This window comes from Chengkuizengella sp. SCS-71B (assembly GCF_040100845.1).
Classification (GTDB): Bacteria; Bacillota; Bacilli; order Paenibacillales; family KCTC-33759; genus Chengkuizengella.
In genome coordinates, this window is the sequence record NZ_JAZHSH010000001.1 from 3,245,931 (window position 1) to 3,707,303 (window position 461,373).

Annotated in this window: 450 protein-coding genes, 18 tRNA genes, 4 rRNA genes, 11 pseudogenes, 4 riboswitches and 1 other annotated feature (2 of these 488 running past the window's edge); of the genes and pseudogenes, 111 read left to right on the forward strand and 372 right to left on the reverse strand. The window is 33.8% G+C overall.

Translation table 11 applies throughout. From position 1 onward, the window contains the following. The 4 genes in view from VQL36_RS15780 to VQL36_RS15795 are tightly spaced (at most 36 nt apart) and all read right to left on the reverse strand, a layout consistent with a single transcriptional unit that may run on beyond the window. On the reverse strand, window positions 1-694 hold the 5' portion of the coding sequence (locus VQL36_RS15780) for a HAMP domain-containing sensor histidine kinase (protein WP_349250240.1). Its footprint begins 689 nt before the window's first position; 694 of the gene's 1,383 nt are visible here — the first part of the coding sequence; the start codon lies at window positions 692-694; its stop codon lies beyond the left edge, outside the window. Then, complete coding sequence (locus tag VQL36_RS15785; protein ID WP_349250241.1) at window positions 694-1,392, reverse strand: response regulator transcription factor; 699 nt, start codon at window positions 1,390-1,392, stop codon at window positions 694-696. The genes VQL36_RS15780 and VQL36_RS15785 overlap by 1 nt, the downstream gene beginning before the upstream one ends. A 36-nt stretch (window positions 1,393-1,428) precedes the next feature. Then, window positions 1,429-2,652: a VCBS repeat-containing protein gene (locus tag VQL36_RS15790; protein WP_349250242.1), complete on the reverse strand. Its 1,224-nt coding sequence runs from the start codon at window positions 2,650-2,652 to the stop codon at window positions 1,429-1,431. A 21-nt stretch (window positions 2,653-2,673) separates the two neighbouring features. Beyond that, complete coding sequence (locus VQL36_RS15795) at window positions 2,674-3,900, reverse strand: hypothetical protein (RefSeq protein ID WP_349250243.1); 1,227 nt, start codon at window positions 3,898-3,900, stop codon at window positions 2,674-2,676. Window positions 3,901-4,377: 477 nt separating this feature from the next. Here VQL36_RS15795 and VQL36_RS15800 point away from each other — a divergent pair, with 477 nt between their 5' ends. From VQL36_RS15800 to VQL36_RS15810, 3 genes are all read left to right on the forward strand, one after another. After that, the gene (locus VQL36_RS15800) at window positions 4,378-5,349 is read left to right on the forward strand and encodes a S8 family peptidase (RefSeq protein ID WP_349250244.1); all 972 of its coding nucleotides are present in this window, start codon (window positions 4,378-4,380) and stop codon (window positions 5,347-5,349) included. Window positions 5,350-5,798: 449 nt separating this feature from the next. Then, window positions 5,799-6,356: an SgrR family transcriptional regulator gene (locus VQL36_RS15805; RefSeq protein WP_349250245.1), complete on the forward strand. Its 558-nt coding sequence runs from the start codon at window positions 5,799-5,801 to the stop codon at window positions 6,354-6,356. Next, window positions 6,299-7,546, forward strand: coding sequence for an ABC transporter substrate-binding protein (locus VQL36_RS15810; protein WP_349250246.1), 1,248 nt, complete (start codon window positions 6,299-6,301; stop codon window positions 7,544-7,546). The genes VQL36_RS15805 and VQL36_RS15810 overlap by 58 nt, the downstream gene beginning before the upstream one ends. A gap of 90 nt (window positions 7,547-7,636) precedes the next feature. Here VQL36_RS15810 and VQL36_RS15815 read toward each other — a convergent pair whose 3' ends face one another. The 19 genes from VQL36_RS15815 to VQL36_RS15905 all read right to left on the reverse strand — a co-directional run bounded on the left by VQL36_RS15815 (window position 7,637) and on the right by VQL36_RS15905 (window position 23,090). Next, entirely contained in the window at window positions 7,637-7,789 is a 153-nt protein-coding gene (locus tag VQL36_RS15815; RefSeq protein ID WP_349250247.1) for a class III lanthipeptide, read from the reverse strand. A gap of 434 nt (window positions 7,790-8,223) precedes the next feature. Then, window positions 8,224-9,003, reverse strand: a complete 780-nt coding sequence (locus tag VQL36_RS15820; RefSeq protein ID WP_349250248.1) for an N-acetylmuramoyl-L-alanine amidase — start codon at window positions 9,001-9,003, stop codon at window positions 8,224-8,226. An 11-nt stretch (window positions 9,004-9,014) separates the two neighbouring features. After that, the gene (locus VQL36_RS15825) at window positions 9,015-9,209 is read right to left on the reverse strand and encodes a BhlA/UviB family holin-like peptide (protein WP_349250249.1); all 195 of its coding nucleotides are present in this window, start codon (window positions 9,207-9,209) and stop codon (window positions 9,015-9,017) included. Window positions 9,210-9,288: 79 nt separating this feature from the next. After that, window positions 9,289-10,848 carry a hypothetical protein gene (locus VQL36_RS15830; RefSeq protein WP_349250250.1) on the reverse strand — a complete coding sequence of 520 codons (1,560 nt, stop codon included), beginning with the start codon at window positions 10,846-10,848 and terminating at the stop codon, window positions 9,289-9,291. A gap of 66 nt (window positions 10,849-10,914) precedes the next feature. Beyond that, window positions 10,915-11,562, reverse strand: coding sequence for a putative phage tail protein (locus VQL36_RS15835; RefSeq protein WP_349250251.1), 648 nt, complete (start codon window positions 11,560-11,562; stop codon window positions 10,915-10,917). 1 nt (window position 11,563) lies between these two features. Further along, complete coding sequence (locus tag VQL36_RS15840; RefSeq protein WP_349250252.1) at window positions 11,564-12,682, reverse strand: baseplate J/gp47 family protein; 1,119 nt, start codon at window positions 12,680-12,682, stop codon at window positions 11,564-11,566. Further along, window positions 12,672-13,106, reverse strand: coding sequence for a DUF2634 domain-containing protein (locus VQL36_RS15845; RefSeq protein WP_349250253.1), 435 nt, complete (start codon window positions 13,104-13,106; stop codon window positions 12,672-12,674). The genes VQL36_RS15840 and VQL36_RS15845 overlap by 11 nt, the downstream gene beginning before the upstream one ends. Continuing rightward, complete coding sequence (locus VQL36_RS15850; RefSeq protein ID WP_349250254.1) at window positions 13,103-13,591, reverse strand: DUF2577 family protein; 489 nt, start codon at window positions 13,589-13,591, stop codon at window positions 13,103-13,105. Before VQL36_RS15850 ends, VQL36_RS15845 begins: the two co-directional genes overlap by 4 nt. Before the next feature lie 173 nt (window positions 13,592-13,764). Beyond that, window positions 13,765-14,727: a hypothetical protein gene (locus VQL36_RS15855; protein ID WP_349250255.1), complete on the reverse strand. Its 963-nt coding sequence runs from the start codon at window positions 14,725-14,727 to the stop codon at window positions 13,765-13,767. Continuing rightward, on the reverse strand, window positions 14,724-15,377 hold the full coding sequence (locus VQL36_RS15860) for a LysM peptidoglycan-binding domain-containing protein (RefSeq protein WP_349250256.1): 654 nt from the start codon (window positions 15,375-15,377) through the stop codon (window positions 14,724-14,726). Before VQL36_RS15860 ends, VQL36_RS15855 begins: the two co-directional genes overlap by 4 nt. Before the next feature lie 13 nt (window positions 15,378-15,390). Then, on the reverse strand, window positions 15,391-17,706 hold the full coding sequence (locus tag VQL36_RS15865; RefSeq protein ID WP_349250257.1) for a LysM peptidoglycan-binding domain-containing protein: 2,316 nt from the start codon (window positions 17,704-17,706) through the stop codon (window positions 15,391-15,393). Window positions 17,707-17,748: 42 nt separating this feature from the next. Continuing rightward, on the reverse strand, window positions 17,749-17,901 hold the full coding sequence (locus VQL36_RS15870) for a hypothetical protein (RefSeq protein WP_349250258.1): 153 nt from the start codon (window positions 17,899-17,901) through the stop codon (window positions 17,749-17,751). Between the two features lie 32 nt (window positions 17,902-17,933). Beyond that, window positions 17,934-18,332: a phage tail assembly chaperone gene (locus VQL36_RS15875; RefSeq protein ID WP_349250259.1), complete on the reverse strand. Its 399-nt coding sequence runs from the start codon at window positions 18,330-18,332 to the stop codon at window positions 17,934-17,936. A gap of 127 nt (window positions 18,333-18,459) precedes the next feature. After that, window positions 18,460-18,897, reverse strand: a complete 438-nt coding sequence (locus tag VQL36_RS15880; RefSeq protein ID WP_349250260.1) for a phage tail tube protein — start codon at window positions 18,895-18,897, stop codon at window positions 18,460-18,462. 126 nt (window positions 18,898-19,023) lie between these two features. Then, a complete protein-coding gene (locus tag VQL36_RS15885) occupies window positions 19,024-20,061 on the reverse strand; it encodes a phage tail sheath subtilisin-like domain-containing protein (RefSeq protein ID WP_349250261.1) in 1,038 nt (345 codons plus the stop codon). Window positions 20,062-20,127: 66 nt separating this feature from the next. Beyond that, the gene (locus VQL36_RS15890; RefSeq protein ID WP_349250262.1) at window positions 20,128-20,676 is read right to left on the reverse strand and encodes a hypothetical protein; all 549 of its coding nucleotides are present in this window, start codon (window positions 20,674-20,676) and stop codon (window positions 20,128-20,130) included. Between the two features lie 189 nt (window positions 20,677-20,865). After that, a complete protein-coding gene (locus tag VQL36_RS15895; RefSeq protein WP_349250263.1) occupies window positions 20,866-21,033 on the reverse strand; it encodes a hypothetical protein in 168 nt (55 codons plus the stop codon). Then, complete coding sequence (locus VQL36_RS15900; protein WP_349250264.1) at window positions 21,034-21,486, reverse strand: helix-turn-helix domain-containing protein; 453 nt, start codon at window positions 21,484-21,486, stop codon at window positions 21,034-21,036. A gap of 515 nt (window positions 21,487-22,001) precedes the next feature. After that, a complete protein-coding gene (locus VQL36_RS15905) occupies window positions 22,002-23,090 on the reverse strand; it encodes a DNA alkylation repair protein (RefSeq protein WP_349250265.1) in 1,089 nt (362 codons plus the stop codon). Between the two features lie 159 nt (window positions 23,091-23,249). Then, window positions 23,250-23,347: riboswitch (purine riboswitch) on the forward strand. A gap of 97 nt (window positions 23,348-23,444) precedes the next feature. Between VQL36_RS15905 and VQL36_RS15910 the strand changes: the two genes are divergently transcribed. Then, the gene (locus VQL36_RS15910; protein ID WP_349250266.1) at window positions 23,445-23,609 is read left to right on the forward strand and encodes a XapX domain-containing protein; all 165 of its coding nucleotides are present in this window, start codon (window positions 23,445-23,447) and stop codon (window positions 23,607-23,609) included. A gap of 103 nt (window positions 23,610-23,712) precedes the next feature. On the opposite strand, the gene hemG is transcribed toward VQL36_RS15910, so the two are convergent. The 20 genes from hemG to VQL36_RS16010 all read right to left on the reverse strand — a co-directional run bounded on the left by hemG (window position 23,713) and on the right by VQL36_RS16010 (window position 47,992). Continuing rightward, on the reverse strand, window positions 23,713-25,167 hold the full coding sequence (gene hemG / locus VQL36_RS15915; protein ID WP_349250267.1) for a protoporphyrinogen oxidase: 1,455 nt from the start codon (window positions 25,165-25,167) through the stop codon (window positions 23,713-23,715). A gap of 5 nt (window positions 25,168-25,172) precedes the next feature. Continuing rightward, window positions 25,173-26,108 carry a ferrochelatase gene (hemH, locus tag VQL36_RS15920; protein WP_349250268.1) on the reverse strand — a complete coding sequence of 312 codons (936 nt, stop codon included), beginning with the start codon at window positions 26,106-26,108 and terminating at the stop codon, window positions 25,173-25,175. Further along, a complete protein-coding gene (hemE, locus tag VQL36_RS15925) occupies window positions 26,105-27,172 on the reverse strand; it encodes a uroporphyrinogen decarboxylase (RefSeq protein WP_349250269.1) in 1,068 nt (355 codons plus the stop codon). The genes hemH and hemE overlap by 4 nt, the downstream gene beginning before the upstream one ends. 266 nt (window positions 27,173-27,438) lie before the next feature. After that, entirely contained in the window at window positions 27,439-28,731 is a 1,293-nt protein-coding gene (hemL, locus tag VQL36_RS15930) for a glutamate-1-semialdehyde 2,1-aminomutase (RefSeq protein WP_349250270.1), read from the reverse strand. Window positions 28,732-29,168: 437 nt separating this feature from the next. After that, a complete protein-coding gene (hemB, locus tag VQL36_RS15935) occupies window positions 29,169-30,170 on the reverse strand; it encodes a porphobilinogen synthase (protein WP_349250271.1) in 1,002 nt (333 codons plus the stop codon). 37 nt (window positions 30,171-30,207) lie between these two features. Further along, complete coding sequence (gene cobA, locus VQL36_RS15940) at window positions 30,208-31,734, reverse strand: uroporphyrinogen-III C-methyltransferase (protein WP_349250272.1); 1,527 nt, start codon at window positions 31,732-31,734, stop codon at window positions 30,208-30,210. Beyond that, entirely contained in the window at window positions 31,731-32,675 is a 945-nt protein-coding gene (gene hemC / locus VQL36_RS15945; RefSeq protein WP_349250273.1) for a hydroxymethylbilane synthase, read from the reverse strand. The genes cobA and hemC overlap by 4 nt, the downstream gene beginning before the upstream one ends. A gap of 2 nt (window positions 32,676-32,677) precedes the next feature. Then, window positions 32,678-33,352 (reverse strand): bifunctional precorrin-2 dehydrogenase/sirohydrochlorin ferrochelatase, encoded by a 675-nt coding sequence (locus VQL36_RS15950; RefSeq protein WP_349250274.1) that lies wholly within the window; start codon window positions 33,350-33,352, stop codon window positions 32,678-32,680. 27 nt (window positions 33,353-33,379) lie between these two features. After that, entirely contained in the window at window positions 33,380-34,210 is an 831-nt protein-coding gene (gene ccsA / locus VQL36_RS15955; RefSeq protein ID WP_349250275.1) for a cytochrome c biogenesis protein CcsA, read from the reverse strand. A gap of 24 nt (window positions 34,211-34,234) precedes the next feature. Beyond that, a complete protein-coding gene (hemA, locus tag VQL36_RS15960; protein WP_349251195.1) occupies window positions 34,235-35,623 on the reverse strand; it encodes a glutamyl-tRNA reductase in 1,389 nt (462 codons plus the stop codon). 192 nt (window positions 35,624-35,815) lie between these two features. Continuing rightward, on the reverse strand, window positions 35,816-36,340 hold the full coding sequence (locus VQL36_RS15965) for a hypothetical protein (protein ID WP_349250276.1): 525 nt from the start codon (window positions 36,338-36,340) through the stop codon (window positions 35,816-35,818). A gap of 123 nt (window positions 36,341-36,463) precedes the next feature. After that, entirely contained in the window at window positions 36,464-36,868 is a 405-nt protein-coding gene (gene speD / locus VQL36_RS15970) for an adenosylmethionine decarboxylase (RefSeq protein WP_349250277.1), read from the reverse strand. A gap of 334 nt (window positions 36,869-37,202) precedes the next feature. After that, the gene (gene yihA, locus VQL36_RS15975) at window positions 37,203-37,793 is read right to left on the reverse strand and encodes a ribosome biogenesis GTP-binding protein YihA/YsxC (RefSeq protein ID WP_349250278.1); all 591 of its coding nucleotides are present in this window, start codon (window positions 37,791-37,793) and stop codon (window positions 37,203-37,205) included. A gap of 120 nt (window positions 37,794-37,913) precedes the next feature. Then, entirely contained in the window at window positions 37,914-40,238 is a 2,325-nt protein-coding gene (gene lon / locus VQL36_RS15980; protein WP_349250279.1) for an endopeptidase La, read from the reverse strand. Window positions 40,239-40,387: 149 nt separating this feature from the next. Beyond that, complete coding sequence (gene lonB, locus VQL36_RS15985) at window positions 40,388-42,100, reverse strand: ATP-dependent protease LonB (RefSeq protein WP_349250280.1); 1,713 nt, start codon at window positions 42,098-42,100, stop codon at window positions 40,388-40,390. Between the two features lie 202 nt (window positions 42,101-42,302). Then, window positions 42,303-43,421 (reverse strand): flavodoxin-dependent (E)-4-hydroxy-3-methylbut-2-enyl-diphosphate synthase, encoded by a 1,119-nt coding sequence (gene ispG / locus VQL36_RS15990; RefSeq protein WP_349250281.1) that lies wholly within the window; start codon window positions 43,419-43,421, stop codon window positions 42,303-42,305. Between the two features lie 90 nt (window positions 43,422-43,511). After that, window positions 43,512-44,768 carry an ATP-dependent protease ATP-binding subunit ClpX gene (clpX, locus tag VQL36_RS15995; RefSeq protein WP_349250282.1) on the reverse strand — a complete coding sequence of 419 codons (1,257 nt, stop codon included), beginning with the start codon at window positions 44,766-44,768 and terminating at the stop codon, window positions 43,512-43,514. A 4-nt stretch (window positions 44,769-44,772) separates the two neighbouring features. Next, the gene (clpP, locus tag VQL36_RS16000; protein ID WP_349250283.1) at window positions 44,773-45,369 is read right to left on the reverse strand and encodes an ATP-dependent Clp endopeptidase proteolytic subunit ClpP; all 597 of its coding nucleotides are present in this window, start codon (window positions 45,367-45,369) and stop codon (window positions 44,773-44,775) included. A 199-nt stretch (window positions 45,370-45,568) separates the two neighbouring features. Next, window positions 45,569-46,903, reverse strand: a complete 1,335-nt coding sequence (gene tig, locus VQL36_RS16005) for a trigger factor (RefSeq protein WP_349250284.1) — start codon at window positions 46,901-46,903, stop codon at window positions 45,569-45,571. A gap of 195 nt (window positions 46,904-47,098) precedes the next feature. Then, a complete protein-coding gene (locus tag VQL36_RS16010; protein ID WP_349250285.1) occupies window positions 47,099-47,992 on the reverse strand; it encodes a hypothetical protein in 894 nt (297 codons plus the stop codon). Between the two features lie 151 nt (window positions 47,993-48,143). On the opposite strand from VQL36_RS16010, the gene modA reads away from it, so the two are divergent. From modA to VQL36_RS16025, 3 genes are all read left to right on the forward strand, one after another. Further along, window positions 48,144-48,944, forward strand: a complete 801-nt coding sequence (modA, locus tag VQL36_RS16015) for a molybdate ABC transporter substrate-binding protein (RefSeq protein WP_349250286.1) — start codon at window positions 48,144-48,146, stop codon at window positions 48,942-48,944. A gap of 10 nt (window positions 48,945-48,954) precedes the next feature. Beyond that, window positions 48,955-49,629, forward strand: coding sequence for a molybdate ABC transporter permease subunit (gene modB, locus VQL36_RS16020; RefSeq protein ID WP_349250287.1), 675 nt, complete (start codon window positions 48,955-48,957; stop codon window positions 49,627-49,629). 76 nt (window positions 49,630-49,705) lie between these two features. Next, window positions 49,706-49,782 (forward strand) — tRNA-Arg (locus tag VQL36_RS16025). A 286-nt stretch (window positions 49,783-50,068) separates the two neighbouring features. Here VQL36_RS16025 and VQL36_RS16030 read toward each other — a convergent pair. The 17 genes and pseudogenes from VQL36_RS16030 to VQL36_RS21185 form a co-directional block, all read right to left on the reverse strand. Then, entirely contained in the window at window positions 50,069-50,299 is a 231-nt protein-coding gene (locus VQL36_RS16030; RefSeq protein WP_349250288.1) for a hypothetical protein, read from the reverse strand. A gap of 363 nt (window positions 50,300-50,662) precedes the next feature. Continuing rightward, window positions 50,663-51,685, reverse strand: coding sequence for a beta-propeller fold lactonase family protein (locus tag VQL36_RS16035; protein ID WP_349250289.1), 1,023 nt, complete (start codon window positions 51,683-51,685; stop codon window positions 50,663-50,665). Between the two features lie 339 nt (window positions 51,686-52,024). Continuing rightward, entirely contained in the window at window positions 52,025-53,026 is a 1,002-nt protein-coding gene (locus VQL36_RS16040) for a beta-propeller fold lactonase family protein (RefSeq protein WP_349250290.1), read from the reverse strand. A 191-nt stretch (window positions 53,027-53,217) separates the two neighbouring features. After that, window positions 53,218-53,364 carry a hypothetical protein gene (locus VQL36_RS16045; RefSeq protein ID WP_349250291.1) on the reverse strand — a complete coding sequence of 49 codons (147 nt, stop codon included), beginning with the start codon at window positions 53,362-53,364 and terminating at the stop codon, window positions 53,218-53,220. A gap of 5 nt (window positions 53,365-53,369) precedes the next feature. Beyond that, window positions 53,370-54,389, reverse strand: coding sequence for a beta-propeller fold lactonase family protein (locus tag VQL36_RS16050; protein ID WP_349250292.1), 1,020 nt, complete (start codon window positions 54,387-54,389; stop codon window positions 53,370-53,372). A gap of 187 nt (window positions 54,390-54,576) precedes the next feature. After that, window positions 54,577-54,765, reverse strand: coding sequence for a hypothetical protein (locus VQL36_RS16055; RefSeq protein ID WP_349250293.1), 189 nt, complete (start codon window positions 54,763-54,765; stop codon window positions 54,577-54,579). Window positions 54,766-55,051: 286 nt separating this feature from the next. Continuing rightward, window positions 55,052-55,711 carry a beta-propeller fold lactonase family protein gene (locus tag VQL36_RS16060; RefSeq protein ID WP_349250294.1) on the reverse strand — a complete coding sequence of 220 codons (660 nt, stop codon included), beginning with the start codon at window positions 55,709-55,711 and terminating at the stop codon, window positions 55,052-55,054. Window positions 55,712-55,903: 192 nt separating this feature from the next. Next, a complete protein-coding gene (locus VQL36_RS16065) occupies window positions 55,904-56,050 on the reverse strand; it encodes a hypothetical protein (RefSeq protein WP_349250295.1) in 147 nt (48 codons plus the stop codon). Between the two features lie 5 nt (window positions 56,051-56,055). Continuing rightward, window positions 56,056-56,184, reverse strand: a complete 129-nt coding sequence (locus tag VQL36_RS16070; RefSeq protein ID WP_349250296.1) for a hypothetical protein — start codon at window positions 56,182-56,184, stop codon at window positions 56,056-56,058. Between the two features lie 191 nt (window positions 56,185-56,375). Beyond that, window positions 56,376-56,813 (reverse strand): hypothetical protein, encoded by a 438-nt coding sequence (locus tag VQL36_RS16075; protein ID WP_349249249.1) that lies wholly within the window; start codon window positions 56,811-56,813, stop codon window positions 56,376-56,378. Window positions 56,814-57,061: 248 nt separating this feature from the next. Further along, entirely contained in the window at window positions 57,062-57,187 is a 126-nt protein-coding gene (locus VQL36_RS16080; protein ID WP_349250297.1) for an HNH endonuclease, read from the reverse strand. 21 nt (window positions 57,188-57,208) lie between these two features. Then, window positions 57,209-57,427, reverse strand: coding sequence for a hypothetical protein (locus VQL36_RS16085; RefSeq protein ID WP_349250298.1), 219 nt, complete (start codon window positions 57,425-57,427; stop codon window positions 57,209-57,211). After that, window positions 57,417-57,554 carry a hypothetical protein gene (locus VQL36_RS16090; RefSeq protein ID WP_349250299.1) on the reverse strand — a complete coding sequence of 46 codons (138 nt, stop codon included), beginning with the start codon at window positions 57,552-57,554 and terminating at the stop codon, window positions 57,417-57,419. Before VQL36_RS16090 ends, VQL36_RS16085 begins: the two co-directional genes overlap by 11 nt. Further along, a complete protein-coding gene (locus VQL36_RS16095; protein WP_349250300.1) occupies window positions 57,544-57,705 on the reverse strand; it encodes a DUF3797 domain-containing protein in 162 nt (53 codons plus the stop codon). Before VQL36_RS16095 ends, VQL36_RS16090 begins: the two co-directional genes overlap by 11 nt. A 91-nt stretch (window positions 57,706-57,796) precedes the next feature. Next, a complete protein-coding gene (locus VQL36_RS16100; protein WP_349250301.1) occupies window positions 57,797-58,321 on the reverse strand; it encodes a hypothetical protein in 525 nt (174 codons plus the stop codon). A gap of 201 nt (window positions 58,322-58,522) precedes the next feature. Next, entirely contained in the window at window positions 58,523-59,047 is a 525-nt protein-coding gene (locus VQL36_RS16105; protein ID WP_413789579.1) for a fibronectin type III domain-containing protein, read from the reverse strand. 3 nt (window positions 59,048-59,050) lie between these two features. Further along, a pseudogene (locus VQL36_RS21185) lies at window positions 59,051-59,407 on the reverse strand (Kelch repeat-containing protein); the annotation flags it as partial. A 64-nt stretch (window positions 59,408-59,471) separates the two neighbouring features. On the opposite strand from VQL36_RS21185, the gene VQL36_RS16115 reads away from it, so the two are divergent. The 4 genes from VQL36_RS16115 (at window position 59,472) to VQL36_RS16130 (ending at window position 62,806) form a co-directional block, all read left to right on the forward strand. Continuing rightward, on the forward strand, window positions 59,472-60,206 hold the full coding sequence (locus tag VQL36_RS16115; protein ID WP_349251196.1) for a phage integrase central domain-containing protein: 735 nt from the start codon (window positions 59,472-59,474) through the stop codon (window positions 60,204-60,206). A gap of 406 nt (window positions 60,207-60,612) precedes the next feature. Next, a complete protein-coding gene (locus tag VQL36_RS16120; RefSeq protein ID WP_349250303.1) occupies window positions 60,613-61,128 on the forward strand; it encodes a hypothetical protein in 516 nt (171 codons plus the stop codon). Window positions 61,129-61,533: 405 nt separating this feature from the next. Further along, window positions 61,534-62,016 (forward strand): hypothetical protein, encoded by a 483-nt coding sequence (locus VQL36_RS16125; protein ID WP_349250304.1) that lies wholly within the window; start codon window positions 61,534-61,536, stop codon window positions 62,014-62,016. A gap of 250 nt (window positions 62,017-62,266) precedes the next feature. Next, entirely contained in the window at window positions 62,267-62,806 is a 540-nt protein-coding gene (locus VQL36_RS16130) for a hypothetical protein (protein ID WP_349250305.1), read from the forward strand. Window positions 62,807-62,845: 39 nt separating this feature from the next. On the opposite strand, the pseudogene VQL36_RS16135 reads toward VQL36_RS16130, so the two are convergent. Both VQL36_RS16135 and VQL36_RS16140 read right to left on the reverse strand, forming a co-directional pair. Beyond that, a pseudogene (locus VQL36_RS16135) lies at window positions 62,846-63,046 on the reverse strand (BhlA/UviB family holin-like peptide); the annotation flags it as partial. Between the two features lie 120 nt (window positions 63,047-63,166). Beyond that, on the reverse strand, window positions 63,167-63,646 hold the full coding sequence (locus VQL36_RS16140; protein WP_349250306.1) for a hypothetical protein: 480 nt from the start codon (window positions 63,644-63,646) through the stop codon (window positions 63,167-63,169). Between the two features lie 594 nt (window positions 63,647-64,240). On the opposite strand from VQL36_RS16140, the pseudogene VQL36_RS16145 reads away from it, so the two are divergent. After that, window positions 64,241-64,492: pseudogene (locus VQL36_RS16145) on the forward strand (IS110 family transposase); the annotation flags it as partial. 346 nt (window positions 64,493-64,838) lie between these two features. Here VQL36_RS16145 and VQL36_RS16150 read toward each other — a convergent pair. Then, complete coding sequence (locus VQL36_RS16150; RefSeq protein WP_349250307.1) at window positions 64,839-65,069, reverse strand: helix-turn-helix domain-containing protein; 231 nt, start codon at window positions 65,067-65,069, stop codon at window positions 64,839-64,841. Window positions 65,070-65,218: 149 nt separating this feature from the next. Here VQL36_RS16150 and VQL36_RS16155 point away from each other — a divergent pair, with 149 nt between their 5' ends. From VQL36_RS16155 to VQL36_RS16165, 3 genes are all read left to right on the forward strand, one after another. Next, the gene (locus VQL36_RS16155) at window positions 65,219-65,680 is read left to right on the forward strand and encodes a hypothetical protein (protein WP_349250308.1); all 462 of its coding nucleotides are present in this window, start codon (window positions 65,219-65,221) and stop codon (window positions 65,678-65,680) included. 350 nt (window positions 65,681-66,030) lie between these two features. Then, on the forward strand, window positions 66,031-66,540 hold the full coding sequence (locus VQL36_RS16160; protein WP_349250309.1) for a hypothetical protein: 510 nt from the start codon (window positions 66,031-66,033) through the stop codon (window positions 66,538-66,540). 878 nt (window positions 66,541-67,418) lie between these two features. Continuing rightward, window positions 67,419-67,715, forward strand: coding sequence for a hypothetical protein (locus VQL36_RS16165; protein WP_349250310.1), 297 nt, complete (start codon window positions 67,419-67,421; stop codon window positions 67,713-67,715). Between the two features lie 361 nt (window positions 67,716-68,076). On the opposite strand, the gene VQL36_RS16170 is transcribed toward VQL36_RS16165, so the two are convergent. The 3 genes from VQL36_RS16170 to VQL36_RS16180 form a co-directional block, all read right to left on the reverse strand. Then, window positions 68,077-68,277, reverse strand: coding sequence for a hypothetical protein (locus VQL36_RS16170; RefSeq protein ID WP_349250311.1), 201 nt, complete (start codon window positions 68,275-68,277; stop codon window positions 68,077-68,079). 389 nt (window positions 68,278-68,666) lie between these two features. Then, window positions 68,667-68,924, reverse strand: coding sequence for a spore germination protein (locus VQL36_RS16175; protein ID WP_349250312.1), 258 nt, complete (start codon window positions 68,922-68,924; stop codon window positions 68,667-68,669). A gap of 437 nt (window positions 68,925-69,361) precedes the next feature. Further along, window positions 69,362-69,508, reverse strand: a complete 147-nt coding sequence (locus VQL36_RS16180) for a hypothetical protein (RefSeq protein WP_349250313.1) — start codon at window positions 69,506-69,508, stop codon at window positions 69,362-69,364. A 408-nt stretch (window positions 69,509-69,916) separates the two neighbouring features. On the opposite strand from VQL36_RS16180, the gene asnB reads away from it, so the two are divergent. Continuing rightward, window positions 69,917-71,761 (forward strand): asparagine synthase (glutamine-hydrolyzing), encoded by a 1,845-nt coding sequence (gene asnB / locus VQL36_RS16185; protein ID WP_349250314.1) that lies wholly within the window; start codon window positions 69,917-69,919, stop codon window positions 71,759-71,761. 1 nt (window position 71,762) lies between these two features. On the opposite strand, the gene VQL36_RS16190 is transcribed toward asnB, so the two are convergent. From VQL36_RS16190 to VQL36_RS16200, 3 genes are all read right to left on the reverse strand, one after another. After that, window positions 71,763-72,377, reverse strand: coding sequence for an XTP/dITP diphosphatase (locus VQL36_RS16190; RefSeq protein WP_349250315.1), 615 nt, complete (start codon window positions 72,375-72,377; stop codon window positions 71,763-71,765). Further along, window positions 72,377-73,117, reverse strand: coding sequence for a ribonuclease PH (gene rph, locus VQL36_RS16195; protein ID WP_349250316.1), 741 nt, complete (start codon window positions 73,115-73,117; stop codon window positions 72,377-72,379). The genes VQL36_RS16190 and rph overlap by 1 nt, the downstream gene beginning before the upstream one ends. A 376-nt stretch (window positions 73,118-73,493) precedes the next feature. After that, window positions 73,494-74,516: a GerMN domain-containing protein gene (locus VQL36_RS16200; RefSeq protein WP_349250317.1), complete on the reverse strand. Its 1,023-nt coding sequence runs from the start codon at window positions 74,514-74,516 to the stop codon at window positions 73,494-73,496. A 219-nt stretch (window positions 74,517-74,735) separates the two neighbouring features. Here VQL36_RS16200 and VQL36_RS16205 point away from each other — a divergent pair, with 219 nt between their 5' ends. Further along, complete coding sequence (locus VQL36_RS16205; protein WP_349250318.1) at window positions 74,736-75,239, forward strand: phosphatidylglycerophosphatase A; 504 nt, start codon at window positions 74,736-74,738, stop codon at window positions 75,237-75,239. Here the strand turns inward: VQL36_RS16205 and VQL36_RS16210 are convergent. From VQL36_RS16210 to VQL36_RS16220, 3 genes are all read right to left on the reverse strand, one after another. After that, the gene (locus VQL36_RS16210) at window positions 75,236-75,967 is read right to left on the reverse strand and encodes a class I SAM-dependent methyltransferase (RefSeq protein ID WP_349250319.1); all 732 of its coding nucleotides are present in this window, start codon (window positions 75,965-75,967) and stop codon (window positions 75,236-75,238) included. The two genes, VQL36_RS16205 and VQL36_RS16210, sit on opposite strands and share 4 nt — an antisense overlap. Window positions 75,968-76,088: 121 nt before the next feature. Then, window positions 76,089-76,313, reverse strand: a complete 225-nt coding sequence (locus VQL36_RS16215; protein WP_160645613.1) for a helix-turn-helix domain-containing protein — start codon at window positions 76,311-76,313, stop codon at window positions 76,089-76,091. A gap of 116 nt (window positions 76,314-76,429) precedes the next feature. Then, window positions 76,430-77,206: a YhcN/YlaJ family sporulation lipoprotein gene (locus VQL36_RS16220; protein ID WP_349250320.1), complete on the reverse strand. Its 777-nt coding sequence runs from the start codon at window positions 77,204-77,206 to the stop codon at window positions 76,430-76,432. A 237-nt stretch (window positions 77,207-77,443) separates the two neighbouring features. Here VQL36_RS16220 and VQL36_RS16225 point away from each other — a divergent pair, with 237 nt between their 5' ends. Continuing rightward, window positions 77,444-78,451, forward strand: coding sequence for a ketoacyl-ACP synthase III (locus VQL36_RS16225; protein ID WP_349250321.1), 1,008 nt, complete (start codon window positions 77,444-77,446; stop codon window positions 78,449-78,451). Window positions 78,452-78,482: 31 nt separating this feature from the next. On the opposite strand, the gene VQL36_RS16230 is transcribed toward VQL36_RS16225, so the two are convergent. Further along, window positions 78,483-79,079 carry a WIAG-tail domain gene (locus tag VQL36_RS16230; RefSeq protein ID WP_349250322.1) on the reverse strand — a complete coding sequence of 199 codons (597 nt, stop codon included), beginning with the start codon at window positions 79,077-79,079 and terminating at the stop codon, window positions 78,483-78,485. 221 nt (window positions 79,080-79,300) lie between these two features. Between VQL36_RS16230 and VQL36_RS16235 the strand changes: the two genes are divergently transcribed. Further along, entirely contained in the window at window positions 79,301-80,020 is a 720-nt protein-coding gene (locus tag VQL36_RS16235) for a Crp/Fnr family transcriptional regulator (protein ID WP_349250323.1), read from the forward strand. Window position 80,021: 1 nt separating this feature from the next. Here the strand turns inward: VQL36_RS16235 and pflA are convergent, their stop codons facing one another. From pflA to VQL36_RS16265, 6 genes are all read right to left on the reverse strand, one after another. After that, window positions 80,022-80,771, reverse strand: coding sequence for a pyruvate formate-lyase-activating protein (gene pflA / locus VQL36_RS16240; protein ID WP_349250324.1), 750 nt, complete (start codon window positions 80,769-80,771; stop codon window positions 80,022-80,024). Between the two features lie 29 nt (window positions 80,772-80,800). Further along, a complete protein-coding gene (gene pflB, locus VQL36_RS16245) occupies window positions 80,801-83,071 on the reverse strand; it encodes a formate C-acetyltransferase (protein ID WP_349250325.1) in 2,271 nt (756 codons plus the stop codon). Window positions 83,072-83,102: 31 nt separating this feature from the next. Beyond that, complete coding sequence (adhE, locus tag VQL36_RS16250; protein WP_349250326.1) at window positions 83,103-85,712, reverse strand: bifunctional acetaldehyde-CoA/alcohol dehydrogenase; 2,610 nt, start codon at window positions 85,710-85,712, stop codon at window positions 83,103-83,105. 204 nt (window positions 85,713-85,916) lie between these two features. Next, window positions 85,917-87,587: a glycerol-3-phosphate dehydrogenase/oxidase gene (locus tag VQL36_RS16255; RefSeq protein WP_349250327.1), complete on the reverse strand. Its 1,671-nt coding sequence runs from the start codon at window positions 87,585-87,587 to the stop codon at window positions 85,917-85,919. A 184-nt stretch (window positions 87,588-87,771) separates the two neighbouring features. Continuing rightward, on the reverse strand, window positions 87,772-88,335 hold the full coding sequence (locus VQL36_RS16260; protein WP_349251197.1) for a glycerol-3-phosphate responsive antiterminator: 564 nt from the start codon (window positions 88,333-88,335) through the stop codon (window positions 87,772-87,774). Window positions 88,336-88,538: 203 nt separating this feature from the next. After that, on the reverse strand, window positions 88,539-88,694 hold the full coding sequence (locus VQL36_RS16265; protein ID WP_349250328.1) for a hypothetical protein: 156 nt from the start codon (window positions 88,692-88,694) through the stop codon (window positions 88,539-88,541). Window positions 88,695-88,986: 292 nt separating this feature from the next. On the opposite strand from VQL36_RS16265, the gene asd reads away from it, so the two are divergent. The 4 genes from asd (at window position 88,987) to VQL36_RS16285 (ending at window position 94,669) form a co-directional block, all read left to right on the forward strand. After that, window positions 88,987-89,772, forward strand: coding sequence for an archaetidylserine decarboxylase (gene asd, locus VQL36_RS16270; RefSeq protein ID WP_349251198.1), 786 nt, complete (start codon window positions 88,987-88,989; stop codon window positions 89,770-89,772). A 387-nt stretch (window positions 89,773-90,159) separates the two neighbouring features. Further along, on the forward strand, window positions 90,160-91,455 hold the full coding sequence (locus VQL36_RS16275; protein WP_349250329.1) for an aminotransferase class I/II-fold pyridoxal phosphate-dependent enzyme: 1,296 nt from the start codon (window positions 90,160-90,162) through the stop codon (window positions 91,453-91,455). A 468-nt stretch (window positions 91,456-91,923) separates the two neighbouring features. Further along, window positions 91,924-93,081: an IS4 family transposase gene (locus tag VQL36_RS16280; protein WP_349248656.1), complete on the forward strand. Its 1,158-nt coding sequence runs from the start codon at window positions 91,924-91,926 to the stop codon at window positions 93,079-93,081. 430 nt (window positions 93,082-93,511) lie between these two features. Beyond that, window positions 93,512-94,669, forward strand: a complete 1,158-nt coding sequence (locus tag VQL36_RS16285; protein WP_349248656.1) for an IS4 family transposase — start codon at window positions 93,512-93,514, stop codon at window positions 94,667-94,669. 288 nt (window positions 94,670-94,957) lie between these two features. On the opposite strand, the gene VQL36_RS16290 is transcribed toward VQL36_RS16285, so the two are convergent. After that, a complete protein-coding gene (locus tag VQL36_RS16290) occupies window positions 94,958-96,169 on the reverse strand; it encodes an ABC transporter permease (RefSeq protein ID WP_349250330.1) in 1,212 nt (403 codons plus the stop codon). A 3-nt stretch (window positions 96,170-96,172) separates the two neighbouring features. Beyond that, window positions 96,173-96,913, reverse strand: coding sequence for an ABC transporter ATP-binding protein (locus VQL36_RS16295; RefSeq protein WP_349250331.1), 741 nt, complete (start codon window positions 96,911-96,913; stop codon window positions 96,173-96,175). A 182-nt stretch (window positions 96,914-97,095) separates the two neighbouring features. Here VQL36_RS16295 and VQL36_RS16300 point away from each other — a divergent pair, with 182 nt between their 5' ends. Beyond that, complete coding sequence (locus tag VQL36_RS16300; protein WP_349250332.1) at window positions 97,096-97,338, forward strand: YkuS family protein; 243 nt, start codon at window positions 97,096-97,098, stop codon at window positions 97,336-97,338. A gap of 74 nt (window positions 97,339-97,412) precedes the next feature. Here the strand turns inward: VQL36_RS16300 and VQL36_RS16305 are convergent, their stop codons facing one another. Both VQL36_RS16305 and VQL36_RS16310 read right to left on the reverse strand, forming a co-directional pair. Next, window positions 97,413-98,189, reverse strand: coding sequence for an SDR family NAD(P)-dependent oxidoreductase (locus tag VQL36_RS16305; protein ID WP_349250333.1), 777 nt, complete (start codon window positions 98,187-98,189; stop codon window positions 97,413-97,415). 68 nt (window positions 98,190-98,257) lie between these two features. Beyond that, window positions 98,258-98,710, reverse strand: coding sequence for a chemotaxis protein CheX (locus VQL36_RS16310; protein WP_349250334.1), 453 nt, complete (start codon window positions 98,708-98,710; stop codon window positions 98,258-98,260). 253 nt (window positions 98,711-98,963) lie between these two features. Here VQL36_RS16310 and VQL36_RS16315 point away from each other — a divergent pair, with 253 nt between their 5' ends. Beyond that, window positions 98,964-99,869 carry a LysR family transcriptional regulator gene (locus VQL36_RS16315; protein ID WP_349250335.1) on the forward strand — a complete coding sequence of 302 codons (906 nt, stop codon included), beginning with the start codon at window positions 98,964-98,966 and terminating at the stop codon, window positions 99,867-99,869. Window positions 99,870-99,877: 8 nt separating this feature from the next. After that, window positions 99,878-100,684: a histidinol-phosphatase gene (locus VQL36_RS16320; RefSeq protein ID WP_349250336.1), complete on the forward strand. Its 807-nt coding sequence runs from the start codon at window positions 99,878-99,880 to the stop codon at window positions 100,682-100,684. A gap of 78 nt (window positions 100,685-100,762) precedes the next feature. On the opposite strand, the pseudogene VQL36_RS16325 reads toward VQL36_RS16320, so the two are convergent. Next, window positions 100,763-102,708 (reverse strand): annotated as a pseudogene (locus VQL36_RS16325) (heavy metal translocating P-type ATPase). Between the two features lie 274 nt (window positions 102,709-102,982). On the opposite strand from VQL36_RS16325, the gene VQL36_RS16330 reads away from it, so the two are divergent. The 3 genes from VQL36_RS16330 to VQL36_RS16340 all read left to right on the forward strand — a co-directional run bounded on the left by VQL36_RS16330 (window position 102,983) and on the right by VQL36_RS16340 (window position 106,246). After that, the gene (locus VQL36_RS16330; protein ID WP_349250337.1) at window positions 102,983-103,921 is read left to right on the forward strand and encodes a cation diffusion facilitator family transporter; all 939 of its coding nucleotides are present in this window, start codon (window positions 102,983-102,985) and stop codon (window positions 103,919-103,921) included. 320 nt (window positions 103,922-104,241) lie between these two features. Then, a complete protein-coding gene (locus tag VQL36_RS16335; RefSeq protein ID WP_349250338.1) occupies window positions 104,242-104,943 on the forward strand; it encodes an ABC transporter ATP-binding protein in 702 nt (233 codons plus the stop codon). Next, complete coding sequence (locus VQL36_RS16340) at window positions 104,927-106,246, forward strand: ABC transporter permease (RefSeq protein ID WP_349250339.1); 1,320 nt, start codon at window positions 104,927-104,929, stop codon at window positions 106,244-106,246. The genes VQL36_RS16335 and VQL36_RS16340 overlap by 17 nt, the downstream gene beginning before the upstream one ends. 385 nt (window positions 106,247-106,631) lie before the next feature. Here VQL36_RS16340 and VQL36_RS16345 read toward each other — a convergent pair whose 3' ends face one another. The 3 genes from VQL36_RS16345 to VQL36_RS16355 all read right to left on the reverse strand — a co-directional run bounded on the left by VQL36_RS16345 (window position 106,632) and on the right by VQL36_RS16355 (window position 110,238). Then, window positions 106,632-107,066 (reverse strand): DUF2062 domain-containing protein, encoded by a 435-nt coding sequence (locus tag VQL36_RS16345; protein ID WP_349250340.1) that lies wholly within the window; start codon window positions 107,064-107,066, stop codon window positions 106,632-106,634. Between the two features lie 253 nt (window positions 107,067-107,319). Further along, window positions 107,320-109,413 (reverse strand): histidine kinase dimerization/phospho-acceptor domain-containing protein, encoded by a 2,094-nt coding sequence (locus VQL36_RS16350; RefSeq protein WP_349250341.1) that lies wholly within the window; start codon window positions 109,411-109,413, stop codon window positions 107,320-107,322. 135 nt (window positions 109,414-109,548) lie between these two features. Next, window positions 109,549-110,238 carry a response regulator transcription factor gene (locus tag VQL36_RS16355; RefSeq protein WP_349250342.1) on the reverse strand — a complete coding sequence of 230 codons (690 nt, stop codon included), beginning with the start codon at window positions 110,236-110,238 and terminating at the stop codon, window positions 109,549-109,551. Between the two features lie 210 nt (window positions 110,239-110,448). On the opposite strand from VQL36_RS16355, the gene VQL36_RS16360 reads away from it, so the two are divergent. Continuing rightward, window positions 110,449-110,769 (forward strand): metalloregulator ArsR/SmtB family transcription factor, encoded by a 321-nt coding sequence (locus VQL36_RS16360; RefSeq protein ID WP_349250343.1) that lies wholly within the window; start codon window positions 110,449-110,451, stop codon window positions 110,767-110,769. A gap of 47 nt (window positions 110,770-110,816) precedes the next feature. Here VQL36_RS16360 and VQL36_RS16365 read toward each other — a convergent pair whose 3' ends face one another. The 4 genes from VQL36_RS16365 to VQL36_RS16380 form a co-directional block, all read right to left on the reverse strand. After that, complete coding sequence (locus VQL36_RS16365) at window positions 110,817-111,629, reverse strand: EcsC family protein (RefSeq protein WP_349250344.1); 813 nt, start codon at window positions 111,627-111,629, stop codon at window positions 110,817-110,819. Between the two features lie 63 nt (window positions 111,630-111,692). Continuing rightward, on the reverse strand, window positions 111,693-112,454 hold the full coding sequence (gene sdhB, locus VQL36_RS16370; protein ID WP_349250345.1) for a succinate dehydrogenase iron-sulfur subunit: 762 nt from the start codon (window positions 112,452-112,454) through the stop codon (window positions 111,693-111,695). Next, complete coding sequence (sdhA, locus tag VQL36_RS16375; RefSeq protein ID WP_349250346.1) at window positions 112,451-114,217, reverse strand: succinate dehydrogenase flavoprotein subunit; 1,767 nt, start codon at window positions 114,215-114,217, stop codon at window positions 112,451-112,453. The genes sdhB and sdhA overlap by 4 nt, the downstream gene beginning before the upstream one ends. A 16-nt stretch (window positions 114,218-114,233) precedes the next feature. Beyond that, window positions 114,234-114,905, reverse strand: coding sequence for a succinate dehydrogenase cytochrome b558 subunit (locus VQL36_RS16380; RefSeq protein ID WP_349250347.1), 672 nt, complete (start codon window positions 114,903-114,905; stop codon window positions 114,234-114,236). A gap of 181 nt (window positions 114,906-115,086) precedes the next feature. Here VQL36_RS16380 and VQL36_RS16385 point away from each other — a divergent pair, with 181 nt between their 5' ends. Further along, window positions 115,087-115,980 carry a LysR family transcriptional regulator gene (locus VQL36_RS16385; RefSeq protein ID WP_349250348.1) on the forward strand — a complete coding sequence of 298 codons (894 nt, stop codon included), beginning with the start codon at window positions 115,087-115,089 and terminating at the stop codon, window positions 115,978-115,980. Window positions 115,981-116,054: 74 nt separating this feature from the next. Further along, window positions 116,055-117,650 (forward strand): CPBP family intramembrane glutamic endopeptidase, encoded by a 1,596-nt coding sequence (locus tag VQL36_RS16390; protein WP_349250349.1) that lies wholly within the window; start codon window positions 116,055-116,057, stop codon window positions 117,648-117,650. On the opposite strand, the gene uvrC is transcribed toward VQL36_RS16390, so the two are convergent. From uvrC to VQL36_RS16415, 5 genes are all read right to left on the reverse strand, one after another. Further along, on the reverse strand, window positions 117,610-119,457 hold the full coding sequence (uvrC, locus tag VQL36_RS16395) for an excinuclease ABC subunit UvrC (protein ID WP_349250350.1): 1,848 nt from the start codon (window positions 119,455-119,457) through the stop codon (window positions 117,610-117,612). The two genes, VQL36_RS16390 and uvrC, sit on opposite strands and share 41 nt — an antisense overlap. Before the next feature lie 256 nt (window positions 119,458-119,713). Then, a complete protein-coding gene (locus tag VQL36_RS16400; protein ID WP_349250351.1) occupies window positions 119,714-120,697 on the reverse strand; it encodes a matrixin family metalloprotease in 984 nt (327 codons plus the stop codon). A 160-nt stretch (window positions 120,698-120,857) separates the two neighbouring features. Further along, complete coding sequence (locus tag VQL36_RS16405; RefSeq protein ID WP_349250352.1) at window positions 120,858-121,901, reverse strand: hypothetical protein; 1,044 nt, start codon at window positions 121,899-121,901, stop codon at window positions 120,858-120,860. A gap of 575 nt (window positions 121,902-122,476) precedes the next feature. Further along, complete coding sequence (locus VQL36_RS16410; RefSeq protein ID WP_349250353.1) at window positions 122,477-123,511, reverse strand: hypothetical protein; 1,035 nt, start codon at window positions 123,509-123,511, stop codon at window positions 122,477-122,479. A gap of 249 nt (window positions 123,512-123,760) precedes the next feature. After that, window positions 123,761-124,807: a hypothetical protein gene (locus VQL36_RS16415; protein ID WP_349250354.1), complete on the reverse strand. Its 1,047-nt coding sequence runs from the start codon at window positions 124,805-124,807 to the stop codon at window positions 123,761-123,763. A 431-nt stretch (window positions 124,808-125,238) separates the two neighbouring features. On the opposite strand from VQL36_RS16415, the gene VQL36_RS16420 reads away from it, so the two are divergent. The 6 genes from VQL36_RS16420 to VQL36_RS16445 all read left to right on the forward strand — a co-directional run bounded on the left by VQL36_RS16420 (window position 125,239) and on the right by VQL36_RS16445 (window position 128,315). Beyond that, on the forward strand, window positions 125,239-125,790 hold the full coding sequence (locus VQL36_RS16420) for a sigma factor-like helix-turn-helix DNA-binding protein (RefSeq protein WP_349250355.1): 552 nt from the start codon (window positions 125,239-125,241) through the stop codon (window positions 125,788-125,790). Between the two features lie 34 nt (window positions 125,791-125,824). Then, window positions 125,825-126,031, forward strand: coding sequence for a hypothetical protein (locus tag VQL36_RS16425; RefSeq protein WP_349250356.1), 207 nt, complete (start codon window positions 125,825-125,827; stop codon window positions 126,029-126,031). Window positions 126,032-126,169: 138 nt separating this feature from the next. Beyond that, window positions 126,170-126,772 (forward strand): hypothetical protein, encoded by a 603-nt coding sequence (locus tag VQL36_RS16430; RefSeq protein ID WP_349250357.1) that lies wholly within the window; start codon window positions 126,170-126,172, stop codon window positions 126,770-126,772. 197 nt (window positions 126,773-126,969) lie between these two features. Then, the gene (locus VQL36_RS16435) at window positions 126,970-127,290 is read left to right on the forward strand and encodes a hypothetical protein (RefSeq protein WP_349250358.1); all 321 of its coding nucleotides are present in this window, start codon (window positions 126,970-126,972) and stop codon (window positions 127,288-127,290) included. After that, window positions 127,291-127,554, forward strand: coding sequence for a hypothetical protein (locus VQL36_RS16440; protein ID WP_349250359.1), 264 nt, complete (start codon window positions 127,291-127,293; stop codon window positions 127,552-127,554). Continuing rightward, window positions 127,551-128,315, forward strand: coding sequence for a peptidoglycan recognition family protein (locus VQL36_RS16445; protein WP_349250360.1), 765 nt, complete (start codon window positions 127,551-127,553; stop codon window positions 128,313-128,315). The genes VQL36_RS16440 and VQL36_RS16445 overlap by 4 nt, the downstream gene beginning before the upstream one ends. 57 nt (window positions 128,316-128,372) lie before the next feature. Here VQL36_RS16445 and trxA read toward each other — a convergent pair whose 3' ends face one another. Beyond that, window positions 128,373-128,690, reverse strand: a complete 318-nt coding sequence (gene trxA / locus VQL36_RS16450) for a thioredoxin (RefSeq protein WP_349250361.1) — start codon at window positions 128,688-128,690, stop codon at window positions 128,373-128,375. 246 nt (window positions 128,691-128,936) lie between these two features. Here trxA and VQL36_RS16455 point away from each other — a divergent pair, with 246 nt between their 5' ends. Next, on the forward strand, window positions 128,937-129,083 hold the full coding sequence (locus VQL36_RS16455) for a YqzM family protein (protein WP_349250362.1): 147 nt from the start codon (window positions 128,937-128,939) through the stop codon (window positions 129,081-129,083). A 67-nt stretch (window positions 129,084-129,150) separates the two neighbouring features. Here the strand turns inward: VQL36_RS16455 and dnaI are convergent, their stop codons facing one another. The 4 genes from dnaI to VQL36_RS16475 all read right to left on the reverse strand — a co-directional run bounded on the left by dnaI (window position 129,151) and on the right by VQL36_RS16475 (window position 133,088). Continuing rightward, window positions 129,151-130,113 (reverse strand): primosomal protein DnaI, encoded by a 963-nt coding sequence (gene dnaI, locus VQL36_RS16460; RefSeq protein ID WP_349250363.1) that lies wholly within the window; start codon window positions 130,111-130,113, stop codon window positions 129,151-129,153. A gap of 34 nt (window positions 130,114-130,147) precedes the next feature. Continuing rightward, window positions 130,148-131,629, reverse strand: coding sequence for a DnaD domain protein (locus VQL36_RS16465; protein WP_349250364.1), 1,482 nt, complete (start codon window positions 131,627-131,629; stop codon window positions 130,148-130,150). 120 nt (window positions 131,630-131,749) lie between these two features. After that, the gene (locus VQL36_RS16470; protein WP_349250365.1) at window positions 131,750-132,610 is read right to left on the reverse strand and encodes an alpha/beta hydrolase; all 861 of its coding nucleotides are present in this window, start codon (window positions 132,608-132,610) and stop codon (window positions 131,750-131,752) included. 172 nt (window positions 132,611-132,782) lie between these two features. Further along, window positions 132,783-133,088 (reverse strand): YuiB family protein, encoded by a 306-nt coding sequence (locus tag VQL36_RS16475; protein ID WP_349250366.1) that lies wholly within the window; start codon window positions 133,086-133,088, stop codon window positions 132,783-132,785. Window positions 133,089-133,330: 242 nt separating this feature from the next. Here VQL36_RS16475 and hemQ point away from each other — a divergent pair, with 242 nt between their 5' ends. Both hemQ and VQL36_RS16485 read left to right on the forward strand, forming a co-directional pair. Beyond that, entirely contained in the window at window positions 133,331-134,077 is a 747-nt protein-coding gene (gene hemQ / locus VQL36_RS16480) for a hydrogen peroxide-dependent heme synthase (RefSeq protein WP_349250367.1), read from the forward strand. A gap of 190 nt (window positions 134,078-134,267) precedes the next feature. After that, window positions 134,268-134,915 carry a peroxiredoxin-like family protein gene (locus VQL36_RS16485; protein ID WP_349250368.1) on the forward strand — a complete coding sequence of 216 codons (648 nt, stop codon included), beginning with the start codon at window positions 134,268-134,270 and terminating at the stop codon, window positions 134,913-134,915. Window positions 134,916-134,990: 75 nt separating this feature from the next. On the opposite strand, the gene VQL36_RS16490 is transcribed toward VQL36_RS16485, so the two are convergent. Beyond that, window positions 134,991-135,230: a hypothetical protein gene (locus VQL36_RS16490; RefSeq protein ID WP_349250369.1), complete on the reverse strand. Its 240-nt coding sequence runs from the start codon at window positions 135,228-135,230 to the stop codon at window positions 134,991-134,993. Window positions 135,231-135,309: 79 nt separating this feature from the next. Continuing rightward, window positions 135,310-136,500, reverse strand: coding sequence for an NAD(P)/FAD-dependent oxidoreductase (locus VQL36_RS16495; protein ID WP_349250370.1), 1,191 nt, complete (start codon window positions 136,498-136,500; stop codon window positions 135,310-135,312). 356 nt (window positions 136,501-136,856) lie between these two features. Between VQL36_RS16495 and VQL36_RS16500 the strand changes: the two genes are divergently transcribed. Continuing rightward, window positions 136,857-137,858, forward strand: a complete 1,002-nt coding sequence (locus VQL36_RS16500; RefSeq protein ID WP_413789523.1) for an NAD(P)/FAD-dependent oxidoreductase — start codon at window positions 136,857-136,859, stop codon at window positions 137,856-137,858. A gap of 51 nt (window positions 137,859-137,909) precedes the next feature. After that, window positions 137,910-138,170, forward strand: a complete 261-nt coding sequence (locus VQL36_RS16505; protein ID WP_349250371.1) for a hypothetical protein — start codon at window positions 137,910-137,912, stop codon at window positions 138,168-138,170. Here VQL36_RS16505 and sda read toward each other — a convergent pair. Beyond that, window positions 138,167-138,352 (reverse strand): sporulation histidine kinase inhibitor Sda, encoded by a 186-nt coding sequence (sda, locus tag VQL36_RS16510; RefSeq protein WP_349250372.1) that lies wholly within the window; start codon window positions 138,350-138,352, stop codon window positions 138,167-138,169. The two genes, VQL36_RS16505 and sda, sit on opposite strands and share 4 nt — an antisense overlap. Before the next feature lie 88 nt (window positions 138,353-138,440). Here sda and VQL36_RS16515 point away from each other — a divergent pair, with 88 nt between their 5' ends. Beyond that, a complete protein-coding gene (locus VQL36_RS16515; protein WP_349250373.1) occupies window positions 138,441-138,605 on the forward strand; it encodes a hypothetical protein in 165 nt (54 codons plus the stop codon). 100 nt (window positions 138,606-138,705) lie between these two features. Here the strand turns inward: VQL36_RS16515 and VQL36_RS16520 are convergent, their stop codons facing one another. From VQL36_RS16520 to erpA, 3 genes are all read right to left on the reverse strand, one after another. Further along, the gene (locus tag VQL36_RS16520; RefSeq protein WP_349250374.1) at window positions 138,706-138,867 is read right to left on the reverse strand and encodes a hypothetical protein; all 162 of its coding nucleotides are present in this window, start codon (window positions 138,865-138,867) and stop codon (window positions 138,706-138,708) included. Window positions 138,868-138,927: 60 nt separating this feature from the next. Next, a complete protein-coding gene (locus tag VQL36_RS16525) occupies window positions 138,928-139,071 on the reverse strand; it encodes a hypothetical protein (protein WP_349250375.1) in 144 nt (47 codons plus the stop codon). Window positions 139,072-139,196: 125 nt separating this feature from the next. Continuing rightward, window positions 139,197-139,550, reverse strand: a complete 354-nt coding sequence (gene erpA, locus VQL36_RS16530) for an iron-sulfur cluster insertion protein ErpA (RefSeq protein ID WP_349250376.1) — start codon at window positions 139,548-139,550, stop codon at window positions 139,197-139,199. Between the two features lie 272 nt (window positions 139,551-139,822). Between erpA and mqnE the strand changes: the two genes are divergently transcribed. The 3 genes from mqnE (at window position 139,823) to VQL36_RS16545 (ending at window position 142,904) form a co-directional block, all read left to right on the forward strand. Then, on the forward strand, window positions 139,823-140,926 hold the full coding sequence (gene mqnE / locus VQL36_RS16535; protein ID WP_349250377.1) for an aminofutalosine synthase MqnE: 1,104 nt from the start codon (window positions 139,823-139,825) through the stop codon (window positions 140,924-140,926). Window positions 140,927-140,997: 71 nt separating this feature from the next. Next, on the forward strand, window positions 140,998-141,150 hold the full coding sequence (locus VQL36_RS16540; RefSeq protein WP_349250378.1) for a hypothetical protein: 153 nt from the start codon (window positions 140,998-141,000) through the stop codon (window positions 141,148-141,150). 689 nt (window positions 141,151-141,839) lie between these two features. Then, a complete protein-coding gene (locus VQL36_RS16545) occupies window positions 141,840-142,904 on the forward strand; it encodes an NAD(P)/FAD-dependent oxidoreductase (RefSeq protein WP_349250379.1) in 1,065 nt (354 codons plus the stop codon). Between the two features lie 38 nt (window positions 142,905-142,942). Here the strand turns inward: VQL36_RS16545 and VQL36_RS16550 are convergent, their stop codons facing one another. Then, a complete protein-coding gene (locus tag VQL36_RS16550; RefSeq protein WP_349250380.1) occupies window positions 142,943-143,194 on the reverse strand; it encodes a YuzB family protein in 252 nt (83 codons plus the stop codon). Window positions 143,195-143,303: 109 nt separating this feature from the next. Here VQL36_RS16550 and VQL36_RS16555 point away from each other — a divergent pair, with 109 nt between their 5' ends. Next, complete coding sequence (locus tag VQL36_RS16555) at window positions 143,304-143,549, forward strand: NifU family protein (protein ID WP_160645670.1); 246 nt, start codon at window positions 143,304-143,306, stop codon at window positions 143,547-143,549. Between the two features lie 91 nt (window positions 143,550-143,640). Here the strand turns inward: VQL36_RS16555 and VQL36_RS16560 are convergent, their stop codons facing one another. From VQL36_RS16560 to VQL36_RS16580, 5 genes are all read right to left on the reverse strand, one after another. Beyond that, on the reverse strand, window positions 143,641-144,417 hold the full coding sequence (locus VQL36_RS16560) for an SDR family oxidoreductase (RefSeq protein ID WP_349250381.1): 777 nt from the start codon (window positions 144,415-144,417) through the stop codon (window positions 143,641-143,643). A 49-nt stretch (window positions 144,418-144,466) separates the two neighbouring features. Then, the gene (locus VQL36_RS16565; RefSeq protein WP_349250382.1) at window positions 144,467-145,183 is read right to left on the reverse strand and encodes a Cthe_2314 family HEPN domain-containing protein; all 717 of its coding nucleotides are present in this window, start codon (window positions 145,181-145,183) and stop codon (window positions 144,467-144,469) included. Between the two features lie 84 nt (window positions 145,184-145,267). Then, window positions 145,268-147,025: a menaquinone biosynthesis decarboxylase gene (locus VQL36_RS16570; RefSeq protein WP_349250383.1), complete on the reverse strand. Its 1,758-nt coding sequence runs from the start codon at window positions 147,023-147,025 to the stop codon at window positions 145,268-145,270. Beyond that, window positions 147,022-147,969: a COX15/CtaA family protein gene (locus VQL36_RS16575; RefSeq protein WP_349250384.1), complete on the reverse strand. Its 948-nt coding sequence runs from the start codon at window positions 147,967-147,969 to the stop codon at window positions 147,022-147,024. The genes VQL36_RS16570 and VQL36_RS16575 overlap by 4 nt, the downstream gene beginning before the upstream one ends. 196 nt (window positions 147,970-148,165) lie before the next feature. Further along, complete coding sequence (locus VQL36_RS16580; protein ID WP_349250385.1) at window positions 148,166-148,564, reverse strand: thioredoxin family protein; 399 nt, start codon at window positions 148,562-148,564, stop codon at window positions 148,166-148,168. A gap of 168 nt (window positions 148,565-148,732) precedes the next feature. Here VQL36_RS16580 and VQL36_RS16585 point away from each other — a divergent pair, with 168 nt between their 5' ends. Then, the gene (locus tag VQL36_RS16585) at window positions 148,733-149,929 is read left to right on the forward strand and encodes a DUF2515 family protein (protein ID WP_349250386.1); all 1,197 of its coding nucleotides are present in this window, start codon (window positions 148,733-148,735) and stop codon (window positions 149,927-149,929) included. Here VQL36_RS16585 and VQL36_RS16590 read toward each other — a convergent pair whose 3' ends face one another. Together VQL36_RS16590 and VQL36_RS16595 are read right to left on the reverse strand one after the other, a co-directional pair. Next, the gene (locus tag VQL36_RS16590) at window positions 149,930-151,570 is read right to left on the reverse strand and encodes a polysaccharide biosynthesis protein (RefSeq protein WP_349250387.1); all 1,641 of its coding nucleotides are present in this window, start codon (window positions 151,568-151,570) and stop codon (window positions 149,930-149,932) included. It abuts the gene before it with no gap. Window positions 151,571-151,693: 123 nt separating this feature from the next. Next, a complete protein-coding gene (locus VQL36_RS16595; protein WP_349250388.1) occupies window positions 151,694-152,437 on the reverse strand; it encodes a Cof-type HAD-IIB family hydrolase in 744 nt (247 codons plus the stop codon). Window positions 152,438-153,062: 625 nt separating this feature from the next. On the opposite strand from VQL36_RS16595, the gene VQL36_RS16600 reads away from it, so the two are divergent. Beyond that, window positions 153,063-154,073 (forward strand): GHKL domain-containing protein, encoded by a 1,011-nt coding sequence (locus tag VQL36_RS16600; protein WP_349250389.1) that lies wholly within the window; start codon window positions 153,063-153,065, stop codon window positions 154,071-154,073. Between the two features lie 32 nt (window positions 154,074-154,105). Here the strand turns inward: VQL36_RS16600 and VQL36_RS16605 are convergent, their stop codons facing one another. From VQL36_RS16605 to VQL36_RS16655, 11 genes are all read right to left on the reverse strand, one after another. Continuing rightward, window positions 154,106-154,231, reverse strand: a complete 126-nt coding sequence (locus VQL36_RS16605) for a hypothetical protein (RefSeq protein ID WP_349250390.1) — start codon at window positions 154,229-154,231, stop codon at window positions 154,106-154,108. A 34-nt stretch (window positions 154,232-154,265) separates the two neighbouring features. Then, a complete protein-coding gene (locus VQL36_RS16610) occupies window positions 154,266-154,775 on the reverse strand; it encodes an accessory gene regulator B family protein (RefSeq protein ID WP_349250391.1) in 510 nt (169 codons plus the stop codon). Between the two features lie 427 nt (window positions 154,776-155,202). Continuing rightward, on the reverse strand, window positions 155,203-156,603 hold the full coding sequence (locus tag VQL36_RS16615; RefSeq protein ID WP_349250392.1) for a HAMP domain-containing sensor histidine kinase: 1,401 nt from the start codon (window positions 156,601-156,603) through the stop codon (window positions 155,203-155,205). A 52-nt stretch (window positions 156,604-156,655) separates the two neighbouring features. Beyond that, the gene (locus VQL36_RS16620; protein ID WP_349250393.1) at window positions 156,656-158,005 is read right to left on the reverse strand and encodes a HAMP domain-containing sensor histidine kinase; all 1,350 of its coding nucleotides are present in this window, start codon (window positions 158,003-158,005) and stop codon (window positions 156,656-156,658) included. A 40-nt stretch (window positions 158,006-158,045) separates the two neighbouring features. Beyond that, window positions 158,046-159,437, reverse strand: coding sequence for a sensor histidine kinase (locus tag VQL36_RS16625; protein ID WP_349250394.1), 1,392 nt, complete (start codon window positions 159,435-159,437; stop codon window positions 158,046-158,048). Between the two features lie 431 nt (window positions 159,438-159,868). Next, window positions 159,869-160,468: a response regulator transcription factor gene (locus VQL36_RS16630; protein WP_349250395.1), complete on the reverse strand. Its 600-nt coding sequence runs from the start codon at window positions 160,466-160,468 to the stop codon at window positions 159,869-159,871. Between the two features lie 372 nt (window positions 160,469-160,840). Next, on the reverse strand, window positions 160,841-161,029 hold the full coding sequence (locus VQL36_RS16635) for a hypothetical protein (RefSeq protein ID WP_349250396.1): 189 nt from the start codon (window positions 161,027-161,029) through the stop codon (window positions 160,841-160,843). Between the two features lie 36 nt (window positions 161,030-161,065). After that, a complete protein-coding gene (locus tag VQL36_RS16640) occupies window positions 161,066-161,287 on the reverse strand; it encodes a hypothetical protein (RefSeq protein ID WP_349250397.1) in 222 nt (73 codons plus the stop codon). Window positions 161,288-161,357: 70 nt separating this feature from the next. After that, complete coding sequence (locus VQL36_RS16645; protein WP_349250398.1) at window positions 161,358-161,798, reverse strand: hypothetical protein; 441 nt, start codon at window positions 161,796-161,798, stop codon at window positions 161,358-161,360. A 16-nt stretch (window positions 161,799-161,814) separates the two neighbouring features. Further along, window positions 161,815-162,579 carry a hypothetical protein gene (locus VQL36_RS16650; RefSeq protein WP_349250399.1) on the reverse strand — a complete coding sequence of 255 codons (765 nt, stop codon included), beginning with the start codon at window positions 162,577-162,579 and terminating at the stop codon, window positions 161,815-161,817. Between the two features lie 752 nt (window positions 162,580-163,331). Continuing rightward, window positions 163,332-163,496 (reverse strand): hypothetical protein, encoded by a 165-nt coding sequence (locus VQL36_RS16655; protein ID WP_349250400.1) that lies wholly within the window; start codon window positions 163,494-163,496, stop codon window positions 163,332-163,334. Between the two features lie 281 nt (window positions 163,497-163,777). Here VQL36_RS16655 and VQL36_RS16660 point away from each other — a divergent pair, with 281 nt between their 5' ends. Next, complete coding sequence (locus tag VQL36_RS16660) at window positions 163,778-164,410, forward strand: HAD-IA family hydrolase (protein WP_349250401.1); 633 nt, start codon at window positions 163,778-163,780, stop codon at window positions 164,408-164,410. A gap of 100 nt (window positions 164,411-164,510) precedes the next feature. Here VQL36_RS16660 and VQL36_RS16665 read toward each other — a convergent pair whose 3' ends face one another. From VQL36_RS16665 to VQL36_RS16690, 6 genes are all read right to left on the reverse strand, one after another. Beyond that, window positions 164,511-165,449, reverse strand: a complete 939-nt coding sequence (locus VQL36_RS16665; protein ID WP_413789526.1) for a metal ABC transporter substrate-binding protein — start codon at window positions 165,447-165,449, stop codon at window positions 164,511-164,513. 78 nt (window positions 165,450-165,527) lie between these two features. Beyond that, complete coding sequence (locus VQL36_RS16670; protein ID WP_413789527.1) at window positions 165,528-166,403, reverse strand: metal ABC transporter permease; 876 nt, start codon at window positions 166,401-166,403, stop codon at window positions 165,528-165,530. After that, complete coding sequence (locus VQL36_RS16675) at window positions 166,403-167,146, reverse strand: metal ABC transporter ATP-binding protein (RefSeq protein WP_349250402.1); 744 nt, start codon at window positions 167,144-167,146, stop codon at window positions 166,403-166,405. Before VQL36_RS16675 ends, VQL36_RS16670 begins: the two co-directional genes overlap by 1 nt. A gap of 284 nt (window positions 167,147-167,430) precedes the next feature. Then, window positions 167,431-169,470: a peptidoglycan D,D-transpeptidase FtsI family protein gene (locus VQL36_RS16680; RefSeq protein ID WP_349250403.1), complete on the reverse strand. Its 2,040-nt coding sequence runs from the start codon at window positions 169,468-169,470 to the stop codon at window positions 167,431-167,433. 80 nt (window positions 169,471-169,550) lie between these two features. Next, window positions 169,551-170,714 carry a transglutaminase domain-containing protein gene (locus VQL36_RS16685; protein WP_349250404.1) on the reverse strand — a complete coding sequence of 388 codons (1,164 nt, stop codon included), beginning with the start codon at window positions 170,712-170,714 and terminating at the stop codon, window positions 169,551-169,553. A 25-nt stretch (window positions 170,715-170,739) separates the two neighbouring features. Continuing rightward, entirely contained in the window at window positions 170,740-171,156 is a 417-nt protein-coding gene (locus VQL36_RS16690) for a hypothetical protein (RefSeq protein WP_349250405.1), read from the reverse strand. 182 nt (window positions 171,157-171,338) lie between these two features. Here VQL36_RS16690 and VQL36_RS16695 point away from each other — a divergent pair, with 182 nt between their 5' ends. The 3 genes from VQL36_RS16695 (at window position 171,339) to VQL36_RS16705 (ending at window position 173,857) form a co-directional block, all read left to right on the forward strand. After that, window positions 171,339-172,484, forward strand: coding sequence for an MFS transporter (locus VQL36_RS16695; RefSeq protein ID WP_349250406.1), 1,146 nt, complete (start codon window positions 171,339-171,341; stop codon window positions 172,482-172,484). A 123-nt stretch (window positions 172,485-172,607) separates the two neighbouring features. Beyond that, on the forward strand, window positions 172,608-173,471 hold the full coding sequence (locus VQL36_RS16700; protein WP_349250407.1) for an SDR family oxidoreductase: 864 nt from the start codon (window positions 172,608-172,610) through the stop codon (window positions 173,469-173,471). Window positions 173,472-173,527: 56 nt separating this feature from the next. Then, window positions 173,528-173,857, forward strand: coding sequence for a toprim domain-containing protein (locus VQL36_RS16705; RefSeq protein ID WP_349250408.1), 330 nt, complete (start codon window positions 173,528-173,530; stop codon window positions 173,855-173,857). Window positions 173,858-173,943: 86 nt separating this feature from the next. On the opposite strand, the gene VQL36_RS16710 is transcribed toward VQL36_RS16705, so the two are convergent. Beyond that, window positions 173,944-174,579, reverse strand: a complete 636-nt coding sequence (locus VQL36_RS16710; protein WP_349250409.1) for an SCO family protein — start codon at window positions 174,577-174,579, stop codon at window positions 173,944-173,946. Window positions 174,580-174,589: 10 nt separating this feature from the next. Next, window positions 174,590-175,486: a heme o synthase gene (gene cyoE / locus VQL36_RS16715; RefSeq protein WP_349251202.1), complete on the reverse strand. Its 897-nt coding sequence runs from the start codon at window positions 175,484-175,486 to the stop codon at window positions 174,590-174,592. 350 nt (window positions 175,487-175,836) lie between these two features. Between cyoE and VQL36_RS16720 the strand changes: the two genes are divergently transcribed. The 3 genes from VQL36_RS16720 to VQL36_RS16730 all read left to right on the forward strand — a co-directional run bounded on the left by VQL36_RS16720 (window position 175,837) and on the right by VQL36_RS16730 (window position 178,028). Next, on the forward strand, window positions 175,837-176,259 hold the full coding sequence (locus VQL36_RS16720) for a cell wall hydrolase (RefSeq protein ID WP_349250410.1): 423 nt from the start codon (window positions 175,837-175,839) through the stop codon (window positions 176,257-176,259). A gap of 42 nt (window positions 176,260-176,301) precedes the next feature. After that, window positions 176,302-176,844, forward strand: a complete 543-nt coding sequence (gene gerQ, locus VQL36_RS16725) for a spore coat protein GerQ (RefSeq protein WP_413789529.1) — start codon at window positions 176,302-176,304, stop codon at window positions 176,842-176,844. A gap of 194 nt (window positions 176,845-177,038) precedes the next feature. Beyond that, window positions 177,039-178,028, forward strand: coding sequence for a metal-dependent hydrolase (locus tag VQL36_RS16730; RefSeq protein WP_349250411.1), 990 nt, complete (start codon window positions 177,039-177,041; stop codon window positions 178,026-178,028). A 139-nt stretch (window positions 178,029-178,167) separates the two neighbouring features. Here the strand turns inward: VQL36_RS16730 and VQL36_RS16735 are convergent, their stop codons facing one another. Next, a complete protein-coding gene (locus tag VQL36_RS16735) occupies window positions 178,168-178,377 on the reverse strand; it encodes an alpha/beta-type small acid-soluble spore protein (RefSeq protein ID WP_349250412.1) in 210 nt (69 codons plus the stop codon). Between the two features lie 116 nt (window positions 178,378-178,493). Here VQL36_RS16735 and VQL36_RS16740 point away from each other — a divergent pair, with 116 nt between their 5' ends. Further along, window positions 178,494-178,673 carry a DUF5325 family protein gene (locus VQL36_RS16740; protein WP_349250413.1) on the forward strand — a complete coding sequence of 60 codons (180 nt, stop codon included), beginning with the start codon at window positions 178,494-178,496 and terminating at the stop codon, window positions 178,671-178,673. Window positions 178,674-178,678: 5 nt separating this feature from the next. On the opposite strand, the gene trpS is transcribed toward VQL36_RS16740, so the two are convergent. From trpS to VQL36_RS16755, 3 genes are all read right to left on the reverse strand, one after another. Then, window positions 178,679-179,665, reverse strand: coding sequence for a tryptophan--tRNA ligase (trpS, locus tag VQL36_RS16745; protein WP_349250414.1), 987 nt, complete (start codon window positions 179,663-179,665; stop codon window positions 178,679-178,681). A 72-nt stretch (window positions 179,666-179,737) separates the two neighbouring features. Then, window positions 179,738-179,976: a binding site (T-box leader), on the reverse strand. Between the two features lie 32 nt (window positions 179,977-180,008). After that, complete coding sequence (locus VQL36_RS16750; protein WP_349250415.1) at window positions 180,009-180,506, reverse strand: hypothetical protein; 498 nt, start codon at window positions 180,504-180,506, stop codon at window positions 180,009-180,011. Between the two features lie 114 nt (window positions 180,507-180,620). Further along, on the reverse strand, window positions 180,621-181,007 hold the full coding sequence (locus VQL36_RS16755; RefSeq protein WP_349250416.1) for an O-methyltransferase: 387 nt from the start codon (window positions 181,005-181,007) through the stop codon (window positions 180,621-180,623). A gap of 357 nt (window positions 181,008-181,364) precedes the next feature. Here VQL36_RS16755 and VQL36_RS16760 point away from each other — a divergent pair, with 357 nt between their 5' ends. Further along, the gene (locus VQL36_RS16760) at window positions 181,365-182,624 is read left to right on the forward strand and encodes a methyl-accepting chemotaxis protein (RefSeq protein ID WP_349250417.1); all 1,260 of its coding nucleotides are present in this window, start codon (window positions 181,365-181,367) and stop codon (window positions 182,622-182,624) included. A gap of 101 nt (window positions 182,625-182,725) precedes the next feature. Here the strand turns inward: VQL36_RS16760 and VQL36_RS16765 are convergent, their stop codons facing one another. Next, window positions 182,726-183,823 (reverse strand): SDR family oxidoreductase, encoded by a 1,098-nt coding sequence (locus tag VQL36_RS16765; protein ID WP_349250418.1) that lies wholly within the window; start codon window positions 183,821-183,823, stop codon window positions 182,726-182,728. Between the two features lie 256 nt (window positions 183,824-184,079). On the opposite strand from VQL36_RS16765, the gene VQL36_RS16770 reads away from it, so the two are divergent. Next, window positions 184,080-184,232 (forward strand): YycC family protein, encoded by a 153-nt coding sequence (locus VQL36_RS16770; protein ID WP_349250419.1) that lies wholly within the window; start codon window positions 184,080-184,082, stop codon window positions 184,230-184,232. A 99-nt stretch (window positions 184,233-184,331) separates the two neighbouring features. On the opposite strand, the gene VQL36_RS16775 is transcribed toward VQL36_RS16770, so the two are convergent. Further along, window positions 184,332-184,703 carry a globin gene (locus tag VQL36_RS16775; protein WP_349250420.1) on the reverse strand — a complete coding sequence of 124 codons (372 nt, stop codon included), beginning with the start codon at window positions 184,701-184,703 and terminating at the stop codon, window positions 184,332-184,334. A gap of 217 nt (window positions 184,704-184,920) precedes the next feature. Between VQL36_RS16775 and ylbJ the strand changes: the two genes are divergently transcribed. Beyond that, window positions 184,921-186,150: a sporulation integral membrane protein YlbJ gene (gene ylbJ, locus VQL36_RS16780; protein WP_349250421.1), complete on the forward strand. Its 1,230-nt coding sequence runs from the start codon at window positions 184,921-184,923 to the stop codon at window positions 186,148-186,150. A 67-nt stretch (window positions 186,151-186,217) separates the two neighbouring features. Then, complete coding sequence (locus VQL36_RS16785) at window positions 186,218-187,024, forward strand: NAD kinase (protein WP_349250422.1); 807 nt, start codon at window positions 186,218-186,220, stop codon at window positions 187,022-187,024. Between the two features lie 233 nt (window positions 187,025-187,257). Here VQL36_RS16785 and VQL36_RS16790 read toward each other — a convergent pair whose 3' ends face one another. Then, window positions 187,258-187,539: a YutD family protein gene (locus VQL36_RS16790; RefSeq protein WP_349250423.1), complete on the reverse strand. Its 282-nt coding sequence runs from the start codon at window positions 187,537-187,539 to the stop codon at window positions 187,258-187,260. An 86-nt stretch (window positions 187,540-187,625) separates the two neighbouring features. Continuing rightward, window positions 187,626-188,522, reverse strand: a complete 897-nt coding sequence (lipA, locus tag VQL36_RS16795; protein WP_349250424.1) for a lipoyl synthase — start codon at window positions 188,520-188,522, stop codon at window positions 187,626-187,628. 244 nt (window positions 188,523-188,766) lie between these two features. On the opposite strand from lipA, the gene VQL36_RS16800 reads away from it, so the two are divergent. Further along, on the forward strand, window positions 188,767-189,738 hold the full coding sequence (locus VQL36_RS16800) for a M23 family metallopeptidase (protein ID WP_349251204.1): 972 nt from the start codon (window positions 188,767-188,769) through the stop codon (window positions 189,736-189,738). Between the two features lie 25 nt (window positions 189,739-189,763). On the opposite strand, the gene yunB is transcribed toward VQL36_RS16800, so the two are convergent. From yunB to VQL36_RS16815, 3 genes are all read right to left on the reverse strand, one after another. Continuing rightward, window positions 189,764-190,516, reverse strand: a complete 753-nt coding sequence (gene yunB, locus VQL36_RS16805; RefSeq protein ID WP_349250425.1) for a sporulation protein YunB — start codon at window positions 190,514-190,516, stop codon at window positions 189,764-189,766. A gap of 221 nt (window positions 190,517-190,737) precedes the next feature. Then, window positions 190,738-191,520 carry an RNA methyltransferase gene (locus VQL36_RS16810; protein WP_349250426.1) on the reverse strand — a complete coding sequence of 261 codons (783 nt, stop codon included), beginning with the start codon at window positions 191,518-191,520 and terminating at the stop codon, window positions 190,738-190,740. Window positions 191,521-191,529: 9 nt separating this feature from the next. Continuing rightward, a complete protein-coding gene (locus tag VQL36_RS16815; protein WP_349250427.1) occupies window positions 191,530-192,189 on the reverse strand; it encodes a TrkA family potassium uptake protein in 660 nt (219 codons plus the stop codon). Between the two features lie 94 nt (window positions 192,190-192,283). Between VQL36_RS16815 and sspI the strand changes: the two genes are divergently transcribed. Then, window positions 192,284-192,490 carry a small acid-soluble spore protein SspI gene (gene sspI / locus VQL36_RS16820; RefSeq protein WP_349250428.1) on the forward strand — a complete coding sequence of 69 codons (207 nt, stop codon included), beginning with the start codon at window positions 192,284-192,286 and terminating at the stop codon, window positions 192,488-192,490. Between the two features lie 103 nt (window positions 192,491-192,593). On the opposite strand, the gene VQL36_RS16825 is transcribed toward sspI, so the two are convergent. The 3 genes from VQL36_RS16825 to zwf form a co-directional block, all read right to left on the reverse strand. Continuing rightward, the gene (locus VQL36_RS16825; RefSeq protein ID WP_349250429.1) at window positions 192,594-194,180 is read right to left on the reverse strand and encodes a peptide chain release factor 3; all 1,587 of its coding nucleotides are present in this window, start codon (window positions 194,178-194,180) and stop codon (window positions 192,594-192,596) included. A gap of 90 nt (window positions 194,181-194,270) precedes the next feature. Then, complete coding sequence (locus VQL36_RS16830) at window positions 194,271-194,894, reverse strand: cyclase family protein (RefSeq protein WP_349250430.1); 624 nt, start codon at window positions 194,892-194,894, stop codon at window positions 194,271-194,273. Window positions 194,895-194,905: 11 nt separating this feature from the next. Next, on the reverse strand, window positions 194,906-196,456 hold the full coding sequence (zwf, locus tag VQL36_RS16835; RefSeq protein WP_349250431.1) for a glucose-6-phosphate dehydrogenase: 1,551 nt from the start codon (window positions 196,454-196,456) through the stop codon (window positions 194,906-194,908). Between the two features lie 194 nt (window positions 196,457-196,650). Here zwf and VQL36_RS16840 point away from each other — a divergent pair, with 194 nt between their 5' ends. Next, window positions 196,651-196,992 carry a hypothetical protein gene (locus VQL36_RS16840; RefSeq protein WP_349250432.1) on the forward strand — a complete coding sequence of 114 codons (342 nt, stop codon included), beginning with the start codon at window positions 196,651-196,653 and terminating at the stop codon, window positions 196,990-196,992. Between the two features lie 145 nt (window positions 196,993-197,137). Here VQL36_RS16840 and VQL36_RS16845 read toward each other — a convergent pair whose 3' ends face one another. The 7 genes from VQL36_RS16845 to VQL36_RS16875 all read right to left on the reverse strand — a co-directional run bounded on the left by VQL36_RS16845 (window position 197,138) and on the right by VQL36_RS16875 (window position 201,872). Next, entirely contained in the window at window positions 197,138-197,782 is a 645-nt protein-coding gene (locus VQL36_RS16845; protein WP_349250433.1) for a response regulator transcription factor, read from the reverse strand. After that, the gene (locus VQL36_RS16850; protein WP_349250434.1) at window positions 197,766-198,836 is read right to left on the reverse strand and encodes a sensor histidine kinase; all 1,071 of its coding nucleotides are present in this window, start codon (window positions 198,834-198,836) and stop codon (window positions 197,766-197,768) included. Before VQL36_RS16850 ends, VQL36_RS16845 begins: the two co-directional genes overlap by 17 nt. Before the next feature lie 158 nt (window positions 198,837-198,994). After that, the gene (gene liaF, locus VQL36_RS16855; RefSeq protein ID WP_349250435.1) at window positions 198,995-199,645 is read right to left on the reverse strand and encodes a cell wall-active antibiotics response protein LiaF; all 651 of its coding nucleotides are present in this window, start codon (window positions 199,643-199,645) and stop codon (window positions 198,995-198,997) included. Window positions 199,646-199,819: 174 nt separating this feature from the next. Next, window positions 199,820-200,491: a PspA/IM30 family protein gene (locus tag VQL36_RS16860; protein WP_349250436.1), complete on the reverse strand. Its 672-nt coding sequence runs from the start codon at window positions 200,489-200,491 to the stop codon at window positions 199,820-199,822. Next, on the reverse strand, window positions 200,478-200,879 hold the full coding sequence (locus tag VQL36_RS16865) for a PspC domain-containing protein (protein ID WP_349250437.1): 402 nt from the start codon (window positions 200,877-200,879) through the stop codon (window positions 200,478-200,480). Before VQL36_RS16865 ends, VQL36_RS16860 begins: the two co-directional genes overlap by 14 nt. A 7-nt stretch (window positions 200,880-200,886) precedes the next feature. Then, entirely contained in the window at window positions 200,887-201,558 is a 672-nt protein-coding gene (locus VQL36_RS16870; protein WP_349250438.1) for a PspA/IM30 family protein, read from the reverse strand. A 14-nt stretch (window positions 201,559-201,572) separates the two neighbouring features. Continuing rightward, window positions 201,573-201,872, reverse strand: a complete 300-nt coding sequence (locus tag VQL36_RS16875; protein WP_349250439.1) for a LiaF transmembrane domain-containing protein — start codon at window positions 201,870-201,872, stop codon at window positions 201,573-201,575. A 272-nt stretch (window positions 201,873-202,144) separates the two neighbouring features. Here VQL36_RS16875 and VQL36_RS16880 point away from each other — a divergent pair, with 272 nt between their 5' ends. Beyond that, the gene (locus tag VQL36_RS16880; protein ID WP_349250440.1) at window positions 202,145-203,206 is read left to right on the forward strand and encodes an SH3 domain-containing C40 family peptidase; all 1,062 of its coding nucleotides are present in this window, start codon (window positions 202,145-202,147) and stop codon (window positions 203,204-203,206) included. A 112-nt stretch (window positions 203,207-203,318) separates the two neighbouring features. Here the strand turns inward: VQL36_RS16880 and VQL36_RS16885 are convergent, their stop codons facing one another. From VQL36_RS16885 to VQL36_RS16905, 5 genes are read right to left on the reverse strand one after another with little or no spacing between them, the layout of a single operon-like run. Further along, complete coding sequence (locus VQL36_RS16885; protein ID WP_349250441.1) at window positions 203,319-203,741, reverse strand: spore germination protein GerPE; 423 nt, start codon at window positions 203,739-203,741, stop codon at window positions 203,319-203,321. 12 nt (window positions 203,742-203,753) lie between these two features. Beyond that, window positions 203,754-203,939 (reverse strand): spore gernimation protein GerPD, encoded by a 186-nt coding sequence (locus VQL36_RS16890; RefSeq protein WP_349251205.1) that lies wholly within the window; start codon window positions 203,937-203,939, stop codon window positions 203,754-203,756. A 14-nt stretch (window positions 203,940-203,953) separates the two neighbouring features. Beyond that, window positions 203,954-204,565, reverse strand: coding sequence for a spore germination protein GerPC (gene gerPC, locus VQL36_RS16895; RefSeq protein WP_349250442.1), 612 nt, complete (start codon window positions 204,563-204,565; stop codon window positions 203,954-203,956). Window positions 204,566-204,591: 26 nt separating this feature from the next. Then, window positions 204,592-204,807: a spore germination protein GerPB gene (locus VQL36_RS16900; protein ID WP_349250443.1), complete on the reverse strand. Its 216-nt coding sequence runs from the start codon at window positions 204,805-204,807 to the stop codon at window positions 204,592-204,594. Beyond that, a complete protein-coding gene (locus VQL36_RS16905; RefSeq protein WP_160645729.1) occupies window positions 204,804-205,043 on the reverse strand; it encodes a spore germination protein in 240 nt (79 codons plus the stop codon). Before VQL36_RS16905 ends, VQL36_RS16900 begins: the two co-directional genes overlap by 4 nt. Before the next feature lie 141 nt (window positions 205,044-205,184). On the opposite strand from VQL36_RS16905, the gene VQL36_RS16910 reads away from it, so the two are divergent. Both VQL36_RS16910 and VQL36_RS16915 read left to right on the forward strand, forming a co-directional pair. Then, the gene (locus VQL36_RS16910; protein ID WP_349250444.1) at window positions 205,185-205,667 is read left to right on the forward strand and encodes an Hsp20/alpha crystallin family protein; all 483 of its coding nucleotides are present in this window, start codon (window positions 205,185-205,187) and stop codon (window positions 205,665-205,667) included. A 129-nt stretch (window positions 205,668-205,796) separates the two neighbouring features. Further along, a complete protein-coding gene (locus VQL36_RS16915; protein WP_349250445.1) occupies window positions 205,797-206,372 on the forward strand; it encodes a hypothetical protein in 576 nt (191 codons plus the stop codon). Window positions 206,373-206,428: 56 nt separating this feature from the next. On the opposite strand, the gene VQL36_RS16920 is transcribed toward VQL36_RS16915, so the two are convergent. The 5 genes and pseudogenes from VQL36_RS16920 to VQL36_RS16940 form a co-directional block, all read right to left on the reverse strand. Continuing rightward, window positions 206,429-207,154: a class I SAM-dependent methyltransferase gene (locus VQL36_RS16920; RefSeq protein WP_349250446.1), complete on the reverse strand. Its 726-nt coding sequence runs from the start codon at window positions 207,152-207,154 to the stop codon at window positions 206,429-206,431. Between the two features lie 163 nt (window positions 207,155-207,317). Beyond that, window positions 207,318-209,741: a heavy metal translocating P-type ATPase gene (locus VQL36_RS16925; RefSeq protein ID WP_349250447.1), complete on the reverse strand. Its 2,424-nt coding sequence runs from the start codon at window positions 209,739-209,741 to the stop codon at window positions 207,318-207,320. Between the two features lie 76 nt (window positions 209,742-209,817). Then, a complete protein-coding gene (locus VQL36_RS16930) occupies window positions 209,818-210,018 on the reverse strand; it encodes a copper ion binding protein (protein ID WP_349250448.1) in 201 nt (66 codons plus the stop codon). A 115-nt stretch (window positions 210,019-210,133) separates the two neighbouring features. Then, a complete protein-coding gene (locus tag VQL36_RS16935) occupies window positions 210,134-210,466 on the reverse strand; it encodes a metal-sensitive transcriptional regulator (protein WP_349250449.1) in 333 nt (110 codons plus the stop codon). 173 nt (window positions 210,467-210,639) lie between these two features. Continuing rightward, window positions 210,640-210,807: pseudogene (locus tag VQL36_RS16940) on the reverse strand (ATP-binding protein); the annotation flags it as partial. A gap of 144 nt (window positions 210,808-210,951) precedes the next feature. Between VQL36_RS16940 and VQL36_RS16945 the strand changes: the two are divergent. Continuing rightward, on the forward strand, window positions 210,952-212,526 hold the full coding sequence (locus VQL36_RS16945) for a hypothetical protein (RefSeq protein ID WP_349250450.1): 1,575 nt from the start codon (window positions 210,952-210,954) through the stop codon (window positions 212,524-212,526). Between the two features lie 142 nt (window positions 212,527-212,668). On the opposite strand, the gene VQL36_RS16950 is transcribed toward VQL36_RS16945, so the two are convergent. The 20 genes from VQL36_RS16950 to VQL36_RS17045 form a co-directional block, all read right to left on the reverse strand. Beyond that, on the reverse strand, window positions 212,669-213,433 hold the full coding sequence (locus tag VQL36_RS16950; RefSeq protein WP_349250451.1) for a nucleotidyltransferase domain-containing protein: 765 nt from the start codon (window positions 213,431-213,433) through the stop codon (window positions 212,669-212,671). Window positions 213,434-213,577: 144 nt separating this feature from the next. Next, window positions 213,578-213,664: transfer RNA gene (locus VQL36_RS16955), tRNA-Leu, on the reverse strand. Between the two features lie 177 nt (window positions 213,665-213,841). Continuing rightward, a tRNA-Arg gene (locus VQL36_RS16960) sits at window positions 213,842-213,918 on the reverse strand. A gap of 10 nt (window positions 213,919-213,928) precedes the next feature. Beyond that, window positions 213,929-214,017, reverse strand: a tRNA-Leu gene (locus VQL36_RS16965). 23 nt (window positions 214,018-214,040) lie between these two features. Then, window positions 214,041-214,114, reverse strand: a tRNA-Cys gene (locus VQL36_RS16970). Window positions 214,115-214,123: 9 nt separating this feature from the next. Further along, window positions 214,124-214,198 (reverse strand) — tRNA-Gly (locus VQL36_RS16975). A gap of 4 nt (window positions 214,199-214,202) precedes the next feature. Further along, window positions 214,203-214,277, reverse strand: a tRNA-Gln gene (locus VQL36_RS16980). A gap of 1 nt (window position 214,278) precedes the next feature. Further along, window positions 214,279-214,354 (reverse strand) — tRNA-His (locus VQL36_RS16985). Between the two features lie 32 nt (window positions 214,355-214,386). Beyond that, window positions 214,387-214,460: transfer RNA gene (locus VQL36_RS16990), tRNA-Trp, on the reverse strand. A gap of 5 nt (window positions 214,461-214,465) precedes the next feature. Then, window positions 214,466-214,550: transfer RNA gene (locus VQL36_RS16995), tRNA-Tyr, on the reverse strand. A gap of 4 nt (window positions 214,551-214,554) precedes the next feature. Next, window positions 214,555-214,630, reverse strand: a tRNA-Thr gene (locus tag VQL36_RS17000). 19 nt (window positions 214,631-214,649) lie between these two features. Continuing rightward, window positions 214,650-214,725 (reverse strand) — tRNA-Phe (locus tag VQL36_RS17005). Window positions 214,726-214,866: 141 nt separating this feature from the next. Next, a tRNA-Asp gene (locus VQL36_RS17010) sits at window positions 214,867-214,943 on the reverse strand. Between the two features lie 11 nt (window positions 214,944-214,954). Then, window positions 214,955-215,031: transfer RNA gene (locus tag VQL36_RS17015), tRNA-Met, on the reverse strand. Between the two features lie 9 nt (window positions 215,032-215,040). Next, window positions 215,041-215,116, reverse strand: a tRNA-Val gene (locus tag VQL36_RS17020). A gap of 170 nt (window positions 215,117-215,286) precedes the next feature. Continuing rightward, window positions 215,287-215,361, reverse strand: a tRNA-Glu gene (locus VQL36_RS17025). Window positions 215,362-215,382: 21 nt separating this feature from the next. Continuing rightward, window positions 215,383-215,474, reverse strand: a tRNA-Ser gene (locus VQL36_RS17030). A gap of 1 nt (window position 215,475) precedes the next feature. After that, window positions 215,476-215,551: transfer RNA gene (locus VQL36_RS17035), tRNA-Asn, on the reverse strand. Between the two features lie 170 nt (window positions 215,552-215,721). After that, window positions 215,722-218,656: ribosomal RNA gene (locus tag VQL36_RS17040) — 23S ribosomal RNA — on the reverse strand. Window positions 218,657-218,843: 187 nt separating this feature from the next. Continuing rightward, a 16S ribosomal RNA gene (locus VQL36_RS17045) occupies window positions 218,844-220,400 on the reverse strand. Together the 16S and 23S rRNA genes with 17 tRNA genes alongside form the textbook arrangement of a ribosomal RNA operon. Window positions 220,401-220,951: 551 nt before the next feature. On the opposite strand from VQL36_RS17045, the gene VQL36_RS17050 reads away from it, so the two are divergent. Both VQL36_RS17050 and VQL36_RS17055 read left to right on the forward strand, forming a co-directional pair. Further along, on the forward strand, window positions 220,952-221,470 hold the full coding sequence (locus VQL36_RS17050) for a gamma carbonic anhydrase family protein (RefSeq protein WP_349250452.1): 519 nt from the start codon (window positions 220,952-220,954) through the stop codon (window positions 221,468-221,470). Window positions 221,471-221,600: 130 nt separating this feature from the next. Then, window positions 221,601-221,957, forward strand: a complete 357-nt coding sequence (locus tag VQL36_RS17055; RefSeq protein WP_349250453.1) for a DUF2614 family zinc ribbon-containing protein — start codon at window positions 221,601-221,603, stop codon at window positions 221,955-221,957. A 128-nt stretch (window positions 221,958-222,085) separates the two neighbouring features. On the opposite strand, the gene VQL36_RS17060 is transcribed toward VQL36_RS17055, so the two are convergent. The 6 genes from VQL36_RS17060 to VQL36_RS17085 form a co-directional block, all read right to left on the reverse strand. Continuing rightward, window positions 222,086-223,837: a glycosyl hydrolase family 18 protein gene (locus VQL36_RS17060; RefSeq protein ID WP_349250454.1), complete on the reverse strand. Its 1,752-nt coding sequence runs from the start codon at window positions 223,835-223,837 to the stop codon at window positions 222,086-222,088. 112 nt (window positions 223,838-223,949) lie between these two features. Then, window positions 223,950-224,375, reverse strand: a complete 426-nt coding sequence (locus tag VQL36_RS17065; RefSeq protein ID WP_349250455.1) for a Fur family transcriptional regulator — start codon at window positions 224,373-224,375, stop codon at window positions 223,950-223,952. Between the two features lie 85 nt (window positions 224,376-224,460). Then, on the reverse strand, window positions 224,461-225,696 hold the full coding sequence (locus tag VQL36_RS17070; protein WP_349250456.1) for a DUF4097 family beta strand repeat-containing protein: 1,236 nt from the start codon (window positions 225,694-225,696) through the stop codon (window positions 224,461-224,463). 18 nt (window positions 225,697-225,714) lie between these two features. Then, complete coding sequence (locus VQL36_RS17075) at window positions 225,715-226,314, reverse strand: DUF6677 family protein (protein WP_349250457.1); 600 nt, start codon at window positions 226,312-226,314, stop codon at window positions 225,715-225,717. Window positions 226,315-226,387: 73 nt separating this feature from the next. Then, window positions 226,388-226,759 (reverse strand): hypothetical protein, encoded by a 372-nt coding sequence (locus tag VQL36_RS17080; RefSeq protein ID WP_349250458.1) that lies wholly within the window; start codon window positions 226,757-226,759, stop codon window positions 226,388-226,390. Next, window positions 226,719-227,315 (reverse strand): RNA polymerase sigma factor, encoded by a 597-nt coding sequence (locus VQL36_RS17085; protein ID WP_349250459.1) that lies wholly within the window; start codon window positions 227,313-227,315, stop codon window positions 226,719-226,721. Before VQL36_RS17085 ends, VQL36_RS17080 begins: the two co-directional genes overlap by 41 nt. Window positions 227,316-227,595: 280 nt before the next feature. Here VQL36_RS17085 and VQL36_RS17090 point away from each other — a divergent pair, with 280 nt between their 5' ends. After that, window positions 227,596-227,922 carry a hypothetical protein gene (locus tag VQL36_RS17090; protein WP_349250460.1) on the forward strand — a complete coding sequence of 109 codons (327 nt, stop codon included), beginning with the start codon at window positions 227,596-227,598 and terminating at the stop codon, window positions 227,920-227,922. A gap of 213 nt (window positions 227,923-228,135) precedes the next feature. On the opposite strand, the gene gatB is transcribed toward VQL36_RS17090, so the two are convergent. From gatB to VQL36_RS17115, 5 genes are all read right to left on the reverse strand, one after another. Further along, complete coding sequence (gene gatB, locus VQL36_RS17095) at window positions 228,136-229,572, reverse strand: Asp-tRNA(Asn)/Glu-tRNA(Gln) amidotransferase subunit GatB (protein ID WP_349250461.1); 1,437 nt, start codon at window positions 229,570-229,572, stop codon at window positions 228,136-228,138. Window positions 229,573-229,587: 15 nt separating this feature from the next. Then, window positions 229,588-231,045 carry an Asp-tRNA(Asn)/Glu-tRNA(Gln) amidotransferase subunit GatA gene (gatA, locus tag VQL36_RS17100; RefSeq protein WP_349250462.1) on the reverse strand — a complete coding sequence of 486 codons (1,458 nt, stop codon included), beginning with the start codon at window positions 231,043-231,045 and terminating at the stop codon, window positions 229,588-229,590. 96 nt (window positions 231,046-231,141) lie between these two features. Next, a complete protein-coding gene (gene gatC, locus VQL36_RS17105) occupies window positions 231,142-231,429 on the reverse strand; it encodes an Asp-tRNA(Asn)/Glu-tRNA(Gln) amidotransferase subunit GatC (RefSeq protein WP_349250463.1) in 288 nt (95 codons plus the stop codon). Between the two features lie 136 nt (window positions 231,430-231,565). Beyond that, window positions 231,566-233,902: a sensor histidine kinase gene (locus VQL36_RS17110; protein WP_349250464.1), complete on the reverse strand. Its 2,337-nt coding sequence runs from the start codon at window positions 233,900-233,902 to the stop codon at window positions 231,566-231,568. 214 nt (window positions 233,903-234,116) lie between these two features. Next, window positions 234,117-234,494 carry an ATPase gene (locus VQL36_RS17115; protein ID WP_349250465.1) on the reverse strand — a complete coding sequence of 126 codons (378 nt, stop codon included), beginning with the start codon at window positions 234,492-234,494 and terminating at the stop codon, window positions 234,117-234,119. A gap of 167 nt (window positions 234,495-234,661) precedes the next feature. On the opposite strand from VQL36_RS17115, the gene ytvI reads away from it, so the two are divergent. Then, window positions 234,662-235,759 carry a sporulation integral membrane protein YtvI gene (gene ytvI, locus VQL36_RS17120; RefSeq protein WP_349250466.1) on the forward strand — a complete coding sequence of 366 codons (1,098 nt, stop codon included), beginning with the start codon at window positions 234,662-234,664 and terminating at the stop codon, window positions 235,757-235,759. 192 nt (window positions 235,760-235,951) lie between these two features. Here the strand turns inward: ytvI and VQL36_RS17125 are convergent, their stop codons facing one another. From VQL36_RS17125 to VQL36_RS17135, 3 genes are all read right to left on the reverse strand, one after another. Then, a complete protein-coding gene (locus VQL36_RS17125) occupies window positions 235,952-237,151 on the reverse strand; it encodes a Xaa-Pro peptidase family protein (RefSeq protein ID WP_349250467.1) in 1,200 nt (399 codons plus the stop codon). A 31-nt stretch (window positions 237,152-237,182) separates the two neighbouring features. Then, complete coding sequence (locus VQL36_RS17130; RefSeq protein WP_349250468.1) at window positions 237,183-238,220, reverse strand: class I SAM-dependent methyltransferase; 1,038 nt, start codon at window positions 238,218-238,220, stop codon at window positions 237,183-237,185. 155 nt (window positions 238,221-238,375) lie between these two features. Next, on the reverse strand, window positions 238,376-239,599 hold the full coding sequence (locus tag VQL36_RS17135) for a cytochrome P450 (RefSeq protein ID WP_349250469.1): 1,224 nt from the start codon (window positions 239,597-239,599) through the stop codon (window positions 238,376-238,378). Between the two features lie 577 nt (window positions 239,600-240,176). Here VQL36_RS17135 and VQL36_RS17140 point away from each other — a divergent pair. Further along, window positions 240,177-241,868 (forward strand): M4 family metallopeptidase, encoded by a 1,692-nt coding sequence (locus tag VQL36_RS17140; RefSeq protein WP_349250470.1) that lies wholly within the window; start codon window positions 240,177-240,179, stop codon window positions 241,866-241,868. A gap of 183 nt (window positions 241,869-242,051) precedes the next feature. Here the strand turns inward: VQL36_RS17140 and nfsA are convergent, their stop codons facing one another. The 3 genes from nfsA to VQL36_RS17155 form a co-directional block, all read right to left on the reverse strand. After that, on the reverse strand, window positions 242,052-242,792 hold the full coding sequence (nfsA, locus tag VQL36_RS17145) for an oxygen-insensitive NADPH nitroreductase (protein ID WP_349250471.1): 741 nt from the start codon (window positions 242,790-242,792) through the stop codon (window positions 242,052-242,054). Window positions 242,793-242,826: 34 nt separating this feature from the next. Then, window positions 242,827-243,456 (reverse strand): MBL fold metallo-hydrolase, encoded by a 630-nt coding sequence (locus VQL36_RS17150; RefSeq protein WP_349250472.1) that lies wholly within the window; start codon window positions 243,454-243,456, stop codon window positions 242,827-242,829. Between the two features lie 426 nt (window positions 243,457-243,882). After that, window positions 243,883-244,980: an NERD domain-containing protein gene (locus tag VQL36_RS17155; RefSeq protein ID WP_349250473.1), complete on the reverse strand. Its 1,098-nt coding sequence runs from the start codon at window positions 244,978-244,980 to the stop codon at window positions 243,883-243,885. Window positions 244,981-245,284: 304 nt separating this feature from the next. Between VQL36_RS17155 and VQL36_RS17160 the strand changes: the two genes are divergently transcribed. Next, complete coding sequence (locus tag VQL36_RS17160; protein WP_349250474.1) at window positions 245,285-245,608, forward strand: dehydrogenase; 324 nt, start codon at window positions 245,285-245,287, stop codon at window positions 245,606-245,608. A 692-nt stretch (window positions 245,609-246,300) separates the two neighbouring features. Here the strand turns inward: VQL36_RS17160 and VQL36_RS17165 are convergent. Beyond that, window positions 246,301-248,043, reverse strand: a complete 1,743-nt coding sequence (locus VQL36_RS17165) for a 5'-nucleotidase C-terminal domain-containing protein (RefSeq protein ID WP_349250475.1) — start codon at window positions 248,041-248,043, stop codon at window positions 246,301-246,303. A 189-nt stretch (window positions 248,044-248,232) separates the two neighbouring features. Between VQL36_RS17165 and VQL36_RS17170 the strand changes: the two genes are divergently transcribed. Further along, window positions 248,233-249,420 (forward strand): amino acid deaminase/aldolase, encoded by a 1,188-nt coding sequence (locus VQL36_RS17170; RefSeq protein WP_349250476.1) that lies wholly within the window; start codon window positions 248,233-248,235, stop codon window positions 249,418-249,420. After that, window positions 249,408-250,724, forward strand: coding sequence for a D-arabinono-1,4-lactone oxidase (locus tag VQL36_RS17175; protein ID WP_349250477.1), 1,317 nt, complete (start codon window positions 249,408-249,410; stop codon window positions 250,722-250,724). Before VQL36_RS17170 ends, VQL36_RS17175 begins: the two co-directional genes overlap by 13 nt. Window positions 250,725-250,850: 126 nt before the next feature. On the opposite strand, the gene VQL36_RS17180 is transcribed toward VQL36_RS17175, so the two are convergent. Beyond that, window positions 250,851-251,192, reverse strand: a complete 342-nt coding sequence (locus VQL36_RS17180) for a DUF779 domain-containing protein (protein WP_349250478.1) — start codon at window positions 251,190-251,192, stop codon at window positions 250,851-250,853. A 1-nt stretch (window position 251,193) separates the two neighbouring features. Next, a complete protein-coding gene (gene adh, locus VQL36_RS17185; RefSeq protein ID WP_349250479.1) occupies window positions 251,194-252,714 on the reverse strand; it encodes an aldehyde dehydrogenase in 1,521 nt (506 codons plus the stop codon). A 453-nt stretch (window positions 252,715-253,167) separates the two neighbouring features. On the opposite strand from adh, the gene VQL36_RS17190 reads away from it, so the two are divergent. The 5 genes from VQL36_RS17190 (at window position 253,168) to VQL36_RS17210 (ending at window position 259,394) form a co-directional block, all read left to right on the forward strand. Continuing rightward, a complete protein-coding gene (locus VQL36_RS17190) occupies window positions 253,168-254,532 on the forward strand; it encodes an MATE family efflux transporter (protein ID WP_349250480.1) in 1,365 nt (454 codons plus the stop codon). Between the two features lie 283 nt (window positions 254,533-254,815). Next, window positions 254,816-255,196: a BlaI/MecI/CopY family transcriptional regulator gene (locus VQL36_RS17195; protein WP_349250481.1), complete on the forward strand. Its 381-nt coding sequence runs from the start codon at window positions 254,816-254,818 to the stop codon at window positions 255,194-255,196. A 36-nt stretch (window positions 255,197-255,232) separates the two neighbouring features. Beyond that, window positions 255,233-257,491, forward strand: a complete 2,259-nt coding sequence (locus tag VQL36_RS17200; RefSeq protein ID WP_349250482.1) for a M56 family metallopeptidase — start codon at window positions 255,233-255,235, stop codon at window positions 257,489-257,491. 35 nt (window positions 257,492-257,526) lie between these two features. Then, window positions 257,527-259,200, forward strand: a complete 1,674-nt coding sequence (locus VQL36_RS17205; RefSeq protein ID WP_349250483.1) for a YcdB/YcdC domain-containing protein — start codon at window positions 257,527-257,529, stop codon at window positions 259,198-259,200. Next, window positions 259,197-259,394 (forward strand): hypothetical protein, encoded by a 198-nt coding sequence (locus VQL36_RS17210; protein WP_349250484.1) that lies wholly within the window; start codon window positions 259,197-259,199, stop codon window positions 259,392-259,394. The genes VQL36_RS17205 and VQL36_RS17210 overlap by 4 nt, the downstream gene beginning before the upstream one ends. Window positions 259,395-259,575: 181 nt before the next feature. Here the strand turns inward: VQL36_RS17210 and VQL36_RS17215 are convergent, their stop codons facing one another. Continuing rightward, on the reverse strand, window positions 259,576-259,869 hold the full coding sequence (locus VQL36_RS17215; RefSeq protein WP_349250485.1) for a hypothetical protein: 294 nt from the start codon (window positions 259,867-259,869) through the stop codon (window positions 259,576-259,578). A gap of 388 nt (window positions 259,870-260,257) precedes the next feature. On the opposite strand from VQL36_RS17215, the gene VQL36_RS17220 reads away from it, so the two are divergent. Then, window positions 260,258-261,796 carry an NAD(P)H-hydrate dehydratase gene (locus VQL36_RS17220; protein ID WP_349250486.1) on the forward strand — a complete coding sequence of 513 codons (1,539 nt, stop codon included), beginning with the start codon at window positions 260,258-260,260 and terminating at the stop codon, window positions 261,794-261,796. A 12-nt stretch (window positions 261,797-261,808) separates the two neighbouring features. Then, window positions 261,809-262,492, forward strand: coding sequence for an SOS response-associated peptidase (locus tag VQL36_RS17225; RefSeq protein ID WP_349250487.1), 684 nt, complete (start codon window positions 261,809-261,811; stop codon window positions 262,490-262,492). Window positions 262,493-263,135: 643 nt separating this feature from the next. Here the strand turns inward: VQL36_RS17225 and glpX are convergent. The 8 genes from glpX to VQL36_RS17265 all read right to left on the reverse strand — a co-directional run bounded on the left by glpX (window position 263,136) and on the right by VQL36_RS17265 (window position 271,548). Further along, a complete protein-coding gene (gene glpX / locus VQL36_RS17230) occupies window positions 263,136-264,113 on the reverse strand; it encodes a class II fructose-bisphosphatase (protein WP_349250488.1) in 978 nt (325 codons plus the stop codon). A gap of 70 nt (window positions 264,114-264,183) precedes the next feature. Beyond that, window positions 264,184-265,008: a pyruvate, water dikinase regulatory protein gene (locus VQL36_RS17235; RefSeq protein ID WP_349251206.1), complete on the reverse strand. Its 825-nt coding sequence runs from the start codon at window positions 265,006-265,008 to the stop codon at window positions 264,184-264,186. Between the two features lie 15 nt (window positions 265,009-265,023). Next, complete coding sequence (locus VQL36_RS17240) at window positions 265,024-265,647, reverse strand: helix-turn-helix transcriptional regulator (protein ID WP_349250489.1); 624 nt, start codon at window positions 265,645-265,647, stop codon at window positions 265,024-265,026. 71 nt (window positions 265,648-265,718) lie between these two features. Further along, entirely contained in the window at window positions 265,719-268,367 is a 2,649-nt protein-coding gene (gene ppdK, locus VQL36_RS17245) for a pyruvate, phosphate dikinase (RefSeq protein ID WP_349250490.1), read from the reverse strand. Beyond that, entirely contained in the window at window positions 268,351-268,521 is a 171-nt protein-coding gene (locus tag VQL36_RS17250) for a GapA-binding peptide SR1P (RefSeq protein ID WP_349250491.1), read from the reverse strand. Before VQL36_RS17250 ends, ppdK begins: the two co-directional genes overlap by 17 nt. Continuing rightward, a complete protein-coding gene (gene gap, locus VQL36_RS17255) occupies window positions 268,500-269,543 on the reverse strand; it encodes a type I glyceraldehyde-3-phosphate dehydrogenase (protein WP_413789530.1) in 1,044 nt (347 codons plus the stop codon). Before gap ends, VQL36_RS17250 begins: the two co-directional genes overlap by 22 nt. 164 nt (window positions 269,544-269,707) lie before the next feature. Then, window positions 269,708-270,904, reverse strand: coding sequence for an NADP-dependent malic enzyme (locus VQL36_RS17260; RefSeq protein ID WP_349250493.1), 1,197 nt, complete (start codon window positions 270,902-270,904; stop codon window positions 269,708-269,710). A 440-nt stretch (window positions 270,905-271,344) separates the two neighbouring features. Then, window positions 271,345-271,548, reverse strand: coding sequence for a hypothetical protein (locus VQL36_RS17265; protein ID WP_349250494.1), 204 nt, complete (start codon window positions 271,546-271,548; stop codon window positions 271,345-271,347). A gap of 150 nt (window positions 271,549-271,698) precedes the next feature. On the opposite strand from VQL36_RS17265, the gene VQL36_RS17270 reads away from it, so the two are divergent. Continuing rightward, entirely contained in the window at window positions 271,699-271,920 is a 222-nt protein-coding gene (locus tag VQL36_RS17270; protein ID WP_349250495.1) for a DUF1128 domain-containing protein, read from the forward strand. 157 nt (window positions 271,921-272,077) lie between these two features. On the opposite strand, the gene VQL36_RS17275 is transcribed toward VQL36_RS17270, so the two are convergent. Both VQL36_RS17275 and VQL36_RS17280 read right to left on the reverse strand, forming a co-directional pair. Next, on the reverse strand, window positions 272,078-272,743 hold the full coding sequence (locus VQL36_RS17275) for a tetratricopeptide repeat protein (protein ID WP_349250496.1): 666 nt from the start codon (window positions 272,741-272,743) through the stop codon (window positions 272,078-272,080). A 210-nt stretch (window positions 272,744-272,953) separates the two neighbouring features. Beyond that, window positions 272,954-275,290, reverse strand: a complete 2,337-nt coding sequence (locus VQL36_RS17280; protein WP_349250497.1) for an S-layer homology domain-containing protein — start codon at window positions 275,288-275,290, stop codon at window positions 272,954-272,956. Window positions 275,291-275,810: 520 nt separating this feature from the next. Between VQL36_RS17280 and VQL36_RS17285 the strand changes: the two genes are divergently transcribed. Next, window positions 275,811-276,734 carry an aldo/keto reductase gene (locus VQL36_RS17285; RefSeq protein ID WP_349250498.1) on the forward strand — a complete coding sequence of 308 codons (924 nt, stop codon included), beginning with the start codon at window positions 275,811-275,813 and terminating at the stop codon, window positions 276,732-276,734. A gap of 187 nt (window positions 276,735-276,921) precedes the next feature. On the opposite strand, the gene VQL36_RS17290 is transcribed toward VQL36_RS17285, so the two are convergent. Together VQL36_RS17290 and VQL36_RS17295 are read right to left on the reverse strand one after the other, a co-directional pair. Then, window positions 276,922-277,083, reverse strand: a complete 162-nt coding sequence (locus VQL36_RS17290) for a hypothetical protein (protein ID WP_349250499.1) — start codon at window positions 277,081-277,083, stop codon at window positions 276,922-276,924. Between the two features lie 49 nt (window positions 277,084-277,132). Then, on the reverse strand, window positions 277,133-278,494 hold the full coding sequence (locus tag VQL36_RS17295) for a dienelactone hydrolase family protein (RefSeq protein WP_349250500.1): 1,362 nt from the start codon (window positions 278,492-278,494) through the stop codon (window positions 277,133-277,135). A 231-nt stretch (window positions 278,495-278,725) separates the two neighbouring features. Between VQL36_RS17295 and VQL36_RS17300 the strand changes: the two genes are divergently transcribed. Then, entirely contained in the window at window positions 278,726-280,003 is a 1,278-nt protein-coding gene (locus VQL36_RS17300) for a UDP-glucose/GDP-mannose dehydrogenase family protein (RefSeq protein ID WP_349250501.1), read from the forward strand. 107 nt (window positions 280,004-280,110) lie between these two features. Here the strand turns inward: VQL36_RS17300 and VQL36_RS17305 are convergent, their stop codons facing one another. From VQL36_RS17305 to VQL36_RS17320, 4 genes are all read right to left on the reverse strand, one after another. Then, a complete protein-coding gene (locus tag VQL36_RS17305) occupies window positions 280,111-280,362 on the reverse strand; it encodes a hypothetical protein (RefSeq protein ID WP_349250502.1) in 252 nt (83 codons plus the stop codon). Between the two features lie 83 nt (window positions 280,363-280,445). Next, window positions 280,446-281,216: a hypothetical protein gene (locus tag VQL36_RS17310; protein WP_349250503.1), complete on the reverse strand. Its 771-nt coding sequence runs from the start codon at window positions 281,214-281,216 to the stop codon at window positions 280,446-280,448. 40 nt (window positions 281,217-281,256) lie between these two features. Next, the gene (locus VQL36_RS17315) at window positions 281,257-282,324 is read right to left on the reverse strand and encodes a CotS family spore coat protein (RefSeq protein ID WP_349250504.1); all 1,068 of its coding nucleotides are present in this window, start codon (window positions 282,322-282,324) and stop codon (window positions 281,257-281,259) included. A 6-nt stretch (window positions 282,325-282,330) separates the two neighbouring features. Beyond that, window positions 282,331-283,470 carry a glycosyltransferase family 4 protein gene (locus VQL36_RS17320; protein WP_349250505.1) on the reverse strand — a complete coding sequence of 380 codons (1,140 nt, stop codon included), beginning with the start codon at window positions 283,468-283,470 and terminating at the stop codon, window positions 282,331-282,333. Window positions 283,471-283,696: 226 nt separating this feature from the next. Here VQL36_RS17320 and VQL36_RS17325 point away from each other — a divergent pair, with 226 nt between their 5' ends. The 4 genes from VQL36_RS17325 (at window position 283,697) to VQL36_RS17340 (ending at window position 287,534) form a co-directional block, all read left to right on the forward strand. Beyond that, complete coding sequence (locus VQL36_RS17325) at window positions 283,697-284,506, forward strand: UTP--glucose-1-phosphate uridylyltransferase (RefSeq protein ID WP_349250506.1); 810 nt, start codon at window positions 283,697-283,699, stop codon at window positions 284,504-284,506. Between the two features lie 6 nt (window positions 284,507-284,512). Beyond that, entirely contained in the window at window positions 284,513-285,601 is a 1,089-nt protein-coding gene (locus VQL36_RS17330) for a glycosyltransferase family 4 protein (RefSeq protein WP_349250507.1), read from the forward strand. Window positions 285,602-285,620: 19 nt separating this feature from the next. Further along, window positions 285,621-286,391 carry a HipA family kinase gene (locus VQL36_RS17335; protein ID WP_349250508.1) on the forward strand — a complete coding sequence of 257 codons (771 nt, stop codon included), beginning with the start codon at window positions 285,621-285,623 and terminating at the stop codon, window positions 286,389-286,391. A 69-nt stretch (window positions 286,392-286,460) separates the two neighbouring features. Beyond that, window positions 286,461-287,534, forward strand: coding sequence for a CotS family spore coat protein (locus VQL36_RS17340; protein WP_349250509.1), 1,074 nt, complete (start codon window positions 286,461-286,463; stop codon window positions 287,532-287,534). A gap of 119 nt (window positions 287,535-287,653) precedes the next feature. On the opposite strand, the gene VQL36_RS17345 is transcribed toward VQL36_RS17340, so the two are convergent. The 4 genes from VQL36_RS17345 to VQL36_RS17360 all read right to left on the reverse strand — a co-directional run bounded on the left by VQL36_RS17345 (window position 287,654) and on the right by VQL36_RS17360 (window position 293,153). After that, window positions 287,654-289,036: a DEAD/DEAH box helicase gene (locus tag VQL36_RS17345; protein WP_349251207.1), complete on the reverse strand. Its 1,383-nt coding sequence runs from the start codon at window positions 289,034-289,036 to the stop codon at window positions 287,654-287,656. Between the two features lie 257 nt (window positions 289,037-289,293). After that, window positions 289,294-291,057 carry an ABC transporter ATP-binding protein gene (locus VQL36_RS17350; protein ID WP_349250510.1) on the reverse strand — a complete coding sequence of 588 codons (1,764 nt, stop codon included), beginning with the start codon at window positions 291,055-291,057 and terminating at the stop codon, window positions 289,294-289,296. Between the two features lie 55 nt (window positions 291,058-291,112). Beyond that, window positions 291,113-292,855, reverse strand: a complete 1,743-nt coding sequence (locus tag VQL36_RS17355) for an ABC transporter ATP-binding protein (protein WP_349250511.1) — start codon at window positions 292,853-292,855, stop codon at window positions 291,113-291,115. A gap of 76 nt (window positions 292,856-292,931) precedes the next feature. Then, window positions 292,932-293,153 (reverse strand): YdbC family protein, encoded by a 222-nt coding sequence (locus VQL36_RS17360; RefSeq protein ID WP_349250512.1) that lies wholly within the window; start codon window positions 293,151-293,153, stop codon window positions 292,932-292,934. Window positions 293,154-293,467: 314 nt separating this feature from the next. Between VQL36_RS17360 and VQL36_RS17365 the strand changes: the two genes are divergently transcribed. Continuing rightward, a complete protein-coding gene (locus VQL36_RS17365; RefSeq protein ID WP_349250513.1) occupies window positions 293,468-294,307 on the forward strand; it encodes a DUF2935 domain-containing protein in 840 nt (279 codons plus the stop codon). Window positions 294,308-294,347: 40 nt separating this feature from the next. On the opposite strand, the gene VQL36_RS17370 is transcribed toward VQL36_RS17365, so the two are convergent. The 6 genes from VQL36_RS17370 to VQL36_RS17395 all read right to left on the reverse strand — a co-directional run bounded on the left by VQL36_RS17370 (window position 294,348) and on the right by VQL36_RS17395 (window position 299,850). Next, window positions 294,348-294,665, reverse strand: coding sequence for a thioredoxin family protein (locus VQL36_RS17370; protein ID WP_349250514.1), 318 nt, complete (start codon window positions 294,663-294,665; stop codon window positions 294,348-294,350). Between the two features lie 224 nt (window positions 294,666-294,889). Next, on the reverse strand, window positions 294,890-296,965 hold the full coding sequence (locus VQL36_RS17375) for a peptidase M6 (RefSeq protein WP_349250515.1): 2,076 nt from the start codon (window positions 296,963-296,965) through the stop codon (window positions 294,890-294,892). A 432-nt stretch (window positions 296,966-297,397) separates the two neighbouring features. After that, a complete protein-coding gene (locus tag VQL36_RS17380; protein WP_349250516.1) occupies window positions 297,398-297,592 on the reverse strand; it encodes a 4-oxalocrotonate tautomerase family protein in 195 nt (64 codons plus the stop codon). A 388-nt stretch (window positions 297,593-297,980) separates the two neighbouring features. Next, the gene (locus tag VQL36_RS17385) at window positions 297,981-298,484 is read right to left on the reverse strand and encodes a DUF6933 domain-containing protein (RefSeq protein ID WP_349250517.1); all 504 of its coding nucleotides are present in this window, start codon (window positions 298,482-298,484) and stop codon (window positions 297,981-297,983) included. Window positions 298,485-298,715: 231 nt separating this feature from the next. Beyond that, window positions 298,716-299,519: a permease prefix domain 1-containing protein gene (locus tag VQL36_RS17390; protein WP_349250518.1), complete on the reverse strand. Its 804-nt coding sequence runs from the start codon at window positions 299,517-299,519 to the stop codon at window positions 298,716-298,718. Between the two features lies 1 nt (window position 299,520). Further along, window positions 299,521-299,850, reverse strand: a complete 330-nt coding sequence (locus tag VQL36_RS17395; RefSeq protein WP_349250519.1) for a PadR family transcriptional regulator — start codon at window positions 299,848-299,850, stop codon at window positions 299,521-299,523. A gap of 433 nt (window positions 299,851-300,283) precedes the next feature. Between VQL36_RS17395 and VQL36_RS17400 the strand changes: the two genes are divergently transcribed. Beyond that, window positions 300,284-301,024, forward strand: a complete 741-nt coding sequence (locus VQL36_RS17400) for a TIGR02206 family membrane protein (protein WP_349250520.1) — start codon at window positions 300,284-300,286, stop codon at window positions 301,022-301,024. Window positions 301,025-301,089: 65 nt separating this feature from the next. Here the strand turns inward: VQL36_RS17400 and VQL36_RS17405 are convergent, their stop codons facing one another. The 6 genes from VQL36_RS17405 to VQL36_RS17430 form a co-directional block, all read right to left on the reverse strand. Then, entirely contained in the window at window positions 301,090-301,812 is a 723-nt protein-coding gene (locus tag VQL36_RS17405; protein ID WP_349250521.1) for a DUF3298 and DUF4163 domain-containing protein, read from the reverse strand. Between the two features lie 150 nt (window positions 301,813-301,962). Continuing rightward, window positions 301,963-302,343 carry an OsmC family protein gene (locus tag VQL36_RS17410; protein ID WP_349250522.1) on the reverse strand — a complete coding sequence of 127 codons (381 nt, stop codon included), beginning with the start codon at window positions 302,341-302,343 and terminating at the stop codon, window positions 301,963-301,965. Window positions 302,344-302,367: 24 nt separating this feature from the next. After that, on the reverse strand, window positions 302,368-303,789 hold the full coding sequence (gene rlmD, locus VQL36_RS17415; protein ID WP_349250523.1) for a 23S rRNA (uracil(1939)-C(5))-methyltransferase RlmD: 1,422 nt from the start codon (window positions 303,787-303,789) through the stop codon (window positions 302,368-302,370). Window positions 303,790-303,809: 20 nt separating this feature from the next. Next, window positions 303,810-304,724, reverse strand: a complete 915-nt coding sequence (locus tag VQL36_RS17420; RefSeq protein WP_349250524.1) for a diacylglycerol kinase — start codon at window positions 304,722-304,724, stop codon at window positions 303,810-303,812. 156 nt (window positions 304,725-304,880) lie between these two features. After that, on the reverse strand, window positions 304,881-305,642 hold the full coding sequence (locus tag VQL36_RS17425) for a sirohydrochlorin chelatase (protein ID WP_349250525.1): 762 nt from the start codon (window positions 305,640-305,642) through the stop codon (window positions 304,881-304,883). A gap of 28 nt (window positions 305,643-305,670) precedes the next feature. Continuing rightward, window positions 305,671-305,961: a YerC/YecD family TrpR-related protein gene (locus VQL36_RS17430; RefSeq protein ID WP_160646673.1), complete on the reverse strand. Its 291-nt coding sequence runs from the start codon at window positions 305,959-305,961 to the stop codon at window positions 305,671-305,673. A gap of 610 nt (window positions 305,962-306,571) precedes the next feature. On the opposite strand from VQL36_RS17430, the gene VQL36_RS17435 reads away from it, so the two are divergent. After that, window positions 306,572-307,165 carry a hypothetical protein gene (locus tag VQL36_RS17435; protein ID WP_349250526.1) on the forward strand — a complete coding sequence of 198 codons (594 nt, stop codon included), beginning with the start codon at window positions 306,572-306,574 and terminating at the stop codon, window positions 307,163-307,165. 164 nt (window positions 307,166-307,329) lie between these two features. On the opposite strand, the gene VQL36_RS17440 is transcribed toward VQL36_RS17435, so the two are convergent. The 19 genes from VQL36_RS17440 to purE all read right to left on the reverse strand — a co-directional run bounded on the left by VQL36_RS17440 (window position 307,330) and on the right by purE (window position 327,052). Then, window positions 307,330-308,160 carry a radical SAM protein gene (locus VQL36_RS17440; protein ID WP_349250527.1) on the reverse strand — a complete coding sequence of 277 codons (831 nt, stop codon included), beginning with the start codon at window positions 308,158-308,160 and terminating at the stop codon, window positions 307,330-307,332. 40 nt (window positions 308,161-308,200) lie between these two features. Further along, window positions 308,201-308,368: a hypothetical protein gene (locus VQL36_RS17445; RefSeq protein ID WP_349250528.1), complete on the reverse strand. Its 168-nt coding sequence runs from the start codon at window positions 308,366-308,368 to the stop codon at window positions 308,201-308,203. Window positions 308,369-308,447: 79 nt separating this feature from the next. Next, window positions 308,448-309,389, reverse strand: coding sequence for a DUF4097 family beta strand repeat-containing protein (locus tag VQL36_RS17450; RefSeq protein ID WP_349250529.1), 942 nt, complete (start codon window positions 309,387-309,389; stop codon window positions 308,448-308,450). A 1-nt stretch (window position 309,390) separates the two neighbouring features. Then, complete coding sequence (locus tag VQL36_RS17455) at window positions 309,391-309,942, reverse strand: DUF1700 domain-containing protein (protein WP_349250530.1); 552 nt, start codon at window positions 309,940-309,942, stop codon at window positions 309,391-309,393. Continuing rightward, the gene (locus VQL36_RS17460) at window positions 309,939-310,256 is read right to left on the reverse strand and encodes a PadR family transcriptional regulator (protein ID WP_349251208.1); all 318 of its coding nucleotides are present in this window, start codon (window positions 310,254-310,256) and stop codon (window positions 309,939-309,941) included. Before VQL36_RS17460 ends, VQL36_RS17455 begins: the two co-directional genes overlap by 4 nt. A gap of 327 nt (window positions 310,257-310,583) precedes the next feature. After that, entirely contained in the window at window positions 310,584-311,639 is a 1,056-nt protein-coding gene (locus tag VQL36_RS17465; protein WP_349251209.1) for a DUF3048 domain-containing protein, read from the reverse strand. A 423-nt stretch (window positions 311,640-312,062) separates the two neighbouring features. Next, window positions 312,063-312,731: a Bax inhibitor-1/YccA family protein gene (locus VQL36_RS17470; RefSeq protein ID WP_349250531.1), complete on the reverse strand. Its 669-nt coding sequence runs from the start codon at window positions 312,729-312,731 to the stop codon at window positions 312,063-312,065. Between the two features lie 299 nt (window positions 312,732-313,030). Beyond that, window positions 313,031-314,296: a phosphoribosylamine--glycine ligase gene (gene purD / locus VQL36_RS17475; RefSeq protein WP_349250532.1), complete on the reverse strand. Its 1,266-nt coding sequence runs from the start codon at window positions 314,294-314,296 to the stop codon at window positions 313,031-313,033. A gap of 229 nt (window positions 314,297-314,525) precedes the next feature. Next, window positions 314,526-316,067: a bifunctional phosphoribosylaminoimidazolecarboxamide formyltransferase/IMP cyclohydrolase gene (gene purH / locus VQL36_RS17480; protein WP_349250533.1), complete on the reverse strand. Its 1,542-nt coding sequence runs from the start codon at window positions 316,065-316,067 to the stop codon at window positions 314,526-314,528. A 571-nt stretch (window positions 316,068-316,638) separates the two neighbouring features. Continuing rightward, window positions 316,639-317,256 (reverse strand): phosphoribosylglycinamide formyltransferase, encoded by a 618-nt coding sequence (gene purN, locus VQL36_RS17485; protein ID WP_349250534.1) that lies wholly within the window; start codon window positions 317,254-317,256, stop codon window positions 316,639-316,641. Then, window positions 317,253-318,296, reverse strand: a complete 1,044-nt coding sequence (gene purM, locus VQL36_RS17490; protein ID WP_349250535.1) for a phosphoribosylformylglycinamidine cyclo-ligase — start codon at window positions 318,294-318,296, stop codon at window positions 317,253-317,255. The genes purN and purM overlap by 4 nt, the downstream gene beginning before the upstream one ends. 144 nt (window positions 318,297-318,440) lie before the next feature. Beyond that, complete coding sequence (purF, locus tag VQL36_RS17495; protein WP_349250536.1) at window positions 318,441-319,880, reverse strand: amidophosphoribosyltransferase; 1,440 nt, start codon at window positions 319,878-319,880, stop codon at window positions 318,441-318,443. Continuing rightward, the gene (gene purL, locus VQL36_RS17500) at window positions 319,865-322,105 is read right to left on the reverse strand and encodes a phosphoribosylformylglycinamidine synthase subunit PurL (protein ID WP_349250537.1); all 2,241 of its coding nucleotides are present in this window, start codon (window positions 322,103-322,105) and stop codon (window positions 319,865-319,867) included. The genes purF and purL overlap by 16 nt, the downstream gene beginning before the upstream one ends. Beyond that, window positions 322,086-322,775 (reverse strand): phosphoribosylformylglycinamidine synthase subunit PurQ, encoded by a 690-nt coding sequence (gene purQ, locus VQL36_RS17505; protein WP_349250538.1) that lies wholly within the window; start codon window positions 322,773-322,775, stop codon window positions 322,086-322,088. Before purQ ends, purL begins: the two co-directional genes overlap by 20 nt. A gap of 22 nt (window positions 322,776-322,797) precedes the next feature. Further along, on the reverse strand, window positions 322,798-323,049 hold the full coding sequence (gene purS, locus VQL36_RS17510) for a phosphoribosylformylglycinamidine synthase subunit PurS (protein ID WP_349250539.1): 252 nt from the start codon (window positions 323,047-323,049) through the stop codon (window positions 322,798-322,800). Window positions 323,050-323,065: 16 nt separating this feature from the next. Beyond that, entirely contained in the window at window positions 323,066-323,959 is an 894-nt protein-coding gene (locus tag VQL36_RS17515; protein WP_349250540.1) for a phosphoribosylaminoimidazolesuccinocarboxamide synthase, read from the reverse strand. 122 nt (window positions 323,960-324,081) lie between these two features. After that, window positions 324,082-325,377, reverse strand: coding sequence for an adenylosuccinate lyase (purB, locus tag VQL36_RS17520; protein WP_349250541.1), 1,296 nt, complete (start codon window positions 325,375-325,377; stop codon window positions 324,082-324,084). Next, window positions 325,374-326,564: a 5-(carboxyamino)imidazole ribonucleotide synthase gene (gene purK / locus VQL36_RS17525; RefSeq protein ID WP_349250542.1), complete on the reverse strand. Its 1,191-nt coding sequence runs from the start codon at window positions 326,562-326,564 to the stop codon at window positions 325,374-325,376. Before purK ends, purB begins: the two co-directional genes overlap by 4 nt. Further along, window positions 326,561-327,052 carry a 5-(carboxyamino)imidazole ribonucleotide mutase gene (gene purE / locus VQL36_RS17530; protein WP_349250543.1) on the reverse strand — a complete coding sequence of 164 codons (492 nt, stop codon included), beginning with the start codon at window positions 327,050-327,052 and terminating at the stop codon, window positions 326,561-326,563. Before purE ends, purK begins: the two co-directional genes overlap by 4 nt. Window positions 327,053-327,261: 209 nt before the next feature. Continuing rightward, a riboswitch (purine riboswitch) is annotated at window positions 327,262-327,363 on the reverse strand. Window positions 327,364-327,875: 512 nt separating this feature from the next. Between purE and VQL36_RS17535 the strand changes: the two genes are divergently transcribed. Then, window positions 327,876-328,244 carry a DUF423 domain-containing protein gene (locus VQL36_RS17535; RefSeq protein ID WP_162037364.1) on the forward strand — a complete coding sequence of 123 codons (369 nt, stop codon included), beginning with the start codon at window positions 327,876-327,878 and terminating at the stop codon, window positions 328,242-328,244. Window positions 328,245-328,342: 98 nt separating this feature from the next. On the opposite strand, the gene VQL36_RS17540 is transcribed toward VQL36_RS17535, so the two are convergent. From VQL36_RS17540 to VQL36_RS17775, 48 genes are all read right to left on the reverse strand, one after another. After that, window positions 328,343-329,305: an aldo/keto reductase family protein gene (locus VQL36_RS17540; RefSeq protein ID WP_349250544.1), complete on the reverse strand. Its 963-nt coding sequence runs from the start codon at window positions 329,303-329,305 to the stop codon at window positions 328,343-328,345. Between the two features lie 61 nt (window positions 329,306-329,366). Beyond that, entirely contained in the window at window positions 329,367-329,954 is a 588-nt protein-coding gene (locus VQL36_RS17545; protein WP_349250545.1) for a class I SAM-dependent methyltransferase, read from the reverse strand. Beyond that, window positions 329,948-330,784, reverse strand: a complete 837-nt coding sequence (locus VQL36_RS17550; protein ID WP_349250546.1) for a class I SAM-dependent methyltransferase — start codon at window positions 330,782-330,784, stop codon at window positions 329,948-329,950. Before VQL36_RS17550 ends, VQL36_RS17545 begins: the two co-directional genes overlap by 7 nt. Before the next feature lie 71 nt (window positions 330,785-330,855). After that, entirely contained in the window at window positions 330,856-331,716 is an 861-nt protein-coding gene (locus VQL36_RS17555) for a PDZ domain-containing protein (protein WP_349250547.1), read from the reverse strand. Continuing rightward, window positions 331,713-332,963, reverse strand: a complete 1,251-nt coding sequence (locus VQL36_RS17560; protein ID WP_349250548.1) for an NAD(P)/FAD-dependent oxidoreductase — start codon at window positions 332,961-332,963, stop codon at window positions 331,713-331,715. Before VQL36_RS17560 ends, VQL36_RS17555 begins: the two co-directional genes overlap by 4 nt. Continuing rightward, window positions 332,944-333,669 carry a PDZ domain-containing protein gene (locus tag VQL36_RS17565; RefSeq protein ID WP_349250549.1) on the reverse strand — a complete coding sequence of 242 codons (726 nt, stop codon included), beginning with the start codon at window positions 333,667-333,669 and terminating at the stop codon, window positions 332,944-332,946. Before VQL36_RS17565 ends, VQL36_RS17560 begins: the two co-directional genes overlap by 20 nt. 68 nt (window positions 333,670-333,737) lie before the next feature. Further along, window positions 333,738-334,274: a hypothetical protein gene (locus tag VQL36_RS17570; protein WP_349250550.1), complete on the reverse strand. Its 537-nt coding sequence runs from the start codon at window positions 334,272-334,274 to the stop codon at window positions 333,738-333,740. A 121-nt stretch (window positions 334,275-334,395) separates the two neighbouring features. Then, a complete protein-coding gene (locus VQL36_RS17575) occupies window positions 334,396-334,749 on the reverse strand; it encodes a VOC family protein (protein WP_349250551.1) in 354 nt (117 codons plus the stop codon). A 150-nt stretch (window positions 334,750-334,899) separates the two neighbouring features. Then, window positions 334,900-335,934 (reverse strand): Gfo/Idh/MocA family oxidoreductase, encoded by a 1,035-nt coding sequence (locus tag VQL36_RS17580; protein ID WP_349250552.1) that lies wholly within the window; start codon window positions 335,932-335,934, stop codon window positions 334,900-334,902. A gap of 1 nt (window position 335,935) precedes the next feature. Continuing rightward, window positions 335,936-337,132: a nucleotide disphospho-sugar-binding domain-containing protein gene (locus VQL36_RS17585; protein ID WP_349250553.1), complete on the reverse strand. Its 1,197-nt coding sequence runs from the start codon at window positions 337,130-337,132 to the stop codon at window positions 335,936-335,938. 28 nt (window positions 337,133-337,160) lie between these two features. Beyond that, window positions 337,161-339,227, reverse strand: coding sequence for a hypothetical protein (locus VQL36_RS17590; RefSeq protein ID WP_349250554.1), 2,067 nt, complete (start codon window positions 339,225-339,227; stop codon window positions 337,161-337,163). 37 nt (window positions 339,228-339,264) lie between these two features. Then, on the reverse strand, window positions 339,265-339,534 hold the full coding sequence (locus VQL36_RS17595; RefSeq protein ID WP_349250555.1) for an acyl carrier protein: 270 nt from the start codon (window positions 339,532-339,534) through the stop codon (window positions 339,265-339,267). Window positions 339,535-339,653: 119 nt separating this feature from the next. Then, window positions 339,654-340,820, reverse strand: coding sequence for a hypothetical protein (locus VQL36_RS17600; RefSeq protein ID WP_349250556.1), 1,167 nt, complete (start codon window positions 340,818-340,820; stop codon window positions 339,654-339,656). Between the two features lie 60 nt (window positions 340,821-340,880). Beyond that, window positions 340,881-341,720, reverse strand: a complete 840-nt coding sequence (locus VQL36_RS17605; protein ID WP_349250557.1) for a hypothetical protein — start codon at window positions 341,718-341,720, stop codon at window positions 340,881-340,883. Next, complete coding sequence (locus tag VQL36_RS17610; protein WP_349250558.1) at window positions 341,686-342,516, reverse strand: alpha/beta hydrolase; 831 nt, start codon at window positions 342,514-342,516, stop codon at window positions 341,686-341,688. The genes VQL36_RS17605 and VQL36_RS17610 overlap by 35 nt, the downstream gene beginning before the upstream one ends. Further along, a complete protein-coding gene (locus VQL36_RS17615; protein ID WP_349250559.1) occupies window positions 342,513-343,442 on the reverse strand; it encodes a hypothetical protein in 930 nt (309 codons plus the stop codon). The genes VQL36_RS17610 and VQL36_RS17615 overlap by 4 nt, the downstream gene beginning before the upstream one ends. After that, a complete protein-coding gene (locus tag VQL36_RS17620; protein WP_349250560.1) occupies window positions 343,439-344,806 on the reverse strand; it encodes a class I adenylate-forming enzyme family protein in 1,368 nt (455 codons plus the stop codon). The genes VQL36_RS17615 and VQL36_RS17620 overlap by 4 nt, the downstream gene beginning before the upstream one ends. Then, on the reverse strand, window positions 344,799-345,704 hold the full coding sequence (locus tag VQL36_RS17625; protein WP_349250561.1) for a glycosyltransferase family 2 protein: 906 nt from the start codon (window positions 345,702-345,704) through the stop codon (window positions 344,799-344,801). Before VQL36_RS17625 ends, VQL36_RS17620 begins: the two co-directional genes overlap by 8 nt. Window positions 345,705-345,708: 4 nt before the next feature. Further along, window positions 345,709-345,957 carry an acyl carrier protein gene (locus VQL36_RS17630; protein ID WP_349250562.1) on the reverse strand — a complete coding sequence of 83 codons (249 nt, stop codon included), beginning with the start codon at window positions 345,955-345,957 and terminating at the stop codon, window positions 345,709-345,711. Then, on the reverse strand, window positions 345,920-346,330 hold the full coding sequence (locus VQL36_RS17635) for a hypothetical protein (RefSeq protein ID WP_349250563.1): 411 nt from the start codon (window positions 346,328-346,330) through the stop codon (window positions 345,920-345,922). Before VQL36_RS17635 ends, VQL36_RS17630 begins: the two co-directional genes overlap by 38 nt. Further along, entirely contained in the window at window positions 346,323-347,372 is a 1,050-nt protein-coding gene (locus VQL36_RS17640; protein ID WP_349250564.1) for a class I SAM-dependent methyltransferase, read from the reverse strand. The genes VQL36_RS17635 and VQL36_RS17640 overlap by 8 nt, the downstream gene beginning before the upstream one ends. 11 nt (window positions 347,373-347,383) lie before the next feature. Further along, window positions 347,384-347,800, reverse strand: coding sequence for a hypothetical protein (locus VQL36_RS17645; protein ID WP_349250565.1), 417 nt, complete (start codon window positions 347,798-347,800; stop codon window positions 347,384-347,386). After that, entirely contained in the window at window positions 347,784-348,149 is a 366-nt protein-coding gene (locus VQL36_RS17650) for a cupin domain-containing protein (RefSeq protein ID WP_160646627.1), read from the reverse strand. The genes VQL36_RS17645 and VQL36_RS17650 overlap by 17 nt, the downstream gene beginning before the upstream one ends. A 5-nt stretch (window positions 348,150-348,154) precedes the next feature. Beyond that, window positions 348,155-348,892: a class I SAM-dependent methyltransferase gene (locus VQL36_RS17655; protein WP_349250566.1), complete on the reverse strand. Its 738-nt coding sequence runs from the start codon at window positions 348,890-348,892 to the stop codon at window positions 348,155-348,157. Between the two features lie 13 nt (window positions 348,893-348,905). Then, window positions 348,906-350,210 carry an aspartate aminotransferase family protein gene (locus VQL36_RS17660; RefSeq protein ID WP_349250567.1) on the reverse strand — a complete coding sequence of 435 codons (1,305 nt, stop codon included), beginning with the start codon at window positions 350,208-350,210 and terminating at the stop codon, window positions 348,906-348,908. Beyond that, a complete protein-coding gene (locus VQL36_RS17665) occupies window positions 350,210-351,961 on the reverse strand; it encodes a CRTAC1 family protein (protein ID WP_349250568.1) in 1,752 nt (583 codons plus the stop codon). The genes VQL36_RS17660 and VQL36_RS17665 overlap by 1 nt, the downstream gene beginning before the upstream one ends. Further along, window positions 351,948-352,967 (reverse strand): DUF1702 family protein, encoded by a 1,020-nt coding sequence (locus tag VQL36_RS17670; RefSeq protein ID WP_349250569.1) that lies wholly within the window; start codon window positions 352,965-352,967, stop codon window positions 351,948-351,950. Before VQL36_RS17670 ends, VQL36_RS17665 begins: the two co-directional genes overlap by 14 nt. A 3-nt stretch (window positions 352,968-352,970) precedes the next feature. Continuing rightward, window positions 352,971-353,189 carry an acyl carrier protein gene (locus VQL36_RS17675; protein WP_160646622.1) on the reverse strand — a complete coding sequence of 73 codons (219 nt, stop codon included), beginning with the start codon at window positions 353,187-353,189 and terminating at the stop codon, window positions 352,971-352,973. Between the two features lie 35 nt (window positions 353,190-353,224). Further along, window positions 353,225-353,977, reverse strand: coding sequence for a 3-oxoacyl-ACP reductase FabG (fabG, locus tag VQL36_RS17680; RefSeq protein ID WP_349250570.1), 753 nt, complete (start codon window positions 353,975-353,977; stop codon window positions 353,225-353,227). 21 nt (window positions 353,978-353,998) lie between these two features. Then, window positions 353,999-355,252 carry a beta-ketoacyl synthase N-terminal-like domain-containing protein gene (locus VQL36_RS17685; RefSeq protein ID WP_349250571.1) on the reverse strand — a complete coding sequence of 418 codons (1,254 nt, stop codon included), beginning with the start codon at window positions 355,250-355,252 and terminating at the stop codon, window positions 353,999-354,001. Continuing rightward, window positions 355,236-356,045 (reverse strand): beta-ketoacyl synthase N-terminal-like domain-containing protein, encoded by an 810-nt coding sequence (locus tag VQL36_RS17690; RefSeq protein ID WP_349250572.1) that lies wholly within the window; start codon window positions 356,043-356,045, stop codon window positions 355,236-355,238. Before VQL36_RS17690 ends, VQL36_RS17685 begins: the two co-directional genes overlap by 17 nt. After that, entirely contained in the window at window positions 356,038-356,856 is an 819-nt protein-coding gene (locus VQL36_RS17695; RefSeq protein ID WP_349250573.1) for an RnfABCDGE type electron transport complex subunit D, read from the reverse strand. The genes VQL36_RS17690 and VQL36_RS17695 overlap by 8 nt, the downstream gene beginning before the upstream one ends. A 2-nt stretch (window positions 356,857-356,858) precedes the next feature. Then, the gene (locus tag VQL36_RS17700) at window positions 356,859-358,019 is read right to left on the reverse strand and encodes a beta-ketoacyl-[acyl-carrier-protein] synthase family protein (protein ID WP_349250574.1); all 1,161 of its coding nucleotides are present in this window, start codon (window positions 358,017-358,019) and stop codon (window positions 356,859-356,861) included. Between the two features lie 18 nt (window positions 358,020-358,037). Continuing rightward, on the reverse strand, window positions 358,038-358,910 hold the full coding sequence (locus tag VQL36_RS17705; RefSeq protein ID WP_349250575.1) for a hypothetical protein: 873 nt from the start codon (window positions 358,908-358,910) through the stop codon (window positions 358,038-358,040). 13 nt (window positions 358,911-358,923) lie between these two features. Continuing rightward, window positions 358,924-359,553 carry an AraC family transcriptional regulator gene (locus tag VQL36_RS17710; RefSeq protein ID WP_349250576.1) on the reverse strand — a complete coding sequence of 210 codons (630 nt, stop codon included), beginning with the start codon at window positions 359,551-359,553 and terminating at the stop codon, window positions 358,924-358,926. A gap of 383 nt (window positions 359,554-359,936) precedes the next feature. Next, window positions 359,937-360,689, reverse strand: a complete 753-nt coding sequence (locus tag VQL36_RS17715; RefSeq protein ID WP_349250577.1) for a glucose 1-dehydrogenase — start codon at window positions 360,687-360,689, stop codon at window positions 359,937-359,939. A gap of 386 nt (window positions 360,690-361,075) precedes the next feature. After that, window positions 361,076-361,939, reverse strand: a complete 864-nt coding sequence (locus tag VQL36_RS17720) for a metallophosphoesterase (protein ID WP_349250578.1) — start codon at window positions 361,937-361,939, stop codon at window positions 361,076-361,078. Window positions 361,940-362,169: 230 nt separating this feature from the next. Beyond that, window positions 362,170-362,286, reverse strand: a 5S ribosomal RNA gene (gene rrf / locus VQL36_RS17725). A gap of 61 nt (window positions 362,287-362,347) precedes the next feature. After that, window positions 362,348-363,904 (reverse strand): 16S ribosomal RNA (locus VQL36_RS17730). A gap of 342 nt (window positions 363,905-364,246) precedes the next feature. Then, complete coding sequence (locus VQL36_RS17735; RefSeq protein ID WP_349250579.1) at window positions 364,247-365,590, reverse strand: NCS2 family permease; 1,344 nt, start codon at window positions 365,588-365,590, stop codon at window positions 364,247-364,249. A gap of 179 nt (window positions 365,591-365,769) precedes the next feature. After that, a riboswitch (purine riboswitch) is annotated at window positions 365,770-365,870 on the reverse strand. 104 nt (window positions 365,871-365,974) lie between these two features. Continuing rightward, the gene (gene guaA / locus VQL36_RS17740) at window positions 365,975-367,513 is read right to left on the reverse strand and encodes a glutamine-hydrolyzing GMP synthase (protein WP_349250580.1); all 1,539 of its coding nucleotides are present in this window, start codon (window positions 367,511-367,513) and stop codon (window positions 365,975-365,977) included. Window positions 367,514-367,652: 139 nt separating this feature from the next. Beyond that, window positions 367,653-369,863: a transglutaminase-like domain-containing protein gene (locus VQL36_RS17745; protein ID WP_349250581.1), complete on the reverse strand. Its 2,211-nt coding sequence runs from the start codon at window positions 369,861-369,863 to the stop codon at window positions 367,653-367,655. Then, a complete protein-coding gene (locus VQL36_RS17750) occupies window positions 369,853-371,028 on the reverse strand; it encodes a DUF58 domain-containing protein (protein ID WP_349250582.1) in 1,176 nt (391 codons plus the stop codon). The genes VQL36_RS17745 and VQL36_RS17750 overlap by 11 nt, the downstream gene beginning before the upstream one ends. Before the next feature lie 12 nt (window positions 371,029-371,040). Then, window positions 371,041-371,979, reverse strand: a complete 939-nt coding sequence (locus tag VQL36_RS17755; RefSeq protein ID WP_349251210.1) for a MoxR family ATPase — start codon at window positions 371,977-371,979, stop codon at window positions 371,041-371,043. 245 nt (window positions 371,980-372,224) lie between these two features. Then, complete coding sequence (gene bcp / locus VQL36_RS17760) at window positions 372,225-372,692, reverse strand: thioredoxin-dependent thiol peroxidase (protein ID WP_349250583.1); 468 nt, start codon at window positions 372,690-372,692, stop codon at window positions 372,225-372,227. Between the two features lie 227 nt (window positions 372,693-372,919). Continuing rightward, complete coding sequence (locus tag VQL36_RS17765; RefSeq protein ID WP_349250584.1) at window positions 372,920-373,882, reverse strand: NAD(P)-dependent alcohol dehydrogenase; 963 nt, start codon at window positions 373,880-373,882, stop codon at window positions 372,920-372,922. 62 nt (window positions 373,883-373,944) lie between these two features. After that, the gene (locus VQL36_RS17770; protein ID WP_349250585.1) at window positions 373,945-374,187 is read right to left on the reverse strand and encodes a helix-turn-helix transcriptional regulator; all 243 of its coding nucleotides are present in this window, start codon (window positions 374,185-374,187) and stop codon (window positions 373,945-373,947) included. A gap of 2 nt (window positions 374,188-374,189) precedes the next feature. Further along, the gene (locus VQL36_RS17775) at window positions 374,190-374,636 is read right to left on the reverse strand and encodes a hypothetical protein (protein ID WP_349250586.1); all 447 of its coding nucleotides are present in this window, start codon (window positions 374,634-374,636) and stop codon (window positions 374,190-374,192) included. Window positions 374,637-374,850: 214 nt separating this feature from the next. Between VQL36_RS17775 and VQL36_RS17780 the strand changes: the two genes are divergently transcribed. Further along, on the forward strand, window positions 374,851-375,744 hold the full coding sequence (locus VQL36_RS17780) for a C1 family peptidase (protein ID WP_349250587.1): 894 nt from the start codon (window positions 374,851-374,853) through the stop codon (window positions 375,742-375,744). A 69-nt stretch (window positions 375,745-375,813) separates the two neighbouring features. Here VQL36_RS17780 and VQL36_RS17785 read toward each other — a convergent pair whose 3' ends face one another. The 10 genes from VQL36_RS17785 to VQL36_RS17830 form a co-directional block, all read right to left on the reverse strand. After that, entirely contained in the window at window positions 375,814-376,494 is a 681-nt protein-coding gene (locus tag VQL36_RS17785; protein ID WP_349250588.1) for a DUF4386 domain-containing protein, read from the reverse strand. Window positions 376,495-376,579: 85 nt separating this feature from the next. Beyond that, the gene (locus tag VQL36_RS17790) at window positions 376,580-376,822 is read right to left on the reverse strand and encodes a hypothetical protein (protein ID WP_349250589.1); all 243 of its coding nucleotides are present in this window, start codon (window positions 376,820-376,822) and stop codon (window positions 376,580-376,582) included. Between the two features lie 6 nt (window positions 376,823-376,828). Then, window positions 376,829-377,128 (reverse strand): hypothetical protein, encoded by a 300-nt coding sequence (locus tag VQL36_RS17795; RefSeq protein WP_349250590.1) that lies wholly within the window; start codon window positions 377,126-377,128, stop codon window positions 376,829-376,831. Window positions 377,129-377,156: 28 nt separating this feature from the next. Next, window positions 377,157-377,567: a hypothetical protein gene (locus tag VQL36_RS17800; RefSeq protein WP_349250591.1), complete on the reverse strand. Its 411-nt coding sequence runs from the start codon at window positions 377,565-377,567 to the stop codon at window positions 377,157-377,159. Further along, on the reverse strand, window positions 377,560-378,138 hold the full coding sequence (locus VQL36_RS17805; RefSeq protein ID WP_349250592.1) for an RNA polymerase sigma factor: 579 nt from the start codon (window positions 378,136-378,138) through the stop codon (window positions 377,560-377,562). Before VQL36_RS17805 ends, VQL36_RS17800 begins: the two co-directional genes overlap by 8 nt. Before the next feature lie 204 nt (window positions 378,139-378,342). Then, on the reverse strand, window positions 378,343-379,704 hold the full coding sequence (locus VQL36_RS17810) for an ATP-binding protein (RefSeq protein WP_349250593.1): 1,362 nt from the start codon (window positions 379,702-379,704) through the stop codon (window positions 378,343-378,345). Next, window positions 379,701-380,375: a response regulator transcription factor gene (locus tag VQL36_RS17815; RefSeq protein WP_349250594.1), complete on the reverse strand. Its 675-nt coding sequence runs from the start codon at window positions 380,373-380,375 to the stop codon at window positions 379,701-379,703. The genes VQL36_RS17810 and VQL36_RS17815 overlap by 4 nt, the downstream gene beginning before the upstream one ends. 420 nt (window positions 380,376-380,795) lie before the next feature. Beyond that, window positions 380,796-381,581 carry an ABC transporter permease gene (locus tag VQL36_RS17820; protein ID WP_349250595.1) on the reverse strand — a complete coding sequence of 262 codons (786 nt, stop codon included), beginning with the start codon at window positions 381,579-381,581 and terminating at the stop codon, window positions 380,796-380,798. Window positions 381,582-381,586: 5 nt separating this feature from the next. Then, window positions 381,587-382,381 (reverse strand): ABC transporter permease, encoded by a 795-nt coding sequence (locus VQL36_RS17825; protein ID WP_349250596.1) that lies wholly within the window; start codon window positions 382,379-382,381, stop codon window positions 381,587-381,589. Then, a complete protein-coding gene (locus tag VQL36_RS17830; RefSeq protein WP_349250597.1) occupies window positions 382,374-383,408 on the reverse strand; it encodes an ABC transporter ATP-binding protein in 1,035 nt (344 codons plus the stop codon). Before VQL36_RS17830 ends, VQL36_RS17825 begins: the two co-directional genes overlap by 8 nt. A 211-nt stretch (window positions 383,409-383,619) precedes the next feature. On the opposite strand from VQL36_RS17830, the gene VQL36_RS17835 reads away from it, so the two are divergent. The 4 genes from VQL36_RS17835 (at window position 383,620) to VQL36_RS17850 (ending at window position 391,194) form a co-directional block, all read left to right on the forward strand. After that, window positions 383,620-384,654: an LCP family protein gene (locus tag VQL36_RS17835; protein ID WP_349250598.1), complete on the forward strand. Its 1,035-nt coding sequence runs from the start codon at window positions 383,620-383,622 to the stop codon at window positions 384,652-384,654. Then, window positions 384,651-385,961: a glutamate-1-semialdehyde 2,1-aminomutase gene (locus VQL36_RS17840; RefSeq protein ID WP_349250599.1), complete on the forward strand. Its 1,311-nt coding sequence runs from the start codon at window positions 384,651-384,653 to the stop codon at window positions 385,959-385,961. The genes VQL36_RS17835 and VQL36_RS17840 overlap by 4 nt, the downstream gene beginning before the upstream one ends. Before the next feature lie 234 nt (window positions 385,962-386,195). Next, the gene (locus VQL36_RS17845) at window positions 386,196-386,348 is read left to right on the forward strand and encodes a hypothetical protein (protein WP_349250600.1); all 153 of its coding nucleotides are present in this window, start codon (window positions 386,196-386,198) and stop codon (window positions 386,346-386,348) included. A 307-nt stretch (window positions 386,349-386,655) separates the two neighbouring features. Then, window positions 386,656-391,194 (forward strand): glutamate synthase-related protein, encoded by a 4,539-nt coding sequence (locus tag VQL36_RS17850; RefSeq protein WP_349250601.1) that lies wholly within the window; start codon window positions 386,656-386,658, stop codon window positions 391,192-391,194. A 61-nt stretch (window positions 391,195-391,255) separates the two neighbouring features. Here the strand turns inward: VQL36_RS17850 and VQL36_RS17855 are convergent, their stop codons facing one another. From VQL36_RS17855 to VQL36_RS17915, 13 genes are all read right to left on the reverse strand, one after another. After that, on the reverse strand, window positions 391,256-391,387 hold the full coding sequence (locus tag VQL36_RS17855) for a hypothetical protein (RefSeq protein ID WP_349250602.1): 132 nt from the start codon (window positions 391,385-391,387) through the stop codon (window positions 391,256-391,258). Next, a complete protein-coding gene (locus tag VQL36_RS17860; protein ID WP_349250603.1) occupies window positions 391,368-391,904 on the reverse strand; it encodes a dihydrofolate reductase family protein in 537 nt (178 codons plus the stop codon). Before VQL36_RS17860 ends, VQL36_RS17855 begins: the two co-directional genes overlap by 20 nt. 320 nt (window positions 391,905-392,224) lie before the next feature. Then, complete coding sequence (locus VQL36_RS17865; protein ID WP_349250604.1) at window positions 392,225-392,704, reverse strand: GNAT family N-acetyltransferase; 480 nt, start codon at window positions 392,702-392,704, stop codon at window positions 392,225-392,227. 65 nt (window positions 392,705-392,769) lie between these two features. Continuing rightward, window positions 392,770-393,384, reverse strand: a complete 615-nt coding sequence (locus VQL36_RS17870; RefSeq protein WP_349250605.1) for a hypothetical protein — start codon at window positions 393,382-393,384, stop codon at window positions 392,770-392,772. A 68-nt stretch (window positions 393,385-393,452) separates the two neighbouring features. After that, window positions 393,453-394,193 (reverse strand): hypothetical protein, encoded by a 741-nt coding sequence (locus VQL36_RS17875; protein ID WP_349250606.1) that lies wholly within the window; start codon window positions 394,191-394,193, stop codon window positions 393,453-393,455. Continuing rightward, complete coding sequence (locus VQL36_RS17880; protein WP_349250607.1) at window positions 394,174-395,076, reverse strand: ABC transporter ATP-binding protein; 903 nt, start codon at window positions 395,074-395,076, stop codon at window positions 394,174-394,176. Before VQL36_RS17880 ends, VQL36_RS17875 begins: the two co-directional genes overlap by 20 nt. Before the next feature lie 2 nt (window positions 395,077-395,078). Further along, a complete protein-coding gene (locus VQL36_RS17885) occupies window positions 395,079-395,474 on the reverse strand; it encodes a GntR family transcriptional regulator (protein WP_349251211.1) in 396 nt (131 codons plus the stop codon). A 269-nt stretch (window positions 395,475-395,743) separates the two neighbouring features. Beyond that, window positions 395,744-397,624, reverse strand: coding sequence for a molecular chaperone HtpG (gene htpG, locus VQL36_RS17890; protein WP_349250608.1), 1,881 nt, complete (start codon window positions 397,622-397,624; stop codon window positions 395,744-395,746). 212 nt (window positions 397,625-397,836) lie between these two features. After that, window positions 397,837-400,053, reverse strand: a complete 2,217-nt coding sequence (locus VQL36_RS17895) for a bifunctional 2',3'-cyclic-nucleotide 2'-phosphodiesterase/3'-nucleotidase (RefSeq protein ID WP_349250609.1) — start codon at window positions 400,051-400,053, stop codon at window positions 397,837-397,839. A gap of 129 nt (window positions 400,054-400,182) precedes the next feature. Further along, window positions 400,183-401,043, reverse strand: coding sequence for a malonyl-ACP O-methyltransferase BioC (gene bioC, locus VQL36_RS17900; protein WP_349250610.1), 861 nt, complete (start codon window positions 401,041-401,043; stop codon window positions 400,183-400,185). A 113-nt stretch (window positions 401,044-401,156) separates the two neighbouring features. Further along, complete coding sequence (locus VQL36_RS17905) at window positions 401,157-402,164, reverse strand: ATP-binding cassette domain-containing protein (RefSeq protein WP_349250611.1); 1,008 nt, start codon at window positions 402,162-402,164, stop codon at window positions 401,157-401,159. Between the two features lie 14 nt (window positions 402,165-402,178). Next, window positions 402,179-402,961 carry an ABC transporter permease gene (locus VQL36_RS17910; RefSeq protein WP_349250612.1) on the reverse strand — a complete coding sequence of 261 codons (783 nt, stop codon included), beginning with the start codon at window positions 402,959-402,961 and terminating at the stop codon, window positions 402,179-402,181. A 4-nt stretch (window positions 402,962-402,965) separates the two neighbouring features. Next, on the reverse strand, window positions 402,966-403,742 hold the full coding sequence (locus tag VQL36_RS17915; protein ID WP_349250613.1) for an ABC transporter permease: 777 nt from the start codon (window positions 403,740-403,742) through the stop codon (window positions 402,966-402,968). Between the two features lie 439 nt (window positions 403,743-404,181). Here VQL36_RS17915 and VQL36_RS17920 point away from each other — a divergent pair, with 439 nt between their 5' ends. The 3 genes from VQL36_RS17920 (at window position 404,182) to VQL36_RS17930 (ending at window position 406,913) form a co-directional block, all read left to right on the forward strand. Continuing rightward, a complete protein-coding gene (locus VQL36_RS17920; RefSeq protein ID WP_349250614.1) occupies window positions 404,182-404,853 on the forward strand; it encodes an O-methyltransferase in 672 nt (223 codons plus the stop codon). A 179-nt stretch (window positions 404,854-405,032) separates the two neighbouring features. Further along, complete coding sequence (locus tag VQL36_RS17925) at window positions 405,033-406,031, forward strand: MerR family transcriptional regulator (RefSeq protein ID WP_349250615.1); 999 nt, start codon at window positions 405,033-405,035, stop codon at window positions 406,029-406,031. A gap of 426 nt (window positions 406,032-406,457) precedes the next feature. Next, complete coding sequence (locus VQL36_RS17930; RefSeq protein ID WP_349250616.1) at window positions 406,458-406,913, forward strand: GNAT family N-acetyltransferase; 456 nt, start codon at window positions 406,458-406,460, stop codon at window positions 406,911-406,913. A 139-nt stretch (window positions 406,914-407,052) separates the two neighbouring features. Here the strand turns inward: VQL36_RS17930 and VQL36_RS17935 are convergent, their stop codons facing one another. Both VQL36_RS17935 and VQL36_RS17940 read right to left on the reverse strand, forming a co-directional pair. Next, window positions 407,053-407,295 carry an alpha/beta hydrolase family protein gene (locus VQL36_RS17935; protein ID WP_349250617.1) on the reverse strand — a complete coding sequence of 81 codons (243 nt, stop codon included), beginning with the start codon at window positions 407,293-407,295 and terminating at the stop codon, window positions 407,053-407,055. A gap of 97 nt (window positions 407,296-407,392) precedes the next feature. After that, window positions 407,393-407,545 carry a hypothetical protein gene (locus VQL36_RS17940; RefSeq protein ID WP_349250618.1) on the reverse strand — a complete coding sequence of 51 codons (153 nt, stop codon included), beginning with the start codon at window positions 407,543-407,545 and terminating at the stop codon, window positions 407,393-407,395. Window positions 407,546-407,763: 218 nt separating this feature from the next. Between VQL36_RS17940 and VQL36_RS17945 the strand changes: the two genes are divergently transcribed. Further along, on the forward strand, window positions 407,764-408,984 hold the full coding sequence (locus tag VQL36_RS17945) for an MFS transporter (RefSeq protein ID WP_349250619.1): 1,221 nt from the start codon (window positions 407,764-407,766) through the stop codon (window positions 408,982-408,984). Window positions 408,985-409,031: 47 nt separating this feature from the next. Here VQL36_RS17945 and VQL36_RS17950 read toward each other — a convergent pair. Then, window positions 409,032-409,346, reverse strand: a pseudogene (locus VQL36_RS17950) (GNAT family N-acetyltransferase); the annotation flags it as partial. A 184-nt stretch (window positions 409,347-409,530) separates the two neighbouring features. On the opposite strand from VQL36_RS17950, the gene VQL36_RS17955 reads away from it, so the two are divergent. Beyond that, on the forward strand, window positions 409,531-410,898 hold the full coding sequence (locus VQL36_RS17955) for a lipase (RefSeq protein WP_349250620.1): 1,368 nt from the start codon (window positions 409,531-409,533) through the stop codon (window positions 410,896-410,898). A gap of 122 nt (window positions 410,899-411,020) precedes the next feature. Here VQL36_RS17955 and VQL36_RS17960 read toward each other — a convergent pair whose 3' ends face one another. Then, window positions 411,021-411,266 carry a His/Gly/Thr/Pro-type tRNA ligase C-terminal domain-containing protein gene (locus tag VQL36_RS17960; protein ID WP_349250621.1) on the reverse strand — a complete coding sequence of 82 codons (246 nt, stop codon included), beginning with the start codon at window positions 411,264-411,266 and terminating at the stop codon, window positions 411,021-411,023. A 2-nt stretch (window positions 411,267-411,268) separates the two neighbouring features. After that, window positions 411,269-411,439 (reverse strand): annotated as a pseudogene (locus tag VQL36_RS17965) (histidine--tRNA ligase); the annotation flags it as partial. Between the two features lie 718 nt (window positions 411,440-412,157). Here VQL36_RS17965 and VQL36_RS17970 point away from each other — a divergent pair. Next, complete coding sequence (locus VQL36_RS17970; RefSeq protein WP_349250622.1) at window positions 412,158-413,006, forward strand: alpha/beta hydrolase; 849 nt, start codon at window positions 412,158-412,160, stop codon at window positions 413,004-413,006. Between the two features lie 574 nt (window positions 413,007-413,580). Here VQL36_RS17970 and VQL36_RS17975 read toward each other — a convergent pair. The 4 genes and pseudogenes from VQL36_RS17975 to VQL36_RS17990 form a co-directional block, all read right to left on the reverse strand. Beyond that, a complete protein-coding gene (locus VQL36_RS17975) occupies window positions 413,581-414,069 on the reverse strand; it encodes an NUDIX hydrolase (protein WP_413789580.1) in 489 nt (162 codons plus the stop codon). Between the two features lie 131 nt (window positions 414,070-414,200). Continuing rightward, window positions 414,201-414,980, reverse strand: coding sequence for an NUDIX domain-containing protein (locus VQL36_RS17980; RefSeq protein ID WP_349250624.1), 780 nt, complete (start codon window positions 414,978-414,980; stop codon window positions 414,201-414,203). Window positions 414,981-415,083: 103 nt separating this feature from the next. Then, window positions 415,084-415,447, reverse strand: a pseudogene (locus VQL36_RS17985) (GNAT family N-acetyltransferase). A 368-nt stretch (window positions 415,448-415,815) separates the two neighbouring features. Next, window positions 415,816-417,078, reverse strand: a complete 1,263-nt coding sequence (locus tag VQL36_RS17990; RefSeq protein ID WP_349250625.1) for an Ig-like domain-containing protein — start codon at window positions 417,076-417,078, stop codon at window positions 415,816-415,818. Between the two features lie 379 nt (window positions 417,079-417,457). Here VQL36_RS17990 and VQL36_RS17995 point away from each other — a divergent pair, with 379 nt between their 5' ends. Both VQL36_RS17995 and VQL36_RS18000 read left to right on the forward strand, forming a co-directional pair. After that, window positions 417,458-419,116, forward strand: coding sequence for a CoA-disulfide reductase (locus VQL36_RS17995; protein WP_349250626.1), 1,659 nt, complete (start codon window positions 417,458-417,460; stop codon window positions 419,114-419,116). Between the two features lie 170 nt (window positions 419,117-419,286). Then, a complete protein-coding gene (locus VQL36_RS18000; protein ID WP_349250627.1) occupies window positions 419,287-420,450 on the forward strand; it encodes an iron-containing alcohol dehydrogenase in 1,164 nt (387 codons plus the stop codon). A 272-nt stretch (window positions 420,451-420,722) separates the two neighbouring features. Here VQL36_RS18000 and VQL36_RS18005 read toward each other — a convergent pair whose 3' ends face one another. From VQL36_RS18005 to VQL36_RS18085, 17 genes and pseudogenes are all read right to left on the reverse strand, one after another. Continuing rightward, entirely contained in the window at window positions 420,723-424,418 is a 3,696-nt protein-coding gene (locus VQL36_RS18005; protein WP_349250628.1) for a glycosyl hydrolase, read from the reverse strand. Between the two features lie 241 nt (window positions 424,419-424,659). Next, complete coding sequence (locus VQL36_RS18010) at window positions 424,660-425,379, reverse strand: alpha/beta fold hydrolase (protein ID WP_349250629.1); 720 nt, start codon at window positions 425,377-425,379, stop codon at window positions 424,660-424,662. Window positions 425,380-425,435: 56 nt separating this feature from the next. Then, complete coding sequence (gene bioF, locus VQL36_RS18015; RefSeq protein ID WP_349250630.1) at window positions 425,436-426,641, reverse strand: 8-amino-7-oxononanoate synthase; 1,206 nt, start codon at window positions 426,639-426,641, stop codon at window positions 425,436-425,438. Next, complete coding sequence (gene bioB, locus VQL36_RS18020) at window positions 426,641-427,633, reverse strand: biotin synthase BioB (protein WP_349250631.1); 993 nt, start codon at window positions 427,631-427,633, stop codon at window positions 426,641-426,643. Before bioB ends, bioF begins: the two co-directional genes overlap by 1 nt. A gap of 42 nt (window positions 427,634-427,675) precedes the next feature. Beyond that, window positions 427,676-428,416 carry a dethiobiotin synthase gene (bioD, locus tag VQL36_RS18025; protein ID WP_349250632.1) on the reverse strand — a complete coding sequence of 247 codons (741 nt, stop codon included), beginning with the start codon at window positions 428,414-428,416 and terminating at the stop codon, window positions 427,676-427,678. Window positions 428,417-428,749: 333 nt separating this feature from the next. Further along, window positions 428,750-429,667 carry an oligopeptide ABC transporter permease gene (opp4C, locus tag VQL36_RS18030; protein ID WP_349250633.1) on the reverse strand — a complete coding sequence of 306 codons (918 nt, stop codon included), beginning with the start codon at window positions 429,665-429,667 and terminating at the stop codon, window positions 428,750-428,752. Window positions 429,668-429,681: 14 nt separating this feature from the next. Continuing rightward, complete coding sequence (locus tag VQL36_RS18035) at window positions 429,682-430,632, reverse strand: ABC transporter permease (RefSeq protein WP_349250634.1); 951 nt, start codon at window positions 430,630-430,632, stop codon at window positions 429,682-429,684. Between the two features lie 86 nt (window positions 430,633-430,718). Continuing rightward, a complete protein-coding gene (locus tag VQL36_RS18040; RefSeq protein WP_349250635.1) occupies window positions 430,719-432,389 on the reverse strand; it encodes a peptide-binding protein in 1,671 nt (556 codons plus the stop codon). A 159-nt stretch (window positions 432,390-432,548) separates the two neighbouring features. After that, entirely contained in the window at window positions 432,549-433,568 is a 1,020-nt protein-coding gene (locus VQL36_RS18045) for a dipeptide ABC transporter ATP-binding protein (protein ID WP_349250636.1), read from the reverse strand. Next, complete coding sequence (locus VQL36_RS18050; RefSeq protein WP_349250637.1) at window positions 433,565-434,545, reverse strand: ABC transporter ATP-binding protein; 981 nt, start codon at window positions 434,543-434,545, stop codon at window positions 433,565-433,567. The genes VQL36_RS18045 and VQL36_RS18050 overlap by 4 nt, the downstream gene beginning before the upstream one ends. Before the next feature lie 350 nt (window positions 434,546-434,895). Then, window positions 434,896-435,417, reverse strand: a complete 522-nt coding sequence (locus VQL36_RS18055) for a TlpA disulfide reductase family protein (RefSeq protein WP_349250638.1) — start codon at window positions 435,415-435,417, stop codon at window positions 434,896-434,898. A gap of 65 nt (window positions 435,418-435,482) precedes the next feature. Continuing rightward, a pseudogene (locus VQL36_RS18060) lies at window positions 435,483-436,403 on the reverse strand (MBL fold metallo-hydrolase). 261 nt (window positions 436,404-436,664) lie between these two features. Then, on the reverse strand, window positions 436,665-437,054 hold the full coding sequence (locus tag VQL36_RS18065) for a hypothetical protein (protein WP_349250639.1): 390 nt from the start codon (window positions 437,052-437,054) through the stop codon (window positions 436,665-436,667). Between the two features lie 62 nt (window positions 437,055-437,116). Beyond that, window positions 437,117-437,290, reverse strand: coding sequence for a XapX domain-containing protein (locus tag VQL36_RS18070; RefSeq protein WP_349250640.1), 174 nt, complete (start codon window positions 437,288-437,290; stop codon window positions 437,117-437,119). A 20-nt stretch (window positions 437,291-437,310) separates the two neighbouring features. Next, on the reverse strand, window positions 437,311-437,982 hold the full coding sequence (gene deoC / locus VQL36_RS18075; RefSeq protein WP_349250641.1) for a deoxyribose-phosphate aldolase: 672 nt from the start codon (window positions 437,980-437,982) through the stop codon (window positions 437,311-437,313). Between the two features lie 42 nt (window positions 437,983-438,024). Next, entirely contained in the window at window positions 438,025-439,329 is a 1,305-nt protein-coding gene (locus VQL36_RS18080; RefSeq protein WP_349250642.1) for a pyrimidine-nucleoside phosphorylase, read from the reverse strand. Between the two features lie 188 nt (window positions 439,330-439,517). Next, the gene (locus tag VQL36_RS18085) at window positions 439,518-440,459 is read right to left on the reverse strand and encodes a sugar-binding transcriptional regulator (protein WP_349250643.1); all 942 of its coding nucleotides are present in this window, start codon (window positions 440,457-440,459) and stop codon (window positions 439,518-439,520) included. A 162-nt stretch (window positions 440,460-440,621) separates the two neighbouring features. Here VQL36_RS18085 and VQL36_RS18090 point away from each other — a divergent pair, with 162 nt between their 5' ends. Further along, complete coding sequence (locus VQL36_RS18090; RefSeq protein ID WP_349250644.1) at window positions 440,622-441,449, forward strand: hypothetical protein; 828 nt, start codon at window positions 440,622-440,624, stop codon at window positions 441,447-441,449. A gap of 8 nt (window positions 441,450-441,457) precedes the next feature. Here VQL36_RS18090 and VQL36_RS18095 read toward each other — a convergent pair whose 3' ends face one another. The 11 genes and pseudogenes from VQL36_RS18095 to VQL36_RS18145 all read right to left on the reverse strand — a co-directional run bounded on the left by VQL36_RS18095 (window position 441,458) and on the right by VQL36_RS18145 (window position 454,500). After that, window positions 441,458-442,258, reverse strand: a complete 801-nt coding sequence (locus VQL36_RS18095) for an energy-coupling factor transporter transmembrane component T (protein ID WP_349250645.1) — start codon at window positions 442,256-442,258, stop codon at window positions 441,458-441,460. A 14-nt stretch (window positions 442,259-442,272) separates the two neighbouring features. After that, window positions 442,273-443,739 (reverse strand): ABC transporter ATP-binding protein, encoded by a 1,467-nt coding sequence (locus tag VQL36_RS18100; RefSeq protein WP_349250646.1) that lies wholly within the window; start codon window positions 443,737-443,739, stop codon window positions 442,273-442,275. A 14-nt stretch (window positions 443,740-443,753) separates the two neighbouring features. Next, window positions 443,754-444,338 carry an ECF transporter S component gene (locus VQL36_RS18105; protein WP_349250647.1) on the reverse strand — a complete coding sequence of 195 codons (585 nt, stop codon included), beginning with the start codon at window positions 444,336-444,338 and terminating at the stop codon, window positions 443,754-443,756. Window positions 444,339-444,401: 63 nt separating this feature from the next. Beyond that, window positions 444,402-445,091 (reverse strand): thiaminase II, encoded by a 690-nt coding sequence (gene tenA / locus VQL36_RS18110; RefSeq protein WP_349250648.1) that lies wholly within the window; start codon window positions 445,089-445,091, stop codon window positions 444,402-444,404. Window positions 445,092-445,258: 167 nt separating this feature from the next. Further along, window positions 445,259-445,363: riboswitch (TPP riboswitch) on the reverse strand. A 321-nt stretch (window positions 445,364-445,684) separates the two neighbouring features. After that, window positions 445,685-447,394 carry an ABC transporter substrate-binding protein gene (locus VQL36_RS18115; RefSeq protein WP_349250649.1) on the reverse strand — a complete coding sequence of 570 codons (1,710 nt, stop codon included), beginning with the start codon at window positions 447,392-447,394 and terminating at the stop codon, window positions 445,685-445,687. Window positions 447,395-447,456: 62 nt separating this feature from the next. Next, the gene (locus VQL36_RS18120; protein WP_349250650.1) at window positions 447,457-449,223 is read right to left on the reverse strand and encodes a sensor histidine kinase; all 1,767 of its coding nucleotides are present in this window, start codon (window positions 449,221-449,223) and stop codon (window positions 447,457-447,459) included. Between the two features lie 35 nt (window positions 449,224-449,258). Then, entirely contained in the window at window positions 449,259-450,833 is a 1,575-nt protein-coding gene (locus VQL36_RS18125; RefSeq protein ID WP_349250651.1) for a response regulator transcription factor, read from the reverse strand. Window positions 450,834-451,347: 514 nt separating this feature from the next. After that, window positions 451,348-451,539, reverse strand: coding sequence for a hypothetical protein (locus VQL36_RS18130; protein WP_349250652.1), 192 nt, complete (start codon window positions 451,537-451,539; stop codon window positions 451,348-451,350). Between the two features lie 265 nt (window positions 451,540-451,804). After that, window positions 451,805-452,974 (reverse strand): hypothetical protein, encoded by a 1,170-nt coding sequence (locus VQL36_RS18135; RefSeq protein WP_349250653.1) that lies wholly within the window; start codon window positions 452,972-452,974, stop codon window positions 451,805-451,807. Between the two features lie 610 nt (window positions 452,975-453,584). Then, a pseudogene (locus tag VQL36_RS18140) lies at window positions 453,585-454,237 on the reverse strand (SMI1/KNR4 family protein). Continuing rightward, window positions 454,234-454,500, reverse strand: coding sequence for a hypothetical protein (locus VQL36_RS18145; protein WP_349250654.1), 267 nt, complete (start codon window positions 454,498-454,500; stop codon window positions 454,234-454,236). Before VQL36_RS18145 ends, VQL36_RS18140 begins: the two are co-directional and overlap by 4 nt. Before the next feature lie 626 nt (window positions 454,501-455,126). Between VQL36_RS18145 and VQL36_RS18150 the strand changes: the two genes are divergently transcribed. After that, entirely contained in the window at window positions 455,127-455,828 is a 702-nt protein-coding gene (locus VQL36_RS18150; protein WP_413789534.1) for a Yip1 family protein, read from the forward strand. Window positions 455,829-455,882: 54 nt separating this feature from the next. Beyond that, a pseudogene (locus tag VQL36_RS18155) lies at window positions 455,883-456,050 on the forward strand (IS5/IS1182 family transposase); the annotation flags it as partial. A 22-nt stretch (window positions 456,051-456,072) separates the two neighbouring features. Here VQL36_RS18155 and VQL36_RS18160 read toward each other — a convergent pair. The 7 genes from VQL36_RS18160 to VQL36_RS18190 all read right to left on the reverse strand — a co-directional run. Next, on the reverse strand, window positions 456,073-456,447 hold the full coding sequence (locus VQL36_RS18160) for a hypothetical protein (protein ID WP_349250655.1): 375 nt from the start codon (window positions 456,445-456,447) through the stop codon (window positions 456,073-456,075). 8 nt (window positions 456,448-456,455) lie between these two features. Then, window positions 456,456-457,502 (reverse strand): RHS repeat-associated core domain-containing protein, encoded by a 1,047-nt coding sequence (locus tag VQL36_RS18165; protein WP_349250656.1) that lies wholly within the window; start codon window positions 457,500-457,502, stop codon window positions 456,456-456,458. Continuing rightward, window positions 457,426-458,214, reverse strand: a complete 789-nt coding sequence (locus VQL36_RS18170; RefSeq protein WP_349250657.1) for a hypothetical protein — start codon at window positions 458,212-458,214, stop codon at window positions 457,426-457,428. The genes VQL36_RS18165 and VQL36_RS18170 overlap by 77 nt, the downstream gene beginning before the upstream one ends. A 69-nt stretch (window positions 458,215-458,283) precedes the next feature. Continuing rightward, the gene (locus VQL36_RS18175) at window positions 458,284-458,889 is read right to left on the reverse strand and encodes a hypothetical protein (protein ID WP_349250658.1); all 606 of its coding nucleotides are present in this window, start codon (window positions 458,887-458,889) and stop codon (window positions 458,284-458,286) included. A gap of 171 nt (window positions 458,890-459,060) precedes the next feature. Next, entirely contained in the window at window positions 459,061-459,498 is a 438-nt protein-coding gene (locus VQL36_RS18180; RefSeq protein WP_349250659.1) for an SMI1/KNR4 family protein, read from the reverse strand. Then, window positions 459,499-460,137 carry a hypothetical protein gene (locus VQL36_RS18185; RefSeq protein ID WP_349250660.1) on the reverse strand — a complete coding sequence of 213 codons (639 nt, stop codon included), beginning with the start codon at window positions 460,135-460,137 and terminating at the stop codon, window positions 459,499-459,501. A 413-nt stretch (window positions 460,138-460,550) separates the two neighbouring features. Continuing rightward, window positions 460,551-461,373: the 3' portion of a suppressor of fused domain protein gene (locus tag VQL36_RS18190; protein WP_349250661.1), read on the reverse strand. Its footprint extends 326 nt past the window's final position; the window shows 823 of its 1,149 coding nt (coding positions 327-1,149); its start codon lies off the right edge, out of view — the gene reads right to left on this strand; it ends in the stop codon at window positions 460,551-460,553.

Consider the following 461,373-nt stretch of genomic DNA (forward strand, 5'->3'; position numbering starts at 1 on the left):
TCACATTAAATGTTTTTGCCAGATCGCCTATCTCATCAATATAAGTTTCTTTAATTTTACTCTGTAAATTGCCTTTTGCTATTTTCTCTGATGCTAGTGTTAATTCATGAATTGGCTTTGAAATAGATTTAGCTAAAGTAATACTTATAAGGAATATAATAAATAAAATAATGAAACCAATACCGATTGATATTGCATAAATGTTAAACACCGTCTGATTCACATTTTCAAGTGAAGTTATAAACCTCAATGCTGCAAATGGTTGATCACCTTCAAATAATGGAGTAGAAACTGCGATAACACTCTCATTAGTTAAAAAGTGATCTCCTTTCCAAGAGGTTTCTATTCCATTTAAAGCTTGTATCACATCATCTGTTTTTATCACTTCATCAAGTCCAATTCCACTTGAAGTTAATAGAACTCTGCCTTGCCCATCTATAACTTGAAGCTCTGCTCTTTCATATGAAAATTGATCTTTAATTAATTGTAGATTACCATCTAGATTATATGAATTTAAACTCATGTAGCGGTTCGCGTAGGAAGACGAAACCTGTGCATGATTTTTTAATATTTTTTCTATTCCATCATAGTAATAAAAGTGAATAAACGTAAGAAAAATACCTTCTAATATTGCAATTGTTAAAAATACGACAAGCGTGTAGTGAGTTACAATTCTTTTTTTTATGCCTGACATTATTCATCACCTGTCCATTGATAACCATAACCCCATATTGTTTTAACGAATATTGGTTTGGAGGGATCATCTTCGATTTTTTTTCTAAGTCTTCTGATGTTTACATCTACTATTTTAGCGTCTCCCACATAATCCAATCCCCAAATTTTATCTAACAAATCGTTTCTACTAATAGGCTCTTTATTTTCCATTAATATTTTCAATAGCTGAAATTCAGTTTGAGTGAGATCAACAAAATCCCCGTTTTTTTTAATTTTGTTGGTTTTTGGAAGCATCTCAATCAGTGGTGGATTCACATTCTGCACCTCGGTATTCATTTCACGGAAGGATACATTTAATCTTCTTAGCAAGGACTGTATTCTTGCAATTAGCGCTTTAGGACTAAAGGGTTTATTAATGTAATCATCCGCTCCTGACAATAACCCAGTGATATGATCTGCCTCCTGTACTTTTGCAGTAAGCATGATAATACCGATGTGCTCATTAAACTCACGAATTTTATCACACACTTCAAAACCATTTATTCCAGGCAGCATCACATCTAATAAAACAACATCTATATCCTTTTCTCTATTTACAATTTCAAGTGCTACTTCACCGTTGTCAGTTTCTAAGACATGAAAGCCATGTCTTTTTAAATTAATATGAATAAATCTGCGAATGCTTTTTTCATCTTCAACGATTAATATTTTACTCAAATAACCACCTGCCATTAAACAGTTATATCTTTACCATCATAGTAAATGAAAGTTCCTTTGTAATTGCTCATCATCTATAGTAGTACAATACACGTAAGTATCTGTTCGCATTAATTCAATTTTTCCTTTAAGTTTCTCTTCTTCTGATACTGGAATCACATACACATCAAATAAAAGACTCTGATCCACAGTATTTATAAATTTAATTTCCTTAAAGTCAAGATTACTTACAATGGTTACATTTTGATTTGACCAAGGAAAATCAAAACGATAACCATATTCATAATTGTCATAACGTTCTTGTACAAATTTTAACCCCGTTTCTCCATCCCATTGATAAAAACTATGAATATACGGAGTATAAGCATGTCCATCATCTTCAAATCCAGCAGGAATCCGAGGTATGCCAATTTCTATAATTTCATCATTATTTATATCTTCACTATCTAACATTGTAGCCTTATAATTGGGTAGGTCTTCATCATCAAATACACTTTCTAGTTTTAATCCGTCAAATAAAAGGATATTCGTATATGCAGAGTGAGCTCCATATAAGTTATCAACAACGATGCCTCTATGATCTCTAGCCACATAACCGCTTTTAGGAATAGCTCCAAGTATTTTTGGATTAAGCGATAGAGCATCAATAAACTTCATTTCGTGGTTGATAAAATTATACACTGAAGCCTCATATGAAATATGATTCTCTTCAAGAAGAAAAATAGTTACATCAATTATCCCATCCCCATTCAAATCATCGATTACTTTATTAGTATAGGAAGTATTAAAAAGCCTACTGATTTTATTTACATCATATTGATAAATAGCAAGTCCTTTATTTAAGTAGAAATTATCTTCTACAAAGAACCCTGCTATAATATCTAGAAGACCATCATTTGTTACATCAACAAAATCTAATTCATAAAGTGCATTGCCCTCCCCTTCAAAGGTTTGAACGATATCCCATTCTCCATTTGTTTCTTTCAATACCAATCCTTGTACATAATTTTCCTGATCACCTGTATAAAATGTAATGGCTTCAAGTAAACCATCTCCATCCAGATCAATCAATGAATAGGAACTTTGGTATTCTCCAGTTACTGCTTCTAAAATTGCGGCATCACTTGGAATAAAGAATTTTATAGCTTCATTGATTAAAGAAACAGGCTGAGGAGGGGTCATCAATGATTCATTTTTTTTTAAAACTTCACAACCAGATATTAAAAAAGACAAAATCATTATGATGTATAATTTTTTCACGATGCACCTCACCTCTAATCTTTACAGCAACTTAAATGCCCTTTGCAATCTTTTATCATTTACTGTAGTACAATACACATAACTATTAGTACGGGCTAATTCAATTTTCCCTTCAAGTTTATCTCCTTCTGCTATAGGGATCACATAAATATCAAATAAAAGACTATGATCCTTTATACTGATAAATTTTATTTCTTTAAAATCAAGATCACTTTCAATCGTTACGTATTCTGGAAGCCAAGGCAGTTCATAGCGGTAATCATAAGTATAATTATCATATCGTTCACTAACAAACTGTAATCTCTTGTCCCCATCCCAGCGATAATAACTATTTATATAAGGAATATACCTTTCCTCCTCATCTTCATATCCAACAGGAATTCGAGGTATTCCAATCTCTAAAATTCCATCATAATTAATGTCTTCACTTTTTAACCTATACACCTTATCATTAGGTTCTTCTTCCTCGTTAAAAACACTTTTTAAATTTGTTCCATCAAATAACAAAATATTTGTATATGCTGTATGCATTCCGTTCGCCACATCAAGAACGATGCCTTTTTCTCGCTCCCAATTTACATAACCGCTAAGAATGTTATAATACCCAAGAATGATCGGATTAAGTGGTAAGGCATCAATTAACTTCATTTCTTGATTTACATAGTTGTATACAGAAGCGTTATTTGAGTTATGGTTTTCATCAAGAAGAATAGTGGTAATATCTTTCACTTCATCTTCATTCAAATCATCCATCACTTTATATGTATACGAAGTATTAAAGATCCTACTAATTTCATTTCCATCATATTGATAAATCACTAAACCTCTTACTTCATATGCATCCGAAAATGAGTATCCAGCTACGATTTCTAAAAACCCATCATTTGTTACATCTACAAAATCCAATTCATAAAGTGCATTGCCATCTCCCTCAAAATTATGAAGAACGTTCCACTCTCCATTTGTTTCTTTTAAAACCAGACCTTGAACACTAACCTCGTGTGTACCAGTGTAAAATGCTATAACCTCTAATAATCCATCTCCATTCAGATCAATTAAAGAATAAGAATCTACATAATTTCCTGTTTCAGCTATTATTATGGATGCATCACTAGGTAGAAAGGACTGAATAGCTGCATTAATCTTAGAAACAGGTTTTGGGGGTTTCATTAACGATTCATTATTTTCAAAAGCAATACAGCCAGATAATATAAATGTCATAAAAAATATAATATATACCTTTGTCACGATACTCCTCCATAAACTTCCTTCAATTTTTACGTGTTACTGGCATACTCAAGGGAATTCTAAACAATAACTAAATTGATAACTAGTATATCTTTCTGCATAAATATTATATAATTTATTAGTTATCAATAAGTGACAAATGGTAACAAAAGAATGTCACAATCTTTTTCTTTCAAATAGGATTGTTCAACTATTATAATGTATGTTATAATTAAAAAACCAATTTTTAACATTCAGCCTCAATTTAATTTTCATCACATTAAAGTAAATCCATTCTAATTAACTCACCTTACACTTATGATATTTTTCAAATCATTCTTTTTTTCAGATCAACACATGCTCATTTTTTATGAAATGCATTAAATTTGTACACAACTCTAGGTTATGACCGTGCCTTCATTTTACTTTCATTCATATGATGAACAAGTAGTATCTTTTTACTCATAGTTTTAAAAAATGAATTGGGAGGTTAAAAAAATGGACAAAGATTTTAAACTTATCCCTTATAAAGTGGATAATAAAAATGTGGATGTAAATGAAATCCCTCAGGGAGTTAGGATGATTCAAGCACCAGAAGTTTGGGATCAAAGTGAAAGAGGAAAAGGAATTGTAATTGCTATTATTGATACAGGTTGTGATCGAGATCATCCTGACTTAAAAGACAGAGTCATTGGGGGAAGAAATTTTACAGATGATGATAATGGAAACCCTAACAAATTTAGTGATTATATTGGACATGGAACACATGTAGCAGGAACAATTGCAGCAAGTATAAATGGCAGTGGAGTTGTCGGTGTTGCACCTGAGGCAAGTCTTTTAATTTTAAAGGCTTTAGGAGGGAAATACGGCTCTGGAAGTTACGATTGGATTATTAATGCAATCAATTACGCTGTAGATAAAAACGCAGATATTATCTCTATGTCTTTAGGAGGTCCTCACGATATCCCTGAGTTACATCAAGCAGTAATCAATGCAGTTGAAAAAAATATATTAGTTGTTTGTGCAGCAGGGAATGAAGGAGACGGACGATCTCATACAAATGAGTATTCGTATCCTGGCAGCTACAATGAAGTTATTTCAGTAGGTGCCATTGATTTTGAAAAAAGATCTGCTAATTTTACAAATTCTAATAATGAAATTGATTTAGTCGCTCCTGGTGTGAAAGTCATCTCAACTTATCCAAGAAATAAATTCACAGAATTAAGCGGGACTTCAATGGCTACTCCCCATGTCTCAGGAGCTTTAGCTCTTTTAAAAAACATCAGTGAAAGAGAATTTAACAGACCATTAACTGAAGCTGAATTGTATGCACAATTAATAAAAAGAACCTTATCTGTAGGGTATCCAAAAACGATAGAAGGAAATGGACTCGTTTCCTTAGCATTACCAGATAGAATATCAGGAATTTTAAGTCCTTTATGTATGATTAATATATCCAATATATCATGAATGAGAGAGTTGGACTAAAATAAATGTTTATATTACCACCACCCTTAGGGTGGTTTTTTATGTTCTTAAACAAAAAAACAATAGTCCTTCTCAGTAGAAGATTAAATCTGTACTTCCTTCTAATACTGCACCTATTAAATTATTGAATCAGTTGATTATATTCTATCCCCTATTAAATGAATAATTATAATATATCATTACTAGTCATTCTTTCTACTGAAAATACTTTAAACACAAAATTCTTTACAGTCCCTTAATTCCCCCTCCTTTATCTGCTATTCATATTTTCTCTTTTTCAAGTTTCACCTCCTCTAATTAACTGGTTCTATTTTATAAATAATAATATTAGTTAAAAAGGATTAAAATTTCATGATTTTCGACCCCTTCTACCAAATCTATTAATCATGTTATATTCTCTATATTCATTTTTAAAGGAGTAGCAAAATTAAATGAAATTAATTGAACATTATCTTATCTTACATACAGCCTTTAAAAATCAAAAAAGTAGTGTTGAAATTGAAACGACACTCAATGAAATTATCGATATCCTCGGCTGCAGTAGGTCAAATGCAAAAACGGTACTAAATCGATTAGATAAGAAAGGATGGTTAAAGTGGAAACCAGGAAATGGACGAGGTTATAGATCCCTTATCAACTTTAAACTTTCTTTAATTGATAGCATTAAGATGTATGCAAATGAACAACTGGCACAGGATCATTTCAAAGAAGGAATGGAGTTCCTACAATCGTTATCCATTCCTTCAAAGATTCATAATATTTTGGGGCAATACCTTGAAGAATGGTTTGGTTTTAAATCGGAGGAAAAAAAAAAGCTAAGCACATCTTACGCATTCCTATTCATAGAGATCTCATTTCGTTGGATCCAGCACAAATCTCTACAGCATACGAATACCATTTTGTTGGTCATATTTTTGATACACTTCTTCGCATGGATCCCAATACAAAACAGTTTCATCCTCATCTCGTTCTTGATTGGGATTCTTTAAACGATGAGTCGTGGACTTTTTATCTGCGTAAAGGAGTTCGCTTTCATCACGGTAGAATGTTCACATCAGAAGACGTAATTTGTACTTTTCAGCGTCTCTTTCATTCTATTGAAAGCGTATTCTACTGGCTTAGTCGACACTTGGAAAAAATAGAATCATTAGGAGATCATACCGTGATTATTCATTTTAATCGACCTATTCCTTTTTTTCCTAATATCCTATGTTCAAACAAAGCTTCGATCGTTCCACACGATGTGGATTTGAAACAACAAGTCGTGGGAACTGGACCTTTTTCCGTACAGTCATTCACTAAAGAAAAATTAATCATGGAAGCTTTTGATCATTATTTTAATAAAAGGGCTTGGCTAGATCGAGTAGAAATTTATCGTTTTCCTGAGGAATTGCAAAGTAGATTTCTTTACGAGATGACCACCGAAAATGTAGGTTCAATAGAGGGACAAGACAAAACAATTACGCAAGATATGAACATTACACAATTCATTATTTTTCATACAAAAATATTAGGTCCACAACAACATCCAGCATTTCGAAAAGCTATTCGACTTGCTTTAGATCGAGATACTATGATTGATGAGTTAAATCTAGAGGAAGTTCAACTTGCGGACAGTTTTTTACTTGCTCATAGCAAAAATAGAAATTTTCCATCCAATACACTTTCAGAAGCTCAAGAAGCACTTAAAGAAAGTAACTATGCTGGCGAAACAATAACGATGTTCATTCATCCAGATCAATGGAGGGAGAATGCACTTTGGATTCAGTCCCGATGTAATCAAATTGGTATATCTATAGAACTCCGACCTCTTAACTATAATCAAACCATACAACATTTAGATCAAGCTCATTTAATCATGATAGATGTTGTATTTAAGGATGAATCAGAAATTAATTTAATTGAACCATTAGGAAATAACAGTATATATCACAAAATGTTTACTTTACAAGAGAATCAGCAAATGGATACTTTTATGGATCGATTTATTAGTGGGAAAACAATCAGTGAACGTCTTCATATCTGGAATGAAATGGTAGAGTGGTTTCGTAAAGAAAATCTTATTCTTTTTCAGTTCCATTTTAAAAAACAGTATGCCTTCTCAAGTTCCCTCCAAGGGAATAATTTTGGATTAATAGGAATGGCTGATTTTTACAATATTTGGGTTAAGGATAAGTAATAACTTTATCAGTTCGTTAATCCCTCAACTATAAAAAACGATCATAGCGATCGTTTTTCGTATCGAACCATTAAGTTGATAAAGATATATTTACCTTTCTTTTTTAAATTGCTTTATATTAGTAGTATCACCTCTATATCTATTATGTATTATCGCAACTGGCGTTAGAGTTTCCCATATAGGACCGGGACCCTCATTGTTTTTCTTTTCTTCCAATTGTTGAAGAGCTAGTACTTGATTCAATATAATCATCTCCATCCAATTTAGTTTTTTTAGTTGTTGTGTTATAGGAGAAACACAGACCTCTTTGGTAATGATTTAATTATGTTAATATAATTACTAACTAATCTAAATCATATTATACCAGACTACTATTCCTAAATAGTATAGTACAATAGGATGAATTTTCCAAATTATTTGGATGTTTCTTCATAATTTTACTCAAAAACTAATTATGTAGTATATTTCCAGAACTTTATAAGTATATCATTCAATAGAACTATTTTTTTAAAATATACTTTTTGAATATTCCAAAGTTAAGTTAATCATTGAAAAAAGAGACTATATTGAAGAAGAGCTGTTCTTATTCACAAGGGTAAGAATCGCTCTTCTTCTTATTGAAAATCTATTTATTCCTCTTTTCTTATTTTTGTATCATATGCTTGAAACTCCATTACTTATTCCTCCTTTCTCATGATCCGCGAGAGAACGACTGCTAATTCTTCCCGAGTAACAGGATTTGAAGGTCTAAATAAACCATCTTTATATCCATTCATCAACCCTTTTTTAGCCATTTGTTCAATGGCTGAATGACTCCACCTAAAGGTATCTACATCTTGAAATAAAGTAGAACTTTCAATTTCTCTATTCTCATTGTCATGCTTCTCTTTTTTTTGCAAAGAGTAGGTGTCTACAATTCCTTGCACAATAGCTTCTGCACATAGTCGCCGATAATATGTTGATTTCAATAATTCACAACTCTCTTTGCAAGTCATAAATTCACACTCTACCAATATCGCAGTCATGTTACTCTCTCTTAACACATGGAAGTCAGCACTTTTGACCCCCCTATTCTTCCGCTTCGTTACTTGCACAAGTCGCTTTTGTACAGCATTTGCGAGTCTAGTAGCCGATTTAGGTTGAGATGTATGTACAAACGTCTCAATCCCAGATACATTATTCCAGTCACTACCATACGCATTGGCATGAATGGATAGAAACAGATCAGCTTGCCACTTGTTTGCTTTCCTTGTACGTTCTTGAAGAGGTACATCAAAATGTTTCTCGTGAGTAAAAATGATCTCTACCCCTTCATATGTTTTTAGCTGATTTTTCACAAGATAAGCTACGACTTCGTTAAATTGAAATTCTCTTAAACTTTCATCTGGAGAACGTTTCCCCTTTGTTTCTGGTCCATGACCTGCATCAATTGCAATTTTAAATAATTTATTTGGCATAAGTGTATCAACTAACCCTTCAGCTTATTTTCGAGTTTATCGATTTTATCTATAATTAAATCGTACTTTTCTGAGAACTTACTGAGTAGAGCATGAAGTTGATTCTCCCGCTCTTTCCCCTCTTTTTTTGTTGTATATAAAAGCCAAACAAATAGGCCTGCAAACGGCCCTTGTGTCATAAAAAATGTAATTAATTCATTTTCCATGTTCATCTCCTCACCTCATTATAAATTTACTCAGTCAGTAATTTGGTACATTCCGCCTTAGAGAATATCGGATAATATACTATTCAATGGCCACCCAATTAAATTCAACTTTTTTATCTCGAAATTCTGTGGCAGACGCCCCCTCATGCTCAAAGTAAAAACCATTTATGGTAGGATAACCGGAAAAACTCAAATCCTCGTATTTAGGAAAAGCAGCTCCTCCATCCCAATATTTTCCTGTTTCGACCACAAGTGTAATGGTTTTCATAAATATTTCACTGTTAGTAAGAACAGCTTCTCCCCCAATTACTTCACTTTCCCCAAAAGGTGATCGTGCAAGAGTAGAACCTCCTGAGATTAAAACTACGGTAGGTCTAAATGGTAGATTTGATATTGTCACTTCATCTGATTGAGAATAACCAATATCTAGGTTGAATTTGCCTGTAGCCGTCCGTTTTCTATTAGAGGTTCCTACAATTTTATTACCATTGACGTATGCAGTTTTTCCACTAACGATATCACTTGCTGTAGCTGTAGCATCACTAGTAAACGAGCCAGCTACACCAAAAATATTTTTACCTTTTTTAATATTTGCTGCGATGAGATCAACGTCTCCTACTACGTATCCAGAGCCACTATGATATCCTGATGCAATACTTTTTTTCGATGTACCTGGTGTAATCGCCACACTCCCTCGATTCGTCATGGTTCCTGTTATCTTAGATCCATTCACATACGCTGTTTTTCCTGTTAAGATATTAGAGGCTCCAGCTGTGGCATCACTAGTAAACGAGCCAGCTACACCAAAAATATTTTTACCTTTTTTAATATTTGCTGCGGTGAGATCAGCGTCTCCTACTACGTATCCAGAGCCACTATGATATCCTGATGCAATACTTTTTTTCGATGTACCTGGTGTAATCGCCACACTCCCTCGATTCGTCATGGTTCCTGTTATCTTAGATCCATTCACATATGCTGTTTTATCTGTTAAGATATTAGAGGCTCCAGCTGTGGCATCTCCTGTATCCACCACATCTGATGCTCCATTCACTCCAAATAGGCTAACCCCTTTTTTGATATTCTCACTTTTAAGATCAACGTCTCCTTTTACGTATCCTGATCCGTTATGATATCCCTTTGAGATGGTTTGATTGGAAGTACTTGGTGTTAACTCTACCTCTCCTTGATTGGGCATGCTCCCAGTTTTTTTTAGTCCACCTTGATAAAACGTTGTTCCTGTAAGTACATTTTCAGTTGAAGTTGTTGCATCATCAGATATATTTCGTATAGCAGCTGCCAATTGTGCAAAAGTATACTGTCCTAAAGCACTTTGTCCCATGTCAGTAATAGCGGCAGCAAGTGTCGTCTTTCCATCACTGACAGATTGAAAAAGCTCTGATAAGGCTCCTTCTACATTTTCAGATGAAAAATCCCCATCCTCGTCTTTAATGGAAATATTCTCGGCAATCAGCTTTTGATCCACATAAGACTTGGCATTTTCTCCAGAAATTTCTAGCTCTTCTTTTGTAGCTGATTTCTCATCAATAATGTCCCAATTTTCATTAAAAGATTCTCTAGAGACGTTTTCATTTCCCAAAGGTTTTTTGATTCCAAGGTTTGGTGTTACTTCTGGCATATTCAAATTCCTCCTTTATACGGTTGCTTTATCCAGCATAATGTGTTTTTTATTATTGTGATTACCTCATTCTCTATAGATTTTAAACTGATCCCATGTTAAATTTTTGCTTTCTAACTCATTCCAAGCTAACATATATGAGTCTAGATCATTCCAAGTCATATATGTAAAAATATAATTAATACCTAGATGAGCAGGAGTGATCTCTGCTAATACTTGTTGAATATCTTCCAAGTTCTTTGGAATGCCCAATTCTCCAATGAATGTGATAACAATTCTATGCTCTCGGGGTATTTCTTCCACCTTTACTTCTCCATGTCTATATGATTCAGCCACTTGCTTAATTAATGCTGCAGTAACGGTTCCAATTCCACGTAGTTTAGATTTGACAACGGATCGACGCTCTTCGTGTGATTTGGATTCATCTGTCACTAAACCATATATGCGCTCCCAGTGTGCCAATCCCCATGTTGCATCTTCAATATAGAATTGATTTAATATACTATCTTTTCCATCAGTGATATCATTCACTTTTGTAATCTCAATTGCCTCTTGCCTTATCAGATTATAAACAATACTAGATTTAGAATTATTTGTATTACCTACTTGAGGGGACTTATTATAGTATTTTGGAAGATAGTCTAACATAGTGCGCATTGTAATAACTTCTTTCTCTATCATGGAAGGATGTGAATTTCCATTACTTATTACCATGTTATATCAACTCCAGTGTTAATATTCCCATCACTGCTACTTCTCCATGTCCAATCTCAATGTTTTTAATACCATCATTAACCTCTAAATCATGGTAATCTTTCACTTCCTGAACATCTCCTATCAGATTAGCGATACGAGAGTGGCGAACCATTGGATCTACAAAAGCGAGGGAAGCGAGATATCCAGTGATGAGTTGATTGATCTTTTCATTAAGTACCTGCTTTACGCTTTCTTTATCTTCTTGTTTGGGTTGCTCACGTAATTCTAACTTGACCGACACATTCATTGGAATAGCAACAGCTTTTTCTACGGTTACCTCCGCTCCTACAGGGCGAACCTCTTCTATATATGCTTTGACATCATCGACTTTTTTATCGGATGGGGGTGTCTTATCGTCTCCTAAAACAATCACCTTAACTGTTCCAAGCTGTCCATCCCAATGTGGAATAATCTGTGCATCAGATATTCCTGATATTTCTTTTGCCCATTTCATGTAATCATATTTGTTTCCACTCGTTGCAGGTTGACGTACTGTTTCTAAATACCTATCCAAATACTCCTTATCAGATTCCTTAGGAACTCCTCCAACAAATGATGCTTCATTGTTCACGTTTACACTATTTTTTAAGTTGTCGTCTCGCACCACATTAATTGTATTAGCGATGACATTTCCTACAACCCCTGCTTCCTTTGCTGTAGCAGGAAGAGTGACTGTAAACAGCGTACCACTATTTCCATATTCATCGATTAATGGCATTATCAAAGTCCCTGCTTGAGTGATTGTAAACTCTATTCCAGTAGTTGTTGAGACAATCGTTCCAACCTCAATCTCTGTATTTTCAGGACCTACAAAAGTAACCTGTCCATGTGAGTGTTCAGCAGATTTTCGAAAAACACCTAACTCCTCACAGCGTCTATCTAGATACTCTCCATAAGAAGTATCAGCGAATCCTAGTTGTAGGACACGATCTAACGCAACATAGGCTTGAGCCAATTCCATCGCTAGTGGGGATAATAGGTCATATGTGACAGACCCCTGTTGTTTATCTAGATCATCTGGAGAAAAATTAAGCATACGCTGTAATATTGCTTCCTTGGTCATTTCATTAAATTCCATGCCAATTCACCTCCTCTTCAAACTTACCTAGTAATGAATCCACTAAAAAAGAGACGTATACACCGTCTCCTTCTTGGACAATATGAAAGTCATACACATTCTCAATTTGGGGATGATAGATTAATGCTTCTTCAATATATCTCGGAATCTCCGAAGTTAATAATTCATGTGTAGGTGTATCTCCAATTGCTGCTTCTAATTCAGACCCATATTGATCATCATAGATGAGGTAGTTGTATCTAGCTGTTTCTAACGCTTTACGAATGTATTGTTTCAATGCATCAATGCCATTAATGTATTCACCAATTTCACCAGAATCAAAATCTAGCTCATAGGTCTTTAATGGATCGTCCCTTTGAATTGTATTCTCTTGCCTTGATATTTCCTGTTCTACTGTTTTTTTTTGAATCGGACTGAACGTCATTGAATCACCGCCTTATCTAATACTATATAGTGTTGATTCTGGTTAATGGATGCCACAATCACCCTATCTTCCTCTACGAGTTTTGGATAGAATGTCATCTCTAACTCATCTCCTGTGGCATCGACTGTTAGATCAAGCTTAGTAAAGGTAAATTGATTTTTTGGTAATGTAATAGGCCCTGAAGCAGGATTACCTGCAATAGTACCATTAAAATTACCTGTTGCTGTTAAGTCATGACTATCTACTTGACCCTCTAATGTTAAGCTCTGCTTCTCTATCTTCCACAATCTTTTATGCTCGAGGAGATGCTCTGCAACAATCAGATCACTTCCCTCTAGTTCAATCTCCATATGATCTACTTGAATCTTTAATGGATCAATCGCCTTAACAGTAGCCAACTCGATGTCCACATCGATATTGTGTCCTAGTATCTTCATCAGTTGTAGGAGCTGTATATAGGAACTCCCTTCTTCTAATTTGTTCATCATTCTCCTCCTTATCTGAATTAGACTAAATTCTTAAGGTTTTGAAGCATTATTTATCCAAAATATTTTTGCGTACAGACGCCCATCTCTATAGATGGTATCTTCAAATCGGGTGGAGTAGAGTCTCCATCTGATTTCTCAATGTTTAAGCTTTGCTTAAACGAGTTCACTCATTATTCTGTCTCATTCGTCAATGTAATGGACATCGTATGCATATTGTTTTGGAAGGTGTGTCGATCACTAAGCACCTGATAAGTACCTTTTACATTAGGTATAGATGCTGTCACCTTAATCTTAGTTCCAGCAACTACGACTTCATGTCCCAGTGCCTCCATAGATGTCTGCTGAGAGACTTTTCCTAGTTGATTCAACAATTTCTTGGCTAATTGCTTCACTGCCGATTGACTCTGATCCATCCCTACCTGTTGAAGATATTGCATGGTTCCATACTTACTAGATAAGCTGTTGTCTTCTTCGATGACCTCGAGGGCTGCCTTCTGCTCATCCCCACTTATGACCTTCACCTTATTCTTCATCTCTTTAATTGATGTTGCATGATTTACACCTAAGATATTAATCCCTTCTTCTAAAGACCAATCAGCCACTTCCTCTTTCCAATCTATGAGGTGCACCTTCCCTTCCTTAGAAGACACCATATATTTCTTTCCTGTATGCTGGGTTGTCTCTGTTAAGGCAATTTGGATCATTTCCCACAATGTCTTATGACGTAAGATCAATTTAGGGATGGTATACCCTGTATTTGTGATCGTTCCTGTAGGGATGCCAAAATCACTGCATAATTCCTTCAGGATATCTGAGGCTGTTTTACCAACAAATTTCTTCGTCTCTATGTTCTTTGTTAGATAGACATTCTCATCATAAGCAACCACTTTCATGCGAGCATTTAAGTCAATGGATGTTGAGAAAACCACTCCTCTAAAAAGTTCCTTATCTTCCTTAAGAAAGCGAAGTTCTTTGCCTTCTTCGATCTCCATGATCTTCTCTTTTCTATTTGATGTATTTATCAGCATTACCTCTAATTTACGAAACGCTTGCTTGCTATCTCCTGACCATACCACAGAGCTGACAATAGGATTAAGTACAGTTTGGTTATCATATTGAACTTCTATCTTCATGATGGGATCACCAACTTCTGACCAGGGAAAATCTTATCAGGGTCGGATCCAATGGTTGCTTCATTGGCGTTGTATATCCGCTTCCATTTACTCCCATCACGATACACTTTATGAGAGATTTTCCACAAAGAATCACCCGGTTTAACGATGTAACTGCTTGGAATCTCTTGATTACTTGGGCGTTTCTCTTGTAAAGTAACCCCCTCTTCTGTCTCAACTCTCTCAAGAGTAAGGTAACGGAATTCTTTTAATCCTAATGTATAGTAAAGATCACCTGGACTTCCTCCACGTTCTACGTAAGTAAAAGAACGAATAGTTGTTAATGCATTAATTCTAAATTCATCGGTCACAATCAATCGCACAGGAACACCTGAATGTTGCCAATTTTCAATACGTTGGACAGTTGGCCATGGAGAAAGGAAACCACTCTCCTCTACATCACAATACACAGGGTTATAATCTCTTGGAAAAAAAGAAGAGAGCTTGAACTCTCTTAACTTTTCTCCTCCAAGTATCGTCTCTTCACCTCGCTGAGTTACATGAATATCGTTATAGTAATGTAAGGATGAGACTTGAATATTTTCTGGATTAACTGGTAATTGAAGCTCATCCTTCCCCTTATCTTCTTCTGATTTCAACCATATTTGCAACGAACTCACCTCCCTAAGCAAATGACATCTTGGCTTCTTTTAGTTTATTAACCATGATCGCTACTAACTCATCTACTTCTTGTTCTTTATTTTCTGATGAACCTGTATAATGAATGTTAATATGAAATTCTTGATGGATTGCTTCAGAAGGATTCGAATGAGGGTCATCAACCATCCCTGGAGCAATATACTCGACAGATCGATCAATGAACTTTTTCCCTGTAGCATAAGCTGAGCTAGCACTTCCTTCAATGGAAGTGGCTACATCACCTAAACCTTTCCACATATCTGCAACGGTTTCTGTAGCACCGTTCCATATATAAGATGATGTTGACTTCAATTCATCCCATGCACTTGTCACAGTTCCTTTGATTTCGTTCCAAGTTTGAATCGTAGTTAATTTTATTTCATTCCAACTATTCGCTGCAGTACTTTTCAATTCACTCCATACTTGTGCAGTACTTGTTTTCAATTCATTCCAAGTATTAGCTATAGAACTTTTCAGTTCATCCCATGCATTTATCATAGTTCCTTTGATTTCATTCCAGATTTGTATCGAAGTTAATTTCATTTCATTCCAACTATTCACAGCAGTACTTTTCAATTCAGTCCATACTTGAGTAGAAATTGAACTATGATTAAAGTTTTCAACAGAGTTCACAGTTGATGAAGCTGTTGGCAAGCGTAGTTGATTGCCTGGATAAATTAAGTCTGGATTGCTTCCCACTAGATCTTTATTCATCTCATAGATCGCTGGCCATTTCATTGGACCTCCTAGGTGTTTCCCTGCTAGATCCCACAATGTATCCCCTTTTTGAATGGTATACATACTCATCCCTTGTTTCTTCTGTTGTTTATTAGGAGTAGAGAAAACGTTATAAACCCACTCACCTAAATTGTAAAGTCCTTCACCTAATTTAGACCCAACTCCAACTCCTGCAATTCCACCTAAGGCTGTTCCAATAGGTCCTGCTGCACTACCTAAAGTTCCACCAAAGATTCCCCCTGCAATTCCACCAACCACTTTAAAAGTTTCTTTTACTTTATTATCTGCAGTTGCTATGCTTATAGCATTAAGGACATGGCCTACATATCCTAGCCCCTTACCTAGACTTTTTGGTAGTTTGATATTACTCATCTTTGTTCCTATATTCTTTAGTCCTTTAGGGACCTTGATTTTCTTAAAGAGCGCTTTCAATTTCCCAGCATCTTCCTTGACCCCTTCATATAACTTCACTATACTGTCTATTATTTTATGTCCATTTGTAATGGGGTTATCAGGTTTACTCCACCATTTTCTAAACTGTTCCCAAGTATTAGATAAAATGGATTGTGTTGATTTCGCTGGTGTTATGTTTTTTATAGCTAAGTTTGTCTTGTTTTCTATTGGTAAGTGTAGTTGATTTCCTGGATAGATTAAGTCTGGATTACTTCCTACTAGATTTTTATTCATCTCATAGAGAGTTGGCCATCTCATTGGATCTCCTAGGTATTTTCCTGCTAGATCCCATAATGTATCCCCTTTTTGAATGGTATACATGCTTTTAGCTAGGTTGCTTGGTTGATGACTATTCGTTGTAGAAATTAGATCATGAGTCGCTTTCACTGTTTTCTTACTAGAAGTCGAAAGGAAATCATAGAGCTTCTCCCCAGCAAATGTACCTAGTTCTAAACCGATCATTGATCCTATGGCTCCACCAATAGGACCACCAATCATCGTACCTATTGCTCCCAAAAGAAACGCCCCTGCATAACTTCCACCTATTTTGAGTCCTTCTTTCCATTTATTATCTGAGGTGAAAAAATTAACCCCATTAATAATATGACCCACTATCGCTAATCGTTTGCTTGCTTTCTTAGCTATATCCAAAGCTGATGCAAACTTGGCATTAAGCTTAAGTCCTTCGTTCAGTTTCTCCATATGTTCCAATGAACCTTTATATAAATCAACTAAATAGCTAGAATACTTCTGGACATTAGGAATTGGATTGGAGGGTGATGTCCACACATCACTTACAGTAGTAAAAAAGTCAGCAGAGGTCTCTACTTGGTTTCCTTTTAAAGTGACAGGATTAGCTAGCATTGATTCATTTCCTCTTCTTGATCTTGAAGAATGTGCTTCTGGAATTGGGATTGATGTTACATTATATGTCTGATAAAATTTTTGTTTTATAATTTCTGTATGCTTTCCTTTAGCACTTATCAATTTCTGTTGATTATTTTCAATCGTATCCACTAATCTATACATCTTTTTCATAAGTTTATGATGCTTATTTAGCATCGACATACCACCTTGATACAACTCATGTGAGCTTACTAATGTTGACAATGATGTACCTCCTTTCGTCAGGATTTCTTAATCTCGTCATCATTATGAACGATTCATCCTACTGCGCTGCAATCGTTTCACTTCCTTCTCTTCTTCTTCTAGTTGAAGAAGCATTGAAGCAAACATAAATCTTCTAGCTCCAATTGGTTTGTCATAGACTTCATCAGGTGGAATACCTAATCTCTGAAAGATCAAATGATAGAGAAATGGCTCTCCCCCTGATTGAATCAGTTTTTTATTTCATCTACCACTTCTTCTTCATCTGTAAAACCAGATAAGTGCAGTATCTCTGTCGATAATTTAGCAATTTCCCCTGCCAGTAAACGCTTTAGAATAACATCGGCAGGTGTCGGTCCAAACGCCTCTAACAACTCTGGACTAGTCCATTTTGGTACAAGACATGCCTTCTCAATCATTAGTGCCCCAAACTTCTCTTCATCTAAGCGCTTTTCTCCATTTTTTACTGGGTAGGAGGCTTGCTCACGAATTTTATTAATGGTTTTCCCATCTAATGCTTGAATGTGAAAATGAATGTTAAATCTCTTCATATAGATATTGTGCTCTGGTTTCAAATCGGTTTCTAATAATGAACGTAATACTTCTTCTGCTTTTTTCCCTTGTGCCATGCGTACTCATCCTTTCATTTCTCTATCATTGGTCTTTATCAATGAAAAGAGGCGAAGTCTCTTACACTCGCCCCCTTATTGCATACATTTTTTGTATTTCTTAGAATCTATGAAAATACTTACTCTCTTATTGTTCTGAGATCGTATCGATGAGTTCATATCCAGTAAAGGTAAATGGTAGTTCTTCTTCTACAATGGAACCTAATTCATAGTTGATCAATGGAATGTTATCAAATTGAACGCCTTTTAAGCGTACACGGTAGGCTCCAAATGCTTCAGGGTCTTTTAATGCTAGGATTAATTCTGTAATAAAGACACCATTCTTATCATCAGCAATCATACTAATCTTCTCGATTAATTCTGTGGTCACTCGGTAACCTGAGATCGTTCCAGAACCCGTTAATCCTGTTACCTTATGCGCTACCCAACGCGTTCCTGCACGCATAATTTCTTCTTTATTAATCTCTACAGTTGCTTCTGCACTTTTAATGTTTGTTAACCATTCTCCATCATGCCATACCTCACCAAATGTTCCGTTCATTACTTTTGTTGCATCTAATGCCACGTTAATCACCTTCCTAATTTGTTTTTTTGATTTATTAATTGATTTTCGTCTCGTCATTTTTTAAATGAAGTCTTATTCTTGCTTGTTTCCTTCCGATGTTATCGATGATCGGTATCTTCAACACTCTTATACGTTAATGTTAATGAAGATACGTTCCATGGAATCAATCTCACGATAAGAAACAACTAAGAAAACTTGATCTCCAACCGATGGGTTCTCTGGATCTAGTCCGACTTGAATTTCTGTTAAAACATTAGCATTCTCAAGACGCTCTAAGTACGCTTTGATTGCTGAAATTAGGGCTGCTTGTCCATCTTCACTGTTATCCAATTTCCCTATATAGGAGTCTTTTGCTGTTTTATTAATATCTGTAGCTACAGCTTGTCTTGCACGTATAGCACGAATCTTCTGCCCAGATGACGTTATACCTTGTTCTACTTTAACTTTCTCTCCATCGTGTACAAGTACAAGTCCACCTTTTTCTAGAGTTTCATTCACATCAGAGTTCGTCAAGCGTACATTCACATCATCAACGTGAACTTGTTTATAAGTAATTGATTTGTTAATTGGAGTTCCTGCAATCAAACCTGCTATATATGATGCATATTGTTGAGAAGTATGTTCTTCATCTCCGAATTTAACCCCATTCACTAGATTCACAATATAATCACCATCACCATCTGCCAAAGCAGGAGGGACTGTTCCATCGACCATGTTTCCTAAAACAGCCATGAAGTGCTTACCTTCTTCACGATTATTTTTCACCCAAGCCTTTGTATCGTTCATTTCTGTATCATCTACTTCTGCTTCTCCATCATAGACAAAGACATTAAAAGTGTGCTTATCGAATTCATTGCGCATTTCTTCATAGTCTGGAACCTCAGGCATTGCATATGCTAGAACTTCCCTTGCTCCACCTTGTAAGGCTAATTTAATAGAATCGATATTGTTTTCTCCGAATTTTTCTTTCGCTTCACTAATCGTTTCAATTTTGTATACTTTTTTCTCTTCAGCTTTTTCTGATGAAGTGCTATCATAATTCATAATTGGCATTGCCACAATTCCACGAGCACCCCCTTTAATCTGTGCTGCTGCTGCCTCAACAAAGTTAATATATAATCCTGGTCTAGTTGGTAAAGATGTTAAATTCCATGTTCTTGCCATAATTTTAGTTCCTCCCTTAAAATGTGTTTCATTTGTTTTTTAGTAGATTTTTCACCATGGTCTGTTTTATGATTCTTCATGATGCTCATCTGGGTTTGATGCTGTCAATGTATTATTGATAAATAAATGATTTATCTTCTCAGATGATAGCTCTATGAGTGGTACACGATCAGTAAAAGCTAAAATACCCGTGCATTTTAACTTTGAAATTTTTTTCTCGACTGGTTTATTTTCAGCATCCAGTTCTGTCCATATAAAATCCACCTGTTCAGGTTTGTAGAAGTGAAAAGATTCCATCTTAATGGATCTCTCTCTTGAAGGATTGGATTGTACGTTTAACGGAAGTGTTTTCTCTTGATAAATACTCTGACTAAGAACATCCATTACGTTCACAATCTCATCTGCAGTCCCTCCTACATAATCAATCTCTACTTGACGCTGAATAAAGATATGTTGTGATGTATCAACTGACCGCTTATCTTCACGTTGGCGAATGACAAAAGTTTTATTATTCGTCTCTTTTGTAAGAAAATGTCGTTCAATCATTATCCCTTGATCTTGAAAAAGTTGTGCAATAAATGTTTCAATGGCTTCAAAGTGAGCTTGAATAGACATGGGATACATTCCTCCCTTCATCAGTTAATATCCTCGTAATCACTCTATGAAAACAGTTGAATCAACCATCTTCCATTCAACGTCTGCATCCTAGCTAAATATAAGTAAATGAAATCCAATTTCTTAAAAGCGTCCATCTCATCTTCTTCTCACCACCTTTCAATAAAAAAATGTCATTCACTCCTGATACTAGTGATCTGACATCTCTTCATTACCATAAACATCATGAAAAAGAGCTACCTCTATATAAGATAGCTCTTTTACTTTGTTTTTTTCTTTTGTTGATATCCATAGTATAAACGTTTTATGTCCTGGCTTGCATTTTTTCTGTTTATTCTGCAATTCCTGCAAAGTCAATCAACCTGTATTTATCAAGTTTTTTATTGAAGGATCATCCCCTTCCCCATGAATTTGGTTATAAATATGTGTCACAATATCATCCCGAAGATGGTAAATATGTCTTTCACTAATCCTTAAATGCTTGGCAATAGATACAATCGACATGCCGTCTAATAAACATAAAAGAACGGTTTTCATTCGATCATCCGTGATGCTTTCCATACTTTTATTAATCAATCCTACTTTCTTCTCTAATTTACGAATCATTCTACCATATCTATCATTTCGCACGACATGGTTTCCTACTTTATCTAATACGGTATGTTTTGATCTTTGCATACTCGCCTCAATTCCATATTGTGAAACACCAGCTGAGGGTGATAAGTCTTGCATCTCTTTATATAATCGTTGAATTTCATTCTCCATCCAATGAAAATCTCTTAAAGCTCTTCTAATTTCTTCCTGTGTCATATTCATTCCCCCATCTCAATGATTGATTGTGAATTCATTGCTCAATTGTGTTGTGACAATTATAAAAAAAATGCTGAGAAAGAAAAATTTTCCTGTAATTCATGCAAAACATGCAAAAATGGTAAATCAATACAGCACGAACAGAAAAAAACTGAATATTTAAATATTATATTGATTTGGGGACTGTAAAGAATTTTATATTTAAAAATCTTCTCAATAGAAAAAATTACAGCAATGATATTATAAATGTCATTTAACAGGGGATATAATCAAAAGTTTAATGTTTTAAGATGTGCAGTATCAGAAGAATATAAAAGATTTAGTCTTTATAAGATATTTTCAAAACAAATTTTTAAAACACATTGGTGATATACATGATTTTTCTAAGGTCATATGGGAACCCTCCTCAGAATCTTAATATTTATTCTTCAACGGAGGAGGACTAGATTCCTTTTTCATTTCGTTACATGCAAAATACCTAACTCTATTAAATGCAATATCTATCTAATAAAATGTTAATTATATATTTCAAATTCATTAAGAACCTTCTCAACTCCATTAATGATGATAGATACTTTATGCTGTCCAGGATAATATTTTCGAGTTGTTATCAGTTTAAAAGAATGATTTCGGTTTATTTCTTCAATTCTATTAGTTAACACACGTTCAGATATTTTAAACACTTTCCTTGTCAATTCTCCATTTGCTTTCATGAAGTAAATTGCATATTCAATTCTTACTTTCTCATCTGTATCTTTATTTTTTTTAAGCTGAAAAGAAAAAGAAAGTGTATCCCCAATATTTACTTTCTCATTATGTATTTGAAAATTGGTTATATCAATATATATCGGATCACTAAAACCAAACATTAATAACGCCTCAGTATTCCCAGCTTTTAATAACGTACGTAGTGCGTGTTTTACTAACCAATCCGTTTCTTTGGATATACCTAACCACTTTCTAGCGATTTGTAAAACCAATTTTGGATGATCTTTAGAAATATCATTTAAGTTATTTGCCACACTTCTTCTAACATATTCTTCTGGATCATTTTTTAACAGTTCTAATATCGGAAATATCATAGAAGGGTCTTTTTTAAAAGCAGGTAAAGCGATAGCCCAAGGTAATCGAGGGCGACAACCTTCACTTGCAAGTCTACGAACATGTAGATTGTCATGATGTGCCCATTTTTCCATCTTTTCCATCATTCTATTAACATCCTTGATAATAAATGGACGGACAGCAAATTCAGAAGAAGAATACTTGGTGAATTCCTCTAATGCTTTGACAGAAATATCCCAATCATCTAAACCGTACAACTCTACAAAGTTAGGAAATATCATAGGGGCAAATCCAAATTCAAATGTTACCTTTGAAGCTGCTTTCATCAAAATTCCAATAGCAGACTCATAATCTTTTGGTAAAGTCTCATATAGACATTCCGTTACATGGTGCATTCTTTCCTTTAGTTCATATCCATCCCAGTCATCTGTTAATACTTTTGATAAAAACAATTCCTTAGAAAAGTTGGAATCATATTTACTTATCGTATCCGTTAATTTTTCAAAAAAAACTTGATTAAATGTATTTTTTACTGGTTCCATTTCTAATCCTCCTAGACATTATCAACACACGTATAACCTTAATTCTATTTTAACACAAATAGGAACTAATGTTCTTTTTACAATTTTAATATATTGACTTATTATTTTAAATAGTTTAATATGTTTTACGTTCAAACAATCAACGATCAGTTTTTAATGTAAATATGTGAGGTAAATTTTCGTATAACCTCGTAATATGGACGAGGGTATCTACAGATGACCGTAAATATCTGGCTACGAGAAAATGTTGTTCAAACAACGTTTCTCGTAGCTTTTTTAGTTTTAAAAATACTTAAAACTTTTTTAGAAATCATATTTACAACATTTAGTTATATTTGAGAGGTGGATTTAAAAATGAAAGAAATACTATTAAGCTTATTAGCAGGAATCTTAGTAGGAATGTTATTTAAGGTGCTTAAACTCCCTGCCCCTGCCCCACCAGTTTTAGCCGGTATTGTAGGTATATTTGGAGTTTATTTAGGTGGAAAGCTTTTAGAGTGGGTAATGAAACTAACTTAACTGAAAGTAATCCACTACCTAACTTCTAGAGTCAGTGGATTATATATTCCAAGTTTTAAAAAAACTCCAACTTAATTTACTGAAAGCTGGAGTTTTCTTTATATCATTCTTTAAATTGTAATACTTTTTCAGCTGTCTTTTCTCCCTGGCCAATACAGTCTGGAATGCCAACTCCTTCATAACCCGCTCCAGTTAAAAAGATACCTGGATAATGTTCTGCACATTGTTTTCTTGCATTGCTAATGATATTTAAATGCTCGAGTGGATATTGAGGCATAGAGTTATATAAACGAGTAACTTTATGGAATAGTGGTGTTGCTTTTATTCCCATTAATTCTTCGATCTCTTGTTGTACTTTTTCTATAATCTGTTCATCATTGAGTTGTTTCCAAGCTTCTTCACCAGATCTACCCACATAACATCGTATTAATATCTTCCCCTTTGGAGCTGTGTGCAACCATTTCGATGAAGTCCAAGTACAAGCAGTTATGAATCTACCTTCCTTACGAGGAATGACGAACCCTGAACCGTCCAAATCATGATTTATATCTTTTTTATCAAAGGCTATAATCACATTGGCAACTGATGCATATTTAATTTTTTTCAATTGTTGAACTTGTTTTAAATCTGTAAGAAGATCCGCTGAAAAATGTGGTGGAATTGCTAATACAACAACATCTGATTCGATCATTTCCCCATTAGACAAGGTGATTTTATATTCATTTATTTTTTCTGCAGTTTTATTTGATTGTTTCGTAATTTTGGTAACAGATTGTTCTGTTAAGACTTTCACATCACTTAGTTCTTCAATAAGTGCATCTACTAATGTATTTAATCCTTTTTTAAAAGTCAGAAACATAGTATTTTGTGCAATTTTCGGCAGCTTAGCAGCTGAAGCTCCATTTGCAGCCACCTGCTTTCTACTATTAGCCATGCCCAAAATTAAACTGCGGTATTTTTTTTCAATACCTTGAAATTGTGGAAAAGTAGCTTTTAAACTCAACTCATTTGGATTTCCTGCATAAATGCCAGATAATAATGGCTCTGCAATATTCTCAGCTACTTGTTTACCTAATCTCCGTGAAAGAAACCCACCTAAAGTCTCGTCACTTGAACTAGATCTACGAGGAAGAAGCAAATCCATTCCCGCTCTTAATTTTCCTGATACGGAGATTAGACCCGTTTTCATAAACGGCGTCATTTTTGTTGGAATACCTAATATTAGACCAGGTGGCATAAGGTGAAATTTACCTTTGTGAAGAATATAGTTTTTCTTTGCTTCTGGGTTTGTAGCTGTTAATTGATCTTCTAAACCTAATTCTCGCGAAATCTTTATTATTGGATACTTTCGAGCTAAAAAAGAATCGGGACCTCTTTCAATCACAAAATCATCATATAACCATGTTTGAATTTTTCCACCTAATCTACTATCCTTTTCAACGATGGTTATTTCTACAGTTTTTCCCTGTCCAGCAAACTTCTTTTTCACATAAAATGCCGTGCTTAGACCTGTTATTCCTCCACCAACAATGGTGACCCGCTTAGGAGTTTTCTCCATTATGATCAATCCTTATCTAGTTTTGCCATAACTACATCTGCTATAGTTTCCATATATCTTGGATCTGTGTTTAACGACTCAGTTCGTTCTAAATGCATCCCTAACTTACTGGCCATCTGTTGACACTCAATATCTATATCATAAAGAATTTCTAAATGATCTGACACAAAACCAATAGGGCATATTAGGACATGCTGTACATTTTCTTCACTATGAATATGATTCAATACGTCTAATATATCAGGTCCCAACCACGGCATCGCAGTCTGACCAGCACTCTGCCATGCAAAATCCCAATTTGTAATTCCTATTGTTTCAGCAATTTTTTTAGAAGTTTCAATCAATTGTTCTGGATATGGATCATTTATTTCCAATATTTTCTTAGGTAAACTATGAGCACTAAATAAAACCTTTACCTTATACTTATCTACACCCTGAAACTTTTGTAAAGCTGAATCTACTCTTTCAGATAAAACTTCAATTAATTTAGGATACAAATGATAACTTTTAATAAAGTTAATGCTTAAACCAAGTTCATCTGCTTTTTCCTTTGCACGTTTTATATAACTACCTACACTCATTGTTGAATAATGTGGTGCTAAAACAACACCGACAGCCTTTGTTATCCCATCTTCCACCATTTTCTTTACCCCATCTTCTATGAAAGGTTGGGCATGTTTCAAACCTTGGTAACATACAAACTCGTATTCTGATTTTTGTTTATTTAACGTTTTTTCAATCTCTTCAACTTGTCGATCTGTATTTTTACGTAATGGGAAAAATCCTCCGACAATAGCCTCGTAACGACTAATTAGATCCTGCAATTGTTCAGGTTCAGGCGGTCTCCCCCTACGAATATGGGTGTAATATGCTTCAATTTGATCCATACTTTCTGGAGTTCCATAAGACATCACCAATACACCAATTTTTTGTCTCGTCATCTTACTCCACTACCCTTCTGCATTCTGCTAATTGCTGCATGAGAGTATTCATGTATAAACTGTGTTAATTCCCCCAACTTATCTATTGATGCCTCAGGGAATAGACCATGACCTAAATTAAAAATAAAACCTGGCTCCCTAATCCCTTGATCTATAATTTCCTTTGCATAATCTTGAATAACTGCCATCGGTGCCATTAATACTAGTGGGTCTAAATTACCTTGAACAGCATATTTGTGATTTAATCTATGACGCCCCTCTTGAATGGATATACGCCAATCTAAACCGATCACATCTGCTTTTAGTTTTGTTAAGGATGGCAATAATTCACCTGAGCTAACCCCTGGAAAATAAATTTTTGGTTGATCGTATATTTCTAGTTCTTTAAAGATACGTTCAATTGTTGGCAGCACAAATGTTTCAAAATCTTTTGGAGCTAAAGCCCCTACCCAGCTGTCAAATAACTGAATTGCTTTAGCACCTGCAGCAAAGTGAGCTTTTAAATAAGTAATGATCATGTCTCCAAGTTTGTCCATTAGCATAAACCATATCTTAGGCTCACAGTACATCAATTCTTTGGTGCGAATGTAATTTTTAGACGGTCTGCCTTCAATAATATAACTTGCAATGGTAAAAGGTGCTCCTGCAAAAGTAATTAAAGGTTTTGTTAATTCACGATCTAATATTTTTATTGTATCAATAACATGTGATAAATCCTTCTCAACATCTATCGGTTTTAACTTTAATACATCTTCTTTTGATCGAATTGGATTATCAATAACTGGACCGATATTTTTTACTATATCAAAATCAATCCCAATTGATGCAACTGGGTTCATAATATCCGAATAAAGAATAGCTGCATCTACACCTAATTTTTTGACAGGCATCATCGTCACTTCTGCTGCTAATTCAGGCTGCTCACATATTTCCAATAAACTATACTTCTCTTTTATTTTTCTATATTCAGGATCATATCTTCCTGCCTGCCTCATATACCAAACAGGAATCGTATCTATCTCTTGTTTAAGACATGCCTTAATAAACCGATCTTGAACACTCATTATGTAAATTCCCTCTTTTCAGAAAATATCCTACTCATCATTATGCCCTTTTTTTGAAATTGCCACAACCGATAAAATTCATTTATATCTGACAATAGTATGACAAAACGATTCATAGAGTGGAAAATTTATTAATAATATACGGAGAAACTAGTAGCTGATATATCGTTGCTCATTTTTAACTGGGTAAAAATTAATTCCATATAAGAAGCTGGTGATCCTAAGTAGGAATCACCAGCTTTTGTATAAATTACAACATTTTCACATCATAATCCCTTTAATGCCTCACGATGAGCTTCAATCGTAGTTTCAATATCATCATCGGTATGTGCTAACGAAACAAACATCCCTTCAAATTGAGAAGGGGCTATGGAAACACCTAAGTCTAACATGTTGGCAAAATATTTCATAAATCGTTTTAAATCAGAGGAACTTGCTGTCTGGTAATTGATCACCTTTTGACTTGTAAAAAATGGACAAACCATCGAACCGACTCGATTCATCGTACATTCTACTCCAACCTCCTCTGCGTTTTTCAACATCCCTGCCTCTAGTTTCGCAGATTTATCTTCTAATTGCTCATAAACTCCAGGTTGACCTAAAACCTGCAATGTAGTGTAACCTGCCACCATAGCTAAGGGATTTCCAGATAATGTACCCGCTTGATAAATTGGACCGGTTGGTGCCATCTGCTCCATTATTTCTCTTTTTCCACCGTAGGCACCCACTGGCAAACCACCACCAATGACTTTGCCTAAACATGTCAAATCTGGTGTAACTCCAAATCGTCCTTGTGCGCAATTCAAATCAACACGGAAACCAGTCATAACTTCATCAAAAATCAAGATGCTGCCATATTGAGTTGTAATTTCACGAAGTCCTTCCAGGAACCCTGGAATAGGTGGAACTACTCCCATATTTCCTGCAATCGGTTCAACAATTACACCTGCAATATCTTCTCCGAATTTTTCAAATGCTAACTTGACTGATTCTAAGTCATTATAGGGTACAGTTAAAGTGTTTTGTGCTACAGATTCAGGAACACCTGGACTATCAGGCAAACCTAAGGTTGCTACACCAGAACCGGCTTTAATTAACAAGGAATCTGCATGTCCATGATAACAGCCTTCAAACTTTAAAATTTTATTTCGTTTTGTATAACCTCTAGCTAACCTTAAAGCACTCATTGTTGCTTCAGTACCAGAATTAACCATACGAACAATTTCAATGGAGGGTACACGTTCACACACAAGCTTTGCCATTTGAGTTTCAATTTCTGTTGGCGCACCAAAGCTTGTACCTTTTTCAGCTGTAGATTTTATTGCCTCAATTACTTCAGGATGAGCATGTCCTAAAATTAGAGGTCCCCAAGATGCAATATAATCAATGTATTCATTACCATCAATATCTATCACTTTTGAACCTTCAGCTTTTTCTATGTAAACTGGTGTTAATCCTACAGATTTAAAGGCACGAACAGGACTATTTACTCCTCCTGGAATATGCGTCTTTGCTAATTCAAAAGCTTCTTTTGACTTCGTATCGATTCTTCGATTCATTCAACATCTCCACACTTTCCATATTAACTTCAAAATTATTTTAATACATCTATTTAAAAAGTATAAGTCACCTTCAAGCGCATAAATATGATTGTAATTCATTAATGAAAAAATAAAATCACTCATTTAAAACTGGAGGACTTTTATGCGCTGGTTGATTGCTTATTTTTGTTTATTGATCTCTATTTTATTGTTAAGCAAAGGTTTAAGTTTACAAACTACAAGTTCTAATTATTTTGATAGTAATCAGATTGAAATTTATTTTATGGGATTCCAAATAAAGGAGAAAGTCCCGAGAGAGTTTATACCAATGTATTCTGCTTTTTTCTTAATGGGAAGTTTTATGTTCGCCGTTTTTTCAACTATAATCACATTGAACTCACTTTTAACGTTAAAAAGATTTAAATAACCACCCAAACCGGATGGTTATTTAAATTTTAAATTGATTCAGCACGCAACCATCTTGCTGCATCTTTTGCAAAATAGGTTAAAATCATATCTGCTCCAGCACGTTTAAACCCTACTAATAACTCCATCGCAACTGCCTTTTCATCTATCCATCCTTTTTCAGCTGCTGCTTTGATCATAGAATATTCCGCGCTAACATTATATGCTGCAATCGGGAGGTCAAAGTTTTGCTTTAATGAAAGAATAATATCCATATATGCCATCCCTGGTTTGACCATCAAAATATCAGCACCTTCCATTACATCAGATTCTGCTTCTCGGATTCCTTCCGTAGCATTCGCAGGATCCATCTGATATGTTTTGCGGTCCCCAAACTGTGGTGTGGAATGAGCAGCATCTCTGAATGGCCCATAAAATGCTGATGAATATTTTACTGCATAGGACATGATGGGAATATGTTCAAACCCTGACTCATCTAATCCAGAACGAATGGCAGTTACAAATCCATCCATCATATTAGAAGGTGCTATAACATCAGCACCTGCTTTTGCTTGTGATACAGCAGTTTTTACAAGTAATTCTAAAGAAGAATCATTTTCAATAACTGCTGCCTTCCCATCATCAGATTTTTTAACAATCCCACAATGGCCATGATCCATAAACTGACACAAACATGTATCTGCCATTACTAATAAATTCGGATTCAAACGTTTGACTAAACGAGTTGCTTTCTGAACAATACCCTGATCATTATAAGCCTGTGTTCCAACACCATCTTTTTCATTCGGTACACCAAATAAAATAATTGATTGTAAACCTAATTTTGAGATTTCTTCTATTTCTGCTTCTAATTGATCTAACGAAAAATGATACACACCAGGCATTGAAGGAATTTCATTTTTGATTCCTTCACCTTCAGTTACAAAAATAGGATAGATTAAATCATAAACAGTTACATGATTTTCTTTAACTAAATTACGTATGGATTGGTTGTTTCTTAATCTTCTATGTCTTACTGTTGGAAATGCCAATTTACTTCCTCCTTCATTGTTTTCTTTTCCACAGTGTTTATACTTCTTTAATCGCTTCAATCAACGATTCAATCGTAGCTTCATTGGCTACTTTTGTTATACTAAATCCAAATTCTTTCGCAGTTTTTGCTGTAATAGGACCGATACACACAATTTGTATACCACTTAAATATTGCTTAGCATCATATCCATTTTTCTCAAGAATCTCTACTAGATTACGAACTGTTGAAGAACTGGTAAAAGTAATAATGTGAAGGCGATTTTTATCTATATACGTCAGTACTTCTTCAAGTCCATGATCACAAATTACATTTTCATATACATCCACTTCCGTTACGTTTAACCCTAATTCACTTAACTTTTTTGGCAAATATTCACGTGCAATATCTGCTCTTGGAAGTAAAACAAACTGCCCTTCTTCTAATTCTGGTAAAATTTCTTCTAATAATCCCTCTCCTTGGAATTGTTTTGGAATAGAGGACACAACAAGCCCACGTTCTGCAAGGGAGTTTGCTGTTTTTGGACCAATAGCAGCAATACGGGCATTTTGCATCGAACGAATATCAATGCCTAAATCTCTTAACCGTTTAAAGAAATATTCTACACCGTTTACGCTAGTGAAAATGATCCAATGATATGAATCCAACCTTTGTAGAGCTTTATCTAATTGATTTAACGTCTGTTCATTCTCAGGCTGTTTTAGTTCAATGACAGGGAATTCAACCGCTTCTCCTCCTAGGTCATCAATTTGATCAGCTAATTCACTAGCTTGTGATCGTGCTCTAGTCACAAGTACTCTTTTACCGAATAACGGTTTATTTTCAAACCACATTAGTTTCTCTCTCAGTTTTACAACCTCACCTACTAAAATAACGGCTGGTGGTTTAAACTTTTCTTTTTCTACTTGTTCAACAATGGTTTCTAAAGTGCCAATTAAAGTTAGTTGCTCTACTCGTGTGCCCCATCGAATTAAAGCAACTGGAGTTTGTGGAGATTTACCGTATTTAATTAATTGATCACGTATGTACCCAATCTTTGTGATTCCCATTAAGAAAAGAATCGTTTCGGTCGCTGTAGATAGTTTTTCCCAATTAATCGTTGAATCTATTTTTTCAGGTCTCTCATGACCTGTTACAACTGCAAAAGAAGAATTAAAATCACGATGTGTTATTGGAATCCCTGCATAGGAAGGAGCAGCAATAGCAGAAGTAATACCTGGTACAATTTCAAATTCAATATTATGATCAACCAGCAAAGATGCTTCTTCTCCTACACGACCAAAAATATTGGGATCACCGCCTTTTAAACGTGTTACAACCTTACCTTGCAAAGCTAAATCAACTAATAGTCTATTAATTGCCTCCTGATCCATCGTGTGCTGATTTGGTAATTTGCCAGCGTATATTTTTTCTGTTCCAGGTTTTGCATAGGTAAGTAACCGTGGGCTGGCTAATCTATCGTACACAATAGCATCAGCTTTTTTGATGGATTCCAAACCCTTTACTGTAATTAATTTAGGATCCCCCGGTCCTGCACCAACTAAGTAAACTTTCCCCTTTGTCAATTCTCTCCCCTCACTTCATCTAATATTCGATTCGCACCCCGATCAATTAATATTTGTGCCAATTGTACACCTAACTTTTCTGGGTCATTACCTGTAATTTGATCTTTGATCACAGTTTCTCCATCTGGAGAACCGACCAAACCATATAATTGTATGTCTGCTTTATCCCCTTCATGTTGTAAAATAGCATGGGCAGCTACAGGAATTTGGCAGCTTCCGTTTAAAGTAGCTAAGAAAGCTCTTTCGGCTCGAACTGTTTTCGCTGTTTTCTTATCATTGTAAAGGGATAATAGCTTTATTATAAACTCATCATCGCCTCTACATTCAATTCCTAGTGCCCCTTGACCTACGGCAGGGATACAGAGCTCTGTTGGGATATATTCAGTTATCTTGTCCTGCCATCCCACTCTATTAAGACCAGCAGTCGCTAGAATGATCGCATCATATTCACCGTCGTTTAATTTATTAATTCTAGTTCCAATATTTCCTCTGATGAATTTAATTTCAAAGTCAGGACGATAACTTTTTATTTGACTTGCACGTCTTAAACTACTCGTTCCTATCACTGCTCCTTTAGGCAGATCAGACAAGGGTATGTGTTCTCTAGATACGATGCAATCTCTAACATCTTCTCTTTTTGGAACTGCACCAATGATTAAACCTTCTGGCAACTCGGAAGGCATGTCCTTCATACTATGTACTGCAATATCTATCTCTTCATCTAACATCGCTTGTTCGATCTCTTTCACAAAAAGCCCTTTTCCACCTACTTTGGAAAGAGTAACATCTAGAATTTTATCGCCTTTTGTAACAATTTTTTTAATTTCAAATTGAGCTTGAATATCATGGATTTGGCATAATTCTTTTAAAGCATCTATCACATGATTAGTTTGTGTCAGCGCTAATTGACTTTGTCTTGATCCTACAATGATTGTTCTCATGATTATACTCCTTTTTCCTTGTCCTCAAAATAACGATTGATCCAATTTCCTTTATATTTATAATCAGGATCTTTTAATCTTTTATATAATTCTTTCTGAAAACTGTGAAATTGCCCTATACGTATGAAACGAAGTATATCTAAATCCATGATTTCCTTGTAAAGAGCTTGTCTTTGATGTGTATCATTAATTGTTTTTTTTACAAACAAACGAAATTCACTTAAAAAATCGAGATAAATCTCATATTCATTCCCATACTTTTTCTCTAAATCTTTCTTGATTGTTTTAGCAGCAGTAGGACTAGCGCCAGAAGTAGAGACCGCAATTTGCAACTTCCCTCTCCTAAAGCTGGCAGGGAAAATAAAATCACTAAGGTCTGGACGATCCACAATACAAACCAATATGTTTTGTTTTTTTGCATCTTCATAAACCTGCAAATTAACATGATTTTGATCTGTTGCAGCAATCATCAAATAAGGTGTACCAACTACTGATTTATCATAGTTTTGTTTATATATTTGCAATTTCCCATCTCTTTGCCAATGTTTGATCAGATTCGTCACTGTAGGACTAATCACTACAATGCTGGCCATTGCTTCTACTAGTGAGTTAATTTTTCGTTCTGCTACCTTCCCTCCACCAACAACTATGCATTTTTTATGTTTAATATTGATCATAATTGGCATAACATCATACACAGTTCTTCACATCCAAATCCATTTATGAAAATCAGATAAATAGTTAGATATTATAAAATTAATCAATAACAATACAAACGAGATTATATTCCAGAAAACTAATTCATTTCCTGATGTATGTCTTTTTAACTTTTTAAATAAATAAAAAGAGTAAGCAACTAACACTAATAATGAATTGATTACTTTTAAATCCAATAAATATGACAAATGATTCGTTAACACCATCCAAATCAAGCTTAAGATAATAGATAATAACAATAGTGGCAGCCCAATCATAACAGAAAGAAACGCAAACTTATCGATTTTTTCGAGGCTTGGTAACTTCTTTAAATAATTAAACCATTTCTTTTCTTTCAACATTCGAAAAAGCATAAGATATAAACATGACAAAATAAATGAAATTAAAAAAAAAGCATAACTGCTTATGGCAAGAGAAATATGGATAAATAACAACTCATCATGAATCTCCCAATTTTGTAAGGTTGGTATAGCAGAAGAATCACTAAAAAAACTTAAAGCCATGATAGTAAAGGCTGCAATATTAACTGAAAATACGAATAAATCATGCTTCAATATAAAGTTGAGCATTAGTGAAATGGTTACAACAATCCAAGAGAAAAAAAACAAAGTTTCAAACATCGTTAATATTGGAAAATATGAATTGTCTATCATTCTTAATATAAAAAAATTGGATTGCAAAATCCAAACGATAATAAGCAACCCTGTACCTATCCATTTTGCTCTCCAATTTTTATGAATTGTATCAGAGAACGAAAACAACAAGCTCAGGGTATACAAATAAATAATAATATCATATATAAAAGTTTTAGCTCCCATGGCAGCCTCCTAGATTCATTTTGTCTAAGGTCGAGCTGCTAGTTTATGCTTGTGTAAAGATAATATTTTCGCTTTTTCTTCAGCGGCTTTTTGCTTCTTCTCTTCAAGATGATTTAATCTTACGATTTCTTTGTTTTGTTCAAGTTTCTCCTCAAGAGCAAATAGATGGGAAAACAATTGAATTGCCGCATCTCCTTTGCGATCTCCCGCCATTTCTTTAATACGTTGAATAGGATCGTGAAGAACTTGATTTGCAATGCTTTTAGATAGTTTACGAATAACTTTGATCTCTCGTTCATCTAAATCAGGAAGTTTGTTCAATAAACTTTCCATCGTTTCAGCGTGAATATCTGCAGCTTTCTCCTGCAGAGCTTGAATTACTGGACCAAGACCTAACGTATTGTACCAATTTTCGAAAACTGCGATTTCCTGTATAATCATTTTTTCAATTTTTTCTGCTTCTTGTTTTCTTTGCTCCATGTTATTTTGTACGATGCCTTCCAAATCATCAATATCATACAAAAACACATTAGGAATATCTATGATGTCAGGGTCTAAATCACGAGGAACAGCTATATCTATCATAAATAATGGACTTGATGTTTTTCGAGTACTCATCAAGTTTTCAACTTGACCCTTAGTTAAAATTAAGTCAGATGACCCTGTGGAACTAATAATAATATTTGTTTCAGAAATATATTTATGAAAACCATCAAAAGAACAAGCTATTCCATTAAACTGTTGAGCTAGTTTTTTAGCTTTTGAAATGGTTCGATTTACAACAATTACTTTTTTAACACCATTTGCGTGAAGATGTTTAACTGTTAACTCACTCATCTTACCTGCTCCGATAATCATCACTGTTTTATTACGAAAATCACCGAAGATTTGTTTTCCTAATTCCACTGCTGCATAACTTACGGAGACAGCATTCTCACCAATTGTAGTTTCAGAATGAGCTCTTTTTGCCATCGTAATCCCTTGTTTAAATAAATGGTTAAATAATGTTCCTGTAGTTTTCTCTGATTGAGCTAATAAAAATGCATCTTTCACTTGTCCTAATATTTGGGTTTCACCTATGATCATAGAATCTAATCCACAGGTTACTTTGAACAAGTGCTCTATTGCACCTTCGTCTTCGTAAACATATAAGTGTTTAGCAAATTCTTCTCGAGAAACTCCGAACCAATTTTGCATAAAACTTCTTATATAATGACCGCACAAATGTAAACGGTCTACTACTGCATAAATCTCTGTCCGATTGCAAGTTGCTACCATAACACATTCCAGTATGCTTTTTGTGTTTTTCAACATTCTTAAAGCAATGGGAGTCTGTTCCTCTGATATTGCGAACTTTTCTCTAATATCTACTGGGGCTGTACGATAGTTTAATCCAACTACTACAATGTGCATGTGCTCACCTGCCTTCATTAAATAATTACATAACTCCATTATTATAACATATTTAGACATCCTACATCTTAAAAAACATATGAAAAATTGAACAAATTAAAACAAATAAACGCAAATTATTAAAGTGTATCCAAAATGAATGACTTCCTTCTTCCATTGAGAGTCTTTTGTTCTATTATGACCAATAACGGTTTACTCTAACAATATTTTTCTTAAATATTCTGATACTACTTCATCTAATTGCATTAACTTGTCATTCTGTGAAGAGATGATTTTTCCATCTTCTGAAAGTAAATTCTCATAAACTTCAATAATTTCTGTGAAAGCTTTATTCAACTCTTGTATAACCGCTACCTCTTCTGGTTTTAATAAACGATCCCCTCCAAGCTGCAAACGGATAATATATTGCATTATATCTAAAAAGCTATTCATGTTAGTTAATTTGGAATCACCATAAGCAAGAACTAAATGCTGATGGGAATAATCAGAAGTATAAGCAAATTGTTTAAGTACGTTTAACTGCTCGGTATTACTGGCATTCATCGAATCATAAATTAAGTTATTTAACAGTTCAATTTGAAACAATGAAACTTGATACAACAATATATTGCTGTCTTTCTCGCTTTTTTTAGCAAGATACAAATCAACCAGTTGATAAATCGGCCATGCTACTAAAAGTACAACAATAATAAATATCAACATCTGTCTGTTTCGCATATCATTTCCCCCCATTATAAACAACCTCTATATATTGATGTTTATGGGGGTTGGGTAAAACAAATAACCATGGATTTAATCCATGGTTATTATTCATAGCTTCACTCTTTATTTTTATAATATTTAACAAGTCGTAACTTGTGCATTTTTTATGTTTGGAGTCTCTACACCTAATTCTCCTAAACCTCGAATAATCTTTTTTGAGTGTACCTGTTCAGGATTTAATTTAGAAACCAAATAGTTGATGGCTTTTTCAGGATCAACCGTTACACCACAAGTATAACAATCAATAGCAGCGAATTGTTTTTCAGGATAGGTGTGAATGGAAATGTGACTTTCTGATAACATGACTAAAATCGTAACTCCTTGAGGATCAAATTGTTTTTCCTGTACAGATAACACAGTAGCACCACACTCTTCAGCTGCTTGTACCATATGTTCTTTTAAAAATTCAATATTATTTAATAATTCTACTTCTACTCCCCAAGTATCTATAACAACGTGTCTTCCGAAAGTTGAGTATTCCATCTTTCGGTCCTCCTTCCTAGGAATAAAATAATTTGAATTTCATCCACTAGGACCTACGTCATTCACTTCCCGAGGGTAACATTACTACCATCGTTTCATTGTCTGAGTGAATCCTGGTTCCTATTTTGAGAATTTCAACGAATCTAAAAATAACATCTATTGGGCAGAATTGCAATACTTTTTTTCAATATTTTTTTAATTGAAAAAAATTAACAGAGATTGCTCACTATTTATGCTTATAACCACTCACAAATAGCATTAGCGCAAAATTAACTCTTTGCACTAGATCTTCTATTGTTTGTGAAGTCATTTGTGAACAAAATTCACATGTCAATTATGATTTGGTAATTTGGTTTTGAATAATTCTCCATAATTCATCTTTCCCCAATCCTTCTTCAGATGAAAATAATAAGATTGGATCTTCTTTTTCAAGGTTCAATGTATCTTTTATTACTTTTAAATGTTTATTTCTTTTATTTTTTGATATTTTATCAGCTTTTGTAGTAATGATTATGCGAGGAATTTGCTGATATACTAACCATTCATACATAGCAATATCATCTTTAGTAGGTGAATGGCGAAGATCAATAATTTGTAAAACCGCCTTTAATTGTTCTCTCTCTAACAAATATCGTTCGATCATTTCTCCCCATTCTTGTCTCCGAGACTTCGAAACTTTAGCATAACCATAACCTGGAAGATCTACAAAATACAAATCTGTATTAATGCGATAATAATTCAAAGTTTGTGTTTTACCTGGCTGAGAACTTGTTCTTGCTAGATTTTTCCGATTAATCATTTTATTAATTAAAGACGATTTCCCTACATTAGAACGACCAGCAAGTGCAATTTCTGGCAATCCATCTTCAGGATATTGATCTGGTCCTACTGCACTAATAATAAATTCTGCCTGATTTACTTTCACATCATTGTACCTACTCTTTCTTTTAGATGAACCTCTCTAGTTTTTACGTTAACAATAAAAACTGAATAAGTGATCACTCATTTAATGAGTAATCACTTATGAAATATCATTGAGCTTTGTTTACTGTATTAATGTTTGTTCTAATACGGTGTCCATATGTGAAACAGGAACAAATTTAATATCCTTTTTCACCGCATCTGGCAATTCTTGAAGGTCTTTTTCATTTTCTTCAGGAAACAGTACTTTTTTGATACCTGCACGATGAGCTGCTAACGCTTTTTCCTTCAAACCTCCAATTGGAAGAACTCTCCCTCTTAAGGTTATTTCTCCAGTCATCGCTACTTCTTTGGAAACAGGTACGTCTGATAATGCTGAAATTAAAGCTGAAGCAATGGTGATCCCTGCAGAAGGTCCATCTTTTGGAATTGCACCTTCTGGAATATGAATATGAATATCATACTTATCATGAAAATCAGGCTCTAAGTTCAACTCTTTAGCCTTAGATCGTGTATAACTAAAAGCTGCTTGAGCAGATTCCTTCATGACATCTCCAAGCTTACCAGTGAGTGTAAGCTTGCCATTTCCAGGCATGACTGTTACTTCGATGGTTAAAGTATCTCCACCCACCTCTGTCCATGCTAACCCAGTAACTGCTCCAATCTGATTTTCTTTTTCTGCTAAGTTATATCGATACTTACTAGGGCCAAGATATTTTTCTATTTCTTTTGAAGTGATAGTTATTTGATTACTTTCATCTTTAGAAACAACTTCCTTCACTACTTTGCGACAAAGTGCAGCGACTTGCTGCTCTAGATTCCTGACACCTGCTTCACGTGTATACTCCTGTACAATCGATAATATCGTATTATCTTCTACTATTAACTGGTCTTCTGTTAAGCCATGTTCCTTTTTTTGTTTAGGGAGTAAGTACTTCTTAGCAATTTCTAATTTTTCATTTTCTGTATAACCTGATATATATAACATTTCCATGCGATCCAATAATGGACGAGGGATGTTATGAACTGCATTCGCTGTAGTAATAAACATAACATTAGATAAATCAAATGGTTGTTCAATAAAATGATCACTAAAAGTGCTGTTCTGTTCAGGATCTAATACTTCTAAAAGTGCTGATCCAGGATCGCCTCTAAAATCCATGGACATCTTATCGATTTCATCCAATAAAAAAACGGGGTTATTCGTTCCAGCATTTTTCAAACCTTGAATAATCCGACCTGGCATAGCCCCTACATAGGTTCGCCTATGGCCACGAATCTCAGCCTCATCTCTCACCCCTCCTAGTGAAATACGAACAAATTCACGTCCTAAAGTTCTAGCGATAGACTTTCCTAAAGAGGTTTTTCCCACTCCAGGTGGACCAACTAGGCAAAGTATAGGTCCTTTTATTTTCTTAACCATTTTTTGGACAGCTAAATACTCCAGTACTCGCTCTTTAGGTTTTTCAAGGCCATAATGGTCTTCATCTAGGATTTTTTCAGCATGAGAAATGTCTAAATCATCTTCAGTTTGTTTGTTCCAAGGTAATGCAATCATCCAATCTATATAATTACGAATAACTCCACCTTCAGCAGAAGTTGAAGGCATTTTTTCCAACCGTTCTATTTCTCTTTCAATTTTTTCTTTAATTTTTTCAGGGACTTCTATTTCAGCAAGTTGAGCTCGGAGTTCTTCAACTTCACCTGCTCTACCTTCCTTATCACCTAATTCCTTTTGAATAGCTTTCATTTGCTCTCGCAAGTAATATTCTTTTTGTGTTTTCTCCATCTGTTTCTTAACACGTTTATTAATTTGTTTTTCTAGTTCAAGTACTTCTCTTTCGTCATTTAAAATATTCAGTACTTTTTCCAGTCTTTCATGAACATCTAACGTTTCTAGGATCTTTTGCTTATCTTTAATTTTTAAAGATAAGTGACTAGAAATAACATCTGCTAATCTTCCTGGTTCATTAATATCAGAAACTGATGCCAGTGTTTCAGGTGTAACCTTTTTTGACAACGAAATATAATTCTCAAATTGTTTCAATACACTTCTCATCAATGCGTTATTCTCTGAGTTATCTGATAATACATCGAATAAATCTCTAGCATACACTTCATAAAATTCATCATTATCTACATATTCGACAATCTCACAACGATTTAATGCTTCTACTAGCACCCTGATCGTTCCATTAGGAAGCTTAAGCATTTGTCTCACTTTTGCTTTTGTACCAATTTTATAAATATCTTCTTCTGTTGGTGCTTCAATACTCACCTCAGATTGAGAACAAAGCAGAATCAAGTTGTTTTCTACCATCGCTCTTTCAAGGGCTTTCACTGATTTTTCTCGACCAACATCAAGATGCAGAACCATACTTGGATAAACAAGTAATCCACGTAATGGCAACAATGGCAAGCGATCTTCTCTTGTTTTATTTAGACTCATCTCTAGTACCCCCAAAGATTCTCTCCTATAGCTGTATATTATTTTATCAAATGCTTAATTAAAAAACCAATTTCTAACTGATATCGCCCATAATTTCAATTTATTTGCAATTTTATTTGTTGATTATACATATTATGTGACTTTTAAGGTTATTGTTCTAATGTAGAAGTTCCTGGTTGAAAAACAGGGAGCACTTTAACATCGATGCCTTCGTTGTCTGTATTTTGTTTATTAGCTAGGTCATTAAATTCAACACCGATTGAATATTTAAGCACCTGTTCTATAGTTTCCATAGGAATAACCTCGATTTCCTTTATTGAAAAAAATGAATCCTGCCAATTTTCTTTTGGAATATATACTTTATTGGCACCTGCTTGAATTGCTGCTTCCACTTTAGCTACAACTCCCCCAACAGGCTTTACTTTTCCATGAATGCTCACTTCACCAGTCATGGCAATTTTATTATCTACAGGAATATTATATACTGCTGAAGTAATCGCTGTAGCAATGGTGACTCCTGCTGATGGTCCATCCATTGGAATACCACCTGGAAAATTAATATGAACGTCATAATCATCCGCATTTATCCCAACCTGCCTTAATACAGTAATCACGTTTTCTAAGGAACTTTTGACCATACTTTTTCGACGAATTTTTTTGCCTCCACCTCCCATTTCCTCCTCGTCTACAACACCAGTAATCGTAAATTTACCTTTGCCAGGTACTTTAGTCAATCTAGCCGTTGCTTCGATCTCTAACAAACAACCTATATTTGGACCATATACTGCAAGACCGTTTACTAATCCCACTTTAGGTTGACTTGGAATTTTATTATCTGGGCGTGGTTGAATATTACTGCTGTTAATCACCCATTCTACATCTTCTGCTGTAATTTTCTTTCTTTGATCTGTCATTGCTATCCCCGCTGCCATCTGAACAATATTTACCGCCTCACGCCCATTCGTAGCGTATTTACTAATCACATCTATCGCTTTATCTTCAGAAGGCATTCCTATTTTTTTAACTGCATTAGCTGCAATAGTAGCCGTTTCTTTAGGTAAAAGGGGTTTGAAAAACACCTCTATACAGCGTGATCTAATAGCTGGGGGAATTTCTTCAGGCGTTCTAGTTGTCGCTCCCACTAACCTAAAATCTGCAGGTAATCCATGTTGAAAAATATCATGAATAAATTTTGGAATATTTTTATCATCTGCACTATAATAAGAGCTTTCTAAAAAAACTTTGCGATCTTCAAGAACCTTTAATAGTTTATTCATTTGAACGGAGTGCAATTCTCCAATTTCATCTATAAATAATATACCTCCATGAGCCTTAGTCACTGCACCAGGTTTAGGTTGGGGTATTCCTGCAACACCCATTGCACCAGCCCCTTGATATATTGGATCATGCACAGAACCGATTAAAGGATCAGCAATTCCCCTTTCATCAAAACGAGCAATGGTAGCATCGATTTCAGTAAATTTTGAATCTTTATAAAATGGAGAGAATACATTTTTCTTGGCTTCTTCTAAAACGACCCTTGCCGCAGCTGTCTTTCCTACTCCTGGTGGTCCATAAATAAGTACATGTTGTGGATTAGGGCCACATAAACTAGCTTTTAATGCTCGCAACCCTTCTTTTTGCCCTACAATATCTTCCAAGGATATGGGTCTAGCTTTTTCAGCTAATGGTTGTGTTAAATGTATGGATCTCAATTTATGTAATTTTTCCATCTCTCTTTTAGATTCTCTATCAACAGCTGTTTTGCTGTTTTGCTGACTTCGTAATTGATTCCAAAAATACAACCCAATAACCACAGCAAAAAAACCTTGAATAATCATTAAAATGACCATAAAACTCATATTACTTTCGACCTCCCCTTTCTACTAACTACAAGCTAGTATTACCATGCATCACGTCACTTCATACGCAAATGTCCTAGAAAAGTAATAAACAATAAAAAGACCCCTAATTGACATTTAGGAGTCTTTAGATATTGGTTATTTTGCCAACATTTTAAAGTTAACATAGAGTTCTACGATATGGAGGGCTTCATCCTAGTTTTCACTTTTGTGGATTTGTATGTGCCATTTTCCGACCTGGGATTTCACCTGTTTTTTCATAGCTTTCTACAATTACATCAATTTCTTTTTTTAATTCATTAACCAACTCAGCTTCTGGTACCTTTCGGATCATTTCTCCATACCGAAACAACATCCCTTCACCTCGTGCCCCAGCTATGCCGATATCGGCTTCTCGCGCCTCTCCAGGTCCATTTACAGCGCAACCTAATACTGAAACCTTGATTGGAACCTTCACATTTTGAATGTATTCCTCCACTTCATTAGCAATAGAGAATAAATCAATGTCAAGCCTTCCACAAGTTGGACATGATACAAGAGTGGCTGCATTAGAAATTAAACCAAACGATTTTAATAACTCTCTTGCCACTTTCACTTCCTCAACTGGATCTGCACTTAAAGAAATGCGCATAGTTGAACCTAATCCTTTAGATAACAAAGCACCTAAACCTGCCGCACTTTTAATTGTTCCAGCATGTAAAGTACCTGCTTCTGTAATTCCTAAATGCAGTGGGTAATTGAATTTTTCAGCAAACCTAGAATAAGCTTCAATAGCCATAGGTACATCTGATGCTTTCAAAGAAACAATAATATCTTTAAAATCAAGTTCTTCTAAAATCCGTATATGAAATTCTGCACTTTCAACCATTGCCTCAGCTGTTGGATATCCATATTTTTCTAACAAATGATTTTCTAATGAGCCCGCATTTACTCCAATACGAATGGGTATACCACGTTCTTTACAAGCTTTGACTACAGCTTCTACCTTTTCCCTTTTTCCAATATTTCCTGGGTTAATTCTTACTTTATCAATTCCATTTTCAATAGCAGAAAGAGCTAACCTATAATCAAAATGAATGTCTGCAACTAATGGGATATGAATTTGTTTTTTAATTTCTTTAATCGCATCAGCAGCCTCTTGGTTGTTAACAGTAACCCTCACCAATTGGCATCCAGCTTCTTCCAATCGATGAATTTCTGCAACAGTTGCTTTTACATCTGCTGTTTTAGTTGTGCACATACTTTGAATAATCAGCTCATTATTCCCACCTATTGTTAAATCCCCAACCTTAACAGGTGTCGTTTCATCCCTTAAAAACATAGACGTCTCTCCCGTGAAATACAACTACCTATCCCAATACATAAATCTGAAAGCAGTGAGATAGGTAATTTTAGATTTTATGAATTTATTTTATGCACTTTCTTCTTTACTATTGTCATCTTTTAATAACTGAGGAGCTACTTTATTCTTAATAACATCCTCTTTGATAATACACTTTTTAATATCTGTTTTGGATGGAACCTCATACATTACATCCAACATTACATCTTCAATAATGGCCCTCAAACCTCTAGCTCCTGTATTTCTCTTAATGGCTTCTTTAGCAATTTCACTTAAAGCATTATCTTCAAATTCCAGCTCGACACCATCAATTTCAAGCAGCTTTTGATATTGTTTTACTAGAGAATTTTTAGGTTCCTTAAGGATGCGTACCAATGCAGTTTCATCTAATTTATTCAATGAAGAAATCACTGGAAGACGCCCTACAAATTCAGGAATCAAACCAAATTTCAATAAATCTTCTGGTAAAATCAAAGATAAGAAATCTTCTTCTTTATTCAAGTTATTCTTGACATTGTCATTATTGTTAAAACCAATGACTTTTTTACCAAGTCTTCTTTTTATTATTGGTTCAATACCATCAAAAGCACCGCCGCAAATAAATAATATATTTGTTGTGTCAATTTGAATAAATTCTTGATGAGGATGCTTACGCCCTCCCTGTGGTGGTACAGAAGCAGTAGTTCCTTCTAAAATTTTCAAAAGAGCCTGTTGTACCCCTTCACCTGAAACATCTCTTGTAATAGATGGATTTTCAGATTTTCTTGCAACTTTATCAATTTCATCAATGTATATGATTCCTTTTTCTGCCTTTTCCACATCATAATCAGCCGCTTGGATCAATTTTAATAAAATGTTTTCAACATCTTCGCCCACGTATCCAGCTTCTGTTAAAGAAGTGGCATCCGCTATAGCAAACGGTACATTTAAAATTTTTGCTAATGTTTGAGCCAGAAGTGTTTTTCCACTTCCAGTAGGTCCAATTAGTGCAATATTACTTTTCTGTAATTCCACATCTTCAGCTTTATGCTTGGAATTTATTCGTTTATAATGATTATAAACCGCGACGGACAAAGATTTTTTTGCATGCTCTTGACCGATTACATAATCATTTAAGATACCAAAAATCTCTTGAGGTTTTGGTATTTCCTGAACTTCTAATTCTTCTTCAGTACCTAGTTCTTCTTCAACGATTTCAGTACATAAATCTATACATTCATCACAAATATATACACCTGGACCTGCAACTAATTTTCTTACCTGTTCTTGTGATTTTCCACAGAAAGAACATTTTAATTGACCTTTTTCATCGTTAAACTTAAACATTCCGTCACTCCTTTATAAAATCGGTACGAGTGATAACTTCATCAATTAATCCATATTCCTTTGATTCGTCAGCACTCATAAAGAAATCCCTATCAGTATCTCTCTCTATTTTACTCATAGGTTGTCCTGTTCTCTCTACATATATTTGATTTAACTTTTTCTTTGTACGAATAATCCAATCCGCATGAATTTTAATATCTGTTGCTTGACCTCTAACACCACCAAGTGGTTGATGGATCATGACTTCACTATTAGGTAAAGCAAAACGTTTTCCTTTTGCACCCGCTGTAAGCAATAATGATCCCATACTTGCAGCCATTCCAACACAAATCGTTGAAACATCTGGTTTTATAAATTGCATTGTATCAAAAATTCCCATTCCTGCAGTAACAGAGCCTCCAGGTGAATTAATATACAAATGTATGTCTTTATCTGGGTCATCCGCAGCTAAAAATAACATTTGAGCCATGACAATGTTTGCAACATTATCATCAATTGCACTGCCTAAGAAAATAATTCGATCCTTTAGTAATCGTGAATATATATCATAAGATCTCTCTCCACGATTCGTTTGCTCAACTACTATAGGTACAAGATTCATGCATACATCTCCTTTTATCTATACAAAATGAACCTTAAAATGAATTTGTTACAATTTAATTCATTTTAATTATTTTATCATGTTATGACCGTGATGTCATATTAACTAAACAACTGAAAAGAAATTTTTCTTTCCTTAATGGTAAAAAATAAGGCACGCGCTAATATAGCTGTGCCTTTTACAAGTCTGTTATGATGATTTATTCTTCTACAGCTTCTACAGCCTCTTCAGTTTCTTCAACTGCTGGTACATTTACACTATGTTCAAGTAAAAGTTGAATTGCTTTACGATTAGCAACATCTTGCTTTAAGGTTTCTAAATTACCATTAGCAGTAAAGATGTTTCTTAATTCTTCAGGCGTTTTTTGGTACATGCCTGCTAATTTTTCTAATTCTTCATTTAAATCTTCTTCAGTAACTTCAACTTTTTCGTTAGCCGCAATTGCTTCTAAGACTAAAGTTTGGTTTACTCTTTTTTCAGCATCATTTTTCATTTGTTCTTTTAATGCCGCTTCATCTTGATTAGAAAATTGATAATACATTTCTAAAGTCATACCTTGCATTTTTAAGCGGTTTTCAAAATCTTGAATCATGTGATTCGTTTCCGTTTCAATCATAACTTGAGGAATTTCAACACTTGAAACTTCCGTTGCTTTTTCTACAACTGTATTTTCTCTATATTGGTCTTCTTCTTTTTCCTTAGTTTCTTGTAAACCTTTTTTTATATCTTCTTTATATTCATCTAATGTTTCAAATTCACTTACATCTTTTGCAAATTCATCATCAAGTACTGGCAATTTCTTTCTTTTAATTTCATGTAATTTCACTTTGAAGACAGCTGGTTTTCCAGCTAAATTTTCAGCTTGATATTGATCAGGGAATGTAACTTCTACATCTTTTTCCTCATCTTTAGCCATTCCTTCTACTTGATCTTCAAATCCAGGAATAAATGAACCTGAACCTAACTCTAATGAATACTTCTCAGCTTTTCCACCTTCAAAAGGTTCGTTATCTACAGAACCTTCAAAATCAATGATGACAGTATCGCCTTTTTCTGCAGCGCCTTCTTCAACAACAATTAATTCTGCATGACGTTCCTGATTTTTTTTCAATTCTTCTTCAAGGGACTCATCACTCACTGAGAAATCTTTCTCAGGAATTTCCAAGCCTTTATATTCACCTAGATTCACTTCAGGTTTAACTTGCACTTTAGCAGTGAATTTAAGTGGTTTACCTTTTTCAAATTGTTCTATATCGATTTCAGGACGATCAATCGGATCAATTTTTGTTTCCATTATTGCACCAGAGTATGCAATAGGCAATATAATGTCCAAAGCATCTTGATATAAACTTTCTACTCCAAATCTTGCTTCAAAAATTTGACGAGGTACTTTACCTTTACGGAATCCAGGTACGTTAGCCTTTTTTGCTACTTTTTTAAAAGCTTGATCAAGTGCATCTGCTACTTGGCTTTCATCTACTTCAATGTTAAGAACGCCTTCGTTCTTCTCTAATTTTTCCCAGCTTGCTTTCATTTTATGCTTTCCCCTCCAAAAAATTTACCGTTTCTTCATTTGGTAAATATCTATACTTACCATTATAACCACTACATTATAAGATAAACTTTAAATATTGTCCATGAAAAGACAGAATAGAAATTTTCCATTCCTACAAAACTTTATTATACAAAAGTTGACTATGAAAAATCAATACAATGTCTCTTAAACATTTCAATAAATTTGTAAAACCGTTTCAATATAAGATTTTATATTTTTATATGTTTTTTCCATCATTAAAACTTCATGTTTTTTTAGATCATATGATTGAATTAAAAGTTCCTCATCTATGCTTCCTATCGTCATTTCCAATGAAATTTTATGTAATGCATAAGCACATGGAGCTGAATTTTGAAGTTGGGTAATTTCAGTGTAATTATTGGTTCCATATATATAGGATAAGTATTCTTTCCAAGTCTGTTCTGCAAAAGCACTAATAATGGGATCATTAGTTTCTGTTATCTCTCTTACACTCTGAATCACATCAACAACGACATTCGGAAAATCCTCAAAATGTATAGGTGTATTTTCAATATTAACCTTTAATTTCTCACCAAGTTTATTAAAAGAAACTTTTCCTGTGGCTCCTCTTTGTTTTAATGTTTGCAATGCTTTAAATTGCAACATAGGATTCAAGCTCCCATTTTGAAACCATTTTATTATCTTTTCATTCATTTGCTTATCATCTATATGAACCAGCTGATCTAACGCTAACCATTTTTTCTCAACAGAAGAGGATTCATTCATTAACATTTCTAACAATTTATCAGTATAACCCTCATCCTCTAATAGTTTCATTTGGATTTGCTCGTTTATTATATTTGTTTCATCCCATTCTTCACCATCAGCTTTTTGATTCTGTTGCAAAGTTGCTGTATGAGTTGTTAACCACTCTAAAAGTAACTCCCATTCCTTATATGTTTCTTCATCCTCACCTTCACACTGTAACAAATAATGTAACAATTTTAGTGCTTCATCATATTGCTCTGTCTCTAACAAAGTCGTTAAAGTATTCTGATAACTTTGTAATGTACCTGGGAACAAAATTATATTTTTCTTTTGGTCCATTTTTTTCACCTCTCAATCAATAGCTGTTTTAAATCAATTTGTCGTTCTAGATCATTAAGGACTTTTTAAACACATCTTTTAGGTGTAATATATAGCTAGGTCATACTAATAGAGGCTGTTAAGGCAATTATTATAATAAAGAGGTTATGAAATGAAGTTTTCAACAAAAAAACTTACTCTGAAAATTAGTATATGCTTATTTTTCATCTTACTAATCAGTTCATGTACTACTCAAAATAACTCTGGTCGAGATGTGATTGAGTTAAATATATCTGCTGCATCCAGTTTAACAAATGCTTTATATGAAATAAAAAACGAATTTGAAAAAAATAATACAGATATAAATCTCATTTATAATTTCGGTGCATCTGGTACTTTAGCATCTCAAATCAAACAAGGAGCACCTATAGATGTGTTTTTTCCAGCAAATCAACAATATATGGATGAAGTAGTTAAACTCGGTTTAATTGAATCAAATGATATCGTTAATTTACTTTCAAATCAAATCGTACTCATAACAAAAAACGACTCTGATTTATATATAGATTCATTAGATGAATTATTAGATCCTAAAATTACTTCCATAGCTGTTGGCGATCCTAAGGTTGTACCAGCTGGAAGTTATACAAAACTACTACTAAAAAATTTAGAACTATGGCAAGAATTAGAATCAAAATTTATTTTCTCTACGAATGTAAGACAAGCTTTGAATTTTGCAGATACAGGAAATGTGGATGTTGCTTTTGTTTATAAAAGTGATGCGCTGCAATCAAATCAATCAAAAATCATTTACGTAGCAGATCAAACCATATCTGACTCCATAACTTATCCAATTGGTATTATAAATGATACGAAAAATAAAAAATTAGCAGAAACTTTTATCACTTTCTTACAAAATGAAGTATCACAAAATATATTTAAAGAGTATGGCTTTTTAAAACTAAAACAATAAGGTTGATCTTATGACAAACTTCGAATTAGAATCTTTTATAACACCTATTATTATCTCTTTAAAGGTTGCTTTTACTGCAAGTATTGTTGTTTTCTTATTTTCTATTCCAGTTGCGTTTATCATGGCACGAAGAAGGTTTCCTGGAAAAGCGTTATTGGAAACCGTTTTTATGCTTCCATTAGTGCTGCCGCCTACTGTTGTAGGATTTCTTTTATTAATTGTTTTAGGAAGGAATAGTTGGGTTGGACAAGCGATTGAATGGATATTTCATCAGCCTGTCGTTTTCACATGGTGGGCTGCAGTAATCGCCGCAGTTGTTGTCTCATTCCCTTTAGTCTATCAAACACTCAAATCTGGTTTTTCATCCGTTGAAAACGAGATCGAAAACGCTGCAAGAAACAGTGGAGCATCTGAATGGCAGGTTATAAGATTTATTACCATCCCATTATCTTTCAAATTTTTTGTATCAGCTTATATTTTAGGATTTGCAAGAGGATTAGGTGAATTTGGAGCTACCATTATGATTGCAGGTAATATCCCTAATAAAACACAAACGATATCAACTGCCATTTTTCTAGCTACGGAAACAGGTGATACGACTTTAGTGTGGTTGTGGATCTTTAGCATCGTTCTTATTTCGTTTATTATGTTATGGATTGTAAATCGTTCAAATAAAAAGGATTAAAATTTCAATTTAGTATTGCATAATTAAAAATCATGTGTTAATATATTTCTTGTCGCTTCAAACGAAACACAAACATGTCCCAGTAGCTCAGCTGGATAGAGCAACGGCCTTCTAAGCCGTCGGTCGGGAGTTCGAATCTCTCCTGGGACGCCATTTAAAAACATCAAAGAAAATACAAAGACCCAGAGATAATTCGAAAGTTAGAGTTCGTCGAAGCATAAACCTCGAAAGCATAACATCGCAGTCAGGTTACTGTATCTCTCCTGGGACGCCATTACATACTTGTGAGTCAAGGTAAATACATATACCAAATCCTCTGGAACGTTGATATAACAATGTTTCAGAGGATTTTTTTGATTCCATTTATTTTGGTAGAATACGATTAAATAAGATATAAATTAAAATTTTTTTACACATTTTTTACACATTCATACTAACCTCAACCAGTAATAATGACTCCCATAATATATTCTTCTTCTCCATTAACTTCACATGCTTTTTTTACTGATTTTGTTTCCATTTCTATAGATATGGCCATTACAGTATCTGCAGAACTGTAGTTTTGTTTTCTTATTACCATTACATCAATTCCTTTTTCAACCCCATAATTCAATATATCATTTTCTTGAACAGTATAAGCTAAAATTTTTAAAAGTGACTTATAAAACAAATTTGTTTATAATTAGAGTGAAATATTTTTTGTTATTTGTCCCGGTTTAAAAGCCCTATATAATAGGCTTTTTCATCCCCCCTACCCTTTCTTTCAAACTTTGTCTTTTCTCTTTTTAAATCTTGATTGTCTGCTAGCTGAGGCAAATGGATCAGATAGAATAGAAATTTCTTCCTCAAACTTGCGCTAATTAAAAAGAGCAAACTACCTAGAGATATCTGAGGAATGTGGTTTTGAAATAGATATTACAGATATTAAAAGAATCCAGCCCTCAAGAAAACTACTGTGGATGGCCAATTCTTTCTATTTTACAACTAGATACTAAGGATGTATTTTCTCCATCTATCCGTGCTCTCATCAGGTTTATTTTGGCGTGATCACCATACCAACTGGACTATCCCCAACAGGAACAGTCGCAATCACACTATTCGTACTGGTCGCAATCACGGATACGGTAGCGTCGTCTCCATTTGCAACATAAACAAATTTTCCATCCGGCGTGGTCACTATGTTAAGTGGAACATCCCCAACAGGAACGGTCGCAATCACACTATTCGTACTGGTTGCAATCACGGATACGGTAGCGTCAAATCTATTTGCAACATACACAAATCTCCCATCCGGCGTGATCACCATACCAACTGGACTACCCCCAACAGGAATAGTCGCAATCACACTATTCGTGCTGGTCGCAATCACGGATACGGTAGCTCCATTCCCAACATAAACAAATTTTCCATCCGGCGTGATCACTATACCTACTGAGACACCTAAAATTCCAACACCTATCGTGGCAATCACACTATTCGTGCTGGTCGCAATCACGGAGACTGTATCGCCATCTTCATTTGCAACATAAACAAATTTCCCATCCGGTGTGATCACCATATTATCTGGATCATCCCCAACAGGAACGGTCGCAATCACACTATTCGTGCTGGTCGCAATCACGGAGACTGTATCGTCATCTCCATTTGCAACATAAACAAATTTCCCATCCGGCGTGATCACCATACCTACTGGAAAATCTGAATTTCCAACACCTATCGTCGCAATCACACTATTCGTACTGCTCGCAATCACGGATACGGTATCGTCAATTCCATTCCTAACATAAACAAATTTTCCATCCGGCGTGATCACTATACCTACTGAGACACCTAAAATTCCAACACCTATCGTGGCAATCACACTATTCGTACTGGTCGCAATCACGGATACGGTATTGTCATCTATATTCCCAACATAAACAAATTTCCCATCCGGCGTGGTCACTATGTTAAGTGGATCATCCCCAACAGGAACGGTCGCAATCACACTATTCGTACTGCTCGCAATCACGGATACGGTATCATCACCTCTATTTGCAACATAAACAAACCCCATTTGATTCTCTCCTCCTTCATCAATTCATCGTTACCTCAAGATATGACAGAATCTTCAGTCTGCCTCAAGACACACAACGTCATTCATAACTCACTATTGATGGAGTATTTATACATTAAGACTTACTGTAGAATAACATTGATATACTTCTAAGTCACACCTCTCATTGAATATTCAAGAAGGTATCCTAATTAGCTAATCTCACCGTCCCGTTATAACTTCCACGCACCCCATTAAAACTGGGATCTCCTGTATTTGCAACGCCAGTAATGATAAGCTTACATACCTGTTTTGCGATTAAGGATGTATTTTCTCCATCTATCCGTGCTCTCGTCAGGTTTATTTTGGCGTGATCACTATGGCAAATGGAAAAAGCCCAACAGGAACGGTCGCAATTACACTATTCGTACTGGTCGAAATTACGGATACGGTATTGTCATTTGCATTTGCAACATAAACAAATTTCCCATCCGGCGTGATCACCATATTACCCCCAACAGGAACGGTCGCAATCACACTATTCGTACTGGTCGCTATCACGGATACGGTAGCGTCACCTCCATTTGTAACATAAACAAATTTCCCATCCGGTGTGATCTCTATAGAAAAATCTGGAAGATTGCCAACAGGAACGGTCGCAATCACACTATTCGTACTGGTCGCTATCACGGATACGGTAGCGTCATCTTGATTTGCAACATAAACAAATTTCCCATCCGGCGTGATCTCTATGGGAATTGGATCATCCCCAACAGGAACGGTCGCAATCACACTATTCGTACTGGTCGCAATCACGGATACGGTATTGTCTGAATTTTTAACATAAACAAATTTCCCATCCGGCGTGGTCACTATATTAAGTGGACTATCCCCAACAGGAACAATCGCAATCACACTATTCGTGCTAATCGCAATCACGGATACGGTAGCGTCATCTCCATTTGCAACATAAACAAATTTCCCATCCGGCGTGGTCACCATACCAACTGGACGACCCCCAACAGGAACGGTCGCAATCACACTATTCGTACTGGTCGCAATCACGGATACGGTAGCGTCATCTCCATTTGTAACATAAACAAATTTCCCATCCGGCGTGATCACCATACCAACTGGATCATTCCCAACAGGAACGGTCGCAATCACACTATTCGTACTCGTCGCTATCACGGATACGGTAGCGTCAAGTCCATTTGCAACATAAACAAATTTCCCATCCGGCGTGGTCACCATACCAACTGGACGACCCCCAACAGGAACGGTCGCAATCACACTATTCGTACTGGTCGCAATCACGGATACGGTAGCGTCATCTTCATTTGCAACATAAACAAACCCCATTTGATTCTCTCCTCCTTCATCAATTCATCGTTACCTCAATATATGGAAGATTCTTCAGTCTGCCTCAAGACACACAACGTCATTTATATAAAACTCAATATTGATAGAATATTTGTACATTAAGACTTGTTGTAGAGCAACATTGACATGTTGCTAAGTCATCCCTCTCCATGAATATTCAAGAAGGTATCCTAATCAGCTAATCTCACCGTCCCGTTATAACTTCCACGCACCCCATTGAAACTGGGATTACCTGTATTTGCAACGCCAGTATTGATAAGCTTACATACCTGTTTTGCGATTAAGGATGTATTTTCTCCATCTATCCGTGCTCTCATCAGGTTTATTTTGGTGTGATCACTATAACAAATGGATTCTCCCCAACAGGAACAGTCGCAATCACACTATTCGTACTGGTCGCAATCACGGATACGGTATCGTCATCTTCATTTGCAACATAAACAAATTTCCCATCCGGTGAGATCACTATACCTACTGAGAAACCTAAATTTCCAACACCTATCGTGGCAATCACACTATTCGTACTGGTCGCAATCACGGATACGGTATCATCACCTCTATTTGCAACATAAACAAATTTTCCATCCGGCGTGATCTCTAATGCCTCTGGATCATCCCCAACAGGAACAGTCGCAATCACACTATTCGTGCTAATCGCAATTACGGATACGATATCGTTAACTTGATTTGTAACATAAACAAATTTTCCATCCGGCGTGATCACCATACCAATTGGATTAATCCCAACAACAGGAACAGTCGCAATCACACTATTCGTGCTGGTCGCAATCACGGATACGGTAGCATCAAATCCATTTGCAACATAAACAAATTTTCCATCCGGCGTGATCACTATGGCATTTGGACGATCCCCAACAGGAACGGTCGCAATCACACTATTCGTACTGGTCGCAATCACGGATACGGTACCGTCTCCATTTGTATTTGTAACATAAACAAATTTTCCATCCGGTGAGATCACTATGTCAAATGGATTCCCAAGAGGAACGATTGCAATCACACTATTCGTGCTGGTCGCTATTACGGATACGGTATTGGCAGAGCTAGTTGTAACATAAACAAATTTTCCATCCGGTGAGATCACTATGTCAAATGGACGATCCCCAACAGGAACGGTCGCAATCACACTATTCGTACTGGTCGCTATTACGGATACGGTATCGTCATCTTGATTTGCAACATAAACAAATTTTCCATCCGGCGTGATCTCTATGGCGTTTGGACGATCCCCAACAGGAACAGTCGCAATCACACTATTCGTACTACTCGCAATCACGGATACGGTATCGGCAAAGATATTTGCAACATAAACAAATCCCATTTGATTCTCTCCTCCTTCATCAATTCATCGTTACCTCAATATATGACAGATTCTTCAGTCTGCCTCAAGACACACAACGTCATTCATAACTCACTATTGATGGAGTACTTGTACATTAAGACTTACTGTAGAACAACATTGATATACTTCTAAGTCACACCTCTCCATGAATATTCAAGAAGGTATCCTAATCAGCTAATCTCACCGTCCCGTTATAACTTCCACGCACCCCATTAAAACTGGGATCTCCTGTATTTGCAACGCCAGTAATGATAAGCTTACATACCTGTTTTGCGATTAAGGATTTTTTCTGTCCCGGTTGAATAAGGATGGGGCCTACGATGTCCATACCAGCTTGGTCTCGTAAAATTGCCATGAAATCACAGTTACAGAACTCACAAGGAGTACTGTCAAATTCACGAATAGGATCATTTTTGATATTAATACAGATATCCACATTAGTGTCAGAAAAAACATATTGTTCTGATAGTGGAGCCCCCGCCCCATCGATACAATCTTGAACAATACAACCATCGATCTCACATAAGCAACATTCATTAATCGTAACTTTACAATCTGGACAACATTTCTTTTTCCAAGGGGCTGTATTACAATTACTATACCTAGACGGAAGTAACCATCTATCTGTGCTCTCATCAGGTTTATTTTGGCGTGATCACCATACCTACTGGGAAACTTAAATCTCCAACGTCTATCGTCGCAATTACACTATTCGTACTGGTCGCAATCACGGATACGGTATTGTCAATTTCATTTGCAACATAAACAAATTTCCCATCCGGCGTGGTCACTATAGTATCTGGATCATCCCCAACAGGAACGGTCGCAATTACACTATTCGTACTGGTCGCAATCACGGATACGGTATTGTCATTATCATTTGCAACATAAACAAATTTCCCATCCGGCGTGATCACCATACCTACTGGGAAACTTAAATCTCCAACGTCTATCGTCGCAATTACACTATTCGTACTGGTCGCAATCACGGATACGGTAGCGTCATCTTGATTTGTAACATAAACAAATTTCCCATCCGGCGTGATCACCAAACCTACTTGGACGAAATCTAAATCTCCAACGTCTATCGTCGCAATCACACTATTCGTACTGGTCGCAATCACGGATAGGGTATTGTCAAATTCATTCCCAACATAAACAAATTTCCCATCCGGCGTGATCACTACACCTAATGAGAAACCTAAATCTCCAACGTCTATCGTCGCAATCACACTATTCGTACTGGTCGCAATTACGGATACTGTATCGTCATCTCCATTTGCAACATAAACAAACCCCATTTGATTCTCTCCTCCTTCATCAATTCATCGTTACCTCAATATATAGCAGGTTTTTCAGTCTGCCTTAAGACACACAACGTCATTCATATGAAAACTCACTATTGATGGAGTATTTGTACATTAAGACTTGCTGTAGAACAACATTGATATACTTCTAAATCACACCTCTCCATGAATATTCAAGAAGGTATTCTAATTAGCTAATCTCACCGTCCCGTTATAACTTCCACGCACCCCATTAAAACTGGGATCTCCTGTATTTGCAACGCCAGTAATGATAAGCTTACATACCTGTTTTGCGATTAAGGATGTATTTTCTCCATCTATCCGTGCTCTCATCAGGTTTAATTTGGCGTGATCACTATGGCAACTGGCTCATTCCCAACAGGAACGGTCGCAATCACACTATTCGTACTGCTCGCAATCACGGATACGGTATCGGCAAAGACATTTGCAGCATAAACAAACCCCATTTGATTCTCTCCTCCTTCATCAATTCATCGTTACCTCAAGATATGGCAGATTCTTCAGTCTGCCTTAAGACACACAACGTCATTCATATGAAAACTCACTATTGATGGAGTATTTGTACATTAAGACTTACTGTAGAACAACATTGACATGTTGCTAAGCCATCCTCTCATTGAATATTCAAGAAGGTATCCTAATCAGCTAATCTCACCGTCCCGTTATAACTTCCACGCACCCCATTAAAACTGGGATCTCCTGTATTTGCAACGCCAGTAATGATAAGCTTACATACCTGTTTTGCGATTAAGGATTTTTTCTGTCCCGGTTGAATAAGGATGGGGCCTACGATGTCCATACCAGCTTGGTCTCGTAAAGTTGCCATGAAATCACAGTTACAGAACTCACAAGGAGTACTGTCAAATTCACGAATAGGATCATTTTTGATATTAATACAGATATCCACATTGGTGTCAGAAAAAACATATTGTTCTGATAGTGGAGCCCCCGCCCCATCGATACAATCTTGAACAATACAACCATCGATCTCACATAAGCAACATTCATTAATCGTAACTTTACAATCTGGACAACATTTCTTTTTCCAAGGGGCTGTATTACAATTACAACTCATAATAAAATCACACCTTTATTAGTTTATTTATTTGATGAAATATAGTATGCATTGGATGATATACATGATTGGACATTTGTCTTCGTTTATATAAAGTCCACATTTGTCTGTATCAATATGGGATGTGCTAGAATAAATTGAAAGTACAACATTCACATATGTTTTTATCAAAATACCCATTGTTCCAGTCTTTTTATGCTAAGTTTCTTCTCAATAATGATGAGAAGGAACTTTTTTATTTATCTTCTTTATCCTCTCCTACTCACCTCTTCTGCTGTCTTTTTGTTATGACAGCAATGACATAACGATTGTAGATTACATAGGTCTAACCTCAATGACCAGTCCTCTTTAATCGGTGTAATGTGATCCACCATATTTGCTGGAGTGATTTGCTTTTATTTTAAACAGTGCTGACATAGATGACGATCTCTAGTTAAGACTTGTTGTCTTATAATCTTCCATTCCTTGCTTTGATAGAATGTTTTACTCTTCTTATCTCTTACATACTTATCATAGTATTGGTGTTTATTTTTCTTGTGTTCATCACAATAAGCTTCTCTTGATGGTTTTAAACAGCTTGGATGATTACATGGTTTCTTAGGTTTAGATGGCATGACAGTCTAATCCCATTTCTTCATAAACCTCTCCATCAATCATGCAACCACATTCACATTCATATATTCCTTGATTCCAATGATTCATTTCTTCGCCACAAGACGGACAGAATATTTCATCGATCATCTACTTCAACTACCCATCCACATTTACATGTTCTTTTAAATGATTTATCATCTATTTCTAAAGTCCCTGCACCATTACCGATATGACTACTACCACACTGTTCACAGACTTCATACTCTTTAATTAATTCCATCGCTCTAACTACATTCATTCAAAAATCCTCCGTACATAAAATACCTCCTCAGTGAAAAGAAGGTATTTAGAAGAAGTTCAAATATAAAATTTTTTTTTCAAACTGGTATCTATACTGGAAATACAGTGGCTTTTAGACTACGAGATGCAACAAAGACGTTAATTACAGCTTTAACTGGTTCAGTTACAAAAACCCTTGTAATTTTAAGTGCATATGTGTTGATTCCAGCTCTTGGATTATTATCTACTATAGGAAAGTTTGGAAAGTTTGTATGTCTTCCTGTGGTACCTACTGGTGCCTCATAATCCATTTCATCGTTAATCGTTGCAATGACATCACCATTACGCAAGATCTCATAGGTCACTTCAAAAGTTACAGGGCCACTCATTAAAACTCCTAGGTCACTATCCTCATCTATAGCAGCAATTTGACCAACATCCTCTTCTAAAGCAATTTGTGCCATTGAATCAATTGACACCTGAGTTCTTTGTGGTTGTTTAACGCACACCTCGACGGTAGCTACAATTTCAAAGTCACCATCAGCAGCAAGAAGAATCGCACCAGCTGCCTCACTATATGGATCATCTACCGAAACCGTATCAGCTACAACAGAAGGTCCTTTCTTTAATCCCATAAACTTACCTCCCAACTTTATAATTATCCGTTTATCCTATCTTATGAATAATCTAATGAAGTTGCTTGGACTCTTATCTATGGGCTGGAATGTAAAAAAGAGTGCTATTTATTAGCATATTTTAAGTTTTATCCTCTCACTATATAGTGGAAAACGTATGACAAAAAGAGCCCCTTTCGAGGCTCTCCTTAAGCTAATATATTATTGAGTTAATTCATATTCATTTACTTCAAACGTTAATATATTATCATGAATGATATAATCTGTTCTATTTAAGAATGGTCCAACATTACCTGTCTTTTCTATGGCATAAGCTACTGTTAAGTTGCCTTGGTACCAAATAACAAACTCCTCAACTTCACTCATAGTTACATCATATTCTTTTTCTTGTCCGTTTTCTAATACAATTACTAGGATTGCTCTATTGTTATTTACGCTTGCTGATGCTTCTGGTGTTGCCGATGCTTCGTTTGAGTTTTCGCTTTCTCCTGCTGCGTTTACTGCGGAAACAACATAATAATAAGTGGTTCCATTTATCACGTCTGTATCAAGATAAGATGTCTCAGTTACACCTTCTGCTATGATGTCATATGGACCACCTTCTGTTGTTGATCTTTTTACTGTGTAACTGTCAGAACCTTCTACAAGAATCCATGATAGAGTTACTTGTGAATCTCCTGCTTCTGCTGTTAGGGTTTGTGGAATGTTAGGAGTCGGATTAGACACTGGAGAATATGCTTCAACACTTGATAGAGTTTCATTACCATCATACCCACCTATTGCATAAATCACATCACCAACAACTTCACTTCTGTGAACATTCCTTTCATGATTCAAACTAGATGTTTCTGTCCATGTATTTGTGTGAGGGTCATATACTTCAGTGCTTGATAAACGAAGACCAGTGTCTTCTCGTCCACCGATTGCATAGATTTTCCCATCAAAAACTACTATTTGATGATAGTTTCTCCCTTGATTCAATTTAGCAAATTCTGTCCATGTATCTGTTTGTGGATTATAAGTCTCAACGTTAGCTAAATAACTAAGATTATATCCTCCAATAACATAGATATTCCCATCGTATAATAAAGTTTGATATACGTGTTTTCAAATTGCAGCAAGAGAAGTAGAAGATAAATTACAGAAAGGAATTACCCCCCATCTAAAACCAGAACCTTTCAATGAGTATTTCTCCGACTGGCTTAAACTTTATAAAACAAGTATTTCTGGTAATACAATGGAACGTTACTTAAACACACTCGAAACCATTCAAGACCATTTTGGTAGTATGCCTATCCAAAAAATTAGTAAAAGAACATATCAGGCATTTTTAAATGGCTACGCACGTACCAGAACAAAAGAAACAACAAGGAAATTAAATTCACATATTCGATCTTGTGTTAAAGACACAATTGATGAAGGGGTAATAAGTAAAGACTTTACACGAGGAGTTGTCTTATCTGGAGGTGTACAAGCCAAAAAAGCAGAAGATAAACACCTAAGTTATTTTGATAGTAAAAGGTTATTAAGAGAATTAAAAAATAACTTAGCAACTACAACACATTATTTACTTCTCCTAGGACTTACTTCTGGTTTAAGATTTGCCGAATTAGTTGGACTAACTAGAAAAGACTTTAATTTTAGAAAAAGTGAAATAAGCATAAATAAAACTTGGGGATATACTAAAAAAATGCATGAAGGGTTTGGTTCTACTAAAAATGAACAATCAAACAGAGTTATTAAAATGGACTCTGCAACAATGAATATATTCAAAATATGGTTCGATAGTTCGCCTGATAATATTCATCGATTAGTATTTTTCAGTCCCAATTCTAAGTATAAAGACCCAGAGATAATTCGAACGTTAGAGTTCGTCGAAGCATAAACCTCGAAAGCATAACATCGCAGTCAGGTTACTGTATCTCTCCTGGGACGCCATTACATACTTGTGAGTCAAGGTAAATACATATACCAAATCCTCTGGAACGTTGATATAACAATGTTTCAGAGGATTTTTTTGATTCCATTTATTTTGGTAGAATACGATTAAATAAGATATAAATTAAAATTTTTTTATTATGCGTTCAACATGCTCTGGAAGAAGCATCATTCTGCTTGATTCCCATAGCATATTAGAACCTGGTGTTAGTTTATACTCTTAGAGCGTTTGTTCTTATTGCATAGGAGGTACACAAGGGAAGGCAAGAGCACATATTTAAAGTACAGTACATACGTCCACTCATAATAATACCAACTTGAATACACTAAAAAAATAAAAGGGACGTGATTGTATGGGTGTTTTTGATAAGTCTAAGTGTGATTGCTGTGTCTGTCCGATGCAGTGTGTTTTGGAGCAGTTGGTTGGTGTTCAGAATGTAACTATTGCAGCTCCGACATTTGCAAGTGTTGGTGTAATTATTAACCAAGTTAAAAATTTCATAGCTTTTACTAGTGGGGGGGATATTCCTATTTGTCAAATTACTGGAGTCGCCACGTTAGATCCAACAATTCCAGTAAATTTAAAACCTATAAAGAAAAGTAATGGAGAATGCGCATGTTGTGAAGGCCCTATAATAAATGTGGCAAAATCATTGATTGGTCAAAATGTTGAAATTGAATTTATCTCAATTGGAGATGCAGTAATAGTAAAATTAGTAGATGTTGGGGAAGGAATCGTTGTTGGGAAAGTTGAAGACGAAACTGACTTTTTTTCTTCATGTGCAATAACAAGGATTAATCCAACTAACCAACAACAATTTAACGGTCAATCAGGATTTTTAGGATTCTACCTAGCCAGCGGGGGATAGACTTACTTCTGCACTATATTCTTCGAACCACTCCATAATTTAGCTCCTAATCCTAATTGTTTCGATGCCCATTTAGTGTTTTAATAGCTACAGCATAACTATTAATATTTTGTCTTTATAAATGCGCGTCTTAATTGGGGGGGGGGGGAAATTTAGTTACTGTTCCAGTTTTAAACTCATTCTGACCAAAAGTTCTGAACAACTCAACTGTGATTTCTGATCTACTTAACCATTGAATCTGATAACTTTTGAGATATAACGTTAACTTCTTCCTCTGTAAGTTAAATATAAGAGGTACAGGGAGATATGCAAGAGTACAATTTTAACACTTGGTACACACGTCCAGTCAAACCTCCCATAAAACTCATAACATACATTAGATAAAAAATGAACGGAGGTGAAATCATGGGAGCTTTTGATAGAACAATCTGTGATTGCTGTGTCTGTCCGATGCAATGCGTCATGGAAAAATTAGTTACACGTGATGTGGGTATTGCCACGCCTGTTAGAGTGACTCCTGTTACAATTAATTCTGTTGAAAATTTTATAGCAAATACCAGTCAAGGATCATTTCCAATATGTAATGTTACTGCTGTTGGAACTATACCTCCTTTTGATATTGATTTAAATCTAAAACCAGTGCAAAAAGATATTAAAGGGAAATGTAGTTGTTGCGAAGATCCAGCTACAAATGAATTGCAACAGCTCATTGGAAAAGAAGTGAATCTTGAATTTATTGGAGGAATAGCTCCCTTTGCAGACGGAAATATCGTCACTGGAAAAGTTTCACAAGTTGGAGAAGGTATTTTAATTTTAAGTGATCTTGGAATAACTTTTTCTAATGCTGCAATATCTACTTGCCAAATTACAAGAATTGAACTCAACTAATTATACAATATCCCCTACCAGCTACTAAGCTAGTGAAGGAAAAAAACAAAAGCTTCTTCCGTTAAATGGAGAAGCTTTATATATGGGATATTTCAATAAAAGCATTTGTGACTGCTTGCTTTTTTTATATTAATTCAGATTACATATTGACACCGGCATTAGCGGATATTTCTTTATACAGTACTCACGTCCAGTCAAAGCAATATCAAAATGAATACATTAATAAAAAATGTGAGAAGGACGTGATTTCATGGGTGTTTTTGATGAGTCTATATGTGATTGTTGCGTTTGTCCGATGCAGTGTGTTTTGGAACAGTTGATTGGAGTGGAGGGTTTGGAGATTGATACACCTGATATTAGTATTCCTACAACTATTACTAGTGTTAGTGATTTCATTGTAACAACTACTGATGGAGATATTCCAATATGTCAAATTACTCATGTGGATATCGAGGACATTACAAATACAATTATTACAAACGTATTATCAGCTTTAAAACCTATAAAAAACAGTAAAGGGAAATGTGCTTGTTGTGAAGACCCTATGACAAATTTGCTTAAATTTGAAATTGGGAATATTTTTATTTTTGAATTTATTAGTTTTTCTGGGCCATTTGGCGATGAAATCTTAGGTGTTGGAGAAGGAATTGTCGTAGGACTCAGTTTAGGTGGTGGGTTTTTAGACATCTATTCCACATGTGCATTAACAAGAGTTATTCCATTAACTCAACAACAATTTAATGATCCATCTAGACCTTCTAGAAGAACCATTTCCCCACCAACTACCTAAAAGCCAGTGGGGTTTAAACTCACTCCTTCCTGACATTTTCTCTTTCAATTCACGTAATTCATCAATAATCATGTCGTACTTTTCACTAAACTTTTCTAAAGTACTAATTAACTGACCTTCCCTCTCCTTATGTGACTCAATTAGTTTATCCTCTCTTTCTTTGCTATTTCTCATAACATAGATAAGTAACCATATAAAAAGGACCGCAAAAGGTCCCTGAGTTAAAAAATATTGAATGATATTTAATTCCGCTCATCAACACTCCGTTTAATGTTTTAATGACCACACAATAATCTTTTACACTTTTTGACACAATTCAAAAAACCACCAACCATTTTCAAAATTTTCGGATCATTCACCTTATTCTATCTCGCTTATTCGAGTTATGGCGCAACTAGATATAGCGACATTAGATGACTCCTGTTGCAATATTACAATCCCTTCTCCTACATCAGAGATAATACCAGTAACAATTTCAAAATCTCCTTCAGTAGTGTCGATCGATATGGAAACCTGATCTTTTAATGACTTGGCTAAATTGGTTATAGGATCTTCACAACAAGCACATTCTCCTTTAGTACTTGTTTGAATCGGTTTTAAATCAAAAGAAAATGTTTGATTTTGAGGACAAACAGCAACTATTTTACAAATGGGAAAGTGAATTTTTTCACCAGATACTTCTATCCCAGAAACAATAAAATTTTTTACTTCCTCTATTTGAAGAAAAAAATCATCAGATGGGGTAACTATACCAATATCCTCTTGCCCCACCAACTGCTCCAATACACATTGCATCGGACAGACGCAGCAGTCACAGATGGTTTCATCGAAATGTCCCACATTAAACAACTCCTTATAAAATGTATTTAATAAAGATATAGTATGCAAGATGTTAATAAACTGATTGGACGTATGTCTTAGGTATAAAATATCCACTTTTGTTTAGATGAATGTATAACACAAGTTTTCTTTTCATTGGATCATGATTGTATCCCTCTTTTAGTTTAAAGGCATATTCTTTTAACTTAGATACACTAACCCTTAGTTCATCTCACATAATAAATAATCATCTCATTACTTACTATCTTCCAACACTGTCACATACAACACCTCTCGGGATTTTTTCTGTAATCTAATGAAGTTGCTTGGACTCTTATCTATGGGCTGGAATATAAAAAGAGCGCTGAAATATTAGCACCTCTTTATTTATCATCTCACTATATAGTGGCAAACGTATGACAAAAAAGCCCTTATAATTTATTATTAAAATTCTCATGCTGTACTATAGTTCAACCTCCTAAAACGATCAACCACACCAATTCCTTTTATAATAAAAAATATATGATTAGTTATACTAAGCTTTATTAAGTGAAGGAGGTTCAAATAATGACTGTCGCTCAGCTACCAAATGAAATTGTACTTATGATGGCTACCAAAGATAAAATAAATAATCGGGGGAATAAACATCTCAGGAAACTGTTATACATTATTATTCAAAATATGATTAAGTTAAGGCGATTAGGTCAGAATCACTTCATAGATTACTATGACAAATTAAAAATGCAACCCTATAACAAATATCATAAGGTTGCAACCATCGCATGTGTAAACAAATTGTTGAAGACAATCTTTTACCTTGTTACACATCATTTAAACTATGACTACAGGTTCGCAGCCTCATCATAGTTATGAATTCAATTTTAACATAAATCAACCTAATGTAAAAAATGAACAGATTGGGTTCATATTCTGATACAAGCGCACATTTTTCATAGTTTAAAACCCCACTACATAAATAGTGAGGTTTCCGTAGAGAGATTCTATGAGTGCGTAATAGTAGGCTGCCAATATATTATATATTCAAACCCTTTATTTTGGTATAGACAAGTGACTTGCTTGACGAAAATGTGCTTTATCCTAAGTCAAATTCATTTTTATCTATTAAATAGGCTTTTGTATTTTATAAAGCGTGCCAAGTTATTTTTAAATCAAAATTCTAAATTCCCATCCATCAATATCTGTTATTCCAGCATTATCGAAAAGGAGAGTCATAATCTCTAGTCATTATTATCTTTATATTTTGAGTGTTACCACCTTTACATTCTATATATCCACCTCTAACAAGTCCGTTTAATACTCGACGGACTGTTTTTTCGTCTTTACCTGTTTTGATTTCGAGTTCGGGTATTGTTGGCATTCTACGCTTTGAATGAGAAAAGTTATATAGGATTCGTAATACTTTTCTTTCTAGATCGGAAAGCATTAAAATCACCTCTTATAGAACATTTGTTCTTATTATATAAGAGGTACAGGAGGATACGCAAGAGCACAATTATAATGTATAGTACACGCGTCCAATCATCGTAATCCCAACTTGAATACACTATTAAAAACTGAAAGGACGTGTTAAGAATGGGTGTTTTTGATGAATCTAAGTGTGATTGCTGTGTCTTTCCTATGCAGTATGTTTTGGAACAATTAGTAGGTGTTGATGATGTAAATATTATAACACCGACAGCTAATAATTTAGTAATTATTAACCATGTTAAAGATTTCATAGCATTTACTTCTAATGGAAATATACCCATTTCTCAAGTCACTGGTACTCAATTCAGTCAGAATTCGCTTCCCGATGGCATTAAATTAAAACCAATTAAGAAAAGTAAATTAGAATGCGCTTGTTGCGAAGAGCCTATTACAAACTTAGCGAATTCAATGATTGGTGAAATGGTTGAGATTGAGTTTATCTCCCCATTTCTTTTCCCTTTTATAGAAGAAATTATAGATGTTGGCGAAGGAATTATCGTAGGGAGGTTTTTTAATGAGACTGACATTTTCTCTTCATGTGCAATAACAAGAATTATTCCCCGATAACCCCCACCAGCCTCCCCTAAGCCAAGGGAGGTTATTCCTATTTCTGTACTGTATTCTTCACCCTTGATAACAGCACAATTTAAGATAGCATTACACACGTCCAGTCAGAAAATGTGTACTTGCACTAGGACTTCCGCTAAATGTAGTGAAAGAAGCATCTATTTTCGTTTATGTGAACCAATAGACATTTTGACTAATCCATACCTGATTGCTTACTTGTATCTTATTAAAGCAGACAACAAAATGGCACTGACAAATGCGGATTATTTAACACCTTAGACATATAACCAATCATTACATTCATTCGGTTCATATAATAACTCATCAAATATAAAAAGGAAGTGAATCTTATGGGACATTTCGATGAGTCCATATGTAATTGTTGTGTTTGTCCGATGCAGTGTGTTTTGAAGCAATTCATAGGTGAAACAGTTGGTATAGAGACTCCTGTTAGCTTTGAAGAGGTAACTATATTCGATGTTAAAGATTTTATTGTTTTTACTTCAGCAGGAGATTATGCCATTTGTAATATATCCAGTGTTTTTATTGAATTTCCATTTAGTGTAGAGTTAAAGCCACTTAAAAAAAGTACAGGTGAATGCGCTTGTTGTGAAGATCCTATGGCTAATTTTTTGAATTCTCAAATAGATCAAATATTTGATATAGAATTTATCGGAGAGTTTGGCGGTACTGTTGGTCAAATTCTTAATGTTGGTGAAGGTATTGTCCTACAAGATATTGGTCTTGATGAGACTTTAATAATATCTATCTGTACAATTACTAGAGCTGTTCCCTCTGCCGCAAGTAGTGCTCAAAACATTAAATCTTATAAAAAAATTCAATCCCCATCACCTACGTAAGTCTGTGGGGGTTATTTCTCTATATCAACTTATTCTTCTCAGATTTGACAAATCCAAACGTGCTTACTTGTATCTTATTAAAGCAGACAACAAAATGGCACTGAAAAATGCGGATTATTTAACACCTTAGACATATAACCAATCATTACATTCATTCGGTTCATATAATAACTCATCAAATATAAAAAGGAAGTGAATCTTATGGGACATTTCGATGAGTCCATATGTAATTGTTGTGTTTGTCCTATGCAGTGTGTTTTAGAGCAGTTGGTAAGTAATTATTGAACAAGTAAAAGATTTTATAACATTCACAAATGTAGGTAGTTTCTTTAAACCTATAAGGAAAAGCAAGGGAGAATGCGCTTGTTGTGAAGACCCTATTACAAATTTAGCTAAGTCAAAGATTGGTGAAATTGTTGAAATTGAACTTATTAATAAAGAAGGGGATACATTTGAAGTTGAAATAATAAATGTTGGTGAAGGTATTGTCGTTGGTAGAAATATTGATTCCCCTAATGAAACTGCCTTTTTTTCTTCATGTGCAATAACAGGATTACTCAACTGAACCAACAACAAGTTAATGAACAATCAAGTTTTTCAGGCTTCCAACAACTCAAAAAGGAACTCATCCTCAACAGCTACCTAAGCCAGTGAGGTTTTCCTTATTTCTCTACTATATTTTTTGTACCCACTCCATAATCCACTAGCAACTAATTAAAGCTGTGAAACTATCATTACCTGCCAGCACCTGGCAAAAGCACAATTTAATAAAGCAGTACAAACATCCAGTCAAAACTCTTTTTGAACCCATATAATACCAATAAAGGTTCTATTCAACCTTTATTCTTAAATTTAATACAGAATTGGAGGAAATTATCTTGTCAGATACAATGATTCAAAATGCAACAGTAAGACTTAATGATAATACAGTCGATTTTATTTTTCCTAGTAGAGTATTAAGTGCTGAAGTAGTTCTTAAAGGGTTTAATCTTAATTTTGGGGCTGTGAACGGTTCAAGAGAAATTCTACTAACAAAGGTAGAGGCTGTATTAAATTCTATTGCTGATAATGTCGTTACCGCGAGTGTCGTAGGTGAATTAAATGATGGCAGAGGCAATACTCAGAATAACGATCTTTCTACTGTGACTATTACATGTATTGCAATAGTACTATAGTCCAATAATAAATATGAATAAACTATATATGAGACTATAATGAATATCGAGTTTTTATTAATAATTTAAATAGATCTCATTTAATCGGGGATAAAATATTTCCCCGAATTCTCTATACTCAGTTCTGTACTGTAATCTTCACACCTGACCATAATCCACTGACAGCCAAACCATGACAATTCCAACAAGTATAGCTTGCTTTGGATCTTCTGGAACTATATAAAAAATACCAGTTGCTACCCCTAATACTAAAGATAAAACTGGTAGATTTGTTTTTAATTCCTTTTCTTTTAAGTGAATATGAAGCTCTCCTTAAAGCCTTTTTTCCCTGCTCCTTGATCGATTAATAACAGGAACCTCATTAATCAAACCTTCCAAAGTATTGTATCTTACAACTAGATACAGCTGCTGTAAAAGTCATTCCCATCGCATCAAAAGAAACAATGACAATTCCTCCTCCAACATCTTTAATTGTCACGTCATTTTCAAATGCATTGAAAAATCCAGCTTCAATTGGTGTCTCCTCTCCTATCATAGATTGTCGGACAGACGCAGCAATCACAGTTGGTTTTATCGAAATGTCTCATAAAATTCACCTCCTCATTTTTATTTGATGAGATAAGATATATTATGTATTGGATTACGCCTGATTGGACTTATATCTTAGGAGAACATAAATCCGCATCTGCCTTTTCGTTCAAAACTCATAAGATCAACCTTTTTAAAATAAGTTTCTTCTCAATTCATAGATTTTCGTTCTTATACATCTTCAACGAAGTAAAAAACAGTAATGGCAAGAGATTGAGTCACTTCATATCGAATATAGATGCATGGAATAACTTGAAAGAAATAAAAAAAATATCTAGCATTTAAAAACTATTGCTTTTAAGCTTCGAGAGCCTACATTCACCCTAGATATGCACAGTTCATCTGTACATCAATTACTCTATTTTAAATAAATAAAAACGGCATAACATTATTCTCTATTCCAAAAATATTATCTTGAGTTTGATCTTTTACATCAGCATCAATGGTATTTGTTGTGCTTACAAAATTACTCACTCTTGGTAAATCTCCAGTATTAAAAGAACCACAACCAGCATAAGTTGCTGTGTAGTCAACAGGTTTGATTTGAACTGAATCCCCTGCACGCACCTTCGCTCCACCACTAACATTAATAATTTTAGCAATACCTAAAATTGATGGCATCCTTTCACCTCTTTAAATAATATTTATTTAATTTATATATGCCCAGATTAAAGAAGTGTGCAAAACCATATATTGTATGCTACTTAAACTCATTTTGCTTGTGCGAAATCGGATATTTGAAATAAATAGGCTCTGTTAACTAATCGTTCCCCTCCTGCTCCCCTCCCCTAGCACAATTTGATGAAAGGAAAATCTATTTTGTTTGGAGTTGTGTCCTAGTACAAGTACACATTTTTCATAGTTTAAAACCCCACTACATAAATAGTGAGGTTTACATCGTAGTGAGATATTATGAGTGGATATATCCCTCCAATTACTAGGAGTTTTATATTTTTTATGTTCAAACCCTTCATTTGGTATAGACATTTGACCTGCTAGTTTGAAAGTCTGCTATTATACCATTTCAAACCGCAAAGGGTCCTTGGGTTAAAATTGATCTAGTACGCTGCAGGAAGTATACAACAACATCTACATATAGCGGTAGGACATCCAGTGTTCCAAGAAGCTAACAAGATAATAACTAAAAGAATGAATAACACTAGAACAATTCCAGCTCCAGTAGCAATTCCACTATAACTGCCCATGTTAATCCCTCCTTTCACTATAATGTAATATATACTATGTTAAAATAATCTACTTTGATTGAACTAGTGTCCTTGTGCTAGTATACATTTTTCATAGACTAAAACCCCAAAGACTATATTGCAACTACTTCTGATGCTTGAGATATTCTAGTATGTCAAATTACTCATGTAGAAAGCGAAAATTTTACAAATACGATAATTACGAGAGTATTCTCAGCTTTAAAACCTATAAGAAAAAGTAAAGGAGAGTGTGCTTGTTACGGAGGTTTTTTAATCCAGACAAAATAACTTCATTCATGATGTTCGTACAATAACATTTTCACTGTTCTTTCAGCATATGTTTTAACGATGTTGATTTAATAAGCATAAATATCACCATTATGACTTCAAAGAGAGGATGTAACCCTTATGTGTGGAATAACTGGATGGATTAATTGGAATGATGATTTAACTAAGTACCCAACAATTCTGGAAGATATGACAAAAACATTAGCTACTCGTGGACCTGATGCTTCCGGAACTTGGATGTCTCCTCATTGCTCTCTTGGTCACCGTAGATTAAGTGTCATTGATCCAGAAAATGGGGCACAGCCGATGTGGCGTAAATATGATTACCAAACATTTGTCATTGTTTATAACGGTGAGATTTATAACGCATTTGAACTTAAGGAAGAACTTATAAATCGTGGACATACATTCCAAACCAATTGTGATACGGAAGTTGTTTTAATTTCTTACATTGAGTGGGGAGCAAAATGTGTTGAGCGTTTAAATGGAATTTTTGCATTCGCTATATGGAATGACTTACAGGAAAAATTATTTATAGCCAGGGATCGGGTAGGAGTAAAACCTCTATTCTTCTCAAACCATAATTCTACTTTTTTATTTGGATCAGAGCCAAAAGCCATCTTAGAAAATCCTACATTCAAACCAGAAATTGGAGCTGAAGGTTTAGCCGAAATATTTGTCATTGGACCAGCTCGTACTCCAGGACATGGAATATACAACAACATGGAGGAATTAAAACCAGGTTATTGTTTAGAATTAGATAAAAATGGTTTGAAAAAATATCCTTATTGGAAATTAGAATCACATCCTCATTTTGAAAATGAAGATCAAACAGCTCAAACGATTAAAGATCTATTAATCGATACAGTTGAAAGACAACTTGTTTCCGATGTGCCTGTATGTACATTATTATCTGGTGGTTTAGATTCTAGCGCACTTACAGCAATAGCAGTAAATTATTATAATAAAACAAAACAAGGGACTGTGAATACCTTCTCTGTTGATTATGTAGATAATGATATTCATTTTAAAGAAAATGATTTCCAACCAAATTCTGATCAACCTTGGATTCAACGAATGAGTAGTATTTTAAACACGAATCACAAAAACATACAATTTGATACCCCAGAGTTAGTTGAATCCTTAAAAGCGGTTGTGGATGCACGTGACACTCCAGGAATGGCGGATGTGGATGCTTCACTTTATTTATTTTGTCGCGAAATTAAAAAACAGGCTACAGTGGCTATATCCGGTGAAGCTGCTGATGAGATATTTGGTGGCTATCCTTGGTTTCACAGGGAAGATTCATTAAATGCAAACACTTTTCCATGGTCGCTTACACTAAATAAGAGACTTGAAATTCTATCTGATGAATTAAAAGAATGGATTCGTCCAGAACAGTATGTAGAAGATCGTTATGCACAAGCTATTGGGGAAGTTCCACATTTAAAAGGAGAAACTGCTGAGCAAAAACAAATGAGACAAATGTCATATTTAAATATAACTCGCTTTATGCCAACTTTATTGGATAGGAAAGATCGGATGAGTATGCGAGTGGGTCTTGAAGTTCGTGTTCCTTACTGTGATCATCGTTTAATAGATTATGTATGGAATATTCCCTGGGAAATTAAAATAGCAGGAAATCGTGAAAAAGGCATCCTAAGAAAAGCATTAAAAGGAATACTACCTGAGGATGTCATTCAGCGTAAAAAGAGCCCTTATCCAAAAACACATAATCCGAATTACACAGAAGCAGTGAAAAAATGGGTTTTGGAAATTCTTGATGATCCTTCTTCTCCACTACAATCTCTAATCAATGTTAAAAAAATTAAAGAAATTGCCAACTCGGATGTGAAATCTTATCATTTCCCTTGGTTTGGTCAATTGATGTCAGGACCACAGTTATTTGCTTATTTAGCTCAGGTAGATTTATGGCTTAGAAAATATAATATTAGTATAAAATAGTTCACTTTAATATTTCGTACAATTTCTTTAATGCATTTGCACGGTGGCTGATTTTATTTTTTTCTTCAACATTTAATTCTGCCATCGTTTTTTTATATTGAGGTAAATAAAATAACGGATCATAACCAAAACCACATTCACCTCTTGGTTGATTTATAATCCTTCCTTCACAAGTTCCTTCAACTTTGATTACTTGATTTGAATTAGGATTAACAAGCACAAGTGCACACACAAACTGTGCTTTACTTAAACATCCATTTTCATCAGGTTCGATGTTTAAATTATTTAATTCATTTAAAAGTTTATTATTATTTAAGTTATCATTGCCATGTTCACCAGCATATCTTGCGGAGTAAATACCTGGAGCACCTTTTAATTGATCAACGCATAAACCTGAATCGTCTGCAATTACTGTAGTATTTAGATACTTGGCAATGATACTTGCTTTTTTTTCTGCATTTTCTATAAATGAAATGCCATCTTCAATAATTTCTGGGACTTGATCTATATCTGCTAAACTCCGTACTTTTTTATTTAACTTTTGAAACAACTTCGCAAATTCTTTAACTTTTCCTTGATTTTTAGTAGCTACAATTACAAATTCTTCGTTGATCATTATTTTGCACCTATTTTTGTACTAATGTCACCCAATGCATCTTTTTGTAATTGAATAATAGATTGAATCCCAGATTCAGCTAAGTCAACTAACTGTGTAAATTCTTCTTTGGAGAATGGTGCATCTTCCCCTGTTCCTTGTATCTCTACAAATTTGCCTTGACCTGTCATCACTACATTCATATCTACTTTGGCTGTAGAATCTTCTTTATAATTCAAATCTAATAAAGCTTTTTCATTTACAATCCCAACGCTTACGGATGCTAAGTAATCTGTAAGTGGAAACTGGGGCAGTTGTTTTCCCTTGAAAAATTTGTTTATTGCTAATGCAGTTGCTACAAATGCACCCGAAATGGAAGTTGTACGTGTGCCACCATCTGCTTGAATTACATCACAATCTAGAGTAATCGTCCTTTCCCCCAATGCCTTTAAATTCACGACTGAGCGAAGTGAACGACCGATTAAACGTTGAATCTCCATTGTTCTACCACTTAATTTCCCTTTTGCAGCTTCACGTTGATTTCGGGTTTGAGTGGCTCTAGGAAGCATAGAGTATTCCGCATTGATCCACCCTTTACCCTGCCCTTTTAAAAAAGGTGGAACTCTATCTTCAATACTAGCTGTACAAATCACTTTTGTATCACCAAACTCAATTAGCACAGAGCCTTCTGCATATTTGTTAAAATTAGTTGTAATTTTAATGGATCTTAATTCCTTATTTGATCTTCCATCTATTCTCAATTTAGTTCCCCCTAATATTGTTATGAACTTATCGTATGCAATTTAATATTTAGAATACACCTCATTTTACCAAAACATTGATTTAACTTAAACCCGTAAGCTCTGATTCCATCAAAAAAATGAAACCGTCAATTAATAATCATATTGACGGCAAGGCATATCCTTCATAGATTGGGTACCAGCTTATTCTTTACGGATTATGCTACTTTAGGTATTACTTCACTTTTGTGGAGCTTATATCCTGGGGCCCCCGAAAAGTAATAGGCATAAGCTTCAAAGTTTCACTTCACTTTTTGGGGTTATTTTATGTTTCGGGCCCTGCAAAAGTAATCGGATTAAGCTACATTAGGTATTACTTCACTTTTGTGGGTACTAGTTACATTTCAAAAATATTCATATGGGCGGGTATTGTTACTGGTTTATTGTAACTTTCATCATTAATTAAAAACTGAAACTGTGTTGCATCCGTATTTTCAGTAAGTGATAAAATAATGGAATGCAAACTTTCTTCTGATACCATTTGATCTATACCTAAAATATGATCACTTAAGTTCAACGTAATTAAATCTTGAGATTGATCAGTATTTATGACTTCAACTGATGAAATCATTACAGAATTTAATCCTGATGGCTCAAATGGTCCCTTAATTAATTCATTTAATGTTGCTTTTATAATATCATTTGGACTTTGAATTAATCTTGTAACAGGTACATAATAATTTTGCAAATCATTCGTTTGATTTAGGAAGTATAATGTAACTGGAGATGTTTGACTTAGCGGAACTCCTTCAGACTTTTCAATATTAATCCCCATCTCTCTAGATAATGGCTCATGAAGAGGAATTCCTTGTGCAGGCATTTTTTTCAAAGTTTCCCCGTTTACATTAATAATAACTTGATCAACAGTAGGAAAATCTGTCAATGCCCACGTAACCGCTTCTAGAAGCTTGCGTTCGTCATTCATTTCATAGTTTAAAAAATCTTCTGAAAAATCCACAATAGCTAGCTGATTTTCGATATTCAGTCCTAATATTTCTGTTCCACTCGGTATTACAGGGGTAAAATCATATGGTATTTTTTCAGAAATCGGTCCATCTTCTACCATATATCTTAGTTTTTGCTTTGCAATTCCCTCAACATAAGGAATATTCATTGTTACAGGTACGACATAACCATATTGATCTTTAAAATATAAAGACATTGCCACATTTTCAATTGCTTCCTCATCATTATAAACTTGATCTTCATTGAGTTCCCCACTGGTCATCATATCATTAGGAGGTGGATCAATCATTTTACTTTCCTCTGCACCATCCCATAACGAACAACCTGCTGTGATAGCCAGGAGAACCATAAGTGACACGAGTGCCACCTGTTTTAACCATTTGTAATGATTCATGTACTTTTCCTCCCCATCTAGGTTTTGTACTACTATGTATACGAGCTTAGTTATAATTTATACTTCATTTTGTCCAATCATTTTTGAAAAATAAAATTCTTGTCTAATAAGGTACATATTTTTTTCTCTGTCTGTGATAAAGAAGAATTAGGAAGAGGATAATTCCTTTGTGTATTGTTTAAAATAAGGGATACACATCATACTTGGAGGAAAACTTTAATGGCTTACCAATTAGACAGTGAAAAAGTAAAACAAGTTACTTTAGAAAGTTTGAAAAAAAGAGGGGTTAGCTTAGAGGATATTGCAGAATTAGTTTTAGTTTTACAAAAAGAATATTTTCCAGAATTAACACTTGAGTATTGTGTGGAAAATGTAGAAAAGGTACTCCAAAAACGCGAAGTACAAAATGCAATTTTAACTGGAATTCAATTAGATATATTGGCTGAACAAAAGAAATTGGAATCTCCTTTATTAGAAATGATAGAAAATGACGAGGGGTTATATGGATGTGATGAAATTTTAGCTTTATCCATAGTGAATGTTTATGGCAGCATTGGTTTTACTAATTTTGGATATATTGACAAGATAAAACCTGGCATTCTTAAAAAGTTAAATGATAAATATGATCAACCTATACATACATTTTTAGATGATATCATAGGTGCGATCGCTGCTGCTGCGAGCAGTCGAATCGCACATTCAAAGCATGGAGCTGAAGATTAATCTGGTTTGTGACCTACCAAAATAAGACGTGGAGACGTCTTCTCATCAAATGGAGTCTGGTCATAATTCCCAAATACGTAATCTAACTGTAATTTGGCAGAAGATATCATATGTTTAAATAATGGTAAATCGTATAGTTTTACCTTTTCGATATATGTACGTTTTTGATTTTCATCTGTAATGATAATACGTTTCTTTACAAATCCCTGTTCAATAAAACGATATTCTTCAATTTTTACTCCCTCTGAAAAACGTTCTGAATAGGGAACCAGCTGTTCTTTTACAACATTAGCATTCAAAAAATCAATAATAAATTTCCCATTTGGTTTTAAAATACGACTCAATTCTATTAAAACCTTACTGTTTTCATGATCTGATTCAAAATAGCCAAAAGAAGTAAATAAATTTACTACTGCATCAAAAGATTCATTTGTTGGAATCTTTCGCATATCTCCATGAATCCAAGACACTTTCTTATCCTTGTCTAGTTTTTTTGCTTCATAAAGTAATACATTTGATAAATCCATCCCAGTAACTGTATACCCAAATTCTGATAAAGCCATTGAGTGTCTTCCCATACCACAACATAAATCAAAAACAGATGATTTTGCAGGCAAATGCAACCATTCGATCATTTTTTTTACTTCATCATAAGCATTTTGTAAATTTCTATGTTTATAAACGATTAAATAATCTTCACCGAAGCTTTCTTCGTACCAATTATGCATAAATGATTCCTCACTTTGAATTCGATGAATTTTATTTTACCATTCAAAAACCTTCTTTTCCAATCCCATATGAATAGGAAAGTCAAAGAAGGTATTCAATGAATGTGAAATATACACATGATTATATTTTCAATTCTCCAAGCCTTATTAATTCAACGACTGCCTGTGAACGACCTTTAACATTTAACTTTTGCATGACATTGGAGATATGATTTCGAACTGTCTTTTCGCTTATATATAACTCTTTAGCAATTTCTCGAGTTGTTTTGTCTTGAACTAACAGTTCGAATACTTCACGTTCACGGTTTGTTAATATGAATTTTCCTTTATCGTCGCTACCCTTCAATATCGTCACCCCTCCTTGTTTGGGTTTAGAATTACAAGGTCAAGGGATACAGTCAAATTATTTTATGAAAAGTAGCGGTCGATGGTGCGGCAGTTTTCGAAAAATAGGCTATAAATTTATCTATTTGTTGGATTCATTATACTGCGTTGATTATTATTGTCATTATTATTCATATTTCGATCCATATTCATTGGGAAAACTCGATTCATAAAAGTATTAAATTCATCCATAAACCCTCTAACAGGTCTACCTTCACCAATATCAACCATGTAATTGTTAATTCGTTCTACAAAATCAGCATTTGCAGAAACATATACATTATTCACATTCTTATCCATGGATTTTACTTTATTGGATATTTTCTTTTTCACTTCATTTGTCATCGTATCAGAGAATGATCGAACCTTTTTACCCGCGTTCATTCCTAAACCATAATATTCAACATTACCTTTAGAGGTGCCTTTAAGAGACTTTCCTTTAATGGATTTTCCTGTCATTCCTTTATTAGTATTATCAGTTAATTCTACAGCGATATAAGCATTATTATCCGTTAGCAATACATTCGCTCTTTTAACTTCCTTCATGTTTGCAATTGCATTTGCAATCTTCTTACTTTCTCTCACATTTGTATTTTGGTGAATATTATTCGCGCGCATATCACTAGCCCGATTATTCAACCTGTCTGTATTTAATATGTTATTTCGAGTATTCATTCCTAAGCGGTTTGCATTGTAATTCCTACCATCTCGATCATTTGCGTCATATACTCCATATGGATTAATATTATCCCCTGTTCGATTATCAATAGCACCTTCATTATCAGTTGTACAAGCACTTAATGAAAATATAAGTGAACCAGCAACAATGAATCGAGTAAACACTGAATTTACCATTATACGCCTCCATTCTAATATAATTTTTTGTATCAGTCTTAGGATGATTTTTTACTCGAAAAATAAACATAGAATGCTTTGGTAATTCGTACTGTACTTTCCTTTTTTTTGTGTGAATTTTACAACACATTGACAAATCAATGCGTTATCTTCATAATTAGCACTAGGTACTAATACTTAATAATATTCAGTTTTTACTAAACAATATATTATTTTATTAAAGAGGAGGTAATTGTAATGAGTAGCCAAAATATGAGTTCAAAAGCAAGAATTTCTGCTATTGGTTCTTATGTACCTGAAAAAGTACTTACAAATCATGATTTAGAGCAGCTTGTAGATACAAATGACGAATGGATTGTGCAGCGCACTGGAATTAAAGAACGTCGTATTGCTGCAGAAAAAGAATATACAAGTGATTTATGTATAAAAGCCATTAAAAATATGATGGAAAGTTATGAGGTCGATATTGAGGATACAGATTTAATTATTGTAGCTACAAGCACAGCTGATTTTTCTTTTCCAAGTACAGCGAGTAGAATTCAAGCTCATTTTCAATTAAAACAAACAGGAGCCATTGACCTTAGAGCTGCATGTGCAGGTTTTACGTATGGCTTGCAAGTTGCTAATGGGCTAATCACCGCTGGACTCCATAATAAAATTATTGTAATCGGTGCGGATGTATTATCAAAAATAACCGACTATTCAGATCGTTCAAGCTGTATTTTATTTGGAGATGGTGCAGGTGCTGTAATGGTCGAAAAGGATGGAAAGCAGCCTAGTTTCATTTCTTCCTATAATGGCTCCAATGGTGAGGGAGGAATTCATTTATATCAAACAGGTTTATCTACCAACATAAATGGAGTTGATCTTGAAAAAGAAGGCTTTTTAGTCCAAAACGGTCGGGAAGTATATAAATGGGCGGTAAACCATGTTCCAAAAGGAATGTTAAAAGTGCTGGAAAATACAAATTTCACATTACGAGATGTGGATTGGTTTATTCCACACAGTGCAAATTTACGAATGATTGAGTCCATATGTCAAAGAAGTGACTTTCCAATGGAAAAAACATTGTACAGTCTTGTACATTACGGAAATACTTCAGCTGCAACCATTCCACTATCTATCCAAGAAGGTTTAAATCAAAATAAAATTAAAGATGGAGACCATTTATTACTTTATGGTTTTGGTGGTGGATTAGTTTATGCTGGTCTATTAGTAAAATGGAATTTGAATCCTAGAAAATAAAGGGAAATGCTGTTCTGGATTTCTTATTTTACTATGATTCACCAATGGCAATCCAAGATAATACTCCATGTTGTTCTTCTTCTCGTTCTTCATTATTACTTTCAATAAGAACAACATCAATAACTGCGTATTCCGCAGTTTTTTCATTTAGTGCTGCATAACAATTTGAACAATCTGTCATAGCTACAAGAACATAATCCGTGTTTTTAAATGGAGTATCAAAAAAAATGAACACCTCAGTACTTTTCTCCTCAATATTCATTTTAAATTCAGAATTATTATACTGATGGATTGTTTTGAGTTGTTCATTTTGCTTTTCATGAACTTTGCTATCTGTTTTATCACGATAGGTTATCGTCGGTTCTTCATCAGCAAAGTTATTATATCCAAAATTAAAATCAAATGGGTTCGCATATATCAGAGGTTTATTTTTTTTTACTTTTTTCTTTTTTTTTGATGATTTTTGTGGATTCTGATTTAAAAATTGAAAGTCAGGAAACCAGTTTAAGTCATGAATAGGTATATTCTCTCTGAAGGAATCTATTTTCTCTTCATCCAACCACACTAATTCATTTATTGAAGGATCTATCTTTTTCATTTTTTTATTACGATTTCGCCTTTTTTTCATTCCAAAACCTCCCTTTATGTTTATTTAGTAACATATGTCATCCTCTATTGTTATGTACAGGAATTCAAAGAAAATGTGCATATACCTAAAATAATAAAAGTACTTGTTCTTATCTTAGTTTTTTCAAAACTCTTACAGCAATCTTGTTGAAAAAGTTATATAATATGAATAAGAACACATTCTAAAAACGATATGAATATGAACTAGGAGGGTGTTCAAACATGGATCATTTAACTCTAAACTGTAAATCCTCAGGTCAAATATCTTTATTTTTATCTGATGAAAATGTCGATAGATTAAAAAGTGTAATGTACTCCCATCATTTTTTACAACAACAATATTTGTTTCGTGAGGGAGAACCAGCCAGGAAATTATTTTATGTAAATGAAGGTCAAGTAAAAATATACAAACTAACAGATGATGGCAAGGAACTCATTTTGTATATCTTACAAGAGGGAGATATGTTTTGTGAGTTTGGCGGACTTGGTGATTTGAATTTCAGCTATTCAGCTCAAGCATTAACAAATTGTAATATTGGGATGATTGAACATAGTGATTTGGAAATGATCATATATCAGCATGGAGATTTCGCTGTAGAATTTCTGAAGTGGATGAGTTTATGGCATCGTAAAACAGAATCTAAGTTTCGAGACTTATTATTATTTGGAAAAGGTGGAGCCTTAGCCTCTACATTAATACGACTTAGTAATTCCTATGGAAGGTTAACTGAAGATGGAATCGTATTAGATGTTAAGTTGACGAATACCGATATAGCGAATTTAATTGGTACAACAAGAGAAAGTGTAAATAGACTTTTAAACAAACATAAAGACGATGGAATCATCAGCATGAAAAATGGAACCATTACCATCCACAAACTAAATGATTTAAGAGCCATCGTCTCTTGTCCTGACTGCCCTATTGAAATCTGTCGAATTTAATTTATATTTTAGAGAGAGAAACCTCCGCCATTCCTTTGTCAACTATTTGGATCGCTCTTTTCAATTCTTGATCAGATGGCGTTCTAACTCCCTCTAATGGATATGAAAAACCTAGTTGCTGCCATTTAAATACACCCATTCTGTGATAAGGGAGAATCTCCACTTTCTCTACATTTTTTAACTTGCCAATAAAATCACCAAGAGCATATAAATCATTATAATCATCAGTAATTCCTGGAATCAGTACATGTCTTATCCACATTTTTTTATGGTTGTCCGAAGCGTATTGTATCAGCTTCAATATCCTTTCATTTGACTGACCAGTCAACTTTCTATGTTTTTCATCGTCCATGTGTTTAATATCTATTAAAAGCAAATCAGTTACTTTTAACAAATCTTCAATTTTTTTAGGATCATTAAAACCCGAGGTATCCAAAGCAGTATGAAGATCCCAGCGTTGTTTACAACCTTTCAACAACTCTTTAACAAATAGGGGTTGTAAAGTCGGTTCTCCACCGGTAACCGTGATACCTCCTTTTGAACTTTTATAATAATGAATATAAGGTTCTATCTCTAATAATATATCCTCAACTTTCCTTAAATCCCCTTTGTTTCTATCCCATGTATCACGATTATGACAGTATTGGCATTGAAGCGCACAGCCTTGCATGAAAAGCACGAATCGTATGCCAGGACCATCTACGGTTCCAAATGTATCTAATGAGTGTATGCGACCCATCGTGCTCATCATCTCTCATCCTTCCTAGGGGTTAAATACTTTTATACTGATCCGTGGAACGTTCTGTTTATAACATCTAACTGCTGTTCCCTTGTCAACTTCACAAAGTTTACAGCATATCCAGAAACTCTTATTGTTAGTTGTGGATATTTTTCAGGGTGCTCCATCGCATCGATTAACTGTTGTCGATCAAAAACATTTACATTTAAATGGTGCGCTCCCTGTTTCATATATCCATCTAATAATGCATGTAGGTTCTGTTTTCGAATTGTCTCTTCCTTACCTAAAGCTTTTGGAATAATTGAAAACGTATTTGAAATTCCATCTAAGCTGTATTCATAAGGCAGTTTAGCCACAGAGTTTAAAGAAGCTAATGCACCTTTTGTATCTCTACCATGCATAGGGTTTGCACCTGGTGCAAACGGTTCTCCAGCTTTTCGTCCATCAGGTGTAGTGCCTGTTTTTTTACCATACACTACATTAGAAGTAATGGTTAATATAGACATCGTAGGAATCGCTTCACGATAAGTTTGATGTTTATTTAATTTTTTCATGAAAGTTTCAACAAGTGAGATAGCAATGGAGTCTACACGGTTATCGTTATTTCCATATTTAGGAAAGTCTCCTTCGATTTCAAAATCAACTGCAATTCCTTTTTCATTACGAATTGGCTTTACTTTACCATATTTTATTGCACTTAATGAATCGGTCACAACAGATAAACCAGCAATTCCAGCTGCCATTGTTCTTATAATTTCACGATCATGTAAAGCCATTTCGATGCGTTCATAGCTGTATTTATCATGCATATAATGAATAACGTTTAATGTATTCATATATAATTTTGCCAACCATTCTAACATGACATCGAATTTTTTCATAACCTCATCATAATCTAAAACCTCAGAAGTAATGGGCGTATATTCTGGTCCTATCTGAACACCTAATTTTTCATCAACTCCACCGTTGATTGCATATAACAAACATTTTGCAAGATTTGCTCTTGCTCCAAAAAATTGCATTTGTTTACCGATACGCATCGCAGAAACACAGCAAGCAATTCCATAATCATCACCATAGTGAGGGCTCATCACATCATCATTTTCATATTGGATGGAACTTGTATGAATCGAAACTTTTGCACAATAGTTCTTAAAATTCTCTGGAAGTTTTTCTGACCATAAAACGGTTAGATTTGGCTCAGGTGCTGGACCTAAATTATACAAAGTATGAAGGAAGCGATAAGAGTTTTTCGTTACTCTTGTTTTTCCATCAAGTGCCATTCCACCAATAGATTCAGTAACCCAAGTCGGGTCTCCACTAAACAATTCATTATATTCTGGTGTCCTTAAGAATTTCACTATACGTAACTTCATGATAAAATGATCAACTAATTCTTGAGCTTCTATTTCAGTAAGAGTACCTTCTTGTAAATCTCTTTCAATATAAATATCTAAGAAGCTGGATACACGACCTAAACTCATCGCAGCTCCATTTTGTTCCTTTATTGCAGCTAGATATGCAAAATATAACCACTGAATCGCTTCTTTTGCATTTTTTGCAGGTAAGGAAATTTCATGCCTATAACATTCTGCCATTTGTTTCAATTCGTGTAAGCTACGAATTTGTTCATTTAACTCTTCACGATCTCTTATGACTTCCTCATTTATTACATCCAATTCTAAATGAAACAACTCTTCTTTTTTTTGTTCAATGAGTTTATCTACACCATATAACGCTACTCTCCGATAATCACCAATGATTCTTCCTCTTCCGTATGCGTCTGGTAACCCCGTAATTATCCCTGCTTTTCTAGCTTTCCTCATTTCCGTTGTATACGCATCAAAAACACCTTGGTTATGCGTTTTACGAATATCTGTGAATAAATTAAAGATTTCATCTGGTAATTTGAAACCATATGCTTCACATGCGTCTTTAACCATACGCACTCCACCAAAAGGTTGAATTGAACGTTTGAAAGGTTCATCAGTTTGTAAACCTACAATCTTCTCTTTTGACTGATCAAGATAACCAGGTCCATGAGAAGTAATGGTAGAAGGGGTATTTACATCAACATCCAATACCCCACCATTTTCAAGCTCTTTTCTAGTTAAACCACTGATAATGTCCCATAATGCTTTTGTATCCTCAGTAGGATCTGCTAGAAATTGCTCGTCACCTTCATAGGGAGTAATGTTTAAATCAATAAAGTTTTTAACATCAATTTTTTTATCCCATTTTCCAGTTTGAAAACCTCTCCAACAATCTAACTGTGTATCTGTCTGTTTTAATTCTTTTTCAGCCATAGACATGAAAAACACCTCCTATAATATATTTAAGACCTTATTCAAACTTTCCATAATATGCTTTTCTATATATTTCAGCTAATTCAGTAACTAATGGCATTTTGGGATTCGCAGTTGTACATTGATCTTCAAAAGCACGATCAGCTAGATAGTTTGCTTTTGCTTCAAATTCAGTAGGATTCACATTCACATCTTTAAATTTCTCTGGTATATTTAATGTTTTATTCAGCTTGCGAATCGCTTCAATTAAGCTATTTACTCCTTCTTCCGTTGTATTTGCTGGCAGCCCTAACGTTCTTGCAATTTCAGCATATCTTTCATCTGCAACATAATGATCATATTTAGGAAATGATGCAAACTTTGTTGGTTTCGTAGCATTATATCTAATAACATGAGGTAGTAAAATTGCATTTGTTCTACCATGTGCCGTATGGAACTCACCACCCCACTTATGTGCTAAACTATGATTAATTCCTAAGAAAGCATTTGCAAAGGCCATACCAGCAATAGTTGAAGCGTTATGCATTTTTTCTCTAGATAATGCGTCTCCCACATTATAAGAATTTTCAAGATGCTCAAATACGAGCTGTATTGCTTTCATTGCCAATCCATCTGTATAATCATTTGCCATTACAGATACGTAAGCTTCAATTGCATGCGTTAAAACATCCATACCAGTATCTGCAACTGCGGTTTTAGGTAAGCTTAACACGTAATCTGGATCTATGATTGCAATATCGGGAGTTAATTCATAATCCGCTAATGGATATTTTGTATTCCCTTGATCTTTATCTGTGATAACAGCAAATGAAGTTACTTCAGAACCTGTTCCAGACGTTGTTGGAATCCCTACAAATTTTGCTTTTTTACCTAGACGCGGATATTTGTAAACTCTTTTTCTAATATCTAAGAATTTTTGTTTTAAAGAGTTAAAGTTTGTATCTGGATATTCATAAAATAACCACATTGCTTTAGCTGCATCCATTGGAGAGCCGCCACCAAGTGCGATAATACAGTCTGGTTTGAAGCTATTCATCATCGCTGTACCTCGTTCTACTGTGTCTACAGATGGATCAGGTTCAACATCTGAGAACACCTCAATGTGAACAGGCATTTGTCTTTTTCGTAAATAATATTCTACCTTTTCAACGTATCCAAGCTTCACCATCATTTCATCTGTAACAACCATGACTCTTGTGATATCAGGCATTTTAGCTAAATATTGCGTAGCACCTTTTTCAAAATAAATTTTGTTTGGTACTTTGAACCATTGCATATTTACTGTTCTATGTGCCACTCTTTTAACATTGATTAAGTTCACTGCAGAAACATTAGATGTTGTACTGTTATTACCATAACTTCCACAACCAAGAGTTAATGATGGAAGATTAGTATTGTATATATCTCCAATTGCTCCATGTGTAGATGGTGAATTGACGATGACACGACCTGTTTGTAATACTGCAGAGAATTCATTAATAACATCTTGATCTCCAGAATGGATAACAGAAGAGTGACCCATACCTCCATAAGCAACTACTTCTGCTGCACGTTGAATCCCTTCTTTAGCATTCTGCACTTTATAACAAGCTAACACCGGACTTAACTTTTCAGCTGACAATGGATACTTATCACCGACACCGTCTAATTCAGCAACTAAAACTTTTGTATCCTTAGGAACTTTCAACCCTGCCATGTCTGCAATCTTGTATGCAGATTGACCTACAATTACAGCATTAACTGCACATTTCTCAGAGTTTATTACTAATTTTGATACTTTTGCAATTTCTTCTTCATTTAAAAAATAACAGCCCATCTCCTTCATAAATGTAGTCGTTTCTTGATAAATGGATTCTTCAATTATCACAGCTTGCTCAGAAGCACAAATCATGCCATTATCAAAAGATTTAGAAAGAATTAAATCTGTCACCGCCTGTTTGATATTTGCTGTTTTTTCAATGAAACAAGGAACATTACCAGGTCCAACACCGAGGGCAGGTTTTCCAGTACTATATGCTGCTTTAACCATTGCGGATCCGCCAGTGGCTAAAACTAACGCCACATCAGGATGATTCATTAATAATCCAGTTGCTTCAAGTGAAGGATTATCAATCCATTGAATACAATGTTCAGGTGCACCTGCTTGTATTGCTGCTTTTAGAATTGTTTTTGCTGCCTCTCTGCTACATCTTTGTGCAGATGGATGGAAAGCAAATATAATAGGATTTCTTGTTTTAATTGAAATTAATGATTTAAACATCGTTGTTGAAGTTGGATTAGTAACAGGTGTAACGCCTGCGATAATCCCTACAGGTTCAGCCACCTTCTGAAAATTTTCATAAGCATTTTCTTCAATTACACCTACCGTTTTGTCATATTTAATACTGTGATATATATATTCAGTAGCAAAAATATTTTTGGTGATTTTATCCTCATAAACCCCTCTACCTGTTTCTTGAACAGCCAGTTTTGCTAACTCCATATGCCGATCTAATCCTGCTAATGCCATTTGTTGAACAATATTATCCACTTGTTCTTGGTTAAGTTCTAAAAATTCTTTTTGTGATTTTTTAGCGCGTTGTACTAATAAATCAACTTCTTTTTTTGCTGAATCTTGCTCTTGAATTTTCTTCTCTTTCATAGCCATGAGTACCACTCCTTCTCTAATTATTTCGCTTAACTTGTGTTTATAATTAAATTATAAAATTAAGGGTTTTGTAAGGCTGTGACTTTTATCACAAATGGACTTTTTTTGTGATGAAAACTCATTTACAAATAAAAAACCTCCAACATCATTTCAATAAAAAATGAAATGATTGGAGGTTTGTTTATTCTTAGCCTTAGTGTTTGTTTAACTTGTTTGAGGAAACTGAGCAGCATGCAACTGGCTTTCTAACTCTTTAATATGTTGAAACTTTTGTTCAGAAGACCAATTAAAAATGGAAGCCATATATTCGATTACGGGTTTTTTCCATTTTAGTACCCAATCAATATCAAAAAATAACGCTCCTTTTCTTCTAATAAAAAAATCAACAGGTTTTGCAACCATCTCATATTGAATACCATATAAGACCTGTACAAATACATGCAACGGTAATTTAAAATCATATTGATATTGACTCTTATATTGTTCTGTCAATTTAAATAAACTATCTACATTAGAACCATACAAACGAACGAGATGTTCTCCTTCTGTTTTTGTAAATCCATATTTCAGCGATTCCTTTTCTTTCTCATTTATAAATGATGTTAGGTGTATTGCTCCCCCCACATCTCCACCAGAGATGGGTAAATGTTTGGTTTTGCATTTCAAGAAAGTTCTCTTTTCTTCATCGAGAAAATATTTAGCAACGATATTAACAACTGTTTCAGCCATTTTCCGATAACCTGTTAATTTCCCTCCAGCTATAGTGATTAATCCTGATTTAGATTGCCATATCTCATCTTTACGGGATATCTCAGAAGGATTTTTTCCGTCTTCATAAATCAAAGGTCTTATACCTGCCCAACTAGATTCGATATCTTTTTCTGATAACTTGACCTCAGGAAACATATAATGAATAACGTCTATAATGTAATCTCTGTCCTCTACAGTCAATTGAGGATTTGATATATCCCCCGAATATATTGTATCTGTAGTACCTACATAAGTTTTTCGATCTCTAGGAATAGCAAATACCATTCGACCGTCTGCTGTATCAAAATAAATGGGTTGTTTTAAAGGGAAAATCTTTTGATCAATAACCAAATGTGCTCCTTTCGATAAAAGCAATTTTTTATGATCTACAGATTTATCCTTTGTACGAATATCGTCTACCCATGGACCTGTTGCATTAATGACTTTTTTAGCATAAATTTTATACACTTTTCCTGAATCAGTCTCACGGACCTTTGCACCTGTCACTTTTCCGTTTTCATCATAAATCAGATCATCAACTTTAGTGTAGTTAACTGCATTTGCATCATGTTTAACTGCTTCTTTAATTACCTCAATCGTTAATCTTGCATCATCAGTGCGATATTCAACATAATACCCACCACCTTTTAGTCCCTTTTTTTTAATTAAAGGTTCCTTTTCCAATGTTTCTTGATAAGATAACATTCTCCTTCTTTCTGATTTTTTCACCTTTGCTAAAAAATCATATACTTTTAATCCTATTGAAGTACTGAACTTTCCAAAAGTACCGCCTTTATAAATCGGTAACAACATCCATTGTGGAGTTGTGACATGAGGTCCATTCTCATATACAATCGCTCGCTCCTTGCCAACTTCTCGAACAATACCAATTTCAAATTGTTTTAAATAGCGTAGCCCACCATGAACCAGCTTTGTAGATCGACTAGATGTCCCAGCCCCAAAATCCTGCATTTCAATTAGTGCAGTTTTCATTCCCCTTGTTGCTGCATCCAATGCAATTCCACAACCCGTAATTCCTCCACCTATAATAAGTACGTCCTGTGTTTCCTGACTCATTTCAATTAGTTTTTTATGTCTCTTCAAACTTGAAAATTGATTATCCATGTTTTCTCCTCCTAGAAAAAAAGAAAAAGACCACATACACTATGGGTTATCCATAATGTGATGTGGTCTCTCCGAATCTCCAACCTATCTATTAACTTAAAACAATAATACCATATACTTTCAAATATTTAAATGCCTCTTGCTCTCTAGACAACTATTTCCAACCATAAATATTGTTTATTTATTATTTTTCTTGTCCATAGTTTTTCCAAATTAATTTATCTGAAGTTGTGACAGCCACCGCACCCGCTGATAAAGCAGAGTCCACATCATCTATAGTTTTAATTAAACCACCTGCAAATACAGGAATGCCAGTTTTCTCGTTTACTTCTCGGATCATACGCGGAATAATTCCGGGTAAGACTTCAATGAAATCGGGTTTTATAATTTCAATTAATGAATAACTTTTTTCAAGTGCATTTGTATCTAGTAAAAATAATCTTTGAATGGCAATTACACCTTTTTGTTTTGCTTTTGAAATCACTTTTGATCTAGTAGATATTAATCCAGCAGGTTTAAATTCCTGACACAAATATTCAGCGGCATACTCATCATTTTTTAATCCTTGGATAAGGTCTGCATGCAAAAACATTTTTTTCTTATTTTGATATGCCAAACGATAAACATCCTTCAATCTTGAAATATGCATATCCAGAAAGACCCCATATTCATATGGACTTTTCATCATTTGCTCAAAATCCTTCATCGTGCGAATAGCTGGTAATACCTTTTGACCTTGGATTGACAATTTCCTCACCACTTTATCTTCTTATGATTAAGAACCTCAAACAATATATTCTATTTAATCAAATAAACACCTCTAAAATAAAATACAATTATGAACGTTTTTTAAAATTGATCCAAAATGAAATTTTATATAACTTCTTAAGATATAAAAAAACCCGTCTAAAATAGACGAGTACAAATCAATAATGATGAAGACAAATTACTTTACCGTAAAATTCTATTCATTAACTTAGTCCCTGCAGTGCTTTTCATTCTACGACGAGAAACTCCAAATGCAGCTGCTCCAGCAGATACTGCGATCAAAGACATCCATATTCCTCGCCCTCGTGTCATGTTACGAGCTTTCATAAGCCATCGCATATGGTCACCACCTATAACTTGAATTTTCTCAAATAATTGAACATTTATATTGTGTGGCGAAACCAAACTCATCATTCGTTTAACTAATGGTAATATTGGAATGTTTGTCTATTCTGAGTAAGAACCAAGGTTATGAATTAATTATTTTCACTACTAAACAAATCCTTAGTGTGATAATATAATACTAGACTTTTCAATTTTGTTATCATTAGTTGTTTTCATATAAGAGCGGTCATTGGAAGGTCGCTTTCATTTTCATAATGATTAAAGAAATGTGGTGAAAAAATTAACAATGAAAACAATTTTTCGCTTATTAACAGAACTTTCTTCTAGAAAAACGATCTCAAGATTAACAGGTCAATTTGCAAAATCAAAAATAAGTATAAAATTAATCCCTCGTTTTGCCAAAACTTATGGAATTAATATAAATGAAGCGGAAAAAAACATAAACGAATATGTCTCATTAAATGATTTTTTTACCAGACGTCTTAAAACAGGGTCTAGAAAGATTCAACAAGATGACAACATTGTTGTTAGCCCAGTTGATGCTAAAATTACTGGAATTGGAACTATCGAAAACGGAGAAATTATAAATGTAAAAGGGCAAGATTATACAGTAGACGAGCTTTTAAACCATTCACCAAGAACAGTCACATATAAAAATGGGTTTTACATGGTCTTATATTTGAGCCCCTCAGATTATCATCGAATACATGCTCCAGTTTCAGGAGAAATTGTAGAAAATGAACATATACCTGGTAAAGTTTATCCCGTGAATGATTTTGGTTTAAAGCATATGAGGAAAGTTTTAAGCAGAAATGAACGACTAATTTCTTATATCCGACATGAATTTACAGAAATAGCTCTTGTAAAAGTAGGAGCAATGAATGTAAGCAGTATTCAGTTGATTGAGTCGCTAAACAATGAAATCTCAATTGGAGATGAATTAGCTTATTTTGAATTTGGCTCAACCGTAGTATTATTAATGGAAAAAGATTCGTTCCAATATAACGAGAATAAATTTATTGGAGATAAAGTTAAGATGGGAGAAACTTTAGGTCAAATTATAAAAAAGTAACAAAAACTCCTATAGAAGCTTCTCGGAGAAGTAGTTGAGTACCTTCATTAGCGGCAGCTTTTGTTGAATTTGAAAAACTTATAAATTCTTAAGTTATAAGACAAAACCACTCATTGAGTGGTTTATTTATATATTAAACTGATACAACTAGTAGATCCAAAATAATTTGAGTACAGACGTCCACCTTTATAGGAGGTATCTTCAAATTAGGTGGAGTAGGGGAGTAGGTCTCCATCTGATTTCTCGATGTTTAAATTTTGCTTAAACGAGCTCACTACAAATCTCGGTATATTCAGCCGTTTTTCTCCAAATCGGGTTCATCTTTTTTAGTGTAAGTGTTATAATATTCACAAAAATTTATTAGATTTTATTGGAAGGATGGAGTCCATGAATCCACTTGCTAAATCACTGAACAAAACCATTAAAGAAAAACATTCAAATGTATATCAAATGTTATCTACATTAGGAAAAAACGTTTACTTTCCTAAAGAAGGCATTATTAGTCAATCTGCTGAAGCAGGGAAAAAAGCAAAAAAATATAACGCAACGATTGGAATTGCCATAGAGAACAAAGATCCTATGCATTTAAAAGTAATACAAAATACACTATCAGAATATGCCCCTAAAGATATTTACCCATACGCACCACCTGCTGGTAAACCTGAATTACGAAAAGTATGGATGGAAAAAATGATAAAAGAAAGTCCATCGCTTGAAAATAAAAAAATAAGTAATCCTATTGTGACCAATGCATTAACTCATGGAATAAGTATTGTAGCTGATCTATTTGCTGAACCAGGAGATAGTGTTATATATCCTGATAAAAACTGGGAGAATTATGAACTTACTTTTGGAATCCGCAGAGGAACAGAGACTGTAAACTTCCCACTTTATAATGAAGATCGAAACTTTAATGCAAGTGGGTTAAAAGAAGCTATACTTGCTCAAAAAGATAAAGGTAAAGCTATTGTCGTATTAAATTTCCCAAATAATCCTACAGGATATACACCAAGTCAAGAAGACAGTCAGAATATTGTAAATGCAATATTAGCTGGGGCTGAAGAAGGAATAAATATTGTAGTAGTTACTGATGATGCTTATTATGGATTGTTTTTTGAAGATTCGATTCATGAGTCTTTATTTGGTCAACTTGCTAATATCCATCCGAATGTTTTAGCAATTAAAGTTGATGGAGCAACCAAAGAAGACTATGTATGGGGTTTTCGAGTTGGGTTTATAACGTTTGCTTCAAATAATGAAACAGTTAATGCTGCTTTAGAGCAAAAAACGATGGGAATTATTCGTGCTACCATTTCCAGTAGCTCACATCCTTCACAAACATTTATTCTTCATGCATTGAAATCACCTGATTACGAACAACAAAAACTAGAAAAATACAACATTATGAAAGGTCGAGCTAATAAAGTAAAAGAAATTTTAAAAAATGAAAAATTTCAAACCGTTTGGGACTACTATCCTTTTAATTCAGGATATTTTATGTGTTTGGAATTAAAAAATATAGATGCGGAAACTCTACGAGTTCATTTACTAGATAAATATGAAATTGGTACGATTGCTTTAGGTGAAAAAGATTTAAGAGTTGCTTTTTCTTGCATAGAAGAAGAAGATCTTGAAGATTTATTTATTAAAATTTACCAAGCGATTATAGAACTCTCATCATAGATGAAATATGTTTTAATTTTTTTTACTGATTATCCAAAAGAGATCTGGGAAAATGGAATTCAAGCATTAGATATGATTATGATGGAGAAAAAGCTCTAAGCAATCCTTATAAGTGAATCTTCAATTCTTCTGAATGATATGATGAATAATTTTACCACTTGGATGTAGTATTATGTTTTGAAACATTGTCTTCATAACATAATAACGGGAAATAGTGGTCTTATATGATAATTTTATTGCCTTCATAGCAAAATAGCGGGAAATGGTGCACTAGCGTTGCATCAAAGATAACATAGAAAATAAAATGAGTATAATTTACTAAAAATGGAATTTATGATGTGATTTTCATGGAATTATCATAAAAAAACTCCTATTGTAAAGATAAGGACGCGTTACCCATAATCTAAACAAAAGGAGCCAACCATGGGTAACATACACAATTTCCATACCATTTGTCAATGTTTTTCTTTGATTTCGAAGGAAAATTTCCTTTTTCCTATTGCAGACTATCGTACGCATAAGTTAACTACGATAAAAAGTATCAAGTTATTTCTAGCCTCTCAAATTGCGAATTGGGAAAATTATAAACAAATTTCAAGAGAATTACGTACCAGTGAAGCTCTTCAGCAAAGTCTAGATCTACCAAGTATTAGTCCGTCTCAACTCTCACGTCGAATAAGAGAACTACCTACAGAAATGTTAGAAGCGTTATTCTTTGAAATGATCGGTAAAGTAAAGTCTAAAACTTCTATCGCTTGTAGCAGAGTCGGCCCACTTCGGATTCTTGATTCTACTAGCTTGAAGCTTCCTGCTACTTTAGCTAATTGGGCGAAGATTAATCATAAATCGACCCAAGTCAAGATTCATATGCGTGTGCTTTCTCTTCCAAATGGAAGAGTCATTCCAGAAAAAGCGATCCCTTCAACAGGAAATGTGAATGATTGTGAAACCATGGATATCCTAGTGGAAGATCACGACACCATATACGTTATGGATCGTGGTTATGTAAAATACGCACAGTTCGATCAGTGGATCGAAGACAATGTTCGCTTCGTGATGCGTATTAATGAAAAGCATGGGGTTTTAAGGGTTGAGGAAGAACTGCCTGTTCCACCGGACACCCACATTATTCGGGACGCGATCATCCAATTAGGAAGTGCGTATACACAAACGGAAAAAAGCATAAGACTTGTAGAGTTTATGGATGAAAAAGAACGTAAATATAGAATAGCTACCTCTTGTTTTGACTTAAGTGCAACAGAGATTGCAGATATTTATCGTCAACGATGGCTTATTGAATTATTCTTTAAATGGTTGAAGCAACACCTACGTCTTGTAAAACTATACAGCTATGAACCTCAAGGAATTTGGAATCAAATTTTTATTGTACTCATCGCCTATGCAATTGCCATGTATATTGAGCTAGGAAGCAGAACTAAACTAAGTACCTGGGATGTACTACAATGTCTACGAACTTGTTGGGATAAAAAGTGGTCCGTTATGTTGAGTGAACTTCATCTGAAACCTACTCGAAACTCAAAGGGGAGACAGAAAGTGCCTCGATCGGTGAAACCACCTCCGAGATTAAATACATCGGTAGGTATCATCAAGCCAAAGAAAAGATAAATTAGGGAAAGAAATAACATCCAAAAAATGGATTAACGCGTCATTTTCTGACCTCTTCACTTTTTTCCTAATTTCTCAAAAAGAAAATTGTAAAATTTTTCTAAATTACTTATTTTACAAACTATGTTGCTTTTTTTGCAACGCTAATGGAAATGGTGGTCTTATATAGTGGATATTTTGCAAAATCATGCAAATTATTGTGAAAAAGAGCTAAATAAGACCATCAAATACACTAGCGTTGCATCAAAGATAACATAGAAAATAAAATGAGTATAATTTACTAAAAATGGAATTTATGATGTGATTTTCATGGAATTATCATAAAAAAACTCCTATTGTAAAGATAAGGACGCGTTACCCATAATCTAAACAAAAGGAGCCAACCATGGGTAACATACACAATTTCCATACCATTTGTCAATGTTTTTCTTTGATTTCGAAGGAAAATTTCCTTTTTCCTATTGCAGACTATCGTACGCATAAGTTAACTACGATAAAAAGTATCAAGTTATTTCTAGCCTCTCAAATTGCGAATTGGGAAAATTATAAACAAATTTCAAGAGAATTACGTACCAGTGAAGCTCTTCAGCAAAGTCTAGATCTACCAAGTATTAGTCCGTCTCAACTCTCACGTCGAATAAGAGAACTACCTACAGAAATGTTAGAAGCGTTATTCTTTGAAATGATCGGTAAAGTAAAGTCTAAAACTTCTATCGCTTGTAGCAGAGTCGGCCCACTTCGGATTCTTGATTCTACTAGCTTGAAGCTTCCTGCTACTTTAGCTAATTGGGCGAAGATTAATCATAAATCGACCCAAGTCAAGATTCATATGCGTGTGCTTTCTCTTCCAAATGGAAGAGTCATTCCAGAAAAAGCGATCCCTTCAACAGGAAATGTGAATGATTGTGAAACCATGGATATCCTAGTGGAAGATCACGACACCATATACGTTATGGATCGTGGTTATGTAAAATACGCACAGTTCGATCAGTGGATCGAAGACAATGTTCGCTTCGTGATGCGTATTAATGAAAAGCATGGGGTTTTAAGGGTTGAGGAAGAACTGCCTGTTCCACCGGACACCCACATTATTCGGGACGCGATCATCCAATTAGGAAGTGCGTATACACAAACGGAAAAAAGCATAAGACTTGTAGAGTTTATGGATGAAAAAGAACGTAAATATAGAATAGCTACCTCTTGTTTTGACTTAAGTGCAACAGAGATTGCAGATATTTATCGTCAACGATGGCTTATTGAATTATTCTTTAAATGGTTGAAGCAACACCTACGTCTTGTAAAACTATACAGCTATGAACCTCAAGGAATTTGGAATCAAATTTTTATTGTACTCATCGCCTATGCAATTGCCATGTATATTGAGCTAGGAAGCAGAACTAAACTAAGTACCTGGGATGTACTACAATGTCTACGAACTTGTTGGGATAAAAAGTGGTCCGTTATGTTGAGTGAACTTCATCTGAAACCTACTCGAAACTCAAAGGGGAGACAGAAAGTGCCTCGATCGGTGAAACCACCTCCGAGATTAAATACATCGGTAGGTATCATCAAGCCAAAGAAAAGATAAATTAGGGAAAGAAATAACATCCAAAAAATGGATTAACGCGTCATTTTCTGACCTCTTCACTTTTTTCCTAATTTCTCAAAAAGAAAATTGTAAAATTTTTCTAAATTACTTATTTTACAAACTATGTTGCTTTTTTTGCAACGCTAATGCATCAAATACCTTTATTTTATAATTTTGAGAAAATTGATTACAATAAGACCATAAAAGTCCTCTATTTTTAATCTTATTTAACTTGCCTGACTATTTTCCCTATTCAATTCAGGAATATAGTCAGGAGTCAGGAATCTCCTACTCTTTACCTTTCAACATCTTTTTACCTAAAGATTGATGATACATATAGGACAATAAAATACTAACTACTAGTAAAATAAACCCATATATATAATTTGCAATTGTTAAAATAAAAGGTATTGTCATCATGATGATAATAACAAGATGAATTCGAAATGAATTTTTTAAAGCCCCTTCTACTCTCCTTTCATTTTGCAAAGGATAAATATATAACCAGAACATATTTTTATGGTATTGTCTTAAGGAGGATAATTGCACACCAGATAAATAGATTACCATAATGTAAAAAAGGTACTTCATCCAATCATTTGTTAAAAAGAATATTAATATCATTCCTACTCCAATCAATCTTGCAACAATACCGAATAAATCTGTTCTAATCCATGTTAAATAATAAAGGAAAACAAAAGTATTGTTCTTTTCAAATGGTACAAATTCAGCACTACTGCTTAACATTTTACGATGCTTCACTCGTTTTGGAAGTTGCGGAACATCAACAAACCAGCTTAAAAAAGAAAAAATTCTAGCTTTGTGCTGTTTTTCAACATGAATCAGCCTGTCCCAATTTATATGATAACTTGGTATTAATCGAATAGAAATTATGTAAGTCATAAGAACTAAGGCAATGAATAACATTCCTTTAGGTAAATTATAAGAGAACATAACATATAAAACACTGAAAGAAATGATCCACCGAAAAAAAGAGTATACCTTCCTGTGACTGTTAGCTTTGAAGTGGACCACTTGCCATGATCCAAACATCAAAATCCATTTGATAATTAATAATACAATTAAAAATACAAAAAACATTAGACCGTTGGAATCACTAGTTACTAAATAAAGAGGGAAAAGGACTATCCAAATCAGAATTACGACTAAACATTGAACTAAAAAACTAGCCAATATTGCTTTATTAAAATAAGACCTCATTTTATGTTCGGCTGGTACCAAATAAATCAAATCAGCCTCTCTTAAATAAGTGCGAATTGGATTATAAGCAATGAACCAAAATAAAACAACAGTTAACAACAAATGAATTGGAAAATCAACTGGTGGATTTTCTATAAATCGCCTGTAATAAATACTTCCGATTGAAAAACTAATAACAGCAAAAGCAATCAGTCCCCCATTGAATACGAATCTTAAATAAGGGGACACCTCTGTCCAAAAATCCTTAAACCTTTTATTCCATAAAGCAGATATCTCCATAATTTAAACGCCATCCTTAACTAGAGCATAAAAGGCATCTTCTAATGTTGCATTGTTTAAACCAGAAGTCTGTTGTATGTTACTTAAATTTCCGCTTGCAACAACATGCCCTTCATGAAGAACAACCAACTTATCACAATATTGCTCAATAGTTGATAGAATATGGGAGCTCATTAATATGCTTGCCCCAGCTTCTTTCATTTTCACCATTAAATCAAGCAATGAACGAATGCCAAGAGGGTCTAACCCTAAGAAAGGTTCGTCAATGATATATAATGAAGGTTGAACGAGAAATGCACTCATAATCATCATCTTCTGACGCATTCCTTTAGATAAGTGAGCAGAAAATTTTGTTAGCTTGTCCCTCATTTGAAATTCATCAACTAAGTAATCAACACGATTCGTATATTCTTTTTTATCAATGCCATAAGCCATTGACGTTAACTTCAAATGTTCTTCCACTGTCAACTCGTCATACATTAAAGGACTTTCTGGAACATATGCATATGAAGATCTATAGTCCATCGGGTTGCTCTCTAACGTATTCCCGTTTATATAAATCTCACCTTTATGTTGTTTTAACAACCCCAAAATATGTTTGATCGTAGTGCTTTTTCCTGCTCCATTTAAACCAATTAACCCTACCATTTCACCTGGATTCACATTTATAGATAACCCATGTATGACAGGTCTTTTCAAACTATATCCTCCTGTTACCTCTTTTAGTTGCAAAACAGGCTTCAAGCCAAACACCCCATCTCAATTTTTTCCTATTTATGTTTTTTATTATAATACCTGTAGTTTTTTTTATCAAAATTACGAAAGAGAATATTTTTATTTAACGTGGTTCAAAATACTTAAAGGGATACTACCCCGACAAGATACTACATCAGTGGGGGAAACTTACATAAACGGAGGGAAGAATCATGGCAAAAGTAGCTGTAGAAAATAACTTATCCAATGTTAAACAAGCACTGCAAAATGAAGGACATGAAGTATGTAACTTAGAAGAAAACACGATGCAAAGTTGCCAGTGCTGTGTCATAACAGGACAAGATCAGAATATGATGGGAATAGCGAATACCCAAACACAAGCTTCTGTTATCAATGCGGATGGATTAACAGCAGAAGAAGTTGTGAATCAAGTGAATCAGTGTGTAAACAAATAATGAAACAAAATAGACCTTCAATCCCATTCGAAAAAATGAATAGGTTGGAGGTTTTTTTGTGAAATCACTTCACTTTACTTTTTATTTGTAAATTTAACAGTTACCTTTTCTAACGTTCTCGGCATGATTTGCAATAATTTAGAACCGACATTCGCAATAAATGGAATGTTTTTTTCCAGTCGTTTGTTAACGATGATATCGATTATTGCTTTAGTTACCGCTCTTGGTTTTAATATAATCCAACTTGGTAAGTTTTTTTTGTAATCACCCGATACATCTGCTGTTTCTAACATACGTGTATAAATTGGCCCACAATTAAGTGTAGATACAATAATATTGGTATCAAATAACTCCTGGCGTAAACTATTTGTGAATCCTAAAACAGCATGTTTACTTGCAGCATATGCAGACGATTTTGCCGATCCTACCTTTCCTGCCAATGAAGCCACATTAATAATATGACCTGATTGTCTTTCTAACATTGAAGGTATAACTGCTTTACAACAATATACTGTCCCCAAATAATTCGTTCTCATCATTTCTTCAATCTCATCTATGGATAAATTCATAAAGTCCTTAAAAATTGCATAACCTGCATTATTAATAAAGATATCGATTTTCCCATATTTTTTTATAACAGAGGAGATAACTTCATCTACCTGATCTCTTGAAGAGATATCAACTTTGTAAAGGTCATGTTGATTTTGCAGCTGCTTTGACACTTTCTTAAGACGATCCATCGATCTAGCCAATAAGATGAGAATGGCTCCATGAGAACTTAAATGTATTGCCATCTCTGATCCAATTCCACTTGAGGCACCCGTAATGACTATAACCTTATCTTTAAGCACACTTTCTCTCTCCTATTTCTATTATCATGTGAGTAGTACTGATAACATATCCTAAAGAAAGTTTCAAATTAACTGGTTAATACTTGAATATTAAACTCTCCAACTTCCTTAATATTAAGTGGAATGGTCCATGCCTTCTGAGTATCAAAATGTTCAATAGATTGAATAATCTGAGGAGGGGTAATATCTACGGTTACACCACGATCATACAATAAAGTTGAAGCATTACCACTGATCATATTACCTAGTTCTGAAATTGCACTTTGACTAATATCATCCAACTCATTTACTTGAAATCCACCCATCATTTCTGAAACAATTTTAAGAGCCACTTGCTCTGGCAAACCAAATAGTATTTCACCTTTCATTTGCCCACTCATACCAATTAAAATCCAAATATGATGGTCAAGATATTGCACATCTTTGATTTCAAGTTCACCTGACGTTGGACGAACCCGAACTACTTGCTCAAGAACGTTACTGGCTGATTCTAAAAAAGGATGTATATAATTTTTATCCATAAAGACTCCTTAATTTGGAAAAAATATTGTCGTTATTTGCTAATTATATCGAAATAACATGATCAAGTACATGAATTTCTTACAAAGAACGACTAAATTATACAATTATTGAGGTCAAAAGTAAAAAAATCCTTATGAATCAAAGGATTGGTTTGCTTCACTTGCACAGGTTGCTTATAATAAAACATATAAACTTTTTTATTACATTCTATTTCTATAATAAATTTTATCTATTAGAAAGGAGGGATAAATATTGAATATTAATCAATTAGATACGTTAATTGCTCTTTCAAAAATGAAAAGTTTTAGAAAAGCTGGAGATTTTTTGAACTTAACGCAGCCCGCAGTTTCAGCCCAAATCAAAAGCTTAGAAGATGAATTTCATACAGTACTCATTGATCGCAATCAGCCTATCACTTTAACGGACAATGGACACCTTTTTATAGAACATGCGATTGAAATATTAAATATTGTAGATGAATTAAAACAAAAATTATCAGATATGAATGAAACGCCACAAGGGCATATTAAATTAGGTACAACCACTTCGATAGCTATGCAGGTTTTACCACGTGTATTAAGCTATTTTCAAAATCAGTTCCCGCTTATTAAAACATCTATTCATTCTATGCCTTCATCGCAAGTTATTTCAAGTGTAGAGAGCGGGTTCATTGATATCGGTATTACTTATTTATTTGAAAAAAAACCTACTCTTGAAACATCCGTGTTATACTATGATACTTTTGAGTTAGTTGTTTCTCCTGAACATCCTTTAGCTAATAATAGACATACATCAGCAGAGTCTTTAAAAGACTTACCTTTTATTATGATTTCACCGGGATCAGCAGGTAGAAAGTTTATGGATCAAATTTTTAAAAAACTTAATATTACACCTCAAATCATTATGGAATTAACAAGTAGTGAGGAAGTCAAAAGGATGGTTGAAATTAATTTAGGAGCCGCCATTATTTCTAAGTCTTCAATTTCAAATGAACTAAAAATGGGTACCTTAAAAATGATTCAAGTAGATGAGTTAGAAGCCGTTAGTCATCCAGTTGGTGTCATTTATAAATCAGACAGATATTTAAGCACAGCCCTTCAACAATTTCTAAATGATTTAAAAGGAATGTCAGAGTCACAATTTTTAGGATCGGAGTAGATGAAGTAATGAAATTTGACCTACACACACATCATAATCGATGTGGTCATGCAGATGGCTCTATAGAGGATTACATTAAAGCAGCTATAGAAAAAGGCATAAAAATCATTGGTATTTCAGATCACTCACCTTATTTTGCACACCCTAAAGATCAAGCTGAGCCTAGAATTGCCATGGCTAAAAGTGAATTTCCTAACTATGTAAATGAAATCTTAAAATTAAAGGAAAAGTATAATGGTCAAATTGAGGTACTCCTAGGAGTGGAATCTGATTTCTTTCCTGAATACGCACACATTTATCAAAAAGAGTATAAAAAATACCACTTAGATTATTTAATCGGTTCAGTCCATAGAGTCAAAGGCGTTAGTATTTTTAATAAAAAAAGATGGCATAGTTTAAGTGATCAAGAGAAAATTGAACAAAAGGATCACTACTATGAGCTTATCCAGCAGTCTGCTCGAACAGGAATGTTTCAAGTTTTAGGACACATTGATGCCATGAAGGGTTATTATCCAGAATTTTCAAACATTCAAACAGAAAGTATAGATGAAACGTTAAAAGTTATTGCAGAGTGTGAAGTTGCAATTGAAATTAATACTTCTGGTAAAACAAAAGATGTTGGAGGGTGGTACCCTTCAGACGATATTTTAGAAAAAGCTTTGTTTTATGGAGTAAACGTGACCTTCGGTTCAGATGCTCATGTACCAGATCGCGTTGGAGATGAATGGGACCTAGTTGCAAAGAGATTAAAAGATATCGGTTTTAAAAGTTGGGTCTACTTCAAACAAAAACAACAAATGAGTGTTGCTTTATAATATACACTGCTAAAAGGATACCACAGTCCTAAGCTCCTTTTATTATTGAGTTGAACTGAACTTAGGACTGATATTGTTTCAAGATTTTATTTTGATTTTCAACAAACGTAAACCATTAAGGATGACTAAGATCGTACTACCTTCATGCCCAATAACCCCGTATGGCAAATCTATTATTTGAAAAAAATTAGTACAAATGAGAATGAAAATAACAACTAATAAAAAATGATATTTTGCTTAATAATCTTGTTCATTTTTTTTGATAATTGAATTGCTCTAGGGAGTTTTGAAAGGTCATCTTTCATTAGAATAATATCTGCTGTTTCTAAAGCAACATCTGTGCCTCCCCCCATTGCTATCCCTAAATTAGCCGATGCTAGTGCAGGAGCATCATTAATTCCGTCCCCTACCATACCCACATTTTCATGTTTTTGTTTTAAGTTTCTTACATGATTTAATTTATCTTCAGGTAAACACTTTGAAATGTGACCATCAACCGACATCTCTTTTGAAATGAATTTTGCTGTTTCTTCATCATCACCAGTTAACATCATTGTATAAATGCCTAGGTTTTTCAATTGCAATACCGCTTCTTTGGATTGCTCTCTTAAGTGATCTTTTAAAGCTATGACACCTACAATTCCATATTGATCTGCCACAAATACAAGTGTTTTACCTTCTTTACATAGTTTGTCTCCACTCTTCTTTAAAAAGAATTCAGAAATTTCCAATCCAACAAACTCAGCATTTCCAATCCTGAATTCTTTGCCATTTACTTTTCCTATAACTCCTCGGCCTGGTATATCTTCAATGAAATCGGGTTGTATTAATTGAAGTTTTTGTTCAATTTTAGTATGATTCACAATGGCTTGAGCAAGAGGGTGGGTGGAATGATTTTCAATGGAAGCAGTATAGATCAAAAAATTTTCGTGATCTATTCCTTCCCTAACAATGAGGTCTGTTAATTCAGGCTGCCCTTTTGTTAAGGTTCCTGTTTTATCTAATGCAACAGCTTTTATTTTTGCAAGTCCTTCAATATGGACCCCCCCTTTAAAAAGGATACCTAGTTTTGCACCATTTGATATTGCAGATAAAGTAGCCGGTGTGATGGAAGCTACAAGTGCACAAGGAGATGCAACAACCAATAAAATCATGGATCGATATATAGTTTCATTCCATGTCCAATCCAATAAATAATGGGGCAGAAATAACATAAAACCCACAGTAACAATAACTGCTTTCACATAAGTTCTTTCAAATTTTTCAATAAATAATTGAGATGGTGATTTCTCACTTTGTGCAGACTGCACAAGCTGTATAATTTTATGAAAGAGTGTTTCGTTGTTTAATTTAGTCACTTTAATAAAAATAGACCCTATAAGATTCATTGTTCCCGAAAACACCTGATCATTTAACTTTTTCTGAACGGGAATAGACTCACCCGTTATTGTAGATTGATCTACTGTTGATTGACCTCTAATGATCACACCATCAGCAGGTATCCTTTCTCCTGGTTTGACAAGAATTTCATCGTCAATTTTTAATTTAGATACATGGACTTTAACTTCAACATCATCTTCTATTATTAAAGCTTCTTCGGGTTGAATCTTCATAAGTGCTGAAATTTCTTTTTTACTTTTATTCATTGTATAAGTTTCAAGTGCACCACTTAATGAAAAAATGAAAATTAAAATTGCACCTTCTATCCAGTAACCAATGATCGCAGACCCAATTGCTGCAAATATCATCAGCATTTCAACATTTAAGCTTCGGTTTTGAATAGTATCCAAAATACCATCCTTTGCTTTCTGATATCCACCGATTAAATAAGAAAATACAAAGAAAATTATAGCAACAGTAGAAAGATTCATATTTGATAATATCCAACCAGATACAATAAGAACTCCACTAAAAATAGCTGCTAACAATTGAATATGAGGAACTAATAATTCATACAAGAATTCAATTTTACCCTGATTCGTTTGCAATTTTTTTTCAGTTAAGATTTTTAAGTCTGCATTCATTTTTCAAACCTCCATCCATAAAAAGGCGAAGGCTGCCATCTCATGAGATAGCAGCACTTTAATCCATTTCTAAAACTTATTTTAATGATTATTATTAAAGATTAATTATGTCATTATATTCATTAAATAAAAATATTTCCACTATATATTAGCCTAAATTCAATCGACACCAAAGCCACAAGTGATAGAAGTTCTTATGAATGAGTATTCCCCTAACTTTTTTCTTATGATATAGTTATGTAACTGAAACAATTTAGAAAGCAGATGATATTCTATGTATGATTACCACCATCTCTCGCACGTAAAAGAACAATCTAAATCTAAAAAAACACTTTGGGCCACTTTATTCATTACTATATTTTTTACTATTGTAGAAATCATTGGGGGGATATGGTCTAATTCATTGGCTCTGTTATCTGACTCAGCACATATGATTTCAGATGTATTTGCTTTAAGTTTAAGTATGACCGCGATATACTTAGCCACAAGACCACCAAATGCTAAGTATACCTTTGGATTCCTTCGTTTTGAAATCATTGCTTCCTTTTTAAATGGACTAGCGCTCGCTGTAATTGCCATTGGTATTTTTATAGAAGGTATTCGAAGATTTATTAATCCAGAACCTATTAATTTTAAACTGATGCTTGTCATTGCAATCATTGGTTTTATAGTAAATGCTATTTTAACTTTTATTTTAAGCAGGAGCATTGAAGAGGAAGAAAATTTAAATGTACAAAGTGCTTTATGGCACTTTATAGGAGACTTGCTAAGTTCCCTAGGAGTCATCATTTCCGCTATTTTGATTTACTTTACAGGATTAGTTTTTTTTGATCCTTTAATTAGTCTTGTGATTGGTGGTATTATCTTTACTGGTGGAGCTAAAATAATCCGTGAATCTTATTTAATTTTAATGGAATCTGTACCACATAAATTTGATTTAGATGAAATTCGTGAGGACATTAGCCAAGTAGAAGGTGTCGAAGACGTTCATGAACTGCACTTATGGTCTGTATCAACAGAACATTATTCATTAACTGCTCATGTATTCATAGATCAGCAAATACAGCCATTTTGCGTGATACTCGCCATCAATGAATCATTAAAAGAAAAGTATGGAATTACACATACAACCATTCAAGTAGAACATGCCAATATTCATGACCATGGTGAATATGGTAAAGAATTTTTACAGCAAAAAAAATCTGAAAAGTAAAACATACAATTAAATTCCCGCTCATCAAACCAATATATAGTAAACATTTAAGATGTAAGCTGTTGTCATATCAATTGACGGCAGCTTTTTTGGTTCTCTCCATCACTTCACACAAGTCAATTATCTCTTTTATTCTTGTTTTATATTATATATTTCTTAATAATTTCTTCATTTTTATCTTATTAGAAAGTTAAGAATTGTTTATTACACTTACTAACAGATGAGAAGACAAGGAAGTGAGACATGAGTGGGCGTATCAATGATCATTTGAAATACAAGGCTGATAAAATCAAAAACATCATATGAAGGAGAGATTAAACATGATTCAAGTTGAAAATCTTAGTCATCAATTTAAAATTGGGAAGAAGAAAAGAGAAACGATTGTCCCAGTATTAGAGAATATTAATTTAGAAGTGAATAAAGGAGAAATTGTCACAATTGTAGGGAAGAGTGGTTCAGGAAAATCAACCCTGTTGAATTTAATCAGTGGATATATTCGACCTACTGAAGGCAATATTTTCATAAATAATCAAAATGTCTCTGAATTTAGTGAGGGAGCTTGGGCAAAATTCCGCATCAATCATCTGGGTTTTATATTTCAAAGTTTTCAACTGATTCCTAGTATGACAGCCTATCAAAATGTAGAACTTCCATTAATTATAAAAGGGGCTAGTGAAGTTGCTAGGAAAAAACAAACGTTGGACATGCTTGAAATGGTTGGTTTAGCAGAGCATGCCTCATTTTATCCAAATGAATTATCTGGAGGACAACAGCAACGAATAAGCATAGCAAGAGCTTTAATTGTAAAACCACCTATTATATTGGCTGATGAACCTACAGGAAGTTTAGACAGTGAAAACGAACAGGAATTATTAAATTTTATTCAGAAATTGAACCAAGATTATAATATAACATTTTTAATCATTACACATGATGATCAGGTTGCAAATATAGGACATCGGACGTTTACCATCAAAGACGGCAAAACACAAGGAGGCAGAAATTATGAAATTCAAAGATAAAGTTCGTTTTGTTAGACAAAATATGAAAAAAAATCGGATGAGAGTGTTTATGACAATTTTAGCAACAGCCATCGGTTGCGCCTTTTTAATCTTGTTGGCTTCTGTTGGTTTTGGACTAGAGAAGTCTATAGTTTCCGACTTAACTGAAGGGAGACTAGCAAATGAAATATCTATATATCATGATAAAGACTTTGAACAACTGAATGATGAAGATATAGAGATATTAAAACAGATTGAGCATGTCAAAACAGTGACTAAACGAAATAATTTACATCAAGAAGTGATGTTCAAATTAGATGGATATGAAGCAAATTGGCCTTGGGTTTATGCCACTGACTTCCCATCTGAAATAGAAGCTGGATTAGAATTAAGTGATGGAAGAATGCCTGAATCTAATGATGAAATTATAATAGCTTATCACTTTAATGAAATTTTAACTGAAGGAAGCCAAAAAGAGAATGAAATTGTATATTATGAAGAGGATTTGATTGGTAAAACCATAGATCTTCAAGTGATATATTATGATAATGAAGGAATGAAACAATATAAATCGTTTCCTGTAAAAATAGTAGGAATAACTAAACAACCACCTCCTAATGTCAAAGAACAATTTGCAATTATTTCCGAACCCTTACTAAATGAAATTGAAGATTTTACAATGAAACTTTTTCTTAATTCAGAACAAAGTAACGACGGAGATCTTAAAAACTTAAATATAGATAATGAAAAAACTTATGACGACGTAAAAATATATACAAATCATTTAGAAAATGTGAGTGATGTAACTGAAAAATTGAATGAGCTTGGTTATGGGAACTATTCTGTTACAAGTGAACTGGGACAAATCAATACTCTGTTTCTTGTTATAAAAATTGGCTTGATATTTGTTGGAACCATTGCCTTAATTATTGCTTCTATCGGTATCTATAACACGATGACAATGGCAGTTACAGAGCGTACGCAAGATATTGGCATTATGAAAGCAATTGGAGCACATCCTTCCACAATAAAACAAATCTTCCTAATTGAAAGCAGTTATATTGGTCTGATAGGTGCATTTATTGGTACTGTATTTGCTTATGCAACAAGTTTTGTTATTAATTTTGCAACACCAATACTTATTGGAACTCTTAGTGGCAATGAAGGAGTAGACAATCAAAATATAATGTTGACTTATATCCCAATCTCATTAGTTGCCACTTCAGTCTCAATTAGTTTATTAGTAGCTATATTTTCAGGGTGGCGACCTGCGAAAAAAGCAACAACAATAGATGTACTGAAAGCGATGCGTAGAGATATATAACAATTTAACATTTAAGTAAATAGGAAAGTAAATTAATAATATAGACCCTTATTTATCATTAAAATTAGATAAATAAGGGGTTTATTATAATTCCAAATAAATACCCTTCAGAAAAAGATCAAATTTCTTTCTATACTCAACCACTTTGTTCTTCAATTCATCACCTCTCTTATTTTTGCTAAAAGTAAAGTTTGCTTTACGTAAAGTTTATTTTACATTTTTATAAAATCTGAGGATGCTTAAAACTTGATATTTTTAAATAATTTAATAATAGGAAAAAAGCCCGTATCAATTTGATTACGGGATATTATTTTTGGTACCGTTCTTTTCAACTTTTTATAAGTGACATGATTTAGAACCTTTATGTTCATTACGTTTAAATTTTTTAGTTACAATTTTTCTTGTTCTTCATTTTTTTCAAAATGGGAATACGGTATCTCTTGAAAATATAATATAATACAAAATACAATATAATACTGCTTAAAATACTGTTAATTACTGCCCCTATCATAAAATCATATGTCATCGTTAAGACATCCATATGCTCTAAACGAAAAAATAGCAATTCTCCTATTTGATAATTCCCGATAAATAATAATGGCCAAATAAAAGATCCTAATGATGCTGCTATGAGTGTTGCAACCATATTTGCCTTAAATATTTTTGCTATAGCAATAGATAATATAGGACCGATTCCAAACGTAGGAAACCAACATGGAATAAGTCCTAATGAAAATCCAAGAGAAATTTGTTTAGCCCCGCCTTTTAATCGAAACAATCGAATAAAGTGATATTTTATATCTCTAAACCTTTTTTTCATTGATAATCGTCCTTTTTAAGCCAATATCGTCAAGTAATGAATCATTCCATTAAATAACATACTATAATTCTGTAAATGAAACACAATGGTTGAACCTCATCAGCTTGTTGATACTAACCCTTTAAGGTTATTTTCTCTGATGTAATTTGTATAAATAATAGACGAGATCATTTTTTTAAAGAAATTTAATTTAGACTCATGTTATCATACGTAGGTTTTATAAGTAAGTACTAATTTATTTTAGTACCTATTTTTAAGAAGTTGCAATTTGAACTGTTACTTTAAATAAATCGCCATCTAACTCTATCTTGAGCATACCTCCATGCAAATCAACAATGGATTGAGCGATAGCAAGCCCTAACCCAGATCCTTCTGTATGGCGTGACTTATCTGCTCGTTTAAATCGTTCAAGCAATTCATTAATATTTTCTCCAAGCTCATATTTAGTTACATTTTTTATTACAAATTCTGCTTGTCCATTCTCATGCTTTAATGCAACATATACTCTCGACCCTTTAAGTGAATATTTCATAGCATTAACGATTAGATTATCTAACACGCGCCACCATCTTTGTCCATCCACATTTGCAATAACAGGTGTTTCTGGTATTGTTACTTTGAGTTCTAGCCCTGATTGTTCAAGTTGTTCTTGATGTTCACCTAACACTTGTTGTAATAATTGTGCCAAATCTACCTCTTGTTTATGCAGTTCTAAATTCCCACTAGCCATCTTTGATACTTCAAACAAATCCTCAATCAATATTTTTAATCGATTGGACTTGCGTTCCAATATTTTCACATATTCTACTCTCTCTTCTTCCGTCAACTCATGATTTTTCAATAAATCTGTATATGTGATAATTGACGTAAGCGGTGTTCTCAAATCGTGACTAACATTTGTAATCAACTCTGTTTTTAATCGTTCACTCTTAGCCTGTTCTGTTAATGAAGACTTGATTCCAGCTCTAAGCTTATTCAAATTTGCTGCATGTTTTGCTATTACTGACTTTCCTTTTTCAGGTACAGGGTCATGTAAAGTACCATCAACTAAACGTTCTGTTGCAATAAATACCCAATTCAAATAACCAATTTTTCTAAATATTAACGTTACTAAAGGTATCCCAATGAAAAGAATAAATAAAACATACATAAAAGCAATATTAGAATAAAATGCAAACTGTATTATAGCCGTTGTCAATGAGCCCCAGACAAATATTAAAATTAAGGTTAACAATACTTGTATTCCAATAGAAGTTTTTGCAAATACATCTTGAATTGTATACAAAAACTTAGCAATCAAACTGTTTTTTATTTTTGAAATCAAACCGTCTCTATCTCTAACCATTTCATATATCCAAATCAATTGACAAATCCCGAACCATATAGAAAAAACTACAATCATAAGAGAAAGAATATCTAAAGGAATTGAAAAATTGCCGTAAAAAAAATTAGAGTATTCTTGCTTTAGTATAATTAAAAAGACAGTTAAAATTACCACATTTACAATTAATAGTAAAAGGCATATTTCCAACGGCCATTTATCAAAAAGACGTATCATAAATCCATCTCGAAACCATGATTTTCGAAACTTAAATATAAATAAAATAGTGATTAAAGCAATTATACCTATAACTATTGATGATAAAGTTATGTTTCTTTCTATATTAAATGACTGGTGAGCAGGAATTAAGTGTGTTTTAGAAGCTGGAATCATGATTTTTCCCTCATACATAGCGGAGCTACCATCCAATAACTGATCAAGCATTGGTGATATATTGTGCAATGTTATTGGTAACTTTAAAAACCCATTTTTATCGTTATAATTCATAGAAAATACTACGTTCTCTGACAAATCTCCCCTAGAAAATTTTTCTCCAGTTTCTGTATTATTTAATTCATAACTAAAAACGTTGTATTCTAGCTGATAAAAATTATTTCCAAACTGCAATTGTTCTAAATATGAGTTAATAGCTTCTTTTAATTCTGTTCTTATTTTTTCCTCTACATAAACATCATCTTTAAAAATTTTCTTAATGTCATGTATTTTAAGGTTTCGTTCTGCTTTCAGTGCATCAATAACTTCTGTATTACCAAAATTTTGTGCCTCTGAAATACGTACATTATATTCGGTTTCAATCACTGATAATTCATCACTTAAACTACCATAACGATTTCTATAATCCTCTATATGAGATTGATTAATGGTTATATTTTCAAGATCAAATGCATCCAATTCCATTAAACCTAAATAATCTAAGAAGTTATTATAGGAATATTTAAATTCTTCACTATCAAAATAATCCTTTGAACCTATAAAACGATCAGCATTATCAAAAGTTATGTGCATAGATATTAACACTAAACTTAATAATAAACACCAACTGAATGTTTTAAAAAAGTTACTTCGCATATTTATGAAACACCTCCCTTTTAACCCATTCAATATATCTCTTCTCATAAGTAGTGAATTTATCAATTAGTATTATTTTTCGATCTTATACCCTATACCCCATACAACCTTTACATAACGAGGATTTTTAGGATTCTCTTCTATTTTCTCTCTTATTTTTCTAATATGGACAGCTACGATATTTTCAGCGTTATATGCTTGTTCTTGCCAAACACGTTCATAAATTTCATTAATGGAAAAAACACGCCCTGCATTAAGCAATAATAGTTCAGTAATCTTATACTCAATTGGGGTTAGTTTAATTGACTTACCATCCACCTTAACTTCCTTTGCCTCTCGGTCAAGAACTAAACCATTTACCTCAGTTGATTGTTGCTCATTGTATGTCCCTAGTTGAACATACCTGCGCATTTGTGATTTCACTCTTGCTACCAATTCCATCGGATGAAATGGCTTTGTAATATAATCATCAGCACCTATTGATAAACCATGGATTTTATCTGAATCTTCAGCTTTTGCACTAAGCACAATAATTGGAATATTATATTTCTCACGTATTTTAAAGGTCGTTTGGATTCCATCCATTTCAGGCATCATGATATCCAAAATAATTAAATGTACATCATGGTGTTCTAACAATTTAATCGTTTCAACTCCGTTGGCTGCTTTTAGCACTTGATAACCTTCATTTTTTAGATAAATTTCAATCCCATCCCTAATCTCCTCTTCATCATCCGTTACTAAAATTGTATACTCATTCACAATCACACCCCATTCCTAGTCTCTTACTAAGTATAATGGTCAATTCTTAATATTCTCATTAAATAAAATGAAGAAATTCTTAAGAAATTATACGAAAACACCAATAGAGGCGGGCATCTTAACGCTAAAAATCATAGGATAAAGCTTTACTTCTTATCAGTCACATCGTAATATCTAAATATAAAAATATTATTAAAAGGATGAAAAAGAGTGGAATTTAAACCATATCAAGAAACAGCCGATATGTTAAAAGTAATCGGCCACCCCGTTAGATTGTGTATTGTCATCGGCTTACTGAAAAAGGAGCAATGTAATGTTTCTTTCATGGAGAATTGTATGAACATACCCCAATCATCAGTTTCAACACATTTACAAAAACTTAGAGCAGCAGGTATTATTGCAGGGGAAAGAAAGGGTCTTGAAGTATCCTATCACCTTAAAGATGAAAAGATAAAAAAATTCATTCAACAAGTTGCAACATTAGTTGAACCTAAAAACGGAAACCCTTTTGAAGGAAAAACTTTAGATTAATAATAATGTGGCGATAAATTGTTATGTTTCTTGAACACTATAGATCATTAATTGTCATCTTGATGATCTGTTAATCTTTCAATTACTTTTCTTTTTTTATATAACATCATTCCAACTTCTGAAACATCATCGATGGATTGTTTATTTATAAACGCACCGAATAACATTCCTGCTATTGGTATCATCTGAAATAATTTTTTCCAACCAAAATTATCTCTATATACCGCAATAACTTCTCTCCAACCTTGAATTTGAGAAAGAGCTTCTTTTTCTTTATCTCTATTATTAAAATTTTTTAAGTCATTTAATATTGCTTTTTTACCAACGATATCAGAAGAAGCAAATTGTAAACACTTTATAATAAAAATTCGTTCATCCTTATTCCTTGGATCATAACCATATGAAATCGCTATATCCTGTAATGTTTTTAACGATAAGCCTAAAATTGCAGGAATATCTATTGCTAATGTAAAAATTCCTCCAAAACCTGTAGTGGCACCTTGAACTACAGCAATATCTTTATGTGATTTCCTAATTTCTTGTGAAACATGATCCATTATATGAATTGGTATCTTAGTATTGATATCACTTAATTCATTAACATCCATATTTATATTGTATTTAGAAAATCTTTTTAGCACTTTCTTTTGATTTGTTAAATATTTTCCACCATTATCAATATAACTTACTAGTTCTTCTAATATTAGATTTATTTTTTTGTGAATAAATTTCGGTGTAATCTTATCTAATATTAAAAATGGAATTCTTCCAATCTTCTCCCAAAACCACAAATCGTCTTGTTGTTTTTCCCATATTTCAACTTCTTCTAACATCTTTTCTAATTGCTCAATAGTTTCCATTTAAAACACCTCTATAAAAAGAAACCCGACTTAAGGTCGGGTTTTTGCTGATTCAAAATCCAGTTACATTCCAAGCCATTTCTTGAATAATTGTTTTGTCGTATCTTTATTCAATGCAGCAATGGAAGTTGTTAATGGAATTCCCTTAGGACAGGACATCACACAGTTTTGTGAATTTCCACAACCTTCAAGTCCACCATCTTGCATAATCGTATCTAAACGTTCTTCTTGATTCATTTCACCTGTAGGATGAGCATTGAACAAACGAACTTGAGATAAAGGAGCTGGTCCCATAAAGTTTGTTTTTTCACTTACATTTGGACATGCTTCCAAACAAACCCCACATGTCATACACTTCGATAACTCATAAGCCCATTGACGTTTGGATTCAGCCATACGAGGTCCTGGACCTAAATCATATGTTCCATCAATTGGAATCCAAGCCTTTACTCGTTTAAGAGAATCAAACATACGTCCACGATCAATGACAACATCTCTTACAACAGGGAATGTAGACATCGGTTCAATTCTGATCGGTTGCTCTAATTTGTCCACTAGTGCCGTACATGCTTGTCGAGGTTTCCCATTAATAACCATAGAGCAAGCACCACAAACTTCCTCCAAACAATTGGATTCCCAAGTAACAGGTGTTGTTTTTTCACCCTTAATATTAACGGGATTTCTTTGTACTTCCATTAACGCACCAATTACATTCATGTTTGGACGATATGGAATTTCAAATTCCTCTTTATAAGGTTTTGACTCTTGATCTTTTTGACGAGTTACTATAAACTTTATTGATTTATTCTGTGTTTCTGTACTCATTTTTTAGCGGCTCCTTTCTTCTTATCTGAAGAATAGTCACGTAAACGAGGTTCAATTAATGAAGCATCTACTTCTTCATAATCGATACTTGGTCCATTAGGAGTAAAGGAAGCTTTTGTAGTTTTCATGAATTTCTCATCATTACGTTCAGGAAATTCTGGTTTATAATGAGCTCCACGACTTTCATCCCTCTTTAATGCTCCTATAGTAATAACACGAGCAAGCTCAAACATGTTCCATAGTTGACGAGTAAAGGAAGCACCTTGATTGCTCCATCCAGCAGTATCGTTAATGTTAATGTTTTTATATCGTTCCATTAGCTCTACTATTTTATCATCTGTTTCTTGGAGTTTTTTATTATATCGAACAACAGTGACATTGTTTGTCATCCATTCTCCTAATTCTTTATGAAGCTTGTAAGCATTTTCCGTACCATCCATTTTTAAAATATCTTCGTATTTTTGCGTTTGTTTCTTGTTCTCTGCTTCAAATACCTTAGATGATACATCTTCTGCAAATTTATCCAAACCTTTTATATATTCAATGGCTTTAGGTCCGGCTACCATCCCCCCGAAGATTGAGGATAATAAAGAGTTAGCTCCTAAGCGATTTCCACCGTGGTATTGATAATCTACTTCTCCTGCTGCAAACAAACCAGGGATGTTCGTCATTTGATTATAATCTACCCATAGTCCCCCCATAGAATAATGTACGGCAGGGAAAATTTTCATAGGAATTTTACGAGGATCGTCCCCCATAAACTTCTCATAAATTTCAATAATTCCACCTAGTTTCACATCTAATTCCTTAGGATCTTTGTGAGATAAATCTAAGTAAACCATGTTTTCACCGTTTACACCTAACTTCTGATTCACACAAACATCGAAAATTTCTCTTGTAGCAATATCCCTCGGCACTAAGTTACCGTATGCTGGATACTTCTCCTCTAAGAAATACCATGGTTTCCCATCTTTATAAGTCCAAACTCTACCGCCCTCACCACGTGCAGACTCAGACATTAATCTAAGTTTATCATCCCCAGGTATCGCTGTTGGATGTATCTGAATAAACTCACCATTTGCATAATTTACACCTTGCTGATATACGGCACTTGCCGCTGTTCCTGTATTAATAACAGAGTTTGTAGATTTACCAAAAATAATTCCCGGGCCGCCTGTTGCTAGTATAACTGCATCTGCAACAAAAGTAGTGATTTCCATGGTGCGTAAGTTTTGAGCTGATACTCCACGGCATACACCGCTATCATCTATCACGGCAGAAATAAATTCCCAATGTTCATATTTTGTAACTAAACCAGCGGTTTCATATCTACGAACCTGCTCATCTAATGCATATAATAATTGTTGACCTGTTGTTGCACCAGCAAAAGCAGTTCGATGATGTTTTGTTCCTCCAAATCTACGGAAATCAAGCAACCCTTCCGGAGTACGGTTAAACATAACACCCATTCGATCCATTAAATGAATGATTCCTGGCGCTGCATCACACATTGCTTTAACTGGTGGTTGGTTCGCTAAAAAGTCACCGCCATAAATAGAATCATCAAAATGTTCCCAAGGAGAATCGCCCTCCCCTTTTGTATTCACTGCTCCATTAATGCCACCCTGTGCGCAAACGGAGTGTGATCTTTTTACTGGTACAAAGGATAAGAGGTCTACATGAACTCCAGCTTCCGCTGCTTTAATGGTTGCCATTAGGCCTGCTAATCCCCCACCTACTACGATAATTTTAGAATTTGCCACTCTTGTTCACTCCCTCTTAACCGATTTGTATCTGAATTGATTCTAATGTTGATAAAGCAAAGGATTCATCTGTAAAAGCTGTTAAAGCAAGGATAAATAATACGGATAAAATAACAAATACACCCATCCAAATGTAGGAAGACACTCTTTGCGCTCTAGGTCCTACTGTAATTCCCCAGCTAACTAGGAAAGACCACATTCCATTACTGAAGTGGAATGAAGCTGAAATGATCCCTACGATATACAATCCAAAATATAAAGGATTTGAAACAATTTCATGATACATATGAGATCCAAGATCTTCGTGACCAATGTTACCCAAAGCTACTTGCAATCTAGTTTGTGAAAAATGCCATACTACGAAAATCAAAGTAATTACACCCGTAATTCTTTGCCACATAAACATATGATTACGAATATATCCATAATTGTTCACGTTATGTTTAGCTTGGAATGCGATATACAAGCCATAAACACCGTGATACAATAACGGAAGCCAAATCCCAAAAATTTCAAGAAATAAAACTAAAGGTAAACCGTTCAGCCATAATACCTGCTCAATAAACCCTTCCTTGCCAGCACTAAAAGCTTCATAATTCGTAAGCATATGTTCTACTAAGAAAAGTCCCAGTGGAATCACACCCAAGAGGGAATGTAACTTACGAGAATAGAATGAATTTAATTTCATGTTCCAGTGTTCTCCTTTCATCCTGCGTCGCCATAAATAATTTAGTTTCTACCATTTCAATTTTTATTCATGTTATCGTAAATAATTAGACACAATTATTATATTACAACTTTATAGCTTATAATGGAAGTGCATTTATTTTATAATTAATTATAACAAAACTGCATAAAGGAATGATTCTATGGAAATCATGCATATGTTCTCAGCCGTAGTTGAGGAAGCTAGTCTTAATCAGGCAGCCAAAAAATTAAATATTTCCCAACCCGCATTATCTAGAAAAATTAGTAAGTTTGAAGAACAATTGGGTGTTTCTTTATTTAACAGAAAAGGCAATCGTCTCAAACTCACTCCAATAGGATTCATTACTTATGAGTATGCCCTTGAAATGGTTGAATTAGATAAAAAATTTCAAAAAGCAGTATTAGATTATAAAAATGGGACTAAAAAAAGCATTACAATCGGAGCCAGTTTAACTACGCTGCAATCTACTTTACCTGATCTGATACAACTCATAACAAAGGATTCACCTGAAACGGATATTAAAGCAATTACAGGAAAAACACACGAAATCTTAACACTGGTGAAAAAGGATAGAGTGGATTTTGGATTAGTTGCTTCCAAAGTGGAAGATAAGGACATCCATTGTGAACCTTTATTTGATGATTATTTAAAGCTTGTCATTCCAAAAGAACACGAATTGTCAAAGCAAAAATTGATCAATACAGAAGATTTAAATAATTTACCTATGATTCTATTTTCTAAAGGTACTTTATATCGCATATTAATGGAAGAGTTATTTCATCATTATAAAGTATATCCAGAAATCAAAATGGAAATTGATTCATTTGAAGCTATTTTACGTTTAGTTTCAACTCTCAGAGCTGCAACATTATTGCCACACTCTTATTTGCGTGAAAGTTTACTTGAAGATAACAACCTTATGGTTGTCAATTTAGAAGAATTAAAGCAAACAATGAGAACAACCTCGTTAATTTATAAAAATTGGGATTCACTTGATCCTACAACTCAAAATTGGATTCAAAAAGTAAAAATGCAATATTTAACAAAACTTTGAAATGTAAAATAGAAGAAATTATTAGAAAAATATGATATTCTAAAATTCAGTTGACTGAAAAGGAGATTAAGTATATGGAACAAAGTCATTCTACTCGTAATGTTGTTATTATTGCATTAATCAGTTTTCTCATCTTTCTATTTATGAATATTTTACCATCTGAAAACAATGATGAAGTACTTCTTAATAATGAAAAAACAATCAGTAAAGAACAAGCTGAAGAAAGTGCCTTGCAGTTTTTAGTTGATCATTTTAATGTAGATGTAAATCAAGCAGAAACACTTCTTACGTTTCAAACTCATAAACAGTTGGGTGGATATCTGCAAAAAAATGATCTCGTTTCAGATTATAAAAAGCAGTTTGGAGACTCAAGCCCTATTGATTACTTTCAAATTCAAGTGAATGATGCCACACAAAAATACTTAGTTGATGTACATATGACAAGTGGGAATGTGCTTGGATGGAAAACAATGAATGGAAATATAAATACTGATAAAATGGAGCAGCAGGAGATCGCAGAATTATTTTTAATCGAACAAGGATATAACATCAACAATTTTTACTTATTGCCTCAAGATGAAAACGAAATGAACAACTATGTGTTTGAAAGTTATGAGCAAGGTGTAGCAGAAGCAAAATTACAGCTGCATACAGTGGTCGAAGCAGATCAAGTAATTTCGTTTAATAAAACCTTCTCTATTCCAGAATCCTTTGTAAGTTGGATGGAAAAGCAAGACAGACAAGCTACAATAATGTCTGTTTTAATGATTGTATTCAATGTTATATTTGGAATTATTGCTTTGATCATCTCCATAGTTTTAAGAAAACATATTTCTTTCAGCAAAGGGATCTTACTTACACTAGCATTTCTTGCTATTTACACGATCACCAATATTAATATGTATCCTGTCAATCTAGCGATGTTTCCAGAAGAAAGTAATCGTATAGCGATAATAATGATGGTTGTATCCATTATTATTTATGCCTTACTAAGTGTTATTATTTATTTTACATCCGTTTCAGCTGATGGCCTCTGGAAAAATAGAAGTGAAAAACTTTGGCCAAATAGAAAAAATCCAGAATACGGTAACCATGTAATAAAAGCAATGGGGTATGGGTATTTATTTGCTTTCATTATATTAGCAGTTCAAAGTATATTTTATTTCATCGGAGAAACTTTTTTTGATGTATGGTCAGTAAGTGACGTTACTTTCTCACCATATAACTTATTGATGCCTGGTTTAATGCCACTCATCGCATGGGCAGCCGCCATTTCCGAGGAAATAATTTATCGCTGGTTTGGAATTCCATTATTCAAAAAAATTTTTAGAAGTACGATAGTGTCTATCATTTTAACAAGCATGGTCTGGGCAATTGGACACATGGCATATCCAATTTACCCCGCATACACTCGTTTCATAGAAGTCACTATTATAGGTCTTATATTTGGTTATATATTTTTAAAATTCGGATTCATGGCAGCTGTTTTTGCTCATGCTATTGTGGACAGTATTTTATTTTCACTTCAGCTTATATACTTTGATTTTACTAAATACGCATTATTATCATTATTTTATATGGTGTTACCAGCTATTATTGCTTATTTTATGTTTAAGTTCCATCAAAGATTTAAGAGGAACTATTCTGATCCTCCCGAAGAGATGTCATAATCTCACCAGCTAGTTTATCTCCAATTCCGAGGGGTTTGAAATCTTCTAAAGATGCCTCTCGGATTTTTTTTAATGATCCGAAGTGTTTTAATAATTTCTTCCTTCTTTTTTCCCCGACGCCAGGAATGGAATCAAGCTGTGATGCAACCATCGATTTACTTCTAGATTGTCTATGGAATGTAATTGCAAATCGGTGCACTTCTTCTTGAATTCTTTGCAGTAAATAAAATTCTTGCTGATCGCGTGGAATAGGAATGATTTCTGGTGGATTTCCAACCATAAGCTGAGCCGTTTTATGTTTTTCATCTTTCACCAAACCACAAACAGGAATAAATAATCCTAACTCATCCTCTAAAATTTCAATCGCTGCTGATATTTGTCCTTTTCCTCCGTCAACTATGATTAAATCGGGTAATGGTATGTTTTCTTTTAAAACCCTTTCGTATCTTCTTCTAACAACTTCTCGCATAGACCCGTAATCATCTGGTCCTTTTACTGTTTTAATTTTATATTTACGATATTCTTTACGCTCAGGTTTACCATCTACAAAAACAACCATTGCGGATACAGGATTCGCACCCTGAATATTAGAATTATCAAAAGCTTCAATACGATGAATTGGTTCGGTACCTAGCCATTTCCCTAAATTTTCCACAGCTTTAGTTGTTCTTTCTTCATCTCTCTCAATCAATTTAAATTTTTCTTCTAATGCAATTTTTGCATTATCATTTGCCATTAGGACTGCCTGCTTTTTCAACCCACGTTTAGGTAAATGCACTTTTACTTTTAACCATGATTGTAAATCTTCTTTGATACTATCTTCTTCCTCAGCATTCATTTCTGTTTCAGTGCGATTAGGCAAAACGATCTCCTTGGGTAAAGCAGGGTTATCGCTATAGTATTGAGTTATAAAAGAAATGAAGTCCTCATAAGCCTCGCCATAATATGGGAACCTGGAAGCATGGCGCTCAATCATTTTTCCTTGCCTTACATATAAAATTTGTACACACATCCAACCTTTGTCAACTGCAAATCCGAATACATCTCGATCTATATTATCTTTCATTGTAATTTTTTGTTGTTCCATTAATACTTCAATGTGCTTAATCTGATCTCTATATTCCTTGGCTTTTTCAAATTGAAGTTGTTCTGCTGCATCGTGCATTTGTTTTATTAATTCAACCTTGATTTGTTCGTGTCCACCATTTAAAAACTTGGTTATTTCATGAACCATTTCTTCATATTGTTTCTGATCTACTTTATATTCACATGGTGCTACACATTGCCCTAAATGATAGTATAAACAAACTTTGTCAGGTATCGTTTTACATTTTCGTAAAGGATATAAACGATCCAACAACTTTTTTGTTTGCTGTGCAGCAAATGCACTAGGGTAAGGACCAAAATATTTACCTTTATCTTTTAAGACTTTTCTTGTGACCTCTAATCTTGGATGCGTATCGTTCGTAATTTTAATATACGGATACGTTTTGTCATCCTTTAAAATAACATTGTAGCGTGGATGATGTTCTTTAATTAAATTACATTCCAAAATAAGTGCTTCTTTATTACTTGAAGTAACAATATATTCAAAGTCTTCAATTAGACTCACTAGTTTTTGGGTCTTTGCATCATGACTTCCTGAAAAATATGATCTGACTCTATTTTTTAAAACCTTTGCTTTCCCTATATAAATAATATCTCCATTACCATTTTTCATTAAATAACATCCAGGTTGGTCAGGAAGCAGTGAAAGTTTATGTTTTATTTTTTCTAAAATTTTTTGTCTGTTTTCTAACTCACTCATCCTTCTCTCCCCCTCAAGAACCCATTATATATAAGAAAATTCCCTATCTGTCACCATTCGGAGATGTCCTTATGACAAAGGTAAATTCCCTGCCTCATTTAGTTAAGTACATATGTTTCTATTCTTCTAATCATATCACAAAGTTCATTCACTTTCAGCGGGGTTTTACCCAACACTTAGAATCTTAGGATATGAAAACCATAGGCAAAAATTCACCTATGGTTTTATAAAAGTCGCTATATAATATGCTTCATTACTATAGATATAACTTCGGAACAAGCTGCTCGAACGTGAAATGGATTTTTGAAAGCGGGCTGTTCTTTAGAGAGCTGCTGTATCGATCTGAAACCTGATGTTGCACAAACAAACCATCCCCTTCATTCACAGCAGATAATGTACCGTTGTCTCTATAATTACCCATAAATATGATAGTATCTCCTGTTTGTAAATATCTCAGGTTATTATCGGTAGAAATATCTCCGCCTTCGTCACTGCCAGATTGATGAATCTCTACCTCATGCGGATCAGCTAATTTCCCTTTGAATTTTTGATCTACTCTTATTCTATAACCCATCCAATGATTATCATCATCTTTGCGAATGTGCGGCTTCTCTATTACTTTCCCTGTGAATGCGACATCAGCAGCGTCAAAGATATCAGGAGTGTAATAATTTTGAGTATCGTCTTTGTACTTTAGATGTGAATATTGAATCCCATTACGACCACCAATACCCCCTGATTCCCCTGGTTTAGCTGAATATAATTCCACAACAGCTTTAAGATCTTCATATGTTGGTTTAGATAATTCAAATTCATTTCCTGCTGAATATGCTACTGGATACATAACTGATCTAGTATTACTGGAATCTAAACCCATTGCATGTCCTATGGCTTGCATTGCAACTAGAATTAGTCGCTCTTCTTCTGTATCTTCATCAAAGAAAAAAGAAGCATAACTTTCTTTAATTTTATAATCATCATATTCGACTTGAGTTTCAGTAAAAAAAGTACCCTCTATTTTGGAATTTTCTACATTTAGAATCAAATTTGCCTTTGTAATTTTAACTTTTTCAAATTTTAAACCATTAAATTCCAATAAATTTAGCGAATCTTCCCATGCATTAATAGCACCATTCCAAATTTTTTTTTGGTCATCAGTCACATTTCTATGAAAAGCATATTTGATTATACCTTTCTTCTTCTTATCATAATATCTATATTTAAAATGTGTCGTAGGCATCACCGGATCATCCTTTCTGGAATATTAACTTTGGATCTTTTGAATCAAATCAATATGTAATCGTTAAAAAAAGAATTATTTTTACAGTGGAAGCGACTTCATTTAGTCGCTTCCTGATTTCTACTTTCTTTACTTCTCATTCCTTCATTAAGGAATAAATTTAACATTTGCACCTTCGATGGCATCCAAGAAGTTGATCTAAACTAAATTGAACATTGGAAAGTGGACTACCTTCAAGAGAACTAACGAATCGATCTGAACCTAGATGTTTTACAAATAAGCCATCCCCTTCATTCACAGCAGATAATATACCGTTTTCTTTATAATTACCCATAAAAACGATGGAATCTCCAGCTTGTAAGTATCTCAGATTATGAAGAGCAGGTATGTTCCCGCCTTCGTCACTGCCATATTGGTGAATCTCTACCTCATACGGATCCGCTAATTTTCCCTTTACTTTATGATCTACTCTTACTTTATAAGTCATCCAATAATCTTCATCTTGTTTGAAAATATTTTTCTTCTCTTTTACTATCCCCATAAATACGAGATCAGCAGTATAAAAAACATCTTGAGGGTTGAAATAAACATTTTCTTCAAAAATAAAATAAGATGGATATCCATCATATGCTACACTGTCACCCAGAGTAGCATCCCCAGGAGCTTTTCCATAAATATGTTGAACTTGCTCAATCTCTTCTCTACTAGGTTGTTCTGGTAGTAAAAATTGTCCATTTCGAAATGTATGATCTCTCATAATTGGTTCATAATTCTCTTCTCCTTCTACACGTAATAAACTAAGTACATTCCCTATTGCATTTAATGCAATTGAATTAAGTCTAACTTGATAATCCTTTAATCTAGGTTCCATTAAATAATTTTTATTAAAAGTAATAGTTGTTGAAATTACAGTTGATGCTTCTACAACATAATCAGTTTTTTCTATCCAATGGTGATTTCTATCATCAAACTTTATACGTAAATTGATGCTTTGATCATTCCCATTATGTATTTCTTCAAAACCTACGTAATCATATAATTCTTCTTTCCACTTTGCTATAGCAGCATTGAAATTATCTTTGAATTTTAGACCTGAATCTGGCGGTGTATATACAGAATCTTCAAAATAATACTTTATCTCAGCTTTAAAATTTGTTTGAGATACTGCTGGATATCTCATATTGTAAAATGGTGTATATGGCATAACACTTCATCCTTTCTAGAATAGTATTGATAAATTTTCTTCTCCATATATAAAGTCTCTTTAAGACATTGATAAGCAACCACGATCTCAAATAAAGGAGAGCATATATTACAACATGATTAACTCATAAAACCTTAATAACCTATTGCTCCCTCATTCATACTTCATAACTTTTATATAAAATGATTTACCATCCGAAAATAAAAAAGAAGGAAGCGACTTTTTGTAAAGTTACTCCCTTACATTTGAAAATATGCTAGTATGTTTCCTGCCTTTTAAGCCCTTCCAAAACCTATCATCTTCCTTCAAACCTAGCGAAAGTATCTTACATAACCTTCCATCCTTTCTGAAATATACTTAATAATGCCTTCTTCGTTATTAATAACGATCACAAGGGATATACAGCATATTAGTCTACCCCAAACCAAATATGCTTTGTTGCATCTCTCTATATAAAGTATCTTTAAGACATTGATAAGCAACCACGATAACCTATTACTCCCCATTTTATATTTCATAACTTTTATATAAAATGATTTGTTTTCTTTACTCCATTCCTTCACTAAGAAAGGCTTTTAACATTTGCAACCTCTATTACACCCTAGCAATTGATCTAAACTAAATTGAACATTGGAAAGTAGACTGCCTTCTAGAGAACTACTGTATCGATCTAAACCTGGATGTTTTACAAATAAACCATCCCCTTCATTCACAGCAGATAATATACCGTTTTCTTTATAATTACCCATAAAAACGATGGAATCTCCAGCTTGTAAGTATCTCAGATTATGAAGAGCAGGTATGTTCCCGCCTTCGTCACTTCCATATTGGTGAATCTCTACCTCATACGGATCTGCTAATTTTCCCTTTACTTTATGATCTACTCTTGCTTTATATGTTATCCAATAATCTTCATCTTGTTTGACAATATGTTTCTTCTCTTTTACTTTCCCCATAAATACGAGTTCAGCTTCATCTGAGACATCGAAAGGATTGATAAATGTAGTATTAAAGGAGTAATTATTTCCTAATATATAAGTAATAATTCCGTCATCATTAGGGTTGTCTCCCGACGACTGTCCTGGAGGTTTGTTATATAGGTCATTACAAAGAAGAACATCTACTTCTGCAGGTTTAGAAGGCAAAACAAATTTATTATTGAAAAATGCATAGTCATACATAATCGATCTTGTACCCAATACAATATTTCTAATTTCTCTATGTTTTAAACCCATCGAACATCCTATTGCATTCATTATTATTGAAGCAACTCTTTTTTGTTTACCATTAGCTAAAATTGAATTTATTAAATTTAAATTTAATCTAATTGTACTTCTTTCAATTTCATACGTATCTTCATTATATTCAGTTGCTATTCTTGATATATAATCGTTATCATTCTCATCCAAGATAATTGTTAAAATAGATGTCATACCGTCATCACGATGTAAATCTATATTATTTATTCTCTTATTCCATTTCTCTTCCGCTAGTTTCAAAGCTTTAAAGAAGCCAAAATGCGCCTTATCACCGCCAAGCACTCTATATCTGATCTCAGATAAGAATCCATCCTTATTTATTGGAAATCTTATATTGTAATACTCTGCCATAACATTTCACCCTTTCTAGTAAAAATTAAAGGTTATCTAGTTATCTACCTTGAACTAGATCACAAGGGATATACAGCATAATGGTCTACCCCAAACCAAATATGCGCTTTGCTGCCTCTCTCTATATAAAGTCTCTTTAAGACATTGATAAGCAACCACGATAACCTATTACTCCCTCATTTTATATTTCATAACTTTTATATAAAATGATTTGTTTTCTTTACTCCATTCCTTCACTAAGAAAGGCTTTTAACATTTACAACCTCTATTACACCCTAGCAATTGATCTAAACTAAATTGAACATTGGAAAGTAGACTGCCTTCTAGAGAACTACTGTATCGATCTAAACCTGGATGTTTTACAAATAAACCATCCCCTTCATTCACAGCAGATAATATACCATTTTCTTTATAATTACCCATAAAAACGATGGAATCTCCAGCTTGTAAGTATCTCAGATTATGAAGAGCAGGTATGCTCCCGCCTTCGTCACTTCCATATTGGTGAATCTCTACCTCATACGGATCTGCTAATTTTCCCTTTACTTTATGATCTACTCTTGCTTTAAAAGTCATCCAATAATCTTCATCTTGTTTGATAATATTTTTCTTCTCTTTTACTTTCCCAACAAATACGAGATCAGCATAATCTGAGACATCAAGAGGATTTAGGAATTTCACATCTTGTTTGTGATTCTCTCTAGCATTTTTATCTTTGTACAATTTAAATTCTTCATATTTCTTCTTATGAGTCGTTCCTTTATGAGCTTCTCCAGGAGGTTTACTATACACATCTATAACAGAATTTTTATCACAATCTTGAGGATACTCTGCTAATGCAAAATTATGATCTAAGAACATATCCTTATACATAACCGAATTGTATGGTTCTATATGATTTTTTAAACTCAATGCATGCCCTACAGCATTGCAAGCTACTGCAGAAAGCTTGGCAGTATCATATGAATTCAAGTTATGGTTACTAACATTAAGATTAACGACGCTATGATCTATTGTATGCTCATCTTTTTTAATAATTTGAGTCATTGCAATAAGGTCTCGATCATACTCGCTACCAAATGTATAAAATCTTAAATCCGCATCATCTTCACTGGCAGCTAGTTTAAAAGTTACATTCTCAGTAACACTACTCCAACCATTCATTCCATTTAAGCAAATTTGTTTCTTTTCCACATTATCAAATTTTGAGTTAATGTAATAAGAAATAATAGATTTAAGATTATTTTCAGGATCATTAGGTTCATATCTCATATTGTAATAAGGAGTATTCGGCATAACATTTCATCCTTTCTAGTACAAAAATAAGGGTTATGAATGTTTTTTCGTTATTAATAAAGATCACAAGGGATATAAAGCATACTGGTCTACCCCAGACTAAATATGCTTATTTGCATCTCTATGGATAAAGTCTCTCTTAGAGATCAAAAAGCAACCCATTCATTATTTTATAAATGAGAAAATAAATACAAATTAATCTCTTTCTAAAAAACAAATTATACTAATTTTAAACAAATTTTTCTTTTATGTTGCTTTTTTTACATACTAAAGGACTTTAATAATAAGGAAGAAATAACTTACTTACTAAATGTTTAGATGTAGTTTAAACTTTACCCCTTATACGAAAAACGAACACCATGATTTCCTTCATACACATAAATTCAATATTCTAATTTTTATTACAAAATATTTTAAAAGGAAGAATCTATATGAAAATTTCATTAAAGAAAATGAAAAATCCTATTCTAAAAAATTTTTTTAAAGAAGAAAAACATAAGATTCAATATGAAGAATATCTAAAAACTGGAGATTTATCCTACTTACTACAACTAGAAACTAGTTTCAAAGAATATTACTACAGAGTTCGTGTATTAAATTATTTTAATAAGTATTTATATTTTAAAGCGATAAAATTCGACATGAACCAAAGAAAACTGCAGCAGAGATTCCAATTAATATTAGATAAGAGTAACGATATAAGAAACAACTACATTTTAAACAGTATAGAAGATAAAAAAGCATACTTTAATGTTGATGAAATGAATATAGAAATTGAGGATCTTGTAACAAATGAACAGTTAAGAAATTCAATAAGTAAACTAACAATTCTTCAAAAAAAAGTGATTTATTTTTATTATATTAAAGAAATGAAAGATATCGAAATAGCAAATAAATTAAACATATCTAGACAATCCATTTCAAAAACAAGAAATACCGCAATCAAAAAATTGAGAAAAGATTTTGGTATTAATAAAAGCTAATCTATTACATTATGATTCAAAAGGGTGATATAAATTGCAAAAAAATACTAGAGAAGAGAATATACTATCTGTTTTAGATATGTTGTATCCAAAAATACAATCAGTTTTACAGCAAACCCACAAGAATGAAAGGGAGGATCTGCAACAAATTTTAGTTGAATCTATAATAAAAAAAATGACGTCAGGGTATTTTGAAAGTGGAGAATCACTTATAGATTTATTAAATAGAGAAAAAGATTAATATTTATGGTTGCTTTTTGATACCTTAAAGAGACTTTATCTTATAGAGAATACAAAACAAAGCATAATTGGTTTGGGATAGACCAATCTGCTTCATACCCCTTGTAATCTCAAAAAAAAATAAAGAGGAGTAATTAATATGGAATATAATTTGAAAATTAATTTTAGCTGTGACGACTTGGCAAACATTTATAAAGCAAATCAAAAGGTAACACTAATTAAGGAGTCTTCAGGTAATTCTGTTCCTTGGGTTACTTTTACTCCGTTTCAATGCAATAAAATAAGTTGGGATGAAAATTATAGTATTTTCGCTTCGACTAACCTATCTCAACATGGAGTAATGATTGATAAAGTATCTGAAACAAATGCAAATGATGGCATTGTATATGATTTTAACACTGGAATTTTCAGAAGAAATGCTGACGAAAAAACAAAAAAAGGTTCGTTTCAGGCTGTTAATAATACATCAGAAAATCTTACGTTAGGTTTAGCACAAACTGTCACAGTAAATAATAATAAGTGTAAAGGAGCTCCGATTACCGCTTCCACAGTGCTTGCTGGACAGAGTGTAACTTTTACGCCTATTGAAAAAGTTAAAATCTTATTGCATTCTAACGAGACACACAAAGGACAAATCTTGTCTGAAGTTTCAAGTCAAAAGTTCTCTGCATACTTTGGTCAAGGACAAGACTCCATTTCCATTGAATATAATGGTTTAACCGGAAAGTTCAACAATATTTAATTTATTCTATCACGGAAACACCCTTGAGTAAAACGAGCAGTATAAGAGAACGTTAAACCACTTAAACATATCAGTTTTAGTATCAAATGCGGTAATATCAATTCAAGATAGAGCCCCCTAAAGTGGAAATCTCCTAATTTCTTGTATGGAGTTTTCCATTCTGGGGGTTTTAATATATAAATAAGGAATGAATTGACATGGAGAAGCAGGATATTGAGAGACTTGCAAAACTAGAAACAGAGATTAAAACTATACGTGAAGTCATGTTGAAGATGGATGGAAAATTAGACGGATGGAATCAAAATTTCGTTCCTAGACCAGAATTAGGCGAGATGTTAAAAACTAAAGAGAAAGAGATCGTTGAAATCAATCAAAACATCAACAATATACGTGAAGACATTGTAAACAACAGAAATTATTCAAGTAACAAGTGGGAACAACTATGGTCTAAAGCTACTTGGTTCCTTCTCGGTATAATGGGAAGTATTTATTTTTGGTTAATTAAAGGGGGAACTTAAATGAACAATTTATTTGATAAGGTTTTTTCTATAAATGAAGTCAAGGTGAGTGCCTTCATTTTGATTTTATTCATTTCTTCTTTATTTGGATTGACCATGTACGTGTTTGATGGTGATATCAGTGATAATCTACTGATGTTTATGAGCACCTTAATTTATGCAATTACTGGCATCAATGCTTTTAACATAGCCAAAGACGCCATAAAAGAGACTAAAAAAAGAAATAAAATGATCGTTAATAAAGAGAGGAATGAACAAACTTGAGTTTTAAAAAAAAATATACCATTACAAATAAATATCTCACTTCAGGAACAAAAAGACGATCAGGAATAAAAATGCCACAAGTTAGTTTTATCGTTGCACATGATACAGGAAATGACGGATCTACAGCATTACAAAATATTGCTTATTACGAGAATTCAAACAATGACATGAATGCTTCTGCACATCTATTTGTTGATGATACAGGAATTTATGAATGTATTCCTTTGTTAACAGGAACACCTGAAAAAGCTTGGCATGTACTATACGAGAAGCCTTTAGACAATCAAAGATTTGGTGATGATGCAAATGATGTCGCTGCAGGCGTGGAACTTTGTTATTCCTGCAACAGAGGAAATATCCATAATGAAGAAGCTTATAATAGATACGTTTGGTTGTTGTCCTATATCTGCTATAAATTTGGACTGGACCCTACGAAAATTGTTGGTCATCACATCTTAGATCCAGAACGAAAGACCGACCCGCAAAACGCACTTTTAAAAACAGGGAAATCTTATTATCAGTTATTGCAAGATGTAGTCAAAGAATATTATGAATGTTTGTCTAAGGAGGAGGATATTTTGAAGTTAATGGATTGGGAAATTCATCTAGCCCATCAAGCAATAGAAAATTTAAGTAAAAAAGGTTTGATCAAAGAACCTGTAGATTGGAAGAGAAAAGTGTCTGAAAACCCGCAAGAAATACTTGATGATATCCCTTGGATGTTTTTTGTAATGTTAGATAGATTAAGTGAAAAAGATTAAGCATAAAAAAATAATCCCTCGTTTTAAAAGGGATTGTTTTTGTGTTTTATTTTCGAATTAAAGGTGTTTAGACACTACACTCTTCAGAGCATCTTTCGGTTGGAAACCAACAACTTTATCTACAGGTTCTCCATCTTTAAATACGATTAAAGTTGGAATACTCATTACTCCAAAACGTGAAGCTGACTCTGGATTGTCATCCACATTCACTTTTGCGATTTTAAGTTCATTACCTATCTCTTCGTCTAATTCTTCAAGTACTGGAGCTACCATTTTACAAGGTCCGCACCAAGGAGCCCAAAAGTCAACAAGAACAGTTCCAGTGCTCTCAACTTCCCCTTTAAATGATTGATCTGATACATTCACGATAGCCATGATTGATTCTCCTTTATTTAAAATGTATAATTTCTAATATTATTTGTACATTATAACATAAAGTTAGTTAATTTCAAATCTAAATTAGAATGTTTCTAATCTGGATTCACTATTCAAACTTATTATGGTCACAATCAAATAATTTATGCGAAGCGACTCACAATTGTCACTTTCATATACTTTACAATTATATACTTGGTTAGGTATACTTAATACTAATTGAGCTATTTTAGGAGGGAATTTCATATGAGCGAAACTAGACAACCTGAATTGCACGTGAATGAAGAACCAAGAAATGATTTTATTGATGTTGGTGTCGGATTTGCAGTTTCAACTGGTATTTTCTTTCTCATCGCGATCATTGCCACTATTTTGTCTGTTATTACTAAATAGTACATAATGTGTGTCTATTCAATATAACAACCCTCATTTACTTATAATGAGGGTTTCTTCATATTTTTTACATTGATTCATTGGTTCTTCTTTTATTAGTTCCCTTCACTTCAATTACTTTTACGAAAGGCTCAATACGATCCATTATTCGTTGTGCTTTATGTTCCTCTTCTCCATCTTTACTCGTAAAGCTAAAATGTTTCTCCAATTTTCTCAAAGTATAATTTGAAGTAAAGAAAGTTGGTTTCCGATTCATACGATAATTCAATATCGTACCCATGACATGATCTCTTGCCCAAGGATTTAGATTCTCTGCGCCAATGTCATCAAACACTAATAAATCAGTTGTTTTTAACAATTCAACTGTATCTTTTAATCTTCCAGTATCCTTCATCATTTCCTTTAAGTCTTCAATAAAATCAGGTACATATACAATTACACCTGTATACCCGCTTTTAGCTAACTCATATAACATATAACACATTAAAAAGGTTTTCCCTGTTCCGAATCCCCCTTCTAAATACAAACCTATGTTGGATAGACCTTCGTTTTTCGATTTTACAATATATTCAGTCACTTGTTTAGCAGACTTGTATCTTTCAGCATCTTTCATTAAAATTTCGTTTGCTGAATATCCTTCATTTAAAGCTCGCTCATCAATATAAAAGCTGCGAACTCTTTTTCTAATTTTTTCTTGTGATTGAGATGCAATCAGTTTTTTGCATGAAACTTTTTGATCAAATATGTGAGATAAACCATTGGAATTTTCAACTGTTAGTTTAGTATAATGTCCTTTAAAATCATTTGGACAGTTCTCTAATCCAGGACACCTTTCACATTGGTTATATTCTTTTACATATTCATACAAGCGATTCATGTGTACTTTTATATCTCGATCCGTTAATTCTGGATGCTTTAGTAAAAATTTCTTTATTAAAGGATCTGATAAAAGATGTTTTACTTTTTCTTTTCCAGAATCAAATTGCTTAGAATTAGTTATACTTTTCATCACCTGAGATAATGATTCCATGTAGGTGGACTCCTTTCTAACACTAGTCTATATATCATTTACCATCCAATTGTTCAGATAACTTTTGAATTTCATCAAGTTCTTTTTGAGTAAAAGTAGTTTTTTCAATTTTCCCATTCGTAATAATCGGTATTTTCGGTTTTTGATGTTGGTACGATCTTTGAGAGTAAGTTCTATTTTTAGAAGTCTTGTTTGTTTTATTTGCTTTTAACTTTTCCTTAACCTCATTTTTATTTCGAATATATTTAACAGCTTGCTCAAAGCTATTTACTTGTTTTCCTAATAGATCAGAAGCAATAGAATCTATGAAGTTTTTATTCCAATCTAAATCTTGAGAGACTAAATAATGAATCAAAACATTAATAACTTCCTCTTTAAGTTTATAATTCACGTCAATTTTATCAAAAATATCTAAAATACGATCTGGAATTGAGCCAGGGAAAACTCTTTTTAATACATGAGTATAGGGAGAGTTACATAACATCATGTTATATTGTTGTTGATCGCACTGACCAATAAATACTTCTGGAATATCTAAAAAATATATAGAATCTACAATTTTTTCTTCATAAGGTGAAGCATCGTCTTTTGAGCTTTTTTTAAAAAATCGTTCGCGATTGTCTTCACGTGTTTTATCCTGTCTATAATTAGAATTTGCTTTTTTCTGTAATTGATCAATAACCAAGTCACCATTTTCAGAAAAGATACCATCTTCATCTAATAAGCTACTGATTTCTTGTAAGGTTAAATGATATTTCTTAATAACATAATTGATCGCTTTGATTTGCTCAGGTTCATATTTTAAGTTTTCAATACATGAACGATTCATAGAGTTACGTGGTATTCTAGTAATTAAATCTGCATAAGTATATTCATTCGAAGGCTCAGATTCAAGTATTTGATTCACAATTTGTAATGAAGCACCAACCTCAAGTTCAGCCTGTTCCAATTCCTTATCTACTACTTGTGTATTTAACTGAAACAAATCATAAAATGGAACAGACACATTTTCTGAATATATTTCTTTCGAAGAAATTTCCGATGGAAGCTTTTCTTTAAATGAATCTCTTAAGGAGATAACAGTGTGTTTTCCAATTTTATCTCTTAATAAAAGCGTTAGATGCTGATTTTTAAAAAACTCCTTCGGAGATAATGCAGAAAGCAACTTATATTCATATATGTAATCATCACTATCCAAAATATATTTACGGTATGTTTGTAACAAACCTATAGCTTCCAGTTTAGAAAACTGTTCGATTAAAAATTTCCTTCCTCTTTCGCTAGGTTCAATTCCTAGAAATAAAAAGAGCTTCCTTTGCTGCTCTATTTCAGAATAGCCTAATTGATCAGAGGAAACTTGCTGATATAAAAAATGATACAAACTTATCGCACTTAACCCAACCATTGGCTGGTATATATTATTTAACATATAAGTATTCATAGAACTCATAGAAAAATCTCGATAAATATAAAATCGATGATTTTCTGTAAAGTGCAGTATATTCATTATTTTCATATATAAAACTCACCAATTAATAAATTTATAAACTCTATAAACCAAAGAAATAGAGTTTATAGTATCCTTTATTTTAACACAATTATACTTACAAAAGTGAAGTTAATATATATCCAAATTTCAGTGAAAATTATCGATTCCATTCTCTGATTCTTTTATCATATTGCAGAAATCTAAATAAGCGATATCTTCATTTTGTTTACATAACTCTTTTTGGTGTTTTTCAATCCAATCTGTAATTAAATGATTCATATGAAGTGCTGATTTGGTTGGGATTTGATGAGTTTTTCCCTGTAGAAAATGAATTTCATTATTAGGTAATTCTTTGTGCAGAATATTAGCGTATTTATGAAATCCTTTATCTTGATCACCATAAATTAATAATTGAGGAGTTTGTAAATACTTCAATTTAGAGGAACAATTATAAGAAAGTGTAGCTCTGTAATACTGCTTTATATTTTTAACGTTTCCTCTTTTTGCTTCCTTATATAATTGTTTAAATGTAGGTTTTATATCTGCATTCCCACGAGTAATGACATAAGCAAGAAAACTTTTTGCTCTTATTGAAGTTAAACCAACAGCCATCATAATTCTTCTCTTTAATTTAAAATCACTTACCTCAGACATAGCACTAATTAATATTCCCCCAAAAAAACGGTCTGGATAAGTTAACATGGCTTCCAATGCTATAGTACCTCCTGTTGAATATCCACAAATATAACATCGTTTTATTTTTAAAAAATCCAAAAGCTGTATTATATCATCAGCAATCAGAGAAAAGGTAAGAGGTTCCTTTGAAGATTGACTTAAACCATGACCTCGAATATCAAACGTAATGACTTCAAATTCATCGGATAATTGTTGGGTTTGATAAATAAAGTTCGAACAAGTAAGCAAAGGAGGGTGAATGAATATGATAGGTATACCTGAACCCTTCACTTGATAATAAAGTTTAACTCCATTTACTTGTTTAAAAGGCATTTACATTCCCCCATCATTGGTTTCTGCTTTTTTATTATTTCCTTAGTTGATGTTTTTACTAACCAATTTATTGGGAATTTTTCTAGTTTCAAATGAAGGAAACTCTCCAGTTAGCGAGCCTTTAAAAAGTAAAAAAGCAGCTCCTTAGTATCAGGAGCTGCTGATCTTAGTTTTAGAACATTTTATAACCTTGATTTCTCAATTTTTTAATTGCCAATCCACTTAAGATGGCACCTACTAAACCACCAATAAATGTGATGTAATCAGTAATTTGATACTGAGTTATGTTAGTAAGTAAAGATTCTCCAGCTTCCCATAACCAATATACCATGTAAGGAATAACAACCAATATATACACGTAAACAGGAAACCAGGTAGTTTTTAATAACATATTTAAAATAAAACCTATGCCAAAAAATAAAACAAACATTAAAGCAAACAGGATTGGTAATTGAATAATATCAACTTCGGTGCTCATATTGTTAACCCCTCATTTTCAAGAAATAAGAACTTCTAGTATTTTACTTGATTTTTTTACACTAAGTCAACAAGTATGGGAGTATTTCACAACCTATTTTTGATTTGTAAACAAATTATGAATTTTACCATAGTTTGAACTATAAGATTTGCTACGAACTAATGTTTAGTTTAAAATAATGGGGAAACTACTACAAAAAAATTTTACATATGTATATAAAAATTAGAGGAGTGAACTTTTTAATGAGTGAAGCAGCTTTAACCTTAGAAGGTTGGTATGCGTTACATGATTTTAGAGCAATGGATTGGAATGCTTGGAAAAGCCTATCCCCAGCAGAGAGAAAACAAGCTGAGGATGAATTTCTTTCATTTATACAAGAATGGTCAAATATAGAAGATAAAAAACAAGGAAGTACAGCTCTTTATAGTATCGTTGGTCAAAAAGCCGATTTTGTAATGATGCACCTTCGTGAAACACTTGAAGAAATAAATGAATTAGAAAATGCATTTAATAAAACATCATTTGCACAATTTACAATCCCAACTTACTCTTATGTTTCTGTAGTTGAATTAAGTAATTACATGGCTCAAGGTGACGGAGATCCAATGCAAAACCCAGAAATTGTTGCTAGGCTAAAACCTTCACTACCAAAAGCAAATCATTTATGTTTTTATCCAATGAATAAACGCCGTGAAGGTAATGATAATTGGTACATGCTGAGCATGGAAGAACGTCGTGGAATGATGAGAAGTCATGGAATGATTGGACGACAATACGCTGGGAAAGTAAAACAAATTATTACGGGCTCCGTTGGATTTGACGATTGGGAATGGGGCGTTACCTTATTTGCTGATGATGCGTTACAGTTTAAAAAACTTGTATATGAAATGCGCTTTGATGAAGTAAGTGCTAGATTCGGTGAATTTGGAGAGTTTTTTGTAGGCAATTTATTAGACCAGAACAAGATGTCAAAAATGTTAGAAATTTAATATCATAAAATATAAATAGTAAAACGAGCAGAAAACTACTGCTCGTTTTTTGTTTTCTTATTTTCATAATGATTAATCAAATTGAAATATTTTTTGTAATCTATTTCACATTCTTTTTAAATTTAACATGGTATCATTTTATCTGTAAGTATCAATAAGTAATTTATTTTATAATAAGGAGTGTTTATATATGACATTAGCTCAAGACATCAAACAATTTCAAGATGAAAATTTAAAGAGAGTCCCACAAGAGGTATTAGAACAGGTTTTTCAATCTATAAAAGAATTAGATGAGTCTGATCATCCTAAAGGATTAAAAGTTGGTGATACTGCACCAGATTTCACTTTAAAAAATGCAGTAGGAGAAAATGTCCACCTTTATGATGAACTAAATAAAGGGCCTGTCATACTGAGTTTTTATCGTGGTGAGTGGTGCCCATACTGTAATTTGGAAGTAAGAGCATATCAACAAAAAATAAATGAAATTACTGAACTAGGTGCTCAACTATTTGCAATTAGTCCAGAAGAACCAGACTATTCATTAACCTTAAAAGAAAAACATAATTTATCTTTTCAAGTATTAAGCGATATTGGAAATAAAGTTTCTGAGAACTATAAATTAACGTTTCAGTTTCCTGACTATATAAAAGAAGTGTATAAAAATGTGTTCCAAAATGACTTAGGAAAAAGAAATAATGATGAAAGTTGGACATTGCCAATACCAGCTACTTATATCATTGAATCAAATAAAAAAATTGTTGCAGGATTTGCTAATGCAGACTATACAAAACGTATGGAACCATCAGAAGCTATTGAAGCTTTAAAAAAACTAAAATAAAGACAAAATATAAATGATTATAGAAGAAAAACCATCAGTGAATAAATAAATTTCACTAATGGTTTTTCTTAATTATTATTCCATTTCTGATTTTTGTCTCAAGTATTCTTCTGTATCCCGATCTCTTTGTCGGCTTTTTTCCTTTAAACGTTCAATCGCAGGTTGTACGAGATAATCAATTTCTTTTTGAACCGTGTAGGCTAAATCATGTCGACTTTGGTCTTCTAAATAATGCCCAACATCCATTAATGCATTATATCGATCAAGCTCATCTCTTGTTAATAAACCTCGAACTTGCACACTACAATGTTTCACTATCGTACAACCTCCTCTTACAAAACCTATAAATTAAAATGATATTTAATGTAAATGAGTATCAATTAAAATAAGTTCATTAAAAACGTGTTTTCTTTAAAACAAGTGGTATTCCGCCAATAATGTATAAATATCGAATATCAATCATTTTTTTCATAATAGCAGCAGTATAACCTTTTATTTTCTTTTCCCCTACTACCCCAATGGCTTCACCTTTACCTAATGATGCAACTGTTCCTTTGATTTCTGGTTTAAATGTTTTTAATTTTTCCCCTCTAATGCTAGCTGCTAAATTATAAGCACAGGCTACACCTTGCTGCATTGCAATTTGAGCAGTTGGTGGAAATGGTTTTCCATCTTCTTTGAACATAACAGAACAGTCACCAATGATAAATACATCGTCAAAACCTGGTGCTCTTAAATATTCATCAACCTTTACACGACCTCTTACAGCTTCAAATCCTGCATTTTCTACTAAGCTGTTACCGCGTATTCCACCTGTCCAAACCACAGTTTGGGATTTAATTTCCTCTCCACTAGCTAATATAACGCCATCAGGAGTACACTCCTTAATTGGAGTTGAAATCATAAATTCAACACCTTTATCCGTAAGCAAATTCATTGCATATTTAACTAATTCTGGATCAAACCCAGGTAATGCTGTAGGAGCTGCTTCGACATTCACGATTCTAACTAAACTAGGATCAACATTAAATACACTACATAATTTTGGAAGTCGATCAGCCAATTCTCCAACAAATTCAATTCCTGTAAAACCAGATCCACCTACTACAAAAGTCAAATAATCTGTACGACTTTCATCATTTTTATATTTCGCAAACATATATTCTATGTGCTCACGAATATAATTCACACTATTTATGCTGCGAATACTTAATGCATACTCTTTAAGTCCTGGAATTCCAAATGTTTCTGGCTCTCCACCCAGTCCAACAACTAAATAATCATAAGAAACTGTACTATCTTCTAAGATTACTTTCTTTTCCTCAGTGTTAATATCAACCACTGTAGATTTAATAAAATCCACTTTAAATTCATCAATTAATTTAGAAATATCTACTCTTGCATTTTTAGGATCATCCGTACCAGCTGCAGGCATATGCAAATGGGTAGTAATATAATGATAATCATGTTTATTTATTAAAGTAATATCTGCTTCGTTATAATTTAATTCTTTCTGCAAACGAATAGAAGTTACAACCCCTCCATAACCTGCTCCAATAATGACTATTCTTGGTATTTGACTCATAAATTTACTCCCATCCAGTTCTGTATTGTAAATGAGTTGTGAAAAAAAGTACAATCAAATCCATGAAAATTTAATTTTATTTTTATCCACCCCAATAAATTTTATGTTGTAAATTACTGCATCATTTACTTATCCAAATGCAATAATATAACGTTAATTCAAAAATAGCAAGAGAAATTTGTCTAAATTCGTAACAAAATTCACAAACTAATATTAATGATAACAATAAGTGATTAAATCCATATAAATTTTGTATCGATGAATTTTTATTTTGTGTGATTTTAAAGGTTTTCTTTTAAGATAGGTAAGTTTATAATGAAGTACGGAAGGTTCAAATTCTCGGAGGTGCAATTTTCGTGTCGAATTTACAACATAATAATGAAATCGTTGATATTGCCATTATTGGTGGTGGACCTGCAGGAATGTTCGCTGCTTTTTATGGTGGGATGAGACATGCTTCTGTAAAAATTATAGAGAGCATGCCACAATTAGGAGGTCAATTAGCAGCATTATATCCTGAAAAATACATCTATGATGTTGCTGGGTTCCCAAAGGTAAGAGCTCAAGAGCTAATCGATAATTTAAAGGAACAAATGAAACACTTCCCCACGGAAGTTTGCTTAGAAGAAAAAGTTTTGCAAGTTGAAAAAAAAGAAGAGCGTTTATTTGAAATCACTACCAATAAAGCTGTACATTTAGCAAAAGCTATCATAATCACAGGTGGAATAGGGGCTTTTGAACCTAGGAGACTAGATTTACCAAATGCAGAACAATTTGAAAAGAAAAACCTGCATTATTTTGTTCCAGATCTAAGTGTATATAAAGATGAAAAAGTAGTGATTTGCGGAGGTGGTGACTCTGCTGTTGATTGGGCATTGATGTTAGAACCCATCGCAAAAGAAGTGACAATCATCCATCGTAGAAATAAATTTAGAGCACATGAGCACAGTGTGGATAATCTAATGAATTCATCAGTAAATGTACTTACACCAAAAGAGATTAGTAAACTTCATGGTACAGATAGAATTGAAAAAGTTACGATTAAGGATTGCAAAACAGATGAGGAATTTGACTTAGAAGTAGATACAGTCATTGTAAATTATGGTTTCATCTCATCATTAGGTCCGATTGCTGAGTGGGGTCTAAATATTGTAAAAGGTTCCATTGTAGTTGATTCAAGAATGGAAACAAATATACCGGGAATTTTTGCAGCAGGGGATATTTCAACTTATGCTGGTAAACTAAAACTTATTGCTGTTGGATTTGGTGAAGCTCCTACTGCCATTAACAATGCAAAAGTATATGTTGATCCTGATGCAAAATTATCTCCAGGACATAGCAGTAATATGAAATTTTAAAATATAGGGTATCCTACTCCAAGAAGAATATTTTTTACGGAGGGATACCCTATGTCTTTTTTTTGTCCAGTTTGTAATGGCTTCTCAAAACTTAATGTAATCTGCCCCAAATGCAATCATAATGCTAAAGATTGCGGGCGAATCGGTGACTTTATGGGACCATATTCTGCTTATCTAGCTATAGATGAATTGAAAAATACAAACGGTTATCCTGATTTGATAAATCATCAATGTGTGCATCTTGCTTATTGTGAATCATGCCAATTTGAATTTCATAAAATGATTAATGAGACTGAATATAATAATATTTAAGCACATTCAATTGAGTATAAGATATTGCTTTCTTTAATTTCATTTTTACAATCTTCATCCTTAGTCTTCAAACCTCTATTAATACATTCTTCTAACAATAATTGAATAAAATCTGGATCTAATTTTAACTTTAAAGACAAAGCATAAGTTTTCAACAATTTTTCATCACTTAGCAACTTCATTTTAATCACCTGTTAATATAGATTTATTCATAGTGTAACAAAAAATAAGTTTTGGAACAAGTGTTCTTATCACTGGGAGAGTGAAGAAATGTTACAAAGATTAAAAAAATTATTTGCTCCAAAAAAATGTGCGATCTGTGGAAAAAAGGCAATTGATGCTAGTAAATATTACAATGATACTAGTGAACCTGTAGTGGTATGCAGAAAATGTACAGAATATGCTGAAAGACGCGCATTTCGTAAAAGAAGCTGATGAAATTCTTCATCAGCTTCTTTTACAATCAATCTTGTTCCATCAAGCCACCTTCTCGATGCTGAAAACTGAACTTTTTGAACAGCACTTTTAGCTCTTGTTACTTACTTAAATTCATTTCTTCTAAACTTATGTCGTAATCTTTCCATAAATAGGTTTGATCATACAATGTTGTATCTGTTTTCACTGCTACTCCAAGAAGATATGTTAGATAACAACAAAAACTTAAAAATAGAACGATGATAATGATAAATGACCACATATATAACTCCCCCTAAAAAAGTGAGTTATATATGTATATGTTACAGATTGATCACAATTTCTAGAGATTTATATTTTTATCATTATTCCACAAATATTTTCGATCATATTCAGTTGTATCTTTCTTCACCCCTACCATTAAAAAGTATGCTAATAATACACAAAACCCTAAGAATAATGCAACAATGACTATAAATGCGACCATTGAACTCATCTCCTTTTTTTAAATAAAAAAACCTTCCCGATAGTATTTTGTAATCCTTACTATCAAGAAGGTTTTTATGTTCATGATTATTAAACTGGTTTACTTTGATACATTTTAATTAATTATTAACATTCACTTGGTTGTCCTGCATCTGATTCTGTTCTAAATGAACTTCCGCAACCACATGTTGCTGATGCATTTGGATTTTCAATTGTAAATCCTCCGCCCATAGCTGACTCTTTATAGTCTACATTTAAACCATTTAAATACTTTTGACTATCCTCATCAACTACAACCTTAAGTCCTTGAATGTCTAATACTTTGTCATCGTCAGCCTGCTCATTATCAAAACCCATACCATATGAGAAACCGCTACATCCTCCTGACTTAACACCAATTCGTAAAAATAAATCAGATGATTCCTCAGCAGCTAACATTTCATTAATTTTTTCTAGAGCTGTATTTGTGATATTAATCATATTTTTCCCCTCCTTCATTTAGTGGGAGTTTATATAATTTAACTGTGTGTTACAGATTTAATCGATCTGTTATGTATATTATACTAAGAAACATAATTAGTAACAACTAAAGGATATATTTTGTGTATTGCTCGTACTTGACACTAGGTTTATAATGGATAGGGTGTCAATTAGATTTCAGTAAATGAAAGCTAATTTCTAAAATAAATGTACCTTATTAAACGTGTACTTATTTATATATTTTACAACGAAAATAGGAGGGAAGAATATCAATGAGTATCCTAACAAGCCATCCAGATACTAAAATGCAATCCATAATAGAAAAAGTTCAACATGGAGAACGAATAAGCATGGAAGACGGACTCTACTTATATCAATCAGATGATCTTTTAACAATTGGTCAACTAGCTAATCAAGTAAATTTGAAGAAAAATGGAAGAAAAGTCTATTTTATTGAAAATATGACATTATATTTTACTAATGTTTGTGAAGCTACTTGTGCATTCTGTGGTTATAAACGTAATCCAGGTGAGGAAGGTGCGTTTACTTACAACGCTGAACAAGTCATTGAGTTTGCAGAAAAACATTATCATCCAGGGATAAGAGAATTTCATATCACCGGGGGACATAACCATACTGTTCCTTTCCAATATTATTTGGATTGTATCCAAGGACTAAAAAAACATTTCCCTAATGTAACTATGAAAGCATACACAGCTGCAGAAGTTGAATTCTTTTCTCGAATTAGTGGACTAAGTATAAAAGAAGTTTTACTTGCATTAAAGGAAGCTGGTGTTGCAACACTCACTGGTGGAGGGGCTGAAATCCTTTCTGAAAGATACCGCAAAAAAATGAGCGTTAACAAAGCAACTACAGAGCAATGGTTGGATGTCCATCGTGCAGCGCATCAAGTAGGTATGAAAACACATGCTACAATGTTATATGGATCTATTGAAACTTTAGAGGAACGACTGCAACATATGGTTTATCTAAGGGAACTCCAAGACCAAACTCAAGGGTTTATGGTCTTTATCCCTTTAGCTGTCCAACCTAAAAATGTAAATGCCGGAATCAAGAGACGTACTTCTGCATTTGAAGATATCAAAACAATGGCTATTAGCCGATTAATGTTAGATAATTTCCCACATATTAAAGCATACTTTATTAATATAGGAACTCAATTAACTCAAATGTCGCTAACTTTTGGTGCTTCTGATGTTCATGGTACTTTAATTAAAGAACGAATCAGTCATGCAGCAGGTGCTCTATCTCAAGAAGGTCTGACACGTGATGAATTAATTTGGTTAGTAAAAGGTGCTAACCGTATTCCTGTAGAAAGAGATACTTTTTATAACGAGATTAAAGTTTACGAATAAGGAAAAGCTAAGAACACCCCAAAAAGTGTAGAAGTATTTTTAGCAATATCGGATTACTTTTCTAGAGCCCCATGCCACAAAAGTTTTTTGTTCTCAGTTTAGGAAGAACTGGTGTTGTTGTTAGTCACATGGACGTGGCTGTTTTTAATCGACCTAATACTTTTGCGGGGCTCGGAAAAAAAGATTTGCCCAAAAATATGGTTTCATCAGGCAGGGGACGTTGAACTTGTACAGGAGATGAACTGATCTTCGATAGTCACGAGCGTTACTGGTTTTAGACCAGTTTTGAACGTACTGATCCGGTGAATATCGATTTCTCATGCTTTGATCAGGATCAGTCACAGAGCGTTACTGGTTTAGACTAGTCTTGAACGCACTGATCCGGTGAATATCGATTTCTCATGCTTTGATCAGGATCAGTCACAGCGCGTTACTGGTTTAGACTAGTCTTGAACGCACTGATCCGGTGAATATCGATTTCTCATGCTTTGATCAGGATCAGTCACAGGGCGTTACTGGTTTAGACTAGTCTTGAACGCACTGATCCGGTGAATATCGATTTCTCATGCTTTGATCAGGATCAGTCACAGGGCGTTACTGGTTTAGACTAGTCTTGAACGCACTGATCCTGCAAAAATTCTTGATTGATCTGTGAAGTAAATAAATAGAGGGAAAAAAAGGACTTATTCAGAAAAATTAACGAAGTAAATAAGAAATAAAGGGAAAAAGTGGTCTTATTTTAAATGTTTAGAGCGTTTTTACCTGATTTTTAATTCAATACCCCAAAATAAGGGTATTATTTCCCTTTATCTTAACTAAACATTCAATAAAAGCTTAAATAAGACCATAAATTCCCTTTATTTTATAACTAATAGATAAAAATATATAAAGTAACAATGAAAGGATTTACACAATGAAAAATATCGTAATATTAGGCGGTGGGTATGGAGGTTTATCAACTGTTCTTGAATTATTAAATGATCAATTTCCAGATGATGCACATATCACCTTAGTAGATCGTATGCCTTATCAAGGTTTAAAAACAGAATATTATGCATTAGCTTCAGGAACAATTTCAGATATCGCGATCAGAGTTCAATACCCAGTGGACTCAAGATTAACGATCAAATATGGGGAAATTATTGATATAAATACTGAAAACCAACTTGTTCAATTACAAAATGATGAACCTATTTCTTATGATCAATTAGTTATTGCTCTCGGTTGTACAGATCGTTATCATGGGATTCCCGGTGCAGATATTTTTACGAATAGTATTCAGTCTTTATCCGCAACTCGTAGAACTTATCAAGAAGTAAATGATATTAAACCATATGGACAAGTTACCATTGTTGGTGGGGGTTTAAGTGGTGTTGAAATCGCTGCTGAACTAAGAGAAAGCAGATCAGATCTAAATGTTCGAATATTAGATCGAGGTGACAGCATACTTTCTTCATTTCCAAAAAAACTGCAATCTTATGTACGAGGTTGGTTTGAAGAACATGATATTGAAATGCGCGGAAATATCTGTGTAACTGAAGTAGAACCAAATATAATACATAACAAAGATGAAAAAATAAATACAGATATTACAGTATGGACTGCAGGTATTCAACCCGTCGAACTTGTTCAAAATCTCGATTTTGACAAAGATAATCAGGGCAGGGTCATATTAAACGAATATCATCAAGTGCCTTCAAAACCTAATGTTTACGTTGTAGGTGATTGTGCTAGTTTGCCTTTTTCACCTAGTGCTCAAGCTGCAGAGGCTCAAGGAAAACAAGTAGCAGAAGTCATTCAAGCCATATGGAAAGAAGAAACTCCAAAGCTAGGTAAAATTAAGCTTAAAGGAGTTTTAGGGTCTTTAGGTAAAAAAGAAGGATTCGGAGTTATGGGCAAAAAAACAGTTATGACTGGAAGAGTACCAAGAGTATTAAAAAGCGGGGTACTTTGGATGTCCAAAAATCACTTTGGATAAATCATAAATTTATATTTTATAACACTTAAAAAATTTCATTAAACATCTAGATCAAACGTTTTTAAATATTCTTCAATTTCTTTTTCAATTTTTTCTTTTAATTGATCTGGTGTTTGCGCAGTAATTAATTCTCCGTTTACGAGAGCATAAGGTTCCATAGAGCAGACCCCACAGTAACCTAGACATCCGTATTCAATCACATCGTATTCGGGATTTTTTTCTAGTTCTTTCATGACTTTGTCAGTTCCTAAATGCATATTATTAGTACAAAATTCTATGATAGGCCTCATATTTTTTCACCTGCTCTGATGTAATTTTGTTTAAAATTATTTTTCAAAAGCAACCATTTGCAATACTTACTTATTGTAATATAATAATAGAAGGAAGGAGATGAATCAAATGAATGTAGAAGATAAACAAAAGCAGTACGATGAAGTACTTGAAGTATTAGATAAACTCCGCCCATTTCTTCAGCGTGATGGAGGAGATTGTGAACTTGTAGATGTAGAGGATGGCATTGTTAAGCTTAAATTAGTAGGTGCTTGTGGTAGTTGTCCAAGTTCTACAATAACGCTTAAAGCAGGGATTGAGAGAGCTCTTACTGAAGAAGTTGAAGGAATCACAGAAGTAGAGCAAGTATTTTAAAATACCCCAAAAAGTGAAGTTAAGCTTTGAAGGCAAAAATTAAGTCGTCCACTAACTGGACGACTTATATTTATTCTAATATTTTATATATTCATTTCATCATTGGAAAAGTTCGAATTGGATCTAGTCCCCCAGAAATATCAATGATATTCCCAGTTACAAAATCAGATTGTGGTTGACATAAAAAAGTAATGACTCTTGAGACATCTTCACCGGTACCTGGTCTTCCTCTAGGTGATTCCTCATCTAAAATAGTGATAACATCTTTAATTTCTATCTCTTTATTTTGCCCACGAATATCACCTGGACAAACCATATTTACCGTAATTCCATATTCTGCTTCTTCTACAGACAATGTTTTTGTGAACGATACTAATCCTACTTTTGCAGCAGCATATACAGCTCTATGAGGCCACCCTCTTGATTCTCCTGCGTGCCCAAAGCCAAAGTGTATAATTCTCCCCCATTTGTTTCTTCGCATATGTGGTAACACTAAATGATCCAGCTGCATTACACTTAAAAAATTCCCTTGAACTAAATAATTCATTTCCTCAAAAGAGTAATCTGAAAACAACTTTCTTTCACGAATAAATGGACCTGCATTGTTTACTAATATATCAACTCCGCCAAATTGCTCTTCAATCTTATGTATCATGGACTGTAATTGATCAAATTGGGTCACATCCGCCTTTATTGCAGTAGATTGTACTCCCATTCCTTCAATCGTTTCAAGTAAATGTTCCGCTTCATCTTTACTATGAACATAATTAATAATGACATTACAACCAAGTTCAGCAAGCGCTAAAGCTGTTTTTTTTCCCAACCCCTTTGCACTTCCTGTGACTAGAGCCACTTTATTTTTTAACATTGAATTCTCTCGTCCCCCTCTAGTGACAATTGAATTGCTTTTCATCTTTTTATGTATGTTCCAATTTTTTTAGTAACAATAGATTAGAATAATCAAAGACTTCAATTAAAGATAAACACACCATCTTATACCCTTGTTGTAAAATATAAACGTTGTTTGCTAAGTTTTCTACTGTTACTTTTTCTTCAGAAACGTCATCCGTTTTGACCAAATCATCTAACATTTCAACATTAATATAATGAATTTCTAAGTTCCTTCTTTTTCTAAGCGTTTTCATCGGTTCTTTATACTCTAATTTAATATGATATAGTAGCTTTTGTAAAGTAGGATGTTTCTTCAAAGTATACATCTGTCTTAAAGCAGTATAATATGAAAACCTTGGTTTGACTTTTTCAGTATTCAATTCTAATAGATCATTCAAAAAATACCCCAGTTTATCTAATATAGAAAAAATCCGAATAAACGAATTTTTATAATAATAAACATGCAAATAATAGTCCTTTAATTCGGCTGGCTCCATATCTTCCTCGTAGGGAGTATGAATTTTTTCACTATATTTTTTACTGGAAAATACACTTTGCTCCAATTCATTCAAAGAAATAATAAAAGCTTCAGCTAACAGCTTAATACGAATATATTTATCTGGTAAGTCCTCTTTACGATCCAATTGGATAATTAGATCGCTAAATTTTTCAATAGCTTGATTGATATGAAAGAAATCTCCTTCTTTTTTCCTATCGGGTAATTTAAATGAATGATCAAACATCACACCACTCCTTCATATCAGTTCTTCACCATTTTATCCGCTTCTATTCTATCTTCTGACTAATGTGATAACAAGTTTATGTTATTACTCAAAATACTCTCCCCAACGTTTTGAAACAAGCTCTACTATATCTTCACGTGGAAACAACTCATCAGGATACCCTGGTTTCATTCTTGCATCAATGACGATTGGCAGTTCATAGTTAAGATGATGCTGTCGGATTTCACTATCTGCATACATATCTGTTGCAGGGTTAAATCGAGTAAACACTGTCCATAAAAAGGAGGTTTGATCCTTTGTAATTTCTGCATCATCAACTAGAATAACCATTGGCCACATTTCCAACTTTTCTTTATTTGTTTTTAGGATATGTGCTGCTAACTCGGGCTCTTCTTCATACTTTTTACCTGAAATGACTAGACATCCTTTACAGTAAGTAGAGATTTTAGATATGCCTACTAAACCTCCGCCTGTATAATCACCAGGTAATTCCCTCTTTGGATCACCTACTCCAATTAGCACTGCTTTACTCCCATGATTCAACTTTTTCCCAGTGTAATCTAATGTATCATGTGAAGTTTTATTAAAAATAAACAAATCCGTTTTTGGTTCGAACCTTTCTAATACGGACTCAAATAATTGAGGGAAGTTTTCTAAGTTTACATTTTGATCTGTTAAAATTAAAAATTTTGTTAGCGTAAGCTGTCCTTCCCCGAAAATTCGAAAAGCACTTGCTAACACTTCACGTGAATAACTTTCCCTTACTACTGCTGCTGCCAATGGATGGAAACCTGTTTCTGCATAAGTCCACAACTGTTTCACACCTGGCATCGCCATTGGAAAAGCGGGAGATAATAATCGTTGTAAAAACTCACCCATATAATAATCTTCTTGTTTTGGTTTACCCACAATAGTAGCTGGATAAATTGCATCTTTTCGATGCCACATATGATCAATTCTGAATTCAGGAAAATCATGAATTAAAGAATAATATCCATAATGGTCTCCGAAAGGACCTTCTGGTCTTGTGTAATTTGGTGGTACCTTACCATGAATAGCAAATTCAGCATCTGCGATCAGACGATGATCTCCATGTGGGTTGTCAACCGTCTTTAATTTTTTCCCCAAAATTAAAGAAGTTAATAATAGTTCTGGTAAATGCTCTGGTACAGGTGCAATGGCAGAGGCAATTAGTGCAGGGGGGCCTCCTAGGAAAACGGTAACAGGAAAAGGTTCATTCTTTTTCTCTGCTTCATGATAATGGAATCCTCCACCCTTATGAATTTGCCAATGCATTCCTGTTGTTTGGTCATCATATACTTGCATGCGATACATACCAAGATTGTGATCCTTTGTTTCAGGGTGTTCAGTATAAACTAAAGGCAAAGTGAAAAATGGTCCACCATCTTCCTGCCAGCTTGTTATCACTGGAAGCTCAGCCAACGGATTTTCTTGTTTTAATACTTGCATGACAGGAGCTTCATTTTTTAACACTGTTTTAGTTCCTATTTTCAACATATCAAATATTAAACTTTTCTCTTTCCATAGTGCTTTCGGTGTAGGTGGAAGAAGTGTGTCCATCGCTCCAATGATTTGTTTCATTAATTGTTCAGGTTTTGGACCAAAAGCTAAATCCACACGTCTACTTGTCCCAAATAAATTTGTAACTACAGGGAAAGGGCTTCCTTTTACATTAGTAAATAACAATGCTGGACCACCCTCATCAATCACACGTCGGTGGATCTCAGCTATCTCTAGATATGGGTCCACTGGCGCAGATATTTCTACTATATCATTCTCTTTTTTCAAAAGATTAATAAATGCTCTCAAATCTTGAATCATTTCACTTTCTCCCTCCATTGCCATACTAACATACTTAAATAACACAATACTCCAAACATAGCTGAAATAATAGACGTATGCAACAAAATGGCAAATAGATACCAATTTTCATTACTAATTGCTGCAACTAGTATGACACCACTTATGACTTGAGCTACAATTAAAACAAGTGCAGCAATTCCAGCTTTACGTATAGGAAGAATATGATGATACGATCTATAAGCAAAATGTGCAACAATCAACATGATAATAAATAAGACACTCGCAGAAGATACATGTGTAAGTGCTACACCTACTTTTCCTATCAAGGTTTCAAATGTATTTTGATAAAGTTCAACAAAAGCAGATCCTGAATCCGTATGTTTCACTAACGCTCCAGTATAAACGACGATATAAGTATAAACGGTCGTAAACCATACAAAGATACGATAACTTCTGCCAACCGGTTTATCTATAGCTGTTGTCGGTTCACCCCATTTTGTATATAGACTGCGCTCTTGTGGATTTATTTTCCAAACGATCATCACGAGTAGCAAACTACTTGCAAATGCCATTATTGATATTCCGAAATGCAGTGCTAGGACAGGAGACGATTGTGGCCACATAACTGCCATAGCTCCCATGATGGCTTGTACTACAGTAAACAATAGTGTTCCCCATGCATACAATAAGGCATCTTTGCGATGTTTTAAGTATTTAATGACCATAACAAGGGTAATCACCACTAGAATTCCCTCTATACCAGTTACAAATCGGTGACTCCACTCTATGATGGATGGAATTGTATAAGCAGGTACGAATTTACCGTTACATAACGGCCAATCATGACCGCAACCTAATTCTGATCCCGTATTTGTAACTAACGTCCCAGCTAATAGAACAAGAAACATCCCCATACATGTGATCGTAGCTATCCATTTTAATCCATTAATCAATGCTTTCACCCTTCTCTTTGTACAAATAACAACAATTTTCATTATATCTGTTCATAGTTAAGAATACCATATCACCATTCATTAAAAAGTGAAGAAAGTGCGAAGAAGCACTCTATTAAAAAAAAATCGTCGTCCCAAAATAAAAAGATTTTAGGATGACGAAATTATATAATTAAAACTTATTTGTTTGAAATCATTTATTTAATTAGGACTTTTCTAATGCAGAAGCCACTTCTATGGCACGATCAACGAAAGTCTCAATTTCCTCCTGCGTTTTTCTCAATTTATTTACAAATCGAATAAGCTCCTTGTTCTCATGAAAAGCTATAAAGCTTGGGATGCCTAACACATTGTTCTGATCAACTAAATCAGGAAATTGTTCTGAATCAATTTCAATAAAACGGACTTTACCTTCATATTTTGCAATGACTTCTGGCATAAATGGATCTATGAAGCGGCAATCAACACACCAATCAGCCTTGAAAACGGCAATGACAGGAATGCTATCTGAAATCATTTCTGTGAACTGTTTTTCACTTGTTAATTTTTCCATAATCTTATTACTCCTCCTTTGATTATCCTCTTTAAAAAGGAATCTTAACAACTATTATACGGAATACTAGTACTACCATTCAAATCTCATCAGTAATTTACAGTCCGTTCGACTTCTTGATTAACTGAATGATTACGGAATGTTAATACGTGGATATATAAAACTTCTTACATTTATCAAATGAGAAAGAGGGTGTTCCTAATTTTTAAAAATCTTTTTATGGAAACAAAACAAAAAACAAAAAACTTATTAAGATTCTTACAACTAAAAAAACAATACACCCCTTTAGTTTACGATACAAATGATTTGAGAATGATTCATAAAAAATTAAAGACTACATTAGAACACCCTAAACCTACGAACACTATTTTTACTAATATTGAACTAGAGATTTTTAAAAAAATTCAACAAAAAACTAAGGCTAATAACCTTAACAATATTACACGCACCCAAGCATACCTAGAAGTTTACAAGAGAAATTCTAACCTTCACTGGGCGTTTCTAGCTCATATGGTATCAAGAAATAGCGGTTGGAATATGACGGATTTAAAAGGAGAATTTCTCCCTAGATTACTTAACTCCGAAAAGAGACTAGCTACGTTTTTAATGCTAGAGAGAGCAAATGCACTTATCTTTCAAGATGCCTATCCCCAGTTATTATTATATGAGGAAAGTTTAAGTTTAAAAAAGAACTTATTTCATTTGTTAGATGCCTTTCATGTATCTAAATTTATGCGTCCCTTCTGGGATATTTTCTGGAATAATCCACAACAATCTACTTTGTTAACTATCGCTCTTATTATTAATGAACAAAATTACATTGAAAAAAGAGTTGTCTTAAATCCGAAATATAAAGAAAGAGTGTTGGACAAGTTTTATTTTAAAACACAATCCTTATTGCAACTTAATCAAATCCTCTTTCCAATGGTTTATTCTAGTCAATATGATAAAAAAAACTTAGTGGGGGTCACAGTTCAGAATTTTTCCAATCTTAAAGAAAGAATTGCAGTAGGAAAAAAACTATATACTATTATATATTGTTATCCTGATTATTATCAGGCCATTAGAAATTTCTCTAATCATGTTGCTCACTCTGGTTCTCGAGTAGATTACTGTCCTGAGTTATTTTCAAAAAAGAAATCAACTTCTTCCGACTATACCATGCAAAAAATTATAGGATGTAAATTAAAAAAAGGAGCCGAACCGCTGTCCAGCCCCGAATTAACGGAAGTATGGTCTAATGTTCCTTTTCAGTCCACAACGCAAGAGGATTGGTTTATTGATCTCTCTATGCTAAAACATTTTAAAAAAATAAAACCACCGATTACTTTGGAAATGACGCACAATTATTGCCAAGCTTTAAATAAAATAGAGTTAGCAGTTATGGCAGAAAAAATGTTGTTTGAAGAAAATTAATCAGCGATTTATGATACGTAAAACTTTTTGCATTACATTCTGAATTCTACCAGGCAAGTGACGAATATCATTTTCAGTTATCACTCTGAATTTAATCATGAATATTAAATATAAAATCCCAATAATCGATCCTAAAATGACAGAGTGCACTGCATAAGTAACCCTCTCAATAGAAAACTGAATTATGGATTCGTTGAAAAGTATAATTAAATATCCAACACCAACAAGAAGCATGGACGTAATTAGCGTGCCTATCCACTTTTTCCCTAATATCGTGTAAGAAACTGTTTTTTTCAAATAAAATAAGTTTAATATCATTACAATGGAAAAACTAATAGCAGTAGATAAAATGATTCCACCAACTCCAAGCCATGGTGCTAATAAAAAGTTCCCTGCCACTTTCAATACTACACCTAGCGATACATGAATCATCGGTCTTTTGAATTGTCCTAATCCCATTAAAATGGTACCTGATGTCATCATCAATACTTGGAATATTGTGCTAGCAGTTAAATAAACAATAACTGACGTTCCTAATGTATTTTTGAATAATAATCCATTAATAGGCTCTGCTGCAATACATAATACTAAGATGACTGGCAAGCTGAAAAGAATAGACATTCTTAAAGCTAGCGATGTTTGACGATTTAATACTAACTGATCCTTTTTCGCATACGCCGATGAAATGATTGGGAGAATAGATTGACTAATCGCAATGGAAAATATGATCGGTAGCCCTGCTAGAGCCTGAGCTCTATTTTGCAAAATACCTAACATTTCTTCAGCACTACTATAACCTAACTTCCCTTCAAGCAATGAAATTACAGTTGAAGCGTCAATAAAATTAATTGCAGGGACAGCTATCGCAATCAAAATGACAGGTCCTGAAATTTTAAATATCATCTTATATATTTTTCTATAAGTTAATGATTTAGCAGCTTTTATCTCTTCTTGATTCTTTTCATTTGAAATAATATACTGCCCATCCTTAATATCTTGTTTTTTTAACCTCCGCCAATAAAATAACATGACTAATAATGCTGCAACCCCACCAACTACACCACCAAAAGTTGCACCAGCAATCGCCAATTGTTCTGTAGTGCCCATATAAAGTAAGAATGATGCGAGTCCTACAGAAACAATGACTCTCACAATTTGCTCAACTATTTGTGAAATTCCATTTCCCATCATTTGTTGCCTACCTTGAAAATAACCTCTCATGATGGCAATGACAGGGAAAAATAGTAAAGCAGGAGCAAGAGCACGAATCGCTAACACAGCATCCTTATCCTTTGCAATGTTAGTCGCATAATAATCTGAAGCAAACCAGAGCAATGCTGTCATAAAAAGTCCTGCAAAAATTGCAAACTTAATGGATGCAACATAAATTCGATGAGCTTCCGCAAATTTACCCAATGCCATCCGTTCTGATACTAATTTACTAATTGCGACAGGAACACCAGCTGTTGCAATCATTAGTAGTAAAAAGTAGATCGAATTCGCAATCCCATAAGTAGCCATCGCATTGTCACCAAGCATATTTTGTAATGGGACCCGTTGAAAAATTCCCAAAAAACGTGCAATAAAAGCCGCGATTGCTAATACCAATGTGCCTTTAATTAAAGAATCTTTTTTTGACAAAGTAACTTTCCTTCCTGATTAATGATCATATTTTAAGAAAATGAATTATGGTCTATATAGTTTAGCTCCTTGAGAAAAATTCATATTAGCAGTTTTTACGCAGCAGAATGTGACTTGAAAATTTTATACTCCCAGTATGTATTCCTCTATTATTTTTGCCACTCCATCTTCATCGTTAGTCAACGTCACTATATCCGCTTCTTTTTTTATGATATCTTGAGCATTACCCATTGCAACACCAAGGCCCGCTGACCTAATCATAGCAAGGTCATTCATACTATCACCCATCGCTATGACCTCTGACATATCAAATCCTTTCCATTTACATAAAGCTTGTAACCCACTCGCTTTACTAATCCCTTTTGGATTTAATTCAATATTATTAGGATGCGAATTTGTTATTTCCAAAGTCCCCCATGTTTTAATGGTTTCAAAAACTTGTTTAATCTTACTATCATCTTCAGTATAATAACCAAATTTTAACCACTGATAATCATCTAAATTATCTGTCCATTGTTCTTTATTAAATAACCCTTCCACAGTATAACCCCAAAACCAAGTATCATAGTGAAGTGCGATATCATGCATATCTTTAATGACTTCAGATTCTAGCAGATGACGCTGCATTAATTCTTTTGGATTCTTCCAAACTTCACTTCCATTCACAGCCACAATAGGTGTATCTAGGTTCAGTTCATGAATATAAGGCTCTATACTTTGATACCCTCTACCAGTTGCAAAACTAACAATAACTCCTTTATTCAAAGCTTTATCAATTGCAGCTTTATTCGCGAGCGAAATTTCTCTATTTTCATTTAAAACCGTTCCATCCATATCCAAAGCAATTAATTTATATTTTTTTGTCAAGTCATTCCCTCCTAGGCTTATCTAGTATAAATTGAAGCTCTCAACAGTAAGTTTCTTTAGTTATTAAGTATAACATAACGGGTTTACTCGAACACTTTACATGAATTACAATAATTCCCATATAAATAAACTTAACATAAGGGTTCTTATTTGTTCATAATCATGGTAAGTTATATTCGAGGTTATTCGACATTAAAATACATATCTTAACAAAATTATTTCATATTATGGTATTATATTATTAATGAAGGTATATTTTTAGTAGATTTTAAGTATAGAAAAGGTGAATGTTTTGATTGAAACTATTATGAATGTGTTGCCCATTGTTTTAATATATTCTATCCCTTGTTATTTTTTCTCCATTTGTTTTTCTTTCCTCTTTTGGGGTTTTTCACTAAGAGACCATTGGAAAAAAATACTTATCTTTGCTTCAATAGAATCCCTATACATAGATTTTTTTATATTTGATCTACCTGCCTATTTTTATTTTATTAACAGTATCTTATCTTACTTCATTCTCTTTTTTTTAATATTTAAAAACTTAAAATTCGTGCATAGAATTATTATACCTATGTTTTCATTTACAACCTTACTTTTCTTAGAATTATTCGTCGTTGTTTTTACTTTGAAAATATTATCTACTACTAGAGAAGAGTTATTAAATAACTCTATTAATATTGTTTATATTTCATTTCCAATTGTTCTAATCTTTTCTAGTCTGATTTATTTAATGATTAAAACAGGATGGTCCATAGGACAAAATCTTACAACAACCATAAAAAAAAATCTAAAAATTTCATTATTATTTTGTATTTTATTTATTCAATTTATTATAGTTACATTTGTAATAACAATAAATTATCTAGGATCATATCATAATTTATCAAAAACAATTTCTCTTTTATTATTTTTTACTATATTCTTAAGTCTCATTATTTTACTAGTCACACTTAACACAATAAAACAAACTAAGAATGAAGCTGTGCAAATGACACAACAATTTTACATAGAAGACGTAGATAAGATGTTTACAAGTATACGTGGCCAACGTCATGATTTTTTAAATCATGTACAAGTAGTATCTGGTTTAGTGAAACTTCAAAAATATGATGAATTAAAAAAATATACTAAAGATCTTGTGGGAGGGATTTCAGAGGTTAATGATATATTAGAGATAGGACATCCTGCTCTAGCAGCTTTAATTCAAAGTAAAACAATTATCTCACTGGATAAAAAAATAAATTTCCACTATCAATTTAAAAATTTAAATTATCTGTCATTAGGTGTAACATCAATAGACATTGTAAAAATCATTGGAAATTTAATTGATAATGCTATGCAGGAAGTTGAACATCTATCTCCTGAAAATAGGTGGATTCAAACCAGTGGAAAAATAGAAAATAATAATTTATATATCAGTTGTAAGAACCCATATATGAAAACAAAGAATTTAATTAAATCACAAATTTTTAAGCCTGGCTTTTCAACAAAAAATAAATCTATGCATGAAGGTCTTGGATTATCAATAATAAAAGAGAGAGTAGATTACTATAAAGGCTCCATTAAAGTAAACACTACTGAAAATCAAGAGATCGAATTTAACATAAAACTACCAGTAAAATCAGTAGTTTTATAAAAAAATGTGACAAAAGGGTTTAATAATACTGGCTAGTCTTTTTTAATAAGTTTTTCTGGTATTATTGAATCACCAAATACTAATTTGTTTGAATAAGTAAATACAATTGCAAAAACAGACAAAACTACAGATAAGCACTTTGCTATTTTAGACTTCAACAATCTCACCTCCAACAAATAATTAATTACAAGCTTATAATCTCTTTGTTAAAAGAGATAATGCTTGTATCATATATGACAATGCGAAAATACTAGAACCAACAAATAAATTAATGGCTACAATGATAATCGAAACAAACTTGAAATAACGAAGTATTTGTCTTGGAATCTGGGTATTAATGTGCACATTCACTGGTGCTCTGAACCATACAATAAATAAAGAAACAATATTCAATAATTGTGTTACCATTAAATTAATGGAAATAAAAGAAATAAATATAAATACACATGAAGATATAATTGAACATACAACTAATGACTTAAAATGAAAACCACCTGAAAACGCCCTTAGTAATGCAAATGAAAAAAATGCTAAAAATATCTCCTTTAATTGATTGGTTATAATCCCTACAATAAAACATATCAATACAACAGAAAATAGATTCAATAATATTTTCAATGCATATTCCATAACCTCCACGTCTGATGACGAATCATAATGGTTTATTTTGTTTGCAATTTTAGCTGACATTCTTTCAATCATACTTATGCCTCTACATAATAAAATTCTCTTTTTTACAAATCTTGAATTTATTCTACAATATTTTCACCATAAAGCACAGGTAATTATTGTATGTATGTATAGTGATATTTTTATTTGCTTTTGAGAATAGATTATATAGAAGTCATAAAAAAATACTGATTGAGGATGGGAAGGGTTGACTAAAGTTATCATATTAAATCAAAAATTTTTTTTACTTTTTGAGTGGAAAATAATAAATCCTGAAGCTTATTTTTGACAAAATAAGTGTGGGGATAAAATTTGTTGAAAAGTAATTCTGATAGATTAACTTGAACCATACTTAGAATTCAAGATCAATTCGTTTTTTTAAACATAATATTTATTGAAAACTAACAATTTTATTTAATTATGTTTAAAAAATATACAATGCAATTGAAAGTGTAAAGATTTATACACAAAAATCTTTACACTTTCTCATATATTGAATCACTCTCTTTTTCTTTGAATTAATTATAGGAAACGATAGAACAACCTCTGTCCCCTCTTGTTCCACACTAATGATTTTCAAATCCCCATTATGCTTTTTCATAATGTTGTATCCATAAGTTAATCCTAATCCATGATTATTCCCGGTTTTCTTTGTTGTAAAAAATGGATCTAATACTTTATCTTGTATTTCTTTAGGGATTCCATTTCCGTTATCTTTCACTGATAATCTAATAAACTTTCTATATTCTATTATTTCAATATTAATTTGAGGATTAGAGCAATTTTTTAATGCCTCAATAGAGTTATTTAATATATTGATCAAAACTTCTCTTATATGAGTTTCATCCCCATCAATCATAATATCATTCTCTGCTATAACTTTTACTTTTATTTTGTGATCATCTGTAATTTGTTGGAGACTTGTTACAACATCTCGAATTAAATCAGCCAAATGAACATCTGAAATGATTAGATCTACATCTTCCATTTTTTCTTTTATTCTTACCGTCATCTCATTCATATGTTTTGTACTATTTAATATCTGATTAATAGTTATGTTTATTTGTTCATCATCAAAACTTCTCTTTGCTTCCTCAGATAATTGATTCACTAAAACATTAATCTTGGAAATTTCATTTTTTATCGTATGATTAATAATAGATGTTCCGGCGTTCATTGCTCTCTTAGTTTTATAAAAAACTTTTTGGCTAAGTTGCTGATTCCATCTTTTTGATATAACTTTCAGTACAAAAAATGTACATAATAATATAACTAGTAATAAAAGTGCAAAAAAATATAATGACTTTACTCCTTTACTTAATGCAAATGGGAAATATATAAGACTTATGCAGCTGGTTATAAATATCATAATTGAAAAAGTTTTTACACTAGTTGAATTTAACCTTCTTTTCTCATTTATAACATACGGGAATGTTATATTTTTTTTCCTTAATATAGAAACTAAACAAAAGGCAACTAGAGAAGTTAAAACCTGCAAAATATAACCTTCCATTTTAAATAATGTTAACTCAGGGGTGTAGATTAGATATAATAATACCTGTATCACACCATATACTAAATATCCAACAACTGCCATAATTATTGAATATATAAATTGTATACTAAATAATTGCCATAATAGTAAAAAATATAATACTAAGTGAACTAAAGGTGCTACAGCCTCCATTTCTAATCCAACTCGTAAAGATAATGATACGTAAGATAAAATTACACAAGAAAATAAAACTTGTGGCAAATATTTAGAAATACTTAAACGAAATAAAGAAAATACAATGAAAAAGTTAGCAATATATTCTATAGATGAAAAGAAAGTAAAATAAATAATATCTATTATGTTCATAACTATCACAGCCCTTTTATAAATTACATAATTTTAAATAAAAAAATGTAAACTAAAAACTCTCTGATTTTCTCTTAGGAAACCATAAGGCTATCTCAGTCCCCTGTTGTTCTTCACTAATGATTTTTAAAACTCCATTATGTTTCTTCATGATATTGTAACTATAAGTTAAACCTAATCCATGATTATTTGATGTTTTCTTTGATGAAAAAAATGGATCTAACACTTTATCTTGCAACTCTTTTGGAATTCCACTCCCGTTATCTTTCACTATTAATTTAATAAACTTATTATCTTTTAATATCTCAATATTAATTTGAGAATTTGAACAATTCTTTAATGCCTCAATGAAATTATTTAAAATATTCATCAAAACTTCTCTGATATGAGTTAGATCCCCTTGAATTACAATGTCATCTTCAACATTCTTATTTATTGTGATATTACAATCTCTTGTAATAGATTGAATATCCTTTGTCACTTCTTGAATTAAATTATATAAATTAATATTTGAAATAGTTAAATCTACGTCCTCCATCTTCTCCTTTATTCTCACAGTCATCTCATTCATATGTTTTGTACTATTCAATATTTTTTTAATATTTTTTTTCATTTTCTGATTATTATCTTTCCCTTCAACGTCTTCAGATAATTGATTCACTAATAAATTAATCTTAGAAATTTCATTTTTTATCGTATGATTAAAAATTGAAGTTCCTGTATCCATTGTTTTAAGTGTTTTGCTTAATACTTGTTGATTAAAATTAATTTTCCAATTTTTTAAAATAATTTTTAATAATAGAATAATAAAAATTAATACAAATAATCCATACAAGATTATGAATTTTTGATTATTTAAGAAATAATACATTCCAACTACATTTATAAAACTCATTAGCACTAAAAATAAAATAGGAAGTTCAATTAAACTTTTAATAGTTTTATCCTTCTGATTAGAAAGCAATGAATAGCCAATATTGAATTTCTTTAAGATAAAAACAATTATCATAGTAACTATAAAAGATAACGTTTGCAGTATATAAACATCAATTGAAAACAATGATAAATCCGGCTCATTTAAAAATGAAATAATTATTATTTGGATGACTGAATAACCTGAATATCCAACGGCAGATACTACTATTGCGTGCAAAAATTTCAACCTAAATAACTGCCAAAACAATAGAAAGATAAAAAACATCTGAAATATTGGGGCTAAATATTCCATATTAAATCCTGCTCGTAATGAGAATGATACATATAGTAATAAAAGGCTTGAGAAGATTATTTTTAATAAATACTTAGATATAGACATTCTAAAAAATGTGAAAATTAAGATAAAACCAGCTGCATAATCAAGTAGTGTAAAAAAACAAAAATTTATAACATTAGAAAATGACAATCTAGTCACACCTTTACAATAAAATAATTAAAGTTATTTACTATTTATCTAATGTCATATTTTGAATCACTCTCTTTTTCTTTAAATTAATTATAGGAAACGATAGAACAACCTCAGTCCCCTCTTGTTCCACACTAATGATTTTTAAATCCCCATCATGTTTTTTCATAATATTGTAACCATAAGTTAATCCTAATCCATGATTATTCCCAGTTTTCTTTGTTGTAAAGAAAGGTTCAAATACTTTATCTTGTAACTCTTTTGGAATTCCACTCCCGTTATCTTTCACTGATAATTTAATAAACCTTTTATCATCTATTATTTCAATATTAATTTGAGGATTTGAGGAATTTTTTAATGCTTCAATAGAGTTATTTATTATATTAATCAAAACTTCTCTAATATGAGTTTGATCCCCTTGAACCTTAATTTCCTTGTCTGCTTTTACATTTACTTGTATTTTACGATCCTCGGTAATTTGTTGGAGGCTAGCTAGAACTTCTCGAATTAGATCATTCAAATGTATATCTGAAATGATTAAATCTACTTCTTCCATTTTTTCTTTTATTCTTACTGTCATCTCGTTCATATGGTTTGTACTATGCAATATTTGGTGAATGGTCTTTTCTATCTGGTCATCATCATATTTACTTTTTATATCCTCTGATAATTGATTAACTAATAGATTAATCTTGGAAATCTCATTTTTTATGGTGTGATTAATAATAGATGTACCCGTGTCCATTGCTTTCATAGTTTTATGATAGATTTTTTGACTCAAATTTTGATTCCATTTCTTAGATATAACTCTAATAATCAGTACTAAATTCAATAACATAACTAGTCCGTATAAAAAATGAACAATAAAACCCTGAAATAAAGTAAGATAGATAATCCCAATATTTACAAAGCCAAATATAATTATTGCTATGAAATAGTATTTAAGTTTAATTGATTCATTATAATCTGTATTGCTAGTTTCAATCGAATAACCTACATTATATTTATTCAGGATATATGCGATATAAAATGTAACTAAACTAGTAATTGTTTGAAGAACATAACTAACGTTAGTAAATAGATAGTTATCAACACTAATAAATAAAAATGAGATGGATACTATAACAGTCTGAATAACACAATAAGTTAGATAACCTATTACTGCAATTAATATTGCATTTAGAACTTTCATTCTAAACATTATCCATAATAAAAAGCATAATAAAACTAATTGAGAAAAAGCTGCAATTACTGCCATATCTAAAGCTGTACGTAATGAAAATGAAACATATAGTAAAATAATGCTTGTCAAAATGACTTGCGGTATATAATCAGAAATACGTATGCGAAATATAGTAAACGTAATATAAAAGAAAGCAATATATTCTATAAATGAAAAAATTGAAAAATTAACAATATCTAACAGGTCCAAAACTTTTACACCACCTTAATTATTAAGTGAATTTGTATCTCTATTGGAATACCAGCACCATTAACTTTTACATATAAACTTGTGTACTTTTAAATTCTTCTTCCAATGTCAATATGAGGATTGGAGCATTTTTTTAATGCTTTAATAGAATTACTTATTATATTCATCAAAACTTCTTTAATATGAATTTTATCCCGATAAATAAGTAATAGTTTGTAAGAAAGCAAAACCAACAAATCCAACGACAGACATAATGATAGCATGGACAAGTTTCATCCTAAATAGCTGCCACATTAATGAGAAATAGGTGCTATTGTCTCTAAACCATATCCATCACGTAAAAAGAGAAAGGTATAACAAAATTAAAGAAGTTAATATATTTTGTGGTATATACTCTACCATTCTAATTCGAAAAATGGTAAAAATAAAAATTATCTACCTTTCATTTTATTCCTCATACTTCTTAACTGAGATTTAATTGTATTGAAGGATTTATGTAACTTTCTCGCCATTTCATTTTTAGTGAATCCCTTATTATTTAAATCATATAGCTCCCTTTCTGCTGGAGTTAACAATGATAATCTAACTTCTTTGCGATTTTTTCGATATGCATTTCTCAGAATTTCTGACACGTCGGAATGAATACCAGCTTTGCCATGATATGCATCTCGAACCGCTTGAAATATGTCTAAAATATTAAATTTAGATAGATAGTTAACCACATTTTTTATAGCAAACGACTCTAGTATTACATCTTCCTCCATAATTCCAGAAAGGATAATTATCTTACTGTTTATTTCTTTTCTTTTAGCTAACTCCTCTGCAAAATCAAGCCCATCTAAATTGTTTTCAGTTAAATTAATGTCAAGTATGATAACATCTGGATTGTTTTCGATAGATAATTCAAGAGCTTCTTCTCTATTTGTTGCTGTACCTATTAATAGAAAATCATTCTGATTTAATAGTTCTTTTGATAATTGTTGTAACCAAAATGAACTATCTTCCACTAAAATAACATTTATTTTTTCCATTTAGCTGCTGAACCTACTTCCCTTTTTAGCTGAAGCTTATTTAATAATAAATATTTTTACATATTTAACCTTAACATAATATACTAAAAATTTATAATAATTTGTCGATTTATTGCAAATTATGTCGAAAGGGAGTTGAATTCAAAAATAGAATAAGTATGTTAATCTAATGTTTGTAATAGTATCTAACTATTTAAACATCCTAAAAAAAGAACTCATTAAAACCCGAAAATTAAACATGTTTTATCCAAACCTTAGGCAACATACATAAGTATTTTTTTTAATAATTGAATCAATTAAAATTATAAGTTTAGTATCTGGTATAAGGGAGGGTGAAATTATTTCACCCCCTGAAGACGGACGTAGAAATTATTAAGATCCACCTGTTGTACCTACTTGTGCTGTATCTCCCCCAATACTAAATGACCAAGAAGCACCCCACGGAAGACCTTCTGAATAATTCTGTTTTTCAGAAGATGTAGCGTCTAGCTCTTGGTCATCTTTAATATCTATATTTCTTTTTAAAATTAAAACAACGTGAAAGCCCCTTGATATAATCAAGGACTAATCACGTTGTTGAAGTTAGGGAAAAGTGAATCAGGTCTCTTCTTGTTTATTATTATTTTGTTGCTTGGCATTATTTGTCCTTAGCTTTCTAACTTCAGACATTAAATTAATTAATAAAGCAAATAACATACCAAAGAATACTGAATAGCCTACATCTGAATTATTTCCTTCTATAGCGTTAAATAAAATCACACCGAAGATGAACCCTGAAACGCCTCCAAAAAAAAGAGAAAGTATCGTTTTTATGATCAAATTGACAAATTCACCACCCTTCTTAATTATATTAATTGTATAATAATATTGGAAAATCATGTATTTATTTTTAATTTCCCCAATCATTTTCTACAATAGTAATTGTCTCACAATCCCTTTCTGTTTCCCCTGTTTGATATGAATATACACTCACACAAGCTGTAACATCACCTAGATTTCTATAACTAACCCCAAATCTATTAGTTTGATCAAAAGGATAAACAGTAACTGTCTCATCAATCACACCTGCATCGTCAGATATTGTAACTTTAAATTTTGGATTCTCTTCATGGCCCTGTACTCCACCACCAATATGAACAACCCATTCTAGAAAGGAGTTTTTTGAGAATTCCCCATCATCATCTCTCGGGTCATTAGGAGGTACTTCAAGATAAACATCTAACGGATAGAATTGAACTCCAACTTCTGCATTGGATTCTATCGAACTAGTCATAATTATCCCTAAAAAAGATATAAAAGACAACGTAAATATTATTAAATACTTTTTCATATATAATCCCCCTTCCTTAATCGAAAGCTGCATGATTAATATCAATAGAATCAGAAACTATATCAGTTACATTAGTGAAGGTTATCGCCGCAGCTACACTTGGGCTTGTAGCAGCACTAGCTGATAGACCAAGTCCACCAATTACCTTATCATGTGCATACCATATTTTAATTTCTCCAGTATCTCCTTGAATATCAGTTCCCTTTAAGTAAACATGAGCAGTACCATAAGCATCTCCATAAAAAGTTTCTAAATCATATGTCCAACCAATAGAACCTGCGTTAGATTTATCTTTATAATTTGGATTTGAAGAATGGATATTTCCTAATTCTGTTACTTGATATGAAGTATAATCAAATTGATCTAACGTCCATCCTTTACTCCAACTTACACCAAACCCATCTGTTAGTCTCCAATATGGCATATCATTCCAATCATATTTAGCCGTAACTTTAATATATGGATCTCCATCCAAATTACCTAGTAAACCGTAATAGAGTGTAAAATCTAAATCATCTTGTAAGGCTAATGCTGTAAACTCATCTTGTTCTTGTTCAAGATCAAATGACGATTTGCTATATCCTAAGAATTTTGTGAAACCACTCTCAGCAATTTCTACTTTTTCTTCCATATTAAGTGTTTCTAGTAATTCGACCGATACACCAATGCTAGTTAGTTCTTTATTGACTCTTTTTTCTGTCCATTTGACCTCATTTGCGAATACACTACTAGGAATAAGTGCTAATATTAGAATAAAGAAAATAAATAAACTTTTATTCATGAAAATTAAACTCCCTTCAGATTTTTTACATAAATAGTTCCTTATTTCATGCTTGAAGCAATTTGTTGCAATGGATGTGAGTCATGAGATTGATTTAATTTCAAAATAATACCATTTTAACATCTCTTAATACAAAAACGATATTAAATTTGATACTGGCCAGCTATATTGAAAATTATAATATTTAAACATAATTGGAAAAAGGATGAATTTATTTCACCCCCTAAGTAGGCTTGCTGAACAAATCTACTTGGTTATACAGAAACTCAAAATTCGAGTTTCAAGCCATTCCAAAATAGAGATTTTAAATCTGAAAAGGTACTTTTTGAACACCCTCATTAATATAAATACCCCTTTATCAATAAACCATTATTTGAAGAACACAAATGAAAGAAACATTCCTGACTATAAAAAAGGAATGTTTCTTTCATTTATATTGACGTCTACATAGCATCAATTTTTGATCCCATAACTGACTAAGAGCACTTGCAGGTTTTTTAAAATTATTTTATAAATACCCTGTTAAACTCTATTTATTTAATCTAATAAAGTGAATTGTTAAAATGGTTAGATGTACTAACATATTTACTAAATTTATTTATTAGAAACTCTCTTTCTGAATCTCTCAGTAATCCTAATTTCTAATATGATTGCAATAATAAAAAATACAAATACAAATATCCATAAATAAAATAAAATTTCCATATTCTCTCCTTATGTATGTAATAAATAATAATCTATTATTCTAATTACTAAACAGTGGCATTTGATATATCAATCAGGAGGCCATCATCTTCTATATTTTTAGGATCAACGTCTACCTCACTCTTTTTCTCAAAGTAAACCAGACTTCCTATATATGTAACCACTCCAAAGAGGATACATGCACTTATTGCAATTAAAGTAACTTTTTTCACCTTTAATCGTACCTCCACCCTGTATCGCTTTATATCACATTAATCTTCCTAACCATTATAAAATTTTAGGATGTTAAAAAGGAGGATGAATTTATTTCATCCCCCTTATTGTTGGAATAAAAGATCGCATTATCAACATCCTTTTCGAATAAATTTATTGTAACTTTGACACATAAATAAAATAACTGAACTATTTCCTACTGAATTCATTTATAATGAATTATAGTCACATATTCTTAATTTAGATGAAACAAACATATACTTACTTAGGAGGGGCATACATGAAACATATCATTTTTGATTTTGATGGGACGATTGTTCAATCCAAAAACTTAACGATAGATATATATAATGAAATTGCTGCAAAACATAATTATAAGCTTATTGAAAAGAATGAAATCCCATACTTAAGCTCTCTGAGCATATCTCAAAGGAGTAAGTACCTTAAGGTACCATTGTGGAAACTACCCAGCCTTGTCAACGAGGTTAGGAAAAAATATAAACAAAGAATATTAAAAATCCCTACAGTGAATGGAGTGCCAGAAGTTATAAAGGAATTACATAAGTTAGGCTATCAACTTGGCATTATATCCACAAACGATAAGAAGAATATCATTCAATACTTGTCAAAGCACAGAATTAAACATATTAACAAAGTTTTTTGCTCAACAAATATTTTTGGCAAACATCGACTCATTTATAAGTACTTAAACCATTTTAAAATCAAAAAAGAGAATGTAATATATATAGGAGACGAAATAAGAGATATTGAGGCATGCAAAAAAGCAAAAATTAAAATTATGTGTGTTTCATGGGGGTTCGATGCAAGGAAGCTGTTAGAAAAAGGAAAACCAGAATATATTATAGACCATCCTCAACAAATTAAAGAAGTCATGACAAGACAATTAATATGATTATTCTTATTCACATTATCAACATAAACTAACCAATAAAAAGTTGTTGCATCAAAAAAACCACCCCTGAATTTTCATCATGGATGGTTCATTCTTTTTTTTATTTAGAAGAAACACCGTTATATATCATATCAATATTCCATTCCATCATTTTGATGTAAGTATCTCCATCTTCTCCTGGTTTTCCTACTGAATCAGTGAACACTTTCCCAAAGATCGGGACGCCAGTTTCATTTGATACTGTTTCCATCGATCTTGAATCAATACTCGTTTCTAGAAATAATACTGGGACTTCTTTTTCACGAATTAAATCAACAATGGCACTGACCTGTGAAGGTGTTCCTTGATTCTCTGCATTAATTTCCCATATATATCCTGCATCAAAGTCATATGCTGCACTGAAATATTTGAACGCTCCTTCACTTGTTACTAAAAATCGATCCTCTTGCGGAATTTCATTAAAACGATCAACAGCTTGCTGATGAAGCTCTTTTAATTGTGCAATATATGCCGCTGCATTTGCATCATAAATGTCTGCGTGATCTGGATCAATTTGTTTCAGAGCATCTCTTGCATTCTCTGCGTAAATAATCCCGTTTCTGACATCTAACCAAGCATGAGGATCAGATTCGTTTTCTTTTCCTGCTGTAGTAAGGTATTTCACTTCTACACCTTCACTTAAACGGAAAACAGGAGCATCTTCACCTGATTTACCAGTCGTTTCAAGTAGTTTTTCAAACCATGAATTCCCACCTTCAAGATTTAACCCGTTATAAAATACTGCATCGGCATCCGCTGTTTTTTCTACATCAGAAGGTAGAGGTTCAAATTCATGAGGATTTGCACCGATTGGAACCATACTATGCACTTCAACTTGATCCCCACCTACATTTTTAACAATATCATAAATAATAGAATAAGTAGCAACGACCTGCAATTCATCTCCCTGTGTACCATTATCGGATTCCTCAGTACTACAGCCTACCAAACCCATAAGAAAAATTAAAATTAACGAACTGAATAATAAACCTTTTTTCAACAAAATCACCTCTAAGTATTTATATAACCACAAAATTAAAAAACTGTTTTTCCAAATCACCATACGTTATTATTACATTTACCCTCTAGCTAATGATTTGGTACTTTTAGATCTAATACTTCTCCATAACACACCTTGTTTAGGTGAGAATATAAATGCGACTAGAAACATTGTTGTTGCTGTTAAAACAATGGTTGCACCTGAATCTAAATCAAATCTATTACTGAAAAACAAACCTACAATAGAAGAAATCGCACCAAAACCTGAAGATAAATAAATCATGATCCACAATCGATCTGTAAGTAAATAAGCTGTTGCTGCAGGTGTGATTAACATCGCCACAACAAGTACGATTCCAACTGTCTGAATGGAAGCCACAGTCACCATCGTAAGTAAAATCATTAATAAGTAATGAATCATTTTATTAGGTAAACCGTATGCGGCTGACATTGTTGGATCAAATGAACTTACTAAAAGCTCTTTATAAAATAAATAAATCATCACTAATACAAATACACCGATTCCAAATGTAGCCCATAATTCAGAAGTTCTAACTACTAATAAGTTTCCAAATAAGATGTGGTATAAGTCCGTACTGCTTTTTAATAAAGTAACCCAGATAATCCCGATAGCAAAAGCAAAAGTAAACATAATTCCGATGGCGATATCATTCTTGATTCGACTATTTTGACTAATATATCCAATCCCAACTGTTGTTAAAACACCAGAGACTACCGCCCCAAAAAAGAAATTAATACCTAACACATAAGACAATGCTACGCCTGGTAATACAGCATGGGAAATGGCATCACCCATTAAAGCCATCCCTCTCAAAATAATAAAACAGCCGATGGCTCCGCATATGATCCCTACGATAACAGAAGTAAGAAATGCTCTTTGCATATATTCATACTCCATTACATAGTTCACATAATTTATAATCTCGCCAAACATTAAACGCTCACTCCAATCTCCTTCATAAAAGCAAACTGACCTTTATATGCTTTTTCCATAATTTCAGGTCGAAAAACTTCATTTACAGATCCAAATCCAATCAGTTCTTGGTTAATTAATAACAATTTGTTAAAATAACTTTCTGCTTTACTTAAGTCATGATGTACAACTGTAACGGTTTTACCTTGGTCACTAAGATTTTTAAGTATATTAATAATGGTCTCTTCACTGCCTAAATCCACACCGACAAACGGTTCATCAAGGAAAAACAACTCCGCTTTTTGAGCTAATGCTCTAGCAAGAAAAACTCTTTGCTGCTGTCCACCTGAAAGTTCACCTATCTGACGTTTATAAAATTTCTCCATTCCAACTTCCTTCAAACATTCATAAGCCCATTCTTTATCATTTTTTTTCGGTCTCTTAAACATTCCTATTTTCGGATATGTCCCTAGCAGGACAGTTTCTATAACTGTAATTGGAAAATCCCAATCGATATCATTTCGCTGTGGTACATATGCAACTTGCTTACGGATTTCTTTCACAGTTTTATCAAGAAATGTAACCTTTCCCTTATCTCTGGGGATCAATTGAAGTATGGCTTTAATCAAAGTTGATTTACCTGCTCCATTAGGTCCAATAATCCCCAACAAATTCCCAGCTTCCAGAGAAAAAGTTACATCTTTAAGTGCTGTATTTCCATGATAAGAAACATATAAATCTTCCACTTGAATCGCAGATGACATTTAAATCAACTCCTTTTTATATAAAATAAAATTTTTGCGGCAAATGTTGCCCTAGGGAAAATTTTAAAGTAAAAATATATGAGTATTACATTTTTAGTCTAACCATAAAAAATGGTTTACTATAAAAAAGTTGGTCTAGCACAAAAAAATATACAAAAAAAATGATGAATATCCATTTCAGTAATTTTATTATACACAAAAAAGTTGAACTTGTGCAACATTTATTTTTTTTATATCTTTTAAACAAAAAAAGACGAAATCAATCATTGATTTCGCCTTCTTGTTTAGTTAGCAGTAGTTTCTTCAACTTCAGCCTCCACGGCCGCTTCCTCTGCTTCATCATCAAATCCAAAATAAGCATCAAACATCTTTCTAGCTATTGGACCTGCTCCGAAGGAACCATATCCACCTTCTGGTACAACAACCGCAACCGCTAGCTTTGGATCTTCAACTGGAGCAAATGCTATAAATACTGCATTATTAACTCTTTGACGTGCAATATCTGATTCTGATGTTCCCGTTTTGGCAGCAACGACATACGGAAATCCATTAAATCCTGATTTATTTACCTTAGTCATTGCACTATGGACTAAATTCCAATATGAATCAGGAAATTCTACTTCATCTAATATTATCGGTTCAAATTCTTGTACTGTTTCTGCATCAAAGGTGGTAATTTTATCTACAAATTGTGGCTGTAACCTTTTTCCTTTATTTGCTAACATCGTAGCATACTGTGCAAGTTGAAGTGTCGTATAACTTGCTTCTTGTCCCCAAGATGCTCGAACTAATGAGGATAATATACTCCCTGTTGTTTCTAAATTTGTATAATTAATGAGTCCTGCTAATTCTTTAGGTAATCCACTGCCTGTAGGTACACCTAAACCAAATTGTTTCATGTAAGAATCCCAAAGATCTAACCCCTCTTGTCCTTGTCTTGATAAAGGCTCTCCGATCATTGCAGACATAAAGGTATTTGAAGAGTATTGGATCGCTTCAAAAGCAGTAATTGCTCCATTTCCTTTTCCTCGTGCATTTCTAATCCTAGAATTATCATTTCCAAAATAGAAGATTCCATTATCATAATAAGATGTATTTTCAGCAATAAATCCTTCATTTAACCCAATTAAGATCGTTAACGGTTTAATCGTAGATCCTAGAGGTACAATCGAGGTTGGATGCTTTCCTCTTTCTACAGAATCTTCATGATTAGAATAGGAGGTTGAAATTGTGCCATTATTAAAATAAATTTGATTTTTCTCCCAATCTTCCTGAGATAAACCACCTTCCCAAATATTCGGATCGTAATCAGGAATGCTTGCCATAGCTACTACTTTTCCTGTGTCCACTTCCATGGCTACAGCATAACCCGTTGTCGCATTCACACCACTTTTGTTATACAATGCACCTTCATCTGTTTTTAAATATTCTATTTGATCTAGGATTGCCTGTTCTGTAGCTAGCTGAACATCTTTATCTATCGTTAAGTATAAATTATTCCCTTTAACTGGAGGTACGACTACAGGGTCTCCGATAATTCTTCCTAGAGCATTAATCGGATAGGTTCTAGTACCATTCTTTCCTCTCAATACTTCCTGATACATGAACTCCAAGCCATCATATCCCACATATTCTTGATCTAAATATTCATTTACCACATTTAGATTTTTATACTTCTCTTCTAAGTAACCTGACAGATTACTTGCAGAATTAAACTTTTTTAAGTAACCTACTAATTGAACTGCGATGGTATCCTCGCTATACTTCCTAACACTTTCCTCTCTAACCTCAATTCCTGGAAACTCCTCTTTATGTTCTAAAATATAGGCAATTTCTTCTTTTGTAAGATCAGTTTTTAATCTTCTAGGGCTAGTACTATAATTCATAATTGTTTTTTCTTCTTTATGAATATCAAAACCGACATCCATATCATCAACGATGTCTTCTGCTGACTTTTCAGATAACTCTTCAGCTCCATATTGTTCAAAAACTTCAGCTAGTCTATTAGCCAAATCAATAACTTCATCTTCTACAACAGAGCTAGGAAGCTCATAATAAAGAGATTGACTAGAAGTTGAATAGGCTATAGCGTATCCATTCACATCATATATATTCCCCCGAATCGGTGGGATTTGGTTAGTCACCTCTGAATTTTTATTTTTTAAAGCTTTATACTCACTTCCTTCAACAAACTGAATAAAAGCAAGTCTAACAATTAATACTGAAAAAATAACAAAAACAGCAAAGAAAAATATATTTAAGCGAAATGCAAAATTTGTCCGTTTAATCCGTTCTTTTTTCTTTGGGTCATTCAAACTGCTCATGTACGGCTCCTCTTTTTAAAAATTATTTAATCAAACAAATACTCGGTTAGTTTCACTTTATTATAATTGAAATTGAATAGCTACGCATCCTTTATGTGTGTTTCATAAAAATCATTGGAATTAAACCAATTTCCGCCAGATGAAACCCATGTAGTATCTAACGGTATCCATTCATCTGTTTCAGACAAATACACTTCATTCCAAGCATGGGCACCCATTCCCCCACGACCGTCATATCCAAGTCCTGTAACTACTTTCACATCCAAATCAGCCGTTCTCGCCATCACAGCATACAATCTAGAATAATCAATGCAAACCCCTTGTTTTGAAAGAAACGTATCTTCAGGTGTTTGTTCCATCCATACATTTTCTTCTTCATATAACCTTACTTTCTCCCAGTTATATTGAACTCTTGTTCCAACCCAATCATATAATGCTCTTGCTTTTTCCTCGTCCGTATTTAAACCTTTAACAATGGCATGTGTTGCTTCCACTATATTATCTGGAATATTATGATCAATAATCTCATATTTCCTTTGAAGTACTTCCCTATATTCATCTTCGGCCTCTTTAGCCAATACCGGTAAAGTAGATTCTATAAAATTTTGACTCAAAGGTTGCAGTACTTTTTCTGTACCACTTTGATACAGTGTGGAGGACTGGATATATGAAGTGAGGGGCGCTTGTGGGAATAAAGTAACAAAAATAAACAAAAACAAGATGACAATCAAACCTTTAAATAAACCAAAAATCACTCCGATAAATCCCCCAAAAAATTGACTGATGAATATTGGTATTTCTGTCCTTGTCTGTTTCCCTTCTTTCATCACTTTCATCGTTTTTATTAAATTTACAATTACAAAATTAAACAACATCATAATCAGAAATTGAATCAATAAGTAACTCAATAAAAAGATAAAAATAAAACGTATAAAAGTAAAGTCTCTGATTGAGGTAAGAACAATATAATACCCTTTTTCCAGCATATTCAGTTCTTCAGAAGGAATTTGAATTGATTTCAATATCATCCATTCTTGAAGTTTAGGAGATAACCAGTTTGTAGTTTTCCAAGATAATAAAACGGCAGTCATATTGATAATTAAATCTTGGATAGCTTGAGACAATTGAAATGCAGACTTAGAAAGACCCCTTTTTATCCCTTGAATCAAAGAAATCAAAAATACGAACACGATGAGCAATGAAATGTAGTTTAGCCTTGTGATCATATCAATAAAAGTCTGCAATCTGTTCTCCTCCAAATAATCTTATCTAATTCTTATTTTCTAACAACTTTCTAATTTCATCATTCATTTCTATCGTATAAGTTTCCCCACCATAAGTAATAGTTAAGAAGTCTGAATCCGTATCTCCTTCTATGGTTACATTTTCATTTTCGATGAGAAAATCTCCATCCATAGCTTCGTTTACTATGTATTCTTTAATTTCATTTATTGCCAGATCTATTAATTCTTCTTCTGGAATCATTTCTAAAAGCTGATCACTAGCTGTTTTAAGCATTTCACTATAGTTAGAACCGTAATAAATTAATATACCTACAATCGCCAAAACGATGAACCACTTCATTAATGTTTTGACTAGCTTTATAACTATAAATAACACAATAATAGCTGCAAGAATGATATACCATTTTTCTTGGGCAAATGTAATCCAACTTTCTATATCCATCTCAACACTCCCGTCTCTACTTTTTGCTTATTACAACTATATCTATTATACAAAAAATTAACCATCAACGCATGTTCTATTCCTTAATAAACCTCAATCATATCACTCAGTATGAATATTTTTACAAAATTAACGTACAAGTAATAACAAGCTACTTGTAACTACTAATGGATGGTGATTAGATGAAAACAGCAATATGGCTATATCTTTTTATGTTCATAGCATTCTTTGACTTACATGCACAGTTTCCAATCTTGTCTCCCTTTGCAATTTCCTTAGGAGCTGCCCCCTCTTTTATCGGCTTGATTATGGGGATTTATTCTTTAACACATATCCCAGGCAACATATTAGCAGGTTATGGTGTGGATCGTTATGGCAGTAAATATTTTATTATTTTCAGTCTAATCATTGCCGGCGGGTTGTTAATTATTCAATCTTCCGTTACAGACCCTTGGCAGTTATTAGTGATTCGTTCAATCAGTGGATTCATATTAGCCTTTCTCTCACCTGCATGTCTTTCTTTATTAGCCAAAATTGCAAAGGATCAAATCCAACAGGGGAAATTGATGGCAGGTAATGGTCTCGTTCATACATTAGCTTCTATTGTCTCCCCAGCTGCCGGGGCATTATTAGTTGCAAAAGTTGGTTATTCAATAGCATTCACTCTCTTAGGTTGGATACTTATAATCACAGGGGTTCTGGCATTTTGGGGGATACAAAATATAAAATCAACTTCTACAGAACAAAAACAAACATATTCACAAACCCTAATAAGAACTGAAGACCAAAAAATACCATGGCTTTTTTATGCTCTTCCTCTTGCTTTATCTTGTTCACAAGGCATTTTGTTCTTTGAATTGCCTTTAATTCCAATCTCACAAAATTCCATCTTTGCATCTGGACTTTTATTTTCAATTGTTAGTCTAGGTGCGTTATGTACGTTAAGTATGTTGTTTTTAAATCGACTATCTCCTTTTTTAAGAACAGCAGTAGGATGTTTATTTTTAGCACTAATATTTTTTGATATGGCATTGCATCAAGTGTTTTCCTTAGGTTTTTCCTTATTTTTGATTGGTATGGCAAAAGGGGTCATATATCCTGCAATGGCTACTTATTTAACCCACATGTCTAGTATTCAAAAATATGGTCGTATTTTTGCTATTCTAGCGATTTCTATGTCATTAGGTGCTTTTATTGGTCCTGTTATTGCAGGTCAAGTACGGGATGTTGTATCACCCTACATATTTGCTTTTATCTTTTTATTCATTTCACTTTCCATGTTACCTTATCCTAATCGACTTACACTCTTCACTCAAAGGAAAGTATAATTCTTCATCATTCCCAACATACAATAAATGAATTTTGCATATTTACCTCAAAAAGAAAGTCGTATATCCTTAATTATAATATGAATGAAGATGTTTAACTTAAATACAAGGGAGGACAATAGGATGAATGGTAAAATCGCACTTATTACAGGTGCTAATTCAGGAATGGGTTTAGCTACAACAACTGAAATCGCAAAAAAAGGAGCTACTGTCATCATGTTATGCAGAAACAAACAACGTGGAGAGGCAGCTCTCGAAACTGCGAAACAACACAGTGGTTCTCAAAACATTGAGTTGATGATTTGTGATTTAGGTTCATTAGAGAGCATTCGTACATTTGTATCTCAATTTAAGGAAAAATATTATAAACTAGATATTTTAATCAATAATGCGGGTGTAATATCTTTGAAAAGAGAGCTTACAAGTGATGGATTTGAAATGCAATTAGGTATCAATCATCTAGGCCATTTTTTACTTACGAATTTACTGTTAGAATCGTTAAACAATGCAGAAGAAGCAAGAATTATTAATGTTTCTTCTGGAGCTCATAAAATAGGAAAGATTGATCTTCAAGATCCCTTCCTAACCAAACGATACGGATTAATGAAAGGATATGCTCAATCTAAATTAGCTAACATCCTATTTACAAAAGAGCTTTCAAAAAAACTTAGCAATACAAATATAACTGTAAATGCGCTGCATCCAGGAGCAGTTGCAACTAACATAGGTGTGAATAGAAAAACTGGATTTGGGAAAAATCTTATAAAATTGGTGAAGCCTTTTTTTCTCTCCCCAGAAGAAGGTGCTGCTACTGCCATTTACCTTGCAACTAGTGATGAAGTGAAAGATACCACTGGTGAGTATTTTTATAAAAAGAAAATAGCCTTCGTTTCAAAAGTAGCACAAGATAATGAACTTGCCAAAAAGTTATGGACCTGGAGTGAGAAACAAGTATTCTTAACCCCAAAAAGTGATGCCAAACTTTGAATACTATTCCTATTACTTTAAATATGCCTTATCACCCTTTATAGGAGGATAAACCAATGGACGCTGTTATCATTGTGGAAGGAACAAATGATCGAATTCATTTAAGAAAGTTTTTATCTGAAGAAATCGAAATTTTATGTACAAATGGAACATTAAATGCACATCGGTTAGAAAGGTTAATAAAGCAAACAGTTCAAAAACAAATTTTTATTTTTACTGACAATGATATAGCAGGAAAAGAAATTAGAAAATCATTAGCAGAGGCATTTCCAGATGCGGAACATTTATATACTAAAAAGGAGTATGCTGGTGTTGAAGGTACACCTGATGAACATATAATAAACCAGCTTGAAAAATCTGACTTAAACGAATACATACTCATTTAAAAAAAAGAAACAGCCATCAACGGATAAAGTGTACCCTTTCTAAAGGACATTTTAATGAATGGCTGTTTCTTTTTTGTTTATCAATTTTATAATAAAGCTTCTATATGATCTACAATATAGTCAACGTTTTCCTCAACAGATAAGTTATCTTTAATAGGGAGGTATTTTTTAATATTCCCTTTTTTATCGATTAAAATATAGAAATTTGCATGTCCAAAATCTCCACCTTCTAATTCCGTAACACCAATCTCATACTCTGCAGCTAAATTTCTTGAATACTGCTCTTCACCACGTAAAAAATACCAGCCTGATGGATCTGGATTATATCCGCTTGAGAATTCAATTAATCTTTCACGAGTGTCCCTCTCAGGATCAAAGGTAATAGAAAAAATGGCTGTTTCGTTTCCAAATATTCCTTCTTCCTTTAATCGTTCTTGCACCTGTGATAGCATATAAGTTGTTGGTGGACAAACATCAACACAGGTTGAAAAATAAAAGTATACTATCCTTACTTTACCGTCAGTATCTTCTAGAGATACAGTGCTTCCATCCATATTTTCTAATTCAAATGGAGGAGCTTTTTTAGTATTCTCCTCCGTTATAAAGCTTACATCTGACTTTGATTCTGGGAGCAAATTATTTATCAAATAAACTGACATCCCAATGATTAAAATGCCCATCACACTAAAATAAGTTATTTGCAACCATTTTTTTCGATTCATATATTTTCACCTAACTTGTAGTATTTATAATCATCACTAGGAAATTAATCATCAAGTAATTAATCGAAAAGAGAAATGTTTTTCTTGCCCATTTATCATCATCTTTAGTGACAAATCCTGCTATGCAGTAAATAAACCAAATTATACTTAATAAATTAGAGACAATTAAGTAGAACATTCCTACGTATCCAAAAACATAAAACATGATATTTACAGGTATTAAAAGTAATACATATGGCAGCATTTGAATTTTTGTTCTTTTTACACCCTTTACTACAGGTAACAAAGGAAACCCAGCAGCTCTGTATTCCTCTTTACGTCTAATACCTAACGCCCAAAAATGCGGTGGCTGCCATAAAAATAATAAGGCAAAAAGCAACCAAGCTCCAGCATCTACTTCGTTCGTCACTGCACAATACCCTAAAACTGGAGGCATTGCTCCAGAAATTCCTCCGATAGATGTACTCCATGTAGAGCTTCTCTTTAACCACATTGTATAAACAAAAACATAAACAAAAAATCCAATAAAACCTAATAAAGCTGAAATAGGATTAACCAAAAAATATAGAACTAATAGACCTATAATACCTAAAGCAATCCCATACCAAAGCACAACTCTTGGATGAATTCTTCCAGCTGGTAAGGAACGTCCTTTTGTCCTCTCCATTTTCTCATCAAAATCTCTATCCAAAAAGTTGTTTAAAACACAACCTGATGCCATGATCAAAGCTGTTCCAAGCATCATATAAGCGAAAATGAACCAATTGATATCCCATTGTGATGCAAGCCAAAACCCTCCAAATGCTGCAATTAGATTAGATCTGATTATTCCTGGTTTTGTTAGCTGAATAAAATCTCTCCAAGAAACTTTTTCTATGTCTACTGAATCAGAGATTGATTCATTCATCACTTGCACATCTAACTGTTTACCCACCTATCTATAAGCCTCCTTAGAGCGTTAAATAACCCACAAAAGTGAAGTGAGTACTTCATGATTAACCTTATTACTTTTGCGGGGCCCTGAGCCTAATAAGGATGGAAAGGTAACTTTACCTACCACCTTAAAAAACATATCTTTAATCATATCAGTCTGCAAACCATTTGACAACAAAATCGATTCTTTATTCATATTTTAGACGTAAATTTATTTGTCATGTTGTCAAGCAGTATTCCATAATTATATTAATGTATTCAATTGTTTATTTACATGAAAAGACGATCTCCTTTTATATACCCTATTGAAAGGATGGACATAAAATGGCAGTCATTAAAGCGAATAGTGAGGATGTGAAGTTATTAGCAAGATTAATGAGGGCTGAAGCAGAAGGTGAAGGAGAATTAGGAATGTTAATGGTTGGAAACGTTGGTGTAAATCGAATAAGAGCAGATTGTTTAGATTTTAAAGATATTCGAGATATGAATCGAATGGTGTTTCAAAGACCAGGTGGATATGAAGCTACGATAAAAGGATATTTTTACCAAAAAGCAAGGGATAAAGAAATCCGCTTAGCACAAAGAGTAATTAACGGTGAAAGATTCCATCCTTCAACGAATTCTTTATGGTTTTTTAGGCCAGAAGGTGCATGTCCATCTCAATGGTATGACCAATATAATTCTGGAAGATATAAAGCTCATTGCTTTTTCACCCCTTTACAAAGTGTTTGTCCGAGTGTGTACTAATATGTTTTTTTACATTTATTTAATAAAGGAGGATTTTAACAAATGAATGGGAATAATTACAATGCAATGGCTCAGCCTTATTCTAATGTGATGCCTGCAAGCGTTAATCCAATGGCAATGCCTGCCGCTAATCCAATGGCGATGCCTGCACAGTACGCTAATATGATGCATGGCCCCTCATCTATGCCTGGGTCTATGCCTGCATCTATGTCAGGGTCTATGCCTGCATCTATGTCAGGGTCTATGCCTGCATCTATGTCAGGGCCATTTGCTCCAAGTGGGTCAGTTCTCGCAAGTTCTGCACCAGGTACGCCGGAGATCACACCACCAGGTCAACTACCAATGGAAGTTTCTTATATTGAAAATATTTTACGGTTAAATTTAGGAAAAGAAGCCATGATTTATATGACATATGAAAATAACTCTGAATGGAATGCAAAAGTATATAAAGGAGTTCTTGAAGCAGCTGGTAGAGATCACATTGTGATTAGCGATCCTGACACAGGAAAAAGATACTTACTGCTAATGGTGAATTTAGATTATATTACTTTTGATGAAGAATTAAATTATATCCCAACATATTGAGCACAAGGTTTTAAAAAAAACATATAATATTAGAACATAAAAGACCCATTTATCATATTGATAAATGGGTCTTTTTACTCTAAATAAATTAAATATCTTATGTACATGATTATTAGTAACGGAACAGGATAAAGATAGAGAGTAACGATAAAGAATAAAATGAAGACATTTTGCTTATATAGGAGGAAGCCATATTGGATTCTGGTACTCATTTTGTAGTAGGTTTAGGATTAGCTGGTTTAGCAACGATTGATCCTGCTGTTTCAAATGATCCTAATTTATTTATATCTGTTTTAGTCGGAACTGTATTAGGTTCACAAGCCCCAGATACTGATGGGTTATATAGATTCAAAAGTAATAGTGCTTATATAAAAAATCACAGAGGATTGTCTCATTCATTACCTGCTCTCTTCATTTGGACTTTCCTAATCACAGGGCTTATATTTCTCATTTTTCAGCCCACACCCATTCTTCATGTATTGTTATGGGTTTTCATAGCTGTATGTGTACATGTTTTTTCAGATTTATTTAATACTTATGGGACACAAGCTCTAAGGCCTATCTCGGATAAATGGATTTCTTGGAATATTATCCATATTTTTGATCCCATTATATTTTTCTCTCATGTCTTTGCCCTGATCCTTTGGGTATTCCATATCGGTGAAGCTACATTAATTTTTCCAATGTTATACGGATTTTTAATTGCGTATTATATATGGAGAACCGCATTACATTATTTTTTGCAAAAGAACCTTTATAAAAAAGACAAAAAATATCAAAAAGATGACACATACATGCTAATTCCTACAATTCATTTATCAGAATGGAACATCGTTAAAAAAAATAAAAATAACGTTCACATTCTTGGTGAATTAAAAAGGAATGGAAATATACAATGGATAGACGAAGTACAATGTAAAACACATCCCGCTATCGAGATTTCTAAAAAGAATTCTGACATAGCTTCGTTTTTATATTTCAGTTCTCAGTACGCATGTTCAGACATCATAATACACTCTTGGGGATATGAAGTTCGTTGGTTTGATGTACGTTATAGACATCGAAAACAATACCCATTTGTAGGTGTTTTGCTTATGAAAAAAGATTATACCCCAATTAAATCATATGTAGGATGGTTAAATGAAGATAAGTTAAGCAAACGCCTTGGATTGCATGAAATGTAAAATCATAACAAAAACTCCTACCGGAGTCTCTCGAAGGGGTAGTTTTTGTGGAAACTTAGAATTTGAAATTATATAATTCTTAAGTTATAAAAAGCTCAAAGGATTAATCCCTTGAGCTTTTTTTACTTTTATTTTACTATTAAGGTTGTCTACCTGCTAATGTTTGCTCGGCAATTTGTACTAAGTGACGTGTCATGTATCCACCAATTGTACCTGTATCACGAGTAGCCATGTTACCATAGTAACCATCTTGAGGAATCTGAATACCTAACTCCTGTGCTACTTCATATTTTAATTGATTTAATGCCGCAGTAGATTGAGGCACCACTAGTTGGTTAGATCTTGCCATTGATGAGCACTCCTTTCAATCTATGTTGTTTTTACAAGCTGCTTGTACCACTATTATGTTAACATTTGAAAAAAACTATTCATTTTATTTTCATATCATGAAAGGTGAGTCATATTATGAGTAAAAAAACTGCCTTATTTTTTTCTATTATTGGTGTACTGTTCTTGATTTTAACAGGTATAGCATTAAGTTATCAAAAATCTCTATTGGCATTAAGTTTTTTGTTTTTATCTTTTTTTACTGTAGGAATTGGTTTTATGGTAAAAGCAAAAATTAGAAAAAAGAATAGTCCTTGATAGTATCAATTTGGTAATAAGAAGCCCATTTTTTTCTTTATTTCCCTTAAAGTATCATTAGCCACATCAGCAGCCTGCTCAGCACCTTGTTTTAAATACTTATTCAATTCTCCTGAAGAGCGAATCTCTTTGTAGCGTTGTTGAATCGGCTCTAAAGTGGCTACTACATGTTCTGCTAAATCCTTTTTAAATGGACCATATCCTTTTCCTTCGTATTCCTGTTCGATTTCCTTTATACTTAAGGTTGAACAATAGGAATAAATCGTCATTAAATTACTAATTTCAGGTTTATTTACTGGATCAAATAAAACATCTCTCCCTGAATCTGTTGTTGCTCTCTTGATTTTTTTACGCAACACATCCGGTTCATCTAACATTGCAATATAACTATTTGGATTTGGATTGCTTTTGCTCATTTTATTTGAGCCATCGTCTAAGGACATAATTCTCGCACCAACTTCTGGAATATATGGTTCAGGAATCTTCAAATATTCACCAAAACGTTGATTAAAGCGATTTGCTAAATCTCTTGTTAGTTCAAGATGTTGTTTTTGATCATTTCCTACAGGTACGAGATCCGCATGATAAAGCAATATATCAGCAGCCATTAAACCAGGATATGTGAACAAACCTACACCTATAGAATCTTGCTTCCCGGACTTATCTTTAAATTGGGTCATTCTTTCAAATTCCCCCATATAAGATAAGGTGGTCATGATCCAACCTAATTCTGCATGAGCAGGTACATGAGATTGAACGAAAACACTTGACTTATTCGGATCCACTCCTGCAGCAAAATACAATGCAGCAACTTCTTCAGTTTGTTCTTTTAAATCTTCTGGTTTTTGAGGCACAGTGATCGCATGTAAATCAACAATAGAAAAAAAGCATTCATGTGTATCCTGTAGCTTGACATAATTTTTCAAAGCACCAATATAATTTCCGATAGTTAATTTCCCACTTGACTGTATACCAGATAATACTCGTTTCATTACTTAACCTCCTAATATTTAATATTTTGAATTTAGAGCAGCTACTTTCTTATACATCAAAAAGGCCTCTCGTCAAGGGACGAAAGACCGTGGTGCCACCCTAATTTATTTCTTTAAACTAAAAATATTTAACCTAAAGAAAACTTAATTTCTGATAACGGGGAATTCCGTGCAGTCTACTAAAAATAAATTATTTGTTCGACATTAAGCTCAAGGGCCCATTTCAGAAAACATGTTGTACCGACTCTCAGCTAACGTCGGCTCTCTGATAAACAACGATGTAATCTTACTTTTCCTCTCATCGCATCGTATGATTTAATTTCAATATTATACATAACATTTTTTAAATGTCAATTATCAATTGTTTTTCCAAACGTTTCATCAAATCATGGACCACTGCTAAAGTATCTTTAAAGTAAGGAGAATAATCAAGGTCCTTAATAAATTCTATAAACTGAAGGCCAATTTCATAAACAATATTTTGATATACTAATAAATCAACAAAGTATTCGTCCATCTCCCTAGGCTGATCCCCTTCAAATTCTTCCACTTCAATGAGTTGAATGCTCTTTTTATCCCTGTGTCTAACTATAAATGAAAACCCTCTGCAATCAGGATCTCCACATCCGCATACAAAAAAAGGGGTTTTCTCCCACTCCGTTGCTGAAGCAAATCGATTTGGTGAAGTATCCTCTAATGCACTTAAAAGTAAAGCAGGTAATCCCACATCTATACACAATGGCTCATCAATAATAATATCATCGTTTACTTCTAAAAATACATCAGCTTGAACAATCTGCAGCTCTTTATTCAAAGTTAAATGACTAAAAATTAGCTTCATTTATTAACATCCTTTCAAGAAAGCCATTTCATAATCATAGTATAACAGTCATTGAAAAATGAAAATAACCGTTTGTAACACAATATCTATGCACAACGGTTATTTTCATTTATATTAGTTAATTCTTATTTTTTGCTGAGGTTTATTCATCAAATTCGCCATATTGTAATTAGACTCTAGTTGAACACTCATAGCGAGGTTTTTGTTTTTTAAAGCGAATTCAAAAGAAATCTGTCCATGAGTCCAATGATTTTTATACTTCAGGGATTGAATTGCCATCTTTTTAAAGGAAAATATTTGTTGTTTCGTTAAACCTTGAATGTTAACAAGAGTGCTTCGATCATTTCCTTCTATTGGATCATGAATCACGCCAAATTTACCAATAGTATTATTGCGAATTTGTAAAAAAACGATACCCGAGTTAAGATTTCCTAATTCAGCTTGAATTTCATTAAATACCAAATCAAGCTGTCTAGCTAATGATAACTGCTCAATATGCATTAAGTTCTTCTCCTTTTCCATTATTTTATTGCATTGTTAAATAAACACTTTAAAATAAGTGTTTTTAAGAAATGCAGCACGTGCTTTCTTTTAAGGAAAAAACATTAAAAATGACATGAGGCCAACTAAATAATACAGAAGAAAAAAATCAGAAGATTCAACAGTGGAAATGAGGCTACAATATATCAACTTACATATTTATACACATAATAATATATTATTATAAAAATGTAAATATTATTCTTTTAAATCATTCAATATTCATCATTGTCTATCAAATTATGACAACTACATAGACTTTTTTGAAAATAGGATGATATAATTATATCAGAAAAATTTACCAAAGGGGTCGATGATATGAGTTGGTTCAATGAGCTTTCTGTTAAAAATAAAATATTAATTGGAGTATACTCTATTCTATTTATATTTTCATTTGTTTCTATCTTTTTTTCTGAGAACAAATTGATCGTTTCACTTATTATTGCGTTTTTATTAGCTATAATTTACCCTATTCTTTTAAAGTTAGACAAAGCTATTAATGAATCTGTAGATAATGTTTCCAAAGCAGCTACAAAAATAGCTCAAGGTGACCTTCAGCAAAAAATATATATTTCATCAGACGATGCAATAGGTGAACTTGCAAATGCATTTAACAAAATGTCGGAAAGAATGAATAATACATTGCAAGATACGCTTAATATTTCCAAGTTAGTTTCAAACTCAAGCAGAAATATTTATTTAAAAAACAAAGCTCTAAGTGAAGTTCTAGGTCAAGTAAATTTATCTACTAACGAATTAGCTACTGGAGCGAATGAAATTTCTGAGGACGTGTCCAATATCTCTACATCGATTCAAAATATAGAAAGTAAAGTAAGTGCATATACGGTATCAACAAATGAAATGAATAAACATTCCCAAAACACGATACAATTAGTAAACAAAGGTCGTAATGCAGTAGAAAGTCAAAGTGCTGGGATGAAAGATACTGTTGAAGCAACGAACAATGTCGCGTCTACTATAAGTGAATTAGCTAAACAATCAGATGGTATATCTAAGATAACAAAAACGATATCAGAAATTGCAGAACAAACAAATCTCTTATCATTAAATGCATCCATTGAAGCAGCAAGAGCAGGAGAACACGGTAAAGGTTTTGCTGTAGTTGCACAAGAAGTAAGAAATTTAGCCGAAGAATCAACTGAGTCAACCAAAGAAGTTTTTAATCTAGTCAAAAATATTGATTATGGCATTAAGCAAGCAATTGAGAATATTGAAAGAAATGAAGAGATCGTTAAAAACCAAACATTAATGATTCAAGAGACGGAAAAGGTTTTTAGTGAAATTGTACATAGCATACAGTTTATAACTGATCGAATATATGAATTTTCAAAAGAAAGTGAACTTATGCTTCTTAGTGCAAAAAAAATATCTGAATCCATGGAAAATATATCTGCAATTACACAGCAATCAGCTGCTGGTACAGAGCAGGTTTCAGCATCAATGAACGAACAAATATCATCCGTTCAAGAAATGGTTGATGTGTCAGAGCAAATGACTCACAAAGCGTCCCAACTCCAACAATCCATTGAATTTTTCAAATTAAGAAAAAATACATAGTGAATTCGTTTAAGCAAAGCTTAAACATCGAAAAATCAATTAAATACTTAAATAGTAAAAAATCACCTGAAATATCAGGTGATTTTTCTAACTAAAATGAATTATCGAATAACTAGCTGTTTTTTGGGGTCATGTTTATGCGTTTTGTAATACGTGACCATCGGTTCTAATATTTCCATGAAATCAGGACAACTAATCCCTGATCCTTTCAAGTCCTCCACTGCATTTTGACAATCAAATCTTGCCTCATACTTGAAATAATCCAATGCTTCTTTTTCAACGCCCAAAAACTTGCGAATAAATTTAATTTTCAAGAACAGGACTGTAATTAAAATTGGAATTCTTCCAATTGGTTTTTTTTGTAACAATTCCTGCATCAAAGCAGAGTAAACTTCTTTAACTTTATAAGGAGAAGGATCTGTTAAGTGATACGTTTTACCCTCTCCAATATCAGCTTGACCTAAATAACAAGAAGCAGCTATTATATAATCTACTGGAACAAGGTTAATCTCCACTTCCCCTGGTCCAATGTATGGAAGAATCGGAAGAAATCGAAGCCGATCCAAGAAGTTTAGTATAAAATAAGGTCCATCAAATTTAATGGTTTCACCCGTAAAGGAATGACCCTTTACTATACCTGGACGTATAATGGTTGTAGGTACGTCATTCATTATTTTTTTTACTAGCACTTCTGCTTCATATTTTGTCTCTTCATAATAGTTTTGGAAAGTTTGGTTTTTCTCCAGATCAGACTCCAGTATTTTACCCTTACGATCCCCTGCTACATATGCGGTACTAAAATATATGTATCTTTTTAAACTCTCTAGTTGTTTAACAAATTGGTTTACATTATCCGTACCCTTAACATTTACAAGATAAGCGATATCTTTAGGAACAGCTAAATCATAAATTGCAGCCAGGTGGAATACATGTGTAACGTCACTTTGAAGGACTTGAAGACGATCATCCGATATACCTAGATTGTTCTTTGTGATATCTCCTTCTAGTATCGTAAAACGACCCTTTTCAAAACCTCCATCATTCATTAATTTAGCAGCTTCTACCTCGGCTTCTTTATACATATTCGGTAAAACCAATACATAAATATGATCTACGTCTTCTTGTTCCTTTAGAAGTTGCTGGATAATTTGACTAGCAATAAAACCTGGAAATCCGGTAAAAAAATACTTGTTACCCATCAGATCACCCCTTTAATAATATAACTATTCTCACTCATGGAAAACGAAATCATATATTAATTATCAAAAAAGTCAGAATGTTTTCTAATACCATTTTATCATGCCTTTTTGATCTTTCAAGATCATTTAAAAATGTTATACTAATATAGCACCCCAAAAAGTGAAGTGAATCATAGAAGTTAAATCCGAATACTTTTCGGGGACCCCGAAACATTGAAGCAAATATTATAAATTCATATTAAAGGAGAGATTAAGATTGAAACCACTACAAATATCACCAGAAACTGCTCAAGCATTAGCTAAAAAATTAAATGTACCTATAGAACACTTAATGCATATGCCTCAGCATATATTAATGCAAAAATTAGCTGAGTTAGCTAAACAGGATAAGGATGAATCAAACGAATAAAAACTCTTTTAAACAAAGTTTAAACAACGTTGTATCAGATGGATACCCTCCTCCACCTGATAAAAGATCCCATTTATAGAGAAGCTTTTAATAGGTTTTTTAGCTGTTAATAAAGTGATATGCAGGGCCAGATAATCGCTCTAACAATATATTTTGCAGCTGCTCATCTAATTCTATTTTAGAGAGTGCTTTTTGCATACAACCTAACCATGCATCAGCGCGCTCTTTTGTAATTTCAAATGGTAAATGTCTAGCTCGCATCATGGGATGACCATATTGCTCTGAATAAAGAGGAGGGCCTCCCAAAAATTGAGTTAAAAATAAAAACTGTTTTTCCATGACAGGCATAATATCCTCTGGAAATAATTGTCCGATAACGGGATTTTCTTGTACAATAGGATAAAAAGTTTCTACAATTTTTCGGACCGTTACCTCTCCACCTATGACTTCATATAATGATTTTTCTTCCATAAAATAGCACTCCCATACTCTAGGTTGTTCAGTCTTTATATATAACAGACGAACGAACTTCTTTATTTACTTTATATTATATCATAATCAAACCTCATCCTAGTTCTGGGAATGAACCTGGTTATATTCTCATACTATGTTATAGAAGACAAGCTTGCTAAAAAACGGAGCTCTTTAAACGCGTACTTTAAAGCAAAATTCATTAGGAGGCCTCTTTATGCTCCCTATAAAAAGATACATAGTTTACATCATTCCGATGATTAGTTTAACCTTTATATTACTCATTTTAGTTTATCCAACAATTAGTTTTAACGCTGCCATAAGGGGGATTATCATTTGGTGGGATGTGTTGTTTCCTGCACTATTTCCTTTTTTAGTTGTTTCAGAAATACTATTAGGTATCGGTATTGTACATTTTTTTGGGACTCTTTTAGATCCAATAATGCGTCCATTATTTAGAGTACCAGGAATAGGAGGTTTTGTAATGACAATGGGGTTTGCATCGGGTTACCCTGTTGGTGCTAGATTAACCTCTAAGTTATGGGAGCAAAAGCTAATCAATCAAGTAGAAGGTGAAAGATTAGTTGCATTCACATCAACTTCTGACCCTATTTTTTTAATCGGAGCTGTTTCTGTTGGCTTTTTTCACGATGTAAATCTGGCTCTTGTTTTAGCTATCTCACACTACGGAGCTGGTATTATAGTTGGTTTGCTTATGAGATATCATGGAAAAAACACATCTAATGCCGTCTCTCAAATTAAAACTAAGCAAAAAGGATTTATTTTATTTCGTGCCTTTCAATCCATGCATAAAGCCCGCTTAGAAGATGGTAGAACGCTTGGCATAATTATATCTGAAGCAGTTGAGGCCTCGATTAAATTAATTTTTGTTATTGGAGGACTCGTCGTTTTTTTCTCTGTTATATTAGAAATTTTGACCACAATTCATTTTTTGGACCTTTTCTATCTTTTATTCCAATCTTTAATGCCCTTATTCGGATTTCCTGTTGAACTCAGTCAAGTTATTATTAACGGAACTTTTGAGGTCACTTTAGGAGCTAAGTCAGCAGGTGAGGCAAACACTAGTTTGATAGCCAAAACCGCTGCAGCTGCTTTTGTTGTCTCTTGGAGTGGGCTTTCTGTTCATGCACAAATTGCTAGCATTTTACACTTTACAAATTTACGATACACTCCCTTTATCATTGCCAGATTACTCCATGGTTTCATTGCTGCTGGAATCGTTTATTTAATATTTGAGCCAGTTCACTCCTACCAATCATCCTTTTCGTTTATCCTTCCAACTGTAAGTGGAGAAACGACAACACCTGAAATCCTTTCTTCATTTTTGTCTTTTTCCCTTTGGAGCATAGCATTTTTATTTGTTTGTATTTTTTCATTATACTTAATATACCTTTTAATGAAACTTCTTTTTTATCCTAAAAAATGAACATTGTTTTATATATGATTTTTGTATATGATGAATACAGCAAAATGATTTATAGGAGGTTACACTTTTGAAATATTTCGTCTTGGACCGTGGAGATGAAACTTCTTTAAAATTATCTGACAAATTCCATAAATTAGCTAAACAACACAATATGATACTTGATGAAATTTCACCTGACATCGTGATCTCAATTGGTGGAGACGGAACCATGTTATATGCATTTCATAAGTTTGTGCAACAGCTTGAAACCATTTCATTCGTTGGGATTCACACTGGACACCTCGGATTTTATGCAGATTGGAAACCAAATGAAATTGAACATTTATTAGAGCTCATGGCTAAAAAAGCAAATTCTAATGATGTTATCGTAGAGTATCCTATTGTACAAATTGAAATAAAAACCGTAAATGATACTAGAATTTATTATGCATTGAATGAAATTACGATAAAAGGCATCCATGCAACATTGGTAGCTCAACTCGATATTAATGATGATAAATTTGAAATGTTTAGAGGAGATGGGATTTGTATATCTACTCCATCTGGCAGTACAGCATATAACAAAGGTTTGGGTGGGGGGATTATACATCCTTCGTTAGCAGCCATTCAAATTGCTGAAATGGCTTCTATAAATAATCGTGTATTTAGAACTTTAGGTTCACCCATTATTTTACCAAAACATCATCATTGTGATATTTATCCAAAAGCAAATCAAAAAATATTACTATCCGTAGATCATTTACAGTTTGAACATAAAGATATCATTTCTATTCGCAGTAGTGTTTCTCATAAAAAGGTTCGATTTGCAAGATATCGTACTTTTCCATTTTGGAATCGAGTAAAAGAAGCTTTTGTTGGGATCGAGTCCAACTAGTTGGTTAAATCAATTACTTTGAATAATTAAAATGTAGATAGTATAAGGGCAACTAACGATTCTACCTTCGTCTAGACTTGCCAATCATCGAGTTTTCTTTAGAGGTAGTTTTTGTTGAAACTTAGAATTTGAAATTTTATAAATTGTTAAGTTATAAAGAAATCCGAAAAAATCTCTAAGGATTTTTTCGGATTTTAACATCACCAATTCTTATTATGTTCATAAATTGAAAATCAGTTTGTTTTTTTAACCTTTTTTAGTACAAAATATGCACAACCAAAATTACAATATTCATAAATATAGTCCTCAAAGCTATTAATGGAAGATTCCTTAGTTGCTTTTGTATGACCATGGTTAAAAAAACCTTTTAGTCGAAGCTGATTATATCCCCAGTCTCCAACAATAAAATCATATCGATCCAACACTTCACTATATCTAGAGCGAAATGCTTCGTGATTCCAACCATTTTTATGATCTTTAATAAGTTCAAATGACTTCCCTGTAATCTGGATCATCTTTCTAATTATCCTCCTATATTCAATCGTCTAAGAGGTTCTTTAATAAAATCCCCTTTTGAACAAGCAATTTATAAAAGATTTTATTATCTAGAATTTAACGTTTCATTCGCAGCTTCCTTTTGCTCTCGTGCATGATATGAACTACGCACTAAAGGTCCTGCTTCAACATGGCTAAATCCTCGCTTCATGCCTTCTTCTTTCAATAAAGCAAACTCCTCTGGTGTATAGAACTTTTTAACAGCAAGGTGTTTTTTAGTAGGTTGTAAATACTGACCGATCGTTAATATGTTACAATCCACTTCTCTTAAATCATCCATTGTTTGTAGTACTTCATCCCACTCTTCTCCAACTCCAATCATAATGCTGGATTTAGTAGGAATTTTACTTTTATATGATTTAGAGCGTTCTAACAGTTCAAGTGACCTTCTGTATTTGGCTTTTGAACGAACTTGATCTGAACATCTTTCAACCGTTTCAATATTGTGATTTAACACTTCTGGATTAGCATCTAATACTTTAAATAAGGCTTCTTGGTTTCCCATAAAATCAGGTATTAATACTTCAACATCACAAAATGGAAGACGTTTTTTAACAGATTTGATGGTTTCTGCAAAAATCATAGCCCCTCCATCTGCTAAATCATCACGTGCAACTGAAGTTATAACACAATGCTTTAATCCCATTTCTTCTGCTGCTTCTCCAACCCTTTCAGGTTCCTTCAGGTCTAATTCATTCGGAAGACCAGAATTTACTGCACAAAATCTACAAGCTCTTGTACAAATGTCACCTAAAATCATAAAAGTAGCTGTTCTATTTACCCAACATTCATGAATATTAGGACATTTAGCTTCTTCACACACTGTATGTAAAGTTTTTGTTCTCATCGTTTTTTTTAATTCTTTAAATTCTTGAAGTTCATCGCCAGAAGGCAGCTTTATCTTTAACCAATCTGGTTTTCTCTGTGGTGTTTGCGTTGCCATATTTATCCCTACCCTTCCTGGGTTGTTTTGAATCTTTATGTATAAGTATTATAACAATGGATTAAAAAACATGCCACCTTTGTAAAAATTGGATTGGATAATACAAAAAACCATCGTGCACTCTATAAAACAATCAGGTCATAGAACAAATAATTGAACATCTGTAACTACATAGATGGAAAATTTTGTAGGAGGGATCATATTGAAAATAAAATTTCTGTATTACTTTCGGATATTCATTCTTATGATCTTAATTGTTTCTTTTATAAATTCAACATCATTTGCAAAATCAGAAGAACTTAGTTTAAAGCAAATTTATGAAAAACGACTGCAGTTAATTGAAGAAATGAGTACGGTGACAGAAATTCCCTGGTTTTATTTAGCTGCCATTGATCAATATGAAAGATCCTTAAGTATAGCTAATCCAAAAAAAAGACCCATTAGAGAAGGTCTTATAAGTATTAATTTTGAAAAATCTGAATGGGCAGGACATTTAAATCCAGATGAACAAGATTCTAACTTAACATCTATTTTATTTTTTAACGGAAGAGGAAGAGATGGATCAGGAGATGGGTATGCAGATTGGAACAATGATCAGGATGTTTTATATACGATGTCACAACACATCTTAAAATATGGTTTGTCAAAAGATGATTTTCGCATTGCTTTATGGGAGTATTATCAAAATTCAAGAAGTGTGAAAAGGATTGAACAGTTTGCAAAAATTTATGAAAAGTACGGTACATTAGATTTATACAAACATGCCTTTCCTGTGCCACTACGTTCAGACCATTCATATCGGAGCACTTGGGGGGCAGGAAGAAGTTTTGGTGGATTCCGAATTCATGAAGGAACCGATATCTTTGCTCATCATGGTTTACCTGTACGAAGTACTTGTTACGGAATTATTGAAGTCTTGGGTTGGAATCGTTATGGTGGTTGGCGAGTAGGAATACGAGATCTAAATAATGTATACCACTATTATGCTCATTTATCAGGATACCAAAAAGAAATAAAGCAAGGCGACATAGTAGAGCCAGGTCAAGTATTAGGATGGGTAGGAAGCTCAGGTTATGGAAAACCTGGAACACAGGGGAAATTCCCTCCACATCTTCATTATGGATTATACCGCGACAATGGATATAATGAATGGTCTTTTGACCCGTATCCTTATTTAAGAAAATGGGAACGAGAGGAGCGAAGAAACAGAAGATAAGTGTTTCTTCACTCCTCATTACATTTTAATTTTCAGTATTATCCTCTGTGTCAGCTGAATTAAATTGTGGAATAGATATAGGTGGGATTGGGTTCATACCGTTTAAGGAATCGATTGGTTTACCATTGGAATCAAAATAATATGCAGGTACATCTCCCACAACCAATAAATAAGTAATTGGAACTTCTGTTTCCACTATTTCAGCTTCTGTATCAAAAGGAATAATGATCGTTACCTCTGCAATAATGTGTATGTAAACTTCAACAAGAATCATATTGATGCCAGCATCTTGTTTTCTTGTCGTCAAATCAATCAATACTGAACCAGCTGGTACAAATTTAATCGGTATTTCTGGACCAAAAGAAGCAATGATTGCACTATCTAAAGCTTGACCTAACGGGATAGATTCCGGCATTCTTTGCAAATCATCTAAAGTTTTTTGAACGATATTCCTAGTCTCTGCTGCAATTCGCATATGTTCTGTGTAATTTAACATAAAACCGGTAATTTTTCCTGTATGGTCGTATTTCCATTCAATTAATTTATCTAAATTTGTCCCCTTAGATATTTGTTCAGTAAGTGAGGCATTAATCGATTGAGTAGCGATTTGTTTAATTCTTACTTTTGCAACATTCATCAAAGGGGGTCTTAAATTTTTCTCAATAAAAATAAAACTTTGTACTGTAATTAAAGTAAAGATTATTAGAACTAGGAAAAACACTTTCTTTTTACTGCTTTTTTTTACTGAACGACTTCTCCACCTTCTTTTTCTTCTCATGTAATTCCCCCTAGCTAAACCTTGGTAATTACTGCTTAACAACTATTCAGGAACATCTAAGTTAGATAGAAATCCGATCTTATTAAATAAATTTATGCTAAAGCTGTACAAAATAATCCATAAATGATGAGAGCTTCTTTTTCAAACACAAAAAAAGAAAAGCATATATATTAATGCTTTCCTTTAACTATTCTATGATTTTTAGCACTAAGACCTCACCTCTATAGATGGTAATTCCTCTGTCTTAACGTCTCATACAACATGATAGTAGTTGCCATGGCAACATTTAGAGATTCAGCAGAGCCTTCAATTGGAATTTTAATTTGTTTATTCACATATTGATTCAACTCTGGAGAAACTCCTTTCCCCTCATTTCCTACTATAAACCAGCTTGCTTTAGTTAAATCTGTTTCATAGAAGTTTGATTCTGCTTGTAAACTTGTATTTAATACTTGAATCGAACGATTTTGTGCTTTTTGAAGCATAACATCCAAGTCTCTTTCTATAATAGGCAAATGAAAAATAGACCCCATGGTTGAACGAACTGTTTTAGGATGATACAAATCCACACATCCTTCGCCTAATACAACCCCAGTTGCTCCTACTGCATCAGCACTTCGAATAATCGTTCCTAAATTACCAGGGTCTTGTATAGCATCGCAAGCAACAACCAAAGCAGTACCTTCAAATAGAAGTAAATCATTCCAGTTTTTTTTATGCACAATTGCAAAAATACCTTGTGGTGTTTTTGTATCGGAACATTTATTTATGATATCGTTACTAACACTTATCCATTTTTGTTCTTCATAATCTAATAATTCAGGGGGCACTCCCTTTTCATACGAATATACAACATGTTCTACTTTTACATTAGCACTATTTAAGGCTTCTTTAACCAAATGAATACCTTCCACAATATACCTGCCTTGTTGATCTCTGCCTTTTTTAGTTAAAAGTTTAACCCAATCTTTTACATGACTGTTTGTTAACGAGGTTATTTTCATGTTGCTCACTTACTCCCGAAATGACATTTCAAAATTTTGTAAATGATCATTATCTCCTACAACCACTAATATATCATTTTCTTTAATTAAATCTTCGGCATGCGGAGCAATGTTCATTTTATCAGCACTTTTGATGGCAATAACGTTACAACCAAACTTAGCTCTAATATGCAACTCACTTAAATTTTTCCCAATCATTCTAGATGCTGCTTTGATTTCCACAATGCTATAATCTGCAGAAAGTTCTATATAGTCGATAATATTGGGGGATATTAAGTGATGTGCAACTCGAACACCCATATCTCTTTCGGGGAAAATGACTTTATCAGCACCAATTTTTTGAACTACTTTACCATGCAGATCGTTTTGTGCCTTTACGATTAAAGTATTAACTCCTAAATCCTTTAATATGAGGGTTGTTAGAATACTCGCTTGTATATCTTGTCCAATAGCAACAACAACGACATCAAAGTTTCTTATGCCAATAGCTTTTAAGGCTTCATCATCGGTCGTATCCGCCTGAACCGCATGAGTAACTTCATTAATAATTTCTTGAATACGACTTTCATTGGAATCAATGGCTAATACTTCAAAACCCATATGATATAACGTTTTTGCAACACTTGATCCAAAGCGGCCTATTCCAATAACTGCAAACTGTTTTTTCAAAAAGATTCCTCCTTTGAGGTTAAAACAAAATTGATATTAAACTTAATGATTGAGCAAAATAAACATTACAACATAAAGTGGAGGTTTTTAACTGATGATGGACTTAAGACAAGCCATTTTCCAAAGGCTTCAAAACAAAAATGAATCTGAATTACATGAGATCATAACTGATTCCATCAATAATGATGAAAGAGCATTACCAGGTTTAGGTGTCATTTTTGAATTAATTTGGGAAAAGTCAGATAAACAAACACAAAGTTTATTAATTTCTACTTTGGAAAATAATTTACCTCAACAATAATTGCAGTGAGTATGAAAGGGATGTCTTCAAATTGTTTTTATTTTTCTGACAATCCCTTTTTATCTGCAAAATTTTATTAGTGCTAACCTTATTATTTTAATTTTTACTGCGGTGGGTTCTCAAGAAATTGAACATTCTCGTTCTTTTCCATAGATGTCCTCATCGCGTATTCATTTTCAAACAAAGCTACATGATTTCCTTTTTTATCTAATACTAATTGTGAATTAATTCTAAATTTACTTGGTTCGATTTGATCTGCTTGAACCCATCTTGATAATTGATAGCTTAATCGATGTAGCTCTATGTCAACGCCGTATTCTACTTTCATCCTGTATTCAAAAACTTCAAATTGAAGTTGTCCTACAACACCTAATATCTTCTCATCTCCAGCAATGGATTGAAAATATTGAACAGTCCCTTCATCTGTCAACTGTTCAATCCCCTTTTGAAATTGTTTATTTTTCAAAGCATTTTTCACAATGACTTTGGCAAATAATTCAGGGGGAAATGTTGGTAGTTCATCAAATTCTATATTTGCTTTCACACTTAATGAATCTCCAATTTTGAAAATGCCAGGGTCAAATAATCCTATGATATCACCGGCATAAGCTTGCTCTACTAAATCTCTATCCTGCGCCATAAATTGCTGAGGCTGTGCTAATTTAATATTTTTACCTGTTCGAATATGTTTTACGCTCATTCCACGATCAAATTCTCCAGAACAAATGCGTAAGAAAGCAATCCGATCACGATGTGCGGGATTCATGTTCGCTTGAATTTTAAATACAAAACCCGAAAAGTTTTTATCACTTGGACTAATTTCTCCTTGATTACTTTCTCTTGGTACTGGGCTTGGGGCTAGCTTTAAAAAGTTATCTAAAAAAGTTTGAACACCAAAATTATTAATCGCACTACCAAAGAATACAGGAGTTAATTCTCCTTGTTTTACTTTCTCTAGATCAAAAGGATCTCCTGCAACGTCTAACAGCTGTAAATCATCATTTAAGCTTTCAAATAAATAATCTGTCGTAATATTTTTTATGATTTCATCATCATAACCACTAACATCTTGAACTTTTATTTCATCATGATTATCTCCTTGGAATAATTCAACTCTTGTGGCATGACGATCATATACTCCACACAATTGCTTGCCAGAACCTATTGGCCAATTCATCGGAAACGAACGGATACCAAGTACATTTTCAATTTCTTCTAATAAATCAAATGGATTCTGACCTTCCCGATCCATTTTATTAATAAATGTAAAGATTGGAATACCCCTCTTACGACAAACCTCAAACAGTTTCATCGTTTGTGCTTCTACTCCTTTTGCTGAATCAATCAACATCACAGCACTATCCGCCGCGGTTAGTGTTCGATAAGTATCTTCACTAAAATCTTGGTGACCCGGTGTATCCAATATATTTACTTTATGTCCTTCATACTCAAACTGCATAACACTTGAAGTAACAGATATACCTCTTTGCTTCTCGATTTCCATCCAATCTGATGTAGCGTGTTTAGATGCTTTTCTTCCCTTTACAGTACCAGCTAAACGAATAGCTCCGCCAAATAATAGAAGTTTCTCCGTTAATGTGGTCTTCCCAGCATCTGGATGGGAGATGATGGCGAATGTTCGTCTTTTATTCACTTCCTGATCAAATGTTTCTTTTGAAGTCTGATTCATTTATAAATCCTTTCTAATTTTCAATTCAATGAAATTGAGGTTTTTACACTATACCTTTATAAATCAAAAAATATTTTTGAGAGCTTTTCTTTACTGTCCCAATAATAACGCACGTGCTGGGGCAGCATCAATACCTTCTAATTTTAAAGGAGCGATTACCATAAAATAAGTCCCTGATGGAACCTCCTTTAGACGAAGTCCTTCAACTATAATAATGTTATTTTCAAATAATATTTTATGTGTTTCATGATCAGGTTGAGCACGTTCAATACCTAATCCATCTGTGCCGATCCCCTTCACATTGATCTCTTTTAAATAAGCTGCACCGTCTTCATTTAAATAAACAAAGTTAAAATCAAATTGTTCAGATAATGAATTTTTTGTTTTAAATAAGATCCATTCCCCTTCTTGAATCGCAAAAGGTTCTAAATCACTTTTTCCAATTTGCCCTTCAACGTGTGTTAAATCTAACACACGTGCCGTAGATACTAAATTTTCTAATGGGATGGACTCAATCGTCTCTCCACCCTCAATCATATGTAACGGAGCATCTAGATGTGTTCCAGTATGTACGTTCAAACTTAAAATCGATTCAAAAGCCGATGAGTTGGAAAAATCAGATGCAGTTTCAATTTTTGGTTTTTTTTCTTCTTTATTTTTATATACTTGCATTTCTTCATGTATCGTCATCGATATATCATATATTTTAAACATAGTAACTCCTCCTATTTTTCACTTTTAACCTGAACCCATGTAACTTCAGCTTCTTCTTGTCCATGCACTGGCCACCACTTAAAGCCTTTTTTCTCTAATAGTTCTTTCATTCCTTGTGGTCCCCATGTACCCGCTTCATAATACTGCAGATCACTTCCATCAGATGATAACCAAGATTCTGAGATAGAATCAATGTATTTCCATGCAGATGCTACTTCATCCCAACGAGTAAAATAAGTTGAATCTCCGCGAATCGCATCAAACACTAATCTTTCATAGGCTTCAGGTGTATTCAACCCCACTTCACAGCTTTGGCAAAAATCCATAGCTACTGGAATAATCATGGATTCTCCACCTGGTTTTTTAGCATTAAATTTAATATAAATACCTTCCTGAGGATTGACACGGAATACTAACAAGTTTGGCTCTAATGAGTTCGTTTTTGCGAAATACACGTTTTCTGGAATATTTTTAAATTCCACAACAACTTCTGTCGCTTTAGCCGGTAATCTTTTACCTGTACGAACATAAAATGGAACGCCTGCCCAACGAAAATTATCTACGTACAATTCCGCTGCAAAAAAGGTTTCTGTATTTGAGGTTTTGGAAACAGAATCTTCATCCCGGTAAGCTTTCACTATTTTATTATTTAATTCACCCTCAGTATATTGTGCTCTTACGACACTTTCTTGTACTTCTTGAGCATCTTTATATGATCGAATGGAACGTAATACTTTCACTTTTTCATCTCTTATATCTTCAGATTCCATTCTGCTTGGCGGTTCCATAGCCATCATTGCTACCATTTGCAGCATATGATTTTGTGCCATATCTCTTAATGCACCTGAATTCTCATAATACCCACCACGATCACCTACACCGACCGTTTCACTTAATGTAATCTGGATATTTGCTATGTACTTATTGTTCCATAATGGTTCAAAAAACGCATTTGCGAAACGAATAACTTCTATGTTTTGAATCATTTCCTTCCCAAGATAGTGATCGATTCGATATATTTCTTCCTCTTCAAACACTTCTCTTATTTGTGTATTTAAATCCTCAGCAGATTTCAAGTCATACCCAAATGGTTTTTCAATCACCACTCGATGCCATCCAGCACTTTGAAGAAGTCCACCTTCCCTTAAGTTATTTGCGACCTGCCCAAAGAGTTGAGGTGCTAGAGCTAAATAAAATAAACGATTACCTTTAATATTAAATTTTTGTTCTAAAGATTCTGTTAATTGATTTAACTCATTAAAAGCATCTTTGTCATTAGTGTTTAGTGACATATATTCAAAATGATTTACAAAACTTTGCCAGTTATCATCCTTTGATATATCAAATCGAGCAAACTCTTGAATTGAATGATATACGTCATTTTGAAATTCTTCAATAGAACGATGTCTTCTGGCTAATCCAATCACTGCAAACTTTTCAGACAGCTTTCCTTCTCTAAATAAACTATAAATTGCTGGATACAACTTACGTTTTGCCAAATCCCCAGTTGCTCCAAAAATAAAAAACGTAACACCTGATTGACTGCTTAAATTATTATTCATCTCATCATCATTCTTTCATCCGTATTTTTCTATGTACCTTTTAGAAGTGTAGCATAATCAAATTATATGATTCAATATCCATGTAATGAAATAACACTCAAAATTGGGCTTAACTCATCTAGTTATTCGTCTATTCCAAATATTCAACTTCTGAATATGTTAAATATATGAATATTTGTAGGAGGTGAAAGCCTATGTTTCCTATACAACTGGATGAGGAAAACATAAGCAAACATATAGGAAATCCATTATTAGTCCTAACTAATGATGGAAAAGAACATTTTGGAATTCTGAGTCGGATCGACAGCAGACGAAGACTATATTTTAATGAATTTAATCATACCAGTACACCAAAATTAAAGAAGAAAAGTAACAGAAAACAAAAAGGAAGCAAAAAAAAGAAAGCCGCGACTTTCCAAGAAGGAATCGGCTTTTATCCTAATGAAGTTGGTTTTACATCAGAATTAGAATTCGGCACAAAATATAAAATTGAGCTTTCAGATATTAATTTATTGTTTGATACAAGTTTCTTTTAATTTAGTATAACATATATCGGTCAGCTCAATATCTGAACAAAAGCTCTTAAAGGAGCCTCATCCCACTTTTATTATAAAGTGGGATCTTTTAATCAGGTGGAGTAGAGTCTCCATCTGATTCCACGATGTTTAAACGAGTTCACTGTTACTCTGCTAAACTATGTTTAAAAGCATAAATCGCAGCTTGAGTTCTATCTTCAACTCCAAGCTTTGCTAATATATTCGTCACATGGAATTTAACTGTCTTTACACCGATATAAAGTTCATCAGCAACATCTTGATTTGACTTACCTTTTGCTATGAGTCTTAATACTTCCATTTCACGTTCGGTTAATTCTTCATGAGGTGCTTTTTCTTGTTGTGTTTTTCTAAAGCGGTTCATAATCTTTGATGCCACTTGGGATTCAAGAATAGGATGACCATTCATAGCTGAACGAATGGCTTGAGCAATTTCAGTTGCACGAGAGGTTTTCAATAAGTAACTAAAGGCTCCCGCTTCAATTACTGGGTAAACCTTTTCATCATCTAAATAACTGGTAAGTACAATTACTTTACATTCGGGTTTAAGTTTTAATAGTTTTTTTGTTGTTTCTATTCCGTCCATTTCTTCCATTACCAGATCCATCAATACAACATCAGGATCATAATTTTGCGCGAGCCTGATTCCCTCCTCCCCATTACTTGCCTCACCTATAATCTCAATATCTTCCTCTGTACTTAAAACAGCTGAGAGGCCAATTCTAACCATTTCGTGGTCATCTACAATTAAAACCTTAATTGGAATGGACATCTTGCTCACCCTTTCTTTCGTTCACAACAGGAATACGTATTTCAATTCTTGTTCCTTTCCCAGGTGCGGTAATAAACTGAATAGATCCGCCGATTTCATTAATTCGTTCTTTCATGGAGACAATACCATAAGATGCATGCTTTTGAACATTCATGTCAAAACCTACACCATTATCCTGAATCATTAAACGAACAATACTTCCATTATAAGAACACTTAATTTCCATCTCAGATGCTTTAGAATGTCGTAATGTATTGGATAAAGCTTCTTGAATGATTCTAAAAATATGATCCTCTACACCTTTAGTGAGTTCGAGATTGTCATCCATATCTAACGTAATATGTATAGGAACCTTAGAGTTCAACTCATGTAACAACTCATGTAGTCCTTGTGACAATCTTTTTCCTTCCAAGTGAACAGGGCGTAAGTGCAACAAAAGAGCTCTCATTTCAGATTGAGCTACAGATGCCATCTCTTCTATGAGTGATACTTGCCTTTTTGCTTTCTCAAAATCTATATTCAATGTCCTTCCTACTGCTGTTGCTGTCATAGAAATGGCAAATAGCTGTTGGCTGACTGCATCATGTAATTCACGAGCTAATCTTTGACGTTCCTCAGTAACAGCAGAAAAACGAGCCTTTTCTGCAAGTTGTGCATTATTTGTTGATAATCTTTGCAGTGAGGTAATTTGATCCTCCCACTTTGTTCTAATTTCGCTTAATTGATCTGCTAATCTACCTATTTCATCTTCACCTAATGAAGGAATATCTTTTGGTAAATTTCCTTTCTCTAACAAAAGCATTGAATCATGTAAACGATCTAACCTTTTTTTAATTTTATTGCTTTGTAAAAAACCAAACAACGCACCAACGACAAGAACAATAACAAAGAGGGTGAGACTATGCTTAACCATTAACCATGGCTCAATACGATTTAAATATTCATTGGTTTCTAAAAAATATATAACGATGAGAAAAATAAGTACAGAAGCAATTATAGATTCCCCCATGTTTCTCCATATCATATTTGTTAGCTTTTTTTTATTGCGTCGCATAGTAACTCCCCTCCTTCATAGAACATATATAAAAATAATCAATCATTAACTTGTTGACATTACAATTACAATGAAATACGTAAATTTCTGACCTAAGTTTCACTCCACTTTTGGGGTTTTGACCCTGCAATGATTAACATACAGTTTTTGGGGTAAGACTAGATGATCTTTATATTTATATCTCCTATAATATAAGATACAACAAAGTGGATTTTCACATCAGAAGTAGCATAATTTGGGGAAGTCCATGTACATTTATTCATGATCCCCGCTTCTTTTTCCCAGTTTAACCCAATCTCTCCAATTGTAATAGTTGATTCAAGCATAACACCAATATGATCAGGGACAATAATATCAATGTCACCCACGATACCTTGCATAACAACTTTTGATTCTTTTTCCTCTATAAGTGCATGTGAAACATCCATTTTGATTTCTCCTACAACAGAACGAATCATCATATTTTTCAAAGTCCATTGTTTCTTATCCCACTTAATACTTTGTACTATGTTTTGTTTCTGCATAAATGGTTCATCTAATTTCTGCTTATCAGATTTCATATAAAAATATCCAAAAGCAATTAAAACTAAACCAACAACAAACATGACATGATTACTAATCAATATAATAATTCCAACAACAACTAAGAGGTAGCCTTTATTCTTTTCTCCTATACGGACACGTTTCGCACCAAACCATATCAATATTAGGGCAGCAACAGTTAAAAAGCCAATCAAATTACCAAACAATAAATATAGCCCAGCAAATATCAAAACTAAAGCAGTATTACGGTTACTCCGCTCCTTCATATTGTCGCTCCCTCCCTTTCCTTGAGTATGGTTATATGATTCAAATCAATGTAAAACAATTCTAAACTAAAAGCCATGAAAAGCCATAGCGGCAATAACAAACCGTATGGCTTAATCCTTTAATAGCATAACATAATTGTACAAATTTTGGGTATAAGTTTTGATCTAATTCTCTTATTTTGTTTTTGCAGCTTTATCTTTTAAGGCTTTAAATTCAGCTTCTAGCTTTTCTTTATTTGCAGGATTCATGTTTGTGATATTAGTTTTTGTAAATTCCTGACTGCTAAATACTTGTGACTCTATTTCTTTTTGAACAATTTTTTCTTCTACTCTTCTAAACCCAGATGCAGCATTGCCACGATCAATTTGTTGATGATCTGTTAATTGGGACATTTGTTTCTTAGTATCTGCTAGCTGAGATCTTGAAGCTAACTCATTGCGTTTGTTACGCATTTTATAAAATTCTTCTTTCATTTCATGCAGCTGATCTTTCAATTCATCAGCTTGAGATTTTGAAATTAAATGCATTTTAGTAAGCTCTTCAATTTTTTCATCTAGTTGTATTTTTTGTTCAAGTATTGCCTTCGCTTCATCATCCTGACCGTTTTTCAAAACCTCTGATGCTTTCAATTCCTTACTTTTACTATTGCCCACCATTTCATCTATTCTTTGTTTTAGCATGCGTTCATTTGCTAATTGTTTAGCTACAGTCACTTCGGCTTTTGCAATTTCTTCTTCCATATCTCTTAAGTATTGATTTAACATCACAATCGGATCCTCAATTTTATCTAATACCTCATGCAAAGATGCTTTTGTCATATCTGAAATTCTTTTAAAAACTCCCATTATTTTTTTCCCCTTTCTCATATTTAGCTAATTTTGATTTTAATTCTTCTATTTCTTGCTGCATTGCTTTTTTTTCAATGTCTTTCATCATGTCATCTATTTTAGAACCACTGTCATAAGTGGTTGTTGTTTGAGTTTGAGATTTCTGTTCAACATTTGAATGATTATTAGCTGTATATTGATTTTGAAATGAAGGTTGCAGTACAGATTCCTTCGGGATGACTAAACTGATAAGAACATAAAGCAGGATCACTGTGCCGCCGGTAAAAACCGCAGTTATAATTAATATAACTCTTAATAAATTTGCATCCACATTTAAGTACTCAGCTAAACCACCGCAAAGACCTGTTAGTTTTTTATCTGTCTGCGATCTATATAAGTTTGCCATCACAAATTCACCTCCTTTGTTCTAATTTCTTCTTTAATGCTTCAAATTGATTTTCTACTTCTGATTGTAATTTAGATCCAAGAGATGATCCTGTATTGGTGGAGTCAATAGATCTAACCTCCCTTAAAGCATTTGTCTGTAATTCTAATTCAGAAAACTTTCGATCTATAGATCTAGATTGTTCATAATAATCTTGCTTCTCTATAAAATGATTGACTTGATTTAATTGTTTTTGCAAACGTAATGATTCTATTTTTGCTGTGTAAAATGCTCTTTTATCAACCAGTTCTTGAACTTCTTCTTTTAAGATTTGTATTTGCTCTTCCAATTCCAAAACGGTTGCTTTTCCATCTTCATACAATTTCCTATACTGTTCACTTTTTTCTTCACTTTGCATTTTTTCTAATAAAATTAGCTTTGCAAGCTGTTCCTCTCCTGCTTTTAGCGCAATTTCTGCTTGATTTTCTCTTTTTATTCGAGTCGTTTCAGCCTCCGTATATTGCTGTTTTACAGAATGTGCATGTGTTAACGTTTGTTGATACAACTTTTCTAATTGAGTCAATTTAGTTTTTTGTGTTTGTAAGTACTTATCAATGAAACGTACAGGATCTTCAGAATTTTCTATTTTATCATTTAAAGTAGCAACGCTAATATCTCTAATTCTTTTTACAAGGCTCATTTTTTTACCCCTTTCTATTCAATCCTTCTCTCTTTTTTCAGTAAGTGAACTCCAAAGAAAATAAGTCCAATTGCTAAAATAATCCCAAACACCCCTGCAAATTTTCCTAAAACCATGAGAGCTCCAATAATCAATAGTGGCCATCCAATAAACTTCCCATTTTTAATGCCAAGATAACCAATCCCTAAAACTACGAATGGAATCAAGAAAGAAAAAATATTGTGGCCTAAATTGAATCCAATTTTATCAAAAAGCAGCAATCCCCCAAAGAGTATTAAAAACAAAGCAAGTAAATTCTTTTTACTAAATTTCATGTTTCTCACCACCTTCGACTGCGCTGTTAGTTTATTTCTTTAATATTATTGTAGGTGATTCTTTTAACTTGCAAAACAGACTCTGGACCATATTTAACCCTAGACCTTAGTCTAGTAACGGAACCTACTTAAGAACAGGTATGTCTTGAGTTTCAGAAGGATTGGTATAACTTGCTTGTCTAGTTGACTATGAATCTATGTTAAAATGAAATCGAGCTCATTAAGGGAATGGTTGATTTTTGTTGAAAAAACTACTAGGAGGAAAATTCAACATGAAATTCAACATAAAGAAAAAAATGATCTCTACTGCATTAGCAGCCACTTTAGTTCTAACTATCGTACCTGTCCAAAACCTAGCTTTTGCAAGTGAACTTCAAACAGCAGAAGTGATATGGGGAGTAAACTTTAGAGAAGCACCATCAACATCAGGTGACATTATAAGAATGCTTAAAAAAGGTGAAGACGTACAAATCATTTCAAAAGTCAATGATAATTGGTATGAGGTAAAAGATAAAAATGGTAAGGTTGGGTATATAAGTGCTAATAAAAAATATACCAAACCAACTACTGAAAGTGGGAATAATAACGAATTAAACTCGCCTGAAGATACAAATTCAATAGCAGATGCAACTATAGTCAGAGGTGTATCTTTTAGAACTGGACCTTCAACAAGTTATGATCGAATGCGTTATTTAAAAACTGGGGAAAATGTTACGATCATAGAAAAAGTTAATAAATACTGGTATAAAGTACTGGATAAAAATGGACAAGCTGGTTATGTTAGCTCCAGTAAAAAATTTATAAAATTATTGTCTGAAAATAATGAGACAAATACTCCTCAGAATGGAACAGACCCAGATAATAATACAGATAATAATACAGATCAGGGTAATGACACTGCAGATCAAATCATTCAAGCGGGAATGAAATATTTAGGAACACCATATGAATATGGATCAAATAGAAATAGCACAAAGACGTTTGATTGTTCTGACTTTGTACGACGAACGTTTATTGATGCATTAGGTGTTAAATTACCATATGATTCTCGACAACAAGCAGATTATGTGCGAGATATAGGGGATACAACAACGAATTGGAAAAACTTACAGCCAGGTGATCTTATGTTTTTCATGTCCTATAAAGGTAGCAAGGAAAGCAGTTACAGTGGAATCAATAAATCTAAACAACGTATTACACATGTAGGTATCTATATAGGAGACGGGAAAATATTACACACTTACTCTAAAGAATCTGGTGGCGTTAAAGTGAATAACATTGAAAATACTCATTGGGAATATCGCTTTGTATTAGGTGGAAGTGCTATAAAATAATAAATTAAAATTGAAACCGACTGTGTTATAGTCGGTTTTTTTAATATAAGTGAATAGTTTGATCCAAAAATATTTTGTGTATAGACGCCCACCTCTATATGTGGTATGGAGTTCACTTTTTATATTGTGTAGGCATGTACGTATGATCATCTAGATCTTGATCGATAAAATGTCTTATATTGATTACCTTGGATTCAGTATCTACACTACAATTTGATCCTACTTGTAAAATTGAAGAACCACCTAGACCTAAAATTCGAATACTGTCCACATAAATGTTAGGATTTTCATTAATAAAGGTTGTTTTTACATCTTCAGTAATTGTTGGTCGTGGAATCGGTTCTTGAAATAATTCTAGTTGGGCAAAATCCCCTTCACCTGGAAAATAAACTGGGACTGCCCTTTGAACAGCATAAACAAATGACCTAGGGTTTAATTCTACTGAATCACCTATTTGAAAAACAGCACTTCTAGTAATAGAAATGACTTTTATGTTTTCAACTACGGAAGTTCTTCTATTTGAAGTTATTTTCATTTGCTGATCTCCTTAGAATGGAGTTTCAGGAGCTAAAGGAGCAAGAGGTCCAATAATTAATGCTTCAGGAGGTGTATCAAAAGCAGAACCACTTGTAATGTGTTCAGTATCTCCCACTAATAAAACAGAAGATCCTGTCAAACCAATAATATTAATATCCCCTACATGAATATCCTTATTTACCACTGTAAAATTCATTTTGCAATTCAACTTCATTGGTTTTCATTCTCCTTACCTGTAATTTTATGAAAATGATTTAAAATAGAAGTCTCTATATCTTTTTTTGTTTTTGTCAAAACATTATTTTTAATTTCATCTTGGTTTAATTCATTGTTTTCATTATTATTCAAATAATAATGAATTCTACCATCAATTTGTTTCTTAATATCTTTAATCATTTCCTGTGTGTATTCTTCACCAACGACTAAATTGAACTTTTCCTGTAATGTTCTTATTGCATTTGGAACTTCCTCATCTAAATGTTGATGAATTTCATCTCTGATTCCTTGATGGTTGTCACTTTCAATTTCTCCCCCTAGCTGCACTTCGTGTTCCGTCTGATCATTCACTTCAAGCTCTTCAATTGTACCATTCCCACTAGGAGTGATGCCTATGTTTAATGTACCCTCTAAAGTTTCCACTTTAAGTTGATCAAAGTTGTATTCTATTTTTTCGATCGTATTACTTTTACTTGCAATGAGTTTGTTCATATCTTCTTTCATTTGTTTCATTAACTTTTCCAAATCATTTAATTTATTTTGATGTTCGATTAAATTATCAGTTAGCTTTTTTATATATTGTTGCATTTGAGGGTCCTGGTACATTATAATCCTCCCCATCGTCCATATCATTATGAAGGTGGTGACAAAGGAACCAGAGCAGCAGCTGAGACTTCTTCTGATATTGCTTCGAGTTCGGGTGCCGGTTCTATATATCCACCTGTATTATACAGATTAGATAAGCATTTTATGACACCTGCACTACCTATTTGTAAAAAAGATGAATTGGTTATTGCTCCTATTTTAATCATGCCAATTTGGATGCTCTGATTAACAGTTAGGTTCATATAACATTCCCCTCAACACCAAAGTTATCTTGAGTTTGATCTTTCACATCAGGATCAAAAGTATTTGTTGCACTAAGGAGGTTATTCGTAATCGGTAAATCCCCAGTATTAAAAGAACCTGAGCCAGCATAAGTTTTGGATGAACTTACAGGAGATACTTGAATTGAATCACCAAATTGAACAATAGCACCGCTTCCGACACTTATTATTTTTATAGCTCCTACAATAGCAGGCATAAGCAGACATCCTTTTCATGGTTTCAATATTTTATTGTATGTTTCCATTTCTTTAGATGTTCTGCTCTTTTTGTCAAATCACACATTTACATAGATAAGAATACACTAGTTAATAATATGTATAAGAAAGAGGTAGGTAATATGAGTAATTTATTTGATCAACATCAATTTAATAAGCTTATTAGGGATCAAATGAGTAATACAAATTTAAATAATATAGATCCAAACAATTTAGATTTATCATGGATTGATAAATATGTTTCGGATACGATAGAAAAAGCTTTTTCAAGAACATCATCAAATGTAGATTCAAGTAAACCCAAAGTGAATACGAATACCGGTGAATTAAAAACAGATTTACTAGATATACATCACTATTTAATTGCTAAAATATATATTCCAAAACATATCGACCATAAAAAAATTAAACTCGGTCTCAATTCAAATAAACTAAAAATAAAAGGACTACCTAGTGGGAATTCACAAACAATAAATCTTCCTACACATATTGACACTTATGATTCAAAAGCGATTTATAAAAATCAGATTTTAGAAGTTCGCATGCCTAAATTGCCTGACGACGATGAAGATTACAATAGTGTTAAAGTTCACTTTGATGATTAAATAAAATATTAAAAGAGGAAGTATGATGATAAGTGCATATTTCCTCTTTTTACTTTGTTTTCACCCAATCATTTAAAATCATCAGTACATAGTATAGAAGTAATTGAAAAGAGGGAGGTGAAAATAGAAATGAGTAATAATGATTTTGAAAAAAATCATTTAAAGTCTGAAAAGATAACTATAAATGAGGAAACACCTTTATTTGATATTAATATACGAACACAATATACATTTTATGTAGATGACAATACACTGAATTGTGTTTTAAACTTTAATATTCAAGATCCAATCGAACAAGTTTCCATTACGGGATATCTTCAAACTAAACTTCCAAATAAACCTGATTGCAACTTTGTACGCATGGTTGTTGGCCCACCAGACAAGGAAGACCCTATCTCAAACTGCAGGCTAGAAGATATATTAACAACTTTAGGAATAAAGTTTGAAAAGAATCCTGTTTATCAGGTTACAGTTGATGCCACTTTTGGTACTCCAGGCATTCTCAGAGCATTCTATGGAGCTCTTTTCTGTAAACAAGATATCGAGTTTCAAGCCATGTATTTAGGAGAAGCTATTATATGTCCAGATATTACAACCTTTATTGATGCAAAAGGTGATGTTTGTGAAATCGTAAGACTTTTACGTGATCGAGAAGTAAATCAATGTCCTTTGCTATGTGATAGTTCAGAAGATAAATGTAAATAAATATAAATATAGTTAAGAGACCTTCTATAAAGAGGTCTCTTTTTAAGTTGTAGAACTTATAATTTCTGTCCGATTAAAACTCCGTAACCAATATATTTGTGATAAGCATTCATTAACTCTTCATATTTTTTCATCGCGTTATATACTTCTATATTTTCATAAACGTCATCATCAGCTTGCTGATTTTCATCAGGAAATTTCAACTCTTTTTTCCACATATCTGAATTAAATTTCGCTAAATTCCAAACTTCAACATGACTAAACCCTGCTTCATACAACTGTTCAGTCCATTCTAGTACTGACATCATTTTTTTGAATCCATAAAACTCAATCATTTCCTTCTTATGATTCGCAGGGATTTTTTTGGTCACGATCATTTCCCTGTCGTATAATGTTCCTTTAGGCTTTAAAACACGAAAATATTCGTTACATGATAGATTAGGATCTGTAAAAATTGTAACTGATTCAACCATTACAACATCAAACTGATCGGAATCAAAAGGTAATGATGTTACATCAGCTTGGATAAAATTCACTTTTACGTTTTCAGCCTCTGCTCTTGCTCTTGCTTTTTCTAACATATCCTCTCTAATATCTATTGCTGTTACTTTATATCCCTGACTTGATAAATAACAAGCTGTTCTACCTGTTCCACAGCCTAATTCTAATATTGTTGATCCTTTCTTAATTGGATATTGTTCTAATTGTTCAATAGTTTCGGAGAAACCACCAGGATGGGCATTCCCAACTCCTAATTTAGCCAACATATCTAAGTAATCCATTCACTTTCTCCCTTCATGTCTTCAAGCTCTTTTATCCTACGAGCTTTCTTAAGTTGAATTTATATATTGTATGTCAGGGATTAAAGTTGTGATTATCATATTGTTAAATAACAAAAAAAAACACCCTCGTGAATTGAGGATGTTACAGTTTCAAGCTTGGAGATTAGATTTTTACCCTTTGTAATCTTAATGCATTTAATACTACTGAAACTGAGCTTAGTGCCATTGCTGCGCCAGCTACCCACGGTGCCAACAACCCAATTGCTGCAATTGGAATACCTAGTGAATTATAAGCAAGAGCCCAGAATAAATTCTGTTTAATATTCGTCATTGTTTTACGACTCATATAAATGGAATCAGGAATACTGTTTAAATCGCCTCTCATAAGGGTAACATCAGCTGCATCCATAGCAACATCAGTTCCAGTACCAATTGCCATTCCAATATCAGCAGTAGCTAAAGCGGGGGCATCATTAATACCATCACCTACCATGGCAACCTTTTTCCCTTGTTTCTGAAGTTTTTTTACTTCTTCGGCTTTACCAGTTGGTAAAACCTCAGCTAATACATCGTTAATTCCGACTTGATCAGCAATCGATTTTGCAGTCCTCTTATTATCTCCCGTAATCATAATAACTTGAATACCCATTTCTTTAAGACGATCTACAGCTTCCTTAGATGTTTCTTTTATTGTATCTGCTACAGCAATTAAACCTGCATATTTTCCATCTATTGCTACTAGCATAGCTGTTTTACCTTCTTGTTCTAACGAGATCATAGTATTCTCAGCATTTTTTATCTCAACTTTGTATTCCTGCATTAAATTTCTTGTCCCAACAAGAATTTCTTTTTTTTCAACGATACTACGAATACCGAATCCTGGAATTGCTTCAAAATCATTAGCTGTAGGAAGATCTATTCCTTTGGTGAGAATCCCCTTAACTATCGCTTCTGCTAAAGGATGTTCAGAATTTTTTTCTGCTGCGCCCACAAATCTTAAAAATTCAGATTCATCCAACTCGGTCAACACATCAGTTAGTTCAGGTTCACCTTTTGTAATTGTTCCCGTTTTGTCTAAAATAACTGTCTCAATATGTTTAGTGGATTCCAAATGTTCTCCCCCCTTAAACAAAATACCGAATTCAGCTGATCTTCCTGAACCAGCCATGATAGAGGTTGGAGTTGCTAAACCTAAAGCACATGGACAAGCAATGACTAAAATCGCAATGGCTATTTCTAATGCAACTGCAAATTCCCCTGGCTCAATCATGAAGTACCAAATCAGAAAAGCCAATATAGCAATGCCCACTACAATTGGAACAAAAATTCCAGAGATTCGATCAGCAATTCTTTGTATTGGGGCTTTAGAGCCCTGAGCTTCTTCCACTACCTTGATAATTTGTGCTAATGCTGTTTCTTTACCTACTTTTGTTGCCTGAACTTGAATAACTCCATTTTTGTTCATTGTAGCGCCTATCACGTTATCACCAATATTTTTCTCAATCGGAATACTTTCGCCAGTTAACATAGATTCATCTATTGTAGAATGTCCTTCAACTACTTTTCCATCAACAGGCACTTTTTCTCCTGGTTTTACTATCAATATTTCACCAACATTAACTTCTTCAACAGGTATGTTCACTTCTACTCCATCACGGATAACTAATGCCGTTTTTGCTTGTAAACCCATCAAGGATTTAATAGCCTCAGAAGATCTTCCTTTGGCTAATGCTTCAAACAATTTTCCTAAAATAATTAAGGTAATTAGAACAGCACTCGTTTCATAATATAATGCTGGTGCATGGGATTTTTCTAGCATCAAGCTCCATTCAATTGTTAAATACAAACTATAAAAATAAGCTGCGGAGGTACCAAGTGCAACTAATACATCCATGTTGGCACTCTTATTACGTAATGCTTTATAGGCTCCAATATAAAAATGTTTTCCAATAATAAACTGAACAGGTGTAGCTAATGCAAACTGGAACCAAGGATTCATAAATAACTCTGGCAACCAAATAAATGAAGTAAAGGAGAAATGGCTCACCATAGCCCAGAGTAATGGAAATGATAAAATTGCTGAAACGATAAACTTCACTTTTTGCCTTTTTATTTCTTTAGCTCGATAGTTTTCTCCTTTACCTTTTTCTTCTTTCTGTATCGCTTTATAACCTAACTTCTCCACCTTTTGAATCATATCTTTTATTGATACTTCATCTGAGGAATACTCAACATGCGCGCTTTCCAAAGAAAAATTAATATTTGCATTAATCACACCAGGTAATTTATTCAATCCTTTTTCTATTCGATTCGCACAAGCAGCACAAGTCATGCCAGTAATATTGAAATCAATTGAACTTTTCACTGTACCGTAACCTAGTTTTTCAACTTTCTGCTCTAATTGATTATAATTTACTTTTGTTGGATCATATGAGACGTTAGCTTTTTCTAATGTAAAATTCACATTTGCTTCACTTACACCTTCAATTTTTTGTAATCCTTTCTCTATTCGATTCGCACAAGCAGCACAGGTCATACCTGTAATTTGTATTGACGTTTGTTTTAATATAGGCTGTTTAGACTCCATAATTCTCACCTTCCTATATACCTATGGGGGGTATAAATTTGTTTAAAAAAATATCCCCCACTATAAATCCTATCATTTAAACTACATCATATCCTTGCTCTTCAATCGCTTCCTTTATTGCTGTTAAGTTTATTTTTGTTTCATCATAATTTACTTCAACAGAACCTTTTTTAAGGTCCACACTACCCTTAACACCGATTTCCTTTAAAGTACTTTCAATAGCATTCACACAATGGTTACAAGACATTCCTTCTACTTTTAACATTTGATTTTTCATAAAAACTCTCCTTTTGATATTTTGTCATATATAATAATTATTATTCATTTATTGAGGGATGATCTGATGAAGCTGTTTTATCTATAGACTTTTTTTTACTCTATAAAAAGTTTTTTTACTTTAATAATTTATGAACTGTAGTTAAAAGCTCATCTATAACCTCATCTTCCCCTTCTTGTATACGATCAACAACACAACTTCTCATATGAGCTTCTAATAAAAGTTTCCCCACACTATCTAGTGCAGATTTTGCGGCTGCAATCTGATTCAAAACATCATCACAATAAGTATCTTTTTCAATTAAACCTTTGACACCTCTTACCTGACCTTCTATTCGATTCAAACGTTTAATTAGATCTTTTTTCATTTTATCAGAATGATGGCTTTTTCTTTCTGATTCTTCAGTATGACAAGTTTTTAAGACATTATTGTTTTGATTTGTACCCATAACTTCATCCTCCTTACATTTATATAATATACCCCCACAGGGTATAAGTCAATAAAAATCAAAAAAAATTTATAACATAAATGTGAATTTCAATTTTTTTTGCGCATTTTTTAAAATATATTTTGCGCAAAAAAAAGTCTAGCTATTTATATTAAATCATTTCTAGACTTAGTTTATTTATTTCCAATTACAAGACTATCACGTGCTTCTATATCTTCGGTTGTAATTGTTGATATAGAGTTTATTTGCATAATTCGCTCTATTTTTGAAAATAATCTATGAATCAATCTAAAGTTACTATTAGTAATTCTAATTATAGTATTGATTGCTTCGTAATCTGTATTAAGGATAACGAGCTAATCGCTTCTCGATTCCCAGCATTCCGAATTTTTTTAATATATAGACAGGAATCCACGCAAAAAGTTCGGTTTTTCATAATATGAGGTAAGAAAAATAATAAAATTTATTGAAAGGGAATGAAATACATGTTTGAAGAATCCATTTGCGATTGTTGTGCCTGTCCGATGCAATGTGTTTTAAAACAGTTTATAGGAGAAGAAGTTGCAATACTTACTGAAATTATTGGACCTTTACCAATTCAAATTACGGAAGTCAAAAACTTTATTGTGTCTGGGATTAATACGTCTCCCGGAAATGATCCTAATCCAGTCCATATTCCGATTTGTAATATCGTTTTGGTTTCACCACTTTCCACAACAAGGATTCCAAATGTCAAACCAATTCAAAAAAATACGAAAGGGGAATGTGTATGTTGTGAGGATCCCATTACCAATGTCGCAAATGCATTAAAAGGTAAGGAAGTATTTATTACTGCTGTTGCTCAAGCTATTATTGAGAAAGTAGGAGAAGGAATAGTAGTTGGAACATTAGAATCCCCACAGCTAGGATTCGGATCAACATTCTTTTCTAGCAGTTGCAAAATAAATTTTTTAATAGAGTTAGAGATAACAAATGGCACTTTGCCTGCTTCAAATTTCATGGAGAGGGCTAGCAACTTTGATAAATCAATTTGTGATTGTTGTGTTTGTTCGATGCAGTTTGCATTAGAACAGTTTATTGAAGAAGAAGCTGCTATTTTTCTAGTACCTTTTGGTGGGGGCTTAACCATCCAAATTAAGGAAGTCAAAAACTTTATTGTGTCTGGGATTAATAGATCTCCCGGGATGGATCCTAATCCAGTTCATATCCCGATTTGCAATATAAGAGCTTTTGCCCCGCTTTCCACAACAAGGATTCCAAATGTCAAACCGATTCAAAAAAATACGAAAGGGGAATGTGTATGTTGTGAGGATCCAATTACCAATGTCGCAAATGCATTAAAAGGTAAAGAAGTATCTGTTTCCAAAGACCCTTCAATTATTATTGAGAAGGTAGGAGAAGGAACCGTGATTGGATCATTTGTATCCCCACCACCAGCTTTAGAATCAACAATTATTTATTCCAGTTGTAAAATAGTTGAAATACAAGAAACAACTATTGGAACTTTGCATCCTCCAAGTTTAATGTCAGGGACTGTTAACTTTGATAAATCAATTTGCGATTGTTGTGATTGTCCGATGCAATTTGTTCTAGAACAATTTAGAGGAGATGTAGTTTCCATACTTACTGGAACTTTTGGACCTCTTACTATTCAAATAACTAAGGTCAAAAACTTTATTGTATCTGGGATTAATAGATCTCCTGGGATGGATCCTAATCCAGTTCATTTTCCAATTTGCAATATAAGAGCTTTTACCCCACTTTCCACAACAAGGATTCCAAATGTCAAACCCATTCAAAAAAATACGAAAGGCAAATGTGTATGTTGTGAGGATCCAATTACCAATGTAGCAAATGCATTAAAAGGCAAAGAAGTACTTATTCCAGGCAGTCCACCATTTATTATTGAAAAGGTAGGAGAAGGAATAGTCATTGGAATATTTGTATCTCCACCAGTAGATCCATTCGGATCAACAATCATTTTCTCCAGTTGTGAAATAAATAGAATAGAAGTAATAACAAATGGTATGTTGACTTCATCAAAAAAGATGAAGAAGTAGTAGTAGTATATTTCATTAACAGTAGCTTTTGTTAAAACCCAAAAAATATTTGACATAATACGTAAAGATAAAAACTCGCTAATTAGCGAGCTCTACATATACTACATATAATTTTTAACCTAAATAAAGCAATTATTAACAATTATTCAATCGCATCCTCTTCATCTTCTTCTAGATAAAAGTCATCAATCACATGCTCTTCCTCTTCTTCTTGATAAAATCCAGCAAATAACCTTCCCCCATAAGGTTCTAAGATGGAATCAATAAATTCAATCAATTGTTGTTTGTCACTTGTTTTGTAATAACTTTCAAAAGCAGAAATAAATTGTTTAGATACCCCCTTATGGTATGCAAACAATTCTCTATACAACCATTTACCGTCACCTAACCACAAATCATTTACCCTTAAAATAAAAGTAGCACATAGATTAAACAATTTATTTACAATAAAATAATTTTCCATTACATTTTGAGAAGTAATTAGATCTTCCAACTGATCAGTAATTTCAAATCTTGCAAAATTCAATTCATCAAAACTCCAGCTAGGTGGACCTTTAATAAGTCTTTCTTCACACATTTTTTTAATGGACACAGCTTTTCCATTGTCCTTAACCACAAATCCCTTAGTAATGATTATATAAATTGTAGGTAGAGCATAGCTATCATTTTTATTCATAAATTCATTAAAACTACTTAAATTAAACCCAAATACCTCTGCTGGCCATGGGGCATAATCATATACCTTTCTAAAGTGAAGACTAATTTCATTATCAAAAATAACAATATCTAAATCAGAATTCTTTTTAATACTTTCCTTTTTTGCACTCGCAGCTAAAAAAGCAGCACTGCAATTTGGAAAATTCATCTCCACAAATTTTGTAGCCGCTTCTATAGGAGTTTGATTCATTAACATACACCACCAAAAAATAAATATATACAATTGTATGAATAAATCAAGAGAATAGTGCATCAAGTAAAGTACTGTTCCTATAAAAAAATAATAAAAATAAAAAAACATCCATTTTAGAAATGAATGTTGTTTATGTATGTTTGGTACCGGTGAAGGGACTCGAACCCCCACTCCATTGCTGGAAACGGATTTTGAGTCCGTCGCGTCTGCCAATTCCGCCACACCGGCATATATTTATTAAATTAAAATTTTTCTCACTGCGTTTAGTATTTCAAAGGTGTTTCAATGGCACGCCCTGAGAGGTACAGTTACCTTACTTCGATGTCTTTGCTTTCGAGGCTTATGCTCCGACGAACTCTAACGTTCGAATTGTCTCAATGCGTTTAGTCTATCATGAAGTTTAAATGGCACGCCCTGAGAGATTCGAACTCCCGACCTTTTGATTCGTAGTCAAACGCTCTATCCAGCTGAGCTAAGGGCGTAAAATAAAAATGGTGCCGAGGACCGGAGTCGAACCGGTACGGTAGTCACCTACCGCAGGATTTTAAGTCCTGTGCGTCTGCCAATTCCGCCACCCCGGCACATATACTATCCTATTAATTTGTGGAGGCGCCACCCAGATTTGAACTGGGGATAAAGCTTTTGCAGAGCTCTGCCTTACCACTTGGCTATGGCGCCAAAATATAATGGAGCGGACGACGAGATTCGAACTCGCGACCCTCGCCTTGGCAAGGCGATGCTCTACCACTGAGCCACGTCCGCGTAATGGCTGGGGATACAGGATTCGAACCTGTGCATGACGGAGTCAAAGTCCGTTGCCTTACCGCTTGGCTAATCCCCAATGGGGCGATCGAAGGGAATCGAACCCTCGAATGCCGGAGCCACAATCCGGTGCGTTAACCACTTCGCCACGACCGCCGCAATAACTTAAGTTTTTCTTAAAATCTTTCTGGCAGGGGCAGCAGGAATTGAACCCACACTAACGGTTTTGGAGACCGCTGTTCTACCTTTAAACTATGCCCCTATATATGGTGGAGGATGATGGATTCGAACCACCGAACCCGATGGGAACAGATTTACAGTCTGCTGCGTTTGGCCACTTCGCTAATCCTCCAAAATGGTGCCGTCGAGAGGACTTGAACCCCCAACCTACTGATTACAAGTCAGTTGCTCTACCAGTTGAGCTACAACGGCGTTTATTTCTCTTAGAAAATGGTGGCTCGAGACAGAATCGAACTGCCGACACGAGGATTTTCAGTCCTCTGCTCTACCGACTGAGCTATCGAGCCTTACTTTGCCTACTTAATAATGATTGTAATGGCGGAGCTGACGGGATACTCTTCACTTCGTTACGAGATTGCGATGTAACCCTTTCGAAGTTTATGCTCCAACGAACCCATTGGGTTCATCATCCCTTGTTATGTTTTAAATGGCGGAGCTGACGGGATTCGAACCCGCGATCTCCTGCGTGACAGGCAGGCATGTTAGGCCTCTACACCACAGCTCCACATTATTATTTGGTTGCGGGGGCAGGATTTGAACCTACGACCTTCGGGTTATGAGCCCGACGAGCTACCAGACTGCTCCACCCCGCGATAATATTATGGTGGACGCTGACGGGATCGAACCGCCGACCCTCTGCTTGTAAGGCAGATGCTCTCCCAGCTGAGCTAAGCGTCCATATGTACTTGTTTAGCATTTGGGATTTCATTATCCCTTGATGCTTTACTTTAGGTGGTGACCCGTACGGGATACTCTTCATTTCATTACGAGACTGCGATGCAATCACATATAAAGATTATGCTCCGACGAACCCTAGGATTCATTATCCCTTGATGCTTTACTTTAGGTGGTGACCCGTACGGGATTCGAACCCGTGTTACCGCCGTGAAAGGGCGGTGTCTTAACCGCTTGACCAACGGGCCTAATATATATGTTAACCTGAGTGGCGGAGAGAGAGGGATTCGAACCCTCGAGACGCTTGTGACGCCTACACGATTTCCAATCGTGCTCCTTCGGCCAGCTCGGACACCTCTCCATGGCTCCCCGAACAGGACTCGAACCTGTGACAACTCGGTTAACAGCCGAGTGCTCTACCAACTGAGCTATCAGGGAATGTTTAGAGAAACTCGCTTCAGGGTGTTCCCTGAAAACTAGATGCGAAACAAAGAGTAAATAAAACGTCACAAATGCGAGTTTATCAAATGATTAGTCAAATGTCAATACATATTTGCGAGTAATTATTGGAACTTCAACCTAGTACCAATATTACTATTTAAGTTTACTTGGATAAGCCCTCGACCGATTAGTATTCGTCAGCTCCATGCATTGCTGCACTTCCACCCCGAACCTATCAACCTCGTCGTCTTCAAGGGGTCTTACTAAATTGGGAAATCTCATCTTGAGGGGGGCTTCACGCTTAGATGCTTTCAGCGCTTATCCCTTCCGTACTTGGCTACCCAGCTATGCTTCTGGCGAAACAACTGGTACACCAGCGGTACGTCCATCCCGGTCCTCTCGTACTAAGGACAGCTCCTCTCAAATTTCCTACGCCCACGACAGATAGGGACCGAACTGTCTCACGACGTTCTGAACCCAGCTCGCGTACCGCTTTAATGGGCGAACAGCCCAACCCTTGGGACCTACTTCAGCCCCAGGATGCGATGAGCCGACATCGAGGTGCCAAACCTCCCCGTCGATGTGGACTCTTGGGGGAGATAAGCCTGTTATCCCCAGGGTAGCTTTTATCCGTTGAGCGATGGCCCTTCCATTCGGTACCACCGGATCACTAAGCCCGACTTTCGTCCCTGCTCGACCTGTACGTCTTGCAGTCAAGCTCCCTTATGCCTTTGCACTCTTCGAATGATTTCCAACCATTCTGAGGGAACCTTAGGGCGCCTCCGTTACGCTTTAGGAGGCGACCGCCCCAGTCAAACTACCCGCCTGACACGGTCCCCGACCCTGATTCAAGGGCCTAGGTTAGAACTCGAATACGATCAGGGTGGTATCCCAAGGGCGCCTCCACCGATGCTTGCGCACCAGCTTCCAAGGCTCCCACCTATCCTGTACAAATCGTACCCCAGTTCAATATCAGGTTGTAGTAAAGCTCCATGGGGTCTTTCCGTCTTGTCGCGGGTAACCAGCATCTTCACTGGTATTAAAATTTCACCGGATCTCTCGTTGAGACAGCGCCCAAATCGTTACGCCATTCGTGCGGGTCAGAATTTACCTGACAAGGAATTTCGCTACCTTAGGACCGTTATAGTTACGGCCGCCGTTTACTGGGGCTTCGGTTCATAGCTTCGCCTAAAACGGCTAACCATTCCCCTTAACCTTCCAGCACCGGGCAGGCGTCAGCCCGTATACTTCGCCTTACGGCTTCGCACAGACCTGTGTTTTTGCTAAACAGTCGCTTGGGCCTTTTCACTGCGGCTCCCTCGGGCTATACACCCTAACGGAGCACCCCTTCTCCCGAAGTTACGGGGTCATTTTGCCGAGTTCCTTAACGAGAGTTCTTCCGCGCGCCTTAGAATTCTCTTCTCGCCTACCTGTGTCGGTTTGCGGTACGGGCACCTTCACCTGGCTAGAGGCTTTTCTTGGCAGCATGAGTGCGAGTTCTTCGGTACTACAATTTTCCCTCCTCATCACAGCTCAGCCTTATCAGTGTGCGGATTTGCCTACACACCAGCCTTACTGCTTGAACAGACTTATCCATCAGTCTGCAACTGTTCCCTTCTGCGTCACCCCAATTGCTCATAACGGTTTACGGTGGTACAGGAATTTCAACCTGTTGTCCTTCGATTACGCCTTTCGGCCTCACCTTAGGTCCCGACTTACCCTGAGCGGACGAGCCTTCCTCAGGAAACCTTGGGCTTTCGGCGGACAAGATTCTCACTTGTCTTTTCGTTACTTATACCGGCATTCTCACTTGTGTACAGTCCAGCACTCCTTACGGTATACCTTCAATCCATACACAACGCTCCCCTACCCCTGATACCATTGTATCAAGCCATAGCTTCGGTGGTGTGTTTAGCCCCGTTACATTTTCGGCGCAGAGTCACTCGACCAGTGAGCTATTACGCACTCTTTCAATGGTGGCTGCTTCTAAGCCAACATCCTGGTTGTCTGTGCAACTCCACATCCTTTCCCACTTAACACACACTTGGGGACCTTAGCTGATGGTCTGGGCTGTTTCCCTTTTGACGATGGATCTTAGCACTCACCGTCTGACTCCTGGGGTTTAAAGTCTATGGCATTCGGAGTTTGACTGAGCTTGGTAACCCTTGACGGGCCCCGCACCCAATCAGTGCTCTACCTCCACGACTCACCCCCAAGGCTAGCCCTAAAGCTATTTCGGGGAGAACCAGCTATTTCCGAGTTCGATTGGAATTTCTCCGCTACCCCCACCTCATCCCCTCATTTTTCAACATAAGTGGGTTCGGGCCTCCAGTGAGTGTTACCTCACCTTCACCCTGGACAGGGGTAGATCACACGGTTTCGGGTCTACGTCAACATACTCATACCGCCCTATTCAGACTCGCTTTCGCTGCGGCTCCAGCTCTTCACTTTAACCTTGCATGCTAACGTAACTCGCCGGTTCATTCTACAAAAGGCACGCCATCACCCATTAAACGGGCTCTGACTTCTTGTAAGCACACGGTTTCAGGTTCTATTTCACTCCCCTCCCGGGGTCCTTTTCACCTTTCCCTCACGGTACTGCTTCACTATCGGTCGCTAGGGAGTATTTAGCCTTGGCAGATGGTCCTGCCAGATTCATACGGGGTTTCACGTGCCCCGCACTACTCGGGATCCACTCCGGAGAGAATGATTTTTTAGTTACAGGACTTTTACCCTCTTTGGTTCGCCTTTCCAGACGCTTCACCTAAATCATTCCTTTGTAACTCCATGTGGAGTGTCCCACAACCCCAACAGGCAAGCCTGTTGGTTTGGGCTAATCCGCGTTCGCTCGCCGCTACTGACGGAATCACTTTTGTTTTCTCTTCCTCAGGGTACTTAGATGTTTCAGTTCCCCTGGTCTGCCTCCGCTAGACCTATGTATTCAGTCTAGGGTACGTACCTATTACAGTACGTGGGTTCCCCCATTCGGACATCCCCGGATCGAGGTCTGCTTACGACTCCCCGAGGCATTTCGTTGTTCGCCACGTCCTTCTTCGGCTCCTAGCGCCTAGGCATCCTCCGTGTGCTCTTAATAGCTTAACCATATCGGATGCGCCGATTAAAACTAGTCACTTCCATGTGACTAACATCGGCACCAGCACATCGTGTGCTGGGAATTCCATTGCTAATCATGTTTCTTTGCTTTCGCTATCTAGTTTTCAAGGAACAATTCTTACTTTGAGAGCTTGCACTCTCAAAACTGAAAACGAGTGAACTGTATTCTCCATAGAAAGGAGGTGATCCAGCCGCACCTTCCGATACGGCTACCTTGTTACGACTTCACCCCAATCATCTACCCCACCTTCGGCGGCTGGCTCCCCAAGGGGTTACCTCACCGACTTCGGGTGTTGTAAACTCTCGTGGTGTGACGGGCGGTGTGTACAAGACCCGGGAACGTATTCACCGCGGCATGCTGATCCGCGATTACTAGCAATTCCGACTTCATGCAGGCGAGTTGCAGCCTGCAATCCGAACTGAGATCGGCTTTGTTGGGATTGGCTCCACCTCGCGGCTTCGCTGCCCTTTGTACCGACCATTGTAGTACGTGTGTAGCCCAGGTCATAAGGGGCATGATGATTTGACGTCATCCCCACCTTCCTCCGGTTTGTCACCGGCAGTCACCTTAGAGTGCCCAACTTCACTTGCTGGCAACTAAGATTAAGGGTTGCGCTCGTTGCGGGACTTAACCCAACATCTCACGACACGAGCTGACGACAACCATGCACCACCTGTCTCCTTTGTCCCGAAGGAAAGCCATATCTCTACAGCGTTCAAAGGGATGTCAAGACCTGGTAAGGTTCTTCGCGTTGCTTCGAATTAAACCACATACTCCACTGCTTGTGCGGGTCCCCGTCAATTCCTTTGAGTTTCAGTCTTGCGACCGTACTCCCCAGGCGGAATGCTTAATGTGTTAACTTCGGCACCAAGGGTATCGAAACCCCTAACACCTAGCATTCATCGTTTACGGCGTGGACTACCAGGGTATCTAATCCTGTTCGCTCCCCACGCTTTCGCGCCTCAGCGTCAGTTACAGACCAGAGAGTCGCCTTCGCCACTGGTGTTCCTCCACATCTCTACGCATTTCACCGCTACACGTGGAATTCCACTCTCCTCTTCTGCACTCAAGCTCACCAGTTTCCAGTGCGACTCGGAGTTGAGCTCCGAGTTTAAACACCAGACTTAATGGGCCGCCTGCGCGCCCTTTACGCCCAATAATTCCGGACAACGCTTGCCCCCTACGTATTACCGCGGCTGCTGGCACGTAGTTAGCCGGGGCTTTCTTCTCAGGTACCGTCTAAGCAAATGCAGTTAACATCTGCCTTCTCTTCCCTGGCAACAGAGCTTTACGATCCGAAAACCTTCTTCACTCACGCGGCGTTGCTCCGTCAGACTTTCGTCCATTGCGGAAGATTCCCTACTGCTGCCTCCCGTAGGAGTCTGGGCCGTGTCTCAGTCCCAGTGTGGCCGATCACCCTCTCAGGTCGGCTACGCATCGTCGCCTTGGTGAGCCCTTACCTCACCAACTAGCTAATGCGCCGCAGGTCCATCTCTAAGCGAGAGCTTACACCCTCTTTCTTCATCTCATCATGCGATCAAATGACCTTATCCGGTATTAGCTAATGTTTCCACTAGTTATCCCAGGCTTATAGGCAGGTTACCTACGTGTTACTCACCCGTCCGCCACTAAGAACATTAAAAAGCAAGCTTTTTAATCTCTTCGTTCGACTTGCATGTATTAGGCACGCCGCCAGCGTTCGTCCTGAGCCAGGATCAAACTCTCCATTAAAGGTTGCAATCTCTCGATCACAACTATTTTAGAGCGCTTGGCTCATTCTTTGTTACATGTTATATCCGGGTTCCCAAAAGTTTAAAACTTTTGAGCTATTTGTTTGGATTCCTGAAAAATTTCAAGTCTCCGTAAGTTCACTCGTTATTCAGTTTTCAAGGTGCAAGTTGTTTACTATTTTGGTCGCTAGTCATTTTATGGCGACTCAATAATCATAACATTTTCTATTAGTTCTTGTCAACAACTTTTTTTTGAAAGTTACATTCCAAATCATTAGTTGAATCTATGAAACTCTTAGATGCTGCTTCTCATGTATACTTGCCTTCCGAAGCGGCGAAATTAAATTTATCACAGAATCATATAGCCTGTCAATAATATTTAGAAAAAAAAATAACAACACAGTAAAGTAAGTTTTTTTAGAATGTTCAGATAATAATCTGAATCATTTGTTTGACTTCTACTTCCTTGATCTTATTAACATGAATCTGTATATTAAACTTAACCTTTTGTAATGATATTAAAATTAAAAATTTGAATAATGAGGTACTGATATGATTTATGAATACAACGGGAAAAGACCTTCAATTGCTAAAAGTGTATATTTAGCTGATTACGTAACGATCACTGGAGATGTAACTATCGGTGAAGAAAGCAGCATATGGTTTAATACAGTAATTAGGGGGGATGTTTCTCCAACAATCATTGGTAAAAGGAGTAATATACAAGACAATTGTGTTTTACATCAGAGTCCAGCCTATCCACTTATTATTGAGGATGACGTTACAGTTGGGCATCAGGTTATACTTCATAGCTGCAAGATTAGAAACAAAGCATTAATTGGCATGGGGTCCATTATATTAGACGGCGCAGAAATTGGAGAAGGAGCATTTATAGGTGCTGGAAGTCTTGTTTCCCAAGGCAAAATAATTCCCCCTAACTGTCTGGCTTTTGGTAGACCTGCAAAAGTAGTTAGAGAATTAACACAAAATGATTTAGAAGATATGAAGAGAGTTAGAGAAGGATATGTTACTAAAGCAAAATATTATAAATCAATAAGCTCTTCTGGCTAATATAAAGTTGTAACATTATTTTCGCTTGTTTGAACTATGTTGCTCTAATATAATATTGAATATATAATATTGCTCTGGAAATTAATTTTAAAGAGGTAAATTTTATTAACGATGAGAAGAGGATTAGATAATGTTTCTAAAATCAAGTAAAATTAATGAATTACGTCTATGGGGACTCTTATTAACTTTAGGCGGTATGGGAATCATGATTATTGGCACGGGTGGTTTGCTATTATGGGGAAACTTAGGGAAATATATCATCTCAATACCTTTTATGATTATAGGTACAATTAGTTTGTTAGGCAGTGTGGCTGTATACTTCTGGGCTGGAACACTTTCTACGAGTTCTATTACATTGGAGTGCCCTGAGTGCGGAAAACCTACTCGCCATATTGGTAAAACAGATCGATGTATGTATTGTAGAACTATACTTACATTTGATAAAAACAAAGCAGATCAAGCAATTACTAAAGGTCAAGAACATTAATAAATTTCTTTAATACAAAAGTTGATTCTAACATAACATAAGGATGTCCAATGCTCTAATAGAGGATCATTAGACATCCTTTATTTTAATTATTTATGAGAGGTGGCATTTTATAAAAATTTACATACTTAAGGTCTTTTGTTCAGTGTATTGTTAATAACATCCCAAATATCTGGTGTTTCAAAACCTCTTCTCCAAGAAGCTATACCCGCTAAATCATACTTTTTCACTATTTCAGCACGTGCTTCCATGGAAACAACATCTTCTAACCAAATTTTATATGTCGAATTTCCTTCTTTATATTCAACATAATTTTGTCCTACATCTTCTTTATACTGTACATCTAATTTTTTCTCCTCAATAATCTGATGCGCTGTTTCCATAAACAATGTTTTTGAAGAAACAGATATATTACCATCCTCCATTTTTTCAGTCCATAAACGAGTGTAAAAAGGGACTCCTAAAATTAGCTTGTCTGCCGGCACCTGATCCTCGTTCATAATGTCTACGATGCCTTTTTCAACCCATGGCAAAGATGCAACAGATCCTGCAACTGGACTAGCAGCCCAATGTTCATCATAAGTCATAACCATCATATAATCTACAACTTCTCCCAAGGCCTTTCTGTCATAAAATAACGACCACATCTCACTTCCGCCTCGAATGGTTACATCAATCGAAACAACAAGATTTTGTTCATGTAAAATAGGAGTGAGCTCTCGAACAAATTGAGTAAGGTTTTCTTTGTCTTTTAAATAAACATTTTCAAAATCTATATTGATCCCTTGTAAATCATATAATTCAGCATAACTTACAAGTTGTTTGATCATATTCATTCTGGTTTCATAATTGGATAAAGCCACGCTTGTCCAATCTGGGTTGAAATTATTGCTAAACAATGCCCATACTTGATAACCTTGTGAATGTGCCCAATTTACATATTCAGAATCTGCTTTATTTTCAATATTTCCTAACTCATCTAGTAGATGGAACCATGTTGGACTTATTACATTCAAACCTGGCATATTACCAATAACTGTAGTATCCGTTTTTTTATTGTAAACGGCTTCCCAGGTTAAGTTAATCTTTTCTCCTATTGGATTCCAAACTAAAGTAGATTCTTCTTTAACTTGATCAGATATAATCTCAAGCTCATCCAGCATGACATATTGCTCTTCAATGTATCCTTGATAACCATTTTCTAATTGCACAAAATACCAACCATTTAATTTTTCTTCTATAATCATAACTCTTTCATTGATGGAAATATCATTTAAAATAGAAGCTTTAATAGTAGGCTCTTTCCTCAAAGGAAAAGTTACTACTGACTGATCCTCACTAATAACATTCCCCCATTGAATTAAATCCCCAGCATTCCAAATTAATACTGCATTAGTCTCTTCTGATTCTACTATTTTTAAATTGTAAAACTCTAATAGATGATAGATTGGAAAATAAATCGTATCATTTATATTCTCAATTGGAAATTGCAAAGTATAGGGGGTTTCATTTATCATTGCATTCAACTGATCTGTTTTGAAATGAATGACTTGATTGTTTGTTGTAATGATTACAGACCCAGAATCTTCTTCAAACCTAACATTTGGATCTATACGTTCTTTGACAAAATCCAATGGAACTTTTAATCCTTTGTCATTACCTAGAGCAGAATAAGGCTGTAACTCATTCTGATAAAAAATAGGTTGGGCTAAGCCATTAAAATCTTCCGTAACTCTATCAGAAGAAGGCTGTCCAGATAACCAACTTTGATAGAATACATAAGAAAAAAATAAAACAAAAAACAATAATAAAATAAATAAGATCATTCTAAGCAATCTGTTGCGTTTTTTCTTTTTAACTGAAATATTAAACTGATTCAATCCATCCACATCCTATGTCTGAAAATAAAAAGACGTAAGGTACTTCTTTGTTGAAAAAGAAGAACCAATACGTCTTATATTAAATGATTTTCCTGTTAAAATAAATAACGAATTATGCTTCACTGCATTGTTGACAGGTTCCATGAACTTCCATTCTATGATGCTTAACAATAAACCCTGTTTTTTCGGATGCTATCTCCTCAATTTGATAAAGCGGAGGAGAGTGAAAATCAACAATTTTACCACAATCATCACAAATCGCATGGTAATGTTCATCTACATTAGCATCAAATCGACTCGCACCATCACCAAATGTCAGCTCACGAACTAAACCAGCGTCTAAAAATACTTTTAAATTATTATATATAGTTGCAACACTCATATTTGGAAACTGTCCACCAAGTGCTTTAAAAATTTCATCCACACTAGGATGAGTATCTGTTTCTAACATAAACGAAAGGATCGCATGTCTTTGCGGTGTCATACGAACACCACTTATTTTTAGTTGCTTTAAGGCATGTTCTAACTGGGATGACATAATCCCTACCGCCTTTCTATTTGATCATTAAGGTATATATTTATAATACGGTTGAGGTTATCTCTTTGTCAACTTCAAGACAAAATTAAAGGTCTTGGTCCCACTTTTTAACAATTACTGAACCATTAGTAGTATACGCGGCAATTTTGTGTTCACCATTACCAACTATTCCACCCATAAGTTTCTTATCGATATGAAAAGGAAAATCACTAGAAAACTCTCCAGCACTCGTCTTAGCTCTAAATGTGAAGTTTCCATTTTCAGGTAAATTTACGACTATATCTTCATTTAAAGTGTCTAAATACCAGCTTCCATCAACTACTTGAGACTTTACTTTAATCCTGCCATTTGTAGTATCAGCTGTCACTTCATCGTACACTTCAACCAACGTTATTGATCCATTAGTTGAATCAGCCTCAACCTTTCCTTCAATCATTTCCCCTTCTATTTTACCATTTGTTGTATCCACTATAAAATCGCCAAATATATTTTTAGCAATAATATCTCCATTTGTTGTATCAAGCACTGTATTATTACTGATAGAATAAACCTCAATATCACCATTCGTTGTATCAGCGACTACTTTGCCCTCTATGTTTTTAATATAAATGTCACCATTTGTTGTATCAATTTCTAAATAATTAAGTACTGGAGCATCAGTTACTATAGCAGAGCCATTTTTCATTTTTAATTGAATATCTATTTCTCTAGATTCTGGCACATGTATAATCAAGTTTATTTTGGGTTTATATTTCAAACCAAACCTATAATATTCTTTTCCCTTTGCAAATACTTGCAAAGTGTTCCCTTCAACCCACTCAAGTTTAGACTCATTTACTATTGTTTCTGTTTTTTCTTGATCCATTTTAGAAACATATATCGTTGTTTCAATTTTGAGGTCTTTTTGATCAGAAGATTTTATGCTAATCTTTCCATTTAAATTTTCAACATATAGTTTATTTGTATTTTCAGGAAAATTTATCATCTTAACTTCTTTTTCAAATTTCATATCATTTTCAGAAGCAGAACGAAAATAAACTAATTCTAATTGATTCAAAAATGGAAAACCTGATGTTAAACCAGATAGGACTAGTACGACAATAAAACTTAAAATGATTGACTTTATATCTAGTTTGACATCTCTATCATCATTACTTTTTAATTGAAATAATAAGTATTCAATTCCAAAAAAAATGATAATAATTGGCCACCACTGTACTATCTTTTCCAAATATATAGTATCTCTTGTTTGATCGATGAGCAATGCTGCACCAACGATCACTAACAACATAGCTACTGTATATCTACCCACCTTTATCATAAAAATTCACTCTCCACCTCATTGTTGATTTTTTTTCTTTAATTCACTAAAAATCAATAGCCCTCCTGCGACAATTAAGGCAATACCACCTAAATACGAACCGAAAATATCAAAGACTATACTTAACCAAGATGGTTTGTTACTAATAATAAAAAGTAGTGTACCAGCTGCTATTAACATATAACCAAATGTCTTTCCGTCTCTTATATTTACTTTTGTATCCTCTTGAGTACCTTGTGTATTTATAATATCTGCTATTTGCAAAGCATCAAATATATTATAAAAATAAATAACTGGAACAACAAAAGATAGTAATACAATTAAAGGAACATTTGAATCAACAAAGTTCATACCTAGTGAGACAATGAATACGATGTCTATGGCTAAAAGCATCATAAACATCACCCCTCTTTGCATTAACCCTAAATAAAAATGGCCCATCCCAGGCAATAAAAATGCTAATAATCCAGTTACAAACTTATTTTTATGTTTAGTAGTTTGAAAAGGGATAGAACTAGAATTCATTTGTTGTTTATGCTGATGAATTCTTTGCTCTATAAAGTCATCCATCTTCTCTTGCTGTGGCTGAATATCCCCAGGCACTTCATGTTTTTCCATTATTAACCCTCCTTAAATTTATCCGAAAATATTTGCATACAGACGCCCACCTCTATAGGTGGTATCTACAGATTCACTGATTAACTATCTGTGAGATTTTTGTAGAAATTATATTAAAAAACTCAGAACCAAATGTGATAGCCCCATTTACTGTATCATGCACTTCCATACTGAATTGTTCAGGATTCATCTGTAGAAATGTAGAAAATATTCCCTCGGAAATAAAAAAGTAAGTCGCTGCACTCGCAATAATGATATGAATAACTTCATTGCTTTGTTTAAATTGTTTGTGAATATTTACTTTGTTATTTGCATCCATTTTTATCGTGTGATGCATTACATCATCTACGAAACTTGAAGATGGTTCAAAAATAGGCAATGAATTCAATTGCTGTTCTAAATCATCATACTGTTGTCGATTGGATTTTTGATTTTTCCTGAACATGACTATCCACCTCCATCCACTTTTGCCTTAATCTTTTTTTTCCTCTGTACAAGCGAGTTTCTACTGTTTTTATTGGGAGTTGCATAATTTCTGCAATTTCAGAACAAGAAAACTCCTTCAAATGATGTAAATAAATAATGATTCGATACTTATCTGGCAGACTGTTAATAAGTTGATGTACCAATTCCTGTTTTTCTTTGGCTATCGTTTTTGTTTCTGGCTCTTCATTTGAATCTGTAAATAATTTATCCTTTATTTCATCCGCCCAAGCCACAACTGACTTTCTTTTTTGAGATCTGCGATGATCTATAACAAGGTTGACTGTTAGACGGTATAACCAAGTTTTAAATTTTGAACTTCCTTGGAAAGAAGAAAGTGTTCTAAATAATTTAATAAACACTTCTTGAGATAAATCTTCAGCAGTTTCACGATGTCCAATCATTTGAAATATTAGTGTAAAAATATAATTTTTATGTCTTTCCACCAACAAACGATATGCTTCATTTTTACCCATTTGAATTTCTTTAACAAGCTGCTCATCAGTTAATTGATCCATCGCCACACCACCTTTATCTATCCTATAAACTTAGACGTAAATCCTCTGGCTTTCACTTCAAAATCAAAAAAATTTTTAAAAGCACAACTGTATACAATTTCCTTGTTACTTCTTTCCACTTTCTCTATTCTTATGTTAAAACTTTTATTTAAAAACCCAAACAAAAATTTACCGGAGAGAACCAACTCACAAGTTTTCTGAATTTTCACCCTATCTTTTTAATCAATAATAAAATACAGGCACAAAGCCTAAATTGCTACATAACATAAACTATCCCTAAATGAAGGAGGAATTAAAGTTGACTTTACCTAAAGTTCCAAATTTCGATCCTAACATTACTATAGATCGTGAGAAAGCGATTGACTTGTTGCTAACTTCTATCGCTATGGAAGAAATAGGATTATCACATATTGTTAATGCAGAGGGTGAAAAAATCCAAGCCGTAGTTGAAAGTTTTAAACAGAGTGACCACTCTGATATTACTAATCTAATTTATATAAATACCAATGTGGCTGATACTTTAAAGAGAGTCATACAAAAGCAAATTTTACTCGACTTTAAACTCGATGACGTTAAGGAATTAATTGAAGGTTTAGACGGTGAGTAAAATTTTCACACTTTGATTATGAATTTCATACAATATTTAAACAGCATAAGTTTATCACTTGGTATTTAAAGTTATTTTGTTAAAGTTTGTACTGTTAATTTTTCGATTGTCACTTGTCAAAAAGATTTCAATTCCACTCCAAAACAAAAAACCGCTGTTCCTTTCATTAGAAACTAGCGGCTTTTTGCTGTTCTTATCTTCATTTTTGTGGGATTAATCTATACATTCTTTAATAAGTTTGTTCACTAATCCTGGGTTCGCTTTCCCTTTAGTTTCTTTCATGACTTGACCTACTAAGAAACCAATCGCTTTTTGCTTCCCTGCTTTGTAATCAGAAACAGATTGAGGATTTTTTTCAATGATTTGCTCAACGATCGTTTTAATTGCTCCTTCATCACTGATCTGTACCAAACCTTTTTCCTCAACAATCGTTTGAGGCGCTTTACCTGTTTCAATCATATCTTTGAATACTTTTTTGGCTATTTTGGAACTAATCGTCCCTTTTTCAATTAAACCGATCATTTCCCCCAGCCCTTTACCAGTCACTTTTACATCTGGTAATTCTAAATTGTTAGCATTTAAATATCCTAACAAATCACCCATCATCCAATTTGATACTGATTTAGCATCCTTTGTAAATTGTAAACTTTCTTCAAAGAAGTCAGCTAAATGTTTTGAAGATGTGATAACCTCTGCATCATAACTCGGTAAATCAAATTGTTCAGTATATCTTTTTTTACGTGAATCTGGTAATTCAGGAATTGAGGCTCTTACTTTTTCTTTCCATTCATCATCAATGTACATCTGAACAAGATCAGGATCTGGAAAATAACGATAATCATGGGATTCTTCTTTTCCACGCATGGAGAAGGTTTTACCCTTAGATTCATCCCAACGTCTTGTTTCTTGTACTACAGCTTCTCCACTGTTTATCACATCAGCTTGACGCCATTCCTCGTATTCTAACCCTTTTTTTACACCACTAAATGAATTCATATTTTTCAATTCCGCTCTAGTGCCAAACTCTTCTTGCCCATAAGGTCGAATACTTATATTCGCATCACAACGTAAGGAACCCTGCTCCATCTTCACATCAGAAACATCACAATATTGAATAATCGCTTTTAATTTTTCCAAATATAGTCTAGCTTCTTCTGGTGAACGCAGGTCTGGTTCAGATACAATTTCAACAAGAGGAGTTCCTACACGATTAAAATCTACCAATGATGCATATCCACCATCAATATGTGTTAATTTACCTGCATCCTCTTCTAAATGAAGCCTAGTTATTCCAATCCTTTTGGTTTGCCCATCTATTTCAATATCAATCCAACCATTTTCACCAATCGGTTTATCAAACTGAGAAATCTGATACGCTTTTGGAGAATCGGGATAAAAATAATTCTTTCGATCAAACTTACTTTCTGTTGCAATCTCACAATTTAGAGCCATGGCTGCTTTCATCGCAAATTCGACTGCTTTTTTGTTTAGAACAGGCAATACACCAGGATAACCTAAACAAATCGGGCATGTATGTGAATTTGGTGGAGCTCCAAATTCAGTAGAACATCCGCAAAAAATCTTGGAATTTGTATGTAATTCTACATGCACCTCTAATCCAATTACGGTTTCATATTTTGTATTAGACATGTTATCTCCTCCTTCCTACAGCTGCGGTCGCTTTTGATGAAATTCTGTACTCTGTTCATAAGCATGTGCTACTCGCAATACAGTAGATTCATCAAAGGCTTTCCCAATAATTTGCAATCCAACAGGTAAACCTTCTACAAAACCACATGGCACACTGATCGCAGGAACTCCCGCTAAACTAACTGGTATTGTACAAATATCATTTAAATACATCGTTAATGGATCGTCGATTTGAGATCCCAGTTTAAAAGCTGTCGTTGGGGCAGTAGGACCGATGACAACATCATATTTTTCAAATACTTTATCAAAATCTTGTTTAATTAAAGTACGAACTTTTTGAGCTTTTAAATAATAAGCATCATAATAACCAGAACTTAACGAGTAAGTGCCAAGCATGATTCTACGTTTTACTTCTTGACCAAATCCCTCACTGCGAGATTTCAAATAAACATCTAGTAAATTGCCTGGATTCTCTGTTCGCACACCATAACGTACACCGTCAAACCTAGCTAGGTTTGACGATGCTTCAGAAGACGCAAGTAGATAATATGTTGCGACTGCATATTCTGTATGTGGAAGTGAAACTTCTTCCCACTCAGCTCCTAAACCTTCAAGAACTTTTAACGCTTCTAAAATAGAGTCTTTGACTTTAGGATCAATACCTTCTCCTAAATACTCTTTAGGTACACCGATTTTCAAACCTTTAACATCACCCGTCAATGCGCCAAGATAATCAGGAATATCTACATTGGCTGAAGTAGAATCCATTGCATCATATCCAGCTATTGATTGCAAGACGTATGCATTATCCTCGACATTTTTAGTAATTGGACCAATTTGATCTAATGAAGAAGCAAAAGCAACAAGTCCAAAACGGGAAACTAAACCGTACGTTGGCTTTAAACCTACTACTCCACAATAAGCTGCTGGTTGTCGAATGGAACCACCTGTATCCGATCCAAGTGCAAAATATACCTCGTCCGCCGCCACCGCTGCTGCCGAACCACCGCTAGAACCTCCTGGGACATACTCCGTATTCCATGGATTGAGCGTAGGATGGAAGCTTGAATTTTCATTGGAGCCCCCCATTGCAAATTCATCCATGTTGATTTTCCCTATTGTAATGGATTGAGCAGCTTTTAATTTTTTCATCACTGTTGCATCGTAAATAGGATCGAAATTTGATAGAAATTGACTAGCACAAGTTGTTCTTAATCCTTCAGTAATGATATTATCTTTAATACCCGCAGGTAAACCAAATAATAATCCTCTTTCACTGTCTTTTTCTAAAAGCTCATCCAATTTTGCAGCAGAAACTCTTGCATTCTCTTCATCTAATGTTAAAAAAGCTTTAACCTTTGAATCTACTTGTTGAATTCGATCATACGACTCATTCACTAATTCTGATACTTTTAATTGTTTGTTTATTAACTGATTATGTATGTCTTTTAACCGATTGTGAAATAAAGACACCGTAAAGCCTCCTTCCAAGTTAAACCTCTGTTTAAAGGGTGTTCATATAAAGTCCCCTTTTGAAAACTTATCTTAATCGAAACATGCACTTATATGTTATTCCAGTACCGCGGGCACTTTAATTTGACCCTCTTCTTCTTCTGGAGCATTGTGAAACACTTTTCTAAGTGGCAAAGATTCTCGTGTCTTATCCTCACGCATCACATTCGTAAGTTCCAATACATGTGTTGTAGGTTGAATGTTGTCCGTATCTAATTCATTCAATTTCTCTGCATACTGTAATATGGCATTCAATTGTTTTGTAAATTGATCCTTTTCTTCTTTATTTAACTCAAGACGAGCTAATTTAGCTACGTGATCCACATCATTGATAGTTATGCTCATATAAATCCTCCCAATCCCTCACTTTAAGTCATTACATCATTATAGCTTACTTGTTTTTTTAACTCAATCCTGTTTGAGCGATATCCAAATAGAAACTCTCTTGAAAAAGCGATAGTTGACTTATTTTACTAAGAGGTTATGTTCTAGTTGTAATAATCTCTTTAATTGGTATATGAACATTTATTGTTACTCCATAATTAGCTGAGGTATCTATTTCCAACGTTCCGTTAAGTAACATAACTCGCCCCTTCATTTGCTCCATACCTATACCATTTGATTCACCATACTCCAAGTCCTTACCAGATTTAAAATGACTTTCTATTCCAACGCCGTCATCCTCATACTTCAAGTTAATAAAATAATCTCTTACACTTAAACTAAAAATGACTCTGGTAGCTTTTGAATGTTTCTTGGCATTATTTAGAAGTTCTTGAATGATTCTAAAAATATGTGTTTTAGTTTGTAAATCTGTTGATTCTATCATAGAATCAGATTCAGCGTAAAAGAACAAATCAAATTCGCAATTATATTCTTCTTTATCCAGCATAGTTTGAATTGTTTTAATAAGACCAATATCCTTTAATAAATATGGGCTCAACTCAAAACAGCTTTGACGAAGATTTACATTGATCATCTCTATGAATTCAATCATACTATCTAACTGTTTTTTATCCTCTGAACTCATTACATATTTCTCAGCTATGGAAACAAATCTTCTTTTCAGAAAAAACAAATCCTGCATGGTTGTATCGTGAAGATCGGAAGCAATCCGTACCCTTTCTTCCTCTTGTAACTCAAACATAATTTTACGAAACCATTGAATTTCTTTCGCTTCCTGGTTTGTTGGGAGATTAAAGGCGAACTTCTCTAATTTTTGCGTTAATTTACGTATTAAATGAATATTCTCCAAACTAACAGCTAGATAAGTGGTAATCAATTTTAACCATTGAATTTCTTCCTTACCTAACAATGTATTGTTTTTCTTCCTTGTGAGAATTAAATAACTTGTATATTCTTCATGATGGTTTATCTCTAAACAAGTATATGAAGAATGCTCAAAAAGTGCAGGTGAATGCAACAACCTTTCAATTTCGTTAATATTTATTTCTCCTTCATAAACCATTTCAATCTTTTCATCTTTATATTTAAATAAAATAGCACCACCAAAAACTTCTAAGGTTCCAGTTATATCTACTAATATCATATCTTTTAATTCTCGAAAGCTTGAAATAGAACCCAGTCTTTGGGAAACCTTTTTTAACATAGACTGCAAATAATATTTTTTAGGAAAAATGAACTTTTCCATTTTTGTTGTATAGTACTCTGTGGCGTATAAAATCCAAGAAACTAAAACTAAGGATGATAAGAATAAAAATAAAATGGGCTTCACTGCGATTTCATCATAAAATATCAGAGCATAAAATCCTGTAAAGAAACCACTTGGCAAAAGACCTAATAAAATTGAAAATAAAAACCGACGCAAAACTAAACCAATATCGAATATTTGATTGGATGCGATCAAATATGCAAAAAAAATAGGGAGTAAGAGTAAAAACAAACTTGAATATATGTAGTCAATAATAGCTCTACCTGTTAATAGTTCAGGGATTATGGATAGTAGGATAAAAGGTGAAAAAGATACGATCAAACAAACCCATACACTTTTAATGATGGATGTAAAATGCGTTTTATCCTTACAATATTTCAAATATACATAGGAAAGGAACAAGATATTAATCAAAAAAGAAATGGTAAAAAATGTTAATGTGAATATACTATTAAAAGGTATGGCTATATAAGATAAGGAAGGGAAAAATCCTAGAAGTCTAGTCAAGGCTACAACAATGATAATCGCATACATATAATCTAACATTTTAGTCGGTAGTGTTATGTTTCCTTTTTCTTTAAAAAACACAAACAAAAAATGTAAAAATACAATTTGTAAAACCATCATAAAGGTTTTGAGTAAATAGGTTCCAATCATATCTTCTCTGATATAAGCTCCTAAACTAAACCAAATGATGGCTGCGGAAAGAAAAAAATAAGCTAACATACGAGCTGATTTTGATATACTAGCCTTTACATATATCAAAATAGCCAAAGACAAACAAATTAACCCGGCTAAAAGGGCGGTGACATCATCTAAAACAATTGTATCTTTATCTAAAATGATCTCTCGAACTGAACCATCAGTTAATACTGTGATCTCATGAGCCTGTTCTATTGCATTAGAATTTTTTATAGTTGGAAAATGATCTGGAGTTTGATCATCCACTTTTAAAATTCGATCCCCTACTGCAAAATCAAATTTAGCACTTGCTCCAGTATCATTAATTGTTTTTACAAGCCAATGATGTTGCTCATTTTGTTCTACTTCTATACCAATAAAAGGATATCTAAAAGTGATAATTAAACACCACAATAAAGAGATGAATAAAATGAATAATAAACTTCCTTTTAAAACATTTTTCATAAAAAACATCCCCTTATACCATGGTTTTAATTAAGTTAAGAATCCCTTTTATTCTAAAGTTTGGAAACTATTACAACTGCATTTTACCAAACAAAAAAGAGATTGTATATTCATAAGGGGGGTGTAATTTCTTTAATTTTAAAAATAGACCGTCCTAAGAAGGAGGTCTATCAAAAAAAGTTGAAATTATCAGTACGATCAAGAAAGTCTACTATTAAATCCAAGCTTTCAAGTGAACTTGCTTCAAGAATTCATCATGGTTCAATGCGTTTTCCTTGGAATCATTTGCTGTTTCTACATGATCCCCATTCATCACTTTATGGAATAATTCTTCATTTTTTGTGGCTAGTGCAAAATCTATCAAAGCTTCTCTTTCTACTTTTTCTGCTTCTCTTCTTAATAATACTTCTTCCGTTTCTAAATCACATGCAGGAACATAGATATGTTTTCCAGATTTCGGTACACGCAACACAAAGTCAAATGCATTATCAGGATTTTTATCAACTGCAATGATATATCCATATGATCCTACAGGAAGGTTTTGCTCAAATTTATCTTCTACTATCACTACTTTTTGCCCTAATCGAAACATATTCCTTCCTCCTACCTATCTTTATATCGTTAAATGTTCATATTTATTCTATTATGTTACTAAAAATTAATAGTCATGTCCAATTCACCCTATGTTTGAGAAAATAAATGAAATTCAGTATAATCTATGTAAGATTTTTAAAAATATATGAAATATGAGGTTGATGTATGATTACCTTCTATAGAAAGTATTACAAAACAGCCATTGATATAGGACTTGTTGTATTAACCGTTTTTTTAACAATGTGGGTATTTAGTTATTTGTACAAGATAGCTGCACCGATCTTTTTCTCTTTTTTTATTTTCCTTATCATTGAACCTTTTGCCCGTTTTCTTAATCGTAAAGGGATAAAAAAATCAATTGCTACTGCATTGTCCATGCTTATATTTATTTTAGTGGTTTTGGGAGCTTTTATTGGTGGAGGAGCATTATTTATCAATCAAATTACATCCTTTACAGGTAAAATAGCTGAATACCAAGTCATTATTCAAGATGAAATCATTGCACAAGTTGAATTTATTAGCTCAGAATATCAGGCACTCCCAGATAATATAACGGATCAAATTAAAAGCTACGCTTCTACAATCACAGAAAAAGGAGCGCAATTAGCAGAATGGTTTCTAATTAGCCTCACAGCCATACTCTCTTCATTTTCATCTTTTATAGTCAACTTTTTTGTAGGATTAATTTTAGCGTATTTTTTAAGTGTGGAAATTGCAGATTGGAAATCAGTAGCCAAAGAAAAAACGCCTAATACATTTAAGTCAGCATTTTACTTTTTAAAGGATTATGTACTAAAAGGAATTGTAAGTTACATAAAAGCACAATTTAAATTAATTAGTCTTACCTTTGTCGTTATATTTATTTCCTTGTTAATCTTTGGGGTTAATAATGCTTTTTCAGTTTCCTTGTTAGCTGCCGTTTTTGATTTATTACCTTTACTTGGAGTCTCTACTGTTTTTTTACCATGGGTTATATATTTGTTCATCGTTGGGAATACAAGCTTGGCAATTAAATTAACAGTTGTATGGGTCGTTGTCATTGGATTAAGACAGATTCTAGAACCGAAAATTGTGGGTGATTCTCTTGGAGTATCTGCTTTTACGATGCTTACTTTTATGATAATTTCTTTATCACTGTTTGGTATTGCAGGTTTAATTCTTGCTCCAATCCTTACGATTTTAATTAAGGAATTATATGTTCAAGGATATTTACAGAAATGGATTCGTTTACCTGAGGAAGAATTTCATCCCAAAGATCAGTAAGTTATCAACCATTACATTTCATCCCCGACTAAGCACTTTATGCATGAAGTAGGAATCTTCTATTGGATAAACTAAAAATCATCACCATTGATCCTTAAGCCAATGATGATGATTTTTTTAAAACACCTATTAATTTAATCGAATTGGATAAATCATCTACTACATATGAATTGACTGTATCACTTGTACAAACTATGTAGAAAGTTCATTTACATTAATAATTCCATCTCTAGTAATTGATAATTTCTCAAATCCATCTTCCGTTATAAGGTATGTATCTTCTATTCCCACAACACCATTTTCAGGAAAAGTAAATTTGGGTTCAACTGCAATGACCATTCCAGGTTCAAGTTCGTATTTAAACCCTTTAGCAAGTACGGGGTATTCATCAATTTCCATGCCTATACCATGCCCTAAAAATTTCACTTGATCTGCTCCATATCCCATAAAATGATCTTTTAACCCTGCTTCATCTGCCAGTTCGAGTGCATTAATATATAAATCTTCACAAATAGTACCTGGTTTTAACAAAGCCTCGGTGGATTTTAGAATTTGTTCAGAAGTTTGGTAAGCTTTGACTAATTCCTCTGATAATTCTCCTATTACCACAGTTCGAGTTTGGTCAATAACATAACCGTCAATACAACAGCCTAAATCAACCAATATTGGTACATTTTTATCTATGATGTTTTTCCCTGACCCCTGAGGACTTGCTGGACTTAACCCCTCTCCTCCAGCAGGTCCATCAAAATAAGTAGGTTTTGCTGCTGAAATACCAGCAGCTACCATACCAGTAACAAGCTCTTGGTTAAATCCTCTCATTCTCATTAACCCAACATGCCCTTGTAAACGAAGAGAGTATTCAATTTCACTCATCCACTCCACTTCAGTCATGCCTGCCTTCAGTTTACTTAAAGCTGTTTCCAATGCTTGATTAACTGCACTTGCTGCAAATTTAATTTTTGAAATTTCATCAGGAGATTTAATCATTCTAATTTCTCGAATAAAGACTGATCCGTCCTTCCACACTACATCAGGCATAATGGATTGTAGTCTATTAAATATTTGAATAGGAAGCACATCAAACTCAGTTGCTATTACAGCTTTATTTTTAGATTTGAAAACTTGGGGAAAATCATTTTTAAGTGTTTCTCCAAAATTCCGAAAAGACCCCAAAGCTTTTACGATACAAGAACTTTCTTCTTGAGCACGTTGTACACTTCGACGTACATAAAAAACAGGTTCTCCTACTACTGGGATAAACAAATATCCTGTTTGCATAGACCCAGTTAAATAAAAAATATCTACATTTTGAGTGAGTAAAAAACCATGTAATAGATTGTCCTTTAACTTTTGTTGCAACTTATTTTGCCTAGTTGTGTATTGTGACATTTATAATATCTCCTCTGTAATATACAATTGATTACCTGACTTGAGCTATTATTCCGTTATGAACTTTTATAAATCCATGTCTTATTATATCAAAACCCGCCTCATATACATATAACCCCATTTGGCGAATATCCATTAATTCTCTGTACATATGATTCATTACATCCGCCATAATGTTGTAATATATTCTAGAACGAAATTGATTGCGAGGTGTCGTCATGATGACATATCCTCCTGGTTTTACAAATCGTCGGTGCATATCTAAAATTTCAGACTTATGCTCATCTGGTGCATGTTCTAATAAACCCACACTTAAGACTATATCAAATTCTTTTCCGTACTTAAGATTTCGAATATCTTCCACTTCGTACTCAATATTCATTTCATCTTTGTACCAAACTTTAGCACTGCCTGTTGAAGGGTTTTCACCTAGAAATGGATATGTAGAGGAAAACTCTTCAAATCGGTGTGTTTTGCAATATTCATCATAGTCTACTAGAACGACTTCCGCCCCAGGATACATCGCTGCTAGCTGCATTGCTTCATAACCTTCAGCAGCACCTAAAAATAAAATACGGGGGTTGTTTACATCCAATCCTTCAAATAGAGCACGTTTTCCACGCGGGTCCCAAATACCATCTTGAATCCGGTGTACATAATTCCATAAGTTTAACTTTACGGTGTCACCTAGTGCCATTTTCACTTCATTCATATTAAATTTGGATAAACTCTTTCTGAACTCTTTCTTTTTTTCTGACAATTCACTAGGAACATCCTTTACAAACCACTCATGGAAAGAGCGGTTAAAGAATTCCCAAGAGGTTTTCACTGACATGTCCTGTTTGTTTTCTTTTTCCCAATTGAGACGATTTACTGACATCTTATTTACAATATACGGCTTGCCAATCTTTCCCCAGCTTAAATCAGACCAATCACTAACTACATTCGCTTTGATAAATTTATCTAGTTTTTCATTGTTTGGGTCTCTTAATTCAACTCTATAGCTCGGAGCTAACTCAGTTTTATTAAAATCTTGTTCGCTGTATGGAAAAATCATGGAGTTTTCCAACGAAATCCCCCCCAATATTTATTCATTGTTATATTATATTCATCAACATCTATGGATTTCCTTTTTATTTTACCTCTTATATCATTACTCATCATCATGATTAACACCGCCTGTTAATTCAGACGGTGTTAATCATTTTATTTAAACTAAGACCCCTATTTTAGACTAACTGGTAACTCTAAAAGTCCTCTGAAAATTTCAGATTGTCGCCACCTAAGTTCTTTTTCGTTCACTTTAAGTTTGATATTCGGAAATCGTTGGATCAAAGCTTGAAATGCTATTTGGCTTTCCAGACGAGCAAGTGGTGCTCCTAAACAATGATGCATCCCAAAGCCAAAAGCAATATGTTTGTTTTCTTCTCTTGTAATATCGAGCTCTTCTGGATTGACAAAATAATTTGGATCACGGTTGGCTGCCGCAAGACTTAAAAATATCATATCACCCTTTTTAATTTCTTTTTCATAGAGAGTAAAATCCTCTATCGCATAACGAGCTGTTGCAAATTCCACAGGATTGGTAAATCGTAATAATTCTTCAACTGCTCTACCTACAAGTTCAGGATGCTTTCTCAACTTGCCTAGCTGTTCAGGATGTTGAAGGAGAGATAACATGCCATTTCCTATTAAATTTACCGTTGTTTCATGACCAGCGACTATTAGGAGAAAAAGCATAGATAGGAGTTCTTTTTTAGAAAGCTTCTGTCCATCTTCCTGAGCCATGACTAAACCACTAATAATATCATCTTGTGGAGATTGTCTTCTTTCTTCTATGATCGTTTCAAGATAATGAATAAAATCTTTTATATAGGAGTTGAGCTTCTCTATCTCCTCATCTCCGTTTGCAACACTAGTAGATGCATTTGACCAGATTCTGAACTGATTGCGATCTTTTTCTGGAATCCCCATCATTTCTGAAATAACTATAATAGGTAAAGGGATTGCATAATCTTCCATTAGGTCTACATTTGTTTTTGTTTCCATCTGATTAAGAAGGCTTTTAGAGATTTCCTCAATTCTTGTTCTTAAACCTTCAATCATACGCGGAAAGAAAACCTTATGTACCAAAGAGCGTAATCGCCCATGATCAGGTGGATCATTAAACAACATATTGTTAATAAAAAACTCATATTCTTCAATATAATTTTGTTGTTGTATTTCGTTTTTAGACATCACATTTAAGATATCTTTTGTAATCCTCTCATCTTTCATAAGGGTTACAACATCATTATAACGTGTTACTAACCAGCTCTTTACTTCGTTAGTCCCTCTTTTAATTGTAAATTCATGGATACGTTCATTGTGTTCTCTAAAATAAGATAGTGTTGGATACGGATTCTCCTGATATTCTGGTGAGTAAAGATCAAAAACAACTTTTTCCATAAATATAGTTCCTCCCAAATCATATTTACTATTTTGAAGTACAAACAATCCATAACAAAAAAATACATTTAATTACTTTTTTGTTAATTTAATTATATTAAAATAGATTCATTATTATGATTATGAAATTTTCAGGTTTATCAAATACGTTATGATAGTGCATTATTAGATACATTGCCTTACTCAATATAATTAAATGTATTGACAAGCTTACATCACATCGTTATTCTTTAATTATGTAATGGTATATTTAGGAAAATACAACATTACATCAAATTGCCTACTAGAATGTCAATATTTTAAAGGAGAGGAGAAATAAACGTATTAACGACAAATTGATTACAAGGCAATTAACAAAAAATCAATAAAAGGAGGGAGATAACTATAATCTAGGGTTCATTTACAGTTTCACTTTGTTGCATTGCAGCTTAAAAACTTTAAACTTTATAATGACAGATAGGGTTCAAAGTTTACTAATTTTGCTAATTGTGTGTAAGCGTATTCAAAGGAAAGGAACAAAAAAAGTAACTTTCCAAATTATTAATCCATATATGGGAAATTAAAAGGAGAAAAATTGATGAAAAAGAATAAGATTGTCTCAATACTATTAGCTACAATGTTGACTTTTGGGGTGTTATTAACTTCAATTACTGATGTTTCTGCAAATTCCCTCATTTCAGAAACAGGTTTAAAAGATATTAATGAAAAGCAAAAGATAAAGTTAAATAAAATGGAAGAAAAATCCTTGGAACAAAATAAAGAATTAAAAGTTTCATGGGACGAAAAGAAGGGTGTTCCTCGTTATATCTCTGGTACACTATCAAATGAAGATACTGATATCTCAAGCTTTCTACAAGAGAATAAGGATTTATTTAATATAGTAGACGGAGATTTTGAAATTGTAACGAGTGATTCAGATGAACTTGGAATGACACACTATAAAACTCAATTTATAGTGGATGGTATCCCTGTTTATGGAGCAGAATTAAGCGTACACACGGATAGTAATGGTGTTGTAACCTCCATAAATGGACAAGTAGAACCTAAATTAGTCAATAAAAAATGGAGCAAAACGATAAAACTATCTTCTTCAAAAGCGATTGAGGTAGCTGAAAATCAACTGAACTTTACTCCAACAGAAGATACGTATACAACCGAACCAACCGCTGATCTTTATATGTATCAACATGAAGATACGTGGATGCCTGTATATATCGTTGAGCTTCAATTTTTAGAACCATATATTGGTCGTGAATTTTTCTTTATTGATGCAAAAAAAGGTGAAATACTAAGATCTTATAATCGAATTGTAGATGCCGCTCAAATTGGAACGGGTACAGGTCTTTCAGGAGAAGTTAGAGACATTAATACTTTTTTATATAATGGGACCTATTACTTATATGATGTAACAAGAGATGGAATTATAAGAACTTATGATGCTAATGATAGATATCAAACGGGATCTCTAGTTACTGATGGTAACAACAACTTTAATTCTACACGTCAAAGAGCGGCAGTAGATGCTCACCATTATTCAGGTGTTGCTTATGATTATTTTTTAAATGAACATAACCGAAATAGTTATGATAATAGAGGAAGCGATTTTATATCTAGTGTGCATGTTGGAGACCCAGCAGGTGGATCATATATTAATGCTGCATGGGTGGGTACACAATGGATTTATGGAGATGGGGGCATAACTAGTAGTGGAACAGAATATACTCCTTTTTCAGAATCTCTAGATGTAGTGGCCCACGAGGTCACACATGCCGTCACAGAATATTCAGCAAATCTAGTTTATGAATTTCAACCAGGTGCATTAAATGAATCATTCTCAGATGTTTTTGGAATCTTAATAGAAGCGAATTATGAAGGATCACCAGATTGGCTATTAGGGGAAGATATATATACTCCAGATATTGATGGAGATGCGATGAGATATATGTATGATCCAACTCTTAATGGAAGACAGCCTGCTCATATGGATGACTTTGTACATCTTCCGAATACAAGAGAAGGTGATTGGGGAGGAGTACACATAAACAGCGGTATTCCAAATAAAGCTTTCTACAATATTGCAACAGATATTGGTCTAGAGAAATCAGGAAAAATTTATTATCGTGCGCTTACTAGTTATTTACACTCTAGGTCACAATTTATTGATGCACGTAATGCTTTATTACAGTCCGCAGCAGATTTGTATGGTACTAACAGTGCTGAATATAACGCAGTTGCAAATGGCTATGCATCCGTGGGTATTGGCAATTAATTAAAAATGACATTTATTTAATAGTATTATTATTAAATGTTTACTTTTAATAATAATATAAGTAACTCCTGCTCCCTTTATCATTTTTTATATTTGATAAAGGGAGCAGAATGATAAATGGTCAGCTCTTTAAACATTTTAGCCGTACAATGTGTGTTCATCCGTTCATCGTTTCATCCCATCTTATTCACTAAATCTGAATCCTTGATCCTCCAAGTATTTTCTTAAATGTTTACGTGATGCAGTTTGAAGTTTATTAGACATTTGTTTTGACCAATTTGTATCTACTTTTCCTTTAGTCCGCTCTAAGTAATATTCATTTGTGATTTGATTATATGTCTTTAATTCGTTCGTTGCATTGCCCGTATTATAAATTTCATGATGGTATATCAGATTGGTTTGTAAACGAGGTTTTTGAGAAGGTTCTTGATCAGGAAAACCTAAACACATTCCAAACACAGGATAAACAAGTTTTGGTAATTGGAGCAATTCAGTCACTTCCTTTGATTGATTACGAATCCCTCCAATATATACAATACCTAAACCCAACGATTCTGCAGCAATTGCAGCATTTTGAGCTGCTAAAGTAACATCTGATGTAGCCACTATAAAGTTTTCCACCGTACCAGAAACCATTTCCGTTTTTTCCATTTCACAAGCAACCTGTAATCGATATAAATCTGCACACCATACCAAAAATAAAGGACAATCTGCAATATATATTTGATTTCCAGATAATATTGATAGCTGTTTTTTCTTCTCTTGATCCGTTACCCCAATTACACTATAAGCCTGCATATGACTTGAAGAAGATGCCATTTGAGCAGACGTTACTATTTCATCAACATATTCCTGAGGTATCGGGTCAGATTTGTATTTACGAATCGAACGATGGGACTTTAGCAAATTAATCGTTTCATTCAATTTCTTAGCTCCTTCCTTTATAAATTTTCTTTTATTATAAAAAAGGATTATGCTCTCTTTCATGTCCTATGGTCGTTGATGGTCCATGACCAGGATGAACTTTCACTGTATCCTTTAATACAAACAACTTCTCATAAATGGATTCATATAGCTGCTCCGAATTTCCACCTGGTAAATCAGTTCTTCCCATTGAATGTTGAAATAAAACATCACCGCTAAAAATATTTTCACCATGTAAAAAACTAACACTCCCAGGAGAATGTCCCGGTGTATGAAGCACCTTAAACTCTGTATCTAAAAACCGTAACGTTTGACCTTCTTCTAAAGTAAATTCTGCTGGAGCGGTAGAGAAAGGTGGTCCTAATTCAGGCCATCTTGTAGATCCATTTAATTCAGGATCTGTTAACCATTTAGATTCTAACTTATGTAAATAGACTGGACATTTCTTTAATTTTCGTATCTCATCTACCCCACCTATATGATCAAGATGAGCATGTGTAAGCAATATAGCATCTATTTGCAGCTCTGTTATATGCTCAATTAATAATTGCGGCCGCATGCCTGGATCAATAATAATCGCTTTCTTCTCTCTTGGATTAGAAATTAAATAAGCATTAGTTGCTAAGGGACCTAATGTAAAGGTTTCAATTCGTAATTGGTTCAATGTAAATCCTCCTCAAATAAATACATTTGCTGATCTCTATTACAATATGATCAATGGATTCAATCAATTGATCTTGTATTGCAGATATTATACCATGTATTTCACTTGTTTCTTTAGCTGATTTTTCAGCTAAATTATATGGATTGAGACACTAATTTCTATGCTCAAACAATATAGATTACAAAAATATTTTACGTACAGACGCCCACCTCTATAGGTGGTATCTTCAAGACAGGTGGAGTCACCATCTGATTTCTTAATGTATAAGCATTGCTTAAACGAGTTCACATAGAAATATTTCTTACAGCTAAATAAATAACTCCTATAGTCAACAGTATGGCAATACCACCAATAATCATACTTAAATACAATGCGTAGTTCAGTCTGTCTTCATATTCATTTTGGCTTAATCATTAATTTTTGAACTTAGCTTACAAGGTTATTCTCAATAATATCTGAAAGAAGTTTCATTTCTTTCTTAGATACAGGTTTATTCGTTCTATAAGATTGGATCGTATGCAATAAGCGGTCTACCTTTATTGTTTTAAATGCTGGACTTTGACCTATTATCTGACTGTTAGGATGAGAAAAACAGATGAGTCCACGAATGCTAGTTTTCAAATTATTTTTTCTTAATAGTTCTTTTATTATATAATCATGTCTATACATTTGTGCCGTTGGATCTGTGCTGTTTTTATTATTACTCCTTTGAATTCCCTGAGCAGTAAAACGGATTTCACCAGACCAATGTTTGGTTTCGATATGAAATATACCATTAGGTCCAATAGCAACATGATCAAACTGTTGTGTTCTTCCATTTGTTTTTAGCTTTATATCATGAAATACTTTATAATCCTTAGGAAGATACTTTAATTGATGTTTTACTATTTTCTCTCCCTCAAGACCATAATTTTGAGAAGAGCCTTTCTTTTTTTTCTTGATTATTTTATAAATCAAATATAACCCAGTGAGCAGTAAAGAAAGAATAATAAATGGTATTACATATGGTTGTGCTTTTTCATCAATTTGCTCCCAATTCTCCCCCAAAGTCGTTCCTAAAAATAAGAAAAAAGCAGACCAAGGGATTACGGCTAAAGTTGTTAAAACGCTGAAACGAATAAACGACATATTTGCTAGTCCAGCAGGTATAGATATTGCGTGTCGAACAACTGGAATAAACCGTGCTGTAAAAATCATGCCTGTACCGTATTGGTTAAACCATTTTTCAGATAAATCAAGATGTTTTTTATGTATTAAGATATACTTTCCATACTTCTCTATTAAAGGTCTACCACCAAATTTCCCTAACCAATAAAGAAAAATTTGTGCTAATGTTCCCCCAATGGTTGCAAAAACCAGGGCTTCAGTCCAAGTAATTTTGTTTTGATAAATTAAAAATCCACCATAGGATAAAATAATTTCACTAGGAATCACTTCTATCATTAAACCAATCATGATGCCCCAATAACCTAAATCTGTTAGCCAATTAAAAATGTGATGTATGATCTCTGTAATTAAATCCATTCATTATTCCCTGCCTTTATCCAAAAAAATTTTGCATACAGATGCCCGCCTCTATAGGTGGTATCTTCAAATCAGGTGGAGTAGAGTCTCCATCTGATTTCTCGATGTTTAAGCTTTGCTTAAACGAGTTCACTAGTCTTTACCACATTTTATTCTAACATAAAGCTTGTCATACCAAGATCATAACCAAAAAATTTTCATCATAAATTGTAAATTAAGATGTTAACATATTCATTGAGTAACTAGCCTAGTAGCTAAGCCGCTTCTCACTGCATACAAATATTAAAGAGAGGAGCAGATGAAGATGAAACATCAAGAATCACAAAAACATAATATAGACTTGCCTACTGCCAGAAAAATAAGAAGGGCGTGTAATAAAGAAATCTATAGAACCGTCAAACGTTTAAAAATATGGATTCGACCGGATAAAATAAAGGAAGCTGAAGAACTTTATTATAAAAAAGTATTAATTAACTCAAAATATATTTTAGAAAATGCACAAAATCGTAAACTATTATCCGATTGGTTTGATGAAAATGTATGTGCTGATTTTTCAAAACTGTGGGATATAGAAGAGTCGAAAATAAGCAAAGCATTTAGAAATGCATTCATAGGACAAAAAAAATAGTAAGTCTATCGATGACGTTGTCCTTATAACAAAAACTCCTATCGGAGTCTCTCGAGGAGGTAGCCGAATACTTCTTTACACTATCATAAATTAAATAATTAAAATGTAGATAGTATAAGGTCAACTAACGATTAAGTTATAAAAAAAGAATACCACCTTTGAGTAGAAGGTGGTTTTTCTTCTTAAGACTCGCTAATTGGCAAGTTTTCTTCAATAATATGGCTGTGACGGATAGTACGGATACGGTTGAGGTTGAGGTTGAGGTTGAGGTTGAGGATAAGGATATGGATAAGGATATGGATACGGCACTGGTATTGGTCTTGGATATGGATAAGGTCTCGGGCGTGGTCTAGGGTACGGATAATACGGATATGGCCTTGGTCTTGGTCTAGGGCGCGGTCGTGGTCGTGGGGGCTGCTGACGATATTCTGATAGAGAATTAAAATATTGATAATGACTCAATGAATGAACCTCCTTTTCTAACTTCTCCATATCAAAGTATGCTATCCCTAGACGAATTGCCTCCTACAAATGCCTAATTATGTGCGTTCAAGTTATAAACAATTTTGTACAAATGCTAGCATATGGACGTAATTTAGAACTAGGTATGAAAAATAAAAAAACCCGAATTTAGACTAAAAAATACTTGTCCAAAATTCGGGTTGTTCATGTCTATATTTCGATATTAATTATTATTGAGCAGGTACGATAATTTCTTGATCTGGAAAGATTAAGTTTGGATTATCAAGCTGATTCAATTTTTGAAGTTCTTGCCAAGTTGTATTGTATTTAACTGCTATTTTAGATAAATAATCACCAGGTACAACAATATAAATACCAGTTGTAGGTTCAGTCACTTCCTCAGTTTCTGTTACTTCATTTATAACTGTTACCCGACCTTCTACCACTGGACTCACTGTTCCTTTTTCTTGAATATACTGAATAAGCACTTCGTCTAGAGCTGGATATTCGTTTTTAATTGTAATATCTGCAAACATCGTATATTCATCTCCACCAGCAGCCAAGAAGTCGTTTGTTGCCAATACATAAGTTTTCTCTAAATCAAGAGGTTCTCCATTAATTTGAATAGATACCGCTCTTTCTCCAGCAGGTTTGGAAGCATCAATTTTATATTCAATACCCGCTACATGTGGAAATGCTCCTTTTGCATCTGGATAAGAATCAATCCCATTTTCTAATGCTGCTTTAATGACTGCACCTGAAACTTCTTTAGTAACGATGTAATTTCCAAAAGGTAATACAGTAATCACTTCACCCTTAGTAATTTCACCTACATCAATAGAAGCTCTGATACCACCGCCATTAGTAAGAGCAACATCGGCACCAGTTTCATTTAACATCGCATCGGTAATTAGGTTTCCTAAGTTTGTCTCACCTGCACGAACCTGTTCTCTTTCTCCATCGAGTACTACACTTGTTGAACCTACGACCTCAGCTAAAATAGTCTCCTGAGATGTAGTGATCGCATCAATTACAGCTTGAACTTCTGCATCTGGTTCAACTTCTGCTGCATCTTCTTTAGTTATTAAACTTCCTTCTTTACTTACTAACTCATCATTTTCGTCAAAAGTAAGCTCTACCACACCTAAGTTCTTAGTATACTCGCCAGAACTTACAATTAGAGTTCCACTTTCACCAATGTTGTCTTCAGTATGGCTATGTCCATCAACGATTAAATCAATTCCGGGTGCTCCTTCAGCTACCTTAATACTAGTATCTGTGCTAGAAGCATCCGTTCCTAAATGAGTTAAGGCGATGATGACATCCACTTCTTGTGATAGTTCTGCTACCATTGTTTGAGCAGCTACAACAGGATCAGTAAACTTTAATCCCTCTACATTTTTTGGATGTGTTTTGTAGTGAGTTTCTGGTGTAGATAAACCGAAGATTCCTAGTTTTACACCATCTACTTCTTGAATCATGTAAGGAGGCAATAATAATTCTCCAGTTTCTTCAACGATAACATTTGCACTCAATACTGGAAAAGTTACCATCTCTTTTAATTCTAGTAGTCTTTCATAACCATAGTTAAAATCATGGTTACCTGCAGCCATTCCATCGTAACCTACAGCGTTAAAAACCTCTGCAATACTTTTCCCTTGCTCTAAAGTTGCAAAAGTCGTTCCATGGAATGTATCTCCTGCATCTAGTAAAAGTACATTTGCATTATCTGCTTCTTGTTGTTTAACAAGCGTAGATAATTTTGCAAGTCCCATACCATCATATTTACCTTCGTTAATTCTAGCATGTGTATCATTCGTATGTAGGATCGTAATTTTTTTTACTGCTTGTTCATCTCCACCTTGATTTTCCTCAACTCCAGTGTCCGTTGAGTTGTCCCCTTCTGCAAAAACAGAACCAAAACTAGTAAAAACTAAAAAACAACTTAAAGCAATAATAAATAAACGCTTCATGTCTTTCCCCTCCGCAATATTAAAATTTGATTGCATCATAAGTGTAAACTATTATTTCAAAAATTCAACCATTTTTTTCATCTTGACAATAAATTCAATCATTTTGTACTAGAACCATTGATAGACAAAGGAAAATATAGCACCATTATAGAATATACTATGTTAAGAATCTATTAAGGGAGGAGTTTAATGAATACATTTATTCAATATAAAAAAGCTACAAACCATATAGCAAAACCTTTTGCCTTTTTGGATGTTGATCTGCTTGATGATAACATCTCCCAAATTTTAAGTCACAGTTTAAATAAAAAAATAAGAATAGCTAGTAAATCCATTCGCAGTGTACCTGTTTTAAAAAGAATTATGGAAAAAAGTGAGCGTTTTCAAGGGTTAATGTGTTACTCTGCACCTGAAGCTGTCTTCCTTTCTGAACGTGGTTTTGACGATCTTTTATTGGGTTATCCTGTCACCAATAAAGATTACATTTCTTCTGTTGTTGAAAAAATAAAAGAAGGGAAACAAATCACCTTCATGGTAGATTGTTTCAAACATATTAAACTCATCGAAAGTGTAGTTAAAGATGAAAATATTCAAGTACCAGTGTGCATCGATGTAGATATGTCTTTGGTTTTTCCTAATTTCAGATTTGGAGTTTATCGTTCTCCTCTACGTTCCATTCACGAAATACATCAACTTATTTATACAATTCAACAATCCAATCAGTTAAAACTAGAAGGTTTAATGGGTTATGAAGCACAGATTGCAGGAGTTGGTGATCAAGTGAAAGGAAAGCTGCTTAAAAATTCAGTTGTTCAATTACTTAAAAAACAGTCTATTAAGCAGATAAAAGAAAAACGATCAGAAATCATAGATTCAATAAAAGATTATGATCTATCATTTCGGTTTGTTAATGGTGGTGGGACAGGTAGCTTAGCAAGCACTTGCAAGGAAGAAGTCATAACTGAGGTCACTGTAGGATCAGGATTTTTCTCACCTCTATTATTTGATTCCTACAAGGAATTTCAATATAAACCAGCAGCGGGTTTTGCCCTAGACATTGTACGTAAACCAAAAAACAATATATATACTTGTACAGGAGGAGGATATGTTGCTTCTGGAGCAACAGGAAAGGATAAACTACCAGCTCCTTATTTACCTGAAAAGTCAAAACTTCATTCTTTGGAAGGTGCTGGTGAAGTACAAACTCCTATTATATATAAGGGAGAAGAAAACTTGGATATAGGTGATCCTATCTTTTTCCGTCATAGTAAAAGCGGTGAATTATGTGAACGCTTTAACCAATTATATTGTATATCAAATGGCAAAGTTGTAGATGAATACGTGACGTATAGGGGGGAAGGGAAATGCTTTCTTTAAAACAAAAACCTATAAAAGAATGGAAAAACTGGTCAGGTCTTGTCAAAAGTTCACCTCAAAATATGATTTACCCTCAAAACATTGAGGAAGTTGTAAAACTCATTCAAAATTGTATAGATCACAAACAACGTTTACGTGTTGTAGGTTCGGGGCATTCGTTCAGCCCCTTAGTTCACACAAATCAATTACTAGTTTCACTAGATGATATGCAGGGAATAGCAGAAGTTAACGATTCTGAACAATGGTCAGAAGTCTGGGCAGGAACAAAATTAAAAAAGCTTAGTATGCTTTTGCATCAACAAGGTTTTGCTCTTGAAAATATGGGAGATGTTGACCACCAATCTATAGCAGGGGCTTTGAGTACCGGAACGCATGGTACAGGTGTTAGTCTTGGAAATCTTTCAACGCAGATAAAAGAGCTTACAATTGTGACAGGTACGGGCGAGGTAATTACTTGTTCCGAAGAAAAAAATCAAAACATATTTAAAGCTGCATCTATTTCATTAGGAGCACTAGGAATTATAGTTAAGGTAAAACTTAAAGTAGTCCCTGCATACAAATTGCATTGCAAATCGTCCAAACAACCAATTACAAATTGTTTAGAGCAATTAAATCATTTAAAAACCAATCGAAATTTTGAATTTTTTTATTACCCACACACAGAAACTGCTCAAATTAAGGTCACAAACGAAACAAATCAAGCACCTTCCCCTAACAGACCTTTTCAAAAATTTAAAAATATAGTTTTAGAAAATTATGTTTTCTGGTTATTGTCAGAAGCAAGTCGCATTTTCCCTCGTCTAAGTAAAACAATCAGTCGAATTACAGCAAGTGGCGTACCTAATACAGAAAAAATAAACTATAGTCCATTTGTTTATACATCTGATAGAGTGGTCCGTTTCAATGAAATGGAATACTGCATCCCTGAAAGAAATCTCAAAAAAGTTGTAGAAGAAATGAAAAGTTGTATGGATCAGCAACAATTTGCCGTACATTTCCCTATTGAATGTCGTTATGTAAAAAAAGATGATATATGGTTAAGTCCATCCTATCAAAGAAATTCAGCATATATTGCTGTTCATATGTATAAAGGCATGGAATATGAATCGTATTTTCAAGAAATGGAAAAGATTATGCAAAAGTATAATGGCAGACCTCATTGGGGAAAAATGCATACCTTAACTTCAGATAAATTACAAAAATTATACCCAAAATGGAATGACTTTCAAAAGTTAAGAGGTCAGATGGACCCCGAGGGGCTCTTTTTAAATGATTATTTGGAGGGGTTATTTGATACTAAATAAAGTTTAATCAAATGGAGGGTCCCATAAAAAGACTGGATTTGATGGGACCCTATCATAAACCAATTACAAATAAATCATAACATTTACTGAATATTCCCAGCGTGAGCTTGAACATGACATCTTTTCTTACGGCTGTCTTTTTGGAAACACTCGAGACCTTGTTAAAAATCGAACTCCTTCAGGTCCTTCCAATGAAAACATTCCCCCACGACCAGGCACTACATCAATCATCAATTGAGTATGTTTCCAGTATTCATACTGCTGTTTATTCATATAAAAAGGCGTGCCTCCAATTTCACCAATGAGAACATCACTATTTCCTAATAAAAAGTCATCTTTTGGATAACACATCGGAGAACTGCCATCACAGCATCCTCCTGATTGATGGAAAAGGAGCGGTCCATGTTTCTCTTTCAACCTTTTAATCAATCGAATTGCCTCATCTGTAGCGATAACCTTCTCATCCATTTTAAAAGAATCCCAAAGCTTGTGGACTGTAACTAATTAATAAATTTTTTGTTTGCTGATAATGAGATAACATCATTTTGTGTGTCTCTCTACCAATACCAGACATTTTATATCCACCAAAAGCTGCATGAGCTGGATATGCATGATAACAATTCGTCCATACACGGCCCGCCTCAATGTTACGTCCAAATCGATAGGCTGTATTCATGTTTCTAGTCCAAACTCCCGCACCTAATCCGTATAAAGTATCGTTCGCTATTTGCAAAGCTTCTTCCTCATCTTTAAAAGTAGTAACAGATACAACTGGTCCAAAAATTTCTTCTTGGAAAATGCGCATTTTATTATGTCCTTTAAAAATGGTAGGTTCAATATAGTATCCATCTTTAAATTCACTCTCAAGCATATTTCTCTTACCACCAATAAGTGTTTCTGCTCCTTCTTGTTCAGCAATATCAAAATAAGCTAATATTTTCTCCATTTGCTCAGAAGAAGCTTGGGCTCCGATCATCGTTTCCATATTTAGAGGATTTCCTTGTTTTATTTCTGCTACACGTGAGACAGCTCTTTCCATAAACTGATCATAAATGGATTCATGAATGAGAGCACGCGATGGACATGTACAAACCTCCCCTTGATTTAAAGCAAACATGGTGAATCCTTCAATGGCTTTATTTAAAAAGTCATCATCTTGATCCATCACATCTTTGAAAAATATGTTTGGAGATTTCCCTCCTAACTCTAGTGTTACGGGGATAATATTGTTTGATGCATATTGCATAATTAAACGCCCCGTGGTGGTTTCACCTGTGAAAGCAATTTTAGCAATTCGATCACTTGATGCAAGCGGTTTCCCCGCTTCAACACCAAATCCATTCACAATATTCAACACACCTGGAGGTAATATGTCATGCATCAGTTCTGCCCATACCATAATGGATGCAGGAGTTTGCTCTGCTGGTTTTAACACTACACAATTACCCGCAGCAAGTGCAGGTGCTAATTTCCACGTTGCCATTAATAATGGAAAATTCCATGGGATGATTTGTCCTACAACTCCTAGAGGCTCTAGATAATGATAAGATACAGTATCCTGATCAATTTCTCCTAAACTACCCTCTTGTGCACGAATACATCCGGCAAAATAACGGAAGTGATCAATAGCAAGCGGTAAATCAGCTATGGTTGTTTCTCTAATCGGTTTACCGTTGTCCCATGTTTCTGCAACGGCTAACATTTCTAAATTCTCTTCCATTCGATCTGCAATTTTATTAAGAATATGTGCTCTTTCGGTGACGGAGGTTTTGCCCCAACTATGTTTAGCTTTGTGAGCAGCATTAAGTGCCAATTCAATATCATCAGCATTTGAACGAGCGATTTCACAAAAGGCTTTACCTGTAACTGGACTCAAATTTTCGAAGTATTCACCTTTTGTAGGAGCTGTCCATTCTCCTCCAATGTAATTATCATATCTTTGTTTAAAGTTAATCAACGCTTCTTGTGTACCTGGAGCTGCATAAGTCATATTATTTTCCTCCTAACAATTTTTATATTTAAAAGAAAACCATAAAGTTTGTCCTTCTATTCATAATCTATTCAAAATATTTAACTGATAGAAGCGTATTTAGGAGAAAAAGAATGTTTGTTTAAGTAGATATAAATAAAATTTACAAGTTTAACTGATAATATATTTCAAAGTATTTTCATTTTGTTCATTTATTGATGTATTCATCCAACGTCAATCGTGATATAATGTTCAAATTACTTCAAAACAACCTGTAAATTGAAGTGAACTCGTTTAAGCTTTGCTTAAACATCGAGAAATCAGGTAGAGACTCTACTCCACCTGATTTGAAGATCCCACCTATAGAGGTGGGCGTCTGTACGCAAAATATTTTTGGATAAATATTTGTTAATTAGGTACTTATTATTTTATGAGGTCATAAGCTAAACTTTTAATTTTTATAGGAGAACTAGTATGAGTGAAAAACCAAAGAAAAAACTATCTCTTTTTCATTTAACCTGGCCGATTTTTATTGAGTTTTTATTATATATTTTAATGGGAAACGCAGATACAATCATGCTTAGTCAGTATTCAGATAACTCCGTTGCAGCAGTAGGAATTTCCAATCAAATTCAAAATTTCATTATATTGATGTTTGGTATCGTTGTCACAGGTACAACGATTCTAGTTGCGCAAAATCTAGGTTCAAACGATAAAAAAACAGCTTTTGAAATTGGAAGAACATCTATATCTCTAAACATCGTAATTGGGTTATTTCTTAGTTTAGTTTTATTTATTTGTGCTCCCTATGCCTTGAAACTGATGAAAACACCGCCTGAGTTAATGTCTGAAGCTAAAACCTACCTGCAAATTATTAGTGCATTTTTGTTTATTCAAGCTTTAATCATGACATTATCAAGCATCATTCGCAGTCATGGATACACGAAACAAACAATGTATTCCACATTAACCATGAATATCATTAATGTAATTGGAAATTATTTATTCATTTTTGGTCCATTTGGAATTCCTGTATTAGGTGTCACAGGCGTAGCCATTTCAACTGTGATTAGCCGTTCAATTGGATTAATCATACTGTTTATCTTTTTAACAACTAAGGTAAAACAACCGATCAGCTTACGCCAACTATTTTATTTTCCAAAAGAGCATGTAAAAAAACTAATTAAAATAGGAGTTCCATCTGCAGGTGAAAGCTTGTTTTATAATACACAGCAGCTTACAATTACAGCCTTCATTGCTTTGCTTGGAACCATGTTCATTACTACTCGTGTTTATGTATTTAATCTCATGTTTCTTATCCTATTATTTTCATTAGCTATCGGACAAGGAACTCAGATTATTGTCGGTCATCGTATTGGAGCAGGAGAAAATGAAAAAGCTTATAAACAAGTGATACACAGCTTGAAGATTGGCATGTTCATTAGTTTAATAATTGCAACTGCTTTTTACTTCCTGGCTAAGCCGTTACTTAGTATTTTTACAGATAATGCTGAAATTATTAGTTTAGGAACTAGTTTATTATTGATTACGATTATTCTTGAACCTGGAAGAGCCTTAAACCTCGTCATCAACAATTCATTAAGAGCTGCTGGGGATGTTAAATTCCCTGTTTATATGGGAGCCTTATTTATGTGGGGAGTAAGTGTTCCAACCGCTTATATCTTAGGAATTCATTTTGGCTTTGGCCTTTATGGAGTTTGGATTGGATATATTTTAGATGAATGGCTTAGAGGGCTGATCATGCTTTGGAGATGGCGTTCTCGTGCATGGGAAAAGATGGCTTTAGTTAAAACAAAAAAACATGCTGCAGATTCATAAAGATAATCACCAATTCTAGTGAAAAAATAGAGTTGGTGATTTATTTGTTTATCAATATTCAACTACACTTCCTAACTCTATCTAGATATTCTGCTAAATCATTCTCAATAATATCCTTTAACACACCCACTTTTACTTCCAATCCATTTTCCTGTAAATATTGTATCCCTTTCCCGTTAAAACATTTAAATAACTATTGACAATCAACATATTACACATGTAATATTTATTATAGGTATTATGTTTGTAATATTAAAAAAGAATCAATTAAGGTGGTTTTCATATGAGTAATTATACTAAGATATCAGATGCTGAATGGGTAATCATGGAGGAGTTGTGGAAGAAATCTCCCCTTACTTCTGCTGAAATTATTGATCAACTAAAGGATTCAACAGAGTGGAATCCCAAAACAATACATACTTTAATCAATCGTTTAGTTAAAAAAGAAGTGTTGGGTGTGAAAAGGGAAGGGCGTTTTAAACAATTTCACCCTCTTCTCTCTGCTGACGAATGTCGCAAAAGAGAGACAACCTCTTTCTTAAAAAAAATCTATTCGGGTTCACGTCAAATGTTTATTTTAAATTTTATTAAAAATGAGAAGTTAACGGACACAGAAATTGAAGAGTTAAAAAAGATCCTTAAACAAAAAAAAGATGAAAATTAATACTTACTTAGATTTAGGATAAAGTGGGGTGAAAACATGGATGTACAGAATATATTCATCACTATTTTAAACTTTTCTCTGGTAGGCAGTACGATAGCAATACTCATTCTGTTTATAAAAAAAGTATTAAATGATAAACTCACTGCACATTGGCACTATTACATTTGGCTCTTATTAATTATAAGACTTATGATTCCGTTTAGCTTTGAAAGTTCATTGAGTTTAGTTAACTTCTTTCCCTCCTTTACAGAGTATAAGACTACTGAATCTATTGAAACATCAGTTAGGAATCAAACAGCATTCCCTCAGGTAAATATAGAAAACTTTAAAGGTAAAGATGATGGCATAACCTCAAATGGAATCAACGAACCACCGGTAATTCTTCAAACAATAACAAATCTAACAGTAACAAATTTCAATAAAGAAATGATGGAAGTGCAAGCACTGGATTCCAACTCAGAAAGTGTGCCTGTTAACCAGATAAAATTCAACATTTTTAATCTGAATACATTCGGAATGATATGGTTGTTTGGTGTATTGATGGTCTTTATACTTTTATTAATTGAAAATATCGATTACAACTGGAAATTATCCAAAAAACCAAAATGCAAAGATGAGGACATATTATCATTGCTAGAAACATGTAAAAAGAAATTAAAAGTGAGTTCCAATGTACAACTCATATATGATGAGAAGGTTGTCTCACCATCGATAATTGGTTTATTAGTACCTAAAATTGTGATTTCAAAGCCATTGTTTGAAAGCTTATCAAAAAATGAAAAGAAATATATATTGTTGCATGAATTAACACATTTTAAAAAAAAAGATGTCCTTATTCAATGGATGAGTATTATTGTTCTAGCTATTCATTGGTTTAATCCTATCATTTGGTACAGCTTTTATCAGCTACGTAAAGATTGTGAGCTATCGTGTGATGCCTCCGTTTTATCTCAATTAAAAAAAGATGAATATCTGGCATATGGGAACACATTGTTAAGTGTTTTAGGTAAAGTATCAAAACCATCCCTCATTCCTAGATCCATAGGAATGTCCACTAATTTATCAGATATGAAATCAAGAATGAAGAGAATTCATATGTTTAATAAACAACCTCTCAAATGGATGATGCTCTCTAGTTTGATAACCGCAAGTATCGTTCTTGTTGGATTCACAGTATTTGATTTAAATACAAATGAAAATTATCCGAAAGATGTACCCCAAACTGAAGATGTAAATAACCAATACAAAGATAAAGGCACTTGGACAGAGATCTCCAGTATGAATCAAGCAGGGTATCCTGGGAATGCATCAGAAGTCTTAGATGGAAATATTTATACTATGGGTGGATCTGTAATTAATGATGGAGTATATGTATATTCATCAAGTTTAGAAAAGTATAATCCACAAACGGATACTTGGACACCATTGGCTAGTATGAATCAAGCTAGAGATAACCACGCAACTGAAGTTATTGATGGAAAAATATACGTAGTAGGCGGTTATGGATATGATGGAGAAGATTATCGTTATTTATCAAACCTAGAAGTATATAATCCACAAACGAATACTTGGACACCATTGGCTAGTATGAATCAAGCTAGAGGCCACCATCATGCAGAAGTCATCAACGGTAAGCTGTATGTAATGGGTGGGTTTGGAAATCAAGAAGATTACAATGTCTTATCAAGTGTAGAAATGTATGATCCTCAAACAGATACATGGACACAATTAACGAGTATGAACGAAGCTAGATTTAGATTTGAAACTGAAGTAATCGATGGGAAAATTTATGCTATAGGTGGTCGAGGTGATTACACTTTATCTAGCACTGAAGTATATGATCCTCAAACGGATACTTGGACACTATTAGCTAACCTGAACAAAGGGAGGGAAAACTTTTCTATTGAAGTCATAGAGGATAAAATTTATGTAATAGGTGGATATAATATTAATTTTATGATGTATAGAAAAGAAAATTATTTATCAAGTGTAGAGATGTATGATACAAAAACAAATATATGGACGAATTTAACTCCTATGAATTATCCAAGAAATAATCATACAACAACAGTGATGGATGGGAAAATTTACGTAATGGGTGGATATTATGATCATATTCATTTATCAAGCGTTGAAATGTATGATCTAAAAACAAATCGTTGGTCAGAGGTGACTCATATGAATTTAGCAAGATCTAATCATGCGGCAGAAGTGATCAATGGGAAGATTTACGTAATCGGTGGAAGTTCCGAAGAAAATTATGAATCAAAAGCCGTAGAGGTTTATGACTTATAAAATACATGATTTTTAAAGATAGGAGAAAGCCATTTATGAAATTAATTTTAAGCATCGTTCTTAGTTTTATTTTGTTTAGTATTTTGTATATCAATTTAGATGGAAGTCAGACAGAGCCACAAGCTGAACAAGTTGAAGCCAACTCTAATCCATCTGTTGAAGTGGATCAAACAGATAGCTCAAAAAATCAACCTGTTGAACAAACAGCTAAAATAACAAAACAAGACTTAGTAATTAGAGTGAAACAACTATTTCCAAATGAATTGGCTTCAGCTAGACTGGAGGAATTTACTTTTGATGGGAAGGATCCTAAAAAGAATAAATATATGTTACATTATCGTGAAAATGGTGAGCAGTATATTCCTCCGGATTTAAGAGGTACTTTTGTATTTTATGGAAAAGAGCTAACTTTAATTGCTGCCTCCTTTGGCGGGGATACAGCAACAAAAGAGAATTCATTCCCTCCAAAAGTTGATCTTGAAGAAAGTAGAGAGATTGCTGAAGAATTTTTACGTCAAATATATGATATGAGTGATTATGGCATCAAATATAGTTATCATCAAGATTTTCAAAGACCTATAACCGAAATTCTCCAAACAGAGTATGAATTTTATAAAATGAAGGATGGTATACGCATATCAGATCAAGGAGGTTGGATACTCGTTCAAGGTGATGGAAGGATCAGAAGTTATAACTATTATAATCAACCATATGAGAATTACTATTCCTCCCTACAAGATCATACGTTTGATTCCACAAGCAAGATGTTAACGGAGGATGATATTAAAGAGCAATTAAAAAATGAATTAAATGTACAATTAAAATATAAAAGCGAATGGAATTCACCAGAAAGTAAAGATATTTCCTTAGCTTATGTCGTAGAGCCTTCCATTAGTAAAATCCGTGCGACAGATGGAACATATTTGATCGATAATGATTTTATGAATATTAGTGAAGTAAATACAATTTCTGCATATCACCCTATATTACAATCTAATGATCCATCGACGTTTGATTTTAACAAAAACCATATAGAACAACACGCTTTAAACTTATTGGAACAAATATTAAAGATAAAATCATCTGAAATAAATATTGAAAAAATAGAAGAATCAGGACAAATAGAAAAAAACTTAAAATATTTTCTATCATTCCAAGTCAATGACAATATTAGTAATTTGAACATAGATGGAAATAGTGGAGATGTATATTACTTAAAAGTACCTGAACCACTACCGATAACTACAAATGAATCTTCAGAATCAACCCTAAATGAAGCTAGAGAATCAGCTATAAATTATATACATCAACTTTCCCCAAGTATAGCTAAACAAATCGTGTGGAGAGAACATCCAGAAGACTACTCTACTACTAATGATAGTTACACTTTCCAATTTCACAGATTAATTAATGGGGTTCCTTATGAAGGAGATGAAATAAGCATTGGTATTTCCAAACAAAATGGCGAATTAATAGAATATATTATGATTCTTGATCCTATGGATCAGTTTCCGAGCGCTGACATTGTGATCAGTGAGGAGGAAGCATTAACTGCATATTTGAATGGAATGTCTTTAGATTTATATTATGATCACAAATATAGTGACTATTATGATGATCTAGAAAAAGTACATTATAATCTAATTTATGAATTAAATTTTAAAGTATATAATATAAATGCAGCAACAGGCGAAATATCTCCAACTTGACTGATCGCCATCTCATTTCTGACAAATATGTGAATCACTTTGAACTTGCAGATGCGTTAGGACTTATTACAAAAAATGAGAATGGCGAAATTCAACCACAAAAGTCAGTAACTACTGCTCAATTAGCCATATATATCTGTAATTTAGTAAATTTACCTAACGTTATGGATAATGATAAATTTATGATTAGTTAATCTGCTCCAACATTATTATGAAGGTTGATATATAAAGAAATTGCCACATCCCTCTCTTAAGAGGAATGTGGCAATTTAAGATTTGGATTTGAGGAGATATTTCCAAAACTTTTAGCTAGTTGGAAAGGTAATATCTTTTTTATAAGGTTATTACTTCTTTATTGATAGTTTAAAAATTTTTTCATTTAAATATTTTAAATAACCCAAATATAAATATCAAAGTAAATCCCAAAACTAAAGCAAAAATGAGGAAGTGAAGTTCAAAGATGATACTTATTAGAAAAACAGGTAGTCCAACCATAGCAATAATAGATACGAATTTAGTATAAAGAATAATTTCTTTGGATAGCTCTGGTTCTTCTTTGTACATCCATCTTCTTCCAAACAATATACTTTCCTCCGGATAAAAAAAAGTCCAAATAAGAATACCATATATAGGAATCATAAAAATAATCATTATGATCGTTTCAGCCATAAAGTCTTCCCCCTAGGAATTGAAATGAATATCAATAGTCCCTACTAAATAGTTACGTTTTCTTTCAATAAAGGTTTCAATTATTGTTTCTAACTAAAAATATTGATTTTTTATTACATAATAGCAGCTTTTAATTTGATTCAAATCACTGATCCTATTCGAAAATAGCCTTTTAATATACCAAAATTGATTTGATTATATATATCCCTGTAGATATATCAGGATAAACTTTTATTAAACTCAAACTGATTATCATCACATTACTATTCTAGATTAAGTTTCCAATTCTTATATATTATAATTAAATCAATTGGTTTTTATCTTCATAATTTTTTAAAAAATAATAACTTACAGGTTATAAATGATTAGATGGATGGGGGTTATATTTATGTATGTAGTTACATCAAATGAAATGCGTAAACTTGATCAATATACCATAAATACGATTGGTATTCCGTCATTAGTATTAATGGAAAATGCAGGTCGAGAAGTCGCTAATGAAATCATAATTTGGACAAAAAAACATAAAAAATCAAACCAAAAAAAATGGTTGATTCTTGTTGGAAAAGGCAATAATGGTGGAGATGGTTTAGTTGCCGCTAGACATTTGACAGAAGCAGGTTTTGATATTGATATCCTCTATGCACAATCCCCAGACCTATTTAAAGGGGATATGATTACACAACATAATATTGCTAAAAACTTAAAACTTCCTACGTATGTTTATCAAGAAGATAAGATAGATTGGAATCAATATGAAGGGATTGTTGATGCTCTCCTTGGAACTGGATCTAGAGGTGCCCCAAGAGAGGCTTATGCCTTTTTGATCAACAAAGCAAATAAATCAAATTTACCGATTTTCTCAATTGACATCCCAAGTGGACTTGATGCCGATACGGGAATCCTTTATCAACCTTGTATCAAAGCAAAGAAAACGATAACTTTAGCCTTTTTAAAATGTGGTCTAGTCCAATCACCAGGTGCAGAAGCAGCGGGAGATGTTATAGTGAAATCTATTGGCATTCCTATATCAACAGTTGAACAATATTCAATACAAACTTATTTGCTTCAGTCTTCTGTTATCGAAAAGAGACTTAATGTAAACGTTAACCTACCTAGAGAATCAAATACACATAAAGGCACTTATGGCCATGCATTGGTTGTAGCTGGAACATTACAAATGAGTGGTGCTGGTTTACTTTGCTCAAAATCAGCTTTGAGAGCTGGCAGTGGATTAGTGACTTGGACTTTACCACGAGTGGTAGCAAACCAAATGTTAGGGAAATTACCTGAAGTGATGTTAGCGCCAATTGAGGACAAAGAAAGTGGAGAATGGAATGTTCAGTCAGCAGAAGATATTATACAATTAAGTAAAAATAAACAATCCCTTGTGATTGGACCTGGGTTAGGAAGATTTAAAGATGATGATGTGTGGCTTCGTAAGCTTTGGGAACGAATAGAGTGCCCTTTAGTGATGGATGCTGATGCTTTAAATATCATATCTGATGCTGAACAATTTGAAAAATGGTGCCATAAGGACACACCTGTCATTTTCACTCCACATCCTGGAGAAATGGCAAGACTTTTAAAATGTACAGTCAAAGAAATTCAAGAAAATCGAATTCAAATTGCAAGAGAATATGCTATTAAACATAAGATAGTTGTTCTATTAAAAGGTGCACATACCGTAATTGCTACAGTAAATGGAGATGTATACATTAATAATACAGGAAATGCTGGTATGGCTACTGGAGGGGCTGGTGATGTACTAGCTGGTATAATTGCTGGATTGTTAGCACAAAATTTTTCTGCTGAACAAGCAGCAGTTCTAGGTGTATATCATCATGGATTAGCTGGTGATCGTGCAGCTGCAAAAAGATTTTCACAACATTCGTTAATCGCTGGGGATATTATAGAGGAGATCTAGGAGGGATAAATAATGTGTGGTAGATTCACCATAACTGTTACAATTGATGAATTATTAAGTCGTTACTTGTTAGAATCAGTTCCTTTTCGTTACATCCCTCGATATAATGCTGCACCTGGTCAAATGATCACCTCTATTATTGCACACAAAGGGGAAAATAGAATAGGTCAATTGAAGTGGGGACTTGTTCCCTCATGGGCAAAGAATGATAAAATTGGATATAAATCAATAAATGCAAGGGCAGAAACGATACAAGAAAAACCATCTTTTAAAAAAATTGTCCATAATAAAAGATGTATCATTCCAGTAGATGGTTTCTATGAATGGAAAAAAACAGACGGAATCAAACAGCCGATGAGAATTCAGCTTAAAGATAATAAACTGTTTTCACTAGCTGGGTTATATGATACGTGGATAGATGCTCAAGGTGAAAAATTACATAGTTGTACCATTATTACTACTGAACCCAATCAGCTCTTATCTAACATTCATGATCGGATGCCCGTTATACTTGAGCAAGAAGAAGAACATCAATGGCTTAATCATGAAAATTATCACTATGATACTGTTAAGAGTTTGTTGAAACCTTATCCTTCTAATAAAATGAAAGTATATCCTGTTTCCAATATGGTTGGCAATGTAAATAATGATTCACCAGAATGTATCGAAGAATACACAGAACCTTTATTGTTTTAAAGCACTCTAAAAAGTGAAAAATAACTTCATACTGTTATTTTTAGTATTAAGAGGCTGGGACAAAACCCAATTAAAATAAATAAATCGCATGAAATCAATTTAATAATCCTTGATTTCATGTGATTTTATTTATGCGTATTATGCAAAAATCAGTTAGTTTTCAACTTATGTCCCAGCCTCTCTCAAATCAGGTGGAGTAGAGTCTTCATCTGATTTCCCGATGTTTAAAATTTGCTTAAACGAGTTCACTAACATTCTACAAAGCGTAATAAAGGGAAATTTTGGTCTTAAATGAGGAAAAGAAAGCTCACTTAAACAAATAGAGGGAATTAACGGTCTTATTTCGTTCATATCTTATCAAAATGCAATGAGACGCCCATATTTGGACAAAATAAGACCACTAAATACCGTTAATATCAGAAAGTGAACTGAAAATACGTGAATAAGACCATTAAATACCTCTAATCACTATTAAGACCAAACTATCCAAGATAAATGAAGTAAATTGATAAGTCAGACAGAAATCCTACTTTACCAGATTCAAAGAAACTCCGTTCATTCAACGATACCCATAGAGCTTGCACCTTATTAGGATCTACCATTGGTCAATGACTTTATCCTATGACTTTTATCGTTAAGACACTTATGAAAATACTTTTTCTTTAAAAAACTCTTTATTAGGTAAGTAATGTATAGATTTAATATTTCTTACCGTCCTAGTTTTTGCCCTCATAACGATTGAATCCGTTTCTGCTCTTTGACCTGAGAGATATCGAACCCCACTTAAAAAATCACCTTCAGTAACACCTGTTGCAGCAAAAATAACATCATCTGTTCCGACCATATCGTCCATTGTTAAAACCTGACACGGCCTTTCAAATCCCATTTTTTTACAACGATCATATTCTTCTTGAGTCCCAGACATCAATCTCCCTTGTATCTCTCCACCTAAGCAACGAAGTGCTGCTGCAGCTAATACTCCTTCTGGAGCACCACCTGATCCAATATACATATCAACTCCTGCTTCTGGTAATGAAGGAGCAATGGCACCTGCTACATCTCCTTCAGTTAATAATTTAATACGGACACCGATTTGACGTAATTGTAAAATTAAATGTTTATGACGTTCGCGGTCTAATATTGTAACTGATAAATCCGATATTCTTTTATTTAAAGCTTTAGCAGCTTTAGAAATCATATCTTTTAGAGGATCATCAATACTTAAAACACCCACAAGCTCAGGTCCAACCGCTAATTTTTCCATGTACATATCGGGGGCATGAAGTAAATTCCCTTTATCTGCTACTGCAATCACAGCGAGGGCATTATTGAGTCCTTTTGCTACAATTTCTGTACCATCCAATGGATCAACTGCAACGTCTAGTTCAGGACCTGTTCCGCTCCCAACTCTTTCACCTATATATAACATAGGTGCCTCATCCATTTCACCTTCACCTATAACAACTGTACCTTTCATGGATACTGAATTTAATACATATCTCATAGCTGAGGTGGCTGCTTGATCAGCCCCATCTTTATTACCGCGTCCCATCCAAGGAGCAGATGCTAAGGCAGCTAACTCTGTAATTCTTACAATTTCTAATGCTAATTCACGCTCCAAAATTTCCTCTCCTTTTTATTAAAACTTATAATCTGAGCCACACCCTATGTGTTAGATTTTCATCTCATAGTTATGAGTGTAAGTTGCTATCGTGTAAACTTATAATAATCGCAGCCGTTTCTTCGATAGCTCTTTCTGTAACATCAATAATTGGGCATCCGACTCTTTTCATTAAATCACTTGCTATTTTATGCTCTTCTATTATGCGGTCTAGGGTGGCATAATTTGCTCCAGACGGCATGCCCAAAGCTTTCAATCTTTCTTTTCGAATCCTTAATATCTGTTCAGGCTGCATAGAAAGACCGATCACTTTACTTCGAGGAATTTCAAACAACTCTTTTGGTGGTTTCACTTCAGGTACTAAAGGAAGGTTAGCCACTTTAATTCCTTTATGTGCAAGAAAAATGCTTAAAGGAGTTTTAGATGTTCTTGAAATTCCAACCAGAACCAACTCAGCTTGCAAAAGTCCTCTCACATCACGACCGTCATCAAATTTAACTGCAAACTCTATAGCTTCAACTTTTTTAAAGTAGTTTTCATCCATTTTATGGAGCAATCCAGGTTCCTGTTTAGGAATATTGTTAAATGTATCTATAAAGGCTTGCATCATTGGACCCATTATATCAACCGCTCTTACCCCTAAGCGAATGGCTTCTTGTTTCATCATTTCACGAAGTTCAGGTTGTACAAGAGTATAGGCAACCACCGCGTTTTCTGAATATGCATCTTCCATCACTACTTTTATTTGATCTTCATATTGAATATGACCTACTCTTTTAATCTCTATCTGAGTCATATCAAATTGACGTGCAGTAGCTTTTACCACAGTTTCCGCTGTTTCTCCTATGGAGTCTGAACATATAAAAATTTTATATCTAAGCTTCTCGTCCACTATGAATCCTCCAATGAATTATAATAAAGTATCTGTTAAGTCCAACAATAAACGAGTCATATTTGTTTTCGTAATTCTTCCTATAATTTCATCTTTTTCAGAAATCACAGGCAACGTATCCACATCATGTTCAATCATTTTTTTAGCTGCTTCAACTACAGATTGATCGGGTTGAATAGTAACGATATTTGGCTGTCTTGTCATTACTAGGTGTACAGGCATTGTGGAAGATGCAGGATTACCTAATGTGACTTTTAACAAGTCTTTCCTTGATAAAACTCCCTTTAAAGTTCCATCCTCATCGCTCACAATTAAACTCCCAACATTATCCATAAAAAGGGTAACTACTGCATCATGTACCGTTGTTGTTTCTTTTACAACAACAGGAATACTTTGAATGTCTTTGACTTTAATTTGTTCTAATTTTTTAGCCGCTTCGTAGTTAGGCAATGCTGATTTTCCCGGGAAATATCCAACCTTTGGTTTGGCTTCAAGATAACCTACCATGACAAGCACGGATAAATCTGAACGTATTGTAGGTTTACTCACCCCAATTAATTCTGCAATTTGATCTCCAGTTATAGGTACATTTTCTTGTACAATTTCTATGATTTTTAATTGGCGAGATGTTAATTCGATCATTTTCACCTCCAATAGTACATACGTTCCTCACAATAAAAACTTAACATATTACTTTAATTATTAACTAAAAGTTAATTAAATTCAATTGCACTTTGCGCAGCGGCGATTCTCGCTAGTGGAATTCGATATGGAGAGCAGCTAATATAGTCCAATCCAATTTGCTGACAATAGAAAATGGATTCTTTGTTTCCACCATGTTCTCCACAAACACCCGTCTTCAAATTCGGCTTTACAGATTTACCATTTTCTACAGACCATTTTATTAATTTACCTACTCCTTTTTGATCTAAGACTTCAAAAGGATTATTTTCTAATATTTGTTCTTCTGTATATCTATCAAGAAATTTTCCTTCTGCATCATCTCTACTATACCCAAATGTCATTTGTGTTAAATCATTTGTTCCGAAAGAAAAGAAGTCTGCATATTGGGCAATTTCATCAGCTGTTAATGCTGCACGTGGAACTTCGATCATCGTGCCCACTTCATAGTTACAATACTTAATTTCTTCTCCCAAAACTTCCTTTGCAACTTGATTTACTAACTCTCTTAGCCTTTTTAATTCATTTACATCACTTATCAATGGAATCATTAATTGTGGCAATACTTCTATTCCTTTTTGGAGACTAGAGAGTATAGCACGAAAGATAGCTTCAATCTGCATATCATAAATTTCTGGAAATAAAATTCCTAATCTACACCCTCGCTGTCCTAACATCGGATTCATCTCATGTAAATTTCGGACTTTATTAATTAATGAATCTAATTCATTGATATTCGTCTCTTTATCCACACCTAATTCCACTCTTTGTTTTTGTAACAATAATTCTTCAAGTTTAGGTAAAAATTCATGAAGTGGTGGATCCAACAATCGAATTGTAACAGGCAAACCATTCATTTCATGAAATAAATCCTCAAAATCAGATTGCTGCCACGGTAATAAACGATCTAAATGAATTCTTCGTTCTTCAAAAGTTTGAGCCATGATCATATTTTGCACGATAGGTAACCTATTTGGCGACATAAACATATGCTCCGTACGACATAACCCAATTCCTTCTGCTCCAAACTCACGAGCTTTTTTTGCATCTATGCCATTATCCGCATTTGCATAAACCTTTAGTTCTCTTATTTCGTCAGCCCAGTTTAATAAAGTAGATAACTCTTCAGAAATCTTAGGATCTTTTAATTTAATTTTACCTTGAATAACTTGACCGGAAGACCCATCTATGGAAATCCAGTCTCCCTCATTCACAGTAATATCACCAACCATAAAGGATTTTGCGTTTAGGTCAATCTCTAATTCATTACAACCACATACACATGGTTTACCCATACCTCTGGCTACTACTGCTGCATGACTAGTCATTCCACCCCTGCTTGTTAAAACCCCTTCTGCAGCAAAAACACCATGTATATCTTCAGGAGTTGTTTCAATTCTAACCAAAATCACTTTTTCTCCATCATTAGATAGTTTTTGAGCAGTATCAGGATCAAACACAACTTTTCCAGAAGCTGCACCAGATGAGGCTGGCAGTCCTTTAGCAATAACATCTAATTTATTTTGGTCATCAATAGAACGATGAAATAGCTGCTCTAGTTGATTCACTTCTATTCTTTGCAAAGCATCTTTTTTAGTAATCAGACCCTCTTTTGTTAAATCCACAGCAATTTTCACCGAGGCTTGTGCTGTACGTTTTCCATTACGAGTCTGTAATATATATAAATTATTGTTTTCAATTGTAAATTCTATATCCTGCATATCTTTATATTGCTTTTCTAATAAATTAGCAATTTCAAATAATTGATCATAGATTTCAGGAAATTGTTCCTTAAGAAACTCTATTGCAATAGGTGTTCTTACTCCTGCAACGACATCTTCACCCTGCGCATTTGTTAAAAACTCTCCAAATAAATCAGCTTCTCCTGTTGAAGGATCTCTAGTAAATAAAACTCCTGTACCGCTTTCTTCTCCTAAATTTCCAAAAACCATAGATTGAATATTTACTGCAGTTCCTTGTTCACTTGGAATTCCATAAGCTTTACGGTACACTTTAGCACGTTGATTATTCCATGATTCAAATACAGCTTCGATTGCCAAACTCAACTGAACATTAACATCCTGGGGAAATTCTTTATTTGCATGATATTTAATCAATTGTTTAAAATCTTCAATTAATAATTGTAAGTCCTCTGAAGGGATATCACTATCATGCTGGTAATTCTTCTTCATTTTTATTTCATGGATTTTTATTTCAAATGAATGTGATTCCACACCAAAAACGACATTCCCAAACATCTGAATCAACCTGCGATAACAATCATAGGCGAAACGAGCATCTTGAGCATTTTTAGCCAGTCCTTTTACCGTCTGATCATTTAAGCCCAAGTTTAAAATAGTGTCCATCATCCCTGGCATTGAAGCAACAGAACCAGATCGAACAGACACTAATAGAGGGTTTTCTGGGTCTCCAAAAGTCTGTTTCTTCACCTTTTCCAATTCTATCAATGCACTTGAAACTTCATCAAATAACCCTTCGGGTAATCGTCCATTACATTTATAATATTCTCTGCATACATCTGTAGTTATTGTAAAACCTGGAGGTGTAGGTAGTCCAATATTGGTCATTTCTGCAAGATTTGCACCTTTACCCCCAAGCAAATATTTCATATTTGCATTACCTTCATGAAAATGGAATATTCGTTTAACCTTCACTGTCATTGAAAAGTACCTCCGAATTTAATTCATTGCAATGATCATTTTTACAAGAGCTATAAAATGTGATGACATTATCCGTATCTACTGTATCTATTACTTCCCCACAGTGTTTACATATAATGGTTCCTAAATCGTTCATATGACCGTTTTGTCCCATAATTCACACTCTCCTTGTTTTTGTTTATTGATCACCAAATGAGCTAAATCAACTACACGACAGGAATATCCCCATTCATTATCGTACCAAGCCAACACTTTAATTTGATCTTCAGCAACAGATAATGATAACCCATCTATCACAGCTGATTTTTCATTTCCGATAAAATCACTTGAAATTAAAGGATCGTTTATATAATCCAAATATGGAGATAAATGACCTCTGGATGCACCCTCAAATACCGTTCGAACTTTTTCTAATGTGACATCATCATTTACTTGAATTGTCATATCTATTAATGAAACATCAGGAGTAGGTACTCTTACAGACAACCCTTGAATAATTGGCGCTAGATGTGGTATTACATTTTTAAGTGCTTTACCTACCCCAGTACTTGTTGGAATAATAGATTGAGTACAGGCACGCGCTCTGCGTAAATCATGATGTGGATTATCTAAATGTTTTTGATCGTTTGTATAGGAATGAACGGAAGTAACCCATCCATTTTTAATTGAAAACGCTTTATCTAAAACGTCTAATATAGGTGCTACACAATTTGTTGTACACGAAGCTGATGATAAAAGTTTATGACTCTCTGGGTCGAAGAGGTTATCATTCACTCCCATCACTACAGTTAAATCCATATCTTTAGCAGGAGCTGTGTTAATCACAGTCTCAGCACCTGATTGTAAGTGTTTTTGTGCACTTTCTCTATTATTGAATTGTCCTGTTGAATCTATGACAACCTTTACACCTAGTTGTTCCCAAGGAATGTTCTCAGGATACATTTCGTAAGTTACCTTTACTCTAAAGCCATTAATGATGAGGTCCCCATCTTCAATTTCTACAGAACCATTAAACTTCCCATGAACTGTATCATATTTAATTAAGTGACTTACTGTCTCTATAGAATATTTACTATTAATTGCAACTACCCGTGAGCCATTTAGACTTAAGTTTGAGTCAAAAGCCCTACGTAAGACAAGTCTACCAATTCTCCCCATACCATTAATACCAATCATTATCATTCATCCCCTAATCTATATAATACGTCTTATTTATATATAATGTATCATATTTATAAATAATGCACAATATATAAAGTTGTAAATATATTTAATATGTCATTATCATAGTAAAAAGGCATATTAAAACTCGGAAAATGAATTTCCGAGTCAGTTATTTTTTAAATAAGTGCAGTTCCATAACTTTCCATAGCAACCCCCGAGTCAATCGCCGCTTTACTTACAGCTTTAGCTACGGCTGGAGCAACACGTTTATCAAATGGTGCGGGTATTACATAGTTTTCACTTAACTCTTGATCTGAAACTAGTAAAGCGATAGAAAATACAGCTGCTTCTTTCATTCTCTCATTAATATCTGTTGCGCGTACATCTAATGCTCCTCGAAATATGCCAGGAAAGGCTAATACATTATTGATTTGGTTAGGAAGATCTGAACGTCCAGTTCCAACGACTCTAGCGCCTGCTTCAATAGCATCTTCATACATAATTTCTGGGATTGGGTTTGCCATTGCAAAAATAATCGCATTCTGATTCATGGAACGTACCATCTCTTTTGATACAACATTTGCAGCAGATACACCTATAAACACATCGGCTTTTTTCATCGCATCGGCTAATGTTCCTTGTTCTTTCTTTAAGTTAGTTAAACAAGCCATCTCATTTTTAACATTATTCATGCCGAACTCCCGTCCTTCATAAATAATACCTTTAGAATCACACAAAATCATATTATTGACACCAAATCGACTTAATAACTTAACAATAGAAATGCCAGCTGAACCAGCGCCATTCACTACTACTTTTATGGTTCCCATCGTTTTTTTGACTAATTTTAGTGCATTCACTAATCCTGCTACTGTTACAATGGCTGTTCCATGCTGATCGTCGTGAAAAACTGGGATATTTAATTCATTTTTTAAACGTTCTTCTATTTCAAAACAAGCGGGTGCAGCAATATCCTCTAAATTAATACCCCCAAAAGTAGCCTCAAGTAATTTTACAGTTTCAACAAATTGATCTACATTTGTTGTATCTAAGCAAATAGGGAAAGCGTCTACTCCTGCAAAACTTTTAAACAAAACTGCTTTTCCTTCTATTACTGGAAGAGATGCTTTAGCACCAATATTCCCAAGACCCAATACGGCTGTTCCATTAGAGATCACAGCAACACTGTTCCCTTTTATGGTATAGTCATAAACCGCATCTTCATGTTTGTGGATTTCTTTACACGGCTCAGCTACCCCTGGTGAGTAAGCTAGGGATAAATCCTTAGCCGTTTTTACTTCTACTTTAGTATTTACTTCTAATTTTCCTTTATTCAATCGATGCAGTTCTAGTGCTTCTTCACGTAATGACATAACAACCTCTCACCCTCTTACTTTAATGTGTTAATGTATTTTAAATAATGTATCATATATATTAATAATGCACAATATATAAATTTATTATTTTTATATATTGTGCATTTATTTAAATTAATGTGATTAATGATGCAAAAACACAACATAAGATAAGGTTAGAATATATGAGATGTATATAATTATTTCATTCAGAATAAATTACTCAGGTTCGTTTATAATATATACAACTAATTTCTTCTAGGATTTAGCATCTTGGAGTATATAACTTATACTTTGAAAAATTTATAGTCATAAAAAAAACCCACATACGTGGGAACGGAAAGGTACCAGTATAGGACTTGATATTTTATTGTTCTTAATATAATGATTTTAATTAAATGATTTTATTATTACTAAATAATCATTAGAAAGTTTGAATTTATAAAAAATAAATAAATTTAATTTTCGAAATCTACTACTCTTGCAACTTCTTGTCCACAGTTTTTACATTTACCTTGTAATACTATACCAGTTGAATGCTCTTGTATCACATATTGAACAATGCTTACCGCATCGCTACAATTTGCACACCAAACATTATTAACAATCATTTTTCTATACTCTTTTTCAATAGATAACCACATTAAATTTGGGGAATTCAATTTAAAACATCTCCTTTAAAATTTCATCATCTCCCAAAATCCATTCGTTGAATAATATGTTTCTATCATACCACTTCTTTGCTATTCGTGATACAATTAGTTGTGATTTTACAACACTAAACATGAAATATTGAAAGGGATGATATACTTATGGATTTAACACAAAAAACAAATGAAAATATACGTTTTATGATAGAAGAAATCATACAAAAATTAAAAATGGCAACAGCTGCCGCTATGAAACCAGAGCATTTTACTCTTGAGCAGTACGAAGATATTAAAGATATTTATGATTTAGTATCCAGCAAAAGCAATTACAGTATTTCAGAAATGGAAGCAATCGTAAAGGAATTGGGAGATTTACGCAAGTGAACTCGTTTAAACAAAGCTTAAACATCGCGAAATTAGATGGAGACTATACTTCACCTGATTAGGGAGAAACCACCTATTGAGGTAGGGGGCTTAACCCCAAAAAGATATTATACACATTTGTATGATATCTTTTTGGGGTTTATTAATTTCATTATTACTATGATTTAAGTCTGCTACATATCGCCCATTTCCTTTCATGCCGTTTCATATATTTAGGTAATGATCTATAAATTTCTGTAACTTGTTTAAAAGCCTCTTTAGCTTCTTCTTTTTTTCCACTCTGTTCATAAAGTTTTCCTAACAAATAATAGGATTCACAAGAAGATGAGTGAATGCCGCGAAATTCCTGTAAATATTGGAAAGTTTTATCTCGATCACTTTGAATAAAAATTTTAGCCAATTCCAAATAAGGCTGACCATACCCCGTTCTAGGGTTTATATTTAATCCCTCTAAAATATATTTTTCTCCTTCTTGAATGTTGCCTATCTTAATATAGGTCAAACCAAGATCACACAGCACATGTGAATCTTGATCCATACGCGGAAGAATATCGGTAAGAATCTGATTTGCTTCAGTATACTTTTTCTTTTCCATCAATAATCTAGCCAGTTCATATTTAGAAGAAACATCATTAGGATTCAATCTGATCTGTTGTCTTAAATTAGATATTTTTCTCATACGTTTAAGGGGCTTTGTTAAGCTAGGAAAGAACCCCAAAAAACGTCTGTCTACAAAATATAAAATGATAAAAATCACGAGTAAAGCAATAAACGGATTTCCAAGGATTTGCCACAGTAATATAAAACCAATAAATTTCGTCATATCAAACACCCACCATGTTCTGTTAATTTTAACGAACAACTCATTATTATATTATACCAGGGAAATTTCGAGCAACAACTAAAATAATGGATTGAACGAAAAATCTTAAACAAAAATATACCCTGTTGTTGATGGTTATTAACAGGCTGAGAGCTCAGACGTTAACATCTGAACTCTCACTTATTCTTTCTCCATATTGTTTGCAGTTGACTAATTTGTAGTTACAGTAATTGTATTTTCTGCGCTTGCGATGTTACCAGCCGTGTCTATTGCATAAACATAGTATATTTCTCTATCTTTATTATTGAAGAATGCATCACCGTATATCAATGTCAACTCTCCCATTACATTATTTGCTATGGTGAATTGATCATCTAAACCGTCAGATGGATCACTATCAGTAGACAATATAATTTCGATCCCATTTTCTAAGTAGTCCGTAAGTCCAACTGTCGTATCTGAACCTCTATTAAGAGTAGTTATTGCAACATCTTCTCCAACTCCATCACCATCACTGTCATTTAAGATGGGCTGAGCTACAACAGTATCTACATAAATCGTATAATCTGCTGGTTCTGAAAAATTTCCATTTGAATCATATGTATAAACATAGAATGTCTCTCCATTTAAATCATTAAAATCATCATTATTATATTCCAGAGTATAATCTCCATGAAAATTAACTACGATTAAATCCCAATTGTCTAACCCGTCAGATGGATCATCATCAGTAGATAAATAGAGGCTTGAATAATCAGGAAGTTCAATCGTTGTTGTTTCCGAATCCCTATTATTAGTATTTATAGTCACATTATTTTTTAAAATGGGTTTAGCTACTTGGGTATCTATTGTTATACTTTCATCTGCAGGAATTGTTCTACCCCCGATCTTTTTTACAAATATATCATATATGCCATCAGCCCAGTCTTCTGAATTATCATCTTCTAATATGATTTCAATACTAGAAAAAGAAGATTGGTAAACAAATTGTATTTTTTCTTCACCAGATGATTTGTGAATAAAAATGATTTCTATGTCTTGATTTGGATTTCCTATATAATACCAATAAGAGATGGGATTTTCCATAGCACTTTTATTAAAAACAGAATCTCCAGAATCTCCAGAATTCACTAATAGATTTGCACTGATGGTATGATCTGCTTTTTCAGAAATATTATTAGGATTATTAACATCGATGGCGTAAACATAATAGACATCTTCTAAACTATAATGAGAAGAAGAACATTGTTGTTGTCCACCACATTCTTCAAATAAAGGAGCCTTTTCTCCTATATCAAAGTACATATATGAAAGATCAATTACTCCTTCTGGAGATACATTGGATTCAATGATAATTGTTCTATTATCATCTTCATCTTCTAGTCCCTCTAACCCATCCGTAGGGTCTGCATCTGTACTTATCACAAGCTGAACTGTATCATTATCATCATTATTTTTAATTGTTGTTGAACCATATTCAGGAGATTGTTGCGATTGTTGCTCAAATAAGGAAGAATGATTCAAAAACTTTACGTTATTTCCATTTACATAATCGCTATTTGGATTTAATATTGGTTTTTCGATTGGATCAGATGGTTCTGGTTCTGGCTTTGGTTTAGATGGTGATGTTGTCACTTTAATCTTCTTTTTCACTTCAATTTCAAAAACGATAAAATCATTGAAATCACCTACTAAGTCTTTCACTGAACCTTTTTTAATATAAATGTATACTTTTCCTTCAGGAAGTTTATTCTCTGTGAAATTTAGTTTCATTTCATTCCCGTCAATCGAGAGATCAGCTTGCTGCTCATCATTCTCATCAACCGGATATGCATTACAAGTGTGGAAGTAATTCATCACATCAGTATCCATCATTTCAATATCTTCGCTGAAAATTAAAGTAACTCCTGTTGTTGTGGCATTTTTATAATCAACAACATGTGGTAGATCTAAATTAGGCTGGATGTCAAGTGCGATATATGTTTCATAAGCAGAATCAACTAAAAATTTGCGATCTCCATCTATTTTGTAATCCGCTTGTTCATTGATTAATTTCCACTCTAATGCTTGAGCAACATAATGCTGAGCCCATCCGCTTACGCTTGGACCCACATAACCAGACTCATTAATTTGCAGTCCTTTGTATTCCGCATATCCTACAACAAGCAATTTTGCAAATTGTTCTTTGGTTACATTATTTTTAGGATCAAACAAGCCTTTACCTATTCCATCGATAATGCCAGCAGTAGTCCCAGCTTCAATATATGGATATGCCCAGTTCCCTTCTGTTTTTACATCAGAATAGGTTCCTGTTGCAGGCACTTCTAATGAATCATGCCCAAATAACAGTGTGATTACTTTTGCTGCTTGTTCACGCAGCATATCATCTTCTAAATGAGGTAAACAATCCCCGTATCCATCAATAATCCCTTTGCCCCTCAAGACATCAAACTTTTCTTCAACTGTTAACTCTTCCAATGCTGAAATATAAGGCACCATAGAAACAAATATTGAAAATACAAGTAAAACAGATATAATTTTCTTCATTTGATAAATTTCCCCCTAATACATAATTGATTAAACAAGCTGATAAATTACATTAGACCTCCACATAACAATATCCCCATTACTAGAGTTAAATCTCTTTCAAGATCCTAATATGATATAACCGCTGTACAAAATGATAAAAATAAGTATTATACTTTATATAAAGTATGTAACTACATTATTACATACCTTAATTTAATATATTAATTTTAAATTGTCAACCCTATTATCATATACTCATATGATTATTCAATATAAAACTCTAGTAGTAATTTCTTATTTCTTAATGCATCATTTCACATAGTTTTGAACCTACTTCTTCAACTGGATGCTCAGACTCTTTGCACCCACTAGCTTTAAAAAATACAAGAACTTAATTAAAAATCAGGTGGGGTAGAGTCTCCATCTGGTTTGAAGATACCACCTATAGAGGTGGACGTCTGTACACAATTTTTGAATCAATCTCTTTTTAATAAAATATATGTTAAAATTCTTCATATAACTATGAAGGAAGGTATTTATGAATATGAAAACTAGAATATTAGGCAGTACAGGTATTAAGGTTTCAGAAGTCGGTTTTGGTGCATGGCAATTAGGTAATGCAAAAGACTGGGGAAACATGTCAGAGAAAGAAGCCATTTATTTAGTTCATTCTGCTCTAGATCAAGGATCCAATTTTTTTGATACAGCTCCAAATTACGGTGGGGGGAAAAGTGAGGAATTGTTGGGAAAAGCCTTTGTAGGTAAAAGGGATCAAGTTGTAGTAAATACGAAGGTTGGTAAAGATTTCAGTCCAACCCAATTAAAAACCTCACTAGAAACAAGTTTAAGAAGATTACAAACTGATTTTATAGATACTATCTTATTACATAATCCTCCTTTTGAATTTTTAAATGGAGAAAGTCCAATTTATGCAGAACTGGATAAGTTAAAAAAAGAAGGCAAAATAAGAGCTTATGGAGTTTCTGTTGATTCTAGTAAAGAAATGTTAGAAGTTATTCAAAATACAAATAGCCAAGTATTAGAGGTATTGTTTAATATATTTCATCAAGATACTGCAGCAGCATTTCCAGTGGCAAAAGAAAAAGGTGTTGGAATTATTGCCAAAGTTCCGCTAGATTCTGGATGGCTATCCGGAAAGTACAATGCAAACAGTCAATTTGAAGGCATTCGAAGCAGATGGTCTGATGAGGTCATTCATCGTAGATTTGAGCTGTTAAAGCAAATTGATTTTGTTACTAATGAAGAACAGAACATGGTACAGGCTGCTTTAAGATTTATCCTTTCATATGATGCAGTATCTACAGTCATACCTGGTGTAAAAAATGAACAGCAGTTATTTGATAATCTATCCGCTAGTAATCAAAAGATGAGCAATGAAATGAAACAACAACTACAAACATTCTGGGAAAAAGAACTTAAAGCTAATCCTGTCCCTTGGTAACACAGCTGATATCCACATGAAAAATCCAGTATTAAAAACAACAAACTTTAAAATCAAAAATAAAGAGGTTTAGAAGTTTGTTTACAGCCAAGCTGAGGAAGCAATTAAAAATAACGGTATTTGGTGGTCTTATTACTTGGAATTTAACCAAAATTAAAAATTAACGGTAATTAGTGGCCTTATTCAGTTATTTTACGCAATATTTTGCATTAATTTGATAAATATCCATCAAATAAGACCACTGGTTCCCGCTATTTTGTTCAGAAGGTTTGAAAAACAAGATATAAGACCAATTATTCCCGCTATTTTCCCACATTTGAAACTCAAACCAACTTTTTAAAGTCAACATCCTTCTTCTCCTGTAGAACATGAAATAACATATAACTGATCTATTTTGTTTAATTACTATAGATCATATTAACTACATCGTATTCTTTTGCAACGTCTTCAATAGTCTTATTAGCAGAATTTTTTAGGTGTAAATCAAAAAAGTTCAAGATAAATTCATGCTGCATTTTAGCACCTTCTCTTCCATCCAATTCACCTGTAATTTGAAAGTACTTACTTAGTGGAGAATACATATAAATCATAGAAAAATCCTGATGTCCTGTATTATTAATTTGAAACAGTTGTGTTGGTGCTCTGTTTTCATCCAGCAAAAAGAATAAGTTCTCATTATTTAATCCTTCCTCCCATTCATGACTTCGTAAAAAGAAGGAAGGAATTTGTAAGCCAGCTTCCAACTTGCTTTTTTGAATAGGTTCTACCCAAGCATCCATACCGATTAATGCTTTCACTCGATCATCATCCAAAGCAGTGACAACTGAAGCTCCTCCACCAGTAGAATGACCTATTAATCCAACATTTGAAAGGTTTAATTTCCCTTTGAATTTCTCATCTACCTTACCTTCGTTGATTACTTCTAATTGATTTAATGTTAAGTTTATATCCCCAGCAAATGTATTTACTAATGTATTCGCATACTCTAAATAATTAGGCGTGACTTCTCTTTCTGGTAATGCACCCTCATTCACATAAGCAACTTCTCCATCATTAAAAACTGTCACAGCAGATCCATAAGTATGATCGATTGAGATAGCCATATAACCTTGACTAGCTAACAATTCAGCTACATCTGCATGGATATTACTAAATCCCGTCCATCCGTGAGAGAGAATTACGACTGGCCATAAATCCCCCTCCTCCAATACTGGTGGATTTTCATATGAATTTGACATCACTAAAGCAGTGTGACTTAAAACGAAATCTGGGAATCCCATCATTTTGGCTACCCCTTCAGCAACCGAAAGAGCACCTTTTTCTAACCAAGGTACTAAATTATACCCTTGAACGTCTTGCGCAGGGTACCACATCTGTATTTTTATTTTTCTATTTGTGTACTTATTTTCACTATATATCTCTTGTCTATTTTTATCTACAAGATCAAATGATACGGTTCCAACTTCATATTTCCCATCTGGTACTGGCATTTTATACACTGGGAATGCGTAAGTAAATAGTGAGGATATTACAAAAAACAATATCATCAAAACAGAGATCATCTTTTTTAAACGTATATGTTCAAAAATCCATTGATTAATAAATTTAACACTTAAAAATAATTGTAAAATTATTAAAATATATATAGTGTTCAATTGCCAGCGCATTCCCTCAACATAACCATGATAAATTAATATTAATAAAGATAACCAAGGTAAAACCTTAATTAATTTAGTCCTCCTAAGTTTCCTATTAAACATAGACAAGATCATTAAAAAAACCAGTAAAAATAAAATTGCTTCAAGTATTCTCATAGATTCATAGCCTTACAATTGTGACTTAAAGCTATGTTGCCACCTCCAAAATAATAATTCGTCATAATCCTTTTTATGTCGATATTATACCATTTCAAATCTTTTAAATTCCATTGTCACAAAATCAATTGGTTTGATATAAACTATATCATCTCTTCAACACGAAGGAGTGTTCATATGGAAATTTGTGTCATAGGAGCAGGATATGTTGGTTTAACATCAGCCGTAGTTTTTGCAAGGCTTGGTCATAAGGTTAGATGTGTAGATAAAGACAGTGAAAAAATAAAAAGGCTGCAAGAAGGTTCTATTACAATATTTGAACCAGGTTTAGAAAAATTACTCGTTAGTTTTAACAGAAACATCTCTTTTTCTGAAAATATTGAAGATGCAATTGGAGCAACAGAAATTATTCTTATCGCTGTAGGTACACCTCCGCTTCCAGATGGGGAAGCTGATTTACGATATATACAAGATGTCATGCACACAATAGCAAATTCAATTTTTTCTCATAAAACCATTATTACAAAAAGCACCGTTCCGATTGGAACTAATGATAAACTCGTGGAAATGTTACTTGAACTTGAAGTAAAACGAAGTCGATTTCATATTGTATCTAATCCAGAATTTCTCAGGGAAGGTTCTGCTGTGAATGATATGTTACATCCTGACAAAATAGTTGTTGGATTAGAAAATCATGATCAACAGTCTCTAGTAACGATGAAACAACTATACTACGGTATTGATGCCCCATTTGTCGTTACTAGTTTAAAGGGAGCTGAAATGATAAAATATGCATCCAATTCTTTTTTAGCAACTAAAATCTCTTTTATGAATGAAATGGCGAGAATATGTGATGTATTTGACGTAGATATAATGGATGTTGCTAAAGGAATTGGTAGCGATCCAAGAATAGGAACTGAATTTTTACAAGCTGGAATCGGCTATGGAGGGTCCTGCTTTCCTAAAGATCTTCAATCCTTAATTCATACATCAAAAAAGCAAGAGCTGTTTCCAAAACTTCTCATGGCTACGGAAGAAGTTAATCGAACCCAAGTAGATGTTTATATGAATAAATTAAAGTCTTATATTCCAAACTTATCAAACAAAAAAATCACCGTATTAGGTCTTTCCTTTAAACCAAACACAGATGATATTAGATCATCCCCAGCGATTAGATTGATTCATAAGCTAGTTGCACATGATGCTAAGGTGCACGTTTATGACCCAAAAGCAAAGTATGATACCACCCATGTCATTCAATTCCATCATGTAAATGATGCTTTGAATGATGCTGATTGTATCATTCTGGCTACAGACTGGAATGAGTTTTTATATTTAGATTGGATTGATATTAAACAGCGAGTGAATGGTAATATTGTACTGGATACTCGAAATTTTTTAAATAGAAAATCCATAGAAAAACACGGATTCACATACGTTGGCATAGGTCGTTAGATTATGTGCAAAATGAAGATAAACTCCCTAATGATGTTTAGGGAGTAAAAAAGATCTGATTCAACTTATAAGAATCAGATCTTTCTTTCTGCAATCATTTTTAATATCTACTCATCGTCGTCATCGTCATCGTCATCGTCATCATCTTCTTCGTCGTTTTCATCACCTACATCTTCACCAATGAGATATTCATAAGTACTGCCATCATCATATTCTAATTCAACTTCTAATTCTTCAAATGACCCATTCCTAATTTGTTCCAACACAGCTTTTAAAACATGCTCTGCACTTTTTTTATGAGACAGTTCAAACCCTTCTTCGAAGTCCAAATCTACCTTCACTTTATTTACTTTTCCCACCTAAATTCCTCCTCATCCTTTGGTAATTACGCTACATGATATGCAATAACCCATACATAATTGACTAATTTAATAATGTTTTTTTACTTCTTTTTCTTACGATTCCTTCTTTTCTGGGCTTTACCTTCTTTAGCGTTGAATAACCACGGTGGGGCTGCTTGTTCATTAGGTACAATAACTTTATTTGATTTTTTTTCTTTTTTATTCACTTGTTTTTCATTTGTTTGCTTCTTATTTGTTTGCTTCTCATTTGTTTGCTTCTCATTTGTTTGCTTTTCATTTGTTTGCTTTTCATTTGTTTGCTTTTCATTTGTTTGCTTTTCATTTGTTTGCTTTTCATTTGTTTGCTTTTCATTTGTTTGCTTCTCATTCTCTTGCTTCTTTTCTTGATTATCAGCCGGCTTTTCAACTTCTTCTTTTGTAGAAGTCTCTTCTATTTCTTTTATAGGCTCTTCAGAATTTATTATCTTTATTAAATTAGCTTTTGTTCCTTTACTGCTATACATTTTGTTTTCGTATGCCTCCTCTCCACTTATTTGATCAACAATGTTCATTTCTCCTATGATGCTTTCTTGTACATGCTCAGATTTTTCTGAATCATTAAAAGCTATCTCTGTTTTCTCACTTTGTAAGTTATCTTCTACACCTACACTTTCTAGACTTTCATCAGTAACTTGCTCGGTCACTAGTCCTACACTTGGATATTCCTGCAATGGTTTTCCTTCTAAATTTGCTAGGTTTTCCTCTACGGCTGATTCATTGAGTACAATTTTTTCATGGTTTTCAAGCATTTTTTCATATTCAGCAAAGCTCCATCCCATAGGTCCTGGTGGAGAAAACTTAAATTTTTCCAATTCAAGCTTTGGAATGTTATATTGTGTGTCTAATTTTTTTTTATTGCTCAGCCTTCTCACCTCGCTCACCTTCTTTTATGGCTTCCGTTATTTCAGAGAATTGATTAAGAAACCGTTCTTTAGAATCCTCAACTGCAATAATATTTTGTAAAGCCCAAATGTATTTTTCATCACCCCATGAACGTTTTTGACTTAAAAAATACTTGTGTACAATCGCACAGAAAAGATGTGGAAATTTCAAATCAGTCCAAAGAACACGATATTGATCTCTAGTTAATGGATAACAAGCATCGTATTCACGAAGCAATTGAATACTAAAATCAATATCCCATACGGACAGTTTCTTCATCATTTTATTTAAGATAATTCGTAAATCTCTAGAAGGTAAATCATACGTTATTGAATGAAGCTCCCTCATGAAAGGCTCCCCATTTACTTCAGTAAATCGTGCAAGTGTAAAATCCTGTTGGCAATAACTTTTGTCTTCAATCGACTGTTTGATCCAATGTTCATAAGGACCATCATCAAGTTCTTTTAAAGCAGTTCTTCCTCTTTCGAGCATTTTATCTGCATATTCTAAAAATAAAACAGAAAAAGGTTCATCTGGATAGGTTTGAGCTAAAAGTTTGTTTCCTTCTAACTCTTGTAGTTTCCACCTGAACAACTTATGCCATTTATTCAACCTGCTTCGTGTTTTACTCTCAAAAGCTGGAACATACCCTTTTGACAATTGATGGAATTTGCCTGCAAAATCTAGTATCTTCTTCATTTGCTCTTTATTGTAATAAATCATTTCATTTCCTTTTGCATGATCATATACAACGTAAGCATGATCTTCCGCACCTATACAAATAGCTCCATTTTTCGTTTTATGAATAGGAGTAATTGCCAATCCTTTTTGAACTAAATCATTATGGGCACCAGCAATAAATAGCATTCGTTTCGGATTCATATGTGCTTGCTTCAGTATTTTTTTACCTTGATCTGTATCCACTTCCCATGTTGTTCTGCCGCTTCTGCTTTCTAATAATCTAACTTCCCCAATATCAAACGGGTATAAATGTAGTACTCGTTTTAGATGTTTTTCTTGAGTATATTCCTGTTCCAAATGTCATCACCTCTCCTTGACTCCCTCATAAACTTGCATTAAATTTTCTGCAACTCGATTCCAGCTAAAGTTCTTCTCTACTTTATTGCGACCATACTTACCCATGCTGGTTCGTTTGCTAGAATCATTTAATAACAAATTAATCGCTTTTGCATACGCTAGTGGATTTTCAAAATCATGAATGATGTAACCGTTTTTCCCTTCTTCAATGACTTCTGGATTACCGCCTCGATTGCTCGTAATAAGCGGTAGACCTGCTGCCATCGCTTCATAATGAACACGAGCAAGAGGTTCTTGCCATTGTGAAGAGCATACAAAAACATCAGACATTGCATACAACTGAGGAATATTTTGCGGTCTAACAAATTTAATAAAAGTCACATTATTTTCAAATATTGCACCTAACGTATACAAATGCCTTACATAGTTGTTTAAATTATCGTCACCAAACCATTTGGAGCCGATAAATACCATCATCACTTCAGGGTTTTTTTCAATAATGGTTGGAAGTGCTTGAAGGAGGAGATGTGGACCCTTTACTTTGCTAAGTCTGCCCACAAATAAAACTACTTTTTTTCCTTGTAACTCCAGTTCACCTCTAACATGATTTCTCGTCTTCTTACCTACTACAGACCACGAAGGTTGATATTGATGTAAGTCAACACCAGAATATACGGTTTTTGTTTTATTTTTTGCTTCCGGAAATCGATCTGTAATTGTGCTACCTATAAAATCACTTACCGTTACAATTTGGGAAACCTGTTGTACACAACGTTTTCCTTCTGCATCCGTCATTTTTTCATAGGAGAACATTTCATTATGAACACTTAAAACGAATTTCGTTTGTGGTGCAGCATCAGAAAGCTGCTCAATCCAGTTGGGACGATTGCATAAGTGAACCACATCAAAATTTTCTACTTGTATATATTGCTCAATCATTTTAACATATTGATTTTCAGGAAAACGAACATATCTTACATTCCTTTTGGATTCTTCGTTTTGTAACTCTGTGTCTTGTATAGAAATTACGGTCACATCATGTTTATTAGCAATAATGGAAGCAACCGAGTTTAAATATATTTGAATAGCCCCACCTCTTATTGCTGGTACCGGTAGTTTCTCTGTAGAGATTAAAGCAATTTTCATTTTCAGCCTCCATTCATAGTTCAAGTTCATGTTCAAAAATTTCAGTTTTGCTAGGACTTATGAACAACATCTTATGAAGTAATTGTATTCTTTCTGTATGATACGAGAATGAAATGAAGGGTGTTCCTATTCTCATTCGATTTTAAAAAAATTGGGTTTTTAGACAACTTCCCACTTAAATTCAACAGAATATACTGGATTAAAAAATAAGAGGAGTTATGTAAATGTGATAAAAAAAGCAATTATACCTGCAGCAGGTTACGGCACGCGTTGTTTACCAATTTCAAAAGTGGTACCTAAAGAGTTATTTCCAATTGGAAACAAACCCGCTATTGATTACATTGTTGAAGAAGCTGTTGCCTCTGGGATTGAAGAAATATTAATCATCGTCTCCCGTTCAAAAAATTTAATTTTTGATTATTTTGATCGATCTATTGAATTAGAAACTTTTTTACAGCAAAAAAACAAAAATCATTTATTAGACAAAATTAAACCACCTGATGTTCATATTCAATATATAAGACAGCCCTTTGCAAAAGGTCTTGGTGATGCCATAAAGTTAGGAGAGCGATTCATCCAAAATGAACCATTTGCAGTGTTGTTGCCTGATGAAATTATATTAAATCACAAAATACCTGCCTTAAAACAATTAACTAGTGTTTATGAAAAACATAAAGAAAGCGTATTAGGACTTTATGAAGTAAATCCCAAGCAGCTTTCAAACTATGGCATTGTAAAAACAAACAAGATTGAAACTGATTTATTTAAAGTAACTCATATCGTTGAAAAACCTAACCATAACCCTCCATCGAATTTAGCAGTAATAGGAAGGTATGTATTTACACCAACGATTTTTTCTTATTTGGAAAATATCAAAACAGGTGTAGATGGAGAAATTCAGCTTACTGACGCCATCAATGAACTTCGAAAGAAAGAAGCGTGCCTTGGTAAACTTATTACGGCTGAACGTTTTGATATAGGGAGAAAAGAAGAATATCTAAAAGCGATCACATATTTAAAGGATATTGAGGAGTGACTAAACTTGAAATTATTAGTCATATGGCGCCTTTTAACTGTTGGCGGAGTAAATGCTGGATGGCGTAATCGTGCCATTTTCTTCAAAAAACATGGGATAGATATTGAATTTTTATACTGTAAGGATCTTGGCGGTTTGCATATGATGAAGGATGTTGCGCCTGTTTATGTAACAAATGATGAGAATGAAATTCATCATTTATTGGAGCACAATCATTATGATGTTGTCATTGTGGTAGATACAAATCAAGCTTACAAATGGTTGTCACATACAAATTTTAAGGGACCAATATTGATAGAAGCTCGGACCCCTGAGATTATTAAGCTAAAGCGTAATTTAGAGGGCTTTGATAAAGTGAAACCGACCAAATTTGTAGTTCCATCTGAGCATCAGAGAAGAGTTTTATCCATTTTAGTTAAACATAACTCTCCAACAGAAGTCATCTATAATGGGGTAGATACTTCTTTTTTCAGAAAACTTCCGGAAGATCAAATTGATCTGACGGCTGATCCCCCTATCGCATCAAATAAAAAAATTGTCGCATATATTGGAAGGTTAGATCAGAGGAAAAATTGGAAACAACTTATTAAAATCGCCCGTCTTGTACAATCAGAACGAGATGACATTGAGTTTTGGGTCATTGGTGGTGATCAAAGTAAAGACCGAACAAAATTTGAAAACCAAAGGAATAAACAGCAGCTAAATGAGGTCATTAAATGGTTTCCTGTCATCCCTTATCAACAAATGCCTCACCTTTATGCAAAAATTAAACAAACGGGTGGATGTACGATTGCAACAACTAAAGGTGAATCTTTTGGAAATACCTTCATTGAAGCCATGGCTTGTGGAGTCCCTGTTGTTGCACCAAATGTATCTTCTATACCTGAGATTGTTGTTCATAAAAAAACCGGATATTTATTTTACGAAAACCATATTAAAGAAGCAGCAAAATCTATTTATACAATACTGGATGATCCTACTTTATACGAGCATTTATCTAATGCTTCAATCCAAAGAGTAGATAACTATTTTTCCATTTCAAAGTGTGCAGACAAATATATTCAAATGCTCCATAATGTACTGAAAGAGAGTTGATCAAAAGATGCTTCCCGTCTTGTATCATAAGCCTTTAAAAAGTAAATCAAACCATAAGCATCTTGTTTCTTTTGACAATCATCAAAACTATGCTGTGCATTTTTTGCATGCGGGTAATGAAAAATCATTAATGAATGAATGGATCGCTTATTGTATTGCAAAATATATGGAAATTCCTGTACCAGAAGTTCAAATTATTGAAATGCCAAATATATTTTTAGAGGAAATACCAAATCTTAATGCTTATTATCAACATGATTTATCCAAAAAACAATCTGCAATCCTTTACTTGGAGGAAACTATTCCTTTAAATGAAGCAGAAGCGCGCCATATTATAAATGTGGATGACATTGCAAAAATGATCGTATTTGATTATTGGTTATGTAATACAAATCGTACACATCATAATGTGCTGCTAAAATACGAAACACCTGGCGTTTATCATTGCTGGATCATGGATCATTCTGAAATATTCTCCTCAATATCTTGGACAGCTGCTGATTTAGAAAGTTTACCCGAAACTTTACTACAAAATGTAACCCACGAAACTCTAGCTAATTTTATTCCAAATGAAAGAGAATTTATTGAACAAATTAAAGTCATTCAAACTATTCCATCTCTGTTACTTGAGGAAATATTATCTCTGATACCAGAGGAATGGAAATTGTCAGAAAAAGAACAAAAAAATGTACTAAAGACTTTAAATTACAGGCGTTATAAAGTGATTCCACGTGTTATCAATCAGTTTATTAATGAAATATATTCACCTTTGGTTAAGAACAGAAAATGAATAAACAACACAAATACAGGAGCTCAGTTAAACAATATCTTAAAAAATAGTATAAGGATGGTGAGAGGTTTGAATGTAGACCCTTTACAAGGTGAAAATAAGGAAGAAAGCAATGAATATGTTTTGTCCCCTGAAGAAGAACAAAAACTAATTCAACTAGCAGATACGATTATTAGTAATTGGGATAAAAAAGTGAATCTAATTGAAGTCATTCAAGGCGGACAAATGGCCATCGTTTGGAAGGTTCATACAGAGGAAGGTCCATTTTGTTTAAAAAGAATCCATCGCCCAGAAAAGAAAGCACTGTTCTCAATTCATGCGCAGGATTACTTAGCAAAAAAAGGAACTAGAGTACCTGGTATCATCCCAAACAAAAACGGTGAACTATATACAAAGCATGGACCTTTTTTGTTTGTAGTTTATGAATGGATAGAGGGGAGACCTTTTGAATTAACCGTTACAGAAGATCTACAATTCATAATGAGAGGACTTGCAACTTTCCACATCGCGTCAGTTGGATATTTACCACCTCCTGGTGTTCCTGTTTTTAAAAAACTTGGTCGTTGGCCAAATCATTATATTAAAAGATGTCAACAGATGGAGACATGGAAGTTAGTTGCAAAACAATTCCCAGATGATCCATTTTCTCAAGCTTATTTAACAGAGATTGATGTGTTTATTAAGGAAGGAATTGATACGTTACGAAGATTACAAGAAAGCGATTATATGAATTGGGTTGAGCAATTAGGAGCAACCCCAAATTTATGTCATCAAGATTATGGAACAGGAAACACGCTTCTTGATCTTGATCAACAAATATGGGTGATTGATCTAGATACCGTTTCCTATGATTTACCCATTCGTGATTTGAGAAAAATGATTATCCCATTACTTGATACAACAGGTGTATGGAACGAGGAACAATTTAATATTATGATTGAAGCGTATGAATCCGTTGCGCCTCTAACCTCGGAACAAAAACAAATTATGTTTATTGATATGTTATTTCCTTATGAATTATATGATGTCATTCGAGAAAGATACGTAAGAAAATCCCCAATGTTAGTGGATGAACTTCATGGTGCCCTAGAGTATGAAAGAATTAAATCCCGGGAATTAAATAAACTGATTCATCAAGTTTGAGGATCAGTTTATAGAGGTTGTTCAAAAAAAGATTATATAGTTTAAAAAAGGGTTCCTTCGCTCAATTTGAACATCGTAAATTGTAGGAACCCTTTATTTTTCTTTTCCATAAAATGGAATCATTTATAGCTTTTTTTACTGCTTTTTTTAGCCTTAGCAGGCCTTGCTGCTTTTATATTGTTTCTTTTTCCAACAGGTTTTGATGAAGTTCTAGCTTCTCCTCTTCTACTTTCTCCTCGTCGACTTCCACCACGTCCCCCTTTTTGCTCATTATTCTCTTTAGCATTTTTTGCTTTATTTCCAAATTTACGTCCAACGTTATTATTTTTCCTCTGATTTGAATTTCTATTTGCACTTTTATTTTTATTAGAACGTCTAACGGTCGTTTCTCCATCTACAGTTTGTTTTTTTATGGAGATCTTTATTCCTCTTTCAATCTGATTTAATGCATTACGATCTTTAGGGGCTACAAATGTAATTGCTAATCCTTTTTCACCAGCTCGTCCAGTTCTTCCTATTCGATGAACATAACTTTCCACATCCTGAGGAATATCGTAGTTAAACACATGAGTAACTCCCTCGACATCCAGTCCACGGGCAGCAACATCTGTAGCAATTAGGAATTGAATTTTCAATTCGCGGAATCGCTTCATTACCTGTTCTCTTTTGGCTTGGGATAAATCACCGTGAAGCTCATCTGAATTCAATCCTTTTTCTCTTAACGCCTCATTTAATTTACTTGCTCTTCGCTTTGTCCGACAGAATATAATCGCTAAAAATGGTCGATATTTCTCGATAGTGCTTACTAATGCAGCTTCCTTCGCACGGTCTGTAGTTTCGATTGCGATTTGTTTGATATCTGATACAGTGATCTCCGTATCTTTTACGCGAATATCTTCTGGTTTTCTCATATATCGATTGGCTAAAGACCTTACTTGCTGTGGCATCGTTGCTGAGAATAACATCGTCTGTCTGCTGGATGGTGTACGCTGAATAATTTCTTCAACTTCAGATAAAAAGCCAATGTGCAGCATTTGATCTGCTTCATCCAGTACAAGCATGGAAACATTAGAAAGTTTGATCGTTCCACGTCCTAAATGATCTATAATACGACCTGGTGTACCTACAATAATCTGATTATTTCCTTTTAATTTATGTAACTGTTTTTCCACATCTTGTCCACCATATACAGCTAATACATTAAGATTTTGTATCTTAGCAACGAGCTTTTTCACTTCAGCAGTTACTTGTAGCGCTAATTCACGAGTCGGTGTAACAATAATCGCTTGAATTTCTGGTTTATCTGGATCTATTTTTTCTAATATAGGCAATATAAACGCTAAGGTTTTCCCTGTTCCTGTTTGAGCCTTACCAATAACATCTTTTCCTTCCAATAGATGAGGAATCGCTTGTTGTTGAATTGGAGTAGGTTTGAATATTCCGTTTTCTTTTAAGAGGTTATTTATTTCTTCCCTTATGCCAAGCTGTAAAAAATTTTGCATTTTCATATACCTTCTTTTTCTGTTTATATTGAATAGCATTTTCCTTATAATTGTTATTTATGCTATTGTGAATCAGAGTAATAATTGTGCGTGTAAAAAGCACCACATAGGGTGCTTTCAAAAGTATTATTCTTTTATTAATATTTCAACTTTATCATATTATCATAATCTCGCAAAGGAATTATTTTTTATAATGTATTAAATAATGAATCAGGAGATAGTAAATTAGGCTTATTTAATACTTCTATGTGATTTTTCTATGATGTAGATGCAGCTTTTTCTGCTCTTTCTCCTTTTTGCAGCTGATACATCTTATGATACCGGCCTTTTAATTCCATTAACTCATCGTGATTACCTCGTTCTACGATTTCACCTCTATGAAGTACTAGAATTTGATCTGCATCACGAATCGTAGACAATCTATGTGCAATTACAAACGTTGTTCTTCCTTCACTTACGACCTTAAGTGCTTTTTGAATCAATCCTTCAGTTTCACTGTCAATACTAGCCGTGGCTTCGTCTAAAATTAAAATGGCTGGATCAAAAGCCAAGGCTCTTGCAAATGAAATCAATTGTCGTTGTCCTGCAGATAAAGTACTTCCTCGTTCAACAACTGGTTCATCATACCCATTTGGGAGTTGTTCAACAAATGTGGAAGCCCCTACTTTTTGCAACGCATCCTTCACTTTGTTTATATCTATATCTTCATTATACAAACTAACATTGAACTTAATATCCCCTGCAAAGAGAAATGGATCTTGTAATACAATCCCCATGTGTTTTCGTAAAGCTTGTTTGGAAAAGGTAGTAACATCTACATTATCGATCGTTATTTTTCCTTCGTTTGGTTCATAAAACCCTAGTAGGAGATTCATGATTGAGCTTTTTCCCGATCCAGTATGCCCTACAAGAGCAATCGTTTCTCCTTTTTGAGCTTCAAATGAAATATTCTTTAAAACATTTTCACCTGGCTTATAGGCAAATGTCACATTATTAAATCGGACACGCCCCTCTGGACGAGGCGTTTGATCCGCATTATGTACTTCTGTTCCATCCATATCAAGTATAGTAAAAACTCTGCCCGCTGAGACAAAAGCTCTCTGTGCATTTGTAAGCTGATCAAATATGCCTATAATAGGCTGGAATATACGACCTAAATAATCTATGAATACGTAAAACACTCCAAATTGAATCGCTCCCTCTAACGATTGACTCCCAAAGTACCATATGACCATTGCCGTAACTAATCTTCCAATCGTACCAACTGCATTTCGAGATGAAAGTGAAAAAACACGAATCTGTTTTATTTGATTTACATAACGATCTTGATTTAAATTTTCAAATTCATCAACCGTTAATTTTTCCCTACGAAATGCCTGAATAACAGGCATAACATTAATGGACTCATTTATCATTGCGTTCATATCACTTAATCGAGCACGCATAATCGTAATAAAAACTTTTGAATATTTAAGATGTATGTACATAATCAATGCAAAAATAGGAAAAAGCAAAAGACAAAGAAGCGCCAACCTAACATCTAATATAAATAGAAACACAAAAATACCTATTAGCTGTACTGCACTTACAACAAAAGTTGCCATAAAACTCATAAACAAATCACGTATTGCCTCGGTATCATTTGCTATTCTTGATACAACTTGACCTATGGGTGTATTATCAAAATAACGGATAGAAATGCGTTGAATATGTTTCATTAAATCCATTCGCATATTTTTGATGATACGTAAGGCGGTTGTTTGCAATGTATATCCTTGTATAAAATTTAAAACACTTGCTGTGATTAGAAGACCTACATAAAGTCCAATTAAACTCAAAATAGGTGATATTTCTATATCTTCATTAGAAAGATGATTATCAATAATAATTTGAATAATTAATGGTCCTCCTAGTTCTGCACCAACAGCACCGCAAAGAATAAGGAGTGCGGCTATAATTCTATATTTAAAATGAAGAGCATAGTTAAAAAGCCTCCTGGTAACTTTTTGTTTAGGCTCCATGAATATCACTCCTTTTACATGTTTACATGTGCTACATCAAAATAATTTATTTCACTTATTCATTTAAACTAGCTTCCATTTGTTGATGCTCCCACTGCTCTTTATACCAGCCACCATGAAACATAAGCTCCTCATGTGTTCCTTGGTCAATTACTCTGCCTTCATCCAAAACAAGTATCCAATCAGCATGACTCACTGCTGATAATCGATGTGAAGAAATCAATGTTGTCTTTCCTGCACGTTCATTTCTGATTTCATGTAAGATTATATTTTCTGTTTTTGCATCTACAGCTGATAGCGAATCATCTAATATAAGAATCTCAGCATCAAGCAACAATGCTCTAGCAATGGCAACACGCTGCTTCTGACCACCAGACAACATCACACCTTGCTCACCAATTACTGTTTCAAGCCCATCAGTCATCCTTGATACATCTTTGGTGAAGGAAGCCATTTTAATAGCTCTATCAATTTCTTCTTGTGTTGCATCTTGTTTTCCTAACTTAATATTTTCTTTTAATGTTTTGGATAATAGCATATGCTCTTGTGGAACATAGGATACCCAGCTTTTCAATTGTTCTAGGCTTATTTGTTCTACAGGAATTTTAGAAATAAACAATTTTTCTTTATCGATAGGATATTGTCTCAACAGTTGTTTCAATAGTGTACTTTTTCCACTTCCTGTTCGACCTACAATTCCTAACGTCTGTCCACGTTGTAAGCGAAAAGAAACTTGGTCCAAACTTTTCATATTGGAACCTGGGTATTGAAAGGTAAGTTCCTTCATTTCTATACTTAATGGAGCATCCACTTTTTTTGTTACTTCTTCATCCTTTACATCTGGTTGCTGAGATAAAATGTTATCCATTCGATCTGCAGAAGCACTTCCGCGCTGTAAGACATTTATAAACTCACCAAAAGCAATCATTGGCCAAATTAACATACCTAAAAAAATGTTAAACGTGATTAACTCTCCTAATGTTATTTCGTTCTGAATGACTAAATAAGATCCATAACTAATTCCAATTGCTACACTCAATCCCACAATGAGTGAAATTGAAGGTTGAAAAAGAGCATTAAAAATAGCCACTTTTCTATTTTTATTCAATACTTCTGTAGTCACCTTATCAAAAGCAGCAATATCGTTTTCCTCTTGAACGTAAGAACGTATGACTCTCATCCCAGATATAGACTCCAAGGCTTGATCATTCATTTTACCAAATGAAGCTTGCGCTTCAAGGAAATTAACTCTTACATTTTTCCCAAGTTTGTTAATCACTAAAGCTAGAAAAGGAAGAGGGATGAAAGCTGCCAGCATCAATTTATAACTAATTAAAGAAACCATCATAATCACAACAACCGAAACGCCTACTACCGTATTCACCAAAGTCATTACACCGAATCCAGCTGTTTGACCGATTGCCAGTACATCGTTCGTAGCTAAAGCCATCAAATCTCCTGTCGTATTCCTTTGAAAAAAACCTGGAGTCATCTTAGTTAAATTTGTTAGAAGTTTTTTTCTTAAAATCGTTTCAATTAAAGCCGAATTACGAAACAAAGTTGTGATCCAAGTAAAAACTAATATGTAGAGTAAAATTGCTAAAAACAGAAGTAAAAGTACAGTTTTGGTTAAAGATTCTGAAGTTAACTCATTATCCCCAATTTGATCTACAATGTTTCCTATCATTATAGGTGGGATCATGGTAAGGAGAGTTACAATAGTCATAATGGTAATTGCTATCACATAACTTTTCCAACGCTGTTTAAAAAACCATTTTAGTTTGATCACAAAAGACATATATCTACTCCTTTTCTATATAGAATCATATACCAATATTATAATTGCAGTTTATCTTTTTATATTTTTTCTTCAATTAAAAATCAATTTCTTTTAAAACTTGTTGTAACAGTTTTACCTCATCATTTGATAATGTCACGCCTTTACCCATCTTCGTATGATCGGGAGCCCAATCACGAATGTCATACTTCGGATCACGACCATTCCAACTTATTAAGTTAAATTCTTTTTTCCAACCTTTAGGTGACTCTGAAAGTGTTGCAATCGTTTTAAGTATTTCAAATTTGATCTCTGCCATGAAGAATACCTCCCGTTATTATGGTTTGACGTATAAGTAAACACTTTTATATAATAGCTAATTATTTCTCATCTAATTTAAGATAGTAAGAATTAATTATACCATAAAATAAGAATTGGACAAACATTTGTTCTAAATTTAAGTATAAGTTTTATAACCTTCTGACATACAAACTAAGATGCATCATAAACTAAAGTAGTTGAATCAATTTCATAAAGCCTACTTCACTTGGAGGTGCGGTGTTTGATTAAAATTTCACACCCAAATTGGGTGTCACGGGTATTAAACTGAGAATAAAAAAGGGGGAATTAAAGATGAACAACGAAAATCAACTAACTGCATGGGAAGAGCATCAATTTTGGTTGGAAATATTAGAAGACCATGCTCATTTCATTCACGATTTTTTAGCCCCATCTGAGCAAAAATGGATAGGAATTGCTTCTCAATATATCCATGCCTTTCGTTCTTTAAGAAAGAAACTGGATTCTATAAATCCAAATCTCTCTTATTCCTCTCCTGAAATGAAAAATTTTGCTTCCGAAGTTTATCCTGTTGCAGAAGGTTACTATAAATTTGAAGGACATATACAACATTTAAGACTACAAAACAAAGTGAATTTAAATATGTGGCCAACGTACTTAAATGGGACATTGAGCGAAAACAGAGAATATCTTAGAATATTATCTTATGCCATGAGAGGTGAAACCCCATCCCCTTTATCATTAGTTGATTTATTAGAACTTTGGTTAGACGATCACTTAGGACACGCACTTTTATTCATAGACATCATGGATCCAGTAGAAAGACTTCTACTAAATCAAGCTAAAAAATCAGAAGAGGAATTCCTCGCACATATACTAAAAAATCGCCAAATTAGAGGTTATTTAATATTTACTGCACCTGGTTTCCCAGTACAAAGAGGGTTTGCCAAAGAAGTATCTGAATCTGTTGTTTCATTATATGGTTTAGTAGAAAAACTAGTTGAAATGTATAAAGACAGTGAAGTTTTAAACAGGTCAACATTACGTTTTATAGAACACCATTTCCCTGAATCATGTTATTTCCTACGCAAATTAGCTGCATATAATCCTGACATTTATAAAATCGAAAATTGTCCGTTAACGAAACCATCATTCCAAGAGGGAAATGGATAAAGCCATCAGACAATGTCCAATGGCTTTTCAAAATAAGTATTTATCTCAACTCATTAAGGTATTCTCTAATCTGATCAGGGGTTTTTGCAAACTTACTGTGTAAATGGGCTATCTTCTCCCCATTTTTGTAAACTAATAAACTTGGAATGCCTCTAACTTCATATTCCTCTGATAGGTTTTGAAATTCTTCTGCATCAATTGCTAAAAACTGTTTATCCGAATGCTCATCAACAATAGGATCAATAAATCGATCAAGGTTTTTACAATCTGGACACCAAGTTGTATCAAACTTCATCACTGTAAATTTATTATTGTTAATTTGTTCTTTAAATTGTTCTAATGTTTGAATTCGTTCCATTTAATATCACTCCCTTATTTGTTTATGTGCTCATTATATACTTACTAAATGAAAGTATCTGTTAAATAGATTACAATAACATTTAAAAATTAGACCACTAAAACAATCTATCTTTGAACAAGAAAAGGGATTATCCGTTGATCTTCTTAAAAGACCTTTTGGACAATCCCTTCTCATATATCTTTCTAATATTCTTAAATTTTATTCTTAACTTCTATATTCAATTAATTATCTTTTGGATTTCCCTGGCTCTTAGTAGTAATTTCATAAGTGAAGTCTACTGCACCTTTTTCTCCACCTGTTGGAGCATACCAGACAATCATATAATTTGTACCATCTTTAAATAATTGACGTAATTCAAGTGCTTTTTCTTCTGTCACATTAAATGGTTCTACATCTACAACTTTATATTTTGTATGTTTTCCATCTTCACCTACATTACGTTCGTTGATAAACGTTACAGCATATTTTACGTATTCACCTTTTAATTCATTCAATGAATACAATCCATTTAAAGAACTTCCATCTTGAGTATATCCAATTTCAGGGATAGAAATATTATCCACGAACCAACCTGTATCATTGTAACCCCAATCTGTTAAGAAACGGAAGGATACCCAGATCTCTTGTCCTGCATATGCAGATAAATCAAATGTTTCTTGCTGCCAATCTGTATAATGTCCTGTAAATCCAGGTAGGTTTTCCTTAATTTTTGGATAACCATTATCTACAATATCAGAACGCGTATTTTCATTGGCTAAATTAGTCCAAGTTGCCCCTTCATCTACAGAAACTTGAACCACACCGAAATCCCATTGCTCTTCAATATCAATGAAGTTATCAAAAGTTAAAGTTGCTTCCTCTACACCTGTAAGATCGGCTGTAATGACAATACTATTATCAATTTCATCTCCCTGATTAGCCCATAATACTTTATTGTCAGAACCTAATGGATCTGCAACAGTTAACCATTTTGCAGGTAAGAAATCAACACCATCAAAGTTTATTGAACGTATTTTATCATCAATCTCAATCACTTTATAGTTAGCTCCCCAAGCCGGAACTCCATCCTTCTCAAATTCAGCAGCAGATTCAAAATTGATCTTTAAATCAATGCTTTCAAATTCATATTTTCCATCTCCAGGTGTAGCACTGTCGATAGCTAAAGCAGTGCTAAAGTTTTTAAACAATTCACCAAACTCTATTCCTGTATCAAATGCAGCTAATTGATTATTCACACTTTCAATACCGTTAGCTTCATCATTTAATAAAGCTTGTACAAATTCCTGACCAAATTGTTCATTTAAATATAGCTGTAACAAGTAGGCTTGTCCATAATCAGCTAATGTTTCAGGGGAACCACTATTATAATACTCATCCCATTCCACAAGTGAATTTTCTGGGTGATCAAGGAAATAGTTTACATGACCCATTGGGTGCCCATATCCAACGATATATTCTGCAAAATCGGACATTCCTTCATTAATCCAATTTGTTTCATCTCTATCTTTATCACTATGAATAAGATGCTGATACTCATGAGCAACAGTACCGAAGAATGTACTCTCTAATCTATTCTCCCAATCTGCAGAATCGATAGTTATAATATTACGATCTATGTATTGTTCATAAGCTGTCCAGAAAAACCCAGCTACGAAAAACGGATAAGTTGGGTCTTCGTACTGTTCGTCAATAATATTATCTACTAGAATAATATTTTTACCTTCCTCAGATAAATAATAGTCTTCTGGGAAACCTATAAGACCTGGTAATTCGGCATTCGAACCAGTAAGTGTATCTTCATTACCAAAGAAATCTACTACCCTAGGATAAATGATCTGTTCAAACTCGTCTTTCATTTTATCCGCTTGTTCTTGTGTGACCACATGAGCAGGTCGACTATCTCCCTCAGGGAATGAAAGATCATCAGCAACCCATACTTCTACGTTATCGCCAACACTTCTTAATGTAAATGTTTTCAAACTTAAATTTCTATTTAAGAAGTATTTAGTTCCCCCATTAAATGTAAAGTTACCGTCTGAAGCTTCTTCAGAGCTAGAACCTTCTTCATTTTCAGAAATGATAGTAGCTTGTTCTTTAAGTTGCTCCTCAGCTTTTTGTAAAAAGTCGGAATCTTGGGATTGATGTCTTAATTCAGAGCCAATGTCTATGACATCTCCATATCTTGCAGTATCAACATCATTAGTTGCTGCAGAAACTTGACCTCCAGAAAATGTTGGAACAATTAGTGAGATCGATAATAAAGCTGTCGAAATTGCAGAAATTACTCTTTTTTTCATCATTTTTCTCCTCTCATGCATATGTATTTACAAGACCTTCATATGATAATCTATTAAATCAGATTCTTTAAAGGCTTGTTTATATTCAGTATACATACCTTAATATCGATATTGTGTCGAAATTCGTTGTTATTATAGGGTGTATTTTAGGAACTTTTGTCGAAAAATATAATATATTATTATATTTGTAATATTTTAGTATAAATAATTCTCAAACTTCTCAGAAAGATTATTGTTATTGAAAATAGTAAAAAGAGGAGTGCCAATAGATAAATATTTATAAATCAATTAGAATTTGAATTTCAAAATGATAATGGTTCGAGTCCATCCAAGAAGGATGTTCAAAAAGTATAAATAATTCTTACAAACAAAAAAACAAGGAGAGCTAAGGCAAACTCCTCGTTTTTGATATCATTTTTAAACCCATGATCTTTACTGTTTTCGATAGTCATCCGTTAAAATTCCAGAAAAACCCCAATTTTCATCCTCAATTTCTTGGATCACAATATGTGTATGTTCTGGATTTTTACCAAGTACATTTACTAGCGTTTCCGTAAACTCTTTTACAATTTGAGCTTTTTGATCACGAGTAGCTCCTTTTGTTATTTGAAGATTTATGTATGGCATAACTTATATCCTCCTTCAAGAAAGTTAATTCTCTCAAATACTTTGTTTTTCAAAAAATAAATTCGTATTTAGACTAGACTTTATGCAGCCTGTAATGCTTGTATTTGAGGCAATCCTCGTAAAAATTTAGAACCATCAAACTCACACTGTTTTTGACCGATGACAAACAAAACACGTAATAACTTATAGCACATTTTCCAAATTCGATGCCCCGATCATCTTGTACACGGGCTACGTGTTTGTTTTTAGCGATATCGATGCCAACTATAAGAGTTGATGGTTTGATTCATTACAGGAATGCTCCCATTATTGAGTTTAATAACAACAGTATACATTATTTTGTAATAACCGTTTGAAAAAATTGATGATACAATCAAGTTTTCACTTATTAAATATTCTCTATCTCTTTTCTGAGTAAATCAATAGGATACTTATAACCCATTGCTGGACCAGTCATCAATTGCCCCGTCCATTTATTAAGTTCAACTAAATTTAGACTTTCACTTGGAAGATGATATTCTATTTCCCAAGAAATATGGATATGAAAATCATTAATTTGCCCCAATATACTCCTATCATGAGTTTTTGTATACTTCACTTCACCACATTTTTTCAAATATTGTTTAACCTTACTTAGTGGAAATCCTTCTGCTATGAATGTTTCTTCGATAGAAGAGATAAAGATATCATCGAATTTTTTAAAATCATTTAATTTTAAACCGTACAATACTATGCAGTATCGAGTTTTATTGTTCATTAGGATTATACCTTTTCTCCTATCGAACATAAACAAATTAGCATGCCAGTCGTAAAAAGAATCTCGTTCATCGGTATAATCCTCAAGTTTTATTTTCATAACATCAGCTAATTTTTTAGTGCATTGAATAAGCATATTTTCACCTTCGATATATTCATTTTTTTATAAATCTTTTAACAAATTTACTTTATTATATTGTTCTATTTTGCTTTTGCAATCACGAGTTTTCTTCTTTTATTTCCCCATCTATTGTAGTATTCTAAAATATTCAATCTAATATCTCCTTAAGTGAACCTCCTTTGATTCTAAGGAGGTTAAATGATTCGTTTATATCTGTTTTTGGTTGTTGGTGAAAAACTAATCACATTATATATTCTCTTTGTTGGGCTTTGAATTCTTTCCAATTTTTAATAGTGTATCGTAACTCATTTTTATCCAACCAAAATATATAAAGATATAAGTAGCTATGGAGATGATTAGCAATAGAAAAACTACTCCATAACTTGAAACATCTTGATAGATTGCCGATTCTATAAATAAAGCCATAGGGGATAGGAAAGCGATCACTGCACCTATAATTATCGAACGTGTATAAGTTGGATGAAAAGAATCATTTTTGTTTTCAATAGACTTTCTTAAATGCAGGGTTAGTTTAAAACGTTTTTCCAAATCTCTATATTTACCAAATGACATTTCCATACCAGCATAAGTGAACATAACGATTGCAATTGCAATAAGTATAAAGAAAGGAATGAGAAGTATATCATCATTAAAATTTTCAGATAAACCAGTTATAATGTCATCCTTGATTAATTGAGGAATTAAAATTAATTGAATTACTGCTAACAAACATATAAACACGCCTGTTACAAAGTATATACTCCATTTTTTGCTTACTTTAAAGTAATTATTCACTTCATCTTCAGTAAGAGTGGGTAGTTCGTCTCTTTCGTCATCAAGCTCAATATCAAACTCTTTCATTAGTTCATCAATATTTCCGAATTCTGAAATTACAATACCTACCGCTTCATTTTCTGACATACCATTACTTTTCAACTCATTATATTTGTCTTCCATATTGGATAATAAGTCTTCTTTTATACTTTTGATTTGTTCTGTTTTTGGTAAAGTTGCAAACATATTATCTAAATAATTCAAAATTGTTTCCATTTTAGAAATCCTCCTTAATAAATTGATTAATAACTTCCTTCGTTAACTCCCATTCTTTACACTTTTCCTTATAGTAATTTATCCCCGATTGGGTAATCTTGTAATACGTGCGCCTCTTACCATGTGTTTCTTCCTTAAAAAAAGATTCAATATAGCCGTTTTTCATCAGACGATTGAAAGCAGAATATAAGGTTGTTTCCTTTATAATGTACTTTTCATCTGATAATTCTTTGATGTTCTTTGATATCTCATACCCATAAGAGTCGTTGTCAAGTAACATATATAGAATAATTGTATCGTTATATCCTCTAATAACATCACTGCTAATCAAATATATTCTCCTTTCCCTCATTACTTATGTTGTTATGATTTTTATATATTTATGGCTAAATTACTCCACCTGTAGTACTTTACCTGTCGTAGTAATTTTAATATATCATAATTACTACGACAGGTAAAGTAGTTAGTTTTGAAAAATTTGTTTAATGGTAAATAAAATAAGCCCTCAAAGTTAATTTTTGAGGACTTTATTCATTACTAATACATTAGTAATTCAATAAAATAAATTTGTTGGTGGAATAATTAAATTCAAGTTAGTTTACATATGATCTAATTAAATTAGAAGGACTATGATTAAGGTTATACGATACAATTTATTTAAATTATATTTCCAACATAATTTGAACACACTCTAACTGAATGATACATTTCTAATTTCCATACAAAGAGAAATATTTATATTTCAAAAAATAGGAGTGGTTATTATGCTTTCTTTTATACAGCCCGATGGTGAAAGCCAATTTGTCCTTTTTTCTCTTGAACACCTATTTTCTTTATTCGTTGTTATTGTAATTATTTTAGTTATTTATTGGTATAGAAGCAGTTTAAAGCAACCAATCCCTAACAAGATATCTAGAGGATTATTAATTATAGTTCTAATTGTCTCAGATATAAGTCTTCATGCATGGCTTTGGTGGGTTGACGAATGGGGGTTTCGTAATGCACTTCCTCTTCATTTGAGTAGTATTTCTCTTTTACTAGCCGCCTTGCTACTTTGGATTAAAAATTATCGTCTTTTTGAATTCACTTATTTTGTTGGAGTAGGCAGTGCACTTCAAGCTATGATTACTCCAGATATTAGTTTATATACCTTCCCACAGTTTCGATATATTCAGTTCTTTATTGCACATGGCGGAATTGTAGTTGCTAATTTATTTATGGTATTTGTAGAAGGGTTTCGGCCTACCTGGAAATCTTTATGGAGAGCCTTTTTCTATTTAAATCTATATACTTTGTTCATATTTATTTTTAATATTATGATTGGTAGTAATTATATGTACGTCTCAAGAAAACCGATCAATCCTTCAATCATTGATTATTTAGGTCCTTGGCCTTGGTATATCATACCACTAGAGATTATAGCTCTTGTTACGTTTTTTATATTGTATTTGCCTTTTTGGTTTACAGAGAAAAAAAGCATATGTAAGAAAGTTAAAAAAATATAACCACACTAAGAATGGTCATCATTTTCTCTAATTAGTCGTGTGTTTTGCATGTATGTGTACAATCTCTATAAAGGAATGGCAATTGTTTGTATCTCTCCTGCACCGGGAGCAATCTCATATTTATTAAATAAAATATACAATGTATTATTCTCAATATAAAATGCTTGATCTTCTCTTACAGATTGAAAAGTAAGTTCTCCTGTTGAAAATGTTGAATAGTTCTCTTTGTTGTTATTCATATGCTGTAAAATAAGATGATTCAATGAATTTACGTCAAATATGTCTGAGATACTCACTTGTTTACCTTCTGGTTCATTAATTATATTCACAGACATCACTCTAGACATATCAGTAGCACTACCAATATAGGTTCTAATTGTAATAACAATAGAAACTAAATCCCCAGCTTCGATCAGTTTGTAGTCCATGTTTAATACAGATTTGGAAACAGGTATATCATATTGCTTCATATCTTCTAAATACTCCTCAGCACTTAACTTGATTTCCATTATCTCTGCATTATAATCTGATATTTTTTTATTGATTTCATATTCAACTTGTTTGTCTATTAATCCATGAATTTCAGGTTTTACGATAGATATAATACTAGTTTCATCCTCAGAAGATATAGTATTTTCTATCACAGTCACCTCACTATCTGATGTGTCATCACTATTGAAGTTTGACGCCATTGTATTTCCAAGATTTGGGAAATGATTAATAACTAATAGAACAACGCCAACGAATGAGATAGCTGCCAATGTAAAAATTATTATGATTTTCTTCAATTGTTTACTTCTTCCTAACTACTTTTAATTTGAGCTCAACACCTCATCTAATTTATTTTTAATCTTTATTTCTTCTCCGCAACGTTATTTCACAATCCAAACACCTACAAAGCAAGTGCCTATTATATCTTCTACTGAAGCAGTATGTTTTTATTTAATTTCAAAAGTTTTTGTGATTTCAATACTTTCAATTACGGATTGAACCATAGAGCAATTTTTTGTAGTGAGGTCAATTGCTTTTTGCATTTTTTTATCATCTAAATCTGAAGAAACTATAGTAAAGTGCAAATGGATTTTCTCAATACGACCTGCTTTCTCTTCATTTCTTTCTATATCTGCTTTTATATGGAGATCATCAAAAGTCATTCTTTGCTTTTTTAAAATTGTACGAAGTACTCCACCACTGCAGACTGCAATTGAAGAAACGAGTAATTGATAAGGTCTAAATCCAAACTCTTCGTTCCCAGAAACATCAAGTCTTCCATAAGGTAATTCTGTAGAAAAACCGACTTCTTTCATATTAAATTCCATATTGCCACCTCTAACTGTCTTTATTTATCCCACATCGTGAGAATGACTCAATTCTATCAACGCCACACACTCCACATGCACAGTATGCGGAAACATATCCACAGGCTGAACCTGCTCCGTCTTAAACCCACCATCCTCCAAAATCCGCAAATCCCTAGCCAAAGTAGCAGAATCACAAGAAACATAAACTACCCGCTTCGGTTTCATCTGAATGATTGTCTGCAACAATGTCTCATCACACCCCTTACGAGGTGGATCAACAACAATCACATCCGTTTCTATCCCTTCCTCTTTCCACTTAGGAATCACTTCCTCTGCTTTACCAACTGCAAATTCTACATTGCTCATCCCGTTTAACTCAGCATTAATTTTGCCATCCTCTATGGCTTCTTTTACGATTTCAACACCAAAAACCTTTTTTGCTTTCTGAGCTAAAAATAATGAAATGGTTCCAATCCCACAGTAAGCATCAATCACGGTTTCCTTACCTGTGAGCCCAGCATACTCCAATGCTTTCTCATAAAGTATTTTCGTTTGAACAGGGTTCACTTGATAAAAGGAACGGGCAGAGATGGCAAACTTCACATCTCCGATGTAATCATAGATGACTTCTTTACCCCAAAGAGTTTTAGTTTGATCGCCAAAAATGACGTTAGTTTTCTTTGTGTTGATATTTTGACATATACTTACCACTTGACTGAATTTATCACGTATTTGGCTTATGAATTGCTCTTGTTTCGGGATTCGTTCTCCATTTGTCACCAAAACAACCATAAGTTCATTGGTATGAAAAGCGATTTTTACCACAACGTGTCTAAGCATTCCTTTATGAGTTACTTCATCGTATGCTGATATCCCTAACTGTTGTGCGATGTTTTTTACTTCACGAATGACATCATTGTTTAGATCATGTTGTATCAAACATGTATCCATATCAATAATTCTATGACTGCCTTGTGCATAAAAACCCCCAACTAAACCACCTTCATGCTCACCAATGGGTACCTGTGCTTTATTCCGATAGTTCCATGGGTCGTCCATTCCAAGAGTAGGAAGAATTTTAAGGTTTCCTGACTCCCCAATTTTCCCCACTACCTCCAACTTCCCAATCCGCTCCAGATTATCAACCACACGCTGTCTTTTCCATTCAAGCTGAGCAGCATATTCCATATGCTGTAACTGACAGCCTCCACACTGATTGTAAATATCACAAGGAGGTTCTGTTCTACTTTCACTTTTCTCAACTATTTCTAACAGTTTTCCGTATCCGAAATTTTTCTTAACTTTAATGACCTTAGCTTTTACTTTTTCTCCAGGAAGTGCTCCCTTAATAAAAAGGGTATAACCGTTAATTCGGCCTACCCCTTCTCCGCTATGACCTATTCCTTTGATTTCTAATGTTACATCCATATTTTTTTTAACAGGTGGATTCTTTGTTGTACTCATGTTTTATGGATCACTCCAATTTAATCGTTATATGTAGTCATACCTGACTTGTCAATAAAAACCGGGATATGAGATGGTATTAAGGAAAATGTTTTGGGTAACGTACCACCGTACTCCCCATCTAAATTAATTTGTGTATAATCAGAGGATGAAATTTGAAGATGGTTAGATTTAAAATGGATAACATGTGGATCATGCACATGTGCTCCTTTTAAAGTTAAGGTTACGATTCTTATAAATTCAGCTAAATTACATTTTTTTAAAATAAATATATCAAATAAACCATCACTTAAACTTGCTGTAGGTGCAATTTTCTCCATCCCACCTACGGAGTTACTATTTGCAATTAGAAAAATCATGACCTCTTCTTCTTCTAATGTGACTTCTTTGGATTTGAGTGACAAATGAATCGGTCGAAATTGAGGAAGTTTTTCTAATCCCTTCATATAATAAGCTAATTGTCCTAACATCGTCTTCAACTTACTAGGAACCTCATAGGTTAACTCTGTTAATGAGCCTCCACCTGCAATATTGATAAAATATTCATCATTCACTTTTCCTATATCAATCAACTCAGTATATTCGTTTAAAATAATATCACACGCTCTTGACCAGTTCTTTGGAATACCTAGTGCTCTGGCAAAATCATTTGTGGTCCCTAAAGGAAGTATACCTAACTTTGGTCGAAATGGTTGATTAGCCAATCCATTGACAACCTCATTCAATGTTCCATCTCCACCTGCAGCAATAACAACATCAAACTCTCTTTTGACTGCTTCTTCCGCAGCTCTAGAAGCATCCCCTTGTCCTTTTGTTTCATGCGTGGAAGTTTCAAAGCCACCACTTTCTAATTTTTTCAAAACCTCCGGTAACCTTTTTTTCATCTCTTCTCTACCTGAAGAGGGATTATAGATTAATCTTGCTCTTTTAACCATCTATTCCACCTACTTTTAAAATAACTGAGCTATTATGTTTATTCATTATTTTTTCTAATTATAACTTAATTATATGAAAAAGCATAACACTCAACAGGTATGTCAAAATAACCATCTTAAGTTTATTACTCGCATTTCCTTCTATAATAGAGTTCTTTATTGATTAGACATTAAAGATACTTGTTGTTCAATCCATTGGGAAATTTTTTTGTCAGGTAAGATCGGTTTACCATTGTACAAGTATGTAAAGTCTTTTAAACGACTGGGAATCACTTCATTTGTAAAATAGCCTTCACTTAAAAAAAGAGGCACAATAATGACCTTATGCTCAGGATATTTATTATTCAATATCTTCATTTTACTTGCCACTTGATTCGGCAATAACATTGCTGATTCTGATCCAGCAAAATTCCCTATCTGTTGTATCCGTTTAGCTAATGAATTTAATCCATTTCTCCATTTGTCATGAAATCCTTTTTCATTTGATCCATGTCCAACTAGACAAATCACTTCCTGCTGTGAATTATCCGATAAATCACTTATTCTTTCATACAAAATATTAGCAATAATAGGATCGTCATCTACAGGTACACCTAAATGAATATTTGCTTTGATATTCAATGGTTCCATGTCAGTTTCTAGAGCTGGCTTTGAAGTCACTTTCAAAGCATAACTGATTTCATCCAAATGCGTACTTCCTGATGAAACAAATAAAGGGATAACAATGATATCCGTTACCCCTTTAGCCTCTAATCGGTATATTCCATCTTGAATGAGTCGATTTTCTACTAGTTCTAAAAAAGAAGATTCCTTTGGAATAGAATTTGGTAATTGAACCTCATCTACAGCCTGGTCAACTAAATGGACCCATTTTTCATTTCTAGAGCCATGGCTAATAACTAGTAATCCATACATCATATGTCTCCTCCTGATGGACAATCTCTATTTACTTTTTGATACGTTCCAAAGCCATTCTGTAACCATCATTTCCATAGTTCAAACATCTTTTCACTCTGGAAATCGTAGCTGTACTAGCGCCTGTCTCCGCTTCGATCTGATTGTAAGTACTTCCTTTTCTCAACATACGCGCCACTTCTAGTCGTTGTGATAGCGATTGGATTTCATTGACGGTACATAAATCATCAAAAAACACATAACACTCTTCAATATCTTCTAAAGACAGAATTGCTTCAAATAGTTGTTCTATTGATTTATCATTAAATTTCTTCAATTGCATATTTAATTCATCCCCTATGTACATCTTTTTCTTCTATTTTATCATATCATACTTTAAGTGACTAATGCATTCAAACGTTCAATTACATAAACTTTACAGAATAGAATGGAATAGTATATCAAAAGGTTAGGTAAAAGCATAACATAGGCTCCAGTTCATTCATGGACTGGCCGATCTACCTTTGGAGATCACTCGTGATCCTTCTTAACTTCAGTCGCATCCTGAGAATTCTGACACTAATTCATCTTTGACTAGCATAAGGGTGCTTTTTAAATTTCTACTTCAAATAAATATTTAAAAAGTTCCCTTTTCAGCACCAAGAAGTTTGTTTGAACATGAAGAAGCCGGAGCGGAGTGTAGATTGTTACATGAGCACCGGACTTCAAATGTGAGGGCAAAATTCGATGTGGGAATTACATCTAGGTATCAACTTCGTGATCTAAAGGGTACTTTTTAAATTACCTTATAAATTTTTTTTGTAAACCGTGACAATCGTCCATACATCACGAATGCCTACTACATATTGTATAACAAAACCATAAGTAGGTAACCTTAATAAAACTTTGCCATTCTCTTTTTAAGGTACCTATAAAAAAGGATTGTGGGCAAATTGAGAAGACATAATCAACAATATCATAGAGCGACAAATGCAACTCCACCAAATAGCGGCTATTATAGAGCGGGTATTAGAAATGAAACAAATGCAGGTCAAGTCCCAGCGAATACAAATTATCCTCCCGCTGTCCCATACAATGGAGCACAAACCCCATTCAATGATGCACAAATCCCATATAACAACGGAGCACAAGTTCCGTACAATGAGACAAGAGATTTAAACCTACCTGTTCCGTCAACAACTACAGACAGAAGCAGTAACCCATTATCTAATTTACCTATTGGTGATATTAAAGCCATGGTTGAAAAGTTAGGTGGAGTTGAAGGAATCTTTAATACAATTAATAAAATGAATGGATTTATGAAACAAATTCAAGAGTTTTCTCCTATGTTAAAGTTACTACTAGGTTCTTTTGGTAAAGGAGCTGCTGCTGCTACTGCAGCTGATGCTGCGCTTTTAGAAGATAGAAGGAAGAGAAGAAGGAGAAGAAAAAGGAGAAAGTCAGGGTCTTCAAAAAGAAGTTCTTCTAACAGTAAACGTTCAAGATCAAAAAAATCTACAAAAAGAAAAAGAAGAGCAATAAGATAATGAATTTCGACTGAGAACGTATGGATAAAAAACATTCTATACGTTCTTTTCTTTATCCACATTAAAAAGGTACATCATAATATATTTGATCCAAAAATATTTACTTACAGATGCGCTCACCTCTATAGGTGGTATCTTCAAATCAGGTGGAGTCACTAAGCTCTTCATTTTTGTAGTTTGTTTAACGGAAGGAAACCTTCCTGACTCACAAAAATTTGATCGTCTGAAAAATAGTTCTCTAATTGTTTTTTCACTCTTAAATATGCAGAAGGATCATACCATTCTTCTAATTTTTCCTTTTCATAAATTTGTTGAATTCCTAACCTTTGCGTCCTCTTCCCCTGCATTCCATCTCCCATAAAATAATCATCGACACAGACACGAGATACAACTGAGAATAATTTTTTTGCAAATGATTCTGAACTGGGCAGTACTGGTGATATTGCAGCTTGTATTGGCAGGCCCGCTTCTTTTAAATCTTGCAAAGCTTTAAATCTTGCTGCAATTGGAGGTGCACTTGGAGTAAAGATTTTACGCATTTCACCCAAGTCTGTTTCTATCGTCATACTAATGAGGACTCTATCTTTTAATTGTTTAAAATATTGTATATCCCTCGTCACTAAAGGGCTTCTAGTTTGCACAAACAAAAAATCAGGTTGAATCTCAACCATAACTTCTAAAAGGGAACGAGTAATGAAATGATTTGCTTCTGCTGGTTGGTACGGATCTGTACTTGACGACATGAAAATATGAACAGGTCCTTTATTTTTAGCTTTTGTTAATTCTTTTTTTAGTAAATCAGAAGCTCCTAGTTTCACATCCACCCAAGTTCCCCATTCTAACCCTTTAAATTTTGCAATTGGCATTTCTCGAACATAACAGAATTTACAAGAGAAGGAGCATCCTGCATAAGGATTTAAAGTATGTGTATATCCTTTTAAGTAACCTGAAGCTTTTGTTAAGATTTGTTTTGGCTCTTTGATATGCAGCTCCATGAAATGCCCTCCTACTTAGATATATATCATTCATTTTACCTCATATTATTTTAAAGTAATATTTCCTGATAAAGCTCTTCTCTATATTATATTCTCCAGTACCAATTTTTCCAATTGCTCGTAAATCAGATTTCTTTTCATATAAATACCCATCTCTTCTATTAACCACATTATTTGTAGATTCAATATCACCACTAGTTACTTCCATAGTTAGTGAATCGCTGTTTATATTTTCTGAATCATATAGTTTTTGTGGAATTGTACCACGTTCAGTTATAGCGTAACTATTATTTTAAAGTAATATCTCCAGATGAAGCTCTAGCTTTTATGCTATATTCACCAGAGCCAACTTTCCCAATTGCTCTTGTATCAGATTTCTCCTCAAATAAATAACCTTCTCCTCTGATATCCACATCTCCTGATGAGGTTTTAAAATCAAATACTAAAGATTCATTTTCTTGCTCAAAGTCAATTGTAATATCACCACTCGTTGTTTTAGCATTTATATCTCCTTTAAGCTCATCATTATAAATGGTTATGTTACCACTTGATGTTTGTAAGTTTGATGTTTTTACTTCATTATTTGTATATTCTATATTACCGCTAGCTACTTCCATAGTTAATGTATTGCTGATTATATTTTCTGCGTCAATGTTGCCACTTGAAGTTTCCATTAAAATATCTGAAGAAATGACTCCATTTTTTGCTGAGATATTCCCAGAAGTAGCAGCTAATTCAACATCATTTGCATTTAACTCTTCAATAGTAACGTTTCCTGAGCTTGTAGTTAATGTAAGGTCATTTGCTTGTAATTGTGCAACTTCAATATCTCCAGATGTTACATCTACTTTAACTGAGTCATACAGTTTTTGAGGAATTTCTACTTGTAGGTCTACTTTATTAATGACAAACCCTACATTAAAAAAAATATTCTTTTCTTTTAACTCGATTTGTAACATATCTCCCCTTTCTTCCAAAATCAAGTCATATACCTCTTCATACCGTTTGCTTACTTCACCACTTAACGTGACTATTAACTCCCCCTTTTCTGTAGGGATAACATTCACATCTACTGAACTTGTATCAATTTCAATATTATTATATTGATTACCAGATGCTATTTTTTCTTCAAATATATCAACCGTCTCAAATGCGTCGTCTATAAAAACGAATGCCCCTGCAGCTCCTACTATAATTAATATGATGCCTAGGAAAGCAAATTTTTTCATTTTATTTTCCTCCCTTAATTGTTCTAATGTTAAATTTAATATAACGAAGTATTACATTATACAAAAATTTACCAATATAAATCATACCAATACTCATTAAAATCCCTAAGCCACATAACATAATCGATGCAAAAAAGTTCAATTCAATATTTGCAAAACCGTTAAACATAATACTTGGAATTAATAACAAAGGAGAAATCGTGAGAACAACTGAAGTCATGCATAATGCTAAATACACTCCAAATATTCCGATGACAGGCCCTACGATAAATACGATATTGAAAAAACTTAAACTTAAGGTCGCTAAGACTGCTTTATACATATTCCCGATTGATTTATCTTTTTCAGCCTTAGTCACTCTATAATCAGCCAATAAATCCTTTGCAATGACTTTTGGATCTCCTAATTCTCGAACAAGCTCTTCTTCAGATTTACCATTGGCTAATCCGATATCAAAATGTTCCAAAAAATCATATAAAATTTCATTTTTATCTGATTCATGTACATCTTTTAATAAAAATTCCAATTGATTCAAAAAATCATTTTTACTCAATTTAATACCTCCTCTATAAAATCATTAACTGCATTTGAAAATTGATTCCACTCCTCAACTAACAAATTCATGTATGCTTTACCATGTTCAGTTAATGCGTAATATTTCCTCGCAGGCCCTTCTGATGATTCTGCCAAATAAGTAGACAAATATTGTTCTTTGGTTAGTCTTCTTAAAAGTGGGTATAACGTTCCATCGGCAACTTCAATATTTCGTGAGATATTTTGAGCTAACTCATAACCGTATTGATCTTTTTTAGAAATCAGAACCAACACGCATAATTCGAGCACTCCTTTTTTAAATTGAACGTTCATCATCCCATCTCCTTCATCTATATTCACTATTGATTAATGTTTAGTAGTTGTTTAGAAAAATTTCCTGTAATTTATAATGTATATAATACTACACACTAGTGAACATTGCAAGGTACTGAAAAAAAATAATTGGATAATCAACTTTTTTAGGTAGACAGAAGAAAAATTATATGTATAACTATTAATTATAAAAGGTTTTAAAAACGACTAAACCAATGTGTCCCGATAGAATACCGAGTTACATTGGCTTCATAGTCTTTTTTAAAACTGTCTACTTGACAGGCTTAAGACCAGATTTGGTCCTCTTCTGTTAATATGATCCTATGTCTATTGTATTTTAATCTCAGAGCCCACAGGCACTATATGTATCCATGTTTTACCTGATAATAATGGAATCTCTTGTTGGTTTTCATCAAAAGCACGAATGATCCCATGAACATATTCCCATGTAATTGATTTTACTTTTCCTGCTTGAAGAATGTACCCTGTACCTGGACCGTGAACATCTACATCTCTTCGCCCAACATTGTCTAAAACATAATGATTCGCTTCAGCAATAAGAATATTGTTTGCTATTAATTGCTCATCTGTTTCTCGATCTTTGTGTGCTTCCCCTTGCATATAACGATAGTACACATTTTCTTCTTCGTTAAATTCATAGTTTACTTTATATCCAAGTAGATACGGGATTTCAACTTGATTGGCAGGATCTCCATCGAGAATTGTCTCTACATCAGCGAATGTCAACTCTACATCTGTCCATGTTTCACGGTATCCTTTATTTGCTGCACCATTACGTATTAATTCAGTATTAGTGTATAGATTATGTGGAGGTCTACGATCATCACTTCGCCAGTAATAAGCTCCATCTCCATATACCTCATCAAAATTAGGAAGACCACGCCCAGAAATCATATTCATTGCTTCCTGACTCCAGCCAGCATGAACAATTAATGCGTCTAATCCATCACCAATTTCAACAAAATAAGGTCTAATACTGCGAACAGGTCCAATAATTTCTGGTGATTCACTTTGAAAAACAGATACAAATCTTGTGATTTCACCTTCAGCTAGAATCTCATAAACAATATCTGCTAGATGTAATCCACTCTGAGGTCTTGCCAATGGTGAATTTTCCACCATAACCATAACCGGACGCTGCACTGCTTCTTCTTCCGTTCCTATTCCGGTTAACGGAAAAACATAAGGATAGTCAATTTCAGGCACCTCAACTGGTTCAATTGATTCTTCAACAATTGGTTCTTCTTCAACTACTTCTACAGACTCTATAACTTCTTCTGCTTCATTTGGCAGGGTTTCCGCACACCCAACAAAAAATATGGAACAACATAAAACAAAGATAAATAACCCTGAACTTCTCATTCTCACGAATTAACCACCTGCTATAAATTTTTTGATAGATTTGGCATTTCTATTAAACCATAGATTAGATAAATTTTACAGATAAAAATTTCCTCTATTTCCATTTCAGTTATTCTATCGTGAAAAAGAAAATGAAGGTATGGTTGCACAAATAGAGGTTATAGCTAATCTAAATGGAACAAAAACTCCTATCGGAGTCTCTCGAGGAGGTAGCCGAATACTTCTTTACACTTATCATAAATTAAATAATTAAAATGTAGATAGTATAAGGGCAATAACGATTCTGCCTTCGTCTAGACTTGCCAATCATCGAGTTTTCTTTAGAGGTAGTTTTTGTGGAAACTTAGAATTTGAAATTTTATAATTCTTAAGTTATAAAAAAGACGCTATCAAATTGACAGCGTCTTTTTTTATTCTTAAATATTAATCTCTTGATAATCCCAAAAATTGTAACAGGTACAAAAATAAATTAATGAAACTTAGATATAAACTAAGCACAGCTAGTGGGATCATTTCGTCTGCAACTCCGTTTTTATAACGAGAAATATCATACAGGATAAATCCAGAAAAGATTAAAATCCCAGCGAATGAAATTGCAAGCCCCATTGCTCCTGTGTGTAAACCAGGAAGAAATAATCCAATTAAACTTAAACCAATTAATGCAAATAATCCAACCATCAAAAATCCGCCTAAAAAGCTAAAATCTCTTTTTGAATTATATGCATATACAGATAACCCAACAAATATTAATACAGTTAACATTAAAGCTGTTGTAACTAATGATGCTCCACCGCTTGCTGCATAAGCTGCAATGACACTATACAACGTAATCCCACTAATAAAACAAAAGATATACGTAAATGCATAACCAATTGGCTTTCCTCTACGACGAACAAACATAGAGGCCACAATCATGACTAATTGTACAATGATAAGTGGAAACATTAATGCTGTTGGTACTTGTGTGCCTACTAAAGTTCCAACAAATGAGATCAATAGAGAAATCGTAAACATCCTCATTAACTTGTGAAACGAATGATTATACGTATCCTCATACTCACCTGCAAACGTTTGGTTTTGTTGATACTCCATAGAACTAAATTCCTCACTTTCAATCATAAATTCAAACAGATAATATTATTTTACCATATATCTATATGTTTTGCTTTTCCATCTATGTATTTTTAATTGTCTCTTAAAATTGTGGATAAGTTGTTAACAAAATAACTATAACCTGAAAACAAGTTGTGAACATGTTAACAATTTAAAAATATGTGTATACATACATATTACAAATGCCCTTACTCTTAATTTGAGTAACGGCATTTTTTACGTATTTGTTAGTTCTGTAGCTCTAAGTAAACCTTTTTAATTTGTATTTGATCTTTCTATTATTGTGCAACAAGTGCTTTTTTTGCTATATCCGTACGATAATGTTTTCCTTCATAATCAATTTTTTCAACATCAGCATATGCTTTTTGTCTCGCTTCTTCAATATTTGTTCCAGTGGCTGTCACACCTACCAAACGACCACCATTCGTTACAATTTGTCCATCTTTTAAAGCCGTTCCTGCATGGAATACAACAGAACTTTCTACTTCATCTAAACCATGCATAGGAATACCTTTTTCATAAGCTCCTGGATAACCTCCAGAAGATAACACAACGCAAACCGCAGCTTCTTCACTCCAATTAATTTCTATTTCTTGCAATCTACCATTTATCGCCGCTAAAAAGATATCTGATAAATCTGTTTGCAAACGTGGAAGTACCACTTGTGTTTCTGGATCACCGAAACGACAGTTGAATTCAATCGTTTTTGGTCCAATTTCTGTAATCATCAGACCAGCATATAAAATACCTTTAAATGTTCTTCCTTCACTCACCATCGCTTTAGCTGCTGGTACTAGAATGGTTTCAATAGCTTCATCCACAACGGCTTGTGGAATATGAGGCACAGGAGAATACGTTCCCATCCCTCCTGTATTCGGTCCTTTATCTCCATTAAATATTGGTTTATGGTCTTGTGAGGGAACCATCGGACGAACGACTTCACCATCCACAAACGCTAATATTGACATCTCTTGCCCTTGCAAAAACTCTTCGATGACTACATGATTACCTGCTTCACCAAACACCTTGTCCAACATCATGTCTTTTAAAGCCGTTTCTGCTTCTTCCATTGTCTGTGCAACAATAACACCCTTACCTGCTGCTAATCCATCCGCTTTAATCACAATAGGCAGCTTTTGTTTTTGTAAATACTGAAGTGCATTTTCATAAGATTCAAAAGATTCATATGCCGCTGTTGGAATATTATATTTTTTCATCAAATCTTTCGTAAATACTTTACTTCCTTCAATAATCGCTGCATTTTTCCTAGGACCAAATACAGGTATTTGGATGGATTCAAAGTAATCTACTATCCCAGCGAAAAGAGGGTCTTCTGGTCCGACTACAACGAAATCAATGTTTCTCTTTTTTGCAAATTGTCCTAACTCTTCGAAGTTATGTTCATTGATGTCCACACATTCAGCCACTTCAGCAATGCCCGCATTCCCAGGTGCACAATAAATCTGCTCTACTTTTGGACTTTTGTTTAATGCCCATATGATTGTATGTTCTCTTCCACCTCTACCTATGACAAGAACTTTCATTTTTTACCCCCTCTTTTTAAATAAGATACAACTTAGTAGTGCGATTTTTACCAAAACAGATTTTATGATTTATTCACTGTTTAGTTGAGTCATAATATCACAAGTTTGCTTTATGATCCAAAAATATTTTGCGTACAGACGCCCACCTCTATAGGTGGGATTTTCAAATCAGGTGGAGCAGAGTCTCCATCTTATTTCTCGATGTTTAAGCAAAGCTTAAGCGAGTTCACTAATGTTTAAAATGTCTTACACCTGTAACTACCATGGCAATTCCATGTTCATTCGCAACTTTTATAGATTCTTCATCTTTTATAGATCCACCTGGTTGAATGACTGCAGTTATTCCTGCTTTTGCAGCTAGCTCTAATGTATCACCCATAGGGAAAAACGCATCAGAAGCTAATATAGATCCTTTTGCTTTTTCTCCTGCTTGTTGAATTGCAATATTTGCAGCACCCACTCTGTTCATTTGCCCCGCTCCTACGCCTATTGTCATATCATCATTTGCTAATATAATCGCGTTGGACTTCACATGTTTTACAACCTTCCAACCAAATAATAACTGCTTTAATTCTTCCTCAGTTGGTTTTCGCTCCGTGACAACTTTAATGTCTTCATCCGCTAACTGATACGTATCAACATCTTGAATTAACATCCCATCGTTCACTGATGTTACAATGCGATTTTGTTTGTTAGGTTGTTGGGCTGCACCAAGTTTTAATAAACGAATGTTTTTCTTTTTTGTTAAAACTTCAATTGCTTCGTCTGTATAAGAAGGGGCAATAATAATTTCTAAGAAAATCTCATGAAGTTTTTCTGCTATTTCTTTTCCAATCTCACGATTAAAAGCGACAATACCACCAAAAATAGAAACAGGATCTGCATCATACGTTTTTTGATAAGCCGCTTCAATCGTTTCTCCTATTCCTACTCCACAAGGATTCATATGTTTTATAGCTACTACCGCAGGTTCATCAAACTCTTTTAAGATTTGTAAAGCCGCATTGGCATCGTTAATATTATTATAAGATAATTCTTTTCCGTGTAATTTCTCTGCTGTAGTAATATTCCCTTCATCTGCTAAAGGTTTACGATAAAATGCTGCCTTTTGATGAGGGTTTTCCCCATAACGTAAATCCTGCACCTTTTCATAGGTTATAGTATATCTTTCTGGGAATTCCTCACCCATTTGTTCTGATAAGTAATTTGAAATAAGGGAATCGTATGCTGCTGTATGGCGGAAGACTTTTGCAGCTAGTTTTTTTCTAGTCTCTAATGAAGTATCTTCGTTGCTTTTGATCTGTTCAATCACTTCAGTATAATCATTGGAATCCACAACTACCGTAACAAATGCATGATTTTTAGCAGCGGATCTTAACATCGTTGGTCCACCGATGTCGATATTTTCAATTGCATCTTCATAAGTCACGTCTGGTTTCTCTATGGTTTGTTGGAATGGATATAAATTAACGACAACTAAATCAATATATTCCAAATCTAATTCTTTCATTTGTAGTTGATGTTTTTCACTGTCACGCACAGCTAATAGACCACTATGCACTGCTGGGTGAAGTGTTTTTACTCTACCATCTAACACTTCCGGAAAACCTGTCACCTCGGAAATTCCGATAACAGGTACACCTTTTTCTTCTAATAGTTTTTTAGTGCCTCCAGTAGAAATAATCTCAACACCTAATTTGGATAACTGATCAGCGAATTCTACAATTCCTGTTTTGTCCGACACACTGATCAACGCTCTTTTAATGCTCACGTATTGTTCCTCCCTGTAAATTATATTTATTAATCCTTGAAATAGGATTTTCTCCGATCCATGCAACCAATTATCAGTAACCTATTATGATTTTGATAAATTGAATAGAAATAAAGGTATTTAATGGTCTTATATTGCTATTTTTAACACTCTTTTTAAAATAGCGGTATTTTTTGGTCTTAAATTCACTGTTTTTCACATTTTTATAGTAAAATCCAAGTAAATCACTGATATAAGGCCATTATTTACCTTTATTTATTATAGATGGCTTATCTGGGCTTAAATAAGACCGCTAATTACCGCTATTTTTTAAATCCAAAGGGTATCAGCTCATCCTAATCTAGAAATGGACTCCCGATAAAAGTAATAGGACTAAGCCACTTAGTTTCTCTTCACCTATTTATTTACTTCTGGGTGTCCCTGAAAAGTATTTCGGATATTACATCATTGATCCCAAAATATTTTGAGTACAGACGCCCACCTCTATAGGTGGGATCTTCAAATCAGGTGGAGTAGAGTCTCCATCTGATTTCTCGATGTTAAAGCAAAGCTTAAACGAGTTCACTACTTTTCACTTTTTGGGATAAAGGCTAACTCTCCTACCTTCTAACCTTACTCTCCCTTCAGCAATTAATTCAATCACTTCTGGATAAATTAGATGTTCAACTTTATGAATGTTTTGTTCTAGTTCTTCTATAGTATCTTTTTCATGAATATCTACTGGCTCCTGTTTAATAATCGGACCTGTATCCATACCATTATCTACAAAGTGAACAGTGACACCAGTTACTTTCACACCATATTTATAAGCTTGCCCAATCGCATCTAAACCTGTAAAAGCAGGTAGTAATGAAGGATGAATGTTAATCATTTTTCCATAGTAAGGTTTGACCAAAGTATCCGTCACTAGGCGCATATAACCTGCAAGTACAATAAGGTCGATTTGTTTTTTTTGCAATTCGTTTACAATCTCTTGTTCATACATCTCTCTCGAAATGTAATCTTTCGGACGAAATACAAATACAGGAATTCCTGCTTTCTCAGCTCTTTCTATTACTTTTGCCCCAGGTCTGTCACAAACAAGAAGCTCGATATGGATATCCAGCTTCTGTTGATTGACATGATCTAAAATGGCTTGAAAATTTGAGCCACTTCCTGATGCAAATACAGCTATACGAAATGAACTCATTTTATTTCATCTCCATTAAATGTCACTATTTGATTCCCTTTTGTTACTTTACCAATTTGATAAATAGATTCACCTTGTTGCTCTGCAATGTGAATTACTTCCTCGGCATCGTTAGCAGATACGACGATAACCATACCAATTCCCATATTAAAAGTACGGAACATATCCGCTTTACCAATGTTCCCTTTACTTTGCAATAAAGAGAATATTGCTGGCACTTCCCAAGAACCATCTTCAATATCTACATTTACACCTTCAGGTAAAACACGAGGTATATTTTCAATAAATCCGCCGCCTGTAATGTGTGAAAGTCCTTTAAGTTGAACTTTTTCTAATATGGACAATACAGGTTTTACGTACAATTTAGTTGGTGTTAAAAGGACTTCACCAAGCTTGGCATTCAATTCATCTACATAATCATCCAACTGGTATCCTGCGTCTTCCAGCAACAATTTACGAACTAATGAAAAACCATTGCTATGCACCCCACTTGATGCTAATCCAAGCACAACATCCCCCTCTTGAATGGAAGAACCGTCAATCATTTTCTTTTTGTCTACAACCCCAACAACAAAACCAGCAATGTCATATTCTCCTTCAGCATACATACCTGGCATTTCCGCGGTTTCCCCACCGATTAATGCACAGCCGGATTGCTTACAACCATCAGAGATGCCTTTAACAATAGACTCGATTTTTTCTGGAATGACTTGATCACAAGCTAAATAATCTAAGAAAAACAAGGGTTCTGCACCTTGAACGATAATATCGTTTACGCACATTGCTACAGCATCAATACCAATGGTGTCATGTTTGTCCATTGCAAATGCAAGCTTCAGCTTAGTACCAACACCGTCTGTTCCAGAAACAAGGATAGGTTCCTCATATTTATCTTTATTTAATGAAAACAAACCTCCGAATCCACCTAGATCCGTTAATACTTCTGGACGAAGTGTATTTTTGACGTGTTTTTTCATCCGTTCAACTGCTTCATTACCGGCGTTAATGTCTACACCCGCCTGTTTATAAGCATCAGACATTTCCTCTCACTCCTCAAGAACAAATAAGTTATTTACCGTTTATCACAGGACGTAGCAATATTTTAGATGGAATCATCTATTGAATTTGAAATGATGCTAATCTATCCCACAAGAAACCGTGTGATTTTAGTAGTCCATCATATCTCAACAAGATGGCACTTTCGTTGGATATTTCTCATCAAAACATGCAAAACACATCCCATGGGTTTCCACATTTTTACCTACAGATTTGATTAATCCTTCTTGACTTAAAAAGTAGAGTGAATCTGCATTAATCGTTTGTCTGATTTCTTCAACCGATTTGGCAGACGCAATTAGTTCTTCTCTACTTGGTGTATCAATCCCATAAAAACAAGGATTCTGAAATGGAGGTGAAGTGATTCTTACGTGTACTTCTGTCGCCCCTGCTTCTCGAAGTAAATTAACAATTCTTTTGCTTGTCGTTCCACGCACGATAGAATCATCAATCATAATGACACGTTTCCCTTCTACAACTTTGCGAACGGCACTCAGCTTCATTTTTACACCTTGTTCACGCAACTCTTGGTTCGGCTGAATGAAAGTCCTACCTGTATATCTATTTTTAATCAAACCTAATTCGTATGGAATTCCAGTTTGTTCTGCAAAACCTATCGCGGCTGAAATACTTGAGTCAGGTACACCTGTAACTACATCTGCATCTGTAAATGCTTCCGTAGCTAACTGTCTTCCCATCTGTTTACGAACGGTATGAATATTATTATTTTCAATATCACTGTCTGGTCGTGCAAAATAAATATATTCCATAGAGCATAGAGCTCGTTGTTTAGGTTCAGAAAAACGATCTTCTCTCAAACCACCCTCATCTAAAATAATCATTTCTCCAGGATTCAGATCACGAACTGCCGTCGCTCCAACCGCATCAAATGCACATGTTTCCGAAGTAAACAAATAAGCATCACCAAGTTTCCCCATTGAAAATGGACGTAATCCATGAGGGTCTAAAGCAGCAATTAATTTGTGCTGTGTCATAAATAAAAATGCAAATGCTCCATCCACTTGTTGTAAAGCTTCCTTCACAGCCTCTTCAAGCTGTTCATGTTTAGATCTAGCAATTAAATGAGCTACAACTTCGGTGTCACTTGAAGTTTGAAAGATGGAACCCTGTTGTTCTAATTTTTTTCTTAATTCAGGTGCATTCACTAAATTTCCATTAGTTGCGAGTGCTAAATCCCCTTCTTTATATTTAAAAACAAGAGGTTGAGCATTATTAATTCCACTCTCACCTGAAGTAGAGTAACGAACATGTCCTATTCCAATGGAACCGGCTAAATCAAGGAGTTTATCATTCTCAAAAGTCTCTTTTACTAAACCCATACCCCGATGATAATGAAATTGTGTACCATCTGAAGTACAAATCCCCGCACTTTCTTGACCTCTATGCTGTAAAGAATGAAGTCCATAATAAGAAAGGAAAGAAGCCTCAGCGTGTCCAAACACACCAAAGACTCCACACTCCTCTTTTAATTTATCAAACAATGCAGTATCCATTCCCTCATTATAATAATTGCCTGTCCAAAGTGGGTATTTTACTTCATAAGACATGGAATCGCATCCTTCCAAACCTTTTCTAGTTGTTCTACTGATGACTGGATGACTTGCTCATCATTCACATGGATGTGAAGGCCTGAGTTGTTAGTAACTTTTCCTATTTTTTGATAAGATACAGCTTGCTCTGTAAGCCATTTCTCTAAAGTTTCTGCTTGTTCAGGAGTTGCGGATAATAAAATCCTTGACTGGCTTTCACTGAATAAAGCAATATCCGGACGTAAATCAGACTCAAATTTGATGTCTGCTCCTTTTTCCCCACTGATACATGATTCTGCTAGAGCAACAGCCAATCCACCCTCAGATAAATCATGTGCAGAAGCAACTAAACCTTTTTGAATGGCTTGAAGTACAGTATCTAATAAATTCTTTTCTTTTACTAAATCTATAACAGGTGGTTTCCCTTCAGTTTTCCCATGAATGATCGTTTGAAACTCACTTCCACCTAGTTCGTCTTTTGTATCTCCTAATAAGAAAACGATGTCTCCATCATTTTTAAATGCTTGTGTAGTAATGTGATCAACGTCATGAACAAGGCCCACCATACCTATAACAGGTGTAGGATTGATTGCACCTTTATTGTTTTCATTATATAAACTTACGTTTCCACCTATAACAGGTGTATTTAAAACATTACACGCTTCAGCAATGCCTTCTGCTGATTGATCCAGTTGCCAGAAAATTTCTGGTTTATCAGGATTTCCAAAATTCAAGTTATCTGTGATTGCAAGTGGCTCTGCACCAGAGCAAACAATGTTTCTAGCCGCTTCACTTGTCGCAATCTTCCCACCAACCTCTGGATCAAGATAAACGAAACGGCTGTTACAATCGGTAGTCATCGCTAATGCTTTACGTGTTCCACGAATCGTGACTACAGCAGCGTCTGAACCTGGCTGTACTGCTGTACTTGTACGTACCATGTAATCATATTGATTGTATACCCATTCCTTACTTGCAACAGTAGGAGAAGCAAGCACATCCTTCAACGCTTGATTCAAGTCTTTCACTTCCTCATAGGAAAGTTCTAGTTTCTGGTTACTTTCATAATAAGCAGGTACTTTTAATGGTTTGTTATACACTGGACATTCATCAACTAAAGCTGTTACAGGCATATCAGCAACAAGCTTTCCTTGTTGGAATAGTTTCAAGCTTCCGTCATTTGTAACTTTTCCGACCTTTGGACAATCTAATCCCCAGCGTTTAAAAATTCCTACCGCTTGTTCTTCATGTTCAGGTTTGATAACAAATAACATACGTTCTTGAGATTCAGACAACATCATTTCATAAGCTGTCATACCTTCCTCACGCTGTGGCACTTGATCTAAATACAATTCCATTCCGTTTCCTGCTTTACTTGCCATTTCAGAACTAGAACATGTTAATCCTGCTGCACCCATATCTTGAATTCCTAGTACAATACCTGAATCTATCAGTTCAAGGCAAGCCTCCATCACAAGTTTCTCCATAAATGGATCGCCAACTTGCACTGCAGAACGTTTCGCCTGTGTTTCTTCAGTTAATTCTTCAGAAGAGAATGTGGCACCATGTATACCATCACGTCCTGTTGCTGGTCCAACATAAAACACAGGATTACCTACACCTTCGGCTACTCCTTTTTGAATTTGATCATGATCTATCAAACCTACACACATTGCATTCACTAGTGGATTTCCTTCGTAACTATCGTCAAAATTGACTTCTCCACCTACGGTTGGAATTCCGATACAGTTTCCATATCCTGCAATGCCTTCAACCACGTGTTCAAACAAATATTTTACACGATCATTATTTAAGTTTCCGAATCTTAGAGAGTTTAATAATGCGATTGGACGAGCTCCCATGGAAAAAATATCACGAATAATGCCACCTACTCCTGTTGCAGCACCTTGATAAGGTTCAACAGCAGATGGATGGTTGTGACTTTCAATTTTGAAAACAACCGCTTGATTATCCCCAATGTCTACAATTCCTGCACCTTCCCCAGGACCCATTAAAACACGTTCTCCTGTTGTTGGGAATTTTCTCAATATAGGTTTGGACGTTTTATATGAACAGTGCTCTGACCACATCACACTGAACACACCGATTTCTGTATAGTTCGGTTTACGGCCTAAAAAACCACATATTTTATCGAATTCTTCGTCTGTAACACCAAACTGTTGATAGATTTTCTGATCTGCAATTTGTTCTGCTGTTGGTTCTTTAACCGATTGCAACGCCATTTTTTTCCCTCCATGCACTTAAAACTGATGTGAACATTTCTTTACCATCTGCTGAACCTAAAAGATCATGAACTGCTCGCTCTGGATGAGGCATCATGCCAAGAACATTCCCTTTTTCATTACATATGCCAGCGATGTTTTCTACTGAACCATTTGGGTTTTCTCCTTCATACGTGAATACAATTTGATTGTTCTCTTTTAAAGTAGCTAGCGTCTTTTCATCACAATAATAGTTTCCTTCCATATGAGCAATCGGGATATCAATAACTTCCCCTATCTTATATTCATGTGTAAAAGGATTTGTATTGTTTTGTACTTTCAAATCACTGTGATGGCAGCGAAACTTTACAGTATCGTTTATTCTCATCGCTCCAGGAAGCAAGCCAGATTCTAATAAAATCTGAAATCCGTTGCATATGCCAATAATGAATTTACCTTGCTCTGCTGCTTTAATCACTTCATTCATGACAGGAGCAAATCTTGAAATCGCACCACTTCTTAAATAATCTCCGTATGAAAAACCACCAGGTAAAATAATGCAATCATATTTTGAAAGATCTGTTGCTGTATGCCATACATATTCTACGGATTGTCCAGTCGTATCCTCGACTGCTTTATAGCAATCTATATCACAATTGGATCCTGGAAATACTAGAACTGCAAAGTTCATTTGATGTTTGCCTCCTTATTTTCTATATAATTGGGGTGAGTTCAAAACGATAATCTTCAATTACAGTGTTAGCTAACAATTTTTCACACATTTCTGTTACTCTTTTTTCTGCTTCGTTTTTATCCGTTGTATCTAATGTTAACTCCATATATTTACCGATTCGTACATCATTTACTTCTTGAAAACCCATTGAATGTAAAGCACCTTGTACTGTATTCCCTTGTGGATCCAAAACGCTTTGTTTAATCGTCACATAAACAGTTGCTTTTATCATTGCTCTCAATGTCCTCCTATGACCTATTGATATCTAATTTATTTAAAATTTCTTTATACCTTGCAGACGTTTCTTCTACCACTTTTGAAGGTAACGGATCTGGTTGACTATTTTGATCCCAAGTTGTATGAGATAAAAATGTACGAACAGGTTCTTTATCCATGCTATCAATATCTATATCTAAGGCATATTTCTCCTCAGCCCAATATCTTGAAGAATCAGGTGTAAAAATTTCATCTATTAAAATAAGTTCTCCATCAACAAAACCAAATTCAAACTTACAATCCGCTAATACAATGCCACGTTTTTCACAATACTCATGAGCATATTGATACAACTCTAAACTTTTTACCATCAACTCCGTCGTTAATGATTTTCCTACTACTTCTTGCATTTTTGAAACTGGAATGTCTTTATCATGTCCGACGTCATTTTTTAAAGAAGGTGTAAAGATAGGGACATCTAACTTTTGATTTTTTCTCATTCCTGCAGGCAGTTTAATTCCATTAATTTCACCATTGTTCAGATATTGTCTCCATCCACCGCCAGTAATATATCCTCTTACAATACATTCAATATCGATTCGTTCTGCTTTACGGCTTACCATCACTCGATCTTTCAGTAATTCCGGTTTTTTTATCACATTTTTTAATAAGTTTACATCAGCATGCACCATATGATTGGGTATCATATGTTCTGTTTGATCAAACCAAAACTTACTGACTAAATTTAAGACTTTTCCTTTATCGGGTATGCCTGGTTCTAAAATATAATCAAAAGCAGATATACGATCTGTTACTACCATTAAATAATGTTCTCCTAGATCATAAAGCTCACGAACCTTACCTTTATAAACTAATGGTGCATCAATCAAATCTACAGCAGTTAATAATGTAGGTGATGAGTTCAAAGGTTAACCCTCCTTTCAAAAATACCCCAAAAAGTGAACAATATTCGAAGTTGCCGAATACTTTTCGTGGACCCCAGCAACCATCGTATCGGGGATTTAATCCATCAGTGATGTCATTCCTTCTATATTAAACCCAAACGTTCAAAGATTGTATTTACATGTTTTAAATGCCATTTCGGATTAAAGCAATCTTCAATTTCTTCAGCAGATAAATGCTGGTTGATTTCCGGTTCGTTTTCTACTATTTCTCGGAATGACTTCTGCTGTTCCCAAGCTTGCATAGCACGAGGTTGAACGGTATCATAAGCTTGTTCTCTACTTAAACCTTTATCTATCAGTTTTGTCATCACTCTACCTGAGAATGGCACATCAAACGTTCTTTTAATGTTCTTTTTCATATTTTCTGGGAAGACGGTTAAGTTTTTCACAATGTTTCCAAAACGATTCAACATATAATTTAATAGAATCGTAGCATCTGGTAAAATCACACGTTCAACAGAGGAATGAGAAATATCTCTTTCATGCCATAATGGCACATTTTCGTATGCAGATACCATATGTCCTCTGATCACTCTAGATAATCCAGAAATGTTCTCGCTGCCTATTGGATTTCTTTTATGAGGCATTGCTGATGATCCTTTTTGTCCCTTTGCAAAAGCTTCTTCTACTTCTCTAAATTCACTTTTTTGCAAGGCACGAATTTCTGTTGCAAATTTATCTAAAGAAGTCGCAATCAACGCAAGTGTAGCCATATAATCAGCATGACGATCACGCTGTAACGTTTGTGTTGAAATCGGCGCTGCTTTTGTTCCTAATTTTTCACAAACATATTGCTCAATAAAAGGATCAATATTCGCATACGTTCCAACAGCTCCGGAGATTTTACCAAATTGGACTCCATCAGCTGCTCTTTTAAAACGGTCTAAATTACGATTCATTTCTTCGTACCAAAGTGCCATTTTCAACCCAAATGTCGTTGGCTCAGCATGTACACCATGTGTTCTTCCCATCATGACCGTATCCTTATGCTCAATCGCTTTTTCTTTTAAAATGGATATAAATTGAATGATGTCTTTTTCAAGAATTTCATTAGCTTGTTTTATTAAATAACCATTAGCAGTATCCACAACATCCGTTGAAGTAAGTCCGTAATGTACCCACTTTCTTTCAGGGCCAACAGTTTCAGAAACAGCACGAGTAAAAGCAATAACATCATGTCTAGTTTCTTTTTCAATCTCATAAATTCGATCTATATCAAAGCTTGCCTTTTCTCTTAAAAGTTTTACATCTTCCTTAGGAATAACGTCTAATTCTGACCAAGCTTCACAAGCATTGAGTTCTACTTCTAACCAAGCTTTAAATTTATTTTCCTCTGTCCAAATGGCTGTCATTTCTGGCCTGCTATAACGTTCTATCATAAAAGAGCCCCTTCCTTTTTACTTAAGTACTTTTTTTCCCAAATTCCTGTATTGTCAATCCACTCTAAAGCTTGATCTATATTTGTCGTTAATAAATTTATGTGACCCATTTTACGCTTTACTTTAGCTTCTTTTTTACCATATAAATGAACTTTCACGATTAAATCTTGATTTGAACTTTGACCATTCTGATTCATCCACTTTAGTAATGGGTCAACATGTTCTCCTAAAATATTTACCATCACAACAGGACATATTAATTCTGTAGGTTGTAAAGGTAAGTTACAAATAGCACGGATATGCTGCTCAAATTGTGAAGTATGACAAGCATCCATTGTATAATGTCCAGAATTGTGAGGACGAGGAGCGAGTTCATTTACATACAACTCTCCATCTTTTGTATAAAACATTTCAACAGCGATGAGTCCAATCACATTTAAGGATGTAGCAATATTTGTCGCAAGTTGTCTTGCTCTATCCTGTATCTCTTCGTTTATTCTTGCAGGAACAATGGAGGTATGCAAAATGTTATCCACATGTATATTTTCAGCCACTGGAAAAGTACTAACTTGTCCATCTATGTTTCGAGCTGCTACAACGGATAACTCTTTTTCAAAATGAATAAATTTCTCTAATACTAAATCTGTTTTTGCCTTACTTAATGTATTAAATGCTTCAGAAATCTCTTGTATAGAACGAATCACCCATTGTCCTTTTCCATCATAACCACCAACAGCCGTTTTCAACACACAAGGGACACCGAAGCGTTCAACAGCCTCAGTTAACTCTTGTTCAGTTTTTATTTCAACATAAGGAGCCACAGGTACATTTGCAGCTTCTATTGCAGTTTTCTCTCTTAAACGATGTTGGGTGGTATATAATAATTGACTTCCTTGTGGCACATAAGATTTATTAAACAACATATCTGCTACAGAAGCATCCACATTTTCAAATTCATAAGTAATAACATCTGCAAGTTCAGCTAGTTTTCCACCTGCTTTGAAATCATCATAATCAGCGATAATTTGTTCATCTGCAACCTGACCACATGGACCATCTTCAACAGGATCTAATGTGACAAAACGATAACCCATTTGACGACCTGCTAAAGCCATCATTCGACCTAATTGTCCCCCACCTAAAATACCAATTGTACTGCCTGGGAGAATTACTTTACCTTGTGTCATAAATTTTCACTGCTTTCTAAAACGGTATGTTTAATCTCTTCTCTCCTATTAGTAATTCTCATCTGCACATTTTCGTCAAAAGCACCTAAAATTTGCGCAGCTAAAAGCCCAGCGTTTGTAGCACCTGCTTTACCAATTGAGACGGTTGCAACAGGAATCCCACCAGGCATTTGAACAATAGATAACAAAGAATCTAATCCATTTAAGTTTGAAGACTTCACAGGCACACCGATGACAGGAAGTTCTGTTTTTGCTGCAACCATACCTGGTAAATGAGCTGCACCTCCTGCCCCGGCTATAATCACTTTTAAACCTTTCGTAATTGCTGATGAAGCATATTCAAACATAAGATCTGGCGTTCGATGTGCTGAAACCACTTTCTTTTCATAGGCAATTTCTAACTCATCAAGTACATCACAAGCATGTTTCATTGTCTCCCAGTCAGATTGACTACCCATGATGACTCCAACCTTTGCGTTTGTTGACATTTTAAACCCCTACCTTTTTTGAGAATATACTCCGAACTTACACAAGATGTGCTGATCGTCTCCACATTTTAAAAAAAAGAAAAGTAGGTTCAAAGAACCTACCCTTATAACAACTATGTAAAGTAATAGAGATAAAAAGAGCTGATTGGAACTTTTCTATCCACAAAAAAAGATACTATCAGCGATGTAGTGAGAATAAATCCCTACTTTTATCTTATTACTTTGCTCATAGTCCAAAAATTTACGGTTTCTGGGTAGATACTTTCGGGCCTTATCCCCGATATTATATGAGTTACCATTACTTATTTAATTTATCCTTACATAAAAAATCCGTTAACTATGTCCTTCTTTAAAATAATAATGACTTTTTCAATTCGTTTTTAGTTTAACAGTGTAACATGGCTATGTCAACTAATTCACGAACATTTACTCCATTCAGATTTAGAATGTTCGTTTTTTATCACATTAAAGTAAAAAAACATACACAGATTATTCATAAATTTTAAGAAATTAGGTGAAAATATGAAAATAAATATCGTAATTCAGAATATTTATTCATGGATAGATCAATCCAATTCTTGACGAATAAATTGGGTTCCATCCCAAGTATAATAATCTGTATTATAAGTACCATTAACATTATTGTAAAGCGTTTTTTTAAAGTGGTTTCATCCACTTTTTTCTAGATTTCCACTGACATTTTTTATATTTCTGAAAAGGTGAGTTACAGGATAACATCCAACAGTTTCGTGAAAAAGTTGAAATATCTAATTGTTTCAAATATACTTTCACCAGATCAATAATTTAAAGTGGAGGTCTTTTTTTGAAGAATCACTTAATAACGGGCAGTATATTAGCCTTTTTAGCAGTTGCACTTGGAGCGTTTGGCTCACACATTTTGCAAGATATATTAACAGAGGAGCGATATTCAACCTATCAAATTGCAGTTCAGTATCATTTATTTGGTTCTCTTGCAGTTATCATTGTTGCAATAGTGATGGATAAACTGTCAGGTAGCTCTATATTGTGGGCAGGAAGAATGTTAGTAGCTGGAACTGTCATATTTCCTGGAAGTATCTATATCTTAAGCTTAACTGATATTGGAATTTTCGGAGCACTAGCTCCTATAGGTGGAACTTCCTTTTTAATTGGATTTTTGTTAGTATGTATTGCGGCACTAAAACAAAAGTAATCATGTTCACCAATATAGTAAGATGCCCCCCACATATGAGCTAGGTGGGGGGCTATATTTGAACTTAAAAATTTGATAAACCGTATATGAATGCTGTTTTACCGTGCATTCTTATAATCTAAGATTCTCTCAATTTCTTGTAAGTCTTCAGTACACAATTCTATCCCAGATGCCTTTACATTTTCATTTACTTGATCAGCTCGAGATGCACCGATGATACAGCTTGAGATGTTTTGTAAACGTAAAATCCAAGCAAGCGCTAGTTGGGCAACACTAATTTCATTTCTTTCAGCTATCCCTTTTAGCTTCTCAACCTTTTGCAGCTGTTTTTCTTTAAGGACATATCCCATATACATATTGGCTTTGTGATTGGAAGCTCTTGAACCTTTGGGGAATGCTATTCCTGGTTTATATTTACCTGTTAAAACACCTTGAGCTAATGGAGAATAAACAACCTGACCTATTCCTTTTTGTTCAGATAAAGGAATAATTTCTTTCTCTATATTACGATGGAACATATTATAATAAGGCTGATTAGAAGCAATCTGATGTAAATTCAATTTTTTAGACAAACTGACAGCATCGTATAATTGGTCTGCACTCCATTCACTTACTCCAGCATATAAAATCTTTCCTTGTGAGACTAAATCATCTAATGCTCGTAATGTTTCCTCAAGAGGTGTTTCTGGATCATAACGATGACACTGATACAAATCTATGTATTCTACACCCAGTCTTTTTAAACTTGCATCACATTGTTCCATGATATGTTTACGAGATAATCCCTTGTCGTTAGGACCCCCTCCCATTGGTAAAAACACTTTTGTTGCTATTACATAGGAATGTCGAGGATATTTATTCAGTGCTTTTCCTAAAACCACTTCTGCTGTACCCTTTGAGTAGGAGTTTGCGCTATCAAAAAAATTAATTCCTGACTCATAAGCACGATCAACAATCGCTTCTGCATTATTACCTTCTGATGTACGTTCATCAATTAACCAACTTCCTAAACCGATCTCACTTACTTTTAATCCTGTTTTGCCTAAACGACGATATTTCATTAAATCCCCCTCCTTGATTTAGCAACATTTATTAGCAGTTCAAGATGAAAAGGAATCTGAATCATTTTTTTCTAACAATTAAAAGTGTATTTATTAATACAACTTTTTCATATTCTTGGTTTTCTTGTATCCATTCATCTACTGCAATTTTTGTTTGCCATTGTGGCTCATAATCGTGAATGAGTATTAGACCATTTTTTTTGACTTTTTCGGGATAGTATTTGAGCTCCTTTTTTACATGAGGGTACATATGAGAACCGTCAAGAAACAAAATACTAATCTGTTGATCTAATAATTTATGTGCTTCTTGTGAATCCATTTGCAACACTTTAATTTTGTCTTTCACTTTACACAATGTAATATTTCTCATGAACATAGGATACATTGATTTTCCTTTTAACATTGCTTGATGCTCTAAACTCCCTTTGAAATGATCTATCGTTATCACCCTTCTATGTAACCGAGAAAGAGTTTCACCCATCGCCAGTAATATTGTTGATAGTCCGGCCCAAGCACCGATTTCTACGATGTCACCATCTACATCATGGTTCATGACACATAAAAGCAGTGCTTGTAATTCATCCTCAGTCATCATGCCAAATACTTTATGTTTCTTTAAGTATTTCAGGTATTCATGAAAATTTAACATGTATGTTCTCCTTCTTTTACAAATTTAAGAACATATAGCTGTTTTCTAATGAATTTTTCTGGCGTACTTCCCCATTTTTTATCAACTATCGTTTTCCATTCCATAAATATCCTTTCTCTTTCCGCCTCTGTTAAATGCCCAGTATAGATATCCCGCCTATTTTCAAAATAAGAGATCAAATCATTTTTACTCATTTTTTGAATCCATTTAGGTCCTTTTATAATTTCTGTTTTAAAATGAAGTTGCTCAAGTGTACTTTTTAGTTTATATACCACATCTTCTTTATCTGAAATTGTTCCATCACTTTCAGCCAACATTTCCTCCAATTTGCGATTGCCTTGACTTGCAAGCATGTACCACTGTTTTGTCAGATCATCTATATAAAAGTTGTTTAGCAAAATTTCATCACAATGTATATAAGTCCCACCATTTTTTAAAAGTCGTTTAATCTTTTCTACTAAAAGGGATTTCTCTTCAATAAAATAGAGAACATGGTAAGAAAAAATATGGGAAAAAGATTTATCTAAAAAGTGAATATCTAATAGATCTTGATGTAAAAGTGTCAAATTTTTGGGAATGTGCCCTCCAAGTTTAATTAAAAATTGGGATAACATGTTTTTAGATATATCTACCCCAGTATATTCGTATCCCATTTCAACTAAAGGCAGAGCGGTTCTTCCTGTTCCAACTCCAATATCTAAAATCTTGGAATGATTGATATCCAGTGCTGTTAAATCTATGATAAAATCTATTAATTTTTGAAATGATCTTTCAGGAATGTGTCTTGTCTCATCATACTTATTAGCAACGTGGTCAAAATATGAACTCAAATTATACAACTCCTTATCTCAAAACTTTTCTACATCAGCACTTCCTGTGCTGGGTCTTCTGACACCAGCAACTATCTGTTAAGTCTTGTTTCCTTTCTTTGCTTCCTAATTTCTACTAAATCTTCTGAATTTGTATCAGGATCGATCAGTCCCGTAAAACGATCATCATAAGTTGGGTTTAAAATCGCAGTGTGCATTTGCCCATTTCGTAAATATTCGATATAAATTTCTTTTTTGGTGCTGTAGCTTTTTGAAAGCTCCATCACAAACTCACAATAATTGTTAACAGGTTGATCTGATATTGTTGTAATCACATCACCTTTACGAATACCCACCTCATATGCGGGACCACCTGGGAAACATTCCAATATATAATTCCCTTTGCCTAGTTCTAAATTATAGGTTGCGGAATAATAGTCTGATACTCCAGTATTATTCACACCTATTCTAGGATAACCAAACAACTCATTTCGTAAATCCAAGCCTAATTCCAGCACGCATTTAAGATTGATCAATGAACGTCTCCATCCTGTTTCCATGCATTCTCTAATCCATAAATCATGTGGTTCTTCCCCATAACCCGTAACTTCTACAGTAAGTTCAACCATTTCATCCATTTGCTTTAATTTAAATGTTGTATCTAAGTTATAAGGAACCAATGTCCCATCTGGTAACATAGATTGATATTGATCTAACAATCTAAACCTTGTAGGAAATTCTGATTCAACACATTTGCTTTCATTCTCTATGTCCCCATATATAAAATGAAACACATCACCTGGTTGTGGATTTTGCGGGTCTCCTGTCGTTTGAGCTTTATCGCTTAAGTATGCATTTGATCCAACAGGTAGAGCTATACCTCTCCATACTTTTTCAATGGATGATTCAATGTGAATGATATTGATTGTTTTGTTTAATTCTGAATTGATCATGGATGACTCCTCCTCATTTCATTAATAATTTTTCTTTTTTCCAAACTCACTAACATTTTAAGGTCATCTTGATTCTTAAAATGTAAAAAATCTAAAACGTCACTGCCTTTGTTGCCAAGGTCATGTACAATACTGGGGAATGTACAAATCAGTTTTAACCACGCTTGTTTTTCAGCTGATAGCGGCTGATCAGCCCTTTGAAGAGTAGATATCGCACGGTTGATTTGTATATTGATGATTTCATCTCTTTTGGTTTGATAATCATGGAGTGCATCTTCCCACGATTTGATACCTTTAAAATATAAATCTACGGCAATGCTTAATTCTTTTGCGGATAAAACTGCATCATCCATACCTGTTCCTGAAACTGGATGAACCCATGCTCCCGCATCACCGACTAAAGCCCAACCAGGTCCAAATGAATGTCTGATAAACATCTTTAATGGACCTATGCCTTTTACCCCATCTACAATAGAAGCATTTTCTAATCTTAAACGTAAGTTCTTGTTCTTCATAATAGAGTTTAGCAAAGTTGCTTTGGTATTTTGTTTCATATTCCTATAGTGATCGGGATGTGGCATAACTAAAATGGTATGTAAATCATCGTTAGTAGGAGTGCAAAAAATAATGTCACCTTGATTGAAATACCATTCTACACAAGGGTGTGTAAGAGGATTTACATCTTTGAAGTAGCCATAAATTCCAGCTCTCATCATTTCTGATTCATAGATATATGGGGATTGAACTTCGGAAGCTATCGTAGAATTTCTACCATCAGCTCCTACGACTATTGTTCCATATTGTTTGGTTACACCATCTTTATTCTTCACTTCAACACCAATCGTTTTACCCTCATTGTCCTTGAGAACTTTATTCACTTTATGGTTTTGTTTTACTGTAACATTCGAAAATGAAGAAGCTTCTTGTAATAAAATGTAATCAAATTCTGTTCTTCTTAAACCTAATGCCCTTTTTGTAACAATGATATCTGATTCAAAAAAAGTACCATCCAAATCAATTCGCATTCTATGGAGGCTAGGAGCACCCGATTTTTGTAATTGGTCAAAAACTCCTAATTCTTTATAAATATCAATCTCACCTACAATATGTGTTGATGTAGTATTGCTAGGAAATTGAGAACGATCCAACAATAGTACTTTGTATCCTAATTGTCCTAGTAAAATAGCTAAAGAAGCACCTGCACACCTTGCTCCTGTGATAATCACATCATAATTCAATTGCTTCACCACGCATATATAAGATTTTTCTTTCATTTTCTCTTTTGATTATTAAGTCTTTGAGTTTAAACTGTGAACAATCCATTAATCTGGAAAACTCTTTATAGCTATTCACTTTCATTCCATTAATCTGCTCAATGATATCATGTGGTTTGAGGTTTATTTTTTCAGCCAATGTGCCTTTTTTAATCTGTGTAATGGTGATGCATTGCGTATGATTATCCGTACTTTTTTCTGTAAAAAGGATACCCAAGTTATTCTCTTTAAAAAGCTGTTTTCTACAATCAATTCCGGTTTCGTTTACAGATTTTAAGTTCAATAACACTTTATTATAGGTATAGTCAAAAATATCTTTTATGTTCTTGCCATAATTTCTATGAAAACCAAAAATATCAACTTGTAACAATGTATTATTCTCATCAAATGATTCTAAAGAAAATAAAGTCCTCAAAGGCATAATTCGTTTCTCGTTGTTAAAGCTAATTTTATATATGTTTCTTAATTCAATCATTTTAGGAGGAAGCTTTTTAAAAACAAATCCTGTATTGGTTATGTTTCCATATTGGTAATGAAACTTGTCTCTTACTTGCAATTCGTCGTTACTTTCGTGATAACCGCTATCCGCTAACCAACTTGTTATGCCGTCTATGTGAGCGATAGACCAAAATACTTTTTCAATTTCACGTTCTATCAAAATTTTTTTTGAGACACACATAAATTACCTCCAGAATTGTTTTAAAATACTGACAAAAGCAAATTGCTTTTGTCAGTATAATAGCTAGATTAATTTGATTGGCAGCAGTTATAAATTGTGCCAGCAAATTCACCTTTTTCGTTGTTCAAAGTAATAACATCTTCTGAACGGAACTCAGAATCTTGTGGTGGAAGACCTTTCACTTCACCAACCATGTGGATTGGTTTGTCATTCATCAACACACCTTCTGGTGTTTCGATTTTCCAATATAACCAAGATTCTCCTCTAACACCATCATGAATCGTTTTATTTATTGGAATATTTACTACTCCTTTTAAAGCATGTCCATGTGATTCTAAACCACCCTTAACAGTGACTTTTTCACCTGGCCATAATACTTTAGACGTTGCTTCAAGATTTACATTGTGAATATCCAACTCCACATTTACTCCACTTTTTAATTCAAAATCTGAATCAGATACAGTGAATTGAGTAGCTTTCACTTGAGTGAACTCTAACTTTTCAGTTCTGCCATCTGGTAGTTCTAAAATAGTAGAACTATTAGATGTTGGTAAAGACATTTTAATTTTTTTCAATAGACTTTCTTTTAATAAACTTTTAAACATAAAAAACACATCCTTCATAATATGATTAAGATTTGGCCAAATACTTAATTATATTATGAAGGATGCTGACATGTATTTCTCAGTATATATTTAGAAGCTTCCTGTTATTTTTGATATTTTGTTAGAAATGGCAGACTTCTAATTTATTTCCGTATAAATCATAAAAATCAAAAAACGATACAGAGCCATCTGCTTGAATTTCCTCTACCTGCACATTTCTTTCTTGTAAATGTTTATGAACTTTTTCAATATCTTTTACGTATAAAATAGGATAACAGCTATTCTGAGGCGTTGTAACATTTGGAACTTCATGTAAAGTAATTGGCGTTTCTGAAACTTTTAACACGATGTACTTTTCTTTTGGATCTTCAAAAGAGGATTCTAAACCCAACCGATCCATATACCACTGTCCAGCTTCTTTATAATCCTTCACCTGAATTATAATCGTGTCAACTCTCTCAAACAATTTTTCCATAACACAATCCCTCCATAAATCATTATAAAACAACTTACAAAAGTGAAGTGCATTGAAGTCCATCTAAGATAGAAAGTTCACTTTCATATCTGTTTAAAAAATACCATAAACATTATATTTTGTCCAAGTATTGTAATATAGTGCAATTAATCATTCTTTGATACAGACAGTTTGTTTAGTTTTTGCCGATTGTTCCGCAGCAAAAGTTGCTTTTAATGTACCTAGAAACGTTTTGGCAGAAATAAAAGTAGGCTCAGTCTTGCTCATTACTGAATTCACAAAATAATTGATTAAACCTGAATGACAGTACCCACTTTTTTCTTTCATCAACCAATCCACTTCTACTGTTTCTTCCATATTTTCTTTTAAAATCGTCAATCCAGGTTTGTCAGGGTCTTGCTCTAACAATAATGTTCCAAATTCACAAGAAATCATAAGTTCATTATGAACCCAAGGTGTGTAGGTCCAACTGGTTGTTATCGTACATAATGTATTCCCTTCAGTTTTCATGATAACGATCGCGTTATCATCTACATTTGTAGGTTTTTCAATCGTAGATTTAAGTGAAGATACTTCAGTGATCTCCTCATTTAAAAACCAGCGAATAAGATCAATTTTATGTATGCCCAAATCACCTAAACTCCCAAAAAAACTTTTTTCTCTCTCAAAGAACCAATTTTTCTCTCCTTCTACACTCCAATGTTCTGGACCGCTATGACCAAAAGAAGCTTTGATTTGATAAACTTTGCCAAAATCACCATGGTCTAAAATTTCTTTTATTTTCTGATGTGCTGGCACCAATCGCTGATTTAAACCCACTGCCAAATACACATTTTTTTCATCTGCTAATTTATTCAAAGCTAAAGCATCCTTATAATGAGTGGATAACGGTTTTTCACACAACACATGTATTCCTTTATTTAAACAAGCTTTCGCAATCTCTGTATGTGTATGATTGGGTGTACATATTGAAATGATATCCAAGTCATGGTGTTCAATTAAATCCTTTGTACTTTGATAATAGTTTCGAATATTAAATTGATCCGCTACTTCTTTAGCCCTGCTTAAATTTATATCAACCACGCCTACGAGTTCAACAAATCTATTCTCTTTATACTCGGGGATGTGCCTATTCTGAGCAATCGCACCTGTTCCAATCACTCCTACTTTTAGTTTTTGGATCATTTTATTCATTCCTTCCTGTTAAATGATCTAGTATTTTAGTTAATACATTATCTAAACAATAATCTACATTCTCATTCAGCTTTTTCAATTCATTTTTATAACTGCTGGAAAGAAGCACTTTCGATATCACTCGCTGCATCACTTCCTCATTCATATACGCTGGTACTACATATTCACCTATCCCTAGCTTTTTGACTTGTCTTGCATTAAATTCTCTTTCTGATATCGTTGGAATAATAATTGAAGGAGTTTCATATTTCAGCGAAGCCATACAACTGCCATGACCACCATGATGTATGAACAGTTTCTTGTCTTTGATCATTGAAGGATTAAACCACCTGACAATCTTTATATTATTAGTTAACAAATTCGTTATTTCTTTAGGAAGTGTTTCATCTTTAGCAATGGATACTAAAACCTTATAGTTACTTTGGGTGAGCGTAAGCAAAGAATGGTATAAAACAAATAGTCCTGAGTTTCCTGCCCCATCCTTTAATCTCCCTGGATAAATCATAATATCAGGATGAAACTCTGATTGTGGCAGGACCTCTTCCTCAATTAAAAAATCATTAACTAGAGGGCCAGTATAGAGCACATTATCAGCATGTATAGGGTCAAAACTCGGTAAACTTGGAATAAGATCCAGCTCCCCTCGATTTAACTCTTCCAAACAACTAATATGATCCAAGCCCAATTTACTTAATACTTTATTTACTACATGTACAATGTCAGGCAGGTTTTCAGGTTTGTTTTCCCACCACCTTATTCTTAAGCCGTCTGGATGAAAACAGGATTGATTTATTGTGATATGCGGGATATCTAGGTATTTAGCAGCAATGGCTGTCTGAAGGCTTAAATCAGAAAATACAATGTTCGGTTGATATTCTTGCAACAACTTGATTCTTTCCATAATTAAAGTTTCAACAAAATGTTCATCCATAAATCCAAACCTTGCATAATACGTATTTAAATCATAAAACAATGGAGTAGGCAAAAAGGTATATTTTTTCACAGGAGGGGGAATATGATCCCAATCACTTAAAACATGATAACCAAGGTTCAGTATAAATTTTTCTTCATTTGAACCATAAGTATTAAAGCTGATCTCATATCCTTTTTTTTTAAAAAATTCAGCAATAGGTACGGCTCGAACAATAGGACCTAAGCCACCGCTTAACCCCCAAAAAATTTTTTTCACTATCTCACCTCTCTTCACTTCTTTGCTTCTACTTCAAGTTATTCGTCCAAATATTTTTATGGGCACTATAAATATCATGATTACTTATCACGTAAGCAGATAGCCAATGTTGATTAATTTGAGTTTTAGGGCTTAAATTGACTTGAAATATGACTTCTTTCACTTGATTTGGTTTACATTTGACTTGCTGTATTTGATCGAACACCTCCACTCCCTCACCTTTTCCATATACAAATTCTAATCCTGTTAAAAATGTGCAGGAATGAGGCATATGATTTATGATTTGAACCAACACGGTATGTGTAGAGTGAACAGATAAGGACTCTTCAGAAATGATTTTCACTGATATAGAGCTATTTTTAGGGAGGTCATTCACAATGCCACATACAGGACACATGATCATATTTCTTTCAAACTGATAATCGACCTTGCCTGTTCCACGTATAAGTATACTTGGCTCTTTACAATACGGACATGGAGTTGAAGTCTTGTAATCACTTATCATATTTATATTATTCCAGTAAGATTCTGTAAAACCAAACCTTTGCTTTTTTGTTACTTTCAAGAGATGTTCAAGTAATAATTCCTCACATCTTTTAATAAGTTCTTTCATCTTATGGAGGGTTAATTCTTGCTTTTCTTTATAGAAAAAACAAAAAGCAGCAGCTTGTGATACATTTGAGAAATTTTTCTTCAAGGATTTTATTTCATTTAGAAGAGATTTACATTTTAAAATGTTAATATTAAAGTTGTTTAAATTTTCAAATAATTGGATGGATTGATCTATTGATGTTATATTTAATGGCGATTTAAATTGTAATTCTATCCTTTTCAAAGGATATAGTGAATAAATATAAATATAAACCTTATTTTTTAAATAAATAATGTTGTAATAAACCTCTTGTTTTTGATTACATACAAATACATCTAGCTCTTTATTAATTAACGCCTTTTTTATACGTTCGTCTGTGACTTCAATAGAAAGGAAACACATTTCTTCACATGCAAAAATGTTATCATCCAATGAAGTTAATTCTACATATTCCCTTACATTTTCATCCTGCTCTTTAAATGTTAATGTAGGATCTCCATACAAAAATAGCTGCGGGAAATCGTGATGATTAATCAGCGCACTTTTATTTAATAGACTTGTAATTTTCCCTAAACTTTCACCGCTGGCTAGTAAATAATGAAACAATATATTTTCATATGATTGACCATTTTTAATAAAAGGGGAGGCTATTAACGCTGAAGTTTTACCCTTTAAAAAAGAAGCACTTAAGAGGTAATTTTGATCAAAGTTACCTTCCCCAATCCTAAATCCTAAACACGTATTTAAAAACACAACATCTGCCTCTACTTCCGTTGCTTTAATTAATAACTCCTCTGAATAAAAACATTCTCCAAAATGAGCACAATGTGGAAGTTTATGATGGTCAAATTCATTTAGGGATGTATCTAAATGTTTGCCGCATAACAATGAATCGTTGAGTAAAACCTCATTATCTCTACCATGACTGATCATATTAAAAGTTTTTAATGGATTACTAACTAGCTCTTTCAATTCGTTATTATTCAATGTTTGAGATGAAAATGTTTGCAAATGAGCTGACTTTGGCAATTCTCCTTTGCTTGTATTTAAGATTAATACATTTTGAGTACTGTTGCTACTAAAACACTTTAAACTTTTGTCCAATTGGTGCACTAACTCTTCACTATTTTTAGGTACAAAAAATCCAAAATCAATGTCAAAGTAATGATGATATAAAACCTTTTGTACTATCAATAAATGTTTGTTTTGAATTGTGGGATAAATGCCTAGCAAAGTGATTGAATTTATGTCTTTCCTTTCTATTAGAGAAGTGATTTTTTTTTCTATTAATGTTGGAGAGGCAACCTCCACCACTTTATTCGTATACAAAGCATAATATAAACTATAGGCTAAAATTTTATAATCATCTGTGACGATTAAGAGAATATCCTTGCTACTATGCTCTTTCAACTGATATGATTTCCAGAACTTTTCAACTTCAACCTCTTTTATTTGTGCCATTTTTCTCAAGTCCGTTTGAAACAAAGAAGGTATCGTATTCATTGTATTCCTCCTTTAACGTATTTTATTTTTGTGTAAACTATTCTAGTTTTTCCATACATAACCTTGTAATTTGATTTATCGTTTGAAAGTTTTCTGGCAGAAGCTCTTCATCATCAAATAAAATATGAAACTTTTCTTCAAGATCAATGATTAATTCAATCATTCCAATGGAATCAAATCCATATTCAGCTAGGTGATCGGTATCTTCAATTTCCTCCTTTGTTTTTAATATTTTTATAATATTTTTTTTTACTATAATAAAAACTTCAGCTTCACTTAAACCGTATTCAGATTTAAATTGTTCCATTTTTACCACCGCTCCCATTAATATTATGCGTTCAAAAAGCTCATTCTTATATTTTTTAGTTTACCTATATGTATTATTTAATGACTCAGTTTTTCTAGACAAACTACCAGCTAATTTTGTTATTTTATACTCCTGAATATATTTATTATTTTAAAAGTAGGATCAATTTTTTTACATTTATCATCAAAATGTATAATATTATCTCGATAATATGAAAAATTCGACATTATTTTGTTATATTGTTCTAAAATTTTTATTTGTGAACATTCAGAAGGCTCAACAATTTCACCTAAACCATCTCTATCAACAAAGTTAGTAAAGTATCGACTATCCCATCCTTGTGGCACGGATATTTGTGGTATTTTGTTTTTAATACTGTTAAAAAACGAACCATAACTTCCTTGGTTCAGAACTAATTTACAATTTAAATAGGGCATCACTTGATGTTTTTTACAATCAACGAATAACACGTTTTTTTGCTTCACCTTGATCTTTTGCATCATAGACGATGTGCAACGTATGATGAGGTTTTCTTTATCGTGCAATGAACGAATACATTCTTCAATAAAATGAACAGTTTGCATTAAAAATTGAGGATTATCATAAGTTAATGTCTCTATCAACACATGATGATGAAATTTGGTCTTTTTAAAATATTGTTTGCTGTTTTTATATAACTGTGGACCGATAAAGAAAAAATGACTGGGTGTGTTTACTTCATTGATATTGTTCGCTGGGATCATGTGCAAATAAGGGGAAACACCAACATATGAAATGTTTGATCTGTAGCTGCGTGGAAGTGGTGTTAATTGATATTTTTTTCTTAACTGATTTAAATATCTCTGCATAAAGAGAATAATCGTTTCGTTCTCTTCAGGCTCATTTTCTTGTTTTGCTTCTAAAGTAAAGCTAGCCGGTTCAACACTAAACCATGGGATTTTCTTTATTTCACATGCGTAGGAGGCACCAGACAGACTAGAATCCAATAACACAACATCTATATGATGATGTTCAATCACACTTAACATTTCTATTAAATGTTGTTCTTCTTGCTGAAATTCATTTTTAATTTCGTGAGCTAACGATTGGAATGTAGCGTTATCTTCAAAAGACATTTCTTTACATTTGCTCTCAATAAAGTTCCAATGCTCCATAATGGGTATATCTTTAAAGCCAGGTGCATTTAAAACAAATATTTCCACTCCTTGTTTAGCAAGTGTTTGACCTATATTATACAAAACTAAAATATGTTCTAAAATAGGTTTTGACGTCATTAGAATCCTCATGGTTCATTCCTCACCTCCCACCTATTTATTTTGATCAAGTGCTGATGCTTACGTTTTCTTTCATCGTACTTCATCTTTGTGGATAGCTTGGATGATAAAATCAACTGCTTTAGGATGGTTATGAAAATAGTGAACGTCTGGAAGTTTAATGATAGGTATTTTAGGTAGATTTTGCTTTAACATTTGGATACTTTCCTCATCTTTTTCACCTATAACAACCTTTATATTATTATTTAATTGTTCTAGTTCATTGGCAAAATTTAAATTGTCTATTTCATTAATAAGTTTATAACTGCATTTTTGACCGTGTAAGTATAACATGTAAGATCCTAATCTAGAAAAAAAACCAACTTGCTCCATGTTAAAATCACTAAATGTATAATAATCCATTCCAGGGCATAACTCTTGAGTGTCCATACTGCCCTTGCTTTTTAAATCATTTAAAATGTGTTTGGGGAAAATTTGATTGATTTTTTTTATTTTTTGTATTGGAGGATGAATGAACAGAAGTTCGATTTTTATTTTCTTGTTGAGCAATTTGAATACTTCATTTGCAATTACACATCCCAAACCGTTGGCAATGAATTGTACTTTAGTCACCTCTGGATTGAGTTCATCCTCTATTACTTGCATGACGCTGTCAATCATAGTAATTAAGCTAACTTCTCCTAATTCTCCCACACTGTCTCCATGACCAATATAATCAAATTGAATAAATTTATAATTTGTTAATACGGGGGTTAGTACTTTACGAATCGTTGAAAATAAATAGTTTTTTTCACTCATCGCCTGTCCATAGCCAGGAAAAAATAAAATGATGGCTTCTGGATTACAATGATTTTGAGAAACAACTCCATAAATTTTCTTATCTATCCCATACTTCTTCTGAGTTGTGATCATCTTCACTTACCTCCTCATTAAACTGTTTTAATATCCAATGATAGGTTTTTTCCATCAATATGTTTTCAAGTGGAACAGAAGTAAATAAATGTCCCGCTTTATTTACAAAATGAATATCTGATTTTTCAATAAACGGTTTATAACTCTGCAACTTAGACCATGTATATCCTGCGATTGGATCATCATCACTATATATTTGCAATAGATTACCACTAAAATGATCGACTTCTTTATCTAACTGAAAATTTTGATAATCCTGAAAATAATTCATGCCTAACCAAAGACCAATCCACGGCTTCATGATCGTTTTAAACTGAGGATGAAATATAAACTTATTTTCTGTTGATATTTGTTTCTCATCGTCGACAATATCCCAGATGATCGGACTCCACATGATAACTTTATTCACGTCGCTATGATTAGCGGTTTTAAGTGCTATTCTTGCACCATCACTAAACCCTAATAAAATAACATTTTCTGCTTGAACTACATTTTCCTCTTGTAGAAATTTCAGCGCTTGTTGAACGTTTGAAACCTTTGTTGTATTCGTCATTTCATGATATAAACCATCACTTACACCAATCCCATAATAATCAAATCTAAAAAATCCTATTCCTCTATCACATAAATATCTAGCAAATTTTACAGCGAGTCTATGAACCTCATATCTTTCCCCATTCATCCCTGGACAATATATAACGATAGGAGTACGTTCATTATGATAATGGTCAGGGAGGTGCAAAACGCCCAATATATTTCCGTTATCTTGAAAGGTAACAAGTTTTTCCACATTCATTTTATCGCCTCCTTCATATTCGACAATAGTTTTTCTTCTAATTGAATGCAGTTTTGTAAATACTGTTTCATTTTATCGTTATAGTTGTTTACTTTAGAAACACCCCATTTCAGAACATATCCAGCTACGATTCCCCAAGCTTGCGTTAATTGAACTAAAATATTCCCTAAGGATTCCGTTTGATATTGTTCTGGAAGCAGTCCATTTCTCCAAGCTAAAAATAAAATTTCTCTTGGTTTACGAAAAAAATAAACGACATAATCCAATTCTTTTTGCGATTGATAATCACTATAGTTCCTCCCAAAATGATCAAAAAACCATTGCAAATTATTCATTCCATACGACTCCATATTTGATATGGATTGCAGTACGATTTCATAAAATTCCTCTTCCCAACTTACTGTTGGTTTCGTCATTTCCACGTATGAAATGCTTTTTAGAGAGGTTGGATTCATTAAATCATGTATTAATTTTTTAGGAACAGTTCCTTTATTATAAGTAAAATATAAATCAATTCCAGAATCATCTAGCAGATCATAAGATAGATCATCAAAATCAAAAATCATAGACCAGTGAGGAATGGAAATATCGTTATAATAACTTGAAAATTGTGCATAGGAAGAATCAAATTCTATTAAACAATGTCCAACCTTATCCATCAACTCTTTAATTAGAGCAGGATCATAACTATAATGACGTTTATGAAGTTTAATACCTCTATTAAAACCACTCGGTTCATTTTTTATTTTTTTGCCATCCAACTCACAGTTTAGAGGAATAATAAACACTTCAATCAAACTCTTTCTACCTTTTTGCTGCAACCATTCATTTACACATAACTGTAAACAATTCAAATGTTTATGTGAAATGCCTAATTTACAAGGCAACTTCCAATTGACTTCCTTTGTGTGTAAAAATCTACTCAATCTTGACACCACCAAACTAAACGTTTTCTTTTTCCAGTTTTATTTTTAGGAATTTCTTTTACTAATTTCACTCTATCAGGCCAAAACCTTTGAGGCACACTTCTTGCCTTTAAATATTGAAACATATCGATTACTTTAAAATCTACCGACTTTGCAACAAGCAAACAAACAATTTCTTGCCCTAATTTATTGCTGTTTACGCCATACACAAAAGATTCTTTAATGCTGTTACTGCTGTTAATAATCTCTTCAAGCGTATGTGCATGCAGGTTCACTCCTGCCCGGATTAATAAATCATCTTTACGTCCCATAATTGTAATGGAACCATCTTCTTCCTGGATCGCAATATCTTTGGTTCTTAACCAACCTTCGTGTTTTACTTCATTTGTTTTATCCTCATTGTTCCAATAACCGTTCATAATGTTCGGTCCCTGTATATATAGTTCGTTTTCTTTGATTTTTAATTGAATATTTTCTAATGGCTTTCCTACATTGTTACAGTTTTCTTTTGATACATTTAAATTGATGCACACTCTAGGACTTGCTTCCGTCAGACCATAAGCATTAATGATTTGTGACTGATTAAAATAATTAGATATTTCTTCAATTTGTTTATATTGTGGTATTTCTCCACTGAGTACAATATTTCTCACAGGTAATTTGTCTGTTTTTTTTATTTTTGTGACCTGATACATGATCGTCGGGGTAGAAAATATCGTATCTAACTCTTTAAGTTTCACATCTTGTAAAAAAGAACTAGGTGTGAAATTCCTTTCCCTAAAATACATAGATTTGTGTAAGATTAAGCCAGTAAGTACTTCTGCAATAATTGCTGACGCATGGTATAAAGGTCTGCTAATATAAAATCGTTCTGAATCTATCTGATTTAAGATCTTTGCATTGGCAATCACATTATGCATAATATTGTTATAAGTTAACTTTACTGCCTTTGATTTTCCTAAAGAACCTGAAGTACAAAGAATTAATGCTATATCATTTAAGCCTTGTCTTTTGTTGTTCACTTCTACATTGCTTAAACATCCATGTTCATCAACATGACTTTGAGAAATTAACATGTAAGAAGCATATTCCTCAGGGAGTTCTTTGAAATCAAAGGGTAAAACCGTGATCCTGCATTTAAAAAATGCAAGCAAGATTGGAACTAACTTCCAGCCAAGATTCGTATCCAAAATAACTAAAGAATCGTGATGAATTTTATTTTGTCTTATAAATTTGATGTTGTTTTCTACTATATTTTCAAGTTCCTTGTAAGTAATCTTTGGGTTTATGGACCAAAGGGCAGTTTTGCAATGAACAAAGATGGAGTTAACAAAGTTATCTACCATTGTTTTCATATCATTCATCATCCTTCATCGAATTAAAAACTAGTACATGTGAAGAAGCTTGATTGTGATTCCATGCTGGCAACTTGCCTGAAACTTTATGTTCTAATTGCTGTAAACTTAAACTACCAAGGAAAAATTGCTTAAAATATTTCATTTCTTCATTTGGATGGAGTCTATATAAAATTTCTAAACTTTCTTCTATCGATTTTTTATAAAATCCAGTCGGTCTTTTATGTGCCAAATGATAATTTATGGCTGACTTGTTATATATAAACTGATAGTTTTGTTCAAATGCTCTATATCCCAATTCAAAATGTTCAAATCCCCACTTTAAAAACGTCTCTTCAAACATCCCAACTCGTTCCAAAAGCGATCTTCTAAACGACAAGTTCCCACTGAAAGTACTGATCCATGGAATACTGGAAATTGACATGCCATCTTCGTTGTAACATTGATAAACCATTTTACAGTAGCTTGGTATTTTATATAACTTGGCATCCATTACACAGGACTTTATGACATCCCTGTTATGTTGAATGTTTGAAAAATACAATTCACGTATTTGACCAACTGAAATGTAGTTACTATTGTTACGATGGAGTCTATGATGTGCTTGAATAAAATGGGGATCTGGTATTCTATCTGCATCATTAAGCACAACCACATTTCCTCGTGAGATTTTTAAACCCATATTTCTGGCGCTTGCTCTACCGACATTTTCAGTTCTTATATAAATGAGATGCTCTATTTTCCCCTCCCATTTTTTAATGAAAGGGGTGATATCATCCTCAGAACCATCATCAACAATGATAATTTCAAATTGAATTTGACTCGTAGTTTGTACACAAAATCCTTCTAAACATAAATCTAAGGCATGCGGTTGATTATACACAGGAATAATTACTGAAACATCCATATATTTAACCTTTATACTTGGAAAAGATAATTTTTTGAAACTGTTCAACCGACTCTTCCAAGCTTAAATTTAAAATTTCATCAGGTATTTCTTTTCCAGTTCTATTTTCAAGATGAATTAAGAATTCGGCGAATTTAAGAGAATCAAACCCTAAGTCTATAAAACGGTTTGAAAGAATAATTTCTTCTTTTGGCAACACTCCGCATCCTTCATCACTAAGTAACTCTAAGACGATCATTTGAAATTGTTCCATAATCTACCTCCGATTGATATGTCATTACTTTTCGACCTTCTATGACTGCATACGATTTAATCAACTGATCTAGAAGTTGAACATGAATGGTTACGATATTCCCTGCAGGAATGATCTCTAAAAATCGAACGTTTACATTTTTTAGTCTAAATTCAATTCTTTGCTTCTCTAAGATGCACTCCACTCCTTGAATGACCGCTTCTGTAAGCAATAATCCAGGAAATATACTCAAATTTTCAAAGTGGCCTATTAATAAAAAATCCCCGTTTGACACAAATTTCTCAAAAATAATTTCTTTTTCGTTTAATGTGATATATTTATCAATTTGATTTATTGGTTTATTAATGGGGAGATTATCGTTTTTTTTATTCATGATGTTCACCAACAATAATGGCTCCTAAGGGTAAGTCACCCTCATTTAAAATAACCTCTACATTTTTGTAATCTGTTTCTTTGAGCGCATTTTCCCACTTTAATTTGGTTTGAAAACCATTTATTAAATATTTTCCGTTTTTAAAAATTTTGTACCCAGGAAGTAAATTAAATATAAATTCTTGATGTAAGTATGAATGGTTTAAATCTCTTATGCATTCTGATAAAATCACTTTTCCACCTGGATTTAAGCATTTCTTGATCCTGGCTAGTGCATCTTGTATTTCAAAAGAACAATGAAGGCCATTGATCGAAACAATATAATCATATTTTTTTCCATTCAGCTGAGCAAAAAGATTTTTATCAAAATTTACAACAGATGTTTCTATATGGGAAAACTCTTTACCTAAATGTCTGACAATCATAGGACTTACATCCGATGCAGTATAATGAATTTTCTTATTGTTTAAATTATTTAATATACAGCTTGTTCCAGATCCATAACCTGCTCCCAACTCCAATATACTTTGGCCATCTTCTATTATTGGGTTCAAATATAAAGCTAACCACTGATTATGAACGTAATACAAATCACTAGGATGTTGAAAATAATCTCTCCAGATCTGTTCACCTTGAGACCCAAATAATAAATGAATTGGAGACTTCTTGCCTGATAGAATGTATGCCCAATGATCAGCAACGAAATCTATCATTTTTAACGAGTGTTTGATATTTGTTTCTACATTTATATCTATCCATGACTCCAATGTTTTTTCCGTTCTGCTATAGTAGTCAGCATTTTTTACATCTTGAACAATATACAGCTCCTGTACTAAAAAATTTAGCGCAAAATCTAACGAAGGAATAAATGCTTCTGTACACTTTAATTTATCTATGATCTCAAGTCGTTGATGGGTACTAGCAGCACGTAAAAACAATCCATGTAGATTGAATACTTCTAATATTTTCTCAGCGGTGTAACGACTAGCATATTGATATGCAGTAAAATATTTCTTCGTAAATAAATTAGTAGAAAGCCCCATATTCATTTCTCCTAACGAATTGATTTGGCAACGCTTAATTCTCCCTTACAAATGACCTTATTTTCTACTGAGGCTACCCCATATAAAACAGCTTGACTATCAAAGATTTTAATAGGGGAAATTTCATATTTGACTTTTTCTAAATGCCAGGGTAAATCTTGAAAACTTTCCATTTTGATAGAACCCAACAGCGGGACTTCATTTTCTCTCAAAGGTTTTGTCTCTAAAGTAATAAAAATAACAGCTAATTGAGCTAAACCTTCTGTTATAAAAGAAGCCGGGAAGGTTTGAGTATGATCTTTTATGATCGATGTTGTTTGTGAAATATAATACGTTCCTCGAATATATTCCTTTTGTTTGTATGCTGTAATATGATCTATAAAGCGGAATGGCCATTTTTGGGGCAACATATTAACAAGTTGTTTCATCTTCCGTATTATCCTCAACAATATCTATTGGTTTTTCAATAATCGTTAAAAAAGTAACACCATCCTCGGTTTCTACTCTATGTTTTTCATTTTTTCCTGCAGTCAAAAAGTCTCCGGGACCTAGAATATCATCGCCAACCTTCATGGTTCCCTCAATAACATAAGCATACTCTCTGCCTGGATGATCATGATATGGGATGAACCCTCCCGGACCAAACCTGACAATAAAAGCCTGTGTCTCTTTTTCTTCGTCTGTTTCAGAATATAACATTTGATATTCTGAATGATGAAACATACCTTCTATCCATTCTCGATCTTCTTTTTTAATGACAATATGATCTTTGTTCATTTACATTACTCCTTTTCTGCTACAATAACGATTCTAGAACTTCGCATGTGAAAATCGTCTAATTTCAAACTTCCATATAACTTCTGTACTTTAAATCCGATCGTTTCTAGTAGATTTATTAATTCATGGGCTGAGTAAATTCTTACATTAAGAATAGAGCTCTCTAAATTGTTATCTTCATTCCAACTGATCTCTTCACGCCATCTGCTATTCAAAGGGTTGAATTTTCTTTTAGACCAAACGATCTGGTCACCCATTTCATTCCATGCATTTTCACTATATTGATGAAGCATAAAATCTCTATTTTCTGTATCAATTAATAACTTTCCACCTTGGTTTAACATGTGATATATTTTTTCCATTGTTGTTTTATCTTCTTGATCATCTACATAACCAAAAGCTGTGCCAATACTTAAAATGGCATCATATTTATGCTCACTATCCAAATCTTTAATTTGGCTTTCAATCCACGTAATCGGTAAATTTCCAGCATTGTTTCTAGCGATGTTTAGTGAATAATTTGATCCATCAAATCCTGTTAGATGATAACCTTTATGAGCAAGAGGGATTGTAATTCTACCGCTTCCACATCCCAAATCCAAAATTTTGAAATTTGGTTGTAAATCTAAAATCTTCTCTATATTTTGTACTTCAACTTTTGTTCTATCTTCTGTAAGTATATATTGAGAAAATTTTTGATAGGCTGAGCCAAAAAAGTGTTTCCATTCATTATTTTTACTCATAGATTTTAATCTCCTAACCTATTAATAATATGCTTGATTTTAGCGCATCAATCATATAATCCATATCACTTTTTGAAATATTTAATGGTGGATATAAACTAATGACGTTATGGGAAAAGGTTGCTAAAATCCCTGATTTTTTTATATTGCTCTTGATGGTGTTAAATCTCTCAATCTCTTCCTCTGAGTCTATGTTAAGCTCTATTCCAATCATTAGACCCTTGCCTCGAACTTCCCTAATGATATTTTCCTTATTTAGTCCTTCTCTTAGTTCATTCATGATATATTCCCCTGCTTCTTTCGCTCTGAATGGAAGATTTTCTTTTTCAAAAATTTCCAAAACCTTGATGGCGATGGAACAACCAACAGGATGTCCACTTAAAGTGGTGCCGTGTGGAAACCCAGATCCATTTTCAATCAAATGATTCGTAATTTGAGAAGAAAATAAAGTAGCTCCTAATGGAAAATATCCAGCGGTTAATCCTTTAGAAATTGTGATAATATCAGGGTCTAACTTGAGTGAGGAACTGGTTAACCATTCACCTGTTCTACCAATGCCTGTAGTGATTTCATCTGCAATTACAAGAATATTATATCTTCTCGTAATTTGCCTCACTAATTGAAAATATAAATTTGGAAATACACGAATGCCATTTACACTCTGTACTGGTTCTATTACAAAAGCTGCAACGGTTTCTGGCCCAGCTTTTAAAATAGCTTGTTCTAATTCATATGCAGCTTGTTTAGCATGACGATCATCTAACTCATCTTCTTTTTCACGAAAATCTTCAGGTGAGGGGACGCTTATACATCCTTGTAAAAGATCACCAAAAACCCCCTCAAACCCCAGGTTTGTAATGGAAAGTGCGCCCATGCTTGATCCATGATAACCACCATTCAAACTGATAAACTTTTGTTTATTTGGCATATCATTTTCAACAAAGTATTGTCTTGTTGCTTTTAAGGCTGATTCCATTGCACCTGTTCCATCATTTGAGTAAAATACTGAACTAAATTTTGGAGCTAGATTTAAAAGCTTTTCAGCTAAATTATTTGCAATCCAGTGCCCCTGATTTACCATAATAGAGGCTGAAAGCTTGTTATACTGTTCAAAAATGGCTTTTAAGATGATTTCATTTGATTGATCTAATGAGTAGGCTGCATTAGATAAATTTAAAAACGCTTGATCATCTTTGTTTAATACCCAATGCCTTTCTCCTTTATTGGCCATAAAAAATCGATTATTGACCTCTTCCTCTGTTAAATTGCTTTTTTTAGGCATAGTCGTAAAAGGATGTACCACATAATATCTACTCATTATGATCCCCCCTCCATAGGCAGGTTGTTATTCTCTTTAATATGAAGCGTTTGATTAGCTTCAATATCTTTCATAGATTGAATTCTTCCACTAGGCCATTTAATGATTATTTCATCAACTTTTTTCCTTTCTCCAAGTCCAAAATGTATTCTGGGATCACTTTGACCACCAAATCCATTCCCACCATCTTTTTCAATCAATGTTCTTTTATCTCCCTGCACAATAGTTACCCTTGCACCTATAGCGTCTCGATTACTAGGATAAGCACCTTGTAAACTAAGTTTTATCCAATTGCTTCCTTCTATTTGATTTTTATAAACTCTTGCCTTCCCTCCTTGATTTGCAAAAACCAAGTCCAATTCACCAGAATTATCAAGGTCTACGACAGATACCCCTCTTCCATCTTCAGTGAAATCAATACCCGCTTGTAAAGCAACATTTTCAAACCCATTGTTTGACTGCATAAGATTCAGAAATAAAAATTTATTCTCGTTTCCTGATAAATCTTTCTTTCCAATAGATGGCCAATTTTTCGTATCTTCAACAATACTCTCTGGTGTTGTAGCAAGTGTTCCTAAATCAAACCAATAATTATCTTTACTTTTTCCTGTAATAAATCCATTTGTGACAATTAAACTAAACTCACCACTATTATTTGTGTCGAAGAATTTAGCTCCCCATGAAAACCCAGCAAAATTCAACCCTAATTCTTCTGCGATATTCTCGTATTGTCCTTCATCATTTGGGTACCAAAAATCGTTTCCTTCAATAATATAAGTAGGTTTGCTTACATTGCTCACATAAATACCAAGTTCTCCTTTATGGAAAATGTCTACAAAATCAGCATTCATGCCTTTATGGGTATCTAATCCAATGCCATTACGTTGAATGATTTTTTTAAATTTCTTTCCATTTTCATTTAAATAGAGAACATCAGGACCAAAATCATTTGCATTATATATATCAGGGTAACCATCATGATTAACATCAGCTGAACCTGTAGCTAGTGTCCAACCCGTATCATCGAGATTAATTTGTTCTGCTATTTCAGTAAAAGTACCGTCTCCATTATTCTTATATAATTGATTAAAACCACCATTTCTAGCATGTTCAAAATCATCATGCATAATTTTTGTTGTTTTTAGATCCCATAAGTTATTCTCACTTCTAAAATAGTTGCCTACATAAATATCTAAAAAACCATCCTTGTCATAATCTAACGTGATTGCTTTCGCTGCATAAGAGAATAAATTAACACCAGCTTTTTCAGAAACTTCTGTAAACGTCCCGTCTCCATTGTTTTTAAAAAGCTTGCTTTGACCCCAAAATCCAACAAATAAGTCAGACGTCCCATTATTGTCATAGTCTAAAAATAAAGCCGTTGAGGATATTCCTTCTTGATTGATATCTGATACAATCGAATCAACCTTGGTGTAAGAGCCATCCCCATTGTTTTGGAACAAAACATTTAAACTTCCTTTTTTGGAGTTTGTAAAATAAAGATCCATATACCCATCATTGTTGTAATCCCCAGTTGCAACTGATGCACCCGTTGAAGCTAACCAGGGCATAATGTTGTTCACCTTTTCATCAAAAACAGGGATTTCATGATTGAACTTAACATTCGCAACCTCTGTTACCTCTTTAAAATTAAAATTTAAGTCCACTTTTTCTCCTGCACTAAAAGTGTTACAACCTGCTAAAATTAAAATACAGGAAAATAATAAATATAAAATGTTACGAACCTTCATAAAATTTACCTCCTCTTTTCTCTACACACTCTCTCACTAAATCAATCCATAAGTAATAAAACTCACCTTGATTAATTTCATCGTTCTCGTATAATTCTTGCTTTACAGAGTCCACGATATCCAGTAAGGCGGTTACTTCTTTTCTTTGATTCACATTTAATGCCAACAACATATTTTTAAATAGTAAGGGATTTTGCAATCTCCTTGCTTCAAAGCCAAATCCCATTCCTTGCAAAAAAGCTGCCTTTAGTAACGTAGAAATTTTATTTGTTGCCATGAAAACTTGATCCATTTGATCAAAAAAACTATATGCAGCAGCTAACCCTAAACCTGAAGCACAATCTTTATGATATTTACTAGGTAAAGCTGCCAAACTATCGAGAGCAAGTACTATATCAAATTTTTTTAAAAACCATAAACACCGTCCAATTCCTTGGTATAATACTCTTTGTTCTTTTTCATTCAAAACTTGAAAACTAGCAATGAAATGTTTGTCGTGGTCGAAGCGCTCTAAGGCAGCTGAAAATCCAATTCCATCATAAATCACTGGAGCTAAACGAGGATCTAGGTGAATAATCCACTTTTGATATCTTGCTCGGTTAAATATATGAAGCTTATATAACCACCACCCTAAACCAACATAATATTGGTATATATTTGTAGGATCCACTTTTTTAACATGCTTTTCAAAATATTTCTTTTGACCTGTAATAGTCAATTTCGCAGCAATTCCCATACTATATCCTTCATATGCAAATCCATGAAAATACGGCTCAACCTTGTTCATCATTTTTTGTTTCACAACTTTTGGTATGGTGATCCACTGCATACCTATTTTCAATCCATAAAGAAAACTAGACAGAATTTTTTGAAAAAAAATGTTGTAAAAATCTTTCTTATTTCTATCGATGTACCGATGAAACATCCTAAAGTTTATTATTTTTAAAATTAAAAATTTAATAAACACAAGACCAAGGATAAGTAGTACAACATATAAAGCAACCATCGTTTAAACCTTTAACTTTCCTAGAAGATCATTTATACAAGTAAGTTCTGCTAGTTCCTGTTCAGTAATTACAATGGATAGCTCTCTTTCAATATGGACAGCTACTTCAAGTGCCATCAGAGAATCTATTCCTAGATCAGGGAAAGGTGTATCAAAATCTTGTTCAGTTACCTCCCTTTCTATTAGGTCACTTATATATTCAATAACCACATCTTTAAACATAATTTATTCTCCTTTTCTATAAGTACGTGTTCAATCTATAACAAGCCACCATCTGGTATAATTACTTTTCCAGTAATATATGAAGAAGCTTGAGATAATAAAAACATCACAGTTGCAGATACTTCACAAGGTTTTCCTAATCTTTGCAAGGGTATTTCATGTGTCATATTGATGCCTTTCTCTTCAATCAACTCATGGGTCATATCCGTTTCAATATAACCTGGGGCAACACAATTTACCCTAACCCCAAAAGACGCTAACTCCTTGCTTAAAGATTTAGTAAAACCTATGATACCTGCTTTAGCAGCTGAGTAATTAGTTTGACCCATGGTACCAGCTAAGCCGGATACAGAAGATACATTCACAATACAACCTTTAGCTATTGCTAATTTTCGAACGAATTGTTTTGAAAGTATAAAGGCAGACATGAGGTTTACATTCATTACATCTTTCCAATCTTCCTCGCTTAATAAATAGATTGGTTTATCAATTTTCATTCCTGCATTGTTCACCAAAAAGTCCAAATTAGTAACTTTTCCTAAACATTCTGTTAATTTTGTGATATCATCAGTTTTTCTAAAATCTACTTGAATACCTTGGATTGTTGAAGAAGAATGGCTTGATAAATCCCTAACGATAGATTGAGCAGCTTCTTCTTGTGAAGAATATGTAAAAATCACATTTGCTCCTGACTTTACTAAATCTTGAACAATCTGCTTGCCTATCCCTCTTGTTCCCCCTGTAACCAATGCAGTTTTATGTTTGAAATTAAATTGAAAATCACTCATTGTTTATTGCCCCCCACCTTTTTAAATTTTTGAAAATAGTGAAGCAGAATGAAATCCTCCATATGCAGATACAGTTTTCATTACGTGATGAAGATCTTTATTTTCAAACTCTGTTGCAATTGTAGGAAGTGGTATTTTATGGTCTACCTCACCATAATTTAAAATGGGTGGTATTAAATTGGTCACAAGCGATTGGATCAGTAATACCGTTTCACTTAAAGAGCTAGCTCCTAATGAATGACCGATATAAGGTTTAAATGCCGTAATTAGAGGCATCGTTTTATCTTGAAAACACCTAGCGATTTGGTTTGCTTCATATTTATCCCATAGGGGACTGCCTGTTGCATGTGGAACTAGTAAATCCAATTCATGAATATTTAAATCTTCCATAATTTTTTTTATGATTTTGGAATAAGTATGTTTTGATACATCAGGCAACGTCATTTTCCAATGGTCTTGTTGCAATTCTGCACCCTGATAGCAGCATTTAATCGGTGCATTTCTGGCAGCAGCATGATGACTTGATTCCAATACAATACCTGAAGCACTGTCACCTAATACAGTTCCATCTCTGTTTTTATCAAAAGGACGAATCATCCCTGATTCAGAGCAAAATCCTCTTTGTTGTAGCCAAAGATACTCTGTAAAATGTGCATAATCGGAAGAAACAATGAGTACAACATCACTTTGATTGCTGTTGATAAGCAAATTCCCTAGTTCCAATGCATAGGTTCCTGAAGCACATGCATTATTCACGATAAATGTTGATCCGCTTATATTTAAAATTTTCGATAAGTAAAAGAGATGCGGAAACGACTGTAAATTGTAAAATTGCTGCTGATGGAGTGCAAATTTTTCCCTCACATTTCTAGCTTTATTTATATAATCATCATCCATAAACATTCGATCGATTAAACTTACAACTCCTGGATTCTCATGGGCAACAATAAGTGACACTTTGGAGTTTGGTTTGTCTTGCAACTTCGCATTTTTTAGTGCCAAGATGGAAGATAAAACAAGAAGTTTAAAATCCAAATCATCAATTAAATGATTTTCAATCATAACATCGATCTGTTTTTTAGAGAGCCAGTTACTTAAATCAAAGTTTTCTATTTCATACACTGGATATTGAATGCATTCATTATCTTTTAATGTTTTTATCCTTTGAGTAATGTTTTGTCTTTTTTCCAATATGGACTGCCACACTTCCTCAATACCTATTCCTCCAGCACTTAATATGCTTGTCCCAGTTACAAGATTAGCTTGCAAAATCATCACCTTCCTCAAAAACAAAACAATTTGCATCAGAACTCTTTTTTAAGTAAATGTGATTTTTTTGTTTTAACAAATATAGGAGTTCCAAAATTGCATAAGATGTGTTTATTTTATTTTCTGCTTTTATATGAATCAGCCTCGGATTTTTATCCATAACGATTGTATTTGTAGATGGTTGTGTTGAAAGCAATAAAGAAGCAATTGATTCTTTTTGGTTATGACCAGAAATTAATCCATGAAAGAGCTGAGGAGGTTGTAGGTTGAGTTCACATATTACGACATTTTCTACTATTTGTTTTTTAAGCAAATCTAAACTAAACTCGAGTGCTTTTAAACCAGAATTTTTGCCTTGAGAAATGGTAATGTTTGGTCCAGTGATATTAAACATGATAGAAGCATAACCACTTATGGAATTAATAACTGTATTCGGAAAAATAGCTGGATTAAGCTTGTCTGCACCAAATTTTTCAACATCTTTATATAACTCTACGATAGGGTTTAAATTTGAGAAAGTACTAGCGATGATAACAGCAGTTTGATTACATTTTTGTTTTGGAATAGGCATCCCACTGTTTTCTAGAACTTGTTCAATTGCATAACAAGCTAATTTTGTTTCTCTAGGTAATCTTTTAAAACCTCTAAATCCTAAACGTTTTCCAACCAAATCGACATTTAAATCCAATTTTTGCTTTTCTTCTTTAAAATAATCCTCAAGTCTATTGCCTGGTAGGTTTTCTAAACCTATACTGCTAGGGGTTAGCACGCTGCTTCCTTTAATAAAAGTTTCAAACATTACTAACACTCCTTCTACTTAAATACAATCGATATGGAATCATAAATAAGATCGTACTAATAAACAAGGCATAAAACGGAGCATTAGGAATCCGCTGTATTCTTAAAATTCCATCTACAACTGCTATGAATATTGCGAATAAAATTCTTCCTTTTCTTGTATTTGGTGTCGTTTTGGGATCAGTGATCATAAAAAAGGTAAATAGTTGCATCGATGCTCCTAACAATGGCCCTAAGGCAGCTAATAACGGGGCACCAAAAACAAAGGATCTTACGAGTGCAATCATAGTAAATGTGGACAAAAAGGCAATAACAGTGTCTAACCTCTTAGCAAAGTAGGCTACAACAAAACCTAAAAGCAAAATGATCGCCATCACTTCAAAGCCATTTGACCATTGTTTTGGAGTTGTTACTGCAAACTGAGGCAAAGTAAATATGACGATAACTACACCAATATTGTTTGGGTTAAATAAATGTCCTCCTTTAAACCGTAAAATATACTTAATACATATGGATAAAAATGCAGTCAGCACATATGGCCAAAGTAAGTAGGAATTAATTAAAAGACTGACACCTAATGCAGTAATAAAAGCACTTTTAGGAATAATCCATTTTTTTAATATGATCCTTGCTAAAGTGAGTTCCGTAGTGACTGTAGTAAGAATCGATACAATAATCGCATCTACTCCTTGATTAAAATTTAAGTATGTCTGTCCAGCTACTACAAAGGAAAGTAAAAAAATCAAAATTAAATTCCTTGGATCAAATTTATAGTCTGTCCATGCTGTAATAAGATCTAACTTTTTTTCCACCATTATGGCCTCCCTATAATAATTGAAGTATTTACTCCACCAAACGCATAAGCATTTGACATCAAATAATGAACATGAGTTTTGACTGGAGTCTCTTTGATCACATTTAATTCTATTTCAGGGTCCTGATTTCTCAGATGAATATTAGGAGGTAAAGTATTCGTGTTAATGGCCTGCACACATAATGCAGCCTCAATGGCACTTGCACCACCTAACGTATGTCCAATTTGACTTTTTATGGAACTTACATATGGATTCGTATGGCTAAAAACATCCTTAATTGCCTTTGCTTCCATCAAATCATTTGCCGTAGTTCCAGTGCCATGCGCACTCACATATTGAATATCCTTCACATTGATCTCTGCCATCTTTATCGCTGAATTCATTGCTTTGATCGCTCCATGACCATTTGGATCTGGTTGTGTAATGTGATGAGCATCACTGCTTAGCCCGTAACTTAACAATTTAGCTCGCGGCAGTTTGTTTCTTTTCATTAAATGACGTTCGCTCTCAAGAATTAATACGCCAGCTCCTTCACCTAAAATCAATCCTTTTCGTTCCTTATCAAATGGTGTGCATAAATCCGGACTCATTGCTTTTAAACTCCTGAAACCATGAATAGCGATCCAAGAAAGGACATCCACTCCTCCAGCGATCATCACATCTGCATGTCCATAAATAATTTCATCCATAGCTCGACTAATAGCAATATTCCCTGCTGCACAAGCATTTGTAATCGTCCATGAAGGTCCATTTAAATTTAATAACTTATAGTTTTGATTAGCTATCGCATCGGGACCGCCTTGAAATTTTGCATGGAACGACTTGTTTAACAATCTGTTCTCCAAACAATCAATTTCGCCCATCGTTGTACCAATGGCTAGTCCAATTTTAACGTTGTCATTTATCTGTATATCAGCATCTTGTATTGCTTCTTCTGCAGTTTTCAAGAACAACTTTGTTGCATTTCCGATGTCATTCATGTGGGAAGAATTACAATCAAGCTCATAAATATTTGGTATTTCACAAGCATTCAGTTCTAAACTTGGAAACTTGCTTATTTTTTTAGTTCCATGTTTACCAAGCAGTATATTCTCCCATGTGTCCTCTACCGTAGTTCCAACAGATGTACATACACCAATTCCAGTAATATAAACATTCATACTCTCATCTCCACTACCCTATTTTTGATCCCAAAGTTTACTGATATCTGTTAACCTTTTGTCAGGTCTTTGGAAAATATCGATCCCTCTTTCCTTTTTTACGATTGAATAAGCACCCTCTTCACCTGACTCCACTCTTTCTTTTAGTCCAATATTGTCTGGATATAAGTTGTAACCATCCTTCCATACTTGAAATCCAGTACTAATTTCACCACCTTTAATCAATGCATCTCCATAAGCGATATAAATTTCCTGCCAGAGTGGATTCTCGTAGTTTTTATATTTTTTTGCGATGGATAAACAGTAGGATAAATCCTGTATTGCTTTATCAATTCTCTTCAAACCAAGGGGCCAGTACAAATTATTTAATCCTCTAGCATAATGAGCCAACCAGTGGTATTCATCATTTTCAATGATTTTATTTAATTCGCGAATTGAAAGAGTTGAGAGTTTTCCAAGAGAACCAGTACCTAAGTTTTGTTCTTGTAGTTTGTCAATGTAAGCTAGGGCGAGTTGTAAGAGGGCTTCATTGGAGGTGTGTTTCATTTCGTTTATATAGTCAATGTACTTTTGTATCTCACCATTGTTATTCATAACAATCCTTAACTCATTGAGATAAAAAAGGTTTTCCTGATCTTCTTTTATATGCTGTTTTAACTTTTCTACTACCATCTGATATTGTTTTTCATTATGTAGGTTTTGGCCTTCACTTGTTTCATTAGCATATTTTTGATAAGAAGTTCGTTCATTTTCAAAATTTAAACTCAAATCATTTTTGGAAAGATCTGCATCCACATTTGGAAGTTCATATGGCTTTAAAAAATCATAAATAGCATAACTAATAGTTGAAATTACAAATGCCACTAAAATCATTACAATTTTTTTATGCAAATTTTATCAGTCCTCATTTATTATTTTTATATTGAGATGGATTAACACCTACTAACTTTTTGAAAGTTCTAGCAAAATGCGTCAAATCAGTATAACCTATTTCATAACAAACATCTGTCACTTGTAATTTGCTTTCCAATAAGAATTTTGCCTTCTCAATTCTCTTCTCAGTAATGTATTGTTTAAATCCTTTTCCCATATATCTTCTAAAAAATCTTGAATAATGTGCGTGGCTAACAAACATTGTATTTGCTACTTCTTTAAGGGATAAGTCATTTCTGCACAAATTTTCTTCAATATAAACTAAAGACTCATAAAATAATGGAGAGTTGGACTGTTCTTTTAAACTCATGCCTAAATCATTTACTAAATTGATATATTTTAATGTCTTTAAAAAAGAAACCATTTGAAGCCTTCCTACTCCCAACATACTAATAACCGGAACTGCTAGTTCTTCTAATTTAAAATGACTTGGAATTTTTTTGAATGGAGACATGAACACCAGTAGTTTATATTTTTCAGATAGTAGTTTTTCTTTAATATTGATTAAACAATTTATAACTTCTACTTTAAAATCTTTTGAAATTTTTTCTAACAAATTATTGTTATCATTCTGATAAATTAAAACTAGAATTTCATTCAAAACGTCTCCCTCCTCGATACCTTTTTTGTTCTAAAATTCCTTACATTATGTTTCATTTAAATTGTAATAATCATTGGTATTTAAATAAAAATATTCATGTTGTAAATAGGGTAAATACAAAGAACAGCTAAAATTAACTCTGGAAAAATACATGCTCCTTCACCTCCTTTCAAATGATTACCAATATTATCTCTTAGAGATATCCAACATGACTCAGCAAGAATTGCCTGAAATTATGCAGAAATTGTCAATAAAATGAAAATAAAAGATATTTTTGACAGGAGTAATGATGGAAAAAAGCCAGTAGATCCTTTAGTTGATGAGAATCTACTGGCTTCTTAATAGAACAAAATTTTAACTATCCAGTCATTATGCTAGTTTATTTATTTTGCAGAATACCCTCCGTCTACTGGTAATTCAATTCCTGTTATATAGGCAGACTCATCAGAAGCTAAAAATAATACACTTCTTGCGACGTCATCAGGTTTTCCAAATCGAGGTAAAGGGGTTAGACCCATAAACATTTTTTTTATTGCTTTATTGCTTATTAAATTTTCTAACATCTGTGTTTGAATGAAACCAGGATGTACAGAATTAACTCTAATGTTTTGTTTGGCATAATCTATGGCTGCACCCTTTGATAATATGCGTACAGCACCTTTTGAAGCTGAATAAGAATTTCCTCCTAAACCTCCAGATAATCCAGTAATAGAAGAAATATTAATAATAGAACCTCCATTATTTTCTATCATGTTTGGAATTACATGTTTCATTCCCAAGAAAGTCCCTGTAAGATTAACATCAACAGTTTTTTGCCATTGTTCTACACTATCTTCAAGCAATGAAGCAGCATTTACTATTCCTGCATTATTTACTAATATATCTATTTTCCCAAATTGCTCAATCGTATCCTTTACAACTCGAACCCAATCTTTTTCTGATGTGACATCGTGATAAAATCCGATAGCTTCTCCACCATTTGTGTTAACTTCTGAAACGATGTCTTTTACTTTATCTTCTAAAATATCAGTAACTACCACTTTTGCACCTTCTTCTGCAAAAAGAAATACCTCTGTTTTTCCCATTCCACTCGCAGAACCTGTAATAATAGCAACTTTGCCATCTAATCTCCCCATATTTTCTCAACCTTTCAATATCATATTTTCGTAAATATTAATTCTACTAAGAAATCTATCTTCCACAATAGAATTATTATCTCTTAGGAGAGCTGACATGACTCAGTACAAATTGATTTGAATTAGGCATATATTGTTTAAGACATGAACATATCTTCACATTTTTGGATATAATATGGAGTACAATAAGAATAATATATATATATAAAACACTGAACTTAAACAAATCCATAAAAGTAATTTTATTCCATTTCTTTGATGATTTTTATGCATTAAAAAACGAAAAACAACCACTCTGCTGGCTAGAGCGGTTGTTTTTCGTTACTTTATTTCTCTTCATTACAATATAAATTAGTTCCAACCTTTAGACTATATTTATAGTGCAATTATACTAACGAGGTTTCAAGAGTAATGACTGTAATCTCTGGTCTACAAAAAAAACGAAAAGGATAAATAGTTGTACCTACCCCTTTGTTTGTATATACCTTTAAAGAATCCCCTACTTCATACAAACCATTTACGTACTTTTTAGCCATAGGTGGTGTAATGATATGTCCGATTAAAGGTAATCTTATTTGCCCTCCATGGCTATGGCCAGAGAGCTGTAGATCTACTTGATAATTGTGTGCAACATCTGCAAAATCTGGCTCATGCGCAAGTAAAATCGTATATGTATCTTTATTAGCTTCTAATAATGCTTTGTCCAAATTAGGATTACCATATATAATATCATCAACACCGGTCATATTAATCACTGCATTGTCTCTTTTGATTTGTACATTTTCGTTAACAAGAAGGTTGAAATTTGAACGTTTTAAGACTTCAGTTACCCAAGCAGTACTATCTATTCTTATTTTATCATGGTTACCTAATACAGCAAATTTACCATAAGGAGCTTCAAACTGTTGTAATTTAAGAATATAGGTTGATAAATTCGAAGCATCTTCATCTACTAAATCACCTGTAAAACAAATGATATCAGGCTGATGAGCATTTACTTGTTTAATTAAGTCATCAAAATATTGATCATCCATATGAAAACCAAGGTGCAAGTCACTAAAATGAACAATCTTTAATCCTGAAAACTGTAAAGGTATTCTTTTTGAACTCAACTTTATCTGAGTTGTTTGTAGCCACTTCCTCTCACCAAAATAGGAATAGGTAGGGATGGATACAGATAACCCGATAAAAGCTAACCCACTTCTCCACATTTTTCCCAAAAAACTTCTTCTCGATATCTTTTCTTTCATTCCAACCTCTCACATCCCTGGTCAATACATATGTTTACACTTTAACAGATTTATTCATAATTTTCATTAAAATGAGATAAAATAATGGAACCAGTTATTTAAATGATATGAATACAAAAAATACTAAAAAAAACATATAAAAAAAGTTTATATTATGGTATTCGATCATGTTACTTTATCAAAAAAATATAGAAAAAAACACTCTGGTTATTCACCAAAGTGTTTTCTTTGCTTGGCAACGTCCTACTCTCCCAGGACCTTGCGGTCCAAGTACCATCGGCGCTGGAGGGCTTAACGGTCGTGTTCGGTATGGGAACGCGTGGTACCCCTCCGCCATCATCACCAAACGAATGTATAGAGTGCCTTGCACTCTCAAAACTGAAAACGAGTGAACTGTATTCTCCATAGAAAGGAGGTGATCCAGCCGCACCTTCCGATACGGCTACCTTGTTACGACTTCACCCCAATCATCTACCCCACCTTCGGCGGCTGGCTCCCCAAGGGGTTACCTCACCGACTTCGGGTGTTGTAAACTCTCGTGGTGTGACGGGCGGTGTGTACAAGACCCGGGAACGTATTCACCGCGGCATGCTGATCCGCGATTACTAGCAATTCCGACTTCATGCAGGCGAGTTGCAGCCTGCAATCCGAACTGAGATCGGCTTTGTTGGGATTGGCTCCACCTCGCGGCTTCGCTGCCCTTTGTACCGACCATTGTAGTACGTGTGTAGCCCAGGTCATAAGGGGCATGATGATTTGACGTCATCCCCACCTTCCTCCGGTTTGTCACCGGCAGTCACCTTAGAGTGCCCAACTTCACTTGCTGGCAACTAAGATTAAGGGTTGCGCTCGTTGCGGGACTTAACCCAACATCTCACGACACGAGCTGACGACAACCATGCACCACCTGTCTCCTCTGTCCCGAAGGAAAGCCATATCTCTACAGCGATCAAAGGGATGTCAAGACCTGGTAAGGTTCTTCGCGTTGCTTCGAATTAAACCACATACTCCACTGCTTGTGCGGGTCCCCGTCAATTCCTTTGAGTTTCAGTCTTGCGACCGTACTCCCCAGGCGGAATGCTTAATGTGTTAACTTCGGCACCAAGGGTATCGAAACCCCTAACACCTAGCATTCATCGTTTACGGCGTGGACTACCAGGGTATCTAATCCTGTTCGCTCCCCACGCTTTCGCGCCTCAGCGTCAGTTACAGACCAGAGAGTCGCCTTCGCCACTGGTGTTCCTCCACATCTCTACGCATTTCACCGCTACACGTGGAATTCCACTCTCCTCTTCTGCACTCAAGCTCACCAGTTTCCAGTGCGACTCGGAGTTGAGCTCCGAGTTTAAACACCAGACTTAATGGGCCGCCTGCGCGCCCTTTACGCCCAATAATTCCGGACAACGCTTGCCCCCTACGTATTACCGCGGCTGCTGGCACGTAGTTAGCCGGGGCTTTCTTCTCAGGTACCGTCTAAGCAAATGCAGTTAACATCTGCCTTCTCTTCCCTGGCAACAGAGCTTTACGATCCGAAAACCTTCTTCACTCACGCGGCGTTGCTCCGTCAGACTTTCGTCCATTGCGGAAGATTCCCTACTGCTGCCTCCCGTAGGAGTCTGGGCCGTGTCTCAGTCCCAGTGTGGCCGATCACCCTCTCAGGTCGGCTACGCATCGTCGCCTTGGTGAGCCCTTACCTCACCAACTAGCTAATGCGCCGCAGGTCCATCTCTAAGCGAGAGCTTACACCCTCTTTCTTCATCTCATCATGCGATGAAACGACCTTATCCGGTATTAGCTAATGTTTCCACTAGTTATCCCAGGCTTATAGGCAGGTTACCTACGTGTTACTCACCCGTCCGCCACTAAGAACATTAAAAAGCAAGCTTTTTAATCTCTTCGTTCGACTTGCATGTATTAGGCACGCCGCCAGCGTTCGTCCTGAGCCAGGATCAAACTCTCCATTAAAGGTTGCAATCTCTCGATCACAACTATGTTAGAGCGCTTGGCTCATTCTTTGTTACATGTTATATCCGGGTTCCCAAAAGTTTAAAACTTTTGAGCTATTTGTTTGGATTCCTGAAAAATTTCAAGTCTCCGTAAGTTCACTCGTTATTCAGTTTTCAAGGTGCAAACTCTAGTAATCACATCAACTCTTTAAGAGCGACTAGATTAATATAACACATCTTATATCTTCATTGCAACAACAATTTTTAAACTATTTTAAATGTTGTTCAGAAGCGACAAATATAAATATATCAAAATTCTCAATGAATAGCAAGTATTATTTTTTTAAAGATTAGGTAAGCATTACGCCAACCATATAAAGTATGCAACGAAAACTCCAAACATTAGATACATAATCCAATGCACTTTTCTAGCTTGTCCGTTAAAAATTTTAGTTAAAGGATATAATATAAATCCTAGTGCAATTCCTGTAGCGATACTAAAGGTTAAAGGCATTGTAATTGCAGTTAAAAAAGCAGGTACAGCTTCTTCAATTTTGTTCCATTCAATTTTACCTAAATTCGCAGCCATCAATACACCAACCATAATTAAGGCAGGAGCCGTTACTTCTTGAGTAATGACAGATAATAATGGGAAAAAGAATAAAGATAAAGCAAACATACCCGCAGTTACTACTGAAGCAAATCCTGTGCGACCACCTGCTGCTACACCTGCAGATGATTCTATATATGAAGTTGTTGTAGAAGTACCCATAACTGCACCTGTAATGGTAGCTACAGAATCAGCTGTTAAAGCTCTCCCCGCTCTTGGCAGTTTACCATTTTTCATTAGATTCGCTTGTGTAGCCACTCCAACTAATGTTCCTGCAGTATCAAAGAAATCTACAAATAAAAATGTAAAAATAACGATCCACATACTTGCTGAAAACATAACAGATAGGTCAAATTCTCCATTAATAAATAATGGATCAAATAGAGCACCAAAAGCAGAAGCACTTGGAGGTGTCGCTACTGGTGAACCTGTTGGTGGCTCGATGATACCGAATATCATACCTGCAATCGTCGTAATGACAATTCCATAAAAAATGGCTCCTTTTAACTTACGTGTCATAAAAATAGCTGTGATTACAATACCAAATATAGCTAATAATGTAGTATTTGCAGATAAATCACCTAATGATACAAAAGTTGCTTCATTCGCAACAATAATTCCCGCATTTTTCAACCCAATAAAAGCAATGAATAATCCAATACCCGCGGCGGCTGCATGTTTTAGCCCAGAAGGAATTGCATTAATGATCGCTTCCCTCACACCTGTAAGTGCTAATATCAAAAATATTATTCCAGAAACTAAAACACCCAAAAGTGCTTGCTCCCAAGGAATACCCATACCAATGACTACTGAGAAAGTAAAAAATGCATTTAGACCCATACCAGGTGCTAAAGCAATTGGATACTTAGCAAAAAGACCCATAACTAGTGTACCTATGATTGCAGCGACTGCCGTTGCCGTAAAAACAGCACCAAAATCCATACCAGCAGCACTTAACATATCCGGATTTACAAACAAAATATAAGCCATTGCCAAAAATGAAGTGATTCCTGCTACGGTTTCGCGTCTGTAGCTTGTACCATATTTACTAAATTCAAAATATTTCGCAAAACCCTTTTCATTGTTCATTCCCATTAAAAATTTGCCCCTCCACAAAAAAATTTAATATTAGCACAAAAAAACCTGTTGGTATGTCTCTACCAAAGGTTTCAAAAAAATGAGCGTATCAACAATTTTCACTATTGTATTATCAAGTTTATCACCTGATAATACCGCGACGAATGACTATAGCAAAATTTAATAAGTGATTTGTTTAATACACGAAAAATTTTCGAAGTTAGGTCATTTACGGTGACCTTGTAGAGACTCCTGGGCCAATTCCCAGGATTATACGAAATATGCAGACTAAATAAGCCCATTTAAAATTACATCCTAATTTTATGTCCACCACCATATTTTGTCAACAAAAAAATCCGAACGTATCTCCCTTTAATGGAATAATAGTTCGGATTTTGACTCTTACTCCCACTCAATCGTAGCAGGTGGTTTAGAGGTGATGTCTAACACAATACGATTCACATGATCCACTTCATTTACTATACGTGTAGAGATCTTTTCTAAAACATCGTAAGGAATTCGTGCCCAATCTGCAGTCATACCATCAATGGAGGTCACAGCTCGAATACCTACCGTATAGGAATAAGTACGTGCATCTCCCATGACTCCAACACTTTTCATGTTAGGAAGCGCAGTAAAGTATTGCCAAATTTCACGATCTAACCCTGCTTTATTAATTTCATCACGTAAAATTGCATCTGACTCTCTCACAATGGTCAACTTGTCCTCTGTAACTTCACCAAGCACTCGAATCGCTAACCCAGGTCCAGGGAAAGGCTGACGCCAAACGATTTCTTGAGGCAAACCACACTCTTCTCCCACTTTGCGGACTTCATCTTTAAACAACGTACTTAGAGGTTCAATTAATTCAAATTTCATATCCTCTGGCAAACCGCCAACATTATGATGAGACTTAATCGTTTGAGCTGTTTCTGTACCACTTTCAACGATGTCCGTATATAAGGTTCCTTGGGCTAGAAAGTCAAAATCACCAAGTTTTTTTGATTCATCATCAAATACATATATAAACTCATTTCCGATCAACTTACGTTTCTGTTCAGGATCAGATACTCCTTGTAATTTACCTAAAAAACGATCCTTAGCATCTATTTTAACTACGTTCATATCAAATTTCCCGCTAAAGGTTTCCATCACACTTTCGGCTTCACCTTTACGAAGTAATCCATGATCAATAAACATACAAGTCAACTGATCACCAATTGCTTTATGTATAAGGATAGCAACTACAGAAGAATCTACTCCCCCGCTAAGCGCACATAAAACCTTACGATTACCTACTTTATTTCGAATATCTTGAATTGTATCTTCAACAAATGATTCCATCGTCCAATCACCTGTACAACCACACACATCAAACAAGAAATTTTTGATCATATCATTTCCATAAATAGAGTGGCGGACTTCAGGATGAAACTGTACTGCAAACACTTTCTTATCTGGATGACTCATGGCTGCAACTGGAGCATGCTCTGTACTAGCATCAACTAAGAAACCTGTGGGTGGTTCAATAACTAAATCACTATGGCTCATCCATACCTGCTGATTTTTGTCCAAACCTTTTGTTAAAATACTATGCTCTTCAAAATCAACCATCGCTTTACCGTACTCTCTACGTTCAGCTCGTTCAACCTTACCTTTTAACTGATGTGAAATTAGTTGCATCCCATAACAAATTCCAAAAATCGGAATGTTTATGTCATAGATTGCTTCATCAACTAGTGGGGAATTTTCTTCATATACACTTGACGGTCCACCTGAAAATACAATTCCTTTTGGGTTCAGCTCTAAAATTTTATCAACAGGTGTATTGTAAGGCAGAAGCTCACTGTATACTCCTAAATCTCTAATTCTTCGGGCAATTAATTGATTATATTGACCTCCAAAATCTAATACTACGATCATCTCATGTGGTTTGCTCATTTTTTCCTCCTAAATTGCTCTATGCGTTTATGTACTCAATGAATACACAATAACAACAATTATATGTAACGTCAATGACCCACTGCAATAAGCAGAGGGCTCACTTGAGACTTAAAGCACTGTGATTCTTATTCGTCAATCATTTATTCATCATTTTGTTCCATAGTTCATTTAATCTTTTCTTAGATATCCATTCATACGGATTTTCGCTGTAACGGAGAACCTCATATTTGGAAGCAAATTCTTTTAGCGCTAAGTTCTGTTCTTTTTTTGGTAGTTTTAATGCTTCAACGTACTCTCTTATGGATTGTCCTTGGGGAATTTCACCAAAACAATGGAAAAGCTTCACCCAATAACGCTCGTATCTCTTTACAAGCATGTCCTTTTTATTTCCCGAGAAATTAAGTTTTCTTAATTTAAACCATAATGCAAGGTCACTTCGCCAATTCAAATAAACAATAAGTAAAAATCCAGCAGCTGAACTCAAAACTACAAATTCCCATAACAAGGAATTATTATTTGCTTGATTCTCAGAAGGAGGTTGAGAATCCTTAATTGATTGTTCAACAATAGATTGATTTAATGCTGTAACCACCTGTTCATCTACATGACTTGTAAAATCAGGTGTTGGTTCAAATGGAATCCAACCAATCCCTTTAATAAAAACCTCAGGCCATGAATGTGCATCTGAGTTACGAACAATATACTCCTTTAATCCTTCGTTTAATTGTGCATTTGCATTTTGTAATTCTCCAGGAGCAAAACCTCTTACCCACCTTGCAGGAATTCCAATAGAACGAAGCATGACTACCATAGAGGTTGAAAAATGATCGCAATACCCTAATTTTTGCTCAAATAAAAAATGATCTACAAAATCTTCATTTGCTGCTGGGATGACTACTTTTTCTAAATTATATTCATAATTTTCCTTTAAATATTTCTCTATAGCTACCGTTTTAGAATAGTGATCAATAAATTCACTTGTAATGTCTTCGCTGAGATTCCTCACTCGAGAGGGTAATGATTCAGGAAGTTGTAAATATTTTAAACGTTCATCTCGATGAAGTTGAATTAGTTCACCATTTAAGTTAGTATTTTGAACCATTTGCGATTGATAGTCTGGTATTTCTACTTTCATTTGATAATACAGTACTTCATCATTTAAGTTCTGTATGTTGTATTTTTGTGTAGAAGAATCAAAACGCAATGAGTCTTCAGAATAAAAAGTACCATCACTTGTTACTAAGCCATAAAATTGATGAATAATACCACCACTAAACACAATATTTCCAAGGTCCTGATTTTGAATTAAAACGTTTTGGTGTATGATTTCTGTTGGTATACTAGTCGCTTCATAATATTCATTCGTTTGTTGAGGGGTATTTATAGATTGATCCCAACCCTTTCCATTGTAAAAGCTTTTTGATTCCCCTCGCCAATATGTTTCTCTCTCTGTTTTGCCTACAAAAACAGGATCATGATTTAGTTGAACCTGCCCACCTAACGTTGAGTTATCAAATCCATAACCACTTAAAAAAGAAAAGTTTCCATTCAAACTATAATCCCCATCTACTTTTGCATACGAAGTCATCTCTTTTAAATAGTCATGAATAATAGACAGGTTTAATATTTCAATTTCCTTGGATTTATCCTTTGATAAAATCATCCCCACAGAAATAATCATACAAATGATGATTACAACAGAAATAGTCCATATCATTGAATTTTTATTTTGCTGAACGAGTGAGTTCTTTGTATGGTGGTGTTTCATTTTAATATAGTGCAGTAACGCCATGGACAGAAGTCCTATCGTTAAACTTCGTATAATCGCCAGCGAAGTATCCATTCCTAATACAAGTTGTAAAATGAAAAGATACATGATGGTTATCGCTACAAACCATCCACTAATAAGATGGCGAACCATTAAAGTTTGAATGATGGAGATAATAATTGACCATCCGAACATAAATATAAAAATTTTATTTTCTTTACTCCATAAATGAAGCTTTCCATCTAATAAGTTGGTTACATCAGATATAGTCACTTGGAAGTACTGTACTGAAGCTTGTATATCAAATATATCTTTAGAGTAAAAACCATATATAATGAGAAACCAACAAATACATATTTTTAAAAACCAATTGACTACAAATGGAATATGTAAATAATCAATAAATATAAACAATGCTAGAGAGATAGCAAATGGATATATTCCAAACATAGTTTTAAAATTTGATATCGACACCAAAGGATGAATCCATTCCCAGCACAAAATAAATAGCAATACACAGATGATTCCGCTTACAATCCAATCTTTAGAACGTTGCAGAGGTTTCACATTATGCTCCATGTTTCAATCCTCCTTGTTTTATTTCTGAATGAGAATCACGTGACTTGACAAGTTCAATATGACATCCCATTTCTTCCAGTGATTTTATATATTTCCTTTGCTTAATATTTAATACTGCAGATTCATAAATGAACACAATATTTATTTTCCTCAACTGTTTTCTTAAAAAAAGACATGTATTAATGAATTGATCATCTAAATTAGAAGTGATACACACATTTGCAACATCCTTATGTAAACTCATCATTTGATGACGGATGGTTTCATAGAAAGAACCTTCACCATTAGGAGTCACAGTTGCTAAAAACTCAAAAACTTGTTGCATATTAATTGATGATGATAAAGGCTCTTTATATTGTTCAAGGTTATTACTTACTAAACCCATTCCAAACTTCTGATTTTTCCCATAAATTAATAAACTTGCAGCTATTTGAACCGCTGTTTCAAAACATGACGAATCTAATTGATCTGCATTTTGAAAAGCATCCAAAAACACCATCATTTGTTGATCAACGGAAAATTCACGTTCTTTTGTTTTTAATTTGTTTGACTTTGCGGACATTTTCCAATGAATGCGATTCATTGGATCACTATAGCTGTAATCACGAACCCCACTAAATTGAAGAGATTCATGACTTCTTTTCGATGATGTCTGATTGCTATCTTCTGATTCACTATGTATATTTCTCCATTTTACGATAGGAAACGGTTCAGGATATACAATGAAATGCAGCTTTGATTTAACCATTATCTTTTTATGAATGAAACCAAACAAATCTTTTATAACAATTTGAATTCCTTCTGATCTATACTTCCCTCTTTGACTATTTACGATAAGATAATCGTATTGAAAAGTTGATTGAAATTTTGGCAAGTAAGTTTGTTTATGCCATTCATCCTCTACTATGACCCATACAAAAGGAATCCAAGTTTGAAGGTGTATGTTCACTTTCACCAAAATATTTTCACCTGAGGTCCATTTTTCACTAGATATTTCCCTTTGAGCTTTCAACTTTCGATTCGTCAATCTCACAATGATGAAATAAAGCAATAATAAACTAAGACAATAACTCACAAACCAAGATGAATACCCACCTTTAAACCAGCTATAACTAAGTGAACTAGCCCACATAAGTAAAATAAATATCATCTTCAAATTATTCATTAATTCAACCTTCTAACCTAATGAGACATATTTTAGTGTTGGTATCGGAAGCTCTTCCCTTAATTTTATTAAAACTGAAGTAGAACTCACACCTGTCATCTCTAAGTCTTGCTTTAACACAACACGATGAGCAAATATAGGTAAAATAAGTTCTTTGATATCATCAGGTATGACATAATCCCTTCCTCTGATAAAAGCTAAAGCTTGAGAAGCTTTCATTAAATCTATTGAAGCACGAGGACTCACACCTAGTAATAGATGTGGATGTCGGCGTGTAGCTTCAGATATTTGAACAATATATTCTTTTAAAGCACCGTCCACGTGAATCGTCTTAGCTTTTTTTTGTAATTCTACTATCTCTTCTTTGAATAACACTGTTTTTAATGTTTCTATTGGGTGACCGTTTTGTACTCTTTCCAACATGCTTACTTCCTGCTCTTTTTTAGGATAACCAAGATGAATTTTCATTAAAAACCGATCCATTTGCGCTTCAGGCAAAACGTATGTTCCTTCATATTCATAAGGATTTTGTGTTGCTAGAATCATAAATGGAGCCGGTAGTTTATATGTTGTTCCATCTACGGTTAAGCTTTTTTCAGCCATCGCTTCAAGTAAAGCAGACTGTGTTTTTGCCGACGTACGATTAATTTCATCAGCAAGCACAATGTTGGACATCAATGGTCCTGGTCTAAATTCAAATTCTCTAGTTTTTTGATTGTACATTGAAATACCCGTAATATCAGTTGGCAATAAATCCGGTGTAAACTGGATGCGATTGAAAGAACAATCAATAGATTTTGCCAGTGCTCGCACGAGCATTGTTTTCCCTACACCAGGAATATCTTCTATTAAGGCATGCCCTTGACTAATGAATGCAATGAGCACCTTTTCAATCGAATCTCTCTTTCCTATGATGACTTTCTCTATGTTTTGTATCACTCTTTCTATCATTTCTTGTGGTTGTTCAAATAAAAATGAAGAAGCATCTCTAGTATCCAATGATATAAACCTCCTCTATCACATTTGGTTCTTTTATTCTATTATTTCCATTTTTTTAGTATTTTATAACGTTAGAAAAAAAGAGAATATCATTTGGAAGACTTTTTCCAAGCAAAAAGGATAGATAAAACAGAAACATCTGCTTCATCTATCCTTCTCTTTCTACATATTGCTTTCAAATTTATCAGGTATTTCTATTACAATTCTCTCACAGCTTCTAATACCTTCTGAACATGTTCCTTCACTCTTACTTTACGCCACTCTTTTACTAATATTCCATCTGCATTAATTAAAAAAGTAGAACGCTCAACACCCATGTATTCTCTTCCATACATTTTTTTCAGAACCCAAACTCCGAACAATTCACACACCTTTTTTTCCACATCAGATAACAATAGAAATGGAAGATCATGTTTTTCAATAAATTTATCATGTGATTTTAAATCATCAGGACTGATACCAATCACCTCTGTATTCAGCTTCCCATAATCTCCATGATAATCTCTGAAATCACACGATTCAGTCGTACATCCCGGTGTCATATCCTTTGGATAAAAATAAATAACTACGTTTTTCCCACGAAAATCACTTAATGATACTTCTTTGCCATTAGATGCAGGTAGAGTAAAATTTGGAACTTCTTGTCCAACAGTTACTTGTGACATCTACATCACTCCCTTTTATTGAATTGAAAGAACTAACTAATCCCATTCATACATGCACATATCGTAACTTTAATCACTATTATACCGTTTATATTCAATCAAATCCAAGCACTTCCTTTTAACAACAAACATTTCAATTTGTAAGACAGCTTCATGAAAAAGGGAGTTACAAAAAAATCCATTTTAAAAAAAGATTAATAAAAATGGATTTCTTTAGATGAGTTATGTTAAAATGTTATGACTACATTGCCCTTTTTGTGTCCTGTTTCAACGTATTTATGTGCCTCTGATATTTGCTCCATTGGATAACTTCTATCGATTACAGATTTTAGTTTACCTGATTCAATAAGCCCTTTTAATAAATTTAAATCATTTTGAGTCCACGCAAAACTTGTCGCTGCAAATACTGCCTTTTTACTGCCAAATTTTGAAGTCCATAACATTTGAAGCATAATTGATAATGTAGGAATCGTTAAAAGGTAGACTCCGTTTTGCTTAAGTGAGCTCTTGCAACGTAAAAATGAACTTTTGCCTACTGTGTCAAAAATATAGTCATAAGTGTTACCATTTTTAGCAAAGTCCTTAGTTGTGTAATCAATCACATGATCAGCTCCCAAAGATTTCACTAAGTCTAAATTTTTTGTGCTGCATACCCCAGTTACTTCCGCTCCATAATATTTGGCAAGCTGAACTGCAAAAGTACCTATACCTCCAGCAGCACCAACGATAAGCATTTTTTGCCCTTTTTGAATTTTAATTTTATCTCTAAGGAAAATCAAAGCTGTTAATCCCCCATAAAGGACGGCAGCCGCTTCACCATAGGTCATATTAGTAGGTTTTAATCCAATAATCCCTTCTTCTGGCAAACATTTATATTCAGCATGCGCCCCTAAACTGTCACGGCTGAATCCAAAGACTTGATCACCTTTCTTGAATAACTTCACATTTTTTCCTACTGCTTCAACTTCCCCAGACGGGTAATGCCCAAGCATCGAATTTTTTGGTTTTATAAAGCCATTAAAAAATCTAATAATGAATGGGGTACCTCTGCGACTGATACAGTCCGTTGAGGTCACAATTGTTTCATAAATCCTAATCAATATTTCATTGTCCTTAGGTGAAGGCTTTTCTACTTCTTTAATTTTAAGGACATTCGGCGAGCCGTATTTTTGATACACTATTGCTTTCATCTGTTTGATCACTCCTTTTTGATTGATAAACAAATATTTATGAATTTTCACATTATTTTTCTTTACTTTTGTGTCTTGTTTTCAGTCTCATCCTCTATTGAGAAAGAAAAGACTTCTTCTAAAGGTGAGTTAAAGACATGAGCAATACGAAAAGCTAATTCCAAAGAAGGGGAATACTTGCCCTTTTCGATGGCTACGATAGTTTGTCGCGTTACGCCTACTTTTTCAGCTAATTGTTTTTGTGTCATTTCATCATGATAAAAACGTAATTTACGAATGTTGTTGTCAATAAGGCATTTACTCATTTTTAAAATCCTCTCCGATAATAATAGAGCATTGAAAGACTATCCATCATGGATCCCACAGATCCAGAGATAAAGAGGGTGGAGAACATCACATTAGGTGACATACCAATCGCTAGAGATCCCATTGCAAGCAAGAATCCGGTTACAAACACATAATAAGAGTTTCTTGTTGCTTTCAATTCAATTAATTTATCTCGTTCATCTGTAATGGAAGGTAATTCTTCTTTGGTTACAACTGTATTGATGATACCGAATAAAATTTGTACGACGATATTAACAACAATGGTCACGATAATTAATACAAAGAAGAGAGAGCCCCAAAAGCTAAAGATATTTCCGGAATTTAAAGTCCCTTCTTGAAATTTCAGAAACACATAAATAAAAAATCCTGTGGAAATAAATATCGTGCATATTAAATCAACAATTTTACTTTTTTCTCGATAAGACATTTCTTCCTCCTTAAGTCCATTTTAATTTACCTTTAGTAAATAATTATATACATATAGTAAAATAAAACATTCTAAATGTCAAATATATTTTACATAATAAATCTAAATTATTCCAAATAAAATTTAAATAGAATACCAGCTTTCTAAAGAATAATTAACTTTATAATAATAAATACTAATTTTGAATCAACAATTCTTAAAAAAGGTGAACGAAATGTCAAACGATATGCTTAATTTAGATGTGATAAAAAGGGCAATATCTTCAAATAATGCCCAATGGAAAGCAGAAGAATCTGTTATGTCCTTACTCCCGTTTGAGGAAAAGAAGCTATTACTAGGTGCAACTCCTCCTAAAGGAGAGCCTAGAGCAGAGGAGATTGAACAACTCATCATCTCAAAAAAAGAAAAGATGGAGAATGAAAGTTCTATCAAAGTGCCAACAACCTATGATTTAAGAAATGTAGATGGTAAAAATTTTGTAACAGATATCAAGGATCAGTTTAAAGATAAATGTGGTTCATGTGTAGCCTTTGGAACAATAGCTACTGTAGAGAGCAGCTTACGTGTTCAACATAACCATCCCGATCTCAACGTGGATCTTAGTGAAGCGCATTTATTTTTCTGTCACGGTCCTGAATGTGGAGCAGCTTGTAGGAGTGGATGGTGGCCGACCGCTGCATTAGAGACTTTTAAGAATAAAGGAGTTGTTGACGAAGAATGTTATAAATATGAAGATGGAATCGAGCATCAAGACTGCAGCGGGCTATGTACAGATTCAGAAAGTCGTACACAAAAGATTCAAGGGTATACAAATTTAACATGGAATCCTACTCAAATTAAAGAGTGGATATCATCGAAGGGACCAGTTAGCGCATGTTTTGTCGTATATGAGGACTTTTTTTGTTATAAATCTGGGATATATAAACATTGTGAAGGTGAAATTGTTTATGGGCACTGCGTTGCTATCGTCGGGTACAACGACAATCCAGGTTACTGGATTTGTAAGAATAGTTGGTCTAGTAAGTGGGGAGATCAAGGTTTCTTCAAAATCGCTTACGGCGAATGCGCAATTGATAGTTGGTTAAATCAAGGAGTAATTGTTAATTAAAATGCGAATTTATTGAATACCTCAAATTTATTATATAGATATATCAATTGCACATATTCTATCTCATTTCTAATTTGAATCATCAACTATTGGATTGAAGCCTTTTATCATCAGATAAACAGCCAGAACCAACTCAAATATAGCTAGTGGTATATTCATTATAAAGTAACTTGGGGTTACTATTTTAATTAAGTCAAACATCAACAGAAATGTTGCTATTAGTGTGAAAATAGAGCCAATAAAACCCCAGACTGAAAGCCATTTTGGAATAAGTTTCATTCGAAAAAAACAAAAATATAGTATTAAGCCACCTAAACTCCACGGTAGTATCATTCCAATATGATTCATCAAATCTCTACCTACTCTGAGTAATTCCCCTATAATTAGGAAATAGGATGGACTTGGCTGACCTTCTATTACAAAACGTTCACTTATGAATAATAGTAACAGAAGAGACACTATTCCAACAAAAAGAAAGGCCGCTCCAATAATTCTGAATCCGAAATACCCAAGGGCCATGCCTTCATTATGTTTCTTAATTATTGGATATAATAAAACCGCAATACACACATATACAGCAGCCATAGTAAATTGAAAAAAAGCAGCCATCAATACTTGCATTTTGATTGATGATAGTTTAATAAGATAATCCGATCTCTCTAGCGCTGGAACCGATGACAATATACCAAAAACTATTCCTAAGATTAATAATATTCCAAATGTTATCGCTGTTTTTCTGTTGGAATACATAATTCACTCCTCCTCATGGTACTGTTTAAATGTTAATGTATATCTTTGATTTGAATCACACCCATGATTTCCACTCTCCTTTTCACTATCCTTTTAAAAATTGTTTCCAAACTTTTAGCTCTAAAGGAATCATCTGTTTATATGATGTTGTCAGTATTTCTCTAACTTCTAATGGGACTTCATCTTGTTTGAGCTGTTCATCAAATATCTTTACAGCATTTCTTTTACTTCTTTTTAACTTCATAAACAATAAAGATAGTTTATTTAAAAACAATACAGAACCCAAAAAAATCTGTACAAATCCAACTGTCTTCCTTATCCATTTCATTGGTTTCTACTCTCCTTGATGTTGAGTATCATTAAAACTTTTCATTACATCTTTAAGCGAAAACATGTAGTCTTTAGCCATTTGCACAGCTACCTCCTGAGGAATTCCTGCATCCACTAATTCCTTATACAAAGAACCTACTGCTTTTCCCATATCACTTGCTGATTTTTGAGAATACAAGGTATTTAATAGATTAGTGATTAATTCAGGTACTTTTTTAGAAGCCACCTCTAATAATTCTGCTACTTCCTCTACAGAGGGGCCACCATGATTTTCATACTCATTATATTTATGATGATTAGACATTTGAATAACACTCCTTTATTTTTTATAACTAACCATTACTTCTAAAAACTGGCTTTAAACTTTTTGTTAATTGTAAAAACTCGCCTTTATACGTTGTTGTTAAAGTATTAAAAATATGATTTACTACATCAAATGGATTGAGTATCTTATTATTTTTCAACTGCAATGGCAAGTTAGAAGCTTCTGTTTCTTCCAACTGATCCGTATAGATTTGGGTTTTTATTCTTGAAAATAAATCTTCAGTAAACTGTTCATTAACTCCCTCTTTAATTGATAGTTCCTCTACTTTTTTATTCAACTCTACGAAATAAACGAGTTCATTCCTACAATGATTACAGGTTGCAATATGCTGATAAGCAGACACTTTTTCACTGCTGTTTAATGTTCCATTTACTAACCATGGGATGAGCTCCTGCATTTGAACACACACGTCACTCATTGCTCAACACCCCTTTCTCTAAACTCTTTCGCAACTGCTTCTTTAGTTGGTATACTCGGCTTTTCACAGTTCCCTCTGGTATTTTTAAAAGCTCTGATATTTCTTTGTAGGACATCTTCATGTAAAACACCAAATAAGTTAACTCTTGTTCATTAGGTTGCAAAGATTCCAGCGCTTTTTGAATAGAAATTTCATCTAATATTTGCTTCGAAAAATCTTCAGTTTCAGGAAAATGCTGTACACTTTCTAGCCATGTATTTTTTTCGTTGTTGTATTTACTTCTGTAGCGATCCATTAGTTTATGTTTTGCGATACTAATAATCCAAGTGGATACCGTTGATTTTTCATTATATTTGCCAGCACCTCTCCAAACCGCTAGAAAAACCTCCTGTAAAATATCTTCAATCATATGCGAATCATTCAGTCTTAACCTGAGATATCCCGTTACTTTTTGCACAAATTCTTTGTAGAGGATTTGAAACGAATCCATATCTCCTTCGGAAACTTTTATCACCAACTGTTTCCGGCGTTTTTCCTCATTTTTAACGCCGGTTGGTAAAAATCCATGCAACCACCTACTTTCAATCTCATGCTTTCATAATCTTAGTCGTTAAATTCTTCAAGAAGGTTCATTTTATTTAATACATTTTTTAATAATTATAAAATCTAACAGGAAATAGACCAAACAGCTCATGAATCACATTCTAATTCATGAGCTGTATGATCAATCTTTCTTTTAAAACTACATTTCTTTATATTATTCTTATCAATTACATTATTGTCTTAAAGGTAATATCACAGTAAATGATGTTCCTTTTTCAAATTCACTGTCTACTTTAATATGACCTTGATGGATGGAAACAATTTTATGTGCAATGGAAAGACCTAATCCATTTCCACCAAAAGATCTGGTCCTAGCTTTATCCGCTTTATAAAAACGTTCAAAAATATGTTGTAAATCTTCGGTTTTGATCCCAATGCCCGTATCTTTAAAAGTAACTTTAATGATGGATTCACTTTTATATAAAGATATATATATATAATTGTTGTCAGGTGTATATCTAATACTGTTTGTGAAAAGGTTTATCCATACCTGTTCCAATTGAAACTCATCTGCATGAATTGTAACTTTAGGTAAATTCAAATCAATTTTCAATTGCTTTTCAGACCATAGAGGTTCACTTTTAACTACAACTTTTCTAATTTGTTCATCTAGTTGATATGTTTTGGGGTGAAAAGGATGATGTTCAGAATCTAGAGATGCCAATTTTAATAAATCCTCACTCAATTTAGAAAGACGCTTACTTTCATCCTCAATGATTTGTAGATACTTATGTCTATCTTCTTCTTTAACCAGGTTATCCTTTATTGCTTTTGTAAAACCGCGAATCGAAGTTAAAGGAGATTGAATTTCATGAGATACATTTCCAACAAATTCTTGTCTCATTGTTTCAAGTTTTTGTAGTTGTTGTGTCATATGATTAAAGCTATCAGTTAAATCGCCAATTTCATCCTTTCTACGATGTTTAATTTGCACATCATAGTTTCCCTTAGCTAATTCCTTTGTTGCTTTTGTTATACGTCGTATCGGTATAACAAGGTAAGTAGCTGAAATACTAAATAAAATACTACCTATAATAAGGATCGTAAATAAAATAATTTGAAATAAGTATTTAACTTGATTCCATTCTTCAGGAAAATCAGGGGAAATAAAAAGGGCATAGTTTGTATTATCAATTTCAAATGGTATACCTACAATACGTTCTGCTGGATCATCTGACCACGCAACCGTATCTGCACTAAATATTTCTCCATTTAGCACGTGTTCAACATCGTCCTTTAGAATGGTATAGTTATCAAAATTAGATCCATACGAAATAATCTCATTTTGCCCTTGGTAAAGATTCAGACGATAAGTAAACAAGGTTGAGTTATTAAAAAAGGATTCCATGTCCTCTTCTGGTGTTGATTGATACAACTCCATAAACTCTTCCCCAACATCTATTAAACGTTGATCTAATTTTTGTTTGAAATCGCTGTAAAAAATATAATAGGCGGCTAATAAACCAATCATCAAACTGATTAATACAGCAGCAATGAACAGATAGGCATATCTAATATAAATAGATTTTCTCATGAAATAACCTCTAAACGATATCCTAAACCTCTAATCGTAGAAATTTGTATCATATCGGTTTTTTCTTTAATTCTTTGCCGTAGACGTTTGATGTGTACATCTACAGTTCTGTCATCTCCTTCATAATCAAGACCCCAAATCTTTTCAATCAGCTGATCTCGAGTGAATATCTGGTTTGGGAAATTTGCTAACTGAAACAATACCTCAAACTCCTTTAAAGGTAACGTTAAACTATCTCCATTGATTGACACTTTTTTAGTTTTTGCATCCATTTGTATATCACCTATTTTAATAATTTGTGAGTTCATCACTTTATATCTTCTAAGCAAAGCTTTTACTCGCACAATTAACTCCATAGGATCAAAAGGTTTCACTAAATAATCGTCAGTACCTAACTCGAATCCTTTTACTTTATCTTCTGTAGTACCTTTAGCAGTCACCATTAATACAGGGATTTCGTATAAATCTCGAATCTCCTTGCAGAGTTCCCACCCGTTTATATGAGGCATCATAATATCAATAATCGCAAGATTAATCTTTTCTTTTTCCAAAATATTCAATGCTTCTCTACCGTCACTGGCTTCAAGTATCATATAGCCTTCATTATTTAAGTAAAGTGAAATAAGATGACGAATGCTTTCATCATCGTCTGCAACCAAAATTTTAACCATGTTTGATCTCCTTTCACTCTTCATAATTAACATATCTATGGATTACTTGTTTTATTGTAACAGTGTAATATGAACTAGATATGAACAAACCACCTAATCGGTCTTAAGACACATTTTGCAGAGACATTCCTGTTACGACTGACTTTTGCGGGCTTTGGCAAGTGGAAGGAGTGACAGGAACCCTTTCTCTCTCACCTTAATCGGTCTTAAGACTTCTTAATCACTTCCAGTGAACTAACTGCTGCGACTGACTTTTGCGGGCTTTGCAAGTGGAAGGAGTAACAGCAATCCTTTCTCTCACCTAATTGGTCTTAAGACTTCTTAATCACTTCCAGTGAACTAACTGCTGCGACTGACTTTTGCGGGTTTTGCAAGTGGAAGGAGTGGCAGTTAGTTCACTGGATTACCAACAAGAAGTCTCTAAGACCCAGCTCCCTTATATCTATTCACTCCCATATTCCAAACCATAAAACCAATACTGAAAAACACAATACCTACAACTGGCGTTAACAAAGCAAAACCTTGTGAAATGTCTTTATCCAAGAAAAACGAAGCAGGATACACTCCTACAAACGCAAATGGCAATAACCACGTCAAAGTAAATTTAATCACTTTATTATAAATATCTACTGGATATCTCCCATAGTTTTGTATATTCCAAATCATGGGTGTGATTCCTGTTGGTGAATCCGAAAAAAAAGATAACGACGTGATTAGTATGTATACTCCGCCATAAATCAAAACTGATCCTACAACCATCAATATGAGCACAAATGGATCATACCAAGCAAAAGATACATCAAGATGAACCCAAGCATACCCCATAATAATGAAACCTGTGAGGGAACCAAATAAAGATGCAGGATCCATATTTTCTAAAACTAGCTGCACTAAGTTATGAGCTGGTCTCGTTAAAATCCGATCCATTTCTCCTTTTACAATATAGCGTTCATTAAAGCTCCATAGGTTTAAAAAACAAGTGAATATACCATAAGGAATCATAAAATACCCGTATATGAATAACATTTCATAGATGGACCAACCACCCAAAGAACTTGTGTGTAGAAATACTACTAATATAAAAAATAAATTTGTCAGTTGAAATAATAAATCCGTCACTACTTCAATCAAAAAATCAGCTCGGTAGGTCATTCGCGTCTTTAAATAGGTTTTAAAATAATCTGTAAAAATTGAGGCGTAATACATCCATCTCACCCTCCCTGCACAACGAGTCGACGTCTTGCTAACTTCCAAATGACATAAATTGGAACACTTAAAAATACAAACCAAAATACCTGAACAATAAATGCATTATAAATCGCATCCCCTACGACTCTGCCCGTAAAAACAGAAGCAGGCAAATAGGTAATGGCTTGAAATGGAAGCCACTCTAAAACCTTCTGGGACCAACCTGGGAAAAAGGATATTGGGATAATTAGTCCAGAAAAAAGATCCACAGCAATTCTTTTAAATCTCATTAAACCTTCATTGTTTTCCACAAAAAATGCAAACATACCTGTTAATAAATTAATCTGTGAGTTAATTAAAAAGCTAAAAAAGATCATCACCATAAAAATCAACCAGACATCAAATTGAGTCGGTAGTTTAATTTGAAATATAAGGGTTACGATAACCATACCCGGAATCGAAAACAACAATAATCGAAATAATCCTTCTCCTAAACCCTGCATCATTTTAAAAATCAAATAAGGGTAAGGTTTTGTTAATTGGACTGCAACGCTTCCATCTTTAATCTCATTCGCAATTTCTCTATCTAAATTGTTAAAATAAAATGCTCTTGCCATCCAGGACACTGCAACATACGTTGTCATTTGTAAAACTGTAAATTCACCTAACGTTTCATTTGTCCCGTATATAGCTTTCCATAAAAAATAATAAGCACCGATATTAATTGCATATATGATAATGCCGCTGTAATAGTTCACTCGGTAAGCCAGCATCATTAAAAAACGAATTCGAATCATATCTATATAAGCACTAACCATTGGAAGCAACCACTTCCTTTGCTTTTTCTGCAGAACCAGATTTGTAAATCTCTCTCACGATTTCATCTGTATTTGTTTCAAAGATTTTAATATCACTAATATTGATAAATCCTACGATGCGACTTAACACATCAGATACATTCACTTCATTTTGAGGAATCCACACTTTTGCTGCCAACTCATTTTCTCTTAACCATTTCACATTTAAGCCTTTCGTTAACTCGTGCAGTTGTGATAATGGATAACTCTTTTGAAATTGAAAATGAACTTCCTTTCCCTTACCCCATTTATCCTTTAAATTTTGTAGACCACCATCATATATAATATGACCTTGATCGAGCATAATCACACGCGAACATAATGCTTCAATATCCTGCAAATCATGGGTCGTTAATAAAATCGTTGTTTCATATTTTTGATTCATATCTTTTAAAAATTCTCGTATTTCTGTTTTCACTACAATGTCTAAACCAATAGTAGGTTCATCTAAGAATAAAATTGATGGATTATGTAATAAAGACGCCGCTAATTCACACCTCATACGCTGACCCAAGCTTAATTTTCGAACTGGACGATTTAATATTTCAGATAATTGCAAACGTTCTACAATTTCATCCAAACGAGTTTTAAAGTCATTTTCAGGTACACGATAAACTTTTTTCAACAACTGGAAAGATTCAATTACACCTATATCCCACCACAATTGACTTCTTTGTCCAAATACTACGCCGATACCACGTACAAATTTCTCTCTTTCTTTATATGGAATCATACCATTCACTTCAATTTGTCCAGAACTTGGTACAAGAATACCTGTTAACATTTTTATCGTAGTTGATTTTCCCGCACCATTTTCCCCAATGTATCCACAGATTTCTCCTCTTGGAATTTGAAAGCTAATATCGTCTACAGCCGCAACTTGATTGTATTGCCTTTTGAATAGATCTTGGAATGCTCCTTTTAAGCCCTCTCTATTTTTTTGAACTTTGAATACTTTTCGAAGTTGATTCACATGAATTGCTGACATTAACTACACTCCTATTTTTGGTATTTCTAGTATACGTCTTGAAATATTGAGCATTTTCCATCATAATTTTAGATATTACTTATCTTGTCTTAACATCCTAGAACTTCTATATAAAGAAAAAAGATAAACAGGATGTCAATGCTAGATCACTTTATATCATACATGAAGCATTCTAAAAAGAATAGTTCAACACGAAAGGACAAATTATAAGATGGTTACTAAAAAACCAAAGAAAAAAAGTAAAAAATTATTGTGGACATCACTTATTATTTTCATTCCAATTGTAATTTTCCTTACTTATTACATTATTTCTATTGTAAGTACCGCAAATGATCTACAGGCGGATGGGGATTCACCATTTGATAAATTCGATGACGATGCATTTTATGAACCACCTGAATGGGAAGGGAACGAACGAGTAAATATTTTATTATTAGGTGGAGACACTAGAGGTCTTAGTAAAAATGAAGTGCCTCGTTCCGATACGATGATGGTACTTTCTCTTGATCCGGAATCAAAGCAGGCTTTTCTATTTTCAATTTTACGTGATACATACGTAGATATACCTGGTCATTGGGGTACAAAAATTAATGCAGCTTTAGTTTTTGGCGGTCCAAATCTAGCGATGGAAACGGTGAGCAATTTTACCGGTTTACCTATTCAATATTATGTTTATGTAGATTTTGAAGGATTTACTGAATTGGTCGATGCTATCGGCGGAGTTGAGTTTTACGTAGAAAAAGATATGTATTATTCAAGTAGAGCAGATGGACCAGAATTTGATATCGACCTCAAGGAAGGCACACAACATTTAGATGGAAAGAAAGCATTGCAATATGTTCGTTTTCGTCATGATGCACAAGGAGATTTCTCAAGAACAGAAAGACAAAGAAACTTGTTAAAAGCCGTTGCGGATGAAATGTTAACTTTCACTAATTTGATCAACTTACCTAAAACATTGGAGGAAGTGGAGCCCTATATTGAAACAAATTTAACTTTCTCTGAAATGGTAAAATTAGGATCATTAGCCTACAAACATAAAAACAATGGATTTCAAACGGAGCAATTACCTCCTTCAGATAATGTTAGAGACGAAAGAATTGATGGATTATCGTACCTTGTAACGGATGAAGCTGAGATGCAACAATACATTCAGGACTTATTTGAGCAGGCAGCATTAGAAGAGATTCCCCAAGAAAATGAAACAAATCAAGAATCCGATGAAGCAGGAAGTGAAGGATCATGAACCGACAACGATCTGAACAACATTATATAGAAGCATTAGAACACATTGTTGGAGGGGTTAACAGCCCCTCCCGTTCTTTTAAAGCTGTAGGCGGCGGTGCTCCTGTATTTATGGAAAAGGCGGAAGGTGCTTACTTCTGGGATGTAGACGGAAATAAATACATAGACTATTTAGCTGCTTATGGTCCGATTATTTTAGGACATGCACACCCTCATGTAACAAAAGCAATTACCAAGGCTGCACAAAATGGAACGCTATATGGTACTCCTACACAACTAGAAAACAAATTTTCAAAAATGTTAAAAAAAGCAATCCCTTCCATGGATAAAGTTCGTTTTGTAAATTCAGGCACTGAAGCCGTTATGACAACGATTCGTGTAGCAAGAGCTTATACAGGCAGAAGAAAAATCATCAAATTTGCAGGCTGTTATCATGGACACTCAGATTTAGTTCTTGTTGCCGCTGGTTCTGGTCCTTCTACACTTGGCATTCCAGATAGTGCTGGAATTACGACAAACATTGCAAGCGAAGTCATCACAGTACCATTTAATGATATAGAAGCATTGAAACAAGCTCTGGATCATTGGGGAGAAGATGTAGCAGCAGTCATGATTGAACCCATTGTAGGAAACTTCGGAATGGTTGAACCTGAAGCGGGATATTTAGAGAAGCTTTGTTTATGTGCAAGACAAGCTGGTGCACTCGTTATTTACGATGAAGTCATAAGTGCCTTTCGTTTCCATTATGGAGCAGCGCAAAATTATAAACTTTTTCCAGATAAGAAAGCAATCGAACCTGACTTAACTGCCTTAGGTAAAATTATTGGAGGGGGATTACCCATTGGGGCTTATGGTGGAAAAAAAGAAATTATGGACCAGGTCGCTCCTTTAGGGCCAGCTTACCAGGCTGGAACTATGGCGGGAAATCCAGCTTCCATTGCAGCAGGAATAGCTTGTTTAGAAGTGCTGGCGCAACCCATAACCTACCCACATTTATATAAAATGGCGGATATATTAACGAACGGGATTCTAGAAGCAGCCGAGCATTATAACATAGAACTGACCATCAATCGAATTGGTGGTGCATTTTCAGTTCATTTTTGCAATCATGAAATCAAAAATTATGAAGATGCTCAAAACACAAATAGTGAATTATTTTCTCAGTTTTTCAATTTCATGTTAAATGAAGGGATTAATTTAGCACCCTCTAAATATGAAGCATGGTTCATCACAATTGCTCATACATTAGAAGATATTCATCAAACGATACATGCCGTACGAAACACCTTTAATAAGATGAAGCGATAAAACATTTTTATGCAAACAATAAATTAATCCTCTCTTAACAATTTCATTATATAATTATAAAAAACGAATTATTGAAGCAATAACGCTTATAATAGTTCGTTTTTTAGATTGGTGGAATTTGAAATACATACGATATCAGACTCCAATAACCACAAGGGTTCACATTTAATACTTACTCTTAGCAAGAGTTACTATTGTGTCATTTGAAAATTCGTGATATTCTATATAATAATTTTGTATCTCAGATACGGGTTTGTTTTTAATGCACCTCAATTCCCATCTATTGCAGACAAACTTACATCATGTCACGATCCTGTGAAGACGATGTCTGCATCAAAACGTCCTGTTTTGATCATTGATGGATCAGAACGTCCTGTTCTGAAATAACAGCCATATCCTTATGGTTCAGCAAATAACTACCATATCTATTTTGGCAGACGAACATCATATCATGTCTTTTCGGTTTCCAATAAAGAAAACAATAGAATTCATAAAAATTAATTACTAGATTTCACTATTTTATGAATGTTACCCCAAATTGAATATTTATAATTCAATTTGCATTTATAATACCAATTTAGTTAAGTAAAAAAACTGTTTTTCACTAGTTACAAGACCCCTAAAACTATTTCATTGTCTTTATTATTTTTTTAAGGAGGTGAAGGTCAGTTCATGAAACAACTGACCAAACTATATGAATAAACTTATGATGAATGAGGGAAAGTTTCAAAACCTATTACAATCAGAGCATGACAGCTGTGGAATCATCTGTATTATTGAAAAGGATGGGAAGCCCTCTCGTGATAATATAAAAAAAACAATTGATGCCTTAGTCATGATGGAACATCGTTCTGGTTTTATAGAAGGTGAAGGGGATGGATGTGGGATCCTCACAGATATTCCAAGAGCACTGTGGGAGAAACGATTAACAGTTTCTAATTTAGATGGAAAACTAGCTTATGATCAGCGTTTTATGATCGCTCATATTTTCCTTCCTAGAAAATTAGATATTTCTGTAGCAGAAATGCAAGCACAGATCCGTGAAATGTTCAAAGATGCAGAAGTAAGAATTGTCTTAGAACAAGAAAACGAAGTAAATAATAATGTATTAGGCAAATATGCCCTTAATGATGAGCCAACTTTTTGGCAAGTAGCTGGTCTTTGTGAAAAACAAGAAGTCAATATCAATGACCATTTATTTGAGCTTCATGTTGATATTGAGGAAAGGTTTAATGTACATGTTGCTTCACTAAGCTCAACTACAACTGCTTATAAAGTGATGGGTGCTGCGAGCATCTTACCTAAGTATTTCAACGATACTCAAGATGAATTATTCGCTGCACAAGTAACCATTGGACATAATCGTTACTCTACCAATACATTACCTAACTTTTTCCGTGTTCAACCTTCAAGCATCTTAGGGCATAATGGTGAAATCAATACAGTAAAAAAGATGAGACATGAAGCTGAAATGGTTAATGTACCTTTACTTGATGGTGGTAGTGATTCACAGGATATGAATCGTACAATTGAAACTTTCATTCATCGTTTTGGATTAAGCTTATTTGAAGCGATGGAGCTTGTATTCCCACCTATTATTAATGAAATGAAACAGTTCAGGGCAGAACTGCAAGATTTATATGTATACTACCGACAGATTTGGGGTCACTTTGCACAAGGTCCAGCTGGGATCGTTTCCCGTTATGAAAACGAATGTGTATTCAGCGTTGATGCTTTAGGACTTCGTCCACTATGGATGGTAGAAAGTGATACTTCTTTATATTTCTCATCAGAGCAAGGAATCATTACTGTTGGCGAAATGGTGAAGGAACCAAAACCGATTTCTCCAGGTGAAAAAATAGGCGTAAAACTAACAGAAAATGCTCCTGTAGAAGTTGTTCCTTATAGTGAAATTCAAAACATTGTATTAGAGCGAGCAAAATCACGTGTTGATTTTTCCGGATTGAATAAACACCTTTCTTTTGCCTCAAGCGATCTAGACATTACACTAAATCAAGATGTAGAAGCAACAGGAAATTTATATAGTGCATTTGGTTGGGACCGCGAGGGCATTCAGATGATTGAATCCATGTCTAAAACAGGTGCTGAGCCAATCCGTTCATTAGGTCATGATGGCCCTTTAGCTGCTATCCACTGGGAAAGGCAAAACATCCCAGATTTTATTAAAGAAAGTGTTGCAGTCGTAACTAACCCAGCAATTGATCGTGATCGTGAAACAGAACACTTTTCTACACGTGTTGTTATAGGACCACGCCCTTCGATATACGGAGAAATCGATGAACGTTTACGAATTGAACTACCTTCTCCAATGGTATTGGAAGGATCTCTTGGTTCAGAAAGTTTAAAACAATTAAATCAATTGTCATTAGAACAAATCCTTTCAGAGTTCCATACACAAGGACAGAACAATGTAGCAGTTTTATCTCTTACTTATAATCGAAATACAAAAGTAAAGGACGCTTTAGAAAAGTTAGCTGCGGAAGCAAAAAATGCAGTTCAAAACGGTGCTTCTATTTTATTATTAGATGATGCTAAAGCACATCAAAATGATCAATTATGGTTAGATCCTCATTTATCTGTATCTAAAATTGATCTAGCTCTAAAAGCAAATGTATTAGATAATGGAGAAAATCTTCGTCGTCAAACTAGCATCATATTACGCTCAGGAGCAGTAAGAAGTTTACATGACATCGCGGTTGCTGTAGGACTCGGTGCTGATCTTATCTCACCTTATATGATTTTTGCTACGGCAGCTGATAAAGAGGACGCTCCTGCCGCTAGAAAAGTGTACCTTGCACTCAAAAAAGGTTTAGAAAAGGTTATTTCTACCATTGGTACGCATGAATTACGTGGATACACACGTTTCTTCTCATCCATTGGTTTACATCCAGAGATTGCAGAAGTATTAGATATAGTCAATTACTTAGGTAGTGAAAAGGCTGGAAAAAGTTTTGATGATCTTGAAAAAGAAGCCGAAGAACGTTATGAGTCATATCATCAAGAAAAAGCAAAACCAGCACGTAACTTCCACTTCTTCCAACGTATGTGGAAATCTTTAAACGAAGCTGCTGATGGCTCTGCACCATATAGTGATTATGAAGAAAAACTTCGCGAGCAAGAAAAGAAAAATCCTATATCCATCCGTCACTTAGCTGATTTTGATTATGAAAAAGCAAATAAAACACATAAACCCTTAGATCCATCTGAAGTGAATATTGGAATTGGAGATCATGATTATCCAATGTTAATCTCCTCCATGTCTTTTGGTTCGCAAAATGAAACAGCCTTCCGCGCTTATGCTGAAGCTGGTAACCGCCTAAATATGATTACGATGAACGGAGAAGGCGGAGAAATTAAAGATATGTTAGGTAAATACAAAAAAACACGTGGTGCACAAATTGCATCTGGCCGCTTTGGTGTCAATGTTGAACTTGTGAATGGTGTTGCTGTATTAGAAGTCAAAATTGGTCAGGGTGCAAAACCAGGTGAAGGTGGGCATTTACCAGGACAGAAGGTAAACGATAAAATTGCAGAAGCACGTAATGCTACATTTGGTTCTGATCTAATTTCACCTTCAAACAATCACGATATCTATTCAATTGAGGATTTAGCACAAATTATTTCTGAGTTGAAAGAAGCTAGTGGACGCAAATGCAAAATCAGTATCAAAGTTCCTGTAGTACCTAACATTGGTACAATTGCAGTTGGGATTGCAAAAGCTGGAGCTAATATTATTACTCTATCTGGTTTTGATGGCGGTACAGGAGCTGCTCGTGTCCACTCCTTGCAGAACGTTGGTTTACCTACGGAAATTGGTACAAAATTAGCTCATAATGCTTTGATTGAAGCAGGCCTTCGAGATAAAGTAGAAATATGGTCTGACGGTGGTATGAAATCAGGAGCAGATGTTGTAAAAATGATCATGCTTGGTGCAAATCGTTGTGGATTTGGTAGTATTGCAATGCAATCTATCGGATGTACAACATGCCGCGGCTGTCATTTAGATACTTGTCATGTTGGGATCTCAACACAAATCGATTCACTTGAAGAAGCAGAAGAAAGAGGATTACGTCGTTTTGTGCCTCGTGTTTATGATACGGCCGTTGATTCACTTGTTCGACTTTTTGGTGGCATGGGTGAAGAAATCCGTGACATTGTTGCTAAGCTTGGGTTTAATAATGCACAGGATTTAGTTGGACGCTCTGATTTATTAAAACAAATCAACTACGCTGAAAAAATGGATCTATCTGACTTATTACGTCCTGCACCAATCCAATTTACAGTACCATCAATGGAAGCAAATATTTCTACTTCTGATATCTTAGCTGTTGCTGCTGGAGCTGAAGGTCAAGAATACTTCCCAGATGCAGTATCCTTTAATGCAACAATAGAAAAAAACTGGTCTGGTATAGTAGCGGATGCAAGAATTTTGGGAACTCGTTATTCTAGCCATCGCGTTAGAGATCGTTATAACGGAAGTTATAATGACTTGCCAAAAGTAAACTTAAATATAACCGATGGTTCTGTACCAGGTATCGGATTAGCAGCTTTTAATGCTGATGGTGTAAATATTACAGTACAGGGCGGATCTGAAGATGGAGTAGGTAAAATGGCTTATGGTGGTAAAGTAGCGATATTAAAATCCACAGGTAAACACGGAGAATTCATCAACGGTTCTGTCGGTAAATCATTCTGTTACGGTGCTCAAGGTGGATTGTTCATTGTTCAGGGAGATGCTGACTCTCGTGCTTGTATTCGCTTGTCTGGGGCAGATGTTATTTTCGGGGGAGAAATTAAACAACCGCTTCAAGATCATTTAGGATCGATATCTACACGTGCTAATTTAAAAGGTTTTGCTTTTGAATATATGACAAACGGTCGTGCAGTTGTATTAGGTGATCCGGGAGCTTGGATTTGTGCAGGTATGACTGGCGGTGTAATTTATCAGCGATTAAATCCAGAAATGGGCTTAGATAAAGAAGCTATTCAACACCGTATTGCAACAGGTGCCAAAGTATTCATTAATTCACTTACAGATAAAAGCCACAGTGATTTAAATGAATTGTTAAATATATACCGTGAAGAATTAAATAACTCAGGACAATCAGAGGCTGCTGAAAAAATTAGCAATTTATTAGAAAACCTTGATGACAACTTTGTTATGATCTCATCAGAAAACTTACAAGAGTTACAAGGCATTGTAACGGAATAAAATTAGCAAAGTATGATTTATTGAAAAGAGACGATCCATTATTTGATCGTCTCTTTGTTAATTAAATAAAAAAATCCAATGCTGACTGAACATCTGTTATCAATATTTCACTGCTATTTACAATGGCAATCTCTACACCATTTTCTTTTATCGTAGTTATTGGCTGCGTAAATTTACAAGTAATTGATATCATAGTTTTGAAGGATAACTCCATTATCATAAGTTTTGGAATTTACAAGATCTAATTTTAATTCTCTGCTTATATCTCCGAACAATGGGATTCCTTTTCCAAACATAACTGGATTTACTTTTAAAATCAGTTGATCAATCAATTGATGATTCAGTAAGAAGCCAGCAAATGTTCCTGCACCACATAACCAAATATCGCTGCCTACTGTCTGTTTCAGTTCTTCTATAAAAGTAATCTGATTTTCATTAATCACTTTAATCCCTATTTCAGTAGGATATTGGGTCGATCTAGAAAACACATAATTCATCATATTTGGATATGCAGGTTTTCCAGGTTCAATTCCATAGGAAAAACCAAATTCATAAGTGTTCTTTCCCATTAACACTGTGTCATATCCTTTTATTCTTTCTAAATATTCTTCTGCATGTTCTCCCTCCATAATAAATCCATCAACTGTTCGATCCTCTCTAGCAACGAAATTATCCAATGTGGTTGCAATGTCGTATACAATTTTTCTCATCATATTCTCCTTTCTTAAAAAACAAAAAAACCTCTCTAGAAGCTAGCACTAGAGAGGTTTTAAATGCCATATATGCAAAATGGTTCATTAATCCACATGAAAAAGAATAATGAATATTGTAAACTATCCAAATAGCATAAGAAAAATGAGCATATTAATCCTATTCTCTAAGTTCAACTTTTATTGCTTCTAGAAAAATAAGCAATGATTTAATTAGAACTTTAAAAAACAGATTAATTTACCATTAACTTAATACCATTCCCTTCCATAATAATAAAATTAGTATATGTTTAAATTTACATTTCGTCAAGGTAACTACACTAAATAAATAATTCCCATCGCTCTTCTATAAGTTCTTTTTTAGACAGCGTTTGAATACGAATTTCCTTTAATTGAAATCCATTTCTCTCATAAATTCGTCTTGCCGAAGTGAGTTCACTATTTGTCCATAGAACGATCTTTTTGAAACCAAATTCCTTACAAAAATCAATAGCTGTTTGTACTAATTGTTGTCCATAACCAGCACCTCTTGCGTTGGGATCAACAAGAAATAAACCTAACTGAGCAGTCTCCTCATTAACTTTCTTAATACTTATAGATCCACTTTTGTTGCCTTGGATTTCTAGAATCCAAATGTTTTCTTTAATATTACTCCTTTTTATAAAACCATTTACGCTATTTTCAATAAAATCTCTGAAAGATAAATCATAATTGAATTCTCTATTATACAGCTTATAGTGTGAGTTAATAATATAATTTATGTCATCTTGTTTAAATGTGCGTATCATCATATCACCCATTACATTTTTTTGAGATTTTCTTTTTCCATAATATTCAGCTCAGAAATTAGTCAATTTTTTATTTTCTATTTAATAAATTCAAGAAAAATATTATCTTCAACTATTAATTCAAGATCATAAGGTATTTGTAAATAAACGACCTGATCCCAATTGATGGAAAGTCCGTCTATTGATTCACCTGTAAATTGCCTAATTGGAAAAATAGCTTTAGCTATTTTAATATTAATATATTGTTTCTTAGGCGAGATAATAGTAAGCGTATTATCCTTTAACTTGACATTATAAGGAGTTAAGACGTTAGAAATATCGTAACCATCTATTAATTCAGTGCTAATACTGAAAGCTTCAACCTTGTTATCGTCACTTGTTTTTCTTTCTACAAAAACTCGAATCATCGTATCCTCACCACTAGTTTCAATATTCAATGTTTGGTTTTGATATTCGCCAAAGCTGCTTTCTTTCAGTAGATACATCTGATCAATCTGAGCAATTCCTGTCTTACTAAGTTTCTTCAATAAATCTTTTACTTCTAAATTTTCTTGTGCTCTTTCCTTCTGAATGAGCGAATCATCACTAATGAAAGGGACAAAAGCTGAGCTAAACAGCAATGCACCAATATATATGAAAAGAAACCAGTATGTTACTTTGACATTAGTAAATCGTCTCCATAATTTAGACATTATAATAAAGATAATAAAAATTATTCCTACTAAAAGAGGTATAAAAATACTAACTATAAAAACAGTATTCATTGTCTTACCTCCATTCGATTCAAGATGCTTGTTGAAATTGTAAATAATAAAGCAGTCGTAATTACAATCTTGACAATAAATAACGTTAAACTAGATTCCAATAGATAATATTCAAAAGCATTTGTAATTATAGGCTTTTCATTCATAGAAGGCCTGAGAAATAACGATCCAAAAAACAATGCGGGTAAAAGAATGGTAAATAATGAACTTATTTGAACTAGTGTTCCGACAAAGTAACCAATAGAACATACCATTAATACATAAAAGCTCGTTATAGAAATACCCATTATATATTCTTGCAGTCCCATAGTCGAACTGTAAAACTGCTTATCAAGGAAAGTGTAAATAATGACTCTTAATAAGTTATCGCTCAAAATAGCCATCATACTCCCAACAATGCTTAATGTTAATAAATAGAGAATATTCGTAAGGCTACTACTAAGTCGATTTGTCACAAATGTAAAATCAAGGTCTCTATGTGGTTTCGTTGTAATTGTAATCGCCATTACGAAAGCCCAAATAAGTGTAAAAATAATAACGATATCTGCAGTATAGTATTGGGTACTAAGCTTAATATTCGTACTTCCAGTTGAAGATGAGGCAACTCCGCCAAGTGAAAAAAGAATGGCTAATAACTGGATTCCTATAAGTAAAGTAAAAGAAGTTATATTTGCTTTAAGTTTAAAAAAATATTGTTTTTTTATCGTCTTAGCCAAACTAATTCTCGTTAAAGGCATCCTCAATGCCTCCTTTCGTTTCATTTGTTAAATAAACACATAAATCACTTAACCGGACAGGAGAGATTTTCACCCCAGCATGACGTGCTTGCTGAAGTAAATTCTTAGAACTAACATTCTTAATAACTACATAAATAACATTTGTGCCTATGTGATTTTCAAATAAAACTTCTTTATTACTAGTCAATTTAAGAACATCTTCGGTATTTCCTTGTAATCCAACCGCATATTCCTTTAACTCAGATATTGGCATTTGTAAGTATGTTTTCCCACCTTTAATGAGTAACACATCTTCCAATAAATTCTCAATTTCACTTAAGTGATGACTAGATAGAATGATCGTACGAGGATAGGCAATATAATCCTTCAGCAATGCTTTATAAAAATCTTTTCTTACCGATTCATCCATTCCTGTAGTTGGTTCATCAAAGATTGTTAATGGACAACGGGATGCTAAGCCGATAATCATATTAAACGTGCTTGTTTTTCCTTTTGAAAGTCTATGGTGATAAGTCTTAGGATCAAAAGAAAAATATTCAATTAAACGCATAGCTAGATCTCTGTTCCAATTTGGATAAAAGCTTTCCGCTACTTTTAATAGTTCTAAAAGCGGAATAGTTGATGGAAAACTCATGTGATCGTCCACAAAGATAACATTAGCGGAGGTGTTAAGATTATTAAATGGCTTCTCTGAGAAAACTTTAATTTCACCTGACGTTTCTTTAATGAAACCAGCAATAATTTTTAACAATGTTGTTTTTCCTGCCCCATTCCGGCCAATTAATCCCGTTATTTTATTCTCTTCAATAGAAAAACTAATTTTATTTAAAACTTTTTTCGTTGAAAATGTTTTCTTCAAATCAAAACATTCTATGACTCTCATTGTTAACCCTCCTCACTATATGCCTCTTTTATCATCTTAATTAACTCATGTTCACTTATATGCAACTGTTTAGCTTCAACAACCAATTCTCGTACAAGTGCTTTCAATGTAAAATTTTTTCGTTTATTGATGATTATTTCTTTTCCACCACTAGACACAAACAATCCGAGTCCTCGTTTTTTATATAAAATTTTCTCATCTACTAGAAGGTTAAGCCCCTTTGCTGCAGTTGCAGGATTAATTGTATACATTTCAGCTAATTGATATTGTGAGTACACTTTTTCATCTATCTGAAATTGTCCATTTAAAATCTCAGATTCAATCCACTCAGCTATTTGTATATAGATAGGCTTAGTACTATCCGTGTTTAGAATTGTTTCCGCCCCCTCACAGTACATTACTGTTGTAATGTAGTATATATTATTTTGCTTTACATTACAATAGATTTTTCCAATTAAAACGTCTATCTTCATAAAAATTTGCTTGTAACCCCATATTGCCTAGAGACAGGGTGCTGCTCTAATCCCCAAGATGATATCTCAATAGTGGCGTACCATCAAAAGGAAGTCGAAATACATCTGGAGCGGTAACAAAAAACTAGAACCCGTTCTGATTATTTCAGAAACGGGTTCTTTAATATTTTTAATATTTAATATTTTTGACTGTCTTAAACCATGATTTTACAAATATCGTTTGTGAATTCTACAGGATCACCGATGGATAACCCTTCAATCAACAACGCTTGATTGTACAGTAGGTTTGTATATAGATTTAATTTATCTTTATCATTTTGGAAAGCTGTTTTTAAGGACTGGAATACTTCATGATTAACGTTGATTTCCAATATTTTTTCTGCTTTTACACCTTGGTTGTCAGGCATCTGTGCTAATATTTTTTCCATTTCAATGGATAAATCACCTTCAGCAGATAAACAAACTGGATGGTTTTTCAATCTTTTTGATGCTTTTACATCTTTCACTTTGTTACTCAGAAGGTTTTTCATATGCTCAAAAAGTTCTTTATTTTCATTTTCTTCTTCATCTGATTTTTTCTCATTTTCTTCAGGTTCAATCCCGAGATCACCACTTGATACGGATTTGAACTCTTTTTCTTTGTAGTTCATGAGCATCTTAATAGCAAATTCATCAATATCTTCTGTAAAATAAAGAATTTCATAACCTTTATCTAAAACCAATTCTGTTTGTGGCATCTTCTCAATACGTTCTATGGACTCACCTGTAGCATAGTAGATGTACTTCTGATCTTCAGGCATTCCATCAATGTATTCACTCAAGCTTACTAATTTCTTCTCTTTAGATGAGTAGAACATTATTAAATCTTGCAGTACATCTTTGTTTGCACCATAGTCACTATAAACTCCATGTTTCAATTGTCTGCCAAAGGATTCATAGAACTTTTCATACTTATCTCTTTCATCCTTTAACAAGCTCTGCAGTTGACTTTTAATTTTGTTTTTAATGTTTTTGGCAATCAGTTTTAACTGTCGATCATGCTGTAACATTTCTCTTGAAATGTTAAGTGAAAGATCTTCTGAATCTACCATTCCTTTGACAAAACTAAAATAATCAGGCAGTAAGTCAGAACACTTATCCATAATCAATACACCACTGGAATACAACTCTAGTCCTTTTTCATATTCTTTCGTATAATAATCGAAAGGTGTACTTTCTGGAATGAATAATATCGCTTTATAAACTACAGTTCCATCTGCACTTATATGAATATGTTTAAGTGGTTTATCGTAACCGTAATGCTTTTCAGCATAGAAGTTCTCATAATCTTCGGTTGTAAGTTCATTTTTATTTTTTCTCCAAATTGGAACCATGCTATTGATCGTTTGTTCTTCTACAACCTCTTCAAGCTCGTCCTCGCTGCCTTCTTTAGGTCTTTGCTCTTTCACATCCATTTTAATTGGGTATCTGATGAAATCGGAATACTTTTTAATGATTGCTTTCAAGCGATGTTCTTCAAGAAATTCATCATATTGCTCATCTTCTGTATTTTCTTTTATTTTTAAAGTGATTTCTGTTCCTACTGCATCTTTTTCTGTTGAAACAATCGTATATCCATCCGCACCTTTAGACTTCCATTTAAATGCCTCATCACTACCTAATGCTTTACTGATCACTGTAATTTCATCCGCAACCATAAAAGCGGAGTAGAATCCTACACCAAATTGACCAATGATATCATGCCCATCTTTTGATTCATTTTCTGATTTAAAAGCTAACGAACCACTTTTAGCAATGACTCCAAGATTATTTTCCAATTCTTCTTTTGTCATACCAATCCCTGTATCTGTGATCGTTAATAATCTCTTTTCTTTATCTGCAGTTACTTTAATAAAATAATCTTCTTTATTAAATACTAATTCCTCATCTGTTAGTGCTTTGTAGTATATTTTATCCATTGCATCACTTGCATTAGATACGAGCTCCCTTAAAAATATCTCTTTCTGAGTATAGATTGAATTAATCATCATTTCTAGCAGTCTCTTGGATTCTGCTTTAAACTGTCTTTTTGCCATGAATAGTACTACTCCTTTCAAATATAAAACAATACAAATAACTTTTTAATCATAAACCTATGAATAAAAACTTCATATTGCTAATGTTCTATTTTTATATAACATATCCTAAAAATAGATGTCAATATATAGGTAAGTATTTTATATGAAATTGTAACTTAAAAAAAGCCGATTCTCAGCTAAAACAAGAATCGACTTTAAAGTTATTGTCATTAAGGTAGTGAAATTTTTTGACCAGGTACGATTAGATGTGGGTTGTTTCCAATCACATCTTTATTCATTTCGTAAATAGATTCCCATTTGGCCCCATCCCCTAATTGAGCAGCAGCAATTTTCCATAAATTATCACCTGATTGAACAACGTAAGCATCAGTAGTTGCTTCTTCATTATTTTCCTCTGTACCTTCTTCAGTAGGTGTTTCTTCAGTAACATCTCCTGTTTCATTCTCTGAAGCTTCACCATTACCTAAAGCAATTGAAAATTTAGCAAAACCATTTTCCCCAGTTTCAATATACTTGAAGTTTTCACCTTCTACATATTTTTGAGCTTCTGGAGAAGTTTCAAACGTTACGTTCACATTGGCATCAATTGGCGCAAATGTCCAGTTCATATCCGCAGATGGGTTAATCGTTTGTTTTTCTAATATGTAGTTGATAATAATTTGACGATTTTCATCAGGAGATTCAATGATTATTTTCTCACCATTAATACCAGGGAAGTTTCCACCACCACTAGCACGATAGTTATTAGTAGCTACAATAAATTTCTGCTCTGCTGAAACAGGTTGACCTTCAAACTGTAAATTCACAATACGACTATTATCTGGATTAACAACGTTTCCTTTTGAATCATATTTTGCTGGTTGTGTTACATCAATTTCATAAGTCACACCATCAATAACGTCAAAATTGTAAGTAGGGAAACTTGTATTGATTAGTGTTTGTTCTTCTTTAACGGTTGTATCAATTTTATTGAATTGTCCTGCAGACATTTCCAACCATTGTTTTAAATCATCACCATTAATAAGAACAGCTTGCAATGTATTTGGATATAAATATAAATCGGCAACATTTTTAATTGCAATTTCACCAGTCGGTACATCTGTAAAGTAACTTACTCCTCCACGTCCACCAGCTTTAAATGGTGCTCCAGCGGATACAACTGGAATTCCGTCATATTCCGTACCTTGAATAAATTTTTCTACATACCACTTTTGTGCATTTGTAACGATTTGAATAGATGGATCATCTTGTACTAATGCAAAATAACTATTAATTGGCGCTGTAGTTTCTCCAACAGCACTTCTTACCCACTCAATTGTTGCATCATGATCTTCTTTTACTGCTTCAACAATTTCAGCATCTGCATCAACCAAAGCTGTTTTTGTATCTTTATCATATATTTTTTGTACAGATGATTGCGATGAATTTACCACCCATTTACCATCTATCTTTTCTAATTCAAAATCAATAACGCCTAAGTGATCTCCCCAGAAACCAGGCATCACTGCAGATGTACCATTAATGGTTCCAGCTTCTACATCTACGCCTTCAATATCTGCATAAGAAGCACTTGGGAAAACTTGATGGGAATGTCCGAATAAAATCGCATCAATTCCCTCTACTTTACTTAAATCAAATATAGCGTTTTCCTGCAACCCATCCTTATTTGAAGCTCCTAACCCTGAATGTGGGATAGTAATAATGATATCCGCGCCTTTTTCTTTCATTTCAGGAACAAATTTTTCAGCTGTTTCTACAATATCTTTCGCAATCACTTTACCTTCTAAATTCTTCTTATCCCATTTCATGATTTGAGGTGGAGTAAAACCAATCACACCTACTTTTAAAGTATGAGTTTCTCCATCTTCATCCACAACTTCACGATCTAAAATTAAGTATGGTGTAAAATAGTTTTCATCATTTGTTGGATCATCATCTTGATCGTCAATGTATACGTTTGCATTTACGTACGGAAAATTAGATCCTGCTAAAGTCTTTTCAAGGAAATCTAAACCATAGTTAAATTCATGATTTCCGATGTTTCCAGCATCGTAATCTAATAAATTCATTGCTTTATATACTGGATGAGTTTCTCCTACTTCCAACTCATCGATTTTAGCTACATAGTCTCCTAATGGGTTTCCTTGAATAAGGTCTCCATTATCAAATAATAGACTGTTTGTTGCTTCTTCTCTTGCTTTTTTAATTAATGAAGCCGTTTTCGCAAGTCCGAATCCATCAACTTCTAAATCTTTGTAGTAATCATAGTTTACTAGGTTTACGTGGATATCCGTAGTCTCCAAAACTCTAAGATTTACGATATCTTTATTTTCCTCTGCATAAGATACAGTAGGTAATACGGATGGAATGACTAGACCTAACGCTAATGCTGTATTAAGAACTAGTTTTTTCTTTGACTTTTTCATATTTAAAGATCCGCCTTTCAAAGTAAAAGTATGTATAATAACATAACAATCTTAATATAAATCAATTTAAATGTAAATTACACAATATGACGGTTCTCGACAAATTGATTGAACAAGATACAAATTTACTTATTTCTCATACACACCATAACATAAATGATATGTAGCTCGAACTCCTTGAGTCGTGGCAAAATGCTTTGCATAATATTTCTCCATATTTAAAATCAATCTGCGATTTATACCTATACCTGCTTGAGAGGAGTCATGTTTATTAGCATTTCCGGCCCCTACTCTTTTAACATGGTGCATGAATTCTCTAACACTATCGTACTGTTCTGCAATCTTTTCTTCCACTATACAAATTTCTTTCATTTGTTGTTTAAATACTTGCTGCCACTCATTCATACTTATAAATTTTTGCCCGTGTTGTTGGTGCGCTATATTCAACTGTTTTTCAACCTCGTAAAAAGAAGTGTGCAATTCATAAAACGTGTCTGGACCAAAAGTAGAGAAAGCAAATACTCCGTTTGAATTTAAGCTATTCATGTAAGCTTCAATCGTTTGTTCAGGTGTATTGAACCACTGAAAGGTTGCATTTGAAATAATTAAATCGTAGGTTTGATCAAATATATGATCGCTAACTTCTGATGCTTTCTTCGTTAGGTCACGATTCAGAATACCCTCAGCATCAACTGCAAAGAAATCTATGTTTTTTTGCATCCCTCCAATTTTACGTTTGGTTTGTTGAATCATTGATTCAGACAAATCAAACACAGTGTATTTTGCATTTGGATAGTGTTCAAGGAGTAATTTCGTTAAGTTTCCTGTCCCACAACCAATTTCTAATATGTTTAGGTATGGTTTTGAAGTTTTGTGCTGTATTAATTGCAGCAGCTTATTAGCCATTACTTTTTGAATTTTTGCGTATAAATCATACTCAAACGCATGCCGACTGAAATTTTTGCGAACAAGTTTTTTATTGATCGTCATGAAAACACCTCCTTATTTCTTCTAAAATACGGATATGTATACACTAAAGCTATTTTATCATTTTAAAAAAATTACTCCCACCTCATTTAAGTAAAGTGGGAGTATTATGAATGTTAGAAAACGGACAAGGAATCTTGAGGTACTGCCGGTACTTGATATATTTTCTGAATGATTTCTTCTAATTGAGGTTCGTCCATATGTATATCATCTATTTCTCCCCAACCTTCAACTATTTGTAATACATCCATCGCTTTCAGTTGCTGGCGATTGTATTGAATGGTAACGGTTGAATACGTTTTTTCAATGATTTGAATCATGGTATTGTGAATACTTGGAACTAGGATCTTCCCTACAAAAGATACTTTCATAACCGTTGGCAATCCTATCTTGTTTCTCAATTGCGGAATTGAATTGTTATATACAATCTGACCATCATTAATAACAATCACTTTTTCACATAACTGCTCAATATCATCCATATCATGAGTAGTTAACATCACAGTCTTATTCAATTCTTTGTTCAATGTTTTTAAAAGATCACGAATGCTCCTTTTTGCTACAACGTCCAAACCAACCGTAGGTTCATCAAAAAACAAAATTTCTGGATCATGGAGAAGTGAAGCCGCAATATCTGCCCTCATGCGTTGCCCTAATGAAAGCTTACGCACCGGGGTTTGAATGAACTCATGTAACCCCAGGAGTTCAGTTAACTTTGATAATCTTTGCTCCGCTTCTTTTTTATCCACTTTGTACATTACGGTTAGAATCTCAAAGGAATCTATAACAGGTAAATCCCACCATAGCTGAGTTCTTTGACCAAATACAACACCTAAATGACGAACGACCTTCCTTCTATTCTGATGTGGGTTATATCCCATAATCTGTACATCTCCTCGTGTTGGATGAAGGATACCTGTTAACATTTTAATCGTAGTGGATTTCCCAGCTCCGTTTGGACCAATATAACCTACAAACTCTCCTTCTTTAATTGTAAAACTAATATCTTTTACAGCTTCTTTCGTAACATACTCTCTTGAAAACAATGTCCGAACCCCTGAAAACCGTCCTTTTTTTACAACAGGGATTTTAAATTGTTTTTGAATATGTTGGACTTCAATCATCTAATCTCCTCCTCTTAGCTACCCGTACTTTGATATCGTGTGAGTCCTATTCTCCAAAATCGCAGGCTGATATACAAGCAAAAACAAGATACCAGTATTGTAGCTCCTATGATCCAACTACCAAGATCTTGTTTTAATACATATAAAGCTGGTAAATAGTTAATAAAACCTAGAGGCAACAACGTTAGAAATATGTTTTTTAACCAATTAGGATATAACGATAATGGATATCTTACAGCATTCATGGCGGCATCTTCTGTCACATTTTGCAGCATCTCAATTCTAGTGATCCAAAATCCAAAAGTAGCCGTAACAAGTCCGATGGAAAATAATATAACAGCACCCGCTCCAATAATCACAATGGTAATCGGGATCACCCACAAATCTACTTGTCCAATACTTATAAAATATTGAATGCAAATCGTTACAATAAAGAGCCCTTGCAAGAACTCTCCGATTAGTATGGTAAAATTTTGTGACATTAAAGTAACTAGGATTGGAATAGGTCGTATAAAAAACTGATCCAAATCCCCACTCACAAGATATTTTTCTAAATGATGAACGTCTGAAGCAAATGTACGATAAACTGTTTTGGACAATAAAATGATAGAATATAAATATCCAACCTCATATAAACTCCAGCCTTTAATAGAATCAAACTTCAATAATACAATCGCAATCATCATAAATTCAGCAATATTGATGAACGTTGCCATTATAGAAGAAAAGATAAAATTAAATTTGTGTTGTAATCGACTTTTAATACTGGCTCTAATTAATAGAAGGTACATTTGCATCTGCTCACCCTCCCTGTACTTCTAATTTTTTTCTCATGTTAGAAGTTGCGACTAAACATAAACATGTAAAAAATACACACCACAGGAAAGAGCCAAGCAGTACATGATAACTTTCATATCCTAAATAAATTCTAGTGATATGATATTGAATATAAGGGTACGGTGAATAAATGCTTAATTGATATAATCCATTCGGCAACCACTCCAAAGGAATAAAAAATCCCGATAATAACATGCTAAAGGCATAGTTAACCCAATACAACCATTTGGATTCTGTTGTCCATAATGAAACAATACCAATTAAGTAGTTGATGCAAATACATATATATCCTGCTAAAATAAGGCCGATTGCTGTCCAGACATAAGTAGAAAGCTGATGAGGAACTTGAAGAGAAAGTAAGAAATAATAAATGAAATAAATCGGGAGAAACTTGTAGATGAATTGATAAATGATCTGCCCCCATTCTTTGCTCATTAAATGATAAAACAAATGAACAGGACGCATAAGGTCTAGTGAAATCTGACCTGTACGAACAGATTGCTCCATTCCTAAACTGTTTGTAATAAATACCGTTATCCACAAACACGCTTGATTAAAAGCAATATAAGATACCATCCCCTTTACACCATATTCTCCTAAAGAGTTGCTTTCACCGATGCCAATCCAAATCGATACGTACACAAAGCCAAAAATAATACTAGCGACATTATGTACGAGATGCGAGCCCCGATACTGTATATTTCTCGCATAGTTCTTTTTTGCTAATACAGCAAATAACATGATACACCTCCGTCTTCAAAATGATTTTGAACGGAAAATGCGCAGAGAATTACATATTACCAGAAACATACTGGGATTGACAAGAATTTTTTTTGTAGAAAATGAACCTTTCATTCAGACTTGTACATGAAAAGTCTCTCAATCAAAGACATTCCAAAAAAATAAGGGAAATTCGACTATTTTCCCTTATTTGTATTTAACACTTCATCTTTATAAAAAAGCTGAGATATCATATTTCAACACATACTTTAATAACTCCCAAAGATCTCTGGATTAGGATCCAAACATTTCTTCGCACTGCATTATTCACATGAAAATGATTTATAGTAAGTTATGAATTTGATTTGTATTTAAAAATAAATTTTGATCATAGTGGAATTTCAAAGTTATAATATAATCTAGGAAGAGAAAAAAATAATTTAAGGAGTGATTGATTGTTATGGACATATCAGAAAAGTGGAATGATGTAGATTTTTATTTTAGTAATAAAATTGGTTCGAGTGATCCAATCATGGATTCCATATTGAAAGCAAATACAGAAGCAGACTTACCTGCTATTGATGTCTCTGCAAATCAAGGAAAATTACTTTACTTGCTTGCTAAACTTAAAGGTGTAAAAAACATATTAGAAATTGGAACCCTCGGCGGTTATAGTAGTGTTTGGCTTGCTCGTGCTTTACCAGAAGATGGGCATCTCACAACACTTGAATTTGATCCTAAACATGCAAAAGTCGCAAGAGAAAACATAAAAAAAGCAGGGTTAGAGAATAAAATTGAAGTTATTGTAGGAGCAGCTCTTGATTCATTACACATGCTTGAAGAAAAAGCAGTCTCTAAATTTGACTTCATCTTTATTGATGCCGATAAACCAAACAATCCAAACTATGTAAAATGGGCATTAAAACTGGCTAATCCTGGAGCGGTTATCATAGTGGATAATGTAGTACGTAGTGGAAAAATCATAGATAGTGAGAGTGAAGACTTAGGTGTACAAGGTACTCGTCAATTATTTGATTTACTATCAAAAGAATCTCGTATAGATTCAACAGCTATTCAAACTGTGGGATCAAAAGGGTATGATGGTTTTGTTTTAGGGATTGTAAAAGAATAATTAATTTAAAAAAGAAATGTACACAATGGACTTATTCATAGAAAACCTAGATCATGATTTGAACATCACTATTATGTGATGTTCATTTTTTGTCCAAAAGTAAAACCTTTCATAACTTTACATTCTCGTTACGTAAACGTATATAATATGAAAAAAGGAAATTTATAAGGATGAAAGCTATGAAGATAAACGAAGTTGCTAAGAAGTTAAATATCTCCACACGAGCAATCCGTTTCTATGAAGAAAAAGGTCTTATCTCACCTGAGAAACAAAGAGAGAATTCCTATCGCATTTTTAATGAAAAAGATATAATGCGATTGCAAACTATTATTTCAATGAGAGAAATAGGAATTCCATTAGAAGAAATAAAAAAAGTACTAATAAATATTGAACAAAAAGATAAAAAAGAAGTGGAGTATTATTTAAATTTGCAACGTGCAAGTATGTATTCTAGGTGGATAGAATTAAAACAACAACTTGATACAATTGATCAAATGGTAGATAAATTGAAAGTTAGAGAATCATTAAATTTAGAAGACATTTTTGAACTTGCTAATGGTTCAAAAAGATTAAATACAATTCGTAAACAATGGAGCGATCAATGGGGGTTTGATAAATTAGCCCCTACTTTTGATCAACAGTTGTTAAATATATTCCCTGAAATGATACAAATTGAAGATTATAAACTTTCTTTAAATGCAGCAGTTGAATGCATCTCACCAAAAAAAGAAGAGATTGGATTAGATATCGGAGTTGGTACAGGTAACTTTGCAAGTAAATTTATCTCCAAAGGAATTCAAATGAAAGGGATAGATCAGTCCAAGGAAATGTTAAAACAATGTGAAATAAAATATCCTGAAATTGAAACAAAACTCGGAAATTTCCTTGCTATCCCCTTTTCTAATGGGGAATTTAATTTTGTTATATCTAGTTTTACATACAATCATCTTATGGATGAACAGAAATTGTTAGCCTTAGATGAAATAAATCGTGTATTAAAACCTCACGGGCGTGTATGTATAGTAGATTTTATGACTGAAAATAAAGTATCGCCTCCTAATAGTAAACACTATACCAAACGTTCTGAAGTTATAAATCATTTAAATCACATGGGATTCATCACCATTTATCAGCAGATTAATGAGTATATTCATCTTGTATATGGGGTGAAGAAGTAATAATTTTAGATTATATATTTATACAACTATTTTTATATTTATAATTTTCTGTTAGAATAAGGAAGATGTTAGGGAGAAATGTACATAGAGTAACTGGTTATGCTGTTTTATAGGTAGTATGATAATAAGTAGGTTCTGTCCAGCTGAAATAATCTGAAGGTAAATGACTACAGGTTAATAATTCATGATGGCGATTCCTAAAGTATGGGAATTCATTTTTGCCCGTGGTGTTTCAATATTATTTTGAACAAACTTTAAGAGAATTAAAATTTTTTTAAATGACGAAAACATATTACATTTGATAATCGAAGATAAAAAAGCGTGTAGGATTTTTGAAACAGGAATACAATGATGCTAGATTAAAAAGTAGACATAGACATTTATAATGTATTTGCTCGTAAAAAAACGTATAATCGGAGGATTTAAATGGATATATGGATAAATAAAGAATTTTCAATTTCTACTAATAAAGAATATTTAGATATAGATTTAATCCATAATTATTTGAGTCAAGAAGCATATTGGTCTAAAGGTATTTTGAAGGAAACAGTTATAAAAGCAATTGAAAATACTGCCTTATGTTTTGGTGTATATAAAGGTGTAGCTAATGAAGGAGAATTTGAACAAGTTGGTTTTGCTAGAGTAATAACAGATTTAGCAACATATGCTTACTTAGGTGATGTGTTTATTGTTCCAAACTATCGGAGCTTAGGATTATCAAAATGGTTAATGGAGATTATTATAAACCAAACAGAACTACAAAACATTCGTAGGTTCATGTTAGTTACTAAAGATGCGCATACACTGTATAACAAATTCGGTTTCAAACAAATTAATGATCCAAAACTATACATGCAAAAAGTTAAAAATAATACCCTTTAAATTTAGAAATACTTGTTAACAAAATGGAGTGATTACCTAGGATTTACTTGGAATTTTAGATCGAACTTTATTTTAAAGCTATAAATATTTTTTTACATTGATGGAATTAACTCTGTTTCCTGCTAATGATGAATACCCACTATACTTCTAATTTTTTATTTAACCAATCTAGCAAATCCTTCACCATCTCAGGTGAAATAATATGGTTGGTATTTTGATAGATCAAAAAATTAACATCCTCTCTTTTTCTATTTTCAGTTAGATATAAATAATAATCTTTTTGGCCATTAATAGATACGGTTGTATCAGAATCACCATGCATTAGTAAAACTGGGGCAAAACAGTTTTCAAACTGTATTGGATCATATCTTTTTGCCGACAAGGATGATTTCGTGTTCAGGAATTCCTATCACTTGAATAAACTTATCCCACTCTTTAATCGTTGCTATAATAGTTTTCCAAAAGTAGCTTGTATTATTTCAAACCCTCATTTGCCAACTCTTCTGCAAGATCCATATTACTTTCAACTGTACTTCCCCATCCATGATAAAAAATAATTGTATTCTTTTTTTTCTTAGATGAACGGCTTCTATCATGTAATACTTTAACTCTTTATTTATAATCTTTTTCATGTTATTATCTCTCTCCATATGTATGTGAAATTATTAGAATAAATCTTTATTTTCTTTCTATATGATCATTGATATAATGATTGAATATAATTTAAAAGGAGAAAATAGAATGATTGAAATTGAATTTCTAAATCCGTTTGATCATTAACGCTATTATACCAGAGGTCCTCCATGATTAAAGTGTTACTTCACACCTTAATTTATAGGAGGAATTACAATTGAATAAACAACTAACCATCTTATTGATTGGAAGAATCATTACTAATTTCGCAGATAGTTTTTATATGATTGCCACTATATGGTATGTAAAAAACTTTACAGATTCCACCTTGTTAGTAGGAATTACAAGTGCCATTGGTATTTTACCAGTTACATTGCAATTTTTATATGGACCAATCATTGATAGATTTTCAAAACAAAGAATATTATATTTTTCAGTAATTGGACAAGCTCTATTGGTTGGTATGATTTCAATTTTATATTTTTTTGATGCAATATGGATACCACTGTTGCTCTTCCTCATGTATGTAGCACTTTCCTTTTCTGAGATAACTTATCCTACAGAAAGTGCTTTAATAGAACGTTTAACTAAACGTGAAAATTTAACGAAAGTAAATTCTATTTTTGCTTTCTCATATCAATCGTTAGATTTGATTTGTAATGCTATATCAGGGCTCCTAATCACTTTTATTGGACTTGGTTTTATTTATCTTTCCAATAGTATGATGCTTTTTTTAACTGGGCTTATATTTCTCTTTTATTTAAAGGTACCTCGATCAGATAAAGAATCTGAACCTGTATCCAGCGGTTTTTTCGAACAGTATAAAAAAGATTTCATTGAAGGATATCGGATCGTACGTAAACAAAAAATACTTCTAAATATCCTTTTTGGGATTATTGGCATTAATTTTATGGCAACTATGGGCATTGCCATGTTACCCATCATATCTAACAATGCTGCTGAATATGGATTTTGGTTAACAGCAATGTCAGCCGGTACTTTAATTGGGACTTCATTATCTAGCAAGCTTGAAAATATACCTTTAAACAGATTAATCCCAATGATTTCTTTATTATCTGGAGCTTCTTGGATATTTTCTACCATCTTCAATGAACAGTTCCTTATTTCTTATGTTTTGTTCGGTTTAGCCTGGGCAGGTATAGGTGTGTTAAGTGTTTTTATTTATACACTTATTCAAGTTAACTTACCTAAAGATTACATCGGTTCTGGGTTTGCTTTCTTAACGTCCTTATTAGGATCACTAAGTCCAATTGGATACTTACTAGGAGGAGTACTAGGAGAACTAACTTCAGAGTATGCTATATTATTGATTGCTGGTACAGGTTATTTACTTTTTACCGTGTACTTCTTATCCAATCCATTGCTTAATAAAATTAATCATGGTCTACTTGTTCAACTTGAAAAGTCTAATTCCTGAATGAATATATCCGTTAGATTAAATTCTAACGGATTTTGTTTATATAATTAGAATATTTTAGCATATATACAAGTATCCCTTAATCCATTTCCATCAGCTGATAACCCTTCATTTTTTAGAGTGCCTTCTAATATATATCCTAGTTTCTCTGGAATAGCACGACTCTTTAAATTTCTCGAATCACAGCAAATTTCTATTCTCTTTGCTTTTAAATCTTGGGATGCAAACTCTGTGATTCTTTGCACAGCTTCAGTCATATATCCTTTTCCACTATAACGGGTATCTATCCAATAACCTATTTCAAAGCTTGGTATGGACCAATTTATTCTATGCAATCCTGAGGAGGCAACAAATTGACCAGTAATGGATTCATTAATTAATCCCTTCTTTCACATCAATAACTAGAATTGTATCTTAGTTTAACAAAAGTTTTTATTGTGTAAAGTAAAAAATAAATCCTCAAAAAATAATTGACTAAATTTAACATAAATGATAGATTTAACATAAATGATAGATTTAAGAAAATAAAATGATAGAGGTGTGTCTATGAAATTTTCTAAGACGTTTTATTTAGGTTTGATTATGATCATTTGTTTTGTAAGCCCTTTCAATTTTTTTGTAGGCCCTTACAATGTATCTGCACAAGAAAGTCTATCATTATATAATAGTAACTCAAATAAAAATTTAAATTTGATGGATCAATTAAGTGATCAATCTCCATTATCTCAAAATCTACTTGCTGAAAATTCCAGTGTTGAACGTGGAAATCATTATCCTATAGTATTAGTGCATGGATTAGTAGGTTGGGGACGTGACGAGTTTTTAGGTTTTCGATATTGGGGTGGTCTTGTTGATATTGAAAAAGATTTGAAAAACTATGGTTACGAAACTTATACTGCTGCTGTTGGACCGTTTTCTAGCAACTGGGATAGAGCATGTGAATTGTATGCTCAAATAAAAGGAGGTACCGTTGATTACGGTGAGGCTCATTCTATTGAACATGGTCATGAAAGATTCGGAAATACATATTCAGGTTTTCTACCAGAATGGGGAGAAATCAATTCTGATACAGGTAAACAAAACAAAGTTCATTTAGTAGGACATAGTTTAGGTGGACAAACCATTCGTGTGTTAACTCATCTTCTGGAACAGGGAGACGAGCAAGAGCAAGAGTCAACCGATCCTAACCAATTATCTCCACTATTTAATAACGAACAAACTTCCTGGGTAAGTAGCGTATTAACGATCTCTTCTCCTCATGACGGAACAACAACTACAAGATTTATTGATGGATTTTTTCCAATGACAAAAGATTTCATTGCCTTAGCTGCTAGTCTATCAGGAAAAAAAGACAATATTTTTTATGATTTTAAGCTCGATCAATGGGGATTAAAGAGAGCTCCCGGAGAATCTTGGGAAAGTTATGCTGAACGAGTGTACAACAGCTCCATTTGGGAGGATACAAAAGATACTGCGGAATGGGATGTTAGTCCAGAGGGTGCAAGTGAATTAAATAGCTGGGTTTTAGCTCATCCTGATACGTATTATTTTTCAGTATCGTCTGAGCAGACTTATCCTTCAATTTGGACAGGATACCATAAACCTGAATTATTTATGAATCCAATATTTTATTTAACTGGTGGTTTTCTTGGAAAATATACAGAAAGTGGAGAAATTGATATTGATAGTGACTGGTGGGAGAATGACGGTGTTGTTAATACAAATTCCATGGATGGTCCTACGTTAGATTCCTCAGACGGAATTATAAACTATAATGGGGTACCTGAAAAAGGTATATGGAATTATTTAGGAGAATTCACTTCAGCAGACCATATAGATGTTATTGGAATTGGTTTTTATGAAGTTCGTGATTGGTATCGTTATATAGCAGACTTACTTGGTTCTTTAAAATAGCAATTTAGAAATATTGTTAGATAACATATGTGATAAAAAAATGAAAAATGTTGATAAATTTAGTGATAAACGCACAAAAGTACAAAAGAGGAAAATATCCTTTTGTACTTTTGTATTTTCTTTTACAACTTATTGTATACAAAAGATTGCCTATTCTCTTCTCCAGTAATCATATCTTTAATAATAAATTCATTATTTCTCACTTCATCTTCACCAATGATGATGACATTATGAACTTTTCCTTTATTAGCTTTATCTAGAGCTTTACCAATTTTTTTGTTCCCCATTTCAAACTCCACTTTAAATCCCTGTTTTCTTAAACTTGTTGCCACCAATAGTGACTCTTTTTGAGTATTGATCGGTATCACATATATTTTGAAGCAAGTAACTCTGTATAATTGATAATGGGGGTTTCTATGGGTTTGCAACCATACTGAATGAACACATCTTCTAATGTCCTTCTGATATTCCTTCTAATCACTTGTGCTTCTGGTAAAAAATCTTGTGTTCCTTTAACATTTTGATAATTCATTTTTTTCATTTTGCTGTCCTCCGTTTTTTTGATATAAAAAAACCGCTTTAGATTAAAGTAGAATTTTAATCCATGCGGTTTAATGAGAAATAGCTTTCCTATTTGCGATTATTTTAAAATCGAATAGCAAAGCTAGTTTATATGATGATGTAGTTGTGAAAGAAAATTAAGCTGTTTATTCATTAGCAAAATACTCACCTCAAATTTTCATCTAATATATCACAACTAAATTTAAGTTTCAATTTATTTTCAACACATTTTATTTAGGTATTAATCTGAATATGTTCTAACTTTATTTTTTTCTTTATAGTTTATAATTAGTGGTAAACACAAAAATTTAAAAAACTATAGGAGGATAATATGAAAATGATTGATCTGATTTTCCCTTTAATTTTTCTATTTGGTATTATTGTTTTAACATACAGGGCATTTAATCCACTCCCTAAATCAAATGAGAAAGATATAGAAAAGGAGCAAGGTCTGCTATTTGTTCAAATTTCCATACTATTTCTTTTATTCATAGTGACACTTTTACATTTCATTGCATCAATATCATGAACTCAAATAATATCAAACATCACCGCCTATCTTTAAAAATGAGGTTTCCCCAACTAATGTATTATCTCTATAATTTCACTATCTTCTATTTGAAGGTCATATACTGAAAATTTGAAAATTTGAAGGGTTCCTCTCTTTTCAATCAATAAACAGAATTGGAGTTAAATAAATGGAAACATGGAATAAAAAACTAGTAAACACCTCTCGAGGAATATTTGAGATCTTTGAAAAAGGAAACGGAGAGCCGCTTTGTATCACTCATTTATACTCAGAATTTAATGAAACAGGTGATTATTTTGCCAATACGTTTACAGAAACAAACAGAGTGATTTTAGTAAATTTAAGAGAAGCAGGAGACTCAGAAAAATCTAAACATGCGCATGAATTAAGCATGTTAGAAACTGTATTTGACTTAGAGGCTATTAGAAAGTGTTTAAATATAAAGAAATGGGGCTTTGCAGGTCATTCAACAGGAGGTATTCTTGCTTTAGTTTATGGAATTTATTTTTCTACCAGCCTCAAATATCTTGTCACTGTTGGAGCAGCAGCAAGGGATTATATGACTTTTTCAAAGGATTGTATTTATCATGCTGAACATCCTCAATTTCATAAAATGCAAGGGTTGATTGAATCATTAAAGAAACCCAATCTTACACCAGAAGCTAGAAAGGAAATTTCAAAAGAAAGAACAAAATTATCTCTAGTTAAACCTGAAAAATATGAAGAATATTTCAATAAAAATATAAATAAAAAAATGTCTAGAGTTCGTATGGACTATTTTGCGAGAGAAATGCAATTATTGGATGTAACTAAGAAAATTAAGCTTATCACCGTTTCAACATTAATTATGTGTGGGAAATATGATGTACAATGTCCGATAGAATATTCTATTGAAATGAATCAATTGATATCAGATTCAAAGCTAATTATATTTGAACATAGTAATCACTATCCGTTTTTAGAAGAGAAGGAATTGTTTTTAAAGGAAATAAACCACTTTATTGGATACGTAATTTAACACAGCCATCGGAAATTTAATTCTGATGGCTGTTTCTTTTATCTTAAAGGATAGACAACTTCAATTCATTCTTCATTTTTCTTAGCATTTGATACATTAGTAATGATTAGTAAATATGATTACCTGTTGTTGTTTGTCTCCTATTAGTCTATCAAGTTGTTGAGAATTAAATGGGATAAGATCAGTTTTAATAGGGAACTTACTAAAATATTTTTTTAATCACTTTAATAAATACACTTGTAGATATAACAGAAATCGGGATCAAAAGCAGAATGAGCAGTGGGAGCAACCACGGCGTTGTAGAATTAATAGATACATAATTTTCAAAATAGGGTATAAAAGAATTAAGAATCTGTCGTAAAATATTCCAATAAAGCGCTAAAAAATTAGCAGTGATCAAATAAAACAATAATATTCTAAAAATCCTTACCACTTAAACATCTCCTTCGAAAAATCTGTTTCAAAATAAGCTATGATGCGATCTTCTGATTCTTTTTCTAAAGGCAACAATCTACCAAATACTGCTCCATAAACTACTGGATTCCAATCTACTTCGTTAAGAACAGTAAAACTATTACGTATTCACTGTCCACTCTTCATAATGTTGTACATTAATATCTAGCTTTTTATTGCTTAACCATTCAAAGGCCTTCAAAACCAATGGAGAAGCATTTTTCACTGAAACCTCTTCTTTTCTTATCCATTGTGCACCTAGTGAATCCTGTCCTTCAAATAGAATTGGCTTGCTTAATATGTTATCCATGTTTTCAACTTCATAAAAAACAGTGATATGATGTACATGATTGAACTCTTTCCATACCCAGGGCAATACAAAGTCACACGTTCCTATATTTTGTTTGATATCAATAGAAAGTCCAGTTTCCTCTAAAAACTCTCTTTTCATAGCTGATACTAAACTTTCCCCCTCTTCTAAACTTCCTCCTGGAAGATCGAAACGATTAGTATAAGGACCACCAATTTTATTGATGACCAACAGCTTGTCCTCTTTAACACATATGCCATAAACACCAAAAGCACGATGGAATTTTTTTGTATTCATTATTCATCCCCAATGAACTATATATAGTTTACAAACCACTAAAAGATTTCACAATCTAATATACATTGTAAGTAATCATCTATCATTATTTTGTTTTTTAATATAATAGTCTCTTTTTTATCTTGCTACAACACTTACCTTTCCTCTTTCACCTCAAACCTTTGAATAATTTCGAATGGTTTAACGTATGCTTCATAAGGTAGATAGCTTGGTTCCATCGCATCAAGTACCCTAACTCTAAAGTGCTCTCTTGTAATGTATTGTGCAGCATTTTCCTTTGTTATTTTCTTAAAGGCTACTTCTGTCGTCTCATCTTCAGATATAGTAGGGTTACCTGAGACATACTCTCCTCTAAAAACTACACAAATAATACCATTTGTAATATTTTGATATATCCCTGTAATTCCAAATAATTTGGCTTTGATTCCTGTTTCTTCTAACACTTCTCTAAGTACTGCTTGATCTAATGTTTCCCCTTCTTCAACTTGACCCCCTGGTATTTCCATTGTATCAGAACGATCTTTATTTCGAACAAGCAACAAATCCCCATCTTCATTTGTAATATATGCACTAACAGCAACGATCTGCTTTGGAGGTTGATATGAATATGGGTATGCAGTTGATGTTAAAAAGTCTTGTTTACTTTCTATGTAAATATCACCTAGCTCCTGTCTTCTTTTTCGTGCTTTTTGATGAAGCTCACTATTTCTGATTTTTTCTTCTATACTTTCATAATGTGCCATATTTCTATATTCCCAAATTGCCACAACTTCATCTTCCGTTTCATTCACCCAACGCCCTACTAATTTTGCTCCATGGTTCATTTGGTTAGAATATAAATAGGTATGGAAAAAATCATTAAATATCGCTAAAAGTTCAGGTTTAATCTTGTAAGTTTTCCTTCTAAAAATCATATTTATATCCTCTCCTTAAAATCAGCTATTCGTATAAATGAACTTTGTGAATATCTGAAGCTCCGTTATCCCCTATGTACATTTAACATTTGATACCCTATAACTATAACTCTTTCACCACAGCCATTTGCTTTCCAAATCGATACATTTGTCAACAAAACCTAAACTGGCATAAAGTTGATGTCCCCTAAATTTTCTGGATGTTAACCTACAATGATTTTATTTGCATTCGGTAATTTTGATTCATCTATCGTTAACTTTGTAGCTTTTTTGCCAATTCCTTTTCCTTGAATTCTTATTTACCATTTGAATAGCGTAAGGTTTTAATGTAGGTTCAAATTTAGATTGAGCTATGGACATAGCGTTAGATTCTATAACTTTGTTTGTTCATCTGAAATATCTAAAGTACAACATTTATATCAATTATTAGCATTTAATTCTATAAGTGTTATTTTTTCGCTATTCATGATTTTCTGCTCATTTGTGGATATTTAAAATAGGCTGTGAAATACACCTTTCAATCTAGTGAACTCGTTTAAATAAAGCTTAAACATCGAGAAATCAGATGGAGACTCTGCTCCACCTGATTTGAAGATACCACCTACAGAGGTGGGCGTCTGTACACAAAATATTTTTGGATCAAATTATTAACTAAATTTAAAATAAAGGTATTTCGCGGTCTTATTTTTGTCATTTTCGTCAATTTTGATCTCTTTCATAGGATTTCAGCTAATTTAAGACCATAAAATACCGCTATTCAACCCAATACCTTACAAATATACAGTTTAGACCACTAATTCCCTCTATTTAAGAAACACAAGATTCAAAATGAGGTTCATTCAAAATCATCAAAATATTTTAACCAATCTTCCAGGATCTCTTCTTCTGTTTTATCAAAAAACTGTTTTGCGATTTCATCTTTTTCACTTCCACTGATAGATTGCTCGGGTTCGAAATGATCACCAATATATTCTACATATTCATATACTTCTTCATAACCATATTCCTCAGCTAAATACCAAAATAATGCTAAAGTAACACCGTAGTTTTCATCACTTGCTCGTTTAATATCATCGAATGAATTTAATTGAATATCCTTATCTAGAACTGCTTTATTACTTTTCAGTTTTTTGACGTATTTTACAATAGAGCTCTTTGAATTTTTAACTGAAATTAAATCTAAATCATTGAATGAATTTGTAGGATATTTTTGATGGAAATATGCAATGTACTCTGCTCCACCTTCCAACAACCAGAAACGGTAGTCCTCGCCCCAATATTCTTCATAGATCTTCTGCTTATCTTTATCATCTAAGGAAGATTGCTGATCAAAATAATGTACAATTTCATGTGACAATACTGGGCGAAAATCAAATGGAAGAGTAGAGCCGTTAATTAAAATTTCCGTATGATTTCCCCAAGATGCTGCTTTACCTTGCGTATTCTCTGGAAATGGTGTGTCAGAATCATCAGTGTAAAAGTAAATATCTAACGAAGATTTTACATTCTCGTAGGGTTGAAGATCTTTCATTTTTTCAATGGATTTTATCATATCCTCAACTTCGGTATAAGCAAAACCTTTTCCGAACTCTTCTTCATAATCGTCTGTCACATATATATGTATTGGATTTCCTTTTCCCATATCTAATCGATGGTAGTTGAGTCCTGTTATGATTTCATCTGGAGCATAATCACTTACTACATCCTTTTTCCCCATATAAATAAAATTCTCATCCGTTTTTTCAGTTGAAAAATTCATATAATAACGGGAATTATCTAAAAATATGCGAAGTGTATAATCCGTACTAGCTCGTAGATATTCAACAGGAGTAACAGTGGCTTCATCCCCTTTTAAAGCAATAGTTACAGGAATAAACATATCCTCGCTTTCAATGACAATACCATCAATATCTTCAACTAGAATTTGTTTATTAAATTGAATTGTAAACGTTTTAACAAGAGGGACTTCTTTCATCTCTGGTAATTCTGTCCACTCTTCATATTTTGCATAACTGATAGATTGTGGAACAACAATTGAATAACCCAAAAAAACAATTACAATAAATAAAATTAAAAAATTACTACGTCTTAATATCATTACAGTTTTTCTCCTTATCCTTTTTCTATTATTATACCAAAATCTAATAGGGACATGACTTGGGAATAAGCTTATTCTCCCTAGTAGTGAATTCGTTTAAGTAAAGCTTAAACATCGAGAAAATCAGATGGAGACTCTACTCCACCTGATTTGAAGATACCACCTATAGAGGTGGGCGTCTGTACACAAAATATTTTTGGATCAATATGTGGACAAAATCTAGATTGTCACAAAGCTTTCATACGAAATGAATTGTATAATTCATTGTTCATATCGTAAAATTAAGATATATCAATATATTAATTTTAATGTGCTATTAAGGTTATTATAAAGTAAAATCTTACTTTCAGTAATTCAAACAATAGAGAGGAGATTCATAATGGGTAAAAAAGTAGTTATCGTAGGTGGTGTAGCAGGTGGTGCTTCAGCAGCGGCAAGACTTAGAAGGTTGGATGAAACAGCTGAAATTATTTTATTTGAAAAAGGTGAATTCATTTCGTTTGCAAACTGTGGTTTGCCTTATTTCATAGGTGAAACTATACAAGAACGTTCTAAGTTGTTAGTCACTTCTCCTGATATGATGAAAAACAGATTTAATATAGACGTAAGAATATTTAGTGAAGTCATTCATGTGGATACGGAAAATAAAAAAGTAATAGTAAAAAGTGAACAAACAGGTGAATACGAAGAAACTTTTGATGATCTCATTTTATCTCCTGGTGCTAAACCCATTGTGCCTAATCTGTCAGGAATTGAAAGCAATAAAATATTTACACTTAGGAATATTCCAGATACCGATCGCATTAAAAATGTTGTGGATCAAAACAATGTACAAAAAGCTATTATTGTGGGCGGAGGGTACATTGGTGTTGAAATGGCAGAAAGTTTAATTCAACGTGAACTTCAAGTCACTTTAATTGAAAGTGCACCACATATTCTGGCACCTTTTGATTCAGATATAGTGACTCATGCTGAGAAAGAAATGACAGAGCACGGTATTCAATTCATATTTAATGATCGGATTGAAGCCTTTGAAGATCAGCAAGAGGAAATCACAGCCATCATGCAAAACGGTAAAAAATTAACGGTAGATATTGTGATCATGGCTATAGGTGTTACTCCTGATACAGCTTTCTTACAAAATACAGACATCAATTTAAGTGAAAATGGTCATATTATTGTAAACGATGAAATGCAAACAAACATCAAGGGAGTATATGCTGTTGGTGATGCAGTGGAAGTTAAACATTTTGTTCATCAACAAAAAACGGCCATACCATTAGCTGGACCAGCAAATAAACAAGGTAGAATTGTTGCTGATCAAATTTGTGGCATTCCTTCCACTTATAAAGGGACACAGGGCACTTCTGTTATTAAAATCTTTAATTTGACTGGAGCAAGCACAGGATTAAACGAACGAAATTTAAAACAATTAAACATACCTTACCATGTTGTTCATGTTCACCCACTATCTCATGCTGGTTATTATCCAGGAGCCAAACCTATCTCATTAAAATTAATTTTTAAAGATGATGGTAAAATACTAGGGGCTCAGGCATTTGGTGAAGAAGGAGTCGATAAAAGAATAGATGTATTGGCAACCACCATTCGTCTTGGGGGTACAATTTATGATTTAACAGAGCTCGAATTATGTTATGCCCCTCCATTTTCATCTGCAAAAGATCCTGTAAATATGGCAGGTTATGTTGCTGAAAACATACTTACTAAAAAAAGTGATGTATATGTCATAGATGATCTTATGAATCATTTTGACCCGAACGATATAATACTAATTGATGTGAGAACGGAACAAGAGTTTGAGCAAGGGTCCATTGAGGGAGCAATTCACATTCCCGTTGATGAAATACGTGAAAGAAAAAAAGAACTATCACCTAACAAGGAACTTTGGGTATATTGCCAAGTTGGTGTTAGAGGTCATATTGCTTCTAGAATATTAATACAAGAAGGTTTTAAAGTGAAAAATTTAACAGGTGGATACAAATCATATGAAGTATCTGAATATCCAGAACGTGGATAAATAGTGAAGAATGTATTCGTAAATGGAGGAACAGGTGCAGAAGTTTCCCATAGAGAAAAAATGGAAATTTTATGAATGTGATTTGATTTGATTATGTGCTCTAAATAATTATATAATAATAAACGTTGTAAATAAGTTATTTTATTTCGAAAAGAAAGCAGGTAAAATTTATGGAAAACTTCACATTCTATAATCCAACTCAATTAATATTTGGAAAAGGTCAGATGCAACAAATTACAAAGGAAGTTCCTAAATACGGAAAAAAAGTATTAGTTGTTTATGGTGGAGGAAGTATTAAAAGAAATGGTATTTATGATAACGTAATTCGTTATTTAAAAGATATAGATGCTGAAATATTTGAGTTGTCTGGAGTTGAACCGAACCCTCGTTTAACTACAGTGCATAAAGGAGTAGACATCTGTAAAAATGAAGGTATCGAGTTCCTGCTTGCAGTTGGTGGTGGAAGTGTTATTGACTGTACTAAAGCAATTGCTGCGGGTGCCAAATTAGATGGTGACATTTGGGAAGTGATTACACGCAAAAAAGCAGCTGTAGATGCTTTGCCGTTCGGTACTGTATTAACGCTTGCTGCTACTGGTTCAGAAATGAATGCAGGTTCTGTGATTACAAACTGGGAGACCAATGAAAAATATGGCTGGGGAAGCCCAGCAGTATTCCCCAAATTCTCTATTCTAGACCCTGAAAACACGTTCACTGTACCGCGGGATCAAACGATATATGGAATCGTAGACATGATGGCCCATGTGCTTGAGCAGTATTTTCATCACACAGAAAACACACCTCTTCAAGATCGGATGTGTGAATCTGTACTGCAAACTGTAATTGAAACTGCACCTCTATTACTAAATGACTTAGAAAACTATGACCATCGTGAAACGATCCTTTTCAACGGTACTATCGCTTTGAATGGCATGTTATCTATGGGATATCGTGGAGATTGGGCTACTCACACTATCGAACATGCAGTATCTGCTGTATATGATATTCCACATGCTGGAGGACTAGCGATCTTGTTCCCGAACTGGATGAAACACAATTTAGAATCCAATGTTGGACGCTTCAAACAATTAGCTACAAGAGTATTTAATGTAGAAACTGAAGGAAAAACTGATATAGAAGTTGCTCTAGAAGGTATTGAAAAACTAAGTTCTTTCTGGTCTGGCCTAGGTGCTCCTTCTACACTCGCTGACTATGATATTGATGATAAAAACTTAGAAATTATCGCAGATAAAACATTAGTTTATGGAGAATTTGGCAACTTTAACAAATTGAATAAAGAGGATGTTATGTCTATTTTGAATGCATCATTGTAAGTGATAGGATAAAAGCCTGCAATGAGGGAATATCCCTCCATTGCAGGCTTTTTTATAACTTAAGAATTTATAAAATTTCAAATTCTAAGTTTCAACAAAAACTACCTCTAAAGAAAACTCGATGATTGGCAAGTCTAGACGAAGGCAGAATCGTTAGTTGCCCTTATACTATCTACATTTTAATTATTTAATTTCTGATAGTGTAAAGAAGTATTCGGCTACCTCCTCGAGAGACTCCGATAGGAGTTTTTGTTCTGAAATCTGAATTCAATTTATGGTGTGCTATTCACCATAGGAATCTCCTGTTGGAATTCCCCTGCTTTTTTGTACGTAAAACCATATTGTAAATTTTGAATCACTTGTCCATTAGTTACAGTAAATTCATATCTTCCAGTAGTATCGTTGTAAATTAACATTGGATTTTCTTGTGGTCCATCGTTAATCTTATAATGTAAAATGATATAATCGTAAGTTGCATTAGCTTCTGGTATAAACCAAATGGTAGCTTCTGTAAAGTTTAAATAAGTTGCCCCGTGCTGCAATGATGGATCTGTTGGAGTTCCTGGTACTGCATCTGTAGTCACTTGTAAACCATTACTTGCTGCAGATTCGTTCCCTGCTGCGTCTTTAGCCACTACAGTAAACGTATATGCAGTATTTTCTGTTAATCCTGTTACTGTATGAGATGTGCTTGTTGTATTGCCCTCAAGTATTCCATCTTTATAAATATCATAACTAGCTACTCCTACGTTATCTGTTGCTGCTGTCCATGCTAAGTCAACTGTAGTTTCACCTTTTGCTGTAAAGTTTAGGTTTGTTGGTGCTGTCGGTGCTTCCGTGTCTACTACTGGTTCTACTGGCGAATCTGGATTGGTAGCTCCTCCTGAACCTACAACATATTGGAACCAAGCTGAATCTTGTCCGAAGGTGATGAAATAAGTATATTGGAAATCTATAATATCTCCTATATTCAATCCTTGAATGGTAAACTCCCAAACTCCGTTCTGCTCCACACTTCCAACATTTTGTTGTACGCCATTATTCACTATATAATGTAAGTCTGCAAAACTAGCTATGCCATCTGGCGTGAATTTAAATGTCACACTACTTCCGCTATCTACAACCTCAATGGTAAAATCAGGACCTACAAAAACATTTCCACCCGATGAAGGTGCTGCATCCGTTGTAACAGATACAGAGTTGCTAGCTGTTGAGCTATTTCCGGCTGCATCCTTCGCTATAACTTCAAATAAATAAGTTGTATTTTCTGTTAATTCTGAGACCTGATATGCTGTTGTCGTTGTATGAGCTACAAGTAACCCATCCTGATAGATATCATATCCTGTTACTCCTACGTTATCTGTAGAGGCTGTCCAAGATAAATCTACAGTTGTACCAGTTACATTAGCTGGTGTTAAGTTCGATGGCGCTGTTGGAATTTCAGCATCAGGCACTTGAGGTTCTCCTCCTGATGGAGGTGTTCCAGAACAATTGCCACCTGGACTAACTGCTGTTTCTTGAGCCATCGCATTAGCCGGAACCATTAATTCATAGCAGTCAGAGAAAGTAACTGTTATATCTGTATCTGATGCGTTGTAAGCTACATACGTATTCAGTCCATCCTTAGTAAATACAGAGTAAAGCGGTGTGTTTGCTGTAATTTCAAAGTTTGGTAATCCATACACATCTAAAGATCTAATCCATTGGAACGTGTGCGCTCTAGATTCACCAAATTCCACACCAACAGCTGGATCAACCTCCGTGTCTTCATCCTTCCATAATGTTAAAGCCTCTGCTGGATTACTAAGTGCATAATAAGAAACCAATATGTCCTGCCAAACATCTACATTATCTATTCCTTCCCATCCGAACTGTTGTTTCTTTTGCAAATAATTTGGAAATTCAGCATACGTATTGTTGTAGTTTTGCGCAACATAATTCGGATCAGTTCCAAGATAAAGTGAAGCTGGTGTAATCGGTAACATTTGAATTCCGTGTGCTTCTACTGGGTTTTCAGTCCACCATGTTGTATGATTGTATTTGCCTCCCCATACCATAACTGCATCGTCATTTGAAAATTCAGGTTCAAATACATCACCATAGATATCGAACCAATAGTTATTAATCGCTTCTCTTTCAGTAGTATACATATATATACCGGCATCTCTTATTTCGTCGTTTCCGGTAGCTTCACCCCAAAGGATTAATGAAGCCCAAGCATTCATCGCTTCAGATGAAGATTCATGGTTGTTTCCACCATATCTCCATTCATTTGCATCAATAAATCCGGGTCCATTTGCCCATGAATGACCTGCATACGGGTCAAAATTTCTCAAAAATGGGTATTTGCTTGAATTTCGATCTGTTGTTGCAATATCACCAATTAATTCATTTACCATACCGCCCCATTGGTCTTGTTGATCCCATGCATCAACTGTATTTGCTTCTTGAAGTGCAACTTGTGCAGCCGCATAAATCCAATACCCCCAATGGAAATGATGATCATTTAGTTCTGTATCTGAAAAATAACTAGCACTATAACCTATTAATGTTTTCCAATGATCATCATAATAGAAATAGTTATCTTCTACAGGTTGTCCGGCTTCATTAAATTTGGTAGGTGTGAACCACCATTCCATTGTGTTTTTCATAGATTGAACAAAAGCATCTGTTTTTACATCATCGTTTAATTGAGCCGTAATTGGAGCAAGATTAGATATTCGTCCGAGGTTTTTACCCATCCAATACGTATCGTATCCACCATTACCTCCATCAGCACCTGCATTTATGAACGGAGGATTAAGTCCCATACCATAATCAAAATATTGAGTAACATAATCTTCAAGTTTAGCAATATCTGTAGGATCTGTTAGTTCAGGCATCCAAGGCAAAATACCATTAAATACATACTGTGTGCTGAAATCAGTTCCTGCAATCGTTTTCATTGTGCCGCGAATCGTATCATACGTAGATAAATAAGATGAGTCAGATATCAATGGATTATTTCTCCACTGATGTGGATAAAGTGCTGTGATCGTTTCAGTGTTTGCACCTTCCATTGCTGTTGTTGTAATAATGTAATCCGTAGTTAAAGTACTGCTTGCTTCATCATAGTTCCAATCTACTCTAGTATCTGTAACAAAAGCAAAAGCACGATCTTTATAGAAGTTAAACGTATTCACATCACCGTCAGGTAAACCAGCAACAGTAAAGAAGTCCTTACCTACAGGTAAATCCGCAATCACTTCATTTCCATTATTTGTCCAAGTTGTACCTATTGGAGCATATAAACCGTAAAAGTTAGTTTGACCGTTGTTGTTTACTGAAATTTGAATTGAAGAAGCATCTTCATGCAATATCGTTGTAGCTAGATTAAACTTAACCTTTGGCTCTGCACCGTCAAACGTAAAATATGCATAAGGACTACCATGTGCAATCGTTGCTTTCATCTTTTTACTTCCATCACTACTTGCCATTAAGATATCTGCAGACCAATCGTCAAGCTTGTCTGCTTTTGCATCTGAAGGTGAAAATGTAGTCGCTTGAACCTCTAAATCAATTTGACCTGGACGGTGCTCTCTTTCTAATTCATTTTCACCGTCTAATAATGTGTTGACTGTTTTTGGAGGGTTACTAATTTCAAAACCAGTTGGTGTTGCTTGAAAAGATAATGGATGTGCATATAAAGCACCTGAATATTGGTGCCATAATACTGAAGTTAACCAATCATTAGTTGGTAAAGGTTTTCCATCAAAATTGCTTGTTGTAAAATCTTCCGCAGGTGGTGATTTTCTTGGTCCCAACACCCAATTATATAGTTGTGTTCCTTTCTGAACTGTAGAATACCCACCTGCACCTACAGCAACATCATTTTCAGTAATGTCAGCTATTGCTAGATTAGCGGGAATTAAAGTAGTTATAAGTAGTGTAAGCGTTGTCATTAATGACAAAAATTTAATTTTATGCAAATAAAAACACTCCTTTTAGTTGTATATTTTCAGCTTGTTCAATGAATTGAAACCGATTACAAAATGAAAGAAATTAAATTATTTGAAATCGATTTCAAATTTTTAATGCCATAATACTCCTCCTTTTCAATTGTTATTGTTGTTCTATAGTTACTTTGTACTAACATAAGTGTATACTAAAGTCATTCAATTTGTAAATAGGAAATTTGATATAACTGTAGAAACTTGTCGATTATTGTCCTTAATTCAAAAATTGCTTGGTCAAGTTGATAAATTTTTCTCTATCAAATAAAAACGGAGCATGTCCCTCTCCTACTATGATTTTCTCACCATTCGTTATACTAGATGGGGAGCTAGGCAATGGACACACCTCATCATTTTCTCCATGTATCCATAGAATAGGAATGGTATTTTCCTCTTCAGAAAAATGGTTCCAACTTGATGTAAGGTCTGTTTTCATTAAATAATTCAACCCTGCTTCTAAACCATTCAAATTAAAATCCGTCTCTGCAGCTTGAGTAAAAACTCCTCTCAATTTCGTATGATCTGTGGATTGAAAAACAAACTTTTTAAATTGTTTTATTGTCTCTTCAGGTTGAGCTAACAGCTGGGTTTTCATGCGTTGAACAATTCTTTGAGGCCATCCTTCTGAACGGTCCTGACTCACAAATTTTAAAGTTGATGAAATGATGACTATAGAATCTATGCCAAATTGTTCTCTCTTCTTTTGATTAAAAATCGTTTCTAATGCAAGCATGCCCCCTAATGACCAACCTATTAATGTCCATTCACCTGGAGAAGCCTTCAATTTGTTTTCAATTACTTTATAAAAATCGTTAATTTCATTACATTCACTAAAATTAACTAAATAATGTTCAAAATCCGGTAAGCTCTCAATTACTTCAGACCAAATTTGCGTGGACATTGCCCAACCATAAATCCACATACACTTTTTTGACATAACATTTCTCACTTTCTTAACAAAATAAGTTAGATAAATTGTATGACTTGGTTACATTATTTTTTGACCTTTAAACATTCACCAATCTCATCTATAAGCACTAATGCCCTTTCCAAATCATAGTCTTGATGTAAACTCATTATCGTAAAACGAATTCTTGCTGTACCCTCTGGTACCGTCGGAGGTCTCACTGCTACTGCAGCTACTCCTTTTTCTTGTAAAAGAGCACTAAATTCCATCGTTTTTTTGTTATCTCCAACAATTAGTGGAATAATTTGCGATTCACTTTCTCCTGTATTAAAACCTCTCGATTGAAGTTGTTGTTTAAACCAGTCTGATTTTTCTAATAACGATTTTTGTCTCCAACCCTCAGCCTGAATACGTGACCAATTTCGCTGAATTGCAGCAATATTAACAGGAGGCAATGCTGTAGTAAATATAAAACTCCTTGCTTTGTTCATTAAGTATTGTATTAGAACGGAGTCGCCTGCAATATATGCCCCGTAACAACCGTATGCTTTACTAAAAGTACCCATTAAAATATCCACTTCATCAGTTAATCCTAAAGCATGTACTAATCCCTGACCTTTCTCTCCATAAATACCACCGCTATGTGCTTCATCCACCATAAGCATAGCACCGTATTTATTTTTCAATTCAACTAACTGCTTTAAAGGCGCTACACTACCATCCATGCTAAAAATGGAATCCGTGACAATCAGTTTTTTCCGATTGGGATCTGCTTTTTTTAACAGATGTTCTAAATGCTCTACATCTCTATGTCTAAAACGTTTATGCTCCGCCCTGCTTAAAATAATCCCATCTACAATACTCGCATGATTTAAACGATCGCTAAATACTACATCCTTTCTTCCAACTACCGTTGACATGACTCCAATGTTTGCCATATATCCACTACTGAACACTAAACTATCCTCTGTCCCCTTAAAAGAAGCAAACTCCGTTTCTAACTCTCTATAAATAGGATCATTTCCAACAATCAATCTGGATGCTGTTGAACCAAAACGAAGAGAAGAAGAGATTCTCTCTTCTTCCTCTATTAATGCAGTTAGATTGGATCTGTTCAACCTCTCACTTAAACCTAAATAGTCGTTTGAAGCTAAGTTCAACATTTTTTTACCGTCACGTAAGATCCATCCATTTTCCAATATTGTTGTTTCATGCAATGATCTTAGTTGGGATTTTTGTTCTAATTGTTTTAATTCTTCTTGCATCCAATTCCATTTTTGATGAGAACTCATTATAAAGCACATTCCTCAATTTCAAATCCAAGATCTTCTACCATTTTGTGATCTGCTGTAGCTTCTTGCCCTTCTGTCGTTAAATAATCCCCTACAAAAATGGAGTTTGCCGCATATAAACCAAGTGCCTGTAATGATTTTAAATTCACTTCACGGCCACCAGAAACACGAATTTCTTTTGTCGGATTAATGAAACGGAACAAGGCTAGTACTTTCAAACATTTTCGCGGATTTAACTCATCCATGTTTTCTAGAGGGGTTCCTTTAATCGCATTTAAAAAGTTTACAGGAATAGAATCTGCATCTAATTCACGTAATGCATAAGCTGTTTCAACGATCTCCTGATTGGATTCTCCCATTCCAACAATACAACCTGAACAAGGAGACATGCCAGATTTTTTCACTTGTTCAACTGTGTCTACACGATCATCATAAGTATGAGTTGAGGTAATGTTGGCATAATTGGATTTACTAGTGTTTAAGTTATGATTATAGCGATCTACACCCGCATCTTTCAGACGTGCTGCTTGCTCATCAGATAAGATTCCTAAACAAGCACAAATTTTCATAGGCATAGTATCTTTGATTTCTTTAACAGCATCAATCACTTCATCTAACTCTTTATTTGACGGACCTCTTCCACTAGCTACAATACAATATGTACCTACTTTCATTTCTTGCGCTTTTTTAGCTCCATCTATTAACGTATCTTTTTCTAACAACGAATATTTTTCAATAGGTGCATCAGAAACAATGGACTGAGAGCAATAACCGCAATCTTCAGGGCATAGTCCGCTTTTGGCATTTATAATTAAATTTAACTTTACTTTTTTCCCGTAATAATGTTTTCTGACTTGGAATGCAGCGTTCATAATGGATAATAACTCATCATCATCCGCTTCTAACACAGATAACCCTTCTTCTAACGTTAGCAACTCACCATTTATTGCTTTTTCAGCATATTCATTCCAATTTGGTTTTGTAGTAATCATTTATAATTCCTCCCTTGTAATGAGTGTACATATTTTTTAAACCTATTCATTAATAAGAATATATTCAAAAATAGATTTTAAATCCAAATGTTTATCTATGATTTCAATCCATTTTTTCCTTCTTAATGGCCAATTCATTTTTTGTTCATTTTGATAGTTCATCCACGGTAGTTTACCTATGACTGAAACTCCTCCAAACTTTTCAATCATTGTGATATTCTCTTCAAGAGAAGGATCAGTTTCATCTTGATAACCATTTAAAATAACTCCTTTGACCTCAAGCCCCATCTTATGAGCATAGGAAATAGATAGACAAGTATGGTTTACTGTACCTAAGCCAGCTCTAGCCACGAGAATCATTGGAAGGTTTAATTCACTTGCTAAATTAGCTATCGTTTTATCTTGAGTAATGGGTACAATGAGTCCGCCTGCTCCTTCAGTAATGAGAAAATCGCTATGATGTAAGCGGTTACGTCCCTCTTCTACCAACTTTAAAAAGTCAACCTTTTTGCCTTCTCTCTCTGCTGCGATCCATGGTGCTAGAGGTTGGGAAAATGTATAGGTTGCGATATCTTCTTCCTTTTGATTCAATCCACTTCCATTTAATAATCGATAACTGTCTGCTTCTGGATCACCCATTACCACTCCTGATTGCACGGGTTTCCATAATTGGACATTTTCAATTTTTCTTTTGTTCTTTATAAAAGCTGCTAGCGCTGCTGCAACTTCCGTTTTCCCCACTCCTGTATCCGTTGCAGTAATAAATAAACCCTTACTTTTCATCCTATATACACCTTTTAATTTAATATGTATTAAATTGTTAACCTAGATTTTAAATTTCAAGTTAACAATCAAACTAGATTGATTGTACTATATTCTTTAAAAGTGAACAACCCTACTTTTTGTAATACTAAAATCAACCACAATTAACAATATGCTGTAAAAGAATATATCATTATTATGTTTTTTACCTTAAAAGACAGCTAACACCGCTCACAGTGTCAACTGTCTATATACTAAGTTAAATCATCCATATATAAAATCAAGGTTACCTAAAATTTGTTCTCTCAGTTAAATTATGAAACTCATACTCCCAGATTCGAGAAACTTACTTTTTTACTCATTCACTTTTGGATCAAAGGCATCACGCAAGCCATCACCTACAAAGTTAAAGCATAAAACCGTAATTAATATCATTAGTCCTGGGAATGTCGGGTACCACCATGCTTTTAACATGATCGTGTAGTTTTGAGCATCTTGTAACATATTACCCCAGCTTGGAGTTGGTGGTTGAATTCCTAACCCTAAATAGCTAAGTGCAGCTTCAGATAATATGATGGCACCAACACCTATAGTTGCAGCAACAATAATTGGTCCGATTGCATTAGGTAAAATATGAGAAAAAATAATGGTTCCACTTTTTGTTCCTATTGTTTTAGCGGATAATACAAACTCTCGGGTTCTTAATGATAGGAACTCTGCTCGTACTAAACGAGCCGTGGTCATCCAACTTGTCGAAATAAAAATAAGAATTAATTTATCCACACCTGGTTGAAAGATAGTGACTAACGTTATTAATAAAAATAGAGTAGGAATAGCATAAAGCGTATCTACAAACCTCATTAAAATAGAGTCAATTAACCCTCCAAAATAACCTGCAATTGCCCCTACAACGGTTCCAATCGTTATTGCACCGGCAATAGATGCAAAACCAACGAATAAGGATATCCTTGCCCCATATAATATCCTCGTTAATAAATCTCTTCCAAACTTATCTGTCCCTAATAAATGTTCCCCACTTGGAGGTTGAAGCTTATTTAAAATGTTCTGCTCTTCAAACGTGTATGGTGTTAACCATGGAGCACATATAGATGCTGAAATGATCAGACATAATATAACAGCCCCAAAAACTGCGAGTTTATTTTTGAAAAATTTTCTCAAGATAATTTTCAACAAGGTATCTGGTTTATGTTTAAAATCGGGGTTTATTAGTTGTTGTTTTGTAGTTTCAGGTACTGTATTGATTTGTGACATGTTCATACCCCCCTTTAATATTCAACCCGCGGATCAGCGACTGCATATAATATATCGGCAATAATGTTTCCTAATACAACGAACACTGATGACAATACAGTTAATCCCATAATAACTGGATAATCCCTAGAATATGCAGATTCAAAGAAAAGCCTTCCAATACCTGGCCATGAAAATACAGTTTCAACAATTACAGATCCACCAATAAATGTAGGAAGCAATATCCCGAAGATCGTTATTACTGGTGTCAATCCATTTCGAAGACCATGTTTGTAAATCACTGTTCGTTCCTTGAAACCTTTTGCCCTAGCTGTTCTCATATAATCTTGTTTCGTTACATCAAGCATACTTGATCGTGTATGACGTGTTAATGTAGCCATATCAGCAGATGCTAATACAAAGGCAGGTAATATTAAGTGATGAATGCGATCCCATATATTAAATGAAGCACCTAAAGTAGAAACACCACCGGTAGGAAACCAGCCAAGTTTGACCGAGAAAAACATGATTAATATTAAACCTAACCAAAAGTTGGGAGTTGCTAGTCCCAAAAAAGATATTACTGAAACACTATAATCTGTTTTTGAATAAGGTCTAGTAGCAGAATATATACCAAAAGGAATAGAAATTAAAAATGCTAAAATCGTAGAAACGAGCATCAACAACAAGGTATTGGGTAGTCTATTTGTGATCAACTCAGTAACTGGGGTGCCTTTTTGCAATAATGAGGTTCCAAAATCCCCTTGCAACATATTTCCCACCCACTTAAAATATTGAATATAAACAGGATCATTCAATCCGTACTTTTCCATAAACTTTGCTCTATCAGCAGGGCTTATATTTGGGTCCATCAATAAGCTTGTAGGATCTCCTGGAGCCATCTGTATGATTCCAAAGGAGATAATTGTTATGCCTAACAACAAGGGAACAGCCATTACGAGTCTACGAATAATATACGTTGTCATCTTTCAACCCCCTTCTTTTGTTACTTCATATAAATATCATCATAAAAAGAAGGGAGGGGGAAACCCACCCCTTCTGAATTACATAGTTACTCCTTTTTTAGCCACCATTCATGTGGATGGTATAAATCATTCTTTCCGTGGAATGTATATCCTTTTAGATTTTCAGGAATGGCCTGATGTTTATTAGGATAATATAAAAATGTATAAGGTTGGTCTTCTGCAATAATTTTATAAATTTCACCGTAAGCTTTCTTATATTCTTTTCTATCAATAATCTGCCTAGCTTCCTCTATTAATGCATCAGCTTCTGGATTTGAATACCATACAAAGTTAAGTCCTTCTTCACTTTGACTTGAATGGAAAATATCATATTGATCTGGGAAAGTAGATAAACTCCATCCTAAAACAAGGGCATCATAATCCCAGTTTGGTGCAGATATAGCTTCTATATATGCACTCCACTCCATAATATTTGGAGTTGCTTCAATACCAATTTCTTTAAATTGTTGTTGTAGAACTACAACGATATCTTCACGGATTGTATTTCCTTGATTTGTTTTAAGCTCAAAAGCAAATTTTTTGCCGTCTTTGTCTAATATTCCATCATTATCAGTATCTTTCCATCCAGCTTGTTCTAATAATTTCTTTGCTTTATCTACATCATACTTAAATACAGGAACTTCATTATTATATGCCCATGAAAGCGGACTTTCTGGAACATTCGCTACCTCGCCATCTCCATTCAAAACTCCTTCAATAATGGCTTCACGATCAATGGCATGCGTTAGAGCTTGACGGACTTTTTTATCTTGAAACAGCTCATTTTGTTGGTTATAACCTAAATACGTATAAGATAAAGCAAGACCTGATTCGATTTTCACTCCTGATTCAGGTGCCCATTCTTTAACGGTAGCAATATCACTTCCAGGAACACTTGGGAAGTAATCAACGTCTCCTGCTTGTAATTGGGCTATCAACACATTTGCATCTGGCACAATTTTGTAAATAATCGCATCTAGATAAGGTTTCCCATTGAAGTAATCATCGTTACGAACGACTTTTACATATTCTCCATCTTTCCATTCTTCAAATTTAAAAGGACCAGAACCAATTGGATTTTTCGTATTAAACTCATGTTCACCTAAATCAGCAATTGGCACATCTTTTAAAATATGTTCAGGTAAAACATAATAGGTTAACGTCGTAGGTAAAAACGTTACATCCTTTTGTTTCAACTTAAATTCAACGGTATATTCATCAATTTTTGTAATCGTGTCTATCATTTCAAAATTAGAACCGCGTTCTCCAACGTAATCATCACTTAAAGGGATGCTGTACGTAAATATAAGGTCATCGGCTGTGAGAGGCTCACCATCATGAAATGTAACATCGTCTCGAAGAGTAACTGTAAACGTTAATCCATCCTCCGAAGATTGAATATCTTTTGCTAAATCATATTCAACTTCAAAGCTTGTATCTGAACTAACAGGTGCTGAAAAAATTAATCTTTCAATATCTGTACTGGAAGTATCTGTAGAATATAGTGGATTAAATAAAGTAGGGGCACCCGTTGATCCCATAACCAATGTTCCACCATATTTGGAATCACTACTTGCTTGCCCTTCTGTCGTTGCTTCTGATTCCTCACTTGTTGCTGAATCATCCCCCGTAGTTGGTTCACTGCCACACGCCGATAAAAATAATGAAAAAACTAAAGTTAGGCTTAATAAAAGCCATGATGCTTTTTTAAAATTCACGATATGAATCCCCCTTAATTTAATTTAAATATTAAAGCTTCATAAACATGACCTTTTTACTTTTCATCCCCCTTTCTATAAAATTAAATTTATTTATAAGAGGTATTCAAAATGTTAGGGAATAACTTACCCGTGAATTTTGTCTTCCTCTATAAACACTCATTGATACAGATGACAAGAGACAAAGTGGTCATTTTTTATTTTTTTAAATTTTGGGATTATTTCCTTGCATTTATCCTTTACTGCGGGACATCTCGTATGGAATACACAACCACTCGGTGGATTTGCTGGACTTGGTAAATCTCCTTGTAAAACGATACGTTCTCGTTGCACAGCTCCTTTCTTTCTTGGAACTGGAACTGCTGAAAGTAACGCTTGTGTATAAGGATGAAGCGGATCTGTATATAAATCTTGCTTAGGGGCTAATTCCATTAAATTTCCTAAATACATTACACCAACTCTGTCACTTATATGCCTAACGACACTTAAGTCATGAGAAATAAATATATAGGTTAATGAGAATTCTTGTTGGAGGTCTTCCATTAAATTAATAATTTGGGCCTGAATGGATACATCAAGGGCTGAGACTGCTTCATCAGCGATAATTAAATCCGGATTTAGTGCCAAAGCACGAGCAATACCAATGCGTTGACGTTGTCCTCCCGAAAATTCATGTGGATAACGATTAATAAAGGATGCATTTAAGCCTACTCTTTCTAATAACTGACGAACATATCCATCTCGCTCTTTGCCACGAAATTCTTGATGAACGTTTAAAGGTTCTCTTAATATTGAACGAAGTGTTTTCCTTGGATTTAATGATGCAAATGGATCTTGAAAAATCATTTGGATATTTTTACGAGCATTTTGCCTCAATTCTGCTTCCTTCATATGCGTGATATCTTGATTTTTAAAAATCACTTGACCATCTGTAGGCTCATATAATCTGATAATTGTCCGGCCAACTGTTGATTTCCCACACCCAGACTCGCCTACTAAACCAACTGTTTCTCCCTTTTTAATAGAAAAACTTATGCCATCTACTGCTTTTATATGACCTGTTGTTTTTTGTAATATTCCACTTTTAATTGGAAAATGTTTTTTTAGATTTTTTACTTCAAGTATTGTAGTTGTATCTGAAGCTTGAGTTGTTGGTCTTTTTTCTGCTTGTGTAATCATTCTCTTTCCCCCTCTTCTTCATATAAAAAACAGCGCACAGAGCGAGAGACTTTTTTTGAGAGAGCAGGTATTTCTTGAAAGCAACGATCAAATGCCTTTGTGCACCGAGGAGCAAAACGACAACCTTGAGGTAAATTTTCGGGAGGAGGAACGTTCCCTTCAATCGATTGTAGTCTAGAAATTTCTCCATCAATAGATGGCACAGATTCAATAAGTCCCTCTGAGTATGGATGAAGAGGATCTTCAAACAAATCTTCTACTGATGCCTCTTCAACAACTTGACCACAATACATGACTACGACTCTATCTGCTATATCTGAGACAACACCTAAGTCATGTGTAATCAGTAAAATTGAAGTTCCAAATTTATTACTTAATTGTTTCATAATCTCTAATATTTGGGCTTGAATTGTAACATCCAGAGCTGTTGTTGGTTCGTCAGCTATTAACAACTTAGGACTGCAACTCATTGCCATTGCAATCATTACTCTTTGCCTCATGCCACCAGATAATCTATGAGGATAATCATTAATCATTTCTGAAGCCCGAGAAAAACCAACCATCTCCAGCAACTCTATTGCCTTTTGTTTTGCATTTTTTTTCGACATCCTTTGATGATAAATTAATACCTCTGTTATTTGTTGCCCAATGGTTAAAACGGGGTTTAATGATGTCATCGGCTCTTGAAATATCATTGAAATTTCATTCCCACGAATTTCCAACATTTCATTTTCTGACAATCCAATTAGATCCTTACCATTATAGAGTACTTGCCCGTCTACTATTTCCCCACCAGGGCTTGGAACAAGCCTCATAATTGAAAGGGATGTTATACTTTTTCCTGAACCGGATTCACCAACTAATGCAACTGTCTCCCCTTTTTTGATGGTTAGATCAACACCATCCACAGCAGGAATTGTTTGTTTTTTTCTAAAAAAATGTGTTTTTAAATTTTTTACTTCCAACAAAGCGGACATAATTACCTCACCTTCCCACTACAGAATAAAGTATGTTTGTTTTTTATATTGCGAATATTCAGATAATTAAACTTCTAAATACGTAATGAATTTACTCAAATGTGATTGGTTAAGTAAGCGCTTTAGTATTATGATGGAACGGTTACTAAATTATTAGGGTATTATGATACATATTCTATGTAATTGTTAAAAATCCTTTGAGAATATAAAAATATTATTTAATTAATGAGGCATAATACAGTCAATTGAAAAAGCAATTGAAAAATGTAAGGAGAAAATGAGAAACTAGGCGAAGATATTTCTCACCTTCATTCTCAGCTTCTCCTTAAATATAATACAGATGTGAATTTCTATGAATTTTCGATTAAGAATTTAAAAGATTCCTCTATAAATTCAATCTCTGTTGCACCTATAATAGAATCAATGGTGTTTCCTTCTTGATCAATAAAATGTAGAACAGGAAATCCGAAATCACCATAATTCTTATAATGCTCACCTGTTTTATCAAGAAGAATTGGATACTGAATTTGATGCTCTTCTATATATTTCTTCACATCTACTATATCATCCTGATAGATTAGATTTATACCATATACGTTAACTTCTTCTTTGTACTTTTCATAAAGCTCTACCATTTTTGGAGCATCTTCATTACAATACGGACACCATGATGTGAAAAATAATAAAACGGTTGGCTTCTCATTAAAATGAACCGTAAAAGGAGATTCATTTAAATCTAGTAGTTCAATTTGAGGACCACCAACTTGACTATTTACATCCGAGCTCATTATTGAATTCGTTATTATATAAGTTAAAAGAACAACAACAACAAAAACAATAAGGATTGAAATCATTTTATTTATTTTATTCATCTATAAACTCCTTTAATAAAAATATATATGCCACTATTTATATATCGGATTATATGAAATTGTTTTTAAATCCACCACTTAGAGTTAGGATATTCATCAGAATGAAAGTATACGGCTTCTCCAATTTTTGGAGTCGAAATTCTCACTTTTCTCTTTTCGGCTTCTTTTGTCACCCGCTCAATTGGATCCGTCCATTCATGTAATGATAATGTAAAGGCTGCCCAGTGAATCGGAATTAACAGTTTCCCATTTACATCTATTTGAGCCTGAACTGTTTCTTCTGGTGTCATATGAATAGCCGACCATCGTTTATCATATTGTCCACATTCCATCATAGTCAGGTCAAATGGTCCATACTTTTTACCAATTTGAGCAAAATGAGGTCCATAACCGCTATCTCCACTAAAAAATAAATTTGTTGTTTCTCCACTTATAACCCATGAACACCATAAAGATTTATTACGATCATTTAAACTTCTACCAGAGAAGTGAATAGATGGTGTACAAGCAAAAGTAAGACTATCATATTGTATTTCTTCCCACCAATCCATTTCATGGATTTTTTCTTTAGCTACTCCCCAGCGTACTAAATGACTCCCAACTCCAAGTGGAACATAAAACATTCCTACCTTATTCTTAAGTTTTCTTATTGATCCATAATCTAAGTGGTCATAATGATCATGTGATAAAAGAACAGCATCAATAAAAGGGAAATTATGTATTTCTATTGGTATTTTTTCACTGTAACGATTTCCTGCAAACACAGGGAATGGCGTAGGTGCTTTCCCTAACATAGGATCTAAAAACAACGTTTTTCCTTCAATTTCTATTAAAACAGCAGAATGACCAAACTAAATGACTTTAGCTTTTGAATTGTTAATCAGTGGGCCGGCTACAACAGGTAAAGGAGTTAAAGGTTTACGGTTCTTTTTTTTTGAAAAATAATCTTTTATTAAAGACATGGACTCCTCTACACTCATTTTCATTGATGTAGATGTTGGATTTAGAAACTTTTTGTTTTTGTAGTTTTTTGATGCAGTATATTTGTTTACTTCTACTCTTGACGGCTTTCTACCAAAAGGTGGATAAAATAAGAAAAAGAAGATAACGATCAGAACCACTAGTAAGATGATAAAGTAAAAAGACAACATGACAATTCTCCTTATAGAAATCTCATTTTAACTACATAAAATGTATACAATATTTTTAGATATATATAAACTTTGTTTGTTCTAATCTAAAAAAAGCTATTTTTTGTATTCTTGACGTTTCAATATATTATTATAAATTTTCATAATTTTTGCATAACCAATAACCCTTCTACCTTCTTGAAAAGGAATAATCTTTCCCACCCATAAACAATTAGGATAATGCTCAGGAGAAATAAATGTAATTGTACCTAAGACCTCCTCACCTAAATTTAAAATGTTATCATCACTATAGTATTGATGCTCGCCAGTTGTTAAATAATGCTCATTAACTAAATGTGCAGGTCTATATCCTGACATAGTTCCCCTTGTTCTACCACCTTCAGAAGTTTTTAATAATGATATAAGTGCTTCCACATCAGGCGAAAGATGTGGAAATGGCACAGAGTATTTTTTCATACAACCAGCTCCTACTTCAAGTATATACAAAATAAGACCACCATTGGCAGTCTTATTTAAACACTATACTTATGTCACTTGGATTTTGGTTCCTACGCCGCTGAAAAAAACTTAAATATGTGTGTAGCTACTACCCCACCTAAATATACTCCTGCAACACCAACTACCCCTGCTAAAACAGGTGGTGCTGGCAATGGAAGTTTTATGGCTTTAAACACAATTCCAATAATCATACCTGCTAATAAACTTAGTATAAGTTCTTTCATTATTGTCACCCTTTTCAAAATTAATATGAACTATTTGAAATTTCACCTTGTACAATTGCTACCCCAGAGCTTGCTCCAATTCGAGTTGCACCCGCATTAATCATCGCTTCAGCATCTTGCAAGCTTCGAACCCCACCTGAAGCTTTAACCCCTACGTCAGGTCCAACTGTTTTTCTCATTAACGAAATATCCTCTACTGTTGCCCCACCTGTTGAAAACCCTGTTGAAGTTTTCACAAAATCTGCACCTGCTTTTACAGATAGTTGGCAAGCACGTTCTTTTTCTTCATCAGTTAATAAACATGTTTCAATAATCACTTTTGTTAATGCTTTTCCTTTAGCTGCTTCAACTACAGCACGAATGTCCTCTTCTACTAATGAATCATTTTTATCCTTTAGCGCTCCAATATTAATGACCATATCTACTTCTGTAGCACCATTATCAATGGCATTAGTTGTTTCGAATGCTTTTGTTTTTGGTGTATTTGCTCCTAATGGAAACCCTATTACTGTACAAATATCAACACCCGTATCTTTCAATAATTGACTTGCCGTTTCAACCCAAGTTGGATTTACACAAACGGAAGCAAATTGGTATTCTTTCGCTTCATGACATAACTTTTCGATTTGTGATTTAGTCGTTGTCGGGTGTAAAGCGGTATGATCAATCATTTTTGCTAATTTTTTATTCATTTTCATCCCTCTTTTTCTATTATTTTAAATTTATTTTACCATTCAATTGACAACCTCTTTATATATTAAAGTTGGTACCTCCACTTGTTCATCTACAATGGAATAAGCATCATGTATTAGGTTAATCACTTCATTTACATCTTCAGAGTTAGAATGAATGGTCACTAAAGGTTCATTGCTGTCAACATGATCACCGATTTTTTTCTTTAAAACTAGTCCTACTGCTAGGTCAATTGTAGATTCTTTTGTTTTTCTGCCTGCTCCAAGCAACATAGCTGCTGTACCGATTTGACTTGCAGTAATTTTTGAAATATATCCTGCTTTTTTTGCCAGTACATCAATTTTATATTTTGCAGTAGGCAATTGTGTTGGATCATCTATCACTGAAGCATCTCCACCTTGTGAAGACAAAAATGTTTTAAAGATTTCTAGTGCTTTTCCTGATTCCATCACATCTTCTAACATTTTACGTGCTTCATTAATATCATTAGCTTTTCCAGCCAGCGCTACCATATAACTCCCCAACGTCAGACAAAGCTCGTGTAAATCAGCCGGACCTTTTCCTCCTAATGTATCAATGGCTTCCTTCACCTCTAATGCATTCCCAATTGCAAAACCTAACGGTTGGCTCATATCTGAAATAATCGCCATTGTTTTCCGACCTACACCATTGCCGATATCAACCATAGCTTCAGCTAAATCAGAAGCATCATCTAAATTTTTCATGAAGGCACCATCACCTGTTTTAACATCTAACACAATTGCATCTGCACCCGCAGCAATTTTTTTACTCATAATGGAGCTTGCTATTAAAGGGATGGAATCCACCGTCGCCGTTACATCACGCAAACCATATAAGCTTTTGTCAGCTGGTGTTAAATTTGCACTTTGACCAATGACAGCAATTTTATTTTCATTTACTAGTCTAACAAACTCTTCGCTATTTAATTCAACGTGAAAGCCAGGTACGGATTCAAGTTTATCAATCGTTCCTCCAGTATGTCCTAAACCGCGACCTGACATCTTTGCAACCGGTACACCAACTGCAGCAACAAGAGGGGCAAGCACTAGTGTGGTCGTATCTCCTACTCCACCCGTACTGTGTTTGTCCACTTTAATTCCATCTATTTCTGATAAATCAATCACATCGCCTGATTTAACCATGGCATCGGTTAAATATACTCTCTCGTTCTTTGTCATACCTTGAAAAAATATCGCCATACTGAATGCTGACATCTGGTATTCAGGAATTTCTTTAGAAGTATAACCTTCAATAATAAAATTAATTTCCTGTTTATTTAAATCGTGTCCATCCCGTTTCTTTGCAATTAAATCGACCATTCTCATGTCCTAACTCTCCTTCCCTATGTTTATCTATAAATTAGATGTTCAGCCCTCTCCTGCAAAAAATTATAACAGAATATGAAATTTTGTAAATATATAAATGAACATTTGTAAAGAGATGTATTTATTATTAAAAAATAAATAACAAAAATAGCCTTACAGCTATTCATCTGTAAGGTTATGGTTTATGATTAATGTTTATCAATCAGGAATTGAGCTGTAAATTGATCTGTAACTAGAACATTTGTAAAGCCGCCTTTGAGTGCTCCATAAATCCCTTCCACTTTTTGAGCCCCACCCGCAACTAATATAGAATATTCTTTCTTTTTTAATTCCTCCAGCTCAATACCTAGTGTTCTAGCGTTTAATTCTTTACTGCAAATCTCTCCATCCTTATCAAAAAACTTAGAACAAATATCCCCCACTGCTTTAGAATATATCATTTCCAGGTCTTCATCTGTGAAGTAACCGAGTTTAAATAATAAAGACTCAGACTTAATCGGTCCAATTGTATATAGTGCTATATTGGCTTGTTTACCTAGCTCTAATATTTTATTAATATGTCGATCTGCTTCCATTGCTTGTTTTACAACGATATGATCTACAATAGCTGGTAACGGCAAGTGGATAGGAGAAGTTTCAAGCGCCTTCCCAAAAAGATATAAAATTTCGTTTGCATAAGTGTTCGTTTCTGAGTGGCTGACACTGCCCTTTAATTGGACAACCTTTACATTTTTTAATGCTTTTTGCTTTAATTCAACAGCCACATGATGCATTGTAGTGCCCCATGTCACACCAACGATATCATCATCTTTAACGATTTCGTGCAAATAAGACGCCGTTTTTTCACCTAAATACGTTTTAATAATCCCATCTTCATATTGCGGAACGTGAGTCACAATTGCTTTTTTAAGATTGAACTTTTGTTCAATTTTTTGTGACAAACTTTCAACATTTTCCGTTGGGTCTTTTATTTTTATTTCAACAATACCTTCTTGTTTAGCTTGCTGGAGAAGCCTTGATACTGTAGGCCTAGAAATACCTAATTTCTTCGCAATATCGTTTTGATTATAATCAAATAAATAATATAATTTTGAAACTTCAATCATTTTTATTAGTTTTTCTTTATCCATCACATCACCCAATTTACTAACAAATTTCACTTTTTTTATTTTAACATAAAAATGAAATAAATTTCATTGCATGTTTTTACATTAAAATGAATAAACCCACAAGAACTTAAAGATACTACAACTACTTAGTTTTTATTATTATGAAACATTGAGGTAATGTATATGAATATTGCAATTTGGCCGCACGTTATATCAATGCCAATCTACTTTGGAATTCTAATGTTTATCATCTCTTTTTTTCGAAGACATTATAAACTGTCAGCGTATTTCTGGATTGCTATGTTGTTTACTTTTCCTCTTTGGATAGGTGGTGTAGAGGGATGGTTCAGATGGGCTAAAATCTTAAGTGTTTTAATACCTACCATTATCGTAGGTTTTTCTCGTATCGCTGTTTATGAAGACAAGAAGGGAAGAATATGGAATTTTCTAAAATCTGAGAATTTTCTATGGTTCTTCTACGCTATTTTATTTCTTAATATCCTAGAAGCCACTCTAAAAGATGCAACGATGGGAAATAATTTTAATGCTTTAACAGGATTACTTCTTTGTGTTACCATACCATTTGCCCCAAAATTTTGGAAAATTACTAAAGCAAAATATGGTGATCTAATAGCTTATACAACGGCTTCTTGGAACTTTCTTTATACGTCATGGAATGCCTGTTTTGTTTATGCAGAAAGTCCAGTTTATTTTGCAAGTTCACTAACCATTTTATTAGCAGCTGAAATATACCCTATTATAAAAAAACGTCCAGAATTGTACATCACAGCACGGATATATACATTAGCTGCCCATCTAGTTTTACGAGCTACTTTTGACGTATTCCCAATGACAATGGATGCATCTTCTTGGTTTAATTCAGATGTGTTACATACTTGGGGGCTAATTAACTTCATATTAATTGTCCCGTATGTATTCTGGCATATGTGGCAACTACACACCGGAAATTCAGAAAAAAGCTTTACTCGAAATAGAGGTATGAAAAATTAATTTTGTACTTACTCATACCTCACATCTGTAATCGGAAAATAGGGTAATTGTACACTCAAGAAATATGCAGCGGAAAGCATAACAATAAAATAAAGTAAAAATAAAATGTCTAACTTTGAGAAAGTAATTTTATAATAAAACGTACGGTTTTTTACTTGTGAAAAACGTTTTGCTTCCATGGCTACCGCAACTCGGTGTGCACGCCGAATGCTTTGAGATAACATAGGGATAGAATAAACACGAAGTTTTTCATAGAAACCTCTAAATCCACGTTTATGCTGCACGCCACGAACCTTCATGGCATAACGAATGGTTTGAAATTCCTCAAACATAATAGGAATAAGGCGTAAACCTGCCATAAAGCTGTATGCATATTTGGGTGGAAGTTTCATTTGCTGCATTAAAGAATAAAATAGATATACTGGACGAGTAGTTAAAGCAAAAGTAATACCCAGACTAGCAAATGTTAAAGCTCGGAGTCCAAGGTGAATACCTCTAAAAAAACTCTCTTCAGTAATATGAACGAGTCCCCATTTAAACCATGTTGTATCTCCCTTACCAAAAAAAACCATAGATGTAGCAGTAGAGATAAATATGAATAGGAAGGGAAGTAATATCAGCAATAATCGTTTAAAGGGATGACCAGAAAAGAATAAAAACAACAACAACGTCACAATCGTATAGTTCAACATGAAATTAATATTGTGAATAAACAACACAGATAGAAATAGCACAACCATGGTCATGAGTTTAAAGCTAGGATTTATTTTATGAAGCCAAGTTTCATTATACTTAAAATCAAGCTGCATTTTCTCCCCCCTTACTAATTAAGTGATAACTCTTTAATTTCTTCCTGAAAAAATACTTCTGGAGTGCCGTCATACACAAGTTTGCCCTCTTCAATCTTCCATACCCTCGTTGAAAAATACTGTACAACTTCCATACTATGTGTGACCATCAATACCGTTGTTCCCTGCTGACGCCAATGTTCAATTAACTCTAAAATAGTAAACGTGTTTTTTGCATCTTGACCAAATGTCGGTTCATCCAACAATACAATCTTTTGCTCTTTCACAATAGCTGCTGCTACACTTAACCTACGTTTTTGGCCCATGGATAATTGATAAGGGTGTTGATTTCTCTGTTCATGTAAGCGGAACTCATCTAATAAATCCGTTACTTTTTCCTCTATTATTTTTTCATCCAACTTATCTAAATGAAGAGAGTATGCGATTTCCTCGTGTACTGAGTTTGTTACAAATTGAAATTCTGGGTTTTGAAAAACGAACGTCATATGATCCGTTAATTTCTTTATGTTTTCAATTGATTGCCCTTCTATCATATATTTCCCTGTTGTTTTAATAAGTTGCATAAATGAATGGAGTAAAGTACTTTTCCCTGCCCCATTCTCTCCCACGATAGTAATCCATTCTCCTGGGAAAACATCCACATTCTCAATCTTTAATTTTACTGATTTTCCCCGAAGACCTTTAAATTGTGATACAGATATTAATTCATGGTCTTGATCAGGGACATCTGGTTTTTGTTTTTTCTCTCTTTTTATATAATCCTCCCAAACTCCTGGATACCAAATACCTTGGTCAATTAACTGCTGTTTATACGTATAAATAATGTCGTCTTTCAATCCATCAGCAATGATTTCACCTTGCTCATTAAATAAAATAATTCGTTCAATAAAATCTAATACATGATCAATTTTATGCTCTACTATAAATACAGTTTTATGACTAGCAACACTTTTAATGGTATCCCAGATTTGCTCCGTACCTTCAGGATCAAGCATTGCTGTTGGTTCATCTAGAAATAAAACTTCAGGTTGCAGTGCCATGACTGAAGCGATTGCTAACCGTTGTTTCATCCCTCCAGATAACGTTTGTACCGGAGTATGGAGATTGTCCAAATTAAGTCCTACCATGTCCACATATTTCCGTATTTCTTCAGGCATTTCATTTCGAGACACTTGTAAATTTTCTAATACAAAAGCAATTTCTTCATCCACATAGGGCATACAAAATTGAGTATCTGGATCTTGAAACACATATCCCCATGAATCAGGTATAGTAATATGATCTGCTTTTATCGGTACTTCAATAGAATTTGGAATGAGACCAGATAATACTTGTAAAAGTGTCGATTTTCCACACCCAGAAGGACCTAATATTAAGACTTTTTCACCTTCAAAAAAAGAAGAGGAGACATCTTTAAACAATAAAGATGAACTCCCTGCAAATTTTAATCGTAAGTTTTTAACACTAGCTATTTGTGACATTTAAGACACCTCTATTATTTATCTAGTGCATCATAATCTTCTTTTGATGCCGGACGGACTAAGTTTGTAACACCCGTTGCTTCCAAAGCTTTTACAAGATAATAGGCAAACACCCCAGCAATAGCAATGGATCCAATAACTCTTGCCACAATATATAATACTAAATTCCAAGCTACCAAATCATCAAGATACCCTTTATAATAATCAAATAATAAAGATGCAAATGCTGATCCAATTGCAGCAAGTGAAACAATTAAGATATCATAGCGTTTATAACGAACTGCTGCAAATACTAATTCCGCAAACAAACCTTGCAGTATACCATAAATTAATACTTCTAATCCCCATTCTGAACCTACAATAAATTCACCAGATGCAGCAGCAATTTCTGCAATTAAAGCTACCCCAGGTTTACGGATAATTAAAAATGCAACCGTTGCAGCTATAAACCACATTCCATAGATTAATTGATCAAAATGCAAACCGAACGGCTTTACCGCATAATAAACGGGTGTCCATAGTTTATAAACAATCCCAAATACGATAGCAATAACAATCGTAACCAATATATCTGTTAATTTTAATCCTTTATTATTCATTTCATGAACCTCCTATTTCTGTTATTCTACCCTAAAAATAACCATCATATTTTATTTTCAAAGTTAATACTTTGACGGTAAAGTTAATAAGTCTACTGGCCATGTTTCTTTTTGATATGCCATTTCCCAAAACATCAGCTCATATTGACTGCTTAATATAAAATGATCTTTCATTCGTTCACGATCTGACTCTGTCACTTTTTCAGCGATATTATCCACTAATTGAATGACTTCTTCAACTAACTCACGAAACCAGTCTCCACCATAGGTTGCAATCCATTCCTGATAAATCGGCTCTTTAGGTGCTGAACCTTTAAGCTTCTCACCAATTTCATAATACAACCAATAACATGGCAGCAAAGCAGCTATCGTATCTCCTATACGACCAGTATGAGCTGCACGGTACATATGTGATATATATGCATAAGCTGTTGGTGCTGGTTTGAAATTTTCTTTTTCTTGTTCAGTTATGCCTAACTGAACATAAAACGCTTTATGAAGTGATAACTCCGCTTCATTCGTTCCAATTGCATGGGATGCCATACGACTAACAGTATGTAAGTCATCGGCTTGTGCAGCAGCTATGGATTGAACTCTAGCAAAATGACTTAAATAATATGAGTCTTGTAAGACATAATAACGAAAACGATCCAATGATAATGTTCCGTCAGCAATCCCTTTAACAAATGGATGATCAAAACTCGCCTGCCAAATGGCATCTGCTTCTTTTCTTATCTGTTCAGTAAATTTCATCTCTTTCTCCACCTTTCTATAAGATCCCAAAAAGTGAAAAAGTGCTTTTCAGCATAATTCGAATACTTCTCGGGCTACCGAATCCTTCATAATTTTTGTTGAAACAGGTATAAAAAAACCACTCTAACAGTAGAGTGGGATTAAGACAAATTTGCACCTAAGTATTGCAAATCATCCATCCACTTCCCTACGCTAGTATTAACTAGATCAGGTACAAGGGTTAGAGCTAATGCCCCTCTCAGCAAATATCATTTGCACCCCTAGTGGTTTCGGTTTTAAATTCAAATACAACATTACTATAGTTTTTTTATTTTAACAAGGAAAAAGATTTCCAGCTTATATAATTGTATTCAAAGAAATCTGTGGGAAAGTTCACTTATAAGTTTTACATTTTAAATCAATTCTCCATGTATAACTTCCTATATTCATTAATCCTATTCATCAATTCTTCATATACATGGTCGTCCATTTTTTTCAATTCCCATAAAGTCTTATAATAATCAGACGCTGAATTTAACACCCCTTTCAATAAGAGTTTTTTTGGTGCACATCCTTGATATAATATTTTAGTGGTAGGCTCTTCATAAACTTTATTACTTTCCATATGCACGATCAACCTTCTTTTTTATTTGTTCTGTCATAAATTTCTCATAACCTTTAACATCAAGCTTTCTAAATTCTGTTACATATTCATTCCAAACATGATCAAATTCACCTGGGTTAGAAAGCACAAGCTTAGGGAAATATTTCCTCTGAAGTTCATCCGATCTTGTATCAAAAATTTGCACTGGTGAACCTTGTTCCACCTGAACACTCCATGCTGGGAACCAAGGTCTCTCATCTGTTAGTGAGAACAACTCTGCAAAGGTTCTCACACCATATTGCTTGAGTAAATTTAAATCACCTTCTGTATATCCTAATTGCACGACTTCCGCCTGAGACCCAGGAGCAACCGAATTTCCATCTGCTAAAGAAGAACCTGTTCCGTAACGAGGCCAAAAGTATTCAAAATATTTAAGACCAAATGATTCCCTAAATTCTTCTGTTTCTTGATCGATTTGTTCCTTGGTTTTATAAAATCTTCCATTCTCATCGATTTCAAATGTTTCGCCTTCAATACCCCAGTTGGACAAAATTTGATTTTCATCTGTTAAAAGGTTATCGAAATACTGAATGATCTTAGCAGGGTCTTCCGCACTGACAGTAATGGCTATTCCACGATTATCTACGAAACCTGGAGAGTCACCGTATTGGTCTTTAATATCCTCGTCAAATACTATAGGCATAGGCATATAAAGGAGATCATCATTACCAAATTCCTCTAAAAGTTGAAGTGCTGGTCTTACCTGCCAACCATAATCAAAAAATCCTAATATTTTTCCAGATGATATTTTCGCTAGGTACTGATCATAGTTGTCAACGAATGAAGATTTATCATACAGCCCTTTGGCATTCATTTCATTTAATTTTTGAAGCCAACGCTTAGTAGAATCTTCCTTATCTGCATAAACTGTGGCTTCATACGTTTCCATGTCAACCATTACCCCACCATCATTTGGAAATCCAGCCAAATGATTTGCTGGGTTTATTAAAACAAAAAACCTCCAATCATGAGTTAAACTAATAAATCCCGTTACATCTTCATCTTTATGTTTCGCTACATATTCTTCAATTAATTGAAAATACTGATCTAATGTTTTAATTTTAGGATAGCCAAATTCCTTTAGAACACGACGTTGTATCCAGAACGCACTTTGATCAACATTAGGACTTGGAACACGCTCACCCACTATAGCATCAAAGGGTAAGAAATAAATATTTCCATCTTCCTGCTTCATTAGCTCGTAATAGGATCCATAAACTCTTTGTATGTTCGGTCCATGCTCATCTATTAAATCATTTAAAGGAATAAAGGTCCCTGCATCTAAAAATTTATCAATGGCACTATCTGGTATCACAACATCAGGAAATTCGTTAGCCGCAATCATTGTACCAACTTTTGTATTGATGTCTCCAACCAAAAATTCCATTTCAAAGTTAACACCAGTTTGATCCTCTAGTACTTTCCCTATCATCGTTTCATTGGTGTTCAAATCTCTAAATCCAGCCCCTGCATTAAATAATGTAAAAGTCACATTCTCTACTGAAGTTTCTTTACCATCTTGATTGTTTGATGTTGCTTTATTTACTTGTTCATTACTACTACTTTCTGAGCATGCAGCTACGAAAACCATAAACAACATCAGGATCAAAAACAAATAAGGCACTTTCACCTTCATAATACCTAGTCCCCTTTCGTTCATAATGTTTACAACCTCATTGTAAAAACATTAAAAAGTATATGTAGTAATTCAATAATGTTCATTTAAGTTTTCATTTCTTTTTCAATGGGCAATCGAATTTGAATTGTTGTTCCATTTCCTTCTTCACTATCAATGAGCATTTCAAATTGTTCTTCGTAATATAACTTTAGTCGATAGATCACATTCTGAATACCTACCCGATCCCCCATGTCCTTTTTGGAATGCATATATTGATTTAATTGAGAAAGCTTTTCTTCTTTCATACCCACCCCATTATCTTGTAAATAGTACACTAATACATTCTCTTCGATAGAGATTTTTAAATCGATCCTACCCCCATGTTTAAGCGGCTCTATTCCATGAATACTAGCATTTTCTATGAACGTTAGATAAGTCATTTTGGGAATTGTACAATCATAAGCGGCACTATCTATTTGAATATGATAATCTAGTTTTTGTTCGAATCTATATTTCTGTATTTCTAAAAAACAATAAATTAATTCTAATTCTTGTTTTACTGTCACCTTATCCATCTTCCACACTAACGATGTTCTTAACATCTTGGCCATGCTCTGAATAATATTGGCTGTTTCGTTCTCGCCTTTCATCAGACTTCGCATACGAATCGTTTCCAATGCATTAAATAAAAAGTGTGGATTAATTTGACTATGAAGCGCATTTAATTGCGCTTGTCTTTGCTGTAGTTCTAAATTTTTCTTTTGAATGTCAGCTTTATACACATCATCAATTAAACTTTTTATAGTTAATGTCATTCGGTTAAATTGAATTGAGAGTTGACCAATTTCATCACGTGCTTTAATATCAGGAATGATTTCAAAGTTCTGTGTTGTCACTTTATTGATATGTTTTAAAATTAACATGAGTCTAACCGTAAAAGATCTAGTAATCCATACAATAACTAGTGTTGGTAAAATAATAATCAAACAAGCTAATAAAATGACAAAATTAGAAGATTCTTTCACTTCCTGAAACACTTCTATATCTGGAATCTCTGCAATGACATTCCATTGTCCAAGAAGAATATCATCTGAAAAATCCTTTTCTATGACGATCGTTCCTTTAGGCAAATCAATTTGATCATATATAATTTCTGTATTTCGCCATTCCATATTTGAATTGGTTGTATATTCAACGCTCCTCTTACTCTTCTCTATTAAATACAAATCGCCATCTACATTTAAATTTGAGAATATTTGCTCAATAGCTTTTGGACGCAAATCAATTTTTAGTACTTTCTCAACATGATTTTGATCCCTATAATAATCCATTCTACGAACAATGCTGAAGATGTCTTTTTCTCCAAAGGATGATTCAGTTCGAATTAGAATCGGGGTAGAATAATTACTTTTCTTTATTCTTTTATACCACTCTGTTTTCTCCACTTCAGGAGAAATAAATTCCACACCTCCTGAATAAAGCAGTGTTGGATTGTCTACATAAATTGTAATTTCCTTCACTAATGTATAAATTGGGGTGTAACTGCTGTTTAATACTCTGCGTAAATAGGAATTATACGCTTCAACATATTCCGCTTCATTGTTCGTATAAGAATACGATAAAGTTTTATTAATCCAAAAATCCGTATAAAATAATGAAGATAGCGATATCGCATGTTCTACTTCTATCTGAAATTCACTTTTCATTTGTTCTATGTTTTTATTAATATCTTTCATTCTTAAATTCTCTACATGATTTGTTGTTACAATATAAAAAATGATATTAGTGAGTAAGATAGGGGTAAACACCGATACGAAAAAAATGATTAACATTTTATTTCTTAAACGAATATGATCTAAGCCTAGATTCATACTTGCGGTCCCCTCTTTATAAAAATAAATCGTTTTTACTTTATTAGATTACTTCGATATTCTGACGGTGTGATATGCTCAAGCTTTTCAAATTGAGTAACGAAATAATCAGGATTATTAAAACCGATTTTTTCAGCAATTTCATAGATTCTATAATCGGTTTGACGTAACAACTTTTTTGCTTCTCTAATTCTCAACTCTAATAAATACTCATTAAAATATATTCCATATGTTTTTTTGAAGAGTTGCCCAAGGTAGACTGGATTCATATAAAATCGTTCTGCAATCTTCTTTAATTTTAGATTCTCATGATAATTCTGCTCTACGTATTGTTTAACTTTTTCAATCTGTCCTCTTACATTCCCTCTTCTCAATTGATGAATTACAGCTCTACACTCCATAACAAAATCACTAAATAAACGATGAAGTTCATTTAATGTAAGAGGATTGTCATTCCAACTATTAATAGGTTCAATCGTTTGAATTTCCTTTGCATCTCCACTCATATTATGTATTATTTCTAACAAACCATGGACACACTGTTGTATAGACGCTTTCACTGCCTCCACTGCATAAAATTTCATACGAAAATCCTCAAAAATTTGATTTATAATGACTCTGAGATCAATTTCATGTTTCTCTTCAACCTTCATTAACAATGATTGATATAACGGTAGATCTAGCAAAGTATACTTTAATGAATGTTTTACATCGTTAAATGTGACGATTTGCGTTTCATCATTTAAATATTTATATTGCAAAACTTCTTTTGCACTCTGGTAAGATATGGATAATTCATATAGTAGGTTTGTAGGTTTACCAATGTATATATACACGTTGCTATTTTGTTCCTTCATCAAAACTTGTTTCAATTTATCTGTAAAAAGATTCACATCACCTTGATAATGACCTAGTTCATTATCGGTAATAATCATACCTAGTTTGCCATGATGTTCATACAAATAAATAGGATTAGAATGATTTGTTGTTGCTCTTGAGGAGGTAACAAAAACTTGAATATTTTCTTTCATCTGCTTAACTTGGGTTGTCACATCATCTTTGCAAAGATGGGTGTCGTTTAATTCAATGAAGGCATAATAATAAATTGTGGAGGGGGGTATCTGTAGTTTGTTGCACCAATGCAATAATTCATCTTCAGTAAATTCACGTCGAAACAAACCATTGATCATTTGATTATAAAGCAAATGATTATTTTTATTTAAATAAGTTATTCTTTGATTGATTTTATCCCCTAGTCTTAATAGTGCTCTAGTCATCTCTTCTTGATCAATCGGTTTTAAGATATAATCGTGTACGCCATAACGTACTGCTTGTTTGGCATAATCAAAATCATTATACCCACTAATGATGATAAAACTAGTTTCCATTTGCAGTTCCTTTACTTTATGTATCAACTGCAATCCGTCTATGACTGGCATTCGAATATCTGTAATCACTACATCTGGGTTAATTTCCTGAATTAACGAGAGTGCATCCTCACCATCCTCTGCCTCATCAATTACACTATACCCACAGCTATTCCAGTCGATTAAATTCCTCAATCCTTTACGCACATAAATCTCATCATCAACGATCATTACAGTATACATGAATGAAGTCCCCTTTCCGAGTGACCTTATCACAATAATGATAGAGTGAAAAGCAAGCCTATATCATTAGTGTATTCGTTTCTAGTAGAAAGTAAAGTATACTGAATATTTGTTTTAAATTATTTAAGTATATTGTTTAATTTTTTATGAATTTAATTAGAAATTATATCAATCAACAATACCATAACTCTTTTTCTTTTTATTTTATGTAAGTGTCAAAATACTAACATTATAAATAGATTGAAGCACAAGCAAATATAGTAAATCTGACATATTCTAATAGAAAGGGAGGTGAATTTTATGTTTTTTTCTGGCATTATAAGTGGATTTAGAAGCATATTTAGTAGAGATCCATTACCTTATAGAACAACGGAAGGCATAATAATAGTTACGCTATTCCTTCTGTTGGTTCTGGGACTGGGTGAAGTTTAAACTTTATTTAGTAGAGTAGTATATTTACATTCCACAAAATGGCATTTTTCTTTAAGAGAAGTGCCTTTCTTTATAATTTAGGCTAAAAATACCTATTAATTTGAAAATTACTATCAAAAGTAGATAAAATAAAATCTTTCGCATCTATTATTGTTAAATCAAGTTCATCACCTGTCGTTGTGCTTATAGTAACTATTTCACCTTTTAATTGATCTAATACACATTGCATTGGACATACACAACATTTACATATCGAATCATCCAAAAAGCTCATATTATCAACCATCCTTCATTAGTTTTTAATTTTTAAATATAATATGAGCTATAATAATCCTTTGATTGGACGTTTTGTAATGCCCTTCAAAAGTTCCGCTAATTCCTATAAAATTTTATTTTCAAACTAGTATTTATTTAGTAATGATACTTTCTTTCAAAAAAAAGTCTCAAAGAAGTTTTCAACTTCTTTTGAGACCATTTTAAATGTATTATATTAAACTTATTTAAACAACCTTTGAAAGTGAAATCTGGGTGAACAAGAACTACTTAACAGCATATACATTAACGGTAAATGAATTTCCACCTGTACTTGATGGGTCTGCTATATATAATGAATCATTCTTTACAACACCGGTGTAAGAACCATTTTTTAAAGAATTAAAAATAATAGGATCAGTCCATACTGGAACATCCTCTTTCACTCTAAAACTTATTGAATCTGCATTGGAGTTATTAACTATTTCCCAATATAACTTTTCAGTACCTGGAGGAATGTTTACTGTAGAAAAATTATTGCTTGAACGATGTTTCTGACCTGGCTGAGGTCCACCATTTGATGTAGTTGAAGCAATAAGGGTAAGTTCTTCTACAGCTTCTTCAGCATGGTATTCAAATATTGCAGAGACAGGTTGATGATCAGACAATTGTTTTCCAGCACTGTCTAGAAAATCATCATTTGGAACAGCATAATCTTTGACACTTAATTGTATAAAATCTCCACTGCGATATAAGATTTTATCAATTCGATCGCCGGACTCCCCTATCCCAGGAATAATTCCTCCATTCTCAATGTCTGCCCATGCATCGGAAAATCCAGCATCTACAAATTGCCTTACTTCCCCTTCATATTTATATTTACTATTAAAATCCCCCGCAACTATAATAGCATTCCCTGTTGACCATTCATTCAATTTGGATAACAATTGTTGAAAGTTTTTCTTTCTTACATCTTTATCATTTTGACTCCCACCTGCATCAGCATGAAGATTATAAATATCTACGAAAACACCATCGCTTACTTCATGACGAGCAAATGAAAAGCCTTTAGGGGTTAAGCAATCAGTTCCAGAATCAAAAACACCGTAACAATCATTCCATTCTTTACGAGTAAAATGAGTAAAAGGAAACATTGAAACCCGACTTAATCCATCACCAAAACCCATAATACCAGAATGTGATGATAAATAAGGATGATTTACTTTTTCAATTAAATCACTATGATAATTAAAATCCTCTTGAGCAAGTACAATATCATAATTGTTTAATTTAGGACTTATAAGAATAGTATTTGTTGCTGGACTTGATTGAGAAACAGGATCCCACAACCCTGCTACATTATAGGTTAATAATGAAAACTCTCCTTCTGCCTTATGTGCTTGAACTGGGGATGTAAATTGATTTGATAGAATCAAACTACTAACAATAAAAAACATTATTACTAGGGTATATATTTTTTTCATAAAATCATCTCCTACGTTCTTTTAATAAAATTTTGGAGTAAAACAAGATGTATTTATGTCATTCATTAGAATTACTCTAATCAGAAATAACAAACTAATCACTTATTTTTGATTCACATGAACATATGTAATTTTATACCAAGTTTTGAATCTATTTTAACATATTAAAAATAAACCTATAAAACCTAATAATCAGCCTTTTTTCTTAAAAATAGTACAATAACTATAATTTTCCACAGTTATTCTAGTTTTTTTGCAGTTATTCTATTGATTATAATTAATATAGCGAATTATTTTTTTGAAATCCTACAGTAAAAAATCACCTAAATAAAAGTTTTTGATTTTTCATTTTGTACTAGTATTTTGTGCAAGGGATTAGTTTTCATAGTTTTTAGAAAATATAACAATGTATAAAGGGGAATTTCTCGGACAACTGTTTATAGGTATTTAGAAAAATAAGACCAAAATGCTAAAAAAATAAATAACTTATGTTATTTATCGGATTTGATATTCATAAAAAAACCTTGAAAGGCATATAGCCAATCAAGGAGTTGTTACTTTTTTTAAAAATTAATTCCTAACATTAATCATTTTTGTTAGTAGGTATTATATTAAGCGCCATTCCAATTGACCCTAATTTTTCAATTAATTTATTTGCCTTACCATAAGGAAATTCCTCTACTAATATCAAAGGGGGATTTTTTGAACCCTTAAGTAAATGTTCCATTGAAATATTAAGACCTAATATTTTTTTATTCTTACCAAATATTTCAAGCCTCCACTAGGAGTTTTTACTAAAACTATATTACAAGTATCAGGTGGAACAAGTATTGTTTTTTGTTCTGTTTCATTTAAGCAACCACTACTAATCCATTTACTAAAATCCGAGGTAACTAAAGTAGCATGATTGGGGTTCATATCACCAGAATCAACAATTACTACCCTTTTTTCATTTGAACCTTGAAACATTAAGAAAACATTACCCCCACCATCATCACCAATAGAAACATATCCACTTGCATATTCATTTACTTCCCAAGTCTTATTTCGTTCCACAATATCCTCAGTACCATAAATTACTATCCCACCACCAATTGATAGACCATTTGTATATTTTAATAAGTTCTGATACACATTAGGTAATTCAACTTTCATAAGGTCTTCTACTTCCTGTATTTCAAAATCACTGGCAGATTGTTTTTTTATTAAATCTGGAGCCTTAGATAAGTCAATCATTCTATGAAACCTCCTAAATCATCAAAATATTTATATGCATCTCCTATTGCCTTCCGTACATTTTTACGATCAACTCCTGCTTCAATCATTTCCCTATAGCTCTCATTAAATTCATAGCGAATATCAGTATTATAGCCTTCAGCTTTTCTTCTTTGTCTCTGCATAGAAGAAATTTTTGCATGTGGTTGACCAGAGCTTGATGGTAGAAGTATTGCAGGAGCTTTCTTTTCGTTGCCGACTTCATCATACGCATAAGTGATCACTTGTTCTCTGGTGTGAATTTAAAAGAAATATTGATTATTTAAAAGAAAGTTGCACTGTTTAAAAGAAAGTTTGATCAAAAATAGCAGGATAATATTCACAATTCCTTGATCTTATACGGTTTCGAGTTGGAAATGATCAAACTTTTTTATAAAAACATGCCAGGTTCTACAAAGAGAGAAACATGTTTTGATCGATCTTTTTAAAAAAAAATATTATTTCCATTAACGATAGATTGAGTGTTTACTAGATTATTTTGATCAAACTATATTTCAATCCAACAATTAAACTTATCTGCAATGCTAGCTAACTGCTTAAGCTGTTCTCCTGATATACCATCCAGGTTAACTTTAATGTTAAGAGTATCAAACTTTTTTCTTAAACTTTGTAACTTCTTCTCAATAGACTCCATCGACTTTTCTTACAATGCAGCCTCGATGAGAATTCTTATATTATCAGCCAATTCACCACTCCTTTTTCACACAACAAAAAAAGTATTGAAATTTGTCGACGATACTTTTGAAATGTGTTATGATTTTATCCTAAAATTCTAAATCCACTTAATAGGTATATTTAGAATTTTAGGATAAGAGGTGTTTTTTATTTTTTAATTGGGGGGAAATAATAGTTGGACACACAAAACAATGAGTTCAAAGATATTAATGAAAGAGATGAAAAAGAAACAAATGATATTAAAGAGGACATAGTATTAAATCCCTGGTTTTCGATTTGGTTAAAACCGAGAAAAACAATGAGATATGTATTAGATACTAAGCCAGGCAAATTATTTTTGTTGATTTATTTAGGAATACTCGTCACAAGTTTAGATCGTGGGGCTTCAAATGAACCAGGTGATACAATGAATCTATTTTCAATTTTATTTACTTCTATTATAGGTTCACTTTTTTTTACTGCTATTGCTTATTACATAGCTCCATTATTATTGCGATGGACAGGAAGTTTATTAGGAGGTAGAGGAACCACTGAAGAAGTCCGTTATGCCTATGCCTATTCTTATATTCCATATGCCTACTCATTGATATTTATTTGGATACCTTCATTATTATTATTTGGAATTAATAATTTTACTACTGAATATGCATATAGCATTTATAGCAGTTCAACGCTTACAAATTTAATGTTTATTTTCAATTTACTTGATTTAATTATAGCGATATGGGCTATTTTCACGACTATAAAATGTTTGGCTGAAGCTCATCAATTTTCATCTTGGAGATCATTAGGTGCAATAATAATAAGTTTCTTAGTAATATTTATACCTCTTTTTATATTATTTGCATTAATATTTCCAATATTAATTTTTTCATAGTTAATTAACTTACTATTGAACAGCCCATTTTCATATATTGAAGTTAACGGGCTGATGCCTCGTGATCGTTTTGACGCTATTTTCTCTACCATAGATATGGATCGAATCTTGTTTGCTGTATCCAAAAAATCTTTTTATGGTAAGCCCGTAAATTTAAATTATGCAGCAATGATCTACTCTTTAGTAGCACGTATTATGGAACGAATTCACTCTTATAAAAATAAGAAAATACTTTTTAATACCTTTACCTTGTCTCATATTTCTTTTTAATATTTCCTGAATTCACATCATAAACACATGCAAAATCACATCCATTTGCTACTATTATTGCTGTTAAATCATCCCCAATATAATATATCTCGTGAAAACAGATAACACCTCTAATATCGCTTGGTACTTTGAGCCTAAGTCTTTCACTTCCATTAGCATTTATAATGAAAGCATTGTTAACACCATATTCTTCAGTTGAAAAAACGATGGCTAAACCACTTCTATCAGCTAACTCTACAACACTTTTTGGTGGATAAGTTGTTTTTCTTATAAGCGGTTTATTATTGTATTTCCAAATAATGTTCTTATCATTTATACTCCATTTGAGGTTACTTATTTTTGTTCTCAATTAATCACCTACTTTATAATTTTAGGTTCACCTATAGGAATTAAATTTGCTCTATCAGAATAATTCAAGATTTGAACTTGATTCCCTCCACCAGGATATCTTTCATCATTATAAATTTGTGGTCCAACTTCACCAACTTGAATTCTTGTTCCTTCTGGGACTAAATATTGTTGAACTTTTGATACTTCTGGTTTAAACTCAGGTGTTACTGCGAGATTATTTCTAACGTAATTTACATCTAAAATATCATCTAACGTCCCCCACCCACCTGGTCTAGTTTGATTTGGAGCCATAGCCATATTAATTTTGAAATCTTTTGGGGCTACCATGGATACTATCTCTCCACCATCTACCCACGGATTACTGCCTTGAGGTGCAGGTAAAGCTAACTGAGCACCCGTCCCTTTGGTAATCTGAGCTTTATTTGAAATCTCACCAACGTTCGATATTTGTTTCGCCTTACCAACAGGGAAAACATTTTCACCTATTAGCGACCCGATCATATTTGCTCTCTGGTTCCCATCAGCTTCCATAAAAGCGTAGTAAGCCTGTTCACCACTATGGTAAACAGCTTTACCGGTTTGAATCGGGTGCATCACTGCATATCCTATATTCTTACCTGTCTCTATCGGATGTGATGCTGAATCCCAAAGTCCTTCAGCTGTAGACCAAATCCCTTCTCCTACACCCACAATTGTATTTCCGGCCATTGAGAAAAATCCAACATCATCACTATCTCGACTTAAACCAAACGGATCAATATAACTTATCGGATTTCCATTGACATAAGCATATTTATTCAGGGATAAACTGCTGCTGCTGATACTGCCTTGAACCACGTCTCGATTGATGAATCGTTTGATCTCTGGGTTATAGTAACGGGCTCTCATGTAGTAGAGACCATTCTCGTCTGTCATCACACCATATCTTCCATTATACAAGAATGGATGGTTGGTTGTCCCCTCTGAATAGATTAGTTCACCATATGGTGAGTAGGCATATTGGTCTGTAATGACCCCATCTATATTCGTTAACGGTACTTCCTCTGCGATCATAGTGATATACACTATGATTTCTATTTGCATCTTCTTGTGATACTAACCCTAATCCATATACATAATACGTTAATGGATTTCCTTCTTCGTCTACTTCCATTAACAATTGACTATAAACGGCATGAGGATTCACAACTTGATAGGTTGTCTCATTGGTTAATGTATTTGTAATGGAAGTCCGGATATCTTCTGCGTTATACGTATACGTATAATCTCCTACACGAATCAAACGGTTTTGGGAGTCATACTCCATTTGCTGCATGGTACCTTGTAATGGAACTTGGATCATATTGCCGTCTGCATCGTAGAGTACACTCTCACCCTTATACGTTTCTATTCGATTATCTGACGTATAGGTGATGTTTGTTTCTTCTGTTGATCCATCCGTACTTTCTTGAATCGATTGGATGTTTCCACCGAGATCATACCCATATTGATAGTTCACACTCGATGGATTGAACGAATTTAAGAAATTGTCTGCTTGGGTTAATCGGTTTAATTCATCATAAAGATAGTTTTTATCCCCTTCGGTCTTTACATTGTTCGATGCATCATACGTAAAGGTTTCTTGATGAATGATGTCTCCATCTTTCGTTTCATCTATTAACTCAATGAGTTGCCCTGCTACATCATACGTTCTCGTTTCCTTTGAACCATCTGGACGAACGGTAGAAATGAGCCTGTTATTTTCATCATAAGTATAACTCGTCACTCTTCCTGCCCATCTGTCACACTTTTTAAATTCCGAGCTACATCATACGTATAAGTAACGATTTTTCCATCAGGATAAATCAGTTGAGATAGATTCCCCCACTTCGTCATATCGATATTCAATTTTATTGCCATTCTCATCGACATACGAGACAATGCGATCGAGTGTATCATACGTTCTCGTGATGGTTTTGTCCTCTTGATCTGTGACTGTAAGCAGATTATGATTGTCATCATACGTTCGACTGACCTCGTATTCCGGTGTATTCGTTTTAATTAAACGTCCGACTTCATCGTATGCATAAGTGATCATTTGTTCTCTGGCATTTTTCTTTTCGGTTAATAGATCACGACCATCATATTGATACGTGATTCCTCCACCACTGTCGAATGTTTCTTTCACTACTCTGCCTGCTGCATCATATTCAAAGGAAGTTTGCACACCATTGGCATCCGTGAATGATAGTAACTGACCTTTAGAGTCAAAAGATTGCTGACTTATACCACCCATAGCGTCTATAACTTGAACCAGTTGATTCACCGCATCGTATTGATACGTCTGACTATTTTCTAACGGATCCGTCAGTGTAGTTAACCGTCCGTTTTTGTCATAGCCTGCAACGACCTTAACAGTGAAGGAAGCATCCGAATCCATTAAAGTTCTAGCATCATCCATTACAAGAAAATCGGCTGTAGCTACCCCGGTTTTTTTTGTCAGATTCCAAGCTTTTCCGAATAATCCAACATCATCACTGTCTCAACTTAAACCAAAGCAGAAAACCACCTTCGGGATGGTTTTCAATTTTTATGTTATGAATTTATATTTATGAATTTAAAAGATTGCATTTTACCATAGAAAATTTTCTACACCTACTTTATTAATAAAAAAGTCACTCAACGTTGGAGATATCTTTATTGCAGTTTCTTCATCTAGATCACCAAAGCCAGTTAAATATAAACCAAAGCCATCACTACCATTAAAAAATAGTAATGCCATATCACCACCGTCATCACCGATTACCAAAGAATCTGGAATATTTTGTTGAACTTCATATGCTGCATTAAGTTCAATAACACCATTCATTCCAGTTATTCCCCAAATTCTAATTAATTTTCCGTTTTGAATAGTCATTTCAACATCAGTTGCTTCTTTCAGTAATTTTATATAATCTGATGGTAAACTTACTGGAGAATTTTTTTTAAGTTGCTCTATTTCTTCTGCTGTTGCTGGTCTATCTTTTGCCTCTATTGTATAAATTTCACTTAACCTATTTAGAATACTCATTTAATAATCAATCCTTTTATAAGGTACTTTTAGTTTATCTAGCATTTTATATTGTTGTTCTAACGTTTCTTCGATAGTTGAGCGATTAAAGCCTGCTTTTGTAAAATCGTCAACTATATACTGTAATTCATCTTGTAAAGAAGACCTCCACTTCCCCTGTCCAGATGAAACCCGTTTATTTCTTCTGGTATTTTGAGCAGTGCTTATTATAGTGTGCGGTAATCCTTTACCTGTTTCAAGAGTCATTGTTGGAGCAAGAGCAGGGTTATAACCATTTTGACCAAGATTGTTCTTTGCCCATTCTTGCTGTAATCCATGGTGGGACTGCAATCTACCTCCAATTGGACCAAGCACTCTTGGTTTTGGTTGTGCATTTTTATGTGTTTTATTAAATAGTACATAGTTAGCTTCATCCGTACCCTTACCTAGTTGTATACCAATATTATCTCCTGCCATAGGATAAGGTAGACTAGTAGGAGCCTCATTATGTTTTATAACTATAGAAAGATCACTAGACTTATTCGTTGATTTTACCCCTGGTGCTGCCTTTCCTAACTTTCCTAATTTTAATACTTTACCTGCTGGAAAAAGACTTGCTTCTGCAACTACCTTAGCAGTGAAAGAAGTATCCAAATCCATTAAGGTTATAGTAACGAGCTCTCATGTAATACAGACCATTCTCGTCTGTCATCACTCCCCTATCTTCCATTATACAGGAATGGATGGAAGGAGGTTTGGACACCATTGGCATCGGTGAATGCTAAATTGACAATTATAATAAATCATTATCATTTCATATTTTTCTTCTTTAGAAAACCTTTTTTTTTAGACATTAAAAATACTCCCCTTCAGGCACAGATTTTTTTATCTTATCTGTCTACCTGTTAGGGAGTATATCATAGCCAATCAAGGAGTTGTTACTTTTTAATCATTTTTGTTAGTAGGTTATTGCCTTACCATAAGGAAATTCCTTCATTACATTGCTTGCTATTGAGAATATCGCTTTTAAGGAATCTTACAATTCTTCTTAATATCATCTTGCCTAATTATTACTACATACCAACATTTACCCTATGTATGTCCAATACATCTGATATTCCTTTCTCACTCATTCTTTTAAGTAGATACTCATGGCCTTTTTCCAATGCAAAATTTCTTTCTTCTTCATAAATAGGAAGGAGCGTATAAATGTGTATGTTCCCTTTTTTAGTATGAACGTTATCTAGCCCAGATTCTTTAGGACGACATACCAATATGCATGATAATTTTGTATTTGGTGCAAATGGCTGAGGGGGTTCCCCATTTGGAAGAATAACCCCTTCTTCTAGCCATCCATCATAAATATGTGGAATATGAGCTACTTTCCTTAACCACCCAAGAGGCCAATAATTGTTTTGATCTTTCATAATATCTTCCTCAACTATCCAACTTGAAGGCAATTTTAGTAACAACTCTGCATATTTAAACACACTTTCTTTGTCTGAATAGTCCATAGGTTCATCGCTCATACCTGTAGTTACAAGAGTTATGAAATCTTTATTCAATGTTGGAGGAATTATTTGAATATGGACCGATACTCTACTACCAGGAACAGTTTCACTAATAGTATTTTTGATAGAGCCAAAGTATTTAGCCACATGCTCTAAAATCTCATCATGATGGTCTTGAATATTTTCGTTTGTTTTAGTTACAGTAGTAGACCATCCTTTTTGACTTTCTAACAACTTAATGATTTCTTTTTCTCCTAGTTCCTTTGCAAAAGTTAATGCGTCCCTATCTTTTTTAGATTCACCACTATATTTAACATCCGTATCTATACCACTTTCAATTAATAGTTTTGCAATATCAACATGCCCATTACTAATTGCACCAAAC

What these genes read in the sequence shown, in the direction of transcription:
- VQL36_RS17565 (WP_349250549.1), bottom strand. Translation starts at nt 333,669, where the DNA reads ATGTGTGTCTCAAAAAAAATTTTGATAGAACGTGAAATTGAAAAAGTA.
- VQL36_RS17250 (WP_349250491.1), bottom strand. Translation starts at nt 268,521, where the DNA reads ATGGGACAAAACGGTCATATGAACGATTTAGGAACCATTATATGTAAA.
- VQL36_RS17410 (WP_349250522.1), bottom strand. Translation starts at nt 302,343, where the DNA reads ATGGAATTTAATATGAAAGAAGTCGGTTTTTCTACAGAATTACCTTAT.
- yunB (WP_349250425.1), bottom strand. Translation starts at nt 190,516, where the DNA reads ATGAGAAGAAAAAGAAGGTGGAGAAGTCGTTCAGTAAAAAAAAGCAGT.
- guaA (WP_349250580.1), bottom strand. Translation starts at nt 367,513, where the DNA reads ATGAGCAAACCACATGAGATGATCGTAGTATTAGATTTTGGAGGTCAA.
- VQL36_RS16760 (WP_349250417.1), top strand. Translation starts at nt 181,365, where the DNA reads ATGAGTTGGTTCAATGAGCTTTCTGTTAAAAATAAAATATTAATTGGA.
- VQL36_RS17570 (WP_349250550.1), bottom strand. Translation starts at nt 334,274, where the DNA reads ATGTTTAAAAGTTTATTAAAAGAAAGTCTATTGAAAAAAATTAAAATG.
- VQL36_RS16865 (WP_349250437.1), bottom strand. Translation starts at nt 200,879, where the DNA reads ATGGCAAACTTATATAGATCGCAGACAGATAAAAAACTAACAGGTCTT.
- VQL36_RS15965 (WP_349250276.1), bottom strand. Translation starts at nt 36,340, where the DNA reads ATGCGAAACAGACAGATGTTGATATTTATTATTGTTGTACTTTTAGTA.
- VQL36_RS16900 (WP_349250443.1), bottom strand. Translation starts at nt 204,807, where the DNA reads ATGAACCTAACTGTTAATCAGAGCATCCAAATTGGCATGATTAAAATA.
- VQL36_RS17880 (WP_349250607.1), bottom strand. Translation starts at nt 395,076, where the DNA reads ATGAGAGTCATAGAATGTTTTGATTTGAAGAAAACATTTTCAACGAAA.
- VQL36_RS16670 (WP_413789527.1), bottom strand. Translation starts at nt 166,403, where the DNA reads ATGTTTGGCGAGATTATAAATTATGTGAACTATGTAATGGAGTATGAA.
- VQL36_RS16150 (WP_349250307.1), bottom strand. Translation starts at nt 65,069, where the DNA reads ATGCTTTCCGATCTAGAAAGAAAAGTATTACGAATCCTATATAACTTT.
- VQL36_RS18095 (WP_349250645.1), bottom strand. Translation starts at nt 442,258, where the DNA reads ATGCAGCTTGATTTTAAGTATAATGAAACTTGGCTTCATAAAATAAAT.
- VQL36_RS17785 (WP_349250588.1), bottom strand. Translation starts at nt 376,494, where the DNA reads ATGTATTCCAACAGAAAAACAGCGATAACATTTGGAATATTATTAATC.
- VQL36_RS17355 (WP_349250511.1), bottom strand. Translation starts at nt 292,855, where the DNA reads ATGTCTTTTGTGATCAAACTAAAATGGTTTTTTAAACAGCGTTGGAAA.
- VQL36_RS16095 (WP_349250300.1), bottom strand. Translation starts at nt 57,705, where the DNA reads ATGAATGTAGTTAGAGCGATGGAATTAATTAAAGAGTATGAAGTCTGT.
- VQL36_RS16365 (WP_349250344.1), bottom strand. Translation starts at nt 111,629, where the DNA reads ATGGAAACTATTGAGCAATTAGAAAAGATGTTAGAAGAAGTTGAAATA.
- VQL36_RS16850 (WP_349250434.1), bottom strand. Translation starts at nt 198,836, where the DNA reads ATGCGACGCAATAAAAAAAAGCTAACAAATATGATATGGAGAAACATG.
- VQL36_RS17295 (WP_349250500.1), bottom strand. Translation starts at nt 278,494, where the DNA reads ATGTTTAATAGGAAACTTAGGAGGACTAAATTAATTAAGGTTTTACCT.
- VQL36_RS17160 (WP_349250474.1), top strand. Translation starts at nt 245,285, where the DNA reads ATGAAACATCAAGAATCACAAAAACATAATATAGACTTGCCTACTGCC.
- VQL36_RS15840 (WP_349250252.1), bottom strand. Translation starts at nt 12,682, where the DNA reads ATGGAATTTAATGAAATGACCAAGGAAGCAATATTACAGCGTATGCTT.
- VQL36_RS16035 (WP_349250289.1), bottom strand. Translation starts at nt 51,685, where the DNA reads ATGGGGTTTGTTTATGTTGCAAATAGAGGTGATGATACCGTATCCGTG.
- VQL36_RS18120 (WP_349250650.1), bottom strand. Translation starts at nt 449,223, where the DNA reads ATGAATCTAGGCTTAGATCATATTCGTTTAAGAAATAAAATGTTAATC.
- VQL36_RS16545 (WP_349250379.1), top strand. Translation starts at nt 141,840, where the DNA reads ATGAAAAATATCGTAATATTAGGCGGTGGGTATGGAGGTTTATCAACT.
- VQL36_RS15855 (WP_349250255.1), bottom strand. Translation starts at nt 14,727, where the DNA reads ATGAAGATAGAAGTTCAATATGATAACCAAACTGTACTTAATCCTATT.
- VQL36_RS16210 (WP_349250319.1), bottom strand. Translation starts at nt 75,967, where the DNA reads ATGCATAATTGGTACGAAGAAAGCTTCGGTGAAGATTATTTAATCGTT.
- VQL36_RS16860 (WP_349250436.1), bottom strand. Translation starts at nt 200,491, where the DNA reads ATGGGAGTTTTTAAAAGAATTTCAGATATGACAAAAGCATCTTTGCAT.
- VQL36_RS17720 (WP_349250578.1), bottom strand. Translation starts at nt 361,939, where the DNA reads ATGAAAGAAAAGATATCGAGAAGAAGTTTTTTGGGAAAAATGTGGAGA.
- VQL36_RS17810 (WP_349250593.1), bottom strand. Translation starts at nt 379,704, where the DNA reads ATGAGAAAATCTATTTATATTAGATATGCCTATCTGTTCATTGCTGCT.
- hemL (WP_349250270.1), bottom strand. Translation starts at nt 28,731, where the DNA reads ATGAATCGAAGAATCGATACGAAGTCAAAAGAAGCTTTTGAATTAGCA.
- rlmD (WP_349250523.1), bottom strand. Translation starts at nt 303,789, where the DNA reads ATGAGTACAACAAAGAATCCACCTGTTAAAAAAAATATGGATGTAACA.
- VQL36_RS17460 (WP_349251208.1), bottom strand. Translation starts at nt 310,256, where the DNA reads ATGAACGTTCAATTTAAAAAAGGAGTGCTCGAATTATGCGTGTTGGTT.
- hemA (WP_349251195.1), bottom strand. Translation starts at nt 35,623, where the DNA reads ATGCACATTGTAGTAGTTGGATTAAACTATCGTACAGCCCCAGTAGAT.
- VQL36_RS16885 (WP_349250441.1), bottom strand. Translation starts at nt 203,741, where the DNA reads ATGAAAATAACTTCAAATAGAAGAACTTCCGTAGTTGAAAACATAAAA.
- VQL36_RS16465 (WP_349250364.1), bottom strand. Translation starts at nt 131,629, where the DNA reads ATGAAAATAATGAATATACTGCACTTTACAGAAAATCATCGATTTTAT.
- VQL36_RS16010 (WP_349250285.1), bottom strand. Translation starts at nt 47,992, where the DNA reads ATGGACCAAAAGAAAAATATAATTTTGTTCCCAGGTACATTACAAAGT.
- bioC (WP_349250610.1), bottom strand. Translation starts at nt 401,043, where the DNA reads ATGACGATCAATAAAAAACTTGTTCGCAAAAATTTCAGTCGGCATGCG.
- VQL36_RS17795 (WP_349250590.1), bottom strand. Translation starts at nt 377,128, where the DNA reads ATGTCTAATCATCATAAATATAATGAGTATGAAAATCATGGTGGCCCC.
- VQL36_RS17360 (WP_349250512.1), bottom strand. Translation starts at nt 293,153, where the DNA reads ATGGCAGAGATCAAATTTGAAATACTTAAAACGATTGCAACACTTTCA.
- VQL36_RS17220 (WP_349250486.1), top strand. Translation starts at nt 260,258, where the DNA reads ATGTATGTAGTTACATCAAATGAAATGCGTAAACTTGATCAATATACC.
- VQL36_RS15830 (WP_349250250.1), bottom strand. Translation starts at nt 10,848, where the DNA reads ATGCCAGAAGTAACACCAAACCTTGGAATCAAAAAACCTTTGGGAAAT.
- VQL36_RS17970 (WP_349250622.1), top strand. Translation starts at nt 412,158, where the DNA reads ATGGAAACATGGAATAAAAAACTAGTAAACACCTCTCGAGGAATATTT.
- VQL36_RS17380 (WP_349250516.1), bottom strand. Translation starts at nt 297,592, where the DNA reads ATGCCATACATAAATCTTCAAATAACAAAAGGAGCTACTCGTGATCAA.
- VQL36_RS18175 (WP_349250658.1), bottom strand. Translation starts at nt 458,889, where the DNA reads ATGGATGATGCTAGAACTTTAATGGATTCGGATGCTTCCTTCACTGTT.
- speD (WP_349250277.1), bottom strand. Translation starts at nt 36,868, where the DNA reads ATGGAATACTCAACTTTCGGAAGACACGTTGTTATAGATACTTGGGGA.
- VQL36_RS16560 (WP_349250381.1), bottom strand. Translation starts at nt 144,417, where the DNA reads ATGTTAAAAAATAAAGTGGCTCTAGTCACAGGAAGTGCAAAGGGGTTG.
- VQL36_RS16910 (WP_349250444.1), top strand. Translation starts at nt 205,185, where the DNA reads ATGAGTAATTTATTTGATCAACATCAATTTAATAAGCTTATTAGGGAT.
- VQL36_RS16230 (WP_349250322.1), bottom strand. Translation starts at nt 79,079, where the DNA reads ATGAAAAAAAGGCGAAATCGTAATAAAAAAATGAAAAAGATAGATCCT.
- VQL36_RS18010 (WP_349250629.1), bottom strand. Translation starts at nt 425,379, where the DNA reads ATGTCAAAAAAGTGTATGTGGATTTATGGTTGGGCAATGTCCACGCAA.
- VQL36_RS16945 (WP_349250450.1), top strand. Translation starts at nt 210,952, where the DNA reads ATGTTTGAAGAATCCATTTGCGATTGTTGTGCCTGTCCGATGCAATGT.
- VQL36_RS17080 (WP_349250458.1), bottom strand. Translation starts at nt 226,759, where the DNA reads ATGTTCAGGAAAAATCAAAAATCCAATCGACAACAGTATGATGATTTA.
- VQL36_RS16090 (WP_349250299.1), bottom strand. Translation starts at nt 57,554, where the DNA reads ATGATCGATGAAATATTCTGTCCGTCTTGTGGCGAAGAAATGAATCAT.
- trpS (WP_349250414.1), bottom strand. Translation starts at nt 179,665, where the DNA reads ATGAAACGAGTATTATCTGGTATACAGTCAAGTGGGAAATTAACTATC.
- VQL36_RS16540 (WP_349250378.1), top strand. Translation starts at nt 140,998, where the DNA reads ATGCCACAAAAGTTTTTTGTTCTCAGTTTAGGAAGAACTGGTGTTGTT.
- VQL36_RS16840 (WP_349250432.1), top strand. Translation starts at nt 196,651, where the DNA reads ATGTTTCCTATACAACTGGATGAGGAAAACATAAGCAAACATATAGGA.
- VQL36_RS16925 (WP_349250447.1), bottom strand. Translation starts at nt 209,741, where the DNA reads ATGGAGTCTAAACAGCCTATATTAAAACAAACGTCAATACAAATTACA.
- VQL36_RS16515 (WP_349250373.1), top strand. Translation starts at nt 138,441, where the DNA reads ATGTTACAAAGATTAAAAAAATTATTTGCTCCAAAAAAATGTGCGATC.
- VQL36_RS16830 (WP_349250430.1), bottom strand. Translation starts at nt 194,894, where the DNA reads ATGTTTAAAATATATGATATATCGATGACGATACATGAAGAAATGCAA.
- VQL36_RS16050 (WP_349250292.1), bottom strand. Translation starts at nt 54,389, where the DNA reads ATGGGATTTGTTTATGTTGCAAATATCTTTGCCGATACCGTATCCGTG.
- VQL36_RS16235 (WP_349250323.1), top strand. Translation starts at nt 79,301, where the DNA reads ATGGATCATTTAACTCTAAACTGTAAATCCTCAGGTCAAATATCTTTA.
- VQL36_RS16660 (WP_349250401.1), top strand. Translation starts at nt 163,778, where the DNA reads ATGAAACATATCATTTTTGATTTTGATGGGACGATTGTTCAATCCAAA.
- VQL36_RS16710 (WP_349250409.1), bottom strand. Translation starts at nt 174,579, where the DNA reads ATGAATCGAAAAAAATGGTTGCAAATAACTTATTTTAGTGTGATGGGC.
- VQL36_RS16455 (WP_349250362.1), top strand. Translation starts at nt 128,937, where the DNA reads ATGAGCGAAACTAGACAACCTGAATTGCACGTGAATGAAGAACCAAGA.
- VQL36_RS15800 (WP_349250244.1), top strand. Translation starts at nt 4,378, where the DNA reads ATGGACAAAGATTTTAAACTTATCCCTTATAAAGTGGATAATAAAAAT.
- bioD (WP_349250632.1), bottom strand. Translation starts at nt 428,416, where the DNA reads ATGAAAAGTAAGGGTTTATTTATTACTGCAACGGATACAGGAGTGGGG.
- VQL36_RS16930 (WP_349250448.1), bottom strand. Translation starts at nt 210,018, where the DNA reads ATGAAAAATCAAATGTTAAAAGTAGAAGGAATGTCTTGTAACCATTGT.
- VQL36_RS17755 (WP_349251210.1), bottom strand. Translation starts at nt 371,979, where the DNA reads ATGATAGAAAGAGTGATACAAAACATAGAGAAAGTCATCATAGGAAAG.
- VQL36_RS17215 (WP_349250485.1), bottom strand. Translation starts at nt 259,869, where the DNA reads ATGGCTGAAACGATCATAATGATTATTTTTATGATTCCTATATATGGT.
- purB (WP_349250541.1), bottom strand. Translation starts at nt 325,377, where the DNA reads ATGATAGAACGTTATAGCAGGCCAGAAATGACAGCCATTTGGACAGAG.
- purK (WP_349250542.1), bottom strand. Translation starts at nt 326,564, where the DNA reads ATGACACAAGGTAAAGTAATTCTCCCAGGCAGTACAATTGGTATTTTA.
- VQL36_RS18070 (WP_349250640.1), bottom strand. Translation starts at nt 437,290, where the DNA reads ATGAAAGAACTTATACTAAGTTTATTAGCAGGTATGATTATTGGAATT.
- VQL36_RS18055 (WP_349250638.1), bottom strand. Translation starts at nt 435,417, where the DNA reads ATGAATAAAATAAATAAAATGATTTCAATCCTTATTGTTTTTGTTGTT.
- VQL36_RS17790 (WP_349250589.1), bottom strand. Translation starts at nt 376,822, where the DNA reads ATGAAATGGATAAGGAAGACAGTTGGATTTGTACAGATTTTTTTGGGT.
- VQL36_RS17990 (WP_349250625.1), bottom strand. Translation starts at nt 417,078, where the DNA reads ATGATATTAAGACGTAGTAATTTTTTAATTTTATTTATTGTAATTGTT.
- pflB (WP_349250325.1), bottom strand. Translation starts at nt 83,071, where the DNA reads ATGTCTATGGCTGAAAAAGAATTAAAACAGACAGATACACAGTTAGAT.
- VQL36_RS16550 (WP_349250380.1), bottom strand. Translation starts at nt 143,194, where the DNA reads ATGAGGCCTATCATAGAATTTTGTACTAATAATATGCATTTAGGAACT.
- VQL36_RS16430 (WP_349250357.1), top strand. Translation starts at nt 126,170, where the DNA reads ATGGAATATAATTTGAAAATTAATTTTAGCTGTGACGACTTGGCAAAC.
- VQL36_RS17140 (WP_349250470.1), top strand. Translation starts at nt 240,177, where the DNA reads ATGAAAAAGAATAAGATTGTCTCAATACTATTAGCTACAATGTTGACT.
- VQL36_RS17735 (WP_349250579.1), bottom strand. Translation starts at nt 365,590, where the DNA reads ATGGGAATGAACAATGAAAAGGGTTTTGCGAAATATTTTGAATTTAGT.
- VQL36_RS18130 (WP_349250652.1), bottom strand. Translation starts at nt 451,539, where the DNA reads ATGAGCTTTTTGGATGATTCGATATGTAAATGTTGTGTATGTCCAATG.
- VQL36_RS16485 (WP_349250368.1), top strand. Translation starts at nt 134,268, where the DNA reads ATGACATTAGCTCAAGACATCAAACAATTTCAAGATGAAAATTTAAAG.
- adhE (WP_349250326.1), bottom strand. Translation starts at nt 85,712, where the DNA reads ATGGCTATGAAAGAGAAGAAAATTCAAGAGCAAGATTCAGCAAAAAAA.
- VQL36_RS18035 (WP_349250634.1), bottom strand. Translation starts at nt 430,632, where the DNA reads ATGACAACGTATATTATTCGTAGACTCGTAATGGCTGTTCCCTTGTTG.
- VQL36_RS18100 (WP_349250646.1), bottom strand. Translation starts at nt 443,739, where the DNA reads ATGTCACAAATAGCTAGTGTTAAAAACTTACGATTAAAATTTGCAGGG.
- VQL36_RS17925 (WP_349250615.1), top strand. Translation starts at nt 405,033, where the DNA reads ATGAAGATAAACGAAGTTGCTAAGAAGTTAAATATCTCCACACGAGCA.
- VQL36_RS17840 (WP_349250599.1), top strand. Translation starts at nt 384,651, where the DNA reads ATGAACCGACAACGATCTGAACAACATTATATAGAAGCATTAGAACAC.
- VQL36_RS16675 (WP_349250402.1), bottom strand. Translation starts at nt 167,146, where the DNA reads ATGTCATCTGCGATTCAAGTGGAAGATTTATATGTTTCTTATCATGGA.
- purM (WP_349250535.1), bottom strand. Translation starts at nt 318,296, where the DNA reads ATGTCTGATGCTTATAAACAGGCGGGTGTAGACATTAACGCCGGTAAT.
- VQL36_RS15825 (WP_349250249.1), bottom strand. Translation starts at nt 9,209, where the DNA reads ATGGAAAATGAATTAATTACATTTTTTATGACACAAGGGCCGTTTGCA.
- VQL36_RS17915 (WP_349250613.1), bottom strand. Translation starts at nt 403,742, where the DNA reads ATGTTATTTGCTGTATTAGCAAAAAAGAACTATGCGAGAAATATACAG.
- adh (WP_349250479.1), bottom strand. Translation starts at nt 252,714, where the DNA reads ATGACTTATGCAGCTCCAGGTACACAAGAAGCGTTGATTAACTTTAAA.
- VQL36_RS16570 (WP_349250383.1), bottom strand. Translation starts at nt 147,025, where the DNA reads ATGATTCAAGATTTGAGAGCATTTATTAATCTTTTGAAAAAAGAGAAT.
- VQL36_RS17660 (WP_349250567.1), bottom strand. Translation starts at nt 350,210, where the DNA reads ATGAGTAGATATTATGTGGTACATCCTTTTACGACTATGCCTAAAAAA.
- VQL36_RS18135 (WP_349250653.1), bottom strand. Translation starts at nt 452,974, where the DNA reads ATGTTTTTTATTGTTAGTAGTTTGATTCTATCAAATCAATTTACATCC.
- zwf (WP_349250431.1), bottom strand. Translation starts at nt 196,456, where the DNA reads ATGAATAATAATTTAAGCAGTCAATCAGGTGTTACGTTTTTTATTTTT.
- VQL36_RS17135 (WP_349250469.1), bottom strand. Translation starts at nt 239,599, where the DNA reads ATGGAAAAAGTTGTTTTTGATCTTTACTCACCAGAATATCAGGAGAAT.
- purE (WP_349250543.1), bottom strand. Translation starts at nt 327,052, where the DNA reads ATGTCAACAAACGCAAAGGTTGGAGTCATCATGGGTAGTCAATCTGAC.
- VQL36_RS17750 (WP_349250582.1), bottom strand. Translation starts at nt 371,028, where the DNA reads ATGAATAATTTGAAGATGATATTTATTTTACTTATGTGGGCTAGTTCA.
- VQL36_RS16085 (WP_349250298.1), bottom strand. Translation starts at nt 57,427, where the DNA reads ATGCCATCTAAACCTAAGAAACCATGTAATCATCCAAGCTGTTTAAAA.
- VQL36_RS17065 (WP_349250455.1), bottom strand. Translation starts at nt 224,375, where the DNA reads ATGTCATCCCAGTTAGAACATGCCTTAAAGCAACTAAAAATAAGTGGT.
- VQL36_RS16810 (WP_349250426.1), bottom strand. Translation starts at nt 191,520, where the DNA reads ATGAAAATAACCTCGTTAACAAACAGTCATGTAAAAGATTGGGTTAAA.
- VQL36_RS16950 (WP_349250451.1), bottom strand. Translation starts at nt 213,433, where the DNA reads ATGAATCAAACTCCTATAGAAGCGGCTACAAAATTTGTGGAGATGAAT.
- VQL36_RS16700 (WP_349250407.1), top strand. Translation starts at nt 172,608, where the DNA reads ATGAATGGTAAAATCGCACTTATTACAGGTGCTAATTCAGGAATGGGT.
- VQL36_RS17430 (WP_160646673.1), bottom strand. Translation starts at nt 305,961, where the DNA reads ATGCAATTGAAGAAATTTAATGATAAATCAATAGAACAACTATTTGAA.
- VQL36_RS16825 (WP_349250429.1), bottom strand. Translation starts at nt 194,180, where the DNA reads ATGAATCAGACTTCAAAAGAAACATTTGATCAGGAAGTGAATAAAAGA.
- VQL36_RS16335 (WP_349250338.1), top strand. Translation starts at nt 104,242, where the DNA reads ATGATTCAAGTTGAAAATCTTAGTCATCAATTTAAAATTGGGAAGAAG.
- VQL36_RS15810 (WP_349250246.1), top strand. Translation starts at nt 6,299, where the DNA reads ATGGATCCCAATACAAAACAGTTTCATCCTCATCTCGTTCTTGATTGG.
- VQL36_RS18050 (WP_349250637.1), bottom strand. Translation starts at nt 434,545, where the DNA reads ATGTCCGCTTTGTTGGAAGTAAAAAATTTAAAAACACATTTTTTTAGA.
- ispG (WP_349250281.1), bottom strand. Translation starts at nt 43,421, where the DNA reads ATGTTTTTAAGGGATGAAACGACACCTGTTAAGGTTGGGGATTTAACA.
- VQL36_RS17375 (WP_349250515.1), bottom strand. Translation starts at nt 296,965, where the DNA reads ATGAAAAAAAGAGTAATTTCTGCAATTTCGACAGCTTTATTATCGATC.
- purF (WP_349250536.1), bottom strand. Translation starts at nt 319,880, where the DNA reads ATGTCTTATGAAGTAAAATACCCACTTTGGACAGGCAATTATTATAAT.
- VQL36_RS17630 (WP_349250562.1), bottom strand. Translation starts at nt 345,957, where the DNA reads ATGGAACAATTTCAAATGATCGTCTTAGAGTTACTTAGTGATGAAGGA.
- pflA (WP_349250324.1), bottom strand. Translation starts at nt 80,771, where the DNA reads ATGATGAGCACGATGGGTCGCATACACTCATTAGATACATTTGGAACC.
- VQL36_RS17855 (WP_349250602.1), bottom strand. Translation starts at nt 391,387, where the DNA reads ATGATATCAATTACTTGTAAATTTACGCAGCCAATAACTACGATAAAA.
- VQL36_RS17905 (WP_349250611.1), bottom strand. Translation starts at nt 402,164, where the DNA reads ATGATTGAAGTCCAACATATTCAAAAACAATTTAAAATCCCTGTTGTA.
- VQL36_RS17690 (WP_349250572.1), bottom strand. Translation starts at nt 356,045, where the DNA reads ATGTTTGAAACTTTTATTAAAGGAAGCAGCGTGCTAACCCCTAGCAGT.
- VQL36_RS15835 (WP_349250251.1), bottom strand. Translation starts at nt 11,562, where the DNA reads ATGGTAATAAGTAATGGAAATTCACATCCTTCCATGATAGAGAAAGAA.
- VQL36_RS17770 (WP_349250585.1), bottom strand. Translation starts at nt 374,187, where the DNA reads ATGAGTAAATGCCTTATTGACAACAACATTCGTAAATTACGTTTTTAT.
- gatC (WP_349250463.1), bottom strand. Translation starts at nt 231,429, where the DNA reads ATGAGCATAACTATCAATGATGTGGATCACGTAGCTAAATTAGCTCGT.
- VQL36_RS17385 (WP_349250517.1), bottom strand. Translation starts at nt 298,484, where the DNA reads ATGCTTATTCAATGCACTAAAAAATTAGCTGATGTTATGAAAATAAAA.
- VQL36_RS17050 (WP_349250452.1), top strand. Translation starts at nt 220,952, where the DNA reads ATGATTTATGAATACAACGGGAAAAGACCTTCAATTGCTAAAAGTGTA.
- VQL36_RS17765 (WP_349250584.1), bottom strand. Translation starts at nt 373,882, where the DNA reads ATGAAAGCAATAGTGTATCAAAAATACGGCTCGCCGAATGTCCTTAAA.
- VQL36_RS17865 (WP_349250604.1), bottom strand. Translation starts at nt 392,704, where the DNA reads ATGGGTGATATGATGATACGCACATTTAAACAAGATGACATAAATTAT.
- VQL36_RS17930 (WP_349250616.1), top strand. Translation starts at nt 406,458, where the DNA reads ATGGATATATGGATAAATAAAGAATTTTCAATTTCTACTAATAAAGAA.
- VQL36_RS16160 (WP_349250309.1), top strand. Translation starts at nt 66,031, where the DNA reads ATGGGACATTTCGATGAGTCCATATGTAATTGTTGTGTTTGTCCGATG.
- VQL36_RS17625 (WP_349250561.1), bottom strand. Translation starts at nt 345,704, where the DNA reads ATGGATGTTTCAGTAATTATTCCTGTGTATAATCAACCGCATGCCTTA.
- VQL36_RS17640 (WP_349250564.1), bottom strand. Translation starts at nt 347,372, where the DNA reads ATGGGGCTTTCTACTAATTTATTTACGAAGAAATATTTTACTGCATAT.
- asnB (WP_349250314.1), top strand. Translation starts at nt 69,917, where the DNA reads ATGTGTGGAATAACTGGATGGATTAATTGGAATGATGATTTAACTAAG.
- VQL36_RS17070 (WP_349250456.1), bottom strand. Translation starts at nt 225,696, where the DNA reads ATGATAAAGGTGGGTAGATATACAGTAGCTATGTTGTTAGTGATCGTT.
- VQL36_RS17085 (WP_349250459.1), bottom strand. Translation starts at nt 227,315, where the DNA reads ATGGATCAATTAACTGATGAGCAGCTTGTTAAAGAAATTCAAATGGGT.
- VQL36_RS15875 (WP_349250259.1), bottom strand. Translation starts at nt 18,332, where the DNA reads ATGGCACAAGGGAAAAAAGCAGAAGAAGTATTACGTTCATTATTAGAA.
- VQL36_RS17290 (WP_349250499.1), bottom strand. Translation starts at nt 277,083, where the DNA reads ATGTTGACTTTAAAAAGTTGGTTTGAGTTTCAAATGTGGGAAAATAGC.
- VQL36_RS16650 (WP_349250399.1), bottom strand. Translation starts at nt 162,579, where the DNA reads ATGAATAAAAGTTTATTTATTTTCTTTATTCTAATATTAGCACTTATT.
- VQL36_RS16205 (WP_349250318.1), top strand. Translation starts at nt 74,736, where the DNA reads ATGGCTTACCAATTAGACAGTGAAAAAGTAAAACAAGTTACTTTAGAA.
- gerPC (WP_349250442.1), bottom strand. Translation starts at nt 204,565, where the DNA reads ATGTACCAGGACCCTCAAATGCAACAATATATAAAAAAGCTAACTGAT.
- VQL36_RS17980 (WP_349250624.1), bottom strand. Translation starts at nt 414,980, where the DNA reads ATGATTTTTAGAAGGAAAACTTACAAGATTAAACCTGAACTTTTAGCG.
- VQL36_RS16120 (WP_349250303.1), top strand. Translation starts at nt 60,613, where the DNA reads ATGGGTGTTTTTGATAAGTCTAAGTGTGATTGCTGTGTCTGTCCGATG.
- VQL36_RS15890 (WP_349250262.1), bottom strand. Translation starts at nt 20,676, where the DNA reads ATGTCTATTCAAGCTCACTTTGAAGCCATTGAAACATTTATTGCACAA.
- VQL36_RS17685 (WP_349250571.1), bottom strand. Translation starts at nt 355,252, where the DNA reads ATGATTTTGCAAGCTAATCTTGTAACTGGGACAAGCATATTAAGTGCT.
- VQL36_RS16890 (WP_349251205.1), bottom strand. Translation starts at nt 203,939, where the DNA reads ATGAATTTTACAGTGGTAAATAAGGATATTCATGTAGGGGATATTAAT.
- VQL36_RS16350 (WP_349250341.1), bottom strand. Translation starts at nt 109,413, where the DNA reads ATGCACATAACTTTTGATAATGCTGATCGTTTTATAGGTTCAAAGGAT.
- VQL36_RS17225 (WP_349250487.1), top strand. Translation starts at nt 261,809, where the DNA reads ATGTGTGGTAGATTCACCATAACTGTTACAATTGATGAATTATTAAGT.
- VQL36_RS17270 (WP_349250495.1), top strand. Translation starts at nt 271,699, where the DNA reads ATGGATTTAACACAAAAAACAAATGAAAATATACGTTTTATGATAGAA.
- VQL36_RS17715 (WP_349250577.1), bottom strand. Translation starts at nt 360,689, where the DNA reads ATGGGGAGATTAGATGGCAAAGTTGCTATTATTACAGGTTCTGCGAGT.
- VQL36_RS15850 (WP_349250254.1), bottom strand. Translation starts at nt 13,591, where the DNA reads ATGAACAAATTAGAAGAAGGGAGTTCCTATATACAGCTCCTACAACTG.
- VQL36_RS16880 (WP_349250440.1), top strand. Translation starts at nt 202,145, where the DNA reads ATGAAATTCAACATAAAGAAAAAAATGATCTCTACTGCATTAGCAGCC.
- ccsA (WP_349250275.1), bottom strand. Translation starts at nt 34,210, where the DNA reads ATGGGAGCTAAAACTTTTATATATGATATTATTATTTATTTGTATACC.
- VQL36_RS16845 (WP_349250433.1), bottom strand. Translation starts at nt 197,782, where the DNA reads ATGTCCATTCCAATTAAGGTTTTAATTGTAGATGACCACGAAATGGTT.
- VQL36_RS17125 (WP_349250467.1), bottom strand. Translation starts at nt 237,151, where the DNA reads ATGTCACAATACACAACTAGGCAAAATAAGTTGCAACAAAAGTTAAAG.
- VQL36_RS16735 (WP_349250412.1), bottom strand. Translation starts at nt 178,377, where the DNA reads ATGGCAAGATCTAACCAACTAGTGGTGCCTCAATCTACTGCGGCATTA.
- VQL36_RS16275 (WP_349250329.1), top strand. Translation starts at nt 90,160, where the DNA reads ATGAATCCACTTGCTAAATCACTGAACAAAACCATTAAAGAAAAACAT.
- VQL36_RS18080 (WP_349250642.1), bottom strand. Translation starts at nt 439,329, where the DNA reads ATGAGAATGGTCGATTTAATTGCAAAGAAACGGGATGGACACGATTTA.
- VQL36_RS16070 (WP_349250296.1), bottom strand. Translation starts at nt 56,184, where the DNA reads ATGGGGTTTGTTTATGCTGCAAATGTCTTTGCCGATACCGTATCCGTG.
- tig (WP_349250284.1), bottom strand. Translation starts at nt 46,903, where the DNA reads ATGAAAGCAAGCTGGGAAAAATTAGAGAAGAACGAAGGCGTTCTTAAC.
- VQL36_RS16420 (WP_349250355.1), top strand. Translation starts at nt 125,239, where the DNA reads ATGAAAATTTCATTAAAGAAAATGAAAAATCCTATTCTAAAAAATTTT.
- VQL36_RS17825 (WP_349250596.1), bottom strand. Translation starts at nt 382,381, where the DNA reads ATGGTTAGTGCTTATATAGATATGATTCGAATTCGTTTTTTAATGATG.
- tenA (WP_349250648.1), bottom strand. Translation starts at nt 445,091, where the DNA reads ATGAAATTTACTGAACAGATAAGAAAAGAAGCAGATGCCATTTGGCAG.
- VQL36_RS16765 (WP_349250418.1), bottom strand. Translation starts at nt 183,823, where the DNA reads ATGGGTAACAAGTATTTTTTTACCGGATTTCCAGGTTTTATTGCTAGT.
- VQL36_RS16180 (WP_349250313.1), bottom strand. Translation starts at nt 69,508, where the DNA reads ATGGGCAGTTATAGTGGAATTGCTACTGGAGCTGGAATTGTTCTAGTG.
- VQL36_RS16290 (WP_349250330.1), bottom strand. Translation starts at nt 96,169, where the DNA reads ATGGAGATATCTGCTTTATGGAATAAAAGGTTTAAGGATTTTTGGACA.
- sdhB (WP_349250345.1), bottom strand. Translation starts at nt 112,454, where the DNA reads ATGAGTACAGAAACACAGAATAAATCAATAAAGTTTATAGTAACTCGT.
- VQL36_RS17110 (WP_349250464.1), bottom strand. Translation starts at nt 233,902, where the DNA reads ATGAAAAATGTTTTAAAAGGAAGTTTATTATTCATTTTATTCATCTCT.
- VQL36_RS15845 (WP_349250253.1), bottom strand. Translation starts at nt 13,106, where the DNA reads ATGACGTTCAGTCCGATTCAAAAAAAAACAGTAGAACAGGAAATATCA.
- VQL36_RS17575 (WP_349250551.1), bottom strand. Translation starts at nt 334,749, where the DNA reads ATGGAAAAATTGTTTGAGAGAGTTGACACGATTATAATTCAGGTGAAG.
- VQL36_RS17470 (WP_349250531.1), bottom strand. Translation starts at nt 312,731, where the DNA reads ATGGAGTATCAACAAAACCAAACGTTTGCAGGTGAGTATGAGGATACG.
- VQL36_RS16905 (WP_160645729.1), bottom strand. Translation starts at nt 205,043, where the DNA reads ATGCCTGCTATTGTAGGAGCTATAAAAATAATAAGTGTCGGAAGCGGT.
- VQL36_RS17700 (WP_349250574.1), bottom strand. Translation starts at nt 358,019, where the DNA reads ATGAATGTTTATATTACTGGAATTGGTGTATGTACATCTGTTGGAACT.
- VQL36_RS17390 (WP_349250518.1), bottom strand. Translation starts at nt 299,519, where the DNA reads ATGGAAACAATTTTGAATTATTTAGATAATATGTTTGCAACTTTACCA.
- VQL36_RS17090 (WP_349250460.1), top strand. Translation starts at nt 227,596, where the DNA reads ATGAAGGAGGAATTAAAGTTGACTTTACCTAAAGTTCCAAATTTCGAT.
- VQL36_RS17820 (WP_349250595.1), bottom strand. Translation starts at nt 381,581, where the DNA reads ATGTATTACGCCTCAATTTTTACAGATTATTTTAAAACCTATTTAAAG.
- lonB (WP_349250280.1), bottom strand. Translation starts at nt 42,100, where the DNA reads ATGAGTTTTATGGTCATTTTAATGATTATTCAAGGTTTTTTTGCTGTG.
- VQL36_RS17650 (WP_160646627.1), bottom strand. Translation starts at nt 348,149, where the DNA reads ATGAACAAAGATCATATTGTCATTAAAAAAGAAGATCGAGAATGGATA.
- VQL36_RS17780 (WP_349250587.1), top strand. Translation starts at nt 374,851, where the DNA reads ATGTCAAACGATATGCTTAATTTAGATGTGATAAAAAGGGCAATATCT.
- VQL36_RS16265 (WP_349250328.1), bottom strand. Translation starts at nt 88,694, where the DNA reads ATGCGATGGCTTATGAAAGCTCGTAACATGACACGAGGGCGAGGAATA.
- VQL36_RS15805 (WP_349250245.1), top strand. Translation starts at nt 5,799, where the DNA reads ATGAAATTAATTGAACATTATCTTATCTTACATACAGCCTTTAAAAAT.
- VQL36_RS17670 (WP_349250569.1), bottom strand. Translation starts at nt 352,967, where the DNA reads ATGGTTGCTTTATATGTTGTACTACTTATCCTTGGTCTTGTGTTTATT.
- VQL36_RS16220 (WP_349250320.1), bottom strand. Translation starts at nt 77,206, where the DNA reads ATGGTAAATTCAGTGTTTACTCGATTCATTGTTGCTGGTTCACTTATA.
- bcp (WP_349250583.1), bottom strand. Translation starts at nt 372,692, where the DNA reads ATGTCACAAGTAACTGTTGGACAAGAAGTTCCAAATTTTACTCTACCT.
- VQL36_RS17920 (WP_349250614.1), top strand. Translation starts at nt 404,182, where the DNA reads ATGGACATATCAGAAAAGTGGAATGATGTAGATTTTTATTTTAGTAAT.
- asd (WP_349251198.1), top strand. Translation starts at nt 88,987, where the DNA reads ATGAAAACAATTTTTCGCTTATTAACAGAACTTTCTTCTAGAAAAACG.
- VQL36_RS16630 (WP_349250395.1), bottom strand. Translation starts at nt 160,468, where the DNA reads ATGGAAAAAATAAATGTTATTTTAGTGGAAGATAGTTCATTTTGGTTA.
- cyoE (WP_349251202.1), bottom strand. Translation starts at nt 175,486, where the DNA reads ATGAATGAATCAATCTCTGATTCAGTAGACATAGAAAAAGTTTCTTGG.
- VQL36_RS16130 (WP_349250305.1), top strand. Translation starts at nt 62,267, where the DNA reads ATGGGTGTTTTTGATGAGTCTATATGTGATTGTTGCGTTTGTCCGATG.
- VQL36_RS17445 (WP_349250528.1), bottom strand. Translation starts at nt 308,368, where the DNA reads ATGGAAGTAACTAGTGGTGATATTGAATCTACAAATAATGTGGTTAAT.
- VQL36_RS17320 (WP_349250505.1), bottom strand. Translation starts at nt 283,470, where the DNA reads ATGAAAATTGCTTTAATCTCTACAGAGAAACTACCGGTACCAGCAATA.
- gap (WP_413789530.1), bottom strand. Translation starts at nt 269,543, where the DNA reads ATGATTGGTATTAATGGTATGGGGAGAATTGGTAGACTTGTCTTACGT.
- VQL36_RS16435 (WP_349250358.1), top strand. Translation starts at nt 126,970, where the DNA reads ATGGAGAAGCAGGATATTGAGAGACTTGCAAAACTAGAAACAGAGATT.
- VQL36_RS18185 (WP_349250660.1), bottom strand. Translation starts at nt 460,137, where the DNA reads ATGGATTTGGATACTTCTTTCACTGCTAAGGTAGTTGCAGAAGCAAGT.
- fabG (WP_349250570.1), bottom strand. Translation starts at nt 353,977, where the DNA reads ATGAGTGATTTTCAATTTAATTTCAAACATAAAACTGCATTGGTTACA.
- VQL36_RS16415 (WP_349250354.1), bottom strand. Translation starts at nt 124,807, where the DNA reads ATGCCGAATACTCCTTATTACAATATGAGATATGAACCTAATGATCCT.
- VQL36_RS15905 (WP_349250265.1), bottom strand. Translation starts at nt 23,090, where the DNA reads ATGGAACCAGTAAAAAATACATTTAATCAAGTTTTTTTTGAAAAATTA.
- VQL36_RS16255 (WP_349250327.1), bottom strand. Translation starts at nt 87,587, where the DNA reads ATGGATAATCAATTTTCAAGTTTGAAGAGACATAAAAAACTAATTGAA.
- VQL36_RS16565 (WP_349250382.1), bottom strand. Translation starts at nt 145,183, where the DNA reads ATGTTTGATCATTCATTTAAATTACCCGATAGGAAAAAAGAAGGAGAT.
- gerQ (WP_413789529.1), top strand. Translation starts at nt 176,302, where the DNA reads ATGAATGGGAATAATTACAATGCAATGGCTCAGCCTTATTCTAATGTG.
- VQL36_RS17580 (WP_349250552.1), bottom strand. Translation starts at nt 335,934, where the DNA reads ATGATCCAAAAACTAAAAGTAGGAGTGATTGGAACAGGTGCGATTGCT.
- bioB (WP_349250631.1), bottom strand. Translation starts at nt 427,633, where the DNA reads ATGATTACTACAAAACCAAATTGGAATGAATATGCTGAAAAAGCAATA.
- VQL36_RS16645 (WP_349250398.1), bottom strand. Translation starts at nt 161,798, where the DNA reads ATGAAAAAGTATTTAATAATATTTACGTTGTCTTTTATATCTTTTTTA.
- VQL36_RS17835 (WP_349250598.1), top strand. Translation starts at nt 383,620, where the DNA reads ATGGTTACTAAAAAACCAAAGAAAAAAAGTAAAAAATTATTGTGGACA.
- VQL36_RS16740 (WP_349250413.1), top strand. Translation starts at nt 178,494, where the DNA reads ATGAGTAAAAAAACTGCCTTATTTTTTTCTATTATTGGTGTACTGTTC.
- modB (WP_349250287.1), top strand. Translation starts at nt 48,955, where the DNA reads ATGACAAACTTCGAATTAGAATCTTTTATAACACCTATTATTATCTCT.
- erpA (WP_349250376.1), bottom strand. Translation starts at nt 139,550, where the DNA reads ATGATTAATATCACAAATACAGCTCTAGAAAAAATTAATGAAATGTTA.
- VQL36_RS17285 (WP_349250498.1), top strand. Translation starts at nt 275,811, where the DNA reads ATGAATATGAAAACTAGAATATTAGGCAGTACAGGTATTAAGGTTTCA.
- VQL36_RS16410 (WP_349250353.1), bottom strand. Translation starts at nt 123,511, where the DNA reads ATGGCAGAGTATTACAATATAAGATTTCCAATAAATAAGGATGGATTC.
- uvrC (WP_349250350.1), bottom strand. Translation starts at nt 119,457, where the DNA reads ATGAGTGAGTTAGAAAACAGACAAAAAATTTTAGAAAAAATAAAACAT.
- VQL36_RS17870 (WP_349250605.1), bottom strand. Translation starts at nt 393,384, where the DNA reads ATGTCTAAATTATGGAGACGATTTACTAATGTCAAAGTAACATACTGG.
- clpX (WP_349250282.1), bottom strand. Translation starts at nt 44,768, where the DNA reads ATGTTTAAGTTTAACGATGAAAAAGGTCAATTAAAATGTTCTTTCTGT.
- VQL36_RS18000 (WP_349250627.1), top strand. Translation starts at nt 419,287, where the DNA reads ATGGAAAACTTCACATTCTATAATCCAACTCAATTAATATTTGGAAAA.
- VQL36_RS17275 (WP_349250496.1), bottom strand. Translation starts at nt 272,743, where the DNA reads ATGACGAAATTTATTGGTTTTATATTACTGTGGCAAATCCTTGGAAAT.
- VQL36_RS16340 (WP_349250339.1), top strand. Translation starts at nt 104,927, where the DNA reads ATGAAATTCAAAGATAAAGTTCGTTTTGTTAGACAAAATATGAAAAAA.
- VQL36_RS18045 (WP_349250636.1), bottom strand. Translation starts at nt 433,568, where the DNA reads ATGATTACACAAGCAGAAAAAAGACCAACAACTCAAGCTTCAGATACA.
- mqnE (WP_349250377.1), top strand. Translation starts at nt 139,823, where the DNA reads ATGAGTATCCTAACAAGCCATCCAGATACTAAAATGCAATCCATAATA.
- VQL36_RS17180 (WP_349250478.1), bottom strand. Translation starts at nt 251,192, where the DNA reads ATGGATGAGAAGGTTATCGCTACAGATGAGGCAATTCGATTGATTAAA.
- VQL36_RS17300 (WP_349250501.1), top strand. Translation starts at nt 278,726, where the DNA reads ATGGAAATTTGTGTCATAGGAGCAGGATATGTTGGTTTAACATCAGCC.
- VQL36_RS17555 (WP_349250547.1), bottom strand. Translation starts at nt 331,716, where the DNA reads ATGATCAATTCAGAATTAAACAAAACAATCAATATCATTCACATTGAA.
- VQL36_RS18125 (WP_349250651.1), bottom strand. Translation starts at nt 450,833, where the DNA reads ATGTATACTGTAATGATCGTTGATGATGAGATTTATGTGCGTAAAGGA.
- VQL36_RS17655 (WP_349250566.1), bottom strand. Translation starts at nt 348,892, where the DNA reads ATGAGTAAAAATAATGAATGGAAACACTTTTTTGGCTCAGCCTATCAA.
- VQL36_RS17995 (WP_349250626.1), top strand. Translation starts at nt 417,458, where the DNA reads ATGGGTAAAAAAGTAGTTATCGTAGGTGGTGTAGCAGGTGGTGCTTCA.
- VQL36_RS17590 (WP_349250554.1), bottom strand. Translation starts at nt 339,227, where the DNA reads ATGAATACGATACCTTCTTTGTTTCAAACGGACTTGAGAAAAATGGCA.
- VQL36_RS16705 (WP_349250408.1), top strand. Translation starts at nt 173,528, where the DNA reads ATGGACGCTGTTATCATTGTGGAAGGAACAAATGATCGAATTCATTTA.
- VQL36_RS17940 (WP_349250618.1), bottom strand. Translation starts at nt 407,545, where the DNA reads ATGAAAAAGATTATAAATAAAGAGTTAAAGTATTACATGATAGAAGCC.
- VQL36_RS17830 (WP_349250597.1), bottom strand. Translation starts at nt 383,408, where the DNA reads ATGTCAGCAATTCATGTGAATCAACTTCGAAAAGTATTCAAAGTTCAA.
- VQL36_RS16225 (WP_349250321.1), top strand. Translation starts at nt 77,444, where the DNA reads ATGAGTAGCCAAAATATGAGTTCAAAAGCAAGAATTTCTGCTATTGGT.
- VQL36_RS16200 (WP_349250317.1), bottom strand. Translation starts at nt 74,516, where the DNA reads ATGAATCATTACAAATGGTTAAAACAGGTGGCACTCGTGTCACTTATG.
- VQL36_RS17190 (WP_349250480.1), top strand. Translation starts at nt 253,168, where the DNA reads ATGAGTGAAAAACCAAAGAAAAAACTATCTCTTTTTCATTTAACCTGG.
- VQL36_RS17875 (WP_349250606.1), bottom strand. Translation starts at nt 394,193, where the DNA reads ATGCCTTTAACGAGAATTAGTTTGGCTAAGACGATAAAAAAACAATAT.
- VQL36_RS16585 (WP_349250386.1), top strand. Translation starts at nt 148,733, where the DNA reads ATGGAAACAAAACAAAAAACAAAAAACTTATTAAGATTCTTACAACTA.
- gatB (WP_349250461.1), bottom strand. Translation starts at nt 229,572, where the DNA reads ATGTCTAATACAAAATATGAAACCGTAATTGGATTAGAGGTGCATGTA.
- VQL36_RS17175 (WP_349250477.1), top strand. Translation starts at nt 249,408, where the DNA reads ATGCTTTCTTTAAAACAAAAACCTATAAAAGAATGGAAAAACTGGTCA.
- VQL36_RS17075 (WP_349250457.1), bottom strand. Translation starts at nt 226,314, where the DNA reads ATGGAAAAACATGAAGTGCCTGGGGATATTCAGCCACAGCAAGAGAAG.
- VQL36_RS16720 (WP_349250410.1), top strand. Translation starts at nt 175,837, where the DNA reads ATGGCAGTCATTAAAGCGAATAGTGAGGATGTGAAGTTATTAGCAAGA.
- bioF (WP_349250630.1), bottom strand. Translation starts at nt 426,641, where the DNA reads ATGAGTTCTCATCAAAAATGGAATTGGATGCAAGAAGAATTAAAACAA.
- hemC (WP_349250273.1), bottom strand. Translation starts at nt 32,675, where the DNA reads ATGAGAACAATCATTGTAGGATCAAGACAAAGTCAATTAGCGCTGACA.
- VQL36_RS16495 (WP_349250370.1), bottom strand. Translation starts at nt 136,500, where the DNA reads ATGAGTCAAATACCAAGAATAGTCATTATTGGAGCAGGTTATGGAGGG.
- VQL36_RS17365 (WP_349250513.1), top strand. Translation starts at nt 293,468, where the DNA reads ATGAACAACGAAAATCAACTAACTGCATGGGAAGAGCATCAATTTTGG.
- VQL36_RS16875 (WP_349250439.1), bottom strand. Translation starts at nt 201,872, where the DNA reads ATGAAATTTAGTAAAAAGAATTTACTTGCTTTGTTTTTAATACTCTTT.
- VQL36_RS15950 (WP_349250274.1), bottom strand. Translation starts at nt 33,352, where the DNA reads ATGATCAATATTAAACATAAAAAATGCATAGTTGTTGGTGGAGGGAAG.
- VQL36_RS16125 (WP_349250304.1), top strand. Translation starts at nt 61,534, where the DNA reads ATGGGAGCTTTTGATAGAACAATCTGTGATTGCTGTGTCTGTCCGATG.
- VQL36_RS17420 (WP_349250524.1), bottom strand. Translation starts at nt 304,724, where the DNA reads ATGGTTAAAAGAGCAAGATTAATCTATAATCCCTCTTCAGGTAGAGAA.
- lon (WP_349250279.1), bottom strand. Translation starts at nt 40,238, where the DNA reads ATGAGTCTAAATAAAACAAGAGAAGATCGCTTGCCATTGTTGCCATTA.
- VQL36_RS18165 (WP_349250656.1), bottom strand. Translation starts at nt 457,502, where the DNA reads ATGATCGCAGAGGAAGTACCGTTAACGAATATAGATGGGGTCATTACA.
- VQL36_RS17745 (WP_349250581.1), bottom strand. Translation starts at nt 369,863, where the DNA reads ATGGAGCATAATGTGAAACCTCTGCAACGTTCTAAAGATTGGATTGTA.
- VQL36_RS17055 (WP_349250453.1), top strand. Translation starts at nt 221,601, where the DNA reads ATGTTTCTAAAATCAAGTAAAATTAATGAATTACGTCTATGGGGACTC.
- VQL36_RS17425 (WP_349250525.1), bottom strand. Translation starts at nt 305,642, where the DNA reads ATGATGTATGGATTACTAGTTATTAGCCATGGCTCTAGAAATGAAAAA.
- VQL36_RS17635 (WP_349250563.1), bottom strand. Translation starts at nt 346,330, where the DNA reads ATGAATAAAAAAAACGATAATCTCCCCATTAATAAACCAATAAATCAA.
- VQL36_RS17665 (WP_349250568.1), bottom strand. Translation starts at nt 351,961, where the DNA reads ATGAAGGTTCGTAACATTTTATATTTATTATTTTCCTGTATTTTAATT.
- purQ (WP_349250538.1), bottom strand. Translation starts at nt 322,775, where the DNA reads ATGAACTTTGCAGTTCTAGTATTTCCAGGATCCAATTGTGATATAGAT.
- VQL36_RS16870 (WP_349250438.1), bottom strand. Translation starts at nt 201,558, where the DNA reads ATGAGCCTTGTAAAAAGAATTAGAGATATTAGCGTTGCTACTTTAAAT.
- VQL36_RS17170 (WP_349250476.1), top strand. Translation starts at nt 248,233, where the DNA reads ATGAATACATTTATTCAATATAAAAAAGCTACAAACCATATAGCAAAA.
- VQL36_RS15900 (WP_349250264.1), bottom strand. Translation starts at nt 21,486, where the DNA reads ATGACACAGGAAGAAATTAGAAGAGCTTTAAGAGATTTTCATTGGATG.
- VQL36_RS16505 (WP_349250371.1), top strand. Translation starts at nt 137,910, where the DNA reads ATGTCTTTTTTTTGTCCAGTTTGTAATGGCTTCTCAAAACTTAATGTA.
- VQL36_RS18085 (WP_349250643.1), bottom strand. Translation starts at nt 440,459, where the DNA reads ATGGATAAAGAAAAACTAATAAAAATGATTGAAGTTTCAAAATTATAT.
- VQL36_RS16470 (WP_349250365.1), bottom strand. Translation starts at nt 132,610, where the DNA reads ATGCCTTTTAAACAAGTAAATGGAGTTAAACTTTATTATCAAGTGAAG.
- VQL36_RS16060 (WP_349250294.1), bottom strand. Translation starts at nt 55,711, where the DNA reads ATGGGGTTTGTTTATGTTGCAAATGGAGATGACGATACAGTATCCGTA.
- VQL36_RS16790 (WP_349250423.1), bottom strand. Translation starts at nt 187,539, where the DNA reads ATGATCCAGATTACAGGGAAGTCATTTGAACTTATTAAAGATCATAAA.
- opp4C (WP_349250633.1), bottom strand. Translation starts at nt 429,667, where the DNA reads ATGTCACAAATCAATACAGTACCTGAAACTACAAAACAACAACTAATA.
- VQL36_RS16610 (WP_349250391.1), bottom strand. Translation starts at nt 154,775, where the DNA reads ATGATTGAAAGAATGTCAGCTAAAATTGCAAACAAAATAAACCATTAT.
- purN (WP_349250534.1), bottom strand. Translation starts at nt 317,256, where the DNA reads ATGAGTTCATTTCGTATAGCTGTATTTGCATCAGGAAGTGGCTCAAAT.
- VQL36_RS17260 (WP_349250493.1), bottom strand. Translation starts at nt 270,904, where the DNA reads ATGTCATTACGTGAAGAAGCACTAGAACTGCATCGATTGAATAAAGGA.
- VQL36_RS16555 (WP_160645670.1), top strand. Translation starts at nt 143,304, where the DNA reads ATGAATGTAGAAGATAAACAAAAGCAGTACGATGAAGTACTTGAAGTA.
- ppdK (WP_349250490.1), bottom strand. Translation starts at nt 268,367, where the DNA reads ATGACAGTGAAGGTTAAACGAATATTCCATTTTCATGAAGGTAATGCA.
- VQL36_RS16695 (WP_349250406.1), top strand. Translation starts at nt 171,339, where the DNA reads ATGAAAACAGCAATATGGCTATATCTTTTTATGTTCATAGCATTCTTT.
- hemH (WP_349250268.1), bottom strand. Translation starts at nt 26,108, where the DNA reads ATGACGAGACAAAAAATTGGTGTATTGGTGATGTCTTATGGAACTCCA.
- VQL36_RS16775 (WP_349250420.1), bottom strand. Translation starts at nt 184,703, where the DNA reads ATGGAAGAAAAATCATTATATGAAGTCATAGGTGGAGAGGTAACGGTC.
- VQL36_RS17595 (WP_349250555.1), bottom strand. Translation starts at nt 339,534, where the DNA reads ATGGAACAATTTAAATCTGAATACGGTTTAAGTGAAGCTGAAGTTTTT.
- sda (WP_349250372.1), bottom strand. Translation starts at nt 138,352, where the DNA reads ATGAAGTTGCTAAGTGATGAAAAATTGTTGAAAACTTATGCTTTGTCT.
- hemE (WP_349250269.1), bottom strand. Translation starts at nt 27,172, where the DNA reads ATGAGTGTTCAAGATCGGTTTATTAAGGCATGTCTTAAACAAGAGATA.
- VQL36_RS18105 (WP_349250647.1), bottom strand. Translation starts at nt 444,338, where the DNA reads ATGAATAATAAAGGATTAAAATTAACAGATATATTGGTTACGATTGTT.
- VQL36_RS17850 (WP_349250601.1), top strand. Translation starts at nt 386,656, where the DNA reads ATGAATAAACTTATGATGAATGAGGGAAAGTTTCAAAACCTATTACAA.
- lipA (WP_349250424.1), bottom strand. Translation starts at nt 188,522, where the DNA reads ATGGCAACGCAAACACCACAGAGAAAACCAGATTGGTTAAAGATAAAG.
- VQL36_RS16920 (WP_349250446.1), bottom strand. Translation starts at nt 207,154, where the DNA reads ATGGATTACTTAGATATGTTGGCTAAATTAGGAGTTGGGAATGCCCAT.
- VQL36_RS17440 (WP_349250527.1), bottom strand. Translation starts at nt 308,160, where the DNA reads ATGGAGCTGCATATCAAAGAGCCAAAACAAATCTTAACAAAAGCTTCA.
- VQL36_RS16345 (WP_349250340.1), bottom strand. Translation starts at nt 107,066, where the DNA reads ATGAAAAAAAGGTTTAGAGATATAAAATATCACTTTATTCGATTGTTT.
- VQL36_RS17600 (WP_349250556.1), bottom strand. Translation starts at nt 340,820, where the DNA reads ATGAGGATTCTAATGACGTCAAAACCTATTTTAGAACATATTTTAGTT.
- VQL36_RS16065 (WP_349250295.1), bottom strand. Translation starts at nt 56,050, where the DNA reads ATGAGAGCACGGATAGATGGAGAAAATACATCCTTAATCGCAAAACAG.
- VQL36_RS16755 (WP_349250416.1), bottom strand. Translation starts at nt 181,007, where the DNA reads ATGCATATTGAGCAGTTATCATTAGCTAGACAGCTTGATTTGGTATTT.
- VQL36_RS17465 (WP_349251209.1), bottom strand. Translation starts at nt 311,639, where the DNA reads ATGAGAAGTTCAGGGTTATTTATCTTTGTTTTATGTTGTTCCATATTT.
- VQL36_RS17280 (WP_349250497.1), bottom strand. Translation starts at nt 275,290, where the DNA reads ATGAAGAAAATTATATCTGTTTTACTTGTATTTTCAATATTTGTTTCT.
- hemQ (WP_349250367.1), top strand. Translation starts at nt 133,331, where the DNA reads ATGAGTGAAGCAGCTTTAACCTTAGAAGGTTGGTATGCGTTACATGAT.
- VQL36_RS17610 (WP_349250558.1), bottom strand. Translation starts at nt 342,516, where the DNA reads ATGAATGTGGAAAAACTTGTTACCTTTCAAGATAACGGAAATATATTG.
- VQL36_RS17885 (WP_349251211.1), bottom strand. Translation starts at nt 395,474, where the DNA reads ATGTACTGTGAGGGGGCGGAAACAATTCTAAACACGGATAGTACTAAG.
- ylbJ (WP_349250421.1), top strand. Translation starts at nt 184,921, where the DNA reads ATGCTCCCTATAAAAAGATACATAGTTTACATCATTCCGATGATTAGT.
- VQL36_RS16615 (WP_349250392.1), bottom strand. Translation starts at nt 156,603, where the DNA reads ATGAACATAATAGATATTATTTATTTTACTTTCTTTTCATCTATAGAA.
- modA (WP_349250286.1), top strand. Translation starts at nt 48,144, where the DNA reads ATGAAGTTTTCAACAAAAAAACTTACTCTGAAAATTAGTATATGCTTA.
- VQL36_RS16330 (WP_349250337.1), top strand. Translation starts at nt 102,983, where the DNA reads ATGTATGATTACCACCATCTCTCGCACGTAAAAGAACAATCTAAATCT.
- VQL36_RS17350 (WP_349250510.1), bottom strand. Translation starts at nt 291,057, where the DNA reads ATGGAGCCTAAACAAAAAGTTACCAGGAGGCTTTTTAACTATGCTCTT.
- purS (WP_349250539.1), bottom strand. Translation starts at nt 323,049, where the DNA reads ATGATAAAAGCAACTGTTTATGTGACGATTAAACAAAGCGTTTTGGAT.
- VQL36_RS17775 (WP_349250586.1), bottom strand. Translation starts at nt 374,636, where the DNA reads ATGTCTTATCGAGAAAAAAGTAAAATTGTTGATTTAATATGCACGATA.
- VQL36_RS17815 (WP_349250594.1), bottom strand. Translation starts at nt 380,375, where the DNA reads ATGGTTAAAATTTTGGTTGCAGACGATGATGAAAGCATTCGTCATCTT.
- VQL36_RS16525 (WP_349250375.1), bottom strand. Translation starts at nt 139,071, where the DNA reads ATGGTCGCATTTATAGTCATTGTTGCATTATTCTTAGGGTTTTGTGTA.
- VQL36_RS16310 (WP_349250334.1), bottom strand. Translation starts at nt 98,710, where the DNA reads ATGGATAAAAATTATATACATCCTTTTTTAGAATCAGCCAGTAACGTT.
- VQL36_RS16320 (WP_349250336.1), top strand. Translation starts at nt 99,878, where the DNA reads ATGAAATTTGACCTACACACACATCATAATCGATGTGGTCATGCAGAT.
- VQL36_RS16075 (WP_349249249.1), bottom strand. Translation starts at nt 56,813, where the DNA reads ATGAGTTGTAATTGTAATACAGCCCCTTGGAAAAAGAAATGTTGTCCA.
- VQL36_RS17450 (WP_349250529.1), bottom strand. Translation starts at nt 309,389, where the DNA reads ATGAAAAAATTTGCTTTCCTAGGCATCATATTAATTATAGTAGGAGCT.
- VQL36_RS17895 (WP_349250609.1), bottom strand. Translation starts at nt 400,053, where the DNA reads ATGAAAAAGTCAAAGAAAAAACTAGTTCTTAATACAGCATTAGCGTTA.
- VQL36_RS18180 (WP_349250659.1), bottom strand. Translation starts at nt 459,498, where the DNA reads ATGAGTATTCTAAATAGGTTAAGTGAAATTTATACAATAGAGGCAAAA.
- VQL36_RS17370 (WP_349250514.1), bottom strand. Translation starts at nt 294,665, where the DNA reads ATGGAACGAATTCAAACATTAGAACAATTTAAAGAACAAATTAACAAT.
- VQL36_RS17345 (WP_349251207.1), bottom strand. Translation starts at nt 289,036, where the DNA reads ATGCAAAATTTTTTACAGCTTGGCATAAGGGAAGAAATAAATAACCTC.
- VQL36_RS17155 (WP_349250473.1), bottom strand. Translation starts at nt 244,980, where the DNA reads ATGGATTTAATTACAGAGATCATACATCACATTTTTAATTGGCTAACA.
- VQL36_RS17620 (WP_349250560.1), bottom strand. Translation starts at nt 344,806, where the DNA reads ATGAATGATATGAAAACAATGGTAGATAACTTTGTTAACTCCATCTTT.
- trxA (WP_349250361.1), bottom strand. Translation starts at nt 128,690, where the DNA reads ATGGCTATCGTGAATGTATCAGATCAATCATTTAAAGGGGAAGTTGAG.
- VQL36_RS16915 (WP_349250445.1), top strand. Translation starts at nt 205,797, where the DNA reads ATGAGTAATAATGATTTTGAAAAAAATCATTTAAAGTCTGAAAAGATA.
- clpP (WP_349250283.1), bottom strand. Translation starts at nt 45,369, where the DNA reads ATGAATCTTGTACCTATAGTAGTTGAGCAAACGAATCGTGGAGAGAGA.
- VQL36_RS17540 (WP_349250544.1), bottom strand. Translation starts at nt 329,305, where the DNA reads ATGAAATATCGTCGTTTAGGCAAAACAGGATTAAAAGTAAGTGAGATC.
- VQL36_RS17800 (WP_349250591.1), bottom strand. Translation starts at nt 377,567, where the DNA reads ATGAGTGACGTGTGTGTTCAAATGCAGGAGCTCATCCCATGGTTAGTA.
- VQL36_RS18115 (WP_349250649.1), bottom strand. Translation starts at nt 447,394, where the DNA reads ATGAACGAAAGGGGACTAGGTATTATGAAGGTGAAAGTGCCTTATTTG.
- VQL36_RS16380 (WP_349250347.1), bottom strand. Translation starts at nt 114,905, where the DNA reads ATGAAATTAAATTCATTCTATTCTCGTAAGTTACATTCCCTCTTGGGT.
- liaF (WP_349250435.1), bottom strand. Translation starts at nt 199,645, where the DNA reads ATGAAGGAGCGGAGTAACCGTAATACTGCTTTAGTTTTGATATTTGCT.
- VQL36_RS16440 (WP_349250359.1), top strand. Translation starts at nt 127,291, where the DNA reads ATGAACAATTTATTTGATAAGGTTTTTTCTATAAATGAAGTCAAGGTG.
- VQL36_RS16750 (WP_349250415.1), bottom strand. Translation starts at nt 180,506, where the DNA reads ATGAAGCTAATTTTTAGTCATTTAACTTTGAATAAAGAGCTGCAGATT.
- VQL36_RS16680 (WP_349250403.1), bottom strand. Translation starts at nt 169,470, where the DNA reads ATGAGCAGTTTGAATGACCCAAAGAAAAAAGAACGGATTAAACGGACA.
- VQL36_RS18090 (WP_349250644.1), top strand. Translation starts at nt 440,622, where the DNA reads ATGAATATTGCAATTTGGCCGCACGTTATATCAATGCCAATCTACTTT.
- VQL36_RS16055 (WP_349250293.1), bottom strand. Translation starts at nt 54,765, where the DNA reads ATGGCAATTTTACGAGACCAAGCTGGTATGGACATCGTAGGCCCCATC.
- VQL36_RS16385 (WP_349250348.1), top strand. Translation starts at nt 115,087, where the DNA reads ATGGAAATCATGCATATGTTCTCAGCCGTAGTTGAGGAAGCTAGTCTT.
- VQL36_RS17195 (WP_349250481.1), top strand. Translation starts at nt 254,816, where the DNA reads ATGAGTAATTATACTAAGATATCAGATGCTGAATGGGTAATCATGGAG.
- VQL36_RS17115 (WP_349250465.1), bottom strand. Translation starts at nt 234,494, where the DNA reads ATGTTTCGATTAGGGCAAAAAGTAGTGATAGTAGAAGATAAATTTGAG.
- VQL36_RS16520 (WP_349250374.1), bottom strand. Translation starts at nt 138,867, where the DNA reads ATGTGGTCATTTATCATTATCATCGTTCTATTTTTAAGTTTTTGTTGT.
- htpG (WP_349250608.1), bottom strand. Translation starts at nt 397,624, where the DNA reads ATGGCAAAAAGACAGTTTAAAGCAGAATCCAAGAGACTGCTAGAAATG.
- sspI (WP_349250428.1), top strand. Translation starts at nt 192,284, where the DNA reads ATGATGGACTTAAGACAAGCCATTTTCCAAAGGCTTCAAAACAAAAAT.
- VQL36_RS17400 (WP_349250520.1), top strand. Translation starts at nt 300,284, where the DNA reads ATGCTTTCTTTTATACAGCCCGATGGTGAAAGCCAATTTGTCCTTTTT.
- VQL36_RS16100 (WP_349250301.1), bottom strand. Translation starts at nt 58,321, where the DNA reads ATGGGATTAAAGAAAGGACCTTCTGTTGTAGCTGATACGGTTTCGGTA.
- purL (WP_349250537.1), bottom strand. Translation starts at nt 322,105, where the DNA reads ATGGCGTTGCAATCGGTTAAAGAACCAACAGCAGAACAAATTGCAGAT.
- VQL36_RS17545 (WP_349250545.1), bottom strand. Translation starts at nt 329,954, where the DNA reads ATGTTAAATTTTCATGAATACCTGAAATACTTAAAGAAACATAAAGTA.
- VQL36_RS16405 (WP_349250352.1), bottom strand. Translation starts at nt 121,901, where the DNA reads ATGCCATATACACCATTTTACAATATGAGATATCCAGCAGTATCTCAA.
- VQL36_RS16080 (WP_349250297.1), bottom strand. Translation starts at nt 57,187, where the DNA reads ATGGTGGATCACATTACACCGATTAAAGAGGACTGGTCATTGAGGTTA.
- deoC (WP_349250641.1), bottom strand. Translation starts at nt 437,982, where the DNA reads ATGAATAAAAAATTAGCAAAAATGATTGATCATACCGCTTTACACCCG.
- VQL36_RS17205 (WP_349250483.1), top strand. Translation starts at nt 257,527, where the DNA reads ATGAAATTAATTTTAAGCATCGTTCTTAGTTTTATTTTGTTTAGTATT.
- VQL36_RS17860 (WP_349250603.1), bottom strand. Translation starts at nt 391,904, where the DNA reads ATGAGAAAAATTGTATACGACATTGCAACCACATTGGATAATTTCGTT.
- VQL36_RS16800 (WP_349251204.1), top strand. Translation starts at nt 188,767, where the DNA reads ATGATCTTAATTGTTTCTTTTATAAATTCAACATCATTTGCAAAATCA.
- VQL36_RS15910 (WP_349250266.1), top strand. Translation starts at nt 23,445, where the DNA reads ATGAAAGAAATACTATTAAGCTTATTAGCAGGAATCTTAGTAGGAATG.
- dnaI (WP_349250363.1), bottom strand. Translation starts at nt 130,113, where the DNA reads ATGGAATCATTATCTCAGGTGATGAAAAGTATAACTAATTCTAAGCAA.
- hemG (WP_349250267.1), bottom strand. Translation starts at nt 25,167, where the DNA reads ATGGAGAAAACTCCTAAGCGGGTCACCATTGTTGGTGGAGGAATAACA.
- purD (WP_349250532.1), bottom strand. Translation starts at nt 314,296, where the DNA reads ATGAAAGTTCTTGTCATAGGTAGAGGTGGAAGAGAACATACAATCATA.
- VQL36_RS15820 (WP_349250248.1), bottom strand. Translation starts at nt 9,003, where the DNA reads ATGCCAAATAAATTATTTAAAATTGCAATTGATGCAGGTCATGGACCA.
- VQL36_RS16045 (WP_349250291.1), bottom strand. Translation starts at nt 53,364, where the DNA reads ATGAGAGCACGGATAGATGGAGAAAATACATCCTTAATCGCAAAACAG.
- VQL36_RS16175 (WP_349250312.1), bottom strand. Translation starts at nt 68,924, where the DNA reads ATGCCATCAATTTTAGGTATTGCTAAAATTATTAATGTTAGTGGTGGA.
- ytvI (WP_349250466.1), top strand. Translation starts at nt 234,662, where the DNA reads ATGATTACCTTCTATAGAAAGTATTACAAAACAGCCATTGATATAGGA.
- VQL36_RS17645 (WP_349250565.1), bottom strand. Translation starts at nt 347,800, where the DNA reads ATGAAACAACTTGTTAATATGTTGCCCCAAAAATGGCCATTCCGCTTT.
- VQL36_RS17200 (WP_349250482.1), top strand. Translation starts at nt 255,233, where the DNA reads ATGGATGTACAGAATATATTCATCACTATTTTAAACTTTTCTCTGGTA.
- VQL36_RS16040 (WP_349250290.1), bottom strand. Translation starts at nt 53,026, where the DNA reads ATGGGGTTTGTTTATGTTGCAAATGAAGATGACGCTACCGTATCCGTG.
- VQL36_RS17240 (WP_349250489.1), bottom strand. Translation starts at nt 265,647, where the DNA reads ATGATCGAATTAACATCTCGCCAATTAAAAATCATAGAAATTGTACAA.
- VQL36_RS17675 (WP_160646622.1), bottom strand. Translation starts at nt 353,189, where the DNA reads ATGTTTAAAGATGTGGTTATTGAATATATAAGTGACCTAATAGAAAGG.
- VQL36_RS17955 (WP_349250620.1), top strand. Translation starts at nt 409,531, where the DNA reads ATGAAATTTTCTAAGACGTTTTATTTAGGTTTGATTATGATCATTTGT.
- VQL36_RS16475 (WP_349250366.1), bottom strand. Translation starts at nt 133,088, where the DNA reads ATGAGCACCGAAGTTGATATTATTCAATTACCAATCCTGTTTGCTTTA.
- VQL36_RS16300 (WP_349250332.1), top strand. Translation starts at nt 97,096, where the DNA reads ATGGCAAAAGTAGCTGTAGAAAATAACTTATCCAATGTTAAACAAGCA.
- VQL36_RS15885 (WP_349250261.1), bottom strand. Translation starts at nt 20,061, where the DNA reads ATGGCAAGAACATGGAATTTAACATCTTTACCAACTAGACCAGGATTA.
- VQL36_RS16690 (WP_349250405.1), bottom strand. Translation starts at nt 171,156, where the DNA reads ATGGATATAGAAAGTTGGATTACATTTGCCCAAGAAAAATGGTATATC.
- VQL36_RS16390 (WP_349250349.1), top strand. Translation starts at nt 116,055, where the DNA reads ATGGAACAAAGTCATTCTACTCGTAATGTTGTTATTATTGCATTAATC.
- VQL36_RS17910 (WP_349250612.1), bottom strand. Translation starts at nt 402,961, where the DNA reads ATGCAAATGTACCTTCTATTAATTAGAGCCAGTATTAAAAGTCGATTA.
- VQL36_RS17165 (WP_349250475.1), bottom strand. Translation starts at nt 248,043, where the DNA reads ATGAAGCGTTTATTTATTATTGCTTTAAGTTGTTTTTTAGTTTTTACT.
- VQL36_RS16190 (WP_349250315.1), bottom strand. Translation starts at nt 72,377, where the DNA reads ATGATCAACGAAGAATTTGTAATTGTAGCTACTAAAAATCAAGGAAAA.
- VQL36_RS16400 (WP_349250351.1), bottom strand. Translation starts at nt 120,697, where the DNA reads ATGCCTACGACACATTTTAAATATAGATATTATGATAAGAAGAAGAAA.
- VQL36_RS17605 (WP_349250557.1), bottom strand. Translation starts at nt 341,720, where the DNA reads ATGATCACAACTCAGAAGAAGTATGGGATAGATAAGAAAATTTATGGA.
- VQL36_RS16935 (WP_349250449.1), bottom strand. Translation starts at nt 210,466, where the DNA reads ATGGGTACAAATCAAAACAATAATGTCTTAAAAACTTGTCATACTGAA.
- VQL36_RS16155 (WP_349250308.1), top strand. Translation starts at nt 65,219, where the DNA reads ATGGGTGTTTTTGATGAATCTAAGTGTGATTGCTGTGTCTTTCCTATG.